This window comes from Pedobacter roseus, assembly GCF_014395225.1.
Taxonomy (GTDB): domain Bacteria; phylum Bacteroidota; class Bacteroidia; order Sphingobacteriales; family Sphingobacteriaceae; genus Pedobacter; species Pedobacter roseus.
Genome location: NZ_CP060723.1, coordinates 2,018,503 through 2,479,875, shown reverse-complemented (window position 1 = coordinate 2,479,875; position 461,373 = coordinate 2,018,503). Strand labels below are relative to the sequence as shown.

The window sequence follows — 461,373 nt, the reverse complement described above, 5'->3', positions numbered from 1 at the left end:
CATTACTTGCTGTAATTTTAGGAATAACAGTTCGTGTTGAAATGTTTTCGCCAATTGGAGAAGGGTAAGCATAAACGGCAATATCTTTATAATAATTTTCTTTTGATTCAGGTTGAGGTAAAGAGATCTTATTAGCTGTATTACTGACGTTTATTTTTGACCAAACCACTTTTTGCATCGACAGTTCCGGCGTTATCCATGGTCCACCGGCCAGGGCAAAACCATCACTTACATGCATGCCCAGTTTCAGGTTTAAACGTTTCGCTTCGCTCATGGCAAATTCAACCATTTTCCACCATTCTGGCGTAAGTTGAACTGCAGGGGGTGAATAAGCTGGTGTTTTATCAGGCCCTTGAATGCTCATTAAATAAGCACCAGCAATGCCATTCGATTTCATGGCTTCCAGATCGGCGGTAATGCCGGCTTTTGAAACCCCACCTTTAACCCAATACCAAAATACCCAGGGTTTTGCATTTTCATTTTGTTGCGCAAAAAGGTTTGCTGAAAAGCCAAAACTCAACAATAAAACAATCAATATTTTATTCAACCTATATTTCATTTTTTACTTTTTCTCTATTAGATTGCTTCGTCGTGCCTCCTCGCAATGACGGAGTTATATTTATTTATGTGCGATTTTATAACCCCGTAAGCCGAAATAAAGGATAATCAGAAAACATACTAATGGAATGCTGTAGCCGATTTGGATATTATCGCCATACATATCGATTAGTGTTCCCATTCCAAATGGTAAAATGGCACCACCAACAATAGACATGATCAACCAGGAAGAACCTGGTTTTGTATCATCACCGATTCCATCAATTCCTAAGGCGAAAATGGTTGGAAACATAATAGACATAAAGAATCCGATAGCACCTAAAGCATAAACCACATAAGAACCTTTACCTAAAATAGCAACCAAACACAAGATTATTGATATCGCAGCATAAATCGCAAGCAATTTATTTGAAGATATGAACTGTAAGAGCGCCGTTCCTGCGAAACGGCCAGCGGTAAATAAAAATCCATAAACAACCAAATAGGATGCAGCTGTTTTTTCGTCAAATCCACCGCCCTGTTGTGCCATCCTGATAAAGAAACTGGTTACACAAACTTGTGCACCTACATAGAAAAACTGAGCAATTACAGCCCATCTGAGGTGTTTATGGCGTAGTGACCCAAAAAAACTTCCCTTTGCTTCTCCATCAATACTTTTCGTTTTAATTTCAGGAAGGTGGATGAAGTAAAAGATTACTGCAATTACCAATAAAACGATGCCTAATGTAATGTAGGGTGTTTTAACCGATGCGGCCTCTTCAAGAAAGTAATTATTTCTATTAACTTCTGTCATCGCTGCTAATTCATCTTTGGTGTGCGATTTGCCTGAAAGGATAAATAAACCACCGATCATTGGGGCTACCATTGCAGCCAGTCCGTTGAAAGATGCAGCAAGGTTTAATCTGCTTGTTGCTTTCGCAGGATCACCCAATACTGCTGCATAAGGGTTGGCAGAGGTTTCGAGCATGGTTAAACCACAACCTATAATGAAAAGTGCAATCAAAAATGTAATATAAGATAAGGTATTGGCCGCAGGAACAAATAAAAAAGCACCAAAAGCAAAGGCTAACAAACCCGAAATCATAGTTGCTTTATAGCCCCACTTTTTCAAAATCATTCCGGCAGGTATAGCCATTAAAAAATACGCAAAGAAAACAGAAGTATCGATCAGTGTTGATTGCCTGTTATTGAGGTTACATGCTTTCTTTAGGTGCGGAATTAAGATTGAATCGAGGTTATGTGCCATTCCCCAAAGAAAAAATAGGCTTATTACGAGTATAAATGGCAATAAATATTTTTTTCCTGATGACGAATCGCCCTCAGTTATAATTTCTGGCTGTGTGTTTATTGGTTCATTAGTCATTAGAATGGTTCATTAGTTCATTTGTAATTGGTTCATTTGTTATTAGCGAAAGGGTTTAATAGTTGATTGGTTCATTAGTCATTTGTTCATTTGTGTTTTAATCATGTCTGGTAAACTGTCGCTATAGGCAACCAGACCAATGAACTATTGACCACTGAACTAATGAACTTTTTTAACAACCAAAAGATGGTCGCAGACTAATACCACTTCTCCATGTTGGTTGATGATTTCTACGTGTTCGGTTACGGTGCCATATTCAGGTCTTTTGCTCTCCCCTTTTTCTGAAATGGTGATTTCGGAGTGGATGGTATCGCCAATGAAAACCGGTTTTACAAAACGTAATTTATCATAGCCTTTGCTCATGGCTTCCGGATTAATTTCTGATGCGGTTAAACCGATACCAATACTAAAAATCATGGTTCCGTGGGCAATGCGTTGTTTAAAAGGTTGTGTTGCACACCATTCGGCATCCATGTGATGTGGGAAAAAATCGCCGGTATGCCCCGCATGAACCACGAAATCGGTTTCAGTTATCGTGCGGCCTAAGGTTACACGTTTATCCTGTAATTGGTAACCTTCAAAAAATGTTGATTTGAAATACATTTTAATATTTTTATTTATAATTCCGTAATTGCGAGTTTTCGATTTTTCATCGAAACGAAGCAATCTTTGTTGCAAAACAGATTGCTTCGGCCCGCTCATTTCCAGCCTCGCAATGACGATTTAATTATTTAATTTCTCTTTAACTCTAACCCCACCAATATCGCTCGATTGATAGGCACTTTCTACAACGGCCATGGTTTGAATCACATCTTCAACACTGGTATGCAACACATCGGTTGAACCTTCATTATAGCGCATTAAATTGGCCATGGTGCCAATAAAAGCCTCCGGAAACCAGGAGCCGTCTAATTTAACTGTCTGCCATTTTGGAGTTTTTCCGTCTTCTACTATGCAGTATTCAAATACATCAGGTACGCCATGCGGATAATCCATCAATAAACCGATTTTAGCTACAATAGCACCTCTTGTTCCTTCCCATTTAATATAACTTTCCTGGTGGTTTGGACCGAAATCATGGTCGTGGTTGGTATTGATTACCGCATGCATAGTATCGCCATAATCGAATAAAATGGTAGATCGAGATGAGGACAAATTCTTCGCAGGATGTTTTAAGGTTTTTGCCAGAATACTCTCCGGATTACCCAAAAATGAACGGATTAAATCGACATAATGAATGCTATGGTACTGAATTTCCAATCTTGGATGAATAATTACATGCGGGAAGATTTCCCAGGGTGTTTTAATCGTCACCCGAACTTCCATATCATATAATTCGCCGATTAAACCTTGATCAATGAGGTATTTTGCCGCACTTACAAAGGGTGCGAAACGTAACTGAAAGTTAATGGCGGCCTTAAACTTCTTATTCCTGCATAATTCGAGTATTTCTTTTGCCTGTGCAAAATCATCTCCCATGGGTTTTTGGATCAATACTGCACTTCCATCCGGCAATTGTTGCAGGGTTTCGATGTATTGCTCGGGCATGATGGTTAAATCATAAACAGCATTTGCCGGAGCCAGTTTTACTGCTTCAGCCACCGAATTGTAGACGTTTGGAATACCAAAAGCATCAGCCAGTTTCTGTGCCCGCTCTTTGGTCCGGTTTACAATACCATGTACTTCAAAATCTGCAATTTTATACGCTGGAAGATGCGCATCGGCCACTATTCCTCCTGCACCAATGATAATGATGGGCTGTTTGGTATGTGGTAATTCTGGTTTATATTTGATATCAATACTCATTTGTCAATTTCATTAATCTGGTTCTGTGCAAGCTGAATAAGCTCTTCGGTTGCGGCATCGGTATTAATGGCCTGTAAAACCATTTGGTCGATGATGGCGGCAATAGCAGCCCAGTTTTGTTTCTGTGGCAACATATTGGCCACCTCATGTAATTCTTCTAATTTATGGTAATAAGGAATAATCTGGTTGATCTCTTCATTTTTCCAGGTCGAAATCCTGCAACCTATCCCACCTTCTAAGGTGAGCTGTTTATCCTGTTCAGTAGCCAGGGCAAAACGTAAAAAATCGTACGCTACAGCTTTATTTTTACTGCCCTTTGCAATGGTATAAAGCCAGTATACATTTAGCGAGGCCGAGTTTTTACCTGGAGCGGATGGCAATCGGTCTACATCAATTTTTCCTTTTACTTTGGAGTTTGCGTCTACTTCGCACATGGCGGCAAAACCAAACCAGTTGATCATCATGGCAGCTTCGCCTTGTGAAAAGGCGATTCCTGCAGCTACAGATTCGAATTCTCCAGATTTTGGATGAACAGCAGTTGTATCGTTCACGATTTTACGATAAAAGTTTAAACCATCAATGGCTGCCTGGGTATTGATCTGGATAAAACCATTTTTATCAACCAATGCCCCGCCCCTCGTCCATAATTGCAGTGCAAAATCGAAAACGGTGTTGTGCCCGTCGGGATAACAGGCGAAAATACTGCCATATAAATTTTGTTCCGGGCGGTTGAAAAAACGGGCAATCTGGTGAAAATCTTCCCAGGTTTTGGGTACGGTTAAGGTTTTGGCAAATTGAGCAAAATATTTAGCCTGTTCGGCATCGCTTTCGAATAAATCTTTCCTGTAAATAAAACACTCCGGGCCATCATGAAAGGGCAAGCCCACTACTTCCCATCCGAAACGTTGCAGACTTAAAAGCGATTTGCTCCATCCCCTCGGGAAATCGTCGGGTTTGTTTTTATTGATGTAAGGATTTAAAACTTCAAAATCATTGCTGGAATAACCTTCCAAAACCCAATCGGTACTGATATGCGCAATATCGAAATCGCCATTTGCCAGTCCCTTTTGCTTGATGGTACTGTCGTAAAGTTCGTGCAAATCCATTACCACCATTTCCAACTTTAGTGTACAGCCTGAAATGGTACAATATTGATCCCAGAATTTCTGCATGGCAGCTTCAAAAGGTGCAAATTTACGAACGGCTATTCTGAAGGTTTCTATTTGGTTATGCATTTGCAATGGTATGCTGTGTTATAAATTCTTTGATAATTTTTTCATTATCCTGTCCTAATTTTGGCGAACCTATTGGTGAAGTCAATAATTCGCCATCAATGCGGATCGGGCATCTGGTGGTTTCATATTTGTAACCATCTATCATTTCCACTTCCTGAACCATATTTAACACCTTAAAACCCTCATGGGCCATCAAAGCATTCCAGTTTAACACATCCGCACACCAAATATCGGCTGGTTCTAAAATGGAAAGCCATTTTTCGGTAGTGGCAGATAAAAGATGATCAGCCAAAATTGCCTTAATCTCATCACGTTTGTCAAATGCCTCGCTAATTTCAATATAATCTTCTAATCGTTCGCAGCCAAGTAGGTTGCCGAGCTGTGGAATGGAAGCCATCGCTAGGGCTAAATATCCGTTTTCTGTTTGATAAATCCCATAAGGAGCGCCTAAATATGCATTTGCATTGTTATTTTTCGAACGTTGAGGTAACGATCCACCATCATTCATAAAAGTGGTGATGGTTTCAAACTGGAAATCATAAGCGGATTCCATCATGCTGATCTGTACAAAACCGCCCTCATTTTTTATAGCTTTCCGGTACAAACAGGCCAGGATTCCCTGCGCCAGGTGCGCGCCTGCCAACATATCAATAATGGATAAACCCATTGCCACAGGGCCGCTATTATCATTTCCAGTTAGCGAAGTTAAACCGGTAACAGATTGTAGAAGTAAATCCTGACCAGGTTTATTTTTCCATTCCGTGTTATTGCCATAGCCTGAGATTTCGCCATAAATTAGGGTTGGGTTTAAAGCGGAAACGGATTGATAATCGAAACCTAAACGTTCCATTACTCCCGGGCGGAAATTATGAATCATTACATCTGCTTTTTTAAGCAGTTCGCGCACCATTTCGCAATCTTCTTCGCGTTTTAAATCAACCTCAAAACTTTCTTTATTCCTGTTTATGGCATGAAAAACCGACGATTCTCCGTTCATGATCAGGTTTGAGGTATAGAGCGTGCGGCAAATATCGCCCACACCCAAGCGCTCAATTTTGATTACACGAGCACCCATATCGGCCAAACGCAAACTTGCTGATGGTCCCGATAGGAACTGGCTGAAATCGATAACTAAATAATCTTCAAGCGGTAGCATAATTCTATTATTATATTAAGGCTTGTTTACCATGCCTCATTGTTCTTTTATTTATCCGTTAAGTCTAGCGTATCGTCATTCCCAACTTGATTGGGAATCGTAATACGATGGACATTAGGGTTCCCGCCTGCGCGGGAATAACGACTTTATTTTATTAATTCAACTCAAACTCTTTATTAATCTCAGCTGTTCCAAAACCCAGTTTTGGTGCTGCTTTACTGGCAAATAACTTTTGATTATCCAAACGAATCGGGCTCACGGTTGTCTTTATTTTTTTGCCATCAGCTAAATCCAGTTCCTGCTCAATCTGCAAGCTCTTATAAGTATTCATGGCTGTAGCAGTTTGATAATTCAGTACTTCTGCGCACCAGATACCGTGACTTTCCAAAAGATCAAGCCAATGTTTTGTATTTTCTTTTTTAAAGGTTTCAGCCAGGCGGACAATTAATTTATCGCGGTTTTCGAAGGCTGAACCAGCTTCTACGTATAGGTCAGTAATATCGCAATTGATGATCGCGCAGATATTTGGCAGGTTGCCCATGGCCATGGCTATATAACCGTCGCTGGTTTCGTACATGCCATAAGGAGCGCTTAAATAAGCGTGAGCGCTGCCTTTTGCTCCGCTTCTATCAGGCAATTTACCGCCATCATTTAAATATGTTGTGAGCACTTCAAACTGTACATCTAAAATAGATTCAAGCAAACTCACCTCAACCAAAACACTTTTATTGGTTTTTGCCCTTTTAATTAAAGCGGCCATAATGCCTTGTGCCAAATGGTTTCCGCACATGATATCCGATACGGAAAGTCCGAATGGAACCGGCCCGTCTACATCAACACCGGATAAAAATGTTAATCCGGAAACGGATTGTACCAGTAAATCCTGACCTGGCTTGTTTTTCCACGGACCTTCAGTTCCATAGCCGGTTACCACACCGTAAACAATTTTTGGATTGATGTTTTGAACGTTTTGATAATCCAGACCAATTTTCTCCATCACACCAGGGCGGAAATTATGTGTCATCACATCGGCTTTACTGATTAATTTTTTAAGTCTTTCTAAATCTTCCGGATTTTTTAAATCGGCAGTATAACTTTCTTTATTCCGGTTAATGGTATGAAAAAGCAGGCTGTCTTCATCCACAAAAAGATTTTTGATGGATAAAGATCTGCAAGCATCGCCTGTTTTAGGTCGTTCGATTTTAATCACACGGGCACCTAAGTCGGCCAGTTTTAATCCTGCCGATGGTCCGGCCAAAAACTGGCAAAACTCTAAAATCAAAAGTCCTTCTAGCGGTCTGTTCATGATAACACTAAACTTTTAGATTGCAGATATAACTCATTCATTGCCGATAAAACCTGAATTTCATCGCCTCCTTTCATTAAATAATCGCGGACAACATCGCCCGCGTGATCCTGAAAATACATGGAGCCATGGTAACGTGGACGGAGAAATGCCCTTTGCAAAGCGGGTAAGGTACTTTGAAAATAATTATGACTCTGGCGGTTGACTTCTTCGTTTTTCCAGGCGGATAAATGCCCCGGCTGACCACCACTTTCGAAAAATAAAGTAGACTGACAAGCAGATGATCCCACAAATTCTACATATTTGGCAGCAATCTCCAAAACTTCGCATTTAGCAGAAATGGCTAAACCTGTTCCACCCAATGTGCTTTTCAGGTTGGTTTTACCATCTAAAGAAATCATGTCGTGAAAATGCAGGGTTTTGCGTGCATAACCATTTCGCGAGTAATTGGAATACCCGTAAGCAAAAGGACAATAAGCAATTTCGTCGCTTAAAGTCATGTCTTCATAAACCTGAATCGGGTTTCTATTGAAGTTTGCTTGATCTATTTTCGATGCCAGTTCGCGGTACATTTTCAAAACTTTTACGCCGATTTCAGTTGAAATTACTTCATAATCATTTTGGCAGGGATCTTCGCCCAAAGAGCAGCAAAGTGTATAAAAATTCATTAAAACATCAATCGGAATACCTGCAAAAGCAATTAAACCTTTATCGGCCAATGCGAGTAGATCTTCGAATGATTTAGGTAATTGTAATCCTTTTTCGGCCAATAAATCCGGTCGCGATGCCGCCACTGGTGTTGCTGCATCTATGGGTAGTGCCCAGAGGTGTTCGTTATAGAAATAACTTTCAAAAGATTGACCTACGGAATTTTCTTCCTGATCTTTTAGATAATCTTCAGAAAGATAAAGATCTAAAGGCACTATGGATTTTGTTTTTGCGGCAAAACCAGCCCATGGATGATCGATCACCAGCAGGTCAAAACGCTCTGCCAGTTCCTGAATGGAAAAATCGGCAAACTGCTGCAGGCTTCTTTTTTCCCAGGTAATGTGCACGTTGGGATGTAATTCGGAAAAACGCTGTGCTGTTGCCACCATCGGCAAAAGCCCACGACTGTGGTTCCAGGTTATTCCTTTTAAGTTAATTATCTTTTCCACTTTATTTTCTCTTTTGTTTTTCTGTCATTCTGAACGCAGTGAAGAATCCCTGACCTATCTTACAGAACCTTTACATTAGTTACTGCCTGAGCAGAGCTTGTTTTTTATCGTTTGCAGATTCTTCGTTCCTCAGAATGACAATGCCTTTTATTGTTTTCTTTTTATTTGCTTAGCCGTATTAATTGTAATCGACGAAGGCGACAAACCATTTGATGTTGCCCTCAACTTAATAGTTCCTGTTTTTTCTGTTGATTGTAGTATGGTTAAACACAAACCATGAAATGCTTTGCGGTAATTCGCTTTAAAAGGTTCTAAACTGGCTTGAAATCCATTGTCAACACCTGCAATAAAGCCATTTCCTTCTACTTTAAAATCGACTAAGTTATCGGCGTTGGGAACCACATTTCCTGTTGCATCCAAAATGCGGACGGTAATGAATGATAAATCCTTGCCATCGGCTTTAATGTTTTTTCTATCGGCAATCAATTCTATTTTGGCAGGTGCTCCGGCAGTTTTTACCTCACGGACCAATACTTCTTTCCCGTTTTTACGTGAAACTGCTTTTAATATCCCCGGTTCGAAATTTACGTTCCAAAGTACGTGGAGATCATCTCCTTGCTTAGATTTTTTACCCAATGATTTTCCGTTGAGGTACAGTTCTACTTCATCGGCATTGTTGTAATAAGCCCAAACTTCAACGGATTTGCCCTTTTCCCAATTCCAGTGAGGTAAAATATGTAACACGGGTTTATTAGTCCACTCGCTTTGATACATGTAATAGGAATCTTTCGGAAAACCTGCTAAATCAACAATTCCGAAATAAGAACTTCTGGCCGGCCATGGGTAAGGTAAAGGTTCGCCCAGGTAATCAAAACCCGTCCAAACAAATAAACCAGACACATGATCATATTTTTTAGCTTCCTTCCACGTTTCTTCATGTGTTGAACCCCAGTAAGCCGAAACGTTATCGTAAGCAGATGCCGACCATTCTTTATTACCTGCTGTGAATTTGGTTTTACCATCTTTCGGCCAACGGCGGATGGTATCTGCAGTATCATAAAATCCCCTTGTTTCAAGTGCTGAGGTGGTTTCAGTAGCTAAAAATTTAACGCCAGGATAATTTTTCGGGAAATCCTGATAAAGTTTATGGTTATAATTTAAGCCATAAATATCAAGCGCCTTGGCCTGATAGATAAAATTCTTTTCTGCCTTTGTTTCCGTCAGCGCTGAAATTACCGGTCGGGTGTTATCCAGGTTTTTAACGATTTTGACCAACTCTTTTGTTATCGCAATACCTGTACTGTCAAACTGCTCACGGATTTCGTTGCCGATGCTCCAAAGGATAATGGATGGATGATTACGGTCGCGTTTAACCATATCTTCCAGGTCAGCTTTATGCCATTCAGGAAAATTCAGGTGATAATCATTTTTGTTTTTTTTCTTCGCCCACATATCAAAAGCTTCATCCATGACTAAAAAGCCCATTTTATCGCATAAATCTAAAAACTCAGGTGCCGGTGGATTATGAGCGGTACGGATGGCATTTACACCCATTTTCTTCATAATTTCGAGTTGGCGTTCTATCGCACGGACATTCACTGCAGCGCCTAAAGCACCTAAATCGTGATGCAGGCAAACACCCAAAATTTTCATCGGTTTTCCATTTAAGGAGAAACCCTTTATCGCATCAAAATTGAATCTCCGGATCCCAAAAGTTGTACTTTGTTCATCTATAATTTTATTTTCCGAATCAATGATTTTAGCCACTAAGGTGTATAAATAAGGCCTTTCTACTGACCATATTTCTGGCTGACTGATCAGCAGGCTAGAAACACCTTTACCAGTATTATCTTCGATTATATCTTCTTCCAAAAGGTGCTTTAAAACCTGTTTTCCCTCCCTGTTTATTATCGAAAATTCAATCTTGTACTTTTTGGTTTTATCTGATGATTTATTTATAAAACTAACGTGAGGTTCTATGTAGCCTACTTTTTGCCCGGGCTTTAAAGTCCCACCATCTGTTGATTCTCCGAAATCGCCACTTACAAAACCCGATTCAACAAAAAGGCCATGTTGGCTTATTGATACTTTGGCCGTAGATGTTAACCAAACGTTTCTATAAATGCCTGAGCCTGAATACCAGCGTGAATCGGGTTGGGCTGAATTATCAACCTTAACAGCAATGATATTTTTTCCAGATTTCAGGAATTTGCTGATTTCGTAAGAAAATGAACTGTAACCATAAGGTCTTTTGCCCAAATATTCTCCGTTTACCCAAACCTCACTGTTTTTATACACGCCATCAAATTCGACAGTTATTAATCTATCCTTAAAATTGGCAGGAGCAATAAATTCTTTTCTGTACCAACCAATTCCGGTAGGTAAACCGCCCCCTTCGGGTTTTGCAGGGTTTTTCTCATCGAATTTCTCTTCAATGCTCCAATCGTGAGGCAAGGTTAATTTTCGCCATTTAAGATCGTTATATGCTTGAGATTTTGCATTTGGTTCGTCCCCTAAAAAGAATTTCCAATCTTTGTTGAAGCTGTTTCTGATGCGGGGTTCCGGCGTGGCCGTCATTTCGACCGCAGTGGAGAAATCTGTGTAATGTTTATTTATGCCAGTATTATAGATTTCTCTCCCGAATATTCGGGACTTCGCTTCAGTCGAAATGACGATCGACGGATGTTTTGCTTCGCAATGAAGTGATGTAAATAATGCGAAAATATTCAGCACAAAAATCCAATATGTAAATTGAGTTATCTTCATGTTATTTCTTTGTTTCACTTACAAAATCCAACTTACTTTTACCTAAATCTTTCGAAGTTGCTACTGCAATTCCACGCTGGTCCTGTTTGTTTACCGCACAATAAAAATGGTAAACCACACCTTTATACTTTAAAACAAATGATTTATGTGCGTACAGTTCATCGTATTTTTCCGAAGATTCAATCAGGTTATCTCCTGTCCAATCGGTCCAGTTTATAAGGTCTTTTGAAGCCGCGAAACGGTTGAAAGATGCCTTTCTATCCTGCCAGAAAGCTCCAAAGTAAAACATAATATAGGTGTTGCCAATCTGCTGTAATACAGCATCTCCTGTGATGCCGACAGGATGATGAACGACAGGATTTTTATTAAATCGCTGCCAATGAACCATGTCATCAGAAACTGCCATGCCGATCCGTTCGTACCAGCGTGTTTTTTTATTGTTTATTAACGAATCGCCCACAGCATTATAATACATCACAAAGCGATGGCCGGTTAACCTTTTCTGATCTTCAATTACTGTGCTTTTAAAAAGTTTATTACGATTTTCCCACCAGCGCGCATCTTTATCCAATGAACTTAAAACAGGCTTATCTAACCGGCTCCACTCCTGCACAACCGAAGGATGTTTTTTGGTATAGGCCATACCGATGGATAAGGGCTCCACTTCATAACCTTTTTCTTTTCCCCCGAAATACGACATCCAGTATTTGCCATCAAATTGATTTACGCCATAACTTCCGCCCCATTTTATATCAAGCAAAGCATTGTAGCCGGCCTTTTGGTTATCGTCCCAGTTGCCTGCATCAGCAAAAGACATCAGTTTTCCCTGGTTTTCCCAGTGCAACAGGTCTTTGCTTTTTGCCAGCCAGGTTTCATAACCGCGACCGCTAAAAATGAGGTAAGTCATGTACCAATCTTTACCTTTTTTAAACACAGTCGGACAATCCATTTTATGGTCTTTATCCTCAGGAACCATTACCAAGCCATATTTGTAAGGTGTTTTAACTTTCTGGTAAATCTTTTCCATCTCTGCCGGAGAGATGGCTTGATTTTGCTGTGCGCTTGATTTAAAAGCCCAAACAAAAAGGAGAATCATGATGCTTATCTTTCTCATTTGTACTTTAAATTAAATTTGTAATAGCCTGAACCTATGGCAACTTTAGTTTTGCCGTTTTCCATCCCTGCATTAGTAAATGATGCATGATTTTGTTCTAAAAGTTCAACTTTTGGCAATGCCGGAAAATAAACTACAGCCCTGGTATTTACCGGAATATTAACTTCCAGTGTGAAATTTTTATCTGTTTTCTCCCATTTGCTTGATATTTTGCCAAAAGGTGAATTGTAGTTTACATTGGCTGAAGTTAAATCACCCACTACTTCTGGTTCTATTTTAATTTGATTGAAAGCAACCGAATTTTCTTCTTGGCGGATTCCGCCAACACCGCTGTATAACCATTCCATTAAATGACCCAACATAAAATGATTGTTGGAAACCGTTGGTAAAGCAGCCCATGATTCCGTTAAAGCAGTAGCACCTTTGGCGATCTGCATACCGTAACCTGGTACATCCGAACGGCTGTTCATGTCAAAAATCACATCCGATCGGTCTGCATCTTCCAAAACACGAAGCACATAACGGTAACCTATATCGCCTGCAGTTAAACTGTTTTTCCTGTCGCGGATATCTTTAACCAGGTTGTCGATTACTGCTTTCTTATCCTCTTCTTCGACCAAACCCATATAAATGGCCATGGCATTTGCAGCCTGCGAACCTGTTGCATATTGCTTGGTTTTAGCATCAAAAAATTGGTTGTTGAATGCTTTTCTCACCTCTGCAGCAAGTTTGGAATAAGTTATGGCATCCGCTTTTTTACCCAAAAGTGTGGCCATTTTCGCTAATATTTTTAAATCATAGTGGTAAATTGCCGTTCCGGTAACGCCCATTGGGGTCAGTTGCGAAACGCCCGGCGGTTTAGGTCCTAAATCGTACCAATCGCCCAAACCCTGCGATAGAATATGTTTATTTGCTTTGGTTCCTAAATAATTAATGTAGCGCTGCATCATTGGGTAATAATCAGCCATAGCCTGTTTATCACCATACCATTGATACAGGTACCATGGCATTAAAATGCCGCTACTGCCCCATTCCGGCGAATCGCGGAACATATCTCCGCCCCATTCAAATTTCACATATTCAGGCGCAATTTCCGGGATCAAACCACTGGCTAACTGCGAGTTTTTCATGTCCTGCAATGCTTTTTTGAAAAGCGGCGCAGCATTATAATTGTAGCGTACAGAGCTGCCCATTAAGTGCAGTTCTTCTAACCAGCCTAATTTTTCGCGGTGCGGACAATCGGTAAATACGCTCACCATGTTGCTCCTGATCGACCAATCGATCAGACTGTAGGCTTTATTGAATAAATCGTTCGAAGAGGAGAAATTACCAACCTTTTCGGCTGCATTTCTAATGTGTAAAGCTTTTAAATCTTCAATAATAGCTTTGCCGTGTGCATTTTCTTTTCCTGCCGGGACAGCTCCTTTAACCTGCAGGTAACGAAACCCGGTATAAAAGAATTTTGGTCGCCAGGTTTCTAAACCACCGCCTTTTAAAATGTAAGTGAAATAAGATGGGCCACCGATATTTTTTTGCGTAACAGAACCGTCAGCTTTCAACAATTCGGCAGGTGTAATGCGGATGGTATCGCCTTTTTTGCCATTTATTTTTAGCTCTATAATGGCAGAAGCATTTTGCCCCATATCATAAACCCATTCGTTATTGGCTACAGCAGTAATATTCTGAGCGGAGAAGTTTTCAAAAATTTTAACAGGTTCTTCTTTTTGCGCATTCAGCTTCGGTCCATCAACCAATAAGGCAGCTTTCCAGTTTTTATCATTAAAGCCGGTTAAATTCCAGCCTTTTTGTTCCAGGTTGGCATTATAATCCTCGCCTCCGTAAATGCTCGAAAAAGTAACCGGCGACGGGGATGTTTTCCAGCGTTGATCGCTGATGATGTTTGTAGTGGTTCCATCAGTATATTCGACCAACAATCGACAGATCATTTTAGGATAACCAAAAGCCACCTTTAATTTTCTGTATCTCTCCTTAACCGGTGGAATGTAATAAAAGCCATTGCCCAGCATTACGCCAATGGCATTTTCACCCTTTCTAAGCTGTTTGGTAATGTTGTAGGTTACATATAAAGCTTCTTTATCGTACTTTGTCCAGCCTGGTGCCAGAAAATCATCGCCAACTTTTTCGCCATTTAAACTCATTTCAAAATGACCCAAGCCAGAAATAAAAGCCGTTGCCTTTTTTATGGTTTTAGTTACTGCAAAAGCTTTGCGAAACATCGGTAAAATGTTATTGGCGTTGTATTTATCTTTTTTCCCATCGGTTGGGAGTACATTTACATTCGAATCAGCAAGCTTCTCATAAGCAATCCACCTGGCCCCTTTCCAATCGGATGTGCTCAATAAACCCATTTGCCAAAAAGCGGGGCTACTCCATGCAGATTCATTTCCGGAATTGTCCCAAACGCGTACTTTCCAATAATAGGTTTTGCTTGATAAAAGATTGGCTCCCTGATAGCTAACCTGGATAGACTGCCCTGAATTTACCTTTTTAGTGTCCCAAATTTCACCAATGTTCCTTTTTAAGTTTGCGGCATTTGCAGATACCAAAATCTGGTAAGCCACTTGCATTACGTTGTGCCTGGATGACTGTAATTTCCAGCTTAAATTAGGATTGTGTAAATCGATACCGATCGGATTATTTCTGTAAGCACAAGTCAGATCCATCACCTTTATATCCTGCGCAAAAAGCGGAATGCTAAAGAGATAAAGCCAAGAAAAAATCAGAAATCTGCTCATTATCCTTTGGTTAGCATTGCGGAATTTTTACGCAAAAGCAATGGTTAATTTTGGTTTATAAATGGTTAATTGATACCTTAATCTTATTAATAATCGATTTTTGGGATGATTTGATTAATAAAACAGCGTCAATTCAAATATAAATGTTTTTTTTAAATATGAAAACATATATTAGTATTTAAATTACAAAATCTTCCCCTCGATAAATAGGAAAGCATTTTGTATGTTTGAAATTGTAAAAATTACGCTACAGCCAAATTTAAACCTGTATGAACGAAAAGGAATCGAAGTACCAGGCCCCTGCTTTAGATAAGGGACTTGATATACTGGAGTATTTATCTGCACAATCTATCCCACTGTCGCAAACCGAAATTGCAATCGGTATTGAGAAAACACCGAACGAAATTTACCGGATGTTAATGAGCTTGGAAAGCCGTGGGTACATCCTGCGCGATGAGGTTTCGGGCAAATACAGGCTATCACTGAAGCTTTTTTACCTTTCGCACAGGCACTCACCTATTGATGAGTTGCGCAAAGCTGCACAATTTCCGTTGGAAGAACTTGCCAATACGATCCGTCAGTCCTGCCATTTGAGTATTTTGTACATGAACCAGGTAATGGTGATTATTCATGCTAAAAGTCCGGGGCCGATTGCACTTTCTATTGAAGAAGGAAACTTATTCCCATTGCCTTTAACCGCATCAGGGAAAGTTTTATTGGCTTACATGCAGGAGGACGAGCGGAATACCACCTTAAAAAACAACGTTATTTTTAAAAAATACCCTAAAACCCAGCAAGAAGATTTTTTAAGTTCATTAGAAGATATCCAGCAAACGGGTTCATACTTCAAAAACAGTGATTCGGTTTCGGGTGTAACCGATCTTTCGGTACCAATTGGCATTAACGGCAATAATGGAATCATAGCCTGTTTAACCATTTCGATGTTAAACGCGATTAATGTAGATCAGGCGATCGAAAATGATGTGATACTGGCCGAAGCGCAGAAATGCGTTAAGAAAATTGAGCAAAGGATTGGGGTTTAGGCCCTAACCCCTAGAAGGACTTTGGCTTTCTAATAATTGATGTAACCGTAAACTGAAAATTGCAAGCTGATTTGGGCGTTACCCAAGGGTCGGGCTTTTCAGGGCTCCGCTTCGCTCCGGTACCGATGAAATATCGGTACTGAACCCTTACAATCCCTAACGCGGATTTAACTTATTGAAGTACTTTTATACAAACCCCGCAGGTTTTAAAAACCTGCGAGGTTTATAAATAGATCGTCATCTCGACTTCGCTGCGCTCCGTTCGAAATGACGAAATTAGTTAGTATATCTTACCTCATATTCCCTGCCCTTTTCAATCATCACTTCAAAAACGCCTTTCGAAAGCTCTTTTATTGCTGCACCTTTAACAACCGGCTTCGATTTACTTTTAAACCTTAATTTACCAATTCCGGTTGCAGAAGAAACCCTGATTTCTTTTTTACTGCAATACACAGCGATATCACCATTAGCGGTAGGCACTTTGCCCTCCATCCACACTAGCCCGCCTAAGTTTGGTTCGATGGTATAAGTTTCATAACCTGGCGTGGCTGGCTGAACGCCCAAATAATATTTTCCCAATAAATAAATAGGACTGGCTCCCCAGGCATGGCAAAGGCTTTTCCCAAACGGGCGGCCATACATCGCCAAGTGTTCAGTGCCTTTTTTATCTGGATTATATTCTTCCCAAAAAGAAGTGGCGCCCAATTTTAACATGCCACCCCAATAGTTTTTCATTTCCTTTAAAACATAAGGTTGCTCGCCCATGGCGCAAAGGGCTTCCAATTCATAAAAACGCATGTAAGGCGTGGTAATTTTGGCTACTTTATCGTTTAAGAGTACATTTGCTTTAACGGCTAATTTTTGTTCCGGGCTAAAATAATCAAAGAAAATACCGAACATATTTGCATACCGGGTTACGTTATCAGTCTGTTTATCGTCAATTCGGCTATGCACTAAGGCATTTTTTTGCTGATTCCAGTAAAGTTCAAAGATTTTTGCTTTCAGTTCTTTTGCCTGCTGATCATATTTGGCAGCACCCTCTGTATCATTGGCTAATTTGGCACATAAAGCCATGGTTTCTAAACTTCTGGCATATAATAGCTGTTCGAAACTTACCTCGCCATCTTTGCTCAATTTATCGGCCCAATCAATAAAAATCCAATCACCAGGCATCCATTCCAGTAAACCATTTTTATTTTTTCTACCATCAATATAAGTCATTAGCGATTGCATGCGAGGGTAAACATCCTGCACAAACTTTTTGTCGCCAGTGAATTTGTAGTAATCATAAATCCCTAAAAACCAATAGAAAGAATAATCCATGATGGTATTGATGTGCGCCGTTACCGGATCTTTACCACGCTGTGCCAATAAGGTTCTTTTTACTGTTGGTGCATCAAAAAACGAATAATAATTCATCAGGTAGCTTTGATAAGCATCTCCGCTCCAAACCCATCTGTCGCGTTTTATGCCATCGATAAAAAACTCCCTTGTGTTTAAGTGGAAGGTGTATTTGGCTACATCGTATATCTTATTCAATTCAGCATCTGATGATTTAAAACTTCCGCGTTCGGTTACCGGAGCATATTCATACAACATGGAAACGGAATCAGCAGAAACACCATTTCCGGGTTGAAAATTCACATATCTGAACGCTTTGGAAAGCGGCATAATGGAATCCTTTTTCTGAGCGAGGTCGATATCCAGGTAATCTAAAGTTTCGCATTTTTCGGTCGACAAGGCCTCTTCTTTTGATTCTCCATAATAAATATTCAGGCTTCCTTTTCCTTTCAAGCCATGTACTTTTATAAAACCAAAGGTTTCTTTGCCAAAATCAGAGATTGCACCGTTATTGATTTTTTCGGATTTTACCGCAGATTGTGCGACAACCGGCAATTTAAATTGCGAAGGCAATTGGTTCGGATCGTTTAAGTTCCACGAACCAGCAGAAACAAATGTGGTCCCCGATTTATCGGAAGTTTTCCCGCTGGCATCAATCCATTCTTTGTCTTCAAAAGTGGTGAGCCAGGTTTCGTCTGATACCACAGTTTTGCCCTGTACAAAAATTGCGGGAACATGTGCCTGATTGTAAACTTTTAAGCTCAATTTATGCTTTCCGGCAGGAATTTGGATGCTTTTTGGAAAACCGGAAATGGCCTGACCATCAATTTTTACATTGTAAGTACCTTCTACAAAAAGTTTAACTTCTTCGGGTTGCGTAAGGTTAAATTCTTTATGAAAATCGACCAAAACATAGTGACTGTCCATTTTCCAGAATACGGGAAAAAAGGAGCCTCTTTCTGTTCTGCGGTTCTGCATTACATTACTCATGTAAATATCGAAATCGCCAGGATACCAAATCCAGGAGGCCTTTTGGGCGAAGAGCTGGACTACGGAGCCACTGAAAATGATTAGGAGAATTAGCTTTTTTAGGGTTTTCATATTGTTGAATTTTTAGCCACAGATTGACACTGATAAACACGGATTTTTATATCTGTGTGTATCCTTTTCATCTGTGATTCATTTATTACTTTCATTTTTAATTTGTGCGTCGTTCCCGCGCAGGCGGAAATCTTAATGGACAAATGCTTTGCTTTACGATTCCCAATCGACCCGATAGCTATCGGGTTGGGAATGACGATCCTTCTAATTTTAATGTCCGTTAAAGAAGATATAAAGTGCAACCATCACGATGGCCAAAGCAATCCACGAAATCCAAACCGATTTGGCCGGTTTTTCTATATTGGCCTGATGTTCTTCATTAACCGTATAAATGCTAGGTGATCGATCCAGCAATGAAATCAGGATGGCGATGATCAATAAGCCGGCGAAAATGAAAAAGGACAGCATTAAATAGTGTGGCCAAAAGGGAAATTTGTTTGAGGGCAAAATCCACAGATAAGTTACCCCTATGCCTAAACTCAAGATTGAGCCAATAGAAAGCGTGAAGTTTACTGCTTTTCTCGTGGTTTTTTTCCAGAAAACGGTAAGCAGGAATACTACTGAAAGTGGCGGGGCAATAAAACCCAAAACGGATTGAAACACATCGAACAGATTCAATCCTTTAATGTTATCGATCGCCAGCACAACAATAACGGCAAATATACAACCCGCCACAACGCTCCATCTTCCGATGCTAATAATCTTTTTATTACTGGCCTGAGGATTGATTTTCTTGACATAAATATCCATGGTAAAAACGGTACTTAATGAATTTAAGGATGAACCAATGGTGCCCACCAAAACGGCAATCAATACCACGATCACCAAACCATTCATTCCCGGAGGAAACAGATTGGTTACCATCGTCATGTAAGCTTCGTCTGGATTTTTCAGACCTGGAAATAACACATAACAAAGTATCCCCGTGCCGATAAATAACGGCAATGAAAGGATTTTTAACCAACCGATAAAACTCACGCCCAATTGGCCCTGCTTTAAATTTTTTGCGCCTAACACCGACTGCACCATCGATTGATCGGTGCAGAAAAAAGCAACAGCAGCAACGGGGTAACCTAATAAAATGGCATACCATGGGTATTTGGGATCGCTGGCCGGTTGCACCAAATTCCAGAAGTGATGTGGTGTTTTGGCATATAAAGCTGAAATACCTCCAACTTTGCTTAAGCCTAAAAGCATTAAAGAAAGTGAAACGGCAATTAGTAAAATCATCTGGAAAACATTCACTTTGGCAATAGCTTTTAATCCGCCGAAAAAGGTAAATAGGCCTGCAAAAGCAACCAAAACGGTAACAGATTGCCACATGGGGATACCTAAAATCTGCCTCACCAAAAAGCCTCCTGCAAATAAACCAAGCGATAACCAGGAAATTAAAATCTTCACCAATGCATACCAGGCCAATATGTTTTGAGTAGAATCGCCATAGCGGTTGCCCATAAATTCGGGCATGGTACTCACCTTTGCTGCGAGGTACTTTGGAGCAAAAACAATCGCGAGCAGAAATAAAAAGATGAAGGCATACCAGTCAAAGTTGACAGCCACAATACCGGTGCTATAACCGATACTGGCAAAAGCCAATAACATGGATGGGCCTACATTGGTGCCCCACATATTAAAGCCGATGCTGCTCCAGTTCAGTGATTTATTGGCGAGAAATAAGGTTTCATCTTCGCTCTTCTTTTTCGAAAAACTGGCCCGATACCCTATAATCATCAGGATAACGAGGTACGCGATGACAATGATGTAATCTAAATTGGTTAAACGTTCTACAATGTTTCCCATTGGTTTATTTGGTTAGTTTGGTGATATGGTTTCGATAGTTTTAGCCACAGATGAACACGGATAAACACAGATTTTATGGCTTTTAGAAATCTACCTCGAGATAGATCTCAATAGCCATGGTTCGTGTCTCCACGACCCATAAGAACTTTTCGTCATTGCGAGGAGGTACGACAGCTTGCCCCGATTTCTCGGGGAAGCAATCTCTCATGCAAAATAGATTGCATCTTGCCTCGCAATGACGATATTTCTTTTATAACCCTATCGATTCCCTTGTTATGTGATTGGCTTTTAAAATATCATCGATCTTTACGGGCAATCCTGTTTCTAAAGATTGATCCATGGCTTGCAACAATGCTACTGTTCCAATTCCTTCTTTTAAATCAGGATAGGCTGTAAAATTGTTATTGATGCTATCCGCAAAATATTCAAGATAATTTTGGTATTCTCCGGCATGATGACTTTGCCCTTCGAAACGGAAGTAATGTTTTAAGGTAGAGTCTCCCCAGGTAATGATTTTTTCTTCACCTGTTTTAGTGGTAACGGAATAACGCAGCTCATGGTAATCGGCCTGACTAGCGCCTTCAGTACCGCGTAGGATGCAACTCATGCCACTGTCGCGGCTTGCGGGTTGTGTTGGCCCGGTATAAGCGCCACTTACCCTTGCAATTCTACCATCTTTTGCCTTGAAAATAAAGTGCATAGTATCCTGATTTTTTAAACCAGCCTTTAAACCATTGCTGCTTAACATCCCATAGCCCATTACTTCCTCGATATCAGGCAAATACCAACGGATAAAATCTGTTGGGTGACTTAAACCTCCGTAAAGCCATTTAAATGATTGTTTTAACGACCATCCTTTTTCCAAAAACCAACGGTGATCGGCGTGGTAATGACTCTCTATCGTAATCAGTTCACCGATTAAACCTTCTTCAAAATCTTTTTTCTGGCGCATAGCAGGTTCGAAAAAACGGGAACTTTGTCCGACGAAAATTTTCCTTCTTGATTTTTTAGCAAGCTCCAAAAGTTCGTTTGCATGTGCCAGGTCATCAATAAATGGTTTGGTGCAAACCACATGCTTCCCATGTTGAAGCGCCAGTTTTATGTGCTCAAAATGCAGGTGATCGGGTGTATAAATCGCAATCATATCGATTTTGTCGCTGGTTAACATATCCTCGTAATTCGTTGTCCAGTTTTGAAAATCAAATTCTAAAGCCCGCTCTTCGCAAAGCTTTTTATTGGCATCACAAATCTGGATCAGCTTAAACTTTTTGCTTGCCAGTGATGCAGAGATGGTGCTTCTGCCCTCTCCTAATCCTAAAATCCCTAATCTTAACATGATATTATTTTTATAAGCGTTATTGTTCTGTTTTCGTTATGGCGAGGAGGCACTATGAAGCAATCTTTTTTGATTGAAAGATTGCTTCGCCCGATGAAAAATCGGGGCTCGCAATGACGATTTTACTATTACTCAACCGGTTTAAAAAACACCCAAACCTCTTCAGGTTTTGTGCCTTCAATTCCTTCCTGGTATTTTTTCATTATTGTATTCCATTCATCCACTTTAGGATTATTTAAAGTAGTTTTTGGATTCAAATCATCTAATTTTTTACCTTTAGGGATACTGATGATCAACATTAACTGTCTGTCTTTTTTAAAAATGGCCAGTCGTTGAAATTCTGCATTACAAAAGCCTTTTGATATTTCAGGCCATTTCTCAAATTGAGTTTTATGGTAGTTCAGGTATTCATTTTGCATCTTTTCATCGTTCACTAAATTTGCTGATAAAATAATGTTATCCCATTCTGCCACCGGTTTATCCCCACAATTCTTCTCCCGGTTGAAATCGTAAAATAAATCGTCGTAAAGTTTGATTTCAGTAGCATTTAAGCGTTTTAAAGTTTGTTGCAAACTTTCAACCTTTAAACTGGAAGTATAAATGACCAATCGGTTATTCCATTTGTAAATCGCGCTTGTCTGAAGATTATTTTCCTTTGCGAAAGTTTTTAAAGCATGATCTGTAGGAACGTCGGAAGATTTAAAAATTAACTCAAAAACAACAGATTGATCTACGGCCTGATTAATTGCGGTATTAGAATATGCTGCTTTTTCTTTTAACAGGTATTGAAAGGTTTTTTCTAAACCCGCATGCTGTTTAATTTTTCCGGAAACCTTTGGACCGTTATCTTCCCATAAATTATCTGGTCCGTTGGCATTTTGAAGGTACTTTTCAGCTGGTGTCCAGTTGTTTTTGATGGTGAAATATGATGAACCTTCATCGGTGTACAAATAAAACCAATGCTCTGGAAGATGCGCATAAGGTGCCTTGTAAATGCTATCGATTACATTTTCGGTGATAAACGATCCGGGTTGGGCCGATAAGGTATATATTCCAGCCACATCGTATAAATGTTTGCCATAATGATGGATCTTATTGGCACTGATGGTATTATTCTTCATCGCATTTAGTGTTTTCGTCCAGCCCCAGCCCATACTGATGCCCGAATAAGAAACATCGCTGATTTCGTTGTGTAGGATTTTAATCCCCTGAACATAGCCCGCGCCGATCCCCGCCGCGCCCCAGTCTTCGTTGGTTACATCGGTGATCAGGTTATTTTCGATTCTATCGTTGGTCGATATTTCACGTAGATCGGATGGACGGTATGGCAAGTGCACTTCAGTCGTTTCGTCAGAAAAAGTTCCGACTAAAATGGCTGAACCTCCAATATCTTTAAATAAGTTTCCCTTAATTATATTATCTGCGGTTCCTTTTTTGTAATCCAATCCTGTTGAAGCCAGGTGTTCAAAGCGGCAAGCTTCAAATGAAGTATGATGGGCGTAAGTTACTTCAATTGCTGAGGCTGGCCTGCCAACCCAGGCCTGGTTTTCTAAAGTCGGTTTATCAGGTGTTCCGGCTTTATCCAGTTTATAAGCATCGAGCATGTACATACCGGCCTGATGTGGTACATGACCTTGTTTGGAAGGTCTTAACCAGGTACTGTGTTCAAAAGAAATGCCCTTAAAATTTACAAAAGCAACCGGATTGTCTATTGTTCCTTCTATTTTGACCAGATTTTCTAATACCGGAGCAATTATTTCGGCATTAATCATGTTTTCTGACGCTTTAGGCCAATAATAAAGTTTGTGTTTTTGCAGATCTTCGAACCATTCGCCAGGTTCGTTCAAAAATTGAATAGCATTGCTGAGGTAAAAAGCAGAATTACCCGTTTTCTCCGAAATCCATGGTGCCGGCCACGGATGCTCGGACTGAATCCTGCTTTCGGGCTGCATGAATGATAGTTCAGCCGCATTACCCATTACTTTAACCGATTTTACGCGAAGATTTGCAATGGCCCACCATTGGTGGATCAACATTTCCATGCCTTTAATGTTATCTAAATTGATATTCTTTTGGAGTGGGATTTTACAGGTTTGGTTTTTGCTATCCCATGATAAAATCCTGCCCATGGCAGCACCATTATAGTTTTTTGCGCGAATAGCTTTTTGACCATTTACCCAAAGTTGGCGGAATTGCAGATCGCTCCCATCAAAGTTTGGAAGATCGGTTACCCAAACTTTCCCGATGGCTTCTTTTGGTAAGCCCGAGAGGGTTCCTTGAAGTTTTTTCCAACCTTTTATTTTCACACCTCCACTTAATACTACTTTTTCAGTGGCTATAATTTCTGTTGGACTTTCTTTTGTCCCTGAATCTTCGGGACGGAGCACAACAGGCTCGTATAATTGATAAAACCCTTTTGTTATGATTATTGTGATGCCATTTTTAATCGAAACATCATTTAATCGACGTAATTCGCGTGCTTTTCTAATTGCAGAATGTAATGTGGCTAAGGGCTTTTCTTTGGTTCCAACATGAGTATCATTGCCATTTAATGAAACATAAATATCTACCGCATCTGCTTTGAGGTACAATAAAGAGAAAAGAATTACCAAAATTAAAAACGGTTTAAATTGTTTGGATCGTGGAGACACGAACCAAGGCAACCAGTATTTTATTGTATCTTTGCTTTGCATCTTTTTGGTTATCTCGATTTCCATAACTCCCCTAATGAGATTGCTTCGTACCTCGCAATGACTGATCATTTTGAAAAACCGATTTCAAGTAACTGGTATTTGAACTGAAGTTATATTTAACGTTGGTGGGCTGTTTGGCATCTCTACTTCTTTCTACTACTAACCAACCGCTCCAGCCCATATCATCAAGGGTTTCTTTTACTTTACTTAAATCGATTTTTGGATCGTTTTGTAACCAAACACCATCTTCATTGCTTGCATGAATCTGAACGATGTTTTTCTTTCCTAAAATCCTTAATTCTTCAAGTAAATCTCTTCCGTTTTTGATGGCATTTGAAAAATTGAAATAACTTTTTACGTTTTTTGAACCGATATCTTTGAGTAATTGCAGTTCACCTTTGGCATCTAAAGAAGTCTCTACACCGATTATAACACCAGCTTCTGCTGCCATTTTACCGGCAACTTTTAACCGCTCCACAATCGGTTCCCTAAGTTCAGGGTTTTTAACCAGGTCGCCCTGAATGCCCAATGGCAGAAAAACGACTTTGATGTTCATTGCTTTAGCCGTGTCCAAACAGTCCTGAATCATTTTTTGATAGGTCGGACGCTTTGCGAAAGATTGCGCGTAAAATCCGGTCATGGCCAATGAGCAAAACTCCAGATTCAGTTCTTTGGCTTTATCCAAATACTCTTGTCTGATTGTCTGATCTGCCAGTTTATTATCAAAGGTTTCCCTGTCACCTAAACCACCCATGTCGATTTCTAAACCATCTGCACCAATTTCTTTAGCAAGTGGTAAAGCGCTAATTTTTTGACGTTTAAGGATCATCAGGTCAATTACCGCAACTTGATACCTGTTTTTCTTTTCTGCAGCAAAAAGTAATTGATCTGGGATCATCAAAGCGCCAGTGAGCAAAGCCGCATTACCAATAAAAGTTCTCCTGTTCTGAGTTTCCATCTGTTATTTTGTTGTACTTAACGGAAAGAGTTTTTCCAGGTTTTCGAATCCCATCACCGCATTTTTAGGTAATTTTTCGCCCTTATCACCAAAAACATACATCGCGTTTTCCTTTTCGATGGTCACTTTGCTTTCGTCGTATTTGCCGGTTTTATCTTTAACAGCAGCGCCATTAAGTTTGAAGTTCTTGATCAGGAAATCGTACAATGCAATGCGTTTATTAATGCCGAAATCATGTTTTTCATTCGGAAGATGTACATTTTCAACTTTATCTTGCACACCATAATAGCTGTACATTTTTTGGAGATACGGAAAATCATGCTGGGGTGTATGTGCTGTCCAATCGCCACCATCCGAAACCAATAATTGTGGTCGCGGTGCTGCCATAGCAGCCAGTTCTACATTATCTGTCCCGCCTCCACATTGGTGGATGGGCATACCGCTTTCGCAAGGACAACCACCATAAAAGTATGATGACATGGCCACCACCGGAGCGCTTAGTTTAATCCTATCGTCCATAGCAGTCATTAAAATAGAGTGACTGCCTGCACCTGAACCGCCACTGATGCCGATTCTGCTGGTATCCGTTTCTTTTAAAGAAGAGAAATAATCTAAAATCCTTATTCCACCTAAAGCCTGCACGGTTTGTGCTAAACTACGGCGGTGGTCTTCATATTTAAACTGGAGCATCGATTCGCCCCAGGCAAATAAATCATAGCTGAAAGCCATTGCTCCCATTCTGGCAATGGTGGCGCAACGGATCTGGCAATCGGGTCTGTAGCGTTGTTTTTCCCAATGCCCATCCGGACTTAACACCACCGGGATTTTTCCCTTAACATTTAATGGTTTGTAAAGTGATCCGTTGATCCAGACACCAGGCAATATTTCTAATGCAATATTTTCTACTGAATAACCATCAAAAACTCTTTTTGCCGTGATAATAGGTTTTGAATTAGGTTTTGCAGGCAAAGGTGATAACATTAAGGCCTGATAAAGTTCAGGTTTGATTTCAGATTTACGTTTTTCCCAGCTGGCTTTATCGTGATATTTTGTCGCCAGTGTATCAAGATAAGCCCAACCATCCTGCACTTCCCATCGGTAATATTCGTATTCTTTAAGTTTGTAAACGCCGGGTTTTTCCTTGTTTACTTTCATATCCAATGGCATCAGTACATTGGTTAGTGTTTCATCTACATCGCTTCGGAAACGCCATTCTGCATAGTTTACCCATTTATCTTTTACCTGAGGCTCCGAATACTTGATCTGTACTTTAAACCGGGTCTGGATTTCTTTGAGGACATCAACCAAGGGTTTTTTGTAGAGGTTGTCGGTGTTTTGGGTTTGGGCGAAGCCGTTATTTAAATAAGATAGGTAAACAATAAATAATATAGCTAAGTATCTACACACCCTGCCCGTCATTGCGAATGCTGATTTTTCATCAGCCGAAGCAATCTTTCTTGACAGGATAGATTGCTTCGTCGTGCCTCCCCGCAATGACAATCGCCATAACCTCGAAATTATACATCTAATAGCATTTATCATTTTAACCCTCCTCGTTTTTAGTTTCGGTAATTACCGGCGCGGTATAACCTTTCAGTTTTGGCCAAACACCATTTTCAATTCTCTTTAGTTTTAATTTTGATGGATCTACCACTACATGTTTGATTTTTTCTCTTCTCCAGGTGTAAATGAAGTGTAGCAAGCCATCGCTGGTTTGGATCACTGCCGGATAAGAATACTGACTGATCGGCGAATCTTCTAAAATCAATGCCGCGTACCATTCTTTTCCATCTTTGGAAATGGAAACATTTAATGGTGTTCTTGGTCCTTTGGCTAAATCGCCGGGAGGCAATACATGGTTGTACACTAAAACATGGCGACCATCTTTCATGGTTACGGCATCCGTTCCCGAATTGTTATTTGGCAAAGAAGTTTTGGTTAATGGCGACCAGGTTTCTCCGTTATCTGTAGACCAGGATTCTGCAATGGCACGGTTAGCGGTTCTGGCTAAAATTTGCAGTTTGCCGTTTCCATGCTGTAAAATACTGGGTTGAATGGCTTTGATTCCATTTTCGGGCAACGGACCAATGGTTCTCCAGGTTTTGCCATTGTCTTTGGTTACTTCAAAATGGATTTTCCAGCCGTCGCCTTCTTTGCTTGATGGCGCAAAAAGATTTCCATTACTTAATAAAACTGGTTTATTTTTCACCGGACCGATATAACCATCAGGCAATTTAGTAGCATCCGACCAGGTTTTTCCACCATCTTTTGAAGTTCTCATCATACCCCACCATTCAGAAGGTTTAGGTCCGATTTTATAGAATAATAACAGATCTCCGCCGGGCACCTGATATAAAACTGGATTCCAGGTTGGTAATCGCTTACCTTCCGGTTGGATACCATTAGCTACCGAAACCGGTGCTAGCCATTTTCCATCTACAAAACGGCTGATGTAAATTTCAACATCGGGATTACGCTCTTTTGTCCCTCCAAAAAATGAGGCGACTAAACCTGTTGGTGTTTCGGCGATTGTTGCAGAATGGCACGATGGAAATGGCGCTTTATCGTAAAGGAATTCCTGTTTTACAATGCCGGTTTGCCACTTTTCTACCTGGGCATGAGCGGCAATTACTGCTACGAAAACAAGTCCTAATGTGATGTATATTTTTCTTTTTAACATAATTATTTCATTAATCTACCCGCTGGCGTCATTCCCAGCTTGACTGGGAATCCTAATGCATTAGCACTGCATATCCTTTGCTTTAAGATTAGCTTCGCTGAGCACTGCGTGGTTCCCGCCTGCGCGGGAATGACGATTTGGCTAAGTAAAATGCCTACTGTTTAGCTGCTTTCTCCTCTTTTATTTTTTTAGTATACGCACTGTAAAGCGCTCTCCAGCTGCGTCCGTTGTTATTGAGTAATTGTTCTGATTTGGTTTTGTAAATTTCGAAAATTGCAGAAATTTCTTTCATACTTTTATAATCTATAGCTTGCTCACGGGCCTGTTTTAAGAAAGATAAAATTTTTGCTTCTTCATCTGCCGTTAAATCAGGAACGATTGCTTTATAACCTTTCATCGTAAAAGCAACCTTTCCGATGGTGTATTTATCCAGAATGGTTTCCAGCTGTTCTGGTGTGAGGTTTTTTCTTAAGTCGTTTATTAAAGCTTGATGCACAGTTGAAGGCATGGCAGAATCGGCAATAATTTGCTTATCCAGATCGCTTAATTTATTTCCCGTTACAGGATTGATGCCATCAGGAACGGTTGAAGATGGATGATCATTGTGCCAATCTCTAACGGTGGTTAAATGGACCATGATGGCAGTTTCTACCGCAGATTTTTTAGTAGCATCGGTTAAATTCAATGCAGCCACCCATTCTTTTGCCCTGGTTAAAATTTCTTCAGGCACTACTACATCTTTGGTCTGACTGAAGACACTTACTGAAGTAATCAGTAAAGTTATAGTCAGTAATGGTTTTAAAAACTTTCTCATAATTGTGTTTTAATTTTTTCGTCATTGCGAGCCTGATTTTTCATCAGGCGAAGCAATCTACTCTGCAAAAGAGATTGCTTCGTCGTGCCTCCTCGCAATGACGACTATTTTATCTTTATTTCTCTTTCGCCATAGTTCGTGTCGCCACGAACCATTATTTTATTTCTGCTCCACCACGAAAGCATAATCACCCGAGCCAATTTCATAAACGGCTCTATTGTTTTCCATTTTTATAAATTTTAAATCTTTAACCGATTTTATTTTTTCTGAAACTTCATTTCTATTATTTGCAGGAATATACACCATTGCCGTTGTATTTGCGGGTATGGTTACATTCCATTTAAATTGATCTGCTGTTTTGGTATAACTGCTTTTTATCAGGCCATAAACCGAATTATAGCTTGCATTTACAGAATTTAAGCCGTTTATCATTTCAGGTTTCATCGTTATCTTTTTGAAAGCAGCACTTTCGGATTTGATTCCAGCCAGGTTTTCGTAATACCAGATTAATAAATCGCCCAACATCATGACGTGGTTTTGGGAATTCATTTTTGGATCGGCGGTATTTCCATTCCACAATTCCCAGATGGTAGTAGCGCCATTTTCGACCATGTAACCCCAGCCAGGATAAGTTTTTTGAGTAGCCACCGTGTATGCCAAATCTGGTCTGCCGTAATCGTTCAAACAGCGCATTAGCCACTGAATACCCACCAATCCATTGCTTAAATGTCCTTTATTGGTTACTTCTACTGTGTTCGTGATGCTTTTAAAAACGGTTTCTACTTTACTCTGAGGAACCATCCCGAAATAAAGCGGAATGATGTTATCAGTTAATGCATTTGAAGCATAATAGCCTTCTTTGTTATAATATTTTTGGTTGAAAGCATCTTTGATCTGATTCCCTAAAAGCTCATAGTTTTTTACATCTTCTTCGTTGCCGATGGCTTTCCCAAACTGGATCATTAACTGGGTAAAATGATAATAATAAGCTGTAGAAATTAGCTCAGAGGGATATTTTTTATCAGCACTCTTTCCTCTTCCAGACTCAATAGTAACAGGCGGCATACACCAATCGCCATAACTATCCTTGGTGAGGATATAATCTTTCATATAGCGGTCTTGCATGTAGGCCAACCACTTTTTCATTGCCGGATAATTATCGCGGACAGCAGCAACATCGCCCGTTTGTTTGTACAGCATTTCTGTAACCAAAAGCATGGCCCCGGGCCAGGTCATGTTATCACTGTAATACCTCCAAAATGCTGGAGCAACATCAGGAATAGCACCATCTTCCTTTTGCGAATTCCGGATATCTTGCAACCATTTTGCATAAAACCTCCCATTATCAAAAACAAAATTTTCTCCGTAAGCTACCGCGCCCCTATCGCCCAGCCAGGGCATGCGCTCGTTACGTTGCGGACAATCAACCGGAATGCCTTTATAACTGCCCGCAATTCCCCACCAGGCATTTTTAAAAATCTGGTTCGTTAATGCATCTGAAGTTTCGAAGGTACCCACCGTTTTGATATTATCGTAAATCATTTTTCCTGCGAAATCATTTACGGAGGGTTCATAACTATATCCCGAAAGCTCCACATACCTGAACCCGCGATAGGCAAAAGTAGGTTCCCAGGTTTCCGTTTCTCCACCTTTTAAGGTATATAAATCGGTGCACTTGGCATTGCGGAGATTTGCGGTAAAAAGCTCACCATTCTCCTGCAAGGATTCTGCAAAGCGCAGTTTAATCTGTTTTCCTTTTGTCCCTTTTACCTTAATTTGCAACCAACCCACCATATTTTGCCCCATATCAAGGATATACCTTCCACCGGCTAATTTTGAAATTGAAACCGGTTTTAGTGTATTCATTACCCGCATATTTTCGTTCATCTGTGCTTCAATGGTTCCTGTTGGTTCTTGCACAAATTCGGCTTTTAACCATTTACTGTCATCAAAACCGACTTTATTCCAACCTTGAGCTTCTTTTGTGGCATCATATTCTTCACCGTCGTATTCGTTGTTGGCCCTGATTGGTCCATCGGCGGTGCCTTTCCAGCTATCATCGGTATCAATGTTTGCAGTTGTTCCATCCGTGTACACAATATTGATGTTCAGTAGCATTTTCGGGAAGCCAAATGTTTTGATTTTATATGGTTTTTCATTTTGACGCATGGCGAAAAACCGGCCATTGCCCAAAATTGTACCGATGGCATTTTTACCATTCTGGATGTAATTGGTTACGTCGTAGGTATTATACTTTACATTTTTGGTGTAATCAGTTGGCGATGGAGACAAGACATCTTCTCCTACTTTTTTACCATTGATGAAAAGTTCATATAAACCTAAACCAATAATCGACGCCGTGGCAGATTTGATCTGTTTTGTACTCTGAAATTCTTTCCTGAAATACCTTGCTGATAAACGCGAATCTGTTTTAATATTATCCCATGGAAAAGCCCTGTCGAAACCAATCCATCCTTTGGGCCAGTCTTTATAATAAAGCAAACCCATCGAAAAATAATTATTCGCAGACCATTCACTTTGTCCTGCATTGGTCCATGTTTTTACTTTCCAAAATGCTTTTAGCCTGCTGTTGAGTGGTTTTCCGTTATAAGTAATATGAATCGATTCTGATGAATTTACTTTGCCTGAATCCCATAAATCACCCTCATTTGCTTTTAACTTTTCCGCAGATGAAGCAACCAGGATCTGATAAGCGGTTTGTATTACATTACGTTCGTTGGAAATGATATGCCAGGCAAACCTGGGTTTTTGAACATCAATTCCCAGGGGATTTTCGAGCATCTCGCAGGTGGTATGCTGCAACGCGATTTGTGCCACCACTTTTGAAAAGGGTAGTAAGCAAATGCAGATGATCGATATGTAGGTTTTAATGTTCATTCGTTTTAATTGTAATGTTTTAAGGTTGAAAGGTTGTAATGTTCAGGGTTTGCCAGGCGCCCAAATGTTTTAATATTTAAACTTTCTAAATTTTTGATTTCTCTCTTTTTTCGCTTCACGGTTTTTTGCTTTTCATTACCTCATACATTTTCCATTTTACCTCTTTTATTCGCTTCGCGGTTGATTACACAGGTTTTTGGATTACACTGATACTTCTTTATTTATTTTAGTGTTTTAATGTTGAAAGGTTTTAATGTTCTAGGTTTACTATGCAACCAAAACGTTTCAACATTTAAACTTTCCAACCTTGCAACCTATTTCCCCGAAAAATCAAAATACAGCGTCATATTTAATGACCTGGTCGGGTCTTTATCAAAATCATAGAATACATGTTTCATGCCCATTGGTCCGGTGGTTTCTGGTTTTTGTGTTTTGGTACCGATTGCAGAAATGCCATTCATAAAGGAAATATCTCCATTCGGGAATGTTGGACTCATGTTATCGTATTCGGTATCTTTTGATTTTTTTGGCGTAAATAACCTTAAAAAAACATCTTCACGATCGGTTACCACTTTAAATGATTGCTGTTTGCCAATAAATTCGCACCAATACATGTTCGAGTAATAACCCTTAAACTCGGGATATTGCCAGGGCGCCTCGCCAGTGGCCGAGTTGTTGTAATCCTTTTTCCAGATCCCGAATTGGGTACCTTTCATCCTGTTTTTCCAAACGCGGTAAGGACCGCTTCCTTTATATTCTACAGCTTTGATTTCAGTCTCCGGATAAGAAAAATTAAGGCCTACGAAAGTGGTAAAATAAGCAGATGGAAAATATTTTACTTCCATTTTTAACCAACCCGATGGGTAAATGGTCCATTGTAAAGTATTCCAGCTTTCTTTTTTATCGAATTTAGATGAAATCACCAGGTTTCCATCTTCCATTTTTGTAGTGAAATTTTTAAAATTATTTTCTCCTTCCTGTAAAACCGGACCGTTTGAAAACGGAATGATACCCTTTACGTTTTTGGCCTGTTGGAGCAAACCAGTGTTTTTATCAAAGGTTAAATCGACTCCGTTCGCTGAAACCTGATAGTTTTTGGCTTCCTCTTTTAAAATTACTTTCGAAGAACCAGTTTTAACAACTATTTTTTCGGCATCATCCTTTGGCAAAGCAATTGGGAAACTCCAGGTAAATAATTCTTTTCCATCTGGTCCGTTTGCAGTAAGGTAAAAAGCGTCGAAATTTCTCCAATCAGCAGGAAGATTGATTTTTAATTTTCCTTTTTCAAAAGGTTTGATATCTGGCGCATCCGCTTTTCCTGTTTTAAATTCAGCATCCTCACCTGCTTTTAGTTTTTTCAATTTCCAGCTGAAAGTACATTGATTAAGGTTGGTAAAAGCATAACGGTTTTCGAGCAGAAACGAACCATCAAATCCAGCAGTCATTTCTCTTTTCTCAACAAAAACAGGACTCCAAACTTCTTTAATGGTATAAAAACTGCCTTCTTTTTCGTGGTACGGACCAACAATCCCGTCAGGGCCATGGTTACCGTCGGTATCCAGTTCGCCATTTTGATCAGTACGAACTACACCCTGGTCGGCGAAATCCCAAAGAAAGCCACCTGCAGAAAGCGGATTGTTCCACATGGCATTCCAGTAATCTTCAATGCCTGCACCATGACCTCCATCCCACATACCATGCAAAAATTCAGTTGGCATTAAAATATTATGTCCATGATCGTAGTTACCAATTCCGTAATTAAATTCGCGGTAATGCGTAGTTTCGAAACCGCCAAAAACCTCCCAGGGATGAATTAACGGACGTTTTTGTATATCTTCTTCAGCAAAAAGATGATCCAGTTCGCGGTTGTGTCCACCTTCATTTCCATTTGCCCAAAAGATAATCGAAGGATGGTTTTCGTCATTCAACATCATTTCTTTCATCAATTTGGTACCCGTTGGTGTATCGTAGGTGCCATGCCAGCCAGCCAGCTCGTCCATTACAAACAATCCCAGCGAATCGCAAACATCCAAAAAATGACCATCAGGGGGATAATGCGACATCCGAACGGCATTCATGTTCATTTCTTTCATCAATAACACATCGGCAGTACTGATTTTTTTACTCGTAGTACGGCCTGATGATGGATAAAATGAGTGACGGTTTACGCCTTTGAATTTCATTTTCATGCCGTTGATGTAAACACCATCGCGTTCTTTTACTTCAACGGTTCTGAAACCTATATTTTTTGAAAACTGGTGAATTTCCTTCCCGTTTTTAATTAAAGTAAATGTAGCGGTATAAAGATTTGGAAACTCTGTAGACCATAAAGCCGGATTGGTGAACTGATGATTAAGCGTTATGATTTGCGTTCCTTTCTTAATTGACGTGCTAAACCTATCGCCAAAACGTTTTCCATCTTTCGTAAAAACTTCTACTTCAACTTTATCCGCATCGCCTGTGTAAGCTAGTTTCGCATCGAAATTTCCATTGGCTTTGGCATCGATCTGAATTCTATCAATATGTGTTAAAGGTACCGATTCAAGATAAACAGGTCTGAAAATACCACCAAAAATCCAGAAATCCGCTTTGCGTTCTGCTTCGTTAACAGATTGATTGGCAGAATGCTTGGATACTTTCACTTCTAGTAAATTATCACCTCCCAGTTTTATTAATTTCGAAATATCATATCTGAAAACATAAAAAGATCCCTGGTGGATTTCTCCAGCCAATTTTCCATTGATTTTTACCTCAGTATCAGTCATCGATCCTTCAAAAACAATATTGATTTTTCTGTTTTTCCAATCTGCAGGAACCTTAAAACTGTATTTATAAAGCCCTTGTTCTTTGCCTTTATTTTCTTCTTTATTAAAACCGTAATTGTATTTTCCAAAACCCTGTAATTCCCAGTTCGAAGGTACTGGAATGGTTGTCCACTTGCCCGAATTTGCACCAGCGGTACAAAAGAAATCCCAGTTAACGGTATTGTCGTTCCCCGTTCCGGATAGATATAGTTTTTCTGTTTGCTGTGCCTTTGCGCTACAGAACATTATTGTTAAACACCAGAAAAGTATAAATCTGAGTCTCATTAATTTGTTTTAAATTGTTTGGTTAATGGATTATCGGTTCTGAAAGGCATTGCAGGTAAACTATTACTGTAAAAATTTCCGGTTGGATTTTCGCTCCAATTGTAGCGCACAGCCACGGGGGATTCAATCTCTTTTGCCGAAACAACAACTTTTCCGTCTTTAACAATAGCTTCTGCATTAATGAAATTACCCTCTTTTCCGGCAATTGTAAATCCAGTGATGGAAGATAAATGATCAGTTTTCAAGTATTCAAAATCAAGGATTGCCTTGTCCCCAACAAAAGAAACACTTTTGTAAACGGGACCTGAAAAATCTATTTTTTGGTTGTAGGTTTTACCTAAAGCCAATAGCGCTAATCTTCTGCCTACTTCCCATTTATAAGTTGGATGTAAATCTCCACCGTTATCATTCAAATCCGAAGTAGAAATCATGCCGGTATTTGGCAAGCGCAAAATCTGCTGTTGAGCCTCCCAAAAGTTGGGTTCAGTATCAGCTGTTAAGATAACCTTATCGCTTTTTTGCTTACTGTAATCATAAGGTGCAATTTGCACATAATAAAAAGGCAACTGCTCGCCCCAGGTTTTACGCCAAAGGTTTACTAATGTTTTTAATTTGTAGGAATAACTGATGTTTTCATTCAAAAAACAGTTTGTTTCGCCCTGATACCATAAAAAACCACGGATTTTAAATTTCGCAAGCGGCTCAATCATTGGTGTATAAAACTTTCCGGGGTCGTTGCTAACTTTTTGTTTTGTAAAATAGGCTTCCTGTGCAAAAGCTTCTGGTGCTATCCACGGTTCGATGGCGCTACCAGAAACGGCAGAAGAAATCATGCCAATAGGTACACCCAATTTCTCCTGAACTTCTTTAGCGAAGAAATAGCCTACGGCCGAGAAAGCACGCAATGCTGAATCTTCTGCCACTGCCCAGCTTTTATGAGTGGAATCAGGTTTGCTCAATTGCTTGCGATTTACAAGAAAAATCCTGATTTGTGAATTTTTAGCTTTTTCCACCTCGTCATTGGGGAAACCCAGTTTTTCATTCTTAGGATTAGGAATTTTCGCCAGCTTTCGCATTTGATATTCCATATTTGATTGCCCGGAACATACCCAAACTTCGCCAACCAAAATATTGGTTAATTCAATTTTATTTGTACCTGAAATCGTCATCGATTGTGGTTTAGCTGATGTTTTTAAAGGTGCTAACATAACCGACCAGTTTCCATTTTTATCGGTAACTGTTTCCTTTTTCTGACTCGCAAAAGTAACCTCTACTTTCTCATTTGGAGAAGCGTAACCCCAGATATTAATGGGTTTAGCACGTTGCAAAACCATATTGCTCGATAAAATTTGTGGCAATAGGATTTTTGCGTTGGCGGTGAAGGAAAATAAAGAAAGAAGGATAATTAGTGCCGTCATTTCGAGCGAAGTGCAGCGCAGTCGAGAAATCTGTTTAACTTGGTTAAAAGATTCCTCCACTGCGGTCGGAATGACGTACTGGAAAGATTGCTTCGTTTCGATGAAGGATCGAAAACTCGCAATGACGGACGTCTTAAAAACTGCAAATTGCAAACTGAAAACTGAAAACTGTCTCAAAATCCCTCCGTTTTTAAATATTTAATTGAATAAACTGCTTCTTTTGTCGATTCGCCTGCATTTTTAAGATCATAAGTCTGATCGGCTGGTGTATCTACATCAGGGAAACGACGAACATCGCCCGTGCGGAAAACAATACGCGAAACATCAGCCACAGGCTGAAAAGCCAAACTGGTCAGCACCTCTTTTCCGTTGACAGTAATCGTGTAGAACCGCGTAAAAGCATCTAACTTCAGTTTGATATCATAGCTTTTTCCGGCTTCATACTTCATGAAATTTTTATAACGCGCTCCGGCTTTTGCACTTAGCGTTCCAGCGCTATCAAAAGTTAAACGAACGGTGGCGGTTCCTTTTGCATCCTGTAATTCAATTTCCAATAATCCAAAGTCGTTCTGTTTTGGTGTAACCGAGAATGAAGTCATGATTTTGCGGGAGGCAGGAAACAATCTTTCTGCCTTAGCATAATCGAATGGATCTTTATCTCTCAATACCAAAGCGCCATTCTCAACTTTAACAGGTGCCCAAAGCGGACTGTATATGTTCCACAATTTGAGTACTTTATCAGCAGGTAATTTGCCGAAATCATCGTTAACATGCTGCGTAGCTTTATCGCTAACCGGTACAGGAACCGAAGAAACCCAGATATCCTCTTTGTTCATGCTATAGGTTACCCATAATTTGCCATCTGCTGGTTTTCCATTACCTTCTTCAATGCCACGAACATATTGCGGACCATAAGACTTGTAATTTCCACCATAACGCATAGGTGTGATTTCGCCATTTACCAACAATAAATTGGTATAATCCAAACCATTTTTACTGGTGGATATGGCTAAAGGCCACCTATATTCTGAAGGATTATACACGGTTGCATAATTGCCATCCGAAGTTTTTTGTCCCCAGATTTTAGCATTGCTGTTTACAAAACCGGGTGCACGCGAAGCGTTTTCAGGCCAGCTTTTGCCATTATCGGTACTGATTGCGGTTAGGGCATTTTTCCATAAACCCACCACTCTGCCATCCGGTAAATGGTAATAGCTGAAGGCTTTATATTGTTTCTGTAAAGTGATCAGCGGATCTTTTCTATCCGCTTCTTCATTCCATTGTTGCGTCATTAACTTGTTTGATAACAATTCATTACAGGCTTCAATGAAAGCTTTACTTTTGCTTTTGGTGTATAGCGGGTATTTGGTGTTTTTCTCAGAATATCCGGGATTGTAATGAATAAAATAAATCGGTCCATATTTTCCATCAAGCTGAATTTCCCTTACAGCCCTACCGATTCCATGCCCGTCGTTGGGATCGTCTTTTGCATCAAAACTAATGGCATAAAAACCCAAAACGAGGAATACATTTTTAGTGGAAACATAAAAACCCATTCGTTGGTGCATTACGGCATCCAAATCTTTCGCTACATCGGTTCTACCCTCTTTTGTCGTGCCATCAGGAATGCGGTAAATAGGGAAAACCACTTCAGGTTTGGTCCAGGTGTAACCATCTGTTGAAGATTGCACTAAAGTTTGTCCTGGCGGGATGCTCTCGCCCACTTGATCACTTAAATATTCGATGTAAAATTTGTTGTTCCAATAGGCTAACATTGGTGCGTGGTTGTAAGTCCAGCCAAAGTTTTCGGCAAGTTCTGGGTGTTCGCGGTTTGCCCTGAACGTTTGGATGCTGTGTACGCCCATCACTGGCGAAAGCTGCCCGTGGTGATAATCGGCATTTACCAAAGTTTTCCCTGTATATCGCACGGTATCCTGCGCCTGCGAGGATGATAGCGCAAGTGCAAATGGCAGGGTTGAACAAAGTATCTTAAATGTATTCATGTTTTTAGTTCATTTTGTCATTGCGAGTTTCCGATTCTTCATCGGAACGAAGCAATCTTTTTTGCTATGCTTTCGCTCATTCTAAACCTCGTAGGTTTTTAAAACCTACGAGGTTTGTAACCGCTATTTCAATAAATTCTCAATCACTTTCTTTTTCACTTTTATAATCGTTCCGTGTTTATGCCCTTCTGGGATCGAAATTTCTGCTGTTACATCTTTAAAAGTTTTAAAATCTGCTGTTTTGTAAGCCGAATAAATCTTTTGTCCGTAAGCGTCGAAGTAGATCAGCCAATCATTTTTAACTTTTACTACCGTTGGTCCTTCTGTTAATTTAGGACTAAAAGTTTCCGAAACATTTTCATACGGACCTAAAGCCTCTTTTGCAAAAGCAACCTTCAAATTTCTGTTCGGACGGGTATTATCTTTTAAAACGAGTACATAATCTTTAACCGCCCGTTTCACAATTACCGCATCAATTACACTGAAACCAGGATCTAAGAAGAGTTTAGGCTCCGAAAATGTCACAAAATCCTTTGTGGTGATGCTGTACATGCGGTGGTTGTTTTCTTCCTCTTCCATTCCCTTTGCAAAACGAAATGGGATGGTTGAGGCCCAGATAATCACATATTCCTTTTTCTCGTCATCGTAAAAGATTTCCGGCGCCCAAACATTAACGGTTTTAGGTTCTTTTTCCATTACGGGAAGAAATTTCTGCTCCGTCCAGTGGATCAAATCTTTTGAACTGGCATAACCAAAACCCTTATCGCCCTTCCAGCTACAGGTCCACACCAGGTGAAATGTTCCGTCAGGCCCTTGCACGATGGACGGATCGCGTAAAACTTTCTGCGTGCCCACTTCGGGTTTTAAAAAGGTTTTATTTAAATCTATCCAATGGTAAGCATCGTAGCCGTACAAAAGCCTTAAACCTTCATTCGCGGGTTCGTGAAAAGAAGTGAACAAATAGGCTTGTTTGGTGCAGGAGCTTAATCCGCACAAAAGCAGGCCAATTATGGCTAAACGAAATGATGCTATGGAATTGGATTTAAACACTGTTTATTCTTTCGTTATTTTTATTTTTTAATTTCCGTCATTCCCGCGCAGGCGGGAATCTTAAAGAGTTTGCATTAAGATTCCCAATCAAGTTGGGAATGACGATCTGACTAGTTATATCCCCTCCAACACCAACACCCAATCATTACCATTTGCTGGTTCTCCGGGTGGGTTAAATTCTTTAATACCTTTATTTTCAAATTCACCAATTTTTGTGATTTTGCCTGTTTTGGGGTCAAACCAGGATGCTTTTATTTCATCATCATCAATTTTACCCATTTGTACACTGAAATTGCGTCCTGTATAAGTGTAAAGCAATGCAAACTCTTCCCCTCTTGTAGCAAGAATCCTGTCGTACTTTTCGCCGTTTTTACCGGCAATTAAAGTTTGGTCGGGTATTCGGTCGAAATATGGATGTGCCAGCATTAAATCTTTTAAATATTGCATCTGTTTTGCACCCGGAGCGTTAATGGCAGTGATCCACTGGTCTTTTGGACCATAAGCAGGTTTTAAATCGGTTTTTTTATACATCTGCATCACCGAATTATGGCCGTAAGTGTAACCAAAAGCACCTGCAAAAACAGACCAATAACCATATCTTCTTACATCGGCATCTGTCCAGCGGGGTTGTGTGGTATCGTGCAAACCTTGAGGAATATCCTCATAAGATGGTTCCCCATCAATGGTTGGTTTGGTGGGTTTCAATTTATAATCAACTTCGATATATTTCCAGTTATCTTCGCCATAATGCAGTTTTTCGTTTTTAGAAGTATCCTGATCATACCGGCGGTGACCAGATTGAACCATATCAAAATCGCACCATTTAGCCTTTTGAAACCATTGCGATGAAGCTGTTCTTCCCCTTGGGTGGAAAGTAATGAGGTGATTTGGATCATTGGCCCTTAACGTTTCGCCGATGGTATTCCAAACATCTGCACCGTCACTTCCTTTAATATCGCCACCATTTAACCAAATGATGTTCCATTTATCTTTATAACGTTTAGCTAAAAACTCAGAATAAGCCTTTGCCTGCGTTTTATTTACTTTTTTATTTTTTACATTGGTACCCCAAACCGGAACCAAGGCCATATAAAGGCCTCTTTCTGCTGCCTGGTCAACAATATAATCCACATGGTCCCAATAATCGTAAGCCACTGAATCTTTTGGGTCATTGCCCGGCGTAAGCATCGGCTTTGAAACATCGGCATGAACAACTGATGAATCTAAATATACATTCCTTGAGGGCACATCGTGCAGTAACATTACCTGAATTACATTAAAATCTTTCTGTTTACGATCTTCGAGGTAAGTGATCGATTCTTCGCGGGTTAACCGGCTGAACAATAACCAGGCTGTATCGCCCAACCAGAAAAAAGGTTTACCGTCGCCAGTGGTCAGGTATCTGCCATTTTCAGAAACCAGGAGGCTCTTATCTCCAAAATGAGGCTTTTTCTTACAGCCAAAAGCGACGCAGGAAATAATAGCAAGTAAAAATATGTTGGTTTTAAAGTTCATGTTAAATTTTATTGATGATGATCACTTCGTCGCCTGCTGCTGCTTTATTTAATTTCACTACGGATCCACCGTTTATTTTCTCTTCTTTAAGGGCTTTTCCCGTTTTGGTATTCAATATTTTTACATTAAATTTTCCAGAAAATTGACTTAAATCGAGATTGATGGCTTCGGTAGAGGCGTTGTATAAAATATAGGCTTTGCCTGCATTTTCCAATCCGTACTGCTTTGCTGATTTCCCCGCCGGAAGAAATGGTTTAGTTGTTGAGGCCAGATTTAAAATAGAAGCATCTATGCCGTTTACGTTAGATAGCGAACCTCCGGCCATTAAAATAGCCCATCCGAAACTGTCAAAACTATCTCCTAAATAAATCACTGCCTTTTCAGGGAATTTGTTTTTGTATTCGGATACCGCATGGTAAACTTCTTCAAAGGATGTTTTCTTCGGTTTTAGCAAACGGGCATGCTGACGTGGAGCTAAACTCAAGCCACCCTGTGGTGCATAAGCACTTCCATCGGCCTGGTAATGCCAATAACGGATGTCGATCAGGTCTACTACTCCGGCGCGTTTTGGATCTGCCAAAATCGCATCCTGAACATCTTTGGTCACACTTAAACCGATAATCGGGTGTTTGCCTGTTTCTTTCTCCCATTCGTTAATGGTATCGATCCAGAACTGAACAAAATGTAATGGACCCGTAAATTCGGCACCAATTAACTGGATTACGCCAGTATTACCGTTAAAATTTTCTAAACATTTTCGGATGTAAGCTTTATGAATCGCCCTGCGGTGCTCATTGGTGATGTCGTAAAACTGCTCGGCCATAAAAATGCGCTTATCGCCGGCATAAGGCACAGGTTCAGGAAAACCCGTATTATTGATATTGTTTGCGGTGCGCCAGGGGAAATCGGCATAATGTGCGCCAGCTTCAATAATATTGTGCTGAAAATAATTTTCGTGGATCAATACCAAGCCTTTCTGATCGGCAAGATTGGCAAATTGCTTTAACCTGTCCCAATACCAAAGGTTGTATTTGGTGATGTCGTATTTACTCAAACCATCCCAGGCTTTATCCTGTCCGCTACGGGCGAAAGGTAATTCGTAAAAAGGTGCCCAAACCTCGCCATCCATGCGACGGATGCGTTCGTGATCGTCTCTTCTCCTGTCGTACCAAAGGCCATAGTTATGATCAAGCACCTTAACCGAACCATTTTTCATCGAATCGGTAATTTCCTCAAGATCATCGGTTAAGCCATTTCCGGAACGGCCAGGAACAAAACGGGTGACATGAAATTTGGTGTTTTTTAATCCATACGGACGCGCACTTCCGTTCCACCAGGGCACATCCTGGCGATCGCCCACCACAATTTCATTGCCACGTACCAGCCAGCCATTTTTAATGCTCATTGCGCTTGCCAACGTTGGCTGAAGAACCTTATCTAAACCAATTTTATCAATATTTTTTGCCTGACCAGCATCTGTCGGGATTTTATTACGATCAGAAGCGGCGTCAATATATTCTGAAACCGTTAAAGCAGCTTTATAAGCCAGTTTTGTGAGTTTTTGGGCTACATCAACAGGCGGACTGCTTGATGCTTCCGTTTCTACCGGAAGAACAAAATTTCTGGTTTCTGCATCGTTACCGATCCGGTCTTTTAATTGAGCATAATATAAACTGCGGGGCTGGATCTGCTCGTTCGACATGTCCCAATAACCGTTTCCGGCAAATTGCGACCAGGTACCAAAAGCCCAGTTTTGAGCAGTTGGTGGCTGAAAATTATCAACCCTTGCAGCGCTACATTGCCAAAAAACACTGTTCGCGGCACTCCAGCCTGCGCCTTGTCCATCTTGTCCGCGGTTTAAGTAACTTAAAGCTTGTCCATCTATATTGACAATATCGAATAACACACCTGATGCCCAACTATCAATCGCTCCACTGAAACTGAAAGGTAAATAAGACTGACATTGAACGAAAACATTTGGTCCCGGAGCACAGAAACCCACTGCAAAGTCGTGATAACCATATTCAGAATATAATCTCTGGAAAAGCGTTTGCTGTCCGGTGGTTAAAAAGGTAAAACGGCGTTCGCCACCAATCTCAGAAACCGGTGCAAGTGATTTACAATCTTCAACGGTAATTTTTTTAGCGGTTTCGAGTACATTCACGGCAGAACCTGCAAAATGCTCAAAAACCACCTGACGCACCCATGCATCTTCTACATTTTCTAAACAGATGGCTGTCCAGCGGTGGTATTCGTCTTTAATATTTTCTTTATGGTAATCTGACTCAATTTTTAGGTTTTCTACACCCGATTGAGCAATTCTGCCCTCCCACTGGTATTTTGAAACAGTGCCACCACCATATTTGGCATCCAATGCAGTGGTAACCGGCGCATCAAAAGTAATGATTGATCCGTTTATTGCCGTAATTTTACGGTCCCAATGGATATCCCTGGTTCCTGGTTTCCAGCCTAAGGCACTTTCGCCACCACCAAATTCGACTGTTTTTAGGGTTTCAATCCATTCTTTAGTTGAAGGACGGTTGATGACGATTTTATCGCCAACTTTAAGGCCGTTGGTATTGGCTAAGGTAATTTTATTTGCATTTACAGGCACATAAGCATCTGTAATGGCAACTGGTTTTTCTTCAATGCGGTTCTTTTTGCCTAAAATCCTGATGACGCCAATGCGATCTAAACCCGTGGCAAAAATTTTGGTGCCGTTTTCGCCAAATCCGCTGCCACGTAGCACCACACCAGAAGCGGTTAATTTTAATGTTCCGGCAACCTCGTAAGTCCCTTTTTCCAATAAAACCGCGCCACGTAAACCATCTTTCCCGACAGGCAATTTTGAAACATAATTAATGGCCGATTGAATCCTCAAAGTGGCATCACCTTTCGCAGCAGGAACAACAACTTTTATTGTAGCAGCTGGAATGGCTTTTTCGCCTGCCATGTAACCTGCATAAGAAAAATCGGAAATGCGGTTCCCTTGTTCATCCGGGGTATAAGCCATTTTACCATCTTTGCCTTTGTAGATGGGTTTTGGTGGCTCAACAGGCTTTGTTTTTTGCGCAAAAGACAAATTTGCAACTAAAAGCATGATGCCCATCATGGCGAAGGTTTTTAGTTGTATTGCTTTTGATATATGGTTAGTTTTTGGCATATTTTTATTATTTGACCACAAAGGCACGAAGACACCAAGATGCATTTCTTTTTTGTTATTCGTCATTGCGAGGCACGAAGCAATCCTACTACTTTCGCTATTAAACCCATAGCTTTGAGATTGCTTCGTGCCTCGCAATGACGATTTCTCTACGGCCTCACCTTATTAACATCCACCAGGCTATTTAAATATACTTCAATATTCGAATAACCTGATTTCGAAATTTTAGCAGCGTCTTTTGCATCTTTTGGGTTTAAACCATTTTTAGTTTCCCAGGCATCGGGAATACCATCATTATCAGTATCCACAAAAGGTTTACCTTTATATTCAGGGTAACCGCCAACCTGGGCGATATCAGAAATAATGCCTTTTTTGTAAGAATCGGCTGGCAAACGGCGTTTTACATAACTTTGTTTGGCAGGCAATTTACCATCTTCAACATGTTCAATTTTACCGGGTGTTACTTGTTTAATAATCCGTTGGTCTACCGCGTCACGAACCGGTAATGAAGCTCCGGCATTGGCCAAAACATAATCGTAAGCTTTTTTGGTATCGATGATGGAAATCTTGGCCATAGGTAAAGGTTGATCCGTACGGATGGAATCCAATAGTTTCTGTTTATCTCTTTTGCTTTCAGGCTGTACACCACCATCCCAGTTGTTTTTGGTTACTTTTTCGTTTCCTTCAATGATATTTCCGGTTACATAAGCTTTACCAAATTCGTTGGTGAACTTTTTATCTCTACCCGATTCAGGTTTTAAGATACGATAAGAAATCGGTTCTCCGGCAGGAGTAATAGGCCCTGGTTTGTAATAATTGTTGATGAAGCTATAAAATGAGACATTATCGCCACCATCGGCACTTCTGTTCCACCAGTTGAAGATCACATTATTGGCAAAACCAAAATCGCCATACATGCCCACAGATGGATTTCTGCTGATGTTTGATGCCCAAAGGTTACGCATAAAAGTGGAATTTAAACCACCGATTGTACTTCCGAAAGCGTGGTTATAGGTATCCAATGCTTCAGAAAAGATTGAATTTTGGATGGTGACGTTTACAGTAGGCAATTTAACAGGTTTAGAACCGTCTTGAGGATCATATACATGGCGGTAAATCGACATATTTTCATCCAGTCCCCAGCTTGCCGAAACGTGATCGATAATAATATTTCCAACAGGATTACCGCCTATAGCATCATCTCTTCTGGTAACATCGGTTGCCCCACGGCGGAAACGCATATAACGGATTACCACATCGTGGGTATTGACCCATACCGATTCGCCGGCGATACATACGCCATCACCAGGTGCACTCTGACCAGCAATGGTAACATAAGGTGCGCGAATGATCAATGGTGTTTTTAACCTGATGATCCCGGAAACGTTGAACACAATAATTCTTGCTCCACCCTGTTCGCAGGCTTCACGTAAAGTACCTTTGCCTTCATCTTCTAAACTGCTTACCACATATACTTTGCCGCCACGGCCACCAAAAGAATAAGCACCTCCACCTTCGGCTCCCGGAAAGGCCACCATTTTAGATTGAGGCAAATCGCCTGGTTTAGCTGCCCAAGGAATATAGGGTTTACCATGTTTGGCATCTTCATCCACAATGGATTTTACCTTTAAAAACTGCTTTTCCGATTTATCTTCGATGCTTTTCAAAAGTGAATCAGCTTTCTTTTCCATCGCTTCCGGAATAACCGGATATTGGGCAAAAGCAATATTTCCTATTCCACAAAGTGCGATGATGCTAAAAATTGAATTCCAGGTGCGCATTTTAGTTTGGTTTTACAATGGAAACAGGAACTACACTATTCAAATAAACTTCGATGTTAGAATAACCACTTTTGGTGATTTTTGAGGCATCAGAAGCATCTTTCGGGTTTAAACCGTTTTTCAGTTCGTAAGCATCAGGCATACCATCATCGTCTGAATCTTTGTAAGGTGTTCCTTTATATTCCGGATAACCACCCACCTGTGAAACTTCAGTAATAATTCCCTGTTTGTAAGAATCGCCAGGTAATCTGCGGTGTTCGAACTGGAAAGCAGACGGTTTGGCATCAGGATGCACCTCGATTTTACCTGTGCTTACCTGTTTAACTACACGGGTATCAACCGGATCTCTTTTTGGTAAAGTAGCTCCTGCATTTGCCAATACGTAATTTTTTGCCTGTAAGGTAGGTATAATGCTGATTTTTGGCATCGGGAAGGGATCTTTTGCCTTCATCGCTGCGAAATATTTACTGGCTTGCTCGTAAGACATTAGATTTCCTTTTTTATCTTCCAGCTGTACACCTCCATCCCAGTTGTTTTTGGTTACTTTTTCATTGCCATCGATAATATTTCCGGCAACATAAGCTCTTCCGAAAACTACATAAGGCAATTTACTGCGACCAGATTCGGGCTTTAAAATTCGGTAACTGATCGGGTCTTTTAATTCGGTAACGGGACCAGGTTTGTAAAAGTTATTGATGATATTATATTGAGCAGTATAATCGCCGCCGTCTGTAGAGCGATTATTCCAGTTGAACACCACGTTATTGGCGAAATTGAAAATACCGTTCCAGCCGATTGACGGGTTACGGGCACCATTATCAGCCCAAAGGTTACGTACAAAAGCACAGTTTTCGCCCCCTAAGGTTGAACCAAATGCATGGTTCCAGTAATCTAGTGCTTCAGAAAAAATCGAATTTTGGATGGTGATATTCACCGTTCCCAGTTTTTCTTCTGTTTTGCCAGTACTATCGTTGTACATGTGGCGGTACATCGACATGTTTTCGTCTAGTCCCCAGCTTGCAGAAACGTGATCGATCATAATGTTACCCACCGGATTTCCACCAATGGCATCATCTCTGCGGCCTACAAAGGTTTCGCCCCTTCTAAAACGCATAAAACGCACAATTACATCGTGTGTGTTTAACCAAACCGATTCGCCAGCTACACACACACCATCACCCGGAGCCGTTTGTCCGGCAATGGTAATATAAGGTGCACGGATAATTAACGGGGTTTTTAACCTGATGATCCCTGCCACATTGAAAACTACAATCCTTGCGCCGCCTTGTTCACAGGCATCACGCAATGACCCCGGACCGCTATCATTTAAATTTTTTACTACGATTACTCTACCGCCATGACCACCAAAACTATAAGCGCCTCCGCCTTCAGCCCCCGGAAAGGCCAATAATTTAGATTGTGGCAAATCGTTCGGTCTGCCAGCCCATGGGATATATGGTTTGCCCTCGCCTGCTTCTTTAGCAATAATAGGCTTGGCTTTTTCCCAGGCAATGTCCGATTGGTGGTAAGCTTCTTTCATCATCGAATCGGAAGACTTTTTCACATCGGCAGGGATATTGGGATATTGTGCGAAAGAATAATTAGCGGAGAGCATTAATGCTGTTGTGAACAACAGATTTAAAAAGTTCTTTTTCATTTGTGTTTTGCCCGTTAAAGAAGCAAAAGAAATTTAGCTGATATTTTTTGATTGGTGAAATTGTCAATCGTGAATTTTATAAAAATCGGCTCATTTCTGTTTATTTCTTTGGTTATCAGTTTTGGTTAGAAAGTATATTATATTTCAAAATTGCACGCAAAAATTGGCTGTTTACTGTATAATTTTGGCCAGGTATTGTATCATCTTTTCATTTGGTTAAAATGGCTGTAACAAATTAAATTCATTTCCACAACCGTGTTACAAGATAAAAATAATATTCATATATAAATGTAACATTCTTAAATGAAAAAAAAGGAAACAAATTAATGTTCCCTTTTTCTAAAAACCAAATATAAAAAACCAGGGCGGCGAGCAAACCGCCCTAAGATCTTTTTATTTCAGTGGATCGAACGTGCCAGCACCATTCATACTATCCCAACCTGTTGTTTGTTGCAGGTAAGGACTTGCCGATAATACGGTTTGATTGATTCCAAAGAAATAATATTGAGGATACCAGGTAAATTTCCAATTCGCTGGACTTGTTTTGTCAAGATCATCCCGAACACTTACCTTAAAATAGTTATCGTAAAGATAATCAAGGTATTGATCGTATGTTGTTATGCCTGCAGGATAGGTTGCGGGGTCTCTGTCAATTAACGGAGCCGTTCCTGTAGCAGGTTTTAGTAATGGATCATTTGCGCCAACATAATCTGCACCTGCAGTTGTTTTAACGCCAATATAAAAACCAGTTCTGCGGGTACCGTTTAATGGAGCAAAACCTAATCTGGCTGTAGTTGTGCCTGATTCAAATAACATCCATCTCCTTAAATCCCAAAAACGTTTACTTTCATAAGCAAACTCTATTTTTCTTTCATTTAATACGGCTGCAAATAATTGGTCGCGGCTTAAGCCATTTCCAATACCATACGAACCATCGGTGCCCGCTAAAATACCTGCTCTATCTCTTATTGATTTGATTCCATCAAAGCCTTCGTTCAACTTATCTGTTCCAATAGCCGATTCGGCTAGGTTAAGTACTACTTCAGCGAATCTTATTTCCATATAATCTGTCGGACTATTGCTAAAATTACCGATGGAGTTGTTCGCGTTTGGATTATTTGCTTTGCATAAATAGATACCACTAGCATTGGCGCCCTTAGCTTCCGTAGTTCCATTATAACCTGCTGTAGCTGTTTTTTTCCATACATAAGTCCATTGTTTATAATTTGTTGCTCCGCTATATGGCCAGATGGCACCGTTATATACAAAAGTTTTATAAAAGCGTGGATCTCTATTTTTGTAAAACTTAGCATCAGAATATGGGTAAGTTGAAGATGAAGCTGTAATCGGTTTACCATCTCTCATCGGGAAGGCATCAACAATCTGCTTGGTTGGCGATATTGATCCAGCCCCATTAATTTCACGCGAACGTGTAGCCTGTTCCCAGCCATTGTTTTTTTGTGGGTTTCCGGTGGTTAGCGCATTGAAGCCAAAAGCGAATACAGATTCGATACTGTTATCAGCTGTGAACATATTTCCCCATGCCACACCGTTTGTAGTTCCACCTACTTTATACAAACCAAAACCATTTGATTCTAATAAGGTTTTTGCTGCTAAATTTGCCTGGTAAGCTCTTTCCCAACGGGCCCGGTCATCAGTACGGTTAAAAAGTGGACTAGCCCATGTTAACAGTACCCTACCTTTTAGTGCTGCAGCTGCGCCTGATGTAATTCTACCATTATCTACGCCTGTCCATTTTCCTGGTAATAAAGAAATTGCCAGATCTAAATCTTTAACAATTTGTTCAATACATGCTGAAGATGAACTTCTTTGTATTTCATTTGCTGGACCAGAAGAAACAATCGGGTCTTGAGGTGTTAATACTAATGGTACACCACCATACAATTTAACCAGTTCGAAATATTGCCATGCTCTCCAAAAGTACATCTGTCCCTTAAATTTATTTGTAATATCTGTAGTTAAACCATGTTTGTCAATTTCCTGAAGAAAAAGATTAATCTCTTTCATGCGTGTCCAGGTATTATTGGCTACGCTGCTTGGCAAACGTTGACCAAAGTATTTCAATGCATTTGTATTCACATAAGAAATCTGTGCCCATTCTTTATTCCAGTCTGTTTCGCCGGCCAGTTCATCAGTTGTTTGCGTAAAGGCCGAACTGTAAGTGCCGTTATCGGTAGCACTCTGTACCTGAACATTCGGGGTTCCGTTATTGGCAGGTAAAAACAGGCCATAAACATAATCTACATAACCCTGAGCTAATGACGCTTCTTGAAAAACCTGCTCATTAAAGCCTGCGTAATCTTTTTTCTCTTCTAAAAAACTGTCTTTGCAACTGGCACTTAAAACAACCAGTGATACCAAAACATATATTATTTTATTCTTTTTCATGTCTTTAAAATTTAATAGTATAACTACTTTTAATTATTAAAAGGTTACGTTTAATCCAAAAGAAAATGTTTTCAGGTTCGGAAAAACGTCGTATGCCGTATCACTGTCTCTATATGAATATGGATTATAGAAATTATAAGGGTTTAAGGCTGTTGCATAAACACGTACATTACTTACTTTAACTTTTTCAAGCCAAGCTTTTGGCAAAGAGTAATTTAACTGTAAGCTGGCCAAACGCATTCTAAAAGAAGAAACTTTCCAGAAATTCGATGTCGGACTTAAACTGTTAGCTTCCCAGTTAGGATTTGGCATTGTACCATTTGGGTTAAGGATCGGATCATAAATATCGCCCCAGATTTCTGGCACACTCGCAAAAGTACGGGATATAGAATTGTTCATTTTTTTACGTGCGTCAATCTCCGACCATCCTCCAAACGAACCTGAAATTACCGCTTCAATCCCAATTCCTTTATAATTGGCTTTCAATGTTGTTCCGTAGCCATAATGGTTAGTGGCTTTTTTAGATAATTGGACCTGATCATTAAAATCGATGATTCCGTCAGGACCTGCAAAAGTTCCATCAGGTTGTAGTGGTCCTCTAACATCTCTGTAATAAAGCATGCCTGGTTTTAAATCTTTAGCCAAAATTGCTGATCCACTTCCTGCAGCGCCCGGATTTACTGAGGTAATTTTATATTGGTTTACATAAGCATCAATTTCTTGCTGATCTTTAAACATACCTAAATAATCGTAACCCCATTTACCAACATCAGATGAGGTACCATTACGTGGATTCCATGGATACAATACATCATTTGCATTATAATCTGCCTTAATTACCTTATTGTCTGACCAGGCAAACCTGAAATCAACGCCGTAACTAAAATCTTTTCCGATTTTATCATTCCATCCAATACCTAGTTCATAACCGAAATAATCTGCTGTTGCATAATTTTGTGAAGCTACCGAGCCTCCAATGGTGATTGGAATGTTTGATGTTACCTCTGTTAAAATATTAGTGGCATGGTTGTAATAACCATCAGCAGAAAATGTAAGTCGGTTTTTTAAGAATTTAGCATCAATACCAATGTTGTTTTTAAGTTCGTCACTCCACGTCGCGTCAGGGTTTGGCGACGCCTCCATTTTATAACCTGCTGTAGCATTACCATCTCCTCCGAAAACCGCTCCTTTACCATCCTGGAAAGTATAACGCTGTCTCCATAGCCAGGCTTTGGTTTGGTCGTTTCCTAATAAACCTATTGAGTATCTTAATTTCAAGAAATCAATACCCGGCACTTTAAAAAAGTCTTCTTCAGAAATTACCCAGCCCAATGAACCTGAGTAGAAATTACCCCAATAATTACCCGGTGCAAATTTGGTAGAAGCATCACTTCTGAACATAAATTCGGCAAGGTATTTATCTGCGTAGCTATAATTGGCCCTGGCCACATAAGATAGCGATCCACCTTCTGATTTTGTGGTACTTCCATCAATAGCGCCAGTAGCCGAGTTAAACTGACCGTTTGTTTGCTGGATAGGATCTGCCTTAAATACCACTTCATTATCATAAGCCTGTTCTGATCTTTCTACCGTTGCTAAAGCACCAATGGTATGTTTTCCAAATGTTCTGTTATAGGTAAGCAAAAAGTTGGATTGAGTTGAACTTTGTGTGGTATTTGAATAATAAAGCCTGTTACCATTAGAAGCTACAAGCGCCGTTGGCTGTGTTGCGCCATCGTAAATATGCTCGTTGGTGCCCAATTTCTTAAATGTGTATACATTGTATTTTGTACCAATCTGTGAGCCAGCACTACTTCCCATATTTCTCGAATATGTAGCTCTTGCACTTAAGCCTTTTACGAATGGAATATCGTATTGAGCATTTAAGTTTACGGTATAATTTGTAGTTCTGGTATTGGCCAGATTACCCAATTTTTCAATTTCATAGAAATGGTAAGTAGAAAAATCGTTCGTTGTTCCTGGTAATTTAACAGGATATCCATTAATATAGATGGGAACATAACGCGGTGCAAGAATCAGGTTACGGTAGTCGTTATCGTCCAGCTCACTACCAATTTTATTAAAAGTTTTAATCAGTTCGCTATTGTTTCCTGAAACCTGTAAACCCACTTTTAGGTTAGTAGCAACTTTAATATCGGCTCCTGATCTGAAATTCCAACGTTTAAAATCAAGACTTGAAAGATTTCCATCCTGTTTGTAGTAGGCAATATCGCCAAAATAAGTTGCACGGTCTGAGCCTCCTGAAATACTTAAGGTATGCTTCATATTATAAGCTGATTTCCATGCATCTTCTAACCAATCATAATTGATATTTTTAAAATGCTCAAGCTCATCCTGGCTAAAAAAACTATCCGCCGCAGAGGCTCCTGTAGGATTTACATTTGCGCCGTTAGGTCCGTTCATAATATTATAATACATGCCAAATTGGTAAGCACTTAACATTTTGGTACGGTAAGCTTCATCATTAACTGCATACGAACCACTGTAACTAATACGTGGAGGACCAATTTTACCACGTTTGGTTTTTACTAATACTACTCCATTACCTGCCCGGGTACCATAAATGGCTGCTGATGCATCTTTTAAAAAAGACAGGCTCTCAATCTCAGATGGATCAAGGTTATTGAAAAGTGTAGCATCCGGTTGTCCGTTTTGTGGATTAATCTGAATTACATCATCGATAACATACAGCGGATCAGTAGAACCACCATCTTTAGAAAAGATTGTGTTTGGATTTCTGATGGTAAGCTTGGCAGTAGAACCTGGTCTGGAAATACCCCCGCTCACACCAACGCCCAATATTTTTCCTGCCAGGGCAGCACCGATGTTACTCGCTGGTAAATCTTCTACTTCTGTTGCTTTAATATCGACCACAGCGCCAGTTAAATGACTTCTTTTCTGAGTACCGTAACCTACCACAACTACATCTTCTAAGCTCTTGTTTTCGGATACTAAGCGAACAGCGATGTTGGTTTGTTTACCCACTGTGATCTGCTGTCTAACGTATCCGATAAAAGAAAATACCAGCACATCAGCATCAGATTTTATCTGAATGGTAAAATTTCCATCCGAATTTGTACTTACATTACTCGGAATCCCTTTTAAGCTTACGTTCACACCAGGAATTCCCTGTCCATCTGCCTGATCGACAACCTTTCCCGTTACCTTCCGGTCTTGGGCAAAGAGGATGGTACTTGCCAGTAGCATGAAAAGCAATGACAAAGAAATTTTGCGTAAAAATTTTAAGTTCATTTTATTATTTGGTTAGTTAATATTGTAATGTTGGCTGGTTAAAGGCCTGCGTTTTAATGCTTATGTTTTACTATTTATATTATAGGTGATTGTTTAAATATCCTGATCAATCAGTTCTTGAATAATTTTTGTTTAGGAACGATAAAATAAAACGTTCAATTAACGCTTATACAAATCAAAGTGAAAAAAGTATGATGTGATTTGGCTCATTTTTTTTATTTGGATCTAGATAAATATTTTGGTTAGAAAGTATTGTAATTCAAAGTTGCAATCAAAAATGGCTTGTTTTAGCGAGTATATTCGCTATTTATTATACGATCTTATCAAATTCAGAAATAAAATCCATAAGTAACATCCAGTGTTTTAATTTGGCGATACAAGATATAACTAATTCATATATAAATGAAATATTCTTAAATAAAAAAATCGAGACAATTAAATTGCCTCGATTTTTAACAAAAAGTGAAATTATTGTCTATCTAAACCCTCATATTTTAATTCTGGATTTTCACATCAACATTTAAGAAAACTCCCCGAGATGAATTGTTGCTGGAGATGGAATTGACATAGAAAGCGCCGTATTTACCTTCGGGCGTTAAGAAATAAAATAAACTGCCCGGTATTAATCCCGTAGTAATAGATTTGAGTGTGGGTTTTGCGCTTTTACCTGCTGTAAGAATCTGCGCACCGGTTCTTAAATTTAAGAAAGCCGAAGCTTGTCCCGTTTTTGGGGCAGCAAGTAAGGTTGCACGTTTATTTGTCCATGTGCTCATATCATAAGCGGTAAATGGCATCGGATTGGCATCTAAAGCATAAGTATTGTACAAATAACCGTTTACACCATTGGCAGTTACCGGCGTACGATAAATACCAAGATCGATTTTGTCGGTGTTTTCTTTACCGTTGGTGTAGCTGTAAAGTTGTCCGTTGGTTAAAGAAATAAAAGAATTGGCTACTTTGGTAACAGTATCCGGAATAAATATCTCTCTTGATGACCAATATTTATAATCGGGCAGCACATTTAAAGTAATGGTTTTGTAACCATCGCCCAGGTAAATGCCACCTTTATCCAGTGCCCAAATCCGGTATGAGATTAACCCCACCCTTGTGTCCATTTTTAGCTTAACGATACCTGTAGCTTTTTTGCGCTGTGTATCATCCAGTGCAATTTTTGTAGGGATGGCAGATGAGGTTTCGAAAATACAGGCCACATACATATCTGTTTTCGGCGATTCGATGGTGTATTCTAAATAAACACTATCGCCTACGTTTACATCTTTATAACTGGTTACGGCATAAGGGCTTTTAGCGCCATAAGTAACCGTTACATCTTCGAACATGTTAAATATATTAGTGGTTTCTTTTTTACAGGCTGTAAAAAAGATTGTTGCCATTACGATCAGGCCAACAATATTTAAATTTCTTTTCATTTTAAATTTTATTTACTGATGAATACTGGTTTACAACGGATCGAATGTTCCACCGTCCCACCCTATGGTTTGATCTAACAATGGACTCGAATTCATAAATGTAGACGGCAGGGCGTAAAAATAGTAGGTATCCAATATCCCAAAACCATTAGGCCCTTGATTTACGTTGGTTGCAGCAAAATATTTATCAAACGTAGCGCGGTCGTTTACGTTAATGCTTTCCCTGAAACGGATACCATTGGTACCTACAGCTTCTAATTCGGTTTTCAATGCGGTTGTCTTCACTGTCCATTGAATAGTCTGCATTTGGCCGCTCAATAAATGGTAACGGCGGGTGCGTCTTAGATCGAATGAGCGTTTGCCCTCGAAAGAAAACTCAACCATACGTTCGTTCATGATCAGGTCGCGCATCAGTTCTTTTGAAGTAGCCAGGTCTAAACCATAGTTTTTAGTTCCCGGTTGTATCCCTGCCCTGATCCTGATCTGTTTAATCAGGTCTTTCGCTTCTTGTAAATTGCCGATTTCGTTGGCACATTCGGCATAATTTATAATGACTTCGGCAAAACGGAGCTCTACCCAGTCTAAACCGTTTCCACCAAAATCGTTGGCATTAATTACTGAACCTTTAGCAAGATCAGGATCGCAAAATTTCTTTAAATAAAAACCCTGTGGTGATGCTTCGGTAATGCCACCATTGTAACACCATTGTTTACGGGTAGCCAGGCCGCTTAATTTCCACGGACTTCCGTTATAAGCAATGCTTGCATCTAAACGGGGATCGCGGTTTACCCAAAATACCACCGGATCATAAGTGAAAGAACTGGCCTGCCCTACCGGAACACCATCTTTCATGGTGTAGGCATTTACCAATTGTAAGGTTGGTGTAAAAGCAGATGCATTGCCACCTTCTTCTGTAGGTCTGCTTCTTTGTTCTACATTTTGTCCTCTTTTAGAAAGTTTGGCCGAATATGAACGAACAATAATGGCTTCAGGATTAGCCGTTCCTTCTTTAAGGAAAATATCGGCATAATTTGGCATTAACGATGCTCCGGCAGCTTTACAGATATCGTAAGCTTCTTTATTGGCTTCGTAAGCTTTTTGCCACCTGCTTTGATCGAATGGGTGTGCGGGATTATTGGTGGGGTTAAACTGCGGACTAGCCCAGTACAATAAAACCCTTGCTTTTAATGCAGCTGCCGCCTGACGGGTAAATTTGCCCCTTTCGGTAGCATCAACCCAGGTTACTCCATTTAACAGGTTCATGGCCGAATCGAGATCGCTTACGATGGCCTGGAAACATGCCGATGCTTTTGCACGCCCGGTGAGCGTTAAATTATCAGGATCCTGTGTTTCAAGCACCAGTGGCACTCCACCATAAAGCCTTACCAACTGGAAATAGGTAATGGCCCTTAGCGCGAAAAACTGTCCGCGCAACTTGTTTTTCGAAATTTGTGATAAAGTTCCTTTCGGGATTTCTTTTAAGGCAACATTGCAGCGGGCAATATCAAAATAACGGTTATCACCCTTATTGCCCTGGTATTTGGTGGCAATAAATTTCACGTCATTTGAGGTTAAAACCCCGTTTACCCCAATGGCCTTACGCATAATTGATTCTGAAGAAGAGAATTTATCTTCATCACTGGCATAAATCACATTATCGGCCGTTATTTCGTAAGGGAAATCGGGCATGGTTACATCGTAGGTATCATTTAAAAGAAACTGGATAGAACCTTCGTTATCCCAAATCCGTGAATCCATTCCGTTTCTATCTTCGAGGTCGAAAAAATCCTTTTTGCAGGAAGTAGAGAATAAGATAAGCATCGCCATCATTCCGATCAGCAATGTGGTTTTATTTTTTAAAATCATTTTAGCTTGGTTAGAGTGATACAACATTACAGGCTTACATTTAATCCTACTGAGATGGTTCTGAGCGTAGGGTAATCGTAAATGGTTGATGAATAAGGATCTTTGTAATCTAAAGGATTGATGATTGTCCACAGGTTATTGCCCGTTAATACAAATCGAGAATCGGCAATGCCTAATTTATTCATGAAATTCCTCGGCATTTTATAGGTCAGCGTCATGTTGTTGATCCTGATCATGGTGCCGCTTCTTGCCCAGAAGGTCGAATTCCAACCAGCAGCAATAGAAGGATCATCAAAACGTGGAAACTCTGCATTGGTGTTTTCAGGTGTCCAGTGATCTTTCCAATAAGCCGGAACATTTACTGTTGTGCTTGCCGGAGCTTTAGATTTGGTATCAAAAAATGCTTTTCCGCCAAAACGGGTTACAAAATTCGTATTCAAACTAAAGGCTTTATAGGTAAGGCCAACGTTAAAACCAACACCAAAAGAATTAAGGCTTTTGAACATTAGCGTCTGGTCTTTTTCAGTGATCTTTCCGTCGCCGTTAACATCTTCATAGTATAGCCAGCCCACTTGCGGTACTGATCCGTTAATGGTATAGGTAGGGTATTTATTCAATAAAGCATCTACATCGGCCTGTGTCCTTAACATTCCTTTCGAAATCAGCCCGTAGTTTGAGGTATTGTATACATTTGGATTGGTGCCAAACTGGTATTTAAGATCCGGATAGGTAGTATCCCATAACTGGAACTGGTTATAAAACATCCTGTCGATACGGCTATTGCCAAAACCGAACATCACATCGGTTGATATGCCAAAATCTTTACCCAGCTTGGTGCGGTAACCCAATGTAATTTCGTGACCCCAGGATGTTCTTTGCTGATAATTTACAATCGGTGCTTCGAACCCGGCATACATCGGGAAGTTTTCGTTATTGCCTTTATCAAACATATCATAAGAATAGCGGTGATAAAACTCGTAGGTAATGTTCAGTTTATTGTTAAATAAGGCTGCATCCAAACCTAAGTTCATGGTACGTGCTTTCTCCCAGGTAATGTCAGGGTTTGGCAAAATTGATGGATTTAAACCACCATACATCGATTCGTTATAAGAATAACCGTTCGGATCTACCTTATAACGCGATTGCCATAAGCGGGCATCTACCCGGCTTTCTCCTACCATACCATAATTGGCACGCACTTTTAAATTGCTTACAAATTTTACGTTTTCTTTAAAGAAATTTTCCTGACTAATTACCCAGCCCAAACCTAAACTCGGAAATAAACCCCAACGATTACCGGGAGCAAAATTTGATGAGGCATCCCATCTTCCTATAGCTTCCAATAGGTATTTCTTGTCAAAATCGTAACTGAAACGGGTAATGAATGAACGTTGTACGGCTTCACCAAAAGTGTTTTCCTGCATGGTGAAGGTAGATTGGTCAAAACCCCAATATTGGTTTACATTAGGTAACACCTGATTTCTCCAGTAAACGGAAAGCGATTCGCTATTGTTCTCCGACTGATCGAAAGCAGCTAAAGCGGTGATGGAGTGTTTGCCGATCTGGCGGTTGTAGCTTAATGATCCAATTGCCTGATAGCTCGAGGCCATATCGTTACCTTTTAATAATATGGTATTAGCCAAACCAACAGCGGTAATGGCTGTAGTAGGCTCGTTGGTGTACAACAATCCGTTCTGACCGGTCATTTTGAAATTATAAACGGTATATGGCGGAATATACTGTCCACTACTCCCGCTCCTGTTGTTTTTACCAAAACGTACACTTGCCGTTAAACCTTTAATAAAAGAAGGGCTATAGTTTAATGATGCGTTGATGTTTAAACCTTGCGATTTACTGTAAATGTTATTGCCAGAATTGATAACCGCTAAGGGGTTGGTGTTTCCGTTGTAGTTTACGGGTTTGCCATCAATCTGTATAGGTACCCACATTGGGGTGGTAATCAACTGTTGGAAAAAGGCCTGATCATTCTCCCCGCCATTTTTATAGGTATCGCTGTTTTTCTTGTTAAAATCAGTATTTAAAGTTACATCGGCAGTTAAACCCGGAAAAATCTTAGCATTCATACCTGAACGGAAAGCGTATTTATTATAAGTAATACCTCCGTAGTTACCGGTTTCATTGTAATAATTACCGCCTGCAAAAAAGGTAATGGCATTCGAACCACCAGAAATATTAATGTTGTGCCTGTTGGTTGAAGCTACTTTCCAAAGCTCATCGAACCAGCTCTTGTTGGGATTGTTTTTTAAAACTTCCAGATCAGCGTCTGAAAATAAGGATGAAGTTGGGGCGTTTTTAATTTTGTTGGCATCATTCAGTAAAGTAGCATGATCATAAGCACTGAGCATTTTCACATCACTGGTATTATCCTGATAACCAACATAACCGGTATAGCTAATTTTAGGTTTCCCTGCTTTTCCCCTTTTGGTGGTAACTAAAACAACACCTTTTGCACCAGATGCACCATAAATGGCTGCCGAAGCATCTTTCAAAAATGAAATATCTTCTACCATAGAGATATCGATATTGTCGAATTCATCGCGGGTTACTGTAATTCCATCGATAACATAAAGCGGTTCGGAAGTAACGCCATAGAGTTTTGATTGATCGGAAGCAGTTGAATTACGGATATTTAAAGTGATGGACGAACCAGGTTTACCTGAAACGGTATTAACGCCAACGCCCTGTATTTTGTTACGCAAAGCAGCTGCGATATTGGGAACAGGAAGATCCTGAATTTCTTCGGCTTTAATATTGGCCACAGAACCTAAAATTTCTGATTTCTTTTTAGTACCATAGCCTACCACAATTACATCATCAAGGCCATTAGTGTCTTCAGCCAGGCTGATTTCTAAAGTTGATTTGCCAGACAGGGTAACCACCTGTCGAACATAACCCACATAAGTAAATACGAGTACATCGCTGGCCGGATCGGCAACCAGGGCAAATTCACCTTTATCGTTGGTACTCACATTGTTGGTTTTTCCACGGATACCAACGCTGACTCCGGGTATGGGTTGCCCGTCTTTTTTATCCACCACCTTACCTTTTATCTGTTTTTGTTGGGCAAAAACGCTTGTAAAAGCACAAAGCAGCAGCATTAAAACCCATGGGGTTTTTCGTAAAGTTTTAAAGATCATAATAGTTTATTTGGTTAGTTTGGTTTTTTTCTGATTTTAATTGGCTTCAGCCCTGGCCTTTCGCCTTTTCTCCCATTCTATGCCTTCCTTTTTAAGGTCGTAGCCTGCTGCTGATAAGTAATTATTAATGCGGCCTTTGTATTTGCCGAACCAGGCATGTTTTTTATCAGATGATTCTGCATCCATGGCATGCTCCCGCGCTTCGGTTAACCAGATTAGGATCTGTTTTTTCTGATCTTCGGTCAGCGTTAAAATTTCTTCCTGATAAGCTTTATAAGTGATGGGCAATACATTATAAGTCATGCCGTTTTTTACCAGTTCTACCTGCTCATTAGTTAGTTGCGCAGAAAGTTTGCTGATGTATTTTTTATGCAGTTTATTTAAAGCTGTTTCTACAATGCGGCCATCTTTAGCCAGTGCCGAGTCGCGTTCTACCTTATTATCTTTGTTTTTTTCTTTAATTTCTTTAACCCTGGCATCACGCGCCGCGTAAATATCATTCAGATTGCTGTACTGATCGCGCACAATTACCGTTACTTTTTCTGTTTTCCTGGCATCGGTAAGGCCTAAATTGGTCACAATTTTAGCAGCACGATCGGTAATCATTTTGGTATAGGTTTCTTTATCAGCAGCGGCATTAGTTTGTGCAAAAATGGCTGTCATGCCGGAGAACGTTAACATAAAGGCCAAAAGGGATAATTTCATGTATTTGATATTTTAAATTGAATATATTTTTAATGGAATTTGAGGTTTTTTGAAGCATTAAAATTTAAACGGGATCCGTCCACCACCACCATTTTCGATGATGAGGATGTTTAAATACCCAGCCTAAATTAGTGGAATTTTTGGTGATTTTCCCTAGTCTCATAATTTATTAATAAACAAAAAATTTATAGGAAAATAATTTGTCGGTTTGTAATTTGGTTACGCCTATCGGGCTTTATACAAAACTCAACATAGAAAAACACTATTTTCTAATGGTTTTTAGCAAATTAATATAGGATATTATCATTTAACTGTTTAACTTTAGGCCTGCTGCACAAATTTAGTTGAGTTAATTGTTGCGGTGCTAACCAAATATTTTAACCCTAAGATGAAGCCCCATTTTCATAAAGTTCCCATTACTTTACAAAGTTCTTTTAGTATCCGTCACGACATTAAACCCGATTTTGGAAACATCTGGCATTATCATCCCGAACTCGAACTTCATTATGTAATTAAAGGTGAAGGTGTCCGATTTATTGGCGACAACATCAGTAATTTTGTGCCTGATGAGATGGTACTTTTGGGAGAAAACCTCCCGCATACCTGGCGTTGTAAAGATGAGTACTTTCAGAACAACCCCGACCTCACAACGGAAGCCATGGTGATCCATTTCTTGCCCGATTGTTTAGGTAAATATATGCTCACTTTGCCCGAAGCTTACCTGATCCCCAAATTGTTCGAAAAAGCCAAAAGTGGCATGGTAATTAAAGGTAAGGCCAAGGATAAACTGGTCGATTTAATGCGGGCTGCTGTTGATGCTACGAATTTAGACCGCATTATTATTTTACTCTCCATACTAAAAACACTGGCAGAAACGGATGAATATTCGACCATTGTAACCAGTAAAAATACTTTTTATCAATCGAATGAATCGGAAACTTTACGCATCAATAAAATTTGCAATTATACCCTCAGCAACTATAAAAAGGACATCACCTTAGAGGAAGTGGCATCGTTAAGTAATTTAAGTGTGACTTCTTTCTGCCGTTATTTTAAACTGATGACTAAAAAGACTTTCTATGATTTTCTGATTGAGATCAGGGTGAGCCACGCCTGCCGTTTCCTGATTGAGAATAAGTTACCTACCGAGATGATTTGTTTTGATTGCGGCTTCAATAATGTATCTAATTTTTATCGCCACTTTAAAAAGGTAACGGGAATGACGCCATTGGACTATAAAAGGAAGTATTTGAATTAAGCTAGAATTACAAACCTCGCAGGTTTTTAAAACCTGCGGGGTTTGAAGAATATCATATAAAAACCTTAATATTCAGATTATTACGTAACGAAGTATAATCATCAAACAAGGTTTCCATTCCTTTCTCTTCGCTTGTGGTAAATGCACCCACATTTCTTCGTGTAAAAGTAGAAATGTTTAAACCCCGTTTTTGCAGAAAATATTTAGATACTACCGGATAAACATGATGCATCACCTCCATGTTATCGATCAAAAACTGTTGCACGGCCTGTACCTCATCATTAAGCGATTCATCATTATAATGATCACATAACCAAACAATTAACTCCGGAAAATAATTGCCCTGAATACAGGATAACCCTGAAGCACCTGCTTTTAGCGAATCAACTGCGTGAACCATGTAGGCATCGTATAAACCAAAGGCATAACCTTCGGTGAGTTTAAGTTTTTCTTTTATCTGATTAAGATCAAGGCTGGTATCTTTATGGTAAATTACCCTTCCTGTAGCGACAAAATCGGCCAGTTGCTGTGGCTTTAATACTCTTTTGTAGGGTACAGGGCATTCGTAAAAACCCATCGGAATTTCATCCGTTTGATGCAGCAGATCGAACACGCGGTCGTTAAATATTTCATCGCTATCCCCTTCATTGGCCAATAAACTGGTAATTGCAATTACAGCTTCTACGCCTGCATCGCTAACCTCCTTTATAAAATCGGCTTGTTTGGCAATTTCACCACCAAAGGTTCCGGTGGCTACAACAGGTACTGCGCCATTTGCCACCTTTATCACATGTTTTATGGCCTGGATTCTTTCTTTATCACTTAATTCGAACATTTCGCTCGAGAGGCAATTGGCAAACAAACCTGAAGCTCCTGCCTGTAAATAAATCTCAGTAAGTTGTGTTAAAGCAGGATAATCGATATTCCCATTGCTCAAAAATGGCGTGAGCATAACCGGGATGAACCCTTTTTGTGAGTTTTCCATTGTAGTTTGATATGGTAAATGTGTTATGTTTTTTTGTACCAGAAAAGCTCTGAATGAGCTTAGTGGACTGTTTTTGTCTTTTTGTTTTTAATTTTTGTCAGGAAAAGTCCTGTTAAAAAAATGGTTAAAGTACCGATTACGATAATCATGTTTTTATGTAAAGGATTTCTAAAAACTTCATATTCTGGAGGAAGAAGTGAAGAAAATGTCATCCATATAATTACAGCAATACCGATAATGGTTGCCGTGATGGCTTCATGGTTTTTGCTTTGCCTGCTGATGATGCCTAATAAAAACAATCCCAGCATTCCAGCCGCAAAAATTCCTGATAATTCCCACCAAACATCTAAAATACTTTTTACACCGATCATGGCAATCCCGGCAATCATACCCAATAATCCAAATCCTACGGTAGCCAAATGCAGCAGCGATAAATTCTGTTTCTCGGTGATGCCGGGTTTGAAATATCTTTTGTAAATATCTACCGAAAACACGGTTGCCGAAGCGTTCATCCCAGAACTAATGGTACTCATGGCTGCAGATAAAATGGCCGAAACAATCAGTCCAACCAAACCTACCGGGATCTTGGTGACCATAAAATGAGGCATTATTTTATCGCCATAATCTGATGGAACCAAAGCATTCTGCACTTTCAACACCTCTGTTGCTGAAGCATGTAAAGGTAAGCGCTCAATAGCTACCTGGTGTTTGATCGACTGCACCAATTCCGGATTAACCTCATAGTAAGCGTACAAGCAAGATCCTATAATGAAAAATAGCAATGAGGCCGGGATGTATAACCAAACACATAGCCATATTGATTTCGAAGCTGCTTTACTTGATGATGCGGTATGGTAGCGCTGAATATAATTCTGGTCCATTCCAAAATTGTTCAGGTTGATAAAAAAACCATAAAGCAAAACCACCCAGAACGACGATCCGACAAAATCGAATTTAAAACTGCCGAGGCTAAATTTATCAGCAGATTTTCCAATTTCTACAATCTTTGATACACCCCCCGGCATGTTGGTTATAATCAGGTACAAAATGAGCAGTGCTCCCAGGGTTTTCACAATGGCCTGTACCACTTCTGTCCATATTACCGCTTCAATTCCTCCTAAAACGGTGTAGACAATGATACAGATACCAATTACGATCATAATCATCTGCATGGAATAACCCGTAAGTGCCTGAAGGCTCAATGCGATCCCGAAAAATATCGATCCCATTCTGGCCAATTGTGTCAATAGAAAACATACAACTGCATATACCCTTGCCCATGCCCCAAAACGTTTTTCTAAATGGGTATAAGCTGATATTTCTCCGGTATTTCGGTAAAATGGCACGAAATATTTAGAAGCCACCCATGCGGCCAACGGCATCGAAATACTGAATACAAATGCATTCCAGTTGCCCCCAAAAGATTTACCGGGCACGCCCAAAAAAGTGTTACTGCTTAAAAATGTTGCATAAATAGATAAACCTATCGCCCATCCGGGAATCAGGCCCGAAGCTTTTGTAAATTGCTCGGAGTTTTTATTTTTTCGCGAAAAATAAACCCCAACTAATATCATCCCAACAAGATAAATGAAGATGATCGCAAGATCGAATACAGGAAGACCTTTCATTACTTGTTGGCTCGTTTATTAATTTGGTTAAAACAAATATGCATCCCTAAATATCATCATTAATATAAGATTTTGGCCACATATTATACCATCTTATCTTATTGAACATCTAAAGCGTCAACTGCAAGTCCTTTGGTTTCTGTGGCGGTTAAGCGCACGCTGTAACTTCCGGCATTAATCATGCTCCCGGTATTGGTGTTCAGGTAATTCCATTTCCCCTCTTTTGTAGGTGCAAATTCTGCTATTTCTGTTTTCATTAGTGTTCCATCTGCCGATAAAAACTCCAGTTTGGCTTTCAAGGGTTGAGTAGATGGGTTATGATACTTAATAGTTAAGGAATAGGTATCTGCAACGCCAACTGAAATATTCCAGGTGAGGCTAGCCTGGTTACCCGCATTAAAAATTACGCGCTGTTTATCCATCAATACGGCTTTTGTAATGTCTTTCCCAGCTAAAATGCCATCAGTGGCTTTGTAACTTGTGGTGGTTTTTAAATCATAAGCAGGTTGTAAATGGGTAATGGGCAATACAAAAACGCTGGCCACCCTACCATCAAATATGATTCTTTCGTTGGGAATAAGTCTTTTGCGATAAATATCAAACGTTTCATCCCGGCTGTTGCTCAAAGTGCTTTTGGTATTTTCAAATCCCTGCGGAACGCTGCTGGTTTTATTGAGTGCAACAAAGACATCAACACTATCAGTAGCGGTAAATTCGATGCTTTCTTGACCGCGTGAGGTTTTTAGCCATTCTGCGCCATATAAATTTGAAGGCAAATCGGTAAATGCTGATTTTTCTCCTTTAAATTGCTCGTCTCCAATGTCCAGCCAGCTATTTAATTCGGAATTTTTGATCTTGGTTAAGAGCGAATTACTTTCTGGTGCAGGTTTAATATTTTGGTTTAAACTGGCTATGGCAATACCCGAAATAACCGCCTGACCCACTTTTACCTCAGGGAAATTAATATCCAAAAAGCCACCTTTGATTGAAGTTTTGATAGTTTTCTTCAATAATGTATTGCTGCCGGTTTCTCTCCAGATATCCAAATCTTTAAGAACCGTTTTTCCATTAAAGGCCACATCAAATAAACGCATGGCTTTGGCATCAAAACCGCCACCAATTCCCAGCCAGGGTTCAATGAAATAAAGTTCAATCAAATATTCCCCATCAGGCAATGGGAAGTGGTATTTTAGCTGATCTCTACCATATCTGAAGGTTTGAAAAAGCTTCCAATCTTTAGTGCCACTAATAGGTTGAAAAGTACGGCGTTGACTGGCGAAAAAATCGGGCACACCTGGAAAATTAGCCGTCCATGAGGTAGATCCAAAATTATCAGCCGAAGTTAAATTCCGGTCGGCCGACCATTGATTGCCGTTCACATCGGTATAATCGCCTCCTCCACAGTTGATGCGGTACACATAATGATAACCCTTCATGGGAACAGTAAGTTTTCCCTCTGAAATTAATGTGTTAAAATTTGGACTTTGAGGTAAATTCTGCAAAACTACTAGATCTTTTGCAACCGCTTTTCCATTTACATAACCTACCGCATAAAGTACATTGTAGTTAATTTCGGGCTTGTTCCACTGGAAATGCGTACCAATCTGGCCGCGCTTTTTCTTGCCTAAAGATTGTCCGTTTACATCATTAAAAAGTTCTACTTCATCACAGTTAGAATATACCACAACACTATCTTTAATGCCGGGTTTTGTCCAGCGGTTTGGCCAGGTGTGCGAAACGATATATACCATAGCTTCCGTTTGTTTTGGTGCATAATTTGCCCTGAACATGTAAAAAACATCTGTTGGTTCTTCCCAAGGGGTAAACATGCCTTTGTAATTTACAGGACCAATCCGATCCAGATCTCTTAACCCCTCGCCACCCTGTACCCTTCCCGGATTATCATGTGAGCTATAAAGCCAGAAAAAATGACCAGCAGTTTTATCTTTTACCGATTCGGCCAGGCGCACTTTTGTTTCCATCAGGTCGGTCATTTTGTTCTCCGTGTACCCTTTTCCATTGGCATCAGTATTGTGAAGATCAATTGTTCTCCAGGCGCCATATTCGCCTACCAAAACCTGTCTTTTCAAATCTTCGCCATAGGTTAAAGGATTGCCGCCATAAGTACCCGTCCAGTTTTGTGGCACATCCCAATCGGTTCCTTTGCCGCCATTACAAGTGGTTACTTTTCTTTGTGAAGAAGCTGTTGGATCCAGTTTACGGATGAGTTCGGTACATTCTTTTGCGAAATTTTCGGGCAGGGTACTTTCGTTTTCCAATCCCCATAACACTACCGCAGGACTGTTCCTTCTTTCCTTTACCCAGTCCGTTAAAAGTATTTTAAAATTCTTCCTGAATTCGGGCGTATCGTACCAAATGTGTGCTGCCATTTGTGTCCAGCATAAAATCCCTTCCTTGTCCCAATAATCAGAATACAATAAATGATGTGGCTGATGTGCATCGCGGAAAGCATTGAAACCTGCTGCTTTAACCTGCATCACCCTCGACCTGATCTGCTCGTTACTAAAAGCATGGCTCTGCCCGATTAAATGCTCATATTCTGCTATTCCGTTAATAAAAACTGGCTTTCCGTTTAATAAAAACTGTTTTTGATTGGCCTGATTGCCAATAGGATCACTATCGGATGGCCAGCTGATCCAGCGGATGCCATAAGGTGTTTTCAATTCATCAACAATTTTTCCATTTTCAACGATAATCGTCTGCACAACATAGAGATATGGATTTTCCAAAGACCAAAGTTTTGGATTGATGATTTTATCGGTTTGCTGATCAATTTCGATTTCTTTACCTGGCGGAACAATCAGTGTTTTTTTGATTTCTTTAACCTGCTTTCCGCTTGAATCAAGCAATCGGTTAATTACAGATACATTTTTAGGTTTTAAACCATAGTTTTTAATGCTTGTAATCAGGTTTAATACTGCGGCTTTTTCTGAAATTTTATTGTCGTTCCAGATGTGAATGCCAAATGGTTCAACACGGATATCATTGGTCACAATTAAATGCACCGGACGGAAAATCCCCATGGGCTGCGAACCTTCTGAAAAACCGCGTTCGGTAGAGCAACCGCCATCAACCCAGGGTAAATCCTGGATATTTGCGGGATGATCAGCCCGAACTGCTAAAATATTCTCCTGATTATTCAATTTTATGGCAACAGTAACATCCAAAGTAAAAGTTGTTCGTCCGCCTGCATGGTAGCCAACCTTTTTACCGTTTAACCAGATCGTGGCATAAGAACCAACGCCCTCAAAGTATAAAAAGAACCTTTTTCCGGGTTTAATTTCATTAGTTTTGAATGTTTTTCGATACCAGGCATAACCATGTTTATTGCCATGAAGTTTGCGTTGGTAACCCTCGTATTGGTCCCAGTTATGTGGAACATTAATATTTTTCCAGTTTAAGGTGTTATAGCCGGCCGACTGAAAACCATCAAAAGCATTTTTGTTTTCCTCATCCGCTATGGTAAACCAATTGGCATTTAATGAGATATCTTTTCTGGTTGAACTTTGGGCATGAACGAAATTGATCCCTATTAAGAAAATAACGCAAAAAGATAGTAAAAGTGTCCGTGTAAGATTTGAGTATGTTATTGGTTCGTGGAGACACGAACCATGGCGCGTGAAATGTTTCAATTTTCGTCTGTGGAAACAAAGACTAAGGCGTTTGGAATTCTTGAAGGCCATAGTCCCTCTAGCCGAGGTATGTGTCCCCACGGACCTCATTACGTTCAAAACACTTTTTAAAATACCTATAGCCGAGGTACGTGTCCCCACGAACCTCATTACGTTCAAAATACTTTTTAAAATCCCTATAGCCGAGGTACGTGTCCCCACGGACCTCATCGCGTTCAAAATACTTTTTAAAATGCCTTTAAACTCTCTTGTCATTTCAAATCTCCATTCAATTTATAAGTTTGACCAATTTTAGTTTCAAAACTTATATTGTTGTTTTTATAACGGACTTTACAATCTCCTCCTGTTTTAGATTTTATAGTAATTGAGGTCAATAAGCCGTTTTTCCATGTCAAATCCAGTTCAAATCCACCACGTGCCTTTAAACCTTTAATCTCACCATTTGGAATAGCTGCTGGCAAAGCAGGTAAAATATCCAGATAACCTTGATGGCTTTGCACAATCATTTCGGCAATTCCGGCTGAACCGCCAAAGTTTCCATCAATCTGGAAAGGTGGGTGAGCATCAAAGAGATTAACATAAGAACCAGCTCCATTATTAGCTGGTTTCATTAACATTTTTACCAGTTTCATGGCATGATCACCATCTTTAAATCTGGCCCAGAAATTAATCTTCCAGGCTAAACTCCAGCCGGTAGCGTCATCACCGCGATACAATAAAGACTGTTTTGCGGCCTGCATCATTTTTTCATTGTTATCCCAGGTAATGTCATTTCCGGGATAAACACCCCATAAATGAGAAACGTGACGGTGTTTGTTGGTCGTATCATCCTTATCTTCCAGCCACTCTTGTAGCTGTCCGTATTTGCCGATCTGATTTGGTGCGAATTGTTTTACCTTCTCTGTTAAGGATTTCCTAAAATCTTCATCCACATTCAATACCTCAGCAGCAGTTATACAATTTCTGAATAACGATCTGATAATCTGGTGATCCATCGTCGGACCGGCCACTAAACCGCCGTTTTCTGGTGAATTAGATGGTGTACTGATTAACCAGCCTGTTTTTTGGTCTTTAATTAAAAAGTCTTCATAGAACAAAGCAGCTTGTTTCATCAAAGGATAAGCCTCGGTTTCGAGGAATTTACGGTCTTTACTAAATTGGTAATGTTCCCACAAATGCTGACTTAGCCACCCTCCACCACTAACCCAGATACCATGATTAGAGGCATTAATCGGGGCTGTACCGTTCCACAAATCGGTATTATGGTGTAAAACCCAGCCACGGGCATTATAATATGCTTTTGCCGTTTCGGCACCAGTTTTGGATAATCCTTTAATTTTACTAAAAAGTGGTTCGTTTAAGGCTGATAAATTAAGGATTTCAGTCGGCCAGTAATTCATTTCGAGGTTAATATTGGTGGTGTACTTGCTTCCCCAGGGTGGTGTGAGCAGGTCGTTCCAAATGCCTTGAAGATTAGCAGGCTGTGTTCCCGGCCTTGAACTCGAAATCAATAAATACCGTCCGTATTGCATGTATAGAGCAGCAAAAGCAGGATCATTAGCGCTTGCGAATTTTTCCAACCTTTCATCTGTCGGTAGTTTTTCATTCTCCGATGTGCCAAAATCAACGCTAAAGTTGTTATAATAAGTTTGGTATTCCTTAATGTGGTTCTGCTTAATTTCCGTGTACGCTTTACCTTTTAAATTATGGAGTGCTTTAATATTGGCCGTTGCAGGGTTCCCTGAAACATCCTGTGCATTGATAAAATTGGTTCCGCCAGTTAAATAAAGTGTTACTTCATCGGCCTGATTGATGCTGATTTTGCCATTAATCGCCTTCACCGATCCATTTTTAATTAAAGCTGTTAACCGGCTTTCTCCCTTAATCGCACCATCTTTTACCTGAATGGATAAGGCAATTACATTATTTCCTAAAGCTTTTACTGATGATTTTCGGTGAGCGCTGGAAAGTTCTGCATCGAAACTGATGGATGCCTTTTTATCGGCCGTTAAATGGATTATAATGGCCTGGTTTGGCTGACTCGCAAAATACTCACGCTGATAATTTACGCCATTTAAAGTATAAGTGGTTTTTGCAATGGCGGTACTGATATCCAAAGATCTTTTGTAATTGGTAACAATAGATTTGGTCTGTTTGAAATACAGGTTAAGATCTCCAAAAGGCTGATAACTACCCTGATATTGAGGAACGGCAGGTGGATCTTCATCCTGAATTTTATACTTCCATTCTTTAACCAGGGAAATGCCTTGCTCTACGCTGCTTCCAACAGGATAAATGCCGATTTTTTTTGAAGTATCTTTATAACCTGCCAGCCCGCCTTTATCGAAATAGTTGAGCACCTGTATAGCGATCACATTTCTGCCTTTTTTAATCAACTTTGCAGGTATTGTATATTTTCTAGGCTCCGTATTATCGGTATTCCCAGCTAGCTGGCCATTGATATAAGTAAAATCCTGGTCGCGGATGCGGTTAAGATCTAAGATCAGATCTTTTCCAATCCAATTTTCCGGAACATCAAAAGTTGTTCTAAACCAAACTGCACCATCTAAATTTGCCAAACCAACGGCTTCCCACCCCTCATAAGAAGGTACTTTTATCGTTTTCCAAAGTTTATCATCAAAATTAGCCATTGCGGGGTTTCCCTGAATACCTTTTCCGGCTTTCATTTCATTTACCCAAACTTTTCGGTCGCCCTGACTGCTTTGCAATCCCATAAATTGCTCCTGTGCCAACGCTTCAGCTTCTTTTTGTTTGCCCTCGAAAAGCAATTTTCTAATTTCAGGAAGATATTGATATGCACCTTTTCGGTTATAATCCCTTGGTTGACCCGTCCAAACGGTTTCTTCGTTAAACTGGATATGATCTACAGCCGTTCCGGCGAAAATCATAGCGCCTAATCTGCCGTTTCCGATGGGTAAAGCATCTGTCCATTTTTCTGCGGCTTTGGTGTACCATAAAGTATGGTTGTTTTGTTGTGCAAAACTGCCGCTATGTGCGACTAATATCAAAGATAAAATGCCTAATAAAAGTTTAAACTTCATGTTACTGTCCTTTATCGCCCGAAATAATTTCGAGGCTTGCTGTTACTTCTTTTTCCTTTTTAACGGCTTGCCTAACCCTTCTGAAATTATTATTCCCAAGGTATATGTTTTTGGTTTCCGCTCCGCTTAATTTCAAATACGTAACCGTTTCTTTTACAGGAAAAGCATTGTACAAAAACAGATCGGATACATTTGTAAGATCGATTACTGCTGAATTTGCCAGTGGTTTATTGCTTTTCAATCCATCAACAATCAAATTGTTCACTTTAGAAGCTTTTAAAGATGGTCCCAATTCTGTATTTACGGTTACGTTATGAAACTCAATATTACTAGAATTTTGAATAGAAAAACCGGTTTTAGCTTCCATATTGATGTCGTTGAAAGTAATATTATCGATAGGCATCTCTTCCAAACCATTTAGATAACCTGCCTGGTTAACCTGACCGGTAATATTGCTGAAATGGATATTTCTAAAAATAGGTGTCCGCTCTGAAACAGGTTCTACATTTGTTTTAGCATACTGCATATCCAATACAATGGCTTGATCTTTAATGTTTTTCATGATGATGTTGCTCACCCTGATCTCTTCAACCACTCCGCCCCTGCCACGGGCAGTTTTAATGCGGATTCCCCTATCTGTTCCGTCGAAAACGCAATTAGAGATGGCTATTTTTCGCACATCGCCCGACATTTCGCTGCCAATAACCACTCCACCATGACCTGATAACATCGTACAATTTGTAATTACATAGTTTTCTGCCGGAATGGCCATTTTTCTTCCGGGTGCATCTTTACCTGATTTAATGGTGATGCAGTCGTCGCCCACACTGATGTGGCAATCAGAAATGTGCACATTTTTACAGGATTCAGGATTGATACCGTCTGTATTGGGCGAATGAGGATTGTTAATGGTAACCGCATGGACTTTAACATTTTCACAAAACTCAGGATTGATTGTCCAAAAAGGTGAATTGCGGATGGTTATTCCATCAATCAATACATTTTTGCAGAACATCGGTTGTATAAACGGCGGACGGAGAAAACCTCTTTTCATCTGTTTTGGATCGTCAGGTAAAACGATATCCTTATTTAAACCATCAAAAGTGGTCTGCCACTTCGATCGTGGTTGACCTTCTTTATAACCTTCTACAAAATCCCACCACTTTTTGCCATGTCCATCGATAATTCCGCGACCAATAATCGAAATATTTTCTGCCTTGTAGGCATAAAATAACGGTGAAAAACTAGTTACGTCTACGCCCTCATAGCGGCTTTTCACCATAGGCAGATAATCATCAAAATTATCGCTAAAGTGCAATTCGGCACCGGCATCAATCAAAATGGTGATGTTACTTTTTAAGTGAATTGCCCCAGTTAAATATTTTCCTGCAGGAAAATAAACGGTGCCTCCACCCGCTTTTGATGCGGCTTCTATTGCATTTTTGATGGCGGTTGTGGCCAATTTACTGCTGTCGTTTTTTGCACCATATTTGATTACGTTATAATAAGATTGGGCTTTAACGGTTAAACAAGTAGTTACTGCAAGTACAAAAAGTAAGGTTTTGAAAATATATTTCATTGTTTTTTATTATAGTTCGGTTCGTGGAGACACGAACCGAGGCATTTAATTTATTCGTAAAATCCTCGTCCTCGTTTGTAATGAGGATGAATGAGATCAGCGATTTTATCGCTTTTCTATACGCCTTGGTTCGTGTCTCCACGAACCAATAAATTTTTAATTTCGGTCTTTGGGACACAGACCGAGGATAACTGATTTAATCCATCCTAACCTTCAAAGGCTTCAAATCTTTGCCTTTATAAATTTCTTTGCCATCAACAAACACCAATAACCCCTTACCCCTTTTATATTTTGTTCCGGTTTTATCCCACAAAATCGTCAAAATTTTTCCATGATAGGAAACATTATCCAGTATAAACCAGTCCCATTGATTTTTAGGGATTAATGGGTAAACCTCTAATATATTATCCTGACTTGGTTTTATGCCAATTAAATCATTGATAATTAAATCGTTAAAGGTAGAGTGATTGTAAAAACTGCTTCGTGGATTATCGCCTTTTAACCATTCTCCGGTTTTTTCATCCTGATACTCCCCAATGTATGGTTTTCCATTTTTGACATGGGAAGCTGCATATTGATGCAATTCCTGATAAAAGATATTTGCATTCATTTTACCATGTTTTTTATAATTTGTTAACAGATTTGCCAATCCTTTTAACGTTTGCGAGCTGGCAAAAGGCCAAAGTGCTCCATCCCATTCGCAGCTATGCCCGGTTCCTCTGGTCCTAAAAGTTGGATTTCTCCTTTCGGCTGTGGTTAAGCCCCATGGCGCTTTAAATCCGGCTGTATCCAATAACTGGTCCCATGCTTTTGCATAATTGGTATTATCGTCGGGCAAGTTAAAATCCCAGGGTGTAAAACCGATTGCTTCCCGTACATCAGCTGAGCCGCCTTTGGCTTTTCTCGTTTCAAAAAACGACGCAGAAGTATTCCATAAACTATCCTGAACCAATTTTTTTATTGCAGTTGCTTTGTTTTTATACTTATCTGCCATTGCTGTTTCACCTAAAAGTGTTGATATTTTATTTAAAGCAATGGCATTTCCATACATATAACTGTTAATGGTTGGACGTTGATTCTGGTCTCTACGTGAACCACTGATCGATTCCTCCATGCCATCTTTCACATCATTTTGCCAAAACAATCCGTTTTTAAGCTGTCTTTCCGATTCCCATTTACCATAATCTTTATCTAATGCCGGCAAAATTTCTTTCAGAAATCCCTGATCCGGTTTCACCAGATAGTTTTGATACACGGCATCATCCACCCAGCTGCTAAATTGATGGAAACGCTGTTTCGTTTGCCCCACATTGGCATGGTAGAGCCAGAATTTGATATAATCTTTCAGGTAACTGTTGTCTTTCAGCCACCTGCCTTCGTAAATGTGGTGACCCAATGCGCAGCTAATCGAATTGTATTTGCCAGCATGTTTAACTGGTTCAATAAACTCGGTAAATATGAAACCCTCAGGCGTTTTAACCAGGTGTTTACGGTAAGTCCACCAGCGGTAATAATAATTTTGTTCCAATATCGAATCGGGGCATTCAAATAAAGGGGCCTGATCAGAAAGCCATTTAAAAGCCTCGCTATTTGGAATATAATTCTTTACCGCTTCCGTATCTATCGAATTAAAATATTCGACATATTTCTTCAATTTTTCAGTTCCCAGTATAGGTTTTTGTTGCGCAAAGCCAGTAATTGTCAATATCGACAATGTTGCTGTGGCTATAAAGTTTCTTGTATTTATCATTATTCGAATAACCAGTCTATATCTTTTCCCCTGCCATCTAAACCTGCATTAAAAATGCGCAGTTCCTGTTTATCATCAATAAAACCTAAAAGCAAACAAGCCCCTTTTCCTAAATTTAAAGTATGTGTTCCTGCCGGAAAAGCATACGCGTGTACATTTACCGGTGGAAAGCCATAAGGCACCAACGCATTTGATATTTTAATTTCGGATTGACCGTAATTATTGGCACTTGCATCGGTTTCCAATTGTGGCGGAGCCAGGTATTGCGGATCTTTCTGGTTAAAAAAGCCAACCAGTAATTTTACAGGAGAATTGGTGCTAAACTTAATTTCTGTCCCATTTTTAATTTGTTGTGCTTTACTCAATTTAATGCCCCTTAAACCACTTAATTGTTCAGCCACTTCTTTTATTTTAACTGTTGTATCCGTAAAAAGCGAGGCATCTTTGGCAATGGTATAACCCTCAGCTTCGTTTAGTACCTTAACATCAGCCATTTTATAGGGTATAATTGCGGAAATGGTTCCATCTTTTATTGATTTTAAAGAATCAATGCTCCTTTTAAAATGATTCAATTCTTTGGTAAATACGGGCAACATTTCTCTCCAATGGATAAAAGTTTTGTCTACACCACGCATCGGTATTTTACGTTGTTTAGTTTGCATACTATTGGCATACAGATAATTATGATCAGTTAATTTAACCAGCTCTGCGTAGTGATTCACGCTTTTTTGCAAAAATGGCAAAGCTTGTTCTAAATCGCTTACCTGGTTAGAATATTTATACCGCAATATCCAAAGGGCTGCTTTTACTTTCTCTGCATAAAAATTAGCCATGGCATCGTAGCAATATATATCATTTCTAAGCCTTTTAAATTCTGCTGTATCTTTTTTTACATTTGAAGCAGCCTCGTTAATCGATTGGATGGCTTTTTTACCGTGTTCTACCACTTCTTTTGCCACCTGAACAGGTGTTTCGCCAATATGCCCCTGCTTTTTCCATTCTTTCTCTGCATAATCGATAATCATTTCACCTTCAGGGGCTTCCGATTCGTATAGTAAAGTAAAGAGTCCGTAACGATATGGGTTAATCAATTGTGTCATAAGCATGCCCAAAGTCAGCGTTTGCCGGTTACCATCGGTAATGCCGTATCTGCGTAAAAGTTTTGGCGATATCTCTCCCGATTCTTCATAAGCATTCAAAATAGCTTTGCCACCCATTAAGTTGGTACCATATTTATCAGCCAGCTCATTACCCCAATAATTGATTTCCTGTTTGCGGTCGCGCTGCGAATTCCAGGAATACCTCGCCCACTCTTTATACCAGATCCAGTCCCGGTCTATCTCTAATAATCTTCCTGTTACTTCATCAGCCGAATATGGCCAGTCCCAATAACTTGCCTGTGGGTATAAATGCAATCCTTTTGCTCCATAAATTTTATTCATCGCCTGAACCGATTTCTGGATAAAATCAGCCGAACCATACCTAAATGGCTCTAAATTAGCCAAAATGTGCACATTAGAAATATTAACTGTTCCAATAGCCGCCAGCTTTCTGTTTAAATCGGCCCAGGCACCGCGGGGTGTATAAGTGGTTAAGGCCTCTCCGTTAAACTTATTTTCAGTATATAGATTATGATAAAGTGGCAATGCGGCTTTCATTACGCTAGGCGCATCGGTATCGTGTGCACGCAATACAATCGGAGGCTCTTCCTTAATCCCGGCAGCTTTTAATCCGTCTTTTACCCCTGGGATAATAGTTTTGGTAAACCAATTAATATCATCCTGACCAACGCCTTCCATCGCTTCACCCAAAGCCACCATTAAACCCACATTTGGATATTTCTCTACAAATGACGCAATTGATTTTCGGGTATAATCAGCTATTAAAGGAATAATCGGTCGGTTTCTATCCTGTGTTTTTAATCCGTATTTATCCGCAAAAGGTTTTGGGATAATAATATTGTAAAACATCTGGATGACCCAGATTCCCCTTTTATCAGCCTCTGTGGTTAAAAACTGAAAAATTTCTTCGTTCTTTTTTAAGGTAGCATCATCTACCTCCACTGCATAAGGATAATCTTTTAACCTCAATAGGGAAGAAAAGGGATGACCGTTCCATAAATAAAGCGAGTTATAACGGTTCTCGACCATCATATCGAGATATTTGATCCATAAGGCTTTGTCGTATAACCAGGGAAAAGTTTCCGGGGTGTAAGGATATTCATAAACATCATGACCTGGCAAATAATCAGGTTTCTGCAAGCCGATACATGTGCCACGTAATACCATTTCCGGCTGGTCAGAAATAGACAGTTGTTTAGGTAATTTACCAGAGCTATTAATTTGGTCTGCTAGTTCAATACAGCCATACAAAGCACCCGATGCATCGTTACCGATAATATAAATTATACCGTTTTTTGAGGTATAAATATGGAAGCCTTCTTTTTTTGTAGTGGATATCTTATTTTTAATTTCAGCAGGAAGATGATTGACGAAAAGTTTATCCGAAAATACACCAATAGCAATCAAATTACCTATGCTACCAATTTTGTCTTTCTGTTCGATTTTGATCGAATAGTTTAATTTAGCTAAAGCTTTTGAAATTCTTTCTGCACCAAAACGTACCCGAACATGGTTCTCCGTAGAAACGACAATTGTTTTTTGTGCACGATAAGTTGCATGAGATAATGGTATCGATAGAAAATAACAGGAAATAAAAATCAGAAAATTTCTCATTCAATTTGGGGCTTACAACTCTCCTATTACAGAAAGATGAAATGTGATATTTGGTTAAAATATTATTTAAATATAAAAATAATATTCAAATATAAGTAAATTAGCTATCCGTGTTTGTAAAATTTATGCAAGGTAAGGCTGTTGGGATGCAGCAGGCGGAGTATGACAATATCTGTTAATATTTAGACAAGAAGATAAAATTTTTAACCAACAATATTTATTTTATTTGTATTCAATATTCTAATCAATTATAATTTATAACCATACATGTTTTCACTAAAAAACAAAAGAGCCGTGGTTACAGGCGGGGGAAGCGGCATTGGAAAGGCCATTGCAACCATTTTAGCTAAACAAGGTGCCGAAGTTCACATCATCGAACTGGGCACTGAACAGGCACAGGATACAATTAATGAAATTAAGGAAAACGGTGGCACAGCATTTAGTTATGGCTGCGATGTTTCTGATCATAAAGCGGTTCACGATGTTTTTAACGAGATCGGGCAGATCAACATCCTGATTAATAATGCAGGTATCGCACATATTGGAAAGGCTGATACTACTGACGAAGCAGACTTTGACCGTGTGATGCGCGTAAATGTTAAAGGTGTTTACAACTGTCTGCACGCAGCCATTCCACAGATTCGTTTAGCAGGTGGCGGTGTGATTATCAATATGGCATCAATTGCGGCTTTGATTGGCCTACCCGACCGTTTCGTGTACAGTGCGGCTAAAGGTGCGGTGAAAGCCATTACCATGAGTGTGGCCAAAGATTATATCGGCGAAAACATCAGGTGTAATTCCATCTCTCCGGCAAGGGTACACACGCCTTTTGTAGATGGCTTTTTACAGAAAAACTACCCGGATAATATCCCCGAAATGTTCGAAAAACTTTCTAAAACACAACCTATCGGCAGAATGGCAAAACCGGAAGAAGTAGGTGCGCTGGCTTTATACCTGTGCAGTGATGAAGCTTCTTTTATCACAGGCTGCGATTACCCTATTGATGGTGGATTTACGACCTTAAACAATTAATAACACAATTTTAAATATAATATAATGAAATTAATACGATTTGGCGAAGCAGGAGCTGAAAAACCAGGAGTGATTATAAACGATAATTATTTTGATGTTTCTGCATTGGTGAAAGATTATAACGAAGAATTTTTTGGTGGCGATGGTTTAGAAAAACTTAAAAAAGAGATAGAATCTGCTGATTTACCTCAGGTTGATAAAGGTGTACGCCTTGGTCCTGCTTTGGCTCGTCCTTCTAAAATTATCTGTGTAGGTTTAAATTACAAAGACCATGCTGCAGAAACCAATGCGCCAATTCCCTCAGAGCCGATTTTATTTTTCAAGGCTACTTCGGCAATAGTTGGTCCAAATGATGACTTAGTTATCCCGAAAAACAGCAAAAAAACCGATTGGGAAGTAGAATTAGCCATTGTTGTGGGTAAAAAAGCAAGTTATGTTTCCGAAGAAAACGCTTTGGATCACATCGCGGGTTACGTGCTACACAATGATTACAGCGAACGTGAGTTTCAGATCGAAAGAAACGGCCAATGGGTAAAAGGAAAAAGCTGCGATACTTTTGCGCCGATCGGGCCATTTATCGCTACACAGGATGAAATTGCCGATGTACACCATCTTCGCCTGTGGTTAACCGTTAACGGCAAAACCTTACAGGATGGAAATACTTCAAACCTGATTTTTAATGTTCCTTTTATGATTTCATACATCAGCCAGTTTATGACACTTTTACCTGGAGATGTAATTACCACAGGAACACCTGCAGGTGTAGGTTTGGGCCAGAAACCAGAGCCTTGGTATTTGAAAGCGGGTGATGTAGTTGAACTTGGGATTGATGGCCTGGGTACAAGTAAACAAACGGTTAAAGCTTACAGCGGAAATTAACATGAAAAGATACTGCCTTACACTCGATCTTGTAAATGACGAAAAGCTGATAGAAGAATATAAGCAGTACCATCAATCGGTTTGGCCGGAGGTTAAAGAAAGCATAAGTTCTTCAGGCATCGAAAACCTGGAAATATATCTCCTTGGTAACCGGTTATTTATGATTATGGAGGTTAACGAAAGCTTCTCGTTTGATGAAAAAGCAAAAGCTGATTTGGCCAATCCAAAAGTGCAGGAATGGGAAACTTTAATGTGGAAATTCCAACAGGCTTTGCCAGGTGCAAAACCAGGCGAAAAATGGATCTTAATGGATCAGATATTTAAACTCTAAACGCTTTTTTATGATTGATACTCACGTGCATTTTTGGAATTTTGATCCGGTTAGGGATAGCTGGATCAATGAAGAGATGATGGCGATCCGTAAAGATTTTTCTCCGAAGAACCTTTTGAGGGTTTATAATGATCTTCAGATTACCGGGTGTATTGCGGTGCAGGCGAATCAATCAGAAGATGAAAATCATTTTCTGCTGAGACTCGCCGAGCAGAACGAAGTTATAAAAGGCATTGTGGGCTGGGTAGATCTGCTTAATCCCAATTTGGATGAACGTTTAAGCTATTGGAGCAATTTCAAAAGTATTAAAGGCTGGCGACACATTTTACAGGCAGAAAATTCGGAATTTATTTTGAATGAAAAATTTATTGCCGGCGTTAATCTTTTAAAAAAATACAATTACACGTACGATTTGTTGTGCTATCACAATCAGTTGCCAGATATTATCAAAATGGTTGACCAGATTCCAGATCAGCCATTTGTATTGGATCATTGTGGCAAACCGGATGTTAAAAGCCAGGATTTGAACGCCTGGGCCGCAAATATTAAAATATTGGCTTCAAACCCAAATGTGAGTTGCAAGGTATCTGGTTTGTTGGCTGAAGCCGACTGGAAAAACTGGACAGAGAAAGAGCTTTTTAACTGTTTTGATGTGGTGTTTGAACATTTCGGTTATGAAAGAATCATGTATGGCAGCGACTGGCCGGTCATGCTGATCAGCAGGCCTTATCAGGATTGGTTTAATTTAGTGAACAAATACACAGAAAGATTCAGTGAAAATGAAAGGAAATCAATTTTCGGCGATAATGCAAAAACTTTTTATAAGCTTTAACGCGCTAACGCTCGTTTCCAACGAGTGTTGAATATCTTATCGTTTATAATGATATAATCGTTTTGCTATTTCTGCACTCGTTTGGAAACGAGCGCAAACCAGTAATGATATCCAATATAGAACGATAAATACAAATAGCAGATAGAGCAGGATGGAAAATATAATATAAAATATTAGTTTTCGCTTTTTAAAATAGAACCTGACCAATACAATATTTAAATATGAGTAAAAAGATTACATTCCCTTATAACCCACAATTCCCTTCTGTAGCCGACTTAAGAATAAAGGCAAAATCGAGGATTCCTAAATTTGCTTTTGACTACCTGGAAGGGGGCTGTAATGAGGGACTTAATTTATCGCGAAACGAGAGCGACTTTGATAATATTTACTTAAAACCGAATTACTTACGTGTTGGTGGAGATATCGACATGTCAGTCGAGCTTTTTGGTCGTAAATACAGTGCTCCATTTGGGATATCCCCGATTGGTTTGCAGGGTTTGATGTGGCCCAATGCACCCGAAATTTTAGCTAAGGCAGCCGCTAAAGCCGATATTCCTTATACCTTAAGTACCGTATCTACCAGTAGTATCGAACGAATTGCAGAAGTATCAGAAGGAAAAGCCTGGTTTCAGTTATACCATCCTACGGAAAATAGCCTGAGAGATGATATCTTAAATCGTTTAAAAGCTGTCGAATGTCCGGTATTAGTGGTTCTGGTAGATGTGCCTGCATTTGGCTTACGATATAAAGAAATTAAGAGTGGCTTATCTATTCCACCAAAAATGTCAATCAACAATATCCTGCAGGCTTTTGCCCGTCCGCTGTGGGGAATTAAAACCCTGCAACACGGAATTCCATCATTTGCCACCTTAAAGCCTTACATGGAAAAAGGAATGGACATGTCGCAACTGGGACAGTTCATGAACAAAACATTTACCGGTAAGGTTGATATTGAAAAGGTTTCTGCCATTCGTGATCTTTGGAAAGGACCTTTAGTACTGAAGGGAATTGCGACTGATGAAGACATGCAGGCTGCTATCCAAATCGGTGCTGATGGGGTGATTGTTTCGAATCACGGTGGACGACAAATTGATGCGGGTGAATCATCGATTAATTCTTTAATTAAACTCGCGGGAAATGATGCTTACAAGTCAAAATTGAAGATTATGTTAGATGGTGGTATTCGTTCAGGTGTTGATTTAGCAAGAGCACACACCGTTGGGTCTGAATTCAACTTTATGGGCCGGCCTTTTATGTATGGAGTTGGTGCATTAGGAAATGAAGGAGGCGACCATACCATCAATATGTTCAAAACTCATTTATACCAGATTATGCAACAATTAACCATTGAGAATATTACACAATTTCCTGATCGGTTATTAAACACTTAAAAAGGAATTTATAAATAAACAAAAAAAGCAAGACATCTAGTCTTGCTTTTTTTTGTTTGAAATTTTACCAAAGGTATTAGTCAACTTTCTTAACTGGCGCGTTCAAAAACTTATAAGTGGTACTTGTTTTATACGTTTCACCTGGCTTAAGCACTGTTGAAGCAAAATTCGCATGGTTTGGCGCATCAGGAAAGTGTTGCGTTTCCAAACAAAAAGCTGAACGGTGAGGATAAGATTTCCCGCCTTTACCATCTTTATCTGCACCCGTTAAAAAGTTACCGCTGTAAAACTGTAATCCGGGCTCAACAGTATAAACTTCCAATGTTATTCCTGAAACCGGACTTTTAACAATCGCCACCGGCGTTTTGCCATCGTGGTGGGTCAACACAAAATTGTGGTCGTAACCTTTCCCGAATTTTAATTGCTGGTCATTTTCTTCGATTGATTTGCCGATGGTTTTTGCTTTGTTAAAGTCGAAAGCAGTACCGGCTACTGGCTGCAGTTTGCCTGTAGGAATCAAGGTAGAATCTACAGGGGTATAAGCATTTGCATCTATCGTTAGTTCGTGATCAAGAATGGTATTGTTTCCTTCTCCGTTCAGGTTAAAATAAGCGTGGTTGGTTAAGTTCACAACGGTTGCTTTATCTGTCGTAGCCAGGTAATCAATCTGTAAAGCATTGTCATCCGTTAGCGTATAAGTTACTTTAACGTCCAGTTTGCCCGGATAACCTGCTTCTCCATCATTAGAAACATAACTCAACTCCAGTTTTTGTCCATCCTGTTTGGCATCCCAAACCTTCGAGAAGAAACCATCATTGCCGCCATGTAAAGTATTTACGCCATCATTAAGCTGTAAGCTATATTCTTTTCCATCCAGAGTAAATTTTCCTTTGCCTATACGGTTCCCGTATCTGCCAATCAGTGCCCCAAAAAACGGCTCGCCTTTTTTACGGTAAGCGCCAAGACTATCATAACCTAGTACTACATCGGTTAATTTATTATTTTTATCCGGCACCATTAACGAAACAATCCTGCCTCCGTAATTGGTGATGGAAACTGAAGCACCCTGTTTGTTTGTTAAGGTGTATAGTTTAACACTTTTGCCATCGATGGTTGCGGAATATTTTAAAGAGTCGGTTTGTTCAGTTGCCTGGCTTCCTTTATCCGATTTTGGATTACAGGAGGTGAAAGCTATGGTTAAACACAGTGTAGCGAAGGGCAAAGCCTTAAGGAATATTTTTTTCATCTGTTTAAAATTTGAGCTTAAACGAGACTCTGCAATGTCTGCAAAAGTGGTATTGGCTCTGTTTAAATTTATTTTTGGTTAAAGCTAAAGTAGTAAAAATAATTAACGTTATTGTAACGATTATAATTATTGTTAAGCTAATATTAATGATGATTATCTACAGTAAAAAAAATCACATAATTTAGCAGCTGTATGTACGATTTGAATTTCAGGCCTAAAGCTTTTCTTTTTGATTTAAATGGCACCATGATCAATGATATGGAATACCATACTTTGGCCTGGTATGCTATTATGACGGAAGATTTAGGTGCTGAACTTGATTACGAGAGTGTAAAAAAAGAAATGTACGGTAAAAACCATGAGGTTTTGGCCCGTGTTTTTGGCAACGACAGGTTTAGCCAGGAAGAAGTTGAACGACTTTCGATCGACAAGGAAAAACGGTATCAGCAGGGTTATATGCCACATCTGGCTTTAATTGATGGATTAAGTGATTTTTTAGCGCGTGCGAAAGATGCTAATATCCAAATGGCCATCGGCTCGGCAGCCATACCTTTTAATATCGATTTTGTGGTTGATGGACTTAATATCCGTCATTATATGGATGCTATTGTAAGTGCTGATGATGTATTGGTAAGCAAACCAGACCCCGAAACTTTTTTAAAGGCAGCAGCGGCTTTAGGTGTTGCGCCTAAAGATTGTCTGGTTTTTGAAGATGCACCAAAAGGTGTAGAATCAGCACTGAATGCAGAAATACCTTGTATTGTACTTACCACAACACATACAATTGAAGAATTTGAAGGTTATCCGAATATCCTGGGTTATATTCAAGATTATAACGATACCAAACTAAATACGCTATTTTAAAAATGGGAAAATATTTAAATCAAAAACCTGTTCTGGTTGCAGTAGACTGCATTATTTTTGGCTATGACGGTGATCAGCTGAAACTTTTGGTCATTAAAAGAGCAATAGAACCAGTCAAAGATAAGTGGAGTTTAATGGGCGGCTTTATTGGTGAAGAAGAAGATCTGGATGAAGCAGCCAAACGGATCTTGTTAGAATTGACAGGTTTACATGATGTTTACCTGGAGCAGTTACATGCTTATGGCCGTCCAGACCGCGACCCGATTGAGCGTACCGTTTCTGTGGTGTATTTTGCATTAATCGACATCAATAAATACAGCAAACAGATCAATGATCAATACCATGCAGAATGGTTTAAGCTTAAAGAAGTTCCGGAATTAATTTTCGACCATAATGTAATGGTAAAAGCAGCCATGGATAAAATCCGTTATCAGGCAGCCCTCCACCCTGTTTTATTCGAGCTTTTGCCTAAAAGGTTTACCATACCACAATTGCAGGCTTTGTACGAACAGGTATACGACGCACCGATTGACAACCGGAATTTTATCCGCAAGATTACGGCAAGTGGTTTGTTGATCAAACAAACGGATAAAGACAAATCAAGCTCGCGGAGAGGTGCATTTTATTTTAAACTGGATAGAAACAAACATAAAGCACAGTTTCAATCTTTCTTAAACTTTATCCCGAAAACAAGTAAATAAAGGCTGATTTTTGAAATAACAATTGAATTAAAAATAAATTTTAAAATTATTTTCAGCCTTACAAAATTTAGAATCAGCCAGTTATAACCGCTGATTTTAACTGGCATAAAAAACATCAAAAACATTTCATAAAAATGTTTGCAGAAAAAGGATAAATCTCTATATTTGCACCTCCTTAAACAAAAGGAAATGATTCCGTAGCTCAGCTGGTAGAGCATTACACTTTTAATGTAGTGGTCCTGGGTTCGAATCCCAGCGGGATCACAATCAAAATTACAAATGCCTTGTAACCTAAATAGTTGCAAGGCATTCTTGTTTACAGGTATAGCAATCGCTAAACTACCTTTTTTAACTTTTGGATTTTATTGAATAGTTAATTTGACCCGAAATCAGAGGGTTAGGCTTGCAGCGGAATAGTTAGTCAGTAAGCATGACAAAACAAAAAACACAAAAGGTTGTTGTTGACTAAATGATCATAACGATCAGAAGAAAACTTTGATTAATCCAATCCAAAAGCCAGGGTATATGAAATCTGTAACTGCTAAAATGATTATCGTGTTTATATGCACATTAATATTTAGCTGTAAAAAAAATACCGACGATCCATTGCCGGTTCCAGAACCACCTGTTCCAGCTAAAAAAATTAAAATAAAATATGAGATAATCAGTGCTGCAGATCCTTTCTATAGTTACGGAAACAATAAGATAATGTACACAGGTACGGACAATGGTTTCTACAGCTTTGATACACTGGCAAATAAAATCTGGGTAAAGGAAATAACTTTAACGCAGCAAAAGGCCACTACGCTTTCTCTATATGCCGATATTGTGCTCAAAGGCGAAAATCCTGTTGTTACCGGAAATATCTATGTAGATGATGTACTTAAAGCAACAGCCGTTGGAACATTGCCTTATTTTAATACAGATCATACACAGATGAAAGTAGATGTGAAATATACTCAATAGTGAACAATGGCTTAAATATGAATCAATTTTATAGTGATATAATTTAAATTTCAGTAAAACAGAATGAAACGCTTACTTTTTTGTTTTCCTTTTTTCTTCCTGTTCGTATTGGGCGCCGATGCACAGGAACAATACAATGTGGAAGTCCCCAAAAACATACTGATCCTCAAAAGTACGAGGAAATATGCCGACGCGCTGGCGACCGCTAAACAGGCAGCAGTCCGAATGGGAACCAAACTTGATCTTCGTGAGAATCATCCCAATGCTGAAATCGGACTTTCACTAAGCCCTAATGATGCAAAAGAGAGCGGTTATGAATTCCCCGCCTACCAGGCGCGTGGAGATGGTGCAGCGGCTAACGATAATTATATCTCGGTAGAATATTCCAGCGCCTATAAAGGTTTTGCCAAAGGTTATTACATCGTGGTTGCAGCGGTATCTGATATAGGGTCTGATACAACTGCTGACAGGCTAAAAAAGATCAAAAAATTCTATCCTGATGCTTATACAAAACGGACTTTTGTATGGTTTGGTTGTATGCATTGATCAATTCTTAGCGATATACTTACGGTGTCTACGCCAAAAAAAATGGTAAGTATTAGCTTTAATAATCAGCCTGAACAAGAAAGTTTTGCAAGTCAGATGATATTTTATTCTTGAACGCATTAGGCCCGATTAAAAAGGTTGCTTCATTAACATAAAAAACTTCAAAAGAAATGTTTAGAAAAATGATGTTGCTTGCCTTACTCCTATTGGCAACGATAATCCAAATGGCACACGCAGGTCCGGCCTTTATCAACTTCGATAACACTGATTTAGTGGGCAGTACAGTAACAGGTATAGCTGGCAACCTGACAGGTGAATGTGAATATACCGAAAATCCTGAACACGCAACTTTACCTTCAACCATGTTTACCTTACAGGTTCAGCTAACTGGCAATACTTTAACGGCACAGAATTGTGCCATTGCTCTATATGCAAATGATAAGAACTAATCACTACCGGATAAAAAAAGTTACCCTTATGGTCTTTTTGCTCTTAATGGGTAATATTCATTCTTCCCTTGCACAAAAGCATAAAGCTATCACACAATGGAGCATAGAAATAAAGCCCATAAATGCTGTTACTTTTAGAGAGGTCTTCAAATCGAAGTCTATCACAGTTACGCCTGATACCAATAGTAAAAGGAGCAATGGAATCATCGCTTTGCCTTTGAGCAATGGCAAAAAAATAACTTTTAAAGATAACAAAGGCGTCCCGCATGATGAGGACCGAACAAGACACAATTATCTGGGGCAGGTTAAATTTTTAGATTGTTACCTGGTAGAAAAGAACCTTTATGAAAGTACGGACTATCTCCTGATTAACAAAAAAACAGGAATAACCGATACTTTGGCCGGGCTTCCGGTTCTATCGCCAGATGGGAAAACAATTTGCTACACCAACTTCAATCCTTACGAGGAACATGCTGATATTCAACCACCAACACAGGATATTTACCTGTCGTCTGTAACGGGCGGAAGATTATCCAGGCCTCAACGTTTATCTTACAATAAAATGATGATCACCGGTTATTCCTGGGCAGACAACAGCAGCCTGGTAATAAGCTATAAGGTTAGAGAAGAGGATAGTGATCATGCCCTTAAATATGCTAGGCTATTCCTTAAAAAGAAATAATTTTTCCTGCTTTTTTAGTGCGGACTTTCTTTATTTTATTTCAAAGTAACTACAGGCTTATGGATTTATAAGTAAGTGCTTTATCTACTACCTCTTCGGCGGTTAAATCTTCGTATTCAAGGTCAAAAAATATAGCTTGCAGCGTTGGGATCAGGAACGTTTTCTAAAAACTGATCAACCATCCAGTGGTTTTCTTTTTCTGTTGCGCCTGAAAAAAAAGTTATCTTAAAGATGAAAGGGATGTCTTTATTTTAGTAACAGCATCATCCGGATCTCCCTGCGAAGCAAATATTTCAGCTGGCCCCATCCCCTTTCCATAAAAGTTTGCGTCTGCAACCGTATCAAACTCAAGCGAAGCTCCATTTAGTGATATTCCTGCAAAAAGACCCTTACTGCGCGAATAGGAATATACCTCGGCATCTAGTTTATAATCGGTATTGGCCGTAGAATTACGTCCAACCGGACCTGCTGCGATCGAAAGGTCGCCACCCAGCGTAAAACTGCTTTTCTTTATCCCGGTTAAACTACTGCTGTGCTTAAAAACCAGTACGAGTTCAACAGATTGTATTCCAACCTGTAAGCCAACGCTTCCGCCGGTAAGGGTCACAAATACAGGGTTGCTCCAGCTGCCGTCTTCCCTTTTCACCATTGCTATTCCCCTGCCACGTTTACCGCCAACCACAAAGCCTGCATTGATCAGTTTAGGCACGATAATGATCCCTTCGGTAACCTTAAGCAATGAAGAAGGAATAGACTCTTTCATTTTACCAAAATCATCCAGCACAATACCCGATGCCTGTAGCCTTTTTTTCTCTTTATCTTGTGCATTGGCTATAAATGGAGTTAAAAGAATTGTAATGCAGAGCGTGGCGAGGCTTATTGTGATCAATTTCTTGAAATTCATATTTTGAGGTTTAAAATTAAATGGCTGCAGGTAATTTCCACAGACAGGACGATCCTATAACGGATAGGCTGCCAAATTTATATACCGGTAGCAAGCTTTGTAGAAAAATCTCCTATAAATTACTTTCCAGTGAAAATTCTTACCTCAAGAAAATGATTTTAAAAAAATATTTAACAGATCAGCAGCAGTCTGTACTCACCATTCTTTTCTGTAGGTGCCCGGTGGACACAAGGCAAAGCCTGTTTTTCAGGATGATCTACTGCTAATCTCCACAAATGGCCCAATCCCAGATTTACGAGTACAGCATCCGGCTTAGGTTGATAATGTAAATCAAAATAATGTTCGGTTAAAAAGCTTTCAAAGTCGGCTTCCGGACCATCATGCAGCTCTTTGAGCTTTTGCCGGATTTCAGGAACCAGTATTTTTTGTTCGACCTGATTATTGGCTAAGATCTCACTGGCAGCGCCATAGTAGGTACATAAAAAAGTGTCTGAACCAATTGGCGAACGGTCTATATGATAAGAATATACATCTGTTGAAATGAAATCCAATTCCTCATCCCGCTGGTAATTTTTGATTAAATTGAGAGATGGAGATGCCCCGAAATCTGTCAACAGCAATAAATCATTCAAGATAATTTCCCTGGCCATACTACCTTCTTCCGATAGTTGCAGTGCATGAAGGTCTTCTATAGAAACTTCGGTTAAGTTCTCTTTCAATTGAAGTTTAGACACAATTTCACTAAAGTCTCCAACCAGATTCCTGTACCAGCAAATTGCGTTTAAATCGCCCTGAAAATTTGCATATATAAGCTCAGGAAAAGTAGAAACCACCTCAATCTGATCGCTATCAGAAAATCTATTTTCCATATCCTAACATTGACAATTTGATTCCGTGCAAAAATAAGGAATAGGCCGGAGGATAGGCTAAGATTTATCTATTTTTCAAAAAATAGTTAATGGCCAGCCCTTATCGCTTTGTTAAAAGAGAACAGCAGGTTTTGCTGATCTACCGCAGTTAAAGTTACTTCCTGGTTATCCTTCCCCTCATCTGTAGTAAAATTTCATAAACCTAAATTATAATATTCCTGCAGCCAACCAAAGCACCTGCAAAACTATAATAATAACAATACAACAGATTTCCAAAAAAACAAATCTACACCATCAGCTGTTTGAAATTAATATCTGATTACACACTCACATGGAAGAAAAATACATCCCTGCAGGCCATGCCTCGGCCACTGGCATCCTAACCACCCTGGCTATTGGCATTATTGCCTCCATTTTGCTGCCACTCTTTTATATTATCCTTGCTCAGCTTATACCTAATATATGGTTCATTGCCATTTGTGCATTTTCACTAGGCATGCTCCTGGGCCTGGCAATAGATCAGGGTATCAGGATAGGAAAAATCAGAAATCTAAAGGTTGCGCTGACCATTGCAGCAGGATGTAGTCTACTTGCATTCTACGTTCAGTGGGTTTTCTTTGATGCTGTAATTTATAGTCGCCGGGGTTTTACCTTTAATCAGAGTATGGCAGACTTTAGGCAGCTCGTACTAGATATGGCTTTCCTGTTTGTCCACCCGGGGGTTTTATTTAAGGAAGTTATGGCCCTTAACAACATTGGCACTTTCCGCATTGAGGGTAGTGATAATATTTCAGGGCTTCTGCTTTGGGTAATATGGGCAGGTGAATTCCTTGTGATTACCGGAGGCACCATTGTAATTGCATGGAACGGCCAGGTTAAAACGCCCTATTCTGAGCTCAACGATCAGTGGATGCAGCGCCGTACACCAAATCTTCTTATCCCCTTTGTTCAAGATGAAGAACATTTGCTAAACCAACTGAAAAACAAAAACTTTGAGGTATTAAAAAACAATTCAGCTGCAATTACACATCCCGATTATGCCGAAGTGGTGGTTTACGAATCAATCGGCGACCCTACAAAATTTATCACCGTGCTGAATGTCACCGCCCCTGCAGGCAAAAACAAGCAAGCAAGAAAAAAAGTAGTGTTTGCCCATTACCCGCTACCAAACAATGTGGCGATCTAACGATGCTTTAGTTACTTTTCTGTAATGTGCAGAAAAATTTAGCTTATAAAGATTAAATTTTGCGGATTAATCGCTTAATATGTTCATTACTGATTTTGCTGGTATATGGATCTTATTGGTGCATTATATTCTTTATATGGTTTAAGATTATATTCATTGGAAGTAACATAGGTTTTTACCATGCGCTGAATATTGTTTTTAACCGCTATATCAAGATTGATATTGTTCTGTGAAGTATTTGTCACAACGGTTATCTGTTTTTTGTTGTTTATATATGAGGATAGATAAACTGTACTGCCTTTTCTTCAGGCATTTTAATCTCAATACGTTTACTGCACATCGGTATAAAACGGTTATAATTTCCAAATGCCCATAACATTTTGCTCTCGTACAACTGCCGTCAGTTTTATTTTTTTCAATATGCACACACCATCCTTATCATCTCCGCTCGATATATTTTAAACGTTGATATAAAATTGTTCAATTTATCCGCTAGCATTTTAATGCCTTTTTATAAACAGATTAAACTATCCCCAAACCTTAAGCGGCAGATACTGTTGTATCCCCAGAAACTTATTATAATATATGGAAAATTATACCATGCTACAATATTTTCAGTGGTACTATCCTTCAGATGGTTCGCTGTGGAAAAAATTAAAGGACGAAGCAAGTGAACTTAAATCTTTCGGAATTGATACGTTATGGCTTCCTCCGGCGCATAAAGGCATGGAGGGCGGAACATCAACCGGTTACGATTCTTACGATCTTTATGATCTGGGCGAATTTGACCAAAAAGGAAGCGTAAGAACGAAATATGGTACTAAAGCAGAATTGCTTGATGCAGTACGTGCCGCGCAAGAGGCTGGATTGCAGGTTTATATGGATATTGTATTGAACCACCTTGGAGGAGCAGACGAAACCGAAACGGTTACAGTAAGAAAGGTTGATCCGGAAAACAGGAACAGTTTTATATCTGATCCCTATGAAATTGAAGCTTACACACGTTTTACCTATCCGGGAAGGGCTCAAAAATATTCAGCTTTCGAATGGGATTTCCAGTGTTTTGCCGGAGTCGATTTCGACAATAAAACCGGTGAAACGGCTATTTTCAGTATCCAAAATCAATATGGAGAAGGCTGGCAGGATGTTTTGGACAAAGAAAATGGCAATTATGATTACCTGATGCTTACCGATATTGATTACCGCAATCCACATGTTCGGGAGGAAGTTAAAAAATGGGGAGAATGGTTACACGAAACGATTAAATTTGATGGTTTCAGGTTAGATGCAATTAAACACATGGATCCTCTGTTCTATAACGAATGGCTGGATAACATCAGGGAGAAAACAGGAAAAGAACTGTTTACCGTAGGCGAATACTGGTCGCCTTATGATTTAGGCTCGTTGCTTGAATATATCGACATTACCGAAGGCCGCATGTCGCTTTTTGACGCACCTCTGCAAGGCAATTTTTCTCGTGCATCTAAAGAAGGAAATGCTTTTAATATGAGCGAAATCTTTCAAAATACGTTGGTTGATGCCCGGCCAGACCTGGCTGTTACCCTGGTGGAGAATCATGATACACAGCCTCTACAGTCGTTGGAACAAACGGTAGACCATTGGTTTCGTCCGTTGGCTTATGCACTGATCCTGTTGCGCAATACAGGTTATCCCTGCATTTTTTACCCGGATCTTTATGGGGCTAAATACAGCGATATGGGTAACGATGGCAATGAGCACGAAATTGTACTCGAACCGGTAAATGAAATACACGCCATGCTCGGATTAAGAAAAAACGAAGTTTATGGTACTCAACGAGATTATTTTGACCATCCCAATTGCATCGGCTGGACTTTATCAGGCGACGAAGAACATGAAAATTCAGGTATTGCAGTCGTAATTTCCAACGGAGATGAAGGACATAAAGCCATGGAAATAGGCCAGCAATTTGCGGGTAGGGTTTTCCGCGACAGGTTAAAGAATATTGATGCTGAAGTAACTATTGATGAAAATGGTTGGGGAGAATTTTTGGTTGCAGCAGGTTCGGTTTCGGCCTGGACAGCAGATTAAGCCAATTGAGAATCCTAATCGCATTAGTTTATTAAATAAATGAATAGAATTAATATGAAAAAAGAACTTTTATCAGAAAACGTTAAAATATTTATGGATTATGCCATAGATACAATTAAGGCCATGGACGGCGCTCCAGAACATAGTGAGCAGGAAAAAACCGATATGATTGCCAGGATTGCACAGCTGAAAGAATATCTTAATGATATGGAACAGTCATACCTGGAAAATACACCCGCTGATCATTCCTCACCAGTTGATCCCGAATATATTGCTGAGGCTGGACATAGTTAGTTAGGTTATTGAATTACTAAACCTTTACCATTCCAAGGTACCAAGCAATCTTAAAGCGCATGCTGGTAGCGGTCGTTTTAAGATTGCTTTGTTTGCTGAAAAACCTTCTCTCAACAATTACTTAAATTATACCATATAAAGCAGGAATACTGCAATCAAATATTACTACTTTACTTTCCTGAAAAGATAAAAATTCAGCCCTGGCAGCATTCCATTTTCCCTCTTACATTTTCCATTAAAAACCATATCTTTGCGCAAAGATGAAGCATATACGTAATTTTTGCATTATTGCACATATCGACCATGGCAAGAGCACCCTGGCTGATAGGTTATTAGAATATACAGCGACGATTTCGCAGCGTGAAGCGCAGGCGCAATTGCTCGATAACATGGATTTAGAGCGTGAGAGAGGCATAACGATTAAAAGTCATGCCATACAAATGAACTATAAAGTTGGTGATATCGAATACAATTTTAATTTGATCGATACTCCAGGACACGTAGATTTCTCGTATGAGGTATCACGTTCTATCGCTGCCTGTGAAGGCGCTTTGCTTATTGTAGATGCTTCGCAAGGTATTCAGGCTCAAACCATTTCCAATCTATATTTAGCTTTAGAGCACGATCTTGAAATTATCCCGATTTTAAATAAGATGGACTTACCTGGGGCAATGCCTGAGGAGGTAAAAGACCAGATTATTGATTTAATTGGCTGCAAGCGTGAAGATATTATCCCGGCTTCGGGTAAAACCGGAATGGGAATCCCTGATATTATCCAGGCGATTGTAGACCGTGTTCCTGCCCCGGTTGGCGATCCGGAAGCACCACTGCAAGCGTTGATTTTCGACTCTGTTTTTAATTCGTTCAGAGGGATTATTGCTTACTATAAAGTAGTAAACGGCGAAATTAAAAAAGGTGATAAAGTAAAATTTATCAATACCGGAAAAGAATACCTGGCTGATGAGGTAGGTATCTTAAAGCTTGATATGTCGCCACGTAATGTGGTTAAAACCGGGGATGTGGGTTACATTATTTCAGGTATTAAAGAAGCCCGCGAAGTTAAAGTTGGTGATACAATTACGACTACTGCAAGACCATCGTTAGATTCAATTCAGGGATTTGAAGAGGTAAAACCAATGGTTTTCGCAGGTATTTACCCTGTTGATACTGATGAGTTTGAAGAATTACGCGAAGCAATGCACAAGTTGCAACTAAATGATGCATCTATTGTTTTCGAACCTGAAAGTTCTGCGGCACTAGGCTTTGGTTTCCGTTGCGGTTTCCTGGGCATGTTGCACATGGAAATTATTCAGGAGCGTTTAGAGCGTGAATTCGACATGACGGTAATCACTACCGTTCCCAACGTATCTTACATTGCTCATACAACCAAAGGCGATGAAATTTTTGTAAATAATCCATCTGATTTACCCGACCCAAGTAAATTAGATTCTGTTGAAGAACCATTTATAAAAGCTAACATAATTACCAAAGCTGATTTTGTTGGCCCTGTAATGTCACTTTGTATTCAGAAAAGGGGAACAATTGTAAATCAATCATACTTAACATCTGATAGAGTTGAGTTGGTTTTTGAAATGCCAATGGGCGAAATTGTATTCGATTTCTATGATAAATTGAAAACGATTTCTAAAGGTTACGCCTCTTTCGATTACCATCAGATTGGTTATCGTAAATCAGATTTGGTTCGTTTAGACATGTTAATCAATGACGAGCCCGTTGATGCATTATCATCTTTAATTCACCGCAGTAATGCTTATGATTTTGGAAAGAAAATCTGTGAGAAATTAAGAGAATTAATCCCACGTCAACAGTTCGAAATTAAGATTCAGGCATCTATCGGTGCTAAAGTTATTGCCCGCGAAACACTGAGTGCTTTACGTAAAGATGTTACTGCAAAATGTTATGGTGGTGATATTTCCCGTAAACGTAAATTATTGGAAAAACAGAAAAAAGGTAAGAAACGCATGCGCCAGGTTGGAAATGTAGAAATTCCACAAAGTGCATTTATGGCGGTTTTGAAATTAGATTAAATAAGATTTGAGATGTTAGATTTGAGACGTGAGACTAGAGCTCTCTGATCTCAAATCTAATATCTGGTATCTCACATCTCAAAAAATGAAACTATTAGACGGTAAATACGTATCAGAAAAAGTTAAAGTTCAGATTGCAGAAGAAGCTGCTGAATTTTTAAATAAAACAGGCCGCAAACCACATTTAGTTGCCATTTTAGTCGGTAACGATGGTGGTAGCGAAACTTATGTGGCCAGCAAGATGAAAAACTGCGAAAAAGTTGGTTTTAAATCTTCGCTTCATCGCTACGATAATGCTGTAACCGAAGCAGAATTATTGGCTAAAATTAAAGAAATTAATCAGGATGATGATGTAGATGGATTAATTGTTCAATTACCGCTCCCGAAACATATCGATCCTGAAAAAGTAACCGAAAAAATCGATCACCGTAAAGATGTTGATGGTTTCCACCCGGTAAACTTAGGCAGGATGATGCGTAACTTACCATGCTTTATTCCGGCAACACCTTATGGTATTTTATTGATGCTGCAAGAATATGGCATCGATACTACCGGTATGCATTGTGTAGTGGTTGGCCGTAGTAACATTGTGGGTAGCCCGATGAGTATTTTAATGGCACGTAATGCTAACCCTGGTAACTGCACAGTAACGCTTACCCACTCGCGTACTAAAGATTTAAAAGAGCAGGTTCTTCAGGCGGATATTGTGATTGCTGCAATTGGCAAAAAGAACTTCGTTACTGCTGATATGGTTAAGCCAGGAGCGATTATTATCGACGTGGGTATTAACCGCGAAAATTCTACAGAAACAAAATCTGGTTTCAAATTATATGGCGATGTTGATTTCGAAAATGTAGCACCTAAAGCTTTATACATTACCCCTGTTCCAGGTGGTGTTGGATTGATGACCATTGTGGGTTTATTGAAAAATACATTGGCATCAGCCAGAAAAGAAATATATTCTTAAGTCTAAAGGTAAAGCTGAAAGACTAAAGTAGAAAAGCGGTTCATTTATGGGTCGCTTTTTTTGTTTAGCGTTTTGAAAGCCACCTGCCTATTTTAGACAACATAGGTTTTAGATAACATATGTTTTAGACCACAAAGGCACGAAGGCACAAATAGAAAGTTTATACTGCCCTATCTGTCATCCTGAACGCAGTGAAGGATCTTTGATGATATAAAATGGATGATAGAAGATAAACAAATAGATCCCTCAACTCCGCGATGCTCCGGTCGAGATGACGTTTTTTTTGTTGAGCGTTAAAAAACAGTTAACCGATTTAAACAATTAACCAGTTAAACCGATATACTAATCAACCCCACAATTTACTCCACCAACTTTCTTCGAAACCGATGTACAGCCCGTCTTCGCGTAATTCCGTAGGATAGATATTGATATAATCTCCCTGTCCTTCTGCTCCTCTCCCGGTGGTTAAACTATACTCGAACCGGTGAATCGGGCAAACGAGGTTCCCATTTTTGCACCAGCCACCACTAAAATGGCCACCAGCATGAGGACAATGCGATTGAGTTGCAATAATTTTATCATCATTATTGATTAAGCAGATCTGTTTTCCGGCAACCTCCATGGTCTTAATGGTATTTTGACCAGGAATCTGATTATTATTTAATGCTTTAAACCACTTCATAAAGCTAAAATACGGCAAATAAATATCAGTCTTATTTCATCTTTCCATTAAATTTCGAAAGAGGAACCACATCACCATATTTTTTTAAGATATTTGCATCCTCAAAAATGAAACAAGACATACCAGAAGACGGCACATTACTTCCTTTAATGGAAGAATTTTACACCATACAGGGCGAAGGATTTAACACTGGAAAAGCGGCATATTTTATCCGCTTGGGTGGTTGTGATGTAGGTTGCCACTGGTGCGACGTAAAAGAAAGCTGGGATGCCGAAATGCACCCACTTACGCCAGCTGATGTGATTGTAGAAAATGCCGATCAGTTTCCTGGTAAAGCGGTTGTAATTACCGGTGGTGAGCCTTTGATTTACAACCTGGATTACCTGACCAATAAATTAAAAGAGCGCGGTATTTTAACTTTTATAGAAACCTCTGGAGCCTACCCTCTTTCGGGCAATTGGGACTGGATCTGTTTATCACCAAAGAAATTTAAAGCACCAAGGCCAGATATTACACCTTATGCACACGAATTAAAGGTGATCGTGTTTAATAAAAGCGATTTTAAATGGGCAGAAGAATATGCAGCGATGGTATCGCCAACCTGTAAACTTTATCTTCAGCCAGAGTGGTCTAAATCAAAAGAAATTACACCATTAATTATTGATTATGTAATGGCTAACCCGAAATGGGAAATTTCTTTGCAAACGCACAAATTTTTAAATATTCCTTAAAAACAATACATTAGCTTTATAACCAAATGTTAATGTAATGAAATTTCTCTTAGTCCTTTTCTTTAGCATATTGAGCAACTATTGTTTTGGGCAAAGCTCCCCGAATAAAAAAGCTCAGGTTTCTTTTGAAAAAGCAGGTCCATTGATTGATAAGCTGGATTATGTTGCTGCCGAGCAAGTACTAAAAAGTGCGGTTGAAGCTGATCCGTTATTTCAGAATGCTTATATTGTGCTCGCTGGCGTTTATAAAGCACAAAAAAAATATACGGAAGCTAAAACAGCCTACGAAAAGGCCATACTCATTAATAAAACTATAGCTCCTGCTGTAATTTATGGTCTGGCCGAAACCGAATTTGCTACACAGGATTATGTAAAGGCAAAACAGCATTTCGAAGAATTTTTAGCTCAAGATGCTACCTCCGATCGCGCTAAAAAAGCAAAAAAATATCTTTTAGATTGTGATTTTGCCTCTACAGCGATAAAAAAAACTGTAAAATATACGCCAACAAATTTGGGCGAAGGTGTAAATACCACAGATGCAGAGTATTTCCCTGCTTTAACCGCCGATGGTGAAACATTGGTTTTTACCCGCCAAATGAATGGAAATGAAGATTTCTGGACATCGCAGCTTAAAAACAATAAATGGGATGCCGCAACTCCTTTATCCAGCAAAATAAACACTACCCGGTTCAATGAGGGCGCACAAACGATCTCTCCGGACGGTAAATATTTATTTTTTACTGGTTGTAACCGTCCGGATGGTTTAGGCCGGTGCGATATTTACGTTTCGCATCGTGAGGGAAAAGATTGGGGTGAACCTTATAACATCGGGAAGCCTGTTAATTCGGAATATTGGGAATCGCAACCTGCAATCAGTCCGGATGGCAGAACACTGTATTTTATCAGTAACCGGCCTGGCGGATCAGGAGGATACGATATTTGGAAAAGCACCATCACGGATGATGCCAAATGGGGACAAGCGATAAACCTTGGCCCTGATATCAATACGATATACGATGAGAATACCCCTTTCCTTCATGCTGATGGGCGAACCTTATATTTCTCTTCAGATGGATGGCCTGGATTTGGGAATAAGGACATTTTTTACAGCCGGATGGATAACGACGGTAAATGGCAAAAACCTGTTAATATGGGCTATCCGATCAATTCCTTCGAAGATGAAAGTGGTTTGGTAGTCAGTGCCGATGGAAATTTTGGATTGTTCTCTTCAAATTTAAAAGGTGGTTTTGGCTTGCAGGATATCTATAGTTTTGGTATACCAGAGACAGCCAAGCCATTAAAAGTTTCTTATGTAAAAGGAATTGTAAGGGATAAGGATACCAAAAAAACCATTGAAAGTAACGTACAGGTAGTGGATTTAAAAAGCAATAAAACGGTTTTTGATGACTACACCGATCCTGAAACCGGTCAGTTTTTAGCTGTAATGCCAGTGGGTAGCGATTATCTGTTCAATGTAAATGCGGAAGGTTATATGTTTTACTCCGAAAACTTCGAGCTTAGAACCGGAGATATCAATAAACCTTATCAGATTGAAGTATACATCGAAAAAATAAAGCAGGGCGGCAATGTTACGTTGAGAAATATATTTTTCGACACCAATAAATTTAACCTTTTGCCCGCTTCTGTCCGGGAACTTGACCTATTAATTGATTTCCTGAATCAAAATGAAACTGTTCAGATCGAAATTCAGGGCCATACCGACAATGTTGGAGATGATAAGTTGAATGAAAAACTCTCATTTAACCGTGCAAATGCCGTTTATGAATATCTGATCAAACACAGTATTGACGCTAAAAGACTTACATTCAAAGGTTTTGGAGCAAGTAAACCCATTGCTGATAATAAAACAGAATTGGGCAGAAAAAACAATAGAAGGACATCATTTGTGATTACTAAGATTTAGCTTTTCTAATTACTGTCATTCTGAACGTAGGGAAGAATCCCTTACCAATAAAACAGAGACTGCAAAACCGTTTAATAAAGATTCTTCATTGTATTCAGAATGACAACAATGCTTGGAAAAACTAAAATTTCTTCCCTTTTAATACTCTGATTGCTGATCCCTCTGCAAGTATTACAGAATCTGGTTTGGCTTGATTTAGGAAAGCAAAATCGCTTCCATAATTAATTCCAAAATCAACATTGATTTTATAATTTTTTACTGGATAAGCCTGCCAGCGCGGGTGTTCAACACCATATTCGGAAGTCCTGTTAGCACCAATTTTAGTATAACCCCAATAATGTTCGGTAATAAATTCTTCTTCGCTGCCAATTAAAATTTCTTCAGCTTTCGAGCCAGCGGTTACAGAAAAGTTATGCCAGTTTTTATTTTTCCACGAATAATCTACTTCGAGCTGATTTTCTTCTTCAGTCCAAACGTGTTTCATTTGAAAAGTCTGGTAATTCTCTTTATAAATGGTATTGGCTACAAAGGTAATGGCTGGGCACAAATTCTTTAATAAACACCACTCCCCGTTTCCACGTTTCGCCATCTTTAAATTTGACGTAAAACCTTAAATTAACCTCTTCAAAATTGGTATGAAAGGGGATGTTAAATCCAAGAAGTTTTACATCAAGAAACATAAAACCAACTAAACTCACATAATATTTGCCTTGCCAGTCCTCCAGTTCGGTATTTGGAGGTAAATATTTCGAAAGTATTTCTTTGTCTACAGCATATTGTGCTAAAGCAAGTTTTCGCCATTCGGCAGTGAGAAATACTTTCGGATTGTTCAAAATTATAGTATGGCTTGTCTGATTCGGATCAGTTTGGTTAAAGTTTCTTCCAACAGATCTAAGTGTAACATATTTGCTCCATCTGACTTCGCATTTGCAGGATCAGGGTGAGTTTCGATAAATAAACCATCAGCGCCCACAGCAATCGCAGCTTTGGCAATGGTAGAAATCAATTCGGGTTTACCACCGGTAACGCCACTGCTTTGATTAGGCTGTTGTAATGAATGCGTACAATCCATCACCACAGGAACACCAAAACTTTGCATTTCAGGTAAACCACGGTAATCAACTATTAAATCCTGGTAACCAAAGGTATTACCTCTATCCGTTAAAATTACCTTGTTGTTGCCTGCTTCTTTTACTTTCTCAACGGCGAATTTCATTGAACCTGCAGAAAGAAACTGACCTTTTTTGACATTCACCACTTTTCCGGTTTCGGCAGCAGCAATCAATAAATCAGTTTGGCGACACAAAAACGCAGGTATCTGCAATACATCAACATAAGCTGCCGCCATTGCCGCTTCGCCACTTTCGTGAATATCGGTAACGGTTGGTACACCAAATTCTCTGCCGATTCTTTCTAAAATCCGCAAGGCTTTCTCATCGCCAATTCCTGTAAAAGAACTTCCTTTACTTCTGTTTGCTTTCCGGTACGAACCTTTAAAAATATAGGGGATCTGTAGTTTATCGGTAATAGTTATAATCTTATCAGCGATCCTCATGGCAATATCCTCGCCCTCAATAGCGCATGGACCAGCCATTAAAAAGAAATTTCCTGAATCTGTATTTTTTAATTTATCTAAATAGTTTAGCATAGTTGAGATGTGGGACATGAGATGTGAGACATGAGATGTGAGTTTATCTCAAATCTAACTTCTCATATCTCACGTCTAATTTTTAATTTCCTAGTTCTGACATGAATTTAATCCGCATCAGTTGAATTTCTTCGCGGGTGTAATCGGTTTCGCCTAATTCGTTTAGTGCTTCGTCTATAGAATCGCTTTCTGCCGCCCTGAAATAATCGAAAACTTCATCCTGGCGATCATCATCAATTACTTCATCAATGAAATAATTCAGGTTAAGTTTAGTACCAGAGTTTACAATTGATTCTACTTCTTTAAGGATTTCTTCATAAGTAATGCCTTTTGAATCCGCAATATCCTCTAAACCAATCTGTCTGTCGATATTTTGGATAATAGAAACCTTCATCTGCGATTTATTGGCCTGGGTCTTAATAATCAGGTCAATCGGACGCTCGATATCGTTATCCTCCACGTATTTTTTAATCAATTCGATAAAAGGGCTTCCGAATTTCATGGCTTTACCAGAACCTACACCCGAAATCTGGCGAAGTTCTTCCATTGTAATCGGATAATGCGTGCACATTTCTTCTAAAGATGGATCCTGGAAAACAACAAATGGCGGAACGCTTTTCTGCTTCGCAATTTTCTTGCGTAAATCTTTAAGCAATGATAAAAGGTGGGTATCTAAAGCACCAGTGCCCTGTTTTACATCATCATCGTCATCGTCGGCACCACTTTCAATCGGCTCGTTTAATATAAATTTAAGGCTGTAAGGATTTACGATAAAGTCTCTTCCCTGTTTGGTTAATTTTAATAAACCGTAATTGTCAATATCCTTATAGAGATAATTATTTAGCACCGCCTGGCGGATAATTGATTTCCACATTAACTCACCATCTTCCTTGCCAATACCAAATTCGGGTACTTTACTGTGCTCGTAGGCAATGGTTTGTGCAGTTTCTAAACCTAAAAAAACGTTCAGTAAGTGAGCATCATCAAATTTTTCTCCCGATTTTTCTATAAACTTTAATACGGTCGACAATTGGTTTTCGGCATCAAACTGTTTTTTAGGTTTTTTGCAATTATCGCACATGCAGTTACAACCTGTTTCGTTAAAGTTTTCGCCAAAATAATGAAGAATCTGCTTACGCCTGCAAACGCCAGACTCCGCATAATCGATCACTTCTTTTAATATCTGTGTACCAATTTCTCGTTCCGAAACCGGTTTATCTTTCATAAACTTAGCCAGCTTATCTACATCTTTTTGAGAGTAAAAAGCGATACACACACCCTCGCCACCATCGCGACCAGCCCTACCCGTTTCCTGATAGTAGCCTTCCATGCTTTTAGGCACATCGTGGTGGATTACAAAGCGTACATCCGGTTTATCGATCCCCATACCAAAGGCAATGGTGGCAACAATAACCTCGGCATCTTCCATCAAAAATTTATCCTGCGTTTCGGCACGCACTTTTGGGTCTAAACCCGCATGGTAAGGTAAAGCACTAATTCCATTCAGGTTCAGGGCTTCTGCTACTTCCTCTACCTTTTTACGGCTGAGGCAATAAATAATTCCTGATTTGCCTGGATTTGATTTTATATACTTGATAATCTCTTTAGTAATATCACGTTTAGGGCGAATTTCGTAAAACAAGTTCGGTCTGTTAAACGACGATTTGAACAACGTTGCTTCGGTCATTCCCAGGTTCTTCATAATATCCTGCTGAACCTTTGGCGTAGCAGTAGCAGTTAATGCTATAATTGGAATATTATCTCCCAAACCTGCAATAACCTGCTTGATTTTACGGTATTCTGGTCTGAAATCGTGCCCCCATTCAGAGATACAATGCGCCTCGTCAACTGCGACAAAGGAGATTTTAATCAGATTCAAAAATTCAATATTGTCCTGTTTCGCCAGGGATTCGGGCGCAACATACAATAATTTGGTCTGACCGCTTAAAAGATCAGATTTTACTTGAGTAATTTCAGATTTATTTAGGGATGAATTAAGAAAATGTGCAATACTGTCATTTCCACCAAAAGCCCTTAATTGGTCTACCTGGTTTTTCATCAATGCAATTAATGGAGAAATAACAATTGCTGTTCCCTCGCTCATTAAAGCGGGTAACTGATAGCAAATAGACTTCCCTCCACCTGTTGGCATAATAACAAAAGTGTTATTGCCTTCTAAAATATTTGTTATGATCGACTCCTGATCACCCTTGAAATTGTCAAACCCGAAGAAATTTTGTAGGTTATCAAATAACGACTTTTTCACGTCCATTTTGTGTAATAAAATATGCGATGCTATTTTTGTATCCAAAATAACATAATTTTACAAGAATTTCAAGTATTAACAGACAATTATTTTCTCTTTGAAAAGTAAAAAATCAATAATTCAATCGGCTGTAAGCACATTAGAGCTAGAAGCAGCAGCAATATTAAATGTTGCCAGGAATATCAATGACGATTTTGAAAAAGTCGTATCGAGTATTTTACAGGGTAAAGGACGGGTAATTGTAACAGGTATCGGGAAAAGTGCTATCATTGCACAAAAAATTGTGGCTACTTTTAATTCGACGGGTACCCCTGCTATTTTTATGCATGCTGCTGATGCCATCCACGGCGATTTGGGTATGATCCAGGTGGATGATATTGTGATTTGTTTATCAAAGAGCGGAAATACCCCAGAAATTAAAGTTTTGGTTCCATTGCTAAAAACTGCTAACAATCTTTTAATTGGGATGGTTGGCGAGTTGAATTCATTTTTGGCTGAGCAGGCTGATCTGATTTTAAATACATCATTCGAAAAAGAAGCTTGTCCGCATAACTTAGCTCCTACCACCAGTACCACTGCGCAATTGGCATTGGGCGATGCATTGGCTATCTGTCTGCTCGAATGTAGGGAATTTAACGAAGCAGATTTTGCAAAATACCATCCAGGTGGATCGCTGGGTAAAAAGCTTTATTTAAAAGCAAGAGATTTAGCCTTAGCAAACGAAAAACCTTCCATAAGCCCTACTGCCTCAGTAAAAGATGTACTGATTGAAATTAGTAAAAACCGTTTGGGTGCTGTTGCTGTTATTGACTCAGCTAACCACGTATTGGGTATTATTACCGATGGCGATATCAGAAGAATGTTGGAAAACAATAATTCTATAGCTGGTTTAACAGCTGAAGATATTATGGGAAAAAGCCCGAAAAGCATACAATTTGATGCTTTGGCAGTTGATGCCTTAGACATTATTAAACAAAACAATATAACACAATTGTTAGTTCTAGAACAAAATACTTACTTTGGCATCATCCACTTACACGATCTCCTTAACGAAGGCATTGTGTAATTTTTAAAATAAAAAATGAATAAAAATTATTATGCATTAATTATGGCCGGTGGCGTCGGAAGTCGCTTTTGGCCGGTAAGCAGAACAGAATATCCAAAACAATTTATCGATTTTTTCGGTGTAGGTAAAACTTTAATACAAAGTACGTATGAAAGGTTTTTAAAAATTTGTCTCCCAGAAAATATTTTTATAGTTACGAATGAAATTTATTCGGACCTGGTAAAAGAGCAGCTGCCACAATTAAGTCCAAATCAAATTCTGGCTGAGCCGCTACTGAGAAATACAGCGCCCTGCATTGCTTACGGCAGTTTAAAAATTGCAGAATTAAATCCCAATGCAACCATTGTGGTAGCGCCTTCCGATCATACCATTGCCGATATTGATGGCTTTGTAGCATCTATTGAGCAATCGTTGGATGCAGCATCTAAAAACGACTGTTTAATCACTTTAGGCATTAAACCAAATCGCCCGGATACAGGTTACGGCTACATCCAACATACTGATTATGTGCTCAATACCGATACCGATTTACATAAAGTTAAAACCTTTACTGAAAAACCAAATCTCGACTTAGCAAAATCATTTTTGCAAAGCGGCGATTTTTTATGGAATGCCGGAATTTTTATCTGGTCGGCAAAAACAATTTTAAGTGCTTTTGAGAAACACCTGCCTGATATGTATGAAATATTCAATTTAGGCCGGTCGGAACTTAATACTGAGAACGAAAAAACATTTATCAATAATGCTTATCTGCAATGCACCAATATTTCAATCGATTTTGGCATTATGGAAAAGGCGGATAATGTTTATGTGCTTCCTTCCGATTTTGGGTGGTCTGATTTAGGTACCTGGGCTTCTATTTACGAGATGGCCGAAAAAGATTATGTAGGTAATGCCGTTATTCCTTCAGAACAGGTAATTATGTTCGATTCGTCAAACTGCATGGTAAATGTACCGAAAGATAAACTGGTGATCTTACAAGGATTGCACGATTATATTGTTGTAGAAAACAACAATATGCTGATGATCTGCCCCAGAGACGAAGAACAACGTGTTAAAGAATTTGTTGCAGAGGTTAAATCACGTTTTGGCAATAAGTTTATATAAAGATGGACGATATGATATGTAAGATGGATGATGTAGCATCGTTGCCATTATCCATCTTACATTTTCCCTTTTACATCAATTTCCCATCTTCCATTTTACATCCCACGCTGTCTAACCGCTTCGTATAAAATTACGCCTGCCGCAACAGAAACATTAAGGGATTCAATTTTGCCCGCCATTGGTATTTTAGCCAGATGATCTGCCACACGTAAAAGTTCATTTGAAATACCCTCATCTTCCGATCCCATTACAATTGCGGTTGGCATGGTATAATCAGGAGCATAAATAAAATCGTTTGTTTTTTCAGTACAGGCTACAATCTGCAAACCACTTTCTTGTAAAAACAGACAGGTTTTATGCAGATTGCTATGACGGCATATAGGAATATTAAACAATGCTCCTGCCGAAGTTTTAATGGCATCAGCATTGATCTGCGCAGCGTTTTTTAAGGGCACCACAATGGCATGAACGCCCACACATGCAGCTGTACGGGCAATTGCACCCATATTACGCACATCGGTTACACTATCCAAAACCAATATTAAGGGCACCTCTCCTTTTTCGAAAACCGCCGGAACAATGTCTTCAATGTTTTGATAAGTTATCGGAGAAATCACCGCAATTACACCCTGATGGTTTTTCTGCGACATCCGGTTCAGTTTTTCTACAGGAACCGAATTTAAGGGGATCAGTGTATCTTTTAAAAGTGCTTTCAACTCCAAAAATAATTCGCCGCCTAAACCGCGTTGCTGGTAAATGGTTTCAATATCTCTTCCTGCTTTAATGGCTTCTATTACGGCCCTTATACCAAATACAAACTCATTATTCTCTTTTGCGCGTTGCGGTCTTCTAAAATTATCCATGTTTTGAAATTGTTAGGCAAAAGTATTCAAATAAATGTTTTAGCCCTAATCTATTATCCTCCTTATTAACATTTAATTGTTTAAAAATTTTCAAAGCTTTATAAAACCTTCAAAAATTTAATCTGATTATACTTCAATTTGTTAACAAACAACTAGTAACTAATTCAAACAACCCCGTCAAAATTTGATTACTTTTGTTGAATGAGTATCGATAATGAACAAGGCGGAAAGAACAGTATGACTGCTAGAAAAAGCAGATTAAGCAATACCATAAGTTCACAGGGAAAAATCCCCCACAGGCATTAGACCTGGAAGAAGCCGTTTTAGGTGCATTGATGCTCGAAAAAGATGCCCTATCTGCTGTTATCGATGTTTTGAAGCCTGAAGTTTTTTATAATATCGCTCACCAGAAAATCTTTGAAGCGATCCATATTTTATTCCAGAAATCGAAACCGGTAGATATTTTAACCGTAACCTCGGAGCTGCGTACCCTGGGATCTTTAGAAATGGTGGGTGGCGCTTATTACATTACGCATTTAACCAATCGTGTTGCTTCTGCAGCTAATATTGAATTTCACGCGAGGATTATTTCTCAAAAATATATCCAGCGCGAACTGATCAGAATCTCCACAGAAATTATTACCAATGCTTACGAAGATACCACAGATATTTTCGACTTATTGGATCAGGCTGAAAAAGGACTTTTTGAAATCGCCCAAAACAACCTGCGTAGGGATACACAGAAAATGGACGATATCATCAAACAATCTTTAGCCACACTTGAGGAACTCCGAACCAAAACAGATGGTTTAACTGGTGTGCCGACGGGTTTTACGGGCTTAGACCGGATTACCGGTGGATGGCAAAAGCAGGATCTGGTGATTATCGCTGCACGTCCGGCGATGGGAAAAACGGCATTCGTACTAACCTGTGCGAGAAATGCCACCGTCGATTTTGCAAAACCGACAGTAGTATTCTCACTCGAGATGTCGTCGGTTCAGCTGGTGAATCGTTTAATTTCAGGAGAAGCAGAAATTGAGCAGGAAAAAATCAGAAAAGGAAATTTACAGGAATGGGAATGGCAACAGCTGCATAGTAAAATTGGCCGCTTAACCGAAGCTCCCCTGTTAATTGATGATACCCCGGCACTAAATATATTTGAATTCAGGGCAAAATGCCGGAGGTTAAAATCACAATATGATATCCAACTTGTAATTGTCGATTACTTGCAGTTAATGCATGGTAAAGGCGAAGGAAAAGGTGGTGGTAACCGTGAGCAGGAAATTGGTAGTATTTCAAGGGCACTAAAATCAGTTGCAAAAGAACTTGATGTTCCGGTACTGGCACTTTCGCAGCTAAGTCGTGCGGTGGAGAGCAGACCTGGTTTACAGGGAAAAAGGCCAATGTTATCCGATTTACGTGAATCGGGATCAATTGAGCAGGATGCGGATATGGTATTGTTCTTGTACCGCCCTGAATATTATGGTATTACCGAAGACGAGCAAGGAAGATCGCAGGCGGGTATTGGAGAGGTTATTATTGCAAAACACCGTAACGGTGAAACCGGGATTGTACCACTTAAATTCGTTGGTAAATTTGTGAAATTTACAGATTTAGAGGATGATTTTAATGCACCGCCAAGTTCGTTTGCGGCAGATCCATCAGCCGGAATGTACCCTTCACAGGATTTTGAAAAGCAGAGCAACGTCATCATCCGTCCTTCAAAAATGGATGACTACAATGATGATGATCCACCGTTTTAAAATATAACTTCATAAAAAAATGCCTCCGATTTTCATCTGAGGCATTTTTTATTTAATGAAATTCTACAAGCTAAAAAGCAATCCCGCATTTAAGCTTGATCTTCCTGTTCTGATGCGGTAACCTTGGTTTTGTTTAAACAGATCGGTAATACCTGATTGTCCATCAGCTTCTAACAATACTTTTATTTTATTTGCGATAGGTAATTTTACTCCAATTCCCAAATCGAAACCAATATCCCGATTGTGCACAAAGTCTTTTAGATCCGTATTGAACTTTGATTCTTTCGCATCTAACAAAATACCAAAATATGGTCCAAAGTTTAAGTACCAGTTTCTTTTCTTTCCAAAATGCCAGTTGGCCATTACAGGGATGGTTAAGTAATTAATCTCGTAATTGGTTACAAAACTCTGTCCGTTATCCAGATTGGTTAAATAGCCATTGTCCCATCCTTTTTGATCATAACCAATCTTTGCTTTTATACTCCACCTGTCCGAAAAGAAATAATCTCCAACGGCCGTTACGTTAAAACCACTTCTGAAATCGCTGTTGGTCTGTGTACTCGTTGTAACAGTAGCTGCGTTATAACCGACGTGCAGTCCTACTTCAAAACTGTTTTTTTCCTGGGCCTGGGTAGTTACCCCTAGCCCGCTTAATAATAGAAGCGTTAATAGTTTCTTCATAATTTATCTGATTTTAAAATTTGGCGAAGATATAACTAAATCTTCTTTAATAAAAAATCAGCATTAACGAATACTAAAAAAGATACCCGACGAGGATTCCCGCCAGTACTATTAACGGAGGACTTACCCTGGTGAAATTGAGCAACAGAAAGGTTGCCAGCATAATGCCCAAAAATAACCAGTTAAAACCCATTGGGATTAGCAACAGTACAAATGCGGCAATAATGAAACCTACACTTACCGCGTTGATTCCAGATAAACTATGACGGATCCTGGAAATCTTTTTCAGGTCGTCCCAAAAAGGTACAATAAACAAAACCAGGATCAATCCTGGCAAATTGATCCCGATTACGCCAATTAATCCACCCAAAATCTGCCCCCACATTCCATAACCAAAATTTTTCATACTCAGGGCACCGAGGTAACTTGTAAAAGAAAAAGTGGGCCCCGGCAAGGCCTGCTGAAGTGCAAAGCCAGATAAAAAACCTGATGAAGGCAAATAATGTTTCATCTCTACAAACTCAGTAAACATCAATGGTACAAGCACTTGCCCACCTCCAAATACCAATATACCGTTACGGTAAAAATTTTCCAATAAACGGATAGGTAAACTAAAAGGTGATGTTCGATTGATTATTGCGCCAACCAATGCAAATAACAGCAAAGCACCTAAAAAGTAGATCATTTTTTTAGGGTTAATGTTCGAAAAAAGCTTAACCCTCAGTTCCGTTTCTTCTTTTGGAGTTTCGATGGCTGAGGAAATCATTCCGCCGATTAAAATGGACAATGGAAACACATAAGCATTTCTTAAAACCAGTGTAGCAATAACCGAAGCGATGGCCAAAAAGACAGAAACCTGTGAGGACAGCACTTTTTTCCCCAGTTTCCATGCGCCATAAGCTACAATGCCCAAAGCAATGGGTTGTATGTATTGTAAAATATCGTTAAACTTTTGTTTCTGATCCAACAGCGCATAACTAATGGCAGCAAAAGTCATGATTGCCGCCGTAGGCAAAATCCAGATCAGAAAGGTAATGATGGCCAGTTTTAGTTTACCTACCTTCCAGGCAATCCCTACCAAAGTTTGGGTTGATGCAGGCCCGGGTAAAACCTGTGCCAGTGCATTCAGCTCTAAAAGTTCCTCTTCTGAGATGAACTTTGTACTTTGAACAAAATATTTTAATAATAATGCCAGGTGTGCCTGTGCACCACCAAAAGAAGTGAATGTAAAAAAAATTACATTCCGGATAAACAGCCACTGCCTTTTCGCAGCGATGGGTTTGGTTTGCATTAATTTAAAAACTAATAACTGTTAACTGAAAATTGACAACTGGAAATGGGCTTAATCATCTTCATAATCCAATCCTGCAGCCGAGTTGTATGCACCCTGTAATTCAGAAAAAGCATGCATATCACGTTTATTCCGGGCTACCTGCATCCCCTTCTGATAGGTTTCGATTGCTTTCTCTTTTTCCCCGTCTTTTTCCAATAATTTACCCAAATGGTAATAAGTTCCTACATAATCAGGATGTTTATCGGTTAACTGAAGGTAAAAAGAATAGGCCTTTTCTTTATCATTTAGATTGTTATACTCTGTGGCTAAGGCATATAGTATAAACGGATCGTTAGCATCACTTTCTAAAAATTCCAATAACTTGCTTAAACGGGTAGATGACATTTTATTTCCTTGCTTTTTTAATTAAATTTGCAGAAAGACCTTATATAATAATGATATCATATATGAATCGATTAACAGCGAACAATTATAGTCCTGGATCGTTCATTAAATAAAAACCACTATTAACATATGAAAATATTAGTTTGTATCAGTAACGTGCCAGACACGACGACAAAAATAACTTTTACTAATGATAATACCGAATTCAATACGTCGGGAGTGCAATATATTGTTAATCCTTATGATGAAATTGCTTTATCAAGAGCCATCGAGCTAACCGAAGGCGGTAAAGGAACGGTAACCGTAATTAACGTAGGCGAAGCAGCCAACGATCCAACCATTAGAAAAGCACTGGCAATTGGTGCAGATGATGCTGTGAGGGTTAACGCAGCACCCAGAGATGCTTATTTTGTGGCTAAACAGATTGCTGAATATGCTAAAGACAAAGATTTTGATATCATTTTAACCGGCCGCGAATCTATCGATTACAATGGTAACCAGGTTGCGGCTATGGTTGGCGAATTTTTAGATATTCCATCGGTATCCATTATCAAAAAATTAACGCTTGAAGGCGATACCGCAACGATTGAAAGAGAAATTGAAGGCGGTAAAGAAGTATTAACCGTTTCTGGCAAATTTGTGGCAAGCTGTGCCGAAGGTGTCGCAGAGCCAAAAATACCTAACATGCGTGGTATCATGAGCGCAAGGACAAAACCTTTAACAGTAGTTGATGCGGTTGCTATTGAAGAAGTGAGCAAAGTAACGAAATACGAAACCCCTGCCCCACGTGGTACAGTAAAGTTAGTTCCTGCCGATCAAACAGAACAGTTGATCAGCTTGTTACATAGCGAAGCTAAAGTGATATAATTGGCAGTTTGGAGTTTTCAGTTGTTAAATAAAGAGATAATTAATAGTATCAATTTCATTATAAATAAAATTCCCCTTTAGGGGATTTAGAGATAAATATATGTCAGTATTAGTATATGTAGAGCAAGCTGAGGGTAAATTCAAGAAATCTGTTTTTGAAGCCGTTTCTTATGCCAAAGCCATTGCCGATCAACAATCAACCAACTTAATGGCTATTTCTATTGGTGATGTTGCAGAAAGTGAATTAAAGGAATTAGGAAAATACGGTGCAGCTAAAGTGTTAAATGTAAGCACTGATCAGTTAAAAACTTTTGTAAACCAGGCTTATGCCAGTGTTATTGCTGCAGCTGCCGAAAAAGAAGGTGCTGATATCGTTGTTTTATCTAACTCCTTCTCAGGAAAAGGTTTAGCGCCTCGTATTGCAGTAAAACTTAAAGCAGGTTTGGCTGATGGAGCAGTTGAATTACCTAGTAATGATGGTAAATTTGCGGTAAAGAAAACAGCCTTCTCAGGTAAAGCATTTGCCATTACCGAATTAACTTCCGCTAACAAAGTCATTGCTTTAAATCCAAATGCTTTTGGTGTTAAAGAAAATGCAACTGATGCTGCGATAGAAAACTTTGCTGCCGATATTAAACAATCAGACTTAGGTACTGTTATTAAAGATATTGTAAGGGCTACTGATAAAGTATCATTACCAGATGCAGAACTGGTAGTATCAGCAGGCAGAGGCTTAAAAGGACCGGAAAACTGGGGAATGATCGAAGAGCTTGCCAATTTATTGGGCGCAGCTACAGCCTGTTCTAAACCAGTTTCAGATGCAGATTGGAGACCTCATTCTGAACACGTTGGTCAAACCGGTATTGCCATCAGTCCGAACTTATACATTGCCATCGGTATTTCCGGCGCTATCCAGCATTTGGCAGGTGTAAGCTCATCAAAAGTTATTGTAGTAATCAACAAAGATCCTGAAGCACCTTTCTTTAAAGTAGCTGATTATGGTATTGTTGGTGATGCTTTTGAAGTGGTACCAAAATTAATTGAAGCATTAAAAGCACATAAGGGATAATATCTTATAGACCTTATAGGTTTTAAAAACCTGTAAGGTCTTACCATAAATATGAAAAAAGTAAAATTAGATATTGTAGGTTTATCTTACAGCCAGACTCAATCTGGTGCTTATGCCCTTGTTTTAGGAGAAGTAAATGGTCGCAGGCGTTTGCCTATTATTATTGGTGCTTTTGAGGCACAGGCCATTGCGATAGAAATTGAGAAAATGACTCCTAGTAGGCCATTAACACACGATCTGTTTAAATCGATGGCTGATACTTTTCATATCAATATACAGGAAGTAATTATTTACAACCTGGTTGATGGCGTTTTTTATGCAAAACTGATCTGCAGCGATGGCAAAAACACCCACGAGGTTGATGCCCGTACCTCTGATGCTATTGCTTTGGCCGTTAGGTTTAATGCCATGATTTACACCTACGAATTTATCCTTGCCTCTGCAGGGATTGTAATTGAAGGAAATGATTTTCTTTTCCTTGAGAACATGGATTCTTTAACAAAAGAACCCGAAGCAGACAGCTTGCCAAGTGCCGGCAAACAACAAGGCTTTGGCGATCTTACGCTGGAAGAACTTCAGCAAAAGCTGCAAGAAGCCATTGCAGAAGAAGCCTACGAGAAGGCAGCAAGGTTACGCGATGAACTTAATAAACGCGGAACATCTTAATTTTTCTTTAAAAATATCCAACAGATCATAATTCCTTCAGATTTTTCTTAAAAAATCAATAAATAAAAAGCTAAATACCAAAATGAGCCAGATTGTTTAAAATAATTTAAGCTCATTTTGGATTATGATTCAAAATAGTTCTATATTCAGCTTTTACTTTCAATAATCAAACTAAACTATTATTATGAACGTTAAGTTTCGCTTAACTATAATGAGTTTCATGCAATTCTTTGTATGGGCTGCCTGGTTAATTACGATTGCAAATTACTGGTTTGGAACCAAACAATGGGATGGTGCAGATTTCGGGATCATTTTTTCTACAATGGGTATTGCATCCCTATTTATGCCAACCATAACAGGTATCATCGCCGATAAATGGATTAACGCTGAAAAACTATATGCCATTTTACATATTCTTTATGCCGGGGCCATGTTTTATCTGCCACAAGTAGAAAATCCACATACCTTCTTTTGGGTAATGTTAGTGGCCATGTGTTTTTACATGCCTACTATTGCCTTAAGCAATTCAATTAGCTATACTACTTTAAAAAATGGCAATTTCGATGTGGTAAAAAACTTCCCTCCCATCCGTGTTTGGGGTACTGTGGGTTTTATTGCGGCCATGTGGCTCACCAATTTAACAGGTAATAAAGCAAGTGCAAATCAATTTTACATAGCAGGTGTTAGTGCGTTGTTATTGGGGGTATATTCCTTTACGCTACCTGAATGTAGACCCTTAAATTTAATCAGCGAGAAAAAAACATTTGTACAAAAGCTGGGTTTAGAATCGTTTAAACTTTTTGCAGATTATAAAATGGCATTATTTTTTATTTTCTCTATGTTTTTGGGTGCAGCTTTACAGCTAACTAATGCCTATGGTGATGTTTTTTTGGATGAATTTAAGTTATTTCCAGTTTTTGCAGAATCTTTTGTAATCAAATTTTCTACCATTATCCTATCTATTTCTCAGATATCTGAAACACTTTTTATCCTTGCTATTCCATTCTTTTTGAAAAGACTTGGTATTAAGTGGGTAATTGCAATTGCCATGTTTGCATGGGTGCTACGCTTTGGTTTATTCGCTTTTGGCGATCCATCGACCAACCTTTGGATGATCATCACGTCTTGTATCGTGTACGGCATGGCTTTTGATTTCTTTAATATTTCGGGTTCATTATTTGTAGAAACTTCTACCACACCAAAAATACGTTCATCGGCCCAGGGTTTATTTATGATGATGACCAATGGTTTCGGTGCCATATTTGGAAGTTTGATATCAGGCTGGATGATCAGTAAATATTTTACAACATATTATTCCAATATCTACTCGTTATCCAAATATGTAAATAGCGAAGCTGATAATGCACATTTACTTACTTTTTTAAAAAATAAGGGTATCAGTGTATTAGAAAACGGCAATTTAAGCAGGGCATTGGAAGTAAAAGACTGGCACAACATCTGGCTTGCCTTTACCATTTATGTTTTAGTAATTGCTGTTGTTTTTGTGGTTATTTTTAAACACAAACATACCCGTGCAGAAGTAGAAGCCATTAACCATTTATAATTTCCGATTAACCTCTTATGTCAGCTGGTAAATATAGAAAAGAACATAACTGCCTAAACTGTGGTTCGCATGTTGAGAAACATTATTGCAGTAACTGCGGTCAACCCAATTTAGAATTAAAAGAAAGTTTCTGGGGTTTTATTAGCCATAGCATTGCCCATTATTTTCATTTCGATAACAAATTTTTTCAGACCCTTTCTCCCCTTTTAACAAAACCAGGACAGGTTACGCTCGATTATTTAGCCGGTAAAAGAGCCCGCTATATCAATCCGGTGAGCATGTACATCTTTGTATCCATTGTATATTTTTTGGTGGTGTATTCGCCAAAACATGTAGAGAAGGATTCAGACCATGGTGAAATCGAAATTGAAAATAAAAAGGATCAAAATGTTACAGATAGTGTAAGTAAAGCACTCAAACTTTCAGGAATGCCAAAAAGCATTGCAGATAGAACAACTAAATCGATCAATCATGCTGTCAAGAAAAAGGCATTTATAAAATTAAGCTTTGCTGATCAGGAAAAAGAATTAAGCAGGCTTAAATCAGAAAATGTAACGCTTAAATCTGATTCTATTTCGGATATGCTCGAAGAATATAATGAGATCCATGTTGAAAGGAATGACAGTACTTATGCCGCCTACTTATCGCGCCAGAAGAAACTGCCCGTTGCAGATCAGGACAGCTGGTATGAAAAATTGATCAAAAAAAGAGCGATTACTATCGGAGAGAAATCAGAAGTTATCCAGGAAACTTTAGAGCATAACCGCCCAAAACAATACTTTTTACTGATGCCTTTACTGGCCTGGTTTATTATGCTCAATTTCAGGAAAAACCATATTTATTATTTGGATCACCTGATTTTTACCATCCATGGGATGATGGTTTATTTTATCATTTCGATTATTACCGAACCCATTATGAAACATGTGTTTGGGGAGCACTCTGTGGTGAGCAATATAATTGAGGTTGGCGTTACGGTATATTTGTTTTGGTACATGTTTAAAGCTCTGACTGTTTTCTATCAGCGTAAAACCTGGAGCACAATCTTTAAAATCTTTTGGATCTTAATTTTGTATGCTGTTGCATTTAAGCTATCAGAATTGGCAATGATCAATTTGATTTATTACGTGGCAACATAGTTTATAACGTCATTCCGATCCGATAGCTATCGGATGGAACGCAGTGGAATGGAGAGATCTATCTCGAAAAGAGTATCGTGATAAATTTCTCAGCTTCTTTACACTCCGCTCGAAATGACGGGTATGGTTTAAAAAAGTAGATCACACAAAAAAACCACCCGATATTTTCGAGTGGTTTTTTTATGCGTTTATTGCAATTATTTTCTGTCTTTTAATTCAACAAATTCTCTATCCGTTTCACCAACATAAATCTGGCGTGGACGACCGATAGGTTCTTTGTTTTCATGCATTTCTTTCCATTGTGCAATCCATCCAGGTAAACGACCTAAAGCAAACAGAACGGTAAACATTTCTGAAGGGAAACCTAAAGCGCGGTAAATAATACCTGAATAGAAATCAACGTTTGGATATAACTTACGCTCAATGAAGTATTGATCGGTTAAAGCTGCTTCTTCTAGTTTTTTAGCAATCTCAAGGATTGGATCGTCGATACCTAAATTTTCTAAGATATCATCACATGCTTTTTTAATGATTTTAGCCCTTGGATCGAAGTTTTTGTAAACCCTGTGTCCAAAACCCATCATACGGAAAGGATCGTTTTTATCTTTGGCTTTGTTAATCCATTTCTCTGTATCGCCACCATCAGCTTTGATCAGCTCCAGCATGTCGATAACAGCCTGGTTTGCACCACCATGTAAAGGTCCCCAAAGCGCAGCAATACCAGCAGCAATTGAAGCATATAAATTACAGTCAGAAGAACCTACAATACGTACAGTAGATGCCGAGCAGTTTTGCTCATGATCTGCATGCAGGATCAACAATTTGTTCATCGCATTTACAACAATCGGGTTTACATCATAATCTTCAGTACGTTGACCAAATGTCATCCAAAGGAAATTGGTTACATAATCGTATTTATTTTTTGGATAAATAAGCGGATGGCCCAATGATTTTTTATAAACGAAAGAAACAATTGTTGGGAATTTAGCCAATAACTTAATAATGGTTAAATCCTGCTCTTCTGCCGTTTGATTTGGCTTTAAACATTCTGGGTAAAATGTAGACAGCGAGAATATTAAAGAACCTAATTGACCCATTGGATGCGATCTTGATGGATAACCATCAAAGAATTTTTTCATATCCTCATGGATCAGGGTATGTTTGCTGATATCGGCTTGTAAATCTTCCAGTTCTTTTTGCGTTGGAAGGTCGCCGTAAATAATCAGATAAATCACTTCTAAAAAACTTGATTTAGCTGCAAGTTCTTCAATAGAATAACCCCTGTATTTTAAAATGCCTTTTTCACCATCTAAAAAAGTGATTTTACTTTTTGTAGAACCCGTATTTTTAAAACCAGTATCTAAAGTTACAAAGCCTGTAAGATCTCTTAATTTCGAAATATCAATGGCCTTCTCATCTTCCGTTCCTGTTATTACTGGCAATTCTATTGTCTTACCATCAACTTTAATCTCTGCAATATCTGACATATTATTGTATTGTGTTTATAGCTTTCTAAATTATATAAAATTAATATACATGCATAACAAATCTGTTAAATTAATATGAATAATTGGTCAAAATGACGTAACAATCATGCTTAATTATACAGCCTTTGAAATTTTATTTTGCCTTGATCTCCTCCGCCACTCTCCCGCACTCCAGCATTTCATTACCATAATAAGGATTTTTGATTTCCTTTTCGGTTGATAACCAGTCGCCTCCATCACCTTTATTGGCCATAGGACAGTGCTGAACATAAATTGTGCCTTTTTCTATTTCGGCTCCTTTAAGCAAGGCGATTAAATCGGCGCTTAAAACAGTAAAATCTTTTCGTTGCGAAACAAGATTATTGCTCGCTGAAATTTTACCTGCTACAGCTGCTGTAGGTTCGCAGCCTTTGTATCCAGCCAAACTGGTTTGTAATTGCGCAGCCGATTTTTGGGCACTTGCCGAATCTGATTTTACCAGGGCATCTTTTAAAACCACATATTGGTTAAAAATTTCCGATTTCTTTTTGTCTTTTATTGCTACTTCATTCTTAACTGCAACCGAATCTGTTTTTGTTGAATCTTTGCTTTCTGTAGAATTTTTATTTGCCTGGTTGCAGGCCATTAAAGCAGTAAGTATTGCTATTCCGAATATTCTTTTCATTGTATTTGGTTTTCGGCTCAAAATAGCAATTAAAATATTAAATCAATAAAAAAGTCCCGATTTTCATCGGGACTCTCAGGATATTATGATGTTTTAATTATAATTTGAAATTATATCCCAGTCTAAGGTTAAACTGTCCTGTTTTCATAAAGTAAAGATCAGAAGCGCTATTGTTTACATAACCTTCATATTTTACACCAAGATCCAAACCGTTTTTCCATTCATAACCTAAACCACCGGTATAAATAAAGTTCATGTTTGCACCATCTTTAATGGCCAATCCAGATCCAAGTTCAGTGCTTAAATACATTCTTTCGATCGGAAATACCCTAACACCTCCTAATAAAGGAATAAATTCGAATTTAAGCGGACTTGCTTTCCATTTTAATCTGGTATAACCACCAGAAGCTGTAAGCGCTACGTAAGGACTTAAATCATACTGAAGTCTTACATCTGCACCATAACCATAATCCATTTCAGAACGGTCAGGAAACAATCCACCATTTACGCCTACACCAACTTTGAAAGCCATGCCGCTTCCGGTTGTCATTGGCTGTGTCGAATCCATTGTTTGTGCTTTTAAATTTGAAGTGGTTAAAATTGCAAGTGCAGTTAAGCTTGTTGCAAAAAGTTTAGTAATTGTTTTCATTGTCAGATATTTTAAGTTATTAATTAAGGGTTTAGGTCATATACGTTAAAATATCATTTATGGATTTTTATATTTTCATTTTTTTCAGAATCTTATGAAATAAAAAAGCCCCCTTAAATAAGGAGGCTTTCTATATCATTTGGAATTAGCTGTTTACAAGCTGAATCCGTAAGCTAAACGCAGGCCTACATAACCTGTGCTACCACCATCTCTGGATAAGCCTTCATATTTAAGACCTAAATCTAATCCGTTGCTCCATGCATAACCAACAGCTGGTGAATACACAAAAGAAGTTTTGCTACCTTCGTTTGTACCGAAACCAGCACCTAGCTCAGCTAAACCATAGATTCCAGAACCAGATTCATTAAAGAAGTACTTAACACCAGCTTTAACAGGAATATACCCAAAGTCTACACCATCAACTGTAATATTACCAACAGTAATATCCTTAGCTAAGAAACGTGTGTAACCAGCAGTTACAGGGATTGATAGTTGTTTATCGATATCAAATTGATAGCGTAAATCTGCACCAAGGGCTACATTGTATCCATCACTGGTAGGTATACCGCCTATAATTCCTATTCCTAATTTTTGTGATTGTGCATTAGCATTGGTAGAAAAGAATAATGCCACTACAGCTGCTGAAGTAGCAATGATTTTAGTAATTGTTTTCATTTTAAGGATGATTTTTGAGTTAAACTAATATTGCTTCAACAAACACAAAGGTTGTGCCAAAAGGGTTTTACTGATACAATTTAACTCATAATCCAACGTTAAGATGACTGATCTTTTTTTAATTGATCGGCGCTGAAACTTTTTCGATTACCAGCTGTTTTAAATGGTTTGTTGGTGCAGCCGCATCAAGCCAGATAACGTTTACATTGTCCTTTTCCATTTTCCTGAAAAACGTATTTTGCCTTTTGGCATACTGGCAAATGGCGATGCCCAGGTTAAGTTTTAACTCCTCTAAGGTAAACAGCCCATCCAGGTAATTTACAATAAACTTATATTCCAATCCGTAAAAAATCAAAACCTCTTTGCTGATCCCCTCTTTAAGCAGTTGCTCAACTTCTTCAATCAACCCGGCCTTGAATCTTTCTTCCAGTCTGGCAAGGATTTTAGCCCGGGTGATTTCCACCTCATTCTTTAATCCAAAAATGATGGGTTTAATCTCCGGTCTTTCAACTGTTTCCAACTCATGGTCTTTTAAATAATCAGCTATTTCCAAGGCCCTGATCAACCTCTTCTTTGAAGATAAATCAACGTGATCTGTATTTTGATTGTTATTATTTAGTAGTTTCAGTACAAGCTCTTCTTTAGATAATAAATCCAGCTGATCCCTTAATTCCTGATTAACGGGTACTGACGTAAAAGTTTGATTTTGAAGTAAGCTATGGATGTACATTCCTGTACCGCCACAGAGAATAGGGATTTTTTGTTTAGCGTTGATGGTTTCAAAAGCTTTAAAAAAATCGTTTTTAAAAGCATCTACATGGTAACGCTCACCTGGTTCTAAAATATCGATTAAATGAGACGGAATAATTTCTTCGTTTATCTCATATTCCTGCAGGTCTTTACCCGTACCAATATCCATGCGTTTAAAAACCTGACGGCTATCGGCACTGATAATTTCTCCACCTAAGGCCTCTGCAACCTGCACGGCAAGTTTTGTTTTACCGGATGCTGTTGCACCTAAAATAATGATGAGGTTATGCTGAGCCATTAAAATTTGAGAATAAATTTTAAACTTCCTGTATTGAACACTTCTTTGGCTGAAAACTGATTATCTTTTTTAAGCCGACGGTTTAAATTTTCATCGAGACTGTAAATCTGAGGTTCCAGAGTGGTCGTTTGCATAAACCCTAAGGTAAGGTAGGCCTCTCCTGCCGACCAATCGCGGTCCGCATAGGTCATCACATCATTTGGCTGATGGTTTTCTGCAAAATAAGTAATCAGTTTGCTTAATCCACCGGTAATGGAATAACCCGCTTTAACGGCAAACCTGATCAGTTCTGCAGATCTGTAGTTTTCGCCATGGTTCATTTTCCGCAATGCAGAAAAGGTGGCAACGGCAACGAGATTTTCTTTTTCGAATAAACCAATTTTATAACGACTGCTTACTGGTCCCTGCAGGTGATTTTCATTCAAAAAAGCGTCAGCAAGGGGTTTTGTTATTTTAGAAGCCTTCGTTTTACGACCATGAATCCTGGTATTCTGCCCAAGCAATGATTTTATCCTGGACAAAACCTGATCAGGCCTTGACAGCCAAACATCTTCCCAAAGATGAATGAGTTTGCTGTTTTTTTGCTGATAATTTTCCTGAAGTTTGATTAAATCACCGGGTTGAAACTGATTATTTAATTCGACCATATTGACAATCAGACTTTTACCTACTTGCACCAGTTGAAATTCTTGCTCCAAAAAAAAATGGCACTCAATTTTATGTTCAGCCAATGCTAAACTTAATTGATGATGCCAGTTGTAATCAGGATTTAAAATGTTCAATCAGCAGAAGGTTATGGAGAAAAATTATCTGCCGCAAATTTAACATCAAATTTCTAAATCCATTCTTTTTCTTTAAAGTTGGTATGTATAATTTCGATCAAAGTTTCTACTTCCTTCAATTTAGTATCATCCAACTGCGCAATTTTTAATCCGGCGATATTTTCACCGAAAGAAGTAAGCTGTTGGTTGGTTGTAGAAAATTCGCTTGTATTCACCTTAACTTCTACCTCGTTCCCATTAATATAAACACCAGCAAAAAAACGTTCAGTAACCTTTTCACCGTTTAACTCCATGTTTTTCTCGCTATACAAATCGTAGCCGGTTTCGGAGTTTTCGTGTACTGTATATCCCCTCGTAGCGTAAGGTTGTATGCCTGCCCTAATGGTTTGAAAAATTTCTACAAGATCAGTTTTCATAATTCGATTTGAGTTTAGAAATTAAACACCTATACTAGATTATTGTTTAGTTTTTATTCTGTTAACCACCATTTCTCGGTAGGGAAATTTACATTTAATACAACGGTTTCGCCTAATTTTGGTGTTATTAATGGAAAAGCTTTTGCTGATGCTGCCGCAACAACACGTTGCACAGGCTCATTCCATGGGTGCATGGCCAGGCTAAATTTACCCCAATGAACAGGCATTAATACCTTAGCTTTTAAATCGATGGCGGCTTGCACGGTATCTTCTGGAAACATGTGGATATAAGGCCAATATGCATTATACTGACCGCATTCTAACAAAGCGAGATCAAAAGGTCCATATTTCTCTCCTATTTCTGCAAAATGTGTATCGTAGCCTGAGTCGCCGCCCAAAAACAATTTAAAGTTGGCCGTTTGCAATACGAAGGCTGACCAAAGGGTCTGATTTCTTTTAAATTTCCTACCTGTAAAATGCCTTGCAGGAACAGCGGTGAATTCAAGATTATTGGATAATTTAATTGATTGGTTCCAACTTAATTCATTGATCTTTTCTGTTTTAATTCCCCACCTTTCTAAATGCGAACCAACGCCTAAAGAAGTGATTATATTTTTAACCTCCGGCGCAATTTTCAGGATACTTTGATAATCCATGTGATCGTAATGATCGTGTGTAATCACCAATACGTCAATATCCTTAAAATCTTCGGCTTTAACCACATCCGTTCCTTTAAAAGCTTTACTGCCAATGAAGGAAAAAGGTGATGGTGTGATGCTGAAAACCGGATCGACCAAAATTCTTAATCCATCTACTTTAATCAGGTAAGAAGAATGACCGAACCAGATGATTTCGGGAGCATCGCTTTTTGGCTTTCCTGAGATATCGGGCGTTACAAAAGGGAGTGCTTTATCGGGCGATTTATTGGGATGTTTTTCGAAAAAGAAGGCCTTTAAAATTTTAAAAAAGCTTACACCTTCAGGCTGCATTGGCGTAAAAGAAAGATTTTGCAATGCGCCATCCCTATAATTGGGTAAATGTTGGATTTTAGCCAGGCGCTGTCCTTTTGGTAAGCGGCCAAAAACGGGAAGATTGGTGATGATCAAAAAAACGGTCACCAGAAAAATTACGATGTAAACTGCGGTCATTCAATTTAAAATAAAGTAAGGTTTGCCATTAAAAAACAGCTTTCAAATATACATGACGTACGAACAGTTTTTTTACTTTAAATATTACAAAAAAAAGTCCTTCCGGATTAGGAAGGACTTTGAGAAGCGTGAAATTTATTTTAAAAGCCACATTATACCATCTGTTCTATCATTTCCATCATATTGCCTGTTCAATGCAGTTTTTAGATTTTCCAAATTGTAATTATATTCTTCACTTGGATAAGTATAACGAACAGGAATATTGTTTTTATCAAAGGGATTGGTGCTTGTTGCCGGATTAACAGGTAATTTCGGATAACCAGACCTCCTGAATTCATAATAAGCATCATAAGGATATTGCATAAAGTACATTAAATACTTTTGAATTGAAATCTGCTTCAATTGCTTATCCGAAACTGCAGAAAAGGCAACGTTTATGTCGGTAAGGTAACTTCCAATGTATGCTGGTGTAATCTTTTTACCACTATGGTATTTCACATCATCAGGTGTAACATTTACAACAAAATTCATAGCCTGTTTTACACCTTCTTCGTAATAATTTTTAGCCGTTCCGGTTGCCCAACCTCTTACAATGGCCTCTGCAATAATAAAATTCTGTTCAGCAAAGCCTATGCGCACCAAAGGTTCGCCAGAGGCGTAACCCGTATAGCGCAAATTAAGCTGTGAATACTTTTTAGACGTGTAGGCCGCAGATACACTAGAAAATACAGCTGTTGGATCGATGCCTATATATGCATCAGCATCGCCGGGTAATTTTCCTTCTGTTTGTACTTTATATACCGATGGTGCAGCGTAGTAAAACAACCTGTAATCGTTATATTTTTTCAAAGTATCTGTCATTACAGAAGAAACCATAGCATAACTCGTAAACTTACTAATCGTACTATTGAACCAGTAAATTTGGTTTGCTTTATCAGAAAACACCAATTGTAGGTTATCACTGTTGCTGCGTAATAAAGGTTGGGTGGCTAAAATCTGTGCGAAGGTTTCTTTAATTTTTAAATCAGGATCGGCTTCTTTTTTAGATAGACTGATTAATACTTTTAAGCGGAAAGCATTAACAACCCTTCTCCAGTTATCTACATTACCATTAAAAACAGGATCGCCGGTAAAGTTTTTCGCTGCTGCAAAAGAATTTGCCGAGGTTTCTAAATCTTTTAATACTTGTTGCATAACCTGCTTTTGAGTGTCGTATTTGGGCTGTGTATTTCCTGTTTCGCCATTCAATGCTTCCGAATAAGGGATATCTCCTACACTTAACGATAAATAATATAGTTTATAGGCTTTAATAAACATACCCAAACCGGTATAAGCAGGTTTATCAGCATCTGCCGCTGCATTGATCATTTTTTGAACATTGGTTAATATTGTTATGGTACCAAAACCTGCACTTCCGTAATTATTGTACTGTTCGCCCTGTGGCAGTTCGCCCCAAGCCATTTGTTTACTGGTCATTGCCGAAGATGTTTTATTTCCTTCAGATGGCCGGGTAATGTTTAAAATCAGGTTGGTAGCTAATAAAGAAGCTGTGGTAGTAACAGGCGAATTTGGGTTGGTATTGATTTCATCAAACTTTTTACACGATTGAAAAAGTATTAAGCTCATCAGCACCAAAAAGAATATTTTATGATATGATTTCATTTTCGTTGTTTTAAAAGTTAGCTTTTACATTAAAACCCATATACCTTATTGAAGGTGAATTCAGGTCATCTCCTCCAACATCGGGATCTGAGAATTTCCACTCTTTAGTCCACAATAACATGTTTTGACCAACAAAGCCTATAGATGCACTCTTCATTCCCGCGTGTTTGATGAATTTTGCTGGAATATTATAGGTTAAGGAAAGCTCCCTTAACTTAAAGAAGGTTTGGGTAAAATAATCCTGTACACCACGGTAGTTTCTAGAATAATCCTCATACGATATAACATCGGTACTTGGTGCAAAAACACGGGTATCAGTAAGAATATTACCGTAAGTATCTCTGGTTGTTGTTCCTGAAACTACTTTTACACCATCAAGTTTAAAAGTTTCTTTGCCATTTACAACTTCATCATATCTCCAGCTGTTATCACTATCTATATGAGTACCCGAGCTCCACATGTAACCCACCATATTATTGTAGGCCTTACCACCAACTCTTCCATCAAATGAAAAAGCTAAACTCAGGTTTTTATATTTAAAGGTATTGTTAAAGCCCCATATCCAATCAGGATCTGAATAGCCCAATACTGTAGCACGTGGACTATCAGTAGGATATCCGTTTTGTAAAATTAGTTGTCCGTCTGGTGCCCTGTCATATTCGTTTCCGCTTACCCAGTCGTACCGGCTACCTTCAGTAACCCAATGTTGTTTACTTGAATATACAGGATCCAATTTGCCATAATAACGTCTGTTTGTCGACCAGTTTAATCCCGTATTCCAACTAAAATTACCAGTAGATATTATCGTTCCATCAGCCGATAACTCGACCCCTTTTCTTTTCAACTGCTCATTTGTATTAATCAGTACGCTGCCAAAGCCAGAACTACTGCTTACCGTTGATAAAATTGCTCTATTGTAATATAAGGTGTTAAAATAGGCTGCATCGAAATGTACTTTATTTTTTAAGAATGCGAAAGCTGCACCATATTCATAACTCCTATTGGTTTGTGGTAAAATATCTGCCCCTCTAATTGAAGTTGGATAACTGCTTGTGCTTGCTCCATTCCAAACGTTAGTATTAATATTGTAGCTGTTGTTTAAGTCATAAATACCTAGATCAAATTTTGTTTTCGTCCATGATCCGCGTACTTTGGCCATATCTACCCATACCGGAAACTTGATTAATTCAGAAATAATTAAACTGCCCGAAACCGATGGATAAAAGAAAGAACGTTGTTGTGAAGATAAGGTAGACGACCAGTCGTTTCGACCGGTTATATCTACAAAAGCGATGTTTTTATAAGAAAATGAGGCTTTTCCATAAAAACTATTCACTTGTTTTTTGCCAATTTGATTGTCCTTTTCAGCTATTTTGTAATAGGATGTACTTTTAACCGGATCTACAGAGGCTGCGAGCGCGTAGAAACCTGGCACTGTTATTCCATTCTGGGTTTCTACATTAAGGTAATTTTTCTCTCTATAATATATTGATCCGCCTATTAAGCCATCAACCCGAAAATCGCCAAGTTTTCCATTAGCCGTTAATATTAAATCGTTATTAATGTTAAATGCATCGGTTTTAGCTATACTATAATAACCTTTTTTATTCCAGCCACCTACTGCACTAATGGCATTTCTATATTCGTTGGTTTGTGAATAGGTATCAATACCGGAGCGGAGAATAGCCTTAAACCAAGGCCTAATGTCATAGCTCGCATTAATATATCCGTTAGTTAGGTTATAATCGTCGCTGCGCAAAATTTCGTTAGCAATAAAGTAAGGATTATCATACCAGGTATTTTCCATCCAGTTTTGCAGTATATTTTCTTTACCGGCAACCCAATAATTTTTATAATCATGTACATCGTATTCTGTTCCAGACCATACCACCAGGTTATATAAATATCCGCCACCGCCGTAGCCTGTTCCTATATTATTGGGGAAATACCTTTTATTAAAAGTAAAACCACCGTCTAAACTAAAATTACCTGCTTTTATATCGCCGGAGATACTGGCAATAATTTTATTCAGTTTGGTGTTTGGATATTGTCCCTGATTATATACATGAGAAAATGAAGCTCGCATACTTCCGTTTTTACCGGATTGACTGATGCTCAAATTGTTATTTAAAATAAAACCCTGTTGTAAAAAATTGGCCAAATTATCTTTTCCTTTTGATACCAGAGGCATTTCTTCAAATTTGTATGTACTGGGATTGTATTGACTCGCTGTTCTGCCAATATCCAGTTTATCTCCCCAAACATAATCTCCTACGCCATACTTTCCTCCGCTACCAGAACTATAGGAAGATTGCACCTCAGGAAAGGCCAAAAAACCAGACGAAAACATGTTACTGCTATTAAAACCTACCACGAGCCCTCCTTCTTTATTTCCCCGTTTGGTGGTTACCATAATTGCACCGTTACCACCTCTGTTGCCATATAAGGCAGACGCAGTCGCACCTTTTAAAACACTGATATCTAAAATATCATCAGGTGAAATATTGTCGATTGATAAACTGGTGTACGGAACCCCGTCAACAACCAGTAATGCGTTAGCGCCACGAAGTTCAATGGAAGGATTAGCCGCAAACTCTGTGCTGTTTTTTATATTTAAGCCCGCTACTTTCCCGGTTAAAGATGTGGCTACATTTACCCCTTTGGCCGATGTTAATGTATTACCTTCTACTTTTTGTACCGCATAACCTAAAGATTTCTCGGAACGTTTTATACCTAAAGCGGTAACCACCACATCGGTTAAATTACTTACAGCGGGTACTAAAGAAATGTTGTAATTTTTACTATCTCCTACAATAATTTCCTGAGAAGTGTAACCAATGTATGAAACTATTAAGGTTGCGCCAATTTGTACATTTAAAGAGAACATACCGTTTGCATCAGTAGTTGCGCCTACCTTTGAATCTTTTATCAAAATACTTGCTCCTACAATTGGCTGACCAGTTTCGTCAGTTACTTTTCCGTTTATGATTTCAAAAAAAACCGACTTATATACAATATCATCGATCTTTTTTCTCAACACTACCGTTTTATCGAATATTTTATAACTGAGTGGTTGATTTTTGAGGCATAAATCCAAAACCTGCTCAATAGGCACATTTACAACATTAACAGTAACTTTCTGCGTTTTAGAGAGTTCAAGATCATCATATAAAAAAACATATTGACTCTGTTTCTCTATCGATTTAAATATGACATCCATCGAGGCATTTTTCTGCCTCAATGTAATGTTCTGACTGTAAACACCTGCACTTACCTGGCAGAGGCTTGCCAATAAAAGTATCGTTGTTAGTTTCATCACCAATATAATTTGGTTTGATTTACACCACATCTTAAATGAGGTGCTAAAAGGGATAAAAAAATTCATAAACTGAATCTAGGGGTTAAAACATTATAGCTTAGATAACTTATTGTTCTCCTAATGCGGATTTATCGGCACAGGCAGTCAATCCTAAAAGCGGCTGATGAAGTGGTACGAACACTTCATGCTTTTCAGGAAATTTAATTTTGAATGGTTTTGGTATTATTTCTTCATTTTAGTTTTTTTTGAGTTTGGTTTGGTTATTTGTTTGTTATTTAGGGTTTACCGTAATTTGGTTATGTTGTATCTGACAATGAATGCCAGAGAAAGAAAGCATCTCTATCAGTTTTGTGGCATTAATGCTTCTGGGTATTTTGCCCGTATATTGTTTGGTTGGAATGGTGCCATTATAAATCACATCGGTATTATACCAGCGCGAAACCTGCCTCATTACCGACTGAAGATCTGATTTTTCGAACTGAAAATAACCGTTTTTCCACGCGATTATGGCCTCAAGATCTTCCACTTCCTTGATTTTAATCAGCTCAGATTTTTCATTGATATTTGCTTGCTGTCCGGGTTTAATAAGTACTTTTTGGTTGCCCCGCTTAATTTCGATACTTCCTTCCAGTAAGGTTGTACGCTGATATTCTTCATCGTCGTAGGTATTGATGTTAAAATGCGTTCCAAGCACTTTAATTTCAGATTGATCGGTATGAACGATAAAGGGTTTAGCTTTATTTTTCGCGACTTCAAAATAAACCTCACCCCTAACCTCTACTTTGCGTTCGGCGCCTGTAAATGCCGTTGGAAACTTAATCGATGAGCCTGCATTTAACCAGGCTTCTGTTCCATCAACCAATACTAAATGATACTGTCCGCCACGCGGGGTAATGATGGTGTTAATGGCTGTAGATTTTGGGTTCGAACTGCCGGTAAAACGGTAAATCAACTCGCCACTTTTAGTTTTAACAACTTTTACTCCTGATTGATCTGCGATCTGCCCGTCAGAAGTTTTGTTCAGGATAATTTGCGATCCATCGGCCAGTAACAATACGGCATTATTGCCCCCCGGAATTATATTTGTTTTTTTACTACTATATGAAACATGCTTAGGAACAGCGTCGGTTTGTTTTATATAAAGGTAAATTCCGGCAAGCAGAACCAATAAAACAACTGCAGCTTTAAAAAATTGCGCGTAAAACAATTTTCGCAGCTTTGGCTTTTGCCTGCTTTTCTTTTCATCAATTTTTGAAGTAATATTTTTTAAAATCAGCTTTTTGGTTTCTTCCTGTTTAAATTGATCTTGCGCCAGCACCTCACCATTTATACTTTCATACCATTCTTCTACCGCCTTTTTCTCTTCAGTACTGGCCGTTTGGTTATTGTATTTTTTGATTAAAAATTTAATTTCGTCTTGATTCAAAATAGTTGCTTTTATAGGGTTATACGGTTAGGTTAGAAAAAGTACCATACGATTTTTCATATTATCAAAAATTAATTTCAGCGATAGCCTGAATGATTGCTCAATGCATTTTTTCGCTTAGGTGCAATTAAGAAAAGGGCGGATTTAAAGGTGTTTGGAGATCAGCAGGGCGAGCATAATTAATGAAGAATCATAGTCTTTTACCCTGGTTCGTAAGCGTTGATAAGCCATTTGGAGCTGGTTTTTAACCGTCTGTTCTGATAATGATAAATCTTCGGCAATTTGTCTGATGGAAAGATCATCTTCCTTTTTAAGCAGGTAAATTTCCTTCATACGTAGCGGCATACGCTCAATTTCGGTATCAATAATGGTTTTAAGCTCTTTTTCGAGCATACTATTTTGAGAATACAAATCAGAAGGAGCTGTAACCGAAGCCACACTTACGGCATACCTCAAACGTACTTCATCTTTTTCGTAAAGTTTTAAAATTTTATTGCGGAGAATGGCGAATAAATAAGCCAGCACGCTACCTTCAGCGTCCAAAAACTCTATTTTATCCCAAAGACTTACAAATACATCCTGCACCAAGTCCTGGGCGATTTCGTTACAGTGTACCTTTTTACAGGCCTGTTTATAAAGTGTATTCCAATAAGCATCGAATACCAGGTTGAATGCCTTATCTTTATTCAACTTTACCAGAAGAAAAAAATTACTTTCTAATTCTCCGAACATATACAAAATCTGGCGACAACTATAAGGGTTTTAAAAACTGACAAAGAAAGCGCATCATTATTAACCCTGTGTTAAATCTAATGAAACATTAATACCGTTTATTTAAACAATTTTTTATTGTAGATAAGGATTCTAATTAATAAATGGATTGAGTTTGTTTGACGTAAAGTTTGGGACTTTATTTATCCTTATTGTATGGTTTATCTATTTGGTTAAAAACGACCAAAGGTATATATAATTCTAATAGCTGTTTTCAATAATTTGATTCTGAAATACAATCATAAAAACAAGTAAATTTTATACCTTTGATATGGGTTAACATATAGCTTAGATAACTTATTGTATCCTGCTTGCAGGAATATAACCCATTTAACGAGGAGTGGTACGAACACTTCTCGTTTTTTATTTTAAATACCCCTCAAAAATGAGGGGCATTTTTGTTAATCATTGGGGGTGTGCCTTTATTAATAAGCATTAATTTTATGCTACCTTTAATTTATAAATTATTTTCTATCTGTAAATTTGATCTTATTGATATCAGAAATTTGTTCGTTTTGTTTCCCGAATGTATTGATATTTATAAGTTGGAGAAAAGAAATGAGGAAAAAAAACAACGCAAACGTTTGATTAATTTTGTAATATTACATATTGAAGAAATTTAATGTAGTTTAGCACTTACAATGCAATCGAAGCCAACCACAATCAAAGAAATAGCCAGGATTTTAAATATTTCACCTTCCAGTGTTTCAAGGGGATTACATGATCATCCCAGTATTGGAGCAGTAACAAGAGAGAAAATTAAACAACTGGCCAAGTCTCTAAATTATGAGCCCAATAACGCTGCAATCCTTTTTCAGAAAGGTAAAACCTATACCATTGGTGTAATCTTACCTGAGCTTTCTGAGCATTTTTTTTCTATCGCCATATCAGCAATTGAAGATGAGGCGATCAAGAAAAACTACACCGTTATTTTTGCCCAGTCGCACGATAATTACGAGCAGGAAGTAAAACTCGTCGAAAAAATGAAAAATCAGCGCGTTGATGGTTTACTGGTATCCATTAGTAAAGACACCTCAAAATTTGATCATTTTGAGAAACTAAACTCTTTTAATATCCCGGTGGTATTTTTCGACCGCATCCCTCCTTTTAAAAATGTACATTATGTTGCCTGCAGTTTAGAAAGTGCAACCATAAAAGCAGTTAATTACCTGCTCAAAAAAGGCCATAGAAGTATTGGTATGATCAATGGTCCAAGTACTTTATATGCCAGTGAAGAACGTAAAGATGGTTATATGCAGGCCATTAACTTTAACCGTTTAAAGTTTGATCCTTCATTGGTTGTGAATTGCGATTTAACCGAGCAAGGTACCATAGAGGCAGCTGATCAATTTTTAAACCATAAAAGAAAACCCACCGCAATTGTAGCGTTTAACGATTATGTAGCGCTTTTCCTGATCAAATATTTTAAAAAGCTAAATGTGATCAATGATTTTGATGTGGTGAGTTATGCCAACCTACCCATTATCAGTTACCTGGATAATTCGCCTGTAGCATCGGTAGAACAATACCCATATTTACAGGGACAAAAAGCGGCAAACATCCTGCTAGATCTGATCCACAGTCCAAATTCCGAGAACCAGGCGTATTACAATACCATTGTAGAATCAGACCTGATTGTAAACGAAGTAAAAGAGTAAACAAACGTTTGCGCTGAGTTTTTAATTTTTATTTAAACTGCCCGGCAAAATATGGTACTTCTTTTTAAAGGCTGCAATAAAATGTTGTGCATTTTTATATCCTACTAAAAAGGAAACTTCGTTTACACTCTTTTTTTCTTTAGATAGGAAATAGTGCGCCTTTTCCATCCTGATTTTATACAGGTAACCAAATACCGTATGTCCTGTTAACTCCTTAAAGCCTTTTTTGAGTTTGTAATCGTTAATGCCAACTTTACGCGAAAGTTCGATCAGCGAACTTGGCTTTTGCAGGTTATGCTCTACCAGTTGCTTCGCCAGCATAATTTTATTGATATCCTCCTGCTTAAAAGTAATATTTTGCTTTTCCTGGTGCTGGTTGAGGTACACGATAATCAGCTCAAATATCCTGGCCTCCAAAAACAATCGTTTAGCCCTCCCCTCGTGTTTATAATTAATAATATGCGCTAATATTAAGCTGGTTTCTGGTTTAATGGGATGCTGCATCCATTTTGGCAAAAGATCAAAGGGTTCAATAGCGGTTACCTTGTTAAAATAGCTAGCGGTGAACTGTATATAAAGAAGTTTGCTTTGTCCGGTAGCCCTAAATGTGATCATATCCAGACAACCCAAATTAATATCCTGTTCGTTCTTATTAAGAGAGCAGAACTTATCCTGCGAAACACCAGACCGATAAGCAATTGAACCATGAAGACAAAATAAAAAGCCGACATGCTGCTGGCTGGATTCAAAAATGAAATCTTCGGGTAAATCGGAGTCCATTTCTATTAAGCTAATATGAATCCCTTTAAACCATTTTTCTGTTACCGCTAAGCGGGCTTTATCATTTCTATACTCAGCAACTGTTTCGCCAATGGCATCGCCGACTTCAAAATTATCGGGATAAGTTTTTTTGTAAATGATATTTCCGTTTGTTGAGCGCTTAAGTTCCATCATGATTTAATCCGTTTGGCGGTATTAATTATCCGTTTAACGTTATCTGCTTTTGGTGAATATGTACAAATTTGCATAATTATTTATAATTAGTCTAAATAAATGAAGATATATTTATCAATTGCTTTATCGCTTTGCGGATTTGTTACTGTGGCTCAGGAAATTAAAGTTGATACAACTAAGGCAAATGATTTGAAAGACGTGGTTGTTACCGGGCAGTATGGTCCACAAACTTTGAGGAACTCTGTTTACAACATCAGAACCATTACAGCAGAACGGATAAAATTAAGAGCAGCTACCAACGTGCAGCAGGTTTTAAATACCGAATTGGGTTTCCGTTTTAGCAATGATTTAACATTAGGCACTACTGATATCCAGTTGATGGGCATGACAGGAAGGAATGTTAAAATACTTTTAGATGGAATACCTATGGCAGACCGATCGGATACCAGGGAAAGCTTAAACCAGATCGATATCAATACGATTGAACGGATTGAGATTGTGGAAGGGCCAATGTCGGTGGTTTACGGTGCAGATGCACTGGCGGGCGTCATCAATATTATTACTAAAAATCCTGCGAAATCATTATTGAATTTATCAGCAAGGGTTCAGGAAGAATCTGCAGGCAATGAGTATGAGGCTTTATCAGGAAAAGGAAACCACATCCAAAATTTCAGTGCCAGCTGGAAAAACAGCCATTGGAGTGCATTGGCAGGTTTTACCCATAACGATTTTGGGGGCTGGAATTTAGCCAGTAAAACGGCTACAATAAGCGAAGTTGCCGCAGTTACCAACCGATGGAAACCCAAAGAACAATATCTGGGCAATACCAAAATCGGCTACCGCAATAACAATTTCAGCATCTGGTACCGATTGGATGGGTTAAAAGAAGATATCGATGTACGTAATGGACTTAACCCCAATACTTACAAGGGGTTATTGCAAACCTATACTACTCATCGGTATACGCAGCAGCTTCAATCTGAATACAAAATCAGCAATAAGCTACAATTGTCGGCTATTGCAGGTTATACCAATCTCGAACGCGCCACCAGAACGGTTATTCATGATTTCACAAACAATACCGAAGAATTTTCAACTGGTGCCGGTGAACAGGATATTGCAAAATTTAATACTACCAATTTTAGGGCTACAGCCATTTATAGCTTAAATCAATTGGTTTCTTTTCAACCTGGTTTCGAATACAACAGAGATGCAGCCAGCGGACAAAGAATTAAAGGATCACCAGTAATTAATGATTATGCCGCATTTATTACCGCTGAAATTAAGTTAGGTAATGGAGTAAATATCAGACCTGGATTGAGATTCATCAAAAATTCCATTTATGACGCCCCTCCTGTAATTCCATCGTTAAATGCCAAATTTATCTTATCCCAAAATCTTGATCTGCGTTTAGCTTACGCAAAAGGCTTCCGCTCTCCTGCCCTTAGAGAACTATATTATGATTTTGTTGATGCGAGCCATAAAATTTTAGGAAATCCTGATTTAAAGGCAGAAGAATCGAACAGTTTCAATGGCTCTTTGGTTTGGTCGGCTATTCACCACACTGATGTAGAATTACGCTCAACCTTAACCGGTTTCTATAATTTGGTAAACAACAGGATTGATTTTGCGACCTCTCCAACAGATAATACGGTAACTACGCTTGTTAATATTTCGAGGTATAAAACCACAGGAGGTACGCTGGATAATGTTTTTACCTATAAAAAGAATCTTCAGGCCTCACTTGGTATATCTTACATAGGCAGGTATAGTGGTTTCAGTGGTGATAATAATATTGAGATACCTGAATTTGTATGGGCGACCGAAATCAACTCGAACATCATCTATACATTCCCAAAAATACGTGGCAGCGTCAGTTTATTTTACAAATACACGGGTAGCTTACCAAGCTATCAACTTTCAACGGAGAATAGTATTAACACCATAAAATTAACAAAGATCGGCGATTTCCATACTGCTGATATCATGCTGAATAAAAACCTGTTCCGCTCTATAACTGTGAATGCAGGTATTAAAAACCTACTCAATGTTACTCAATTAACCAATACCTCAACAGTAACGGGTGGTGCACATAGTTCGGGCGGTGCCGTACCCTATAGTTATGGCAGATCTTATGTACTGGGGCTAAGTTATAACCTGGATGTACTTTAATCATAAAACAATATAATTACAATAAACATGAACAAATTTAACTCAATGATCACTGTCGCGCTTTTGGCGGTAACCTTTACAGCTTGTAAAAAAAATTCGGATGAACCTATTGTGGTTGTTCCACCATCTGATGGCAATACTTTAACGCTTAACGGCCTGGTGGGAACTGAACTGGGAAGTGCTGCAGGAAATAGTGTTTATTTAGATTTTAGTGCAGATAAACAAACTTCGGTAGCGCGATCATCATGGGATTTAGGTTTTTACAGTGGCGCTGATTTCAGGGTAATAATAAATAATACCACAGGTGCAGGTGCAAAGGTAATTACCGCATCTAATGCAAGTCTTGCTACAGTAAGTGAAGCAGATACCTTGGGTTTAACGCTAGCTGTTAATCAGGCCAACCCTGCAAACACTGATTTTGCTTATTTCGATGCAATTAACGGCAATCTTTCAAACACCGTAATTCCGGCAGTTTCTGCTACTGCTGCTGACAATAAAATTATAATTTTAAACCGTGGTACCGGTGGCGGTATTGCAGCAAGATCATGGATTAAACTTAAAGTAACCAGAAATGCATCCGGAGGATATACTTTGCAATATGGTAAAATTAAAGAAACTACAAATTTCACCACCGTTGATATTCCAAAGGATGCAAACTTTGATTTCAAATTCGTTTCGCTTACCAATGGCGCAATTGTTAATGTGCAGCCTGAGAAAGCTAATTGGGATCTGGTTTGGACTTACTCTGTATATCAAACCTTATTCTCAAATGTTTTGGTACCCTACAATTTTTCAGACCTGATTTTCCTGAACAACTTAAACGGCGTGAGCGCTGGTGTGGTAGCCACGAGTACCGTGAGTTATGCTGACTTTAAAGAATCGAACATTAGCGCTGTAAATTTTAAAAACGAAAGAACTGCTATAGGTTCAGATTGGAGAAGCACTTCACCTGCAACAGGCGTTAAAATAGATATTTTTTACGTCATAAAAGATGTTGCGGGCAATGTTTACAAATTAAAATTCATTTCGATGGGTGCCGGAGATGCAGGTACCCGCGGTAAACCGGTAATTGATTATAAACTGGTTAAAAAAGGATAATATTCTGAAACACCTGCGAAGTTTAATGAGCAATACGTTTATTAGACTTTGCAGGTTAAAAAAAATATGTTTTGTTAGTTGGATAAGAGCTCTCCGCGATGGGGAGCTTTATCTTTTTAAAAGCTTTTCAAAAGTATCTATAAACGCAAAAAGGGGCCTGGCATACCAGAACCCTTTTTGTTTCTTACTCGCGAAATATTATTTTCCAGAGTTTTTCTTGTCAGTTACTTCTGCACGGATTTCTTGTGCTAAAACTTTAAGATCTTGCATTGCTTTACGCACACGAGTACCAGCAGCTGCATTGCCAGCATTATAAAATTTTTCTACATCTGCTTCAATAGCAGCAACAGCAGCTTTAACTTTTGAGAATTTTTCCATCGCTAATTGATGTTTTTAAGGTTTAAAAAATTTATTTTTTCAATAATACATATTTACCTTGAATTAACAACAGAAAGCAAATATTTATTTGAAAGAAGTTTTGCACATTTTCACAATCAAAAAAAAATGCCCTGGCACTATTGCAGGCCCATTTTTTACATTTCGGAGATCAAAATCAGCAAGACTAACTGAGTTGTTTTGATAAGTTGATCAGGTTATTGAAGGTTTTGTTGGCACTGTTGATGCAACGCTCGTAATCGGCCTCTTCTACACGTTCGTTCAATACAGAAACGAATTTTTTCCATTTTGTACTCAACTCTTCCCCGTAAACGCCATAATAATTTAGACCGCCATCCTGATCTTTAAAGTTTGGATTGGCTAAAATATGCCTTTTAATTACGTTTCCACCCAATGTAGCGCCTTCAAGCACATATAAAGCGCCTAAAACTTCTGCTGTATTTTTTTGAGGGAGATAAAGTTCGAAATCAAGGCCGGGCAAAGTCAAACTATCAATTCCCCAGTAATTTAAGTCTTTTTCTAATGCAGAAAGTTTTAACCTGCTGTTCATTTCGAGTGCTGCAGCAATATCGGCATCGAGCATATTGGCTAAAGTATTTTCTAATTTCTGATGGATGATATAATTAACGGTTAATAGTTTTTTATACTGTTCAATGCTTAATGAATTGTTCACAATTTCATTTACAAACATCAGCGATTCGAGCGTTTTATGGTTTTCTGCAGTTTCTGTTCTCAATAAATTGGCAATCATATCGTGGTAATATTTTTTTAAAATGATCTTAAAAAGAAAAGATCCGGGTTTAATACCCGAATCTTTCTATAAATGTTTTATAAATTCTAATTTAGCCTTAAATGTTGGTTAAACCAAAAGTCGTGTACAGAATGTACGCATTTCACCAGGTTTTCGTAACCATCAGGTTTGGTTAAATAAGCATTGGCCCCAAATTCAATAGATGCTTTTACATCATCAGGATTATCTGAAGTAGAAAACAAGATTACCGGTATGGTTTTAAGGTAAGGAATATCCCTGATAAATTTTAACAAGTCAAGACCAGATAAACCAGGCAGGTTTAAATCCAGCAAAATCAGTTTAGGCTTAGTTTTACTGTCCGCAAAATTCTGCAGTTTTTGTAAAGCATCTGCCCCATCTTCCACAATGGTTAAATTGAGTGTATCTTTTACTTCTTGTACGGCACTTTGCATAAAAAATGCATAATCCATATCATCCTCAACATAAAATATATCTGGCGTTTTCATTTTATCCGTTTTTAAAAGCTACATAAAAGGTAGAACCCACATTTAACTTACTCTCGAACCAAACCCTTCCGTTGTGTTTTTCTACAACCCTTTTTACAATAGCTAATCCTACTCCTGTTCCTTCAATCTCCTTCACATTGTCCATGCGTTTGAAAAGTTCAAACACCCTGTCGTAATACCGGTTATCAATTCCTATACCGTTATCTTTAATGGCATAAATAATCTCCCCTCCCTCAACAGTCCCGTAAACCTCTATTTTGGGTTTATCCGCCATCATAGAGTATTTAACGGCATTCCCGATCAGGTTCGTAAAAACCTGTGCAATCATTGTTCTGTCGCCTTTTAAGTTAGGTAATTGCCCTAAAATCAGTTCGGAGCTGTCTGCTTTAAAAGCCGTCAACACTTCGTTTTTAATTTCATTTAACAATGAATCCATGTCAACGGTTTCAAAAACGACATCAGAACGTCCAACCCTGGCCAGATTCAGTATTTCTTTAATTAGAAAGTTCATCTTATTGGCACCGTTCAAAATCCTGTCTAACATCTTTCTGCCGCCTTCATCAATGCTTTTATTTTTCAGCAACAGTTCAGCATAGGTTTTGATAGAGGTTAACGGCGTCCTTAAATCGTGCGAAATGGTATAACTGAAGGTATCCAATTCTTCATAAGCTGCTTGTAATTTTTCGTTAAGCTGCCTGATTTCGTTGGCTTTTTTATTGATATCGGTGATGATAATCTCACGGATCCGTAACACAGAAGCAATTTCTTCTGCAAGCCATTTTTCGGAGGTATTATTAACCACCTGCGACCAGATTTCGAAAGATTTCCTTGGTGATAAACTTAACAGGCCATTTTCAGAAGGTGCTGCTGGCTTTTCGGGGTTTCCGGCCCAGTTTACATTGCTGATAATTTCAGGTTTGAACCAGATGATCATTTCTCCCAGCTCTTTGTTTAACGTGCAGGAAAGAATCCCTGCAGCAGTAGATTTATATTTTTTAGCCGGAGAATGGATTTCAGGTAAACGATGTGTGTAATAAATCGACTCGTCGCTGGTATTTTTCAGCCAATGGGAAAGTTCCCATATTTCTTCCGCTGATGGTACATTTCCGATGGTTTTAAGTTCATTTTCGAAAATTATGGCCACACCTCCAGCTTTGGTAACATCTAAAATGTTTGTTTTGTGGGTTGTAATGGCCTCAACCAGGTATTTATCCCGGTCTAAATGCTCTGCGAGTACACTGGCCGTATCTTTAAACTGCTTTATGACTTCTGCATCCTCTTCATCCTGACGGTATTCTAAGGCTGAAGAAAGAATCTGCCCGATTAATTTAGAGCCTTCCCTTGCTTTATAATCAATAAATTTTGAACTATAGTTATGGCAGGCAATTAAACCCCAAAGTTCACCATGAGAAATCAACGATATACTGAAACTTGAGTGCACACCCATATTTTTTAAATATTGAATGTGAATAGGCGATACCGCACGTAATCCTCCGTTTGTTAGATCGAGCGGCTGATCTTCTTTAAAGGTGATAATCTGCGAATCCTGGGCATTTACATTGGCAATTAACCGGGTTAAATTAAGTTTATACAATTCCCTTGCCTGTTTAGGAATATCAGACGCGGGATAATGTAAACCAAAAAAAGGTTCTAAGTTATCTTCCTTTTCTTCAGCTACCACCTCGCCATGACCATCATCTAAAAATTTATAGATCATAATCCGATCGTAATTGATCAGTTTTTTAACTTCAAGTGCGGCACTACTCAATAAAGCAGCAACACTCTTGCCCTGCAGCATGGATGATGCTGAACGGCCTATCGAACTCTGAATATCGTATTGTAAAGTAACGGGTTCAAATTCAAGCAACCAGTTATCATCGGAAGGAGAAATAATCAGGTAAAAAGGGTTTCCGTTAATCTCAACCGGATGAGGACTAATGGCATCGAAACTTTTGCGGATGATGCCCAGCTTCAGCAGATCTTCGATATTAAATTCAGGATTGTGCTGTTGTATTAAATGATTCAAACCGGAGAGCGACTGATTTAAAAGATTTTTTGCCTGTTCTTTTAAAAAATCTCCTGTATTTTCGCTGAGATAAGTAATAGAAAAAGTATTCTTATCAACCGCTATAAGAAAACCATGTGATTGAATTTTACCGGGAATATGAATCGGTTCCCGATCACAATTGGTTAGGTCTACAGAAAATTTAGTCATACGATATATTAATATTGCAAAAATATTAGATTTAACGGGTTAACAAATATTAAGCCTATTTTTAGAATGTCTCTAATTTAGAGAATTCGGTTTTAGGATTTGTTTTTTATTATATATTTGTTTGAAATTTAAAAAATCATCCAAAGCTTGGCAAAGAAGAATATTTTGGTTATCGAAGATAACCATGCAATCCTAGATGTAATCACCCTTATTTTAGAAAGCGAAGCTTTCAACGTTGCCGGATTAAATAAAGGAGCAGATTTTATTACCCATGTTCATGATCTAAATCCTGATGTGATTATCATGGACATCATGCTTCCTGATGCTGATGGTAGAGTGCTATTAAAAGAACTTAAAGATACGGCTACTACAAAACATATCCCTGTATTAATGATTTCTGCCCGTTACAATGCGAGCAATTATGCTGTTGATGACCTGCTTGCCGATGATTTTATGGCAAAACCGTTCAACATCGACGAATTAATGGATAAAATTTATGCTTTATTAAGAAAATAGTCATTATTCGGGCATTCCAGGTAATTTTATACCACCCAATTTCAAGTTTTTCATCAGGACTTCCAAAAACGCAAGTTTGGTATCGGTAAAACCGTGTGCATTTACCCAAAGATTGAGGCTTATTTTAAAACCGCTGTCTTCAAGTGATGATACACCGATTCTTCTTTCTGGTGTTTTCAAACAATCTTTAAATTCGTCAACAGTTTTATTAAAAATAGCGACCACCTGATCATAATCAATCCCATAGCTAAATTTCATTTCTATATCCAAACGCCTGCTGCCTTCCCTGCTGATGTTGATGATCACTTCGTTAGATAGTTTGCTGTTTGGAATCACCACCGTTCTGTTATCAAATGTTTTTACAATGGTATAAAATATCTGTATAGAGGTTACCGTGCCTTCCTGACTTTGTGCAATGATATTATCGCCCACTACAAAAGGCTTTAGGAGCAAAATCAAAACCCCACTGGCAAAATTCTGTAGGGTGCCTGATAATGCCAAACCGGCAGCTACACCAATACCTCCAATTAAAACGGTTAAAAAAGTAAGTTGGATGCCGATAATCTGCATCACGGTAAGTACCAGTAAAATCCTTAAGGTAATGAGCATTAAACTGGTTAAAAACGGCCTTAAAGATGGATTTACATCTTTGCGGTGCATGCCGCCCTGCATCCATTTACCAAATAGTTTAATCAACCATAAACCTAGAATAAGTATGGCTATGCCTAAAATTAAAGAAGGTCCTTTATCAATTATCCAATCATAGGCTTTATCATAAAAATGGTCAATATTACCGGCATCAATCTTCATACAAAGGGATTCTTATTTCTTAAGCTTTTTTGTTTTTTACGGGAGCATCTTTTGTTACATTTACTTTTTTGGCATCTTTTGCTGAAGTTACTTTATCATCAGCACCTTTGGCTTTCGTGTTTTTTGGAGCGGTAGCCTTGCTACTTTCCTCAGCTGTTTTGGTATTTTTCATAGGTTATTATTTTATAAATATTAATCTTCAGTGTCTAACCAGGCTTTTGCTTCTTCCAACTCACTAGGTTTAAATCCTTTCGATTTACCTGGCGTAGCAATCGTAAAGATGTCTGTAAACCATTCAACACCTTTTTCAGCACTTACCACAGCTATCTTTTTCCATTTGGTAAAATTCTGGATGCCGGCTTTAGCGTCCTGCATCCAGGCGCCAGCAGTAAAATTCTTCACATCTGTTTCTAAAACAAGCAAATACCTGATTTCATTAAAACGCTGCGCTGTTCTTTTCAGGCCGGTGATCAGTACATCTTTAATATCATCACTGGTTACTTCTCCAGTTGCCCTTACGCCAAAAATATGATCTGGCAGTCCTGTTATTTCCGTTAGCATATCTAAGTTTTATATTTAGAACACGTTAATTCGCCAAGATGTTTGCTGTTTAGTTAAATTCTAAAAAGTTGTAAGTCAGCAAAAACACTTATTTGATTGATACTGTTATAGAAACATATTAAAATAAAACATAAAAATAACCTATGAAAACCTATCCATTAAAAGTTAGCGCTATAATATGCGGCATGGCAGTTTCGCTTGCAGCGTGTACGAGCAGCACAAAAACTACTACCACAACAGATTCGACCATTATTGATTCTACCGCAGCGGCAGGATTAAAACCTGCAGGCCCGGCACCTGAATGGGGTAAAACCATTAAACCCGAAATGCAAACGGTAATTGAAAAATTAAGCAGTTATGGTGATAAACCTATTGAAACCTTAAGTGCTACCGACGCCCGTAAAAACCATACGCCAACAGATGCAGTAATGGACCTTGTAAAACAGAATAACATTGCCATTCCTACACCAAAAGTAGATACGATGGGAAAAGATATTGATGTTAGCGGCGGAAAAATCCACTTACGTGTTTACACGCCTAAAGAAGGTAGCGGCCCATATCCATTAATTGTGTATTACCATGGTGGTGGCTTTGTGATTGCCAATTTAGATGTTTACAATGCATCGGCACAGGCCTTGGCTGAGCAGGTTGGTGCTGTTGTAATTTCAGTAGCTTACCGCTTAGCACCTGAAAATAAATTCCCAACTGCACATAACGATGCGTTTGCGGCTTACGAGTGGGCGGTTAAAAATGCAGTAAGCTTAAAAGCTGATCCCGCTAAAATTGCAGTTGTTGGTGAAAGTGCCGGAGGAAACTTAGCAGCCAACGTATCAATTATGGCCCGCGATAAACACATTATGATTCCTGTACATGAAGTTTTGGTTTATCCAATTGCACAAGCGGACATGAACACAGCATCTTATAAAATGTATGAAAAAGCCAAACCGCTTAATAAGGCAATGATGGGCTGGTTTACAGAAAAATATTTAAATACGATGATTGAAGCACAGGATTCAAAAATCTCACTGGTTAATGCAAATTTAAAAGGCTTACCTCCAACCACCATTATTACTGCAGAAATTGATCCTTTACATGATGATGGTGTAATGCTGGCCGATAAATTAAAAGCTGCCGGAGTAAAGGTTGACAGTAAAAATTATGAAGGCGTAACACACGAATTCTTTGGAATGGCTATTTTGGTGCCCGAAGCTAAAGCCGCACAGGCTTATGCGGCTGATCAATTGAAAGCTGCTTTTAAATAGTTGAAATCTTTCTGGAGCAAAACTTAAGGTTTAGCTCCAGAAAGATTTTGTTTAGCGCATGGCGCAAAGCGTTTGCAAAATGCCCAACTTAACTAAGCTCCTTTTTTCGAGCCCAAACTCTGCATCAACTGATCGTAAAGATCATCACTCGATGCTTTTTGAGGTTTCATTTTCTTAACCGTAGCGCGTTTGCCTTTAGCTTTTGCCCTGATAATTTTTAATAATTCATTACTATAATCATCTTTAAATGCACTTAAGTCGAATTTTGAACTGTATTGTTTAATTAAAGCCAGTCCAACGTCCATCTCTTTTTTCGTAATGGTAATATCATCTACTTTATTGATTTCAGATAAACTCCTGATTTCCTGCTCAAACCTGATTTTAGTGATCACAATAACGTTTTCCATGGGGTGGATTACACAAAGGTTTTCAGTATTTCTGAGTACAAACCTGGCAATACCGGCTTTTCCTGATTTTTCTAAAGCTTTTAACAGCAAACCGTAGGCTTTTTTACCCTGTTTCTCTGGCTCGGTATAATAGGAAGTTTCGTAATAAACAGGATTGATTTCCTTAAGATCCACAAAATTTTCGAGCTCGATAATTTTGGTCTTTTCGGGGGCAGCTTCCTCAAAGTCGTGCTTATCCAGTACAATATATTTGTCTTTTAAGAAATAGCCTTTCACTATCTTCTCATAAGGTACTTCTTTGTGGGTATTTTCGTTTACCCTCAGGAATTTAATTTTTGCATGATCGCGTTCATCAAGCATATCTAAATCGAGGTTACTGTTTTGTACACCTGAAAATAGCTTGACTGGGATGTTTACCAAACCGAACCCGATAGAGCCTTTCCATATTGATCTCATCGCGTAATTATTGTTTACTTACTAACAAGAGGCCAAATAAGATTGTTTTGGGTTTATTAAGCGTAAATTGAGGAAATCACAAACTATTTAGATAATACGATGTTATTTAAGTATCAACCTTATTTGAAATTATGAAAATAGCCTATATATCTACCTACCCGCCACGCGAATGTGGTTTGGCTACTTTTAACCAAAACCTGGTTAATGCATTGAGTTTAAATCCCGCCTATAACCCACAGAAGAGTTTTGTTGTTGCCTTAAATGAGTCGGATGACGTAAATGAACATCAGTACCCAGACGAAGTAAAATTTGTAATCCGCCAGCAAAATCAGCAGGATTATATCGAAGCAGCAAATTTTATTAATAACAGTGATGTAGACAGCTGCATTATCGAACACGAATTTGGTATTTATGGTGGTAACAGTGGCGTATTTCTATTATCGTTAATCAATAGGTTAAAAAAACCTTTTATCACCATTTTGCATACGGTTTTAAAAGAGCCAAGTTTTATGCAGCAAACCATTATTAAAGAGATTGCATTAAAATCATCAAATATTGTGGTGATGAGCAAAAAAGCAGTGATGTTTTTAACCAGCATTTATCAGATTCCCAAAGCATCAATCAAACTGATAGAGCATGGTGTACCTGACTTAGAGCCTGTACCAAATAATGAAATTGCACAGAGCGACCTATTTAAAAGCCGTAAAGTGCTGTTTACATTTGGATTGATCAGTAGAAATAAAGGGTTAGAAACTGTAATCAAGGCCTTGCCCGAAATTGTAGCACAACATCCTGATGTTTTATATGTGATTTTAGGGAATACTCATCCCGGCGTAGTAAAACATAATGGCGAAGAATACCGCGATAGTTTAAAAGCACTGGCGAAAGATTTAGGCGTAGAAAAGAACATTGCTTTTGTAAATAAATTTGTTTCTGAAGATGAACTTCACCAATATTTAACCGCTTGCACTTTATACATTACCCCCTATTTAAATGAGGCACAGATTACCAGTGGAACTTTATCTTACGCCATTGGCGCAGGTGCAGCAGTAGTTTCTACACCATACTGGCATGCCCAGGAGTTATTGGCTGATAATAGAGGAAAACTGTTCGATTTCAAAAACGATAAGCAACTCGCCAACATTGTAAACGAACTTTTAAGTGATAAAGATAAATACCAGAAACTAAGACAGAATGCTTACGAGTATGGTTTAAACCTACGCTGGCCTGCTATTGGTACTGTTTACCTTAATGCATTAAACGAAGCGGTAACCGCCGGCAAAAAAGCAGAAAGGATTACCCCGCCTATTATCGATGTTGAAAGTATGCCAGCGCTAAACCTGAACCACATTTCTTTATTAACAGATGATACGGGTATTATTCAACATGCAAGATTTGGCATTCCGAACTTAAAAGAAGGTTATTGTATTGATGATAATGCAAGGGCTTTGATTATGGCTTTAATGGCTACAGAGCAGGGAGAAAATCCAAAAGCATTAAAATTTATGCCGGTGTACCTGAGTTTTATCCAGTACATGCAAACAGATAATGGAAATTTCAGGAATTTCTTAAGTTTTAACCGCAATTACCTTGACGAAGTAGGTTCTGAAGATTCATTCGGACGTACCATCTGGTCGCTGGGCTACCTGATCAGCAGTGCACCCAATAACTCCTACCGCGAATTTGGAAGGGAATTGTTCTCACATTCTATTCCGCATTTTGTAGATCTAAAATACATCAGAGGCAAGGCAAATACCATCATAGGTTTGGCTTATTATTTATGCGCGCATCCGGGCGATGAGATGATCGTTAAAGAGATCAACCTGCTTGCCAATTCGTTAATAGCCTCTTATCAAGAACATAAAGATGGCGACTGGCATTGGTTTGAAGATATTCTTACCTACGATAATGCCATATTGCCTTTGGCCTTGCTGCACCATTACGAAGCAACCGGAAATGCAACATCTTTCAAAATTGCAATGGAAAGTATTGCCTTCTTAAACAGTTTCTCTTTCGAAAACGGATACCTCAATCCGGTTGGAAATGCAGGCTGGATGAAAAAACACGGTAAAAATCCGATTTACGATCAACAGGCATTAGAAACCATGGCAATGGTTTTACTTTATGCCAAGGCTTTCGAAATTACCAAAGATGATCAATACCTCAATTTAATGCATATCAGCTACCAATGGTTTTTAGGCAAAAACAGTTTACATATTCCATTGTACGATTTTGAAACACACGGTTGTGCAGATGGTTTACAGTTTAATAGTGTAAATAGAAACCAGGGAGCCGAAAGTACGCTGGCTTATTTTATTTCGCACCTGGCCATCCTTAAGGCTGCAGAAGCAGAATACGAAACATTGTCGTCCCCACTAGTGGAGGCAGATAAATATAGTTAACATTAAATTTGTCTTGGAAATATTAAAGGCTGGTTCAGTAATGAATCAGCTTTTTTTTTGTAGAAATAACCCTGCCAATGCTTAAATGGGCTATGTATGGCAGAATATTATAAACTGATTAACATCTCAACCGGAAGAATGCGAAGTGGAGAGATGTATATAGACAGATTTAGTTTCGCTGAGCAATCTTAGTCTCGACTGCTTTGTACCCGATAGTTATCGGGTTCGCTCAAGATGACTCAGGTATCAATATATTTGAAAATCAGGGTTCGGTACACATCGGCTACAACAGTCCTGCTATCTCTTCAAGTCCTCGCTCATTGCATCGCTCCGGGCTTTACTTTCTATCAGGTTTATTTAAACTAGGCCTTTGTTTATTGGGATGTTAGATTCATACCTGCCCTCGGTCTTTGTCCTCACAGACAGAAATTTTGATTATAATAATAATAATAATAATAGTCTATTAGGAAACAGACTATGGAAAAAATATTAACTAACCTCGCAGGTTTTTAAAACCTGCGAGGTTAATCATACTTGAAATATCTTTAATTATTTCTCATTATTCTCTAGCAATTTATTCAAAAGCAGTTCTAAATTCACCGTTGCAAAAGAAGAACTGTAATCTGATAATCCATAAGGTATAATCAATTCCCCGTTACTGATGATCGATCCGCAGGAATAAACCACATTTGGTACATAGCCCTCGCGCTCATCATTATTAGGGATAATTAATGGCTCTTTTAAATGACCTATTTCTTTACTCGGGTCTTCCAGATCCAATAAACTTACGCCAATACAATACCTGCGCATCGGACCAACACCATGCGTAATCACAATCCAGCCTTTATCCGTTTCAATCGGCGAGCCGCAGTTACCAATCTGCACCAGTTCCCAATCGTAACGTGGTTGTTTTAACAAAATTGGGTTTTCCCACACATTTACTTTGTCCGAAAACATCAGGTAATTGTTCCAGCCATCTATGCGGCTCATCATTACATATTTTCCTTTAATTTTTCTTGGAAATAAAGCCAGGTTTTTATTCTGCGCGCCATCCCCATAAAGTGGAATCACTTTGAATTCGTAAAAATCTTCCGTTTGTACCAGTTTAGGGATAATTAAAGAACCATCAAAAGCGGTGTAAGTTGCATAATACAATACCTTACCGTCGTCTTTAACAAATTTCACAAAACGGGCATCTTCAATCCCTTTACGTTCAAATTCAGAAATCGGAAAAATCACCCGGTCCGAAATATCGGTATCTTTAGAGAAACTAATGGTATGGTAGGTATCCGACAACCAAAGTACCTTATCGTATTCGATCAATCGGGTTGGATTTTCTTTGTGCAGACTTTTCGAATCTTTAATAATATTGCTCAAGCTGGTGTATTCAAACTTATCATCCAGTTTCGCTTCAATTTCTTCAAGTACCGAAGGATCTATCTGTGCATAGGCCGCTTTTTTAAGGAAGAGTTTTTTAACGTAAATGGCATTTTTCACTACTTCAGCCTCATCCACATAATTGCCTACAGGTAAAACCTGGATATTGTTGTTTTTATCGATCAAAGCGCGGCGGAAAACAATGGAAGAAATGTGCCCCTCACCTACAGCCCTGAAACTAATAATTACTCTTTTTTCACCTTCTACCAGGTCAGTCTGATCAGGATCATCTACTATACTCGGGTTAAAAAATGCCGCTGATTCAATTGAATATTCGTGAGTAAAATAGGCCCCGATAAGCAATCTGGTATATTCATCAACATCTTCTAACTCTGTACCCAGGGCAATAAACTGCTTTTTTAATTTTTTACAGTGACGGGTTAAAATTTTGGTGATGTTCCGGTGCCGTTTAGAATATTCCTGCAAAATAGGCGAAATCAGCGAAAACACCTTTTCATCCGAAAACTCTAAAACCTTTCTAATTACTTCTAATGCTCTCTCCTCTCCGTTGAAAAAAAAACGGGCAATAACTCTTTTAGTATCCGGGTTAACCTTAACCGGTTTACGCTCTATGTATAATCTCATTGTTTAAGCTGTTTTGATAGTAATTTACGCTTTGCCGCACTATTTTACCGCAAAGTATATTAACGGAATTTACGACTTAATTGTTTACATTATTATCATAATCTTTACCTTTAGTTTTTTAATCTTATCCTGTCAAAAAGGCCTACATGCATATCGATCAAGCAGAAAACAACCAACATTTAAATGAAACTTTGCGTGTAGCAAAATTAACTTATTACGATATCCTGGATACAGCCGCCGAGAGTGCTTTTGATCAGTTAACGCAGTTGGCAGTGGCCATTTTTGACGTCCAACACGCAGGTATCCTTTTTCAGGCTGCCGAAAAAGTATTTGTAAAATCGCAGATTGGTTCATCATCGTCTAATGAATCTGTTTTTTATGTGAGCGCACCAATCATCACGCCTGATGGTTTTGATATTGGTAAGATTTACGTTGCTGACGACCAAGCCAGAGAGCCTACAGAGAAACAATTCAATATGTTAAAATTATTGGCTGATATGGTGATGGAAAAGCTGGAATCGAGGATTGCAATAAGGAAAGCATTTAGGGCTTATGATGATCGTTTACATGTGCTGATACACGATCTTAAAAACCCAATGACCACCATTTCGCTACAATCTGAATTATTGGGCAGAATACCCGGTGTTGATGAAAGGGCGTCGACAATTGCAGGAAAAATTAATGCACAAGCAAAAAGAATGATCGATAACCTGAACGGCATATTAAGCACCGCACGTAAGGAAACAAACTCTTTTAAACCTAAAAAAACAGAAGTTGACCTGAAAGAAATACTAGAAGGGGTAAAACTCGATTTAGATTTAAATCTTAAAAGAAAAGCTCAAAATATCTCTATCAATATCGAAAATCCACTAAAAATATTTGGGGATCTGGATAAGCTGAAGGTTATTTTTAGCGAGCTGATTAATAATGCCGTTAAATTTTCCCCAAAGGGTGAAAACATTATCTTGTCAGGTCAAATTGCTGAAAATGAAATCACGATTACCATAAAAGACCATGGTGTAGGCTTAAACGCTGAAGATTTAGATAAAATTTTCCTTAAGTTTCCCCGATTAAGCGCGGCAGCTACCGAAAATGAAAATGTATATGGCTTAGGACTGATTACGGCCAATGCGTTGATAGAGATCCATAAAGGAAAACTATGGGTAGAAAGTGAAGGGAAAGATTTAGGGACAACTTTTTTTGTATCGCTACCCATTAAATAGCCAGAAATAAATCACTTAATTTCATTTCTTCCAGCAGCACCCTTTCTGGTATGGCATTTTTATGGTATGTCCATTTTATTAAACGGATAAAACCATTTTCAATCTCAATTCCGGTAATGTCGCCATCGCTAAAGCAACAGCATCCGCTATTAAAATACCATGGTCTATATTTACCCAGGCGAGGAGGCTTATCCCCTTCTTTGATCCTTTTGTGCAACTCTTCATTTAAAAAATCAAGCTCTTCTACATTTTTAGTTTTTTTCGCTTGCTTTAATTTCACATAAATTCTTTCCAGATGTGTTAATGACGCGAAAACCGGCTGGTGTGTATGCCCGGTTATTAAAGCCATATTCTGTTGCTCCGCTACCCAGCTGTACATCATGGCATTATGTGCGGTTTTAAGCTGATTATCATAAGCAGGCGTATTGGGGTTAATTTGAAGGTAGGCTTGTAAAGGCGCCCATACAGTGCTCACAAACCATTTACTAAACCAGTTTCCATCGCTCTGTAAATCACCCTGATGTCCGTGGGTAAGGAAAATATCAAATTGCCTTACTCCCATTTTCATTCTTAGTATAGCGCCTTCATAAATTGGGATTTTCTTACCGTAGATCCTGTTGAGGTTAAAGCCAGCCAAAGGATCATTGTCCCAATACAGGTCGTGGTTTCCAAATATTTTGGTGAAACGATTTTGACCAATAAAGGTCTTTTCAGCTTCGAAAGTGTCTTTATTATGCCTGATGACCGATTCCAGTAAATTCTCCCAAAGCTCTTCACTATCGCCTAAATTGATGTAATGAAAATCATGTTGATTGTAATGCTCGAGCGCTTTCAGGTAATTTTTTTCTGCCAGTGTGAAATCATCGGCATAATCGCGGGCACCTTTGTGCTGATCTGATAAGATGATAAATTTATCTGCATCGGTAATTTCAAAAATCAGACCACGTTTTCCAGGTTCCTGATTAATGGTTTTGTAAAGCTTGCTTAGGGCATCATGAATGCGTTTACTGTCGGGCCTTGAGCCAAACTTGTTCGACATGCGGATGATCCAGGCACTGAGTAAGCGTTGTAAGAATTTACGCATATATAAAAATGAAGCTTTAAGATTAATGAATTTTATAGATTAACAAAAAATATTGTTAATCGTTTTTCTTGTTATGTCATTCCTACCTGCGTGGGAATGACGAGTGACTTAGAAATTCTTGTATTCTGGATGGCAAATTAAACTGTTTTATTTCTGTATTTCCATGCTTTCCATAGCAAAATTAGTTTTATCGAATACATTTTACTAAATTTGTTAGTATTGAAAAGATCAGGAAACGCAGACTTACCCCTACACTATGGCCATGTACCACCATGGCTTGCCACACGTATGGCAACCCTTGGCCTAGCGATAACTGAAGCCATTATATTAGAATATGGAAAAGCTGAGGTAATACGCCGTTTAAGCAGTCCATTTTGGTTTCAAAGTTTGGGAGCCGTAATGGGTATGGATTGGCATTCGTCTGGCATTACCACTTCAGTAATGGGCGCTTTAAAGAAATCCATCAATCCACTATCTAAAGAACTGGGCATTTATATCTGTGGAGGTAAAGGGAAACACAGCAGGGAAACCCCAAACGAGTTGTTAAGAATAGCTGATAAAACAGGCTTAAATGGTACTGAACTCGTTCGTGCAAGTAAATTAAGTGCCAAGGTTGACAATACTGCCGTTCAGGATGGTTTTCAGTTATACCTGCATAGTTTTGTTCTAAGTAGCGATGGCGATTGGGCGGTGGTACAGCAAGGCATGAGCGATAGCAGTTCTACAGCCAGAAGATACCACTGGCATTCTGAAAACTTAAAATCTTTTGTAGAAGAACCACACGCCGGTATTTGCGGCATTAATCAGGGTAAAATTTTAAACCTGACCTCAAATGATGCAGACAAAGCCCGACAAAGCATGATGAGCATCACAGCCGAATCGCCGGCGCGTATGCTGGGTGAAATACAAAATCTGGTGTTGCCCAATCATCATGATGTGAGATCGAAAGATATAGATTTAAAACGCCTGGGCAGTATTTTATGGCTGGCACAAGAAAAGAAACCCAATGATTTTGAGGAATTGTTATTGCTGGAAGGTATGGGGCCGAGAACGTTACAATCAATGGCTTTAGTGAGTGAAGTAATTTATGGTACGCCCTCACGGTTTACTGATCCAGCCCGTTATTCTTTCGCCAATGGCGGAAAAGACGGACATCCGTTCCCGGTACCCGTGAATGCGTATGACGAAACGATAAAAGTTTTAAGAAACGCGGTAGAAAAAGCAAAAATAGGCAACTCGGATAAGCAACAGGCGATAAAATCGTTGCATCAAATTGCCCGCAATGCGGAAAAAGACTTTGTTCCCAATATGGATTTTGAAAAGGTTATTCAAAAAGAACGGGCCGATAGCTGGAAGTACGGAGGTAGAACAGTTTTCGGAAAAGAAAAGCCACCCGGAAATGAGCAGTTGAAGCTGTTTTAGAAATAGGTGACGGAAAATGTAAAAGGGATAATGGGGATCAAATGACCAAAGTTCAATGATCAATACCTGGCTTATTATAATTTATCGATAAATTCTTAAAGTCCTTAATTTTTTAATGGTCAGGAAAACGGAATTAAGTCCGGAGTCAGATGTCCGAAAGTAGGAAGATATGGAGCAGAGAAAAACTATTTCAAACAAGCTTTGTGCCTTGGTGGTTAAAAGTTGCCACGGAGGCTCAGAAAACACGGAAGATTATACGCCATAAATATCTACTATAAAAAAATGATCCATCAAATTGGAAAAACTATCTTTAAAACCTAGGGCAAGGCACTTTAAAACCCTTAAAATTATTATGCCGGTAAATGAAAGAGAGTTCATAAGTACGTGGTGTAGCGCTTAATAATTTACTGCCATAAACCGTATAATTCATTCCGGCGCTGATGTTCCCCATGGCCACACCGATATATGGATAAAACGAAGCTTCATTAAACTTATACCATATTCCAAAATTTAGCTTCATTTTGGTTTCATCTCCAGGTTTGAGTCCTAAAACAGTTCCGAAAATCATATCTCTGTTTTTTTTTTGCGCATTGTAAACGCCTGTTACATTCAAATCAACATTGTTGTTTAACAGATAAAGCATACCAAAATTGATGGTTTTCCGTGCTGAAACAATATCGTTACTGTTGCTTAATAAAGCTTCCTGGGGTTTTGTAAGGTGATATTGCGCATAACCAACGGCAAAACTCCAATAATCGAAACTGGCTGCAAAATTGGCACCAATATTCAGGTCGAAATATGATGTTTTATCATTTTTTAAATCAAGATAATTGGGCATTGCGCTATTAAAACCTCCATCGCCATTATATTGAGAAGCAAAAGTAAGTTTGTTATAATCTAAATATTTTGAAACGTAAGATACCTGAGGCGCTAAACCGAATTTAAACCGATGCTGCTCATCCATATATTGATAATAAGAAACACTGGCACTGATGTATTGCGATTTTAAGGCTTTATTTAAAGATTCATCAAACAATCCACTCAATCCCAGGCTGAAATAACTATTGATGAAATTTTCATCTTTGACCAGTTTCAAATCGCCTGAAACACTATAGGTATTGTAGGGATCGCCAAGATTGCCCCATTGTTGCCTGGTATTCGCAGCAACCCGGTAATCACCATCAAAAAAGCCTGTAAATGCAGGATTTAAAGTTAAAGGAGCCGCGAAGTATTGCGAAAACTTCGGGTCCTGTGCCGAACAGCATATTGTAGCTAAGCACAAAAATAAAATGAGTAGCGGTCTGTGCATTATAATATGAGTATAGTTTTACCTTTTGACTGAAATTTCCCTCCAAAGGTGTCAATCCCTTCTGCGAACCAAGAAAAGGTTTCTAAAGGCTGCATCTGGCTTTTAAATTGTCCGTCCCAGCCGCCATTGGCTAAATTTTCGCTTTGATAAACCAATATTCCCCATTTATTGTACACCTTAAAACTGATCAGTTTCTGGATGCTCACTAAAAATGGATATAAACGGTTATTGGTATCTTTTTGAGGGGTAAATGCCGTTGGAACAACAATTTTGGGCTGAGGCAGAATATCTACCTCTATCGGAGCAGAAGTTATACATCCATTTTCGTTCTGGATAGAAATATAATAAACTCCTGCCCTGTTTACTTTTGTGGGATCAGCTATTGGACGTTTTAAATAGGCATCTTCAAAATAGCCCGCCTTTATAAAGCTGCTGCTTCCTTTGGTAATTTCTGAGGCTGTTAAATCTACAAAACCATTATCAAAAACTGCTTTTGGTTTATGCAGCACGATGATTGGAGCGGTATTAAAATTCACCTGTATTTTACCCGTAGTAAAACATCCTCCATCATTTGCAGCTTTAATATAGTAAGTTCCAGCCTTTGTAATGGCTTTTGGAAAAGTAACCTTATTGGTTAGTGCCTCATCGTAAAAAAACGAATAGTTTAAACCTGTTGTTGAACCAGCATAAAGCGCTGGATTGGTGATATCTACTTTGTCGGGAAAGCAGGCCGCTTCAGGATTTTTAACATGCAACACCGGCAGATCATTGATTCGAACCTCGATTTTATCACTAACCGTACATCCATTTGCACTAACCGCTTTTACATAATAAGTGCCGGATTGATCAATATGTGCCGGATCGGTAAGCAGCTCACTTAACTCCGGATCCTTATAAAAACTGTACTTGAAACTTGCATCACTACCTGAAAAGAGATTAGCAGCAGTAATATCAACTTTTGCTGCAATACATACTGGTTCTGGATTGGTCACTTTTAAAACAGGCTTATCCTTAACATTTACTTCAATAGAAATAATTTTGCTGCAACCCATTTGGTTGGAAAGTTTGATAAAATATCTTCCTGTTTTATCGATGTGCTGAGGATCTGGAACGATTTGAGTAGCCGCTTCATCCGCAAAATACGACCTGCTAATCCCTTCTAAATTACCAAGGTATAAAGCTGCATTTGTAATATCGACACTTTCCGAATAACAAACCGCATCAGGATTTTTGGTACTGATGTTTGCAGCATTAAATATCGAAATCTCAATCGGAACCACACTTTCACAGCCTTTGCTGTTGCCTCCTTTAATGTAAAAAGTTTTATCGGCCACTATTTTAACCGGACCATTTAACGGCTTTGTTAAATCTTTATCCTCATAAGCCAGATAAGTAAAACCTTCTGATTTATTGAGAATATATTTCGGATCTAAAAGGTTAATCTCAGCACCTTGGCACACTACATCTTTATTTAAAACCTTAAGTTCATAGTCTATCCCATGAATTACCGTACTTACTGTACTTGGGCAGCCAAAGCCTGTGTATGGCACTATATCAAGCAGGATACGCGAACCATCGGCAGGTTTCGGTTTAATATTGATCGACTGTCCGGAACCATAGTTGATTGTCCGGTCTGCACTATACCAATTGTAGGTTTGGTAACCACTGGGGCCGGATAAGCTAACGGCATCGGCACTGGCACAATAAGTACTGCCGGTAACTAAATCACCATACACATTATTGATATCTACATAGGCATATCCAAAGTGTTGCCCCCTTGAACAATCGGTACTGATAAATTCGACAAGCAATTGTTTACCCTGATAACCCGATAAATTAATGGTTACCGGCGACCAATCTTTATAAATAACACTTTCGTACTCCGCTGATTTTTTGAAACCTGGCAATGATGAAGTAGCTACATATTCAAACGAGGCGCATGGAATGTATTCATTCTTCTCTACATCTTTTATTCTGGCAATAAAACGGGGTTGTTCAAATGGCTGGTGATCCGGATCTTCTAAAACAACCGCATATTGGTAGGTTAGCGTAAATTCTGGTTGATCAGCCGGAACAGTCATCAGGTAAGATATTCCATCAATCTGTGCACCGCTAACGTTATTTCCCAATTTAACTGAATAGTTTCCGCCAGAAGGTGGAATCAAATGAAAACCACCGTAGGGATCTACCAGATTTTTGTTGCTGATAATGGTATGCCTTCCCGAAATTGCTTTGGGTACTTCATTCATTGTAACTACATTCTGATTATTTTCGATGGCAATAGAACCTGCATAAATCTTCCAGTTCTGAAAATTTCCATTTTCAAATCCGATATTATCCGGAGAGGATTGCGCACATAATTTAGATGGCATAGCAAAACTTGCTATAAGCAACATCAGAAACAATCGATTTAACAACGGGATGATTTTAAACAGTGATGATATAAAAATATCGTTTTAGTATGTTCAGCGCATTGTTGTCAAGGTAAAGCCATACTTTTTTACACGAAACCCAATACAGATAAATGAGTATAATCAACCATCGCTTTCACTAACCCCACAGAATAAACAGCTGTAATCAATTGATTTTTAAGCATATTTAAATTATCCTAGTCTATCCTACAATAATTGATGTACTCATTTAATTTAGATTTTTAGTGCTGATTAGCGGATGAAACACCTGGTTTTTTACATGAAATGACTATAATATATCAATACAATTGTCATTTACACGCTCTACAGTATGTTTAAGCAGTCTTTGGAGTATATAAAAACAAAGACAACTATAATTTGTTAATCTAAATCAATTAAGAATATTATTATGGAAAAGCTATATACGGCTGAAGTTACAGCTACTGGAGGAAGAGACGGACACGTTAAATCGAGTGATGGAATTTTAGATTTCGAGTTAAGAAAACCAAAAGAACTGGGTGGACAAGGTGGTGCAACCAACCCTGAAGAATTATTTGCAGCAGCATGGGGACCATGTTATTTAGGCGCTTTAGGTTCTATAGCCGAACGCGAAGGTGTTGATGTTAGCGAAGCTAACGTTAAGGTATTGGTTTCGTTTAATAAGGATGGGAACTCATTTGCACTTTCGGCTGATCTGGATGTGCATATCCCTGGAATCTCTCATGAAGAAGCACAATCCTTAGCCGATAAAGCACACCGGGCCTGTCCATATTCTAAGGCAACCAAAGGAAATATTGAAGTAAGGGTAACTGCGGTATAGTAAAGCGTCTGACTTGAAATTACCGATGGTCCAGAAACAAAAAAGTCCCGAGAAAATCGGGACTTTTTTTATTGATTATATTTTCTGATTAAACAGTTTCTTCTGCAATTCTTGTATTCGCCGGGCGACCGTTTTTAAAGGCATCGCGGGTTTTTAAGCCTAATAGTTCAAACATGGCCATATCATCTACAAAGGCAGGATTTGGCGTAGTTAGTAATTTATCGCCTGCAAAAATAGAACTTGCACCCGCCATAAAGCAAAAAGCCTGCTCTAAAGTACTCATCTCATTTCTACCTGCGGATAAACGCACTACCGAATTTGGCATAACAATACGTGCTGTAGCAATCATCCTCACCATATCCCAAATTGGAACACGTGGCTGATTTTCCAATGGAGTTCCTTTTACCGGAACCAAGGCATTAACCGGTACCGATTCAGGGTGTTTCTCCATATTTGATAAGGTTTGCAACATCGAAACACGATCTTCAACCGTTTCGCCTAAGCCGATAATACCTCCGCTACAAACTGTTAATTTGGCTTTACGTACGTTTTTTATGGTATTTAAACGGTCATCATAAGTTCTGGTTGAGATGATGCGTTTATAATCATCTTCAGAAGTATCAATATTGTGGTTATAAGCATATAAACCAGCATCAGCTAAACGTTGTGCCTGATTTTCAGTAAGCATGCCCAAAGTACAGCAAACTTCCATATCCATATCATTTACTGCTTTAACCATTTCAATTACACGGTCGAAATCACGGTTATCGCGTACTTCGCGCCAGGCAGCCCCCATACACAAACGTGATGCTCCACCTTCTTTAGCTTTAACTGCAGCACTAACCACCTGGCCAACCTGCATTAAAGGCTGTACTTCTAATTCGGTATGGTAACGGGCAGCTTGCGGGCAATATGAACAATCTTCGGCACAACCTCCGGTTTTGATCGAGATTAATGAACTTACCTGAACTTCATTGTAATCTTTATTCTCTCTGTGGATGCTAGCAGCTTCGTAAACCAGATCCAAAAATGGCCTGTTATAAATTTCGTATATTTCTTCTTTTGTCCAATCGTGTCTTGTTGTTTGCATGTGGATCAGATTTTACAGATTTAATTTTATTCGTCTTAGTTAATTAACAGGTACTGCATTCAGTCTTTCGGATGAAGATCCCGAAATCCAAAAATCAAGCAGATCCTGATTATAGTAAAAGTTTGCTGGCCAATCCTAAAATTAACAGGAAACCAAAAACGTCGGTAAAAGTAGTAATAATTATAGATGATGCAATGGCAGGATCGATACCTACCCTTTTTAAAATAAGCGGGATACCTGCACCGGTGATGCCTGCAATGATCAGATTACCCGTCATAGCCAGGAAGATAACCAAGCCGAGCATCGGGTTTCCATCGAAAAAGAAAGCAAAAATAAATACGATTATTCCGTTAGATGCACCGTTGATTAACCCAACAGTAAACTCTTTTAAAACCGTTCGGTAGGCTTGTTTATCCGTTAAATCGTAAAGTGAAATACGCCTCACCGTTACGGCAAGTGCCTGGGTAGCTGCATTTCCGCCCATTCCGGCAATGATGGTCATGTAGGCTGCTAAAGAAGGAATCAGTTTAATGGTCGGATCGAAATAACGCACTACTGATGAAGCTAAAAAAGCCGTACCGAGATTGATAATTAACCATGGCAAACGCGATTTCACCGCTTCTACCCAGTTACCGCTTAATTCTTCATCTTCTGATACCCCTGAAATTTTCAAGATATCTTCGGTACTTTCTGCCTCCATTACATCGATCACATCATCGAAAGTTACCCGTCCCAATAATTTCTGGTGTTCGTCTATTACCGGAATACTGGTTAAGTTATATTGAGAAATCAAATTGGCCACTTCTTCCTGGTCGGTATCAGGATGAACATAAACGGCATCTATTTTAACCAGTTCGGTTATTTTGGCATTGTGTTTTGCCTTGATGATATCTTTTAACGAAACAATACCTTTAAAAATCTCCTCGTCATCTACCACATAAATGGTATAAAACTCTTCCATTTCCTCGCTCTGACGAATAATCTCGTCTATCGCGTCTTTTTTGGTGAGGTTGATGTTTACACAAATCAGTTCTGTGTTCATCAAACCACCGGCGGTTTTTTCGTCGTAGGTTAAAAGGTTCCTGATTTCTGAAGCATGATCTTCGGTCAGATCTTCCAGAATTTCTTTCTGCTCGTGGTCTTCCAGTTGCGAAATAATATCTGTTGCATCATCATAATCCAACTCCTCAACAATTTCGGTACGTTTATCGGGGTGAAGCTCAAAGAGTAAATCCTCCGGGTGGGATTCTTCATCCATTTCCGAAATAATTTCGGAAGCGATCTCTGCCGGAAGAAGGTTTATGATATGCCGCTGTTCGGATTTATCCAAACGTTCGAACAAAATTGCTATTTCTGAGGCATGGTATTCCTCTAAAACTATTTTTAAAGTTTCATCGCCAGCTAAAATTGCATTTTTAACCTTGAGTACGTCGCTTTTATCTATTTCGAATGACTGCATCTATAACCTAACCAAAACGCCCTAAAGCTACAAATATTAAAAATTGATTTTTTACAATAATTGATTTTTAATGCTAGTTATTCACAGTATAATTAAAGTTCTGACATTTTAGATCCTAAATCCATCTTAGCATGTAAAATCCTAGCTATTTCGATTTCTCCATTATCAATTATCAGATAGAAAATGATATGTTCACCAGCTTTGAATCCTAATACATTTTGGTTTGTCTCCTTATAATTTCTACCTATTTCAGGTTTCTTTGCAATCTGAGTACAAAATCCAATCAATAGCTTATAATATTTATCTGCTTGATTTTCAGACCAAATATCATAAGTGTAATCCCAAATTTCACTTAAATCTTCAATCGCTTTGTTACTGAGAGAGAACTTAGCCATTTTTCCTCTTTTTGGCTTTCAACATTTCAAGATGTTTTTTCGGATCAAAGTCCTTAACCATTCCACTATCAATTCCCACCTGAAGCGCTTCTTTTAAAATTTTGATTTTATTTTCTTCATCTTCCAATAATCTTAACCCTGCCCGAATAACCTCACTTGCATTTTTAAATCTTCCTTCGGAAATTCTTTCATCAACAAAATTTTCAAAATGATCTCCTAAAGCCATAGATGTATTTCGTCCCATTGTTTTAATATTAAAATTTTACTAAAGTTACCAAAAACTGGTACATTTTAAAAATAAAATTTTATTTAAACCAACCTTTACGCCAAAAATAGATCACCTGTAAAACTGCAATCACAGCCATCACAATCCAGGTGTATAAATAACCATGTGCCGCATACAACTCAGGCATATTATCTTTTAGTATTTTTCCTGTTGCCGGATCTTCCCTGCTAAAATTCATTCCGTAAATCCCTGCAATAAAGGTTAATGGAATAAATATCGACGAAATAATGGTCAATACCTTCATAATCTCGTTCATCCGGTTACTGATGATCGATAAATTCATATCAATATTGGCCGAGGCAATCTCCTTTAACGATTCTATAAAATCAATGATCTGGATGCAATGGTCATAAGCATCTTTCATATAGGTTTTGGTCAGATCGGATATTAGCGGGCTGTCTGTACGGATAATATCGTTCAATTTATCTCTTTCCGGCCAGGTTACTTTCCTGATTGTGATCAATGATCTTTTAATGGCCTGTGTATCGTACATGATCCTTTTATCAGGATGATCATATAGGCGGTCTTCAATTGCATCCAATTCTTCGCCCCAAAAATTCAAAAGCGTAAAATAATTATCTACAATTACATCCATAATGGCATACATCAAATAACTGCTACCACCGATGCGGATATTACCCTTCCCTATTTCTAAGCGTTTCCTTACCGGTTCAAAACAATCTGCATAAGTTTCCTGGAAGGTAATCAGTGTACGTTCTGATAAAATAAAGGAAATCTGATCATTGCAGAGCACATTATCTTCGCCTAAATATAAATGCCTGCTTACCGAAAAAATATATTTATCATTATCGTATTCATCCAGTTTAGGTCGCTGATAAGAACTGGTAATATCTTCAAGCACGAGCCTGCTAATGTCTAGCTTAGCATATAGGGTTTCAAATATATTGGGATCAGCCAAACCTTTGATATCGAACCAGTAATAAAAATCTTTGTTCTCGATCAGTTTATCAATGTTATTGATATTTTCCAGCTCGGTTTTCTTATAACTCCTATCATTATAAGTATGCAGTACAATGAGTGGCTTTAACGCCTCTTCATCGATGGCGTACAAACCCGGACTAGTGCCCGGCGCTGGAACTTTATAGTGTTTATGACGGTTACGTGGCTTGTTTTTTCCCATATATTACAAATATAGCCGGGCTTGGGGGCCCTGGTTAAATAACAGATCAACGATACTTAAGTTGGGTAAAAATTGATGTTTATCTTCAAAAACCTGATAATAGGACTTATTGTTTACAATATCTTCCTGTTTTTTAGGGTTCATAATAGAACGGAAATCCAATTCCGGTTTAATGTCGTCAAAATATTCGCCAGTTACCTCAAAATTTTTATTCAATTTTAGCTTTTTGTTCAGCCACTCTAAAAGTTCGAAATTATAATCGAACAGAAATTCGAATTTGTTTGTATAAAAACGCGAGAGTTCATCTTCGTAAAACTCGAAATAAGCAGAACTCCGGTAACAGCTTTCTAAACTTAACCAATGCAAACGCTGCCAGTTAAAATCGTAACTAATCCGTACATCCTTCATTTTCGTATGTGTTTTAGCGCCTTTAACCACCGGAACGGTAATATCAAGTTTGCCATTGGGCGAATAAATACTGGCCCTGTTACGGTAAGTCTGCTTGGCTAAATGTTCATGTTTTTCAATTAAAAAATCCTCTCCCAGCTTTTGCAATAAACTAAAATAACCTACTGGCGGAAGATAAAATAATGGAAGTATAGCTGTATTCTGCATTTGAAAATTTATGTTTGTAGCTGAAACGTTTTAAAAATAATGATTAAAAGAGGGATTGCGCATGTTGGCGTATTTTTTTTATACCTGTTATCGCTGCTCCCCCTGCCTTTGCTGTTTTTTTTTGCAAGATTACTATATTATCTGCTTTATTACGTAATAGGCTATCGAAAAAAAGTTGTCAGACAGAATTTAACCCAGTCTTTTCCCGAAAAATCTGCTGCTGAAATAAAAGCAATTGAGAAAAAATTCTTCCTGTACCTGGCTGAACTTATTTTTGAAATCATCAAAATGACCAGTATTTCGAAAGCTGAAACCTTAAAAAGAGTAAAGTTTACAGGCTTGGAACAATTGGAAGTTCATTTTAAAGCCGGAGAAAGTGTACTGGCCTGTACAGGCCACTATGGCAACTGGGAATTAGGCACTTTAGCACTTGGCTTGAGCATTTCGGCCAAAACCATGGTTATTTTTAAACCCATCAAAAATAAAGTCTTCGAAACCTGGTTCGATTGTATGCGCACCAGGTATGGAAACATTTTTATTGCTATGCGGCAAACACTACGTGGCATGGCCGCTTATAAAAATGAACCTACGCTTTTGTGTTTTGCAAGCGATCAATCACCCACCAGGGAAGAAACTAAATATTTTACTGATTTTTTAAATCAGCCCACGGCAGCACTTTTAGGTGTAGAAAAAATTGCAAAATCGACTAAAAGACCGATATATTATTTTAAAGTAAATGTGGTAAAAAAAGGTTATTACCATATAGAAGTGTTGCCTATGTGCCTCGAACCCGCTAAAATGGCAGAATATGAGATCACAGACCTGCACTTTAAATTTTTAGAAAACATTATAAAAGAACAGCCCCAATACTGGCTCTGGAGCCATAAGCGCTGGAAATTTAAACCCGAATAAAAAGAATGAACCCATCAGTAGCCGTTGTAATTTTAAACTGGAATGGAAAAGCATATTTAAAGCAGTTTTTACCCGGAATTTTGCTTTCCGAATATGATAACCTACAAATTGTTGTTGGCGATAATGCCTCAACAGACGACTCAGTTTCATTTTTACAAGAAAATTTCCCAACTGTTAAAATTATCCAAAATGATCAGAACTATGGATTTGCAGGAGGCTACAATAAAGTTTTAGAACGTGTAGAAGCCGATTATTATATTTTGCTCAACTCAGACGTAGAAGTTGTTCCAAACTGGATTAAACCTATCATTAGCCTAATGGAAAGTGATGCGCAGATTGCAGCAGCACAGCCCAAAATTAAATGGCAACTGAACAAAAACCAGTTTGAATATGCAGGAGCTGCCGGAGGTTATCTGGATATATATGCCTTTCCTTTCTGTCGTGGAAGGCTTTTTAATGTTTATGAGTTTGATAACGGTCAATATAACGAACAAAAAGAGGTTTTTTGGGCTAGCGGAGCGGCCTTTTTTATTAAAAGCAAATGCTGGAGAGAAGCTGGTGGCCTGGATGCCGATCTTTTCGCCCACATGGAAGAAATAGACCTCTGCTGGCGCTTGAAAAACCTGAACTACAAAATTATGTATTGTCCGGATGCTGAAGTGTATCATGTTGGCGGCGGAACTTTACAAACGGAAAATCCATTTAAAACTTACCTCAATTTCAGGAATAACCTCATCATTATGCAGAAAAACCTTCCTGCAGGTGATGCTATTTTCAGGATTACCATTCGAATGTTTATCGATTTTATTGCCTGGTGGCACTTTTTACTTACCGGAAAACCAAAATTCACTATGGCAGTAACTAAAGGACACTGGCACTTTCTTAAATCCTTAACAAAAACAAATAAAAAAAGAAAATTGGTTCAAAAAGACTATACCAAACATACCGGGGTGTACAATAACAGCATTGTTTGGGCATTTTTTATTAAGAAAATTAAATATTTCTCGAATTTGAAATAAGGCGTTTCGTCATTTCCACAGGTTATTTTTTTAAAAAAGGAATGATGATAACAAGTATAGTCGAATCGTCATTTCGACCGCAGTGGAGAAATCTTTTAACATACACTATAGATTTCTCCATTTCGCTTAGCAAATACTAACAGATTCAATAGGAAAGTCATCATTGCGAGGAGGTACGATAGCCTGCCCCGACTTTTCGGGGAAGCAATCTTTCATACTTGAAAGCCCTGCTACAAAGATTGCTTCAGCCCATGAAAAATTGGCTTCGCAATGACGATCACCTGTAAACTAAAATTTTGAGTACTGTCAGAATAGATTAAACCAATAAACTTTCGATCGCCAAACGGTAACCTTTCATTCCAAACCCTGTTAAAACACCCTGACAATTTTTCCCCGTCAACGAAACGTGGCGGTATTCTTCGCGGGCATAGATATTCGAAATATGAACTTCAACAACAGGCGTTTTAATAGCGGCAATAGCATCTGCAATGGCCACAGACGTATGCGTATAACCACCAGCGTTAAGCACCACCCCATCATAACTGAAACCCACTTCATGCAATTTATTAATAATTTCACCCTCAACATTACTTTGGTAGTATTCAATTTCGATCTCCGGATAAACCGTTTTTAATTCTTTAATGTAATCTTCAATGCTGGTATTTCCGTAGATAGATGGCTCACGAACGCCCAATAGATTTAAGTTTGGCCCGTTAATAATTTGTATTTTCATGCTATGTAGTAACGTTAAATATTGTAACGTTGCAATGTTATAAAAAATCTCATATAAAAGCATGCTTTGGCCATCATATATTAAAGGATTTAAGTCGTATTTAAAGCTGGAGCGTTCACTATCTGCTAATTCTATAGCAGCTTATCTCAATGATATTGATAAGCTGATCCAATATTTCCAATCTTTAAATGAAGAGCCAAAACTGACAGATATAAACATAACTGACTTAAAATCTTTCATTTCGTGGTTAAATGAACTGGGCATGCTTGCAAGTACGCAGGCAAGGGTAATATCGGGACTAAAAGCTTTTTTCTCTTACCTATTTCTTGAAGATGTGATTAGCAATGATCCTACTGCATTATTGGAAGCACCTAAACTGAGTCGAAAATTACCCGACACGCTTAATATTTACGAAATTAATGAGTTGATTAATGCAATAGATGCTTCAAAACCCGAAGGGATGCGGAATAAGGCCATCATGGAAGTATTATACGGCTGTGGCTTACGTGTTACCGAATTAACAGAGCTCAGAATCTCCAGCCTTTTCCCTCAGATCGAATTTATCAAAGTAATTGGAAAGGGAAATAAAGAGCGTTTGGTACCCATTGGAGGTGTAGCCTTAAAACTGCTTGATATTTATATTAACGAAGTTAGGGTACACACAAACATTAAAAAAGGACATGAAGATTTTATTTTCCTAAACCGCTTTGGGGCTAAGCTTTCACGGATTTCTATTTTTAACCTGATTAAAAGCCTCGCACTGACCACCGGTTTAAAGAAAACCATCAGTCCACATACTTTAAGGCATTCTTTTGCTACGCATTTAATTGAGGGCGGTGCTGATTTACGTGCAGTTCAGGAAATGCTGGGCCATTCGAGCATTACCACCACAGAAATTTATACACACATTGATAGAGATTATTTGAGAGAGGTGATTACGCAGTTTCATCCGAGATCTTAATTATAAACAAATTAAAACATGATTAATATTACCGTTCCATTTGATAAACATAGGTTTATTAAAAGTAATAAACTCAAATTTAGATTAGAATATAAGCAGAGTTATATAAAATTGCTCATTTATATTATGCTAACAATAGGATTAATAATTTTAATTATCACAAACAAAGGACCATCTTCATCTTTTTATGGAGTAGTTGGAGTGATACTTTTCATATTAACTTTTAATTATATATTAAGAATTATAAATGTACGAACACTTTTTTTTAGAGAAATGGATGCCCTAAGTGAGAAACATGAGAAACAGAATTTCATTTATACTTACGAATTTACTGATTATGAGTTTAATTATTTTGATAAAGAAAAAAGATATTATTTAAGATGGGAAGCATTCTCAAATTACTCAGTTATCAATGATTTCTTTATATTATTGATTGACAAACGAATATTTCTCATGCTGCATAAGTCTGAAACAAGTGAGTCACAATTTAATGATATCATTGAATTAACTAAGTCAAAGCTGAATTTTAAAAAATTGTAATTTCAAGCAAAGCGTATAATTTTCCGTATTCTCCGTGCATCCGTGGCAGATATTTTTTAACTCCAAAGGCAATAAAGCTGTAGGATAAGTTTCTGTCATTTCGAGCGGAGCAATGCGTAGTGGAGAGATGACGCCCTTTTTATTGAACTCTGCTATTTTGATCATTGAAAATTGATCATTTACCATCTCTCATCCATTTTCCATCCTACCTCATCCATCAAACCCCTGCCCTCACCATCCTATCCTTTCCCTGCATATCCTTCCTTAACTCAATATTTTTAAATCCTTTACCATCTAACATTTCAACTGTTTCTTTACCTAAATATTCATTAATTTCAAAGAAAAGTTGTCCGTTAGGTTTTAGATTGGTTTTTGCAAATTCAGCGATGGCTTTATAAAAAATCAAAGGGTTTTCGTCACTTACAAACAAAGCCAAATGGGGTTCGTGCAAAAGTACGTTGTTATGCATTTCATTTTTTTCTAAATCCCTGATATAAGGCGGGTTACTCACGATGATATCAAATTTTTCTTCAGATTGAAATGTTAAAATATCTGCGTTAATAAAATTGATATCGACACCAATTTGCCGGGCATTCTGTTTTGCAACTGCGATAGCATCAGCAGACACATCCAATGTAGCTACCCGGGTGTTTGACAGGTGTTTTTTAAGGGTGATTGGTATACAACCAGAGCCCGTTCCAATATCAAGTACACTTAGTTTTTTCGGTGACTCAAAACTGTTTAGTGCAAACTGTATACTGCAAACTGATATGATCCATTCTACCAGTTCTTCTGTTTCAGGTCTCGGTATCAATACATGCTCGTTCACTTTAAAAACCAGACCATAAAAATGGGCTTCTTCTAAAATATGCTGAATTGGTTTTCCAATCTGCAAATCGTTTAGGATGCTCAAAAATTTCTGCATATTAATGAAACTTACATCTGCATATTTCTGCATCATTAGCTTATTGGGAGACAAAGCTAAAACCTGTTCAGCAGCCAGGCTAAATAATGTTTTCGCCTCATCGCTTTCGTATAAGGGTGCAAGTTCCAATTTATAATGCTCTTCGAGCGCTCCTATGTTCATGAATGGCAAAATTACTTATTTGAGATGATAACAAATCTGTTTTGATTAGCCCATGACTCTTTTTTTACTACTTTTGCCCTAATGAGCGATGAATTCTATATAAAACGCTGTTTGGAGTTAGCCATTTTAGGTATTGGAAACGTAAGCCCAAATCCCATGGTAGGCTGTGTTATTGTTTTAAACGATAAAATCATTGGTGAAGGTTATCACCAGCAATACGGAAAAGCACATGCAGAGCCCAATGCAGTTAAAGCTGTATTTGATCAATATGGCGACGAAGCTGCAAACCTACTCAAGCAAGCCACGGCTTATGTTAGTCTAGAGCCTTGTGCACATTTCGGCAAAACCCCTCCCTGCGCCGATCTTTTTGTAAAACACCAGATCAAAAAAGTGGTTATAGGTAATAGGGATCCTTTTTCAAGCGTTGATGGTAAAGGCATCGAAAAACTCAAAAATGCCGGAATTGAGGTGATAAGCGGAGTTTTAGATGATGAATGTCGATCTCTTAACAGACGATTTTTTACCAGGATACAACAGCAAAGACCTTACATCATTTTAAAATGGGCCGAAACGGCCAATGGTTATTTTGCAACAAAAGATGGTCACCAGAAGTGGATTAGTGGTGCTTTAGCCAAACGATTGGCGCACCAGTGGCGTACAGAAGAAGATGCCATTTTGATTGGCAAACAAACCGCCATTATGGATAACCCGCAGTTAACGGCAAGAGAATGGCCGGGTAAAAACCCGATTCGATTGGTCATCGATAAAAGCCTTCAGGTGCCGCTATCCAATCACATTTTTAATGCAGAAGCCAAAACCATCATTTTTAACGAAATTAAAACCGATGTAGTTGACAATATCCATTATATTCAAATGGAAGACATGCATTTTTACCTGGCACAAAAAATTGCATTTCAGCTTTATTTAATGGACATACAATCGGTAATTATCGAAGGTGGCGCAAATATCTTAAATCAGTTTTTATCCACTAACCTTTGGGATGAAGCGCGTATCTTCACCTCATCAAACAGCTGGACGGATGGTGTTCCATCACCTACCATAAACGGAAATTTGAAAGAGCAAATCCAGATTGGAAACGATAAACTCTCAATCTATATAAACGACATAAATAAATGATTTACATTATCTTAAGTATATGCTGTAGCGTTACGGTTGCCATATTATTAAAGTTGGCGAAGCGGTACCAGATCAGTATTATCCAGGCCGTTACCGTTAATTACCTTGCTGCATTAAGCTTATGTTTTCTTTTTTTCAAGCCGGATGTAAAGCTGGTTACAAACAGCGCTCCATGGCCAAACTACATTGCGCTGGCGGTATTATTACCCTCCATATTTTTATTTCTTGCCGCATCAGTTAAAAACCTTGGTATTGTTAAAACAGATATAGCACAACGTTTGTCACTGTTTATTCCCATACTGGCAGCCTATTTTATTTTTAAAGAAGATTTTAACGATTATAAAATCATTGGTTTAGCCATAGGTTTCGTCGCAATTATTTTAACTTTTCTACGCAAATCAGACCATAAAGAAGGAAAAGGAAATTTACTTTATCCAATCATGGTTTTTGTGGGCTTTGGCGTAATCGATGTCCTTTTTAAACAGATTGCCTTATACAAAGAACTACCTTACACGACCTCTCTTTTCACCGTTTTCTGCCTTTCGTTCGTTGTATCGCTGCTAATTGTGATCACTATGGTCATTTCGGGAAAAATAAAATTGCAATTGGTTAATGTTGTTTGTGGACTGATTTTGGGCTTTTTTAATTTTGGAAACATTCTTTTTTACATGAAAGCACACAAAGCACTGGCAGAAAATCCATCAACAGTTTTTGCAGCCATGAATTTAGGCGTTATCATTGTCGGAACTTTAATAGGTATAATTGCTTTTAAAGAAAAATTAAGTAAACTAAATTATGCGGGGATAGTTTTGGCTATCGCAGCTGTTATCTTTATAACCCTATCGCAAAATGCTGTTCGATGATTCCTATAAAACCATCGAAAGTGCTTCAGAAGGCATATTTCGCGATAAAGGCAGCAAATTTATTGCTTATGCCTACCCAATCTGCAATGAAGAAGAAGTAAAGCCAATCATTATGAACCTGCGTTCTGCTAATGCAAAGGCCAATCATTTTTGTTACGCATACAGGTTAACTCCTAATCGGTCTGTTTTTAGGGTAAATGATGATGGCGAGCCCTCTGGTACCGCAGGCAGGCCAATCCTAAATTGTTTATTATCAGAAGACATTACCAATATATTAATCGTAGTCGTAAGGTATTTTGGCGGCACCTTATTAGGCGTTCCAGGTTTAATTAACGCCTACAAAAACGCTAGTATAGAGGCCATTAAAGCTTCAAAAATTATAAGCAAAACGGTTAATGATGTGTATGAAGCCCATTTCGAATACCTGCAGATGAATGATGTAATGAAATTGAGCAAAGAAGAAAATTTACAGATTTTAGCGCAGGAGTTTGATACCAATTGTATCTTAAAATTTGAGGTAAGGAAGGCACAACTCAACCAGGTTTTGAGTAAATTTGATAAAATTGAAGGTGTTAAACTAAAATATCTCCACACCATTTAATATTACAGGCATTAGCTCTGCGTTGATCAGTGAAATCTGCGGGAACAAAAAAATGTATAAAGGCACTAGAACTTATTTTAATAACCACAGATAAAAGGATCAACACAGATAAATCTGTTTCCACAAGCAAGATCTGCAGGCAAAAACAAACCAAATATGAAAATATCCGAAAGCGACTTAATCATCAATCCTGATGGCAGCATATACCACTTAAATCTTCTGCCCGGAGATGTTGCCGATACCGTAATAACTGTTGGCGATCCGGACCGCGTTGGCGAAGTGAGCAAGTATTTCGATCAGATAGAATTTAAAAAAGGTAAACGGGAATTTATTACCCATACCGGTTTTATAGGTAAAAAAAGGGTAACGGTACTTTCAACTGGTATTGGTACAGATAACATTGATATCGTTTTTAATGAACTGGACGCGCTGGTAAACGTCGATTTCGAAACCCGGGAAGTAAAAAAAGAATTGACCTCTCTGAATATTATCCGTGTAGGCACATCAGGAGCTGTACAGCCGGATATACCAATGGGGACCATTTTGGCCTCTTCACATGGTTTGGGCATGGATGCATTAATGAATTATTACCTGCAGCAATTATCTGGCGATGAACAACTTTTAATGGATGACATTAAGATACATTTTGGTCATTTAAAAAATATCAACCCCTACTTAACTGCCGCCAACGAAGGCCTGTTAAATTCCATTGGTAAAGATATGGTTCATGGCATCACCATCACTGCTCCTGGTTTTTACGCTCCACAAGGCAGAATAGTAAGGGCAAAAAATGCAGTTCCCGATTTCATCGGACTTATTAATAGTTTTCAGAGCAACCAATACCGCATTACCAATTTAGAAATGGAAACAGCCGGGATTTACGCTTTAGCAAAAGTTTTGGGACATAAAGCACTTTCAGTAAATGCTATTTTGGCAAGTCGTGTAAAATTCGAATTCAGTAATGAGCCTAACAAAATTGTAGAACAGGCCATTAAAACGGTTTTAGAAAGAATTTAATTAAACCGGGCTACTCAACATAGCTCATTGTAGCATAGTAAAAAGGCCCGAAATTTCGGGCCTTCTATATTTATACTATTCGTATCTTTTCTTTTACGAGTTCATTTCCTTCTGTATTCAGATAAGTGCAGGTCATTTCTTCCAGATCGGTTACCCATTTCTCCACTCCCGCATCTGCAGCCTGTTTACAAAAAGTAATATAATCTGTTTCACCCTGTTGATGTACTTTTAAAGCGTGCTCTAACTTTCCGGCAGAAGATTCTTCATTGATAATTAGAGCTGGATATTCATCAGGACTTACCTGTTGTGCATTATCTTCATCATCAAAATAGATCGATAAACCATTGCTTACATAAACATCGTTCCGCTTAACACCCAATTCCTTAATTTCTTTTATAAACTGCGGGAAATCTGCACCAGTTTTAATTTTTGATTCTGCTGCCCGGATGTTTTCGATGGTGAACATAATTTATTTGTTTAATGAAACTTTGTAAATTGTTGTTTGCGTATACAAATCTTCTGGTTTTAATATGGTACTTGGAAATTCAGGGATGTTTATTGCATTGGGGTGATGCTGTGTTTCTACACAAAAAGCACCGTAGCTGCCGTAATCCCTTCCACCCTTACCATTTTTAACATCCAAATATTTTGAGGTATAAAGATGTGCTACCGGTTCTGTTGTATATACGCTTAAAACTAAACCACTTTCTTCTTCAATTGTTTTGGTTGCCAGCGATAAATCACCATAGATTTTATCCAGAACGTAAGTTTGGTCGTAGCCTTCTTCCTCATCCCAATCCTGCCCAATCGCTTTAGATTTTGTAAAATCCATGTGCGTACCTTCAACAGGGATTAATTTGCCCGTTACCGAATAATTACTGTCCTGCTCCAGGTAATTTGACGCAAAAATCTGCTGTTTATGGTTTTTAATATTTCCACCATTTGGTGCCAGGTTAAAGTAACCATGGTGTGTTAAATTAATTGCAGTAGCCTGATCAGTTTCTGCTTCATAACTTAAAATCAGCTCATCATTTTCAGTAAGTTCGAAAGTAAGATCAATAATCAGGTTGCCCGGGAAATTCTCTTCACCATCCACACTTTCGTATTGTAAGGTAACCGACAATTGCTGCCCTTCGCCCACTTCAACAACATCCCAAACTTTTTTATCAAAACCTTCTATACCGCCATGCAAAGTATCGGTACCTGCATTTTGTGCCAGTTGATAATCTTCCCCATCAATAGTGAAGCGGCCGTTTTTAATGCGGTTGGCATAACGCCCCACAATAGCACCCAAATATGGATAGTGGGTTAGGTAATCTGGATTAAGGTATTCGTCGAAAGTATCAAAGCCCAATACAATATCCTGCATCTCGCCTTTGGCGTTTTTAACGATGAATTTATTAATAATAGCACCATAATTAAATATTTTAACATAAGTGCCTTTACTATTGGTTAGTTCGATTGCGATAACTTCTTCGCCATCAATAATTTTTCCGGTAGGTATTTGCTGAACGCTCATAAATTGTAACTTAGGGCTTTTGTTTCCTAAACAAACATACTATTATTAATGCTTTTAATAAATATATTTTAGCCAAATGAATATTAACCTTGAGGAAAAATTTGCATCGCAATACCATAAAAAAGCCGATGCCGTATATTTTACACCCGGCCGCGTTAACCTCATTGGCGAGCATATTGATTACAACGGCGGTTTAGTAATGCCTTGTGCCATTACCCTCGGAACCTGGCTGGCCATTGCGCCCAATAACGATAACAAATTTAGGTTTAAGAGTCTGAATTTCGAGATGGAAACCACTGTTGAAAGCAATATTCTAAATGAAAAAGACGGAAACCACTGGGCCAATTACCCTATAGGTGTAATTAATGAAATGATCAAAGATGGAAAAGAGATCACCGGACTTGATTTCCTTTTTTATGGAAATATCCCCATCGGATCAGGACTTTCTTCTTCTGCATCAATTGAGATTGCTACTGCTTATGCCTTAAACAGTTATTTTAACCTGGGTTACGACCGATTGGAGCTTGTTAAGATTGCCAAACGTGTGGAGAATGATTTTATTGGTTTAAACTCTGGTATTATGGATCAGTTTGCAGTTGCTTTTGGCGAGAAAAACAAAGCGATTGTTTTAGACTGTGAGACTTTAAAATATAAAATGGTTGATGTTGACCTTGGCAATTATGTGCTGGCCATCATCAATACCAATAAACCGCGCGAACTGGCAGATTCTAAGTATAATGAACGTGTTGCCGAATGTCGAACAGCCTTAAAGTTATTGAACGAAGAGATTACACTTCACTATCTTTGCGAGCTTAATGCAGAGAAGTTTGCCCTGCACAGCCATTTAATTAGCGATGAAACCATATTAAACCGCGCTACACATGTAGTTAAAGAGAACGACCGTGTTCATCAGGCTGCCAGGGCTTTAAACAGTGGAAGCCTCGAAGAATTTGGCCGGTTAATGTATGCCTCGCATCAATCATTAAGAAGCTTATACGAAGTAAGTGGAAAAGAGCTGGATGCTGTGGTAGATTTTTGCACAGATTATGAGCATGTAATTGGTGCACGTATGACGGGTGCCGGATTTGGCGGCTGTGCCATCGCTTTATTGGAAAAAGGCTTTGAAGAAGATTTCGCCAGGCATTTAACAGATTATTATGTAGCTAAAATTGGTTACCCTGCAGCGATTTATATCAGCGAAATTGGCGGTGGACCAACCAGTTTATAAAAACACTTAACACAAGATGTATACAAGTAAATACAGATTCGACAGTATATCCAATCTGTGTAATCCTGTGAAATTATTTTAAAAAATAATGAGAAAATTAAAATTAGACGAGTTAAATCGTCCGGATATTGAAGCGTTTAAAGCACAGGAAAAATTACCTGTTGTAGTGGTTTTGGATAATGTGCGCAGTATGCACAATGTAGGTTCAATATTCCGTACTGCTGATGGCTTTGCTTTAGAAAAAGTAATTCTTTGTGGCATTACCGCACAGCCACCTCACCGAGAAATTGAAAAAACGGCTTTGGGTGCTACGCAATCTGTTGATTGGATTCACTATACAGACACTTTACAGGCAGTTGATGCACTAAGGGATTTAGGATATGAAATTATTGCCATTGAGCAGGCAGAGCATAGCACGATGCTAAATACTTTTAAACCCGACACTAATAAAAAATATGCACTGATTTTCGGAAATGAAGTTGATGGTGTGAGCGATGAAGTAATGGCAAAAATTGATGAATGTATCGAAATCCCACAATTTGGCACCAAACATTCTTTTAACATCGTAATTTCTGCCGGGATTGTATTCTGGGATTTCTTTGCTAAATTAAGGTTGTAATCATCTATTTTTTACCACAGAGAGCACGGAGAAAAAAAACAAAGCACACAGAGTCGATAGTAATAAAAATCTGAAAAATTACTCCGTGCCTCTGTGGCTAAATTTAACCGCCAAAAGCAATAAGCGATTAAACTTATAAAATGGAAAATTTGTTATTAAAAAAACTTCAGGTAAAACCAGGATATATTGTTAAGGTAGTTGATGCACCTGAACATGCAGCAGCTATTTTTGGCAATATTCCATCTGATATTGTTTTTAAATATGATCAGGAAGCCAATTTTAATGTATTAATTACCTTTACCGTAAGTAAAGATCAACTTAATCAACAGATTAAAAGCAATCTAAAAAATATTAATGCGAAAACGATTTTCTGGGTATTTTACCCAAAAAAATCCTCAAAAATAAAATCCGATCTCGACCTGATGAAGAGCTGGGAAGAACTGAATGCTTTTGGTTTAACGCCATGCGCATCAGCAGCGATTAACGAAACCTGGACTGCCCTACGCCTAAAACTCATCGACGAAGTAAAACCATCAGGGATGAGAAACGACCATATCAAAACCAATGAATATGGCGAATACATAGATCCGGTAAATAAAACCGTAAAACTTCCTGATGATTTAAAAATGCTCTTAGTAAAGCATCCGCAGGCTTTAGCCTATTTTAACCAGCTTGCTTATAGCCATCGGAAAGAGTATGTACTTTGGATACTATCTGCAAAACAAGAGAAAACCCGTTTCAGCAGAATTGAAAAAACAGTAGAGATGCTGTTAAACAACAAAAAAAATCCGTCAGATAAATAAATTTTCAACTGCTTTAAATTAATCTAAAAACTCAATCTGTATAGAATACTATACGAAAATTTCATTAACACCTAACGTTAAGTAACTTTTTTGTGAAATTAATTTAACACGCTAATCTTCTGATAACATGCTATTTGCGTAAAAAATATGGTATTTGGCAAGATTTTTTCTTAGGCCATGCAAAACAGTACGATAAAAAAACTGTTAAGAGACTAATATTTAAAAAATAGAAGAACATGAATACGAGAATTACAAAATCAACAATGTTGGTTGCATTATTAGGTTTATCATCACAATTGTTTGCCCAAGATACACCAACAACTCCTCCTACCGGTGGTCGGTTCGGAGAAAAATCTTTCCGTACCTGGAGTGTAGGTGTACACGGAGGTATCTTAAGCCAGAATACTTTTTTAGGTAAAGGAAGTGTAGATGCAAGAGAATTTAAAAGTATCGGTTACGGTGGCTTCATTAAAAAGCAAATTTTGCCAGCTTTAGGCTTACAGGCAGATTTCTTACGTGGAGATATTAAAACGGCTAATTATTTAGGCAGTAATGTTGAACAAAAGAATAGCATCCAATGGTCAGGATCATTAACTGCAGTATTAAACATTGCTAACTTTAGCTTAAATACTGAAAACGCAGTTTTAATTCCTTACGTAAAAGCAGGTGCTGGTTACATGTCATCAGATTCACAAGTAGGAACTACTGAAGTATTTAATGGCAGAGAAGGTTGGTTTATTCCAACAGGAGTTGGATTTAAATTTGGCGTAGCTAAAGGAATTAACATCGATTTAGGATACGACATTAACTTTATCAAATCATCTCCAACAGTTAAAAATGCTTACAACGAAAACAGATTCTCTTACTCTCACGTAGGTTTGGAATTTGCTTTAGGAAACAAAGAAAACTCTCAATTACAAAACTACAGTGCAGTTGCTGATTTACGCAAACAAAGTGCTGAAGAAAGTGCTGAGTTAAGAAGAGCATTATCTACTGCTGAGCAAAATGCACAACGTGATAGAGAGCAATATGCTAAAGACTTAGCTGACGATGATAACGATGGTGTAGCAAACAAATTTGACAAATGTGCAGGTACTGCAGCAGGTACAGTAGTTGATGGTTCTGGATGTCCTTTAGCAGCTCCAAAAACGATCATTAAAGAAACTACAGTAATTACTGAAGCAGACCGTAAAGTAGTTAGAGATGCTATTTCTAACTTAGAATTTGATTTAGGTAAATCAACTATCCGTTCTAAATCATTCGCTACTTTAAACCGTGTTGCTGGTTTATTGGTAGAGAAAAACTTTAGCTTAAAATTAGCTGGTCACACTGATAATACTGGTGGCAGAGAGTTAAACTTACGTTTATCTAAAGACAGAGCTGAATCAGTAAAAGCTTACTTAGTATCTCAAGGTGCAAATGCATCAAGAATCGAAGCTACAGGTTACGGACCTGACCAACCTATTGCAACTAATAAAACTGCAGCTGGTCGTCAACAAAACCGTCGTGTAGAGTTTACTTTATACTAGTCGTAAATAACGATTAAATAAAAAGCTCCTCAGATTAATTTCTAAGGAGCTTTTTTTTATGCTGTGAAACATCACGAATGATCTTATAAATAAAGAGAACAACATTTGCACATTCCCACGCCTGCGCGGGAATGTGGTATAAGGTTGATATATCGTTATAAACGATTAACTAATCAACCCTCGTTAGAAACAAGTGTTAGGGTACTATCTAAGACAATCCCTTTTTATTTTTATAGGTCATTTTGGCTTTTGTGCCGGCGCTATAATTGTAATTTTTTAAGTTACTGGCTTTCTTTTCGTGAAAGGCTGCACCACGTTCAGCGTCTTCATCTTCTTCGGTAGTTTTCTTTTTCTTCGGTTTCGCTGCTGCATCTACTACTTTTAAATCCTCTGGCAATTCCATTACCTCCAGTTTCTGTCCGATGGCCTGCTCAATTTTTTTCACTTCGATCAATTCGATATCGGTAGAGAAAGTAATCGCTACTACATCTTCATCACCATGTTTTACAATACGCTGAATTAAAGTTTCTTTCTGTTCTGGTAATTCTAAATGCAGGATAAAAGGAATCCCTTCTATATTTAAATCACCCAGGTTTTCATTCGCAACAATTAATACCCTAGCATCAGGATTATCTTTAAAGTCTTCAATATCATCATAGCCTTTATCATCAAAAAACAAGGAGCGATAGATGCTAATTTCTCCTTCTTTAACCTGATTAAAGTTTTTATATACGGTTTGTGCAGTTAACCTTGTATTGACAAAAACCACTACTTTATCAAAAACCTCTGTATCATTTAACAATAAAGTGAGTAAGTTGAGTTTGGTCCTGAAATTTGGTACCTGATACAACATTTGCTGGTAAACCTCTGCCTGCTTTTCGCCGATTTCGTCTACTTCAATCGTTGAAGCAGAATCTTTCATGAAAGGCGAAATCATGAGGTTTAATTTTTCGTGCATTACTTCTGTAAACACCACATGCTGCGATTTATAGGCACTATTGGCCAGTTCCACAACCGGCAACTGTAAACCTTTTTTTACAATCAGTTCTGCATTATCTACAATAAACAACTGAATTTTATTGGTATTTAGCGCTAGTTTTAGGTATAAAGCGCGGGCACGATCGGGTACAGCAACAATAATATCGCAACCGTCGGTGATCTCGTTCATTTGTGTATCAACAGCGCCACGGCTATCGATTCCCAAAATTCTGAAAGTGCTGTTACGGTTAAGTAATTTAAATTGCTCCAATACATGATCTACATGTTCTGCATCGGGCACTAAAATTAAAGCTCTTGGCGCTTCTTCAAAGGCATACTTTAATTTCATTAAAGTTGCTAAAACATAGGTTGTTGTTTTTCCCGAACCCTCCGGCCCCACCGCTATAACATCTTGTCCACCTAAAATACGCGACATGGTTTTGGCCTGGATTTCTTTTGGAGTTAAAAATCCTGCATCAGTCATTGCCGCTACAAGTGGTTTGCTAAGTTTTAATTTATCTAAAGACACAATTACTATTTTAATGATTGAACTGCAAATATCCTTAAAATAATTAGCTTTTCTGAAATTGAATTTAAAGCTGCTTAAAAGCACATCGAAAATTTAAAATCGTTTTTATACAAGAAGACTGATGATTTGCTCCAAAAAAATACAGCAATTATAAATTAACGCCTTATATCGTCATGAAAATAAAAAATAATCACCTGATAATGAAGAAATTATAATATTACCAAAAATATACACTACTAAATCTATAGATATTATATACTTATTTATATATTTGCTCAACATTAATCATAAAGAAAAACAATGTCGAACAATTAAAACGCTAAAATTATGTCAATCTATTTTCAATATCCCACAATAGATGAATATCAGGCCCTTACCTATCCCATAAAAACGGAAGCAGATCAGCAGGAATATTCGAAGAACGAAGATAGTTTAATTAAAGAACAGATTTTAGAACTGAGGGATTATTTGGCATTAAAGCAATTATAAAACAAGGCCAGTTGACCGATTGGAAGGTTGGGGTTTCATAAACTCTTTACAATGGTTCGAATCCATTACTAGGCCGCAAAGTGTATCTCATAGCACTTTACCTGATTCTGCTCAATCAGGTAAGATTTGGTTATCTTATATTTGTTTTGTTGTTAGCAAAGGCTATCCGCGAGGGATAGCCTTTAACTTTAATCTATAAATAACCACTTCTGTTTCCGCCACATCCTATTTTTAAATATTTAGAAGCGCAGTTTCAGTGCTTATGGTAAAGGCTTGTTCCTGCTGTACACTGCAATCTTTTTGGACAGTTTTCTAAAATAAAATATAACGGTACCAAAAAGTATTTCCGTTTCCATCAGGGCTATTTAGCAAATACAGTGATTTTTTTATAAAATCTCAAAACATTTTATTTCAAACGTGGTTATCTATATAATTCACATTATACTAATCTTTTACAGATTAATTTGTTTGGTTTAAAAAAGGGATTTATGGATATAAATCCCTTTTCTTTTATGCCAAAATTTTAAATCCTATATTCGCTCCATCAACATTTACATTCCTATTTTAGATGAACCGAAAACACTTCCTTTCTTCATTTATCGCAGCTGCAACTGTATTTCCTGCTTTTAAAACACTGGCAAATACAGTAGAAAATGAAAGTTCATCTTTTAAAATCCCACCCTATTTAAAACCCGGCGATACGATTGGAATAACCAGTCCGGCGGGATACATTACCCTGGAACAGATTCAGCCTTCGGTTTTACAAATGCAAAGCTGGGGTTTTACCATAAAAATTGGCGATACCATTGGCAAACGCGATTTTACTTATGGCGGAACGGACGAAGAAAGGTTAGCAGATTTACAGCGTATGCTTGATGATCCGAATTTAAAAGCCATTATGTGTGCCCGCGGCGGATACGGTCTGGTACGCATTATTGATCAGCTCGATTTCTCTTCCTTCAAAAAAAATCCAAAGTGGATTATCGGTTTTAGCGACATTACCGTTTTACATTGCCATTTGGCTAAAAATTATGGGATAGCCTCCATCCATTCTAAAATGTGCAACAGCTTCCCCGACGACTGGAGCAAAGCGGAGCAGATACAGATTGAAACCATACTGTCTATCAAAAACGCTTTAATTGGTGAGCCAATGGGTTACACTGCCCCAGCCAGTATTAATAACCGGCCTGGCAAAGTTGACGGCATTTTGGTTGGTGGAAACCTGAGCATCATCGAAACCTTAGCTGGAAGCAATTCTGATTTAAATACAAAAGATAAAATACTTTTTATAGAAGATACGGGCGAATACCTTTATAGTATAGACCGGATGCTGTGGAATTTAAAACGCAGCGGAAAACTAAAAAACTTAAAAGGATTAATTGTTGGTGGCTTTAAGGTTAAACCTGATGATGCCGGTGAAGAATTTGGCAAAACCATTTATGAAATCGTATTAGAAAAAGTAAAGGAATACAACTATCCTATCGCTTTTGATTTCCCCGTGGGGCACCAACGGAATAATTATGCTTTAAAATGCGGTGTAAACCATACGCTAACCGTGAAAGAAACAGGTTCAATACTACAAACAATAGCCTAATTAATAGCCTGTTATTAACCATATAGAAAAATAGATGTCCTAAGGCGATATTTGGGTAGGTTAATTAAGTCACCTGAGAACATCTAAGTTAATTAAGGAACAAATAATTTGTAGATCAAATAACAGATTATTGTTCCTACTGCCGCGATAATAAATCCGCTTAATCTTTTCTTTTTAATAAAACAGATCAGAATAATACCTGAGATAGATACTAAGGTCATAAGTACCGCAGAAATATCGATAATCCAAGACCATGCCTTGCCCGAATCCCTTCCTTTGTGTAAATCGTTAATTACGGCCACCGCACCAAACCTGGTGGTGGTTAATTCGTATTTACCTGTTTCGCGGTCGATAAAAGAATCGGCAAGATAACCGGGCCCGTTAAAAGTTAAACTGAGTTCGCGGTCGTCGATTCTAAAATCGCTCAATGCGCCCTTAATCTGGTGTTTGTTCCTGAAAAACTCAACAATTTGTAACTTATTTATTTTATTGGTATCTGCCTGGTTTACCCATTTTAAATTTACCGAACCAGAATCTTTAGCAACTAGTTCTTTACCAGATGTAAACCAATCGGCATGGTTTAAGGTTAAGCCCGATACCGCAAAAAACAGCAAGATGGTAAAGCTCACCATTGATAAATAAATATGCAACCAGCGCGATAATCCAGCTAAACGCTTTTTTCCCTTGCCTTTTCCGCTATCCTTTTTTACCGGCTTTTTCCCAAGGCCATTAGGGGCAGGGATCATATTATTTTGCGATTTTTCTGTAGTCAAGGGATGCAGATGCTAATTCTGTATTTGGGGTTAATTCTACTTTTTGTGCGGAGCCTGTAAATTTCATTTCTTTTGAAATAACCTGATAGGTTCCATGTTCGCGGGCCACTTCAATATAAACAGTATATATACCTGCTTTTACTAGTTTTCCGCTATCATCTTTTCCATCCCATGATAAGCTGTATTTACCAGGGCCACGGGTAGCTGAACTAGTTGAGCTTAATTTTCCTTCTGCTCCTTTTCTAAATTCATCACCATTTACGCGGTTCCATGATTTTAAGTCAGGCAACCAACGGGGTTTATTATACCAGATGGCCAGGTTACGTACCGGTGTTTTTGCAGCATCTTCAACCCAAACCGCAACAAAGGGACGGCGAACACGTTTTCCATCGGTTGATTCGATATTGGCTAGTTCTAAGTTTACAATCAGCTCGTATTTCGTATTCCAGGCTTTATCTGCTTTATTAACTCTAGCTAAGGTAATTGCTGGCTTATTAGAAGTTAATTCATATTTCGCCCAGGTTTTGCTTTTAATTTCTTTACCATTTTTAGTCACCAATAGATAGGCAATATCATTTCTATTTGCCGTTATAGCCTCAATTTCTGAAACTGATAATACATTAAAGGAAGTAGCTAAAGCACCTGCTTCACTGGCATCAGCAGCAATAACGGTAGCGCTGATAATTTCTGATGCTGGGTTTCCTGTGCGTGGATCTACAATGTGCGAGTACCATTTTCCATTTACATTAAAACCCCTGCGGTAGTTGCCACTGGTTGCCACCGCCATATTAGAAACTTTAACCTTATTCAAAGCTGCTTCATTCTCTGCATCAGCTTTTGGATTGGCAATTTCTATGTTTTCTGATTGGTTTCCTTTAATCACCATGTCGCCGCCAATATTCACCACTACGTTTTCGATACCGGGAGTTTGAATGGCCTGATCAGCAGCTTTATTGATAATATAACTTTTGGCAAAAGAGTTTAAAGCTAAAGGCACGTCATCTAAACGGGTAACGGTCTTATTTTTCTCATTCAGTATATAATGCTGTTGTTTAACCAGGTTAACTGCGGTCTCCAGCTCATTGGCCGATGGCAAGCTGTTTTCGGCCGAAGCTTTTTTCCAAACATTGCCAATAACCGCTGCAGATGCATCAAGAGCGCCGTTGGTTACATTTTTATAATGCTCAAACTGTTGCAAAACCTCAAATAATTCTGGTGAAATTTTAGTCGTTTGTTTTCCGTTTTTCATCCATTTGCTAAACTCGCTAGTCGGTTTGTAGGCACTTAAAATATCGTCTAAGCGATCTATTTCCTTAAGCGCATGCTCTTCGGCCAGATCGGCAACTGCCTGATTACTTGCTTTGAATTTCAATTCTAAGGAAGTGCCCAATACATTTTCGTAGTTGGAGACAAATGTTCTTAAAGCTTTTTTAGGACTCACAAATGCTGATGCAGTAATGACCACTAAAAATACGGCGGCTAAGTGTTTAAATTTCATTTAGGAATTTTTGAGATTTTAATGCAAAGAAAATAGTTTATCTGGAATAATTTTAAATAAGCTCATATATATTTGAAATAATACAAAATCTGTTCATCTGCAGCTTATTTGGTTCTGTATTTATTTTTATTGACCCAAATGGAAACAAAGGGTTTAATGAGCTTAGGGTAAATTTTAGTTTAAGTGATTTGATCATATTGGCAATCCTGTTTAGGCGTTAAGCTTTTTTTTCCTATTTTCGCTTATACGATGCTGAATATACAATCTAAACTTCCCGGTGTAGGTACCACCATTTTTTCGGTGATGAGTAAACTTGCGGCAGAACACAATGCCATTAATTTATCACAAGGATTTCCTGATTATGCCTGCGATCCAAAGCTGGTTGAATTGGTAAACAAAGCCATGAAAGATGGTTTTAACCAATACGCACCAATGCCAGGTGCTAATTTTTTAAAAGAAACCATTGCAGAGAAAGTTGAAAAACTTTATAACATTAAATATAACCCTGAAACGGAAATCACCGTTACAGCAGGCGGAACACAGGCTATTTTTACCGCATTGGCAGCTATCATTAATGCGGGCGATGAGGTGATAATTTTCGAACCGGCTTATGATAGTTATGCACCTACTGTAAAACTTTTGGGTGGTTTGGTTAAAACCTACGAACTCGCCCCTCCTGCCTACGGTATAGATTGGGACATGGTTAAAAAGCTGTTTACAGCTAAAACAAGGATGATTATCTTAAATACGCCGCAGAATCCTACGGGGAGTATTTTATCATCAGACGATATGCAATCGTTGATTAAACTGATTAGTGGTACCGATATTTTAATTTTAAGTGATGAGGTTTATGAACATTTAATTTATGATGAACAAAAACACCAAAGTGTAATGCTCTATCCTGAATTAAAGCAGCGAAGCTTTATCGTAGCCTCTTTCGGCAAACTTTTACATGCTACCGGTTGGAAACTCGGTTACTGCCTGGCACCCGAAAAACTGATGAAGGAATTTAGAAAGGTACACCAATTTAACGTTTTCAGCGTTAATAGTCCCATGCAGCAGGCTATTGCCGAATACATTAAAGAACCGAAAAATTATACTGGATTAGCCAGTTTTTTCCAACAGAAACGTGATTATTTCAGGGATCTTTTGGCCGAGAGCCGTTTTAAACTTTTGCCTTGTAACGGTTCTTATTTTCAGTGTGCAAGCTATAGCGATATCAGCGATGAAAAAGACACTGATTTTAGTATGCGCTTAATTAAAGAATTTGGAGTAGCCACCATTCCTGTTTCGGCATTTTATCAGAAATCGACCGACCATAAAATCATTCGCTTCTGCTTTGCCAAAGAAAATGCTACACTAGCCCAAGCTGCAGAGAAATTAAAAAACGTTTAACCAGTTTAAAACATTAAAAATGGAAGCACCTGTTTACACTCAAATAGAAAACCTGAAAGTAACTGTCTTTCAAGCTTATCTCTTTTGGGAAAACATTGAAAAAAACCTTTTAAATCTGGCGTTGAGGCTATCGATGGGTGTCAGGGAAAAAACCGACATCATTATCTTGCCCGAAATGTTTAATACCGGTTTTAGCATGAATTCGGAAGCACTGGCTGAAGAAATGGGTGGAAAAACCATGCAGTGGATGCAAAAAATGGCAGATCTGTATAATTGTGTGGTTACAGGAAGCTTAATTATAAAAGAAAACAACCAATATTATAATCGTTTAATCTGGATGGAACCAGATGGCAAACATCAGCATTACGATAAACGCCATTTATTTGGCATGGGTAATGAAGATGAGCATTTTAGTCCTGGCAAAGAGAAACTGATTGTAGAACTTAAAGGCTGGAAAATCAGACTGGCCATCTGCTACGATCTACGTTTTCCGGTTTGGTTGCGAAACGTAGATCAGGAATACGATATCTTGCTTCTTGTTGCCAACTGGCCTGATAAACGCTCAGCACACTGGAAAGCACTTATTCCTGCCCGGGCTATCGAAAACCAAAGTTATGTAATTGCCGTAAACCGTGTTGGCCATGATGGAAACCAGATTTACCATAGCGGATTATCCATGTGTTTAGATCCTTATGGTAATACCGTTTATTATAAACCTGAAGATGAAGATTTATACACGTTCAGCATCAATTATGAAGAATTGGTTAAAGTTAGAAGGCAGTTTCCGTTTTTAAAGGATGCAGATAGGTTTACGATTGATTAATTAAGAACCAATGATCAAATTGCAATTTTCAGACAAATAGTAAAACGATTAATAGATAAGAACCAATGTTCAAATCACAATAATCAGACAAGATTGATCGATTTAACAATCTAACAATTCGTTCATTAAACAATTAACCAGTTAACCAATTTAAACAATTAACCTCCTTTAACAATTACCAAACAAATGTTTAACCGCCGTAAATTTATAAAAGCATCCGCCCTATCTGCCGGATTACTTGCCATTGATAAAAGCAGCATAGCTGAAGTGCTTCCCCACAAAGATTCAAAAGCAGCAAATTTCCCGATTGTGATTTCTACCTGGGATTTTGGTATTGCAGCAAATGCGGATGCATGGAAAGTATTATCATCAGGCGGACGTGCGCTGGATGCTGTAGAACAAGGTGTATGGGTTCCGGAAGCAGACGAAAAAAATCAATCGGTAGGCTATGGTGGTCTACCAGACCGTGATGGACGTGTAACCCTTGATGCCTGCATTATGGATGAACAAGGCAATTGCGGTGCTGTTTTAGCCCTCGAATATATTAAACACCCCATTTCAGTAGCCCGTAAAGTAATGGAAAAAACGCCCCATGTAATGCTGGCCGGCGATGGCGCTTTGCAGTTTGCATTGGAACAGGGCTTTAAAAAAGAAAATCTCCTAACTCCTGCAAGCGAAAAAGCATGGAAAGAATGGCTAAAAACGGCAAAATATGCGCCGGTAATGAATATTGAAAATAAACTTTACGAAAAAGCCGCGCCGCAAAAATTACCAGGAAATCAATATAACCACGATACCATCGGGATGTTAGCGATTGATGCAAAAGGAAACATTTCTGGCGCCTGTACCACCAGTGGTATGGCTTATAAATTACATGGACGGATTGGCGACAGTCCGATTATTGGTGCAGGTTTATATGTAGATAATGAAATTGGAGGGGCAACCTCTACCGGTGTGGGTGAAGAAGTGGTAAGAAATGTAGGTTCATTTTTAGTGGTGGAACTGATGCGCCAGGGTTATAGTCCGGAAGCAGCCTGTAAAGAAGCCGTGATGCGCATCATCAAAAAGAAACCTGAAACAGCCAAAAACATACAGGTTGGCTTTTTAGCCATCAATAAAAAGGGTGAATACGGTGCTTATGCCATTCAGCAAGGCTTTAGTTATGCAGTTTGCAATGCAGAAAAACAGGATCTTTTAATTAAAGGTAAAAGCTATTATTAGGATATAGATCCATCGAACAAAATAAACGCAATCTAATATGGGCTTATTATCTAAAATTTTCGGAAAAAAGAATGTAGAAGAACGCAAGGACGAACCAGACATGGTTTATGTACCTGGCGAAGATGAACGCATGAACTGGGCGATTGAAAAGGCGAATTTAACGCTTTGGTATTTTGAAGAAAGCCTGGCTAATCCTCAGCCACATCATGCTTATTTCTCTGTTAAAGTCCATATTATAGACGGCGAAAATAGCGAGCATATTTGGCTTACTGAACCTCATTTTGATGATGAAGGCAATCTTTTTGGTACCGTAGGTAATGAACCTGTAAGTGTGGGCACGGTGAAACTTAACCAGAAGATTGGGATCGATCGCGACCTGATATCAGACTGGATGAGTATTGAAAATGGCCGATTAATTGGCGGTTACACCATACGGGCGATCAGAGATGGTATCCCAGAAAAAGATAAGGCCGAATTCGACAGTAGTGTTGGCTTATATATTGATGAAGGTATAGATTACTTCAGGCCAAACGCTGATACTCCGGAAGGTGCAATATTAGCTCTGGAGAATGCTTATAATGCTAAGGATCTTGAAGCTGCAATAGCATGTAAAGATTTCTCTGAGGAAGCAAGAATCATGCTTTCCAAACTGAAAATGGAGTTAGATGATGACATCATCAATGAAACAGCAGAAGTACTTAAATTATCTTTTATCAATAGTACTGAAGAACATGGCTTTCCTGATTTTTCAGGTCTTCAGAATGCTTTTCCTGAACGGAAAAAAATTGATGATTCCCATTGGGTAATTACTGAGATATGCTGGTTTCCGGATGGTGGAAAATCAACGCAGCTACTCAATACCTATAAATCGCCAAAAGGTTGGGTTGTTTTAGGGCTGGCAGAAACAGAAGAATAATTCAAGTTATATCCATTTATTAGTAGAAATGAAAAGTGATCTAATCACAAAAAACGCATGTTTAGAAGTCTGCGCAAATTCCTATGCGTCAGCATTGGCTGCTCAAAATGGCGGTGCTAAAAGAGCTGAATTTTGCGATAACCTGGCCGAGGGCGGTACTACACCAAGTTATGGTCAGCTGGCATTAGCCAAGAAAAACCTGTCCATCGAAATCTGGCCGATTATTCGCCCGAGGGGTGGCGATTTTTTATATTCCGACACCGAATTTGAGTTAATGAAAGAAGATATAAATATCTGCAGATCATTAAATTGCGAAGGTATTGTTATAGGAATACTGAAGGAAGATGGCGCCATTGATAGAGAAAGGTGTGCTGAATTAATCGAATTGGCTAAACCAATGGCAGTAGCTTTTCACAGGGCTTTTGATATGAGTAATGATATGGATCAGGCACTGGAAGATTTAATCGAACTCGGCATCAAAAGAGTGCTTACTTCTGGTGGTGCATCTTCAGCTGCATTGGGTGCAGAAAAACTATCTCAATTGATTAAAAAGGCAAATGGAAGGATCACAATCATGCCTGGCGCCGGAATAAATGAAGGCAACATCCAGCAACTCATTAACCAGACGGGAGCAACAGAATTTCATGCTTCGGCAAAGGAATTTGTTCAAAGTAAAATGAAATTCAGAAATACTGAAACCAAAATGGGCAGTATTGAAGATGAATACCGTTACGAATTAACTTCTGAAATTAAAGTGAAAGCCTTGGTTGATTGTATAAATGAAGCGGTTAACTGAGAACAAATAGTCGTCGTTTAAAACGAGGAATAGTAAGATTTGCATTTCTGATGCCTGATGATTAAATTTAATAGCGATAAAATTGCCTTTCACCTCCATCCCCGTTACTCCAAAGGTATCACTTTGTAACACACGAGTACGATAAAACTGATCAGAAACAACTTGATATACTAAAAATTGTTATTTTAGCTTTGCAGGAAGGGAATAGTGATTTTTACATAGGCCTTTGTTTCATAAACCCGGTAGAAGCGGCAGCCTCCGATCTTTTATCGGAGCTATAGCGTATAACGGGACTGCATTTTCCGAAGCACTACTGTACATTCATTTCCTAATAAAAATTTGACGACTATAAATGGCACGAAAAAATCATTTAACAGAGGGTGCTTTGGCTACGCTCCGACTGACAAACTACTGTGATGCATAAAAACTAAAAATGAAAATAATCTTCAAAACCTACAATTTCCTGGTGCTATTTGCCACACTTCTTTTGGTAGTCTCATTTTTCATTCCCGTGTCAAGCCTGGATATCAATTTTCACTATACCTATTATGTGATGACAAATATTCAGTTCATCAGATTTTGGGTGATACTTTTATTCATTTTAGCCTTATTTTATAGATTACTGGCCCGGTATATGGCCTGGGAAATTTTGAGCTGGCTACACATCTTATTGTCTATCCTTTTGCTTCTAGCCTATTTGTATATCCAATATAGTTATATAAAGTCGCTTGCAGTAATTGAGTTAACCAATGAAGGTTCATTGGCTTATTTCAAACGATTAAATATCCAGCTTGCTACTCTTGGGATGGGATTTCTATTGGTTCAATTGCTACCCATAATTAATTTAATTATTGGCCTGTTGAAACGCAGACGATCTGCGCTTAAAAATAACGTATCTACAACCTAGTCTTAAATCTCTAACCCTTAAGTATCTTTAAGTTCATTGGTCTTTGTGGCTAATCAACTCCGAACGCCCAATCCAAGCTTTGTGGTAAATAGACTCTGGATTAAGGACTAAAAACCTACCCCAATGTTTCCTTCATTAAACGGGTATAAAACTCTTTAAGCGATATGCCCATCGCAGCTACCTGTTGTGGAATAAAACTTGTGGCCGTTTGTCCGGGGATGGTATTGATTTCGATAAAATAAAATTTCCCGGTTTCGTGTTCGAGGAAATAATCAACACGTACCACTCCCCTGCAATTTAGTTTTTTATATACATCCGTAACCACTTGTTGCACACGTTGCAATTCTTCCTCATTCATGCGGCCAGGGGTAATTTCTTCTGTTGCGCCGGGTGTATATTTCGCTTCGAAATCGAAAAATTCATTTTGGGGAATTACTTCTGTTGTAGGTAAAACAATGATTTTTCCTTCGGCACCAAACACACCGATCGAAAATTCCCTTCCGCTTACAAATTCTTCAATTAAAATCTGGGTATCTTCTTTAAAGGCCTTATCAATGGCTTCGTCAAGGTCATCGGCGTGTTTTACCTTACTCATGCCAATGCTGCTCCCGCCACTATTGGGTTTCACAAAATAAGGTAGTCTTAAATCATGTTTAATCTGGCTTAAACTGTAATTTCCACCTTTGAATATCTGAACGGATTTCGCCGTATACAAGTTATCAATCCCTTCAACTATGGCCTTGGTGTAACCCTTGTTCATCGTTATTGATGAAGTCAAGGCATCGCAGGTGGTGTACGGAATACCCAACATATCGAAATAACCCTGCAATTTTCCATCTTCACCAGGCGAACCGTGAATGGCAATAAAAACACCATCAAACTTTACCCTGCGGCCATCAAGCGTTAAGGAAAAATCATTTTTATCAATTTCAATCTTAACAGAATCAGCTGGCTCATAAAACCATCCTTTTTCGTTCAGCATAATTTTATAAACATCGTATAAATTAGGGTCGATGTTCTGGGCAATTGTTGCTGCACTTTTTACCGAAACAACCCATTCGCCTGTGGTACCGCCTGTTAACAACGCAATAGTTTTCTTCATGTCAGAAATCCTTTTATAAATAGAAATTGAATATAAATATATCCCCAAAAATATAAATATCTTTGTGCTTTGATCACATTAACGGAACAATTATTGAAGAGAGGGATTGAATGAGAGAATTAGTGAATGATTGAATTAGTGAAGGATTGAGTGAGGGAGAGAATGAATGAATTTTCAAATGATTGGAAGGCGATTTAGATTCTATAATTCAATCAATAATTAAAATAGTTACATTTGAGCTTATACGCATAAACCCCATTTAAGATACATGTCTAAATTTATAGATTACTTAAAAACCAAATCGTTTAGAAACAACATTTTAGCTGCCATAATCACCGTTATTGCATTGCTCCTCATTGCATTTTTTAGCTTAAGATATTATACCAAACATGGCGAAGGTTTAAATGTGCCTATGGTAAAGGGCCTTTCTTTTGAACAGGCAGTAAAAAAACTGGAAGATGCCGGATTAAAATACGAAGTAGATTCTGTTTTTATCATGGATCAGCCTGCCGGGATCGTAATTGATCAGGATCCTGATCCCAATACTTTTGTAAAAGATAACCGTACCATTTATTTAACCATTAACGCAGGTAAAATCCCAAATACAAAATTCCCGGATATTGCGTTTAAAACCTTACGCGAGGCGCAGGCCATTATCGAAAGTTCTAGATTAAAACTGGGCGATACTACCTACAAACCGGATGTAAGCCGCGATGTAGTACTGGAAGCCTCTTTTGGTGGTCAGCCGATTGCTGCAGGACAAATTGTTCCGGTGGGTTCGAGGATTAACCTGGTACTGGGTGATGGCCGCGGAAACGAAGAAGTAGACATTCCGCAATTGATGGGCTTAACCATGGATGAAGCGAAGTTTAGCTTGAGGGGCTCGAACCTCAGTTTAGGTACCATTATTTATGATGGACCAGTAACCGACAGTGCTGCCGCCATTATTATAAAACAAGACCCCATGTTAGTTGATTCGTTAACAAAAGTACCTCTAGGCACTAAAATCAACATTACACTATCCAATAAACAACAATAACATACGCATACGATACAGATGACTGAAGTAGAAAAAAAGACCATGAGCACAGGCAAAAAAGCAGCAATAGTAATTGCGCTGATTGTTATTCTAATTGCCGGTTACTTTGCACTGAATATTTACAGGCTTTATTTTGCCCCTAACGTTACCGAGAACCAAAAATATTTATACATCAAAACAGGCAGCAGTTATGACGATTTACTTGCTGAAATCAAAAAGAAAGACCTGGTAAAAAGCATCGGTACTTTTACTGCAGCTGCCGGAAAGATGAGCCTGGCAACAAGTGTTAAACCTGGCCGTTACCGTCTGAAAAAAGGAATGACCAACCGTACCTTAATTAACCTGATCAAAGCCGGAAACCAGGATCCTGTTAAACTGAAATTCCAGAATATCCGTAAGAAAGAAAATTTTGCGGCTTACCTGGCCAGTAACCTCGAAGCCGATTCTTTAAGTTTTATCCACGTATTGGATTCAACTGCATTGATCAGCAAATATGGTTTTAACCAGGATAATGTATATGCGATGTTCATTCCGAATACTTACGAAATGTACTGGAATGTTTCGCCGGTTGATTTTTTTGAGCGCATGCACAAGGAATATGATAAATTCTGGAATGCCGACCGTAAACAAAAAGCGGCAAGCTTAAACCTTACGCCTGCGCAGGTATATACTTTGGCCTCCATTGTGGATGGTGAAGCGCTTTACGATAAAGAAATGCCCATTATTGCGGGTCTATATTTAAACCGCCTGAACAAAGGCATTTTATTACAGGCCGATCCAACGGTAATTTTCGCCAATAACGATTTTACCGTAAAAAGGGTAACCGGGAAATTATTGCAGGTACAATCGCTTTACAACACCTATAAATATGCAGGTTTGCCTCCGGGCCCGATTATGATGCCAAGTATTAACGCCATTGATGCCGTATTAAACCGCGATAAAAACAATTACATTTACATGTGCGCCAAAGAAGATTTCTCGGGTTACCATAACTTTGCTGAAACGAAGGCAGAACACGAAATCAATGCAAAAAAATACCGCGAGGCTTTAAATAAAAGAAATATCTTTAAATAATGTATAGCCACAGTACAAAAATCAGGGTGCGCTACGGCGAAACCGATCAGATGGGTTATATGTATTATGGCAACTATGCACAGTATTACGAAGTGGGCCGTGTAGAGATGTTGCGGAGTTTAGGCATGAGTTACAGTTCTATGGAAGCTGATGGCATTATGATGCCTGTATTGGAGCTGAAATGTAAATACATCAAACCTGCACTATACGACCAGGAGATTACTGTTAAAACCATTGTTAAAACTTTGCCCGGCATACGCATTTTCTTTGAATACGAACTGTATAATGAAAATGAAGAACTGATCAACATTGGGGCCACTACACTTGTATTTGTCGACATGAAGAAAAACAAGCCCACCAACCCTCCCGAAAACTTTATGGAAAAATTATCGGTATTTTTTAATTAACAGCTACAATGGAATGGTTACACCGGCAATTATTACATCTTAAGCTCTATTCCAGATTTATAGAATGGACTAAGGGATGTATTTTGCCTGGATTTAGCCCGCTCCCCTTATATACGGTTGCGACCTTTTTCTTCCGGGAAATTGGCAAAGCTACTTTAGTTAACAAGGCATCATCCTTGGCTTATAATTTCATGTTGGCAATTTTCCCTGCCATTATCTTTTTATTTACGTTAATCCCGTATATACCAAAGAAAATTGGTTTTCAGGATCAATTAATGTCGTTAATCGCCCTGGTATTGCCTACAAATGCCTATTTAGCTTTCGAAACTACACTGAATGAAATTGTAAATATCCAAAATGGAAGTTTGCTCTCATTAGGTTTTGTTTTGTCTTTGTTTTTTGCAACCAATGGTGTACATAATTTAATGGGTGCATTTAACCGTTCATCACTGATTGTAGAAACCAGAACCTGGCTAAAACGAAGGTTGGTTGCAATTATATTAACCGTAATTATTGCCTTATCTGTTATTGTTTGTATTGCTGCAATGGCTACGGGCGAGATTTTATTAAGTTATTTACAAAGGGAATTACACTATAAAGGTGGCATTACCCTTTTTGCCATCAAAATTGTTCGCTGGGCTTTACTCGGTATTTTATATTTTATTACTGTTTCTATTTTATACCGATATGGACCTGCACACGCTAAAAAATGGCGCTTCTTTAGCGCAGGTTCATGGCTGGCCACCATTCTGGCCTTTCTTACCATCTGGGGATTTTCCTTCTACATCAATCATTTTGCCTCTTACAATAAGGTTTATGGCTCCATCGGGACGCTGATCGTGGTGATGATCTGGCTTTACCTCAATTCGCTCATTTTATTGATCGGTTTTGAATTGAATGCCAGCGTTGATGTAAGCAAACGGAGTGTTAAAATCATCCGCCCTACCTTCAATCTATTCAAAAAATCGGAGCCAATTGAAGAAAACATCCGGAAGAAATAATTTTTTCTCCCTCTGTGTTAAGTAATTATCAAGTTTATATAAAAAAAACGCTTTCTGAGTTTGCAGATTTAAGCTGAGTTTGTACTTTTGCAGCGGAGAGCTGGCAGAGTGGTCGAATGCGGCAGTCTTGAAAACTGTTGACTGTAACAGGTCCGGGGGTTCGAATCCCTCGCTCTCCGCCAAATGTTTTCAAAAACGAAAAAAGCCTGCAATCGTATGATAGCAGGCTTTTTTCGTTTCTAGGTACCGTCCAAAATTAGTTAACCAACCCATTGAGTGCTGCAAATTTAATTAACGAGGCGGTATTGGTTACGCCGGCCTTTGCCAATAATGCAGCTCTCCTGCTTTCAATACTTCTCCTGCTTAAAAAGAATGTATCTGCAATTTCCTGACTGCTTAATCCATCTGAAATGGCCTGCAAAAGCCGAACCTCCATGACTGAATAACGCCCGTTTTCGCTTAAAAAATTTTGTTGCGGAGAAAAAAACTGCTCTTTAAATGCCCTCACGGCCAATTGGCTCGAAATGTATTCTCCCCCCAAAGCAGTGTGGCGGATGCAAAAGAACAGCTCATCCCTTCCTATATTACTCAGCAAGTAACCTGAAGCACCGGCAAGAAAAACCTCCCTGATCTGTGTAGCAATTGCCACGTTACTGATCACCAGTATAGGTAAGCCTGGCCTTAGGCGTTTTGCCTCCAACAGCCACTCCAGGTTATTTCCTCTTGTTTTGTACAAGCCAGCCATAATCAGATCCACACTGATTCCAGAAAGCAGTAATTCCACCAGTCCGTTGCCAGCGCTTACCACCTCTACCACCTTAAAAGCAGTTTGATCTGAAAGCAATGTTTTGAGGTGATCGAGAATGATAATGTGCGATTCGACTATAATAATTTTTAACATCTGCGTCTGGTTTTCTGGTAACTAATGCTTAACAGCCAGCAAGGTGGCCAGCAGCATGATCGAAATAACACTGATTACACAAACCAGAAAAACGATTTTATCCCTGTTTCTGGTGATGGAAGAATTGATGTCGGGTAGAGAGAACTTAATTTTTTTCATAATAATTGGGAAATAAGAGAGTGAATTATTCTACTGTAACAGATTTGGCCAGGTTTCTGGGCTGATCTACATTGCATCCCCTGATCAATGCCACGTGGTAGGCCAATAACTGGAGGGGGATGGCAGCAAGGATGGGCAGCAGAAATTCATCCGAATGGGGAATCTGAACAACCTCATCAGAAAGTGCTGCCACTTCTCCGCCAGCATTCGAAACAATGGCGATAACCTTGCCTTTTCTTGCCCTTACTTCCTGTATATTGTTGATTATTTTTTCGTGATAGGAATGATTGGTCGCAATAAAAATAACGGTCATTTCTTCATCAATAAGGGCAATTGGACCGTGTTTCATTTCGGCAGCCGGGTACCCTTCGGCATGGATGTACGAGATTTCTTTAAGTTTAAGGGCGCCCTCAAGCGCTACCGGAAAGGCGCATCCACGACCTAAATAGATACAGTTCCTGCTGCGCAACATTCCGTAAGCAATGCGCTGCACCTGATCTTCACATTTCAATGCCTCTTCAACAAATTCGGGCAATTTCCAAAGCGAATGGATACAATTACTGCGTTCTTCTTTCGATAACGTTTCTTTGAGCTGTGCAAGATAAAGCGCCAACATGGTGAGCACCGTTACCTGACCAGAAAATGCCTTGGTAGATGCTACGCCCACTTCGGGGCCTACGTGCGTATAAATTCCCCCATCTGTAGCCCGCGATACGGATGAACCCACCACATTACATATCCCCAAAACAACAGCGCCCATCTTTTTGGCCAAATCAATTGCAGAAAGGGTATCGGCGGTTTCGCCTGATTGGGATATGGCAATTACGAGATCGTTGCTGCGAATAACAGGATCGCGGTACCTAAATTCGGAAGCATATTCAACCTCAACGGGAATACGGGCATACTTTTCAATCAGGTATTCGCCTATTAATCCCGCATGCCAGGAGGTACCGCAGGCCACGATAACAATCCTCTCTGCATTTTTCAATAAACCGTCAAAGGAAGCAATGCCACCTAAGGCAATTTTCCCCTGTTCGGGGTAAACCCTGCCCCGCATACACTCACGAATCGATTTTGCCTGTTCGTGGATCTCTTTAAGCATAAAATGATTGTAGCCGCCTTTTTCAAGCATTTCAATTTCCATTTCCAGCTCCTGTACAAAGGGCACCTGCGGAATGTTATCGAGGTTAAAAATACTGATCCCATCATAAGCCACGCAAGCGATCTCATTGTCGTTCAGGTAAACTATATTTTTGGTATATTCGATAAGCGGAGTAGCATCTGAAGCTACAAAATATTCGTTTTTACCAACACCTATTACCAAGGGACTGCCTTTTCTGGCAGCAATCAGGCGCCCCGGATTATCCTCATCTATAATCACAATTGCATAGGCCCCGGTAACGTTGTGTAATGCCAGCCGAACAGATTCGGCAAGATCAAGTCCTGTACGTTCTTGTACCTCCTCAATCAAATGGATCAGCACCTCGGTATCGGTTTCGCTGGTAAACACATGTCCTTTAGATAAAAGGGCTGTTTTCAGCGAGGCATAGTTTTCAATAATCCCATTATGTACAATGGCCAGTTTTCCGTTCGGAGAAATATGAGGATGTGCATTGGCATCGCTTGGTGACCCATGAGTAGCCCATCGGGTATGAGCAATACCAATTCTGGAGGCAATTTTTATATTGTTACAGGCAGCTTCGAGAACGGCAACCTTTCCTGATTTTTTTACGACTTTAAGTCCATCATCAAGAAAGGCAATTCCGGCACTGTCGTAACCACGGTATTCTAAACGGCGCAAGCCATTAATCAAAACAGGGAATGCCTCCCTGTTTCCTATGTAACCAACTATTCCACACATATTAATTTAGTTAAGATTTTGTACGCTTGAAGATTTTGGGGATTGAAATACATTTTTACAGGTTTTGCCCTTCAAAATGCCAAACAATATTTTCAGGGTGGATCTGTACCATCCTTCGCCTGGGTTTCCCGGGCATAATCCATCAGTAGATTATTGTATTTTTCCAATAAAGCAATGTATTTGTTCATCCAAAAACGGACAGAATAATCCTGTTCTGCATTTGTGCTGCCCTTATAACCCATTGAATGATGGGGATTGGCAAAACCGTCTAACGCAAATTCGTCTGGAAAATCCTTTGAAAAATCATGGTCGATGATGTATCCGATCTCACAAATGATTTCGATACTGAGAAAATCCTTTTGAAACCAGTTATAGATTGAACGCCGGTTAACGTGCATCCTTCGCGATATCTCGCTTATATTTACCGATTTGCGGCGCACGGCCATCTCAACGATTGCTCCATAATGTAAACTCATATAGCTGATTTTATCTGGTTCATTTCAATCAAATGATCTATAGACGGTTAGTATTTCAATTGGCTTTCCGGATAGCGAATACCAGGCAGATTAAACTGCCACCGGGCTATCGAGTTTTTCGAAAACGGAATTATTACTTCTGTATTCGGGTATCATCTTTTTAATAAGGCCAATCATATCAATCTCATTGCCACTGCATTTTGCTTTCCATAAATTGTCCAGCAACTCCTCTACTGCTCCTGACAAATAATGTTTCACACGGGCAATTTTAATTTTACGGTGATGGGTGGCCATTGTTGCCTCTTCGTTATTGAGCAGTTCCTCGTACAGCTTTTCTCCGGGACGCAAGCCGGTAAAAACGATATCGATATCCTTTTGCGGCGCGAGGCCTGCAAGTTTGATCATATTAATGGCGAGGTCGACAATTTTTATGGCTTCGCCCATGTCAAAAACAAAAATCTCACCGCCTTTCCCCATCGAGGCTGCTTCCATCACCAGTTCTACTGCTTCGGGGATGGTCATAAAATACCTGGTAATTTCCGGGTGGGTAACAGTAACCGGTCCACCAGCATCTATCTGGGCACGAAACCGGGGAACTACAGAGCCGTTCGAGCCCAGTACGTTGCCAAACCGGGTGGTAATAAAACGTGTACCTGTATGGTTAAAATTTTCGTTTTCATTATTTTGCAGGGTCTGAATGTAAATTTCGGCAAGCCTTTTAGTTGCCCCCATCACATTGGTGGGGTTAACTGCTTTATCGGTCGAAATCATCACAAACTTTTCAACCTCGAAACGTTTGGAGAGCGAAGCGATATTTTTGGTTCCAAAAACATTGGTCATAATGGCTTCTGTTGGATTGTTCTCCATCAACGGAACGTGTTTATAGGCCGCTGCATGAAATACTAGCTCAGGACGATACAGATCGAAAAGCTGATAAGTCCTGAGCCTGTCCTGAATATTTGCCATAAAAATGACCACCCTGCAATCCGGATAACGGTCCATTAGCTCGAGCTGAAGCTCATGTAGCGGTGATTCTGCCTGGTCGCAAAGGATAATCAGCTCTGGTGAATAACCGATGAGCTGCCTTACAATTTCTGAACCAATAGATCCTGCAGCACCGGTAACCAAAACACGCTTTCCGGTAATCTCTGAAAGAATCTTCTCTTTGTTGAGTACAATGGGCTCGCGCTGCAACAGGTCATTAATATTTAGCTCCTTAATCTGGCTATTGGATAACCTCCCACAGGCCCATTGGCTCGGAGGCGGCAAGAGCGATACTTTTATATCTTCACTCATGCACTTGTCTAATATGCTTTTCCGCTCGCCATAATCGAGATCATCGCCACAGATGAGTACCTTTTCGAGCTTAAATTTTTTCTTGAGGTAACTGATCGATGAGGAATGGTAGATTTTTTTCTGCTGGATATACTTCCCAACCTTATCCGGATCGTTGTTAATGTACCCCAAAATATTAAAGTTGTTCTCCCTTTGTGCTTCAAGTGCCTGTTTCAGAATGATGGCCGATCCGGTTCTACTGTAAATTAAAACCGTTTCTACCTTATGCTCTGACGGGATATTCAAATGGTTATAGCCCTGCCTCACATAAACCCGCAACAGTATGAGCAATGAACTAGAGATGAAAAAATTGAAGATCAGCGCAAGATTAAATCCCGTCCACCCTTTTTTGAGATAGGGTGTAACAATGAGTTCTATAAATAGCCAATAACAAATGCCAGATATAAGCGTGGCCATAAAAATCCGGTATACATCATCGAGGTTAGCGTACCTTACAATTCCGGTATGGATACGCATCGCCAGGAATACAGAACTCGTAATAAGCAGGTAGCTAAAAAGATAGATAAAAAAATAACCACGCTGTACAATCGAAAAATTGAACTGCATCACCACAAATAAGGAAAGCGATAAAGACCAGCATACAATGACCTGATCAATCAAAAAAATCAACCATCTCGAGCGGGTTCTGCCCTCAGTTTGTTTCCGTACCATATTCTTCTTGTATAATAGCTCCGCTGTAAATGATGGGTTTTGGCGAGAAATTGCGCTCAAATGCCCCGATAATTCTCGACATATCTTCTTCGTCCATCGCCGATCCTGATGGAAGACAGATCCCATTCTGAAAAAGGCGATCGCTCACACCTGAGCCGAAATAAAGGTATTGCGAAAACAGTGGCTGCAGGTGCATCGGCTTCCAGATGTACCTCACTTCAATATTTTCGGCCTCGAGTGCCTGCCTGAAATTTTCGACCTCAAAATGTTCCGATTCGTTCACAACAAAAGCAGTAAGCCACCTGTTGGAGAAATAATGTTGGTTTGGTTCTTCCTGAAAACTGATTCCGATTGTCCCCGAAAGGCTTTCCCTGTACCTGTTGAATATTGCACGCCTTTGCGAAATCCTCATGGGCAGCATTTCCATCTGTCCCCTGCCAATTCCAGCAGCAATATTGCTCATGCGATAGTTGTAGCCAATTTCGGTATGCTGAAAATAGGCACAGGATTCTTTTGCCTGACAGGACAGAAAACGGGCCTTTGCCACCAATGCAGCACTTTTAGATACCATGGCCCCGCCACCTGAAGTGGTAATGATTTTATTGCCATTAAAAGAAAAGATCCCGATGGCGCCAAAAGTTCCGAGTTTTCTTCCCCTAAATGTTGAGCCCAAAGCCTCGGCAGCGTCTTCCAGAATTGGAATTCCGTACCGTTCGCCTATTTCAACAATCTCTTCTATCAATGCGGGCATGCCATAAAGATGTACCACAATAATGGCTTTTGGCTTTATTCCGGCTTCAAGCCTATTTTTAATGGCCTGTTCCAGAAAAAACGGCGACATGTTCCAGGTTTGAGATTCGCTATCGATAAATACTGGCCTTGCGCCAAGGTATAAAATAGGATTAGCAGAGGCTGAAAAAGTAAGTGATTGACAGATAACCTCATCACCTGCCCCTACACCCAACAGTACCAGCCCCAAATGAATGGCTGCTGTGCCCGAATTTAAGGCCGCCACCTGTGTACCATCGCCAAGGAAGCCCGCGATATCCACCTCAAAGCCATCAACATTTGGCCCTAGAGGTGCTACCCAATTGGTATCGAATGCATTTTTTACATACATGATCTCCTGTCCGCTCATGTGCGGAGGAGAGAGATAGATTCTTTTACTCATAACCTTATCTTATTTAAGTTCTTATTAATGGATACTGGATTTTACCAGGTTACTGTTTTTCCAATGCGCGATAAGCAGGGAAGAAATCATTGTCTTTTGCTTCGTCTGAAGCCATTTTGGCTTTAAGCCGGTCATATTCTGCCTGATTGTTGATGTATCTCCAGGTGCGGAATGAAAGCAAGCGGTCTGAAAAACCTGATTTCCAAAAGAAAAGTGAATCATTTTTACCCCCAACTCCTCCTCCCAAATGAAGGTATCTCATCCCACGGTCTCTACCGATCCTGCTTGCCTCATGTATGAGAAGTTTTGTAGGCGAAAGGTGCAGGAACTCTGTTTTGGTTGCCAGCAAGTGCACCTGAATAATATCGTTGGTGTAAACGAAGAATCCTGCCGCAATGGCAATTCCATCCAGGTACAACATTAAGGGCAGTGATAAAAACTCTTCGGCTCCGATCAGCTCTTTAAAATACTGCAGGTCGAAATGATAATAATTATCGGCCCCTATCCGCTTCATATTCTCGGTATAAATGGAAACAAATGTTTCCAACTCTGCTGCTGTTTCTACCACTTTAACCGAGGGCGAACTTTCGGCAAGGGCATGAATGGAGTTTTTAACAGATTTTCGGTAATGCCTGGTCTGCTGTTCGATGGAGCTTTCGAGATCGATGTAAACGGTAGATCCGTTCTCATACACACCGCCGATATCATCCAAAAGCGCTACCTGATGCAGTAAGGGATGTAACCTGCTAAAGGCACAAACGATTTTTTCCTGCGCCATAAAATCAAGAAATGCTGCTCTAAAGGCCAATAGGAACTCCCTGCTAAGTTCCTCTACATCGAGGTTGGTTATTGGACCAAGGTATCCGTAAGCAGAAGTGAGGTCGAAGCATTCGCTTCCATTTATGGCCCTTTTAATTAGCGGTATGGCTATAAAAGCAGCTTCTTTTTCATAAACGAACAGAAAAGCCTCTCCATTTTTAATGTTATGGTGATAATACCAGGAATGATAGAAATCGTAGTATTTAGCCTTTTGCACATAATCTCTCCATTTATCACCTTCTTCTATTTTAATAATCGTATAGTTCATAGTTTATAATTTTGTTGTAGAGAGCATATCCCTTAATTCGGAAATGCCAAGTGAATAGGTTATGGTTCGATCGATTAACGGGAGCTGGAGCTGTTGCTCAGCAACCAGGCAGATTTTGGAAATGCCCATCTGCCCGTTGAGGTACTTGATTAAAATCTTTGCGTCATCGATGTGTGCTCCGTTTATCCTTGCCCGATCACCGTTAATCACCGTTCCCATTGGATTGTTGTTAGCATAAAGCTGCAGGAAACCGTAAGGGTCGGTAATTGTAGAACAGGTGGTTATAGCCTTCTGAAGTTGATTATCATGCTCTGGCACCTTATTTAAATACCAGTTTTTGCCTGGGCTGGCTTCCATTTTCCAATGCTGATAAATGGCCATGGCCCTTTGGTTGCTGTAAAAGGTTTCGAGCTTTAGGGAGCTGAATTCATCATTACCGTACTTTTCTAATAGTAATCCGAGAATGCCCGAAAGTAGCGTTGCAGCCAGGTTACCACCCCTAAAATGCTCCAAAACAACAATCTGGTTGAGAAAAATATCCCGCTCTTTACGGGTTAATATGGCAAACGCCAGCATCTGCTCTCCTAATGGATCAATTAACTGGTATATCCAGAAATTATCCTCATCCAGCGAGGCCATTCTCAGGTATTTAGCGTAACTAGGGTCGTGATAGATAAAAAAACCAGAAACCTGAGTATGATAAGTGTTCCGTAACAGTAGTGCAATGTGATCGATAGCTATACGTTCGTTAGCGTGAAGGCGTTTGAGCCGATAACTACCGGACAACATCTGCCTGCCTTTCCTCGTTAAGATCAGCAATCAAATAGGTCTCATCTACAACCACATCACGGGAAAGTATAATATTGATAACTGTTTTATAAATGATAAGCACATCAAGCTTAAAAGACACATTTTCTACATAAAATACATCCATACGTAGGCGCTCGTCCCAATTTGCATTGTTACGACCATTAACCTGGGCCCATCCTGAAATACCCGGGCGTACACTGTGGCGTTTTTTTTCTATTGGCCGGTAATAATCCAGGTACCTCATAAAGAGTGGTCGGGGACCAATCAGGCTCATCTGTCCACAGATCACATTAATCAGCTGTGGAAGTTCATCAAGCGATGATTTTCGCAGAAAACGGCCAAAGGCTGTTAGCCTAACCTGATCGGATGCCAGTTCACCATCCGGTGCCTTCACCGAGTTCATCGTCCTAAATTTAAAAAGCATAAATGGCCCTTCGTTTTTACCTGCCCGCTCTTGCATAAAGATGGGCTGGCCTCCTGTGGTGAAGAGTAAAACCAGAAGGATAATCAGCATTACCGGCGATACCAGGATAAATATGGTTAAGGCCAATAAAATATCCAGTAGCCTTTTCATTTTTGAATTGTACATGGTTTTAGGAGCGTAGCTGTTAATTTTTGTTGTTATATTTCTGAATCTGAAGTTGGTATTCTGAAAATATCTGCCCGATCAGCAGATCGCTTTCATATCGGCTTTGGATAATTGCCCTGCTGGCAGTAGCCATGTTTAACCTTTCGGTTGGTGTGGCATGAAGCCTTGCCATGGCCTGTTCTAAATGGGGAATGTTTTTAACCGGAACGATCAGCCCGTTTAAACCCTCATTAATAATTTCGTTGCAACCGTTAATGTTACTTACAATACAGGGAACCCCCATTGCGCCTGCCTGCATAATTACATTGGGGAAACCCTCGCGGTAACTCGGAAATACAAACACATCGCTGATGGCCAAATATTTCCGGATATCGGTTTGAAAATCCAGCCACCTGATTCCCTCATGTTCATTAATGAGCTTATGAATGGCAGCTGGCAGCGGATCGAGTTCGTTTTCGAAAGGACCAACCAATAATAAGATCATCCGTGGGTTTTGCTTATAGAGGTTGCAGAAAGCACTCACCAGTTCTGATATGCCCTTATCGCCAACCATCCTGCCAATGAAACAATAAACAAATGCGTCATCTTTTAATCTCAGGGCAGTTCTGGTTTCAGTTTTTGCAGCAATAATTCCTGGTAAATCCGGGTTAAACACTGCGGTATCAATCCCCCCAGTGCTGCCCCTTCCAATTACTTTGATTTTTTTTCCTGTGCAATACCTTCGGTCTATCATCAGGCGCATCATATTTGGCGAATTGGCATATATGTGGGTGGCGCAGGCCGAAGTAAGTATTTCAGTGATGCCCATTGTCCATTTGAGTAAGCCTTTTTTTTCGAGAACAGGTAAACCTGCTACTGTATGGAGCCTGATGGGTACCCCCACCAGTTTTGCGGCAATCATACCAAGCAGGCCCGCTTTGGGGGTGTGGGTATGTACTATACTGGGGCGTTCGGCAAGCATTACCCTGCAGAGTTTAAAAATGCCGACAAGATCCTGTAGCGGTGTTACCCTACGGGTCATGTTTACGGCCTTAATCCTTACGGGTGCCTCCTTTCCTACCTGTTGCAGGGCATCGCCAGCCGAGGAAACGGCCAGTACATCAAAATACTGACTCATAAACACAAGCTGTTTTTTGAGCAGCACCAATAAGGAAATTGGCACAGTGGTAATCCTCATCAGTTTGTGTTTCATTGCTTGCGTAGCTTAGCGGTGATAAACCTGGGCATCAAATACAGTACGCCCAATTTTAAAAGATAGAAGGTGTTCTGCTTCAACTCATTTTCCCTGAAAGCCCTGAACAAGTAGCGATAAGGAATGGTCCAATTGCGGGCATGATTGAAATAAGCGATATTGGCCAGGGTTTTCCAATAGATGGATTTATAATTTTCTACGCTTGTTTGAGGTTTTTTTTCGGCAATAATACCTGCAATTTCTTCCAGTTTTGAAGTAATTTCGGTATCGCTTGAGTGGTGGACATACATCATGTGTTTCACCTCGTTAAAAGAGGCTTGTGCATTGTATTTTTTTACGGTTTGTAATGGCAGTACCCGGTAATGGTAGAGCGGCCTGGCAATGGTATGTACCTTTGCTCCCCTCGAGAGGAACCTGAGCCATAGTTCGCCATCCTGCGAATAATAGAACCTTTCGTCATAAAGCCCAACATTGATCAGGGAAGATTTTTTTATGAAAGTGCTGCCATGGGTAAATATGGCGCGTCTTTCCAGCAGGTCTGTCCACGGGTCGGTGATGGCAGAATAACTATTGTTCTCGCAAACGATATCGCCATTAATATCAATTACATAACAATCACTGCCAATCAGGTCGGTTTCGGGATGGGCCTCGGCATAAGCCGCTTGAATGGAAAAACGCTCAGGAGCAGACCTGTCGTCGGCATCGTGACGGGCAATGTACTCGCCTTTTGAAAACAGGATTGCCTTGTTCAACGATTTTGGAAGGCCAATATTTTTTTCATTGGAAATAAGGATAATGCGACTGTCGAGATTGGCATACTGCCTGATAATATCAGCACTGCTATCTGTAGAGCCATCATCAACAATAATTAGTTCGAAGGCTTTATGGTTTTGGCTGAGAATGGAATCAATGGCTTCACTGAGGTACTCCTCCGCATTGTAAACCGACATAATAACGGAAATCAACATAGTATTTAATTTAGTTTTGGATCAACATTTTATTTTCTGGCAGCGGAGAATCTGCTAATAATGGTTTATAAAATTCTGCCTCCTGCAACATGTTCTGTTGCATGTTGCAGGAAGCGATAATCCATTCTCTTGCATTTTCACCTATTTTTTGGGCTTTCAACGGATTGGACAACAAGCGGTTTACCGCGCTGGCCAATACATTTACATGCTGGCCGATTAACAGGCCCGTGTAATCCTGACTAATGCATTCGGCTATGCCCGGCACATTGGTACCGATACAGGGAAGCCCGCACGACATGGCCTCTAACAGGCTTTTTGGATTACCTTCGTACTCAGATATAAGGATGTACATCCGGGCAAGGTTATAGTATTGGGGAAGCGCTTTGTTATCTACTCTTTTGATCCATTTAATGTTGTCTTTTGTATGGGTTATTGCTTCTATTTCACCAGACAGTGAACCATCGCCAATGACCAATACGCTACAACTCGTTTTCTTCAGAAAATCAGTAAGTAATCTGATATTTTTCACCTTTTCCAACCTTCCCACAAAAAGTACATCTACTTGTTTTGGCGTATTATCAGGCTTAAAAAGTTCAAGATCTATAGAATTATGAATGGTTGTTATTTTATTCGGATCAATGTGATATTCCTCTTTAATAAAACGTTCGGCACTTTTTGAGGTAACCAAAATCCGGTCGCAATAAGAAAAAGCGATTTTTTCCATGAAGCGCCATAAACGTCCCCTTGGTTTTAAATGGCTATGGTAATAGCCCATCCTGATGACCAGTTGAATATTGAAAAGCACTTTGATTAAAAGTCCAAATGCACTGGCAGCATACTGGTTTGTTTTGGCAATTTTTATTCTTTTAAAACTGCGGAAGAAGAGCACCGGCGAAACCAGGTGATACAACAAATTCTGTACTGAAAATGGAATTCCTTTTGGAATCCAGCCGGGCATTTCGAGCACGCTTGCCCCTTCAATACCTGTTAAAAAGCTTTTTTCGTTTCTGCCGTAACTGTAAACAATGAGCCGAAGCCCGGTTGCAGCGCATATTTTTTGGTAAATATCAAGTTCCCTTGAGAGCAATCCCGTTTTGTCCCACTGCGCAAGGCTCATATTCGGGGTCATGATGAGCAGAAGTGAATCTTTCATTTTTTATTTGTTTGGCAATCTGTTGATTGGGAATACTAACCGGGAGATCAGTATTTAATTAATTTGAAGGCAGTCCGGAGAACACGTTATGGATAAAGGCGCCGGGGTTACGTTCTGCCAGAAAGGCGTCCATCGCCGAACGTTCAGGATTTTTATTCAACATGGCCTCCTGCAACCCTGCATAAAGTTCATTTACCGATCCGGGATTTACCTTGATGATACCTGGAATATCTTCAATACCTCCAGCGCAGCGTGTGCTTACTACCGAATCGTTTACGGCCATCATTTGCAGCAATACATTTGGAAAACCCTCCATAATGGATGGGATAACACATACCCGTGCCGATTTGAAATAAGGATATGGATTTTCCTGGTAACCGATCAACATCACGTTTTTGTCTATCCCCAGTTCTTTAATCAATAAATTGAGTTCGGCATGTAGCGGTCCGGCACCCAAAATAACCAGGCGTAAATCGGGATGTTGTACCAATAACCGCGAAAACGCTTTAATCAACAGATCGAAGCCTTTTATAGCAATGAGCCGACCCGCAGCGCATATATATTGGCCCACAACCGGCGAACTTTCAATTGCTGCCATCACCAGGGCTTTATCAAGGTTTAAAGGATTGGGAACAACCCTAACCACATTTTCGCCAAGGTATGTTGCGTTGGCCAACAGTTGACTGGCCATTGCATTGCTCTGGCAGATTACCCGATCCAATGCCGGATAGCCTAATCTATAAAGCAACAGATAAAGCCGTTTTTTTAAGCCGTTGTATCTTTCAAATATTGAAGTAGATTCTCTCACAATGAGTACGCCTTTCAAATAACCTACACGCCCCATTATCCCGATTACCGCATTGAGGTAAGCATGCGAACTAACAAGTGTGAAATTACGATAACGATAGAGGGCAAACGGAAGCCTGATGAAACCCATTAACAGGCTGCTTTTACTCAGGTATTGTGCCTTTTCGGGGTCTATTTCTGAAAGTTTACTGGATTTCGCGCTCAGTAAAAAGAGCATCTGCGCATTCGTTTGTGCAGCAATCAATCTGAGGCACTGTTCAGCCCCTCCCATCTGGTCGGAGAGCGAAAGTACCAGTATGTTGGTTTTCATTGGCTCAAAGGCTCATCTAAAACGCTTAACTCTTGCGGAGCTTTCTGTTTGGCGTAATAAACCGAATACCAATCCACAAAATGTTTCACCCCGGTGGCTACATCTACGTGTGGCTGGTAACGGAAATCATTTCTCATTTCATCTATATCCGACCAGGTTTCGGCAATATCGCCAGCCTGCATCGGCATCAATTCGCGCATTGCTTTTACGCCCAATTGCTTTTCAATTTCGGTAATAAATTCTTCTAAGGGAATCGATTTTCCTCTTCCAATATTATAAACATGATAAGGAATGGCTGTTTTCCCTGTGCTAGCAATACCTCTGGCTGCCTTTTCAATTACTTTAACTATTCCATCAACAATATCGTCTACATAAGTGAAATCTCGTTTCATATTACCCTGATTAAATACCTGAAGTGGTTTTTGTTCGGAAATGGCTTTGGTAAAGAGAAACATGGCCATATCTGGTCTTCCCCAAGGACCGTAAACGGTAAAGAACCTCAAACCCGTTGTTGGCAGACCAAAAACGTGGCTATACGAATGTGCCATCAGCTCGTTACATTTTTTGGTTGCGGCATACAGCGAAGCGGGCTGATCGGTATTTTCTCCAGTACTAAAAGGCAATGTGGTTCCTAGGCCATAAACACTCGATGAACTGGCGTAAACCAGGTGGCGCACGGCCGATTTTCTGCTGGCCTCCAAAATGTTAAAAAAGCCCTGTATGTTGGAATCGATATAACGCTGAGGTTGGGCAATGCTGTACCTTACCCCTGCCTGAGCCGCTAAATGGCACACCAGATCGAAGCCGCTGTTTTCGAAAAGCGAAAAAATTGCAGGCTGATCAACAAGGTCCATTTTATAGAATTTTAGATTTGGGTATTTTAAATTTGAAGAAAATGGAATTGAGCTTATATCTGCACGGCTAATGCCGAGTTCGCTCAAACGGTCGTATTTGAGCCCAACATCATAATAGTCGTTGATATTGTCGATACCGGTAACTTCGTAGCCCAGTTGCAGCAATTCTCGGGTAAGGTGGAAACCGATAAAACCGGCACACCCTGTTACTAAAATTTTCATATCTATTGGTTTTGGTTTTTGGATGATTGATTTTTAAAGGAGGGTGCTTACAGGCTGTTCATGATCTTTTTGATCACTTTGTTGAAAACCACCGTGGGTGAAAAATACCTCCGCTTGCCGTCAAAAACGATGGTATCCGCCAAAAGGCTAATGTTGTGCAATCCTTTATCGTATGGTGCTTTTGGCTTTACTTCAAACAGATCTTCACTTTCAAACTGATCCGGACTGAGCGCTGTAATCTGATTGATCATGACCGAGCCCCCATAGGTAATTTCCATGTTTTGAGTAGGTCGGTAAAGCTTGTTGCCCACCACAAAAAGATTGCCTGCACTTCTAAAATTTTTATTGTCGGTGGCAATCGGATTTTTTTGATGAGGAACAAACTCATCTTCCAATGTGGCCGCATGATAGATGTAGAATACATTTGGCATGCCGCTTACACTGGTGAATAACCAAAACCGCCCCTCATGGAATACAATGGAACTGTCTACAAACCGCTTTCCTTTAACCAGCAGCCTAAGTTTCGTCAGTTTATTCATTTGCTGTGGATTTACCTGATATAAGGCTACTTCTTCTGCGGTAGCTGTTTCGGGTATACAGTAAATGGTTTCCTTATCGGTAAAAATATAGGGGTAAGAAAGGTGGATATCATAAGGTTCAAAACCTTTTACCCTTTTTTTGGTCGAAAAATCGAAGCCGCTGATTACGTTTATCTTTCCCCTGCCCAGAATCGTTTTTAACTCTTCATAGTAGATATATACCTTCGATTGATGTAAAATGGCGAAAGGATCGGCAGAATAGTCGGCATTCACTTCGTTAAGCCAGGTAACCTTTTCGCTCAGTCCCTTTTGTTCGATAAAACACTCTGCAGACTGGCTTACATAACCAATATTCCATTTGTCAGAGTAAAAGAGCTTATTTAAGTATTTTCTCATTCTTGGTTAACTAAAATCTTTTTATGCGTTAGTTTGTTGCTATCGAGCCACCTTTTAAGCATCAGTACCGACCAGATCTGGCTGCTGTAGTTATGCTTGCCAGCCAGGTGCAGATCGATCATTTTTTTAACTTTTGTAGGCACAAGCCCCGGAATATCACTAAGGGAAGAAAGGCTCAGGTGATCGAGTACATATTCTTTAAGCTCGTTTTGGAGCCACGATTTTATGGGCAGTGTAAAACCTGCTTTGGGTCTTTTAAAAAAATCTTCTGGCAGCCTGTCGAACAGCAGGTCTTTTATGATGCGCTTTTTACCAAACCTACCGCCCATTTTATAGTGTACAGGTAATTGGTTGGCAAACTCCATCACCCTGTAATCCATTAGCGGGGCACGTGCCTCTAAAGCATAAGCCATTGTTGCCCGATCTACTTTGGTATTGATGTCGTCGCAGAGATAGGTTTTGATATCATAATTGGATAAGCGCTGCATTAATGGTTGTTGATCCTGCTCCAGCAGCCAGCGGTGAGGCTGATCTGTTTGATAATGCTTTTCGCTCAGCCAGGATGTATCCATCCCGGTACACAGCCCTTCGTAAAGTGAAGCCAGATCCTTTTGAACCAGGCCGGCACCAATTAAGCGGTGGCGATAATTTGGAGAAAGTTTTGCCAGCGAAAACAATGTGCTACGCATGCTTAAAGGGAGCTGATAGGCCCAGCCGGCTTTTTTCATCCAGTCGTAACGGCCATACCCCAAGAAACCTTCGTCTCCGCCATCTCCACTAAGTGCTACTGTTACATGTTTTTTAGTGTGTTTTGCCAATAACATTAGCGGTATCGCGCTTGGATCTGCAAAGGGTTCATCAAAAAAACACCCGTAATTTTGAAGCATGTCCAATCCGTCAGAATGCAAACAGGTAATGGTTTGGTGCTCAGTTCCTAAGTAATGGGCAATCTTTTCTGCATGTATGCTTTCATCAAGGTTTTTATCTTCAAAACGGATACAAAATGTCTTGGTTAGTGCATTTTCTTTTGCGGCTAAACTGGCCACCAGGGAGGAATCGATTCCACCGGAAAGGAAAATACCCAGCGGTACATCAGCGTGAAGGCGGATCCGAACGGCGTCCTGTATCAGCAATCCCAGCTCCTCCTTTGCCTCCGCATAACTTTTAGAATAGATACCAGTTGATTGCTGATCCATATCCCAATATTTTCTTTCGACCAGAATGCCCTTATGCAGGTTGTAAGTAAAACAATGGCCAGCTTTCAGTTTTTCTATGCCTTTGAAGATGCAGTACTGATCGGGAATGTAACTCCAGTGGAGGTAAGCGCTTACGGCATCAGGATTTATGCTTAGTTCTTTATCCATGCTGATTTGGGAAGGTTGACTGGCAAATTCAAAGCCCTCACCCTTGTAATAGTAAAGCGGTTTTTTGCCTAACCTATCCCTCGCACCAAAGAGCAACCCTTTGCGCATATCGTGTATTACAAAAGCAAACATCCCATTAAAATGATCAACGCAGTTTGCACCATACTCCATGTAGGCCGCACAGATTACTTCGGTATCGCAGGTGGTATGGAAATGATGTCCTAAATCGATCAGCGTTTTGCGCAGTTCGCGATAATTGTATATTTCACCATTGAAAACAATTTTGAGGTAGCCATACGAAAATGGCTGATTGGAACGTGGATCAATATCGATAATGGCCAGCCGGTTATGCCCCAGCACTACGCCTTCGCTCCGCTCGAAACCAGAGACATCGGGACCTCTGAACCTGGCCCTGGCCAGTTTGGCCAATACCGTTTCATCTCCAACAGGCATGGTAGTTCCATATATTCCGCACATAGTTTATTCCTTTTTAGCTTATTTTTTGAAGAAGATTTAGCTGATTAATGATTGGTAGCAGCTTGCAATTTTGTTAAGAGAAAACCGGTTTTGGGCATCATCCATCATGGCCTGATGATCCCATACCTGCGAACAGGCTTTTTGAACATGAAAGGCATAAGCGCCATCATCATGCTGATCGATGGTATATCCATTAAATCCCTCTATCACCAGGTTAGACAGTCCCCCAACCCTAAAGGCCACTACCGGTGTGCCATTGGCTATCGACTCTAACAGTGCATTCGGGAAACCTTCGGTAACTGAGGTAAGCAGGCAGAGCTGGTGATTTTGGTAAAGCTTATCTACATCCTCAATTTCTCCAAGCATACACACACGGTCTGCAATGCCCAGCGCATTAATTTGTTTGGTAATTGCTGCCCTGCAAGGTCCGTCTCCGGCAATGCTCAGGTGAAAATCGTTTGGCAGCCCCGCAAAAATATTGAGTAAACGGCTGTGCATTTTTTCGGTAGCAAGCCTGGCCACGATGAGTATCTTCTTTTTCCCGTTTAGCTCACTTTTTATACTGCTGATGCCGGGAAGCGATGCTTTTACGGGATTGGGAATAATGATTAAGCTGCTTTGGGGAAGCCTAAAAGTATTTAAAAAAGAGGAACTGATTTCTGCCGACTGACATACGATGTTGTTAAACCGGCGATAAAAAATTTCGATCATGGGCACCCAAAATCGCTGCTTTACGTTATTAACCTGAGCCATTTCGCGGTAAACATTCGATTCTCTTGCAATCAGGAATGGAATTTTAACAAACAGGGATATCATTGCAACCAGCACATTGATGTGCGCCCCCGTCGAAAAGATGGCATAAGGCCGTTCCTTTTTGATCAAAGCAAGGAGTTTACCGAAAGACCGCGAAGCACGAAAAGTCATCAGGTTAATTACCCTTACATTTTCCAGATCGGTTGAAAACATGTCCTTTTCGCCACCTAAATACACGATGAAAACCTCAAATTGGGTCTTATCAAATCCCTGGGAAAGCAACCAGAACACACGCTCCGAACCTCCGGCACCTAGCGAACTGACCACAAAGAATACTTTCTTTTTCATCGTTTGGCCGATTTAAAAAAGTCTTTGACATCCGATTTTAAAATATGCGAAGCAACGGTTTTTGAATATAAATCGGCTCCCTTATTATTTAAATGGGAAGCATCTGCAAAATATTGCCAATGCGCAAATTCTCTGTTACTTGTATAGTCCGAAAAATCGATGCCCATAAGTTTGCAAATTTCCCTCACCTTTTTTACGGTTGTGGTAGTTGGATCGAGCGAGTATCTTGGGGAAATGAATACAAATAACCTGATGTTGTTTTTACGGCAGTTCACGATAATGTTCTCCAATGAGCGAATATTTTCAGCATCCATTTCTTCTTTTTGTACAGCCCTTGCTTTTTTGGGTAAACTCCCTTCCTTCATACTTCCTGTTAACGGCCTGTATCCTGCAATATCAGGAGTCGAAAATTTAGAAAATAAGGTATGCTGCACAATAGAAAATAGCTGTCCATTGTATCTATAAGTTTGCATTGACGCTTTCAAGAGTTCAAATGAACTTTTTTGCAGTAGAAACCGATCTACGGAATTTGAAGTGCTGAGGTAAGGCAATAAACAGGATAGGTTATCTTTCTTTTCAGGATCATTATCCAAATCCCTGTTGTTAACATCCAAAATAAGCAACCGCGGGGTATGTCGTTCAAGTGCCAGATCAAGCATGGCCTCGTAATAAATCATTCCCTGCCCATCACGGCCTCCATTGTAACATTTCATTGTGAGTGACTGGCCTAAAATTTCAGGGTTGTAATGATGGGCTGCCCGCGAGCTTCCCAGGATGAGTAAATCCTCTTTAGCCTGATAAACAATATGATTTGCAATTGCATATTCGCCCGTTACTTCGCGTATAAAACAGGCATGGAGCAATCGCCCACCTAACTGGTCGACCAATAAAATGACTGCTATAAAAATGCCAAATTTTAAGAAAAAATACTGCGTTGGATTAAGTCTGCGCATTGTTTAATGATTTAGAACTGAAAGTAGATGAACTGGCTGCCATCAAAAACGCCGAACAGCATAATGGCAAAAACCAAAGCACCATAAGTAAGCAAACGCCAGGGAAAACGGAGGTCTGAAACAGCTATACCCTGCCAATGAAATTCCTGTCTCAATTCGTAACACAGTAAGGATAAAATGGCCAAAATACTGTAGAAAAAATAATTTGGCTGACCTAAAAAGAAACCTGGTTCAAAACTGAAAATACGTTTAAGGATACCTAAGGCCTGGGCAATATTATCGGCTCTGAAGAATATCCAGGCCAGCGTAACCAACAGAAAAGTAAATGTTACCTGCAGCAACCCGCTTAACTTGGGCATGCTTAAAAACTTCCATTTTTGAAAAGGGCCTCGCAATTTCCTGAACACGATTTCTAAAATAAGGTAAGTACCGTGGAGTGCGCCCCAAACGATAAAAGTCCAGTTAGCACCGTGCCAAAGACCGCTTAGCATAAACACAACAAAGAGATTACGGTACCATTTCAGCGTCGAAACACGGTTTCCGCCCATAGGGATATAGAGGTAATCTCTAAACCAGGAGGAAAGTGAAATGTGCCATTTGCTCCAAAACTCACTAATGCTCTTAGCAAAATAAGGCCTGTCAAAATTTTCCATGAGCCTGAAACCCAATATCCTTGCGGTACCGATTGCGATATCAGAATAACCGGAGAAATCGCAATAAATCTGAAAGGAAAAGAAAACAGTCGCCATGATCAGGCTGAGGCTGCCATGGTGTTCGTAATTACCATAAACGGCATTAACATATATCGCCAGCCGGTCTGCCACCACCACTTTTTTAAACAGACCAATCAAAATCCGCTTAAGTCCTTCACTGGCATCGTAAGGATTAAAGGGATGTTTTTCATAAAACTGGTGCAACATATTCTGCGGCCTTTCAATCGGCCCTGCCACCAGTTGTGGAAAAAACATAACATAGAGAGCATAGATTCCAAATTTCTGCTCTGCCTTTTGGTTACCCCGATACACCTCAATGGTATAACTCATGGCCTGAAAGGTGTGAAAAGAGAGCCCAATTGGCAAGAGTATAGCCAGTGCCGGAACCGGGTTGCTGTAACCGGCCCAACTTAATATCCCCGAAACGCTATCGTTAAGGAAATTAAAATACTTAAATATACCCAGGACCAGTACATTGGCCACGATGCTTAGCAATAGAAGCCTTTTTTTTGTCTTCGGCAACTTTGCTTTTTCAATATAGATGCCGGCAAAATAATCGATCAGGATGGTAAAAAACAGGATCAGAATATAAACTGCCTTAAAAAACATGTAAAAAAAGCAACTGGCTAACAATAGCCACAGCCACCTGTATTTGTAGGGCATAATAAAATATAGCCCGGCAACTATCGGAAAAAAGAGCAGAAAGTGAAAGGAGTTAAAAAGCATGTTATCTTAATTTTTAGAAATAACGATGGTAGATTTCTGATTTTTGAGCAATAACCGAAGTCGGATGGCCAAAAGCATAAGCAAAGGCCAGTAATCATTTTCTACCACCATTTGCCCGCCAAAACCATCTTTAAAAAGATTGATCCTTTGGAGGCTGTCGTCGGTTGTGCCAAAGGCGTAACCTCCCATATCGTAAACCGAAAAGCCCATTGCTTTAAATGTTTTCATATCCTCAAGGTGCAGCAGGCGGTTGGCCCGGCCTATCCAGCTGCGTTTAGTTCCACCCATTTCCTCTTTCCGGTAGGGTGATGCCGAATACAACAGGCGGACGCGGCCTTCTGAACGATCAAGCAGGTAGGCATGCATCACCAAAATTTCTCCTTCAGATACCGCTTTTGTTATGAGGAGTTTATTGCCATATTCCAATAAACTTAACCCGATAGGCTCCAGCCCTTTGGTTAAGGCAAAGTCATTGTAAAAAATAATAAACTCATCCAGCTGTGTGTGTATATCGGTATGAATTCCATCTTTCCTTGCCCTGCGGATATCGTAGGCGGTATTTTTATCAAACTGAGAAAAAAAGGTATCCTCGCTAGCCGAAATATCGATGAGTTTGGTGTAAAAATCTTCGCGTTTGTAACCAAAGCGTTCCCCTTTAACCGAACTTTGCCTAAATACGGTAGTTAAACACTGACCAGTTTTAGGCTTCTGCCCGAACCATACGACCTCTCGGTTTAGAAAGGGCAATATTTTCTTTTTCAGGATGATCATATATTTTCTTTTTTGAGTTGATGGCGTTTAACTGGAGGATGCAAAAAAACAGGAATACGGTAGGCCCATTGGCATTAACCAGCCAGGCATTATGAAAAAGTGAGTTGAGCGATATGGCCAAAAAGGTGAAGCATAATGCCGCCTGTAAAGCAGATTTAGGATTTCTGATGTCGACAATTACCGACTTAAATATTTTCCCTACACGCCAATAGATGGACAGTAACAAAATGATACCAACCAATGGCCCTAAGTAGGTAATAAACATCAGATAGGCATTGTGCGAGGTTAAACCGCCCTGATAAATGGGATTATGCCTTGATACATCAGACCATTGCCTGTTGTAGAATAAAAGCCCGAGCGGATAATCGCTGTAAATTTTAATATTTTCTGTCACCAGCCCTGATCTGTCTTCTCCCCTTTCCGAATTTTGTTGTGCCTTGCTCAAAATATTCTCCTGTGCATTACCATTGTATCTGGAAATGGTAGAAAAGAACACCAGCCCCAATACAGCTACTCCAACCAAAATGGGTATGGACTTCATTCGGAAATAAAATACAATGGCCAGTACTGAACCGATCGCAAATACCATGAGCGCCGAGCGTTGCATCCCGTAAAAAATGGGGACTATGGCCATCATAAGTACCAGCATCACCACAATAAATGATTTACCGCTAAAAAGGGTATATAGAAAAGCAAATGTAGAAAGTGCCGCTACCTGGTAACCGAAAGTAAATATACTCGTACATATTCCGGAGGGGCTTTGTACAATTTCTCCTCCAATTAACCTCTCCCGCCATATTATGGTAGCAAGCGGATTAATATGATCTGCTCCCATCACCAAAGCCGAAAGCGCCAAACAGGAAAAGAAAACAATTACCGACATTTTTAACCTGCCGGGGTTATTCCCCACAAAAAAGTTAAAATACAGTGCACAACCTATAAATATCAACAGATTAACCATCAGGGGTTTAATCTGATCCTGACCAAGTACATAGTAAAAGAAATTGGCCAGGAACAACAGCCACAGCTCCCGCATGCCGATAAATTGTAAATCTCCCCTGGCAGGAAATAAAAGGGCAATTGCAACGCCCACAGCCACCGCCGGAAACTTGAAATAGTTGTTCAGGAAAATGTCGAAAGTTAGGGCGTAAATGTAAACTACTACTAAAAGCAGGATCAATATTTTCTTTGGCATTGTGAACTGGATTAGTATTAATTAAAGCTATGGTTTAGCCACCGACCGCCTTCCTCCGGAGAGAAAGCCAAGCACCATGATCTGTTCGGGAAGTCGCTGCAAATAACCAAGTAGCAAATAGAAAAGCAATGCGGTACTGCCAGCAATCACCATTGCCAGATATACATTCGAAATCATTTCTTTTAACAGAAAAGCCATTAGCCCCATTAAAAATGCATTGATCAATATGGTAGCCATTTTCTTGTAACTCACAATTTTGATACTGGTGAAGTACTGGTTGATGGCGAAAGAAATGACTGAGTTAGCCACTATCCCAAACATCAATGCTACAATTCCCCACCTACAAAAAAGAATAATATTGAAGAGTATAATGGTTTTCTTAAGCAGTTCTAACCTGAAAATAAGCCTGGTTCTGCCCTCTACTTTAAGTAAACTTCCGCTGGTGGTTTCCAGTATCTGGAAAATCCCTGAAAAACTGAGGATGGCCAGCAGTTTTGCGCTTGGAAGCCACTTTTCGCCTAATAATGTCCATACAATATCCCTCGAAAATATAGAAATCATAACCACAACGGGCGTTGCACTGAAAACCAATAATGTTACTATTTTCCGATAACGGCTTTCCAGGCCTGCCCGATCATGTTGATAACGCACTAAAATTGGATAGGTAACTGAATCTACTACCTGCGATATGGTAAGTACCGGCACTTCGTAAAGTCGTTTTGCCTGATAGTAAAACCCGGCATAAGCGATTGAAAAATAACGGCCAATAATGGGCTGATAAATATTAGCAAAGAAAATATTGAGCATTGCAGTGAGCAGCAAACTAAAACCAAAGGAGAAAAGTTCTTTAAAGGCCGATATGGAGAAAATCAGTTTTGGTGCCCATTTTCCATAAACACATAGAAAAAACGTATTGAGCGTACTTTGACTGAGCTGCAATACCACCAGGCTGAAAATACCCATTCCATTTACTGCACACAACAGGGCAAAAACTGTACTAAAAACTGATGAGATGAGCGAAGCCCGGGTAACAAGTTTAAAAGCAAGCGCCCTGATCAGTAATACCCGTTGCACCAACCCAAAAGCATTGATGATGATCCCCAAAGCCATTATTCGGGCCAGCATCAATAAGGATGGCTGATGATAATAAGCTGCGATATAGGGTGCTGCAATAAATATTGCCAGATAACACAATAGTGCTATGGCCATATTAAAATAAAAAAAGGTTGAGGTATCACGGTCGCTCATATCCTGTTTCCGGATAAGCCCTCCCCCATTCCACTATCTACCAATGCACTTGCAACACTTAAAAAAATATACAATATGCCTACTAAGCCAAAATCTTCGGGACTTAGTAACCTGGCCAAAACCAGCATATTAACCAACAGCACCAGCTGCGCACCAAACTTATCTACCAGCGCCCATTTAACCGCATGCAGGCCACTTCCTTTTTGCTCGGGTTTCGGTTTCATTCCCGAACTCCCCGGTTTTCACATTCTTCGGCATAGTACCAATTTACGGCTTCGGTAATTCCCTGCGCTACCGAAAATGCTGGACGGTAGTGCAAAAGTTTTTCAGCTTTTTCAATTGAAGCAAGCGAATGGGCAATATCACCTTTACGTACCGGCAAGTAGCGCAGGCCGACATCCAAAATTTCGGGATTATGAAGTGCAAGGCTCTTTTTAATATAACCAAGCAGTTCGAGCAGGGTAATTCTTTGTCCGCAGGCCGCATTGAATATTTGGTTAACGGCCAGTGAATCTTCTGTAAAGATCGATTTGATATTGATCTGAACAATATTTTCGACGTAGGTAAAATCTCTTGATACCGATCCATCCCCATTGATGACAGGAGGTAGCAGCCGAATGAGCGATTTGATAAACTTAGGGATTACAGCAGCGTAAGCGCCATCTGGTGCCTGCCTGGGTCCAAAAACATTAAAGTATCGTAAGCCGATAAGCTCCATTCCAAACATTTTAGAAAAAACATCGGCATACAGTTCATTTACAAATTTGGTAACCGCATAAGGGGATAATGGTTTTCCGATCACATCTTCAGTTTTTGGAAGGGCTTCGCTGTCGCCGTAAGTAGAGGAAGAAGCGGCATAAACCATTCTTTTCACGCCAGCATCCCGGGCAGCAATAAGCACATTAAGAAATCCTGAAATATTCACCTCATTGGTGGTAAACGGATCTTCTATCGACCTGGGAACTGAACCAAGAGCAGCCTCGTGGAATACATAGTCTATTCCCTCCATAACGTTATGGCAAACTTGCCTGTCCCTGATGTCGCCCCTCACCAGCTCAAAATTTCGGTGCATAAAAAAGGGTTCTATATTCGCCGTAAATCCTGTTGAGAAATTATCAAGCACCCTTACTTTTCCGGCGCCAAACTTAAGCAGGTATTCTACAAGGTTAGAGCCGATAAAACCGGCCCCACCGGTAACCAGAAAGCTGTATCCGGAAAGATCGTTTATTCCGTGAAATGATTTGTCGTACATGATCGTATTTTTGAGCGTAACAATTATAACCTGGCTGAAACTGATGCATTGGGAAGCACAGATTTCAGGTCGTAAACAATGGTATGAGGCATGCGTAGCGGTAAAAGATCGATATCGTTGAAAGTCTCATGGGCTACTGCCAGTATAATGGCATCGTATCTTTTCCCGTGATATTCCGAATCCTGGCAAACTACGCCATATTCTTTTTGAACCCGTTGTGGGTCTGCCCAGGGATCTTGAATGCAAACATTGATTTTAAAGCTCTCCAATCGCCTCACAATATCAATCACTTTGGTATTGCGTACATCAGGACAATTTTCTTTAAAAGTGAAGCCCAAAATCAGCACTTTGCTGTTCAGGATAATAATCCCTTTCATCAACATGAGCCTAACCAGTTCGTCGGCAACATAACTGCCCATTCCATCGTTAAGGCGCCTTCCTGCTAAAATAATTTCAGGGTGATAACCTACTTCCTGTGCCTTTTGCGCTAAATAATAAGGATCTACTCCTATACAATGGCCGCCTACCAGGCCGGGCTTAAATTTCATGAAGTTCCATTTGGTTCCTGCGGCTTCCAACACATCTCCGGTATCAATACCGAGGAGATTAAATATCTTGGCGAGCTCGTTTACAAAAGCGATATTAATATCTCTTTGGGCATTTTCGATTACTTTTGCGGCCTCTGCCACCCTGATCGAGGAAGCCTTAAAGGTACCGGCAAGAATAACAGAATCGTAAAGCTCGTCGATAATGGTTGCGGCCTTTGGTGTAGATCCTGAAGTTACCTTTTTAATGTGCACAACAGTATGTTCCTTATCGCCCGGGTTGATGCGCTCGGGAGAATACCCGGCAAAAAAATCAATATTAAACCGCAATCCCGATTCCTGCTCCAGTATCGGCACACATTCATCTTCTGTAACGCCCGGGTAAACGGTAGATTCGTAGATTACGATATCCCCCTTTTTTAACACACCGCCAACAACCTTGCTGGCTTTGAGCAAAGGGGTTAAATCTGGACTATTATTCTTATCAACAGGCGTGGGTACGGTTACAATGTACCTGGTACAGTTTCTGATATGTTCTACATCGCTGGTGCAAAAAAGCCCTTTCAATGTGGTACAATCCTGCGTTAGTACCTGTTGCAGCTCTGCGGTGCTGATCTCATTGGTATGATCAACCGCATTTTTGATTTCATCGATGCGTGAGGGATTGGTATCATATCCGAATACCTTATATTTTTTAGAAAAAGCCACTGCAAGCGGCAGGCCTACGTAGCCAAGGCCGATTACGGCTATTTTAGGAAGGTCTGTTATCTGTGTTTTCATGATTCGGAATTAAGCAAGAATGGTATTTTCGGCAGCAACTTTTGTGATGATCACGCAACCCAGATGATCGAGCACCATGAGTACATTTTTGCCCTGTACTTGTAAAACTTTTCCCGACAGGCTTTCCAGCGCACCGCTTTTAATCCTTACACGGTCTCCGGCCGAAAGCTGGTTCACACTAATGATCTCAATGTCTTTTTCCTGCGCAATAAAATCTCTTATCCTGTTTATTTCCGCATCGGTTAAGGTAGCAGGCCGGCCTTCAAAATGGATAAAATTGATTACCCCGAGTGTTTGCCTGATGAGCGATTCTTCTTTTGGATTGGAATAAACAAAAACGTAGGAACTGAAAATCGGCAGATGTACAATCTTATTTCTATCGGCCCACTTATGCGATTCTTTCTTCAAAGGGCAATAAGACTCCACCCCGGAAGCCTGCAACAGCGTATCTACTTTTTTTTCCCATCTTGGCCTGGTGTAAATCACTTTCCAGCTTCTTTGCTGGAGATCGCGTTTGTGTGTGTTACTTAGCATTGTCATTGTTTTATTGTTGAGATATGTAATTTTCCTTTGCTCCAGGCACAAAGCTTCGCTATCTCGGTTACAGTGGCCAAGTGGGCAATGGAAAACGGTAAAGAAATGTTAAGGGGAAAATGTTGTTTGGTAGAATTAATTTTTGGCTTACGCTATCTTATGCGTAATCGCGGCTGCCATAGCCGTAATGTTTAATATGCTCGGTTTTTCCGTCGTTAAGGATCACCATCAAATTTTTAAGTTTATTGTTCTTTTCAATGTCAGCAAGTATATTCAAGTGGCTTTTTTGGGTATAGTTGTACCTCACCACATATATGGTTGCATCACTGTGCATATCAAGACTAAAAGCATCGGCAACAAGGGCAATCGGTGAGGTATCGATAATCACATAATCGAATTCCTCCCTGAGTTCTTCAAAAAGCGTGGCGATACGCGGATTAAGCATTTCATTGCCTGCATCCACCTTGCTCAGTCCGCTGCCGATAACAGAAAGATTAGCTGAAATTCCCGATGGAATGATAATTTCCCTGGCTTTCATATTCTCTGAATGTAAATAATCGCTTATTCCGGTACCTTTCTCCAGTTTCATTTTATTTATCAGGTCAGGCTTACGGAGGTCGAATTCTAACAGTACTACCTTTTTATCAATATTGGCCAGCGTAGCGGCCAGATTAATGCAGGTAAAGGTTTTGCCTTCACCCTGCACTGATGAGGTAACCATGAGCACCTGACTGTTTCCATGGGGCACATTGCTTCCAAGATTGCTCCGGATGTAGCGAAAAAGTTCAGTGATGTTGTTCCTGTGCTTTCCGTTTATGGCCAATCCCCCGCTTCCCCTGGCATGGCATACTTCACCCAGTATCCTTACATTGGTTTGATCCGTAATTTCGTCCACATTATCCACCCGGCTGTTTAGCTTATCCTTGGTCCAGATAAAGGATACAGGAATAATAAAGCCAAATAGCAATGCAGATAAAAATATCAGCTGACGTTTGGGCTTGGTTGGGCTGCTATCGTAGTTTGCCTGATCGATCACCTTTGCATCCGGCACATTTGCCGACAGTGTAAGGGCTGTTTCTTCGCGTTTCTGGATCAGGTATTGAAAAAGATTAACCTTAACACTCTGCTCACGGTCGCGTTGTTGCAAACCATGCTCAATCTCCGGCGCAGTTTGTATCCTTGCCTCAAATTTTGACGAATTGGATACCAGACTTTGCCTGTTAATCATCAGGTTTGTGCGGATGCTTGCAATATTTCCCGAAATGTTCTCCCTGATTACAGAAAGTTTCTGTTTGATATTGATAACAAGGGGGTTTCCCGGCAGATTTTCGGTAAGCAACTGCTGGTACTCTTCCTGTGCGGCATTATATTTATTAATGAGGGTAAGCAGCGATCCATCTTGCAGCCCTGCAGTTCCAGGTACAATCGGAAGAAGTCTTCCTGCTTTGCGCAAGTAAACATCAACGGCATTGAGTATGCCCAACTGTACGTTTATCGCTTCTAATTGTTGTTTATAATCTTCTGCCCGTTGCAGGTTTGATTGTGCATCAGCCGCTACGTTGGTTACCCTGTTAAGCTGTTTATACTGTTGCACATTTCTTTCAACCGTACCCAAATCCTGGGTCAGGTAGCTCAGCCTGGTATCGATAAAATCAATGGTGGCAAGTGCCATCTGGTTTTTAAAGGCAATATCTTCTAAATTATATTCTTTTACCAATTGGGTAAGAATATCGATACCACGTGCCGGTATATTATCAAGCACACCGATCTGCAATACATTTGCATCTTTAACGATTTCGGTAATTTCAAGTTTTCTGTCGCGGTACGATTTGGCTAATTCATCTACATTGATCAGCGATAAATGCACTTCCCTATCTCCTTTTACGAAAGCCGGCCCTTTAGCAATGCTGATGCTAAAACCCGCATTTGAAATGGTATCTCCAAAATGATAATTTTTATTGACAACCTCATCTGGAAGCGTAAGTGCAAAACGGTTCTGATCAAGCATTTTCAGTGTTATAGGTTTACCCATGGCCTGCGGAGAAACCCGCATCACTTTAATCACTACCGGAGAAGTTTTTCCATAAACCTCTTTCTGCAACAATCCTGTTCCAACAAATACCTGGCTGCTAATGGAGAGCCGGTTGAGTACTTTTTTCATCAGGTTTACGGAACGCAATACCTGGATCTCATTTTCGATGGTTTTGGTGGTATGGAACATGTTAAGATCACTGAAAGCGCTTTCCTTAAGTATCCCGTCGCCCTTTTTGTCATCCTGCAAAAGCAGTGTTGTATTTACCTGGTAATAAGGTGTGGTAAAATAAATAACGCCTACCGCTACTGCCATGCAAATTGCAATACAGATCAGAAAAAGGTACCAATACTTCGCATATTTAAAAAATGGCTTCATATTAAGGGTAATTAAGTGAATGGAATGTTTATTTCTTTACCAGGATGCTGATTAAAACCGCCAGCACGGAGAATGAGGCTGAAATGATCGGGATAAACCTGTTATTTTGATTAACCTCCTGTTCTTTCGACTTATCAGGTTCTACATATACAATGTCATTTTGCTTGAGGAAGTAATAGGGTGAGTTAAGCAACTCCACCGAATTGATATTCAGTCTTTCGAGCGTTCGAACACCTTTTATATTCCTGATTACGAGCACATTATCGCGCCTGCCAAATGGGGTCATATCTCCCGCCATTCCCAAAGCCTCCAGCAGGTTAACTTCGCTATTGGTGATTGTAAATGTACCGGGCCGGCTAACCTCTCCGATTACGGTGATCTTGAAATTGACAAAAGAGATGCTTACGTTAGGACTTTTGGTCATCTTTGAAAGTTCGCGTGTTAGAGCGTCTTTTGCCTGCGAGAGGCTCAATCCACCAAGCTTAATTTCTTTTATCCCAGGAAAATTGATAAATCCGCTGGCGTTAACTTTATAAACAAACGGCGTTTGTCCGTTACCCGGAACCGTGCTGTTGAAAAGGTTATTAGATTCTGTGCTCGAGCTTACTACAATAATAGAAAGTACATCATTAGGAAGTATTTCAGTTTCGGGTACTTCAAAGGATTGCGATTTCATTTTACCATCCTGTTTAGGAAGATCACTGAAATATACCAGGTTCCTTTTCGATCCGCACGAACTGATCAGCAGTGTGCTAGTACAAAGAGCAAGTATAATGGCGCTAAGTTTAATACGAGTTACCATAAGGTTTTTTTTTAATGGTTTTGTTCAGTAAACTTAGCGAATATCAACACCGGTAAACCCTGCTCGGGGCAATTGTAAAGTTTTATGTATAAGTTTTACAGTTGCGAGCAATATTGTGTAAAATCTGAGCAGATTTCTGTATAAAAATTTTAAAAACTCAAAAAACACCGCCGAAAAATGAGCTAAAAATCTATCCGCCGCGGTCAAAAATCTGCGTAATTTTACTAAAAAGCCCTGTGTTTCTACCATAAACCGCTTAATGGGAACAGGTTAGGATAAGAATGCAAAGTGATGCTCGTTACCTTTAAAAACAATAATTAATAAATATGAAAAAAACTGGAAAAACTACTTTAGCATTCAAAGCGCTTTTAATGGGATTAGTAATTAGTGCATCCATAACAGGCTGCGAAAAGGCTGAGGACGCGACAAGCAATGAAAACGCTCTTTTTCAAAACAATTCAAATCTGGAGGTCGCGGGATCGCCGCTGACTACGATTCCAAGCGGTAGCTATGATCTGACCAAAAGCCTTCCATCAGGATATGTAAAAGATGGATCGGTTGATTATACCAGCTACGTACAGGCGGCCATTAATGCAAATTCAAATGTTTCCTTTCCGGCTTTCCCAATTTTGGTAAACGAAAAAGGAATTATTGTTCCCTCAAACAGGACACTAAACTTCCTGTCGGGATCACAATTGTTACTTAAGCCCACTTCGAGTGGCAACTACAATCTGATCAGGATTGAAAACGCATCTAACGTGGTGCTTAACAATCCGGTACTTGTTGGCGATGTTGGTAATCACCTTGGCAGCAGTGGAGAATGGGGAAATGGGATCGTCATCCTCTCTTCAAGCAACATTACCATTAACGACGGTAGCGTTACCAAATGTTGGGGCGATGGGATTTATCTTTCGGCTTCGGGTAGCAAAACTACCAATACCAAAATCGCTATTACCAACACGGTGCTTCAATACAACAGAAGGGCCGGAATTTCGATTACCAGCGTAAATGGACTCGTTATGGAATCGGTTGTTGCCGGCAATACCACTGGCACCTCGCCAATGACCGGTATAAACTTTGAACCAGAGGCTGCTACAGATGAATTACAAAACATCAGCCTGCTGAACTGTAAAACAGAATACAATGGCGGTTATGGTATACAAATTGGTTATTCGAACCTGTATGGTGGCTCAAACAAAATCACAAGTATTAACATACAGAACCATTATGATAAAAAATCGGCAACAGCTGTAAAGGTATCTGCTGATATTGCAAAAAGAAGAGGTAGTGAAATTATTAGTGGTACGTTAACCTTTGCTTCTCCCTTCTGGAGGCAGAATCCAGGTTCTACCATTACCACCAATCTTTACGATAACAACCTGAAATTGGTGATTACCAAACCTGTTATTATGGATGTGAACGGCACGCAATTAACCCAGGAGCAGGCCATTAGCAACCTTACCTACAAAACACGTATAAACAGGGGGGCAAACTATTCGTTAACCTTCTAAATCAAATCTGAATTATTTCTGAATAAAGTCTCAGCACTATTATATAATAATGCAGGAGATGGTACGATCAGATCAAAATAATCAGGAAAAGCGGCGATTTTCGATATGAAAATTGCCGCTTTTCCTTTAAATAAGCCCCCTACTTTACACAATTGTGTGCAAATTGCACAACTTTATATACATAATTTAAATTCGCCTTATTAATCAGCTTTTACTGCTAATTTAGTACTCTTGCCTATTGTAAGTAGGCTTGGCACTGCCTTATCTCCTATTTAAAGAGTATCTTAACTATCTATCCGGAATCCAATTCTATTTAGGCTATTAGCAATATTTTTATGGTTATATTTAATTCTAAAGCCATTTTGGGCGAACACCGTACCCAATGGATCGATTATGATAAAGGCATCAGTATTATTTTAGTAGGTTATGGGCACGCTTTTGCTGTTTTGCAGGGGCATGGAACAAGCTTCGAGCATTATCCATTCCTTAATTATGTAGGTGTTTTCCTGTACGGGTTTAGGATGCCTCTGTTTTTTATCATCTCTGGCATGCTTTTAAGCAAAAGCATTCAGCGTAAGGGAGCCCGAGGTTACCTTTATAGCAGGGTAAACAATATCCTTCATCCATTGCTCGTATGGGGCATTATTGAAATTACGATTAAGCTGGCAAGCGCCGGAGAAATCCCTACCCTAAAAACTTTATTTGCCGATTACCTTAATTTACTCATCGATCCCAGAAAAACCGGAGTATTCTGGTATCTGAATGCACTTTTCTGCATCGGTATTATTTATTCAATCGTTAAAACCAAACTTGCATTACGCGCCTCACATCAGCTAATTGTGGGACTGCTGTTTTTCTGCCTTTCGGCGTACATCCATATCAATGGCTATGCTGCCGGCTTTCTTACCGACATTTTAGAATACTATCTGTTTTTTGCCATTGGAGATTATATCTCAAAACTGATGCTTTCTGAAAAAGGAAAAACATATTTTACTTCTCCAAAGTTCTATATCCCTCTTTTTTTGGTCTTTGTTACCCTACAATATTATGCCACACAGATCAACCTTGGCTCAGGTTCATCGGGTATGGTATATGTGGAAAGGAAACTTCCCTTTTTATTTCTCGCACAGGCATTGTTAGGCTGCGCAATATCGATAAGTTTTTCTTTTATGCTGGAGAAACACAAAAAGCTCGTTTTTTTAAGGGTTGTTGGTTTCCACTCTTTATTTATTTACTGTATGCAGATTATCGTGATGAATTTTAGCAGGATAGCGTTGGTTAACGTATTGGGAATCAAAGAAGTTCTGATTCTTTTCCCACTTATATGGCTTTTGGGAATAACCGTTCCTATAATGATTTACAACTGTTGTATACGCTGGCAGCTGTGGTGGCTGTTTACCTTTCGCAGGCCAAAGGCATCAAAAAGGAGCTCCTCAGAGCAATTCAAGACTAATACACTCATTATTAATGACTTTAATCAATAAAATAAACAAAAAAACCAATTAATAGTATAAATAATAATACAATAAACAATATATTTGATCATAGTCGGATCCATTTTACAAATTCAATGTGCCATTACATTATTACGATGGGCATTACTACCGTGGGCTCAGCTTGTTTCATAACACAATTTCACTGATCGGTAAAAAATACAACAACAACAATATTAAGCTACTATTATAAACTTCAAATAAAACTACTAACCTTAATGTATCGAAATCCCAAAAAAAGACTAAGGAGACCAAACATATAAAAAGTCATAATCACCCATTAATTAAAATTAACATGCAAACTAAAATTGATTGCGCCAAAGATGGTACCATCATTGATGATGCAAAAACAAGCTCGCCAACTACTCATCCCAACCAGCACTACGGTCATGCTGTCGAAAAAGTGATCAGAAGAAACAATATTGGAATTAGTGAAATTGCACGTAAAATGGGCGTAAGCAGGAGGTCCATTTACAACTGGTTCGAAACCGAAAAAATTCCCACCGATATTATTCAGCGGATAGGTTATGTCATCGGTCACGATTTTTCAAAAGAGTTTCCCGATGAATTGAAACTATATACGGAGTTAGACCACCTGAAGATACAAAGTCTCAATAATTTCGGTGATGAAAATAGTAACGATTCAGTATATTACTGGATGGATAGATACATCAAACTACTAGAAAACTTTAATGCAATCCTGGGCGGAGAACACAGCTAGCCTAACATTATTCTTCTCCCACCTTCCCCGTCTTTCCAACCAAATATAAGTATGAATATATCCGCCATTCAAAATGTTATAAAATTCATTTACTATGCGCAGCAACAATTGCAACGGATAACTCCCATTAGATAAAGCTGCCTTAGCTGTAAAGGTATAAGCGACACTGTTACGGCGAATATCATATCTCTTTCCTTCAGCCTGACAATATATTTACAACACACTGTATATCAGAAACTTAATAAGACATTAATTACCATTAAAATGTGATCAATCTCATTTTAATGGTAATTTTTACATTTTGCAGCCAAATATAACAAACCGCACAAATCAATCTTGATTAGCGTTCATTTACCGGAAGATGTTAATCAAATCTTGCTGATTAGTAAAGTGTTACAAGAATTAATGGCGTATAGTCAGTTAAATTTGATCGTGTTAATACCTTGCAAATATTTTTATATAGCTTCATTTACCTTTCTTGCCGTAGCGAAAATTGGAATAGTACCTTTTGATATTCAAACGAAATACATCGTATAGCAGGGTGAAACAGAGCATTGATGCAGGTATCAGAAATGACCGAAAACTGATGTAAGTAAACAGATATGCGCCTGATAGCGCACCCAGCATGAAGAAAAAGATGATGGAGCTCCTGAGTTTAATCCGGGAAAGCAACTCACCCTGAGCGGCATAACTATCTGTCCTCAGCTGGGCGAGCTCTATGCCAAGATCGGTGAAGGTACCGGTAAGATGCGTGGTGCGGACGACAGAGCCAGAAATTACCGAAACCAGTGCATTTTGCATTCCCATGGCAAATAGTAGTGACCCAGCGAAAAAATTACCTGAAAACCCCCAGTATTTTACAAGGGGTGAAAATGCACAAAAAACCAGGATTATGGTTTCTAAAACTATTGGAATGGCAAAAGAAAACCTTGCGTTATGACCAATCTTGATTACGATCAGACTGCTCGTAAAAGCTCCGGCTAAAAAGAGTACCATCCATGTTGCTACCAGTCGCACCATTTTCCAGTCATGCTTGGCAATGCCCTCTGCAAAGAGCGCAGCGTGCCCGGTAACATTTGTGGTGAGCGCAGAAAAGCCCAAAAACCCTGCTGCATTTACAAAACCCGCAATCAAACTTAACAACACCGCCAATTTCAGGTTGTGCGCATAGGTCCTCTTAACTCCAAAATGTCTTAGCATAATAAATTCCCCAATAATTAATGAAAAATGAAATACCTATTCTATGCTATTCCCCTTTTATTAAACCTTAAGTCAAAATGGATAATATCAGAAGTTAGCTGACTGAGCGTATATAAACCAATTTTTATCCTTACAAACACCCTTAATGATGAGCAAAATCTCTTCTAAATGCTACAAAGCCCGCTCCCTGCACAGATTTTGGGCTTTTTCCGTTTGTAGAATCTGAATTAGCATCGCTTATGCGCTATTTTATCGGCACTCTATGGTGTGGCCATAGGGACTTGTATTTCTTGGCGATATAAAGGGAATACCTAAATCGGCCGAGCGTAATATGAGCATTGTGCCCATAAAAAACATAAACCACGGGATAAGCTTATTGGTATTGAAACGGATGTATTTTTTCAGGAAGATCCCCCTAGCGAAATCATAAGCATCAGCGGCGTGGTACCTAATCCGAATAGAAACATAAATATTCCGCCAGATTGGACGCTTCCGGTATTTAAAGCCGTGGCAAGTGCCAGATATACCATTGCACACGGAATAATGCCATTAAGCATTCCGGCAAACAATCCCCATAAGGGCAAATTGAATACTTTTCCCATAAGCCTTATTAAGGGATTAAGTAGCCATGACTGGAGCCTTGAAAACCTGTTTCTATAAGCAGCATTAAACTGTAGTGCTGTAAATAAAACCAGTACAAAACCTATTAACATACTGAGCGTTTTCTGATCGCTAAATATGCGGATGCTACTTCCTAAAGCACCTACCAATAAACCTAATATCGTATAAACTGCAATTCGGCCAAATTGGTAGAGCAAAAGCTGAAATCCGCTTTGCAGTAAATCCTGTTTTCTAAATGGCATGCCCAACATAATTGGTCCACACATTACCGCGCAGTGAAGGCTGCCAAAAAGCCCCATCAAAAATGCAAGTGGTAAAAAGTCCATCATAGCGTGATATTATTTTTAAATAAATAATCTTTACCAGACGAACGCCAGCTGAGATTTAAAAACCACATTCCCCTCGGCATTTTAGTTTTATCAACCAAAATAAGATTGGAAGTTCCTGAAGTGCTTCCTTTTAATTTAACATCATCATCGCTGTTGGCAGGCCGCATTAAAACCAGTTCGTACGCTGCAGGGTCTTTTATCTGGATGATGATCTGGGTTTTGGTAACAGTAATTTTGGGCTTCGCATGATCATTAAGCACGTTCTGTTTAGCATCGTATTCCGCATTGTAATTAATCCCTTTTTCATAATAATTTTCTTCGATCAGGGCATCCCTTCCGTGCACATGAAACATGTAAACCACCATACACACGATAAACATCATGAATGTTAGCATCCCAAGCACTATTTTTGTTCCCCAGTTCATATTTATTTTTTAATTACGAATGAGTGAATAATTGAATGAGTGAATTTTGAATGAGAGAATGTTTAAAGGCAAATCGCAGATTCAATCACTCAACATTAATCAATCTCTAATTCTGTCATTCAATCAATCCCTAACTCTATCATTCTCTAATTCTATCATTCAATCACTCCCTAATTCTATCATTCTCTAATTCTATCATTCAATCACTCTATCCTTCTCTCATTCAATCATTCAACTCCTTCCGGTTGTGCGAAAAAACTTGTTGTTGCTGTACTTAAAACCTCACCACCGGCAATAATTTCGAAAACAGCATCTGTTTTATACTTCTTAATGGTATTGTTTTTTCTAATGAGAAAGAATGTAAGGTGTACAGCGCCCTCTTTTGGTAAAAGATCGGCTTTTTGGATAAAATCAATCTCATCACCATTATTTTGCGACCTGAACTTAAATTTTACTGCTTTATTGGTTTTATTGATCAATTCTGCATTATAAAGATTGCTCGTTTTATCTGTTCCCCTGCTTTGGTACAAGGTACCGCTAGCCCGCAAAACTGTAGTTTGAATATCTTCTCTTTTGTAGATCAGTGAAGAAAAAACCAGCAATACCACAAACAGAACAGCGGCATAACCGTAGGATTTTAGGCCAATTGTATAAGGCTTGCGTTCGTTGATAAAATCCTGATTAAAAAAACCGATCAGATTTTTGGGCTTATTTATTTTAAGCATCACCTCGTTACACGAATCGATACAGGCGGTACAGTTTACGCACTCGAGCTGTGTTCCTTTGCGGATATCGATACCTGTAGGGCAAACCTGTACGCAAAGGCCACAATCGATGCAATCGCCGGTTTTTAATGTTGTCGCACTTTTTTGAAGTCGCCCGCGTGGTTCTCCCCTTGTATAATCATAGGCCACAACCAAACTCTGGTTATCCAACAACACACCTTGAAGCCTGCCGTAAGGACAAATGACCGTACACACCACTTCGCGTGCATAGGCAAAAACACCATAGAAAATAAAGGTAAAAAGCCAGATGGAAATAAAACCCGATACATGCCCTTTAATAGGTTCGGTTATAATTTTAAGCAATACATCCGAGCCAATCATATAGGCCAGAAAGGTATTGGCAATCGCAAAAGAAATGAGCAGAAAAATGAAATGTTTACTGGTCTTTTTGAAAATTTTCTCTGCGTTCCAGTCGCTCTGATCTAATTTCTTTTGTTTATTGGCATCTCCTTCAATCAAGTACTCAATCCTGCGGAAAACCATTTCCATAAAAATCGTCTGCGGACAGGCCCATCCGCACCATAACCTGCCCAACACTACCGTAAAGCACACAATGAACATGATAAAAATGAGCATCGCAAGGGCAAACAGGTAAAAATCCTGTGGGGTAAAAATCAGTCCAAAGAAGACAAATTTCCTTTCTATAAAATTGAGCAGTACCAGCTGTTCGCCATTAAGTTTTAGAAACGGACAGGAGAACAAAAATAAAAGCAGTACATAACTTACCCATTTCCGGCAGGTATATAACCTTCCTGATGGCTGTTTAGGATAGATAAAATCCCTGCCCTTACTTCCGGTTTTATTTTTTTGTAACATCGGCTTTGTTTACACTGTCTTTCGGCGCTTTTATTTCATTGTCTTTTACATCTTTCGCTTCATATTTTTCACCTTGTGGCGCTTTGGCACCTGCAGGATTTGTTCCTTTTAACGACAGGATAAAATTGGCAACCGTACTGATCTGTTTGGGGTTCAGGTTTTTCTCCCAACTGATCATTCCTTTTTCGGGAACACCATATTTTATGGTTTTGAATACATTGTTGATGCTTCCGCCATGCAACCAGTATTCATCGGTTAAATTTGGTCCGATAATCCCCTGGCCCTTATCGCCATGGCATACTACGCAGTTGGTCGTAAAAATAGTCTTGCCGTCTGCCAGCACGGTGGGTGTATTATCAAACTTCACTGAGTTTTCATCAATGGTATTAGCCGATTTTTCGAGATAGGCTGCTTTTTCTACCTGGGCTTTTGCCATCTCTTTCTCGTATTCTGTATCCTGCAGATCGCCATATCCACCGATGTGGTAATAAAAAAGATAAGCTGCCGCAAAAATCATCGTCCCGAAAAAGAGGAAGTTGAACCATGCCGGAACAGGATTATTCAGCTCTTTAATGCCATCGTAAGCGTGATCGATAACCAGATCCTTTTCCTCTTCAATTGGCCTTAAACTTAAGAGTTTTGTCCAGATGGAAGGTTTAACCGGTTGCTGCTTTAACCATGCATCGTAATCCAAAACCAGCTCTTTTACCGGTTCGGTGTAGGGCGTAGGATTTAGCTGCTCCTGATACATTACCTTAAATGCATTTAGCAGCGTTAATGCGACAAAAAGCAGTACGGTTACAAAAAGCAAAAGCAATACGATAAGCAATTCCGACTGGCTAAGCCCCAACCCGGGCTGGGAAGGTGTTACCACATCTGCGGTTTTCGCATCTGCAGCAAATGCTGTAATGGATAAAAGCAGCGACAATAACAATAGATTAATCTTCTTCATAAACATTAGGTTGATTTTCTTGTAATGGGATTTCGCTCATCACTTCAATATGTTTTTTGTTTAATTTGAGCAGGTAAACACCCACGATTACAAAAAACACCATAAACATGAGCAGAGAGGTGATGAGGTATATTTCGCCACCGGCTAAATCTTTGATCTGGTTGAACATATTTTATTGATTTGAAGGAATACTTTCTTTATTGGCTTTAATATCGGTACCCAGGCGCTGCAGGTAAGCAATGATGGCCACTATTTCCCTATCGCTTTTAACCCTGATGTTATTCTGCTTCAGGTCAAACGCAATTTTTTCTGCCTGAATTTTTAAATCTTCATTGGCACGTTTATCATAACCTTCGGGATAAGGCACACCCAATGTTTGCATGGCCCTGATTTTACTCGCCGTAGTGGTGATATCCAGCTTCTGTTCGATCAGCCAGGTATAAGGAGGCATAATACTTCCGGGCGACATAGAAGCAGGATCCATTAAGTGGTTATAGTGCCAGGCATCAGAATATTTTCCACCTATGCGGTGAAGATCGGGGCCGGTACGCTTACTGCCCCATAAAAACGGGTGATCGTATACAAATTCTCCTGCCTTACTGTACTCTCCATAACGTTCTGTTTCTGAACGGAAAGGCCTTACCGTTTGCGAGTGACAGTTTACACAGCCCTCTCTGATGTACAGGTCTCTCCCCTGAAGTTCGAGTGCCGAATAAGGTTTTACGCTGGCAATGGTTGGCACATTAGACTGTATGGTAAAAGTTGGCATCATTTCTACCATGCCCCCAATAAGGATAATGATGAGTGATAACACCATAAATTTCATCGGCTTGCGCTCTAAAACCCTGTGCCATGCTTTATCAGCAGGAGAAGTTTCTACAATAATTTTGGTTAAAGGCATGGCCTCGGCCGGTTCGTTGGCAACCAGTTTAGCACCCAACATGGTTTTGGCCAGGTTATAAGTCATGGCAATAACCCCTGTTAAATAAAGCGCCCCGCCAATTGAGCGTAAAATGTGCATCGGGATAATCTGTAGCGTGGTGGCTAAGAAATTAGGGTATTTCAATAAACCTTCAGGCGTAAATTCTTTCCACATCAATCCCTGGGTAAAACCTGCCCAATACATGGGTACGGCATAAAAAAGTATACCCAAAGTACCTACCCAGAAGTGGAAACCAGCCAGTTTTTTAGAGTATAATTCTGTTTTGTAAATACGGGGGATTAACCAGTACAGTACACCAAATGTTAAAAATCCGTTCCAGCCCAAAGCACCAACATGTACGTGTGCAACAATCCAATCGGTAAAGTGGGCTACACCGTTAATCTGTTTTAACGATAATAAAGGTCCTTCGAAAGTGGCCATACCGTAAGCGGTAAGGGCAACCACCATAAATTTCAGGGTTACATCTTCTCTTACTTTATCCCAGGCACCACGCAAGGTTAACAACCCGTTGATCATACCGCCCCAGCTTGGTGCGATGAGCATGATTGAAAAGGCAACTCCTAATGATTGTGCCCAGCCTGGCAATGAGGTGTACAATAAATGGTGAGGTCCTGCCCAGATGTAGATAAAAATAAGCGACCAAAAATGCAGAATACTCAATTTATAGGAGTAAACCGGTCGTCCGGCCATCTTTGGCAAAAAGTAGTACATCATGCCCAGGTAAGGTGTGGTTAGAAAAAATGCCACCGCATTATGTCCATACCACCATTGAACCAGTGCATCCTGAACACCAGCATACATATAATAGCTTTTCATAAATGAAACAGGCAATTCGAAGGAGTTTACGATGTGTAATACTGCTATAGTAACGAATGTGGCTATGTAAAACCAGATGGCCACATATAAATGGCGTTCTCTTCTTTTAAAAATAGTACCGAACATGTTTACACCGAAAACCACCCAGATAATGGTGATGGCGATATCAATCGGCCATTCGAGTTCGGCATATTCGTGTGAGGTGGTAAAACCCAGCGGAAGTGTGATTACCGCTGATACAATGATCAGCTGCCAGCCCCAGAAGTGGATTTTACTTAGCACATCGCTAAACATCCTGGCTTTTAATAAACGCTGAAGCGAATAATACACCCCCATAAAAATGGCGTTGCCCACAAATGCGAAAATTACCGCATTGGTATGTAAGGGCCTTATCCGGCCAAAGGTAGTGTACTGGCTGCCCATGTTCATTGCGGGCTTGAATAACTGCATTGCAGCCAGCAAGCCAACCGTCATGCCTATAATTCCCCAAACCAGGGTGGCAATCCCAAAGTTGCGGACAATCTTGTTATCGTAAGTAAATTTTTCTAACTGCATAATAGAAGCTGAATTTTGTATGTTTTGTGTACCAAAGGTATTCTGCGCGGCGCTGGTAAAGGATGACGGTGGTTAGCTGGAAAAGTGATCTTTTTCACTTTTTTCGGCAATATCCTCATCATCGAACAGTATACGGATGCCTGGCGTATGTACGTCATCGTTTTGGCCGGTTTTATAGGCCCAGAAGAATGCAGCCAGAAAAATGAGCGCCATTAAAACACTGCAGCCAACCAAAAAGTAAAGGATGTTCATATCAGTTTATTTTTACGGGCAAACCATCTGGTAGCCAGGGTAGTAAAGGAGATAATGGTTACGGTACTGATGGGCATCAGCACGGCCGCCACCAAAGGATAAAGTGTACCCTGCACGGCAAAATAAATACCTATGCAGTTATAGGCGATGGCAATAGCAAAGCTTATTTTAATGATTTTCAGTCCGTCTTTACCCAACTGGATAAAGTTTGGCAGCAGATTTAAGGCACTGCCTTTCAGAATGGCATCGCAACCCGGTGTAAAATTGTTGATGTTATCGGTTATCGCAATTCCAAAATTGCTTTGTTTAATGGCGCCGGCATCGTTTAATCCATCACCTAACATCATTACTTTATTTCCCTGATGTTGAAGTTGCAGGACAGCATCGAGCTTTTGATGCGGGCTCTGGCGAAACCTGATCGTTGTATTCTTCGTAAAGATGGTATCTAGCATCCACCGGTCATTATCGGTATCACCAGATAAAACCTGCAGTTTAAATTTGGAGAGTTTCGAAACGAGCTGTACCAGTCCGGGCCGCCATTGCTGTTTGATATCAAAACAACCTTTATAAGTATGGTCGATCACAATATGTACACCAGTTTCACCAACCGATTTAATGGTTATAGGCAACATAGACAAATGCCCGGCGTAGATAGTGTGATCATTGATCTGTGCGTATAATCCTTTGCCCAACAACTCTTTATAATCGTTAAGTGAATAAAAACTTTCAACATTTAAAGCCTTTAATATATGCCGGCTTAAGGGATGGATAGAGTTTCGCAGCAACGATGCCACAATAATTTTTTCTTCGCCTGTTAGAGATCCATTAAAACCAATTTCTGCATTTTCATTACTGGTTAGCGTACCTGTTTTATCAAAAATGAGGGTATCAGATTTGGCAAGTTCTTCAACGGCATCGGTATTTTTCACATAAAAACCTTTCTTATCAAAAACCGATAAAATTGCTGACAAGGTAAATGGCGTACTCAAAGCCAGTACACATGGACAGGCCACGATAATTACCGCTGTGAATGCAGACCATGCTTTATGGCTATCGTTTTGGAGCAACCAATATGTGGTAGCTGCAAATGCGATCAGAAAAACACCCAGGCTGAAATATTTGGCCACAGTATCGTTAAAATTCTGTTTTTCGGTATCCTTTTTATAATTATCCTTGTTCCATAAACCGGTTAAATAACTCTGCGAAACAGGTTTGATTACTTCAAGCTCAATGGCTTCGCTGGTTTGCCTGCCACCCGCATAAATAATTTCGCCCAAAACTTTATGTACAGGCGCTGATTCGCCGGTTACAAAACTCATGTCCATCCAGGCATCACCCTTCATCAAAATCGCATCTGCCGGAACCAGCTCTCCACTCCTGATCCACAACCGATCGCCTATTTTGATTTCGTTTATAGAAACAGGTTTTTCTTTGCCATTTTGCAGCGTAGTTACGGCTATTGGAAAATAAGAGCGGTAATCGCGATCGAAAGAAATGTGATGATAGGTACGCTGTTTAAGCCATTTGCCCATCAGGAGTAAAAACACCAATCCTGTTAGGGTATCGGCAAAACCTGGTCCTGTACTGAAAAGGATTTCGAAAGCTGTACGTAAGAAAAGTACCGCAATAATTAATGCTAATGGGGTATCCAGATTAATGTGTTTGTGCCTGATACTCGTGATTGCGGAGGTAAAATAATCGCGTCCACAATAAAAAGCGGCTGGAATGGAAAAAGCAAGATTTAGCCAGCCAAAAAGCGATTGAAACTGTTTCTCGAAGCCTGAAAGACCAAAATATTCAGGAAAACTAAAGAGCATAACATTGCCCATTAAAAACCCGGCTACAGCGATTTTCAGTACCAATGTTTTGTCTACCGAGCTGCTGTATGCTTTTACCACATCCTGCAGACTGATTAGCGGTTCGTAACCAATCTGGTTTAAAGTTTCTACCAGTTGCCTTAACGAGATTTCCTCGTGGTTGAAACTGATGGTCACTTGTTTTTTAAGGAAATCGATCCTTGAGCTAAATATAGCGGAATTGATTTTGTATAGGTGTTCTAACAACCAGATGCAGGAACTGCAGTGGATGGCGGGAATGTAAAAGGTAATGATGCTCGAGCTTTCGTGCTTGTAATCGAGCAGTTGATCGATAATTTTTGGTTCGTCGAGGTATGCTAAATGGCTATCATTTTTAAACCGCTGGCCCGGAGTATTGTTGTACACATAATAATTGCAAAGGTTGTTTTCTGATAAGATCTTGAAAACAGCCATACAACCTGCGCAGCAAAAATCTTTATCATCCAGCTGATATTTTACCTTGGGCAGATCTTCGCCACAGTGGTAGCAGACCGCCTGGGTAGCAGTTCTATTTTGATCTTCCATTGTAATCCTTTTTTAAATTGATGAACTGAATAATTGGGTTTTTGGCTGTTTAAGCCACAGTTTCTCATCGAAGGCCATACAGATATTCCGGAGAAATGATTTCCCTTTTGTGGTGATCCTGATTTCCTTTTCGTTTACCCATATCAGCTTATCGCGCAACAAGGGCAATAGCCTGCCATATACCCCTTCTGGGATTCCTTCATTGTAAAAAGTATTTTCCCTACACATGATGTTGAGGATATGTTTTCTCACTTCCAGATCTTCATCGCTAAGGAAATGTCCTTTTTCTACGGGCAGTATTCCCTGTTCTATCTGATCCAGATAAGCTTCAACCGTTTTTGGGTTCTGCGCAAAAGCTGTCCAGCTATCGCTGATCGAAGAAACGCCAAGCCCGATCAGTAAATGGGTATGTTGATTGGTGTAACCCATAAAATTGCGGTGAAGCTTCTGTTCCGTCAGCGCCTGGAACAAAGAATCACTTTTTAGTGCAAAATGATCCATACCAACGTCTTTATAACCGGCTTCTTCGAGTAATTGCCTGCCCAGCCGGTACAGGGCAAACTTTTCATCACCAATGGGAATATCTTTTTCATCATAATGCCTCTGCCCGGGCTTTAACCACGGCACATGCGCATAACTGTAAAAGGCAATACGATCTGGCTGCATCCTAATCACCTCATCTATGGTGTCTGTTAATCCAGCTACAGTTTGTCCCGGCAGGCCATAAATCAGGTCAAAATTAACAGAGGTATAACCGATTTCCCTTGCCGTTGCGGTAACTTCGGCTACCTGTTGGGGTGTTTGATGGCGGTTGATCAGGAACTGTACTTTAGGATCAAAATCCTGGATACCTAAGCTCAACCTTCTAAAACCGAGACGATACAGGGTAGTTAAGTGCATACTGGTGGTATTGGCAGGATGAGCCTCAAAAGAAAGCTCTGTTTCTGAGGTGAGGCTTGCATACTTCATAATGCCATTTAGGAGCAATTCGAGGTTTTCTGCGCTAAAAAAAGTAGGTGTTCCTCCGCCCAGGTGCAGTTCTTTTAGTTTGGGTTTCTCCCTCAAAGCATCTACATACATTTTCCATTCCGCCAGTACAGCGCTGATATAGGGTACCTCTACGTCATGGTTTTTGGTAATCCTGGTATTGCAGCCGCAGTAAGTGCACAGGCTTTCGCAAAATGGAAGGTGGATATATAAACTAATCCCTTCATCTTTATGGCTTGCATAGGTATTGGCTATACTTGCCAACCAGCCATTTGCGTTGAAATTTTCAATATCCCAGTAAGGTACGGTTGGATAACTGGTATACCTGGGGGTGGCTACATTGTATTTTTTAAGGAGTGCAGCAGTTTCCATTATTTAAGCGCTTTTATGGTAGAACATTCGTTTTGACAGCAGCATGCGCTGCCTACGCATTTACCTGCAGCCCACTGATCGAGGTTTTTGATTACCTGTTCCATCCGTTCTTTAGCACTTGAATCGCCGGATGCCAAAGGAACGTTTGCCACTTTAACGCCTGCAGAACCGGCAGCTTTTAAATCAAGATGGTTTGTTTGGAAGGATGAGGTTGCGATATATTTTATACCCAGGGCTTTTAGCCCCAGAATCATCGCCTCGCTTAGCTCATCATTATTAAAAACCAATAGGGCTTCCTTTCCCGTTGCAAATGAAAGCGTATCGGCTGTTAAACTGTTTGCAATTATGGTAATGTCGTGTTTTTTATAATTGGCCAGTACCAACCATTCCTTTTCATCGGGTTTGATGTTGTAAGCTATAGCTTTCATATACAGAGTTTATATATACAAAACTATGGCCCATGGCAGATGCAAGAGATGAGAATGCTTAGAGAAAAAAGTGATTTTAGTTACTTTTGGTGCTTTAGCGGTTGGAGTTGGGCGTTTGGCGTTTGCTCCTCGCTCGTCATTCCAACTCGATTGGGAACCACGCAGTGTTCATCGAAGATAATCGTATTGCCTTAGAAGATTCATTAAGATCCCCTGCCTACGCGAGGATGACGATGCAAGAAGAGAAGGCTGTCAAATATAAAACAGTTAGCAGTTTGCAATTTACAGTTAACCGATTTAAACAATTAACCTAACTAAATAACCATTTTACTGTTTAATATTCCTGAGTTTTTCGATCGAGAGGATATTGATGGCATTGCCTGTTTTATCGATCAGTTTTTCATCTTTAAAATCAGCAAGCATCCTGCTTACGGTTTCGCTGGCTGTACCTACCAATGCGGCAAGATCATCACGCGAAATCCGGATGGTACAACTGTCGGAAATACCATCGCCAAATTTTGATGCAACCTGCAGCAATGCTTCTGCCACACGCTTTCTTACCGAAGAATAGGCGAGCTGAAGCATCTGTTTCCCTTTATCCCGTATATTGCCCGACAACAAACCGATAAAAGTTTTTGAAACCATTTGGTGATTGAGCAGGTATTCCATAAAATCTACCTTTGGAATATGGATAATATCTGATTCAATTAATGTTGCCGCATTGTCTGTATAAACCTCGCCACTGCAGAGGCTTTCGTATCCAAAAAAATCACCATCCCGATAGAGATTAGATGAAAGTTCTCTACCATCTTTAAAACGTTTATAGGTTTTAACCTGACCCTTAACCACATAATAAAGATGGGTTGGTTCATCCCCTTCTATATAAATAATCTGTTTAATGGCTATTGGTTTAGATTTGCCCTTCTTACGAAGCTCTTCCATCACCGTTTCGCTATTGCCTGATGCCGGATTAAAACCTGCCGATTGCTGTTTTTTCTTAAACCTGCTTTCTATCGCCTTAAAAAGTTCGATATCATCAAATGGTTTGGTGAGGTAATCATCGGCCCCCATTTCCATACCGCGTCGCATATCTGCCCGTTCGGTTTTGGCGGTGATAAAAATAAAAGGAATATTGGCCGTTTTTTGGTTTTTATTTAACAGGTACAGTACACCATAACCATCCAGTTCAGGCATCATGATATCGCAGAGGATCACATCAGGCAAATGGTTTAAAGCCATTTCCACCCCCAGCTTACCATGTTTAGCGGTAAAAGTTTCATAACCGGCCAGATCAAGCACTTCGGCCGTACTTTCCCTGATGTCGTCATTGTCTTCGATAATCAAAACTTTCTTGTTCATGGGGCTTAGTTTATGAAATTACTTCCAAAGGAAAAGGTGAGCGTAAAAACTGTACCTGAATTTTGTTCGCTCTGGCAGCTTACCGTGCCATCCATCAGGCCAACATATCTTTTTACAATGTTGAGGCCTAAACCTGTTCCAGGAATATCGCCTGTATTGTGCGCCCTGAAAAATGGCTCGAAAAGATTACTTTGGTCGACCTGAGGAATGCCGATTCCGTTATCTTTCACCTCCAAAATGAGTTCATCATTTTTTAAGATTGAATTAAACTGGATCAATGTATCTTCGCCGGAATATTTTATTGAGTTGGAAATCAGGTTAATCACACAGTTTTTCAACAGATTAGGATCGAGGTAAACTTCGGCGGTTGTACCGGTATGTTCGTAAATAATGTGCTGGTTCTGTTTCGTCATCATCTGCATTTCTTCAGCTATTTCTTCGGCAAAACTGATGATGTTGAAAGATTGAGCGGATGCTTCTACTTTTCCTGCCTCGAGTTTTTCTAATGACAGGAAATCGTTTAAGATCGTAGTAAGGTTATTGATCGAATTTTTGATTTTTAAGGTATGCTTCTCTACACTGGCTACATCCTGTTTGCTGGTGTATTTATCGATTAAAGAGGCCGATAACTGTATGGAGCTTAACGGAGTCCTAAACTCGTGCGAAGCCATAGATACAAACCTGGTTTTGAGCTGGTTGAGTTCCTTTTCCTTTTGAAAAAGAGCCTGCATATTCTCTTTGGCCATCTCCAGTTCCGATACCAGTTTAACCAGATCGTGCGTACGTTCTTTGATCTTAACCTCTAATTTTTCGGTATAACTTCTGATTTGCTCTTCATTGGCCTTTTCTTTACTCAGATCGTGGATAAAACCCGTATAAATTTTCCGGTCGCTAAATTTAATTTCGCTTACACCCAGCCGAAACGGGAAAACCGAGCCGTCTTTGCGTTTGCCAGAAACTTCTCTCCCGGTTCCGATGATGTGTTTCTCGCCGGTGTGTTCATACCGGGATAGGTATCCGTCATGGCGGGAATGATCGGGTTCTGGCATTAAAACCGACACATTTTTACCCACCAGCTCTTCCCTGCCATAGCCAAAAAGCTCCAGCGCAGCCGGATTTAAATGTTCTATAATCCCCCTATCATCAATGGTAATAATCCCATCAATGGCATTTTCAATAATCGCATCCAAAAATTTCGACCTGTCCATTTCGCATCAAGTATATCTTGGTAAATATAGAAAAGTTATTCCCGATCTTTTTTTATTATCCAACGATCAACCTATCCAGTTTATCTTTCGAGTTTGCCAACTGTTCATAAATCCCCTTCAACTCCCATGATGCCTGATCAGTAACTTCGCTGAATAGTTTTTTGTAATAATTAATCCCCTCTGTCAACTGTGATTTGAACCCGTTTAACTGTTTTATTTTTTTATCGCTGAAGTTTTGCAACTGCTGTTTAATGTCTTCCTGCAGATAATCGATATAAAGATTAAGCTCTTTGATAAACAGATGTGGCCTTTCCACTTGAGCTAAAAGGTTATTTTTTCCATAAATATGGCCAACCATTTCATCAAATGAATAGACATCAGAAAAATAAGCAAGGTTTGGCCCCGGACAAATGGCTACCGCTGTACTTTCTTTTGGTTTGGTGATATTGTATTTTAAATAGGTGGAGGCACATAAGCCCTCGCAAAGGCAAATTTTTTCGGTTACCAGCTTAAACTGTTTTTGATATTCATCGGTAGGTAATCCTGCTGTTTTTAAGCTTTTGATCTTTATGTGCTGGTACTCGCGCGATGCCGTACAGATGGCCTGCTCGGTAAACTCTGTGTTATTACAAAGATATTTTTTGGTACATGGGCTCCCCGGACGGCCCTTTTCGATACGCTCGGTACGCTGGAGATCTATTGTACTGTTTTTAAAATTATTAAACCGGATACCCAGCGGGGAAGCGCCACTCAGATAAAAGTCAGTTTCTGTAGAACCAGCCAATTGCGCCAGTGTTCCGGCATCTACATTGGTTACCTCGGGCACCAACAGGAAAGGGCTCCCCCATCCCGTGGCATCGAGATTATAATACCGCAGGAGGAACTCATGTTCTGCCGCGGTACCGATACCGCCCTGAACACTGATCCGTTGTTTAGGCTGTTTTTGTGTTTGGATCCCCTTTTGTGCCAAAGCAGATTGGTACATGGTAAAAAGTTCCATACACATATCTTTTCTTTTGAGCTTAAATTCTTCTAAAATCGGCCCCAATAAATACCCTTCTGTAGCAAATGCATGACCGCCACAGTTCAGTCCAGATTCTATCCTGAACTCCGACACCCATAACCCTTTTTTTGCCAAAAATTTAGCCTGGATCAATGCCGACCTGAAGTCGCTGACCTTTAAAGTGATTTTCTTTTTAAGGTTCTCACTTGCATCTGGAAAAAAATCTTCAAAATTTTCTATATAGCTGTATAATTTAGGGTTCATACCGGCAGAGAGTATAACGGAGGCATTCAGTTTACTTTCGGCAAAACCACGTAAGGCCGATAAGGCATCTGTATTGAAATCGCCAGAGTATTCTTTATCTATAAAGTTCATTTTATCTACCTTGGCCATGATATTCACATCAATAGCCCCCATCCGCATCGCATTTTTCAAAAGCGATCCAAAGGTTTGTTTGGTTTCACCTTCAGGGTATTCCAACATCAGGTCGTAGCCATGTTTTAATTTAGAAGTATCAGGTAGTAAATCGAAATAGCGACAAATATCACTTCCGATTGTAAAATCCTGCAGCTTTAAGGCTTTAAAATCTTCGGTTATGGTTTCCTGCAAAAAGTTAAGGTAGGCGGTGATGCGTTGGCTCCGGCTGTTTGTTGCTTCTTTTGGAATCGCTACGAAAGGAACAGCGCGCTTCGCTGAGTGATAAGCGCGCATCCGCTCGATCAGTTCGTCATCAACAATAGAAAGCACGGAGGAAATGCCATACCTGGCAACTTTTAAAGGGGTATCGATAGAATAGCCTAAGCCCAATACGGGTATATGGAATGAATGTGGCATCGTATTTCGTTATATATGAGTATGACCTTTCGTAACGAAAGGCCAAATAATTTCGAAAGCAAAACTATTGCAATTGGCGTATCCCAGTGATGATGCCTGTCAACACAAAAAATGAGCTCCATCATTTTTCGAGGCAATGATGGCAGATTAGACTATTGAAATCACGATTAAATTTATCAATTACTGCTATCATTAACCTCAAACCTACCGGTTTTAAGGTGAAGGACAATTTTGAATACAATAATTTCCTCATCATAAGCATCGGTTTTTCCAGTGCCATGTGAGGGCTGCTCTGAAGGAGTATTGGTTAAAGGCATCATCCGGTGGATAATGCCCTGAAGTGCTCTTTGTTTTTCGCCGGCATCGGTAACTTCCTCAAATTTCCCCCAGCACACCACACTTTTCCAGTTATAGGTATCACGGATCTGGTCAGTCTGAAAGCAGACCTGGGGATTACTTTTCATCATCCTGATTTTCTGGCCCGGAGCAGAATGTGCGTAAACCATGCCGCTGCTGTACACATAATTAATGGGTACAATGTAACTCACACCATGGGCATGACAAGCCAAACGGCCTATATATTGTTCGCTAAGGAGTTTTTCTATCTCCTCTTCTTCTAGTTTTCCTAACATTTTCTTATGGTTAAATATTGCTAATAAACATTAATCGCCCGAAATATCCAGCACAATCCTGCCTTCGATCTCACCCTTTTTCATCTGTTCGAATACTTCGTTAATGTCTTCGAGTTTTGCCGGTTTAACCTGCGCCCTTACCTTTCCGTCTACGGCAAAGTCGATGGCTTCCTGCATATCTTTTCTGGTGCCCACTATAGAGCCCCTAATGGTGATCCGGTTCAGCACAGTATCGAATATCGGAAGGTCAAAACTACCTGGAGGTAAACCGTTTAGCGCTAAGGTGCCTTTTCTGCGTAATGCCGAAAGCCCCTGACTAAAAGCAACAGGTGTTACGGCAGTAACCAATACACCGTGCATGCCACCAGTCTGTTTTTTAAGAAACTCGCCAGGATCCTGCTCAAGCGCGTTCACTACAATGTCGGCACCGAGTTTTCTGGCCATTTCCAGTTTATCGTTTGATATGTCAATTGCAGCAACCTGAAAACCCATGGCTTTTGCATACTGAACACCAAGATGGCCAAGTCCGCCGATGCCCGATATGGCAACCCACTCTCCCGCTTTAACCTCGGTTTCTTTTAAGCCTTTATAAACGGTAACGCCGGCACAGATAATCGGTGCCATTTCTGCAAAATTTACATGCGAAGGAAAATGGGCAACATATCTCGAATCGGCAATTACATATTCTGCGAAACCTCCGTTAACACTATAGCCACCGTTTTGTTGTTCGTAGCATAATGTTTCCCAGCCTGTTAAACAGAATTCGCAACAGCCGCAGGCACTGTATAACCACGGCACACCAACTACCTCTCCTTCTTTAACACTTTTAACATCATAGCCCATGGCAGCTACCAGTCCGATAGCTTCGTGACCAGGTACCAGGGGCATTTTTGATTTTACGGGCCAGTCGCCATTGCAGGCATGTAAATCGGTATGGCATACGCCACATGAAATTACTTTTACCAGAATCTCATATTGATTGAGTGGTCTTACCGGAAGTTCTTCTATGGCCAGTGGTCCTCCATATTCATGGATAACTGCGGCTTTCATTATTTTAGGATACATCTCTTTTTGTTTAGGAATTGATTTTGTTCATTTACTGGCCACTACATCGGAATCTTGTGTTCTGGCGGTAAAGCCAAAAGGGGGATCTGAATGTGATCAGACATGTTCAGCGTATGGCTGCCGTTGAGCAAGCGATAAAAAAAGCTATGTTTCCGGTGCACCATTGCCAGGATATCAATTTGCCCGTTTTTTACGATCCAGTTCAAACCTTCCTTAATCCCTTCACTGTTTACATGCCGATGGTAGATATGCCTGTAGTTAACCCTGTCGGCAACCCGGTTTAAAAAATCTTCTGTTTTTTGTCTGGAATCAGCAGAGTCTGATCTTGAATTTTCGGTATGCATAATGAGAATGTCGGCACTAAAGGGTTTTGCGAATTCGGCAAGCGCACATAAAACGGGGATATCGCTATGACTAAAATCTGTGGCAAAAGCGATTTTTTTAGGTTTCTTAAACCTATATCCCGCAGGTATAAGCAAAACAGGTATTTCCTCCTCTATAATTTTCCTGGCAACACTGCCCATAAGTGTTTTGGTTAACTTATCTGCACGGTTTAGTCCGGCCACAACGAGGTTCATTTTACATTCAGTAAAATACTTGCTAACCTCCTGTTCAACCTCGCCACCAACCGATCGCCCAAACACTTCTGCTTTAAAACCAAGTTCATGATGGGCCTTTTTATATTTTTCCTCAACCCTTTCCACCAGCTTCTCCAGTGCTTTTTTAGCATCATCCTCGATAAGATTATATTCTTCAAGCGGCCATACCAGAGAGGCCGCAGCCGGAGAAAACTCCGGAACCTGAAAAACATTTAGCAGCTCTACCCTGGCACCAATACCGTGGGCCAGATCAGTTGCATAATCGGCTGCGTTCTCTGCTGTTGCAGAGAAATCAACAGGTACCAGGATCTTTTTCATATTAAGCTCTTTTTTGTTGTATATAAAGTTTGGAAAAACCCGAGGTTTAAAATATGAGCCACATCAGTTATTAAAATGATCGTTACCCAATGCATGATGAGTATGACAAAGGGATATTTAGACTAATTATCATTACCACAAAAAAGGCCAGATTCATTATCCTTTCCGTAATTTCAGTCTTTTAAAATTATTCCCTTATAGAAAATGAGTGTTCATATAGGCTTAATGATCTGGAAAGAAATGAAGCAGAAAGATATCTCTGTTTCAGACATTGCTGCTGCGCTTGAGATTAGCAAAACAAAAGCACAGGAAATGCTGAATAGCGCAACCATCGATATCCTTACACTAGTGCGCGTCAGCGAAATCCTGAACTATAATTTTTTCAGCTACTACGAAAGTGGAAAAGTGTTCTCGAAGATCGAGTTGCAAGAGAAACATAAGCTCACGGCAGAAGTAGACCGCTTGAAGGCCTTGCTCAATGAGAAGAACAAAGCACTGGAACTTCAGGAAAGGTTAAATAAGATTCAGCTCAGTACGATTTCGCTGTTGGAGAAAGGACAGTTTAGATAAACCAGCCTGATCAATTATTGATCATCACCGATTTATCTAAATGTCAATCCTATTAAACAATCTTATTTAAACTTGAGGTTTAACGATACAATGTTCGAAACCAGACTTGTTGAGCGGGAATAGTGGCCGTATCTTAATTCGAGCATGTTCAACCTTTGCCAGCCAAAAACACCTTTTGGTGGAGCAAACCTGATGCCTGCGCCATAAAAATCACTGCTAAGGGTTGATAGGTCGTAATCGCTGGTAAAATATTGTTCCGAAGCCTGATGCTGTCCATAGGGCGCAAAATATTTGGTTCCCACCTGGTTATTGTAACGGTAGAAAGGACTGATTGAAAAGAACGGATTGATCTTTACGGGAATTTCGAGTTCTGCCGTATGTGCCCTTATCCCCCAGTTATCCATATAATACCGGTAAAATGTACGGATTACAAAACGGTCGTCCAAAAAGTAATTCATCCGCAAACCTATTGGTAGTTTATAACGCTTATCAGGCAAAGTTTCTGAGCGCATCGAACCATCTGTAAAATAATCACGCTGGTATTTGGTGGCCAACAAACCTTTTTGATAGGACGGTTCCAAAATCAGGGAAGCCTGAAATTTTTGGTTAATTACCTGCGAGAGGGAGAACGACGCACTAAAGGAATTTCTCGGGGCGGTATCGTATTGCTCACCTCCCCTTCCGGTATTGCCCGTCCGAAGTTCTATTGGCAGGATCACCGTCCATTGATCCAGGAAGGCCTGAAGTTTGAAATCAAACTGCGTATTTTTATCTTTTGATAAACGTGTAAGGTTAAAAGCAGCACCCATCGACTGATAATCGAACTCCGTTGAATAAGATCCTGTAAAACCAAAGGAGTTCCCTGTTTCTTCATTTGAATGGGTCCAGTTTAACGATGGATAAATACGGGTATCAGCAGAAGATGCCGAAGAAATGGTGCTCGGATCGATTTTATCAGAAGAGGCCGAAGTATAATGATCTACACCAAGCTCAAAAATGAAAGTGTTTTTTTTACCTCTTTTATTAAACTTAGACATCTGCAGATCGATGGTATTGGCAAAATCACTCAGTTTTTCGGTGCCGATACCACCTGTTACCGCAGAGTTGTTACCATCTTGATGATAATAGGCAGAAACGAGATTAATCTCGTCTATTTTTAACTTGCGCGACTGGTATTTACTGCTGTCTACCTTTGCGGGTTCGGGTCTGGTTTGTGCATAGGTGCTCAATATACCGAAGTACATGAAAAGCACATGAAGATATATTTTTCTCATTTTCTTATAGCCCGTTAATTACATCCGCAACCACCACCGCTTTTGCCCCCGTTTGCACCTGAAGCACCTTCCCGGTAAAGCTGAAAACTCTGTTCAAATTTCTGGGCCTTTCGGGCCGAAAGGATCATATCGGCATCATTGAGTTTACTTTTTTGATAAGGTTTCACACTACTACAGGCGCTCAGCATACCAATGATCGAAAATGCCGAGATAGACAGGAAGAAAAATGTTCTTGAACTTTTCATATTTATATTACATTAATATTGTTTGAGGTAAAAACCCTGTCATTATCATCAATAACAATACAGGCCACTTGTTTAATCTGGTTAATCAGCTCGAGGCCAACCTTTACACCCATCACTACAACCGGTGTTGCCAGTGCATCAGCCAGCTCGGCACTGGGGCAGATGATACTCACACTCTTCACGCCGCTTACCGGAAGTCCGGTCTTAGGGTCTATTGTATGCGAATAGCGCTTGCCATTTATCGTCACATATTTTTCATAACTGCCCGAAGTGGCAATGGCCATATCACTGATCTTCAGTGCAGAAAATGGTCTGTCGGTTTGTTCAGGATCTGCAATACCTACTGTCCAGGGACCACCATTAGCCTGGGTTCCCCAGGTAACCAGGTCGCCAGCTGCATTCACAATTCCACTTTTAATGCCTAGCTTTTGCAGCACAATCTTCGCCTTATCAGCCGCGTATCCTTTCCCAATTCCGCCAAAACCAATACGCATGCCCCTATTTTTCAGAAATACAGTTGATTTATCCTTATTCAGAATCACATTCCGGTAATCGATCAGCCCAACAGAAGCCATTGCGGTTTCTTCATCAGGCAGGCTGGTCATATTGGGATCAAAGTTCCAGAGCCGCTTATCTATAGATCCATAACTGATGTCGAATGCACCATCGGTAATTTCTGATATCCTGATGGAGCGTTCGATAAGACTGATCACTTCATCATCTACTTTTACAGGCTTTAGGCCCGCGTTTTCATTGATCAGACTGGTCTGACTAAGGTTGCTGAAAGTAGTCAGCAGATATTCTATTCTTCTCACTTCAGCAATAGCAGCATCAACTGCAGCATTGCCCGCCTGCTCGTTTTCAGCGATCACCGTAAACTCAAAGCGGTTGCCCATGAGCTTTAGTACCCGGTTTACAGAAACAGGTTTAGCCATTTTTAGCTTATTTTTTTAGTTTATCAATTTCGGATACAAAAGCCTGTGGCGTTTCATCTGGAAAGCCATCCCAGGTTTTGAGCACCTTTCCATTTTCGTCTACCAGAACGGTATAGGGAAACTTCCCATCTTTATTATAGGCTTCTGCCAATGATTCGTTGAGCTTGATCTGCTCTTTGGGAAGCTGGTTCTTCTTCTGCCTTGGAAAATCTGCCCTAACAAGCAACAGATTGGCAGCTGCATATTGTTCAAATGTTTCAGATTCCAAAATCTCTTTACGCAGGCGGATACATGGGCCACACCAATCGGAACCCGAAAAATTGATCAAAATCTGTTTTTGCGTAGCTTTAGCTTCCTTCTGCGCTTCAGAAAAATTCCCCATCCATAATGCAGGAAGAGCAAACAACCCAAAAAGGGCAACTAATAGTAGTTTCATAATCGGTTAAGAATAAACTTTTAAAGAAGTACCCGTAAGCTGGGTATTGTAAACGGTTAATGCACGTGATGCCGGACCATTTGTAACAGTACCGCCTTCAGAGAAGGTTGCACCATGGTTTGGGCAGTAAAAGCGGCTATTTACCGCCTGATAAGTTAGCGTGTAGCTTTCGTGTGTACATGAACGTTGCACAGCAATATAAGCCCCGGCTTGGGTCTTTGCTACAATGACCCCGTTCGACACCAAAGACCCGCCATTGTTTAGCAGTACGGCATTGGCAGCCTGGCTTAAATCGAGCGTAAAATTCACCCCTGTAGGACCTGATGTATCTGAAGAGCTATTGCCATCAGTTTTCTTACAACCTAGGCAATTAATCAGGGCAAAAGCCGCGGCACTCATCCCGATACTGTTAAGGAAATCTTTTCTGTCCATACTCTTTTTATAGTTAAAATGAGCAATTCAATAAAATATTCAGCCAATGTGCCGATAGATAACCATTTGGTATCGATGAGCAAGCCTGAAAAATATTTGTAAAATTCTATCTATAAAAAAGCATTAGGGCTCCGTGTTCTTTAGTTATCTAATTATCCGGAAATTTGGATACGAGATTGACTTCTTGTAACAAAACTATTGACAAAATCTGAAGACATTCTGAAGTTACATCAATAAATCTGTTAAATATTTGTTAATAATGGCTTCAAATCAATTGGAAACAACTCATTTTTATTTATCATCCCCTCCGTTGATCATATCCGAAACAATTCCTTTTCCTTCCTGTCGCTCGGCCAGGAACACCCCTGCCAGGTGAAGAATAATAAAGCCCAGTATGAGGTACATACAAAAGCCGTGGAATTCCTTTATGCTGTGGTTGAGGTTTTCAGGGATGTTCGTATAATCTTCAAAAGCCAATAGCAAACCAGTAACAACCATCGTTAACAGCAACAGATAAAAGATGAGATATAAGCCCTTTACCACCAGTTCGTGCTTCGCCATTTCCCTTTCCTTTTTCAAGATAAAATAAGCGCGGTAAGCTTTTTTGAGTTTGGGCAATAGTTTTTGTTCAGCAGGCAGGAAGAATTCGGCGATTAGCCTGAAAAGAAAAAGTGCAGCAAGGGCATAACCGAAATAAATGTGTATCCCCATACCTGATCTTCAAGGCCATGGGCTACCGCAGCTGCCTGCTTATCGTTTACAGTGGCACCTGCATTCACCAATTCTCCTTTTACAAAACTACGCTGTGCACGGTCGAAAAGTGTGGAGTTAATGAGCACGGTAAGGAGTGATCCTGCAATCACAATGAAATTTATCCAATGCCAGAAACGTGTAGTTGAGGCATATTTTTTTCCTTTTTTGATCTCTCCGATTTCCTGATTGAAAGGTGCGATAATGGCCATAAAAAAAATTAATGATTAAATACAATCGTAAATGTGTGCAGGTCCTGACGATAGAAATAATCAAGCAGATACTGCTGTCGGTTGCAGATCTGTTTGAGAATGGCAAGCCCCAAACCTGTACCTTCAGAGGCATGGTCCTTATAAAACCGATCGAATATTTTATCAGGATCGAGTGCCGGATTATGGCCAGTGTTGGCAAATACAATTTTTTCGGCATCAAGGCTGATCTCAATTTTCCCTCCATCGTAGTTGTGCCTGATGACATTGCTAAATAAGTTGTTGATCAATATTTCCAGCAGTTGCCGGCTTGCAGATGTGGTTATTTCTGCTAACACCATATCGAGCGTTATATGCCGTTCAGAGATAAGCTCCTGAAAATAAACAGCCTTTTCTTCTATCAGTAATTTCAGGCTAATCTGTTCGTTATCCTGGAGTAAATTGTTGTCAATTTTAACCAGAAGCAAAAGCGATTGATTAAGCTTGGTCAAACGTGAAGTAGCCTTATATAGTTCAACCAGGGTTTCGCCATCTTCTTTGCCCAGAACATTTGATTGGAGCATATTATCAAGTTTCGAATTGATTACGGCTAACGGCGTCATCATCTCGTGCGATGCATTTTCGGTAAATAGCTTGATTTCATTATAATCAGATTTTACTTTTCCCGAAAGTTCCACCAATACGCTGTTAAGCTGCCTGAATTCTTCAACAGGCATATCAACTGGTTCATAAGGCTGGTCATGGTTGATATTAAATGCAGTAATATTCTTCAAAAGTTGCTCAAAAGGTGTCCAGATCTTTTTGAGCAAAATCCGGTTAACCATAAGAACCAGCGCAAAAAGTAACATAACAGGTATCAGGATAATCAAACAGATATTCCTGATCTGTTCCTGCCGTTCAAATTTCGATGCGATGACCAAAATCTGGTAAGGTTGCTCATTAAGTTCCAGTTCTGTTTTAAGATATCTTGCGCTCTCCGTACGGTGCTTTACCGGATTGTAAAATACCGTATCTGCGTAACTGCTGGAAGGATAAGCTTTAGCTATTTTTTTATACTGAACAATCAGGTCCTCAAATTCGTGCGGCTGATAAAAGTTTCCCTTTTCAGAATATTCTTTTACTTCCATAATCTCCTCTACCAGGTCGTGGTCGATCTGTTGATCAAGATAGTAAGCGAGCATCTGGTAAAAAAGAAAGCCGATGAGCAGCAGCCCGAAAAGACTGATGATCATCAGGATCCGGTTATATCGTGTAAAGAGCTTCATGAGCTTATAAATTTATATCCAACTCCATACACTGATTGAAAATAATCTTTGCTTCCTCCATCAATCAGCTTTTTTCTAATGTTCTTGATGTGGGTGTAGATAAAATCAAAGCTATCTGCCATATCAGAATCATCGCCCCAGATATGCTCTACAGCGGCAGATTTCGAGATCACCTTACCTTTATTGGAAACAAAATAAAGCAACAGATCGAATTCTTTTTTTGTCATGTATACCACTTTGCCGTTCACAAGCACCTCCTTAGCATCAAGATCAATCCTGATCTCATTAAATTCGATATGACGGTCGCCCTGCGCACTCTTTCTGCGCACCACTGCAAGGATTCGGGCATTAAGCTCAGAGAGGTGAAAGGGTTTGATCAGATAATCATCCGCGCCAAGGCTCAAGCCTTCTATTTTTTGATCAATGGAATTTCTTGCCGAAATAATAATCACGCCTTCAGCCCTGTTCACCCTTTTTAGGTAATTCAGTATCTGAAGTCCTTCTCCGTCGGGAAGGGTTAGGTCCAGTAATACACAATCGTACTCATACATGTCAAGCCGTTCAAGTGCCTGGGCATAGTTTAAAGCCACACTGCAGAGATTACCCTCAGCCATAAGGTATTGGGCTATGCTGCGCTGCAGGCCGGGCTCGTCTTCAATAATGAGGATCTTCATGATTGGCAAATATGTTATAAGATACTGAAGACATTTTGAAGTTTGAAAAAAACATCAAAAACAGCATGTATCTCCCGACAAATCTAAATGGTATTTCCTTTAGTCGATGCAATGGATTATTCGGGGTGTAAGTACTTGTAGGGTATGCCAACCTGATTTGTTGACACAAAGATTTACGAGAATCGATCTTTGATAAAGACATAAAATACTTTATAATCAATACCCGGTATATCAACCTAAATTAGCCTACCTTTTCCATTTTCAAGAAAAAAACCACCACAAGCTGGTTTTTTGCCTGAATGAGCCTGCCCACTTTTTTTGGAGGGATCAGATTAAAATCTGAAAAATTGATTGCCTGTTGTCCAGTCAGCTCCATTAAGCCCTGTTTAACATTTACCTCATAACAGATTTCAAATCTCTTTAATATCCCTGAAAGGGTAATCTCGACATCACCTTTGACAAAATTACGCTGACCTACCGAAGGGATTTCTTTTAAAGAAAGGAATTTGATCTTAAGGGTTGGAAATTTACTCTGCTGAAGGGTGTTCAATAACTGTTTAGTCATCATTGTATTGCTACAATCAAAATCCTTTACCTCAAGGTTTAAAGTTCCGGAAAGCATTATATGATCTGTTTTATCCTTCGAAATCAGAATCGTATCGCTTTTTGGGTAACGCACGATTGCACAGGAAAACCTGTTAATATTAGTCCTTCCATTAACAGTCAACATACTGTTTCCACTCACTACCCATCGGGAAGTACTTTTGGTTTTATCAGCTGGCAACATGCTGGTTAGCAAAAAAATCAGGGCTGTGATCAGCGTTTTCATTTTATTTTTTTTTAAAGGCAGGAACAGATTGCTCCTGCCTAGAGGTTTATAGGCTAAAAGCCCACAATAGCCTGGATCACATAACCTTTGAATTTTCCACCGCTACGAAAATCTGTGAGTGGAAAATTTTTATACTTCTGGCTTACGTACTCGCCTTTTAACAATATATTTTTGGTCATAAACCAGCCTGCGGCAAAAGCAATACGGTCTATTTTTACATCACCGCTGTAAACGATTGCAGGAGTTGTTCCTGCCGCCGCAACATCTGCCATTGCAGCCCTAACCACATTATATTTTGCACCGATAAAGAAATTCTCTGTCTTGCCAAACCTATACACGGCATCTATGGCCATCTGCTCCGCTCCCCTGCTATCAGTCTCAGTTTTTGATCTGCCTTTCGCGTTTTCATAAGTTGCAAAAAGTTCCAGTCCCTGTAATTTTATAAATCCGTTTAGCTGAAAGGCATTTACTTTTTTGGTAAAACCAGGATTAAAACGGCCTGAAAAAGCATTGGTGGTACTAACAGCACCGACTTTTTCCAATACCATAAAATAATTTGAACCCGTACGGTCGCCACCATATAGCGTCTGTCCACCCGAACTATTATTGCTGTAATAAGAAGCGGCCAAACGTACCCTCAAATCGCTGTTCAACTGTTTATCGAAACCACCCTTTATATAAACGGCTGGCGATTTATGCACGTTTGCATCCTGCGGGGTTGCGATCAGACTGTCGATGTTACCTTTGATCATCCCATTGGAAACGCCGATTAAACCAAACAGCGAATTTTTTCTCACTAAAAATTCTCCGCCTATCTCAGTGGTAAAGCCATCCATGATGTAATTTTCAATAAAAGGATTATAGATTGTTTGCCCTCCATCAGACCTACGAAAATGCTGATCGCCGTAATTGATTTCCATGTGTCCGATTTTGATAGTGGTTACCGACATGATATCATCCCAAATTTTACCCTTAAATGGCAACTTGTCAAACTGGATATATCCGCCTTTTACCCAGGTTTCGTTGTGGTGACGAGAAGAAAGATAGCTTGTGAGGTTAAGCCTGATCCCATCAGCGAGCTGTACGTCCATAAAAAGATTGGCATTTGCGGTATTGAAACCTGGCGTAATTTTATAGAGTCCACCCGATAGGTTTTCATGCTTCAGCCCCTGGAATGACTGGGTAAAGCCTGCACCAAACTGAACCTTTATTTTATTGAATACGGCATTGCTATCTTTGGGTGCCTCAAACACATTAATACCGGATTTGTCATAAGGCCTCAGATTAGCAACCTGTGCATGCACCTTAATTCCATATAAACTTGCGAGTGCTACGATAAGTACTGAAACCAGGGTAAATTTATTTTTCATGATCTTCTGTTTAATAGATGGGTTATTATTTTGCTGATGAAACTTTAGCATAATCGAATTCAAAATGGATAACGAGATTATTCCCCACTTTCATGGCACCCAGCATAAAACTTGGCGGTTCAATGCCATAATCAGTGAGCATCAAGTTTTCGCTGCCGTGACAACTGATTGAACCGTCGGCATTTACTAAAGCCATAACTTTCATCGAAAAACTCTGTGTTTTACCTGCAATGGTCAGGATCCCTGTTGTTTGGATGGAATACCGGTTTGCCTGCACGATAGTAACTGTTGCAAAGTTGAGCCTATAGCTTATTTTAGGAAACTCAGTTGCGTTAAGTGTTTTATAGGTGCGCTCATCCATAGCAGATTTACCACTCTTAAGGCTCTTTATCGCCAGGGTAAATTTCAGGGCCGTTACAGCTGTCATTTCACCAAGAGAATTGAAGTTAAAAGTACCCGTGCTTTCGAACTGTTTGGATGTCATCGACCAATCGTGCACATTGGATGTACCTGTTACCTTTACTGAACTGCTACCTGATTGCGTAAGCTGATAGGCGGTTTGCGCTACTGTCGCTAGCGGCGAGAACATCAATAATAGTAGAATAGGTTTGATTTTTTTCTGGAATATTTGGATTGTTTTCATAGCAGGTTTATTAGATTTAACTGTTGGTCAAACCTACCCTGTTCTACATCCAATTTTTGTGAGGAGCGACAGAGGGAAAACTGATACTCATCACTTTTAAATAAATAAAAACACTGAAAATCAACAACATAAAACAAAGCAATAGCATTATTCCAAGTTTATTCACATAGCCATGGCTAGTCACTTCGGCAAAAATGATTCTTAACCACTACGGGCTATAATTTGAATTTAAATTTTAATTCAAATCTTTATTTCATAGCATCTGCAACTAAGGAAAAGGTCGGTGAGTCGGTTATCAGATGTGTCTTCAAAACCATATAGAGCAAGATTATGGGGCAGGGTACAGTTCCCTCGCTTTCCGCATCAAATGAAAGGAAGAATTAGCAATAATTCTTCCCTTTTTTGTTTCCATAAAATCCAATCTTAATATACTCGTTTTGTCAGTCTGAGCGTAGTCGAAGACCTTTTTTGATTAAACATTAATTGTTAACCATATAAAATATAATGTTATATGGTAAAACCCTTCCACTCGCTCATGATTAGTAAGTTGTTTTTTTCAATCCATTTAAATCTGCGGGAAAAAATCAAACGAAAGGTTCTCCCGCCGATCACACAGATTACCGCAGATTTTAAAACACCGCCACGCCTTTGCCGGTTTGAATATAACTGAACAGGCTTTTTTTAATTAAACTTTCCCAGGCGATTGAACATCCTCCATAACATTCGATCGCTGGCAGAAGTCCCTGATGGGTGAAAGTTAACCTTGTTTTGTCTCCTTCAGGACTGATCTCAAATACGATTTTCGTATCTACCCACTCCTTTTTATCAGTCACAAAATTGATTTCGCTATCTGTAACCAGCCACACCACTTTTTTTCCAGGTAGCGATTCGATCACTTTTTGTTTAGAAAAATGAACGTCGCCCATTTGATAGGTAAATTCATCATTCACTTCCCTGGTGTCTCCCTTAATTTCTCCCTGCCACCACTCGCTAACCTGATTGATGTCATTAAATACTTCTTCCGCAGATTTATCAACCACAATTGAAGTGTTATAGTCTTTTTGCTGTTCCATTTTATTTCAATAAACTGATCAATGTTTTCCCAATATTGGTGCACCTATTATTTATCTGGTAACCCCCATTTTTTAACAAGTTCTGCGTTAAGGCCGCCTTCTTTGCCATTGGGTTTTCCTTTTCCTGTTTCAATAAAATTTTTCAGGCTGCCTTGAATGTAGCCAGTCCATGCATCATGGCAAACTTTGTAACACTCATATTCGGGTACCAAACCCTCGTGTGTAAATACAATTTTGGTTTGCTCACCTTCCGGCATTAATTCAAAAATCAGCTTCGTCCCAATCCATTCTGTTTTATCTTTCACAAAATTGAACTGGTTATCCAGTACCAGATAAACGAGTTTTTGACCGGGATTTTTTTCGATAAGTTTCAGTTTGCACAAATGCACATCTTTATAATGGTAAAAGAAGGATTCGTTAAGCACATCGCTTTGGCCCTGAATTTCTTCCGACCACCAGCCCCTGAAGTTTTGGATGGCCTCAAATGCTGTTTGGGGATCTTTCTTTACCACAATCTGTGTGGTATAGTCTTTGTTGTTCATAATTGTTTTTTTTAGGTGAGTAGTTTCTGTTAATTCTTTTTGTTGGACAGGTTTCCCTGTCGGGTTTTGGCAGCTGAGCAGTGCTGCTAATACAAGCGGTGCAATTGTTAATTTTATTTTCATTTCTTTCAGTTTTTGAGGCAGAAGCTAAAATCAATGAACATCTTTTTTAGCTGATAGACAAAGTAATAGAGGATTTTATAATTTGTTAGGGTGTTAAATAGACAATTTAGTGGGTTGATTTGGACAACAGTATCCCTTATCTTTGGGTAAATAAACAGCCATGAAAAACCTGACGATTATCGTACCCAATGGAGAGAATAATTTGAGTAGCATTACCGGAACCTACGAGATTTTCTCGAGGGCAAACCTGTACTGGAAAAACAATACAAAACAGGAGCTGTTCAACATCCAGCTGGCGGGGGTTTCAGAACAGGTAGATTTTAATGCGGGTCTGTTTTCGGTTAAGCCACATACTACGATTGCAGAAATTGCGAAAACTAACCTGATTATTGTACCCTCCCTCAACCACAATTATGAACTTGCGCTGAAAGAAAATGAAGCTTTGGTTACCTGGCTGCAGCAACAGCATCAACTGGGTGCTGAAATTGCCACCATCTGTACCGGTACGTTTCTCCTTGCAGCGTCCGGTTTGTTAGATGGAAAGGTTTGTTCCACACACTGGTCGGTTGCTGAAAATTTTCGCGTGATGTTCCCCAAAATCAATTTGCAAACGGATCATTTAATTACCGACGAAAACGGAATTTACACCAATGGCGGGGCTTACTCCTTTTTAAACCTGATTTTATACCTGATCGAAAAATACTACGACAGGCAAACCGCTATTTATTGCTCCAAAGTGTTCCAGATCGAGATCGACCGCAGCACGCAATCGGAGTTCACCATTTTTAATGGTCAGAAAAAACATGAAGATGAGATTGTGAAACAGGCCCAAAACTACATCGAACACAATCTGGAAGAAAAAATCACCATCAGCGACCTCTCTTCAAAATTCAATGTTGGCCGCAGGAATTTCGACAGAAGGTTTATCAAAGCAACCGGGAACACTCCTATTGAATATGCGCAACGGGTTAAAATCGAAATAGCAAAAAAAGCCTTCGAAACCAGCCGTAAAACAATAAACGAGGTAATGTACGAGGTGGGTTATGCAGATGTTAAAGCATTCCGTGAAGTGTTCAGGAAATATACCGGCTTATCCCCTTTAGATTACAGGGGGAAGTATAATAAAGATAGATGATTAATGTTCATTGGTCATTAGTCATTGGTTAATTGGTTAATTTAAAAGCATATCAATGCAGTAACAAGGCCCAAAACGGGAATATGGAAGGAATGTAACATGTTTTTTTGATATAAAAATGATTGCAGATATAACGGAAAAACCAAATAATCTACAGCAAAACTACCTTGATTTAATGGATGTGGTGATAATAAGGCTCAAACTAAAAAAAGAGCGCGATCACTTTTTAATCAACTCGCAACCGAACTCCTGAATGCTTTAAGGCTCATTCCCTTTTGCGATTTAAAAAACTTGTTTAAGTGGCTTTCATCAGTAAAACCGAGTTCAAATGCAATTTCATTGATCCGCATATCGCTGAAATGTAAGCGTGCCTCTATCAGTTTAATCCTTAAATTGGCAATATATTGTTGTAGGGTTTCATTGGTCTGTTTTTTAAAATACTTTCCAAAATAGTTTTCCGAAATGCCGAATTCAACGCTTAGCTTTTCGGCCCTTAGTTTCTCCGGACTATAAATATTGGCCTGTATGTAGTTTAAGAGCGCCAGCGTTTTTTGTTCCGAGTCTTCCTTAATACTGGCTGGCAGGTATTTGGCAATATTACGGGCCACCAGCACAATCATCGTATCCACCATTTTGGTTATTAACTCTTTGTTGTAAAGATCGCGGTTAACGTATTCAGCAATCATGGCCTCTATAAGCGATTTAACCAATGGTTTATCCGAAAAATTTTTGAGGATACAACCCGGTTGGTGACTGGCATTTTGAAGAATATATTCTAGTCTTTTTACATCATCTGTACGAAAATCCTTTGAGCGGAGGTACACATTTCCAAAGCGCAGAAAGAAAAATTCGGTAGTTGTTTCTATTTCAAATGAATGGCAATCTTCAGGCGTGATCAAAAACATGTGCCCTGCACGATAATCGAATTTATTGTTATTGATGCATTGTTTGCCTGTACCGGAGAGGATGTATATCAACTCAAAAAACAGGTGTTTATGGCCATATTTTGGGCATTCATCTAACTTTTTGTAAACAATCTCATAAGGTTCGTACAATGTTTCGCTAATCATCTCACATCAAATTAAAGCGCAAATTTACCAATTAAAAGCAAATTTATACTGTTTTATAAAACTATATCGGTTTATATTTGCTATATAAAAAAACAATATCTTTAATTAAAAAATTCATCAGCAATGAAAGCCATAGGATTTAAAACCTCACTCCCAATAAACGAAAACGAAAGTTTTATCGCATTTGAAACACCTGTTCCGGAGCCAAAAGGACGCGACCTGCTCGTAAAAATAAAGGCCATCAGCGTAAATCCGGTTGATTATAAAATCCGCCAGAACAGCGCGAAAGACACTACACTGGAAACACCCAAAGTAATTGGCTGGGATGCCGTTGGAACAGTTGAAGCCGTTGGTGAGGGCGTAACCTTTTTTAAAGCCGGAGATGAAGTATATTATGCCGGTGATTTAACCCGAAGCGGCTCGAACGCCGAATACCAATTGATTGATGAACGTATAGTTGGTTTAAAACCCACATCATTAACTGACGCTGAAGCTGCAGCCATGCCATTAACCGCACTTACAGCCTGGGAATCACTTTACGACCGCATCCGCATCAACAATCAAAAAGATAAAGGAAAAAGCATCCTGATTATTGGTGGTGCAGGCGGTGTTGGTTCCATTGCCATACAGCTGGCGAAAAAAATAAGCGGCTTAAAAGTGATTACCACAGCCTCACGACCAGAAACAAAAGAATGGTGTAAAGCCATGGGAGCAGATGTGGTAGTGGATCATAAAAACCTGGTTGAAGAAGTACGTGCCGCAGGTTTTAAGGAAGTGGATTTTATACTCGATTTTGTAGACCTGAACAGCTATTGGGATGACCTGGTAGAACTGATTAAACCGCAGGGCCACATCGTATCGATAACTGGCTCAGCCACTCCTGTTGCCCTAAATAAATTAAAAAACAAGAGCGTTACCTTTTCGTGGGAACTGATGTACACCCGCTCAATGTATCAAACTGAAGATATAGAACAGCAACATCATATTTTAAATGAACTGGCTAAGTTATTGGACACTGGCACACTTAAAACTACACTAAACCAAACCCTGAAAGGATTTACGGTAGAAAATTTAAAAGAAGCCCACCGTTTATTGGAAAGTGGTAAAACCATTGGTAAAGTAGTAATCGAATACTAGAAAAATCCTAGTCCAAAAAAAGAGAGAAGCCGGTTAAGCTTCTCTCTTTTTTTATATCCTGTTTTTATTAAACTTTAGTCCTGTTTTCCGAACTTCTTTTTAACTGCGCATTAATGCGTTCCAAAACATCGTAAATGTCGAAAGGTTTGCTGATGTAATCATCTGCAAATGCATCGATCGCTTTTTGTTCGCTATTGTTCTGTGCAGACATTACAATAATCGGGATGTGTTTGGTAAAAATGTCAGTTTTTAAATCTTCGCAGATTTCTGCTCCGTTTCCATCGGGTAACATTACATCTAACAAGAAAAGATCAGGCATTGCATCCTGGATATTTTTCTTCAGCTCTGCAAATGATGAGGAAAGCTGTAATTCAAAACCCTCTTCCTTTAACAGGATTTCAATCACGTTTCTGATTTCCTGATCGTCTTCTAAAATGTGTATTCGTTTTTTTTCCATGTTCAAATTATATGTTTGGGATGTACCGTTCGCGTGGAATGCGCTACACGATAGTAACAGTAACACCCAAGCCCTCTAAATGTTTTACAATTTGTTCAGAAATTCCTTTATCAGTGATAATATGGTCAATTTCTTCTAATCCGCATATCTTTCCGAAGCCTCTTTTTCCAAATTTGGTCGAGTCGGCCAGTACAATTGTCTTTTGTGAAGCGCCAATCATTTTACGGTTTAAATGTGCCTCCATGGCATTTGTGGTGGTTAATCCGAAATCAAGATCAATCCCATCTACCCCTAAAAACAACTTATTAAAATAAAAATCCTGTAAAACCTGTTCCGCATAAGCGCCCATTACAGATGAGGAACTTTTTCTAAGCAAACCGCCCAATTGTATCACTTCAATACTCGGCTCACGCATCAATTCCAAAGCCACATTTAATGCAGAAGTAACAACGGTTAAGTTTGTTGCTGGTGCAATGTTCTTAGCAAAATAAAGAACTGTAGTACCTGATGCAATCACAATAGAATCATTATCGTTTAGCAATGCGGCAGCAGCCATCCCGATTTTGTTCTTCTCGGTAGATTGTATTTTCTCTTTCTCATTAACCGGACGGTCTACCGTATACGGATTATTTACAGTAGCCCCACCATGGGTCCTAAACAAAAGGCTTTTATCTTCAAGTAGTTTTAAGTCCTTTCTTATTGTTACCGACGACACTTTCAGTTCCTTACATAAATCCACTACGTTGATGTACTGATCACGTTGCAGGCGACTTAAAATAAACTGGTGCCTCTCAGCCAAATTCATCATAATATATCTAATTTGCAGGCTGCAAATTAGCAATAAAAACATTCTTTAAAATATTTTGAACAAATAATTAATAAATTTTTAACAGAGATATTATATTATTCCGATTATGATTTCGTATAATTGCGTATTGTTTCGTTTTATTACTTTTAAACATAAAAATGAAAAGATTACATCAGCCGCTCCTAGCAGAAAACATAAATTGGGACCTGATCATCATTGGTGGCGGGGCAACTGGCTTAGGCACAGCACTTGATGCGGCCAGTCGGGGTTATAAAACTTTACTGGTTGAGCAGGCTGATTATGCAAAAGGAACATCAAGCCGCAGCACAAAACTGGTACACGGAGGCGTACGCTACCTGGCCCAGGGAGATATTGGCCTTGTGAGACACGCCCTTAAAGAACGTGGATTATTACAACAGAACGCTAAACACCTGGTACATAAAGAAGCGTTCCTCATCCCCTGCTACGATTGGTTTTCCATTATTAAATATTTAACCGGACTTACCCTGTACGATTGGCTGGCAGGAAAATACAGTTTCGGAAAATCTAAATATTTCTCTAAGGCAGAAACACTGGCCATGATGCCGGGCATTAAAGCAAAAGGTTTAAAAGGCAGCATCAGGTATTATGACGGAAAGTTTGATGATGCCCGTTTAGCCATCAATATCGCTCAAACCGCTATCGAAAAAGGTGCTTCATTATTAAGTTATACCAAAGTAACTGGTTTATTAAAAGATGGCGAAACCATTACAGGGATCGAAACGGAAGATTCCATAACAGGTTTAAAAGTACAGTTTAAAGGCAAAGTAGTGATTAATGCAACGGGTGTGTTTGTAGATGACATCCTGCACATGAACAATCCCGATTCGAAAAAGATGGTTCGCCCTAGTCAGGGTGTACATGTGGTATTGGAAAAAAGCTTTTTAAACAGCGAATCGGCTTTAATGATCCCTAAAACTTCTGATGGGCGTGTATTATTTGCGGTTCCCTGGCACGAACATTTATTGGTAGGCACCACCGATACCCCATTAGATGAACACAGCCTCGAACCCAGGGCTTTGAAAGAAGAAGTTGATTTTATTATGGGTACTGCGGCAACTTATTTTAACCGCAAACCCCTGGAAAAAGATATATTAAGTGTGTTCTCTGGTTTACGGCCATTGGCAGCACCAACAAGCGGCGATGGAAACAGTACAAAAGAAATCAGCAGGGATCATAAACTGATTGTTTCGGCAAAGGGATTAATCACCATAACTGGTGGAAAATGGACCACTTATCGTCGCATGGCTGAAGAAACCGTTGATTTAGCCATTAAGCAGGCTGGTTTAGAACCGAAAGCATGCGTAACCGAAAATCTCAGCATCCATGGCAGCCAAATGATCGAAGAAGATCATCATTTATCGATATATGGATCAGACCGTGATAAAATCGAGGCTTTAATCAAACAAGATCCTACTCTTGGGCAGCAGTTACATTCATCTTTCCCTTTTACCCAAGCAGAAGTAGTTTGGTCTGCAAGGAATGAAATGGCCGAAACTGTAGAAGATATTTTAAGCAGAAGGCTGAGGATATTATTTATTGATGCCCAGGCTGCAAAAGATATGGCACCGAGGGTAGCCTTGCTCCTGGCCAAAGAATTATCGGCAGGTGAAAACTGGGAAACCGAACAGATTGAAACTTTTAATAAATTAGCCGATGGTTACCTTTATCATCAACCTATAAAATAACCGTTAAGGCATAGTCCGCTAACCAAATTCTTAATTATGAGCAAATACATCTTGTCTATCGATCAGGGAACCACAAGTTCGAGAGCCATTATTTTTAACCACGATGGTGAAATTGTTGCCATTGCGCAAAAAGAATTCACGCAGATTTATCCGAAAGCCGGATGGGTGGAACATGATCCGATGGAAATCTGGTCTACACAGTTGGCCGTGGTTACCGAAGTAATTGTGAAAGCCAGTCTTACCGTAAACGATATTTCTGCTATTGGCATTACCAATCAGCGCGAAACCACAGTGGTTTGGGATAAAGAAACCGGAATGCCCATTTATAATGCCATTGTTTGGCAAGACAGGCGTACTTCTGCTTATTGCGATGAAGTTAAAGCGAAAGGCTTAGCCAATAAAATACAGGAAAAAACGGGTTTAATCATCGATTCTTATTTCTCCGCCACCAAAGCCAGGTGGATTTTAGAAAATGTAGAAGGTGCACGGGAAAAGGCTGAAGCCGGAAAACTGGCCTTCGGCACCATAGATACCTGGTTGATCTGGAAACTGACAGCAGGCGAAAAACATGTTACCGATGTAACCAACGCCTCGCGCACCATGCTTTACAACATCCATACCTTGAGTTGGGATGAAGAACTGCTCGAATTATTTTCTATTCCAAAAGAAATGCTGCCCGAGGTGAAATCCTCAAGTGAAGTTTATGGCGAAACTGCAGGAAGAATACTGGCGGCTAAAATTCCAATAGCGGGCATTGCCGGCGATCAGCAATCGGCACTTTTCGGTCAGATGTGTACCGAAATCGGCATGGTAAAAAATACGTATGGCACAGGCTGTTTCATGCTGATGAATATCGGTAAAAAGCCAAAAATTTCTGACAACAACCTCTTAACCACCATCGCCTGGCAGATTAACGGAGAAGTAAATTATGCGCTTGAAGGCAGTATTTTTATAGGTGGTGCGGTTGTACAATGGCTTAGGGACGAAATGGGCTTCATTTCAAGGTCTGCTGATGTAGAAACCCTCGCTAAAAAAGTAAAAGATACTGATGGTGTATACGTTGTACCCGCTTTCGCAGGCTTAGGCGCCCCACACTGGGACCAGCACGCACGCGGAACGATAACCGGATTAACACGCGGGACCAACAAATCGCATATTGCGAGGGCGGCTTTAGAAAGTATTGCTTACCAAACCATGGATGTTTTAAAGGCTATGGAAGCTGATGCAGGTGTAAATATTGCCGAACTCCGGGTGGATGGTGGCGCTACGGCCAACGATTTATTAATGCAGTTTCAGGCAGATCTTTTAAACTGTGAAGTCATCAGGCCGGAAGTAACAGAAGTTACGGCTATTGGAGCTGCTTATCTGGCTGGTTTGGCTACTGGTTTCTGGGACAGTATAGATCAGATCCGCGACCAGTGGAAGATCAACAGAACCTTTACCGCTGAAGAAGGCATAGACAATGCCGAAAGGATAAAAGGCTGGAACAGGGCGGTAAAAGCGGCCAGGGTAAATGCAGAAGATTAATTAGGAAATTGATAAGATTTTAATTGTTATGAACGTATATCTCGCAGAATTTATTGGTACCGCACTAATGATGCTCTTAGGAAATGGTGTGGTAGCGAATGTAGTGTTAAAGGGTACAAAAGGCAATAACAGTGGTTGGATTGTCATTACAACCGCCTGGGCACTTGCCGTTTTCGTAGGCGTAGTGGTGGCCGGACCATACAGTGGCGCACATTTAAACCCCATTGTAACGTTAGGTTTGGCTATTGGAAAAGGCTTTAGCTGGACCTTGGTACCCTATTATATCCTCGCACAACTCGCTGGCGCAATGACGGGTTCTTTTTTGGTCTGGATTATTTACAAAGATCATTTCGATGCAACGGATGATGCAGGTTTAAAAGCGGCGCCTTTTGCTACATCGCCAGCCATTAGAAATAAATTATCAAATCTCGCTTCAGAAATTATTGGGACTTTTGTACTCATATTTGTGATTTTTCACTTTACAGATGCCAGTATGGGCACAAAAGAAACAGTAATGCCTATTGGCTTAGGCTCGATGGGTGCTATTCCAGTAGCCTTTTTAGTATGGGTAATTGGTTTGGCTTTAGGCGGAACAACAGGATATGCCATCAACCCGGCAAGGGATTTAGGCCCCAGGATTGTTCACTCATTAATCCCGATGAAAGGCAAAGGTAGCAGCGATTGGGGGTATGCATGGGTACCTATTGTTGGCCCGATTATCGGATCGATACTGGCCGCTGTGGTATTTTTGTTAATTAGTAAGTAAAAATCAGACCTCGCAGGTTTCCAAAATCGCGTAGCCCTCAATGAGGTAGCTAAACACATATACCCCGAATTATACCTGCGAGGTCTGGCTAAAGATAATAATGAAGCCAACCGATACTTAAATGTACTCAGGTGACATAGGTGGTCCATATTATTTTGAAAATCAGGGTTTGGTACATTTTGGGAATAACAGTCCTGCTTTTCATTACAAGTCCGCGCTCGTTCCTCACTTACGGGCTTTTCATTTCAATCAGGTTTATAAACAATGGACTGTTTTAACCAATTTGCATAATCTTTCTCGTACTTAAACACTTAACCAATTTATACGATTAACCAGTTAACCCATAGAAACAATTAACCTCACTCATGTGTTAACCTAATATAAATTTAACCTAATTTTTTAATTATGACGATCCAACTGAACACCGACAAAAATTTAACCATACACCAGGAGTACGACGAAAAAATCCAAACCCAATTAAGCGAAGGTTTGAGCAGATATAGTGATTTAATTACACGCCTGGAAGTTCATTTATCTGATGAGAATGGCAGCAAAGATGGCTTAGATGATAAAAGATGTTTATTAGAAGCCAGGATTACCGGCAAAGAACCTATTGCGGTTTCTAACCTTGGAAATACTTATGATTTGGCCATCACCGGTGCATTGACCAAATTAAAAAGTACACTTGAAAAAGTGGCTGGGAAAATGAAAAGTCATTAAAGCATACTACTAGATGCTGAAACAATTTCAGCATAACGATAACAAAAAGCAATCTGATCAGGTTGCTTTTTTATTTTTAAAACGATGTTGGCCTTCTATCTTTAATATAGAATTGCGAATAACATTTTCCATTTACAAATTCAAATTTTGTATTTGAAACAGCTTGTATAAGCAGCTCATTGCCATCTTTATTCATTGTAGTAATATGAATATCCCCATAATTGCAAATTGAGCCGATGATGTTTTGAGATTCATTAATAAAATGAACATATTGTATAAATCCATTAACTGCTGTCAGGTCGGTAAGGTATTTAACAAATTCAACCATATCATCTGTACCAACGGCTAAACCACCAGAAAATGTTTTCTTAATACCCTGATTAGCAAAATACTCCATTCCTTTTTTAAAATTCTTATATTTCCCTTCACGAAACCTCCATGCCAACTTTTCATCACCAAGGAAAATCAAACTACCTGATTTTAAACCAGCACAGAGATCTGAAAGTTGTTTTCCTAAATTATTTAGGAGCTTTTTGTAGCTTTTCGATTTCAGTATTAAAATATAACTTGAAAAAGTATCTGGATAGAAATAATCATAATCTTCAATATCCTCATTATATGTTCTAAGCGGAAATATTGGATACTTTGCAAGGCATTTTTTCCTTTTGATCTGTTTAATCATAATGCCTTGGGCAACATCAATAAAAAGGATAATGCTTTTGTATAATCCAATTCTTCATATTCTAAACCTAAAACCCTTAAGTTTTGATAATAGGTTTGATGATTTTCATAATACATCTTCTCTGATTGAACAAACCACGCCTTATCACCTAGTTTTTCAGATAGAAACCATTTTTCCAACAATCTACCTGTGCGGCCGTTTCCATCATTAAAAGGATGGATTTTCACAAATACCAAATGGATCATGGAAGCAAAAAAGAAGATTTCTTTAATATTTAATCTTGCCTTTAACAATAAAGTTAAATCGTGGTGTAATTTTTCCATTTCTTCGGCAAGTTTTATTGGAGATACGGCTACATATTCTATACGCCCATCAGGGGTAGAAACATACATATTGTGGTTTCTAAACTTCCCTTGATAATTTTTGGCCACAATGTGTTTACTCAATAATTGATGGGCCTTCGCAATATTGTCGGTTTTGATCTGATTAACTTTGGCAAAATCGTATGCGGAATATAAATCGTCGATTTTTTTTGTGTAATCAGGTAAAAACTCAATACCAAACCTTTTATGTTTGATATAAGAATCAAGTTCTATATCCTCGCCCTCTATTTTGCTTGAATAAACTGATGCTACTGATGTGTAAAAACTAAATTCATTTGTAGATAATTCTGCATCCTGTAATTGATCCCATTTCTCCTGTAAATCATCATTAACCTGCGAAGAATAGGGTGCCAACAAATCAACAGGAATAATCTCTAATTCATCTAACATTAAAAATGGATTTTAGGCTAATTTAGGATTTGATTCTGTAAAAAGCGATTCTATTTTACAACTGCTCAATATACCCTAAAAACAAATTCAATGCCTTTTTACGGTCGTCAGTTACATCAAACTGAAGTTTATGATACAAATAGTCTTCCAGATCGAAATTTGGCGATGCTGGTAACTCCTCTAATACTTCCTTTCTATGATCCAGGCCAAATTTTAAAGCCTTATTAAATTCGGTCTTAAATTCCTGAGAGATTTCTTTATTAGCCACCCAGGCTGCGTACATAAATGGCAAACCGGTAAAGTTTTTCCACTCCTCACCCATATCATAAGCATAAGCAAAATCATCCTTTTTACCAAATGTCCTGTCTCCTATTAAAACAAAAGCATCTGTTTTTGCAGTGGGATCGGTAGTAAACTCCACTTCTTTTTTCCAATAGAATTTTAATAATACTTTGGCTAAATTATTAGAGGTGCGCGAATGGGCATCAAGCCTTATCGTTTTAATTTCGGCCGCCGGAACTTCACTAAAAATGAATACAGAATTTACACCTCCATCGCTGCCGATGCAGTAATCTGCTACGATGTTAGCGTTGGGAACCAAAGGAATTGCTGCAACAGGCATTAACCCGATATCAGCCTGACCGTTAATTACTTTGGCTGCGCAATCTGAAGGGATATCTAAACTTAAATCAATTTTATTTATAATGTCCGAATGTTCTAATCCGTATATAAAAGCTTTGGTGTTGGTGTAAGCAACAGCCGATATTTTAATCTTATTCAAGGTGTTATATTTTGCGCTTCGCGTTTGGCGATAAGCGTATTATTCAATTACTAAACCGTCTAAATGGACGGCACTGTTAAATTCGAGAACAGTAAATTTCCCGTTTTCGAAACCCATTTTATAAAGCACAGTATTCTGATGTGGGAATTCGGTCATTTCGCTCAATGGCTTCCCCAATAATAAGCATAGAAAAACTCGCATTGCCCTGCCGTGCATACAAATCAGCACAGTTTTTTCTTCTGGCCGCGTCATTAAAACTTCCATGGGTTGTTTTAAACGTTCATAAACATCCTGTACGCTTTCACCACCATCAAAATGAGCGGTATAATCGCCATTCTCCCAGCTCTGTAACATCTCACGGAAAGCATCCCGTGCATCTTCGGTATTCGGTTTTCCTTCCCAAACACCCCAGGCCAACTCATCTAAGCCCGAAAGTTTTTCCCAAGGCAATTCCGAATCAATAAACTTCTGAACCGTTTGCCAGGTACGTTTTAAATCCGAAGTGTATATCTTATCAAAAGGAATGTCTTTGTAAGTCTGGTAAAAAGCCTCCGCTTGTGCCCTGCCTAAATCATTTAAGTCAGAATTTATACCTCTGCCCTGTACTATGCCTTTTCTGTTAAGTTCCGTTTCGCCGTGGCGTATGATGTATATTTCCTTCATCTAATTAATTATTGAATGAGAGATTTTTGAGTTATTGAATGTTAAATTTAACGCTCAATATCCTCATTCACTCATTCGGTCATTCTCTAATTCAATCCTTAATTCACCACTGGTAATTTATAATATTGCGGTTTCTTCTCTTCTTCGAAAACTACACCTTCAAAATCGGTAACCACATTATATAGTGTATCGCGTTCTATCGCCTTTCTACCAACCTGTTTAATCAGATTAACCAGTTCTTTAGTGCTCATTGCAGGCGTCTGTTCTTCTGCACCGGCCATTGAATATATTTTTGTGGTATCATCCAAAGTACCGTCGATATCATCCACACCATAATTTAAAGATAACTGAGCGGTTTCGCGACTGATCATTGCCCAATAAGCTTTAATGTGATCGAAGTTATCCATATAGATACGGGCAATGGCATAATTTCTTAAATCTTCAATTACTGAAGTTTCAGGCACATTACTCATCTGGTTATGCTGATTTCTGAATTTTAAGGGTATAAAAGTCTGGAAACCACCGGTACGGTCCTGCAGTTCACGAAGTTTCTCCATGTGATCTACGCGGTGCCAGTATTTTTCAATATGCCCGTATAGCATGGTCGCATTACTACGCATACCTAATTTGTGCCATTCTTCATGTATATCCAACCACTGCTGACCAGTACATTTATCTTTGGCAATCTGCTCCCTGATTTCTGGATGGAAAATCTCTGCACCACCACCTGGTATTGATTCCAATCCGGCTTCTTTCATTAAACGCATACCTGTTGCGTAATCGATTTTAGCTTTTTTGAAAATATAGTGATACTCTACAGGTGTTAATGCTTTTACATGCAAATCAGGGCGATGTTGTTTAATCGCGGTAAACAATGCCGAATAAAATGCCACATCATATTGTGGAAGCACGCCTCCAACGATATGCACTTCCGTTACCAGTTCTCCATCGTATTTTTTAACAATATCGAGCATTTGCTCCATGGTTAAAGCCCAGCCTTCCTCTTTTTGTTTGATTAAACGCGAATACGAGCAGAATTTGCAGTCGTAAACACAAAGATTGGTTGGTTCTAAATGGAAATTGCGATTAAAATAAGTTTTATCGCCGTGTTTTTTCTCACGGATGTAATTTGCGAGAACCCCCAGGTAACCTAGTTCGGCATGTTCGTAAAGATGCACACCTTCATCAAATGTAATGCGCTCTCCGTGAAGAACTTTGTGTGCTATGTTTTGTAATTCAGTTGATAAATTGGTATCAGCTAATATTTTTTCAACTTGCTCAGTTGTATTCATTCCTGATTTATTTTGAACAAAAATACAATAATGAGGTGATTTGAAAATCATTTTCTTGTAACAAACAAAGATTAGTAGAATAGTTCATTGGTTCATTAGTCATTGGTGAGGCTCCCGCACCTAGCAATCAACCGAACAAATGGTTAATGATCATCAAACAAAAAAGCACCTCTTTGCAGAAGTGCTTTATATGTTTTTCACAGGTTGATATTTTTCATCTCACTATCTTGCTGCAGGCACAAACGTTAAAACGATGTTTGCAGTTTTGCCACCGAATTCGATAGGTGATTTTAAAATCATCTGTGTGCTTGAAAGATCAGTTAATACTAAACGGTAACCTTCTGTTACGTTTTTAGCTTTATCACCTTCATAGATTTTTTTAAACTGGAAAGTCTGATCTTTAGGCGCAGCTGACCAGAAAATAGTCTGCATTACCGAACCACAAGCGCTTGATGCTGGTAAAGTGTAAGAACCATTACCGCTATTGGTTAAGTTCCATGTACTGCCTTGAAAACATTTGTAAGATTTTTCGCCAAATAAGCCTTGTACGGCGCCATCAGGTAAACCTTCTAAAGCTACATTACTTACTACCCAGTCGCGAACAACTGTACCTCTGCTACCCGTAACACCAGCAGTTACCCTTTTTGCGGTATTACAACTTTGTAACATTACTAAAGTAGAACATGCTATTGCGATAGCTATAAATAATCTTTTCATCTTTTGTTTAATTAAATTTCGACAAACTTGTTACATAAATCTTGCCAAAACCATAACGAACCTTAAATTAGCGGCAAATTATTAAATTGCATCCTAAAATTATTTCGTTTAACACCCATAATCATGAAACCCGAAACCCTTGCTATTCACGCCTCTAATCTTATAAAAACAGCCACAGGTGATGTTACGCCACCACTTAATCTGAGCACAACTTTTTTTCGGGGCGAAGACGGAGGTTACCCGGGTGGGCACATGTATAGCAGGGTAAGTAATCCAAACCGGTCTGCTTTAGAAAACACTGTAGCTAAATTAGAATATGGTGAAGATGCAGCGGCCTTTTCATCAGGCAATACCTGTGGATTGGCCATGTTCCAGGCATTAAAACCTGGTAGCCATATTATTGCACCTGACGACATGTACTGGGGGATAAAAAAACAATTGCTTACCATTTTTAACGAAAGTTTAGCGTTCGATTTTGTCGATCAAACCGATTTAAAACTGATAGAGAACAGTATTAAACCGAATACGCAGTTGATCTGGATTGAAACGCCCTCAAACCCTTTGCTTAAGGTTACAGATATTGAAGAAATTGCCAAAATTGCTAAAGCTAAAAATATCATTTTGGTTTGCGACAGCACCTTTGCTTCTCCGATTTTACAGAATCCGATTTTATTAGGCGCTGATATGGTAATGCACAGCAGTACCAAATATTTAGGTGGTCATAGTGATGTACTTGGTGGGATTTTAATTACGGCCAAAAAAGATGAATTATGGGATCGCATCAAAAATATACAGCAAACTGGCGGCGCGGTGCCCTCTCCTTTCGATTGCTTTTTATTAACCCGTAGCATTAAAACCCTGGCCTACCGCATGAAAGGCCATTGCGAAAACGGAAAAAAAGTAGCCGACTATTTAAACGGACATCCTAATGTAGAAGCTGTGTTTTATCCCGGGTTGGAAAGTCACCCACAGCATGCAATTGCCAAAAAACAGATGAAAGATTTTAGTGGAATGATGTCGTTTTTAGTTAAGGGCGACGTAGAAGCTGCTCATAAAGTGGTAAATAAAGTTCAACTATTTGCACAGGCAACGAGTTTAGGTGGTGTAGAGAGTTTAATTGAACACCGTTATTCGGTTGAAGGGCCTGATAGCAAAACACCTAAAAATTTGCTCCGCATTTCAGTAGGATTAGAGCATGTAGATGATATTATTGCCGATTTAGAGCAGGCACTGGGTTAATTTAATTAGACCTCGCAGTTTTTAAAAACCTGCGAGGCCTTAAAACTTACTTAGGATTACAAACCGTAGTCAACTTTAACGAATAATTTGCCTCCAATGGCTCATTGGTCTGTGCCAAACGTTGCGATCCTGTATTGGCGGGACAAGCAATATCTCCTGCAGCATCATAAATAAGTTTTGTTCCATTGGCCAACAATTCTTTTGGCACATAAATCTGAACTTTGGTAATCGAATATCCTGAAGGAAAATAACGTAAATAATAGCCGTCAGGATGTTTCGTCCAGATACCACTTGGTACATCGCTCCTTGGTGGCGCCATGCCGGCAACAATGGCATATTTTTCCATGTCGGCGTAAGTATAATTGCCTGAAGCTACCAATTGGCGAATATTATTCTCTGCCTCGAAAACTGCCCTCACGCCTGATGGCAATTGATCTTTGGCTTTTTCCATCACATCAAAAGGTAAAATACCCAGGGCACCACCTTCTAATTGTGTAAGTTGTTTAGGTGTTAATAGTTTAATGGCGGTTACTTTAACCTGTCCGTTATAATCGGCAAATTTTGTTCTGGCAATAATGGTCCAGAGTAGCGCTTGTATGTCGTGCTGTTCTACTTCAGGGTGTTTTTCGGCACTCTTTAAAATAGAAACCACAATTTCTTCTTTCGGGCCTAAAACCGGGGCAAACATGTAACCATCTCCTTTTGATGGCGCAAAAGTTCCGGCCTTTAAACAATAACTTTTATTGGTCATCTCATAAAGACCTTCGCAGAGCACGAAACCACCTTCAGGGTTTTTAGGTAATAAATATAAAGGCTGAGCTTTTAATTTTAAAGAAGTAATAAAGTCTGGCATTTTTTCGCCTTCCCTGTTTACATCTTCAAAACTGGTGGTAATGGCAGCAGGCTGTTTTAAAAACTTATCTACGCCTAAAGCTTTAGCACCCTGGGCCGTACCCACTTTTAATAATTTGTCTTTTAAACCTCCAAATTGAGCGTTTACATTGTTTAAGCCTGCTACTATAAATAATAGCCCTAAACATAGGGATTTTGTGTTTTTCATGAAGTTACGATTTAGATAGGATGCACAAACTTAGAATATTAAGCGTTAATTTTATATTAAAAGTTTTTAACGATAAACTTAAGATAAAAATAAGAAGTTCATTTATAGGAAGTTAATTTAAAATCAAAATTTTATTTTGTGGATTAAAATTAAATTCAGACATTTGAAATATTATTTGGCAGAAAGCTAAATAAAAGTCAATCTTCACGGGTTGATTTATAAAGAAGTGGCGAGAGACTGGCTCGATGACCCACTGGCAACCCTCAGAAAGAGAAGGTGCCAATTCCTGACCGGATAACAAGGTGTTGTTCGGAGATATAAATTAGAACTGATGAAAACATTAAATCTTCAATCGCCAAGCGAGCCCAGTGCAAAACCGAAAAAAGTAGAACAATTTTCTATTTCTTTTATTTGTTGCGATATGCGTGCGGTTACTTGTATGTGCTGTTGCATACAGTAATTTAAAAATCTTCCTTTTTTGTTTCTTTCAAACTGGAAGGTCCCGAGAAATCGGGATACGCCCTGCCAGGTTTTAGGATCAACCTAAACCAACATATCTAATCGTTCAACAAATAAAATAGCAATCATGTCAACATCATATAAATTTGAAACTTTACAATTACACGCTGGTCAGGAAATAGATCCAACAACAGGCTCAAGGGCCGTTCCAATTTACCAAACTACCTCTTATGGATTTAACAGCGCCGAACATGGTGCTAACCTATTTGCCTTAAAAGAGTTTGGGAATATCTACACCAGGATCATGAATCCTACCAATGATGTTTTCGAAAAACGAATTGCAGCTTTAGAAGGTGGCGTAGCGGCTTTAGCCGTTGCATCAGGACAGGCTGCGCAATTTATTGCCTTAAATAATATCTTAGAAGCAGGCGACAGCATTGTTTCTTCCACTCACATTTATGGCGGAACCTATAACCAGTTTAAAGTAGCTTTTAAACGCTTGGGTATCCATGTTGATTTTGCAAATCCAGACGTGCCTGAGGAATTTGAAGCTAAAATAACCGATAAAACTAAAGCAATCTATCTGGAAACCATTGGCAACCCGGCATTTAGCGTTCCTGATTTTGAGAAAATTGCTGCAATTGCTAAAAAATATGATCTTCCATTAGTGGTCGACAATACTTTCGGAGCAGGAGGGTATTTGTTTAAACCATTGGAGCACGGCGCTAATATTGTGGTAGAATCGGCTACTAAATGGATTGGTGGGCATGGAACAAGTATTGGTGGCGTTATTGTTGACGGTGGAAACTACAATTGGGGCAATGGAAAATTCCCTCAGTTCTCTGAGCCATCAGAAGGATACCATGGTTTGGTTTTTAGTGATGTTTTTGGCATCGGCGGGCCATTTGGTAATATTCAGTTTATTATCAGGGCACGTGTAGAAGGACTAAGAGATTTAGGGCCTGCCCTATCACCTTTCAATTCGTTTCTTTTATTACAGGGATTGGAAACCTTATCGCTCCGCGTACAACGCCACGTAGATAATGCCTTAGAACTGGCCACCTGGTTAGAAAACCATCCGCTGGTTAAAGAAGTGCAGTATCCTGGCCTGGCAAGCAGTAAATACAATAATCTGGCTAAAAAATATTTAAGCAATGGTTTTGGCGCTGTTTTATCTTTCGAATTGGAAGGAAGTAAAGAAAACGCCACACAGGTAATCGATAATTTAAAACTGGTTTCGCACCTGGCCAACGTGGGCGATGCCAAAACATTAATTATCCAGCCTTCGGCAACTACACACCAGCAATTAAGCGATGCTGAGCAACTGGCCGCAGGTGTAAAACCGAATGCATTAAGGGTATCGGTTGGTATTGAGCATATCGACGATATTAAAGCCGATTTCGAACAGGCATTTGCAGCCATTAACGCGCAGGTTCCTACTGAAAGTTTATTAGCCTAGATTCTGCCCCATTAAGGGCTTTTTAACAACAACAACATTACAAAATGCACAACAGTAAAAAAGATAATGTAAAATCTACTTCGGGAAATTTTGCGTCAACATATAGTTATAATAAACAATTTAAATTAGAAAGCGGAAAAAAAATCCGCAACCTGCAGATTGCCTATCAAACTTATGGTAAATTAAATGCCAATAAAGATAATGTAATCTGGGTTTGCCACGCGCTTACGGCTAATGCGGATGTCTTTGAATGGTGGGAAGGTTTATTCGGTGAAAATGCCTTGTTCAATCCAGAGGAGCATTATATAGTTTGTGCAAATGTTTTGGGTTCTCATTATGGAAGTACAAGTCCGCTGAATACCAATCCGGTAAATGGCCTGCCTTATTACCTTTCGTTTCCGCAGTTTACCATACGCGATATGGTTTCGGCACACCAGTTGTTAGCTACTCATTTGGGCATCGATTATATAAAACTGTTAATTGGTGGTTCATTAGGCGGACAACAAGCTGTTGAGTGGAGCATTTCGGAACCCAATAAAATCGAAAACCTGATTTTAATTGCGACTAATGCAGCCCATTCTCCATGGGGTATCGCGTTTAACGAAAGTCAGCGTTTGGCCATTACTACCGACAGAACTTTTTACGCAAACCAACCCAATGGTGGCAGCAAAGGTTTAAAAACGGCACGAAGCATTGCACTATTAAGTTACAGAACCTATAGCGCTTATGGAAGTACCCAGGTAGAAAGTGTAAATGATAAAACCGATAATTTCCGCTCTTCTTCTTACCAGAATTACCAGGGAGAAAAGCTGATTAACCGTTTTAATGCATATAGCTATTATTATTTAACGAAAGCAATGGATAGCCACAATGTTGGCCGAAACCGCAAAAGTATTGCTGATGCTTTGAAACTGATCACCGCAAATACCTTGGTAATCGGTATTGAAAACGATGTTTTATTTCCACTATCAGAACAAAAGTATCTAGCTGATCATATTACCAGAGCAGAATTTACCGCTTTACATTCTGATTATGGACATGATGGTTTCCTGATCGAAACAGATGCCCTGACCAATGTAATCGGAAATTTTATCAAGGAAAGTCGGGATAAAAAGATCATCAAATTGCAGCATACTGCCTAGAGAGGTTGAGGGTATAAAGGCGGAAGGTAAGGAATTGGATGTCTAAACAAAATTTAAAACAAATTACAAAAATAAGAACAGTTAGTATCGGTGCAATCCTCCTATCTGTGTAATCACAAAATAACAATGAGTAAGAATTTAAAAATCGGTTTATTTGGTTTCGGGGTTGTAGGACAAGGCTTATTGGATATTATCCAAAGCCAGAACCTGAACCTGGAGATTATCAAAATTGCGATAAAAGATCCAAGGAAGAAACGTACTTTAAACAAAGACCTGTTTACAACTGATCGTAACGAAATATTAAATAACACAGAGATCAATACCATTGTAGAATTGATCAATGATGCTGATGCTGCATACGAAATTGTAACTACAGCCTTAAAAAATGGGAAAAATGTAGTCTCGGCGAATAAAAAAATGATCGCGACACATTTAAAGGAATTGGTTGATTTGCAGCAGGAACATGGTACTTCCCTTTTATACGAGGGCGCAGTTTGCGGCAGTATTCCAATTATCCGTAACCTGGAAGAGTATTACGACAATGAATTGTTCCATGCCCTGAGTGGTATTTTTAACGGATCATCTAATTATATCCTTTCGAAAATATTTAATGAAAACCAAAGTTACGATTCAGCATTAAAAGAGGCACAGGATTTAGGTTTTGCAGAAACCGACCCCATTTTGGATGTGGGAGGTTATGATCCGAAATACAAACTGGCTATTGCTACCGCGCATGCTTATGGTTTATTTGTAAATCCTGATGCTATTTTAAACATTGGTATACAGAACCTTTCTCAGCATGATATTAAATATGCCCGTGAGAAAAATTTTAAAATTAAGTTGGTACCTACAGCACGTAAAGTAAACACAAAAGACATTGTGACTTACGTATTGCCAAAACTGGTTGCTAAAGATGATTTTCTTTACAACGTAGAAAACGAGTATAATGCAGTTGCAGTTCAGGCGGCTTTTGCAGATAAACAGTTCTTTTATGGTAAAGGTGCCGGTGGTCACCCTACTGGTGCAGCTGTACTATCTGATATTGCGGCTTTACGTTACGATTACCGTTATGAGTATAAAAAATACCATTCAGAAAACGGGGTAAAACATACAGAAGAAATTCTTTTAGAAGTTTATTTGCGCTATGCAGATGAAGATCTGATTACTTTATTGGAATTTGATAACATCAGCGAGCGTTATGCGGCCAGCAGCTATAAATATGTGGTTGGAACCGTTAAGTTAGAAAGTTTGATTAAAAACCGTGATTTGCTTTTAGATCAATCTGTTTTTGTTGCCTATACCGGCAGACAGATTTACAAACAAGAGCAATTGAGTGAAAATGTTTTTGCCGCAGAATTGGCAAGCCTATAATTTATTTTTTAAGGTTATTTTTTTTATTTGTTTTGTTGTTAAGTATAAAGGTCGGAGCGAGTCCGACCTTTTGCCTTTATTTAAAATGTGCTAAAATCCTGTCTTTATCTTCGTTGGCCTTATCGGTTTTATGGTAAAGTTCAATAAATATGATTTTCTTTTCTTCTGCAAAATAGGCATAAATTAATCTCAAGCCTGTATTTACTCCTTTCCCTTTTAAACTATCGCAGGTTATTTTCTTAATCTTAATTACACAGGTGTTAATACCTAAATTATCTATCCGAAAACTAAAAGGATTCCGTTCATCAGGTTTTACCCTTAAAATGATTTTAATATCTTCTAAATCAGAATGCAGGCTACGGTATCGCTTTAAAAGTTTTTTAAGGTCTTTATCAAATTCGTTTAATGAGTCAAATACCATAATCAATCATTTTCTTCCTCATCATAAACCCTTACCGAATAAGGCAACTCGCGATAAAAAGCCAAATTGTAACTGATATCGTTGCCGATCTCTGTTACTTCCCAAGGCAAATCTTTATGTGAATAATCGCTTATAGCATTGGCAGACCAATCGCTCATCTGATCGATTACTTTATCAATTACATCCTTTTCGCTGGCTTTGAGCCTTGTTAAATCTGCTTTTTCTAATGGTATAAATCGCTTTTGAGGAAAGCCTTTATAATCTGTTTTGATTTTTTCAAGCTGTTTAAGCTCAATCATCTGATCGATAATTGCATCCAGTTTTTGAGGAACGGGACCGTAAGGAAGTTTTTTATAATTGGCACCAGTTAAATGTTCCTCGTATAATTCGTAATAATTGAAATCAGAGAAATAAAGCAATTTATACAGTACTGTTTCGCCTACATTGGGTTTGCCAGAACAACGCTCCAATATGTAAAGCAAAATATTTTTAAACTTAATTATATTTAATGTAGGTACAGAAATACGCTCTTCAGAAATATTTTCCTCTGCTTCATACGGAAGTTCTAAATGCTGCTTGTTGTAAAATTTTTCAGATACAAAGTCATCCAGAGAAAAGCTCAAAACAACCGATAGTTTTTGCATTTCACTGAAACTGATTCCTCTATTGCCCAACTCTATCTGTGTTAGTGATGGACGCGAAATGCCAATACTTTTTGCAAGATCATCCTGAGAAAATCCTTTTTTTAAACGCAGATTTATAATACGCTCACCTATTTCTTTTTTCGAAAGCTCATTTCCCATACCTCAAATATAAGAAATGTTTTATATCAGAACAAATAAATGTTCTTTTTATAAACAATGTAAGATAAAATGAAGTAAAATAAGTTGTCTTAAGATTTTACCTTGATGTATTTCTCTATAATCACACGATCAACCCCTGCGGCTTCTACTTTTTCAACTCCTTTTTGGATTAAAGTATCCTGATGAATGGCCAGTTTAAAATTAAAGGATTTGCCTTCCCAGTTTTTGTTTTTATAATACTCCAGGTGCTCGGTATAATCATCGCCTTTTAAAACAAAAGTTCCTCCACCTGCATCAAAACTGGTCGTATCTTTTGCATCAAGACTATGTTTCAGAAAAGCAAAATGGCTGTTATTAAATAGCTTGATCATCTTCAGTTTTCCTGAATAATCAGTGGTTTCACTTTTTCCTTTATCAATAGTGGTAGCCGAAATCAATTGCCACGTACCCTGAATATCAAGGTCTTTTTTATCTTCGTTTTTATTGGCACAAGCCAATAACGAAAGCACAGCAAAGAGCATTAAAATGTTTAATCTCATATTTTATATTATTTGGTTAAATTATCCCCTACCTGCCATTTTAATCAGTTTGTGGGCAAGGTCTTTTCCTAAATAACCGTCTATAATGGCATGTACTACATATAAAATTGGCGTCATTAAAATGGCGACAATAAATTTATAAGTATAATTAACCAAACCGATTGCGGCGACCATTTTCCAGATGTAATGGTATTGTGGGTTTAAATAAAAGGCAATAAAAATCACCACAAAACTGTCGATCAATTGTGATACCAATGTTGAGCCAGTTGCACGCAACCATAATGCTCGTTCTCCGGTAATTTTTTTAATCCGGTGGAAAATCAAAACATCCGCCAGTTGTCCAATAATAAATGCAGTGATGGAACCTACAATAATCCACATCCCCTGACCAAAAATCCCGGCGAAAGCATTGTTCATATTCAGGTCTTCCCCATTTATATTCTGGTGTACCCAAAAATCAGCAGCACTTAAATGCATCGATCCCCATACCACCAAAAAAGCAAAAGCGATTAAAATTGAGGTAAGGACAGACAGAAAGCGGACTTGTTTTACACCAAAATATTCATTTATTATATCGGTCATGATGAAAATAATCGGCCAGGTTAATACACCGGCAGACATCACAAATGACAAATTAGGAACACCAAGAAGGTTAATGTCAAACTTTTTAATGCCCAGCGTTTCTTCTACGCTGAATAATTTAACCCCGATAAACTCTGATAATATGGCATTGGCCACAAAAAAGCTACCCAGAATGAGTAGTAAACGGCTTTCTTTCGTCTTAAAAGTCATAGAGTATAAATCTAAAAATAAATCGCAGATTTTAGCATAAAGAGGCTTCTATTTTTAGCATTGATAACACAAAGATTACGCATCTGCCCTAATGTAAAATTAGTTCAACATAAAATGATGATTTTTACAATCGCTCGACGCTAAAAATAGGTTAAGAACTTAAATCTCCCAATCTTTGCGCCATCAAATTCTGGTTAACTTCATGGCTAAAAAACAACACTTTTTCTTGATCCTTATTTTGGGCTCACTGGCCGCGCTTGGTCCCTTTTCAATTGATATGTACCTGCCTGGTTTTGTGGATATTGCAAAGGATTTAAAAAGCACAGAATCTACCGTAGCGCTTTCTTTATCAAGTTTTTTTATCGGGATTTCTGCTGGTCAGTTATTGTACGGCCCGCTTTTGGATAAATTTGGGAGAAAAAAACCTTTATACTTTGGTTTAGCGCTGTATATTTTTGCTTCTTTTTTATGCTTGGCTGTAACCGATGTAAATCAATTGATTGTTTTACGTTTTGTACAGGCCATCGGGAGCTGTGCTACAGCAGTAGCTTCGGTAGCAATGGTTAGGGATTTGTTCTCTGTAGAAGAAAGTCCTAAGGTATTTGCATCATTAATGCTGGTAATTGCTGTTTCACCTATGCTCGCGCCAACAGCAGGTGGTTATTTAATTTCGGCATTAGGCTGGAAATATGTATTCGTGTTTTTAGGTTTGATGGCGGTTTTAATGCTTCTGGCCTCTATTTTTAAATTACCGGAAAGTTATAAGCCTGATCCAGGCTACTCTTTAAAACCAAAACCTATTTTAACCAATTTTTACACCGTTTTAAAAGAACCTCAATTTTATACCTACGCACTAATCAGTTCCATCACGTTTTCGGGTTTATTTGCTTATGTATCTTCTTCCCCTCAGGTATTTATGAAGATTTATGAAGTAAGTAAAACAGGTTATGGCTGGATTTTCGCCTTGTTATCGGTAGCATTTATAGGCTCAAGTCAGGTGAATAGCCTGATTTTAAAATGGTTTACGAGCAAAAAGATTGTAACCTGGGCATTAATTGCACAATGTGTTTTCAGTTTGATTTTCTTGATTTTCGCATTAAATAACTGGTTGAACTTGTATTCTACAATAGGTTTTATTGCGTTGTTTCTGGCCTGCTTAGGATTAATAAACCCAAATGCCGCTGCTTTATCACTCGCACCTTTTACCAAAAATGCAGGCAGTGCATCTGCGTTAATGGGTGCCTTGCAGATGGGATTGGGTGCCCTAGCCTCTGTAATGGTAAGTTTATTTAGTGAACATTCAGTTGTACCGATGCCATTGGTAATGACAGCTGCAGCTTTTATCGCATTATTTTGTTTGTTAATTGGTAGAAGGTTTATCACCAGTGAGGTTGAAGCATCTTCCGGTTCGGCTGTTATAGCGCATTAATTTTTGACCACGAAGGCACAAAAACAATTGTATCTTTTTGGTGCGCATAGTTCTCAGGTGGTTCAATTATTTTTTTCACAACCTAACTCACCTGAAAATATCTAAGGCATGTGTGTTATTTTTTGTCCAAAAACACAAAGTGTCCTACTTCTTGGTTAAAGTCCGATTTCAACTGATCTCAAAGTTTTAACCTTTCGTCGCAGTATTCTCTGCATTGGTCTCAATTGTTAAAATGTGGCCTTAATCGGATATATTTTTGTGTTCAATAGTTCTATAGACACAAAATTTATTCGCCATGAGCAGATACATTAAATATATTGTCGTACTCATTTTGCTTGGTGCGGGCTTCAAAACCAAAGCTCAGGATATCCCACAAATTTGGGATCTGAAAACGGCTATCGGGTACGCCAAAGAAAAAAACATCAGCATCAATACCTTAAAGCTGAGTTCTCAAACGGCTGAGCAAAACTTAATTGCTTCAAAAGCCGCTGTACTCCCAAATTTATCGGGAAATGTTTCACAAGCCATCACCAATTATAAATCCGGTTTGCAAAATACCAGTGGTTTTGGCTTAAGTTCTGATATGACGCTTTACAATGGAAGTTATTTAAAAAATGACATCAAGTCTAAAGAACTTAGCCTGCAAACTGCAAATCTATCGGTAGAAGCAGCTAAAAACGATATTACCATCTCCATCACCCAGGCTTATCTGAATATTCTGTTAGCCAGAGAAAATATCACCTATTTAAAAGATCTTCTAACCACCAGCGAAGCCCAGGTTAAACAATCAGAACAGCAATTTAAATTTGGAACCATTGCCAAAAAAGATCTGTTGCAGTTGCAGGCTACTTATGCCAATGATAAATATACTTTGGTTACAGCGCAGAATACTTTACAGCAGAATATTTTAACCTTAAAACAACTGTTACAAATTCCTACAGCTACGCCTTTTGAAGTAAGTACAACTGATACCGTTGCAGTAGCCCCTGCATTGAATAATTTGGCTTCAGCACAAGATCAGGCATTACGCACCCGTCCGGAAATTAAAAGCGGTGAATTGAATATCCAGCTTCAAACCACTGAACTGGCAAAGGCCAAATCAACCTTACGCCCTACACTGAGTTTAGGCGGATCGCTAAATACGGGCTATAACAATAATAATATTGGAGGTTATGGATACCAGTTAAATAATAGTTTTTATCAAAACTTAGGGTTGACACTTTCCATTCCGATTTTTGATAGAAAAGTCACCAAAACAAATGTTGCTAAGGCAAACATTGGTATTGAGCAGGCCCGTTTATCACTTTTAGATGCCAAAACAACATTGACACAAAATGTAGAACGTGCATACATCAACGTACAAAATGCAAACAGCCAGTATGCCGCTGCACAAGAGCAGTTTAACTATACTGGCGAGGCTTTGCGCATTTCGAATGCGGCTTTAAAAGAAGGTACCAACAACATTGTAGAAAACCTGCAACAGAAAAACTTATATGTGCAGGCATTACAGGCATTTGTTCAGGCAAAATATACAGCAAGCCTCTACACTAAAATCTATAATTTTTATACAGGAGTTCCTATTACTAACTAAAATACATGATGATGGCTACCGCCTAGTCTACTTAATATTTGAATCATGAAAAAGAAAACAATATTTATTATCATCGGTATCGCAGTTGCATTGTTTGCGGTTTGGTACTTCGCGCTGCGTAAAAAAGAACAGGTGGTTGTTCTCGAAACCGAAAAACCTAAAATGGGTTATATTTCAGAAAATGTTACCGCCACAGGTAAAGTGCAACCGGTTGATACGGTGGCTGTAGGTACCCAGGTTTCGGGAACCATTAAAACGCTTTATGCCGATTTTAACTCGAAGGTTAAAAAAGGACAGCTGCTTGCCGAATTGGATAAAACCTTGTTTGAAGCGACTGTAAACCAATATCAGGCCAACCTGGTTAGCGCTCAAAGTGCATTGGTTTACCAGCAGGGCAATTTCAGCCGTCAAAGTAATTTGTATAAAGTTGGTGCGGTAAGCAAAGCAGATTATGATAATGCACTATATACCTATAATGCTTCAAAAGCATCTGTTAACAGCATTAAGGCTCAACTTGCTTCTGCTCAAAAGAACCTGTCACTGGCCAGTATTTACTCTCCCATTGATGGAACCGTGCTTTCGAGAAGTGTTAGTGAAGGAACAACCGTAGCGGCAAGCTTTAGCACACCAACCATTTTCAGTATTGCGAAAGACCTTACCAAAATGCAAGTTGAAGCCTCTGTAGATGAGGCAGATGTAGGCGATATTTCAAAAGGAGAAAGAGCAACATTTACTGTTGATGCCTTTCTAAACGATACATTTAAAGGAACCATTCAGGAGATCAGGTTAAGTCCGTCCATTTCATCAAATGTAGTTACCTATAAAACCATTATTAATACTTCAAATGATGCAAATAAGTTAAAACCCGGTATGACAGCAAACATCACCATCTTCACAAAAGAGGTAAACAATGCACTGCTGATCCCTACCAAAGCTATAAAATTTGCTCCGGATTCAACTTTAGCTGGTAAATATCAAATGACCTGGGTTAATCCAGACAGAAAACCGGCCGGCGCCGATGAAGCTTATGTTTGGGTACAAAAAAGCCCGAAAGAGCTGGTGCAGAAGAAAATTAAAACTGGTATAAACGACAATACACATGTTGAAGTTTTATCAGGATTAGCAGCGGCAGATGTAGTAATTACAGGTTCACAAAGCATGGGTAAAAGTCAGGCGGCAGCACAAGGTCAATCTAGTCCTTTTATGCCAAAACGCCCAGGCGGTAACAGAAGGAAATAATGGAACAGAAGATATTAGATATACACGATTTAAAACGTGAGTTTGTAATGGGAGATCAAACTGTTAGGGCTTTAAAAGGCATCACTTTTGATATCAAGGCCGGCGAATTTGTAACCATTATGGGCAGTAGTGGTTCGGGTAAAACGACGCTTTTAAACATTCTGGGTTGTTTAGATAAGCCTACTGAGGGCAGTTATCTGCTTGATGGTGTTGATGTTAAAAGCTTAAACCGTGATGAACTGGCTGGTTTGCGCAATACCAAAATCGGCTTTGTTTTCCAGGCTTATAACTTGTTGCCCAGAACATCGGCACTGGAAAATGTTGAATTGCCCTTATTCTACAATAAAACCATTACGGCTGAAGAACGCAAAGAAAGGGCCATTAAATCGCTCGAATCGGTAAAACTTGCTGAACGTTTTGATCATACCCCAAGTCAGCTTTCTGGTGGTCAGCAACAGCGTGTAGCCATCGCCCGGGCTTTAGTTAATCACCCGGTGATGATTTTGGCAGATGAAGCTACAGGAAACCTGGATACCCGAACCTCTTATGAGATTATGGCTTTGATGCAGGAATTGAATGCAGAAGGAAAAACAATCGTTTTCGTTACACACGAGCCTGATATCGCTTCTTTTAGCACCAGAACGATTATGCTTCGCGATGGAAAAATCCAAAAGGACAGCATTAACCAAAATCAACGTTCGGCCAGAGAGGCACTTGCCAATTTACCAGAATCTGACGATTACTAATTTGAAAAGATCATGAGCATTATAAATTTATTAAAGATTGCCTTCAGGGCATTAAAAAGAAATAAGCTACGTGCTTTTTTAACCATGCTCGGTATCATTATCGGGGTGGCCGCGGTAATTGCCATGATGGCGATTGGTGAAGGTTCAAAACAAAGTATCAGGTCTTCATTATCAGGAATGGGTTCTAATATGATTACCATAATGCCCCAAAGCAATGAACCTGGTGGTGTGCGTTTGCAGGGAAGCAGCATTCAGACTTTAAAATTGGAAGATATTACAGCAATTCAAAAGTTGCAATCTAAAAATATAAACGGTTTATCTCCAGTGGTCTCTACCAGCGGACAGGCCATTAAAGGTGGTTATAACTGGCCAACCACCATTACCGGGGTAAGTCCTGATTATTTGAATATCCGCCAGTTAAAACTTCAGGATGGGATTCTTTTTTCTGAAAATGATGTAAAAAGCTTCGCCAAGGTTTGTCTGTTGGGTAAAACCGTAATTGATAATTTATTTCCTGACGGAAGCAATCCGATCGGGCAGATCATCAGGTTTAAAAATATCCCTTTTCAGGTAATCGGTATTTTAGAGCCTAAAGGACAGAGTAATTTTGGTCAGGATCAGGATGATATTATCCTTGCTCCTTTCACCACCGTACAAAAAAGAATTACGGCGACCAATTATTTACAAAGTATTTATGCTTCTGCAACAACTGAAGCTTCGAGCGCAGCTGCCACAACCGAAATTTCGGATGCCATAAGAGAAAGCCACAGGTTAACCGCGGCAGAAACCGACGACTTTCAGGTACGTACACAGGCTGAATTAATCAGTACCATTAGTTCTACAAGCAGTATGCTTACCGTTCTTTTAACTGCTATTGCTGGTATATCACTATTTATTGGCGGTATAGGGATTATGAATATTATGTATGTTTCGGTTACCGAACGTACCCGCGAAATTGGTTTACGCATGTCGATTGGTGCCCGCGGACAAGATGTTTTAATGCAGTTTTTAATAGAGGCCATTTTAATCAGTATCACAGGCGGAATTATCGGCGTGATATTGGGGGTAAGTTCAGCATATCTCATCTCCTATTTCTTAAACTGGCCCATCTTAATTGCAGAATCTTCGATCATTATTTCCTTTGTTGTATGTGCCATCACAGGTGTTTTCTTTGGATATTATCCAGCAAAAAAGGCATCTAATTTAGATCCGATTGATGCATTAAGATACGAATAGCGATCAGCACTAGGGCTAGCGCGCTCGTCATCCCCGAGCAGGCGGGGATCTTAAAGCATTTTAACATAATCCCTGAAATTAATTCAGCGTGACAAAGCGTAAAAACATAATTAATAATAACTTAGCGATGCAAAGCGCCAAAGAAAAAATAATGACGATTAATTTCTCCAAAAAGTGGATAAAAATTACCCTGCATATTCTGGTATGGGTGGTTTTGATCACTTTGCCTTATATTATTAATGTTAACCGAAGCCGTCCTCCTCACCCGCTAAGCAGTTACGAAGAAAACCAGTTCCTGCGCTTAAATTTCATCAGTTACTTTTATTGGATTGCTATATTTTATTTAAATCATAAGGTTTTAATTCCATCATTTTTTTACAGAAAGAAATATTTGTGGTATGGCTTATCGTTTATTGGCTGTTTACTTTTAGCCATTACCATTCACTCTATATTATTCAGAATTTTACTGCCCGATTTTGATTTCAACCTTGGCCGTACACTTTGGTTTAATACACCTACATTTTTATTAACCATTGCCGCCAGTACCGCCTTTACCATGATCTCAGACAGGATTAACGAGGAGAAAAGAGCTTTGCAACGCGAACAAGAAAACATGAAAACAGAACTTTCATTTTTACGTTCACAGATCAGTCCACACTTTATTTTTAATGTTTTAAATAATATTGTAGCACTGGTAAGGCTTAAAAGCAATGAATTAGAGCCAACGGTGATGAAATTATCCGGTTTGATGCAATATATGCTTTATGAAACCGATGAAGAAAAAGTATCAATCAAAACCGAAACCGAGTACCTGCAGGCTTATATTGATTTGCAAAAACAGCGTTTCGGCAAAAAAGTAGTTATAGAAACGAACATTGATATCGAAAGTGAGTTTGATGAGATTGAACCCATGTTACTGATCCCGTTTATTGAAAATGCTTTTAAACATGGTGTTGGGATGATCGAAAAACCACAGATTTTTGTCGATTTAAAAACAGAAAACGAACTTTTAACCTTTACTGTCAGGAATAAATATAGCGAAGATGAGACTGAGGTAAAAGATGCTGCATCGGGCATTGGCCTTGCAAATGTAAGCAGAAGGTTAAATTTACTTTATGGCAAAGAACATCAGCTTGAAATTGAGAAAAAAGATGGCTGGTTTAATGTTTACCTCACTTTAAAATTAACAGTATGATAAAATGTTTAGCCATTGATGATGAGCCTTTAGCCCTGCAATTACTGGCTGACAACATTAGCCGTATTCCTTTTTTAGAATTGGTGGCCAGTTGTGATGATGCTTTTGCTGCCAATAAAATAATGCAGGAACAATCGATAGACCTTATTTTTATCGATATCCAGATGCCGGGCATTACGGGTTTACAATTTATTCAGAGTTTGGTTAAAAAACCAATGGTAATTATTGTTACGGCATATAAACAATATGCTTTGGATGGCTTTGCACTCGATGTGGTGGATTATTTAATGAAACCGGTATCGCTCGATCGTTTTATGAAGGCCTGTAATAAGGCAAAAGATCTTTACGAACTCAAACAATCAGCAGAACATAACAATCTACCCAAACAGGATTATATGTTTGTAAATGTGGGCTACAGTTTAATGAAGATTAGTTTTAACGAGCTTACTTACGTAGAAGGACTTAAAGATTATATCCAGATCCATACCTCTACAAGTCCAAAAGCCGCGGTGGTGCGTATGAGTATGAAAAGTATAGAAGAACAACTGCCCGCTTATTTTGAAAGGATCCATAAATCGTATATCGTAAATATTAATAAAATAACATCCATTAGAAAAAATGCTTTATTTATTGATGATAAAGAATTGCCGGTAAGCGACAGCTATAAACAGGTAATTGAAAAGTTGACTAAATAATTTCGTATTTTTGATTATACAATAATTTTTATGACTATAATCGCACATCCTAAAAACAAAAAACAAGAAGCTGCAATCGAAGCTGTTTTAAAAGCTTTAGATGTTTCTTTTCAAAAAGAAGAAGAAAGTCCTTACAATCCGGAATTTGTAGCAAAAATTAAAGCAAGAGCTGCCAGTGCAGAAAAAGGCAATGTAACGAGAATTAAAGATCCTAATAATATATGGGAAAGTATTTTATAGAAATTGAGAGACTTGCAAAAAAAGATCTAGAATTACATTACAAATCCGGAGACAAAGCTTCAGTTAAGCGAATAAAACCAAATTTTCATAGAACTATCAGAGCATCCTGAAACGGGAATTGGAAAACCTGAAAGACTTAAATTTGATTTATCAGGTTATTGGTCAAGACAGGTCAACAGGAAAGATAGATTGATCTATAAAATAGAAGAAAACATCGTTACCGTTACTATAGTCTCAGCACTTGGTCATTACGGCGATAAATAAACTAAACTCTTCTTATTATTCTGAATGCAGTAAAGAATCTCAATAATTATGCAGACTCTAATTTTCTAATGATGAAAATTTGCGTTGATAGATCTCTCCACTACGTTGCACTTCGGTCGAGATGACGAAGCTTGTTAGATTAATATTTACACCGTCTTCACCTCGTCCTCGCTATAATCTTTAATATCAGTAATATATCCGTTTATCAAGAGGAAATCGAATAAAGGTTTTGCCTCTGGTGTAACCGGCATATTGGCTGTGGTAATTACCTGATTGGTTTTTTTATCCAGGAAAGGATAAGCAAATAGCCGCACATTGGTATTAAACATATCGTTCACATAGCTTAATAACTGACCCGAATAGTTTTCGCCCGTAAAATTTTTAGAATTGAATACAAATTTTAAGTTGTTGATGTTTGTTGCCAAGCCAACACTTTTAGGTTTGCACCTTGCCAGATATTTCGCTAAACGATTGTGGCGTGTAAAGTTAGATACGATCACAATGTTACCCGTATCGCACATTTCCTGTGCTCTTTTAGCTACTGTTTCCAGATCGATATCATCAGGGGTTTCTTGTCCATCTGTTAAAACGTTGGTTAACAGAACCTCAATCATTACGGCGAGGTTCCCCTCTTCTACCTTGTTTGTACGTTTAAACTGATCGGTAGCTTTATTGAATAAATTAAAGTTAGGCAATGATTTCTGACCATATTTGGTACGTAAAATCATGATATCTTTCTTGTATAAAAGATCTTTGGCCTGACGTGGATGAGCATCTGCATCGAAAATGGCCGCTGCAGAAAAATCTTTCATAATCATGTACAGATTAAGCAAGATGTTATCCACCTCAGGAAATGCCGGACCTTTAACCGAAATCAGGTCGATTTCTACTGATCCGATGGTTAAATTATCAGCTAACGATTCTACCATTAGTTTTGGATCCTGATAATGGTAAAAAGCGGCATAAAGTAAGTTTACACCAATAATTCCCAAAACACGTTGTTGCATATTTACATCCGTATCCAACAAACGTACGTGAAAAAATATCTCATTTGGTGAACCACCCGGTTCGCTCTGAAAACGAATACCAACCCAGCCATGAGGCTCGTTTGTACGTTTATAATTCAGGGTAGTAACCGTATCAGCGAAAGCAAAAAAAGTACGGCTTTCGTATTTTTCGCCCGATAAACGCTCATTAAGCAAGCCAAATTCATGGTCGAGCATCTGCAAAAGGCGGTTCTGACTTACATAACGGCCATTACTTTCTGCTCCATAAATGGCGTCACTAAAAGTCATGTCGTAAGCCGACATCGTTTTGGCAACCGTTCCGGATGCTGCGCCAGCATTAAAAAAGTTTCTCGAAACTTCCTGTCCCGCTCCTATCTCAGCAAAGGTGCCGTAAATTCGTGGGTCAAGGTTTATTTTAAGTGCTTTACGCTTTGTATCCAGAATTTCTCTCTCCATGCCGCAAAAGTACGAAAATGGTTCATTAGTTCAATTGTAAATTGGTTTCATTGTCTAATTTCCATAAATAAAACTGATCACAAATGAAGTAATGACCAATGAACCAAGGTACTAAACAAAATAAGGTTAATGCCATCCGGCATTAACCTTATAAAACCTAAACTTAAACCAAACTATTATGAAAAATCCTCTTATGAGAATATTTTTATTACGATACTACAATTTCTTTATGTTGTAATTTAGCATCGTCTTTTTTGCTGATGTTGATCGATAAAATACCATCTTTATATTCAGCAGTAATGTTATCACCATCGGCACTATCAGGTAAATTAAATGACCTTGCAAATGAGCTGTAATCAAATTCTTTACGTGTAAAATCTTTAGCTACCTGGGTTTCGTCTTTTTTAACTTCTGCCCAAACAGAAAGCGTGTCTTTTTTTAAATTAATCTGAAAATCTTCTTTTTTTAATCCCGGAGCAGCTAGCTCAATAACATACGCAGCTTCATTTTCATGAATGTTTACATTTGGCGATTTATCAACCATTTTGTTTTTAGTTACTGCATCACTAAACAATGAATCAAAAACATTGTTAAAGTAAGGAGCTGTGTTACGGGTTCTGTTGTTAAAATTTACTAATGTCATATCGCTTATTCTTTATTTTTTTAATTTTTAAATTGATAATTCATCCTATTCAACTTATATACCAATCCAAATATTTATGATTTTTAAGACATTTTGGCAAAATAAATCTAAATCGAAAGACAAATTGACAGACATAAAGGCTTTTTCAGACAAATTCAACTATAAAACCAATATCCATTTGCGCTTTATTGATTTCGATATGATGGGTCATGTAAATAATTCTATCTATTTTACTTACCTTGAAATTGCCAGAACCAAATATTGGGAAGAAATTATAAAATGGGACTGGAAGAAAACCGGAATCGTGATTGCCCACGCAGAACTTGATTATATTCTACCGATTGTAATGAATGATAAAATCGCCATTCATGTGAAAACATCGAGGATTGGCAATACCAGTTTTGACCTGGATTATCAGATTGTTAAACTAAAAGGAAATGAAGAAGTAATTTGCAGTAAAGGCAAAACCGTTTGCATTGCGGTTGATTATGCTACGGGTAAACCCACCGCTATTCCAGAAGAAGAAAAACAGAAAATGCTGGGTTTTGAGCAACTAGGGTAAGAAGTCAAGTTTTAAAAACTTGACTTCTTTAGCTCTTCAGGCATAATTTTGCCTGGGTTTAATATTCCATTTGGATCAAAAACATTTTTAATGCCCCTCATTAAATTGAGGTGAATTTCGGAATATTTGATCGGCATAAATTCTTTTTGTACCAGGCCAATGCCATGTTCACCGGATAATGTACCGCCTAATGCCGTGGTTAATTCAAATATTTCGGAAATGCCGAATTTGAGTTTGTTTTTCCAGTCTTCGTCGCTCATTCCAGCCTTAATGATGTTTACATGCAGATTTCCATCACCGGCGTGGCCATAACAAACACTTTCGAAACCGTATTTTGTGCCAATTTCTTTTATTCCGCTGATTAATTTAGGCAAAGCCGCGCGAGGAACAACGGTATCTTCCTCTTTGTATACAGAATTGGATTTTACCGATTCTGCCATGGTTCTGCGCATCCGCCAAAGTTCTTCTTTTTGAGAAGCAGTATCCGCAAACAAAACTTCCGTACAGCTGTGCTCTTCTAAAACCACATTGGTTTTTTCGCAGTTTTTGAAAATATCATCTAAATCATCACCATCAAATTCTATCATCAACAATGCAGCAACATCATCTTTTAAATCGAATTTTATATCGTCAAATTTAATTACCCACTCCACGCCTTTCCTTTCCATAAACTCTAAAGCAGATGGCGTAACCCCTGCCCTAAAAATTGCTGAGACAGCTGCACAGGCATCTTCATTTGTATTGAAAGAGCCCATCATTAGAACCGATTGTGTTGGTTTAGGTAATAATTTAGTAACGATTTTAGTTACTACGCCTAAAGTCCCTTCCGAACCGATCATTAACTGCGTTAAATTATAACCTGATGCGTATTTTAAAGTATTTGCACCCGTCCAGATGATATCACCATTAGGTAAAACCACTTCCAGATTCAGGATATATTCACGTATCGTTCCGTATTTCACCACTCTTGGTCCACCAGAACCATGTGCCACATTACCACCAATAAAACAAGAACCTTTGCTACTTGGATCAACCGGATAAAGAAGTCCTTTTTCGGCTACAGCATTGATAAATTCTTCTGTAATTACACCCGGCTCAACCGTTGCCTGTAAGTTCTCGGTATCGATATCGATAATGGCTTTAAATTTTTCCATTGATAAGGAAACGCCACCATAAATCGGCAGAGCAGCACCACTTAAACCTGTACCACCACCGCGTGGCGTTACCGGAACATGATGTGCATTACAGATTTTTAATAAGGCTGAAACCTCCTCCGTAGAATTTGGTTTCACTACGATTTCTGGCTGATAGTGTAAATCTTCCGTTTCATCATGACTATAATTTTCTAAACTTTCGGCATCAGTAAAAACCTTATCTGCTCCTATTGCAGCTTTAATTTCTGCTAAAATTTCAGGATTTATCTTGGTAAAATTCATTTTATTTGGCTGATGTGTAAGTTAGTTTAACAAAAGAATGCCCGATTTGGCCAGGCATAGGAGGATTTAATTTCTTCATGCTCACGTTTACGGTATTTACAAAAGGATACAATTCGATCACTTTTGAAATAATATTCTTCAAAACCGTTTCCAAAAGTTTTTGTGTATGTTGCATTTCTTCAAGGATGATGTAATTCAGGTCCTCGTAATTAACGGTTTGTCCCAGCTCATCATCAAAACCCTGTGGTAGAAATTCTGTTTCTAAATCTACAACAAAATGATTTCCAATAAGTTGCTCCTCTGAATAATAACCATGAAGGGCAAAGCATTTTACATCTTTTAAAGCTACTGTTTGTTTGAAATGGCTCATGTATGTTCTGTAAGCTGCAAAATTAAATTTTTATTCATGAATATAATGCCCCTTGCCGTAAATTGTTACCTTTGAAATGAACGCGATTTCTTAACCAGATAACACGAAATTACATGAGCAAATCAACAAAAAAAGACCTTTATGAGGCACCAGACTATTATTTGTTGGACGAACTGTTAACCGATGAGCATAAATTAATCCGTGCAACAGCAAGAGATTGGGTAAAAAAAGAGGTTAGCCCAATTATTGAAGATTATGCTCAGAGAGCAGAATTCCCAAAACATTTAATAAAAGGTTTAGCTGATATTGGTGCTTTTGGACCAACCATTCCGGTTGAGTATGGAGGAGCCGGTTTAGATTATACGGCTTATGGAATTTTGATGCAGGAAATTGAGCGTGGCGATTCTGGTATCCGTTCAACCGCCTCTGTTCAGGGCTCGTTGGTAATGTATCCTATTTATGCCTATGGTACAGAAGAGCAACGTAAAAAGTACCTCCCTAAACTTGCTAGTGGCGAAATGATGGGCTGTTTCGGATTAACAGAGCCTGATCATGGTTCTAATCCGGGTGGAATGGTAACTAATATCAAAGATGCTGGGAACCACTATATTTTAAATGGTGCAAAAATGTGGATCAGCAATGCACCCTTTGCGGATATTGCTGTGGTTTGGGCAAAAGATGAATCAGGCAAAATCAGAGGAATGGTGGTAGAACGTGGAATGGAAGGATTTTCGACTCCGGAAACACATAACAAATGGAGTTTAAGGGCTTCGGCAACAGGTGAACTGGTTTTTGACAATGTTAAAGTGCCAAAAGAAAATATTTTCCCGGAAATCAGCGGATTAAAAGGGCCATTGGGCTGCTTAAATCAAGCGCGTTATGGTATTGCCTGGGGTGCTTTAGGAGCCGCAATGGACTGCTACGATACTGCTTTGCGCTACTCGAAAGAACGTGTACAGTTTGGAAGACCTATTGGTGGTTTCCAGTTACAGCAAAAGAAACTGGCCGAAATGGTGACCGAAATTACAAAAGGTCAGTTGTTGGTTTGGCGTTTAGGCGTATTAAAAAGCGAAAACCGGGCGTCGGCAGAACAAATTTCAATGGCCAAAAGAAATAGTGTAGAAATTGCACTGGATATTTCCCGCAACGCCCGCCAAATGCTTGGTGGAATGGGAATTACAGGTGAATATTCGATTATGCGCCACATGATGAACCTCGAGTCGGTAGTAACTTATGAAGGTACACACGATATACATTTATTGATTACGGGAATGGATGTAACTGGATTAAACGCTTTTAAATAATCCTGATCCTAATTTTATTAACTTTCATTCAATCTTATTTTCACATTACATCCTTAACTTTGTGCTCTATATCAAAAAATATTTATGGATTTTAAAAAATACACCTACATACCTGCCCCACCTGAAGAAGTTTATTTAGCACTCACCAAAGACATAAGCATAAAATTATGGACTGGTGCCGAAGTTGAGTTTGAAGAAGTGCCTGGAACGGAGTTTTCTTTCTGGGATGGAGATATTACTGGTAAAAACATCGAATTTACTTATGGCAAGCAGATTGTGCAGCAGTGGTATTTCGGAGAAGAAAACGAACCTTCCATCGTAACCATTAAACTTCACGAAGATAAAAAGGGAACATCATTGGAATTTAAGCAAACTAATATCCCTGATGAAGATTATGAGGACTTTACCGAAGGTATCCAGGAATATTTTTTAGGTGGACTGGTTGATTTTTTTGACGAATAAATAAAAACAAACCAAATGAAAAATCAAATTATCGCTCTTTCTTCTTTACTTTTCCTTACCGCATTTACTTCCTGCACATCTTTGCTTACCCCAGCTGTATTGGGTAACAATATGGGGTATATGCCAAAAGCAATGGGTGCCGATACCATTAAAACCTTAACCACTGTATCGGCAAGTTATGCCGGTTCTACTTCGCCTAACACTGGTACCAATTTCGGATTAGGAATGGCAAATATAAGCCGTTCGCATACCTTCGAAAAATCAAATATTTCTTATGGAATTTTCGGTTATGTAGGAAAAGCCACGGGCGGAGATAAGGATGCCAAGGCAGAAGATTTAAAAAATTATCTTCCATCATTTCAAAAATCCATCAGTGGCGTTGGTTTACGGTTATCTGCAGGATTTCATAATACCTCTGCTAATGGCAACACAGATTTCAGGTACATCAACTTCGAAAATGCACTTAGCTTCGAGGGTGGAGATTATACGAAGTTCAGACAAGAGGTTTACAGCAATCCTATTCCCGATTATGTAGCAGTAACAAACAGAAAGGTACTTTGGACAACAGGACTATCTACGGAAGTGATCTGGAGAGCCAGAAATGACCATGGTATACGGCACGCATTTAGATTTTTTCTTGGCGGCACACCTAACTTTGCAAACAGTTTCAGATCTGGGGTAAAAGCTTATGATGAAATTAACGGAAAAAATTCATTTGGTTGGGTTTTTAATTATTTCTTATACATCAAGCGATTTTCTCTTTCTTATGAACTGGCAGATAATGTTAATTATGCGCAAAAAATAAGCTTCGGCTATTCATTTCAATAAAACATAATGCGGCAGCTACTGTTCTGATAGAAATAAAATATTATGAACAGAACATTAGGAATTGTATTAATCGTTGTGGGCATTGCTATGCTCATCTGGACTGGCTTCACTTATACCAAAAAAGAAAAAATTGTTGACGCAGGTCCCATTCAAATATCTGCAGATAAAGAAAAATCTGTTAATTGGCCTCCTTATGCAGGTGGTATTATTTTGGTAGCAGGCGTGATTGTGTTTGTGACTTCCAAAAATAAAAGATAATATTCTCAAAATCTCTTGCGTATACTTCAATGCCAGTGATATTTCGTATGTCAATCTTCAGATTGTAAATGAACACGATTTAATACAAGCAAGATTGTCATTGCGAGAAGGCTTTTTCAGAAAAATCGTCATCTCGATTGAAACGCAGTGAAATGGAGAGATCTATCTAGGCAGATTTCTCCACTTCGTTCGAAATGACGATCCTATTTAAAAAAGTTTAACTATACCTCGTAACTATAAACAGATCTTATCGCGTCCCTTAAGTTATATTTTGAAGCCATCACCTCGCCATAAGCTCCAGCACTGCGGATAGCAAAGATATCACCTCTGAACGATTCAGGTTGCTCTACTTCTTTACCAAAGCAATCGGTACTTTCGCAAATCGGTCCAACGATATCGTATTTAACTGAGGTTTGAGATTTAAGATTTGAGATTCGAGATAAATTTTCTATTTTATGATAGGCTTGATACAATGCCGGACGCATCAATTCGGTCATGCCTGCATCTAAAACCACAAAGTTTTTCTTCTTTCCATTTTTAATGTACAATACACGGGTGATTAATGAAGCTGATTGACCAACCAATGCCCTACCCAATTCAAAATGTACTTCCTGACCAGGTTTAACAGTCAAAAACTCATTAAAAATCTTAAAATAAGATTCAAAGTCAGGAATCTGGTGATCAGGATTGTAGTAATCAATCCCCAAGCCACCACCAACATTTAATACCTTTAGGTTAAACCCTTTATCTTCAAACCAGGCTGCAAATTCGTTTACACGCACACAAAGGTTTTTATATACATCCAGATTGGTGATTTGAGATCCAATATGAAAGTGGATACCGATAAATTTCAGGTTTGGTGAAGCTTTTAACGTTTCTGCGCACTCTGGTAAATCCCATGAGTTGATCCCGAATTTATTTTCATCCAAGCCCGTGGTAATGTTGTGGTGGGTATGCGCATCAACATTAGGATTGATACGAATAGCCACCTGAGCGTTTTTGCCTTTTTTACCGGCCAGTTCATTTAGTACCTCTAATTCCTGAATAGACTCTACGTTAAAGCAGAAAATATCAAGGTCCAGGGCTTCATTAATTTCCTTATCAGATTTACCTACTCCGGCAAAAACGATTTTTTTGTTATCAAAACCTACTTTAACTGCTCTTCTTACCTCACCTGCACTCACACAATCTGCACCGAAACCAATCTCTTTGATCTGGTTTAACAGCACCGAATTGAAATTTGCCTTTAGTGCATAATGGATATGAAATTGATACGAAGCCGCTGCATCTGCACAGGTGCGCAAGGTTTTTTGCAACAGATCGGTATCATAGTAGTAAAAAGGCGTTTCTATATTGTTAAACTTTGATATATCTTTATCGGCGAACATGTTCAAATTCCTTATTATAATTTTAATTTTATTCTTTGCGCTAATTTATTTGGGTAACTACCTGGATTTAAAGCATGGAAGAATTACCCGGAAACAATACAACGGAAAAATCCGATTTTTTATCGTGTTACTTCTCATTGTACTGTTCCTCTTATTTATCAAAAAATGAAGATAGCAGCTGCCATATTTATCGTCCTTATTCTTTCTGCGGGATTATATAATTCTTACAAAAAACATAAAAACGGATTGCTACCGGCAAGTTTTCTGGCTTTTCATTTCCTGATCGGCCTGCTGGTAGCTGTTGGCGCTTTTTTCCTCTTATTCGAATAACCTGTTATGCAGGCTTCTTAAAGCTTCGGTTTTGTATTCACTTAATATTAGGAGCGAAACGTTATAGTTACTTCCTCCGTAAGAAATCATGCGGATTGGAATGTGCTTTAAGCCTTCTAAAACCCTGCTGGCAAAACCATGTTTCTCTGAACCAAAATCGCCCACCACGCATACAATGCTGTGATCGGTATCTACCTCAACGGTTCCAAAACTTTCCAGTTCTTCGATAATCTGTGGCAAATGCGCGGTTTCATCAATGGTTAACGACACGGCAACCTCAGAAGTGGTAATCATATCGATCGGTGTTTTGTAACGTTCGAAAACCTCAAAAACACGACGTAAGAAACCGTAAGCCAACAACATTCTGCTCGATTGGATACGGATAGCTGTAATGCCATCTTTAGCAGCAATTGATTTAATTTTCCCTTTTTCGCTGTCGTGTGTAATCAAAGTACCCGCTGCAGAAGGCTCCATCGTGTTTAACAAACGAACCGGAATTTTGTATTTCTGTGCAGGGAAAACTGATTGAGGGTGCAAAATTTTCGCGCCGAAATAAGCCAGCTCAGCTGCTTCATCGAATGATAATTGAGCAATTGGTTTAGTACCTCTAACAATACGCGGATCGTTGTTATGCATACCGTCTATATCCGTCCAGATCTGAACTTCTTCAGCGAGAATTGCAGCACCTAATAATGAAGCCGTATAATCACTACCACCACGGCGTAAGTTATCTACCTCGCCAAAACTGTTGCGGCAAATGTATCCTTGCGTAATGAATAATTTATTGTCTTTATGTTGTTCCAGTAAAGGCGTTAAATGTTTAGTGGTAAACGGAATATCAGGTTCGTTATCTTCATCCGTTTTCATAAAATCTAAAGCAGGCAACAATACCGAAGGTACGCCGATTGATTTTAAATAAATGTGGTATAAAGTTGTAGATAACAGCTCTCCCTGAGCCAACACTACTTTTTCTTCTATTGAAGTAAAAATATCGTTCGCCAATCCTGCTAAGAAACCGAAATGATAATCGATTACCTCATTTCCCTGTTCCTGAAATTCGGCAGCAGGCAATAATTCAACAACAAAAGCTTTATATTTTTGATATAGATTTTCGACACACTCACTTCCCTTCTTCTTATCTCCAGCTAAAAAATAATTTGCAATTTCTACTAAACTGTTTGTAGTACCAGACACGGCTGATAATACTACAATCTGCTCTTCATTTGGATTAATGATATCCAACAATTTCGTCATACGCTCAGGACTACCTACAGAAGTACCCCCAAATTTTAAAATTTTCATTTACTTGCCTATTGTTTTTAACGGTAATGAAGCGATCAGATTTTTTTATCCCAATGTGGTCTGAAAAACCATGATGTTTTCATCTATTTATTAATTATTTTTTACCCGTGATGAACGATGGGAACTTTACGAGTTCTATAACTATTTTAAAAAAGTTACAATCGCCCCACTTTAATACTGGATTTTCTTTATTATTGTATCGGGGCGTGAAATTAAACAAAAGCAGCTTAAAAGCAACACCCTCAACAAAATAAAATTTGGATGAATTGAAATAAATGGCTTTCAACCAAACATCATCCGTTAAAATTTGTTCAACACCAGATATTAAATTAAAAAAAACAGCTCAATGCAGGCAATTGACCAATCAACACAAGCCACAATTAACCAATGGCTAACTGGAAATTACGATGAAAATACCAAGGCAGAAATACAGGCCCTTGTAGATAAAGATGCAACTACCGAATTAACCGATGCATTTTATAAAAGTTTAGAATTTGGAACGGGTGGTTTACGTGGCATTATGGGTGCAGGTTCTAACCGGATCAATAAATATACTATAGGTACCGCCACTCAGGGCCTTGCAAATTATTTAAACAATAAATATCCTGGCGAAAAAATTAAGGTTGCTATTGCTCACGATAGCCGTAACAATTCTGATTATTTTGCAAAAATTACTGCAGATGTTTTCTCTGCAAACGGCATCCACGTTTATTTCTTTAAAGCTTTAAGACCAACTCCAGAATTATCTTTCGCGGTGCGTCATTTTGGCTGCAAAAGTGGTGTAATGTTAACTGCTTCACATAACCCAAAAGAATATAACGGTTATAAGGCTTATGGTGCTGATGGTGGCCAGTTTACTTCGCCAGATGATAAATTGGTGATTGATGAGGTAAATAAGATTAAAAGTATCGACGAAGTTAAATTCGACCGTGTTGAAGCGAATATCGAATTAATCGGTGAAGATGTAGATAAACTATACTTAGATGGAATTACAGCACTTTCTATTTCTCCGGAAGCGATTAAAAGACAACACGATTTAAAAATTGTTTATTCTCCAATCCATGGAACAGGAATTACCTTGGTTCCTAAAGCTTTAGCGCAGTTTGGTTTTACAAACGTAACCGTTGTTGAAGAGCAAAGTACACCAGATGGCAATTTCCCGACGGTAGTTTATCCTAATCCGGAGGAAAAAGAAGCTTTAACTTTGGCGATGAACAAGGCAAAGGAAATTGATGCTGATTTAGTTTTGGCAACCGACCCAGATGCCGACCGTGTAGGTATTGCAGTAAAAGATAATAATGGCGAATGGGTATTGCTTAACGGTAACCAAACCGGTAGTTTATTGATCAATTACTTGTTATCAGCCTGGCAAGACAACGGTAAATTGGATGGTAACCAGTTTATTGTGAAAACCATTGTAACCTCTAACTTAATCGAAGAAATTGCCAAAAAGAAAAATGTAACTTATTACAATACCTTAACAGGATTTAAATACATTGGTCAGTTAATGACTGAACTGGAAGGTAAAAAATACTTTATTGGTGGTGGTGAAGAGAGTTATGGTTACTTAATCGGCGATTTAGTACGCGACAAGGATGCTGTGGTATCTGCTGCATTCATTTCTGAAATGACAGCTTACTACAAAGATAAAGGCGCAAGTTTATACAATGCCTTGTTGGGTATGTATGTGGAATATGGCCTTTATAAAGAAGATTTAGTTTCGCTGACCAAAAAAGGTAAATCAGGCGCTGAAGAAATTAAAGCCATGATGGTTAAATTCAGGGAAAATCCTCCAGCAACATTAGGCGATTCGAAAGTTTCGGTATTGAAAGATTACGAATTAAGTCAGGAAACTGATTTAGCTACAGGAAAAGTGACCAAATTAGATTACCCGACTTCTGATGTTTTACAGTTTATTACTGAAGATGGAAGCATTGTTTCTGCACGTCCAAGTGGTACGGAGCCCAAAATTAAATTCTATTGCAGTGTGAATGCACCATTAGCCGATAGAAAAGATTTTGATTCGGTTAATGCGCAGCTTGGAGAAAAAATTAAAGCGGTAATGGCTGATTTGCAGGCATAGTTAGAAAGTTTTAACCATAACTTATCCCGGCTATTCGGGAGATAAAAAGTATAAACACAGATGAATGGTCTTCATCTGTGTTTTTTTTAAACCGTATTATATTTAGCCACGGAGACTCAGATTAACACGGAGCAATATTTTTTCTATTAATCGATTAATTCCCTCACATTTTTCTTAGAAATGTAAATAATTGCGGGTTCATTTTTTTCGGCTGCCAAGGCTTTCCCTGTTTTTTTATCATGGATAGCTCTTGTTGCAGAAACATAAAGCCTTCCTAACTTATCAAGATGTAAGTTGGTAAGCTGATTATTAAATGGAACTTCCAAAATTTCTGAAAATCCATTTTTAACAACTTCAATATCACTTTTTAGAATGTAATTATGATTGGGGTTTCCATTAATTGGCTCTAAATTCTCTTTTATCTTTATTTTAGTCTGATAGTCTAAAAAAACAACTGCATATTCTTGGGATCTTTCTTCTGAGATGTCATACTTAGCGCACCGATCCCATGTAAATCCTTTATCCAAACTGAAAAACTGACTAAAAGTTGCCAATTTCTCATTGGCTTTATCTTTCAGGCTGTTAGCCTGTAGACCAAAAATGCTATCCTTTACAGATAGAAAACCATAAATAGGCTGGTTATTTACTTTTGTTTTTTTCCAGGTCTTGCCCTTATCGGTAGTTTGATAGATTTCGGTAAGAGTAGATACCATTAATGTATCATCAATATTCCCGTAAACAGCGTGGGCTTCTCTCCCACCAGCAATTTCAAGTCTTGTCCAACCTGGATCACTAAAGGTTGGCGGCACATCCGGAACTTCTTTTTTGGCGCATGATGACAATACCATCATCACTGCGATAGTTTTAAATAATTTCATAGTTTTCATTTTTGTGTAAGGCAAGATAAGTAAAATTTACTTTAAACTAAAAACGCAGGTAATTTATAGTCACTGAGTTTTTATTGTCACGGAGACACAGCTTAAAACGGATGAATGGCCGCTAAAAAATGATAAGAAAAATTTTTCAGTGTCGTCCGAGAATCCGTGGCTAAAAATAAATAAACAACATCTATGTTGAATTTTGAAGCATTTAAATATCAATAAAAATAGATTTCTTATATTTACAATAAAAATAATATCATGACGGAGATAATCTTAAAAGACAATTTAGAACAGTGCAAGATTGATGCTTTACTAAACTTTTTGAAATCATGGGATATTGATGCAGAATTAAGAATCACTAATGCGGAGAAATCAACTGAAGCAGTAGAATTCTCTTTATCCAAAGGCATTTGGAGTGACTACGATGTTAACTCGAAAGAACTTCGCGATAAAGCTTGGAAAAGATAATGGTTCTGTGTAATACAAACATCTTTATTGAAATTTATAAAGGAAATGCTATCGTCATCGAAACTTTTAAAAACATTGGTCAAAACAGCATTGCAATTCAGATGTTACTTGTGCTGAATTACTTTATGGGGCCAGAAATAAAAAAGAATTAAGGTTAATCAGAAAAGATATCAATAATTTAGTGGTTCTACCTATTTCTTCTCCAATATCCACACAAGCAGTAAAATTAGTGGAGCAATTTTCTTTATCACACAATCTTAATCTTCCAGATGCCTTAATTGCATCTACAGCAATGTTTCATGATTTAGAACTTTACACATTAAACCTTAAAGACTTTAAATTCTTAGAAAACATTACCTTATATCAAGTTTAACTTCGCTTTTAATACTTTAAAATCACCCACTTTTTTATTTTTCTTTGCTGCAACCAAATTCTTTAATACTTTTGCAGCGCAATTAAAATGTTCAAAAAATTCCTTATATATCTTTTAGTTACATGCACCGTTACCAACGGTTTTATGCAATTGGCAATTTATTCGGGGTACAAAATGAATAAAGAGTATATTACGAGTGTATTCTGTATTAACAAAGAACATCCTGAACTCCATTGCGATGGCCAGTGTTTCTTAGCTAAAAAGCTAAAAGAGCTTGAGGGTAAAAATAAACAGGCTCAGGAAAACCTGAAAAGAGTTACCGAAGCCGAACCTCAGTTTCAGACGGTAGCTTTAAATCATCATCTTCCCTATTTTATCATCACTTCAGAAAATCTCTATATCGAAAAACCGGTTAAAGATCTTTCGATTTCTATTTTTCATCCACCGAAAACGGTTTAAGTAAATCTTTAGTTTCTATGTATTGACATTGCTAACGCACAGTTTTGACTATTTGTCATTCTGAGCGCAGCGAAGAATCTGTTTCATAAGAACTACAACAATCTGTCACTGCTATGCTGTTAATTTCTGCTTGACGCTAGAGATTCTTCATTGCATTCAGAATGACAGCAAATTATTTTTTACTTATTCAATTTTCTTAAAATGAAATTATCACAATACTTATTGGCATTGGTGTGCCCTATTATAATATTATCTTCATGTAAAAAAAGTAACGATGAAGTTACTCCAGATAGCAAATCTACTTTCTCGATCGAGTTTGAAAATCAGGTAAACGGAAGTCCGTTGGTTTTAAATACCACTACTTATAAAAATGCCAAAGGCGAAGATTTTAAAATCAATGTATTTAAATATTATGTAAGCAACATCAAATTAAGCAAAGCAGATGGAACGACTTATCTCATTCCGGAGAGCTATTTTTTAATTGATGCTTCGAAAGCAGAATCGACAAATATTACCTTAAAAAATGTTCCGACAGGCGATTATACGAAGATTGAATATACCATTGGTGTAGATTATGCCCGTAATTTTGCCGGTGCGCAAACCGGAGCTTTGGATCCAATCAATGGTATGTTCTGGACCTGGAACAGCGGTTACATATTCGTTAAACTAGAAGGAACTTCACCACAATCAGCAGCTACTGGAAATATGCTTACTTTCCACATTGGTGGCGTTACCGATCCGAATAATACCATCAGAACTTTTGCTACAGATATTAATACGGCAAATCCACTACGTGTACGTACCGATGGCAAACCGAACATGCACTTTATTGTAAATGCAGCTGCGCTGTTTACAGGTAAAACAGATATCAGTTTCGCTACTTTAAATTTCACCATGGGTGGTGCAAATTCTGTTATTGTAGCCAATAATTATGCAAATGGTTTATTCCGTTTAGATCACATCCATAATTAATGTTGAGGAAAATAACCGTCATCGCAGTGCTTTTAATCAGCATTGCGATGATGTATGCCTGTAGCAAAAATGAAGATGAGCTAACACCTGAGGAAAAGAAAATTACCTTTTCTGTTCCGGCTAATTTCCCTGCTCCTGCATACAATTTCGAAGACAATAAATTAACCAATGCGGGTTTTGCACTGGGCAAGAAATTATTTTACGAAGCCAGACTATCGGCCGATAAAAGCGTTTCATGCGGAAGCTGCCATCAGCAGTTTGCTGCTTTTACCCAACTTGATCATAAAGTGAGTCATGGTGTAAACAACTGTCAGGGAAAGCGGAATACGCCCCCACTTTTTAACCTGGCCTGGCAAAAAGCTTTCTTTTGGGATGGCGGCGTAAAAAACATCGAAACTTCGCCATTAAACGCCATTACCGATGCCTGCGAAATGGGTACTGATATACAAACAATCGTGGCGTTTCTTAAAAACACAGCGCCTTATCCCGATTTATTTAAACAGGCCTTTGGTTCAACAGAAATTAACTCGCAACTTATTTTAAAGTCGATTACGCAATTTACGGCAGTATTGGTTTCAGGTAATTCAAAATACGATAAGGTGATGCGCAAAGAAAGCGGGACTTCTTTTACTCCTACAGAACAGGCTGGATACAACCTATTCAAAGAAAAATGCACCGGCTGCCATGCAGAGCCTTTTTTTACCGATTTTTCTTACCGAAGCAATGGTTTGGATTTGGTAAGTAGCGACGAAGGGCGATCGCATATTACAGGCCTAGCATCTGATTTTGGAAAATTCCGCGTACCTACTTTACGCAATATTGAATACACTAGTCCATACATGCACGATGGCCGTTTTTACAGTTTGGATGAGGTGATAGAACACTACAATTCTGGCGTTAAAGCATCAGCCAATCTGGATGCACAATTAAAAAATGGCATCCCCTTAAGCTCGACAGAAAAAGAGCAGATTAAAGCATTTTTAAAAACACTAACAGACAATGAATTTATCAAAAATACATTATACAGTGAGTCGTAAATTATTAATTCTAATTTTAGTACTCAGCAGCAGCCAGGTTTTTGCCTGCGATATTTGTGGCTGTTTTATGGGAATCACTCCATATTATAACCGCAATAGTATCAGTCTTTTATACCGTTACCGTTCTTTTAATGGTTATGAGGGGCAATCACATTCGCTCTTCCCTAATGGGGGAAATTTCTTTATTCCCGCCCGAAGTCAGGATTCTCCGATAACCAATCATGCAGGTAATCCTGCTGATTACGAGCTTTACCGTTCTTTAGAAATCAGAGGAAAATATTTCATCAACAGCAAACTGGAAATTAATGCCATTTTACCTTATGTTTCTAACAGTGAGCGTTATAATGGCTATACTTCTTCTATTTCTGGCCTTGGCGATATCAATTTATATGCGGGTTATCACCTCGTTCAGAAGCTGGAAGACAACTTTAAACAACAGCTGATTGCTGGAGCGGGTATAAAATTACCGACAGGCAAAAATGATTTTAAAAATACTGCCGGCATCCGCTATTCGTCGCTAATGCAGGCTGGAACGGGAAGCACTGATGGTTTTGTGTATCTTAATTATATGGTTGGTCTGGGCAAATTTGGAGCGAGTTTAAACACTTCTTACAAGGTTAACGGAACCAATAGCCGTGATGAAGGCATTGCGAACAGTACAACCAGTTTCCTGAATATTTTTTATACCCAAAGAATTGGAAAGGATGTTCAGGTTATGCCTTCTGCACAGTTCTTTTACGAATATTCTGGCGGAGAAAAATACAAAGGTCAAAAAACCGGAGAGCACGTAATGAACAACCTGATGGGTGGTGCAGGTGTAGATGTTTTTTATAAAAATGTAGCACTAAATGCAGGTATTCAAAAGAACATCTGGGAAGCTGAAACTGACCACCCAATGAGTGCCGGAAAGGTTTACGTTGGGATTACCTATAATTTTTAAATCAAAGAATATGAAAAGACTAAACATTTTGTTGTTAAGCTTAGCCACAGCGCTGCTTTTTTCCTGTAAAACGGAGCCTGATGCGAAAGCTATACGCCAGGAAGTACTTAACATCCATGATAAATTGATGGTTGATGGAGAAAAAGTAGTGAAAAATAAAATGAAGTTAGATAAAATTTTGACTTCCGATCAGGTTAAACTTGCTCAGGATTCGTTGCTGCAAAAACAAAAAATCAATGATTTAATTACAAAATTAAATGCTGCTGATGAAAAAATGATGGATTGGATGCACTTCTTCAAAGACGATTTTAAAGGAAAAACGGACCAGGAAGATCTTGATTATTACAAATCCGAAATGGTCAAAATCAGGGCTGTTGAAGATAGCTATATTAAGGTAACCAGGGTATCAGATTCATTGATAAGAATATATAACGTTAAATAATAATAGTCGGAACTCGGAAAGTCAGGAGTTCTAAGATATAGGCCGTCCAAATTTCAGTCTTTCCGACCGCCGACCTTAAAGAAAATCAAAATGAAAAAATTAAATTTTATAGTAATCCTAATTGGATTAACCACGGTAGCGCTAAAATCAAACGCAAACCCCATAATAGAAGTACCAAAAACTAACCTGATTGATTCAGCAAAAAAAGTGGTAACAGATCCCGTTTGCAAAATGAAAATTAAAGCTAATGTATCAAAAACGGCGATTTATAATAAAGTTACCTATAATTTTTGTTCAGAAAGCTGTAAGCAAAAGTTCGTAGCGGAGCCAGCAAATTACGTAAAAAAATAAGTCGGGAGTCAGGTGTCCGAGGTCAGAAGATATGGAGACTAAAACATTTTAAGCGCCCAAACTTCGGACTTTCCAACATCTGACCCCAGACTTTTCGAAACAATTAACAAGTTAGGAGTCGGGAGTCCGAGGTCAGAAGATATGGAGCCATATATTTTAGTTGCCCAAACCTCCGACTTTCCGACATCTGACCCCGGACTCTTAAAAGCAATTAACAAGTTAGGAGTCGGGAAGACCGAGGTCAGAAGATATGGAGACTAAAACATTTTAAGCGCCCAAACTTCGGACTTTCCGACATCTGACTCCAGACTTTTCGAAACAATTAACGTCGTAGACAAATTACCTCGTATATTTACATTTTAAAATAACATCATGAATAAAATCACTGCTTATTTAGCTGTATCCCTAATCGCTATTTCTATATTTACAGCCTGTAAACAAGAGAGAAAACTTCCTTTTTATGGCGAGCGTCATGCCGAAACCGTTAAAGATGCTGCTGGTGTAGAAAAAATCGATACCGTTTATCAAATCATTCCAAATTGGTCTTTCTTAAACCAGGATAGCGTTGTAACTACCAATAAGGCGACGGATGGTAAAGTTTATGTGGCCGATTTCTTTTTTACTTCCTGCACCACCATCTGCCCTACCATGCACCGCAATTTAATGACGGTTTATAATGACTTTAAAACCAATCCAGATGTAATGTTTGTATCACACACGATTGATTTTAAATACGATAAACCTCATGTTTTGAAAAAGTATGCTCAAAAATTAGGCGTTGATGGTCCGAAGTGGCAGTTTCTTTATGGTACTAAAGATAGCGTGTACACTTTGGCCGAAAAAAACTACTTGGTGGCAGTTGGCGAAGACAGTACTGCTAAGGATGGTTATATCCACCAAGGCTATTTGGTTTTAATTGATAAAGACAGACGTATCCGCGGTGCTTATGATGGTACCAAAGAAGATCAGGTAGAGCAATTAAAAAAGGATATTCCTGTTTTATTGGCTGAATATAAAAAGTAATAATCTAAGTCGTCATCTCGACTGAAACGCAGTGGAATGGAGAGATCTATCTTTATAGATTTCTCGGCTCCATTTCATTCCGCTCGAAATGACGATTTTCACAACAAAACATCTATGCGCAAGTACATCATCAGTTCAATCTTTTTCCTTTTTATTATAGGCATCATTGTTTCCTGCCAAAATCAAGAAACCATTGATCTGCAAAATTACATGTCGAACGGAAAAGATATTTATAAAGCCAAATGCCAAAATTGCCATGGTGAAAATGGTGAAGGCTTGGGTCAGCTTGCACCGCCTTTAACCGATTCAGTGTTTTTAAAGTCAAATAAAGCCCGTTTGGCATGTTTTATTAAAAACGGAGCAAATGAAACGTTGATCATTCATGGTAAAGAATACAAAGAAAAAATGCCAGCCTTCCCTGAACTGGCTGATATTGACGTAGCACAGGTAATGGTTTTTGTAACCAATTCGTTTGGAAATAAGCAAGGATTTGTACCCTATACAAAGGTTTCGAAAGATTTGCAGAATTGTAAATAAATATTATTTCGTATATTTAGGGTATGACAACGATAACCCTTCAAGTTCCCGATAGCTTAGGCAAACATGAGCATGATACCGTACGTTTCATTGCAGCAAAACTCTACGAATCTGGAAAATTATCATTAGGTCAGGCTGCAGCTATGGTTGACTTGCCTAAACGTACCTTTGCAGAATTGCTATCTGATTATGGCGTATCATTACTTAATTATCCCGCTTCAGAAATATTAAAAGATGCGGAAAAATTATGAAATTGTAATTGCTGATACAACCTGTTTCATTTTATTAGAAAATATTGGAGAATTTAACCTTTTAAGGTCGCTTTTTTCAAAAATTGTCACTACAAATACAATTGCAGCCGAATTTGGCTCTCCTTTACCTGAATGGATTGAGATCAGAAATCCAAACGACATTTCATTTCAAAACTCATTGGATATTGATGCCGGTGAAGCAAGTGCTATAGCATTAGCGATGGAATCAGAAAACTCTCTTCTTATTTTAGATGATAGTAAAGGCAGAAAAACAGCTGAGCGGTTAAATCTTCTTTATACTGGTACACTAGGCATAATTCTAAAGGCAAAAAAAGTTGGTGTACTTACTTCAGTAAAACCCATTTTTCAAAAAATACAACAGACCAATTTTAGATTTTCGAAAAAAGTGCTAGATGAAATCTATAGGTTAGCAAATGAATAGGAACCATAATTGTGATCTTTTGAATAAAAACACCATCTTTGCGCAAAATGCAGGTTGTTCTATCGCTGTTTCGGGTAAAACCGGGAGAGAGGAAAGTCCGGGCAACGCAGGGCATCCCGCTTTCTAACGGAAAGGGGTTCAGGAATGAAAACCTGAATTACGGATTAGTGCAGCAGAAAATATACCGCCCCGACTTTATGTTGTGGTAAGGGTGAAAACGTGCGGTAAGAGCGCACGAGCATTGCAGGCGACTGCAGTGGTTTGTAAACCCCGGGAGTTGAAAGACCAAATAGGCTAACATCCCAACTTTATGTCGGGATAAAGGGCTGCCCGTCCGATGTTAGTGGGTAGGTCGTTAGAGATAAACGGCAACGTTTATAGTGGATAAATGATAGAAGCCTGAGCAATCAGGAAACAGAACCCGGCTTATAGACCTGCATTTTTTTATTCACTTAGCAAAATACTCTTGGTTTCACTCAATTTAGCTGTTTCATCTTCACCCAATACAGGAAATTTAAGATCTAAACTTTTTAATTTATCGACGATAATCTCACTAATGGCCAAACGGGCAAACCATTTTTTATCGGCCGGTATAATGTGCCAGGGTAATTCTTCTGTACTTGTTGCATTGATCGCATCTTCATAAGCATCCATATATTTATCCCACAAAGCCCTTTCCTTAATATCTCCTGAAGAAAATTTCCAGTTTTTTGTAGGATCCTCTATACGCTCTAAAAAGCGTTCTTTTTGCTCCTCTTTACTCACATTTAAAAAGAATTTCAGAATCACTGTTCCGTTAGCGGTTAAATGATCCTCAAAGTTTTTGATGCTTTTATAACGTTGTTGCCAAAAATCTTTATTAACCTTTTTTACTTCCGTAAAACCCGGAATGTTTTCACTCAAAATATATTCGGGATGTACTTTGCAGACCAAAACATTCTCATAATGAGAACGGTTATGGATACCGATCCTTCCACGTTCAGGCAAGGCTTTATAATGCCTCCATAAAAAATCATGTTCATATTCTTTAGAGGTAGGCACTTTAAAACTGTATACCTGACATCCCTGCGGATTTAATCCGCTCATCACATGTTCAATAGCACTGTCTTTACCTGCCGCATCCATTGCCTGAAAGATAATCAGTACCGAATGCTTTCCTGATGCATACAATTTTTCCTGCAGGTGGTTAAGCTCTATTTTCGAATTTACTAAGGCATCTTTTGCTTTTTCTTTATTGTAATCGCCGGTAAAGTACGTTTTATGATTTTTTAAGGAAAACTTCTTATCTCCCTGTACAATTAAGCCTTTAAATTCGTTTTTCATAATCATGTATTATTTAGATAAATCGATGCATCTGTAATTTAAATATAGAACTAAAAAATAAGTAAATTAAATACGTTAATTTGCATATAGAGTTTTTTATATTTAACGCCACAGCAATTACCTAAAGATTACCTTATCCAATATGTTTAAAGAGATAAAAAACAAGTACTTACGTTATTCTGCCATATTTTTATTTTTTATAATAATTTTCTTTTCTGCGCTTCAGCTAAATTTTTTATGGTTGTTTGGCTATTCTCCAAGTGTTCACGATATCAAAGCGCCTACCCTTCGTGTAGGTTCAGAACTTTACACTGCTGATGGAAAACTCATCGGACGGTACTTTAAAGAGAACAGGACCCCGGTAAACTATGAAGAAATTGCACCTAGTGTAATACAGGCATTGGTAGCCACAGAAGATGTACGTTTTTACAAACATTGGGGTATTGATGTGCAGGCAGTGGGCCGAGCCGTTATAGGCTTAGGTAAAGATGGCGGTGCCAGTACCATTACCCAACAATTGGCAAAAAACCTTTACCGTACACGTTATAATAAATCGCAGGGATTGTTAATCAAAATTCCTTTGATAAGAACATTGATTGTAAAACTGAAAGAGTGGCAGACCGCAGTAAAACTGGAGGCTAATTATTCAAAAAACGACATCATTACGATGTACCTCAATACCGTTTCTTTTGGTAACAATACCTACGGAATAAAAACGGCCAGCCGGATTTATTTCGATAAAGAAGCCAAAGATTTATCCACAACCGATGCAGCCATGCTTGTGGGAATGTTGAAGGGTACGACCTTATATAATCCTACCAAAAACCCAGCAAAGGCACTGGAAAGAAGAAATGTGGTACTTGCACAGATGAATAAATACAAATACCTGAGCAAGGATAGTTTAGCCGAATTATCAAAAGAACCAATCAAATTAAAAGAGGGTAAAATGCAGGATGGTAGCGATGGTGACTCTTATTTAAGAGCTGCAGTGGCCAAATACCTCGAAAAATGGTGCACTGATAATGGTTACGATCTTTACGAAGATGGCCTGAAAATTTATACTACTATCGATTCAAGACTCCAGGGATATGCCGAAGAAGCTGTTGCTGATGAAATGAGGATTTTACAGCGTAGGTTCTATAGTGTTTGGGGCAATGAAGATCCATGGTACGACTCTGAAAAACAAAAAGTCGATTATCCGGATAGAGCAATGAAAAACCTGCCTATTTATGCCCTTTTACAAAAGAAATTTCCGAATAATCCAGATTCTGTTAAAGCCTATTTCAACAAAAAGAAAAGGATGCAGATTTTCACTTATAAAGGTGATCGCGATACTTTGTTTTCTACTTTAGATTCTATCCGTTATTACGGAAAAATCATGAATACGGGTATGATGACCATGGAACCTGCCAGCGGAAAAATTAAAGTTTGGGTGGGCGGCATCGATCATAAATTTTTCAAATACGATCACGTTAATCAGGCTAAACGCCAGGCAGGATCTACATTTAAACCTTTTGCCTATTTAACTGCCTTGGAACAAGGCATGAGCCCTTGCGATAAATTTACTGATAAACCGGTTAAAATTGCTTATCAGGATAAGGGCCAGACCAAATACTGGGAGCCTAAAAATGCCGATTACAGTGTTTCTTACCGCGAAATGAGTTTGCGTTGGGCAATGGCAAAATCGGTGAATACCATTACCGCACAGGTTACCGAAAAGGTGGGTTGGGATAATGTGGTTAAATATGCGCACGAATGTGGTATTGACAGTCATTTGGAATCTGTTCCATCAGTAAGTTTAGGTTCAAACGATGTTAGCGTTTACGAAATGGTAAAAGCCTATGCTACTTTCATGAATAAAGGGATTAAAACCGATCCCATATTGGTAGAAAAAATTACCGACCAGGACAATAACATAATTGACGAATTTAAGCCAAAAACCAAGCGTGTTTTAACTGAAGAAATTGCCTGGTTAATGACGTACATGTTCCGTGGTGGTATGGAAGAACCAGAGGGTACTTCACAAGCCTTGTGGGAATGGCCTAACCTGTTTAAGAAAAACAACCAGATTGGTGGTAAAACCGGTACTTCTTCTGATTATGTTGATGCCTGGTACATGGGCCTAACCAAAGATCTGGTAACGGGTGTTTGGGTTGGTTGTGACGAAAGGACAGCCCACTTTAAAAATGGAGAGCAAGGCGAAGGATCGAGAACTGCCCTGCCAATTTTTGCAAAGTTTATGGAAAAAGTTTACCTCGATCCGAAATCAGGCTATACTTACGGACCCTTCCCTAAAGCAACAGTTGATATTACCCGCACTTACAATTGCCCTAGTCCAAGAATTATCAGGGACACCACATCAACAGACAGTGTAACGGTTGATTCTACTGATTTTACCGTTCCTACCGAAGTACCCGTTACTACCGAACCGGTAAACAATGAACCTGAAGTTAAAAAAGAAGAAAAGAAAACAGAGCCTGCTCAAAATCCTGTTACCCCTACTGTTCCGCTAACCAGAAAAGAAGAACGTGAACTAAGGAGAAAACAACGTCAGGAAGAAAAGGAAAGAAAGAAAAACGAGAATAACAATCAACAATAGTTTTTCGGACCGAAATAAACCAAAATAGCTCACTACTTGTGTAAAACAGGTAGTGAAATTTTAAAAAGTGTTAAATTTTTAATAGTCTTTTAAACTATTGCTATTTTTATTTCCGGATTTTTACCTTTTCATTTTTGTAAATTATTGAACAAACATTACTAAAACCATATATATGAAAAAAGGCTCTACTTTATTAAAGCGGTATTGTTCCTTATTGCTGTTGCTTATTCTTTCTTTTTCTGTTAAAGCACAATATTTCGGTCAAAATAAGGTGAGGTATAAAACACTTGATTTTAAAGTTTTACAAACACCCCATTTCGAAATTTACTATTACATTAAAAACGAGAAACTTTTAAAACGCTTTTCGCAGGATGCCGAAACCTGGTACAAAATGCATCAGGAGGTTTTTAGAGATACTTTTTTAAAGAAAAATCCAATTATTTTATACAATAACCATCCTGATTTCCAACAAACAACGGTACTTAACGGAGAAATCGGCATTGGTACAGGTGGGGTTACCGAAGCGCTGAAAAACAGGGTAATTATGCCTGTCATGGAGTTGAACAGTCAAACCAGGCACGTTTTAGGTCACGAGTTGGTCCATGCCTTTCAATATCACCTTTTATTAGAGAAAGATTCGATCAGTTTAGAAAATGTTGGACAAACTCCCTTATGGATGGTTGAAGGGATGGCCGAATACCTTTCTATTGGTAAAAAAGATGCCTTCACTTCCATGTGGATGCGCGATGCCATGTTGAATCGTGATATTCCTTCTCTAAAAGACTTAACCAACTCCAACAAATACTTTCCTTACCGTTATGGTCAGGCTTTTTGGACTTATATCGGTTCGCAATATGGAGATACTACCATTGTTCCATTATTCAAGAACACCGCAAAATATGGCTACGAAAATGCCATCCGATATACATTTGGTTACGATGATAAAACATTGTCTGGTCTTTGGAAAAACTCCATCGATGCACATTATAAACCGATGTTAAAAGCGGATAGTTCTCAGATTAAAATTACAGGTACGAAAATCATCGATAATAAGAATGCAGGAAATATGAATGTTGCCCCTGCCCTTAGTCCTGATGGAAAATACCTGGCTTTTATGTCTGAAAAAGATCTTTTTGGCATCGATCTGTTCCTTGCAGATGCAAAAACAGGGCGCATCATCAGGAAATTAAGCAGTCAGATATCCAATGGTCACATTGATGATTTTAACTTTATCGAATCTGCCGGGGCATGGTCGCCGGATAGTAAACAGTTTGCCTTCAGTATTTTCAGCCAGGGTAAAAACCAGATGATGATCATCAACGTAGCCAATGGTAATACTGTTTCTCAAACGCCAATGGCACAGGTGCAGCAATTTGGTAATTTAACCTGGTCTCCAAATGGAAAAGATATCGCATTTTCGGGAATGGTTGAAGGACAAAGTGATATTTTCTCTTACAACCTCGATACCAAAGCAGTAACACAAATTACCGATGATGTATATTCTGATTATGCACCTAGTTATTCTCCTGATGGTAAAAAACTCGTGTTTTCATCAGATAGAGCTGCAATTCAGGCAAATGTAATCAATGCTGTATTACCCATTAACTTAGCAGTATACGATATTGCCTCTAAAACAGTGAGTAATCTTGATGTTTTTCCAGGAGCAAATAACTTAAATGCACAATTTTCTGCAAACAGTCAGAATATCTATTTCCTGTCTAACAGAGATGGTTTCAGAAATTTATATAAATACAATTTCGCTGATAATACGGTTGATCAGTTAACCGATTACTTTACCGGTATCAGTGGAATTACCGAGTTTTCACCAGCCATATCGGTTTCCACAACCGATGATATTGTATACAGCTATTACCGTTACCAGCGTTATACCTTATATAATGCCAAATTGAGCAGCTTCAAGGCCAAACGCATTGGTAATCGTGAAGAAAACTTTGATGCCGCAATCCTCCCTCCTATGGAAAACATAGGAGTAAATATCATCAATTCCAACCTGAATAACTTCGACCGATTCGAAAAAATCGTAGCCGATTCGATGAGAACAGTTCCATACAGACCAAAATTCAGATTAGATTACCTGGCAAACAGCGGTGTTGGCGTTTCTACCAGCCGTTTCGGAACAGGTGTTTCCGGAGGTATTGTGGGAATGTTCAGCGATATATTAGGCACCAATCAGATTATCGCAAACTTATCCGTTAATGGAGAAATTTATGATTTCGGTGGATTGGTAGGATACATCAATCAAAAAAGCAGGATCAACTGGGGAGCAGCCATTTCGCACATCCCGTATGTATCAGGATTCAGATCTTATGGTTATGAAGATATTCCAAATGGCGATAATAAAACCACCAAAGCACAGGTAGATAGAACAGATATCGTGAGAACTTTTGAAGACCAGTTTCAGGTTTTTGGCGCTTATCCATTTAGTAAAATACACCGTTTTGAATTGGGCGGAGCATTTTCGCATTACAGTTACCGTGTTGACAGATATAGCAATTATTACGATGCGAACGGTTATTATATCGGCTCAGACAAAAGCAGGGTTGCTAACGATGTTGCTGCAGATGCGATTGGTATTCCATTAAGTTCATTTACCCTTTATCAATTGAATGCCGGTTTTGTTGGTGATAATTCTATTTTTGGCTTAACAGGCCCTCTTGATGGTTATAGATACCGTGTAAGTGGAGAAAAATATTTTGGCACTTATAATTTCGCAGGTGTAACAGCCGATCTGCGTAAATATTGGAGAGCTAAGCCAGTAACTTTTGCCGTGAGAAGTTACAATACCTTAAGAATTGGTAAAGATGCCGACAGACTTTATCCGATGTATGTGGGTTATCCTTACCTCATCCGGGGTTACGAATCGAACTCGATTTATAAAAATACGTCAGCTCAATCATCAGAATCATTTGACATCAATCAATTGGCAGGTAGTAAAATAGCTGTCTTCAATTTTGAAGTACGCTTGCCATTTACAGGTCCTAAAAAGTTGGCAGCAATTCCATCTAAGTTATTATTTTCAGATCTCAACTTATTCTTTGATGCAGGTTTAGCCTGGACCAACGATACCAAAGTGAAGTTTAAAAGCGAGCCAACTTACACTACAGAGACTTTATTAGATAGCAAGGGCGCACCAGTTTTAGATACCAAAGGAAATCCTGTTACCTATCAGGCTACCACAGAACGTGTACCGGCAATGAGTGTTGGTATATCCTTAAGGGTAAATGTTTTTGGCTACTTTGTATTAGAACCTTACTATGCGATCCCTTTTCAAAGAAAAGATGTTAAAACCGGAGTTTTTGGTTTAACCTTCGCTCCTGGGTGGTAGAGAGGCTGAATTATTGGCTTACAGGTCTAAGGGTTAGAAAGTTGAAATGTTGTAAAGTTATATGAAGTCAGCTATTCTTAGGTGGTGAATAAATGATAACCTACTCATTCGCCAATAATCTTTTAAAAAGCTCAAATTACCTATATCAAGGTATTATCAAATGCTTGAATGATTGGAAACTCTAATAGAACCGATCATTCAAGCATTAATTTTATACATCACTACTTCTTTCATTGTAATCTTCTATTGTTCAACCTTATTAAACTTAATATTAACTAAGATAAACTCGAGAAGGACAGTTTCACCTGATTGGTAATATTTCTATGTAAAAGAATATTTTCGAAATCAAGGCCTATAGTCAAATCAATCCAGTCAGGATTACAAGACCTTACCAAACGCTCTTTTTGCATACGCGTAAACCTGCTGATCGATTTAAAGCGAACCAATGCCTGCGCTTCAGTTTTAAACTCTTCAAAATAAACCAAACGGGTTAACTGCTGTCCGCTATCAAAAAATAAGTTTGGCATCTGTTTATAGAAATCCAGTGTCTTAATCAAATCAGAGCTCATGCCCACGTGCATACTTGTACGATTTCTGTCGGTAACGATATAAACAAACTTTTTCATCAATCTTGTATTTAAATTTTAAACTAAACTATTTAGTATATGTTCTTGCAATTCAAAATAATATTACTAACTTTATGAGCATAAAATTACTAACTATTTTAGTAATTCCAAATTTATTTTAAAATTTATTTTTATGTCGAATATTTCAAATAATTTAAAGTACCTCAGGAAGAAAAAAGGCCATACACAGCAGAATTTCGCTGATATTATGGAAATCAAAAGATCGCTTATCGGCGCTTATGAGGAAGACCGGGCGGAACCTAAATATGATTTACTAAAAAAAATAGCAGAATATTTTGATCTGACCATCGATGAATTCATTAATGAGAAAATATCCGACAGCTGGAAACCGAAGCCAAAAAGCCAGGGTTCTAACCTCCGCGTACTCAGTATTTCAGTAGATCAGAACGACCGTGAGAACATCGAACTGGTTCCTGTTAAAGCAAGTGCGGGTTATTTAAACGGCTTCTCCGATCCACAGTACATTAGCGATCTTCCTAAATTCCAGCTTCCTTTAGCTGCTTTGAGGCAGGGTACATTCAGGGCTTTTGAAATTATGGGCGATAGTATGTTACCTGTTCAGCCAGGCAGTGTGATTATCGGTGAATATTTAGACAACTGGAACGAAGTAAAAACCGGAGAAACTTACATCGTCATCAGTAAAAACGAAGGTGTTGTATATAAAAGAGCTGGCAACCGTTTCAGGGAAAATAAAGATTTGAAATTGATATCTGATAATAAGGTATACGATCCTTATACTATTGCGGCAGAAGATATTCTCGAAATCTGGAAGGCAAAAGCTTATATATCAACCTCCTTGCCAGAACCAGCACCAGATCCAACCATGGAAACCCTGACGCAAATGATGGCCCAGATGCAGAAATCTATTTCGCAGTTAAATAAAAATTAACATTTTTTAACAAGAGCCGATTAAACCGTTTGCGTTTTTATGTATCTATTAATTCAACAAACACATAAAAAAACATAACATGAAAAAGGCAATTTTAACAATCGCAATTGCAGTAATGGGTTTAACCGCTGCATTTGCCCAAGACACAACAAAGCATGCCAGAAGGCCAATGCCAAAAATGACTGCAGAACAAAGGGCAGACAAAGTAACCGCAAGATTGGAAAAACAGTTAAGCTTAACTGCCGATCAGAAAACTAAGATCTATGCCATTGAGTTGGAAAACGCAAAGAAAATGGATACCTGGAGATCTGCTGACAAAGGCGACATGAAAGGCAAGATGAAAGAGCGTAAAGCGGCAATGGATGAGCAAAAAGCTAAAATAGATGCTGTTTTAACTGCAGATCAAAAAACTAAAATGGATGCTTTCCGCGCCGAAGCCAGAGAAAAAGGAGAGAAAATGAGAAAAGGAATGGGCAGAGGAAATAAAGATAAAGCACCTGTAGTTTCTAATCCACCTGCACAAGGATAGATAAAATAAAGCGTAATTAATTAATTTTTAAAAGCGTTCCGGTTATCTGGAACGCTTTTTTTTGCTCAAACGATTATTTTTTAAGTGCAGAGATGATCAAAAACATGGGGCGCCTCAGTTCATTTTTCATTTCAGGGATTTCCAATAAGCTCAATTCACTAGGTGTTGGTTCTACCAGGGCTTTGATTTCAAAACCGTTATTAAGTAAACTGCTTATATATGAGGTTAATGTTCTGTGATATTTCACCACATCTGCTCCCAAAAAATTGGCAGTACGTTTACCTTCCATAAAATAATCATCAAGCGGCCAGTGCATCGGTTTTCCCTCTGTATCATAACTCCAATCCTGTTTGCCTTGAGCGGTAAATATGGGGTGTTCAACAGAAAAAATAAAAACTCCACCTTTTACAAGACTTTTATTTATTTGGCAAGATATTTCCTCAAATGAGGTTAAGTAATGAAAAGAAAGCGAACTAATTACAATATCATAGGCCTCCTCTTTAAAATTAAAATCTTCTATTGCACACAACTGATAATCTATTTTTGGCGAGGAATTGATCTCAATTGCCTTTTTTAGCATATTTTCAGATAAATCGATCGCTACAACTGATTTTGCGCCATGATCAGCTGCATATTTAGCATGCCAGCCAAAGCCACAACCCAAATCCAGCACAATTTTGTTTTCAAAATCAGGAAAAAGGCTTCTGAGGATATGCCATTCTCCTGCCCCTTCCAAACCATTTACCGAGCGGTTCATTAAACTATACTGTTTAAAAAACTCGCTGTCATCATATTTATTTTCACGCATAACAGTACAAATTTATCAATTCTAAACCAGATATGACCTTTACGAACTGTAAACGATTTGTGTCATTTTTTTTGAAAGATTTATATTTTATGCTATCTCTTTATTTACTTTTGACCGATGAGCAAAATGGAACAGTTTCTTAACGGCAAACTTCAGGAGCGGAAGGAAAACCTTTCCATCAGGAATTTATCAACCAGCATCCCTCCTGTTGATTTTTGTTCAAATGATTATTTAGGTTTTGCCAGATCAGCCGGGCTAAAAAAACTGATCGAAGATCATATAGCAAAGATTCCTCATTATTTAAATGGTGCAGGAGGTTCGAGGTTGCTCAGCGGCAATACCGCATATACTGAAGAAACCGAACAGTTTATTGCTGATTTTCACCTGGCCGAGAGTGGTTTGATTTTCAACTCCGGTTATGATGCAAATATAGGCTTGCTGTCGAGCGTTCCGCAACGTGGCGATACCATTATTACCGATGAGCTGATTCATGCCAGTATTATAGACGGCTGTCGCTTAAGCCATGCCACCCGCTACAAATTTCTTCATAACAACACTAACGACCTCGAAACAAAGCTTCAACTGGCAAAAGGAAACATTTTCGTGGTGGTAGAAAGTGTTTATTCTATGGATGGCGATATTGCCCCGCTGATCGAAATAGCAAACCTTTGCGAACAGTACCAGGCCAGTCTAATCGTGGATGAGGCACATGCCACAGGCGTTTTTGGCGACAAAGGGCAAGGATTAGTCAACCAGTTAAACCTAAGGGAAAAGGTATTCGCACGTATTGTTACATTCGGCAAGGCGATGGGCGTACATGGCGCCATTATATTGGGCAGTAAAAGCCTGCGTCATTACCTGATCAATTTTGCAAGATCTTTCATTTATACTACAGCATCGCCAATTCATAATATTGTAGCCATTAAATCAGCTTACCAGTTTTTGAATAACATAGATCACCAGCTCATTCATCAAAAAATTAGCCTGTTCAGAAAAGTATTAAAAGAACAAAATATCAACGCGCTCGATAGCGAAAGCGCCATTCAGGGCGTAATTTTTTCTTCAAATGAAACCACCAAACAGGCCGCAACTACATTACAAAGTAAAGGTTTTGATGTTAGGGCAATATTAAGTCCAACTGTAGCTTTAGGCAAAGAGAGGCTGAGGATTTGTCTGCACACGTTCAATACCGACAATGAAATTATTTCGTTGGTTAAGCACCTTAAAGAATTAAATTAAATGGCAACGTATTTTATAACAGGAATAGGAACAGGTATAGGGAAAACTTTAATCAGCGCCATCCTGACTGAGAAATTAAAAGCTGATTATTGGAAACCGATACAATCTGGAGATTTAGATACCAGCGATAGCATTACAATCAAAAGTTTAATCAGTAACGAAAAAACAATCATACACCCGGAAAGCTATCGGTTAACACAGCCGCTATCACCACATTTATCGGCCAGGCTTGATGGAATAGAGATTGATCTTCAAAAAATAAACACTCCTGCAACTGATAATCATTTAATTATAGAAGGTGCCGGTGGATTAATGGTTCCGCTAAATGAAAACGAACTGATTATTGACCTGATTAAAAAATTAAATGCAGAAGTAATATTGGTCTCTCAAAATTATCTTGGCAGCATTAATCACACCCTTTTATCACTCCATTTGCTTAAACAGTATGAAATTCCCGTGAAGGGAATCGTTTTTAACGGAGATGAAAATCAAGAGACCGAAAGGTATATTCAACAATATGGCAAAGTAAAAAGCCTGGGGCATGTACCTAACTTAAACCTTATTAATAAAGAAAATATAGTAGCAGCAGGCGAAAACTTATTTATTTAAACTGAATTTTCTATTTTTTCGACTGAATATCAATTCATTATAGAACATCTCGTCATTGCGAGGCTGGAAATGAGCGAGCCGAAGCAATCCATCATGTCTTTGTTATCAAAAAAGATTGCTTCACTCCCTACACAAGCCCCCTTCTTCAGTTCGCAATGACGAAATTAGGAGCCAAAAACATATTATTTAAATTTATTTACTATAAAAAATGGCTTAAGTTAAAACCTAACCCATTTTTTCTTTTAAAGCTAATATAGCCTTTCAATTCTAATTCACAGAAAAACTATTATCACTTTTCACTTTATCAGGAGTATGTGGATTTCCCATCACCACTTTGGAAAGTTTTTTATTCGTTTTCAACTCAATTTTCACCTGTTGATTCCCTTTTTCCCATACACCAATGGTGCTATGGTTTTTTTCAACTGAACCATCCTCAAAAGTCAAGGTTAAATCGATAGGCAAAGGCTTAATGCTCTTATTTTCAACAGTAACGGTATAACCACCTGAAGTTTTATCCACAGCTTTTATCGCCATATCTGTTACGCCACCTTCAAAAAACCAGGCTTTCCAGAACCAGTTTAAATTTTTGCCACTACCGTCATTTATACTGTTAAAGAAATCGTAAGGCATAGGGTGTTTACCATTCCAGTTTTTGATATAAGTATGTAAAGATTTGGTAAATAACTCATCACCCAAGTAATCTTTTACAAAAAGGTAAGCTAATCCAGGTTTGGGATAAGAGTTGGTAAAAGAACCCGATCCTTTTAAATCTGGTGTTAGCGTCATAATTGGGGTATCGTCTTTTCCCCCTGAAGAAGAAGCCGTAGGCTGAACACCATATTCATCCACGATGGTCGGATCAATGATTGGAGAAATTAACCACTCGCCTATTGTCGCCCAGCCCTCATCCATCCAGCCATATTTGGTTTCGTTTATACCCATATAGAATGGAAACATGGTATGGAAAATTTCGTGATCGGTTAAGGTTATGGCGTCTGTGCGGTTATCAACGGGATTATCGTTCACCATCATCGGGTATTCCATCTGGTCTAAGCCATCAAAAATGGTTTCGTGGTTATATGGATAAGGCCATTTCGGGAAAGTATAACTCATTGCTTCTACTGTTTTACGGGCAAAATCAATTACCTCATAATAATCTTTATGTTTTGGATTAAAAACGGCATCCACACGGGTTCTTCTTTTCGTTTTAGGATCTACAACCAAACTGCTCGATTTCCACAGGTAATGATCGCTCAGGGCAAATACAAAATCGGTGACATTTTTGGCTTCAAACTTAAATGTATTAAAAGCATTTGGTTGTGTTACTTTTTTATCAGCCAGATCTTTATCCGTAATTACATCAATAACGGCATCGTTTTTTTCAGCAGATAACATTCTGGAAACAACATCCTTCTGAAAAACTTCCGAAGGATTTTTCAGATCGCCGGTCGCCCAAACACCATACCCGCCGGGTACCGTAATGGATGCATTAAACTGATCGAAATCGTTATAAAACTCTTCTGCACCGGTGTAAGGATATTTATTCCAGCCATCAACATCATCGTATACGGCAATGCGCGGGAAGAAATAAGCTACAAAATGCGAACCTTCATCTACCTGACCAGTACGCATGTGCGAGCCTTTATTTAAAGTATAACTATAATCAATTAAAAAGCTGATCGTTTTACCAGGCAAAACAGCAGGAACGTTTACTGTCATATTGGTGCCGTCAATTTTAAAATCTGTAACCGGTTTTCCATTTGCGGCCATCTTTTCGATCGCTACACCATCACCCAAATCAGATTCTGCGAATTTTGATTTTCTCGGCGTACCCTTTTTATATAGGTTTGGATAAAGTTTAAACCAAATTTCCTTCAAAGTATCAGGACTATTGTTGGTATAAGTTACCTGTACCTTACCTTTTAACAACCTGCTGGTAGGATTAAAATCCACATTCAGATCATATTTTGAAGTATTTTGCCAATAGTTTTTGCCAGGTTTTCCGTTTGCATTCCTGGTCTCCTTTTGATAGGTTTTCTGAAACTCAGGCGCTATCGGCAGGGTTGTTTGCGCACTGGCATAAACCGCACTGAACAACAACAGACTTAATATTTTAATAGATTTCATTTATATTTTCTTTAACCACAGATGGACACAGATAAACACAGATTTTTTTTTTTATAAAAGACTAGAAGCCATTTAATATTCTTTTAATTTCTATTCTAGGTTTTCCAAAATTTATCAATAATCCACATCTTTTATTGCAAGCTGCTAAATAGTTCATAAGCTGTGCTTGGTGGATTTCATTCAGCTCTCTAATTGCTTTAATTTCAACAATGACTTGATCCTCGACTATTAAATCTGCAAAATACTCGCCAACAATTTGATCTTCATAGTAAACATTTAAAGGATACTGTTTAAGCACAGATAAATTAGACTTTAATATTTCCAAAAACATTGCGTTTTCATAAACCTTTTCCAGAAAACCAGAACCAAGCGTATTTGAAACCGCGTATGCAGCACCAATTATTTTCTCAGTTATAGAATTAAGTTCTTCCAATTAACTCAACTATCTGTGGTTCATAATCCCTACTTGCAAAATATTTTTTAACCACGGATGAACACTGATAAACACAGATTTTTTGAAAATTAATTCCGTAAGCAAGCCAATTATTTCCATGTATATTATAACCTATTTATCTGTGTTCATCCTATTTATCTGTGGTTCATAATCCCTACTTGCAAAATATTTTTTAACCACGGATGGACACTATTAAACACAGATTTTTGAAAACCAATTCAGGTAAGCAACCCAATTATTTCTATGTGTATTATTAACCTATTTATCTGTGTTCATCATATTTATCTGTGGTTAATCATTCTTACTCACAGGGTTTAGTTTTTTAAGATTTAGCGCAATGGGCATAGCGTTCAACATCAATTAACCGATTTAAACAATTAACCGATTAACCAACCTATTTACCAAATTTCATTTTCAACTGCTCTAACATATCGTTATTGATCGGTTGTGCAGGTTTTTCTGGTTTAGGCTGTGGTTTTGGTTGATAGGCAGGTTTATTTCCCGGTGGATTGCTTTGCGGCTTTGGCGCCTTGTTTTCGTTCTTCTTAGCATTAAACTTTGCCCATTCCTCATCGAGTTTCTTCTTGGTATAGAGTGGGAAATCACCATTTTTCATCCAGGCATAATAACTAGGCTCTACAGAGAATACCTGTTGGGTGGTTTTACCTTTGTGTTTACCAAAATTAAAACATACCTCATCATTATCGTTATAAACCAAACGCCCGGCAAAATCTACCGGTTTATTGATATTGGTAAAAATATGCAGCGCATCCACATCGTTCACCACCGGAATGCTTTTCACACCTTGTTTGCTCTCAAATTCGGTATCTTTGTACATTTCCAATTGACCAAGTAAAACCTTGTAGGTGGCAATTACATCGGCTTCAGCAGCGTGTGCATTAATCAGGTCTTCCTGGCAATAAAATTTATAGGCTGCTTTTAAAGTACGTTGTTCCATTTGGTGGAAAATGTTCTGCACATCAACAAACTTGCGGTTGTTCATGTCAAAATCAACTTCAGCCCTCAAAAATTCTTCTAAAAGCATCGGAATATCAAATTTATTCGAATTGTATCCCGCCAGATCGCTTTCACCTATAAATTCGGCTATTTCTACAGCAAGGGCTTTAAAAGTAGGCTCGTTTGCAATGTCTTCATCATAAATACCATGTATTAACGATGTTTGCAAAGGAATTGGCATTTCGGGGTTTACACGCCATGTTTTAACAATTTCAGTGCCATCTGGCATGGCTTTTAAAATCGCAATTTCTACTATTCTATCGGCTCCAACATTTATCCCTGTAGCTTCTAGGTCGAAAAAGGCTAAAGGGCGTTTTAAATTTAATTTCATTTTGTAAGATGTGAGATTGGCGACATTTAGGTTTGAATCGGAATGTCAAATTCTTTTTTTCAAAAGTGCTAAAAAGGTTTCATTAGTTCTCTAAAACCCCTTTATTAATTTATAAATTTAATTGTCAAATTATTTCAGAATGTTAGTTTCTAGCACTAAATTGCGCCAATTTATATACGCTCAAATGAATAAGACGCTAAGTTTACTGTTTGCATTAATTCTTTCATTAACTGCTCAAGCTCAAAACTTTAACTATGGGGCCATTACCCATGATGATTACCAGTTCGACAGAAAAACCATCGATAGCAATGCGAATGCTATCGTTTTAAAAGAATTTGGAACAGCTTCCATCCAGCTAGACGACAATACCCATAGCCTGGTTTTGATTTTTGAACACCACGTAAAAATCAAAATTTACAATAAAGAAGGTTTTAAGGAAGCCAATATTGTAATCCCAACTTATAAAGACAGTAACCGTGAGGAAACGATAAGCGATTTAAAAGCATCAACCTTTAATTACACTGATAATAACTTTGTGGAAACGGTGATGGATAAAAAAGCTGTTTTTACAGAAAACAGGTCGAAATATACCCGCCTGACCAAATTTACCCTTCCTAATCTGAAAGAAGGATCCATAATTGAGTACAGTTATATTTTAAGATCGCCAAACCTCTTCAATTATAAAACGTGGGAATTTCAGGGTGATATCCCAAAAGTATCCAGTGAATATGTAGCCTATATCCCCGGCATTTATAATTACAATGTTTCGTTACGTGGTTTTCAGAAACTGACCGATCAGAAATCGGAGCTAAGCAAAGAGTGTTTGCGTTTATCAGGCGTTGCAATCGACTGCTCGAAGATGACTTACCTGATGAAAAATGTCCCGGCTTTTATAGAGGAAGATAATATGACGGCTCCAAGTAATTTTAAATCAGCCATTTATTTTGAGCTTTCTGATATGCAAAATATCAATGGTGGAAAAACCTCCTATACCAAAACCTGGAAAGATATTGATTATGAACTTTCTAATTACAAAACGCTGGGAGACCAGATGAAAAGAAAAGATGTTTTTAAAGAACTTCTTCCATCCATTACCAAGGGCAGTACCGACGACCTTGAAAAAGCCAAAGCCATTTATAATTACATCAAAAAACAGATCAAATGGAATAATTATTATGGAATATATTCAGAAGATAATATAAAAAAAGCACTTGATAACAGATCGGGCAATGTGGCAGATGTTAACCTGAGTTTAATTGCTGCACTTTCTGCTGCTAACCTCGATGCCGAAGCGGTTCTTTTATCTACACGTGATAATGGTACCGTTAACAAACTTTATCCTGTAATGAGCGATTTTAACTACTTGGTGGCCAAGGTAAATATTGGCGATAAAAGTTATTTACTGGATGCTACAGAACCACTCCTGCCCTTTGCCCTGTTGCCCTTGAGGTGTATCAATGATCAGGGCAGGGTAATTAACCTGAAAAAACCTTCGTACTGGATCGATTTAAAAGCAAGTCAGAAATCTACAACAAATTATATCCTAACCGGTAAAATGACTACTGATGGGAAAATTGTCGGAACGCTGCTAACGCATAGTATGGGGTATGCAGCTCATGCAAAAAGAAAGGATATTTCGCGCTACAACTCTCCTGATGAATATGTAGAAAAGCTGGATGAGCGTTTAACCAGGATTAAAATACTGGAGCACAGCATTTCTAACTTAGATAGCGTTGAAAATGCGCTAACAGAAAAATATGAAATTGAATTTACGGTTAATGATGGATCGAACAACAAACAATTTTATTTCAGTCCGTTTTTTATTAACCCCATTTCGAAAAACCCATTCAACTTAAACGAACGTACTTACCCCGTTGATTTGGGTGCCGCATCTGATGAGCGAATTATCATTAATGTAACATTGCCGGATAATTACGAACTGTTGGAAAAACCAAAAGATATGGCCATTGGTTTGCCAAATGCCGGAGGAAAATACTTGCTGCAAACTGGTTTACAAGATAATACCATTTCCGTAAGTCAGATTTTGCAGTTTAATAATGCCATTTATCAACCAGACGAATACCTTTTTTTAAAGGAATTTTACAGCAAGATCATTCAGAATCAGAAAACTGAATTTTTACTAAAAAAATCAAATTAGATGAAATTTTTTTTCACGGCGATATCTTTACTTTTCATCTCTTTTATTGGCTTTGCCCAGGATAATTACGATGTTGATTTAATACCATCGAGCCTGCGTAACCGAGCCAATGCCTGTATCCGTAACCAGGAAACCGTAATCGATATGCGAGCGCCTGATAATGTAATGCTGAGCGTTAAAAAGGCCATCACCGTGTTTAACCAAAATGGTGAAGATGAAGCCCGTTTGGTGATCTACTATGATAAAAATATATCAATTAAAGGAATTAAGGGCGAAGTGTACAACAGCGTTGGCCTTCCGGTCACTAAGTTTAATCAAAGCAATTTTGCAGATGTGAGTGCAGCTGACGGTTTCTCCCTTTTTGTGGATAGCCGTGTGAAACATTACCTTCCATCAGTTAACGAATATCCTTATACGGTGGTTTACAATTACGAAATCAGGAATAAACAGAACCTCATTATCCCCGATTGGACACCTAAACCGGCCGACGATGTTTCAGTGGAAAAAAGCAGTTATACTTTCATCTGTAAACCTACTGATCAGACAAGGGTAAAAACCCAAAATTATAACGGTACACCAGAAGTAATCACCGATGAAAAACAGAAAAAAACCATCTGGAAAGTAAATAATATACTGGCGGTTAGAACTGAACCTTATAGCCCTGCTCATGAAACTTATGCCACCAGCATCCAGATTGCCCCTCTGGATTTTTACTATTATAACCACAAAGGAAATTACACAAACTGGCAAGAATTAGGCAAATGGATTTATGACGATTTATTAAAAGAGCGTAAAACATTGTCACCTGCAACCGTTCAAATGGTGAAAGATTTGGTTAAAAACGAAAAAACCGACAAAGATAAAGCACGCAAAATTTACCAGTACCTGCAGGACAAAACCAGGTACATCAGTGTGCAGATTGGTATTGGTGGTTTTCAGCCCATTGCTGCCAGCGAGGTAGACCGCCTGGGTTATGGCGATTGTAAAGCGTTGGTTAACTACATGCAAAGCCTGTTAAGTGCAGCCGATATAGAATCACATTACTGTGTGGTAGAGGCTGGTTCAGAAAAAAAGAGCATGGATCCGAAATATGCAAGTATGGTGCAGGGTAACCACATTATTCTTTGCATGCCTTTAAAAGGCGATACCACCTGGCTGGAGTGCACCAGTCAGAAAATTCCATTTGGCTTTTTAAGCGATTTTACCGACGACCGGCTGGTACTGGCCTGTACGCCTGAAGGAGGGAAATTGTTGCATACCCCAAAATTAACCACTGCAGAAAACCTGCAGATCCGCAAAGCAAACCTCATTATCGAGGCCGATGGAAACATTACCGGGAAAATGAATACGGTTTATGAAGGTTCACAATACGAAAATCAGGAAGAATTGATTGGTAAATCCATCACCGAACAACATAAATTGCTTAAAGAAACCTACAATATCGATAATATAGATTTTGACGCGGTAGCCTTTGCACAGAAAAAAGATATAGCGCCTAAATTAACGGAAGAAATTACCCTTAATATCCGTAACTACGCGCCTGTTAATGGCAACAAAATGTTTTTACAGCTCAATGTCTTTAACATCAAAAAATCAATCCCCGAAATTAAAAACAGAATTTTGCCTGTATACATTAACCGTGGTTATACAGATGAAGATACGATTGTATATACCCTACCTGATAATGTAGATACCACATTAATTATAGGACAGGATAAAACTTTTAAAAGTGATTTTGGGCAATATGTTTGTAAAACATCTGTAGGAGGCAAAAAATTAACCTACTATAGAAAGTTTATTTTAAACGATGGAACGTTTCCTGCGGAAAAATATGCTGACTTTTCGAAATTTATTAACGATGTAAATTCAGCTGATTATTTAAAACTTGCCCTTAGCTTAAAAAAATAATCCCCAAACCGATTCCGATAATCATAATGAGATACATTAAGATTTCTGTAGACGCAAATCTCTTGTATTTTGTCCAGAAGGAATAATCATTTTCTTGGTCGGCCATTTTTTTAATCTATTTGGCAAAAATAGCTAAATAGATTTAATTATTGGGTTGATAAGTCGTAATCTCTTTAGCCATACCTTTAAAAAGCACAATATGAAAGGGCCACATGGCGTACCAATATACCCTACCCCATAAACCTTTTGGCCTGAAAGTGGCAATCTGTGATAAAAAAGCTTTTCCATGAAATTCTACCAATTTTAGTTCCAGCCAGGCCTCACCAGGCACTTTCATTTCTGCATACAACAACAGTCTTTTAGCTTTTTTATCTGCAAGCAAAACCCGCCAAAAATCCAGTACATCACCTGCCTGCAGATCAGTATTACTGGTTCTCCCCCTGCGTGTTCCTACCCCACCGAACATTTTGTCTAAAAAGCCACGTAAATGCCAAAGCCAATCCATAAAATACCAACCCCTATTTCCACCAATGCTCCAGATATTGTCAAATACTTCCTCAGCTTTACGTTCAAAAGGCATTTTAACTTTATATTGAAGCGTACCATTTTGCGGTACTTTTATCTGGTCCATAAAATTTGAATGAAGATAACCGCGGTTCAAAGCATCTTTCCAGCTCGATACAATAGAATTCTGGTCGATCTTTTCGAAGGCGAGATGTAATGATTCAGCGTAACTTAAACAATCGCGTGGCACCACTTCCTGAATCCGGTTATCCTTACATATCACTTCATTTTTCATGCTATCCACCAAACTTCTCGCGAGCGAATAAGGCACGGGTGTAATCATGTTTAGCCAAAGTGAAGATAACCTTGGCGTTAAAACGGGAACAGTTACAATCCATCTTTTCAATCCGCGTTCTTTGGCATAACCCAGAAGCATTTCTCTATAGGTCAATATATCAGGTCCGCCAATATCGAAAGTTTGATCATAAGCTTTATCATTGTGCAATACACCGATCAGATAAGCTAAAACATCGCGTATGCCAATTGGCTGACAGCGTGTTTCCACCCATTTTGGCGTGATCATGAAAGGAATTTTTTCGGTTAAATCGCGTATAATTTCGAATGAGGCACTTCCTGAACCAATAATAATGGCAGCCCTTAAAATGGTGCAGGCTTTTCCTGATGATTTGAGTTCTTCTTCAACTGCCAACCTCGATCCTAAATGTTTGGATAAATGTTCATCGTTGGCTATGCCCGTTAAATAAATAATCTGCTTACAATTTGTCTTTTTAACCGCTTCAGAAAAATTTTCGGAAGAGGCTTTCTCCATATCCGAAAATCCGGTCTGGCTGGATGACATGGAATGCACCAGGTAATAAGCGGCATCTATATCTTCAGGAATTTCATTTAAGGTTTCAGCTTCAAGCAAATCACCGGTAATAATTTTTACCTGATCGCTTAATTCAGATTCGGAAATGAACCGACGCTTATCCCTGACCATACAAATAATTTCATGCTTTTCTTCCAGTAGAAGCGGAAGCAATCTTGTACCGATATAGCCATTTGCACCAGTTAATAAAATTTTCATAGTCCGAGATTTAAGAGATAACACTAAATAAATGGCTTTGTTAGCGTAATTCTTTGAATAATGAGAAATTCACATTCTTAACAGCTATATAATCACCAATTAAGTCACGAGAGTGTAAAACAACCTGTATTTTTAGCACTACAAAATAGATATGGGCAACATTTAAGCAAAACTACCGTATAAATAGCTCAATATCAAACTAAACCAAACTGAATGAAGAGACACATCCTGGGCATTGCTACGATTTTATTAGCGGGTATGAGCATTGTCGGAACAAGTTGGAAAGCCGTGGAGCTTCCACACTCACAACAAGAAGCAGTTAAGGCCATAGCTGCAGATAGCCTTTACAATCAATTTATCTTAAACATTTATCATCAGGTACATTTAGATTCTGCCGGACTAAGTGAACAGGTTTTCGAAAAGGCATTAACCGGATTTTACAACATGAAATATTCGGGTTTATTACATGCCAAATCCATCTTAACCATTGCCGATTTCGATCAGGAAAGCAGCAAAAAGCGCCTTTATATCATAGATCTGGCTAACAGGAAACTATTAATGAACACCTGGGTAGCCCATGGCCAAAACAGTGGTGGTGATAAACCTTCATCTTTCTCCAATAACATCAACTCCAACCAGAGCAGTTTGGGCTTTTATTTAACCGGCGAAATTTATAATGGTAAACATGGCCGTTCGCTTAAATTGGACGGCATGGATCAGGGTTTTAACAGTAATGCCAGGGAAAGATCAATCGTAGTGCATGGAGCAAGTTATGTAAGCCAGCAAAGCATCGATCAATTGGGTAGATTGGGCAGAAGTCAGGGTTGTCCGGCAGTTCCGGCAAAATTAGCCGATCAGGTCATTAATACCATTTCAGACCGCACCGTGCTTTTCATCAATAATTCTGACCAGCAATATAACTCGGGCTTTTTAAATGAAACCCTGGCTGCAAGTGTAGTTTTAAACCAGGAACAGTTCTTCGCTGCCCAGGTAGATTAATACTGTTTGATATTTTTTGCATTAAGATTTTTAGGAAGCATTCGGATAAAAAGGGATTTGCTGCCCGCCAGTAAGTCCCAAACCCAACGGTTGCTGTCTACACCTTTTTCGCCACAATCTACCACTTCGGCTCGTTTAAGCAGCTTTTTCACCAGGGCCTGGATCCATTTTACCTTCACCATACGGTTAAAATTCAACCCCAGGTAATCGCAATATACGTGAACAAGAATCTCTACAATGAGGGAATCGTTTGAAATGGAGAGCGCTTTGCCAAAGTGTTGCTGGTAATCCGCTTTAACCACATCAACCATGAGGCTAAACCGGCTATCGGCTTTCCCATCAAGAAATTGCCAGAGTGCGGCGTTGCTGTACACCCTAATCAGCTGTGGTTCTAGCGCCACCTTTATTTTGCTTCCCAGCAGATCATAAGTTTTGTCCATTAATAAAAATCAGTTGTAGCGGTTAGATCGATGTATTACCGAATTGTTAATCAATTTGATAGAAAAATTATCAACACAGATCATGGACAAACTTAGCAGATATTTGTTTTTAAAAAAGAGCATTAAATGGCATTGTGAGTAATTTTTTTAAGCTATTGCCATTATTTTGAGCATCTTTGGGACTGAAAAGATAAGCCCATTCATGAAGATTGTAATTGCAGAAAAGCCCTCTGTTGGTCGTGAACTTGCTAAAGTTTTCGGAGCAACCACCAGAAAAGATGGATACATTGAAGGTAAAGGATATTCTTTTACCTGGGCATTTGGGCATTTGTTACAATTGGCACCACCACAAGATTATGGCTTTATCGGCTGGCGGAAGCAGCATTTACCCATGCTGCCGCAAAAATTCAAACTCGCCGTAAGAAAGATCAAAACAAAGGATGGTTTTGTAGAAGATCCGGCGGTGAGGAAACAGCTGGATACCATTAAAAAACTTTTCGATGAAGCCACAGAGATTATTGTGGCAACGGATGCCGGGCGTGAGGGTGAATTAATCTTTCGGTATATTTACTATTATTTAAAGTGCAAAAAACCTTTTAAACGCCTTTGGATCTCCTCACAAACAGATGAAGCCATAAAGGATGGATTCAGGAACCTAAAACCAGGTACCGATTACGATACGTTGTTTAATTCTGCACATTGCCGCTCAGAATCTGATTGGCTGGTGGGTATGAATGCCACGCAGGCGCTAAGTATCTCTGCAGGTAACCGGACAGTACTTTCATTAGGAAGGGTGCAAACACCTACCCTGGCGATGATCTGCGCACGTTTTTTAGAGATTAAAAACTTTGTTCCGCAAACTTACTACCAGATCAGCATTTTGCTCACCAAAGATGAGCAGCCTTTTAAAGCAGTTTCTACCTCCAATTATAAAGATAAAGAAGAAGTAGAAAAGTTATTTGCACTGGTAGAAGATGTGGCATCCGGTTTCCCTACGGGTGGTAACATTACAGCGGTTGAAGCAAAACCGAGAAAAGAACCGCCACCACTATTGCACGATTTAAGTAGCTTGCAACAGGAAGCCAATAAGAAAAAAGGATATACTGCAGACCAAACGCTGAATATTTTGCAGAACCTTTACGAAAGTAAACTGGTTTCCTATCCCCGTACCGGATCGCGTTATATTGGAGATGATGTTTTTGCAGGCGTTCCGGATCTGATTGCAAAATTTACTGATCATCCCGATTTTGGAAAGCAGGCACAGTTTTTACAGACAGTTACACTTAATAAACGAAGTGTTAATGCGAAGAAAGTAACCGATCACCATGCTGTTTTACCTACTGGCGAGCAGGCTTATGGCTTAAGTCCGGATAAACAGGCCGTATACGACATGGTTGTAGGCCGCATGATTGAAGCTTTCCATCAGGAATGTTTAAAAGAACTCACTAAAATTACCATACAATCGGGCCTTACCTTTGTAGCCAATGGAACTGTAATCCGCTCTGCAGGCTGGAGGGCTGTTTTTAATGATCCGGAAGATGATAAAAAAGACGAAGATAATGCTGCGCTACCCAAAGTTGCAGTTGGCGAATTGCTGCCAATTACAGAAAAATCGCTTTTAGAAAAGCAGACCAAACCAAAACCCATGTATAATGAGGCGTCGTTATTAAAAGCACTCGAAACCTGTGGTAAAGAAATTGAAGATGAAGAACTGCGCTATGCTATGAAAGACAGTGGTTTAGGCACTCCCGCAACACGTGCATCCATCATCGAAACTTTAATTACCAGGGAATACATTACCAGGGAGAAAAGAAATCTGGTGCCTACCAATAAAGGTTTGGCTGTTTACGAAGTAGTTAAAGATAAACAGATTGCGCAGGCCGAACTCACCGGACAATGGGAAAAACGCCTGGAAGAAATTCGCTCAGGATCATCGGTAAAAGATTTTAAATCAGAAATAACGGAATACACCAAAACCATAACACACGAACTATTAATTGCAGGCGCAAGTATATCTGGTAAACTGGAAGAAGAAAAGAAACTCGAAAAGGTTTAATTAAAAACCCTATTGATTACCTGTTGAAGGGAATCACCCATTTTTTCATCTTTTTGAACAAAACCAACGGCGCCGGCGGCTAAAAAATCCTGCTGTAACGCGTCTTTGTCATTACCGCTGAACATACAGATTTTAATATCGGGCTGGATGGCTAAAATTTCCCTAATGGTATCTGGGTTACTATCTCCATGCGGCATGTTGATGTCTAAAAGCAAAAAATCTACACGTTCAACTTTAAGATAATTGATGGCATCAGGTAAATTCCTGGTTTCAGAAATATTCGGTGAAACGATGTATTTATTAAATAAACGTTTCATTACCAGCCTCATCATCTCACTATCATCGGCAATTAGAATTTTAATACTTTCAGTCATAAATAGTTAGTAATACCTGGCCGGGTACAATATTTTTATTTAAAAACCATGAATTGTAAATAATGTTTGGGAAGATAATCGTAAAAATAATAATTTTCCTGCGTCCTTACTGATCTCCGAAGTAATATCTTATAACTAAAGGTCCATAAATTCCCAGGCACTATGGTACGCATCCAATTGTTCTGCATATTGGATAAAGGCTGCATAAAATTTAGATTTTGAGAGTGTAGAACTATCCCCTACAATCACAAGCTTTTTCCGGGCCCTCGTCATGGCTACATTCATTCTTCTGGTATCCGATAAAAAGCCAATACTTCCTTCGGCGTTACTTCTGGTTAAACTGATGTACACTACATCACGCTCTTGTCCCTGAAAGCTATCAATGGTATTTACCGCAATTTTATCCAGGTACGGACTTAATATTTCATTTTCCTGTACCAGTGCTTTTAAAATCTGCACCTGCTGTTTATAAGGAGAAACAATGGCAACAGACGGAAAATTAAGGGAAGATTGAGCCGTTAAATTACTCACCAGATAAGTTAAATGTTTCACCAAAAATGCGGCCTCATCAGGATTGGTAGTGCTTGTTCCGTCTAATTTTTCATCATAACTGCAACCTGCCGTATCAATAAACTGAATGGGTTGATCGCCTGCAAACAATACATGATTGGCTACTGAATGATGCGCCTTTAACTCATTATTATAGAATACCTGAGAGGAATAACCCATAATATTCTGGTTCATTCTATATTGTTCCTTAAGCAGCACAACTGATTCTGGATGAAGATTTACTGCTTTCTCAAGTAAAGTATTACTTAATCCATTTTTTGCTGCTTCATTTGATTTTATGGTGGGAGAAAGCTGGAAATGATCACCTGCTAAAATCACCTTCTGCGCTTTCAAAATAGGGATCCAACAGGCCGGTTCTAAGGCTTGCCCGGCTTCATCAATCACAATGGTATTGTATTTTAAGTTTCTAACGGTATAGTGATTCGCGCCTACCAAAGTAGCGGTAATAATCTGTGCTTTGGTAAACAGGTTATCCATAATATACTGTTCTGTTTTTTCGACCTCTTTGCCAATTTTATGGGCTTCATCAAAAAGGGCTTTACGCTGCTCGCGTTCTGCCTTACCAAAGCTGCGTTTGTATTTATGGGCCATGTTTTTATACTCACTGGCCTGTTTTTTTAACGCTTTAATGGTTTTCATTTCTGGATGATCTGCCATTTGATGATCTAGCGTAGCCGCAAGTAATCTCTCCGAAACCCTCGCCGGATTACCCACCCTGATTACTTTCAAACCTTCGGCAGCCAGTTTTTCCGTCAATAAATCAACTGCTGTATTACTTGGTGCCACAACCAATATTTTCTGATCACTATGTTTTACAAGCGATTTGATGGCGTGTACAAGCGTGGTGGTTTTCCCTGTTCCCGGAGGACCATGAACTACCGCTAAATGATCAGCCGAAACAATTTTATTCACCGCCAACTGTTGCGAATCGTTCAGCGTATTTGGGATAATAAACTTTTCCTCTCCCCTAAAAGAAGGTTTTTCACCCTGGGTTAAGATTCTGATTAGTTTATTTTCAGTATCATTTTCTGCAAGATTTGTAGCTTGTTTAAGGGCATTCTGCATCTCATCATAACTGTTATTATCAAAAAGCAGATCAACGCCCAGTTTTCCGTTCCTGGTCCAGTCAGGCAGTTCATCAACCCTCAGGCTGATTTTCATCCGGCTTCCACTCTGATGCGTGATAATCCCCTCGATACGATCTTCTTTGGCATCATGATTTGAAAATAACACCACAGCAGAGCCAAAACGGAATTGGTGTGAAAAATCCTGATGTGTAGTCCGTTCCAACTCTACCGTTAAATAATCGCCACGGCCGATTTCTGTGTTTCTGACCGCAATCGGATACCAGGTTAATCCTAAAGCCCTCCTATCTGCAGCAGAAGTATTTTCGGTAAGTTTTAAATAGGATTGTAAATCTTCTTCCCGCTCGGTATTTAGCAGATCCTGAAGTTTTTTGAAATATTCTTTTGGCAAGGCTAGATGGTTAATTGTTTAAATTGGTTAATCGGTTAATTGTTGGATTGCCTGATTGTTATATTGTTGAAAAATTGAAAATATTTGTTCTTTAAGTTAAATCAAACGCTTAGCGCCGAGCGCCATGCGCATGGAACTATAAAACCAGCTCTTGATGCAACCTCAACAACGTCTCCCCCGCATCATCACAAAAACCAGGATGCACTTTTGAGCATTGTACTACAGTACTTCTTGTTGCGGTAAGCCACCTGAAACGTGAAGCCTGATCGTATTGGCCAATGGGGCCAGATCCTTTTGCAGCAATACTGATCCGTTCAAATGCAGCTAAATTTTCTTTCAGTTCAGCGATATCGATTTTAGCAGAAAAAGCTTTTACTCTAGTTTCATCTAAAACATAAATACTTTTTAAAAATTTCTGTTTGGCGCAAAATAAAATGATCCCCACATTGATAAATTCCTCCCGTTCTACCCTAGGCATTACGCGGATTACAGCATACTCAAATAAGAATTTCCCTTGCATGCTGTGCTTCTTTTAAAAATATGTCCGAATGAGATAATCTTTCGGTAAGGAAATAAATATAGGCTTTACGATGAGCTTCTTTTGTTTCAAAGTTTGTTTCACCCTCCAGCCAATCATCCGGAATTAAACTGATTACAGCAGCTATTTTTTCGGATGTAAGGATTTTTGTAAATTCTTCGTGTATGCTTTCAAGCTCAGTAGCCCATGGTAGCAATACGTGGTCTTTTACTAAAAAGAAAGGTCTAACGGCCTGTTCTTCCCAGTTTTGCCAGGAATGATGAAAGTACAGGGAAGCGCCGTGGTCAATTAACCAGAGTTCTTTATGCCAAATCAACATATTGGTGTTGCGGCAGGTGCGGTCCATGTTCGTTAAAAAACAATCTAACCATACAATCTGTGAGGCCAGTTTAGCATCAACCATTGTTACTGTCGGATCGAAGGTAATGGCACCAGAAAGGTAATGCAAGGCCAAATTTAACCCAACGCTTGCTTTTAACAGATCCTGGATTTCTTCATCAGGTTCAGTTCTTCCAAAAGCCTCGTCTAAATTGGCGAAAACCAGTTCGGGTACGCGCAAACCCAGCATACGGGCAATTTCACCACCTATTAATTCAGCAATTAATGCCCGGGTGCCCTGGCCAGCTCCCCTAAATTTTAGTACGTACAGGAAATTATCGTCGGCCTCTGCAATAGCGGGCATCGAGCCTCCTTCACGCAAAGGTGTAACGTATCGCGTAACATTTACTGTTCTGAGTTGTAAATCGTTCATATCTGCAGAATAGAATGGCCGTTTGTTATTTAGGCGCAATTCTAAACTTACCGCAAATTTACTAGAATTCCGGCAATAAATCGGTCAGACTTTAGTCGTAAAAGAAGCTCAAATTAGTTTTAGCAACATTGTTATTGCAAAAGGTAGGCTTTTAGAAAAATGGTCTCTATTAGCGGTATAGTCAAATCGTAATTTCGGCCGAAGTGATGAAACCTTTAAATTATGCTAAAAGATTTCTCTCCCAAAAGTTCGGGACTGCGATTCAGTCGAAATGACGATTTACTGTAATTATTAACTTTATGCCTTTAATCATGCCCTAAATAAGCATTTCCGGCAGGGGTCATCGCCGACGACCATTGCACCGACTCACGGTTTATGGTTATCAGGCCCATGCTTTCCAACTCTTCATATTCTTCTTCCATCCCACCTAAAACTGACGAACTAACCTGTTGATTGATAACTTCCAACAGCGATACAATTTCTGATCTTTCCATAATAATATTGATTAGATAATGAATTAACATAAATATACCTAAAATGTTTCTCGCTTGATTAAACATTTTCAGGGCTTTGAGGTTGTACTTATACCCGGATTTGATTGTTATGGAAGCACACATATATTACCTTTTTATTATGGCCCTGCCCGTTGCCTGTATTGCATGGACGGTTACCAAAGAAGAAATTTTTAAAGAAGCACGAGAATTTTGTGTAGACCGTTCGAAAAACTGCAATAAACTCGTTAAAAGGAAATTTTTCTATGTTTTTACCTGCGAATATTGCTTTAGCCATTATGTTACCGCCATTTTATTGATTGTGACCAAGTTTACCTTAATCTACCCAGACTGGCGTGGTTATATTATTGCTTTTTTCTCCATCGTTTGGATTGCAAATGTGTATATGAGTTTATACAACATCATCAGGATCGACCTTAAAAAAGAAAAGATAAAGGTAGCAAAAGAAGAATCGGAGCTTAAAAACGATTAAACCATTTGTATTAGCAGCTGTTTTAATTTATAAATTAACAGGTTATGCCATCATCAGTAATTAAATACTTTAGTTATGATCAAGCTAATGGGACGTTGAAGATCATATTCACTACCGATATAGTTTACCTCTATAAAAAGGTTCCTGAAAAAGTTTACAAGCTATTAAAAGCTTCAGGATCAAAAGGACGGTATTTTAATACCTATATAAAAGACAAATTTAAATTTCAGAAACTGGAGGAAGAATAATATGCCTGAAGGCCCATCCATTGTAATATTAAAAGATTTGATAAAAGAACTTCATTTGGGCAAGCCTGAAGTATTAGAAGTTAATGGCAATGCGAAAAACTTTGATAAAGACCGGCTTTTACATGAAAAAATAGCTGATTTTAAAAGCTGGGGCAAACATTTCCTGATCTGTTTTAAAGATTTTACTGTCCGAATTCATTTTATGCTTTTTGGCACTTACCTGATCAATGAACGAAAGAAAACGCGATTAACATTAGGGCTTGTTTTCAAAAAAGACGAACTGAATTTTTACACCTGTAAAGTAGATCTGCTCGAAGGAAACGTTAAAGAACATTATAATTGGGAAAATGATATAATGGCTGATGAATGGAATAGTAAGTCTGCCATTAAAAAGCTAAAAGAAATTCCTGAGGCTTTGGTTTGCGATGTGCTTTTAGATCAACAGATTTTCAGCGGCGTAGGTAATATTATCAAAAATGAGGTGCTGTACCGCATCCGTGTACATCCGCTAACAAAAATCAAAAATTTAACGCCGGCAAAATTAAAAGCCTTAGTTACAGAAGCCCGAAATTACAGTTTCGATTTTTTGAAATGGAAAAAGGAAAATACATTAAGCAAACACTGGGAAGTTTATAGCCAGAAAGAATGTCCGCGAAAGCATTCTATTGAGAAAAAAGAGCTGGGCAAAACACATCGGCAAACCTACTACTGTGAGAAATGCCAGAAATTATATCATAAAACCTAATAAAAATTTTTCTTTGTATTTCTACCCAAAAAAATCTAATAAACTAAATATTAGCGGGTTATTTCTAACAACATTTCAAACGAAACTTTTAAGTATAATCTGAAAGTAAAAGAAATGTTAAACTTTTAGGATTTTTAGAAACTAGTCTTATATTTGTCCTCGAGAGCGTTAATTTAGATACGGGTATATGGCTTAGGCTGTATGCCCGTTTTTTGTTTTGGTACTTTTTACATGCTCCATTACCTTACCTAAACAAATCCTAAGCCATGGTGTATAAATGCCAGGATTAGCCTCAATATCACTCGCCAAAGCTTCCAGATTGATGTATTTAAAAGTTTCTACTTCATTCCGGTTTATAACGGGCAATTCATCACTGGTACCAAAGAAAACATGATCTACTTCGTGTTCGGTTAAACCATCTTCAAAATCGGCTTTATAAGTAAACTTGAACAGGTAATTCAGTTCACACTCCATGCCCATTTCTTCCTTTAAGCGTCTTTGGGCAGCATCCATATTGGTTTCGCCCATTCTTGGGTGACTGCAGCAGGTATTGGTCCACAGGCCGCCAGAATGATATTTGCTTAAAGCCCGCTGTTGCAATAAAAGTTCATTTTTAGAATTAAAAATAAAAACAGAAAAAGCACGGTGAAGCAGGCCTTTTTGATGTGCTTCCATTTTCTCCATCTGGCCCCGCGGCACATCATCCTGATCTACCAGAATAACTTGTTCTTCCATCTAAATTACATTTAACTTATTACGGATAATGGAATCAAACATTAAACCAACTTTACGGGTGTTTGAAATCCTGATCCTTTCCGTCATGATTTTTTCGGCACTTAAGCGCTTAATTTTGGCAAATAACTTTTTATAGTAAATGTATGATAGGTATACGCCATTGCGGGAGCTTGTTGGCAACATTTTGATGCCCGCTAAAGCCACATCGAACTCCTCATCAATTTCACGCTCGATTTCCTTTTTCTGGTTATCGCAGAATACAGCAAGATTAACATTGGGAAAATAATTACGGTTAAGCGCCTGGTGATCAGCCTTAACATCCCGTAAAAAATTTACTTTCTGAAAAGCCGAGCCCAATTTCATGGCGTAAGGCCTTAATTGTTCATAACGCTCCTGGTTTCCGTTGGTAAAAACTTTTAAACACATTAAACCAACCACTTCTGCTGAACCCAGTATATATTCATTGTACAGTTCGGCCGTGTATTTCTGGCTTGAAAGATCCATTTCCATACTGTTCAGAAACAATACAATTAGCTCATGATCAATCTGATAGTGATTAACTACTTTTTGAAACGAATTTAATATCGGGTTTAAACTAATACCCAGTTCAATGGCCTCAAAAGTATCATGCTTAAACTTATCGAGTAGAAATTTTTTATCAAAGTGATGGAAACTATCTACAATCTCATCAGCCAAACGTACAAAACCATAAATAGAATGAATGGGCAAACGCAGTTCTTTACCAAGAAAATAAATACCAAATGAGAAACTGGTACTATAACGCTTAGTGGTAAGGCGGCTGCAATCGGCAGAGAGTTGATCAAAAATTTCTTTCATGTAAACGAGGATTGGGGATGGATGCTTCAAATTCATCAAGGTTTTTAAACCAATTGATGTGACCGATATTTTGTAATTTGCTTATCACCTGACCATTTCCGGCAAGGTGAATCTGCGCAGATGCGCATACTGCTGATAACTGATCTATATATTTCTGAGCCGCTGATGTTGCCCTGGATTTTACCAAAAAAAATAAAACATGATCTACATTTAGTGATGCAAATACACGTTTAATAGAATCTAACGGAACTTTACTGCCTAAGAAAATAACCTGATGGTTGTGCATCCTCAACATATAATTGGCAAAAAGCAATCCGATGTCGTGATCTTCATCTTCAGGTAGAAAAAGAAGCCATTTGCTGGCCGAAGATGGCGCCAATGGAAGGTGATTGATGTGCGTAAATATTTTCTGACGGATAATATTGGACAAAAAGTGCTCGTGAGCAGGACAAATATCGTCTTTTCGCCACATTAAGCCTAAACGGACCAATAACGGATACATGATTTTTCGGTAACAGAGCGAAAGACCTAATTTTTCAATCACTTCATCAATTAAATGATTAAAAGACAGCTCATTAAAAGACAATCCACTGGTAATCAGTTTAGAGATGTAGTATTCTGCCTCTTCATCCAGAGAAGGATAACTAAGCTGCTCATCTAACAGTGTTTCAATGGCTTCATCAGAAAGGCGGCAGATTTTTGAAATTTTTAAGCCGCTTTTATTTAAGCTCACGATATTTAAGAGTTTTATTAACTGCTTATCGTCATATAAACGGGTATTCCCTTCCGTCCGCATCGGACTCAATGCGTTATACCGTTGCTCCCAGATCCTGATGGTATGGGAATGAATGCCCGAAAGCTGTTCAAGATCTGAAATGGAGTAAGTCATTATTTTGTTTAAATATATTCAAATAAAACTTAAACAAAATAAATAATGGAAAGTTTTTTTTTAAAATGATGGAACAGCGGTCAGATGGTAACATTTGGCACCACGATAAATGTTATTAAGGATAAACACAGATTTTATATCTGTGTTTATCTGTGCGCATCTGTGGTTAAAAACCCTTAACTCAATCACGTTGCCGTACTAACTAAAAGCAGCACAATAATCTTTAACAAAATCCGAAAATGTTCCCGGGGCTGCCCCCGTTACTTCCAATACATCATTGCTTAGCACAGCGGCTTCACCACGGGCATAATGCGCATAATCTTCTATTAAACCTGCTGCCTGCCAAGCTGGAAAACCAACCTGGGACAAAGCCATTAGCAATTCTTCTTCAGAAACATTAATGTATCTAATTTCTTTCCCTAATGCCTCAGAAAGAATTTCGGCAATTTCTTTATGACTGATGGCTTCAGGACCGGTAATGTTATAAATTTTACTTTCATTATCCCTGTTAAGCAAGGCGTTTAAGGCAACTGTTGCAATATCGCGGGTATCGACCAGACTAATTTTAGCATCACCTGCAGTAGCGAAAAACTTTTGCTGGTATTTAATCAGATCTGCAAAACCAAGAAGTCCCTGCATAAATAAATTTGGTCTTAAAAAAGTGTATTTTAAACCTGTATCTTTTATTTTCTGCTCTACAGCCGCGTGGTAACGAAGAAACCGAACGGGCGAATTGATATTTGCGGCGAACTGCGAAAGCTTAACAACATGTTTTACCTCACTTTTTGCAAGGGCATCAACAAAATTGCTTTGCAACCTTTCCGCATCTTCAGAAGAATTGCTTAAAAGAAAAACTTTTTCTATCCCTTTTAGGGCATTTACAATACTTTGCTGATCGTTAAAATCACCAACAACCAATTCAACACCATTAAGGTGTTTTAAATTATCGGCTTTATCAAGGTTTCTTACCAATGCCCTGAAAGGAATATTTTTTTGGGCTAACTGTTCTGCCAATGCAGAGCCAACGCTTCCTGTTGCGCCGGTAATCAAAATTGCAGGCTGGATTGAATGTGTCATATTTTAAATTTTAATTAGACCACAAATCTCTAGCCTTATGCAGGAACAAAATTGTAAGAAAACGAAAGCTTAGGCTAAAATGCTTTTTCGGTTAGGAGTACTCCCCTTTCGCCATTACCTGTTTCTATGGTATGTACATGTTTGTATGAATGGCTTAAAAAATCGTAAGCATGTTCCATCTCTTTAATAGATACCGTATTTACCGGATAATTAAAATTGGTTTGCATGCACAGCAGGCTGCCATTGGCGAGTAAAAGAAAATCACAATCATATCCTCTCTCTTGCAGTTCGATAACTTTTTTAGTGATGGATACGTTTAATCTGTTGGTAGTGCGGATTTTATTTTTCATGGAGTATTGGTTTTAGGGATTTTTGGGATGATTATTTTAGCATATTAAATATATCTATTAATTACTACGATTCAAAATACAATATATTGTTATACAAGTAATTAAATGAGTTTGTTTTCATTTTTCTTATGCTAAGAATTGTAGTTTAACCTGGTTTGGGCGCAGATTTTATCCTAAAAAACATTTGTATCATATTAATTACATCTGATACTAATCAAAAATACAGATAGAAAATAATTTCTTTATTTAAAAATGCAAGCTATAATTTAGTAGAACTTAACACACACACCTAATGAAACTAAAATGCATCATAATCGATGACGACCCCCATGCCGTCAACGGGATAAAAGCGTATATTGATAATCTCGCAAACATACAGCTCGTACAATCGTACACCGACCCACTACAGGCTTTGAACGAAATCACGGCTGGCGAACACGTTGATATTATTTTTATCGACGTAGATATGCCCAAAATTTCGGGTCTTGAATTATCTAAAGCCATTCGGCATAAAACCGATAAACTGATATTTACTACTTCGCATTCTAAATATGCTTACGAAGCTTTTGAAATGTATGCAAGTGCCTATTTATTAAAGCCATATACTTTTGCCCGTTTTGCCGAAACCATTAACCATCTTTTCCCCCACAGACCCAGCATACACAATATAACGGTAAAACAAGAAGATGATTATTTTTTTGTACGCAACAAAAGTGAGAAGAATAACCTCATCAAGGTAAGGTATGCTGATATTGTGGCTATAGAGAGCCTTCAGAATTATGTTAGGATTTTCACCCTTAACGAAACGATCGTATCCTACATTGCGCTATCAGAGATCAAGATTATTTTAAAAGATTATCAGAATTTTGCGCAGGCACACCGTTCGTTTATCATTGCCAAAAATTACATCGAGAAAGTAGAAGGCAATACCCTTAAAATGATTAACGACCTGACCATCAATATTGGAAATAATTACCGTGATACCATTCAGGAGTACATCAAAGAAAAAACGATTAAAACTAATCGTTCTTAAAACTAAAATTTTAGTATTTTCGTTGTTAACAAATTAAAACTCTTTTTTTGTTAACCATATATAGCCGTCCCCCAATTAACTAGCCAGATGAATGCAACAAACGATAGCGTAAAAGAAAAAAAAAGCCAATTATTAGCATGGCTGATTAGTAAAAAGATCCATATCATCGTTTGGATCATCTTTATCTTTTACGAATCTATTATTGTAGGCCTCATTAACGGGAAATTTAGCCGCTTACCGCCTTACATTCTATATTATACACTCAATATTATTACTTTTTATGTGCATGCCCATGTAGTACTGGCCATAGGTTTTAAAAACCCAAAACAGACGGTATGGAAATTGCCTTTAGCGGTAATCCTCGAAATTGTGGCTTATGTCATGATTGCTGTTTTGCTCGATTATACCATTATTCACTATACAGCCTATAACGGTTCCAGGAAGATTGAGCTCAACCTGCAGTATTTTTCAGCCCCATTGTACCGCTGCGTATATTTTATGTGTTTCTCTACAGGTTATTACTTTTTGATGCGTTATATTAAGGAGCGAAAAAAAACAGAAGAACTGGAAAAACAACGTTTATATAACCTCATCCAGATCTCCCGTTCAGAAAATGCTTTTCTAAAAGCGCAGATTCAGCCTCATCTGTTATTTAATACACTTGATTTTATTTACCAGAATGCCCGCGAATCTTCTCCTGTTGCTGCTGAAGCCATCCATTCGCTCTCAGAAATGATGCGTTATTCTGTAGACAGCAATAAAGACCGTGAATTTATATTATTGGGAGAAGAAATTAACCAGGTTGAAAACCTGATTAACTTACACCAGCTCCGTAACGACCATAATATCAGGCTTCGCTTTTGGTACGATGATGAGATCAGAAAGCTGCAGATCATTCCGATGGTACTCATTACTTTGGTAGAGAACATCTTTAAACACGGAGAGTTAACAACAGAATCTCATCCGGCAGAAGTGAGTTTAAAAACGGAAGACAACTACCTGATTATCCAGACATCCAATTTAATTAAGGCTGTTAAAAACAATTCTGGTTTAAGTGCCGGAATGGAAAATATAAAAAAGCGTTTAGATTATACCTATGGCCAAAATGCAGCGTTTGAATATTTTAGTAATGCTGATCGTTACTTTAGGGTAATGTTAAAAATAAAGCTTACTGTAAGCACTTAGTTTTAATATTTTCGCTCAAAAGTTTAAAGTTCTGCAACAATTTCAAAAGAAAAGCCAATTTTCCTTGCTGAATAGATAAAAATCCGTCACCAAGTTGTTTTTTTTCCTTTTTATTGACCGAAGTTGTAATTTGCGTTACCTAAACATGAAAAAATGTCAATAAGTTGCATCGCTATTGATGACGACCATCACGCTCTCGAAAGCTTAATTGAGTATGTAGATAAGTTGCCGGATTTAAAACTTATTCAAACTTTTACCGAACCACTCCAGGCTCTCGCAGAGATATCTGCGTCTAGCCCTGTTGATATTATTTTTATGGATGTAGAAATGCCTTCGCTTTCGGGCATTGAACTGGCTGGCTTATTAAGACAAAAAACAAAATACCTGGTTTTTACCACCGCACATGCGCGTTATGCCATTGATGCTTTTAAGGTTGAGGCTGACGCCTACCTACTTAAGCCCTACTCAATTCTTCATTTTACCAAAATGATCAATAACCTTTACCCTACCGGTAAAGATACTACTAATGTTTTTTCGGCAAGTGACGAATATTTCTTTTATATCCCTTTGCAGGGAGAAAACGGAGATTTGGTAAGAATTGATCTGAATGAACTGATTGCAGTGGAGGAACTTGAAGAAGATATCCGGTTTAAAACCACACAAAATACATTTTTCAGCTCCAGATCGAATTTTACCAAAACTTTAAAGATGCTGAAGAAACATTCGGCATTTATCCAGATCAGCTCAACAGTAGTTATTGCAAAACAGCACATTAAAAGCGTACTGGATAATAAAATCCTGTTATCAGAAGAAACATCCTTTATCCTTTCCGAAACCCACACGGAACATTTTGCTGATTTTTTAAAAAATAATTTACCTCAGGAAAAATCAAAACCAGACCCCATCATTTAAGCTTTCTATACCTTAATATTGCGCTTTCCAATATTTTTTATCTGCCTTTAAAACATTCCAGTCTGAACTTTGTATTAGGATAGTCTATTTAATTATTAATTGATTTATCTGTTTTGAAAAGAGTATTGGTTGTGGATGATGATCCTGATGTATTAGAAGTTTTTCAGGAAGTTTTAGAAACCGAACATTATAAAGTTTACCCCTTGTTATCGCCAAGGCATATTTTTAAAACCATTAGGGATTTTGCACCAGACCTGATTATACTCGACATTATGTTAAATGGAATGGATGGACGTGCCGTATTTAAAGAGCTAAGATTAAACCCTGAAACAGAGGGCATTCCAGTTATTATGGCTTCCGCAAGGTATGACGAAGATTATATTGCATCCCAAAAATATCATCCCGATGATTATTTAGAAAAACCATTTAATATGGCCGATTTACTACAGAAAGTAAATGCCTTAATCTTAAATTAAAAAAAAATCAGATATGAAATTAAAATTATTAACTCCAATGATATTACTGTGTGCGGTGGTATCAATTAAAGCTAAAGCACAGGGCAGACCGGATAAACTTTATTCGATGAGCGGAATTGGATTTGCCTTTCCTATGGGCGAAACCTCAGATTATTTTAAACCTAAATTCTCTACTTCATTGGGGTTAAATTTAGGTTTAGGCGATGGTGGTCTGTTCTTGTACCCTAAAGTAAGTTTACATGCGTTTACTTTTAACCAGATCACACCAGACGAAGGATATACCTATACATTACAAAAAGGAAGGGCAACAACCTATCTGTTAAACGTGGCGCTGGGATACCGCAAAATTGTAAACAAATGGGCTTTTTACGGCTTTGCTGGTGCCGGAGGTGGTATTATCCTTACCCCACAGGCTGCGGTAAACGCTTCAACTTTACAGGTTACACAAGATAATAAATCGAATAGCCTGGGCATTGCCGAAGGTGGTGCAGGTATTGAATATAATATTGGTGGCGCAAATTTATTTGTGGAGGCCAGTTACATGTATGGCTTTAGCAAAATCCAGAACAGAACATTTAATACCGTACCCATTAATATTGGTATTAAACCAAATTTGAGTAAATTATTGAGCAAGCTAAAATAGCTTCCATATACAAAATACCTGAGCGGTTACGTTTAAATAATGTAACCGCTTTTTTTATGCTAAAGAAATCATCAAAATAATTTTTATACTAATTATTTTAGCATAGCTTTGTATTTCAATTCAATTTAATGTTATACGCAGTTGTAGATATCGAAACCACCGGTGGTCATGCCTCAGCAAATGGCATTACTGAAGTTGCCATTAATATCCATGATGGCAATCAGATTGTTGAGTCTTACACTACCCTGATCAATCCAAAACAACCGATCCCGGATTACATTACCGCGCTAACCGGCATTGATAATGCCATGTTGAAGGATGCGCCAACTTTTGCTGATGTTGCGCTGCAGATCTACCAGTTGCTGAGTGATAAGATTTTCGTAGCGCATAATGTAAATTTCGATTATTCGTTTTTAAAACATCATTTGGCCGCTGCGGGTTACGATTTACAGTGTAGAAAACTCTGTACAGTTAGGTTAAGCAGAAAACTGATACCCGGAAAATCTTCATACAGTTTGGGTAAATTGTGTACAGCCCTCCAGATACCGATACAAAACCGGCACAGGGCTGCCGGCGATGCCGATGCCACCAGCATCCTCTTTAATATGCTACTGGATAATGATGTGGAAGGAATCATTCCGGAAATGTTAAAGAAAACTTCTAAAGAGCAGGTTTTACCGCCACATTTAGATAAAGCTTCTATTTTAAGATTGCCCAATCAGCCCGGGGTTTATTATTTTAAAGATAGCAAGGGCAAAATTGTTTACGTGGGCAAAGCCAAAGACCTTAAAAAACGCGTAACCAGTCATTTTACGGGCAACACCCCTAACCGGCAGCGACAGGAATTTTTGCGAAACATACACCATGTTGATTTCGTGACCTGCGGAACTGAACTAATGGCACTGATTTTAGAAGCCAATGAAATTAAACGCCTATGGCCCGAAAACAACCGCGCTATGAAACGTTACGAACACAAATACGACTTGTACGTCTTTGAAGATCAGAATGGATACCTGCGTTTAGCTGTTGATAAACATAAAAAAAACAATAATGCCATACAGAGTTTTAACAGTTTATTGGAAGGTTATAACTTTTTAACTCAATTAATAGATAAATACCAGCTTTGCGCGAAGCTCTGCTACCTTCAGAAAACAGCAACAAAATGTTATGCACACGAAAACGGGCAATGTTTTGGCGCTTGTAGCGGAATAGAAACCGTAAGTGTGTACAATAAAAAATTAAATGCCGCTTTAAACGATATCCAAAGTCAGCAACCCAGCTTTGCCCTGGTTGATGAAGGCCGAAAAGAAGAAGAATTTAGCTGTTTACTCGTAGAAAAGGGAAAGTTTTACGGAATGGGCTATTTTACCGACAAAAATTTCCTTTCGGATGGTTTAGCGCCAATTAAGAATGATTTATCCATTTACCAATCCAATAGTTATATCCTGAATTTAATTTTAAGCCACGCAGAACAACATCCGCAGAAATTGTATAAATTGTAGGAAATGGCTTAACTAACATAGACAGATTCCAAGTTGGTTGTCATTCCCGCGCAGGCGGGAATCTTAAAGCTTATTGCACTATGATTCCCAATCTAGTTGTGAATGACGCCCCCCATGCATCGTATCTTTTAAAAAAACACTTTGATTTATAATTGTCTCAAATACCCCTATAATTTTTCGTTTTTAGCAAGCTCAATTGCACCATCCGTTCCCTATCTTTACTCACAACAAATATAAAACGTTATGACAAAATCACTTTGGATAAACCTCCCGGTAAAAGACATTAATAAATCGAAAGCATTTTTTACAGCCTTAGGCTTCAACCTTAATCTGCAGTATGGCGCACGAGAAGATTCAGCTTGTTTTTTAGTGGGTGAAAGTAATTTAGCGATTATGCTTTTCGAAGAAGAATTATATGAAAGTTTTGCCGGCACTAACATAGCAGATGTGCGCCGCGGTGGCGAAGTATTATTTTCTATTGATGCAGAAAGTCCGGAAGAAGTTGATGAGCTTGCGCAAAAAGTAGTAGCTGCCGGAGGAACGATTTATGGCGAACCGGGTTATAAAGATGGCTGGATGTATGGCTGCGGTTTTGTGGATCTGGATGGACAAAGGTGGAGTGTGCTTTATATGGATATGAGCAAAATGCCTTTAGGCTAACTGCTTATCCATTCTATTGTAAGAAAATAAATCAAATAAACATGGAAAACGAACCCATTATTGTAGATCGTTTATACAATGCTCCGATCGAAAAAGTATGGAAAGCTTTAACCGATAACAAAGAAATTAAACAGTGGTATTTTCAATTAGCAGATTTTAAACCTGAAGTTGGTTTTAAATTTGAATTTACCGGTGGAGCTGTTGATGGGCCTCAATACCTTCACCTTTGTGAAATAACCGAAATAATAACGGGCAAAAAATTAGCTTATACCTGGCGATATGATGGTTTACCGGGCAATTCTGAAGTGAGCTGGGAATTATTTGAGCAAAGCGACAAAACACTATTAAAACTCACGCATACAGGTTTAGAAAGTTTCGCTTCTAATGGTCCGAATTTTGAAAAAACAAGCTTTAATGGAGGCTGGAATTATTTTCTTAATGAAGCGCTTAGCAAATACCTGGAGCCTGAAGCATAATTTTTGCTGTGAGTGGTTAGTGGAGACACGAACCACGGCTAATAAATAAATCCTTTATTGCGAGGAACGAAGCAATCCTAAATGCATTAGCGTAATAGCGATCGTTGTAAGATTGCTTCGTGCCTAGCAACGACGAAATATGAAAAATATTAGTTGTAGCTTCCTGATACTACTTTTAAAAACTTACACCTCTTCTAAAGCAGTTTTTATTGTAGCATAAATATAATCCAGATCTTCATCACTAATGACGTAAGGAGGTAGGATATAGATAATATTTCCAAGTGGCCTCAATATAATTCCTTTATCTAAGAAATAGGCATACAGCAAATTACGCAGGCTACTTAAATAAGAAGTTTCATTACCGGTTTCCCATTCAATGGCGATAATCGTTCCGGTTTGTCTGATGGCTTTAACTTTTGGATGTGTTTTAATCTCTTCCAGAAATACCGCGTGCTTAGCCTCTACCCTCTTAATATTCTGTATGGTTTCACTTCTTAAAAGGATGTCTAAGCTTGCGAGTGATGCCACACAAGCAATTGGATTGGCCGTAAATGAATGTCCGTGATAAAGCGTTTTTAACTTATCATCACTTAAAAAGGCTTCAAAAATCTCATTGGTACATGTGGTTACACCCAGCGGCATGGTTCCGCCGGTTAATCCTTTACTTAAACAGATAATATCCGGTTTATTGGTCAGTTTTTCGCAGGCAAAGTAAGTTCCTGTTCTACCGAAACCCGTCATCACTTCATCGGCAATGGTTAAAATCTGTGCGTCTTTACAGGCCGATAAAAGCTCGTCAAGGTATTTGGCCTCATACATTAACATTCCACCCGAACCTAAAATAAGGGGTTCGAAAATGAAACAGGCAGTATGCGTGAGATTTGAGATGTGAGAAACCAGCTCTGAGATGTTCGCTTCATTTGGAAGATCGATAAATTCTACGTCGAACAATAAACTGTTGAAGGCATCGGTAAAAATACTTCGTCCACTAACAGACATGGCGCCAAAAGTATCGCCATGATAAGCATTTTTAAACGCAAGGATTTTTGTTTTTGGTGTTCCATTATTATCCCAATATTGCAGGCACATTTTTAAGGCTACTTCTACAGCGGTTGAGCCATTATCGGTATAAAAAACCTTTTCCTGTTTACCTGGGAGTATTGGTAAAAGTCGTTCGGCCAATAAAACAGCAGGTTCGTGCGTAAAACCGGCAAAAATTACATGTTCTAAAACCTTAAGCTGTTCGGCTACTTTTTCGGCAATATAGGGATGCGAATGTCCATGTATATTTACCCACCACGACGAAACAGCGTCGATATATCTTTTACCGCTTTCATCAAAAACATAAACACCTTCTCCCCTAACAATCGGAATATGTGGAAGGGCATTTTTCATTTGGGTATAAGGATGCCAAATCACCTTTTGATCGCGTTCAGTTAGATTTAGTTTGGAGTTCGGCGTTTGGATTTCGGAAGTATCTGACATAAATAATTATAAATTAACTGAAAATTGTTCTTTTAAAAGTTGGGCAACGGTTTTATCGGTTTTGAAGGTAATTTCTTCGATATTTAAATCTTCTATTTTCACCCATCTAAAAGCCTGCAAAATTTCACCTTCACCGTCGAAATCGTAAATGGTATCTTTGAAGGCCAGTTGTAATGGCGTTTTTTCTTTAACCAAATAATAAACACTAATTACCTGACTATCGTTAAATGACGATTTCTCATAAAAATCGGTGGTATAAAAATGTGATAAAACCTCAATTTCGGCTTCACATTCTTCTACAAATTCCCTTTTTAATCCTTCAATAAGTCCCTCTCCTAGCTCTAATCCGCCACCTGGGAATTTGCTAAAACGAAATCCGTATTCTTCTTCATCACTCACCAGCACCTCGTTATGCTGATTAATCAGTAAACCATAAACCCTTACGTTAAAGTAGCTCATTTTCGAAATGTTTTTTATTTTTTATCACTATCTCTGGTGTCCAGACGATTTCTTTTCTAAAGGCTTCAGCCCTTACCTTGCATTCGCTCATGTGGCAATAATGGCAACACTCGGGCAAACATGGATCAGCATGGATAAAAAGTTCGGCCTTACGTACACCATTTTTGTTGATCAGTTCATCAATCTGCGAAATTTCGCGGTGAACCTGATTTAAATCAAAATAATACGGTAAAGTTACATGGCAATCGATATGAAATTCGGGCCATATTGCTGCGTGCGGAGATTATGCACATCAATCCAGGGATTGTGGCGGTTCTTTTGCAATACCTCTACTACCTCTTCAACGAGTGTAAAATCACTTTCATCCATCAGTCCTCCAACCGAACCACGGGTGAGCTTATAACCAGAATAAACGATGTAAAAGCCCACTAACACAGAGAGTAAGCTGTCTAACCAAATAATATTTGTCAGTTGAATCAGTATTAAACCAATAACAATGGCTCCACTGGTATAAGTATCAGTAAGCAGATGTTTTCCATCTGCCTGTAAAGTAACAGAATGTACCTCTTTGCCAACATTCATTAGATAAAGCCCTACGATGAGATTAATTAAGCCGGTAATGCCAATAATCATGGTTCCGGTTAATAGTTCACCTAAGGCATGCGGGTAAATGAGGTTGTAAGAAGATTTAAAAATAATGGCTAAACCCGCAATCAGGATCAGGATACCTTCTACAAAGACAGAAAAAAACTCTACTTTCCCATGTCCGTAAGGGTGGTTTTCATCTTTGGGCTGGGTACTTAAATAAATGCTGTAAAAAGCAAAACTACCTGCAATTACATTTACAATACTCTCTGCAGCGTCTGTCAAAATAGCATTAGAACCGGTGATAAAGTAAGCAATAAACTTGGCCAGCATTAATACAACACTTACTATAAGAGAAATAATGATAGCTTTCTTTTTAACCGACACCAGTATATTTTTTTCAAAAATACGGTTAACCGATAAATTAATTGTGAAAAACTCTGCCTTTTTTAGTGCAGAATAATATTTGGTTTATATATTTGCGCTCAAAGTAATTAACCATGAGCACCTTATCGAAAAGAATCAACAGTCTATCAGAATCTGCAACCCTTAAAATGACCAAACTTGGCCGCGAACTAGCGTCTAAGGGCATAAATATCATTAGTTTAAGTGTTGGTGAACCCGATTTTAATACGCCTGACCATGTGAAAAATGCTGCTAAAAAAGCATTAGACGAAAATTATACGCGTTATTCGCCAGTACCGGGCTACCCTGATCTGCGCCAGGCCATCGTAAATAAGTTAAAAACAGAAAATAACCTCGATTATGATATCTCTCAGATCGTTGTTTCAACAGGTGCGAAACAGTCATTATCGAATGTAATTTTAACTTTGATCGATCCGGATGATGAAGTGATCATTCCAACACCTTATTGGGTTTCTTATTCAGAAATGGTCACCTTAGCGGAAGGAAAATCTGTTTTTATCGATACCGATATTGAAAGCAATTTTAAAATTACACCAGCACAGTTAGAAGCAGCCATTACACCGAAATCGAAACTTTTCATGTTTTCTTCTCCTTGTAACCCAACTGGCTCGGTTTACAGTAAAGAAGAATTGGCTGCATTAGTTGCCGTTTTTGAAAAATATCCAAATATCTATATCCTTTCTGATGAGATTTATGAGCATATCAACTTTGTTGACAAACATGAATCAATCGCCCAGTTTGATAGCATTAAAGACCGTGTAATCATTGTAAATGGTTTCTCTAAAGCTTTCGCCATGACTGGATGGAGATTAGGTTATATCGCCGCAAATAAAGAAATAGCGGCTGCTAACGATAAATTACAGGGACAAACCACTTCCGGAACTTGTTCTATTGCACAAAGAGCCGGTATTGTAGCTTACGAGCAAGGATTAGCGAGCGTTTTAGAGATGAAAGAAGCATTTTTACGCCGCAGAGAACTGGTTTATAACTTATTAAACGAAATTCCGGGTGTAAAAACCAATCTGCCTGATGGTGCTTTCTATTTCTTCCCTGAAATCAGCTCATTCTTTGGTAAAAAAGATGCTGATGGAAATGTAATCAAAGATTCTTCAGATTTAGCATTATACTTATTGAACGTTGGTCACGTAGCTACTGTTGGTGGTGATTCTTTCGGTAATAATAACTATATCCGTTTATCTTATGCAGCATCAGACGAGAGTTTGGTAGAAGCATTAAGAAGAATTAAAGAAGCATTAGGTAAATTAGCTTAATCAGTTTGCAGTTAGCAATTTTCGGTTAACAGTTTTATAAAAACCCCTCGCTAATTTTTAATTAACGAGGGGTTTACTTTTTATTATCTAATAGTCTAATCCAATTTTTCCTCGATCAACAATTTAATAATCCCATCTGCCATACCCACTTTAGGCACATAAATCTGTTTAATTCCTGTCCATTTCATTAAAGTGAGGTAAATTTCGCAGGCTGGTATAATAACATCAGCACGATCGGGATTTAAACCTAAAGTATTGATCCGCTCTTTTAAAGAGTAGCTCGTCAATTTATTATACATCGAATTTAACTTCTGTAAGGATAAAGGCGCATTTTCTTTCTCATCCGACATGCGGAAAAGTTTATTGATATTGCCACCTGTACCAATACCCGCAAGGTGCTTATAAGCTTTGGTGTGTTCTTTCACCCAATCTTTCATCTCCTCCCAGGTTTCTTCTTTATCCTGGTTATCGAGCATCCTGATGGTACCGATATTAAAAGATCGTGAAACTTCTGGTGAACCTTTTACAAAAACAGATAATTCAGTACTTCCACCACCTACATCAATATATAAATAGGTTTTGTTTTCGTCTAATTCTTCTTCAATATGGTTGGCGTAAATAATATTTGCTTCACGTTGTCCTTCAATAATCTCTAAAGTAACGTCAGTTTGTTCTTTAATCAGTTTTACGATATCCTGTCCATTGCGGGCTTCCCTCATGGCAGAAGTTGCACAGGCTAAATATTCGGAAACATGATAAACATCCATCAGATTTTTAAAAGCCGTCATGGTTTTGACCAGGTCTGCTGATTTTTTGTCTGAAATATGTTGATCTAAAAACGCATCATCGCCCAGGCGGAGCGGCACACGGATTAAGGTATTTTTTTTGTATTTGTATTTTCCGTCTTGTTTGCTGATATCCGCAATGAGTAACCTCACTGCATTCGAACCGATATCTATAGCTGCGTATCTTAACATTATGATTGATGCTTGGTTTTTAAATAGTTATAAATATCTACTTGCGCCCTTATTTTTTTACTTAATCTGTTTTTATGGTATTTGTTGTTGTTTAAGGCATTAATCTGCCTCGATTTAGTATTGTCCTGCAATTGCAGATCGATAATGTCCTGTATTTCCTGTTTTACATCGTGATCTAAAACCGGAAAGCCCACCTCTACACGGTGCTCAAAGTTCCGGCTCATTAAGTCGGCAGAAGAGAGATACATATCGTTTTTACCATTGTTCCCGAAAATGTATACCCTGGCATGCTCCAGAAATTTATCAATGATACTGATGGCGGTTATATTTTCGCTGAAACCCTTTACACCAGGCACAAGGCAACAGATTCCCCTGATAATTAACTGGATTTTAACCCCTGCATTGCTCGCATCATAAAGTTTGGCAATAATGCCTTCATCGGCCAAACTGTTCACTTTTAACATGATATAAGCCAATTTACCCTGCTTTGCGTTCCTGATTTCGCGGTTAATAAAATTAACCAGTTTGGAGCGGCTCTCTAAAGGCGATACAATTAAATGTTTAAAACCTTTGGTTACCGTACGTTTGTTCAGGGCATCAAAAAGTTTCACCAAATCGTTGGTAATCTCCTTTTTTGCGGTAAAAATACTATGGTCGCAATATAAACCGGCGGTTTTTTCGTTAAAATTACCGGTGGCTAAATTGGCATAATACACGGGTTTATCTTTTTCAATCCGTTTAACCAGGCAGATTTTGGAGTGCACCTTATAATCGGTTAAACCATAATTTACCTTAACACCTTCTTCCATTAAACGGGTTGTCCAATAAATATTGGCCTGCTCATCAAAACGGGCTTTAAGCTCTAATAAGACAGAAACAGCCTTTCCATTTTTAGCCGCGTTGATCAAAGCATTAATTACCTTCGAGTTTTCGGCCAAACGATATAAAGTAATCTGTATTTCGGTAACTTTTGGATCAATTGCAGCTTCACGCAGAAACAATATGATGTAATCGTAAGATTGGTAAGGTAAATTCACCAGGTAATCGCGCTGAGCCACCCTATTAAACATACTTTGAGTCCTATGCAAGTCGTGCACCTTCAGCGGCACATTTGGTGCATATTCCAGTTCCTTTTTGCCTACATTCGGGAAAGCAATAAAATCGCCGAATTTATGGTAACGGTTACCGGGGATTAAACTTTCTGCCTCCAGCTTTAATTTATTAACCAAAACGGTGAGCATATTCAAAGGCATGGCCGAATCATAAAGCAAACGCATAGGTTTGCCTTTTTTGCGTTTTTCTAAGCTGCTTTTTAAATCTTCGATAAACTTATCGTTGATGTTTTTATCGATATCCAGTTCTGCATCACGGGTGAGCTGAATGGAATAAGCTTCTAAATTATCGTAGGTAAAAACGTAAAAAATATCGTCCAGACAATAACGGATGATATCTTCAGCAAGAATGATAAATTTCAGGTCATTTGTTTCCGGAAGCACCAAAAACCGGGGTAAATTAGGCGGAATTTCAATGAGGGCATACTTTTCCCTTACTTTTGTGTCTTTTTTAGATAGTTTTACGAAGAAATATAAATAACGATCTTTTAACTCTGGAAAAGGTTTGTCCATATCCAGCATAATCGGAACCAGGTTGGATAGAATCTTATCCCTAAAGTGGTTTTTCACAAACTCGCCCCTGCTTACGTTCAGTTGGGTATCATTTAAAATAAAAATCCTGTTCTGGGCAAGTTCGTTGATTAAAGTGGCCTGAAAAAGCTGGTCGAATTTTCGCTCCTGCTTTACCACAATGTTTTTAATTTCGTTCAGAATTTTCCTGGGGTTAAATCCTAAAAGTGCTTTTGCTTTATCGTTCAGGTTGGTAAGCCTGGTCATGGTGGCTACCCTTACCCGATAAAACTCTTCTAAATTTGAAGAAAATATGGATAGAAATTTAATTCGCTCAATTAAGGGCACGGTTTCGTCGGCAGCTTCCTGCAGCACACGATCGTTAAAGTAAAGCCAGCTAATTTCGCGGTTAAAAAAGGGGATCTTCTTATTGCTCATTTAAAAAAATAAAAAATCCCTGCCAAAAACAGGGATGCTCAAAACTGCATATTAATTTGTTAAATCGATGTTAATTCATCTACGTATTAACGTTAACAAATTATTTTTTAGCCGGAGCTTTAACCACTTTCTTAACGGCAGGTGCGGCTTTAGCTACCGTTTTTTTAACAACTGTAGCTGCCTTTTCTGGCTCAGCCACAGGAGCCGCAGCTTTTTTTACAGTTGCTGTAGCCTTTGCAGGAGCATTACTTGCTGTTGCTACCGCTTTTTTGGCAACTGTGGTCGATGCCGCAACTGCTTTTTTAACCTCAGTAACAGGTTTCGCCAACACTTTTTCAGCTTTTTCTTCGGTTTCAATAGCCGCTACTTTAATACTCTGAACAACTGGTTTAGCTTTCGCTACAGCTTTTTTTACCACTTTTTCGGCAGATTTTTCTGCTTTGCTAACCGCTTTTGCAACTGGTTTTTTCGCTGCTTTTGCCTTTTCTTTTGAGGCGTGCAATAAATCATCTATTTTTTGGCCCACATCGGCTTTTACAATCGTAAATTTCTTGGTTAATTTCTTCGCCACACGCTTACTCGCCTTACCCACCTCTGTACTAATTTCAGATACATCGTGACCTAAACTTTTAATAACATCCAGGAATTTATCTGTGATAGATTGCTCTAATTGTTTTTTGACTTCTTTCTTGGTGATCTTTTTTTGAGACTTTGGTTTAGTGGTTTTCATATTATTTTTCGTTTTTTTGTGACCTAGATTAATTTCTACTAAATCTACTTATTTTTTTACTTTAAAGCTAAAACCATGCCTTCTTTTGATATAGTAAGTAAAGTTGATGCGCAAACATTGGATAATGCGATCAACAATGCGAAAAAGGAAATCCTTAACCGATTCGACTTTAACGGATCAAAAAGCACCGTCGAACTGGATAAAAAAACAAATGTGGTAACGATAGTTACTGAAGACGACATGCGACTTAAAGCCATAGAAGGTTCGATTATTTCGAGGATGATGAAACAGAATTTAGACCCTAAAAGTTTGGATTTTGGCGATGAGCAACAGGCTTCGGGAAACATGATCCGAAAAGAAATCAGCATTAAAGAAGGATTGGATAAAGATGCAGCTAAAAAAGTTGTTGCCAAGATTAAAGCCAGCGGATTAAAAGTTCAAGCTTCTATTATGGATGATCAGGTACGTGTAACGGCAAAAAAAATCGACGATTTACAAGCGGTAATCAATCTTTGCAGAAACGAAGATTTCGGCCAGCCACTGCAATATATTAATATGCGTAATTAATAGGGTTAATTGTATAAACTGGTTAATTGGTTAACTGTTTTAGCTAAATCTATCAGTTAACCAATTTCAACAATTAACAAATCTCTACAGTTAACCGATTTAAACAATTAACCAGTTAACCCAAACAACGTGGAAATCAGCGAAAACGGATTTATATTTTCCGACAAAAAGGATCTTTTAGATATAGAGGCCATCCACCATTATTTAAGTACAGCATCTTATTGGGCCAAAAACATTCCATTTGATACGGTAAAACGCTCTATTGAAAATTCGCTATGCTTCGGCATTTATAAAGGGCCGGAACAAGTTGGTTTTGCAAGATGGGTAACCGATAAAGCTACATTTGCATGGCTTTGCGATGTGTATGTTAAAGATAGTTATCGCGGTTTGGGTTTATCCAAAAAGCTGATGTCGTTTATGATCTTTCACCCTGACCTGCAGGGATTACGCCGTTATCAACTGGCCACATTGGATGCCCATGGCTTGTATGAACAATTTGGTTTTTCACAGATTGAAAATCCTGAAAGGCAAATGGGTATTGTAATTCCGGATATTTACAGTAAAGCTGCAGAATAGATTAAAAAACCTTTTTTAAGTTCCTGTGTTTTCCATACACATCAAAACATAGAAAAAACATGAAAAAGATATTTTTATTGTCTACAGCTTTTGCATTAGCCCTATCATTCCAGGCCTGTCAAACTGCAGATAAAAAATCAGCAACTACGAAAGACAGTGTTTCCGGAGATACCACCATGGTAAATGGCAACCATGTTACCGGATCTGAAAGTACCGAATCGGGTATTGATGAAGCAGGTGCTACCTTTTTAAGAAAAGCGGCTGTTGGTGGCATTATGGAAGTTGAAGCAGCAAAAATTGCTGCTAAAAATGCAAAAAGTGCTGAAGTTAAAGATTTTGCAGCGAAAATGCTGGCTGATCACACGAAGGCAAATACCGAATTAAAAACATTAGCTCAGAGCAAAAAAGTGATTACTCCGGAAGCTTTACCTGCCGATCAGCAGATTCATTTGGATGAAATGAAAAAAATGACAGGCGCTGCTTTCGATAAACATTATATGGATATGATGGTAACTGACCATGATAAAACAGTGGCGTTATTTAAACAAGGAACAGAAAATCGCGACCAAAGCGTTAAAGAATGGGCTACTAATACTTTAAAAGTAATTGAATCGCATGATGAAATGGCAAAAAAGATTGTAGCTGGCTTAAAATAGAGACAGCTTATTTTTAAGCAAAAAATCCTGGACGAATTGTCTCAGGATTTTTTTTTAATCTTATTATAAGATAATGGTCCGTGGGTACACAAACCACGGCTTAATTTTTATTAGCAATACGTGATGCTCATTGAAGATAATCGTAATACTATGAGCCTTAAGATTCCCGCTTACCCGGGAATGACGATTTATCTAATAAAATATGCCAAAAGCATAATTTTTGCTACAATTTCTTTCAATAAAAAAATTAAAATTAACTTTCGACGTTTAATACAAAAATAAATAAATGAATAAGAGTAGAATTTTCAGAACGCTTTTAAGTTTGGCGCTCGTAAGTGCAGTGCCAACATTAGTTAATGCACAAAAAGCCAATTGGCAAAATCTTGATCTTAAAGGTGACAGTACATTCGGAATCAGCACCGAAAAAGCATATAAAGAACTTTTAAAAGGTAAAAAATCGGTAAAAGTGATTGTTGCTGTTAACGATGGCGGTGTTGAAGCCACACATGAAGACTTAAAACGCATTATGTGGGTAAATACCAATGAGATTGCCGGTAATGGTAAAGACGACGATAAAAACGGTTATATTGATGATATTAACGGCTGGAATTTTATCGGTGGACCGAAAGAATCGGTAAATTTTGAAACATTGGAATTAACACGTTTGGTACGCCGCGATCAGGAACGTTTTGCCAGTACTACAGATGCAAACGTTGCAGAAAAGGATAAAAAAGATTTCGAAACTTTTAAAGCAGAACGCGCAGATTTAGAAAAACAATTAGCAGAAGCTAAAGAAAATTTAGCTGGCATTACCGGTTTCAAAAATGCATTAGATGCTGTTGTAAAAAAGATCGGAAAAGAAAACCCAACAGTTGAGGATTTTAAAAACTTTAAACCATCAACCGAAGTTGAAGGCAGGATACAGAATGTATTAAGTCAGCAACTTGAAAAAGGAAGTTTTAAAGACTTTTACGAAGATCAGATCGTAGAGGGATTGGATTATTACACCCGTCAAGCAAATTATAATTTAAATCTTGATTATGATCCACGCTCGATTGTAGGCGATGATCCAAACAATGTAACCGAAAAATTTTATGGCAATAATGATGTAGCTGGTCCGGATGCCATGCACGGAACACACGTTGCTGGTATTATTGCTGCTGACAGAACCAACAAACTAGGTATTTTAGGTGTGGCAGATAATGTTGCCATTATGGGTGTGCGTTGTACTCCAAATGGTGATGAAAGGGATAAAGATGTTGCTAACGCCATTCGCTATGCGGTTGATAATGGCGCAAAAGTAATCAACATGAGTTTTGGTAAGGCTTACAGCTGGAACAAGGCCATTGTTAACGAAGCCATGAAATATGCAGCATCTAAAGATGTATTGATTGTACAGGCAGCAGGTAACGAAAACAAAAATATTGATGTAGAAAACAATTTCCCTAACCATAAAGACTTAGATGCAAAAACCATCGCTTCATGGATTACAGTTGGTGCTTCGGGACCTAAAGATGATGAAACCCTTAAAGCAAGTTTCTCTAACTTTGGTAAAGAGCAGGTAGATGTTTTTGCACCAGGTGTTCAGATTTACTCTACGGTACCGGGTTCTAAATACAAAAACTTAGATGGTACCAGTATGGCCTCTCCTGTTGTGGCAGGTTTAGCCGGATTAATCCGTTCTTATTATCCAAAATTAACTGCGGCCCAGGTAAAAGAAATTATCGTTAAATCGGTTACCAAGGTTAACCACAATGTAGAATATGCCAAAGGTGAAGAGCCAGGTGCTGAAAAAGTTTCTGTTCCTTTCTCTGATCTTTGTATCAGTGGTGGTGTTGTGAATGCTTATAATGCATTGAAATTAGCAGCTACTTATTAAGCTAACTCTTTGGAAATTAACTCCCATGTGCTCGGGAGTTACGCCATAATGAAATTTATAACTAAATAAAAAAAGCGAACCATGAGGTTCGCTTTTTTTATTATTTAATTTCATTCTGAAAGATAATTTTCTTCTTATTTCGCCTGCACTAAAATATCAGGATAATCAGAAATAATACCATCAACGTTAAATGCTTTTAACTTTTGAATATCAGCTAAAGTATTGGCTGTCCATGGGATGATTTTTACCCCATTAGCATGCGCCTTTTTTACAAACTCTTCGTTAACCATTTGCCAAACCGGACTCAAAATAAAAGGTTTATAGCCTAAATCAGCAATATTTTCGTCGTAAGTTTTTTTATTGGCCACCAAAAAAGAAGTTTTCATTTTTGGATATTTCTCATGGATGATCTGAATGGTACGTTTATCGAAAGATTGAATCACTACAAAATCAGTAATCTTTTTCCTGATGATCACGTCCATCAAAAGTTTAACGAATTCTTCCGGTTTAGGATTGGTAATTCCATCACCGCTTTCGCTGCATTTAGTTTCGATATTGTAGAAAAACTGTTTGCGTTTATTTGATTTGATATCACGCTGTACGGCATCGATCAGATCGGCAAGTAACGGTAAATGTGTTTTTTCCTTTTTTTGCTTAGGAAAAAGATCATAATATTTGGTTCCTAAATCAAATTGTTTGATCTCATCGTAATTCATGCCAAAAATCGGATATTTCTTAGCATCTGTTACCGGAATATCTTTTCCATCAGGCGTAAGCATAAAAGCCGGGCTCAGGTAATCATCATGCGTTACCACTACTTTGCCATCTTTTGAAATATGCGTATCCATTTCCAAAGTGGTAATGCCATCAATCTTCATCGCATTTAACATGGCCTCAATGCTATTCTCAGGCATTAAACCTCGTCCGCCACGATGTGCTTCTGCACTAAATACTGGGAATTTAACATCTTGAGCATTCGATTTTACTGCAAATGCGGATAAAAGAATCAAAATTGTTGTTTTTTTAAGTTTCATATCCAAAAAAGGGATTTTACGGTGGCGTTGAACGTTAACATCTACGCTATTAAATTAATCCACAAGATAATGGTATCATGTGTTCCCATATAACGCGGTTAATTAAATCTATATTAAATTTCTAACCACAGTCATCTGACAAAATTGTTAGGCTTCTATTTCCGCTTCAAATTTTTCTCCGAAACGATCAGTAGCGATTACTTTTACTTTTTTAACTGAAGGTTCAAAATGAGCCAAAAATAAGTGATCTGTAGAGATGGGTTCAACAAATGGTCTTGGGTTTGGCAATTTATCTCCTTTATATAATTTAACTGATAAAGGATCAAATCCATCCTGGGTTGTCAAAGTACCCATCGCTTTTCCATCTAAAAAGTATTCTACTTTCCATTCCGGATCGTAATTCCACACATTGGCGATCAATCTTTTTTGATTGGTTAAGGTATCCACATAAATGCTCAACTGTTTTTTACGGTCTTCTCCAGTTGATTTGTAATACCATTTTAAATCTGTTCCGTTCACTTCATAAACACCATATCCACGCGGCGTTCCGTCGCCACAGATAGGGCCTGTCCACCAGCCACCGCAAACTGTACCATGGTTATGCTCATAAATCCCGTTTTTAATCACATTTTTATTAAAATGGGTGTGACCAGACATAATATGAACGTTTTTGAAATCTTTTAAAACAGCATAAAAATCATCATTATTTTTTACTGAATTGTGTACCGGAATATGCAGGCAAATAATTAACAAAGCATCCTTAGGTACCAATTGTAAATCTTTGGCCAACCACTCCAATTGCGTTGGTGTAATGTAGCCATCATAAGTTCTTTCTACACCTAAATAACGTACGTCGTCTAAAACTACGTAGTGGGCTTTTCCCCTATTGAAAGAATAATATGTTGGGCCGTAATGTGCCTGAAAAGTACGATCGGAAGTATCGTCGCCACCCTGCCTGTAATCCTGATCGTGGTTACCTAAAGCCTGAAAAAAAGGAATCCCGATTTGGGCAATGGCTTCGTCATAAGCTGGAAAAAGATCGAAGTTATCCCAAACCAAGTCGCCTACACCAATACCGTGCACCAATGTTTTTCCCATGCTTTTTACCACTTCACGGGTATCGGGCACAGAGGTTTCCATCATCTGTTGTACATCTTTTTTGTTTTTAACCTGCGGATCGGCCCAAATGATAAAATTATGTTTGTTATCGTTCTGTTTTAATGGTTTAAGATCGAAGTTTAATTTACCAGCGGTATCCGGTTTATAGTAGTGACGGGCAATGCTGCTTTCGGTTTTAAACTCATAACCCGACGGGGTGCTGATCCAAACAAAACGGGCCAGTTCGTGCAATTTTAGCTGATAATTTCCGGTTTTATCGGTCTGTACCACGCTATAGCCGTCAGAAATAACAACACCAGCTACGGCTTTTCCTTTACTCGTTACGGTACCGCTTACCAGGCCATCTACAGAAAAAAGTGATGAAGGAAATGATTTTAAGCTAACGAATAAGGTGGTGGTTAATAAAGTTGATTTTTGTATAAATGATCTTCTGTTCATGTTGATGTAAACGAATGGGATGATTGTAAAACCACAAAGAAAACCTGAAGGCTTTCTTTGTGACTATAATGATTTATTTTAATCTGGTTGGCGGAATGGTATCTGTACGGATATACTCGCCCGTTACAGCATTCAAAATCCTCACCAAAGAAGTACCCTCGATATCCTCTATCGTTGATGATGTACTCAGGTTAATATCTGATTGACTTCTTGCTTTGATCCATTTACCTAAAGATGGGTTGTATATTCCACCAAGTTTGTTCCAGAAACCCTGATCGGCTGGCAGTTGATAGTTAAAACATAAAGTATTTTCGCCGCTTCTATAGTACGGTTGGGATGCCAGCGTAATTGGATTTATTTTATCATAAAAATCGGTATTGGCAACCTTATATCCAACTGAAGGTGCATTGTATAAACTACCGCCACCACCGACGAAGATTACATCGATCGGTGCCGTATTTACATCAACAGTTGTACCTTCGAAAATTGCAAAACCAGATGCGTTACCGGAATTGGCAAACAGGCCTGTGGTATATAAACCGAAACCATCACCGTTTCCTGCAGGTGCGTTTGCCGGGGTTGCTACAGTATAATCTTTAGATCTGATCCATTTAGATGATGCAATAGATTTTGATTTTGATCCATTAATCAGTTTAGAGGATCCACCAACGTAAAAGAACTCGCCTTTTGAAACCTTTCCTGAAGTTAAATTAAATTTATAGGTTCTTGCAACCAATCCTACAGGTGTTTTTAATGCATCTGCACCTGTTGCCCATCCTTTTGTTGGAAAAACACCCGTTGGTGATGATGCACCTGCGTTATTTGTTACCACAACACAAAATGGGGTTACCTCAAAATCAATATCTCTTGTGGCCATAAACTGCATATATTCGTAGTTTCCGTCACCACCTTCAGCATCGGCCATGTAACCTGTAATAATTGCCGAAGCAATATCAGGTGTAGAACTCAAAGCTACGGCATCTTTAATAGTACGCATTCTCTGGTGCGGTTTTAATACTCCGTTTGCACCGATGGTATTAAAGATAATCCCATAGTAGTTTCCGTTAAAATTAAGTCCGCCTGTATTTGCAAAGGTTGCGGTTGCTTCTGTATGCAAAGTGAAATTATCAAAACCATCATTAATGGTTTTATCACCAGCATAGGTATCATTAGGACCCGCGCCAGGCTCAAATCCGGCTTTTACAATGGCCACCAGCGTACTTTCGTAATCATTTGGTTTAGCCAGAATAAAACTACTGCCCACTCGGTTGGGTGGAATAGGAACATTGGATGCGATTTTGGTGATGGCACTGCTCGAAATACCGGTAACCTGTAAGATTCCATTTACTCTTTTTAATATGGCTCCTTCAACTTTTATCCCAACAGAATCTCCCGGAACATATTTGGCTGCATCAGCACCGATGGGAATAGAAATACCCCTGATTAAACCTAAACGACGTTTATCCTGTATAATAAGCAGTCCTTCAGGCAGGTTTTTGCCCGAATGATCTGATATTACCACACCAGTTATGCTGCTTGAACCAAACATGTTCTCGTTGGTCAGCGTAACATCCGATCCTTTGTACAGGTTTCTTAAATCGTACAACGGTACATAATCGCCTATTACACCGCCTGGATAATTTGATTTTTTACACGCAGACCATGTTAAGGCCAATGATAGAAAAGTTATGCTATAAAATATTATCTTTTTCATTTTGATCATTTTTTAATTGTAGGTTACGGTTTCTGCCACCATACGTTTGTATTGATTGCATCGGGTCCCTGTTCTGCCACTGCCAGCTGGTAATTTGTTGGATTTGCAGATTGTACATAAACCGGATAGGTCATTCTGGCCGGCATTACGCCGCCATTTCTTAAACCTGTACCTTTCGGCAGGATCGGGTGACCTGTACGACGGTATTCGAACCATTGCTGCATATCAACAAGAAACAGCGCGAAGTATTTCTGCAGGTGGATCTGTTCCATTTTACCATCCATAGATTGTGTATTATCCCAGTCTATATCCGCATCTGTAACATATTTGGTAAAGGCTGCAGATGTAGTTGAGGTAGTAAAAGCTGGTACCCAATAATTAATGGCGTTGGCAATACCTGCGTTATAGTAATTAACTGCAGAACCATTGATCCAGCCTTTTAGTGCAGCCTCGGCTAAAATGAACTGAAGCTCTGCATAGTTCATCAAAATACCTGTTTTAGCCGATTGTTGTAAAGATTTCGCACCATAAGTACTGCTTCCAAGTGCCTGATCGTAGGAATAAAAATAAGCCTGTTTAACCACCCCGGCACCCACCGCGTAACCACTCGGCACGCCTGAATAACCCTGAGGCCCCTGGGCAATCCCTAATCTGTTTACGCCGCCATCTCCGTTTGGTGCATTTGCGTCGATACGTGGATCGGCCCAGTCTCTTAAATGCTCAATAAAAAAGCTTCCAATGGCAGGCGACCTGAAATCCTGTACCCTTACCCCGTTTACATAAGGATTAACAAAAGGATCTGTTCCGGTTAAACCTGTCCAGGGTAAAGTTGCCGATTCGCTATTGTTTGCCATAACAGGATAATTCCCTGGATTGGTATCTATAATTTCTTTGATTTTGGCAATTGCCTGTGCAGAAACTTCTGATTTACCCGACACCCTTAACAATAACCTCAGGTATAATGAATTACAGAACTTACGCCATTTTGCAACATCGCCTTTAAATACCGGATCACTTGATGGCGTAATCGCCGTTCCTGCGCTTAACAATGTATTGGCCTCTTCGAGTTTTTTAAACATGTCGAGGTAAATATCTTTTTGCTTGTCGAATTTTGGTTCTAAAACACCAGTATTACCTTGGTTTGATTGGAAATAAGGGATATCGCCATAGGTATCAGATAACATGGAATAAACCCAGGATTGGCAGATTAAAGAAATCCCCTGGTAAGATTTATTTTCCATTCCAGGTTTGCCAGCTAATTTATAAATATCCTTAAAGTTGGTTAGCTGAACATACCAGGCATTCCATAAATAATCAGAAAAGGTACTTCTGTATTCGTACCGAAATACCGTTCCGTCACCATCGCTGATACTTACAGTTACCTGCATCAGTTCGTTATTGAAATTACGGTTGCGGATCATGCCATAGGTTAATGTATTAACCAGGGCTGGCGCCAATAATTTATCAGGTGTTGTTGAAAGGATATTGATCGGATCGGTGTTAACCTCCTGAAAGTTTTTATCGCATGAGGAAAGTGTAGTAACCGACACCAGCAAAACTGCAATAATTTTATATAGATTCTTTTTCATGTTTTAAAAGATTATATGCCAATTGATAAATTGAAACCAAACGTTCTGGTTGACGGGAACTGACCGATCTCAAATCCGGTAACGATATCAGAACCGCTAAGCGTACCAAACTCCGGATCGAACATTGGCCAAGGCGACCAGATGAAAAGATTACGGCCATACACGCCAAAGGTAGCTGTTGATAGCCCCAGCCTTTTCAGGAAACGTGGATTGAACTTATAGTTTAGAGAAGCTTCCCTGAATTTAATAAAATCGGTACTGAATGTACTGCCCTCGGCATTATCTGCACCAGCATGCGAGCGGTAATATTCGTCAATATCATAAGCAACAGTTGTATTTGGAACGTATGAACCGTTGGCCAATTGAACCACTCCATTACCTACAATACCATTATACCTGCCTGGCAACGTGCTGGTTAATTTACCTTGTTCAACCATTTTATAATTTAACAAAGAGTGTGCAACAGCGCCAACCTGTGCATCAAATAACACGCTTAAACTGATGTTTCTGTAAGCAAAGGTACTTCCGATACTGAATTTGTATTTTGGCATGGTATTGCCAAGGTATACTACATCATTCGTGATTTTTGCAAAACCTGTTGTAGCATCATAAACCACATTGCCCTGCGGATCGCGAACGTATCCCCTGCCGTATAAATCGCCCATACTTCCGCCAACTTTTGCTACAATCTGGCCGCCAGCTACAGGACCGGTACGTAGAATAATTGAGCTATCGGTTAAGGCTTTAATTACATTCGAATTTGAAGCAAAAGTGGCATTCATCGTCCACTTAAAACCTCCTTTTGTGACAACTGGTGTGCCGTTTAAGGCTACCTCAACACCCGTATTATTTACCTGCCCTGCATTGATCAACGCCTGGTTATACCCTGTTGAGCGGTCCACAATTCGGGTTAAAATCTGGTTTTTGGTATTTCCGGCATAAACCGCAACATCAAATCCCAACCTTCCTTTAAATAAACTCACTTCAGTACCTACCTCGTAAGTGGTTGTTTTAAGCGGTTTTAAATTTTCGTTTGGTAAGATGGTCGGATTTACCAGCGAACTATCAGGATAAGTGCCGTTCGATGCCAACGAATAGGTATAAGCTGTACGGTAAGGTGTGGTACCACCGCTACCTACCTGCGAAACTGAAGCCCTTAATTTAGCAAAACTGATAGCTTTTGGCAATTTAAAGAATTCTGAAAGCACAAAACTGGTACTGATTGCCGGATAGAAAAAGCCTACATTATCAGTTCTGGTTGCTGTAGCCAATACACTGCTCCAGTCTTTACGCCCCGTAAGTTCTACATACCAGTAATTTTTATAGTTGGTAGATAAAACCCCGTAAAAACTATTAATCCTATATCTGCTGGTATCAGGAATAGAAATTAATGGATATAAATTATTGGTTAAATCGTAGATATCAGGAACGGTTAAACCATCAGCACGTAAATCCGATTTATTGTATTTATTCCTTAGCTCACTTCCGCCCAAAGTGGCGTTGATACTGAAATTTTTACTGATTTTTTTATCATATCTTAAAAGGAAATCGATGTTGGTTTCCTGCGCATTAATGTGCTGTTGACGCGTTGAACCTTTAGGCAAACGACTACCTGAATCGTAAGGACGGTCTTGCGCACGTCGCTCGTTTGAATAATCAATACTAGACCTTAATAATAAACTTAACTCTTTTGTGAACTGATAACTGGCCTGAATATTTGCCGTTATATTATTACGTCCGGTTCTATTGATAAATTCATCAACTACTGCATAAGGGTTCTCCGGGAAGGAACTAAACGGATATTTAATTACTCTATTTTCCTGTCCATTTGCCCAATAATTTTTGATCCAATCCAGGCTTGCGTTTGGTTGCCAGAAAATAAACCAGTACATTAACGATTGGTTACCATAACCCGCACCTGGCAGGTTATCGCTAAATCTGTTGCCATAATTGATTTTGGTGGCAATCTTTAATTTAGAAGTAACATCCGTATTGGTTGATAAGGTAAGTGTAGTACGCTCTATTCCGGTATTGGGTACAATCCAGGTATTGTTCTGGTTGGTAACCGAAAAACGGGCAGTGGTGTTTTTGTAACGTCCATCTAAACTCAGTGAGTTGGTTAAATTTTCGCCTGTGCTAAAGAAATCCCTGATCTGGTTTTTATAAGGCACCCAGGGTGTTCTGGTTTTACCCCCAGTTTGTGTCACCGGATCGTATTGGAAAAACATTTGGCCATCAAAACGTGGTCCGTAAGCCGAACTGGTTCCACTTGTACTTGCACCATCGGCGCTTGCACCATACGAATAATAGGCTGCACCATCTAGTCCCTGACCATACTCGTATTGCATATCAGGCCAGCGGTTAACCTCTTCGAAAGACCCGTTGGAAGTAAATCTGATATTTACTTTTTTATGCTTTGAGTTACCCGATTTTGTGGTAATGATAATCGCTCCATTTGCACCACGTTGTCCATATAAAGCGGCAGCACCCGGACCTTTTAATACAGTTACACTTTCAATATCTTCCGGGTTGATATCGTTGATAGAACTTCCATAATCGGCAGGCATGTTATCACTTCCGGTACCATAAACACCGTCTGAACTATTGGCTGTACGTCTGCCACCACTATTATTGATTACTACCCCATCCAAAACAATTAGCGCTTCATTATCACCAGTCAGGTTATTTTCGCCCCTTAAAATAATTTTGTTTGAACCCGCAGGACCACTGTTTGATCTGATCAAATTTAAACCTGCAACCTTGCCCGAAAGAGCGTCCGTCCAGTTGGTAGAAACAGCGTCCGTTAACTGGTTACTATCAATTTTAGTTACCGCATAACCCAAAGCTTTTTCCTGCCTCTTAATACCTAAGGCAGTTACCACCACTTCGTTTAATGAATTATCAGCTTGCACCAGTTTAAAATTAACATTAGTGGTTCCACCAACGTTCACCTTTACCTGTTGCCTTTTGGCAATTTCGTAAGAAATAAATCTTGCCTCTACTGTATAAATGCCAGGTGCTACGTTAAAACTAAAACTTCCATTGTTATTGGTTTGTCCCAATACATTCAACTCTACAATTTTTATTGTTGCAGCCGGTATCGGTTCATTGTTTTCATCAACAACTTTACCGCTAAGATTGCCTGTAGATGTGTTTTTTGAGGTAATGAGGATGTTGCCTGCGCCGCCTGACTTATAAGTAAATGGCAAGCCTTTTAAAAGCAGATCGAGCACTTCATATACAGATCTTGTTCCTCTTGAAACATAAACCCTCTTCTGATCATCGAGCTGGTTGTTGTTATAGGCAATATGATTGCCGCTGAGCTTTTCTAAAGTTTCAAAAGCTTTTTTTAGTGTCATGCCATCCGCTTCGAACAGAAATTTCTTATCGCTTTGTGCATGGGTACATAATGAGAAAGAGAGCAGATTCAACATCATTATGGCCATAATCACCATAACTTTTGAGGGATACTGATGGAATTTTTTGATCCATCGGGTATTAATTTTCATATCTTTACTAAGTTTTACTTTGTCAAATGAGTATACAGTTTACAGGGCTTGAAATGTGTCCAGCATTTCGAGCCATTTTTCGGTTTAGTAATTTTATATCATATCTATCTTTATAGTTTATCGTTAATAAATGATTACTTTACTTTCATAGATTTTATATTTTGAGTCCGATAGCTTTGCAATTACATCCATAATCTGCTTTGCCGAACATTTATCAAATTTTGCGGTAAGCTTTACTTCTTTTAAAGCTTCGGTTTTAATTTCAATATCAAGGTCATACTCACGTGCAATAACTTCAGCAATTTCGCTCAGGGGTTTATCGTAAAAAAAGATTTTGTATTCCCTCCAGCTATCAAAATCGATCGCATTTACTAGCTTTTTGGTCGTTTGCCCATTGTTTTTATTAATGGTAAGCTGTTCATTTGGTAAAAGAAACTGAACAGGTGATGTTTTGTCTTTATTTTTAAACAGCACCCCTACTTTACCAGTTTGCACGGTGATGGTGATGTTTTTTAAAGATGGATAAGCATTAATATTAAATGAAGTACCCAAAACAGTAGTGCTTACTTTCCCGGTATGTACTATAAAAGGTTGTTTGGTGCGGTGTTGCACATCAAAAAAAGCTTCTCCTTCTAAATAAACAATCCGTTTGCTGGTGGTATTAAAATTGAGTGCGTAACGAATTTTACTGTCGCCGTTTAAATAGATATTAGAACCGTCGGGCATGGTCACCAGCCTTTTCTGCCCACGCGGATTGTAAATTTCATTGTAAGCCACAACTTCTGCCTTTTTTGGCTGATAGGTATTGAAATAGAGCACTGGCAAGAAAGCGATAACCACTATCGCAGCAGCTATAGTAAAATACTTACGATAGCTGATCTTCTTTACAATTGGTGCCTGATCAGCACTTTTTTCGATATGTTGCTGAATGGCCGACCAGCTTTTCTGTTGATTAACGGGTTTTTTCAGGGAATAATCTGCTGCTTCAAAGGCCTGTAAAGTTTCCCTGAAAATCTGCTGATTCTGCTGACTGCTTCCAACCCAAATCAGTAAATCAGTTAAATCTTCACTGCCAATGGTTTTCTTGCTGTAATCTTCTATTAATTTGTAGTAACGTTCGTCCATTTAGTAATGCGGTTCTGGAGGTAAGACAGATTAATGGACGCCTATACGTAGCGAAAAAGATCAAGTTATTGTTAACAAATCGTTAAGTATAAAGGGTGACCTAAATAGATTAATAATGTTGAAGGGTTGTTTTAATCAGGGAAAAATATAAATGCTTTTGATTTGAAAATGAATGGTCAGTGTTTCATAGATCCTTTAGCCCCGCCATCCGCTACATCCCGATTGAAAAAATCGGGATCTGCTGCTGTCGGGTTTAGGTACAATAGCCTGTACTTTAATTCCTGAGCACCTTCATGGGTTAACTAAACCCGATCCGATAGCTATCGGATGCAGGGAAGAGCTTCCGATCCTTCATCGAAACTCGTATCAAAAAACGGGACTGCCACCCTATAGAAAACTGAACCTGCCTTTCCAAAAATCAGATGTAAATTATATTTAGATAAATAATCTTTTTAGGACGATTGGAGTTCAATCGTGTGCACTTTGCCGGCAAAAAAAGGAAATAGAATTAGATCTCCGATCGGTCAGTGGTGAGCGATCTGAAATTTTTCACGGCCTGATATAGTAAGGTTTCTACAGTTCTAACCGAAATACCCAATAAATCGGCAATAATATTTTTCTCGAGCATATCAATGCGGCTCATTAAAAGCACTTCCCGTTGCCGATCGGGCAACAGATTAATCAGAGCCATAATTTCAGAATAGGATTCCCTGCTGGTCAGTTGTTCGTGGGGATTTAAATAAGTATCCGGATAATCGAGTGTATCTTCCCGATCGTTAATACTTAAAATATGAAGTTTTACACGTTGAATTTCATTAAAAGCTATATTCTTTGCAGCAGTAAACAGGTATTTTTTGATCGATTTAATCTGAAGTTCGTTTCTTTTGTCCCAGAGTTTCATAAAAAGATCAGCAATAAGCTCTTCAGCCTTGTTGTAATCTTTAATGTAAATAGAAGTAAATTTGCATAAAGCAGGATAGTACCTGTTAAAAAGGGTCTCCAGTGCAAGGCTGTCTTGATTTACCAACAAAGACATTAAATCTTCATCACTTTTGCTTAAATATACATCCTTCATCTTGCCAGCAAAAGTAGCCTGCCAACGTTACGCTAATATTAAGTAAACTTTGCCTTTAAGTTACCTATGTATTAATTGTGTTGGATTGATAGTTAAGAAAGTACTTATTATACAAGCTATTCAATGAAAAATTACGTTCGAGAATAATCAATCCTACAACAGGGAATATTAAAAGTTCGATGATATTAAAACTATAGAAGAAATATCCGAATAATAATATCAACCTGAAACATTCGAGGTAATAGATCCATTTGCGCTGCTCTAACAAAGCACCGATATTGATCAGGGTAACCAGGATAAAGATCAATATGGCAAATTTATGCACAAACGTTAGTGATTCATAAAACATGGTAGTACCTGTTAGCATCGCCACTACCATAATCAACTGAATATTTAAATAGATTTTAAACTTAGGTTTAGGTTTCGCCTCTGTTTGTATTTTATTCTGATAATAACGTTCTTCTAAAATCGGTCTGATATTCTGGTCCATTAAAGCCGGACTACCAAAAACAGCATCCCATTTAGCCTTAAATCCGTTTGCCCGCCGGTAAGCTTCTGCTATCTCCAGATAATAATGGAAATGCTGCCATAAAAAGCTATAACTCTTAATGGGATGTGTTAAACCGTATTTTGGAGCTTCTTCTTCTTTTTGGAAAGTACCGAAGAGTTTATCCCAGAAAACAAAAACATCACCATAATTTTTATCGAGGTATTTTTCATCCGACGCATGGTGGACGCCATGTAAAGATGGGGTAATGAATATATTTTCCAACCAGCCAAGTTTGCCTACCAACTGTGTATGCGTAAAAAAAGAATAAGCACCATGAGCCAAAAGAATGGTAATAATCATATTCGGATGAAAACCGATGAGTGGCAGGATGCACCAGAACACATTACGGAAGATGGCCTGTATGGTAGTAATCCGTGCTGCTGCTGATAAATTAAACTCCTCACTCTGGTGATGCACAATGTGCGCTGCCCATAAAAAATTAATCTCATGCCCTAACCTGTGGTACCAGTACCAAACCAAATCAGTAGAAAGCAATAAAAGTATCCATACGTACCATTTGGTCGAAATGTCAAAAATGGCATAATTGCTATACACCCAATTATAAACCTGGTAAAAACTGGCAGCGATAAATAAATTCAATAACCTCTCGGCAATACCTACACTAAAGTTTGCAACCGTACTCTCGTATTTGAATATTTTCGCTTTTTTTTGATGCTGGGCGATCTTAAACTCAATAAATACAAAAATAAAAAATGCTGGTATCGCAAATGCAAGGTAATTTACCGTCATAACAATTGTGGTCTTTTTTATGTTAACGCAACAAACATAATTATATTCTATTAAATACATAGATTTTATAGATAATATTATTACACATAAATTACTTCCTTATTCATTTAATGTTTGTTGTTTTAATTTATTTGTAGAACTTCGGAATTATAAATACAACATTATGGCTACACAGAAAAAAGCTGAAAACAACAATATATTATCGATCGATATTGGTGGTACCAGTATAAAAACCGTTCTTTTGGATGAAAGCGGAAATATGATTACCGAATATTTAAAAAGCAAAACCCCAGCAGAGGCCACGCCAAAAGATATTGTAACCGGTATTGTAGATTTAATTAAGCCTTTTCCTGATAGTTATAACCGCGTATCAATCGGATTTCCCGGTTATGTTAAAAACGGTATTGTAAAAACTGCCCCTAACCTGGCCAAAAATAAATGGGCTGATGTAGATCTTGCCCAGCGCGTGGCCAACGAGCTTGGTAAACCCGTGCGTTTGGTAAATGATGCCGATCAACAGGGTTTAGGTGTAGTTGAAGGTAAAGGCTTTGAGATTGTTTTTACCGTGGGTACAGGTTTCGGTACAGCTTTATTGTTCGATGGAGAACTGCTTCCGCACCTGGAACTGGCGCATCTACCAATTAATAAAGAAGAAGATTACGATGATTATATCGGAAATAAGGCATTCGAAAAAATTGGTACGGAACGCTGGAACAAGAGGTTAAAAAAGGTAATCGAAATTTATAAAACAGTTTTTAATTACGATACCTTATATATAGGTGGCGGAAATTCGAAACAGATCGATTTTAAGCTGGAAGACAATATTACAATCGTAACCAACAGAGATGGGATTAAAGGTGGCGCCAAGCTTTGGAAACTCGCCGATAAGTACAATATCTTTACGGTTGAGCCCAAAAAATAATTGATCTTTATTACAATCTTTTAACAACAATAGCTGCAATATTAATTTGTAAACCCTAATTTTGGGTGCATTCTAAAAAATAAAAAATGGCAAATAACGAATCAAAAAAATATAAATTGGGAATGATCGGTTTGGGCACTATGGGCCGCAACCTATTGTTAAACATGGCTGATAAGGGCTTCTCTGTAACAGGTTACGATAAAGACCAAAAGATGATCTCGAAGCTTGAAGAAGAAGGCAAAGCGCATCACTTAGAAGGATTTGATGATATTGAAAGCTTTATTTCGAGCTTACAAACGCCACGTACATTAATTTTATTAGTACCTGCCGGACCAATTGTAGATAGTGTTATTGCAGAATTAAAACCACTTTTAAGCAAAGGTGATATCATTATCGATAGTGGCAACTCACACTTTACCGATACCAACCGCCGTGTAGATGAACTGGAAAAAGATGGCCTGCATTTCTTCGGAATGGGTATTTCAGGGGGTGAAGAAGGTGCACGTTTCGGTCCGAGTATGATGCCGGGCGGCGATAAACAAGCTTATAACGTAGTAAAAGATGTTTTCGATGCCGTAGCTGCAAAAGTGGGTACCGATCCATGTGTAACTTACATCGGCCCGGGTGCTTCCGGCCACTTTGTTAAAATGGTACACAACGGTATTGAATATGCCATTATGGAGCTGATTGCCGAAGTATATGGCATTCTTAAAAATGGCTTAGGTTACTCAAACGACGAAATTTATAAAGTATTCAAAAAATGGAATGAAGGCAGGTTGCAATCTTTCTTATTAGAAATCACTGCTGAAATTTTCTTATTTAAAGATACCGAAACACAAAACGATCTTTTAGATCAGATTAAAGACGAAGCCCGTTCAAAAGGCACCGGAAAATGGACATCAGAGGTTTCAATGGAACTTCAGCTGCCAATCCCAACCATTAACGAAGCTGTTTCTAACCGCGATTTATCTAAATTTAAAGCCCTAAGGGTTTCTTTAGAAGAAGCTTTTGGTAAAAAAGATACTAAAATCGAAGTTACGGTTGAAGAACTGGAAGATGCATTTTACTTCTCAATGATCAGTGCTTACGCACAGGGCATGCATTTATTGGTACAAGCCTCTAAAGAATACAAATACGACCTAAAACTACAGGAAATTGCCAAAATCTGGCGTGGAGGTTGTATCATCAGGGCTAAATTCTTAGAAGATATTTACCAGGCTTACGAAAAAAACAATGCTTTAGAGCACTTATTTGGCGATGCTGGTATTCAGAACATCATTAAAGGTACTTTATCTGGTACACGTAAAACCATTGGTGCCTGTATCAGTTCAGGCCTGGGTATTCCTGCTTTTGCATCTACTTTGACCTATTTTGATACCATTACCACTGGCAGAATGCCTTCTAATTTAATTCAGGCACAAAGAGATTTCTTTGGCGCACATACTTTTGAGCGTATTGATAAAGAAGGCGTTTTCCATGCCGATTGGAATAAATTATCATAACCCATTTGATTCACGAACAACAATATAAAATGAAAACCAAAACCGCATTAAACCCTACCATTTTTGTAATATTTGGTGGAACAGGTGATTTGAACAAAAGAAAATTAGCACCTGCCCTATATAATTTATTTATGGAGGGTTACATGCCAGATAAGTTTGCCATTATTGGTACGGGTAGAACGGAATTTACCGATGATAGCTACAAAGCGGCTTTAGAGGATGCCGTTAACCAGTTTAGCCGCAGTGGTAAAGTAAAAAAGGATAAGTGGGAGAATTTTGGAAACACCATCCACTACTGCCCTACTGATTTTGCCCAGCCAAAAACATTCGAAAACCTTAAAGACGCAGTAGAAAAATATCAAAAAGAATATGGTGCTGGTACACAGGTAATTTTCTACCTGGCAGTTGCGCCTAACTTCTTCCCTATTATTGCAGAATGTTTACAGAAATATAAACTTACGCAGGATGAAGATAACAGCCGTATTGTTATTGAGAAACCTTTTGGTCACGATTTAGAGTCGGCAAAAGAATTAAACACTTTATTGGCTACTATTTTTACAGAAAAACAGATTTACCGTATCGATCATTACTTAGGTAAAGAGACCGTTCAGAATATGATGGCTTTCCGTTTTGCAAATGCCCTTTTTGAGCCATTATGGAACAGATCATACATCGATCACGTGCAGATTTCGGTAACCGAGCAGTTAGGTGTTGCCGATCGTGGTGGTTATTACGAAGGTTCTGGTGCATTGAGGGATATGATTCAAAATCACCTGCTACAATTACTTTGCCTTATTGGCATGGAAGCTCCGATTAATTTCGATGCTGATGAGATCAGAAACCGTAAGGTGGAGGTTTTAAAAGCCATGCGTCCTTTTTCTGCCGAAGATATCCGTTTCCACACCGTTCGTGGTCAGTACAGCAAAGGCTGGGTTGAAGGTAAAGAAGTACCGGGTTATCGCCAGGAAAAAGGTGTAGATGCACACTCTAATACCGAAACTTTTGCAGCAGTAAAATTCCATATCGATAACTGGAGATGGCAGGGAATTCCATTCTATTTAAGAACAGGAAAACGCCTAAACCAAACTTCATCGTTAATTACCATTCAGTTCAGGGATGTGCCGCATCAGATTTTCTCATCTGAAGTAACTGAAAACTGGCAACAAAACAGGCTGGTGATCAGTATCCAACCTGAAATGAGCATCCGTATGCAGGTACAGGCTAAAAGACCGGGTTTAGATATGGTTTTAAATCCTGTTGATATGGTTTTCGATTATAAAGGAACCTACGAAGGTGATACCCCAGAGGCTTATGAAACGTTGTTATTGGATGCCATGATGGGCGACCAGACTTTGTTTATGCGTGGCGATCAGGTAGAAGCCGCATGGGAATTGGTAATGCCAATTTTAAATACATGGGAAAGCAAAAAATCAATCAATTTCCCTAACTACCCTGCCGATAGCTGGGGACCGGAAGAGGCCGAAGCATTAATTGCAAGAGACGGTTTCCACTGGTTTAACCTGCCATTGAAGAATAAGGAATAATTATGTTGATGGTTCATGGCCCAATAGTTTTATAGCCATGAACCATCAACTATCAACTAAAATAAAATGAATTTACTCATATACAAAACATTAGAAGAACTTAACCAGGATCTGGCAGATTATGTAATTAAAATTGCAGAAATGTCTATCGAAGAAAACGACCGTTTCAATTTCGTTTTAACTGGCGGTAGTTCTCCTAAAGCACTTTATCATTTCCTGGCAACTGAAGGTCAGCACCGCATTGATTGGGAAAAGGTATATTTTTTCTTTGGCGACGAGCGCAATGTTCCTGCCAATGATGATAACTACAACGGGTTAATGGCTAAAAAAACCATTTTAGATCCATTGGGCATTAAAGAAGACCATATTTTTTATGTAAACACCACTTTAGCGCCTGAAAAAGCCGCGATTGAATACAAAAAAGCCATCGATAAACATTTCAATGGTGAAGATGTTATTTTCGATCTGATCCTTTTAGGCATGGGTGATGATGCACACACCGCTTCCATCTTTCCGCATACTACTCTGGTTAAAGATGAAGAAGTAAACGTGGCTTCGGTTTATGTAGAAAAACTGAACACTTACCGCATTAGTTTTACAGCACCGTTAATCAATAAAGCGGATAACGTAGCATTTTTGGTTTTTGGAGAAAACAAAGCGGAAGCTTTAAAACATGTAATCGGCGATACAGAAAAAAATGTTGACTTATTCCCTTCTCAGTTAATAGATCCAATTGATGGTAAATTAACCTGGTTTGTCGACGATAAAGCAGTTTCTCTTTTAGATTCTTAATTCTAAGGATCATTTTCATTTCAAATGGGTTAATTATCCATTTGAAATGAAAATTTATTCAATATTTATTTTATCAGGTATTGGAAATGGTAATATATCTGAATACTCTAATTATACCTCAATAAGGATACAATCAATTTCTTTGACTCTCGTGAATGTTTTATCGGCAGTAATTATTGGTAATTGTAATAACTGTGCAGTAGCAGCTACAAGAGCATCCGGGATTTTCAAACTATAATCACTTCTTATCTAAACAAGTATTAAGCATTTCTCTGATCAAAAAATCCTCTTCCTTTGAGAGGTCTTTTTTTCCAAGCAACTCTATTTCTGTAATATAACAATAAGCCCATTTACTTTTTAGAAATGGCATTAATGCAGGGTGTCTATTTAAAAAATAAATAAAACAATTGGTATCAACTGCATAGTTAATCCCAATCACTTCTTACTTTTTTCTGGTATTTTAAACCGTCTCCGAAAACACCAGGTAACGCTCCGAAAAAGTCAGCTAATTTAGATTTCTTTGAGCCACTTTTAATTTTTTTCAAAGCATCTTTAATTTCCTTCTCATTTGTTTCCTTATTCACAACAATTACCATTTTATTGAATTTATACTCAAATTTAACTATTATTATTATCTACAATCTTATAGCTAAAGCTAAATATTAATATGGTAAACAATACTGAAGACTTTTTAAACGGAAAAACGGAATATACTTTAGGGTTATTCCGTTTTTTTATTGAGCGATTGGCAGAAATGAGTGAAGTTAATCTTCGCGCTACCAAATCAATGATAGTCATCGAATCCAAAACTCCCTTTGCATACCTCACACAGCTGGGCAAAAACTTTATACATATTGTTATTCCCTTTGATCAGGCTCATGAAGATAATCTTTGCTTCACTAAAATTGCCAAGGTACCCGGTACCAGGCAGTTTAACCACCATTTAAGGATTTATTTCAAAGAAGATATCAACGGGGAAGTAAAAATCTTTTTAAAAATGGCAATAGATCAGTGCTAAGCCACTTTTAAAATTACAGTTTATGATTAATTGTTAACTGAAAATTGCCAGCTGAAAACTGAACTAGCTTCTAATCGCCTCCACCGGATCCAGTCTTGACGCTGAATAAGCTGGCCAAAAACCCGAGATCGTTCCGATAATAATTGATATCCCAATACCCAATGCAATATTGTTCAAACCAAGTATGATATGGAAATCTGTTGCCGCTCCAATGGCTAAAGCGAGCAGAAAGACGAGCAACAAGCCTAGCAATCCACCTAAAATACAAAGCGATATCGATTCGAATATAAACTGTAATAATATAAAATAGTTTTTTGCACCCAATGATTTTTGAATGCCGATAATATTGGTGCGTTCCTTAACCGATACAAACATGATATTGGCAATACTGAAGCCACCAACCAAAATTGAGAATCCACCGATTACCCAGCCTGCAATGTTTACCATTTTAAACATCGAATCCAATTGGTTAGAAATAATGGTCGTTTTATTTAAAGCAAAATCTTCTTCCTGTCCGGGCCTGATTCTGTGAATAGAGCGCATTAAACCTTTCAGCTCACTCTCCACTTCCTCTAAACTCACATTATCTTTACCACGAACGGTAATCTGCGGACCATAACGCTCATTCTGGATATCTAAAACCCCTTTAGCAAAGCTGATCGGGATATTAACGTTTTTATCCAGCGAAGTACCCAACATATCTTCTCCTTCTTTTTTGAACACGCCAACAACGGTTAATCTACGCCCTAAAATTTGCACTTGTTTACCTACAGGTTCATCTCCGTCAAAAAGTCCGGCCGCTACGTCTGATCCTAAAATACATACCGGCGTTCCGTTTTTGCTTTCATTTTCGGTAAAATAGCGACCCTCCTGAAGCTCAAAATTCCATGTTTTATTAAAATCATGTGAGGCCGCCCAAACAGAAATCCCTTCAACAGAACTGCTTCTGTATTTTATAGTCCTATCGCTTGTTGAAATTTCGAAAGTAACACCCTGCGCATTTTCAATACGTTCTCTTAGGGCTTCAAAATCACGGAGTGATGGCTGAGGACGGTTCATGTATTTCCACCAGGGGTAGTTATCGCCGAAGCTCCATGGCCATTTTTGAACGTAAATGGTATTAGAACCCAGTTTATCTACACTTGATTGCAATTTACCACGAAAAGTATCGACTGCAGAGAATACAGCAATGATGGTAAAAATACCGATTGTTATAGCCAAAAGCGATAACATGGTGCGTAATTTATTCTGGCGCAACGCATCAAATGCAAAACGGAAACTCTCGCCTATTAGCCTAAAGATTATCATAATTAGAGGTTAGATGCAAAGCCATTGAAAAGGTTACAGCTTATATTCAAAACTAATTAATTTTATGCGTAGAATATGTTTTAACGAAGTATAATTTGTTTTAAAATGAGGTAAAACATAATATACCTTAAATGCGTTTGATAAAATACGGAAAAGAAAAATTAAATTCGTATTTTTGCACCTCAAAAAATTCATCAAGAATGAAATTATCACAATTCAAATTCAACTTACCAGAATCATTAGTTGCCAATAATCCGGCAGAACAACGCGACGAAGCCCGCCTAATGGTATTGCATAAAGACAGCGGTAAAATTGAACATAAAATTTTCAAAGACGTTTTAGGTTATTTCGATGACAAGGACGTAATGATATTAAATAACACTAAAGTTTTTCCTGCCCGTTTATATGGCAATAAAGAGAAAACCGGTGCTACAATCGAAGTTTTCTTATTGCGTGAATTAAACAAGGAATTGCGTTTATGGGATGTATTGGTAGACCCAGCCCGTAAAATCCGTGTAGGTAACAAATTATATTTTGGCGACGACGATTTATTGGTTGCTGAGGTTGTAGACAATACTACATCACGTGGACGTACCATCCGTTTCTTATTTGAAGGTACCGACGAAGAGTTTAGAAAAAACGTTGAAATTTTAGGTGAAACCCCGCTTCCTAAATATATCAAACGTAAGGCTACTGCTGAGGATAAAGAACGTTATCAAACTATTTTCGCAAAGCATGAAGGTGCTGTAGCTGCTCCAACTGCAGGTTTGCACTTTAGCCGCGAGTTGATGAAACGTTTAGAACTTAAAGGTATAGAGTTTGCGGAAGTAACTTTACACGTAGGTTTGGGAACCTTCAGAACCGTTGAGGTTGAAGATTTAACCAAACATAAAATGGACTCTGAGCAATTCATCATCGAGCCGAAAGATGCAGGCATCGTAAATAAAGCGATAGAGGAGAAAAGAAAAATCTGTGCGGTTGGAACTACATCAATGCGTGCAATAGAGTCTGCTGTTTCTGCTAACAGAACATTAAAAGCTGCAAACGACTGGACAAGCAAATTTATCTTCCCTCCATACGATTTCAGTATTGCAAATTCAATGATTACCAATTTTCACACTCCAGAATCTACTTTATTGATGATGGTAAGTGCATTTGGTGGTTACGAAAACGTAATGAATGCTTACGAAGTTGCAGTAAAAGAAAAATATAAATTTTACAGCTATGGCGATGCCATGCTAATCATATAGATTTGAGTGATGAGATATGAGATTTGAGTTAATCAGGTCTCATATCTTAAATCTATAATCTCATCTCTTGAAATATGAAATACTACGCTATAATTGTAGCAGGCGGTTCTGGAAATCGGATGCAAACAGAAACCCCAAAACAATTTCTACTGCTCAAAAACCTCCCGGTTTTAATGCATACCATTAAAGCTTTTGCGCAAAGCGATACACAACCCAAAATTTTATTGGTACTGAGTAAAGATCAGCAAGGTTATTGGACACGCCTGTGCGAAGAATTTAATTTTCATATTCCACATGAGGTTATTGATGGTGGTAAGGAACGTTTTCATTCGGTTAAAAACGCTATCCGGACCATCGAAGAAGATAGTTTTGTAGCCATACACGATGCCGTTCGTCCACTGGTCTCAAAATCTCTTATCGACAACTGTTTTAAAGCAGCTGAGGCGCATGGAAACGTAATAGCAGCAGTACAATCTAGCGATAGTGTACGTATGCTCAGAAACGAAAAATCATCAGCTTTAAAGCGCGATGAGATCTATCTGGTACAAACCCCGCAAACGTTTAGTGTTAGTGTTCTTAAAGAAGCTTATCATCAGGATTTCGCTGATCATTTTACCGACGATGCAAGTGTGGTAGAATCAATTGGTTATGATATCAATATAATAGAGGGCGAAAGGGGAAATATAAAAATCACCTACCCTATTGATCTTGAGCTTGCAGAACTATTGCTAAAGAACTAAAAAATATAAAGGAGCCTTAATAAAAATTAAAGCTCCTTTTTTTTATCTGTTTTTAGCGATGCCAAATCCGATAAAATGTCCGCCATGATATATTTTATGCGGCCCTGCCAATAACTTTAAGCAGGATTGCAATAACTGCGATTACCAATAAAACGTGGATTATGCTACCAACGTCGCCGAAGCCGTGAAATACAAATCCGATCACCCATAGTATTACCAATACTACTGCTACTAAATACAATAAATTTCCCATAGTGTTAATTTTTTAAGCAATGTTATATAATTGATCTATTAACACCCTTCTTTTAAGTTTTGTTTAAAAAATGTAACTTTTATTTACCAGAGACATTAAAACTACACCTCTAAGATGGATAAGAATAGAGGCTTTACAGATCTGTATATAGCTTTTCACTACATTGATAGATTTTATCAGAAGGGTAATTTTTCCTGCACAGACGAGAATTTTAAAACGCTTGTTACATTCTGATTCCTGATCTGATTACCCAAGAGGGATTTAGAAAATCGGTCATCATTTCGATCCGATAGCTATCAGATGAAGCACAGTACCGAACTTTCGGGAGAGAAATTTTTAAACCATGCTAAAAGATTTCTCCACTGCGGTCGAAATGACGACCTCTCTAGTATAACTAAAAAAGGCAATTTCCTTTTGGGAAATTGCCTTTTCAAATTTTATGCAACTGATAATTAATATTCGTCTTCGTTAAAGAAGAAATCTTCTTTGGTAGGATAATCTGGCCAGATTTCCTCAATCGTTTCGTAAGGCTCGCCATCATCTTCCAGTGCCTGTAAGTTTTCAATTACTTCAACAGGGGCACCAGAACGGATACCGTAATCAATTAATTCGTCTTTAGTTGCAGGCCATGGTGCGTCTTCCAAGTGCGATGCTAATTCTAATGTCCAATACATATCTTCAATTCTATTAAATTCTTATTCTTATTAAGCGCAAAGTATATTAAAATTTTTGAGCAAAACAAACTTATTTTTCCACTATTAAACACGCGGTATCCAAATATTTTCTTCTGCTTTAAAATAGGCGCTCAGTTTTCGTGCCAAAACAAACAAATAATCGCTCAAACGGTTTAAATAAATCGTTATGCGCTCATCTACAAAGCTATTTTCTGCAAGCTCTACTGTCAGTCGTTCTGCCCTTCTGCAAACGCAACGCGCAATGTGACAGTAAGAAACAACAGTGTTTCCGCCTGGCAACACAAAATGTTTTAAGGCGGGTAGTGTTTCGTTCATTAAATCCATCTCGTTTTCCAATAAAGTGATATCGGTTGCGTGCAGATCAGGGATTTTCATTTTAGACTTTTCCGGATCAGCAGCAAGCGATGCACCAATGGTAAATAACCTGTCCTGAATTTCTTTTAGAAGCTGTTGATCATGCGAATCAATACCCTGACACATGATTAAGCCGATGTACGAATTTAATTCGTCGACAGTGCCATAAGTTTCAATACGTAGATGATATTTGGGAACCCGGGTACCTCCTATTAATGAGGTTTGCCCTTTATCGCCGGTTTTAGTATAGATTTTCATGCCGTTATGGTTTAAGGCGAGAGGTTTAAGGTTTAGGGTTTTCAAAGCCTTATGCCCCACACCTTATACCTTTAACCTTAATTAATTTTCTCCCAGTCGCTGCCATTATCTTTTAAGGCCTGCAAACGTGGGGAAACATTTTTAATGTCGGTATTTAAATAATCGTTTTCGATCAATCCATCACGCATCCGTACAATGCGGTGTGCATGCTGTGCAATATCTTCTTCGTGTGTAACCAGAATGATGGTATTTCCTTTACTGTGGATTTCTTCCAGCAAACCCATAATCTCGATCGAAGTTTTGGTATCAAGATTACCGGTAGGCTCATCTGCCAAAATAATTGATGGATTATTAATTAATGCCCTGGCTACCGCTACACGCTGGCGCTGACCACCAGAAAGTTCGTTTGGCTTGTGATCCATACGGTTACCCAGGCCCACATTCTCTAACGCTTTAGCCGCCCTTGCATCTCTGTCTTTTTTGCTTGTACCAGCATAAATTAAAGGTAATGCCACATTATCTAAAGAAGTTGAGCGCGGCAATAAGTTAAAAGTTTGGAAAACGAAGCCAATTTCCTGGTTACGTACTTCTGCAAGCGCATCATCACTCATGTGGCTCACATTTGTACCATTTAAAATATAAGTTCCGCTTGAAGGTGTATCTAAACAACCTAAAATATTCATCAGAGTTGATTTACCAGAACCAGATGGGCCCATCAATGCTACGAATTCACCTTTATTAATATCTAACGAAACTGATTTTAGCGCATGAATAACTTCAGATCCAATAACATATTTACGGCCAATTTCTTTTATAGTGATGAGTGGTTTCTCCATGTTTTTTCTTTTTTAGACAAGCGTAAAGGGCAAGATGTTACAAGCGGATTAAAAATTAAGCACAAATATGAATCTTTGTGGTACTGATCAATTATTTTTCGATAATCTTTGGAACCATAAAAAACTGATCTGTATGTTTTGCAGCGTTTTTAAGTCCATCGGCGGTAGAAATTTCTTGTTTAACCACATCTTCGCGCCATATATTTACCGATTCGTTCATATAAACCAACGGTTTTACATTTGAAGTATCCAGCTCATTTAACTTTTCCATAAAAGACAAAATTTTGTTCATTTCAGGGATCAGCGTATCAACTTCTTTTTCATCAATATGAATTCTAGCCAGGTCGGCTATTTTATGGATGGTTTTTGCGTCTAAATTCATATTATACTAACTTACTGTCAATCAATTTAAAAACCTTTTCTTTTAAACCATCAGCGTCAACATCTGCCAAAACTGAAGTATTTATAGGTTTGTGGACGTAAATATCGCAAATTCCGGGCTTACTTCCATACTTAGCACCATCATCCCAGTTAATTTTCCAAACATTGGTAATACTAACAGGCACCAATAGGATATTTTTATCTATTGCTAAGCGGAATGGACCATTTTTAAACTCGCCCAGTTTAGGCGGATAATGATCATCGATTTTTCCTTCTGGAAAAATAACCAGGCTCATGCCTTTTTCTAAATTCTCGCCAGCTTTTTTAAAGGCTTTAAAGGCAGAAATTTTACTGTCACGGTTAACAGAAATATCAATAGTTTTAAAAAAAATACCCAATACCGGATTATTTAGGAGTTCGTCCTTACCCATAAAATGGAATTTACCATGCCCCATGATGCAGAAAATCATGATATCTAAATTAGAGGTATGGTTGGCGCAATAAATATAAGTTTGTTTAGGATTAAGTTTTTCTTCGTAATGGTAGCGAAAAAAAACACCAGAAAACAGGCTGCATAAAAAGCTATTGGCTTTACGGCAAAAGTTTAAAATACCGTAATATTTTTCATTACGTGAAGTAATGTAGTAAAAGGGATAAAAGAGGGCGAAAAAAAACAGTATCCAGAATAAAAACCAAACCCGGTGTACCTGCCTTAGAAAGTGGATCATAGATGTATCAAAAATATAAAATTGTTTGATATTTCAAACTAAGGATTAATATTGTAGAGAGGAACAGCAGGAAAACCTAACATGCAGATCTCTTCACTGCGCTGAGCTTTGGTTAATATGACGACCGCGGGGTGAATGCTCTAAATTAGATTAGGCTCCAGGGTTAAATGGTTCCACCCTTGCATAAACCTTTGTTTATAAACCTTATTAAAGTGTAAAGCCCGCAATCCCGATTTTTCATCGGGAGAGGACTTGTAACGGAAAGAAGGACCGATACCTCCGATGAAATGCTGGCTTTCATTTTCAAATACTTAAAAATATTGTTTTGAGGACGGTGTGACATTGGCTTCCGGAAAAAATTTCTACAGATAGATCTATCCGCTGCATTGCACTCCGGTCGAGAGGACGATCGCATAATAGGCGATCAGGCTGAGATAACGATCGGTTAAAAATTCTTACCATGAAAATTAAGGTGATTTGCGGATTGCTTGTATTTTATTTTTAATTTCGTGCCATTATGAAAGAAACAGTGGTGAGCGGCATCCGCTCAACAGGAAAATTACATTTAGGCAATTACTATGGCGCGGTTAAAAACTTCGTGCAAATGCAGAACGATTACAATTGCTATTTTTTTATTGCCGATTTACATTCTTTAACAACGCACCCTACCCCAGCCGATTTACATGGCAATATTAAACATGTTTTGGTTGAATATTTGGCGAGTGGGATTGATCCGGAGAACAGTACCATTTATATACAAAGTGATGTTCCGGAAATTGCGGAACTTTATTTATACCTGAACATGAACGCTTATATGGGCGAGCTTGAACGCAGTACCTCTTTTAAAGACAAAGTGCGTGCAAACCCTGATAATGTTAATGCGGGTTTATTAACCTACCCGGTGTTAATGGCGGCTGATATTTTAATCCATAAGGCGACTAAAGTACCTGTTGGAAAAGACCAGGAACAGCATCTGGAAATGGCCCGTACCTTCGGAAACCGTTTTAACAGGTTATACAATACCGAATATTTCCCTGAGCCTTATGCCTTTAGCTACTCTGATAAACTGGTAAAAGTACCTGGTTTAGATGGTAAAGGTAAAATGGGTAAATCAGAAGGAGAAGCTAACGCGGTTTATTTATCAGATGATCCTGAAACGATCCGCAAGAAAGTAATGAGAGCAGTGAGTGATGGCGGTCCGACAGAGGAAAATCAGCCAAAACCAGAACCGATCCAGAATCTTTTCGATTTAATGAAGGTAGTTTCGAGTGTTGATACGCATGCGCATTTTGAAGATTTGTACAATAAAATGCAGATCCGTTACGGCGATTTTAAAAAACAACTGGCAGAAGATATGATTATTGCTACAGCACCAATGCGTGAGCGTATTCAGGATATTGCCAAAGATGATTCTTATTTAAGACAGGTTGCTAAACATGGCGCATTAAAAGCCCGTGAAAGTGCACAAAAAACCATCAGAGAAGTTCGCAGTTTAATCGGGTTTAAAAGTTTTTAATAATTTTAATAGATTTGAGAAGCTGGATTTGAGATATGAGACATTAGATTTGAGATAGATTAATTCTTTCAAATCACAGATCTTACATCTCACATCACATATCTCATATCTCCAATCTAAAGAAGATGCACATAGCAATTGTAGGAAATATTGGTGCCGGTAAAACCACTTTAACAGGTTTACTGGCCAAGAATTATGGATGGGAAGCTTTATACGAAGCAGTGGATAATAACCCATATCTGGAAGATTTTTATAGCGACATGAAACGCTGGAGCTTTAATCTTCAGATTTATTTCCTAAACAGCCGTTTTCAGCAGATTACGGATATTGAGGTGAATAAACGTAACGTAATCCAGGATAGGACCATTTATGAGGATGCGCATATTTTTGCCGAAAACCTGCACGATATGGCCTTAATGACCACCCGGGATCATGATAACTATCGTGCTATTTTTGACAACATTACATCATTTATCAAGCCACCTGATTTATTGGTTTATTTACGTGCTTCGGTACCCACTTTGGTCAATAATATCCAGCGCCGCGGCCGTGAATACGAAGCAGGCATCCGTATCGACTACCTTTCTAAACTGAACGAAAAATACGAAGCCTGGATAAAAGGTTATAACCTGGGTAAATTATTAATTTTAGATAAAGATAAGCTAGATTTTACCAATAATCCTGAAGATTTAGGGACTGTAATCCAATCGATTGAGGCTGAGATTAACGGACTATTTTAGCCCCCATCCCTTAAAGGGGAGTTGAATCATAATAAATGCTTTAAATATTTAATGCGATAAATATGGAAAAAGATTTCGAGCACGACAAACCAGAAAACTGGAAATGGGGCACTTTTTATTTTAATAAAAAGGACTCCAGATTAATTGTCCCTAAGCGCATAAAATTGCTGGGCTGGACATTTAACTTTGCGCATCCTATATCTTACATCGTTATCGCGATGATCTTCCTGTTTGTTTTTTATCAATTTTACAAACATAATATATGATCGATAAAAACCTGAAGTCGCCACTTGGGGATTTAGCGGTTATTGGAATTATCCCCGCACGGCACGCTTCTACCCGCTTCCCTGGTAAACCTTTGGTAGATATTGCCGGAAAGAGCATGATCCAGAGGGTTTATGAGCAAGCATCGAAAGCAAAAAGTTTATCAAAAGTGGTTGTGGCTACAGATGATGTGCGCATTGCGGACGAAGTAAAAAGGTTTGGTGGTGAGTTTATCTTCACCTCTTCCGATCATCAGAGCGGAACCGATAGATGTGCCGAAGTAATTGAAGCGTTGCCAGGGTTTGATATTGTAATCAATATTCAGGGCGACGAACCTTTTATCGAACCTGCACAGATTGAGTTATTGGCCAGTTGTTTTACAGAAGAAAAGGTTCAGTTGGCTACTTTGATCAAATCTATCCATAATCAGGAAAGTGTATACAATCCAAATAGCCCTAAGGTTGTGATCGATGTAAACGGTCGCGCCATGTATTTCAGCCGTAGTCCGATTCCTTTTATCCGAAACGGAGAACCGGGCGTATGGGCCGAAAAACACCAGTTTTACAAACACATTGGTATTTACGGATACCGCACCGAATCGTTAAAAGCCATTACCAAACTTCCACCATCCTCTTTAGAAATTGCCGAAAGTTTGGAACAGCTGCGCTGGATTGAAAATGGTTTTTATATCCAAACCAAAGTTACCGACCTGGAAACGGTTGCTATTGATACCCCTGAAGATTTATTGAAGTTAAATAATCTATTGGAGAAGTTGAAACTGGAATAAAGTTCATTTGTGGTTAATCGGTTAACTGTTTAAAGCGGTTAATCGACTAGAGACTCCAGACTGCTGACTTTGGACTATTTAACGACCAGTTCCATCTGAATATTACATCTCGTATAAGGAGTAGGTTTACCTGCTACTTTTTGAAAACCTAATTTATGGTAAAGATTGATGGCGGGTTTTAAAATCGTATTGCTCTCCAGGTATATTTTCGAAGCGCCCAACGACTTTGCTTTTTCAACAACTGCATTGGCTAATAAAAAACCAACATTTTTACCCTGTGCCTTTGGAGATACGGCCATTTTGGCAAGTTCGAAATCATATTCGCCATCGTTCATTTTAATCAATGCACAAACACCCAATGGTTCCCCCTCATATAAAGCAACCAGTATATAACCGCCTTTATCTAAAATATAACCTTGTGGATTATCCAGCGCTTTATAATCAGATTCTTCCATGGTAAAATAATGCGAAATCCATTCTACATTTAATATCCTAAATGCTTCCTGGTACTCAGGTTTGTAATCAACAATCTGCACCTTTAAACTATCCCTTTCCTTTTTCTTTTCCATCACCCTTCTTAATAAAGTTTTCTGCTCCAATAAAAATTCCCACTCGCCTATTGCTTCCCAAAGTTTGTTCTGCGATTGAGCTGATATTTCTTCAACAGCTGCGTTAACATCGATCAGCTGATCTTCTATCTCTTTAGAAATCGCTATTCCATTTTTAGAAAGGCTTACCAGGTTCCGCCTGCCGTCAGTTTTATCTTTGCTTTCTTTTACATAACCTTTTTTCAGCATTTCGCTGATAATTTTACTCACTGAAGGATGAGAATGCCCTATATCTTTAGCGAGTTCAGTAATAGTCTTCTCTTCCCCTTGCGCAAGTGAATAAAAAACCGGAAACCATTTTGGCTGCATATCAATATTATAGAGCTTATAAATTTGAGCTGCATCTTCTGTAACCTTATCGGTTAACATCCTCAATCTGCTTCCAATAGCTACCTTACCTGTCTGTTCGAAAAAATTCATAACAATAATTAATTACGTAATCAGTTACGCAAATATAAGAAAAAAAATATTATGGTTATATGTCGGGTAAAATATTTAATTTAATCAAAATGAAAAAAATCATCTATATGCTCTCTTTTATCTTACTGGCAACGGTTATCCGTGCTCAAGAGCCAGTAGGATTTGAAGTTAAAAGCAACCTGCTTAACTTAGTTGCAAAACGTCCCTCTTTCTCTATCGAAAAAACTTTTTCTAATAAATATGGCATTGAACTTTCATATACATCGGGAGAGCTTAATATTGGAAGGTATTATAAATATGATGGTTTTTTATTAAGGGCAAAAAAATATTCTGACGAAATTACCCCAGGCGACCTCATCCCCTTTTATGGTTTATATGTTGGCAACTTAAATAAAACGATCAATAGGGATGGATATATGGATCGTACAGGTTTTATCAGTATTGCGAGCCGGAATTTTACGGCAAATTCTATACGTGCCGGCGGAAACATCGGCTTTTTGTTTATTCCCAAAAAACGTTTTTTATTAGAAACCACAGGAGCTTTAGGTTACGGGCGGTATTTTAACGTAACTAATTATGCTTCTAATCCTAATCCAAAAGGTTACCTCGATTTTCAATTTTGGCTTTCGATAGGCTATATTTTTTAAATTTGAAGAGTTGTTTAAATTAGAATTTGTAGTTTTGATTATGAAGAAATTATTACTTTTCGTTGCCTTTGGTGTTATTTTATTGGCTGCCTGCAAATCCGGTGGAGAAAAGAAAGCTGGTGCCATTGAGTTTAAAAATGTAAATCAAACTATAGCCAAATCTTTTTCGGATTTAAAAAAATCAGATACTTTTAAAATTGAACTCACCGGAAGGAAACCTGAAGAAATGGTATTGAATTTTACTATAAAAAATGCGGAGGGAAAAGAGATTTATAATGCTAAAATCAAGGGAACCGAACTGGTGAGCAATACCGACCCCAATGTAGACCTATCAAAAGAGAAAGACCAGGTTATTTTCTTAAAAACCATTGCAGACGACTTTTTCAGCGACGATAATTTTCTTGAACCTGCAGTAATGCCTGACGATAAGGCTGATAAATACACACCAGATAAAGCACTTTACGAAGAGCTAAAAAAATCAGGATTAAATGGCTTTAAATACCGTTTGGGTAAAGAAAATAACATTTACATTGCCTGGAGCGAAAAGGAGCAGAAGGTGAAGATTTATTATAATTGCTGTTAAGCCATCTTCCTAATCATAAAATTAATTACTATATTTATTCGAAAGCATAACAATATATCGTTGCGCTAAAATCCATTCCTTTTTTCTGTTTAGTTAGATAATGTTTTGTCCATAAACTAAACATCGTATTTTGATGCTAATTAAGCACTAGAATAACATCCCATGAAAAATATAAAAAAAATAATATGGGAGATATTAGTCGCGAAATTATTTCTGAAAATTTAAAGTCAAAAAAGATTGACTTACTTTCAACGCATACCAAACTTTCTATACCGGTAATTAATCGGATGTATAGAAAGATGATTAAAGGAATTAAATTTGATGATATTAAAGTATGTGATAACTTTATAATAGATGGTCACCATCGTTATATTAGTTCAATATTAGCAGATATTAATCTGGGCAGGATACCATCATGTAAAACCAGCGCTACAAATGTATGTGAATGGCACAAAGTAGAATTTGTTGCTGAAGAGTGGGACACTAAGTTAAAGATCAAGAGAATGAATGAGTTAGATGCAAAGTTTAATAATATATCGTTAGAAAAAATATTCGAATTGATAAAATAAAACGTAAATTCGTATTATGTTTTTATTATTAGACATAGACGGCGTAATGGTACCTGCTAACTCCTGGAGAAAACCAGAGATTTTAGCAGATGGCTTTGTCGAGTTTAATCCTAAAGCAGTTAAAGCACTAAATAAAATTCTTCATCATCATAATTTTGAAATTGTTCTTACCACTTCGCACAAGTTTAAGTACAGTTTAAATCAATGGCTCGATATTTTTAAAACTAGAAATATCAGTTTAAGCAAAATTGACCGCCTCCCAGATAACACCGATCTAGTAAATAGAAAGAGTGAGATTTTAAACTGGTTTAATTCACATTTTAATAATGAAGATTTCATTATCCTTGACGACGATAAATCGCTTAATGATTTGCCTCAATCTTTAAAACAACGACTGATCCAAACCAGTGCATCAGTTGGTTTAACGGATTATTTGGCAGATGAGGTACTCGAACTGGCTGAAAAAAGTCAAAGCGAATTTGCTTAAGGAATCTTATGAAAAAATCTATTTTAATTGCAAATCGCTTAAAAGAGGTTTTTCTAAACGGCTATTGGATAGCCAATACCAATTATAAAGATCAATTAGAAAAAATTAATTGGCAAGAGGCTATCCATCAGGTAGAAAATTTAAATACCATCGCAGCCCTAACTTACCACATCAATTATTATTTGGTAGGACTTTTACACGTATTTAATGGCGAACCTTTAGAAATTAAAGACCAATACAGTTTTAATCTTCCACCAATACATTCAGATAATGATTGGAAAAAACTTGTTGATGAGTTTTTGACAAATGCTGAACTTTTTGCATCTGCGGTTGAAAAAATGCCCGAAGAAAAATTTAATGATAATTTTGTGGACGAAAAATATGGCACTTATTTACGGAATATTGAAGCCGTTATCGAACACAGCTATTATCATTTAGGGCAAATTGTGTTGATTAAAAAGTTGATATCAGCCAATAAATGATAGTGCTTAAATTAGGCTATAGGGTTATTTCTTAACTACCTTAACATCTTAATGATAGAATACATATTTTAAATCGCTTACCATTAAGGGATTATTTTTAATTATTTAGCTTCTGATTGATCGAAACATGATTAATATCTTACCGTAATAAACGCTTTAAATTTGTCATTTTATTTTTCTAAAAAATGGAATCAAACCTTTCTTAGAGCTATTTTCCTGAATCACATTGCTTTATCATATTTAAAATATCTTCTTTTTTCATGCTCGGAAACAAGGAATTTTCTTACCTTTGTATCCCGTACAAAAAGCGGCAATAATTACATTTTGCCGTCAAAAATCACAAACATGACTAAGTATATTTTTGTTACGGGCGGTGTTACTTCCTCTTTGGGTAAGGGCATCATTTCCGCATCTTTAGCTAAACTTTTACAGGCACGTGGCTACCGTGTAACCATCCAGAAATTCGATCCGTACATCAATATCGATCCGGGAACTTTAAATCCATACGAACATGGCGAATGCTTTGTAACCGAAGATGGTGCAGAAACCGACCTGGACCTTGGTCATTATGAGCGTTTCCTTAACGTTCCAACTTCACAGGCAAATAACATTACTACTGGTCGTATTTACCAGAATGTGATTAACAAAGAGCGTAAAGGTGAATATTTAGGTAAAACCGTTCAGGTTGTGCCACACATTACAGATGAGATTAAACGCAACATGCGCATTTTGGGCGATAGCGGCGACTACGACATTGTAATTACCGAACTTGGCGGAACTGTGGGTGATATTGAATCTTTACCTTTTATTGAAGCCGTACGTCAGTTTAAATGGGAAGAAGGCAGTACTAACGCCATCGTAATTCACTTAACCCTTGTGCCTTATTTAGCGGCTGCTGGTGAGTTAAAAACAAAACCAACACAACACTCTGTTAAAGCATTATTAGAATATGGTATCCAGCCAGATATCTTGGTTTGCCGTACCGAGCATCACATCAGTCCCGAGATTAGAAAAAAAATTGCATTATTTTGTAACGTTAACATCAATGCGGTAGTCGAATCGATGGATGCATCAACTATTTATGATGTGCCATTGTTGATGTTAAAAGAACAATTAGATAAAACTGTACTAGCGAAATTAAAACTGCCTACCAAAAACGATCCGGATATGGAAAGCTGGAAAGATTTCTTAGGCCGTTTAAAAAACCCAACGGCTGAAGTAAAAATCGGTTTGATTGGTAAATATGTAGAATTACCTGATGCTTATAAATCAATTATCGAATCTTTTGTACATGCAGGTTCGAAAAATGAATGTAAGGTTAAAGTTGAATATATCCACTCTGAAGGTCTTTTTCCTGATAACGTAAAAGAAAAATTAGGTCATTTACAAGGTGTTTTAGTGGCTCCTGGTTTTGGTAGCCGTGGTATAGAAGGTAAAATTGATGCCATTAAATATGTTCGCGAAAACAACATTCCTTTCTTTGGAATCTGTTTGGGTATGCAATGTGCAGTTATCGAATTTGGGCGCAATGTTTTGGGCTTAAAAGATGCGCACACTACTGAAATTGAAGAAAATGCTGCTAATCCGGTAATTAACATGATGGAAGAGCAGAAAAAAATTACCAATAAAGGTGGAACGATGCGTTTGGGTTCTTATCCTTGCGACATTAAAAAGGGAACAAAAGCTTTTTCTATTTATGGAAAATCGCACATCAATGAGCGTCACCGTCACCGTTACGAATTTAACAATGCTTACTTAAAGCAATATGAGGATGCCGGTATGATTGCATCGGGTATGAATCCTCAAACCAATTTGGTTGAAATTGTGGAGCTTAAAAACCATCCTTTTTTCGTTGGCGGACAGTTTCACCCAGAATTAAAATCAACAGTTGCTAATCCTCACCCACTTTTTGTTAAATTTGTCGCCGCTGCGATGGAGTTTGCGAAAAAGAAAACGAATTAAAAGCAGTATTAAACATAAATAATGGATAGAAATACCTTCACAGGACTGTTCCTGATCATGATCATTTTGGCAGGATCGTTCTACTTTTTTAGGCCAAGTGAGGCTGAAATTAAAAAAGCCAAAGAAACAGAGCGTCTGGATTCTTTGAAAAAAGCTGGTGCAACACCGGTACAAAAAGACACCACTAAAACAGCTGCAATTGCAGCGAACCCAGCTGTAGATTCTTTAGCATTAAAAGGTCCTTTTGGCACTGCATTAACAGGTACTGAAGCAAATACTGTTTTAGAAAATGAAAATTTATTGATCACCTTAAGTAATAAAGGTGGTAAAATTACCTCAGTAGAAGTTAAAGGCCAGAAAACCTTTTCTGGAAAACCACTTATTTTATTTGCTGGTAGTGAGAACAAGTTTGGTTTAAATTTAAATGCGGCTGGTAAAGTAATCAATACCAACGATTTATATTTTACATCAACCAAAACAGGTAACACGGTTACCATGCGTGCCAACTACGGCGCCAATGCTTACGTAGAATACGTTTACGATTTAAAAGCCCTGAGCAACAAAGTAGCTTTCAATGTTAATTTAGTTGGTTTACAACAGGTAATTGCTGGTAATACTATTGGTTTAAACTGGTCGACGATCTTATTACAGCAAGAAAAATCGATCGAAAGTGAGCACCGTTACTCTGCACCATATTACAAATATTTAGATGGCGATGTAAACCACCTGAGTGTTTCGAAAGATGAAAAAGAAGATTTAACAAAAGGTAAAATCCAATGGTTCTCTTTTAAACAACACTTCTTCTCGGCTTCATTAATCTCTAAACAAGCTTTCGAAAAAGGTAGTTTAGAAGTTAAAATCCCTACGGCTCCAGGTCAGGTGAAGTTTTATGATGCCAATATGCAATTGCCTTATGCGCATACTGCAAATCAGGTATATGAAATGGAATTCTACTTCGGAACCAATAAATTCTCTGCTTTAAAAGCACAGGGATATGATTTGGAACAACAGGTTGATATGGGTTACTGGCCGTTAAAATACATTAACCGTTTTATCGTATTACCGGTATTTAATTTCTTAAACGGTTTCGGCTGGAATTACGGCCTGATCATTCTGGTATTAACCATCTTGTTAAAACTTGCTTTATCACCACTTACCTACAAGTCATATTTATCAATGGCTAAAATGAGGGTTTTAAAACCAGAAATGGACGAAATTAAAGCTAAAGTAGGTGAAGATAATCCAACTCTTGTTCAACAGGAATACTTAAAGTTATATAAGAAAGCTGGTGTAAACCCATTGGGCGGATGTTTACCAATGGTGCTCCAATTGCCTTTGGTTATGGCCTTTTTCTTCTTCTTTCCTAACTTATTTGAGTTACGTGGACATAGTTTCTTGTGGATGAAAGATTTATCAACTTATGATGAGTTTATTAAATTCGGTGTAAAAATTCCATTTATTGGTGATCACTTAAGTTTAATGTGTGTATTGATGACGATCTCTACATTGATTATGACTTATTTTAACAACCAGGTTTCTGGTGCAACTGGTCAGATGAAGTATATCGGTTACATTATGCCGGTCATTTTCTTGGGTGTGTTAAATAGTTATCCTGCAGGTTTGAACTATTACTATTTCTTAGCCAACTTAATGACTTTTGGACAGCAGTTCTTAATTCGTAAAATGGTTGACGATGAGAAAATCCATGCTTTGATCCAACAGAATAAAGCGAGACCAGCTGATGAGAAAAAGAAAAAATCTAAATTCCAACAGCGTTTAGACGATTATATGCGTCAACAACAACAAGCTAAAAAGTAATTTTGCTTTTAAACGATATGGAATCCCCGGTTACTTATAAGTGATCGGGGATTTTTGCTTAGGGCTGAGGGGATAGAGCTAAGAGCGCTAAGCGTTAATTCATGACAGCATGAACTTCGGTCGTCCGACCCCGGACTTCTGACTAATTCCATCGTCCATCTTACGTTTTACCTCACCAATTCCCTTTTTAATTGTAATATTTGACATACAAGTTTCCGAATAAGCTAAAAAATTCCAATTTTAGGAGATTAAATCTGAACCAACAAATTACTTAACATTTCAAAATGCAAAAGAGACTAACAATTATTCTGTTTTTCGTTGTCAGCTTTGCCTACGCACAAAAGAAACCATTAGATCATACGGTGTATGATACCTGGGAATCGGTGGGTACAAAGCAACTATCCAATAATGGCGTTTGGGCCATGTACAGCATCCTGCAGCAAGAAGGAGACGCGCAACTTTACCTTACCAATATCAAAACCAACGCAAAACTGAACATTCCGAGAGGGATGAATTCGCAGTTTAGCAAGGATTCTAAATTTGCTGCATTTAACATCCGTCCTTTAAATAAAGACTTACGTCAGGCTAAAATAAAAAAGAAAAAGGCTGACGAATTACCAAAAGATTCATTGGGCATTGCCAACCTCACTGCCAATACGGTTACTAAGGTAGCAAGGGTAAAATCTTTTAAATTTCCAGAGGAAGGTTCGGGTGTGATGGCTTATTTAACAGAAAAGCCCGACACTGCAAAGAAAACTGTAAAACCTGCCGAGAAAAAAGATGCTGAATTCGATTTTGCAGATGATGAACCTGCTACCAAAGGTAAAACTGAAGAAGGTACTGATTTGGTGGTCAAAAATCTTTTAACCGGCACAGAAAAAACCTATAAATTCGTTACCGATTATTATTTCAGTAAGGATGGTAAACAACTGGTTTTTGCTTGTAGTGGATCTAAAAAAGATAAAACTGCGCCACAGGGTGTATTTTTACTGAATACTGAAAAAGGTACATTAAAAACCTTAATCAAAGGCAAAGGAAGTTTCAAAAACTTTACGTTTGATGAGGAAAGTGAACATGTGGCTTTTGTTGGAGAGCAAAGCCCTGAGAAACAGGAAGTAAAAGATTATAACATCTATTATAATTCGCTAACACTTGATACTGCACAAATATTAGTTGATTTCGATATGCCGGGCCTACCTGCAAAATGGTCGGTTAACGGCGAAGGGAAAATTACTTTCAGTAAAGATGGCAAGAAATTGTTTTTTGGCATCTCTCCCATTAAAAAGCCAAAAGATACTACAATCGTAGATTTTGAAGTGGCAAAAGTTGATGTTTGGAACTATAAAGATGATTATTTGCAGCCTATGCAGCTTAAAAATGCAGATAGGGACAGTAAAAAAAGCTATCTGTCTGTTATCGATGTTTACAGCAGCGATCCTAAAGTAATTCCGTTAACAGATTTAAAATTGCCTGATGCGAATATGATCGCCGAAGGTGATGCAAATGTAGTTTTGGCTTCTACAGATTATGGTCGCAGGATTGAATCGCAATGGAGTGGTTCTACCACAAAAGATTACTATTTAGTTGATACTAAAAATGGCCAGAAAAAGAAAATCATTGATAATTTAAGCGGTTATGCAATGGCTTCTCCAGGTGGAAACTATGTTTTATATTTTGATAGAAAAGCTGGTAGCTGGAATACTTACAGTGTAGCCACGGGAAAAGTAACCATATTGAATGCTGGATTATCAGAAAAATTTGTTGATGAAGAAAACGACGTACCGGATTTACCTTCTGCTTATGGTTTAGCCACCTGGACTGAAGGTGATAAAGCTGTATTAATTTACGATAAATATGACATCTGGTCGTTCACTCCAGATGGAAAAACGGCACCAAAAAACATTACTGCAGGTTTCGGAAGGGCTAACAACCTTACTTTCCGTTACGAAAGGTTACAGCCAGAAAATAGATTTGAGCGCAATGCGGATAGTAAATTTGTAAAAGCAAATGAGTTGGTTTGGTTAGATGGTTTCAATAATGTAACCAAAGAAAACGGTTTTTACCGTACCAATGTAGGCTCATCTAAAGCTCCTGAATTGGTGGTAATGGCCAAATTTAAATATTCGAACCTGGTAAAAGCTAAGGATGCCGATGTTTACATTTACGATAAAGCCAATTATGCAGAATCTCCGAATGTTTATGTAACCACTGATTTTAAAACAGAAACTAAACTAAGCAATACCAATCCTCAACAACAAAATTATAACTGGGGAACGGCAGAATTGGTAAAATGGACTACACCAAAGGGGTATAAAGCAGAAGGGATTTTGTATAAGCCAGAAAATTTCGATCCAAACAAAAAATATCCGATGATTGCTTATTTTTATGAGAAACTTACTGATGGTTTATATACTTACCAGGCACCTGCTCCTACTCCATCACGTTTAAATATCTCATATTTTGTAAGTAATGGTTATTTGGTTTTCGCACCGGATATTAGCTATGAAACTGGTCACCCGGGTAAATCTGCAGTTGAGTTTATCAATTCAGGCGTAGAAAATTTGAAGAAAAACAGTTGGGTTGATGGTACTAAAATTGGTATTCAGGGCCAAAGCTGGGGCGGTTACCAGGTGGCTTATCTGATTACCCAAAATAACATGTACGCAGCTGCATGGGCTGGTGCTCCAGTTGCCAATATGACTTCTGCTTATGGTGGTATCCGTTGGGAAACCGGTATGAACCGTCAGTTTCAGTACGAAAAAACACAAAGCCGTATTGGTGCAACCCTTTGGGAAAAACCAGAATTATACATCGAGAACTCTCCATTATTTATGTTCCCGAAAGTAAATACACCAGTGGTGGTAATGGCAAATGATGCCGACGGTGCTGTGCCCTGGTACCAGGGAATTGAAATGTTTACCGGTTTACGTCGCCTGGGCAAACCAGTTTGGATGTTAAACTATAACGGCGAAGCACACAATCTGGTTCAACGCCAAAACCGTAAAGACATACAGATACGCGAACAACAGTTTTTTGATTATTATTTAAAAGGAGCAAAAGCACCGGTTTGGATGACAAGCGGAGTGCCTGCAACCGAAAAAGGAAAAACCTGGGGTTTTGAGTTAACCGATGAGAAACCTTAGGTAGTCCTGAGTCGGGAGTCTAAAGTCTTTAGTCCATAGTTTGATAGTTTAGTACTATTGACTATGGACTTTTTTATTTCTTTTGGTTAATGACTTAATAGATCATGGTTGATGACCTTATAGTTTACAGGCATATTGTTTAAAAATCATGGCTATCAACCATCAAACTATTGACCATTAACCGTAACGATATTCTTCAATCCAACTCCAAACTCTCTCCTATGAAATTCGGGTTAAAAAAGCTATTTTCACGCATCAAAAAAACAAAACAAACTAAATGGCATTAAGCAGGATTTGGTCGGGATTTATTATTGTAGCTATTGTTGTAGCTTGTATTAAATGCTTTTTCTTTGGGCAAAGCGATATTTTTAACTGGATGGTAATCGGAAAGTCCGATGATCCGGCAAATCCGCTTAAATTGGACGGGATTATTCAAACCTGCTCCATTGCTGTAAAGCTTTGCATTGAGTTAGTGGGTACTTTGGCTTTGTTTATGGGCTTTATGGCTATTGCAGAAAAAGCAGGTGGTATCCGTTTGTTATCAAGAATTATCAGTCCGTTTTTCTCAAAGCTTTTTCCTGAAGTACCAAAAGGTCACCCTTCTATGGGCCACATGATCATGAACTTTTCGGCAAACTTATTAGGATTAGACAATGCAGCTACCCCATTCGGGATTAAAGCCATGGAAAGTTTGCAGGAGTTAAATCCAAATAAAGATGTGGCCAGCAATTCGCAGATTATGTTTTTATGCCTGCACGCAGCAGGTTTGTGTTTGATTCCCGTAAGTGTAATTGCCATCCGCTCTACCCAAAATGCGCAGGATCCTACCGATATTTTTATTCCTTGCATGATTGTAACCTTTGTAGGCACCATGGCGGCCATGCTGATTGTTTCTTTCAAACAAAAAATCAATCTTTTACAACCTGCTATTTTAACATGGGTTTTGGGAATTTCAGCAGTAATTGCAGCCATCGTGTGGTATGTGAGCCGTTTAAATGCAGCAAGTGTTACTTCTTTTTCTGGCCTGCTCAGCGGCGGACTTATTTTACTGATCTTTTTACTCATTGTTCTTGGTGCGTTATACAAGAAAATAGACATCTTTGATTCTTTTGTTGAAGGTGCCAAAGGTGGATTTGAAACGGCTATCAAAATTATCCCTTATTTAGTTGGGATTTTAGTTGCTGTATGTATGCTCAGAACCAGCGGAACTTTTGATGTGATCATGAATGGGATTAAACACGCATTTATCTTTTTAGGTGCGGATATCCGTTTTGTTGATGCGCTTCCTACAGCATTGATCAGGCCATTAAGTGGCGGAGCGGCCAGGGGCATGATGGTGAGCACTATGATTGCCAACGGACCAGATTCTTTCGCCAGCAGATTATCGGGAGTATTTCAGGGCGCGTCAGATACTACCTTTTACGTAGTAGCCGTTTATTTCGGTGCTGTTGGCATCAGGAATACCCGTTACGCAATTGGTTCGATGTTATTGGCCGATTTAGTAGGTGTAATTACAGCGATAAGCATGGCTTACCTCTTTTGGCCAGGGCTAAAATAACAGCATAAAAAATCTCCATCTGACAAAAGCCAAATGGAGATTTTTTTTTATGAGCATTATATTAAATGTGCAATAAACTACGAAACCGGGATAGAAATCCTACTGATGATTTCATCAATAGCATCCGGATCAATCGCTGCATTTTTTGAAGCACACCATTTTTCACTTTTGTTATCCAACCAGATACAAAAAGAATGGTAGCCATCTAAAACAACAGCATAGGTTTCATGAAAATCATCTTGGATACGCATGCAAAATCCCTTAAAAATTTTGCCTCTCACAATGAATTGCAGGGTGGAATAATTTTCTAACATGGCTCATTATATTTTTGGTTAATTTACAACAAATTATAACGGAGAATGTTTCGTTAATTTAAAGGAATTAATAATTAATTCTTAACCTACCCAACAAGACTTAACCTATGTTTAACATGTTCGAGTAGCCTTTAGCTATTAAACGTTTTTTTTCCAGGTAAATATATTTCGCACTGAAGATTTAATATCGTCCGTCCTCTTTTAACAATTGAAGTTTCAGCAACTACTTCATCACCTTCGCTGGCCGGCGTAAAGTAATCTATATAGTTATTTACCGTAGTATAACGCTCGTTTAATCCCATAGTAAATACCGTTGCACCAATTAAATCATCAATTATGCCTGCAGTTACACCACCGTGTAAAATTTGATAAGGATTGGTCATCTCTTTACGGATGGTATATTGACAAACCAAAACGCCATGTTCTGCCTTAATTAGCACCGGGGCAAGCCAGTTCATGAAATTTGAAGGCGAATTGCTAATGACTTTGCCGATCGATTGTCTTAGAAAACTGAGACGCTGTTCGCTTAAAGATAACTCCATGTTTGATGTAAAATGTTATAATGTGAGATGGATAAGGTAAAAATAGGAAAAATGGGCGATGGTTCATAGTCCGATAGTCCATAGTCCATAGTCCATAGTCCATAGTCCATAGTCCATAGTCCATAGTCCATAGTCCATAGTCCATAGTCCATAGTCCATAGTCCATAGTCCATAGTCCATAGAATGGAAAAGCTGACAGCAGAAAGGTTTAATGATAAAAAAAAGAAAATGGAAGATATAAATACCTCCCATTTTCTAAAACGAAACACCAAACGATATGGAAGATGTAATGATGTAAGATGGAGAATCAGTTAACAACTTTCAGTTAGCAATATTCAGTTTTTCAGTTTACAACTTGCCCAACATCCATTTTCCATTTTACCTCTTCCATTTAAATCCTTTTTCCATCCTAAATAGGTACAATAACTTTAAAACTAAAATTTCTGCCCATATTATAAATTCCTGACCGGCCATTGGGCGATTGATTATAATACTCGAAATATTTTAGTCTGTTCAAATTAGATTGGTATGCCACATTGAAAATATTATCAGTCTGAAGAAAAATATCGCAAAATGTTTTTCCTTTTTTAGTTTTTAATGTTGATCCAATCCCACCGTTAATCAAGGTATAGCCTAGGGTATAAGTTTCTGTATTGTCTAAAGCGTAAAACTTGTTTTGGCCTCCAAAAAAAGCAGCATCAATTTTGATATAAGGCTTATCAAAAATGCCGAATGGCTTTTGCGCAGTAGCCTTAACCTCTGTTCTCACCTGTAGTGGCGGAATAAAAGGTAGATATTTAGCCTCACGGCCATGTTTGTTCAATAATTCCTGATTTTGATTCAAACCTACAATATAAGCCAAACTATTATTAAAACTTAACCATTTTATCGCCCTTGGATGGAGATTTACAGAAACTTCAGCCCCGTATAACCTTGCTTTTGATTGCTGATACTGATAGGTCAAATTCCCGGGTACGATAACAACAGGATTTCCATTGGCATCTGTTAAACGCGACTGATAAATATAGTTCTGAATGTTGTTATTGAAGAGCTCCATACTAATATCGGCATCTTTTAAATAGGCAATAATGCCAATATCTTCCTGCAGGTTAAATTCGGGTTTAAAAGTCCGGTTACCCAGGTATACAATATGTGCGCCCGGATCTAAACCATTGGAGCCAATTTCGGTAATATTTGGTGCGCGGTAGCCCCTCGCAATATTTGCTTTTATCAATAGTTTTTCAGAAATGTTATAGGTTAAACCTAAACTTCCAGACAGGCCGTAATAATTTTTATCGAAAGAAGGAAACTGCAGTTTTCCGCTAGCGTCAGTAGCATTTACCTGTTTGCCAAAGCCTGTTTGTGCATGGGTACCTACGTAAAAATTGCCCCAATTAATGTTTCTTCTATCCAATCTGATCCCTCCTGAGATATCAACCTTGCCCATTGATTTCTTGGCAAAATAAAAAGCACCGATATCAAAAAGATCATAATCAGGGATCGGAAAATCAGTAGCAGCCTTGCTCCTGTTGCCCTGGTACATGCCATTTACCCCAATGGTACTTTCAATGCCTGCAAAATCTGGCAGGTTATATTTGAGATCATAATTAAAAGTATTGAGCACCACATAAAGGCCTGCCTGATTGGGTACAGTTGGGTGGTTATATTCCCGCCTCACACTCTGCTGTCCGCCGATTAATATATTTAAGTCACTGGTACCGAATTTAAACTGGCTCGTATTGTAAAAACGGTAATGTTGAATGTGCTGGTGCAAAGGATTAATGGAATAGCTGTTCAAATCACTTTCAGGCACAATGGGTCTGTTTTTGATGTCGTCACCATTATCCAACACTTGTCGTGTAAACTTTCTGGATAACGAATCTCTGCTCCCATCGGGTATTTCCATCAAATTATCATAATAAGTGATGGCCGTTTTAGAAAAGCCCCACGATTTATCTACCCTTGCACTGGCCGATAAATTATATTCTCTAAAGGCTGTTCCATAAACCAATCCATCAATTTTATTTTCATAATTATGGGCTGTTTTTCCAGTTGCCCTAAAGGTATATTTCCAATCGTTTTTAATATAGGCTAACCCAATAGACGAACCGATCATACCATTATTGCTTTGATAGTTTGCGGTAAAATCGCCTTTTAATTTTCCATTTTCAAAATTCGGTGTATAGGGAATCATGTTGATTACTCCAGCCAGGGCATCAGAACCATAAGTTAAACTGGCCGGACCTTTTACTACCTCAGCCCTTGTAATGCCATACTCATCCACTTCGATTCCGTGTTCATCGCCCCATTGCTGCCCTTCTTGCCTTAAACCATCATACAGGGTTAAAACACGGTTATAACCCAAACCACGGATAAAGGGCTTGGAAACATTTGGACCCGTAGTAACTGCGGTAACGCCAGGAACTCCTTTAACAATGGCCTCGATTAAATTAGTATTTACATTCTGATCCATTGATTTTCGGGTGATTACGGCAATAGGCACCGGACTTTTGCGTAACTCAGTAGCCCGGTTAACCCCCGTGATGACCACATCATTTAGATTTGATGACAAGCTTAACAGCTCGGCATTAATAAGCGTAGTATCACCTTTCAATGCAACTTTGATCCTTTTCGATTGGTAACCAATGCCAGAAAAAACAAGATCGTAATTTCCCGAAGAAAGATTATTAAATTGATAGTAACCGGAAGTGTTTGATTTGGTAGATCCTTGAGATCCCAAAATTTTAACAGTGATATTTTCTACAGGTCCGTTTTGAGAGGTGACCAGACCTTTAAGGGTTATTTTTTGCGCTAAGAGGTTTAACGATGTAAAAAAACAGAAACAATATAGTAAAAGGGATCTCATGAATTAAATGATTTGTCTAAATATAATTTTAGACAAATCTAAATTTAATTTTAAATATACCAAATTAAATATTTAGATAAATTTAATATCGTTGAAGAATAAGTGCTACTCGCTGAGCTAAAAGCGACACCTTAAAACATATAAATACCTGAATTTAAAATAATTACATATAATTACATCAAATTGATTTTCACGATAGTTCTGCGCTAATCTTCTTAAATCTGCGGGAAAACCATAGCGAAATACTCCCGCAGATTTCACGAATCAACACAGAGTTAGGTTTTAGATTGACCGAATTCTATTAGATCATGAAACAAGTTCAGGAGGATGAAAAACTTGAGAACACAATGCTAGGAATGTTCTGCATTGATTTACTCATATTTAAGTGCATCTATTGCATTTGCTTTTGCCGCGCGGTAAGATCTGAAACTTACTGTAATCAATGTTAACGCCATTGACGTTAGCATGGCCAACATAAAAGGCCAAAGCCCCATTGAAGTGCGGTATGCAAAACCTGATAACCACTTATTCGCCAGAATGTAAGCCAATGGCCAGGCAACCAGATTAGCAACAAAAACCATCCTGATAAAGGAGCTGTTGAGCATTTTTACCAATTCTACTGTTGTAGCGCCAAGCACTTTCCTTATGGCCATTTCACGCGTACGCTGAGCTGCAACAAAAGAAACCAGTCCGAATAGCCCTATGAACGAGATAAACATAATTACGCCTGCAAATATCCTGAATAAAAGACCTGTAATACGATCTGATTCGTAATATTTATCAATATCATTATCCATAAATTTCGCATCGTATACTTCATTAGGAAAACTGCTTTTCCATAGGTTTTCTATCTCTTTCATGGCCGGCATAATCTGTTTAGCATCAAGCTCAAGTCCCATACTATAGTATTGCCTCTTTTCCTGGTAAAAAACCATTGGCGATATTTTTTCTTTAAGCGATTGGTCGTTAAAATCTTTCACCACACCAACTATGGGGCCAGTTCTTCCATTCTGAGAAATTATTTTACCAAGTGCTAATTGTGAATTGGTAATACCGATTTTCTTTACAAAAGTCTCGTTTGCGATATAGGCATTCGCTGTATCACTTTTTCCATAAACTTTCCCTGCTAAAAACTGCAATCCAAACAGATCGAAATAATGTTCATCACTTGGACTTAAACGCACTTCGAAATCTTTATTTTCCCTGCCATCCACATAAAAATTTGTGGTGTTCATCGTACCCGAAAGTGGCGGTCTTACAAAATAGCTTTGTTTCTCTACGCCTGGAATATGGAGCAATTTCTCCCTGAACAATTGTTGATGGCTCATGCTCGCACTGTCTCCGGGGAAATTAAGCAGCACTACAGCCTCTTTTTTAAAGCCGAGTGGTTTCTCTCTCACATATTGCATTTGCTTAATGACGACAACCGTGGCAATAATAAGTACAATGGTAATGCTAAATTGTACCACAATCAATATCATTCTCAAACTTAAATTCCCTGATTGGATACGCACTTTATTTTTAATGGCTAAAGCCGGACTAAAACCCGAAATAATCATTGCCGGATAAAATCCTGCCAAAAAGCTAACCACTACAACCAGAGAAAACAAAAACACAAAAACATTGGGATCCGTAAATAGAGATAATGACACCTCTCCTTTAAAGAGGTGCGATAGAAAAGGCAACATCAGCTCTGAGAAGATACAGGCCAAAAGCATAGAAATCACTGTTATGGTTGTAGTCTCGGCTAAAAATTGAATTACTAGTTGCCTGCGCATGGCTCCCATCACTTTACGTACACCCACTTCTTTTGAACGGTTAACCGACTGTGCGGTTGCCAGGTTAATAAAATTGATGCAGGCCGTAACCATTAAAAACAGACCTATAATTGCCAGGCCGTAAACCTCTTTTTTGGTAATATTTGTATCAGCAAAATTGTTATAACGTTCGCTAAAATGAATATCAGATAACGCCTGAAGATGGCTGCGCTGATTGCCGGCAAGCTTTTTTTGCTTTAGATATTTATTGTTCATCCTCTCTAACGACTGTTCAAATACAGCCATAGAAGCGCCTGGTTTTAACAATACAAAACATTCGTTATAAGTACTTACCGAATCCCAATCCTGATTTTTATAACCATAAAAAGTTGGATAACTGATCATAATTTCCAGTGGAATGCTACTACTGCTCGGCATATCGGCAATTACTCCAACTACCCTGAGCTGAATGGAATTCCAAAAGGTAAAACTTTTACCAATGGCCTGTTGGGCAGAACCAAAGAAAGCTTTTGCTATTTTCTCTGAAATAACTGTGGTATTGGGCTCTGAGAGTGATTGGGTTGGTTTCCCAAAAAGCCATTTCACCTGTAAGATATCAAATAAATCAGCCTCTGTAAAATAAACATCCTTTACCGCTTTAAAATGTTCGGTACCATCGCCATTGCGCACCAGCACCACGCCGCTATTGCGCGAAATCCTTCCAATCTTCTCTATGCCTGTAAGCTCTTCTTTAGCTGCCAGGGCAAAAGGCAAAGGTACCCCTGCTGAGTAATCATCAAAATTATTGTATTTCCAGTCGGTTACAAACCTGAATATGCGATCGGCATCTTTAAAATGTTTATCGTAACTCAGTTGAAACTGGATAAAAATAAAAATCAGAATACAACTGGTCATTCCGATAGATAGGCCTAAGATATTGATGAGGGCATAAGATTTATTCCTCATCAGGTTTCTAAAAGCAATCTTCAGGTTTAATTTAAACATAGCTCTAAATTTCGATTGAAAGCGCCATTCCTGTGCCAAATATAGAGAAGTTGGCTGAACCAGTAATTAGGCCAATTTATTGGGTCTAAAATAAAAATGCCTGTTCGAAAATGGACAATATTTGTACATAAACGAACAGTACAAAATCAAAAAAAATATCCTGCAAAATTGGAATTAATCAACATCCATCAGCAAAATCGCATTATTATTCAGCAAAAATGCTAATCAATCAATATACCGAAACCAACTGTTTATTAATATATTAACACTTTTATGGAATGTACCTGTAAAAATCTTTTAAACATTTTTATACGTATAATGTTAAAGGCACAGTTATTATGATTATAATTGGGAGCAGATGAGTCCATCCCAGCGATATCCCTGAAGGAAGTACTGTACCTAAAGGAATTGTTAAAATAGTGCTAAACCCCATAAAAGAATAATATGTTGGTGATCAACAATTTTGAAGAATATCAATCACATCTTGGTAAAGAGCTAGGTGTTTCACAGTGGCATACCATAGACCAGGAGCAGATCAATAAATTTGCAGATGCAACCTTAGATCATCAATGGATCCATACCGATCCGGAAAGAGCCCAGAACGAAGGTCCGTTTAAAGCTACCATTGCACATGGTTACCTTACTTTATCTTTAATTCCATACCTGTGGAAACAGATTGCGGACGTGCGCAACATCAAAATGGAAATTAACTACGGGATTGAAAGTTTCAGGTTTGGACAGGCGGTGCTGGTAAACAATGAAGTGCAATTAAAGGCAAAGTTAAACTGCATCAGCAATCTGCGCGGAATTACAAAAGTTACTATCCAGGCTACGCTGGTCATCAAAGATCAACCAAAACCTGCTTATGTAGGCGATGTAGTCTTTTTGTATCATTTCATTTAAATTATACTTATACTATGATCTTCAGGGGGATAAAAACGCCATTTTCATATATTTTTCTACTGATTTAAGGTGCTGCATGCAGATACTCTTTTCTAATTGTTACATTAGCTTGGAAACAATTAGGTAAGTTATGCGTTAAATTACATAGATAAGATCATTAAATTTTAGATATGGAAAACATCATCACCCCTAGCCAATTAATCATCAACCATGCTAATAACGGAAATAAACCCACTTTAAAAATTGGCAGTAAATTTCAATGGGATCCGAAATATGCATCAACAGAAACACCTTCGTTTGATTCTTTTAAAAGTGAAATTGAAAATTTTTACGAGTATAAACTGGTATTTGGCTATGAAGGTGCAGTTGGACAGAGTGTTTATATGGTGACTGGTGTGAAATAAACTACATAATCCTCAACAGGTTATTCAACCTCTGCAACATAACTTTTTTTAAATTCAATTTTACTATCTGGTAGTTTAATTTTGGCTATCGATATTTCTATTAATACAGATGGATTCGGTTTCCTAGCCATTTCTGCAATGTTGTGCGTAATCAGCCTGATAATTCTTAGTGCTGCAAAATATTGCCGGTCGAACGTTTTAATGGTTTGCAGATCACGATTTTTTACCTGGTAAGCTAAATTGGCCTGCTCACAATAATATTGCTGATTCTGATCTAACTTTACCATTTTCTCTGTGAGGGTAGTTAATGCGGATAAGGATAACTTAATGCCTTTAATGCCAACGATTTTGTTCTGCATAATATTGTAATCCAAACCATTAAATGAAACTGTAACTGCTTCCCTATTAAGTATTGAGATTACTTTTGGGTATTGGTTCTGAGCATTAAAACCATTCCTGATCAGCATTTTATCGAAAAGAAACCTTTCAGCTAACATGGCTTCGATGAGTTGATCGCCATTGATCTTTTTGGCACCCTGTGATGCTCTAAATACTTTTTGGTTTATACTTTGTTGGGCAATTAAATTTTTACTGGAATTACAGCTCATGCCGAACGACATAAACAGGATAATCAAAACAGAGAGAGAGAGACGACATTTTTCATTAATACGACTAAGAAGATACAAATTAGGAAATAAAAATTACTTATTTGTATTTTTTGTATTATTTATTATGCAGATAAAGATATATTTTGTTATTATTTAAAGCCATATAAATAGTAATAAAGGAATATTGTTAGAAATGATGGAATACAGGATATCAGCGCTTCGCACATAGCACAATACAATTAATACTAAGATTTTATCTTTTATTTGCCCATCTGAGGGAGATACCCACCCTTAAACATATTTACAAATGATTTTGGAGTTAAAACATTAACCATCTCCAAATCAGGTAATGCAATGGATTTTTCATAACCTGCAGGTGTCCATAAATGCAATTGATTTTGTTTTAACAAATAAGACTGGTCTTGATAAAGAACAAAAGTACCATCAGGAAGATCAACTAATTTCTCTTGGTATGTGACTTTGATTTTATTGGCTGTAACCCTTTCCTGATGAAGAATATTGTCGATTTCAGAAACAGGGGTTTTCATATCAAACCCATATTCGGGGTTACTTTTTAACCAATAAGTTTTAAACCGTTGATGATCTTCGTAACGACATTGGAAGCAAGGACGGTGACCGGCAGAAAATGCGGTGGCTTCGTCTAAAAAGAATAACTCTGTCCAACGGTTGGGCTGCATTACCTCACGGTGCCTGTTCCTAAATTCAAGAACACAGGTAATCCAGGCTTTGATTTTATAAGGACGTACGATCTCCTGTTGTTCGTTATGCAATACCCCACGGTTACCCAGCCATGCTCCACGGTGAGGTGTTTTAATGATTTGTCCGGATGGATTTACCCTGTTTTGAAGCATAACCGATTTGCTGATAATTATTCTCTTTAAATCATCATTTTGAGTGAAGTCGAGAAATCTTTGGATTAAATATAATTTAAAGTATTAAATATAATGATCGGGAACAGCAGAAAAATGACAACTTTGTTCACGCCGCAAATATTAGTCAAGAGTATTTTGAAATCAAGTGATCAATTTATCATATCCGTTACTTTTTGGCTTGAACGGCATTAATCATGATGCCCTGAAGGTTCAATATGGATCAAAATATTGCCCAGTTCAGGAATATCGTGGTGCAACGTATCCTGAAGTTTATGGGCAAGTTCGTGGCCTGCCCTAACCGAAAGACTGCCATCAACCAATGCATGGAGATCAACATGGTATTTCATGCCTGATTTACGGATAAAACATTTTTCGGTGCCCGAAATACCCTGAACGGTTGTAGAAACCTTTCTGATTTCTTCAATGATATCTTCATAGAGGTTTTCATCCATTATCTCGCCCAAAGCTGGTCTGAAAATATGGTAACAGTTATACAGGATAAAACCTGCCGCAAACAAGGCCGACCAATCATCTGCAGACTCATAACCTTTACCCATAAACAAGGCCACCGAAATGCCGATAAAAGCGGCAACGGAGGTAATGGCATCGCTTCTATGATGCCAGGCATCTGCCTTTAAGGATGAACTGTTGGTTTCTTTGCTCCTCTTCATCACCAGGCGGAAAGAAATTTCCTTCCAGATGATGATTGCGCCAAGAATAAATAAGGTAAAGGGTTTGGGCAAACCATGAGGGGTCTGTATGTTTTCGATACTCTCGTAAGCAATTATGGTGGCTGAAGTGATTAAAAAACCAACGACTAAAAATGTGATTAAAGGTTCTGCCCTGCCATGACCGTAAGGGTGGTTTTCATCGGCGGGACGGTTGGAGTATTTGATCCCGAAGAGCACTAAAACTGACGAAAAAATATCGGCAGTTGATTCAATAGCATCTGCGATAAGGGCATAAGAATTTCCAAAAATTCCGGCTGCGCCTTTAATGAGGGCCAAAGAGGTGTTACCGATGATACTAAAGTAAGTTGCCTTGATTGCTATTTGCTCATTTGTTGCTTCCGCCATATTTACACCCCGCATATAATCTTATAGGACTGCAAAAGTAAATAAATTATAAGTGCAGCGGTATGAATAATGCACAAAAAAAGGCAAACATTTGCATGTTTACCTTTCCTTTGCTTAAAGTCATCACAAATTAAACAAATCCTACTTACACGAACGGATAGACAATCAAATTCATGTGCAACAAAATTAATACTATCCGCTTATAGTAAGGAATGATAAACAGTGATTGTAATTGACATTAATCAAAAAACATATTCCAAATTAGTGTAAAAAAATTTCAGTCGACAATTTAAGTTTACGAGTTTTAAGTATCGCATTGGCAGTTACAAATATTGGTGAAGCAGTATCCACACGATAAGAAAATCAAGAAACAGACGTTTTATTTTTAAAATCTGAGTTTCAATCTGTGCAATTTGCGGGATTGAATAATGGATAAAAGTGATGCTATTAATTAATTGCTGTGAATTAACCATACAAGACATATATAAGCCAAGATTGGTATAGCGTATAAGATCTTCTATAAAAATTGTGTGCGTAGCAATGCGGATGGTAAACTACAAACACCAGAAAACAAAAAAGCTCCTGGCATATACCAGAAGCTTTATATGCTAAAATGCGGTTCAATTATTTTGCAGTATTTTTCTTTTCAGTAACCTCAGCTCTGATATCTTGAGCCAATACTTTTAAATCTTGCATTGCTTTACGTACACGTGTACCTGCTGCAGCATTACCACCATCATAAAATTTTGCTACATCAGCTTCAACTGAAGCGATAACTTCCTGTACTTGTTTGAATTTGTCCATAATTGTTTTTAATTGGGATCTTTTACAGATCCTGGTTATCATTTTGTTTTCTTTCCGTATGCAATTTACGGGCCGCAAAACTAAACAATTCTATTAAAAAACAATATCTGGGTGCAAAAGAAAGGCATTTTGATGCTTCTTTAGTAAATTTGTTACCATTGCACCCTAATTTAACCCGAATAGCTCACTCCAAAAGAAACTTAAATAGCCCTGCCGTACATTTCTGTCTGCTTTTTAAGCCAGTTTATAACCTCAACCGTTAAATTTTCTGATTTTAAACGCCACAACCAATTGTTTTCCATGCTCCCAGGAGTATTCATCCGGGCATCTTCACTTAAGCTTAAAATATCCTGAATGGGTAAGATCGCTATTTTAGCAATTGAAGCATAAACCATCCTCAGGATTGTTCCGTTTACATTATTTTCGTTCACCCTAGCGCCTGAGTAGAGATTTAACCTTTCTCGGGCTTTGCTATTCATTTCTGCTATAAACCAACCCTTAATGGTGTTATTATCATGTGTTCCGCTATATACGATACTATTTACAGAATCGAAATTATGCGGAATGTGGGGCGAGGCCAAAAGATCTTCTCCAAACGAAAACTGTAGCACTTTCATGCCTGGAAATTTCAGTTCGTTCCGCAAAATTTCAACATCATCAGATATTTCGCCTAAATCTTCTGCAATAAAGGGTAACTCGCCCAGTGCGTTTTCAATTGTTTTGAAAAATGCAGTTCCGGGACCTTGTACCCATTTACCATTTGTGGCGTCAGTATCTCCTGCCGGAATTTCCCAATAGGAAGAAAAAGCCCTGAAATGATCGAGTCGGAGCAAATCAAAAAGCTCAATATTTTTCTTCAAACGTTTCACCCACCAGGCATAACCGTCCGCTTTTATATTTTCCCAGTTAAAAACTGGCATGCCCCAAAGCTGTCCCTTTTCGTTAAAATAATCAGGTGGAACACCAGCAACTCGTTCCGGATTGAGATCAGCATCCAATTTAAACAGTTCCGGATGAGCCCAAACTTCAACTGAGTCGCGGTCTACATAAAATGGAAGATCGCCAATAATATCCACCCCATTCTGGTTGGCATATTGTTTCAGTTGCGCCCACTGTTTATAAAAGATAAACTGCTGCCATTTAATTTCATCGATTTCGCTGGCGTTTTTCTTAATAAATCTTTCAACTGTTTCATGGTCGTTTTTCTTAAATTCATCAGGCCAATGGTACCATTCTAAATGCTGGTGATGTTGTTTAATAGCCACATAAATCGCAAAATCGTTAAGCCAGTCTTTCTCTTTGCTACAGAAATCTTTATACAGCTTTTGCAAAATGGGATCTGTTGTTTTTAAAAAACGTTGATAAGCTTTATTCAATAATTCAGCTTTCGATTTTTCTACTGCTTTAAAATCTACCTGCTCATTAGATGGAAGGGCAGCGTTTTCCATTTCTTTTGACGTGAGCAGTCCATCCTGTATCAACAACTCCGGACTGATCAACAATACATTACCTGCCATGGCCGAATTACTTGAATAAGGCGAATGTCCATTTTCTGCCTTGGTTGGATTGAGCGGCAAAATCTGCCAGTAGCGTTGTTTCGAAGCAGAAAGAAAATCTACAAAGTTTTTTGCATCGGTACCAAGATCTCCAATTCCAAAAGAGGAAGGCAAAGAAGTAATGTGCATTAATATACCTGCCGACCGCTCTGGCTGCCTGTGTTTGAGTGCGATGATAGCCAGAGGGATTTCTGCAAACAATTGATTGACCTGAATCCCTTCATTCAAGAGATCTTTGGAAAACGTTTGCGCAGACAATAAATCGCGCCAGCTGGTTGGTGCATTTTTAGGTAAAATAATTTCCGTATCAAGCCAATCAAAAGCTTTATCAGCAATATTTTTAGTAAGCGAGGCCAGGCCCAATGGAACAGCTACAACAATCCATTGCTGATCCAGTTTACGGGCGAAAGCGAAAATATTTTTACTGTACTTACCCCTAACGGTTAGAGGAACGTAATCTCCTTCTTCAAGAATCAGGTGATTTTCTGTTCGAACCTTTAATAACGTTTTGGTGAGCCACAATTTTATTTTTCCAGAATAACGCTCCTGCCAAAGGCTTTTAGTTGTTGAATTTTGCAGATCAGCCATTAAATCAGCACTTCTTTCATAATCTACTGCCCTGCGGTTATCAGGGTCAACCAGGCTTAAATCCCAAAGTTCAGTTCCCTGATAAATATCCGGAATACCTGGACAGGTAAATTTTAATAACAGTTGCGTTAAACTGTTAACAATAGCGAAATCAGCAATTTCGGCTAAAAAAGCAGTTAATATTTGATAACCTTCACTTCCATCACTGATCAAAAGCTGGGCAAATTCTTTTAATTTATTTTCATAATCCTCATCAGGTTCGGCCCAATCAGAACGTTTTTTGGCTTCTCTAAGCGCTTTTTCTATGTACTGGCCCAATCGCTCATGAATGTCATCCTCTACAATACCCGGCATGGTCAAAGCACCTAAAGTAGTTTGAATAATGAGGTAAATGTCGTTTTGGTGCAGCCACTTAAAGGATGGTGTTTTGGCCTGGAGCGCTGCAGTTAATTGCAATAGTTCGTGCACAACCTTGGCCCAGCGGTTTGGAATGTCGGTTAGTACATTTAACCTGGCGCGTATATCCTCTCCTTTTTTGGTATCATGTGTCGAACTGCCGTTCATGGATAAAGGCCAGCTTAATTGCCGCTGGATCATATCCTGATGAAATTCTTCAGCAGTAATTCCAAAAGCATCGGCAGCATCGCCAACCTCGCTATGCCCTACAAAACGGTTGTAGGTAAACATTAGGGTATCTTCTACCCCTTTTGCCATTAGCGGTCCTGTAAATTGCATGCAACGCTGATAAAAAGCCTGTAGCTTTTGGTTATACGCGTTGTCTTTTCTAGCTGGATTAATCAAAAACACTTCTTCCAGAAACTTACCTGCTTCACCTAATTCAGGATGCACCATAACGGGCAACAATAAATCCTTGATTTTGGATGAATCTTCAGGCGATAATGGAAATTCATAGTGATAATAGCGATACACAGGCATCTGGATCAGCATTTCGCCTAAGGCCTCTTTAATTTTTTCTTCACCAACAGCAAGTGCACGTTTTTCATCCATCAGGCCCGAACTCCTAAACAAATTGAAAAGGTTATCGAGCTCACCATGCATGTGTTTATACAGAATTGCCGTTTTCTTTTCATGCATCAATTTTTCAGGATCTTGTTTTTTACCTGTAACCTGCTGATAAAGTTGATTAAAAGGTTTTTCTCCGGCCTTATTGGTCAGCAGGTTATTGCTCATCGCTAAAAAATCATAACCGGTATTTCCCTGCGCTTTCCATTCGGCCGGCATTTGTTCTTTACCTGCTAAAATCTTTTCTACTACGATATAAACATCCTCACCTACCTGTTCCCTTAACTGATCGAGGTAAACTTTTGGATCGTAAAGTCCATCAATGTGATCGATCCTTAAACCCTGAAAGATTCCTTTTTCTACCAATTGAAAGATGTATTGATGGTAAGTTTTGAAAACTTCAGAATTTTGAATATTTAAGCAAATAAGGCTATTTACAGTAAAAAAGCGCCTGTAATTTATCTTTTTATCGGTTTCCTGCCAGTTACAGAGGCGATAATGTTGTAAACCGATCAGTTCTGTTAAAAGTTCCGGATTCTTATTGATCTCATTCAGCTTATTTTGTTGAATAAAATTTAAACCTTCAGCATTAACCGGCCAATTGCTTTCACCATAGCTCAAAATATATTTTTGGCCTTTTTTTGCAACCTGTACAGCTAAATTGGAAATAGCATCTTCCAGATTTTCACCTAGAAAAGGAACCATTAACTTTTCCGAATAATCGATATCAAAAAATGCGGAGAATTTAGACTTTTCACCTTTTTCCAATACATCCATTAGCCATGCGTTGTTAGGGTGAAAAGCCATGTGATTGGGAACAATATCCTGTAACCAGTTGATGCCGGCAGCTTTGAGTTTTTTGTTTATTGCAAATAATTCTTTTTCAGTCCCAATTTCGGGATTAATTTTTAGAGGGTTCACCACATCGTAACCATGGCTACTTCCCGGCAATGCCTCAAAAATGGGTGAAGCATATAACGTTTCAATCCCTAAGTTTTTAAGGTAAGGAATAATCTGATCAAGCGATTTAAAATTAAAATTCTGGTTAAACTGAATACGGTAGGTAGATTGGGGTTTATACATGCTCGCTCGTAAAAATTAAAATAGATTGTGGATTGATGATAATTTGATCTTGATCGGAAACCGAGGCGATTGCTTTGTTTACTCCTCCCCATTGCACATCTGCAGAATTCAGCAAAACTTTTGCCGTGGATAAATTCGGGAACGAAAGCTTTTGTTCCCGATCGGAAAAGTTCATTAAACAGGTAAGTTTTTGCTCTTCATGCCAGCGGACCAGGATTAGACAGTTCTGATCTTTAATGGCACTTGCACTTACCTGTTTACGGTTTAAATGATTAAATGCGGGATTGCTTTTCCTTAGGGAAATGAGGTTTTTATAATACGCCAATAACAGTTGGTGTTTGGGTTGATCCAACCATTCCCAGTTGAGCTTTGAATGCTTAAAAGTAGTTTCACTTTGCGGATCAGGTGTATCTTCTGAATGCTGGAATGCCGCAAATTCGGCTTTTCTACCCTTCCTTACGGCCTCTACCAATTGTTTATCGGTATGGCTTATAAAAAACTGGAAGGGATTTTCTTCACCATACTCCTCGCCCATAAAAATCAGCGGTAAATAAGGACTACAAAAAACTGCAGCAGCAAGAAGTTTCAATAGCTCAAAACTTAATAAAGTGCTGGTTCTTTCCCCTAACATCCGGTTACCAGTTTGATCATGGTTCTGTGAAAAAACGATAAACTGTTCACCTCCATTCCCTTCTGCTTCAATTCCAAACGTTTTTCTCCGGTGTGGTGAATACTGACCATCATATACATAAGCCGTTTCATAAGATTTTGCCAGATGTTCAATTCCATTAAAATCGGCATAATAACCGTTTTTCTCCTGACCAGCAGCTACACGAAGTGCATGATGAAATTCATCAATCCACTGTCCATCCATTCCATAGCCACCTTTAGTTAAAGTATTGATATAACGGTTATCATTCAGGTCGAGTTCTACAAAAAGCTGATGTAGCTTGCCCGTTTTAGCAGAAAGCTGATCGGTATATTTTTTAATTTCTGCCAGAATATGCTGTGCGCCAAGATCTTTAATCGCATGCACGGCATCAAGCCTGAGCGCATCAATATGGAAATCCCTGAACCACATCAAAACATTTTCGATAAAATAATGGCGGACAGGGTCGGCATCCGCATCATCAAAATTAATGGCAGATCCCCATGGGGTATGGTGTTTATTGGTAAAATAAGGCCCGAAATCGTTAAAGTAATTGCCTTCTGGCCCTACATGGTTATAAACTACATCCAGTATAACGGCCAGACCTTTGTTATGGCAGGCATTTACCAAATGTTGTAAAGCTGCTGGTCCGCCATAACTATTTTGAACAGCGAAAGGAAAAACACCATCGTAACCCCAGTTCCTTTCGCCGGGAAACTGAGCCACAGGCATAATTTCTATAGCAGTGATACCCAATTGAAGCAAATAATCGAGTTTAGCTTCGATTGATATAAAATCGCCATTTGGGCTGAAAGTTCCGGTATGAAGTTCGTAAATGATATAATCTTTTTGCGCTAAACCCTTCCAATTTTGATCAGTCCACTTAAAATCGTTTACATTACAGGCGCTGGAATACTCGCCTATTCCATTTTTAAAAAATAAAGCAGCAGGATCGGCCCTTCGTAGTATCGATGGATTGGAAGTATATTTTTCTTTCTTTTTCTCATTCCAGATCTCAAAACCGTACTCATCACCAGATTTTATCTGATCGGTTTGGATAAACCAGTAACCAAATTCCTCTTCCTCCATTTCTATAGGATCAAGTTTTTTTTTGATCACAAGAAATACTTTTGAAGCATAGGGCGCCCATAGTCGTATTTCTGTACTACCATCTTCTAAAAAGTTTAAACCTATTGTGCGTCGGCTGGTATCTATTTGTATCATTGAGTAGCTGGATTTTTAGGTTTATTGGTTTAGCGAAAATGTGCTTTCAATTTCCATCAGTTGAAACCAATTTTTTTTAATAGAAAAGCATGGTTAAGCCTAAAAAGTTTTGGATAAAAGATAAAAAAGGATTTGGACCCTATTTCTATGAAAAAGTTAATGATGATGTTGCTGGCCTATACCATTAGTTTTGCGAGTTTCGTGCAAGCCCGTCATGACACCACAAAAAAGAAAACAGAGAAAACGAAACCAGCCAAAAGCAAGTTGCGGCCATCTTAAAAAAGACACTACACAGCGTGATATGTTGAAGCACGAAACCATGCTAAAACCAATTTACCACGTTAATAGAAAAAGGCCCGACGATGGCCTTGTTTCTTCAGTCGGGATGAGAAGATTCGAACTTCCGACCTCCAGCACCCCATGCTGGCGCGATACCTGGCTACGCTACATCCCGTATTAAAAATGAATTATTCTGCAAAGATAATATCCGTTTGAAAAAAATCAAGCCCAAATTAAATTGCAGGCTTTTCTCCATCTAAAGCTTTGTGTTTTTCTCCCCAATTTTCAAGCAGTTTAAGAATGGGTTTAAGTTCGTAACCAATCTGCGTAAGTTCGTATTCTACCTTTGGCGGTACTTCTGCATATATAGTGCGTGTAATGATTTTATTTTCTTCCAATTTACGGAGCTGCAGCGTTAACATCCTTTCGGTAATGTTTGGCAGCCGTTTTTTAAGTTCACCAAACCTGAGTTTTCCGTTAATTAACCAGGAACAGATTACGATGGACCATTGTCCGCCAATAATGTTAGCCGCATAAACTTCCGGACATTCATCAGCCAGTGCCTGCTTATTCGCAAAATTTGTTGAGGTTTCTTTGATTTTAGACATTACTTACATTTTTTATAGTACCCTACAATTGGTTGCTAATGTACATTATTTAGGTAACCCACCTTATTTTTGTAACTGTAATTTTAAAATTAATAAAATGAAAACATTAATTATTATAACCCATCCGGATATGAAAAATTCAATTGTGAATGAGAGATGGGTTGAGGAACTGCTTAAATTTCCAGATCAATTTTATGTTCATCAGTTGTACGAAGCTTATCCTGATGAAAAAATCGATGTTACAGCAGAACAAAAATTGATTGAACAATATGATAAAATTGTATTCCAGTTTCCCTACTACTGGTTTAATGCTCCAGCAATGCTTAAGAAATGGATGGACGAGGTTTTAACGCATGGATGGGCTTATGGGAGCAAAAGCGGTTACAAAGTTGGCGGGAAGAAAATTGCCCTGGCGATTTCACTAGGTGTTGATGAGCAGGAACTTAGTAACAACGGAATTTATAAATACCCTTTAGAAGAACTTACCAGACCTTTCGAGCTTTCGTTTGAGTATGTTAAAGCAGATTATAGGCCATTTTTTGCTTATTATGGAATAGAATACAATTCATCGGAAGAATGGATTGAAAAAAGTGTACCGCTTTACCTGGATTTTTTGAATCATTTATGATCGGACAGGACGGCAGGATTAAGTTTAATTCTGGAAACAAATTCTGACTTTTTTGGTCGAAATGTCAAAGAATTGAAATATTGGAAAACTGTGCCTGAAATGCTGACATGTGGATTGATTTTTGAACTTGTTCAACTGACATCGATATACAAAATTCCCTGCCATGAAAAAAATTCTTCCCTTCGCCATCGCTTCAGCAATTTCTATCATTGCGATAGTCTCATCCCTTAGCCTTGCCGACCCCGAACTTGGGATCTCAACAGCATTACTAAGCTGGATGGGTTGCCTTTGGATCATCTCTAAAGACAGAAAAAAACAGAGATGTCTCTCATAATAGAAAACCTGTATATAAAAGCACACAGTTCCTGAAATAGCGGTGTGTTAATTCAAATAGGGTAATTTAATGATAGAGGTGTTGCTACCTTTTACCCTTCAAACAAATCTTTCCAGCATCACTTTTTATACAATAGTAATCTCAGTCTGAAAGATTTTTCATCGCCAGTGCCTATCCTGGCAGGATCTATAATCATTTAGAAAAAACGAAACCAGGTAATAACAGGCTCACTTATTAAAACTTTTGTTAATACTATGGTACAAATTTCCAGCAGTGTAATTGCCTGGATCTATAATTCTTCTGATGGTATACAATGGATATTTCGCACTTCTTTTGGTAGAAAGGATAAATGCGGCTTTAATTCCATATTCACTAAGTTTTGACCCTAGGTTTTCATTATAAATACCATAGGGATAGGCCAGGTATTCTATGTCTTTCCCCGTAATCTGTTTTAGTATTTTTGCCGGTTCCAAAACCTCAACACGTAAAGCACTATCAGTAAGCCTTGTAAGGTTTTTATGCTGAAAGGTGTGATTGGCAATGATGTGTCCTTCATCAGCAAGGTATTTGATCTGTTTTTTCTTTAGCATCTGTCCTCCACCAATTGCGTCAGTTGTAATAAAAAACACTGCTTTAAATCCATATTTTTTTAATAAAGGTGCTGCGATGGTAAACTGCTCCCTATAACCATCATCAAAACTAATCATGATCGGTTTTGATGGTAGCTTTTGTCCAAATAAAAGATAATTATAAAGTTCGTTTGGCAGAATAGCATTATAATTACTATCAGCGAGCATTTTTAAATGTTTTTCAAACTTCATTGGAGAAATGACGTCATTAATATCACGTTTAGTATCTTTTTTTCTCCATTTTCTGATATGGTGGTAGCAAAGTACAGGAACCTCCTTTTTCGCAATAATCTCTGACGAAGTAGGGACAGTAATTTTATGATCGCGTGGTTTAACCTTTTCTTTTTTTGCAGCATGTTCAGGCAGATGATTACAACCCGTTATGATAACAATACAAAACAGCAATATTTTCTTAAAACACAGCCCACTTTTTATAAACATGACAACTATCTTGATTTTTTGTTCTTACACTGTTACCACTTTATTAGGAAGCAGTATGCATACATTTTCCAGATAGGATTATCCTATAATCGAAGAGTCATAAGAAATGCGCAAATGCTTTCAATAACTCTTGCTGTCAAAGTCAATAAGATTACAGATAGCCCTATTTAGCATAGGCATGCTGTGAAATTAGAATAAGTGTAAAATAAAAACTATAGGGTGTCGATAATTGTGCCTTTAAACACCATGAATGATTAAAAACAATAGATAAAGCAATTTTATCTGATCATAAAAAACAATTAATAGAGGCAGGAAGGTAACCATTATGGTATATGTTTTCGAACAACATAGGAATACAGATTTCGCTGCTAATGGACATCAGATTTTTGGTACCTGCTGATATTTGCGTTTCGTTTAATTTTCTGACAATTGGCGAGATCTGGTTTTGCTGTTGTCAATATCGATCCCAATTGATTTAATGCTCCTCTAGAGGAGACTAAATAAAAAAAGGCTTCTAGTTTTTAACTAGAAGCCTTAAATGTACCCCGGAAGGGACTCGAACCCCTGACCCTCGGTTTAGAAAACCGACGCTCTATCCAGCTGAGCTACCGAGGCTCATTTTTTAATGAGCTGCAAATATAGAAGTTCTATTTAATATGTAAAAATATATTTTAAACTATTTAGAGGCTGTTTTTCGCATTTCAAATAAGTATTTAAGAACGAAGCAATTAAAATTCGTTTTACTATGAAAAACACCTCAAAAAACAGCAGTTCGATCTATATTCGTTGCATTTAAGCATCGATTGAGGATCAAAAAAAACTTTAAAAACTAATTTAAGCGTCTTCGCCGTTCCAAATGTCGTCGTCGGCATGACTGATTTCATCATGACTTGACGTAATGCTCTTTAGTTCTTCGTGGTGGTAATTTCTTTCAGGATTTTCGGGCAGTGCATCATCATGGTTCAATGGTGCTTTACGTAAATGCTCTGGCTTTTTAACCTCTGGTAAATCATCGTGCACAACAGAAGGCGTTAAAATCTTCTTTTTGGGATAATTGCTGTTTTCCATAATTTTAAAAGACTCAAATTTTAAGCCACAACTCAAAGGTAGACTAAAATTATGGTTTTAGCGGTTTAAAGTGAAAAGGCTTTTTAGCATGTAACTAGAGAAAAAATCCTTCGAATACGGTACCATTGACAGATTTAATAGTAAGGTTGTCATCTCGACCGAAGCAACGCGCAATGGAGAGATCTTTAACCTAGTTCAAAGATTTCTCCACTGCGGTCGAAATGACGATTTACCATAACCTGTCATTTCTATTACGCTCTGGATGATAAAACGAGTGAGAAATCACGATGAAATTTTGCGTGTTTCTATGAATTCGTGGTAAAAAAAATGCGCACAAATAAACCATCATTGTTTATCTGTGCGCATCTGTGGTATCCTTCGACTATGCTCAGGATGATAAAACGAGTGAGAACGGAACGCGAATCTTTTCGTCTAAAGAACTGTATTTAATAATTCCCTGTTACCCCGATTTCCAGACCTCTCAATTCGGCTAAACCGCGTAACCTGCCAATAGCAGAATAACCCGGATTGGTTACTTTTGCCAAATCATCCAACATCTGGTGACCATGGTCTGGACGGAAAGGAATCGATTTATCACGTAATGCATTTTCTGCAGTTAGCGCTTTCATGATCTCGTACATGTTTACATCTCCACCCAAATGGTCGGCTTCGTAAAAACTGCCATCTTCATCTTTTTTCACATTACGTAAGTGCGCAAAATATACACGCGCCTTAACCGCATTAAAGATTTCTAACGCATTATTATCCATTCCGGCGCCTAGTGAGCCTGTGCAGAAGCAAACGCCGTTAAAAGGTTGATCCACCTCTTTGATAATGTAATTGAAATCCTCCAGGGTACTTGCAATCCGGGGTAAACCCAAAATAGCATAAGGCGGATCATCCGGATGAATGGTCATTTTAATGCCTTCTTCTGTACAAACCTCAGCAATGGAAGACAGGAAATACTTTAAGTTTTCTTTTAAGCCCTGTGTGCCGATAGCCTTGTATTCGTTAATGCTATTGCGTAAGGTTTCGAGCTCAATCTCCTTTTCATTAGGAATTCCCATCAGCACATTGATACGCAGATCAACCAGATCCTGCTCTGATAAAGTAGCATGTTTATCTTTCGCTCTTTTTAAGATGGAATCTGAATAATCGGCTTCGGCATTGTCCCTTTTCAGGATGTAAAGATCAAAAATGGCCAGGTCGATCCAGTTAAAATAAAGGGCTTTCGATCCATCGGTCATTTCGAGATCCAGCTGTGTACGTGTCCAGTCGAGTACGGGCATAAAATTGTAGCATACAATCTTAATTCCGCAGGCAGACAAATTGCGCAAAGAGGTTTTATAATTCTGGATATATTGACCTGCATCTGCCCTACGCGTTTTAATCGCTTCGTGCACAGGAACACTTTCTACCACCGACCAGGTTAAGCCGGCAGCTTCAATAATGGCTTTTCTTTCTTTAATATCTTCCAGTGGCCAAACTTCGCCATGTGGAATATGGTGCAATGCGGTTACAATTCCTGTAGCACCGGCCTGTTTAACATCTTGCAAGGTAACCGGATCGTTAGGTCCATACCAACGCCAGGTTTGTTCTAATTTTTTCATGATATAATATGATTACACAGATTTATAAGATTACACTGATAATGTGACTTTTAAACTCCGGAGAATGCTGTAAATCCGCCATCTACTTTAATATTTTCGCCATTTACAAATTTAGAGGCATCGCTTAACAAGTATACCAATGCACCAATCAGCTCTTCAGGGGCGCCGAAACGTTTAAATGGTGTTTTATAAATAATGGCCTGCCCTCTTGCAGTTAAGCTACCGTCTGCATTGGTGAGCAAAGCCCTGTTTTGGTTGGTGATAAAAAAGCCCGGAACAATCGAGTTGATCCTGATTTTATCCTGATAGCGGTTTGCGAGCTCTACCGACATCCATTTGGTATAACAATCTATAGATGTTTTGGCCAATGAATAGCCCAATACGCGTGTAATGGCCTGGTTAGCAGAAACTGATGAAATATTCACGATACTTCCCCCATTTTTTGCGATTTCTTTACCAAAAATCTGCGTAGGCAAAATAGTTCCAAATAAATTAAGGTCAAATGCCTGTTTAAGGGCCGGAATGTTAAGGTCAAAAATATCACTTCCGGGCTGGATAACGGCTTCTGCCACATTTCCACCTGCTGCATTAACCAGGGCATCTATACGGCCAAATTCTTTGATAATGGTTTCATTTGCAGTAAGCAGGTTCTGCTCATCCAATACATCAGCAATAATATAAATGGCTTTTCCTCCTGCGTTTGTTACATCAGCAACCCTTTGCTTTGCAGCCTCTTCATTTCTTCCTATAACAACAATTACAGCACCAGCGGCACATAATCCATTTACAAAAGCCTCACCTAAAACACCTGTAGCACCGGTTACTACTACAACTTTATCTTTTAGCGAAAACAGGCTCTCTATTTTTTTCATCATTTTGTTTAGTTCTTTTTAAGGTTATTCTACTACTAATGTGGTTATAGAGTGTGGCAAACTGGTTGTTGTTGCAGCTTCACCCTTAATCCATAAACTATATTTTAATTTGTCATCAGATTGATTCATTACGACTACCACCAACTTACCATCAGTATTGAGGAAAGCGGTTGATTGCAGTTTATCGCGACTAGATGCTGCACCGATCCTTTTGGCACCCGGACGGATGAATTTTGAGAAATGGCCCATGTAGTAATAAGCATTGGTGTAAATCAGCTTATCGTTTTTGGTATCGGCATGTACCGGGGCAAAACAGAAATTACCTACGTGGTTTGGTCCGCCTTTTTCATCTAAAAGAATGTTCCAATCGGTCCAGGCTGCTGTTCCGGCGTTAAAATCATTGATCATTGAATCACCATAACGCTCGCCCAAAGTCCAGTCGTCCAATTTATTTACATCGTATTTTTCTTTACAGCCTTCGGTAAAAATCAGGGCTTTATCAGGATAAGCTTCGTGTGTTTGTTTTACGTTACCAAACTGCATACCGCTACCGGTCCATGTTTCGTACCAGTGGAAACCAATGCCCCAAACATATTTAGCAGCATCTTTATCATTTAAGATGGTGCTTGCCCTCTGGAAAATCTGATCGCGGTTATGATCCCAGGCAATCAGTTTTTTTGAGGCAAGACCTGATTTTTGTAAAGTTGGACCTAAGAAATTTTTAATAAAATCGCGTTCTTCTTCAGCAGTAAAAACGCATGATTCCCATTTTTGCTTTGCCATAGGTTCGTTCTGCACAGTTAAACCCCAGATCGGAATGCCCATGGCCTCATAGGTTTTGATAAATTTAACATAGTGATTGGCCCAGCTCTGACGGAAGGCAGGTAATAAATGTCCGCCCTGTACCAAGCTGTTGTTATCTTTCATCCAGGCTGGTGGCGACCATGGGCTTACAAATAATGGCAGTTTACCGCCCGAAGCAGCAATGGCCTGTTTAATCAGAGGAATTTTAAATTCCTGATCGTGCGCCACGCTAAAGGTTTTAAGGTCTTTATCGTTATCCTGAACATAATTATAACTTCCACTCGAGAAATCGCAACTGGCAATATTGGTACGGGCCAAAGTATAACCTATACCTTTATCAGGACTGTAGTATGCGGTTAAAAGTTCCTGCTGGTTCTTTTTAGAAAGTTTTGCAAAGGTTTCTGCAGAAGCATCCGTTAAAGCACCGCCAATGCCCACTAAAGTTTGATATTTAACTGTAGGATCTACGAAAATACAAGGCTCTGTTTCAAAGGGTTGTTTATTCTCAACAAAACTTAAGGTTTCGGTTTTACTGATGCGGTATTCTGATTTTTCGGCGGTGGTATATACGGTTACTTTTTTATTGGCAACGGTATAGGCTTGTACGGGTTTAGCCACTTTTTTGTTCTGTGCGGCTGCAGTAAATGCAGTTGCCAAAACCAATAGGATGCTCAGATTTTGTTTCATTACAATATATTTATTTAATTTCGTCACCTAAGTGGCGTATTTGCTATTAACAGCGGCCCAATTTCCGAATAAATCGATCATTTACGCCATAAAATTTCAAATTTAACAGCTCAAATCTGATCTGTTCTCAGCCAACCCTGCTTAACCATTTATGATTTAAGGAAATACAGCATTCCTGATCTGAAATTTTTATTTTTTACTTCTCAGCAAAGCTTCCAGGTAATAATAATCTGCATAATTGATCGGCACATCTATTTCCGATTTGGCCGGGCGGTGACCAGTGCTATGCTCTAAAATGAAACCATGATTTTCGCCAGGTTTGCTCGTATATTTTGTACTTAAAGAATATAAAATCTTATCAGCAGCTGCTTTATATTTTTTACTATTTGCAGGGCTATATTTTGCCAATTCGTAAAGTGCAGAGGCAGTAATGGAAGCGGCAGAGGCATCACGAGAAACATCCGGAATTTTTGGATCGTTATAATCCCAATATGGAATACCGTCGGCCGGGGTAATTTTACTATTTAATATAAAGCCCGCAACACCATCAGCCTGAACTAAATATGCTTTATTTTTGGTTTCGCGGTAACACATCGTATAACCATATAATGCCCATGCCTGTCCACGTGCCCATGCCGATTCGTTCGCATAACCCTGTGCTGTTAATTTCTGACGCACATTACCGGTTAAGGTATCATAATCGATTACATGGTAAGAGCTAAAATCAGGTCTGAAATGGTTTTTCATTGTGGTATTGGCGTGTTTCAAAGCAATTTTATAAAACGATGAATCACCTGTTAATTTGGTGGCTTCGAACAACAGTTCAAGGTTCATCATGTTATCGATGATTACGGGGTATTTCCATTTATCACCGTTATGGTCCCACGATTTGATTACGCCAGCCGTAGCATTAAACCTGGTCGACAAGGACTTTGCAGCCTGAATAATTACCGCTTTATAAGCCGGATCGTTGGTTAAACGGTATCCATTGCCGAACGGGCAATAGATCATGAAGCCCAGATCGTGCGTTCCTTTATTAAATTGTTCCTTTTTGATGTCTTCGGTATATTTTTTAGCCAATTCGAGCCATTTTTTATCTTTGGTGTACTGATAGAAATACCAGAGTTCTGCCGGGAAGAATCCACTGGTCCAATCTTTGGAGACCACCATTTTAAACTGACCGTTTTCTACCGTACGCGGGGAAACCAGGTTTGGCTTAATTTTTCTCGCTGAATCTACATTTTTGATCAATACACCGGTTTGTTTGGCTGCTGATGCAAAAGCCCTAGCTACATTTACTTGCTGTGCCTTTACAATACTGAATGACAGCATACTTAATGCTGTTATGGTTAATTTTATATTCATGTTATAACCAGATTAATGGGTTACGGATAGGTAAATTTCTAATAACTTCTTCTACTTGTGGGTTGTGGTCTAATTTTGCCCAGGTTTGGTACCAGTTTGCCTGCTGATATTCTACCGCACCAAACAATAAAAAAGGTTGTGCAACCGGCCAGTTATCCCAGTACATCACATCGGGTTTTAAAGTCCATTTGCTTTTATCGGCTATAAATGGATACAGGTAGTTGATTCCTTTTTTGATTGATTTGCCATCTGCAGTTTCAAAGTTCCAAAGGTTATCTTTTGGGATAGATAAAATCTGGCAGAGCATCGTCATCGCATCGAGATTGAAGATCGAATAACCATAAGGCTTGGTTCTGGCCATTTCCAAAGGGAAACTACCATCCGCCCCCATTTGATTGGGCAATAGGATGGTTTTATAACTGGTACGTAAAGAATCGAGCATATTTTCGTCGCCACAAAGTCTGGCAAAAGAAGCCACCTGCATGGCCCAACAAGTTGCATGGTTGTTTTTAACCGTTTTCTCCTGGATGCCTGGTTTACTGGTATTTAACCATAAAGTATAGTCGGCGAACCATTTTTTAACTCCTTTAGCCGTATTTGGATCGAAAGCTTTGGCTTTTTGCATCACAAACGCGCCCTGAGCCACTTCCATCAGGTGAATCGTATCGATGATGCCGTAATTACGTCCAGTAAATTTTCCTTTTACTGCCTGTGCAAAAAGCAAATTAGGGTTCATCAGTGTTTCTGCATTGATAAACCAGGCCTGAAAATGTTTAACGGCCTCTTTAACATACTTTTCATCGCCTGTAATTTTGTAAGCGGAGGCTAAAGCGCCTATGATCTTACTGAAACGCACCATGGCTTTGCGGTGAGCTAAAAAGTTATCGGGATTGGTTAATCCATCTCTGTTGATGTAAGGACCGTCAGGGTTTTGCGGATCGGGCCAGAAGTAATCGGCTTCTGAGAAGAAATCGTGTTTTCCTCCAGCGCTCCTTGGCGAAGTAGAAGCGGTTACAGTAATTGGCTTTTGCTGCATAGCCCAGGCAGCTTCGGTCAAAATCTGTTTTTTTAGCAGCGCTTCCGCATGCTTTTTTAAATCGGTTCCTTTCGGATCAGATTTGAGGGATGAAAATGCTATCTCTGTAAAACAGAGCAGCACTAATGATGCACAGGAGATGATTTTTTTCATTGCTTATATATTTGGTCTAGATGTTATAGTGTTGTAAAAACTGTTTTCAAACCTTCAGAACTCACGGATACTGCGCTTTGCCCCTTGTTTAATTTCACTTTGATAATCGCTCTGCCATTGTAAGCCTGCACTTTGCGTGATCCAGACGAAGTGCCTTGATTATCAATTAATTTACCATCACCAGTTAAACCAAAAGTGATCCAGTTAATGGCATCTAAGCACTGTACACCTTTAGCATCAAAAAGCTTTACTTCAGCAGTTGCCACATCATCCTGCTGATCGATTTTCTTCAATTCCATTATAGCAGGTTTGGTCCATTTTTCGGTCTGGTAAGTAAATTTAATTTCGTCGGTTACTGTTTCTTTTCCTTGTTTGGCAATTACTTTAACAGTATTTTCGCCCTTAACAAAAGGAAGGTTCCAGCGCAAGCCTGCTGCAGGGTAATCCTGACTATTGCGTTTTTTGCTGCCGAAACTTTTACCATTTAAGAAAATTTCTGCTTCTGTACAGTTCGAGTATACTTTAACCATTTTCTCTTCGCCTTCGTCGCCCCAACGTACCGGCCAGGTATGTCCATAAATGTGTACCATCGGTTTGTCTGTCCAGTAGGATTGGAAAACATAATAAGCTTCCTTTTTAGTGAAATCGCGTTCTACCACCCCTTTCTGGTTCATGTAAGGCACCGGGTTATCAGGACGTACCGGTGTAGAGAAATCTTTAAAAGGCCAGTAAGCTGTACCGCTTAACCAGGGCATGGTTTCCTGTTCCTTTAAATGCCAATCGATTAAATTGGTGATGTAAGATTCGCTCCAGTCGCCATCTTTCGAAATTCTTGCAGCACCACCATATAATGATGCATCACCTGCCCTTTCATCAGCACTGCCACCAGTTTTAATCTTACTTAAAGCTTTATCAGGGTTTTCTGAATGACGAAGCGCATGGCTGTCTCCTCCCCACTCCACATGTAAAAAACGCTTCACCCTGGCAAACTCATCTTCCGAAGCTTTTTTATAATCAGTATAGGCACCACGATACCAGCCGGCCCAGATAGAGGGTGAATAAACATCTACAATATCACTGCAGAAATCGCAACGGCGGATGGCGGTATAGCGCGATTTATCGAGCTGGTGAGAAAGATCATTCAATTCTTTCATAAAAGCCCTGATTTTTTCTTTGTCAAATTCAGGGAAATCGCCAGGCCAGTCGTTTTCGTTGCCCATTCCCCAAATGATAATGGCAGGATGGTTATAATGTTGCTCTACCATATTGGTAAGCATTCTTTTGGCTTGTTGTTTGTAAATATCGCCGCCTAAACCACCACGGCACCATGGAATTTCTTCCCACACCATTATGCCTAAACTATCGCAAAGGTTTAGTACAATGCGCGATTGCTGGTAATGCCCCAGGCGGATAAAATTAACCCCCATATCTTTCATCATTTGCATTTCCTGGCGGATCATACCTTCAGTCATGGCTGCTGCAACACCTGCATGATCTTCGTGACGATGCGTTCCACGTAACAATAAACGTTTTCCGTTGAGGTTAAAAGGTCCTTTTTCTACAAATTCGATGTTACGGAAACCGATTTTTTCTTCTCCTTTATATTTTCCTGTTGAAGCGATTACTTCATATTGCAAGGTATACTGAAGAGGTTTATCAGTATTCCATAAAACAGGCTTTTTAATTACGATATCCCATAGTTTTAAATCATCCGAAATTTCTATTTTTTTATAGGTTTCATTTACAATTTTCCCATTTGGATCAATCAATTTATATTTAATACTTGCTCCTCCTATATGATCAGGATTATAAAACCTGGCCTTAACACTTAATTTACCCAATTTACCCTGCGCATCTACCTCGGCTTTGGCAAACATTTTATCAACTGAAAGTGATGGTACATAAACCAGGTTGAGGTAGCGGTAAATCCCACCGTAGATATTAAAATCGGATAAATCGGAAGGAATCATTTCGAGATCTCTTGAATTATCGGTCCTTACTGAAACCGGAACTTTACCTTTAAACTGTTTTTGGTAGACATCCGTTTTTTTGAAAGCCGCCACCGCATCGGTAATGTCAACCGTCCATTCATCATAACCACCTATATGGCTACCTACTTTTGTGGTGTATACATAAACTTCAGTTTTTTGTCCGGCACCTTCAAAATGCAAAATGGTTCTTCCACCCTGGTAAGGATTTTCGATGCTAAGCTGCGTACGGTACCAGGCCGGACCCTGATAATAGTTTATGTCAGGATCTACCGCATCCTCTGCATTTACACAATGTGGTAAAGTCACTTTTTGCCAAAGGGGTACGGCTTCCGGATTGCCTGCACCTACGGGACGAACGGCTTCCCAGATCCCACCCAAATCTTGTTTTAAAAACTCCCAATTGTTATTCAAACGAACCGATTGCTGCGCAAACAATAACTGATTGGTAAACAACGTGATGAATAAAACTATGTAACTAACTTGCTTTAACATGTATCTTGAATATTAAACTTTTAAACGCAATTTTTTCTTTTCTAAAAAGTACACGATCCCGATGACCAAAAGGGCGATAAAAAAGGACCTGATGATGCCGCCAATACCTGAACTGAGGAAATGCGGGAAGCGAAAATGAACTAAACTAAAAATAGAATACAGTAAATAAGGAATGAGATAACAGGTTAAAGTACTGGTACCGGCAGGTTTGATTATCTTAAACCAATCTTTTTTCTGTTTTACATCAACGAGGTAAATTAATAGTTCGAAAACGATGATGGTAATGCCCATGCATACGAATATCCAGGCTGGTGTGGCATAAATTTTAGAAATTCCGCCTGCATAAGGCCTGATAAACATGCCAAAAGCAAAAGAAAGAAGACCATAAAAGGTAATCAGGATCCATAAATCGAGGTATTTTTTGTTTTCGATCAGCTTTTTATACATCGAAGTGATCAATACCCCGCCTAACATTAAGGTAATGGAAGAAGCATCGCCGATGATCCATAATCGGTGGTTAAAAATACCTGTATGTGTAGTAATGTTGATGGCTGCAAATGCTACAAAGGCAAGCATGAGTACAAAAATATTTCCTTTGGAAAAAAGATACACAAAAGCAGAAACGAGATAAGCCCAGCCGATAATCCCCAAAATACCCCACCAATGCGGTTTTAAAGCTTCAGGATTTTCTGCCGAACCACCCTTATAGATCAGGGCCAATATTACAATCAATACGATTCCCAAAACGATAAATGCATTCTTTTTAAGTTTAGACATCCCCGCAGGATAATCTAACCAGATTAAAAAGAAGGAAATGGTTAGGAAAATAGTATAAACCGAATAAGGCAACAAGGCCGACTGTTTATCGTAATTTTCTAAATTAACATGAAAAAAGCCCATTACAATTAAAGCCAATGCCCTTAAGGCAATGTAACCAGAAATAGAAAGCAGGTCCGCTCCTTTATTCTTTCTGCCTTGAATTGCATAAGGCAGTGAAAGCCCGACAATAAACAAAAATGCCGGAAAAATCAGGTCCGAAAAACCCATTCCATCTACATCCGCTTCAGTATGTTTTAGCCATTCTGGAATATGTGATACGCCAGCCACGTCGTTCACAAAGATCATCAGAAACATGGTGATGGCCCTTAAAACGTCGATCGATAAAATACGGAGCGGTAACTGGTTCATTATTTAAGGATTAATAGATTTTTCTAAGCTGAACTGCATTTAAAACCGGCTTACCCTTGATGGCATTAAAATCAATTGAAATGCCTTTGCCATTTTGTACGGTAATCCTGGTTGTTTTTTTAACAGCTGTAGTATAACCGAAATCGGCAGCCAGGTTCAGTTTTGGCAAAAATGCTGTTCCGTTGATGGAAACATCGAAAATACGCTGTTCTTCTACCTCTTTTTTATGGTTATTATCTAAATTATAGGCTAAAGCTTCTTTGGTTTCTCCACCAACCAGTTCGGCAAAATAAAGTGCCAGTTCGTATTCGCCATCCGGAACATCGAATTTAAACTGTTTAATGCCTACCTGCTGGGTTTGAAAAACCGGATCGTTATCGGTACCCAAAATATTCTTGTCGCTGCCATAGGTAATACGGTTGTTGGTTCCTTTGTAAGGATCGCCACCTATCCAGCCCCATGCACCTGCTTTATATGGCTGATCGGGCATCCAGAGCTGATGCTCTTTTTCGTCGATATAAAAACGTTTTGAACCCAAAAGAATGTTGATGTTTTTAAAAGGAACGTTGGCATCATTAAACTTAAAAGGCTGCAACTGGAAATTGATATCGGCCTGATCGTTCTGATCGCCGGAAACTACACGTAACTGGTTTTTTCCGTTAATAAAAGGTACCTGCCAATCAATAATGTGATCAACGGCATCTTTTACGCCCAAACTTTTACCATTAACAAAAAGTTCGGCAGATTTTTGGTTTGTAGCCACCTGAACAGGCTGGTTGCTGGTTAAAGCGGCAGAATCTGCTGTACCTGTTCTATCTTTCCATTGCGCGGAAGTAATCTTCAAATAAGGTTTCTTCAATAAATATGCCTGATAAAGAAAATAAGTATCTTTTGGCTCCCGACCTATGGTTAACAACCCTTTATTGTTGATGTGCGGCATGGTTTCTTCGCGGGTTTCGGAGTTGAAATCGGCTAAATTCCAGGCTTCACCACCGGCTACAAATGGCCTGCTTAACATGGCATTTAAATAAACCTGGTTGAATTTGATGCCATACTCTACACTTTTATCAAAACGGATGGGCGAAAAGGAACGGATCCTCGGATCGGCATCTGCTCCGTATTCCGTAACCATAAAAGGTGTATTGGGCAATTCTTTGTGGTGGCGGTCTAAAAATTTGCCGAAATCTTCCGGAACACCTGAATACCAACCAGAATATAAGTTCCAGCCTACAATCATCGGGATTTTGGTTAAACCCACTTTGTTATAAATATCCCAGGCACCGTGGTTAACCAAAAGGGTATATCGGGATGGATCCAGTTTGCGCGTTAAACTATCCAGTTTTTGGGCAAGCCCGCGTACATGATCGAAATAAATCTGTTGACGGGGTTTATCGTTAGAGAATTTTAAACGCAACAAAATTTCGTTCATATAAGCCCAGATGATGATACTGGGGTGATTGAAATTCTGTTTAATCATTTCCGTCTGCATGTTCAAACAGTTGTTGGTAAAAGCTTCTGTTTCAGTAATGGTGTTTACCACGGGAATTTCTACTGACGCCAGAATACCCAAACGGTCGCAGGCTTCTAAAATCTGCGGGTCCTGCGGATAGTGGGCTACTCTTAAAAAGTTTCCGCCCATGGCTTTAAGCAGTTCGATATCTCTGATCTGTAAAGCATCGGGCGTGGCATTACCCCTGTTTTCATAATCCTGGTGACGACTTGCACCCATGATTTTCACAGGTTTATCGTTTAGGAAAAATCCTTTTTCGGCATCAAATTTAAACCAACGGAAACCCAAAGGATTAGAAACCTGATCGATTACGGATTTGGTTTTGGCATCGATAACTTTGGTGACAACGCGATATAAATAAGGATTTTCAGGCGACCATAACTCTGGTTTCTGAATCGACTTAATATCCTGAACCACCACCATATTGCCACCTTTATTGATATTTACAGCGGTAGTTTGATCGGTAACGGTATTACCCTTCGCATCGAAAATGGTGGTAATTACCTGTACTTTTTGATTAACTGTCGAAGCATTATCGATCGAACTTTTAACCTGTACACTAGCAGTTGAAGCCGAAACCTGCGGTGTACTAATAAAAACACCATTGCTTCCGTTCTCTTTTTGCGAAAAATGAACCGGATTGGCAATTAATAGCGTCACATTTCTGTATAAACCACCAAAAAAGGTAAAATCGGCTGTTAAAGGAGGAATATCTTCGTTAAAGCGGTTATTGGCCCTTACTTCGATTACATCATCTTTATAGTTGAGATAAGCAGAAATGGGTACGATAAAACGGGTATAACTACCAATATGTTTGGCTGCAGATTTTCCATTAACCAATACTTCAGCTTCCTGTGCCACACCGTTAAAAACCAAAAAGATATCTTTTCCTCTTGCAGTTTCATCAAGCTTTAATTTACGTTTGTAAATACCCAAACCACGGTAATAACCAGGCGCATCATCTAATACGTCTTTATCGTTCCAGGTATGTGGAATAGTTACTTTTTCTATTGGTCCGTTTTCTTTGTTAAATTCCCATTGATCGTTCAGGCTGATGGTTCTTCGGCCAGCATCCTGGGCAAAGCTGGTTAAGCCCGTACCCGCAGCAATAAGTAGTAATAAAAATGATTTCGCTTTTAACATTCGTTTAGTTTTTTCTCAGGTTATTTGGTTTGTGTTGCCACGGTATGCTTTTTTGACCACAAAGGCACGAAGTCACTAAGCTTCCATGGTCTGTACCCCCACAGACCATTTGTTTATTGTTTTACGACAAAGGTTATCTACGCAAATCCTCCGTGTTTCTGTGTCTCCGCAGCTAACCAACTTTTTTTTGCCACAGATGCACGGAGGACACGGAAAATTTTCCTACTTCTTATCCATGGTCTGTGTCTACACGTACCATTTGTTTAACCTAAGGGTTTATACAAAATCCTCCGTGTTTCTGTGTCTCCATGGCTAACCGACTTTTTTTTTGCCACGGATGCACGGAGTGCATGGAAAATTATTCTATCCATGGTCTGTGCCTCCACATACCATTTGTTTAACCTAAAGGGTTTACACAAAATCCTCCGTGTTTCTGTGTCTCCGTGGCTAACCAACTTTTTTTTGCCACAGATGCACAGAGTGCACGGAAAATGCCCCTATTTCACACCATCTAAAATTCCTTGATAAGCTGCTTTTCGCTGATATTGCGCATCAAATGGCAGTGGCCAATCCAGGCGGTTGTAATTGGAAGGAATCCAGCTATCGGCATCGGTTACATTCCATTGTGTAATGCCATATTGCTGACTTTTAGGAATGGCATTATAAGCTTTAACAATGGTTTTATATTTTGCGGCTTGTTGCTCGCCCAATGCTGTAGTATAAGTCATTGATTGCACATTATCAGGATTTAAGGAAATATCAATCTCTGAAATGTGAATTTTTAATCCTGTAGCCGCTGCTGTAGTAATGGCGGCAATTAAATTGGCATCAGTTTGGGTTACACGGGTATGCATCTGGATCCCGATTCCATCAATGGGAATACCCTTATTTTTTAAACCAGTAACCAGGTTTAGGATGGCAGTACGTTTGGTGGGGCCAAATTCGTGACCATAATCATTGTAAAACAGTAAGGCATTTGGATCAGCTTCGTGTGCATACTGAAATGCCCTACCGATATAATCGGCGCCCAATTTTTGCACCCAGATGCTTGGCCGAATGGTGCCATCTTCGTTAACTGCTTCGTTTACCACATCCCAGGAGGCTACTTTACCCTTGAAATGCCCAACAACAGTTTGGATATGAGTTTTTAATAGATTTTCCCATTCGGCAGTAGTACCCTGAAAATTATTTACCCAATCCGGTAATGATTTATACCAGTTTAGGGTATGTCCGTGGACTCTTTTTCCATTGGCTACGGCAAAATCAACCAGGTAATCGGCATCGCTCCAGGTATAGGCATCTTTTGAAGGATGTACGGATGCAAATTTCATGGCATTTTCTGCCGTAACACTATTAAATTCTTTAATAACCAGATTGCGGTAGTTAGCATTGCTTTTTAAAAGACTTACGTTAATGGCAGCTCCCATAGGGAAAGGCATACTTTTTAATGTAATTTCTTCTGTCAATTGTGTTGGTGTTACCATTCCGGGATCGATACTAGTGCTTTTGTACTTGGCACAGGAGATGGTTAACAGCGACATCGAAATCATGATTTTCGAAGCGAAACTAATTTTCTTTAATCTGTTCATAATTTATTTGTATTTGACCTGTATTTGGTCGTAAAAATCTTTCAGCACAAAAAAGGCTTTCTTTTTCTTGCCTGTTTCGCTGATCAGACCTTTACGGTTCCAGAAATTCTGATAAATAGGGTGTTGTCTGCGTGGTGACCTGAAATCGGTTAAAATCCATGGCGTCATTCCGCGTAAAGCACCAATTTTACTCAATAAGGTAATCTGATTCTTGTATAGGGCTTCCTGATATTCTTCGCTCCAACGGGTATTTTCATCGGCATGGAAACCACCAAGGGCATCGCCACCAAACTCTGTGATCACTACCGGTTTTTTATATTTAATATCGAAATTGTATTTGGTAATTTCTGATGGATTACCGCCCCAATACCAGCCAGCATATTCGTTAAAACTAACAAGGTCGATTTTTTCGCCTAAAGGATCATTTAAAATGATGTTGTTTCCTTCACGGTGCACCTCTAAAGCCGCAGCCACCAAACGGGTATCATCCAAAGAACGGGCAGTTTCGGCTAAATTGCTCATAAAACTTAAACGGGCATCACTTAATGGTGTTTCGTTACCGATCGACCAAACAATTACACTCGCCCGGTTTTTGTCGCGTACAATTAAATCAGTGAGTTGTTGCTTGGCATTGGCGTAGGTTGCAGGATTTGTCCAGCTGATGGTCCAGTAAACAGGAACTTCGGCCCAAACTAATAAACCCATTTCATCAGCAAGGCGGATCATTTCTTCGTTGTGCGGATAATGTGCCAGGCGAACGTAATTACAGTTCATGTCTTTTGCCCATTGCAGCATCATGCGCATGTCGCCTTCTGAACGTAAACGGCCAGCCAACAATGGATTTTCATCATGTAGCGAAATCCCCCTTAAGAAAACAGATTTACCATTTAATAAAATACTGTCTCCATCCACCTGAATGGTGCGGAAACCAATTTTATCATTGATATTTTCTTTGTCGGTTTTAATGTTTACCGCGTAAAGTTTCGGGCTTTCCGGCGACCATAAATTCAAATTATTCCAGGTAAACTCATCAGCAATTTTACCTTCTGAATCGGTTTTATATTTCTTTTCTAATTTTAACTCCGGGATAGATAACGTAATCTCCTGACCTGCGGTTGCATCGGCCAGTTTAACCGAAAAATTTAACAGGTTTTTGTTTCCTTTAACCAACTGAAGTTTATAATCGTTGATGAAATGCTCTGGAAATTCGGCCAGAAAAACATCACGGGTAATGCCCCCATAATTCCACCAATCGGTGTTTACTGTAGGGATTTCATCCTGTTTACGGATGTTATCCACTTTAAGTACGATTGAATTTTCGCCTGCTTTTAAGTTATTGGTTACATCAAACTGGAAAGGTGTAAAACCGCCTTTATGTACGCCCAGTTTTTTACCGTTCAGGTATACATGTGCTTCGTAATTTACTGCACCGAAATACACGAAATATCTTTTCCCTTTTTCGGGTTTGGCATCGAACTTTTTGCGCAACCAAACATTGCCTTCATAAAGTTCCAGCTTTTCTGATTGTGAGTTCCAGTCGCCGGGAACATTCATTTGCGGGGAATGATCAAAATCATATTCGATCAGTTCTGATTTATCTTTTTGAACCTTATCATCAAAATAACCACCTGTTCCTGTTTTCGATTGATCGAATGGCTCATGGCGGTAATCGTAATAACCGTTTTCGTAAGGATCTATAATATAGTTCCACTTACCGTTCAGGCTCTGAATTTTACGGGCCTGGATATTCTGTATAGCGGTAACCTGACCGTAACTGATTGAAGAAAGGAGCGAAAAGCAGATTAAAAATACGCTATAGGTTGTTTTCAGCATAACTTAAGTTTTAATATTAATTAATTGATCGTTCCCAAAACTAACAATTAATTAACGGACGGTGTTTCCACCGCCCGCCTAAATTTGAGCAAAATCTAGTTTTTTATTGATATCCCGGGTTTTGTCCTAAACTCGGAGCTTTGTTTAATTCGGTCTGAGAAATCGGATAAAGATAATTTCTCGCTGCAAATACTCTATTCTCTACTGTAAAAGGGGTATAAGTAAAAGTAGTTGCAGATAATGGGGTAATTCTCATACCTGTAACTGGTTTATTAAAAGTAATTTCTCCTTCTTTCCACCTGCGTACGTCATAAAAGCGATGCTCTTCGAAACACAGCTCTACCCTGCGCTCGCTATGAATCCGTTTGCGCAATTCGTCTTTTGCTGGCGCTACATAACCGTTACCGGCGGCATTGGTGGTTTGCAATGCCGGCATGGCTACCCCTGTTCTGTTACGGATCAGGTTTAACACCCTTAAAACTTCGGTTTGTCCGGCTATGCCCTGTACTTCGTTTACGGCTTCAGCATAATTCAGGAGAATTTCAGCATACCTGAATAAAATCCACGGACGGCGGATATTGGTTGCTGTACCTGTCCAAACAGCACTTTCACTTAAATATTTACGCATGTAATAACCCGTTTTTGTGGCATTTACATTAAGTCCTAAGCCATCTTTACCGCCCACAAAAGTTTCTACAGGTTTCCCTTTAAAATTGTTGGCCGCCACAACGGGCTGTACCGAGGCGGTATTAAACATCACGGTGAAAGCTAACCTTGGATCGCGGTTGGCATAGGGGTTTGTGGCTACATAACCCGAACTGGCATCAGTAATGGGCCTTCCAGTTGTTTTCATTTCAAAAGCATCCACCATTTCCTGAGTTGGATTGGTACGGCCTGTTGCACCATCATAACTAATTGGTGCATTAGTGCTTTCGATGGAATTGGTATTTAGCGTTTGAGTAGCAAAGATAACTTCTGTGTTATAGGCTGCTCCAGAGACATTCCACAACCAAATGTTGGGATAAGAGGAGTAAATATTATGTTTACCGGTATCCATCAGCCTTTTGGCTGCATCAAGGGCAGCCTGCCATTTGGTAACATCGTTGGTTGGATTATATTGCGGACTGGCTGCATACAACAACATCCTCGATTTTAGTGCCATAGCCGAAGTTTGTGTAGCCCTGCCACGGTTGGTGGTATTCCATTCGGATGGCGAAAGTGGCAACCGGGTTATAGCCGCTTCACAATCTGCAGAAATCTGTGCCACACACTGATCGAAAGTATTTCTGGGTACATCAAGTTTGTCGCTAATGGTTAACGATTTGGTTACAATGGCAAAACTTCCGTAACGTTTAAGCAACTCGAATTCGAAAAATGCCCTTAAAAAATAAGCCTGACCTTTTAAACGCTCTATTTGTGAGGCATAAGTCTGATTTTCGGCTATGTTGGCGGGCAATACTTCATCAATTGGAACAATGGCACTACCGTCAACCTTTTCGAGGAACATATTTGCTTTTCTGATGCCCACGTACATATCCACATAAACATCATCAAAGGTTCTCACCGGACTCCAGGTACCATTGTTTAGTGTAGAAATTGAGGCATTTAAATTGGAATTTACCGCTTCATCAGTTCCGGATGCCAGTAGTGCACCATCGCCAAGATTATATCGGTCAGAAACAACAGAATATACATTGTTTAGGAAATTCCTCGCATAATCGGGGTTTGCCCATAATTGTGCCTCGGTAATATCGTTAGTCCCGCTAAAAGATCCATCCTGAAGAAAGTCATCTTTTTTACATCCAGCTACCTGTAAGGTTACAAAGGTAAGGACCAGATAAAATATATTTTTTTTCATCTTTTTTTTATTTATTTCAACGGTGATGAAGCTATCATGATTTTAAGCATATCTTATTAGAAAGTTGTAAAATCATGATGGTTTCATTGTCTTATCTTTTAAAATTTCAAGTTCAACCCAAGTGAATAAATTTTCATATAAGGATATGAAGCATTGTATCCCGATTCGGGCAATTCCGGATCGATAGGTAAATCGCCAAGTTTATCAAACGTTAACAGGTTTAATCCACCTACATAAAAACGGAGCTGTGAAATTTTTAGCCTTTTGATAAATGCCGGAGATAGTGAGTAACCTAATTCAACATTTTTTAACCTGATGTAATCGCCGGAGCGGATCCAGAAATCTGAGTTGGCCGTGTTGTTCCCCCTATCAGTTAATAATAACCTAGGATAAGGAGCACTTGTATTGCCTGGCGTCCACCTGTCTACACTAAACTGGCTTAAGTAACCATTATTCGCGTTACCCGAGTTAACCAGATTTTGAATAGTGATTGAACGGCCGCTGGTGCCCTGAAACAAGAAATTAAGGTCGAAATTTTTAACTGATACTGAAGCACCAAAACCAAAGAATGCTTTTGGCACAAAGTTGAAATCGGTTCTTACCCGGTCAAGGTCGTTAATCTGGCCATCACCATTCTGGTCAACATATTTGATATCCCCTGGCTTTACGGATCCGGATAACATCTGTTTTGGTGAAGCATCAATTTCTGCCTGCGATTGGAAGATCCCATTGGATATCAACATGGTAGAAATATAACCTGCTCCGGTAGTTGCAGTTGCTGCAGGCGAAATCACACTCGAAATTGGGTGCCCCAATTGTTTTTGATATGAGGGTAAACCGGCTCCTTCGTTTATGGCAAGGATTTTACTTACATTATAGGTAAAGTTCCCGAAAACGTTCAGGTTGACTGCGCCTATTTTTTTGTTGTAGTTGATACCCGTTTCGAAGCCCCGATATTCAGCTTCTCCTTCGTTAACATAAATTAAACTCTGACCGAGTAAACTTGGCAGTAAAGAAGCCGTAGTTAAATCTTTTCTGTCTTCGTAAAAATAATCGGCACTGATTGATAATGATTGCTTGAACAATTTGGCATCGAAACCAAGACTGGTTTTATAAGCTTTTTCCCAGGTTAAATCGGGATTGGCCAAAGCCAGTTGTCCGGTTCCGCTCACCCCAGTAAAAGCAGTACCAAAATTGTAACCTGTTGTGCTTCTGCTGTAGAAATCGTTAAAGGCAAACCTTCTGGCCGAGCCAATGGCATCGTTACCCACTAAACCATAAGAGCCCCTGATTTTTAACAGGTCTAAGAAACTGCCGGATCCTTTCATAAAATTCTCATCAGAGATGATCCATCCAGCAGATGCAGCAGGAAAAAAACCATATCTTTTGCCAGGAGCAAAGTTCTCAGAGCCCGAATAATTAGCCGTTACATCAACAAAATAACGTTGTATAAAATTGTATGATAGACGGTTAGACCAGCCTTCTCTTCGAACATCCAAACTTCCGAATGAAGATAAATTTGCCCTCGAAACCCTGGTTGAGAATTTGATATCGTGTTTACCGAAAGTACGGTTGTAATCCAAACCAGCCCAGAACTCACTTTTTTTAACGTTACCAGAAAATGCATTCCCCTGGTAGTTTACCTTGCTTGCGGTACCAAATGGCGAATAAGTACCATCTGCATTAAGTACTGCGGTTGCATAAGTTTCTGCAAAACCTGAGCGATACAAACCTGCAATATCATAAGCATAAAAAACCTCGCCAGATAAACCTTTTAAAATACCGTCCATTTTTTGGCGGGCACTGATGGTTGCAATCATGTTCCGCATTAAATCGGTACTAGCACCTCTCGATTGCATCATGGCCAGTGGATTGCTTTGCTGATAAACAGATGTTCCACCATAAGATCCGTTAGGATTTAAGATCGGGAAAGCATTTGCAGGTGTAGAATATACCGCAGTTAAAAAAGTACCTGTACCTGCATTTGGGAAAGTTAGGGTGGTAATCCTGCCGCCAATATCTAAAGCTACATCTAAATTTTTGTTTACGTGCAGATCTAAATTGGTACGGAGGTTATAACGGCTAAAATCGGTATTGGCATCGTAGGTTTCGCTATTTCCACCTTTATAGAAGCCACCTTGCTGGTAAGCACTTAATACAGTATAATACTTGATAAATGCATTACCACCAGTTACTGAAGCCACATAACGTTGTGTTGGCGCTACTCTTTTTGTAAAATCCCTTACAAAGTTGTTGTTCGGATATTTAATCGGATCAGAACCATCCTGATAAGCCTGTAAAGCAGCAGGACCATACACAGCCGTACCACCACTGTTTATCGATGCTTCATTATAAAGTGTAGCATAAGAGTAAGCATCTAAAGGGGCTGTAATCTGCAACGGAGCCTGTAAACCGGCCTGTGCATCGAAACTTACTTTGGTAGAAGTTGCACTGCCACGGCGTGTTTTTACATAAATTACACCATTACCACCATACATACCATACCAGGCCAGTGTTGCCGCATCTTTTAATACACTTACGCTTTCAATTTCATTTAAATCCATCGAGGTAAAATCCCTCTCAATACCATCTACCAGTACCAATGGTTCCTGGTTGCTGTTGTAAGATGAGCGGCCCCTAACTAAAAAACTCGATGCATCGTAGCCAGGTTGTTGTGAGCCACTTGGATATACTGCCAAACCTGCCAGCCTGCCGGTGAAAACATTGGTTAATGAAGACGATGGGATCTGAGGCAGATTTTCTGCTTTGATGGTACTGATGGTTGCGGTAACCTCTCGTCTTTTTCTAACCCCAAAAGGAATATACACCAAATCATCATCTCCGGCATCAACCAAAGATTTGGTTAAAACCACATCGGCTTTACTTACCTCAGCTGCTGGTTTTAATATCGTTCCATACCCCAAAAACTTAAATACAATTACATCGCTGCTTGTTGCATCTATTGAAAAAGTACCATCCGTACCAGTATAAACAGCTTTATTGGTTTTATCCTCCTGAATGAAAATGGCTACACCAGGAAGCGGTTTTTTATCCTGATCTACAACTTTCCCGGTTATGGTCAACTTTTCATCAGGTTTTTGCCCATAAACACTCAGCATTCCTGCCATCATGAATAAGAGACATATAATATATTTTGATTTTATAAATTTCATTTTGAAAATCTTTAGCGTTATATGATTAAATCAACTATTCCCAGCCCGGATTTTGTGTTAAGGCTCCTTTACTTTTATATATCTCTGCTCTGGGGATTGGGTAAAGATTTTGTGCCTCTGTCCAGCTTTTTTGAAAGGTTGGGCCAAGCACTATTAGCGTGTAGGTAAAACTACCATTGGTATTCTTCACCACATCCATACCTTTCATAGGGATAGCGATGGTTTGTGAGCCGATTTTCCAGCGCATAATATCATACCAGCGGTGATCTTCAAAAGCCAACTCTATAGCACGCTCGTGGCGGATAGCTATACGCATTTCATCCTGAGTCATGTTATCTTTAAGTCCATAACCATAAGTACCTGCACCCTGCGAAATCCCTGCACGTTTACGAAGGGCCACAAGCTGTGCATAAACGCTTGCATCAGGTCCAACAGCCTCATTCTGTGCTTCTGCATAATTCAGTAATATTTCGCCATAACGGAAATACAGGTAATTCAGTAGTGTTGTACTTCCGCCAACAGTCCTGTACACTTCAGGCCAATATTTTTTGCAATAATAACGCGTTGCGGTGTACGTAATGGTTGTACTGTAATCTTTACCGTATGATACTTTACCGGTAGCATCTGTGGTGGTCCACATTTCGATTTTTCTACCCTGCCATGCTAAATCGTTGTAAATAATGTTGTTGTAAAAACGTGGCTCACGGTTTAAATAGGGCTTTTGCGGATCGTAACCAGAAGTAGGATCGGTTATGGCTTTACCATTGGCCATTTCGTACATATCTACGTGGTTTTGAGTAGGATTCATCTGTCCCTGAGCACCACCGGAACCAGGCGACATCGAAAAATCCTGCATCATCTCTCCAGCTAAAGGAGTTGGTCCTTTGATCCGCATCATGATATATTCTGGTGAGTTTGGAAGATTTAACAAATCGCCATAAGTGGCTTGTAGCGAATACGCTTGTTTAGCCAAACCATCAACGCCTTTCATTACTTCGGCAGCAGCAGTAGCAGCAGCCTGCCATTTGGTTTTATCGTTATTTGGATTATTTAACGGACTTGCAGCATACAATAATACGCGTGCTTTTAATGCCAGCGCAGCACCTAGTGTTGGGCGGCCATAATTAGAAGCACCATAATCCGTATCAGTACCCAGTTTGGTAAGTGCAACTTCAATATCTTTTAGGATAAAATCAGTTACCTGAGCAAAAGAACTTCTTGGTATACTGTTCATATCATCGGTAACCGCATACACTTTATCTATAATGGGTACGCCACCAAACCTTTTGGTTAACTCAAAATAAGATAAGGCACGCAGGAAACGCATTTCGCCTTCTACACGTTTGGCATCAAAAATTGGAACGGAAGCATTTGGAGATGGAGGTACCTCTCCTATCCTGGCCAACATTTTATTTTCTACCGCAATGCCGGCATACATCAGTTTCCATACGCCATAAATGTCGTTTAACGATGGTCCGTTAGAATGATCATGGTATAAACCTCTGTTTAAGGAAGTTACCGAACCCTCGGAATTTCCCGAAACTGCCTCGTCAGAAGCCTGAGCAGTACAACCACGGTGATCGTTAAAACGCACATATTTGGTAATTACATAATTATAGGCGTTATCTGCAAACCTTGCGGCCAATGCCGGATCTGCAAAAATTTCATCCTCACTAATGGCAACCCCTGGCGTACGTTCTAAATAATCTTTTTTACAAGAAAAAGAGATGAGTGTTAATAAAAGAATTGCTGTAAATATTTTATAATTTTTCATTGTCTTAGAATTGAACGTTTAAACCAAAATTGTAAACCTTTGATGTTGGATAAATCGATTGCAATGGAAATGCAGTATTAATGGTGTTTACGTTTTCAGGATCTGTATAAAATTTATACTTCGTCCAGGTGTAAAGATTCTGCCCCTGTACAAAAACCCTCACATTGCTTAACTTCAATGCTGTGGCCCACTCTTTAGGTAAGTTCCACGCAAATTCTACGTTTCTGATTTTTAAATAAGAAGAATTCTGTAAAGTGAAATCGTTTAAAGCATAGTTTAAAGATGCTGTTCCTCGTGCATGTATAACCGGCCAGGTTGCGGTTGCTGCAGTTGCAGGTGTCCAGGAATCGAGCATAAAAGGATACATTTGCTGCCCGTTATTCTGTTCGTTCAGAATCACATTTGAACTTACGTTTCCAACGCCCTGGAATAATACAGAAAGCGAAAATCCTTTGTACAAAACACGTGGACTAAAGCTATACACGTACTCAGGAGTATTGGTATGGCCAATAGCTTTTTGATCTAAACTGGTAATGATACCATCACCATCTAAATCTTTAAATTTTAAATCTCCCGGGATCGGTGAATAACCCTGTAATTTTGGAGAAGCGGCAATATCGGCTGCCGATTGGAAGAAACCATCTGTTGCATATCCAAAAAACTGGCCAACACTGGTGCCTTTTCTTACCAATGAAGGTGGCAGACCATCTGGTTCATCATTTTCTACAATTCTGTTTTTAGCATAACTCAACTGGGCATTAAGGCCAAGCGTTACACTTCCAACCTGTTTTTGATAATCAAGCTCAACCTCGTAACCTTTGTTATAAACGATTCCTTTGTTGAAATTTGGATAGGTATGTCCATAAAGGGCAGAACCACTTAAAGATGGCGTTAAGATATCTCTTCTGGTTTCGTCGAATAAATCAACTGTTACTCTTAAGTTATCTTTAAATAAACGCGCTTCAAAACCTATGTTACGTTTAGTGCCAGTTTCCCATGTTACTATCGGGTTTCCCAGATCATTTCCGGTTGCACCAAAAAACTGTGGATCCCTGATCAGAATGGTTGGATAATTGGTAATGGAATTTGGATTTCCGAATGGCGCTACCTGACCACCTGCTGTGGTAGTGGTATAAGTAGAATAACTGGTTAAGAATAAGAAACGGCTATCCGAAATCCTGTCGTTACCAACTAAACCATAACTACCCCTGATTTTTAAATAAGATAGAATATCATTCTTTTTCCAGAAGGGCTCATTGGTTAATGTCCACCCTGCCGATACTGCCGGGAAGAAACCATAACGCAAGCCCTGGGCAAAATTTTCTGACCCATTGTAAGAAGCATTGAACTCCGCAAAATAACGTTCGTTATAATTATAGGCTACGCGGCTGGCAATACCTTGTGATGCTTTTGGAGGAGCGGTAAATGCGGTGGTACCTGTTGATTTAATCAACTGCCTTGTACCCAATAATAAGGCACTAACATTGTGTTTTCCAAAATCGCGGTTATAATCAAAGCCCGCTTGTAGATTCATATTGGTACTTCCTTCAGTTACACCGCCATCTTGTACGGCACCTAAAGGCTCATCACGGTTGCGCGTATCAGTTGATAAAGTAGCTTCGCCAGTAGCCGGATTATACACATAAGCAGCCCAGTTGGCATTTCTTCTTTCGGTATTGTTATAATAAGAATCGTAACCAAATACTGTTTTAAAGCCTAATCCTTTAGTAATGAAACCTAATTTGTAATTCAGGTTAAATGTACTTTCAATGGTGTTATTATCATCGTTACGTGTTCCAAAACGTGTTAAAACCGCGTAAGGATTCCAGATATTGGTACCCACATTCGGGTTGGCCGTTATCCTCCCATCGGGTAAAGTTACCGGATAGGCATAAGCCGGAACCTGCAGAATACGCGAAATCATTCCTTCAATCGTATCGTAAGAGAAGGCAGAAGAAGACCTTAAACCTGCAGGCTGATAACGATCGGCAAAACGCCCGCCCAATTTAATCCCAACGGTAAAGTCTTTATTCAGGGTTAAATCTACGTTCGAACGGAAATTATAACGGTTATAATTTGGAACTGTATTAATGCCGTAAGGGGAATCGAACTTCTTGAAAATCCCGTCCTGAAAAGCATAACCAGCTGAAACAAAATATTTCGCAATTTTTGTTCCACCGGTGATGTTGATGTTGTGCTGTGTTTGTGAATAATATTTTTTGGTTAAATAATCAAACCATTGCACATCAGGATAACCGATCGGGTCTGATTTATCCCTGAATTTCTGTATCTCCGCATCAGTAAAAAATGCAGGTTTACCATCATTCAGGTAAGATTGATTTAACAGAGTGGCACTTTCCAAAGCCGGAAGCCCAACAGCTAAACCTGTATAGGTTTGCAGCGCATAATTGCCTGTATAAGTAACTTTTGGTGCACCAATTTTACCTTGTTTGGTTGTTACCACAATAATACCATTGGCACCACGGATACCATAAATGGCTGTAGAAGCTGCATCTTTTAATACCGTTATGGTTTCTATTTCGCTGGCATCCACATCAGAGAAACTCGGACGTTCAACCCCATCAACCACTACAATAGCAGCATTATTAGCACCATAAGTGGCTACCCCCCTAACTTTTAACTGGGCACCATCTGCACCCGGCTGGCCACTGGTTTGTACGGCCAATAAACCCGGCAAACGACCTATTAAACTATTGGTTGGGTTTGGTGTAGGCGACTTCATGATCTCTTCAGAGTTGATTTGTGCAATGGCTCCGGTTAAGGTAGATTTTTTCTGTGCACCATAACCAACCACTACAACTTCATCCAAACCCTGAGAATTATCTTCGAGCACAATGGTTAAGCTACTTTTGCTATTTACAGCAACCTCTTTGTTAATGTATCCAATATAGGTAAAGCTTAATGTCGCATTTTCTGCAGCCTTAATTGAAAATTTACCGTCATTATCGGTTACTGCTCCTATTGTGGTGCCTTTAACCCTTACACTTACGCCTGGCAAGGTAATTCCTTTACTATCTTTTACCGTACCGGTTACAGTACCCTGTGCATAAGCAGTAGAGGAAGAGCTGATCAGAAAAAAGAAAGTTAAGATATAAAGCACTCTAGCCCATTGAATTTTCTCAAATCCAATGCAGGTAAAAGTCTTCTTCAAATTGTAAAGTCTATCCATAATTGTTATAAAAAACTAAATCTATCCGGTTAAAATTTAATGTTTAGGTAATAGTCAGACAGGTAGATTTACATGGGTAAATCCATTAAGTCCATTCAAAATGTGTATATCATATTGCCTTTCGGGAGTCAGATCGGCGTGGTAGAAGAAGACAGGGTTTAGTTTGCTTTAAGCATCCTGGGGATTGTACGATTTTGTTTTGAAAGCGTAACATTTTGGAGGCAAAGCGAAATTCGTTCCTCCATCTAATCTTGATACTCCGGTAAAAGCCCTTTTTAAACTGAAGCAAGTGTGAGATGATTTCATCATGTTTATTTGGTTAGTTTGTGTTAGTGGTAACGAATTTAGAAAAGCTAAAAAGATTAAAACGTTTTAAAATAGTCCAAAAGGCAATAAAATCGATTGAAACTACATTTCAAACGTTTGAAATAATTCCATTTTTTTTCTTAACTATGCATTGAGATTGGAAAAGATGACGAACAACACCCCTGTTACACTCAAGTTCTTGGCTGAAAAGTTAAAGATGTCAGTATCAACAGTATCAAAAGCCCTTAATAACTACCCCACCATTAACGAATACACTAAGAAGCGGGTACAGGAAATGGCCCGCGATCTGCATTTTACCCCAAATAAATCGGCCATTAACTTAAAGGAAAAAAAATCGCGTATTATTGGTATTATCTTACCCAACCTTTTAGATCATTTTTTTACACGCAGCATTTATGGCGTAGAGCAGTTTGCTACACAAAACGGATATAATGTGATCATCAGTCAATCGCATGATGACCTGGAAAAAGAAATACAATCTGCAAATATGTTGCTCAGAAGCCGTGTTGACGGTTTAATCGTAGCGATATCGAAACATACACAGGATTTTGCCCATCTGGATCAGTTCGAAAACATGGGTATCCCGGTAGTTTATTATACCCGTAATCCGAGCTTCAATTTAAGCTGCCATAAAGTATTGGGCAATACCTTCCAGGGCTGTTACCAGGCAACCAAATTTTTGATCGACAGAGGTCATAAGAAAATCGCTTATTTAGGCGGACCGAAAATGATCAATTTTACACATGATCGCTTTAACGGTTATATTAATGCATTAAAAGATAACCAGGTGCCTTTTTCAGCTGAATTAGTGGCTTATACCGATTTTGATAAAGAAAATACAGTTTCGGCAATTAAGAACTTATTTGCCAACCCGGAAAATATGCCAACAGCTCTTGTTGCTTTTAAAGAGCCTATTTTATTCGATGCCATCAAATACCTGAGATCGATCAACCACCCTAAATTTAACGAAATCGAGTGTATCGGTTTTGGCAATACCTCGTTTATCAGCTACCTCGATTCTCCACCTATTGCCTCAATAGAAGAAAATCCTGAATCGGTAGGCGAAAACGCAATAAAACTATTGCTTCAGCTGATCAATAAAGAAATCGATATTCAGAACTACCAAAAAGTAATGGTAGATTGTAAGTTGATTGTGCACGGGTAAAGCGATGAGCGCCTTGCGTTCGGCGTGTGGCACTTTAAACTATTCTATTAAAGTATTTCTTTTCTGCGCAATCTGTGGGAAAAACTATGCACCAAATCTTAATGTCTCTTAACTCCTTAATGGTAAAAAAAACCTTATTATAATTATTCAGCATTAAGTAGTTGAGATAATTAATATAAACTTACTTTATGGTCTAACTGCCAAATAATGAAAACTTATTCTTCAACTGATTGCGACGGTTTTCATTATACACAAACGCTGCTACAATTAATAAACCGGCAACACCTTCAAAAGCCACAACCACTTGCGTGCCGAAAAGATGTGCCAAATAACCCATTAATAAACTTCCGATCGGCAATACCCCCTGATAGGCCATGATATAATAACTTAAGGTCCTGCCCCTCATCACATCATCAGCATGAGTTTGAAGATAAGTATTGATAGATGAAGTTTGTGCCATTAAACCCAGTGCCGCTAATCCGGTACAGATTAAAGCCAATATTAACGATGGCGATATGGCCAGTGCAACTACTGATATGGCCAATAAAATCCCCGACATCATCACGATTTTCTGCAGGCTCTGACCTGCTTTTAAAGTGGCCATATAAATGGCTCCAAAAAACGCCCCAAATCCGGCCGCACTTTCAAACCAGCCAAAAGTTGTTGCATTACCGTTAAATATATCTTTCGCAAACACAGGAAGTAAAGTGGTAAATGGAATGACTAATAAACTCGAAGCAGCCATCATCAGCACCATAGAGGCCAGATCAGGAGATGATTTCAAATAATCATAACCCTTTTTAAGATCAATCCAGATATTTTCTTTAGATTTTTGATGTTCAGTCAGTTTTAATTTCATCATCACCATACAGCCCAGCACCGCGATAAAACTGACAAAGTTGATCAGAAAACAGATATCCTCGCCCAAAGTACTCAAAATTACCCCTGCCAGTGCCGGCCCGATCAGCCTTGCCGCATTAAACATCGAAGAGTTAAGCGCAATGGCATTTGGTAAATCTTCTTTATCATCAATTAAATTTACCATTAACGATTGTCGTGCCGTTACGTCAAAGGCATTCACTAATCCCTGAACCAGCGAGAGCGCCGCGATCCAGAACATATCGTACACTTTAAACCAGATCATTAAAGCCAGTGCACCTGCTTGTAGCATCAGGATGACCTGGGTAATCACCAAAATTTTATACTTGTTATGCCTGTCAACATAACTCCCTGCGTAAGGTGCAAGCACCAATGAAGGGATTAAACTTAAAAAAGTAATCAGCCCCAATAAAAATGCTGAACCTGTTAAACGGTAAACTAACCAGCTGATGGCTACGCGCTGCATCCATGTACCAATTAATGAAATAGCCTGACCTGTGAAAAATAACCTGTAATTATAATGCCTTAGCGAACGAAAAATACTCATGTTTAAAATAGTAAAGTAACTTTACAAATTTATAAAAATTTACCCAAACCTTAAAACCAAAAAACCTTACTTTTATCACTTAAAAATCATAAATTAAAGATTTCATGAAATTATGTTGAGTTTTGATAAAAAATAAAAGCTTATATTTGTAAAGTTTATTTACCATTAATATGCCCACTCAAACACAAGAGATTGCAGCCAGATTAAGAAGTACAGTTACCCGGCTAACCCGCCAGTTGCGCAGACAGAACGTAAGTTCGGAGTTTAGCAATGCCGAGCTGTTAACCATGTCGCTACTCGAACAACACGGCAAAATGTTATCGACAGAGCTTGCTGATATGGAAAGGGTATCTAAACAGGCCATTTCGCAGATCATTAACCGTTTATTTGATGCAAAATGCGTGGAGCGTTTTCCAAGCGAAGAAGATAAACGCAAAATATTTATCGGTTTAACCAAACTGGGCGAAAAACACATTATTGCCAGTAGAAAAATTAAAGAAGAATGGCTGGCACAAACATTGGAAAAAATATTTTCTTCTGAAGAGATCAACCTGATACAGGCTTTCCTCCCACTCCTTTCGCGCCTGGTAGAACACAACGGAACAAGAATATAGTTTTACTTTTTCGTTCGCCAAATAAGCCTTATCTTGCAGGAGAATATGGCATTATATTTTACATCAATAAATTCGGGGAGTAACGGTAACTGTTACTATGTGGGGAACGATAACGAAGCCGTTTTGGTTGATGTTGGCCTCACCTGCAAAGAAGTGGAAAAGCGCATGGAACGCCTTGGCTTATCGGTAAATAAGGTGAAGGCAATTTTTATCTCTCACGAACACAGCGACCATATTAAAGGTTTAGCTGTTTTTGCAAAAAAGCACAAACTTCCGGTTTACATCAGTACACCTACCTTAAAAAGCAGCCGGCTTTTGCTCGACTCCAATAATACGTTTCCACTAAACCACCTCCAAAACATCCAGATCGGAAATTTAAAAATCTCCGCATTTTCTAAATTTCATGATGCTGCAGATCCTTACAGTTTCACGGTAGAATGTAATGATGTTAGGGTTGGGGTATTTACCGATATTGGTGCAGTATGCGACCGCTTGATTACGCATTTTAAAAATTGCCACGCCGCATTTTTAGAGGCAAATTACGATACCGATATGTTGCAGAATGGCCGTTATCCTTATTTCTTGAAACGAAGGATTATGGGCGGTCACGGTCACTTAAGCAACATGCAGGCCTTGGAGCTTTTTATGAACCATAAACCTGAATACATGAGCCACTTGTTACTGAGCCATTTATCGAAAGACAATAACGATCCGGAACTGGTTGAAAGCTTATTTAAAAGCGTTGCGGGCGATACTTTTGTAAAAGTAGCTTCGAGATATGAAGAAACCGAACTTTATTATGTTGGAGTCAATCAAAATACAACAGTTTCCTATACATTTGATCCCAGTCTTTATCAGCCAGAGCAGCTTAACCTGTTTTAACATCAAAAAGTCAAAAACAAACTGCCTTTTTGTTACAAAGCCATTTATTTTAAGTGTTTGATGCCTATCGAGCCCAAAAAGCATATAGTTTGATCTAAAAAATTAAAATAATTTCAATTTTCCGAAAACATTTTATTTATACAGGGGTTATATATACACTTCATAAATAGTTTGTTTGGTTTAATTGGGGCTTATGGATTTAAGCCCCTTTCTCTTGCCCAGAATTTTCCAATCAGCTAATATATAATGTATAAAAAAAGGCAAAATAGCTAAACCACTTTACCTTTTAATATTTGAAGAAGCAAAAGATTATTCCCTCTTACATTTTCCATTTTATACCTTTCTACAGGTTTTTAACAATCACTTCGTCTGTAGGTTTTGTTTTAGAACGGAAACGGTGTACCAACTCTCCTTTTTCGTTAATCAAAAATTTCTCAAAATTCCATTTAATATCACCTTGCTCTTCGGTATTGGTTTGCGAGGTTAAATATTTAAACAATGGACTGATGTCATCTCCTTTAACGCTGCTTTTTTCGGCCAGCAAAAACGAAACATTGTATTTTCCGGTACAAAACTCTTTAATCTCGGCATTGGTAGAAAATTCCTGTCCACCAAAATTACCTGCCGGAAAACCGATCAACACGACTTTGTTGCCATATTGTTTCTGAAGTTTTTCCAGATCTTCATACTGTGGTGTAAAACCGCATTTAGATGCTGTGTTAACAATTAAGATTTTTTTGCCTTTAAATTTAGAAAGTTTGATTTCCTTACCATCAATGGTTTTAAAGCTGAAATCGTAAACATTTTTTGGTGGCGACACCAATAAGTTTAATAAGATTAGAATTGTGCTGATCATCGTCGTTTTTATTTTATATACGAATATAAGTACAAATCGGTTGCTTTGATGTAATGTGGCTGTAAATTATGTGATGGAAGATGTAAAAGGTAAGCTGGAATTAACCGAACCCCTGTTTATAAACCTGATAAAGCGGAAAGCCCGGAGCGCAGCGAGGACTTGAAGCGATAGCAGGACTGCTCGCTGCCACTATAACAGAACCTTGCCTTTCCAAAACAATATATTAACAAGGAACTGGTTGCTCCCCATATAAACCTTGCAGGTTTTAAAAACCTGCGAGGTCTTATACAGAAGATTAAAACCCGATTAAAATCACCTGATAAACCAACATAGTTTACTAACATTTAATAAAAAAATCGTATAAAAATCCACTCAGGTTTGGATTTATGCTTTAATTATAGCTTTATTTGCACAAAAACGTATTTCATGGCCAAAAATTTATTAATCGTCGAGTCACCCGCAAAAGCTAAAACTATAGAAGGATACCTGGGAAAAGATTTCCTGGTGAAATCAAGCTATGGCCATATCAGGGATTTAGTGAAAGGCGATATGGCGATTGATATTAAAAATAATTTTGCCCAAACCTATGAGGTACCTGCCGACAAGAAAAATGTCGTCGCCGAATTGAAAAAACTAGCTAAGGAAGCCGAAATGGTATGGCTGGCATCCGATGAAGACCGTGAGGGAGAAGCCATTTCCTGGCACTTATTCGAAACTTTAGGCCTGAAAGTAGAGAAAACAAAACGTATTGTTTTTCATGAGATTACCAAACCCGCCATTTTAAAAGCGATTGAAAGTCCACGTGGAATCGATTATAATTTAGTAAATGCACAACAGGCTCGCCGTGTATTGGATAGATTGGTTGGTTTCGAACTTTCTCCCGTTTTATGGAAAAAAGTAAAACCATCACTTTCTGCAGGTCGTGTACAATCTGTTGCAGTACGTTTAATTGTAGACAGAGAAAGAGAAGTTTTAAACTTTAATGCAGCTGCTGCCTATAAAATTACCGCACAATTTTCTACAGGTAAAGGAAAAGAAATGGTTAAGGCAGAATTGCCGCAACGTTTTGAAAGCGAAGCAGATGCAGAAAAATATCTTCAGGACTGTATAAATGCTAAATTCGATATTACGAGTTTAGAAACGCGCCCGGCAAAACGCAATCCGGCTGCTCCTTTTACTACTTCAACCCTGCAGCAGGAAGCTTCGAGAAAATTAGGTTTTTCGGTGGCCAGAACCATGCAGGTGGCACAAAGACTGTACGAAGCAGGTAAGATTACCTACATGAGAACAGACTCTTTAAACTTATCAGAAACGGCTTTAAATGCTGCCGCTGCAGAGATTAAATCTGCTTATGGAGATAAATACCACCAACACCGCGTTTATAAAACAAAATCAGCTGGTGCACAAGAGGCTCACGAAGCCATCCGCCCTACTTATTTCGACAGACACACTGTAGACGGGGATATTTCAGAGAAACGTTTGTACGACCTGATCTGGAAACGTGCGATTGCCTCGCAGATGAGCGAAGCATTATTCGAAAAAACCACTGCTCAAATCACAGCTTCAACCCGAAAAGAGCATTTGGTGGCTGAAGGTGAAGTATTAAAATTCGATGGTTTCTTAAAAGTTTATCTGGAATCGACTGACGATGAAGAAACTGAAGAAAAAGAAGGTGGTGCAATTTTGCCTCCTTTAGCCAAAGGGCAAGAATTATTTTTAAAAGAAATGCAGGCTACGGAACGTTACTCACGTCCGCCAGCAAGATATACAGAGGCCAGTTTGGTTAAAAAACTAGAAGAACTGGGTATTGGCCGTCCATCTACTTATGCACCGACCATTTCTACGGTACAAAACCGTGGTTATGTGGTAAAAGAAGACAGGGATGGTAAACCACGTAAATTTACATCTATCGTTTTAGCCGATGGACAGGTAAAAAAAGAAATTAAATCGGAAATTACCGGGGCAGAAAAATCGAAACTCTTCCCTACCGATATTGGTGAGGTGGTAAACGATTTCTTAGTGGAACATTTTAAAGGTATCGTCGATTTTAACTTTACCGCTAAAGTGGAAAAGGAATTTGACGAAATTGCGCAAGGTTTACAGGAGTGGACCAAAATGCTGCACTCTTTTTATAATCCTTTCCATAGCGAAGTAGAAACTACCTTAGAAACCGCTGAACGCGCTACAGGTGAGCGTTTATTGGGCTTAGATCCTGCAACAGGTAAAAATGTATACACTAAAGTAGGTAAATTTGGACCATTGGTTCAGATAGGTGAGCTTGATGAGGAAGAAAAGCCACGTTATGCCAGTTTAATGCGTAATCAATCGGTGGCTACCATTACTTTAGATGATGCATTGGAATTGTTTAAACTTCCTTTCCAATTGCCTGATTTTGAAGGTAAAGAGGTAATGATTGGCGTAGGCCGCTTCGGGCCTTATGTTAAATGGGGCGAAAGTTTTATTTCACTTCCTAAAAATGAGGAACCTTTATCGGTAACTTATGATAGAGCGGTTGAAATTATCAAACAGAAAATGGATGATGATGCACCAATTGCACATTACGAAGGTTTAGGCGTAACAAAAGGTAAAGGCCGTTTCGGTCCTTTTATTAAATGGAACGACCTGTTTATTAATATACCTGCAAAAGGATATGATTTCGACAATTTATCACAGGAAGATATCAATACTTTAATCAGCAAAAAAGTAGAAAAAGAAGCCAACCGCTTTATTAAAACCTGGGATGCTGAAAAAATTTCTATTGAAAATGGCCGCTGGGGACCGTTTATCCGTTTTGGCAAATTGATGCTTAAATTGAGATACAACGAGGCTACCAAACAAAAATATACACCAGAAGAACTGGTTGATATTGATTTAGAAGTGGTGAAGAAAATGATTGTAGAACAGGTGCCAAATGCTTTCGAAACAAAGAAAAAGGCTCCTGCAAAGAAAAAAGCAGTACCCGCTAAAAAGGCAGTAGCGAAGAAGAAATAAAGCGAAGATTTTAGGATGATAGGATTACTATTCAATAATCCTATCATTCGAAATTCATTATTTTACACCGTACGATTAAACAATTAACCCAATTGAAGGCAGATTTACCAGAAAATACAGTTGAAGATATTGCAATGGCCGTGGTATTAATGGGCGAAACGCCAGAAGCCAGCAGCTGGACCGTTTACCTTGTTAATTTAAAAAATGAGCCAATCACCAACGTATTGATCAGCTCAAAAGGTTATGGTGAAAAAGATGGCAAGCCGGTAAAAACTTCAGTTTTAAGACATTTCGTTGGCGATATGGAGGCCAATTCCTTTGCCGGGGTAGAAGCTATAGATCCTGAAGTTTTTGGTTTAACCAACGAATACTGGCTTAGTTATTACATCGGCAGCACCATTTACGACAAAAAGTTTATTTTCCTGCCGGAAAGCATTATCGATTCCAATCTGATTAAAATCCCGTTGGTGAATAGACCGGGGGTGATGATTAAATAATTTGGGGGTTTGGAGTGGTGAGTTCGGAGTTATCCCTCATAGATTCTAAGTATATAACTTTAGTACTTCCGCTAGTTCTACATCCAAAACTTAAAACTGCAACCTAACCTAAGGCACCTTAACCGTATTCCGGGTTCTGCATCCAGAACTGAAAACTCCAAACTCCAAACTCAACTAAGGCACCTTAACCGTATTCCGGGTTCTGCATCCAGAACTGAAAACTCCCAACTGCAAACTCCAAACTCGACTAAGGCACTTTAACCGCTTGTCTGCCAAGCAATTTCCAGCCTGATTTTTCTTTACTCCAGATTAAAAGAATATACAGTTTTACATTTCCTGGAACATTTTTATCATTCGTTTTAGCATTCAGAGTATGTCTAACCAAGGCCGTTTTATTCTGAATAATAACCGATTGATCTGTTAAATTGATATCTACAAAATCAGATTCGCCGGAAAGTAAAGAATGTAAAAACTCCTGTTTGGTTTGAATTTTCCCGCTAGAGTGACCATAGCTTAAATTATTCAGCACAATTTTATCCAAAGCGGCGCTATCAGGTGTAACCATCAGTTTGGTTAATTGGGTAACTGCATTTTCTACTTCGGCTTTCTGCGCAAAACAAAAATGTGTAGAAATTAATAAACACGAAAAAATTAAGAGTTTCCTGATCATATCTGGTTGTATTGGGTTGATCTTGTAAACTTATCCAAATCCATGCAAATGAGCAAACCATTCGCTTTAATTTTCAACATTATTTCTTTTAACGTCGATTTTAGTTAATTTTCAGATGGAATAGCGGGTTTTAGGTTTAATCATGTCAATTACGGCATAGCAATTGTGGCAACCGCAACATTATACTCCAATTTATCTTAACGAATTTCATTCATGGAACAACCATCTACCTATCAATCGTCCTCAAAAAAGAAATTTATTTTTATCGGTTTGCTCGCTATTTCAATAGCTGCAATCGTGTTTATTTATTTTAACAGGAAGAAGAAAAACCACGAAGAAAACCAGGCTTACGCAAAGTATATCGAAGCCTATACTTCCGGAACCATTTCGAAAAAGAGTTTTATCCGCGTCCACCTGGCCAATGCTGCTACGGGCATGCAGGATTTAGGCAAAGCCGACTCACGCGAACTTTTCGACTTCTCCCCTTCCATTTCAGGAAAAACCTATTGGATCGATCCGCAAACGGTAGAGTTCAGGCCTGATGAAAACCTTAAACCTGGCAAAAATTACGAAGCGACTTTCAAATTATCAGAAGTTTCTGCTACCGAAAAAGGACTCGAAGATTTCGACTTTGAGTTTAAAGTGATTACCCCGGGCATCATGCTTTCTCAAAACGGATTGGTATCGCAAAACAATACTTCCCTTGACTATATGAAACTTACAGGTGAAGTAGCTACAGCAGATGTTGAAGAAACGAGTAAAATTGAAAAAACACTTTCATTGGATTTTGATCAGAAATTAAAAATCAAATGGCAGCATGATCCGGCTAAAAATACTTCAAAATTTACCATCGATAGCATAAAAAAAACAGGTAACGACCAAAATCTAAAATTAGAATGGGATGGTGATGCCATTGATGCCGATCAAAAAGGAGAAGTGGAGGTACGCGTTCCGTCGATAAATAAATTCGAGATACTGGACATGAAAGCCATCCAGGGAGAAGAAGATTATGCCCTGGTACAATTTTCGGAACCGATTGGTGTAGGGCAGGATTTAACCGGTATGATTACGCTGGGCAACCTAAGCGATGTGAGATATACCATTGATGCCAGTCAGGTTAAAGTGTACGCTCCTGAAGAATTAAAAGGCAATTATGCATTAAGTGTAAATGCAGGGGTCGAAAATATAAATGCTAAAAAGCTAACCACCGGTAAAGTAGCCAATCTTGTTTTTGAAGATAAATTGCCATCAGTTACCATCGCGGGTGCCGGTACCATTTTACCTAATTCAGGCAAACTGGTTTTACCTTTCGAAGCGATTAATTTAAAAGCGGTTGATGTAACGGTAATTAAAATTTACGAAAATAATATCCCGCAGTTT

At 38.8% G+C, this 461,373-nt stretch carries 399 protein-coding genes, 4 tRNA genes, 1 other RNA gene, 3 pseudogenes and 1 riboswitch (2 of these 408 cut by a window edge); of the genes and pseudogenes, 161 read left to right on the top strand and 246 right to left on the bottom strand.

Going from position 1 to position 461,373, the window contains the following annotated elements; genetic code table 11:
* From H9L23_RS10330 to H9L23_RS10280, 11 genes are all read right to left on the bottom strand, one after another.
* Positions 1 to 559, bottom strand: the beginning of a protein-coding gene (locus tag H9L23_RS10330; protein ID WP_187594880.1) for a glycosyl hydrolase. 2,864 nt of this gene lie to the left of the window's left edge; only the first 559 of its 3,423 coding nucleotides appear in the window; it begins with the start codon at positions 557 to 559; its stop codon lies beyond the left edge, outside the window.
* Positions 560 to 619: 60 nt separating this feature from the next.
* A complete protein-coding gene (gene fucP / locus H9L23_RS10325; RefSeq protein ID WP_187594879.1) occupies positions 620 to 1,921 on the bottom strand; it encodes an L-fucose:H+ symporter permease in 1,302 nt (433 codons plus the stop codon).
* Between the two features lie 159 nt (positions 1,922 to 2,080).
* On the bottom strand, positions 2,081 to 2,524 hold the full coding sequence (locus tag H9L23_RS10320) for a MaoC/PaaZ C-terminal domain-containing protein (protein WP_187594878.1): 444 nt from the start codon (positions 2,522 to 2,524) through the stop codon (positions 2,081 to 2,083).
* Between the two features lie 120 nt (positions 2,525 to 2,644).
* Positions 2,645 to 3,727 (bottom strand): Gfo/Idh/MocA family protein, encoded by a 1,083-nt coding sequence (locus tag H9L23_RS10315; protein ID WP_187594877.1) that lies wholly within the window; start codon positions 3,725 to 3,727, stop codon positions 2,645 to 2,647.
* Positions 3,724 to 4,962 carry an extracellular solute-binding protein gene (locus H9L23_RS10310; RefSeq protein ID WP_187594876.1) on the bottom strand — a complete coding sequence of 413 codons (1,239 nt, stop codon included), beginning with the start codon at positions 4,960 to 4,962 and terminating at the stop codon, positions 3,724 to 3,726. The genes H9L23_RS10315 and H9L23_RS10310 overlap by 4 nt, the downstream gene beginning before the upstream one ends.
* On the bottom strand, positions 4,955 to 6,118 hold the full coding sequence (locus tag H9L23_RS10305; protein WP_187594875.1) for a CaiB/BaiF CoA transferase family protein: 1,164 nt from the start codon (positions 6,116 to 6,118) through the stop codon (positions 4,955 to 4,957). The genes H9L23_RS10310 and H9L23_RS10305 overlap by 8 nt, the downstream gene beginning before the upstream one ends.
* 154 nt (positions 6,119 to 6,272) lie before the next feature.
* Positions 6,273 to 7,424, bottom strand: coding sequence for a CaiB/BaiF CoA transferase family protein (locus H9L23_RS10300; RefSeq protein WP_187594874.1), 1,152 nt, complete (start codon positions 7,422 to 7,424; stop codon positions 6,273 to 6,275).
* Positions 7,421 to 8,581 carry an ABC transporter substrate-binding protein gene (locus H9L23_RS10295; protein ID WP_187594873.1) on the bottom strand — a complete coding sequence of 387 codons (1,161 nt, stop codon included), beginning with the start codon at positions 8,579 to 8,581 and terminating at the stop codon, positions 7,421 to 7,423. Before H9L23_RS10295 ends, H9L23_RS10300 begins: the two co-directional genes overlap by 4 nt.
* Positions 8,582 to 8,728: 147 nt before the next feature.
* Positions 8,729 to 11,347 carry a glycoside hydrolase family 2 TIM barrel-domain containing protein gene (locus H9L23_RS10290; protein WP_246474906.1) on the bottom strand — a complete coding sequence of 873 codons (2,619 nt, stop codon included), beginning with the start codon at positions 11,345 to 11,347 and terminating at the stop codon, positions 8,729 to 8,731.
* Between the two features lies 1 nt (position 11,348).
* Positions 11,349 to 12,461 (bottom strand): glycoside hydrolase family protein, encoded by a 1,113-nt coding sequence (locus H9L23_RS10285; protein WP_187594872.1) that lies wholly within the window; start codon positions 12,459 to 12,461, stop codon positions 11,349 to 11,351.
* On the bottom strand, positions 12,458 to 15,217 hold the full coding sequence (locus tag H9L23_RS10280) for a family 78 glycoside hydrolase catalytic domain (RefSeq protein WP_187594871.1): 2,760 nt from the start codon (positions 15,215 to 15,217) through the stop codon (positions 12,458 to 12,460). The genes H9L23_RS10285 and H9L23_RS10280 overlap by 4 nt, the downstream gene beginning before the upstream one ends.
* A 269-nt stretch (positions 15,218 to 15,486) precedes the next feature.
* Between H9L23_RS10280 and H9L23_RS10275 the strand changes: the two genes are divergently transcribed.
* Positions 15,487 to 16,260, top strand: coding sequence for an IclR family transcriptional regulator (locus H9L23_RS10275; RefSeq protein WP_187594870.1), 774 nt, complete (start codon positions 15,487 to 15,489; stop codon positions 16,258 to 16,260).
* Positions 16,261 to 16,536: 276 nt separating this feature from the next.
* On the opposite strand, the gene H9L23_RS10270 is transcribed toward H9L23_RS10275, so the two are convergent.
* The 23 genes from H9L23_RS10270 to H9L23_RS10160 form a co-directional block, all read right to left on the bottom strand.
* A complete protein-coding gene (locus H9L23_RS10270) occupies positions 16,537 to 18,702 on the bottom strand; it encodes an alpha-L-rhamnosidase-related protein (protein WP_187594869.1) in 2,166 nt (721 codons plus the stop codon).
* Positions 18,703 to 18,912: 210 nt separating this feature from the next.
* Complete coding sequence (locus H9L23_RS10265) at positions 18,913 to 20,502, bottom strand: SLC5 family protein (protein WP_187594868.1); 1,590 nt, start codon at positions 20,500 to 20,502, stop codon at positions 18,913 to 18,915.
* 250 nt (positions 20,503 to 20,752) lie between these two features.
* The gene (locus tag H9L23_RS10260; protein WP_187594867.1) at positions 20,753 to 21,838 is read right to left on the bottom strand and encodes a Gfo/Idh/MocA family protein; all 1,086 of its coding nucleotides are present in this window, start codon (positions 21,836 to 21,838) and stop codon (positions 20,753 to 20,755) included.
* 128 nt (positions 21,839 to 21,966) lie between these two features.
* Positions 21,967 to 24,555: an L-rhamnose mutarotase gene (locus H9L23_RS10255; RefSeq protein WP_246474905.1), complete on the bottom strand. Its 2,589-nt coding sequence runs from the start codon at positions 24,553 to 24,555 to the stop codon at positions 21,967 to 21,969.
* Positions 24,556 to 24,562: 7 nt separating this feature from the next.
* Positions 24,563 to 25,489, bottom strand: coding sequence for a sugar phosphate isomerase/epimerase family protein (locus H9L23_RS10250; protein WP_187594866.1), 927 nt, complete (start codon positions 25,487 to 25,489; stop codon positions 24,563 to 24,565).
* Positions 25,490 to 25,492: 3 nt separating this feature from the next.
* Positions 25,493 to 27,031 carry an acetylxylan esterase gene (locus tag H9L23_RS10245; RefSeq protein WP_246474904.1) on the bottom strand — a complete coding sequence of 513 codons (1,539 nt, stop codon included), beginning with the start codon at positions 27,029 to 27,031 and terminating at the stop codon, positions 25,493 to 25,495.
* 1 nt (position 27,032) lies between these two features.
* A complete protein-coding gene (locus H9L23_RS10240; RefSeq protein ID WP_187594865.1) occupies positions 27,033 to 28,169 on the bottom strand; it encodes a sialidase family protein in 1,137 nt (378 codons plus the stop codon).
* A 154-nt stretch (positions 28,170 to 28,323) separates the two neighbouring features.
* Entirely contained in the window at positions 28,324 to 28,983 is a 660-nt protein-coding gene (locus tag H9L23_RS10235; protein WP_187594864.1) for a DUF3826 domain-containing protein, read from the bottom strand.
* 159 nt (positions 28,984 to 29,142) lie between these two features.
* Positions 29,143 to 31,881 carry an alpha-L-rhamnosidase gene (locus H9L23_RS10230; protein WP_187594863.1) on the bottom strand — a complete coding sequence of 913 codons (2,739 nt, stop codon included), beginning with the start codon at positions 31,879 to 31,881 and terminating at the stop codon, positions 29,143 to 29,145.
* Between the two features lie 314 nt (positions 31,882 to 32,195).
* On the bottom strand, positions 32,196 to 34,970 hold the full coding sequence (locus H9L23_RS10225) for a glycoside hydrolase family 2 protein (RefSeq protein ID WP_187594862.1): 2,775 nt from the start codon (positions 34,968 to 34,970) through the stop codon (positions 32,196 to 32,198).
* On the bottom strand, positions 34,970 to 36,388 hold the full coding sequence (locus H9L23_RS10220; RefSeq protein WP_246474903.1) for a sialate O-acetylesterase: 1,419 nt from the start codon (positions 36,386 to 36,388) through the stop codon (positions 34,970 to 34,972). The genes H9L23_RS10225 and H9L23_RS10220 overlap by 1 nt, the downstream gene beginning before the upstream one ends.
* 173 nt (positions 36,389 to 36,561) lie before the next feature.
* Positions 36,562 to 38,391: a sialidase/neuraminidase family protein gene (locus H9L23_RS10215; RefSeq protein WP_187594861.1), complete on the bottom strand. Its 1,830-nt coding sequence runs from the start codon at positions 38,389 to 38,391 to the stop codon at positions 36,562 to 36,564.
* 123 nt (positions 38,392 to 38,514) lie between these two features.
* The gene (locus H9L23_RS10210) at positions 38,515 to 39,441 is read right to left on the bottom strand and encodes a glycoside hydrolase family 43 protein (RefSeq protein ID WP_246474902.1); all 927 of its coding nucleotides are present in this window, start codon (positions 39,439 to 39,441) and stop codon (positions 38,515 to 38,517) included.
* Positions 39,442 to 39,555: 114 nt separating this feature from the next.
* Positions 39,556 to 40,956 carry a glycoside hydrolase family 140 protein gene (locus H9L23_RS10205; RefSeq protein WP_187594860.1) on the bottom strand — a complete coding sequence of 467 codons (1,401 nt, stop codon included), beginning with the start codon at positions 40,954 to 40,956 and terminating at the stop codon, positions 39,556 to 39,558.
* Position 40,957: 1 nt separating this feature from the next.
* Complete coding sequence (locus tag H9L23_RS10200) at positions 40,958 to 44,119, bottom strand: DUF6298 domain-containing protein (RefSeq protein WP_187594859.1); 3,162 nt, start codon at positions 44,117 to 44,119, stop codon at positions 40,958 to 40,960.
* Positions 44,120 to 44,268: 149 nt separating this feature from the next.
* A complete protein-coding gene (locus H9L23_RS10195) occupies positions 44,269 to 45,900 on the bottom strand; it encodes a polysaccharide lyase (RefSeq protein ID WP_187594858.1) in 1,632 nt (543 codons plus the stop codon).
* Position 45,901: 1 nt separating this feature from the next.
* Positions 45,902 to 47,557, bottom strand: a complete 1,656-nt coding sequence (locus tag H9L23_RS10190; RefSeq protein ID WP_187594857.1) for a pectate lyase family protein — start codon at positions 47,555 to 47,557, stop codon at positions 45,902 to 45,904.
* Positions 47,558 to 47,950: 393 nt separating this feature from the next.
* Positions 47,951 to 49,966 (bottom strand): RagB/SusD family nutrient uptake outer membrane protein, encoded by a 2,016-nt coding sequence (locus tag H9L23_RS10185; protein WP_187594856.1) that lies wholly within the window; start codon positions 49,964 to 49,966, stop codon positions 47,951 to 47,953.
* A gap of 36 nt (positions 49,967 to 50,002) precedes the next feature.
* A complete protein-coding gene (locus H9L23_RS10180; protein WP_187594855.1) occupies positions 50,003 to 53,239 on the bottom strand; it encodes a SusC/RagA family TonB-linked outer membrane protein in 3,237 nt (1,078 codons plus the stop codon).
* Between the two features lie 494 nt (positions 53,240 to 53,733).
* A complete protein-coding gene (locus H9L23_RS10175) occupies positions 53,734 to 54,669 on the bottom strand; it encodes a hypothetical protein (protein ID WP_187594854.1) in 936 nt (311 codons plus the stop codon).
* Positions 54,670 to 54,699: 30 nt separating this feature from the next.
* Positions 54,700 to 56,535 (bottom strand): RagB/SusD family nutrient uptake outer membrane protein, encoded by a 1,836-nt coding sequence (locus H9L23_RS10170; protein ID WP_187594853.1) that lies wholly within the window; start codon positions 56,533 to 56,535, stop codon positions 54,700 to 54,702.
* 26 nt (positions 56,536 to 56,561) lie between these two features.
* On the bottom strand, positions 56,562 to 59,693 hold the full coding sequence (locus H9L23_RS10165; protein WP_187594852.1) for a SusC/RagA family TonB-linked outer membrane protein: 3,132 nt from the start codon (positions 59,691 to 59,693) through the stop codon (positions 56,562 to 56,564).
* A gap of 36 nt (positions 59,694 to 59,729) precedes the next feature.
* A complete protein-coding gene (locus tag H9L23_RS10160; RefSeq protein ID WP_187594851.1) occupies positions 59,730 to 60,398 on the bottom strand; it encodes a DUF3826 domain-containing protein in 669 nt (222 codons plus the stop codon).
* Positions 60,399 to 60,786: 388 nt separating this feature from the next.
* Here H9L23_RS10160 and H9L23_RS10155 point away from each other — a divergent pair, with 388 nt between their 5' ends.
* Positions 60,787 to 61,656, top strand: a complete 870-nt coding sequence (locus H9L23_RS10155; RefSeq protein ID WP_025143623.1) for an AraC family transcriptional regulator — start codon at positions 60,787 to 60,789, stop codon at positions 61,654 to 61,656.
* A gap of 52 nt (positions 61,657 to 61,708) precedes the next feature.
* Here H9L23_RS10155 and H9L23_RS10150 read toward each other — a convergent pair whose 3' ends face one another.
* From H9L23_RS10150 to H9L23_RS10120, 7 genes are all read right to left on the bottom strand, one after another.
* Positions 61,709 to 62,641: a dihydrodipicolinate synthase family protein gene (locus H9L23_RS10150; RefSeq protein ID WP_187594850.1), complete on the bottom strand. Its 933-nt coding sequence runs from the start codon at positions 62,639 to 62,641 to the stop codon at positions 61,709 to 61,711.
* A gap of 59 nt (positions 62,642 to 62,700) precedes the next feature.
* Positions 62,701 to 64,269, bottom strand: coding sequence for a sodium:solute symporter (locus H9L23_RS10145; RefSeq protein WP_187594849.1), 1,569 nt, complete (start codon positions 64,267 to 64,269; stop codon positions 62,701 to 62,703).
* Positions 64,270 to 64,367: 98 nt separating this feature from the next.
* Complete coding sequence (locus H9L23_RS10140; protein ID WP_246474901.1) at positions 64,368 to 67,922, bottom strand: malectin domain-containing carbohydrate-binding protein; 3,555 nt, start codon at positions 67,920 to 67,922, stop codon at positions 64,368 to 64,370.
* A gap of 251 nt (positions 67,923 to 68,173) precedes the next feature.
* A complete protein-coding gene (locus tag H9L23_RS10135; RefSeq protein ID WP_187594848.1) occupies positions 68,174 to 70,984 on the bottom strand; it encodes a glycoside hydrolase family 95 protein in 2,811 nt (936 codons plus the stop codon).
* Position 70,985: 1 nt separating this feature from the next.
* Complete coding sequence (locus H9L23_RS10130) at positions 70,986 to 72,563, bottom strand: glycoside hydrolase family 28 protein (protein WP_187594847.1); 1,578 nt, start codon at positions 72,561 to 72,563, stop codon at positions 70,986 to 70,988.
* A 196-nt stretch (positions 72,564 to 72,759) separates the two neighbouring features.
* Positions 72,760 to 74,313 (bottom strand): MGH1-like glycoside hydrolase domain-containing protein, encoded by a 1,554-nt coding sequence (locus H9L23_RS10125; protein WP_187594846.1) that lies wholly within the window; start codon positions 74,311 to 74,313, stop codon positions 72,760 to 72,762.
* Positions 74,313 to 77,048: an alpha-d-galacturonidase gene (locus H9L23_RS10120; protein WP_187594845.1), complete on the bottom strand. Its 2,736-nt coding sequence runs from the start codon at positions 77,046 to 77,048 to the stop codon at positions 74,313 to 74,315. The genes H9L23_RS10125 and H9L23_RS10120 overlap by 1 nt, the downstream gene beginning before the upstream one ends.
* Before the next feature lie 267 nt (positions 77,049 to 77,315).
* Here H9L23_RS10120 and H9L23_RS10115 point away from each other — a divergent pair, with 267 nt between their 5' ends.
* From H9L23_RS10115 to H9L23_RS10095, 5 genes are all read left to right on the top strand, one after another.
* On the top strand, positions 77,316 to 78,080 hold the full coding sequence (locus H9L23_RS10115) for an SDR family NAD(P)-dependent oxidoreductase (protein ID WP_187594844.1): 765 nt from the start codon (positions 77,316 to 77,318) through the stop codon (positions 78,078 to 78,080).
* 24 nt (positions 78,081 to 78,104) lie between these two features.
* A complete protein-coding gene (locus tag H9L23_RS10110; RefSeq protein ID WP_187594843.1) occupies positions 78,105 to 78,959 on the top strand; it encodes a fumarylacetoacetate hydrolase family protein in 855 nt (284 codons plus the stop codon).
* A 1-nt stretch (position 78,960) separates the two neighbouring features.
* Positions 78,961 to 79,290: an L-rhamnose mutarotase gene (locus tag H9L23_RS10105; protein WP_187594842.1), complete on the top strand. Its 330-nt coding sequence runs from the start codon at positions 78,961 to 78,963 to the stop codon at positions 79,288 to 79,290.
* Between the two features lie 10 nt (positions 79,291 to 79,300).
* Positions 79,301 to 80,122, top strand: coding sequence for an amidohydrolase family protein (locus H9L23_RS10100; protein ID WP_187594841.1), 822 nt, complete (start codon positions 79,301 to 79,303; stop codon positions 80,120 to 80,122).
* A 221-nt stretch (positions 80,123 to 80,343) separates the two neighbouring features.
* Positions 80,344 to 81,513 (top strand): alpha-hydroxy acid oxidase, encoded by a 1,170-nt coding sequence (locus H9L23_RS10095; RefSeq protein WP_187594840.1) that lies wholly within the window; start codon positions 80,344 to 80,346, stop codon positions 81,511 to 81,513.
* A 76-nt stretch (positions 81,514 to 81,589) separates the two neighbouring features.
* Here H9L23_RS10095 and H9L23_RS10090 read toward each other — a convergent pair whose 3' ends face one another.
* Positions 81,590 to 82,759 (bottom strand): aldose epimerase family protein, encoded by a 1,170-nt coding sequence (locus H9L23_RS10090; RefSeq protein ID WP_187594839.1) that lies wholly within the window; start codon positions 82,757 to 82,759, stop codon positions 81,590 to 81,592.
* Positions 82,760 to 82,951: 192 nt separating this feature from the next.
* Here H9L23_RS10090 and H9L23_RS10085 point away from each other — a divergent pair, with 192 nt between their 5' ends.
* The 7 genes from H9L23_RS10085 to H9L23_RS10055 all read left to right on the top strand — a co-directional run bounded on the left by H9L23_RS10085 (position 82,952) and on the right by H9L23_RS10055 (position 86,967).
* Positions 82,952 to 83,623 carry an HAD family hydrolase gene (locus tag H9L23_RS10085; RefSeq protein ID WP_187594838.1) on the top strand — a complete coding sequence of 224 codons (672 nt, stop codon included), beginning with the start codon at positions 82,952 to 82,954 and terminating at the stop codon, positions 83,621 to 83,623.
* Between the two features lie 2 nt (positions 83,624 to 83,625).
* Positions 83,626 to 84,324, top strand: coding sequence for an NUDIX hydrolase (locus tag H9L23_RS10080; protein WP_187594837.1), 699 nt, complete (start codon positions 83,626 to 83,628; stop codon positions 84,322 to 84,324).
* Positions 84,325 to 84,515: 191 nt separating this feature from the next.
* Positions 84,516 to 84,588: transfer RNA gene (locus tag H9L23_RS10075), tRNA-Lys, on the top strand.
* Positions 84,589 to 84,849: 261 nt separating this feature from the next.
* Entirely contained in the window at positions 84,850 to 85,290 is a 441-nt protein-coding gene (locus tag H9L23_RS10070) for a hypothetical protein (RefSeq protein ID WP_187594836.1), read from the top strand.
* Between the two features lie 63 nt (positions 85,291 to 85,353).
* Entirely contained in the window at positions 85,354 to 85,836 is a 483-nt protein-coding gene (locus H9L23_RS10065) for a hypothetical protein (RefSeq protein ID WP_187594835.1), read from the top strand.
* Between the two features lie 170 nt (positions 85,837 to 86,006).
* Positions 86,007 to 86,285 carry a hypothetical protein gene (locus H9L23_RS10060; RefSeq protein WP_187594834.1) on the top strand — a complete coding sequence of 93 codons (279 nt, stop codon included), beginning with the start codon at positions 86,007 to 86,009 and terminating at the stop codon, positions 86,283 to 86,285.
* Positions 86,286 to 86,313: 28 nt separating this feature from the next.
* On the top strand, positions 86,314 to 86,967 hold the full coding sequence (locus tag H9L23_RS10055) for a hypothetical protein (protein ID WP_187594833.1): 654 nt from the start codon (positions 86,314 to 86,316) through the stop codon (positions 86,965 to 86,967).
* A 220-nt stretch (positions 86,968 to 87,187) separates the two neighbouring features.
* Here the strand turns inward: H9L23_RS10055 and H9L23_RS10050 are convergent, their stop codons facing one another.
* Together H9L23_RS10050 and H9L23_RS10045 are read right to left on the bottom strand one after the other, a co-directional pair.
* A complete protein-coding gene (locus H9L23_RS10050) occupies positions 87,188 to 87,871 on the bottom strand; it encodes a lipid-binding SYLF domain-containing protein (protein ID WP_187594832.1) in 684 nt (227 codons plus the stop codon).
* A gap of 170 nt (positions 87,872 to 88,041) precedes the next feature.
* On the bottom strand, positions 88,042 to 88,740 hold the full coding sequence (locus H9L23_RS10045) for a DUF1826 domain-containing protein (protein WP_187594831.1): 699 nt from the start codon (positions 88,738 to 88,740) through the stop codon (positions 88,042 to 88,044).
* Between the two features lie 331 nt (positions 88,741 to 89,071).
* Here H9L23_RS10045 and H9L23_RS10040 point away from each other — a divergent pair, with 331 nt between their 5' ends.
* From H9L23_RS10040 to H9L23_RS10020, 5 genes are all read left to right on the top strand, one after another.
* Positions 89,072 to 89,926: a hypothetical protein gene (locus H9L23_RS10040; protein ID WP_187594830.1), complete on the top strand. Its 855-nt coding sequence runs from the start codon at positions 89,072 to 89,074 to the stop codon at positions 89,924 to 89,926.
* Between the two features lie 585 nt (positions 89,927 to 90,511).
* Entirely contained in the window at positions 90,512 to 91,996 is a 1,485-nt protein-coding gene (locus H9L23_RS10035; RefSeq protein WP_187594829.1) for an alpha-amylase, read from the top strand.
* A gap of 39 nt (positions 91,997 to 92,035) precedes the next feature.
* Positions 92,036 to 92,290 (top strand): hypothetical protein, encoded by a 255-nt coding sequence (locus H9L23_RS10030; RefSeq protein ID WP_187594828.1) that lies wholly within the window; start codon positions 92,036 to 92,038, stop codon positions 92,288 to 92,290.
* 260 nt (positions 92,291 to 92,550) lie between these two features.
* Complete coding sequence (lepA, locus tag H9L23_RS10025; protein ID WP_187594827.1) at positions 92,551 to 94,338, top strand: translation elongation factor 4; 1,788 nt, start codon at positions 92,551 to 92,553, stop codon at positions 94,336 to 94,338.
* Between the two features lie 85 nt (positions 94,339 to 94,423).
* The gene (locus H9L23_RS10020; RefSeq protein WP_187594826.1) at positions 94,424 to 95,305 is read left to right on the top strand and encodes a bifunctional 5,10-methylenetetrahydrofolate dehydrogenase/5,10-methenyltetrahydrofolate cyclohydrolase; all 882 of its coding nucleotides are present in this window, start codon (positions 94,424 to 94,426) and stop codon (positions 95,303 to 95,305) included.
* A 346-nt stretch (positions 95,306 to 95,651) separates the two neighbouring features.
* Here the strand turns inward: H9L23_RS10020 and H9L23_RS10015 are convergent, their stop codons facing one another.
* A complete protein-coding gene (locus H9L23_RS10015; protein WP_187594825.1) occupies positions 95,652 to 95,987 on the bottom strand; it encodes a Rieske (2Fe-2S) protein in 336 nt (111 codons plus the stop codon).
* Positions 95,988 to 96,094: 107 nt separating this feature from the next.
* On the opposite strand from H9L23_RS10015, the gene H9L23_RS10010 reads away from it, so the two are divergent.
* Positions 96,095 to 96,718 (top strand): 7-carboxy-7-deazaguanine synthase QueE, encoded by a 624-nt coding sequence (locus H9L23_RS10010; protein WP_187594824.1) that lies wholly within the window; start codon positions 96,095 to 96,097, stop codon positions 96,716 to 96,718.
* A gap of 37 nt (positions 96,719 to 96,755) precedes the next feature.
* Entirely contained in the window at positions 96,756 to 98,642 is a 1,887-nt protein-coding gene (locus H9L23_RS10005) for an OmpA family protein (RefSeq protein WP_187594823.1), read from the top strand.
* Between the two features lie 121 nt (positions 98,643 to 98,763).
* On the opposite strand, the pseudogene H9L23_RS10000 reads toward H9L23_RS10005, so the two are convergent.
* The 3 genes and pseudogenes from H9L23_RS10000 to recQ all read right to left on the bottom strand — a co-directional run bounded on the left by H9L23_RS10000 (position 98,764) and on the right by recQ (position 102,562).
* Positions 98,764 to 99,475, bottom strand: a pseudogene (locus tag H9L23_RS10000) (YqjF family protein).
* A gap of 2 nt (positions 99,476 to 99,477) precedes the next feature.
* Positions 99,478 to 100,290 (bottom strand): 3-deoxy-8-phosphooctulonate synthase, encoded by an 813-nt coding sequence (gene kdsA, locus H9L23_RS09995; RefSeq protein WP_187594822.1) that lies wholly within the window; start codon positions 100,288 to 100,290, stop codon positions 99,478 to 99,480.
* Positions 100,291 to 100,372: 82 nt separating this feature from the next.
* On the bottom strand, positions 100,373 to 102,562 hold the full coding sequence (recQ, locus tag H9L23_RS09990) for a DNA helicase RecQ (protein ID WP_187595453.1): 2,190 nt from the start codon (positions 102,560 to 102,562) through the stop codon (positions 100,373 to 100,375).
* Positions 102,563 to 102,653: 91 nt separating this feature from the next.
* Here recQ and H9L23_RS09985 point away from each other — a divergent pair, with 91 nt between their 5' ends.
* The gene (locus tag H9L23_RS09985; RefSeq protein ID WP_187594821.1) at positions 102,654 to 103,622 is read left to right on the top strand and encodes a KpsF/GutQ family sugar-phosphate isomerase; all 969 of its coding nucleotides are present in this window, start codon (positions 102,654 to 102,656) and stop codon (positions 103,620 to 103,622) included.
* Between the two features lie 15 nt (positions 103,623 to 103,637).
* Positions 103,638 to 104,729 carry a mannose-1-phosphate guanylyltransferase gene (locus tag H9L23_RS09980; RefSeq protein ID WP_187594820.1) on the top strand — a complete coding sequence of 364 codons (1,092 nt, stop codon included), beginning with the start codon at positions 103,638 to 103,640 and terminating at the stop codon, positions 104,727 to 104,729.
* Positions 104,730 to 104,824: 95 nt separating this feature from the next.
* Here H9L23_RS09980 and rlmB read toward each other — a convergent pair whose 3' ends face one another.
* Positions 104,825 to 105,592 carry a 23S rRNA (guanosine(2251)-2'-O)-methyltransferase RlmB gene (rlmB, locus tag H9L23_RS09975; RefSeq protein ID WP_187594819.1) on the bottom strand — a complete coding sequence of 256 codons (768 nt, stop codon included), beginning with the start codon at positions 105,590 to 105,592 and terminating at the stop codon, positions 104,825 to 104,827.
* 201 nt (positions 105,593 to 105,793) lie between these two features.
* On the opposite strand from rlmB, the pseudogene dnaB reads away from it, so the two are divergent.
* Positions 105,794 to 107,355 (top strand): annotated as a pseudogene (dnaB, locus tag H9L23_RS09970) (replicative DNA helicase).
* 63 nt (positions 107,356 to 107,418) lie between these two features.
* On the opposite strand, the gene H9L23_RS09965 reads toward dnaB, so the two are convergent.
* The 3 genes from H9L23_RS09965 to H9L23_RS09955 form a co-directional block, all read right to left on the bottom strand.
* Positions 107,419 to 108,036 carry a porin family protein gene (locus tag H9L23_RS09965; protein WP_187594818.1) on the bottom strand — a complete coding sequence of 206 codons (618 nt, stop codon included), beginning with the start codon at positions 108,034 to 108,036 and terminating at the stop codon, positions 107,419 to 107,421.
* Positions 108,037 to 108,109: 73 nt separating this feature from the next.
* Positions 108,110 to 109,327, bottom strand: coding sequence for a chromate efflux transporter (gene chrA / locus H9L23_RS09960; RefSeq protein WP_187594817.1), 1,218 nt, complete (start codon positions 109,325 to 109,327; stop codon positions 108,110 to 108,112).
* 51 nt (positions 109,328 to 109,378) lie between these two features.
* Entirely contained in the window at positions 109,379 to 109,714 is a 336-nt protein-coding gene (locus tag H9L23_RS09955) for a tetratricopeptide repeat protein (protein WP_187594816.1), read from the bottom strand.
* Between the two features lie 129 nt (positions 109,715 to 109,843).
* On the opposite strand from H9L23_RS09955, the gene H9L23_RS09950 reads away from it, so the two are divergent.
* From H9L23_RS09950 to H9L23_RS09930, 5 genes are all read left to right on the top strand, one after another.
* On the top strand, positions 109,844 to 110,581 hold the full coding sequence (locus tag H9L23_RS09950; RefSeq protein WP_187594815.1) for an electron transfer flavoprotein subunit beta/FixA family protein: 738 nt from the start codon (positions 109,844 to 109,846) through the stop codon (positions 110,579 to 110,581).
* A 100-nt stretch (positions 110,582 to 110,681) separates the two neighbouring features.
* The gene (locus H9L23_RS09945) at positions 110,682 to 111,650 is read left to right on the top strand and encodes an electron transfer flavoprotein subunit alpha/FixB family protein (RefSeq protein ID WP_187594814.1); all 969 of its coding nucleotides are present in this window, start codon (positions 110,682 to 110,684) and stop codon (positions 111,648 to 111,650) included.
* Between the two features lie 51 nt (positions 111,651 to 111,701).
* Positions 111,702 to 112,316 (top strand): bifunctional nuclease family protein, encoded by a 615-nt coding sequence (locus H9L23_RS09940; RefSeq protein WP_187594813.1) that lies wholly within the window; start codon positions 111,702 to 111,704, stop codon positions 112,314 to 112,316.
* Positions 112,317 to 112,536: 220 nt separating this feature from the next.
* Complete coding sequence (locus H9L23_RS09935; protein WP_317175293.1) at positions 112,537 to 113,880, top strand: nucleoside permease; 1,344 nt, start codon at positions 112,537 to 112,539, stop codon at positions 113,878 to 113,880.
* Positions 113,881 to 113,897: 17 nt separating this feature from the next.
* Positions 113,898 to 115,019 carry a DUF3667 domain-containing protein gene (locus H9L23_RS09930; protein WP_187594811.1) on the top strand — a complete coding sequence of 374 codons (1,122 nt, stop codon included), beginning with the start codon at positions 113,898 to 113,900 and terminating at the stop codon, positions 115,017 to 115,019.
* A 197-nt stretch (positions 115,020 to 115,216) separates the two neighbouring features.
* Here the strand turns inward: H9L23_RS09930 and H9L23_RS09925 are convergent, their stop codons facing one another.
* The 12 genes from H9L23_RS09925 to H9L23_RS09870 all read right to left on the bottom strand — a co-directional run bounded on the left by H9L23_RS09925 (position 115,217) and on the right by H9L23_RS09870 (position 129,027).
* On the bottom strand, positions 115,217 to 116,506 hold the full coding sequence (locus H9L23_RS09925) for a citrate synthase (protein ID WP_187594810.1): 1,290 nt from the start codon (positions 116,504 to 116,506) through the stop codon (positions 115,217 to 115,219).
* A gap of 133 nt (positions 116,507 to 116,639) precedes the next feature.
* Positions 116,640 to 117,170, bottom strand: coding sequence for a DUF3347 domain-containing protein (locus H9L23_RS09920; protein WP_187594809.1), 531 nt, complete (start codon positions 117,168 to 117,170; stop codon positions 116,640 to 116,642).
* 97 nt (positions 117,171 to 117,267) lie between these two features.
* Positions 117,268 to 117,819 (bottom strand): hypothetical protein, encoded by a 552-nt coding sequence (locus H9L23_RS09915; protein WP_187594808.1) that lies wholly within the window; start codon positions 117,817 to 117,819, stop codon positions 117,268 to 117,270.
* 153 nt (positions 117,820 to 117,972) lie between these two features.
* A complete protein-coding gene (locus tag H9L23_RS09910) occupies positions 117,973 to 118,494 on the bottom strand; it encodes an outer membrane beta-barrel protein (RefSeq protein WP_187594807.1) in 522 nt (173 codons plus the stop codon).
* A 118-nt stretch (positions 118,495 to 118,612) separates the two neighbouring features.
* Complete coding sequence (miaA, locus tag H9L23_RS09905) at positions 118,613 to 119,542, bottom strand: tRNA (adenosine(37)-N6)-dimethylallyltransferase MiaA (RefSeq protein WP_187594806.1); 930 nt, start codon at positions 119,540 to 119,542, stop codon at positions 118,613 to 118,615.
* A complete protein-coding gene (locus H9L23_RS09900; RefSeq protein WP_187594805.1) occupies positions 119,542 to 120,324 on the bottom strand; it encodes a PDDEXK family nuclease in 783 nt (260 codons plus the stop codon). The genes miaA and H9L23_RS09900 overlap by 1 nt, the downstream gene beginning before the upstream one ends.
* 53 nt (positions 120,325 to 120,377) lie before the next feature.
* Positions 120,378 to 120,740, bottom strand: coding sequence for a hypothetical protein (locus tag H9L23_RS09895; RefSeq protein ID WP_187594804.1), 363 nt, complete (start codon positions 120,738 to 120,740; stop codon positions 120,378 to 120,380).
* Between the two features lie 53 nt (positions 120,741 to 120,793).
* Positions 120,794 to 121,888, bottom strand: a complete 1,095-nt coding sequence (locus tag H9L23_RS09890; RefSeq protein ID WP_187594803.1) for an MBL fold metallo-hydrolase — start codon at positions 121,886 to 121,888, stop codon at positions 120,794 to 120,796.
* Between the two features lie 135 nt (positions 121,889 to 122,023).
* Positions 122,024 to 123,550 carry a SusD/RagB family nutrient-binding outer membrane lipoprotein gene (locus H9L23_RS09885; protein ID WP_187594802.1) on the bottom strand — a complete coding sequence of 509 codons (1,527 nt, stop codon included), beginning with the start codon at positions 123,548 to 123,550 and terminating at the stop codon, positions 122,024 to 122,026.
* A gap of 10 nt (positions 123,551 to 123,560) precedes the next feature.
* Positions 123,561 to 126,866, bottom strand: a complete 3,306-nt coding sequence (locus H9L23_RS09880) for a SusC/RagA family TonB-linked outer membrane protein (protein WP_187594801.1) — start codon at positions 126,864 to 126,866, stop codon at positions 123,561 to 123,563.
* A gap of 274 nt (positions 126,867 to 127,140) precedes the next feature.
* Positions 127,141 to 128,295, bottom strand: a complete 1,155-nt coding sequence (locus H9L23_RS09875; RefSeq protein WP_187594800.1) for a FecR family protein — start codon at positions 128,293 to 128,295, stop codon at positions 127,141 to 127,143.
* 144 nt (positions 128,296 to 128,439) lie between these two features.
* Entirely contained in the window at positions 128,440 to 129,027 is a 588-nt protein-coding gene (locus tag H9L23_RS09870; RefSeq protein WP_187594799.1) for an RNA polymerase sigma factor, read from the bottom strand.
* Between the two features lie 680 nt (positions 129,028 to 129,707).
* Between H9L23_RS09870 and H9L23_RS09865 the strand changes: the two genes are divergently transcribed.
* Positions 129,708 to 130,724: a LacI family DNA-binding transcriptional regulator gene (locus H9L23_RS09865; RefSeq protein WP_187594798.1), complete on the top strand. Its 1,017-nt coding sequence runs from the start codon at positions 129,708 to 129,710 to the stop codon at positions 130,722 to 130,724.
* A 21-nt stretch (positions 130,725 to 130,745) separates the two neighbouring features.
* On the opposite strand, the gene H9L23_RS09860 is transcribed toward H9L23_RS09865, so the two are convergent.
* Positions 130,746 to 131,678 (bottom strand): helix-turn-helix transcriptional regulator, encoded by a 933-nt coding sequence (locus H9L23_RS09860; protein ID WP_187594797.1) that lies wholly within the window; start codon positions 131,676 to 131,678, stop codon positions 130,746 to 130,748.
* 99 nt (positions 131,679 to 131,777) lie between these two features.
* Between H9L23_RS09860 and H9L23_RS09855 the strand changes: the two genes are divergently transcribed.
* Together H9L23_RS09855 and H9L23_RS09850 are read left to right on the top strand one after the other, a co-directional pair.
* A complete protein-coding gene (locus H9L23_RS09855; RefSeq protein ID WP_187594796.1) occupies positions 131,778 to 133,850 on the top strand; it encodes a TonB-dependent receptor plug domain-containing protein in 2,073 nt (690 codons plus the stop codon).
* 27 nt (positions 133,851 to 133,877) lie between these two features.
* Entirely contained in the window at positions 133,878 to 134,948 is a 1,071-nt protein-coding gene (locus tag H9L23_RS09850) for an HmuY family protein (RefSeq protein WP_187594795.1), read from the top strand.
* 198 nt (positions 134,949 to 135,146) lie between these two features.
* Here H9L23_RS09850 and H9L23_RS09845 read toward each other — a convergent pair whose 3' ends face one another.
* The 4 genes from H9L23_RS09845 to H9L23_RS09830 all read right to left on the bottom strand — a co-directional run bounded on the left by H9L23_RS09845 (position 135,147) and on the right by H9L23_RS09830 (position 138,816).
* Positions 135,147 to 135,326: a hypothetical protein gene (locus H9L23_RS09845; RefSeq protein ID WP_010602585.1), complete on the bottom strand. Its 180-nt coding sequence runs from the start codon at positions 135,324 to 135,326 to the stop codon at positions 135,147 to 135,149.
* A gap of 184 nt (positions 135,327 to 135,510) precedes the next feature.
* The gene (locus H9L23_RS09840) at positions 135,511 to 136,095 is read right to left on the bottom strand and encodes a biliverdin-producing heme oxygenase (RefSeq protein WP_187594794.1); all 585 of its coding nucleotides are present in this window, start codon (positions 136,093 to 136,095) and stop codon (positions 135,511 to 135,513) included.
* A gap of 86 nt (positions 136,096 to 136,181) precedes the next feature.
* Positions 136,182 to 136,601 (bottom strand): response regulator, encoded by a 420-nt coding sequence (locus tag H9L23_RS09835; protein WP_187594793.1) that lies wholly within the window; start codon positions 136,599 to 136,601, stop codon positions 136,182 to 136,184.
* A gap of 1 nt (position 136,602) precedes the next feature.
* Positions 136,603 to 138,816 (bottom strand): ATP-binding protein, encoded by a 2,214-nt coding sequence (locus H9L23_RS09830; RefSeq protein ID WP_187594792.1) that lies wholly within the window; start codon positions 138,814 to 138,816, stop codon positions 136,603 to 136,605.
* Positions 138,817 to 138,963: 147 nt separating this feature from the next.
* Here H9L23_RS09830 and H9L23_RS09825 point away from each other — a divergent pair, with 147 nt between their 5' ends.
* On the top strand, positions 138,964 to 139,332 hold the full coding sequence (locus H9L23_RS09825; RefSeq protein ID WP_187594791.1) for a response regulator transcription factor: 369 nt from the start codon (positions 138,964 to 138,966) through the stop codon (positions 139,330 to 139,332).
* Between the two features lie 3 nt (positions 139,333 to 139,335).
* Here H9L23_RS09825 and H9L23_RS09820 read toward each other — a convergent pair whose 3' ends face one another.
* From H9L23_RS09820 to H9L23_RS09810, 3 genes are read right to left on the bottom strand one after another with little or no spacing between them, the layout of a single operon-like run.
* Positions 139,336 to 140,142: a mechanosensitive ion channel family protein gene (locus tag H9L23_RS09820; RefSeq protein ID WP_187594790.1), complete on the bottom strand. Its 807-nt coding sequence runs from the start codon at positions 140,140 to 140,142 to the stop codon at positions 139,336 to 139,338.
* A gap of 19 nt (positions 140,143 to 140,161) precedes the next feature.
* On the bottom strand, positions 140,162 to 140,314 hold the full coding sequence (locus H9L23_RS09815; RefSeq protein ID WP_187594789.1) for a hypothetical protein: 153 nt from the start codon (positions 140,312 to 140,314) through the stop codon (positions 140,162 to 140,164).
* Between the two features lie 20 nt (positions 140,315 to 140,334).
* Positions 140,335 to 140,703 carry a SpoIIAA family protein gene (locus tag H9L23_RS09810; RefSeq protein ID WP_187594788.1) on the bottom strand — a complete coding sequence of 123 codons (369 nt, stop codon included), beginning with the start codon at positions 140,701 to 140,703 and terminating at the stop codon, positions 140,335 to 140,337.
* Positions 140,704 to 140,846: 143 nt separating this feature from the next.
* Between H9L23_RS09810 and H9L23_RS09805 the strand changes: the two genes are divergently transcribed.
* A complete protein-coding gene (locus H9L23_RS09805) occupies positions 140,847 to 141,965 on the top strand; it encodes an alpha/beta hydrolase (RefSeq protein WP_187594787.1) in 1,119 nt (372 codons plus the stop codon).
* A 92-nt stretch (positions 141,966 to 142,057) separates the two neighbouring features.
* Here the strand turns inward: H9L23_RS09805 and ku are convergent, their stop codons facing one another.
* The gene (ku, locus tag H9L23_RS09800) at positions 142,058 to 142,828 is read right to left on the bottom strand and encodes a non-homologous end joining protein Ku (RefSeq protein WP_187594786.1); all 771 of its coding nucleotides are present in this window, start codon (positions 142,826 to 142,828) and stop codon (positions 142,058 to 142,060) included.
* A gap of 131 nt (positions 142,829 to 142,959) precedes the next feature.
* Between ku and H9L23_RS09795 the strand changes: the two genes are divergently transcribed.
* Positions 142,960 to 145,230 carry a glycosyltransferase family 4 protein gene (locus H9L23_RS09795; protein ID WP_187594785.1) on the top strand — a complete coding sequence of 757 codons (2,271 nt, stop codon included), beginning with the start codon at positions 142,960 to 142,962 and terminating at the stop codon, positions 145,228 to 145,230.
* Positions 145,231 to 145,779: 549 nt separating this feature from the next.
* Here H9L23_RS09795 and H9L23_RS09790 read toward each other — a convergent pair.
* Entirely contained in the window at positions 145,780 to 147,252 is a 1,473-nt protein-coding gene (locus H9L23_RS09790) for a glycoside hydrolase family 130 protein (protein WP_187594784.1), read from the bottom strand.
* A gap of 146 nt (positions 147,253 to 147,398) precedes the next feature.
* Here H9L23_RS09790 and H9L23_RS09785 point away from each other — a divergent pair, with 146 nt between their 5' ends.
* Positions 147,399 to 148,475 (top strand): sensor histidine kinase, encoded by a 1,077-nt coding sequence (locus H9L23_RS09785; protein ID WP_187594783.1) that lies wholly within the window; start codon positions 147,399 to 147,401, stop codon positions 148,473 to 148,475.
* Here the strand turns inward: H9L23_RS09785 and H9L23_RS09780 are convergent.
* On the bottom strand, positions 148,468 to 149,559 hold the full coding sequence (locus H9L23_RS09780) for a metallophosphoesterase (protein WP_187594782.1): 1,092 nt from the start codon (positions 149,557 to 149,559) through the stop codon (positions 148,468 to 148,470). The two genes, H9L23_RS09785 and H9L23_RS09780, sit on opposite strands and share 8 nt — an antisense overlap.
* A 219-nt stretch (positions 149,560 to 149,778) precedes the next feature.
* Here H9L23_RS09780 and H9L23_RS09775 point away from each other — a divergent pair, with 219 nt between their 5' ends.
* Positions 149,779 to 150,981 carry a DUF763 domain-containing protein gene (locus H9L23_RS09775; protein WP_187594781.1) on the top strand — a complete coding sequence of 401 codons (1,203 nt, stop codon included), beginning with the start codon at positions 149,779 to 149,781 and terminating at the stop codon, positions 150,979 to 150,981.
* Between the two features lie 310 nt (positions 150,982 to 151,291).
* Here H9L23_RS09775 and H9L23_RS09770 read toward each other — a convergent pair whose 3' ends face one another.
* Together H9L23_RS09770 and H9L23_RS09765 are read right to left on the bottom strand one after the other, a co-directional pair.
* Positions 151,292 to 152,290, bottom strand: coding sequence for a PorP/SprF family type IX secretion system membrane protein (locus H9L23_RS09770; RefSeq protein ID WP_187594780.1), 999 nt, complete (start codon positions 152,288 to 152,290; stop codon positions 151,292 to 151,294).
* Positions 152,290 to 154,662 (bottom strand): gliding motility-associated C-terminal domain-containing protein, encoded by a 2,373-nt coding sequence (locus H9L23_RS09765; protein ID WP_187594779.1) that lies wholly within the window; start codon positions 154,660 to 154,662, stop codon positions 152,290 to 152,292. The genes H9L23_RS09770 and H9L23_RS09765 overlap by 1 nt, the downstream gene beginning before the upstream one ends.
* A 448-nt stretch (positions 154,663 to 155,110) precedes the next feature.
* Here H9L23_RS09765 and H9L23_RS09760 point away from each other — a divergent pair, with 448 nt between their 5' ends.
* Positions 155,111 to 155,521, top strand: a complete 411-nt coding sequence (locus H9L23_RS09760; protein ID WP_187594778.1) for an organic hydroperoxide resistance protein — start codon at positions 155,111 to 155,113, stop codon at positions 155,519 to 155,521.
* Between the two features lie 88 nt (positions 155,522 to 155,609).
* Here the strand turns inward: H9L23_RS09760 and bioB are convergent, their stop codons facing one another.
* The 6 genes from bioB to H9L23_RS09730 all read right to left on the bottom strand — a co-directional run bounded on the left by bioB (position 155,610) and on the right by H9L23_RS09730 (position 160,507).
* Positions 155,610 to 156,611 carry a biotin synthase BioB gene (bioB, locus tag H9L23_RS09755; protein WP_187594777.1) on the bottom strand — a complete coding sequence of 334 codons (1,002 nt, stop codon included), beginning with the start codon at positions 156,609 to 156,611 and terminating at the stop codon, positions 155,610 to 155,612.
* 109 nt (positions 156,612 to 156,720) lie between these two features.
* Complete coding sequence (gene mgtE, locus H9L23_RS09750; RefSeq protein WP_187594776.1) at positions 156,721 to 158,070, bottom strand: magnesium transporter; 1,350 nt, start codon at positions 158,068 to 158,070, stop codon at positions 156,721 to 156,723.
* 92 nt (positions 158,071 to 158,162) lie between these two features.
* The gene (locus H9L23_RS09745) at positions 158,163 to 158,465 is read right to left on the bottom strand and encodes a type II toxin-antitoxin system RelE/ParE family toxin (RefSeq protein ID WP_187594775.1); all 303 of its coding nucleotides are present in this window, start codon (positions 158,463 to 158,465) and stop codon (positions 158,163 to 158,165) included.
* The gene (locus H9L23_RS09740; RefSeq protein WP_187594774.1) at positions 158,458 to 158,709 is read right to left on the bottom strand and encodes a type II toxin-antitoxin system ParD family antitoxin; all 252 of its coding nucleotides are present in this window, start codon (positions 158,707 to 158,709) and stop codon (positions 158,458 to 158,460) included. The genes H9L23_RS09745 and H9L23_RS09740 overlap by 8 nt, the downstream gene beginning before the upstream one ends.
* Positions 158,710 to 158,770: 61 nt before the next feature.
* Positions 158,771 to 159,892 (bottom strand): magnesium/cobalt transporter CorA, encoded by a 1,122-nt coding sequence (gene corA / locus H9L23_RS09735; RefSeq protein ID WP_187594773.1) that lies wholly within the window; start codon positions 159,890 to 159,892, stop codon positions 158,771 to 158,773.
* A 3-nt stretch (positions 159,893 to 159,895) separates the two neighbouring features.
* On the bottom strand, positions 159,896 to 160,507 hold the full coding sequence (locus tag H9L23_RS09730) for a WbqC family protein (protein ID WP_187594772.1): 612 nt from the start codon (positions 160,505 to 160,507) through the stop codon (positions 159,896 to 159,898).
* A 39-nt stretch (positions 160,508 to 160,546) separates the two neighbouring features.
* On the opposite strand from H9L23_RS09730, the gene H9L23_RS09725 reads away from it, so the two are divergent.
* Together H9L23_RS09725 and H9L23_RS09720 are read left to right on the top strand one after the other, a co-directional pair.
* Positions 160,547 to 161,419, top strand: a complete 873-nt coding sequence (locus H9L23_RS09725) for a lysophospholipid acyltransferase family protein (protein ID WP_187594771.1) — start codon at positions 160,547 to 160,549, stop codon at positions 161,417 to 161,419.
* Between the two features lie 5 nt (positions 161,420 to 161,424).
* Complete coding sequence (locus H9L23_RS09720) at positions 161,425 to 162,438, top strand: glycosyltransferase family 2 protein (protein WP_187594770.1); 1,014 nt, start codon at positions 161,425 to 161,427, stop codon at positions 162,436 to 162,438.
* A 316-nt stretch (positions 162,439 to 162,754) separates the two neighbouring features.
* Here H9L23_RS09720 and aroQ read toward each other — a convergent pair whose 3' ends face one another.
* Positions 162,755 to 163,171 carry a type II 3-dehydroquinate dehydratase gene (gene aroQ, locus H9L23_RS09715; RefSeq protein ID WP_187594769.1) on the bottom strand — a complete coding sequence of 139 codons (417 nt, stop codon included), beginning with the start codon at positions 163,169 to 163,171 and terminating at the stop codon, positions 162,755 to 162,757.
* Between the two features lie 61 nt (positions 163,172 to 163,232).
* On the opposite strand from aroQ, the gene xerD reads away from it, so the two are divergent.
* Together xerD and H9L23_RS09705 are read left to right on the top strand one after the other, a co-directional pair.
* Positions 163,233 to 164,132, top strand: a complete 900-nt coding sequence (xerD, locus tag H9L23_RS09710) for a site-specific tyrosine recombinase XerD (protein WP_187594768.1) — start codon at positions 163,233 to 163,235, stop codon at positions 164,130 to 164,132.
* 18 nt (positions 164,133 to 164,150) lie between these two features.
* Complete coding sequence (locus H9L23_RS09705) at positions 164,151 to 164,672, top strand: hypothetical protein (protein WP_187594767.1); 522 nt, start codon at positions 164,151 to 164,153, stop codon at positions 164,670 to 164,672.
* A gap of 217 nt (positions 164,673 to 164,889) precedes the next feature.
* On the opposite strand, the gene prmC is transcribed toward H9L23_RS09705, so the two are convergent.
* Entirely contained in the window at positions 164,890 to 165,759 is an 870-nt protein-coding gene (gene prmC / locus H9L23_RS09700) for a peptide chain release factor N(5)-glutamine methyltransferase (protein WP_187594766.1), read from the bottom strand.
* A gap of 81 nt (positions 165,760 to 165,840) precedes the next feature.
* On the opposite strand from prmC, the gene ribD reads away from it, so the two are divergent.
* The 4 genes from ribD (at position 165,841) to H9L23_RS09680 (ending at position 169,377) form a co-directional block, all read left to right on the top strand.
* The gene (gene ribD / locus H9L23_RS09695) at positions 165,841 to 166,896 is read left to right on the top strand and encodes a bifunctional diaminohydroxyphosphoribosylaminopyrimidine deaminase/5-amino-6-(5-phosphoribosylamino)uracil reductase RibD (protein WP_187594765.1); all 1,056 of its coding nucleotides are present in this window, start codon (positions 165,841 to 165,843) and stop codon (positions 166,894 to 166,896) included.
* Positions 166,893 to 167,759 (top strand): DMT family transporter, encoded by an 867-nt coding sequence (locus H9L23_RS09690; RefSeq protein ID WP_187594764.1) that lies wholly within the window; start codon positions 166,893 to 166,895, stop codon positions 167,757 to 167,759. Before ribD ends, H9L23_RS09690 begins: the two co-directional genes overlap by 4 nt.
* Positions 167,746 to 168,360: an IMPACT family protein gene (locus tag H9L23_RS09685; protein ID WP_187594763.1), complete on the top strand. Its 615-nt coding sequence runs from the start codon at positions 167,746 to 167,748 to the stop codon at positions 168,358 to 168,360. Before H9L23_RS09690 ends, H9L23_RS09685 begins: the two co-directional genes overlap by 14 nt.
* A gap of 156 nt (positions 168,361 to 168,516) precedes the next feature.
* Entirely contained in the window at positions 168,517 to 169,377 is an 861-nt protein-coding gene (locus H9L23_RS09680) for a nucleoside phosphorylase (RefSeq protein WP_187594762.1), read from the top strand.
* A gap of 70 nt (positions 169,378 to 169,447) precedes the next feature.
* Here H9L23_RS09680 and H9L23_RS09675 read toward each other — a convergent pair whose 3' ends face one another.
* Positions 169,448 to 169,843 carry a DUF1398 domain-containing protein gene (locus tag H9L23_RS09675; RefSeq protein ID WP_187594761.1) on the bottom strand — a complete coding sequence of 132 codons (396 nt, stop codon included), beginning with the start codon at positions 169,841 to 169,843 and terminating at the stop codon, positions 169,448 to 169,450.
* A 3-nt stretch (positions 169,844 to 169,846) separates the two neighbouring features.
* Positions 169,847 to 170,896, bottom strand: coding sequence for an aldose epimerase family protein (locus H9L23_RS09670; protein WP_187594760.1), 1,050 nt, complete (start codon positions 170,894 to 170,896; stop codon positions 169,847 to 169,849).
* A gap of 76 nt (positions 170,897 to 170,972) precedes the next feature.
* Here H9L23_RS09670 and H9L23_RS09665 point away from each other — a divergent pair, with 76 nt between their 5' ends.
* The 4 genes from H9L23_RS09665 to H9L23_RS09650 all read left to right on the top strand — a co-directional run bounded on the left by H9L23_RS09665 (position 170,973) and on the right by H9L23_RS09650 (position 175,075).
* Complete coding sequence (locus H9L23_RS09665) at positions 170,973 to 172,124, top strand: galactokinase (protein WP_187594759.1); 1,152 nt, start codon at positions 170,973 to 170,975, stop codon at positions 172,122 to 172,124.
* Positions 172,125 to 172,212: 88 nt separating this feature from the next.
* A complete protein-coding gene (locus H9L23_RS09660) occupies positions 172,213 to 172,743 on the top strand; it encodes an RNA methyltransferase (RefSeq protein ID WP_187594758.1) in 531 nt (176 codons plus the stop codon).
* Positions 172,744 to 172,883: 140 nt separating this feature from the next.
* Entirely contained in the window at positions 172,884 to 173,546 is a 663-nt protein-coding gene (locus H9L23_RS09655) for a YdeI/OmpD-associated family protein (protein WP_187594757.1), read from the top strand.
* A gap of 236 nt (positions 173,547 to 173,782) precedes the next feature.
* Positions 173,783 to 175,075: an OmpA family protein gene (locus H9L23_RS09650; protein WP_187594756.1), complete on the top strand. Its 1,293-nt coding sequence runs from the start codon at positions 173,783 to 173,785 to the stop codon at positions 175,073 to 175,075.
* Between the two features lie 208 nt (positions 175,076 to 175,283).
* Here the strand turns inward: H9L23_RS09650 and H9L23_RS09645 are convergent, their stop codons facing one another.
* A complete protein-coding gene (locus H9L23_RS09645; RefSeq protein WP_187594755.1) occupies positions 175,284 to 176,582 on the bottom strand; it encodes a DEAD/DEAH box helicase in 1,299 nt (432 codons plus the stop codon).
* Between the two features lie 327 nt (positions 176,583 to 176,909).
* Between H9L23_RS09645 and H9L23_RS09640 the strand changes: the two genes are divergently transcribed.
* Positions 176,910 to 177,071 carry a hypothetical protein gene (locus tag H9L23_RS09640; RefSeq protein ID WP_187594754.1) on the top strand — a complete coding sequence of 54 codons (162 nt, stop codon included), beginning with the start codon at positions 176,910 to 176,912 and terminating at the stop codon, positions 177,069 to 177,071.
* Between the two features lie 568 nt (positions 177,072 to 177,639).
* Positions 177,640 to 178,665 carry a S66 peptidase family protein gene (locus tag H9L23_RS09635; protein WP_187594753.1) on the top strand — a complete coding sequence of 342 codons (1,026 nt, stop codon included), beginning with the start codon at positions 177,640 to 177,642 and terminating at the stop codon, positions 178,663 to 178,665.
* Positions 178,666 to 178,757: 92 nt separating this feature from the next.
* On the opposite strand, the gene H9L23_RS09630 is transcribed toward H9L23_RS09635, so the two are convergent.
* Both H9L23_RS09630 and H9L23_RS09625 read right to left on the bottom strand, forming a co-directional pair.
* A complete protein-coding gene (locus tag H9L23_RS09630; protein ID WP_187594752.1) occupies positions 178,758 to 179,411 on the bottom strand; it encodes a PepSY-associated TM helix domain-containing protein in 654 nt (217 codons plus the stop codon).
* Position 179,412: 1 nt separating this feature from the next.
* Positions 179,413 to 180,936: a DUF2271 domain-containing protein gene (locus H9L23_RS09625; protein ID WP_187594751.1), complete on the bottom strand. Its 1,524-nt coding sequence runs from the start codon at positions 180,934 to 180,936 to the stop codon at positions 179,413 to 179,415.
* Positions 180,937 to 181,185: 249 nt separating this feature from the next.
* On the opposite strand from H9L23_RS09625, the gene H9L23_RS09620 reads away from it, so the two are divergent.
* The 6 genes from H9L23_RS09620 (at position 181,186) to H9L23_RS09595 (ending at position 186,994) form a co-directional block, all read left to right on the top strand.
* Entirely contained in the window at positions 181,186 to 182,331 is a 1,146-nt protein-coding gene (locus tag H9L23_RS09620) for a methionine aminotransferase (RefSeq protein WP_187594750.1), read from the top strand.
* A gap of 19 nt (positions 182,332 to 182,350) precedes the next feature.
* On the top strand, positions 182,351 to 183,154 hold the full coding sequence (locus tag H9L23_RS09615; RefSeq protein WP_187594749.1) for a nitrilase family protein: 804 nt from the start codon (positions 182,351 to 182,353) through the stop codon (positions 183,152 to 183,154).
* 186 nt (positions 183,155 to 183,340) lie between these two features.
* Positions 183,341 to 184,375: a N(4)-(beta-N-acetylglucosaminyl)-L-asparaginase gene (locus tag H9L23_RS09610; RefSeq protein ID WP_187594748.1), complete on the top strand. Its 1,035-nt coding sequence runs from the start codon at positions 183,341 to 183,343 to the stop codon at positions 184,373 to 184,375.
* A 37-nt stretch (positions 184,376 to 184,412) separates the two neighbouring features.
* A complete protein-coding gene (locus H9L23_RS09605) occupies positions 184,413 to 185,291 on the top strand; it encodes a YegJ family protein (RefSeq protein ID WP_187594747.1) in 879 nt (292 codons plus the stop codon).
* 28 nt (positions 185,292 to 185,319) lie between these two features.
* A complete protein-coding gene (locus H9L23_RS09600) occupies positions 185,320 to 186,087 on the top strand; it encodes a copper homeostasis protein CutC (RefSeq protein ID WP_187594746.1) in 768 nt (255 codons plus the stop codon).
* 433 nt (positions 186,088 to 186,520) lie between these two features.
* Entirely contained in the window at positions 186,521 to 186,994 is a 474-nt protein-coding gene (locus tag H9L23_RS09595; protein WP_187594745.1) for a hypothetical protein, read from the top strand.
* A 115-nt stretch (positions 186,995 to 187,109) separates the two neighbouring features.
* On the opposite strand, the gene H9L23_RS09590 is transcribed toward H9L23_RS09595, so the two are convergent.
* Positions 187,110 to 188,096: a D-alanine--D-alanine ligase gene (locus tag H9L23_RS09590; protein WP_187594744.1), complete on the bottom strand. Its 987-nt coding sequence runs from the start codon at positions 188,094 to 188,096 to the stop codon at positions 187,110 to 187,112.
* A gap of 268 nt (positions 188,097 to 188,364) precedes the next feature.
* On the opposite strand from H9L23_RS09590, the gene H9L23_RS09585 reads away from it, so the two are divergent.
* The 5 genes from H9L23_RS09585 (at position 188,365) to H9L23_RS09565 (ending at position 191,799) form a co-directional block, all read left to right on the top strand.
* The gene (locus tag H9L23_RS09585) at positions 188,365 to 189,135 is read left to right on the top strand and encodes a PASTA domain-containing protein (RefSeq protein WP_187594743.1); all 771 of its coding nucleotides are present in this window, start codon (positions 188,365 to 188,367) and stop codon (positions 189,133 to 189,135) included.
* Between the two features lie 18 nt (positions 189,136 to 189,153).
* Positions 189,154 to 190,209 carry an endolytic transglycosylase MltG gene (mltG, locus tag H9L23_RS09580; protein ID WP_187594742.1) on the top strand — a complete coding sequence of 352 codons (1,056 nt, stop codon included), beginning with the start codon at positions 189,154 to 189,156 and terminating at the stop codon, positions 190,207 to 190,209.
* Complete coding sequence (locus H9L23_RS09575; protein WP_187594741.1) at positions 190,209 to 190,616, top strand: acyl-CoA thioesterase; 408 nt, start codon at positions 190,209 to 190,211, stop codon at positions 190,614 to 190,616. Before mltG ends, H9L23_RS09575 begins: the two co-directional genes overlap by 1 nt.
* 8 nt (positions 190,617 to 190,624) lie before the next feature.
* Positions 190,625 to 191,617: a YihY/virulence factor BrkB family protein gene (locus H9L23_RS09570; protein ID WP_187594740.1), complete on the top strand. Its 993-nt coding sequence runs from the start codon at positions 190,625 to 190,627 to the stop codon at positions 191,615 to 191,617.
* 94 nt (positions 191,618 to 191,711) lie between these two features.
* A tRNA-Ser gene (locus H9L23_RS09565) sits at positions 191,712 to 191,799 on the top strand.
* A gap of 74 nt (positions 191,800 to 191,873) precedes the next feature.
* Here H9L23_RS09565 and H9L23_RS09560 read toward each other — a convergent pair.
* From H9L23_RS09560 to H9L23_RS09425, 28 genes are all read right to left on the bottom strand, one after another.
* Positions 191,874 to 192,518 (bottom strand): response regulator transcription factor, encoded by a 645-nt coding sequence (locus H9L23_RS09560; RefSeq protein ID WP_187594739.1) that lies wholly within the window; start codon positions 192,516 to 192,518, stop codon positions 191,874 to 191,876.
* A 21-nt stretch (positions 192,519 to 192,539) separates the two neighbouring features.
* Positions 192,540 to 192,677, bottom strand: coding sequence for a hypothetical protein (locus tag H9L23_RS09555; protein ID WP_187594738.1), 138 nt, complete (start codon positions 192,675 to 192,677; stop codon positions 192,540 to 192,542).
* Between the two features lie 25 nt (positions 192,678 to 192,702).
* Positions 192,703 to 194,538 carry a glutamine--fructose-6-phosphate transaminase (isomerizing) gene (glmS, locus tag H9L23_RS09550; protein ID WP_187594737.1) on the bottom strand — a complete coding sequence of 612 codons (1,836 nt, stop codon included), beginning with the start codon at positions 194,536 to 194,538 and terminating at the stop codon, positions 192,703 to 192,705.
* Between the two features lie 92 nt (positions 194,539 to 194,630).
* A complete protein-coding gene (locus tag H9L23_RS09545) occupies positions 194,631 to 195,014 on the bottom strand; it encodes a hypothetical protein (RefSeq protein ID WP_187594736.1) in 384 nt (127 codons plus the stop codon).
* Between the two features lie 90 nt (positions 195,015 to 195,104).
* Positions 195,105 to 197,021, bottom strand: coding sequence for a polysaccharide biosynthesis protein (locus H9L23_RS09540; RefSeq protein ID WP_187594735.1), 1,917 nt, complete (start codon positions 197,019 to 197,021; stop codon positions 195,105 to 195,107).
* Positions 197,002 to 198,192, bottom strand: a complete 1,191-nt coding sequence (locus H9L23_RS09535) for a DegT/DnrJ/EryC1/StrS family aminotransferase (RefSeq protein WP_187594734.1) — start codon at positions 198,190 to 198,192, stop codon at positions 197,002 to 197,004. Before H9L23_RS09535 ends, H9L23_RS09540 begins: the two co-directional genes overlap by 20 nt.
* Before the next feature lie 49 nt (positions 198,193 to 198,241).
* Positions 198,242 to 199,279: a GNAT family N-acetyltransferase gene (locus H9L23_RS09530; RefSeq protein ID WP_187594733.1), complete on the bottom strand. Its 1,038-nt coding sequence runs from the start codon at positions 199,277 to 199,279 to the stop codon at positions 198,242 to 198,244.
* Positions 199,280 to 199,282: 3 nt separating this feature from the next.
* On the bottom strand, positions 199,283 to 199,918 hold the full coding sequence (locus tag H9L23_RS09525) for a GNAT family N-acetyltransferase (RefSeq protein WP_394355244.1): 636 nt from the start codon (positions 199,916 to 199,918) through the stop codon (positions 199,283 to 199,285).
* A gap of 136 nt (positions 199,919 to 200,054) precedes the next feature.
* Positions 200,055 to 200,663, bottom strand: a complete 609-nt coding sequence (locus H9L23_RS09520; protein ID WP_246474900.1) for a sugar transferase — start codon at positions 200,661 to 200,663, stop codon at positions 200,055 to 200,057.
* A gap of 34 nt (positions 200,664 to 200,697) precedes the next feature.
* Positions 200,698 to 201,870: a glycosyltransferase family 4 protein gene (locus tag H9L23_RS09515; RefSeq protein ID WP_187594730.1), complete on the bottom strand. Its 1,173-nt coding sequence runs from the start codon at positions 201,868 to 201,870 to the stop codon at positions 200,698 to 200,700.
* Positions 201,867 to 202,838, bottom strand: coding sequence for a glycosyltransferase (locus H9L23_RS09510; RefSeq protein ID WP_187594729.1), 972 nt, complete (start codon positions 202,836 to 202,838; stop codon positions 201,867 to 201,869). Before H9L23_RS09510 ends, H9L23_RS09515 begins: the two co-directional genes overlap by 4 nt.
* 10 nt (positions 202,839 to 202,848) lie before the next feature.
* Positions 202,849 to 203,991: a glycosyltransferase family 4 protein gene (locus H9L23_RS09505; RefSeq protein WP_187594728.1), complete on the bottom strand. Its 1,143-nt coding sequence runs from the start codon at positions 203,989 to 203,991 to the stop codon at positions 202,849 to 202,851.
* A gap of 58 nt (positions 203,992 to 204,049) precedes the next feature.
* Positions 204,050 to 205,108, bottom strand: coding sequence for a glycosyltransferase (locus H9L23_RS09500; protein WP_187594727.1), 1,059 nt, complete (start codon positions 205,106 to 205,108; stop codon positions 204,050 to 204,052).
* Entirely contained in the window at positions 205,105 to 206,184 is a 1,080-nt protein-coding gene (locus H9L23_RS09495; RefSeq protein WP_187594726.1) for an NAD-dependent epimerase/dehydratase family protein, read from the bottom strand. The genes H9L23_RS09500 and H9L23_RS09495 overlap by 4 nt, the downstream gene beginning before the upstream one ends.
* A 47-nt stretch (positions 206,185 to 206,231) precedes the next feature.
* Positions 206,232 to 207,119, bottom strand: a complete 888-nt coding sequence (locus H9L23_RS09490) for a glucosamine inositolphosphorylceramide transferase family protein (protein ID WP_187594725.1) — start codon at positions 207,117 to 207,119, stop codon at positions 206,232 to 206,234.
* Positions 207,116 to 208,960, bottom strand: coding sequence for an asparagine synthase (glutamine-hydrolyzing) (asnB, locus tag H9L23_RS09485; protein ID WP_187594724.1), 1,845 nt, complete (start codon positions 208,958 to 208,960; stop codon positions 207,116 to 207,118). Before asnB ends, H9L23_RS09490 begins: the two co-directional genes overlap by 4 nt.
* Positions 208,961 to 208,996: 36 nt before the next feature.
* The gene (locus H9L23_RS09480) at positions 208,997 to 210,061 is read right to left on the bottom strand and encodes a glycosyltransferase (RefSeq protein WP_187594723.1); all 1,065 of its coding nucleotides are present in this window, start codon (positions 210,059 to 210,061) and stop codon (positions 208,997 to 208,999) included.
* Positions 210,058 to 211,014, bottom strand: coding sequence for a hypothetical protein (locus H9L23_RS09475; protein WP_187594722.1), 957 nt, complete (start codon positions 211,012 to 211,014; stop codon positions 210,058 to 210,060). The genes H9L23_RS09480 and H9L23_RS09475 overlap by 4 nt, the downstream gene beginning before the upstream one ends.
* Positions 211,015 to 211,025: 11 nt before the next feature.
* On the bottom strand, positions 211,026 to 212,336 hold the full coding sequence (locus H9L23_RS09470; RefSeq protein WP_246474899.1) for an MBOAT family O-acyltransferase: 1,311 nt from the start codon (positions 212,334 to 212,336) through the stop codon (positions 211,026 to 211,028).
* 123 nt (positions 212,337 to 212,459) lie between these two features.
* Positions 212,460 to 213,224, bottom strand: coding sequence for a hypothetical protein (locus H9L23_RS09465; protein ID WP_187594720.1), 765 nt, complete (start codon positions 213,222 to 213,224; stop codon positions 212,460 to 212,462).
* A complete protein-coding gene (locus H9L23_RS09460; protein ID WP_187594719.1) occupies positions 213,154 to 214,419 on the bottom strand; it encodes a hypothetical protein in 1,266 nt (421 codons plus the stop codon). Before H9L23_RS09460 ends, H9L23_RS09465 begins: the two co-directional genes overlap by 71 nt.
* Before the next feature lie 27 nt (positions 214,420 to 214,446).
* Positions 214,447 to 215,628 (bottom strand): oligosaccharide flippase family protein, encoded by a 1,182-nt coding sequence (locus H9L23_RS09455; RefSeq protein ID WP_262892386.1) that lies wholly within the window; start codon positions 215,626 to 215,628, stop codon positions 214,447 to 214,449.
* A 35-nt stretch (positions 215,629 to 215,663) separates the two neighbouring features.
* Positions 215,664 to 215,891, bottom strand: a complete 228-nt coding sequence (locus H9L23_RS26865) for an oligosaccharide flippase family protein (RefSeq protein WP_187594717.1) — start codon at positions 215,889 to 215,891, stop codon at positions 215,664 to 215,666.
* Positions 215,888 to 216,919 (bottom strand): SDR family oxidoreductase, encoded by a 1,032-nt coding sequence (locus H9L23_RS09445; protein WP_187594716.1) that lies wholly within the window; start codon positions 216,917 to 216,919, stop codon positions 215,888 to 215,890. The genes H9L23_RS26865 and H9L23_RS09445 overlap by 4 nt, the downstream gene beginning before the upstream one ends.
* Before the next feature lie 23 nt (positions 216,920 to 216,942).
* Positions 216,943 to 218,244, bottom strand: coding sequence for a nucleotide sugar dehydrogenase (locus tag H9L23_RS09440; RefSeq protein WP_187594715.1), 1,302 nt, complete (start codon positions 218,242 to 218,244; stop codon positions 216,943 to 216,945).
* 9 nt (positions 218,245 to 218,253) lie between these two features.
* Entirely contained in the window at positions 218,254 to 218,778 is a 525-nt protein-coding gene (locus H9L23_RS09435; protein WP_246474898.1) for a UpxY family transcription antiterminator, read from the bottom strand.
* Between the two features lie 157 nt (positions 218,779 to 218,935).
* Positions 218,936 to 221,188, bottom strand: coding sequence for a GumC family protein (locus H9L23_RS09430; protein WP_187594713.1), 2,253 nt, complete (start codon positions 221,186 to 221,188; stop codon positions 218,936 to 218,938).
* A 28-nt stretch (positions 221,189 to 221,216) separates the two neighbouring features.
* Positions 221,217 to 221,990 carry a polysaccharide biosynthesis/export family protein gene (locus H9L23_RS09425; protein ID WP_187594712.1) on the bottom strand — a complete coding sequence of 258 codons (774 nt, stop codon included), beginning with the start codon at positions 221,988 to 221,990 and terminating at the stop codon, positions 221,217 to 221,219.
* A 326-nt stretch (positions 221,991 to 222,316) separates the two neighbouring features.
* On the opposite strand from H9L23_RS09425, the gene H9L23_RS09420 reads away from it, so the two are divergent.
* From H9L23_RS09420 to H9L23_RS09410, 3 genes are all read left to right on the top strand, one after another.
* Positions 222,317 to 223,501, top strand: a complete 1,185-nt coding sequence (locus tag H9L23_RS09420; RefSeq protein ID WP_187594711.1) for a right-handed parallel beta-helix repeat-containing protein — start codon at positions 222,317 to 222,319, stop codon at positions 223,499 to 223,501.
* 335 nt (positions 223,502 to 223,836) lie between these two features.
* Complete coding sequence (locus H9L23_RS09415) at positions 223,837 to 224,985, top strand: acyltransferase family protein (protein WP_187594710.1); 1,149 nt, start codon at positions 223,837 to 223,839, stop codon at positions 224,983 to 224,985.
* Positions 224,986 to 225,289: 304 nt separating this feature from the next.
* The gene (locus H9L23_RS09410) at positions 225,290 to 225,715 is read left to right on the top strand and encodes a helix-turn-helix domain-containing protein (RefSeq protein WP_246474897.1); all 426 of its coding nucleotides are present in this window, start codon (positions 225,290 to 225,292) and stop codon (positions 225,713 to 225,715) included.
* A gap of 465 nt (positions 225,716 to 226,180) precedes the next feature.
* Here the strand turns inward: H9L23_RS09410 and H9L23_RS09405 are convergent, their stop codons facing one another.
* From H9L23_RS09405 to H9L23_RS09325, 17 genes are all read right to left on the bottom strand, one after another.
* Positions 226,181 to 226,915, bottom strand: a complete 735-nt coding sequence (locus tag H9L23_RS09405) for a YoaK family protein (protein ID WP_187594709.1) — start codon at positions 226,913 to 226,915, stop codon at positions 226,181 to 226,183.
* Between the two features lie 401 nt (positions 226,916 to 227,316).
* Positions 227,317 to 227,865 (bottom strand): sulfite exporter TauE/SafE family protein, encoded by a 549-nt coding sequence (locus H9L23_RS09400; RefSeq protein ID WP_187594708.1) that lies wholly within the window; start codon positions 227,863 to 227,865, stop codon positions 227,317 to 227,319.
* Positions 227,862 to 228,290 (bottom strand): FixH family protein, encoded by a 429-nt coding sequence (locus H9L23_RS09395; protein ID WP_187594707.1) that lies wholly within the window; start codon positions 228,288 to 228,290, stop codon positions 227,862 to 227,864. Before H9L23_RS09395 ends, H9L23_RS09400 begins: the two co-directional genes overlap by 4 nt.
* A 227-nt stretch (positions 228,291 to 228,517) precedes the next feature.
* Entirely contained in the window at positions 228,518 to 229,891 is a 1,374-nt protein-coding gene (gene ccoG, locus H9L23_RS09390) for a cytochrome c oxidase accessory protein CcoG (RefSeq protein WP_187594706.1), read from the bottom strand.
* A complete protein-coding gene (locus H9L23_RS09385) occupies positions 229,875 to 230,843 on the bottom strand; it encodes a cbb3-type cytochrome c oxidase N-terminal domain-containing protein (RefSeq protein ID WP_246474896.1) in 969 nt (322 codons plus the stop codon). The genes ccoG and H9L23_RS09385 overlap by 17 nt, the downstream gene beginning before the upstream one ends.
* Positions 230,830 to 231,012, bottom strand: a complete 183-nt coding sequence (locus H9L23_RS09380; protein ID WP_187594705.1) for a hypothetical protein — start codon at positions 231,010 to 231,012, stop codon at positions 230,830 to 230,832. Before H9L23_RS09380 ends, H9L23_RS09385 begins: the two co-directional genes overlap by 14 nt.
* Before the next feature lie 3 nt (positions 231,013 to 231,015).
* A complete protein-coding gene (gene ccoN, locus H9L23_RS09375) occupies positions 231,016 to 233,157 on the bottom strand; it encodes a cytochrome-c oxidase, cbb3-type subunit I (RefSeq protein ID WP_187594704.1) in 2,142 nt (713 codons plus the stop codon).
* Positions 233,158 to 233,229: 72 nt separating this feature from the next.
* Positions 233,230 to 233,409, bottom strand: a complete 180-nt coding sequence (gene ccoS, locus H9L23_RS09370) for a cbb3-type cytochrome oxidase assembly protein CcoS (RefSeq protein ID WP_187594703.1) — start codon at positions 233,407 to 233,409, stop codon at positions 233,230 to 233,232.
* Positions 233,406 to 235,790, bottom strand: coding sequence for a heavy metal translocating P-type ATPase (locus tag H9L23_RS09365; protein ID WP_187594702.1), 2,385 nt, complete (start codon positions 235,788 to 235,790; stop codon positions 233,406 to 233,408). The genes ccoS and H9L23_RS09365 overlap by 4 nt, the downstream gene beginning before the upstream one ends.
* A 12-nt stretch (positions 235,791 to 235,802) precedes the next feature.
* Positions 235,803 to 237,149 carry an oxygen-independent coproporphyrinogen III oxidase gene (hemN, locus tag H9L23_RS09360; RefSeq protein ID WP_187594701.1) on the bottom strand — a complete coding sequence of 449 codons (1,347 nt, stop codon included), beginning with the start codon at positions 237,147 to 237,149 and terminating at the stop codon, positions 235,803 to 235,805.
* Positions 237,149 to 237,577 (bottom strand): Rossmann-fold NAD(P)-binding domain-containing protein, encoded by a 429-nt coding sequence (locus tag H9L23_RS09355; protein WP_187594700.1) that lies wholly within the window; start codon positions 237,575 to 237,577, stop codon positions 237,149 to 237,151. The genes hemN and H9L23_RS09355 overlap by 1 nt, the downstream gene beginning before the upstream one ends.
* Before the next feature lie 327 nt (positions 237,578 to 237,904).
* The gene (locus H9L23_RS09350) at positions 237,905 to 238,936 is read right to left on the bottom strand and encodes a response regulator (RefSeq protein WP_187594699.1); all 1,032 of its coding nucleotides are present in this window, start codon (positions 238,934 to 238,936) and stop codon (positions 237,905 to 237,907) included.
* 5 nt (positions 238,937 to 238,941) lie between these two features.
* Complete coding sequence (locus tag H9L23_RS09345; protein WP_187594698.1) at positions 238,942 to 240,144, bottom strand: PAS domain-containing sensor histidine kinase; 1,203 nt, start codon at positions 240,142 to 240,144, stop codon at positions 238,942 to 238,944.
* 55 nt (positions 240,145 to 240,199) lie between these two features.
* Positions 240,200 to 241,981: a hypothetical protein gene (locus tag H9L23_RS09340; protein WP_187594697.1), complete on the bottom strand. Its 1,782-nt coding sequence runs from the start codon at positions 241,979 to 241,981 to the stop codon at positions 240,200 to 240,202.
* A gap of 176 nt (positions 241,982 to 242,157) precedes the next feature.
* On the bottom strand, positions 242,158 to 242,613 hold the full coding sequence (locus H9L23_RS09335; protein WP_187594696.1) for a pyridoxamine 5'-phosphate oxidase family protein: 456 nt from the start codon (positions 242,611 to 242,613) through the stop codon (positions 242,158 to 242,160).
* 30 nt (positions 242,614 to 242,643) lie between these two features.
* Complete coding sequence (gene adhP, locus H9L23_RS09330; RefSeq protein ID WP_187594695.1) at positions 242,644 to 243,678, bottom strand: alcohol dehydrogenase AdhP; 1,035 nt, start codon at positions 243,676 to 243,678, stop codon at positions 242,644 to 242,646.
* A gap of 41 nt (positions 243,679 to 243,719) precedes the next feature.
* On the bottom strand, positions 243,720 to 244,595 hold the full coding sequence (locus H9L23_RS09325; protein ID WP_187594694.1) for a universal stress protein: 876 nt from the start codon (positions 244,593 to 244,595) through the stop codon (positions 243,720 to 243,722).
* A gap of 204 nt (positions 244,596 to 244,799) precedes the next feature.
* Between H9L23_RS09325 and H9L23_RS09320 the strand changes: the two genes are divergently transcribed.
* A complete protein-coding gene (locus H9L23_RS09320; RefSeq protein ID WP_187594693.1) occupies positions 244,800 to 245,165 on the top strand; it encodes a helix-turn-helix domain-containing protein in 366 nt (121 codons plus the stop codon).
* A gap of 62 nt (positions 245,166 to 245,227) precedes the next feature.
* Here H9L23_RS09320 and H9L23_RS09315 read toward each other — a convergent pair whose 3' ends face one another.
* The 14 genes from H9L23_RS09315 to H9L23_RS09255 form a co-directional block, all read right to left on the bottom strand.
* The gene (locus tag H9L23_RS09315) at positions 245,228 to 246,439 is read right to left on the bottom strand and encodes a DUF3570 domain-containing protein (protein WP_187594692.1); all 1,212 of its coding nucleotides are present in this window, start codon (positions 246,437 to 246,439) and stop codon (positions 245,228 to 245,230) included.
* Positions 246,440 to 246,453: 14 nt separating this feature from the next.
* Complete coding sequence (locus tag H9L23_RS09310; RefSeq protein ID WP_187594691.1) at positions 246,454 to 246,684, bottom strand: DUF4266 domain-containing protein; 231 nt, start codon at positions 246,682 to 246,684, stop codon at positions 246,454 to 246,456.
* A gap of 2 nt (positions 246,685 to 246,686) precedes the next feature.
* Positions 246,687 to 247,619 carry an FAD:protein FMN transferase gene (locus tag H9L23_RS09305; RefSeq protein WP_187594690.1) on the bottom strand — a complete coding sequence of 311 codons (933 nt, stop codon included), beginning with the start codon at positions 247,617 to 247,619 and terminating at the stop codon, positions 246,687 to 246,689.
* A 7-nt stretch (positions 247,620 to 247,626) separates the two neighbouring features.
* Positions 247,627 to 248,055 (bottom strand): thioredoxin family protein, encoded by a 429-nt coding sequence (locus H9L23_RS09300; RefSeq protein ID WP_187594689.1) that lies wholly within the window; start codon positions 248,053 to 248,055, stop codon positions 247,627 to 247,629.
* 6 nt (positions 248,056 to 248,061) lie between these two features.
* Positions 248,062 to 248,487 (bottom strand): QcrA and Rieske domain-containing protein, encoded by a 426-nt coding sequence (locus H9L23_RS09295; RefSeq protein ID WP_187594688.1) that lies wholly within the window; start codon positions 248,485 to 248,487, stop codon positions 248,062 to 248,064.
* Positions 248,488 to 248,778: 291 nt separating this feature from the next.
* Positions 248,779 to 249,198 (bottom strand): cytochrome b/b6 domain-containing protein, encoded by a 420-nt coding sequence (locus H9L23_RS26580; protein WP_246474895.1) that lies wholly within the window; start codon positions 249,196 to 249,198, stop codon positions 248,779 to 248,781.
* The gene (locus tag H9L23_RS26575) at positions 249,141 to 249,449 is read right to left on the bottom strand and encodes a hypothetical protein (RefSeq protein WP_246474894.1); all 309 of its coding nucleotides are present in this window, start codon (positions 249,447 to 249,449) and stop codon (positions 249,141 to 249,143) included. Before H9L23_RS26575 ends, H9L23_RS26580 begins: the two co-directional genes overlap by 58 nt.
* Positions 249,450 to 249,457: 8 nt before the next feature.
* On the bottom strand, positions 249,458 to 250,711 hold the full coding sequence (locus H9L23_RS09285; protein WP_223191064.1) for a sensor histidine kinase: 1,254 nt from the start codon (positions 250,709 to 250,711) through the stop codon (positions 249,458 to 249,460).
* A complete protein-coding gene (locus H9L23_RS09280; protein WP_187594687.1) occupies positions 250,708 to 251,385 on the bottom strand; it encodes a response regulator transcription factor in 678 nt (225 codons plus the stop codon). Before H9L23_RS09280 ends, H9L23_RS09285 begins: the two co-directional genes overlap by 4 nt.
* 241 nt (positions 251,386 to 251,626) lie before the next feature.
* The gene (locus tag H9L23_RS09275; RefSeq protein WP_187594686.1) at positions 251,627 to 252,214 is read right to left on the bottom strand and encodes a YceI family protein; all 588 of its coding nucleotides are present in this window, start codon (positions 252,212 to 252,214) and stop codon (positions 251,627 to 251,629) included.
* Between the two features lie 53 nt (positions 252,215 to 252,267).
* On the bottom strand, positions 252,268 to 253,584 hold the full coding sequence (locus tag H9L23_RS09270; protein ID WP_246474893.1) for a hypothetical protein: 1,317 nt from the start codon (positions 253,582 to 253,584) through the stop codon (positions 252,268 to 252,270).
* A 25-nt stretch (positions 253,585 to 253,609) separates the two neighbouring features.
* Positions 253,610 to 254,227, bottom strand: coding sequence for a YceI family protein (locus H9L23_RS09265; RefSeq protein WP_187594685.1), 618 nt, complete (start codon positions 254,225 to 254,227; stop codon positions 253,610 to 253,612).
* Between the two features lie 629 nt (positions 254,228 to 254,856).
* A complete protein-coding gene (locus H9L23_RS09260; RefSeq protein WP_187594684.1) occupies positions 254,857 to 255,300 on the bottom strand; it encodes an SRPBCC family protein in 444 nt (147 codons plus the stop codon).
* A gap of 47 nt (positions 255,301 to 255,347) precedes the next feature.
* A complete protein-coding gene (locus H9L23_RS09255) occupies positions 255,348 to 255,965 on the bottom strand; it encodes an SRPBCC family protein (protein ID WP_246474892.1) in 618 nt (205 codons plus the stop codon).
* A 160-nt stretch (positions 255,966 to 256,125) separates the two neighbouring features.
* Here H9L23_RS09255 and H9L23_RS09250 point away from each other — a divergent pair, with 160 nt between their 5' ends.
* On the top strand, positions 256,126 to 257,100 hold the full coding sequence (locus tag H9L23_RS09250; protein ID WP_187594683.1) for a GlxA family transcriptional regulator: 975 nt from the start codon (positions 256,126 to 256,128) through the stop codon (positions 257,098 to 257,100).
* A 230-nt stretch (positions 257,101 to 257,330) separates the two neighbouring features.
* Here the strand turns inward: H9L23_RS09250 and H9L23_RS09245 are convergent, their stop codons facing one another.
* Complete coding sequence (locus tag H9L23_RS09245; protein ID WP_187594682.1) at positions 257,331 to 258,170, bottom strand: AraC family transcriptional regulator; 840 nt, start codon at positions 258,168 to 258,170, stop codon at positions 257,331 to 257,333.
* A gap of 123 nt (positions 258,171 to 258,293) precedes the next feature.
* On the opposite strand from H9L23_RS09245, the gene H9L23_RS09240 reads away from it, so the two are divergent.
* Positions 258,294 to 259,307: a zinc-binding alcohol dehydrogenase family protein gene (locus H9L23_RS09240; RefSeq protein WP_187594681.1), complete on the top strand. Its 1,014-nt coding sequence runs from the start codon at positions 258,294 to 258,296 to the stop codon at positions 259,305 to 259,307.
* A gap of 67 nt (positions 259,308 to 259,374) precedes the next feature.
* Here the strand turns inward: H9L23_RS09240 and H9L23_RS09235 are convergent, their stop codons facing one another.
* Together H9L23_RS09235 and H9L23_RS09230 are read right to left on the bottom strand one after the other, a co-directional pair.
* Positions 259,375 to 259,764, bottom strand: a complete 390-nt coding sequence (locus H9L23_RS09235; protein WP_025144721.1) for a response regulator transcription factor — start codon at positions 259,762 to 259,764, stop codon at positions 259,375 to 259,377.
* A gap of 43 nt (positions 259,765 to 259,807) precedes the next feature.
* Entirely contained in the window at positions 259,808 to 260,572 is a 765-nt protein-coding gene (locus H9L23_RS09230; protein WP_121283352.1) for a DeoR/GlpR family DNA-binding transcription regulator, read from the bottom strand.
* 158 nt (positions 260,573 to 260,730) lie between these two features.
* Here H9L23_RS09230 and H9L23_RS09225 point away from each other — a divergent pair, with 158 nt between their 5' ends.
* From H9L23_RS09225 to H9L23_RS09210, 4 genes are all read left to right on the top strand, one after another.
* Positions 260,731 to 262,299 (top strand): glycerol-3-phosphate dehydrogenase/oxidase, encoded by a 1,569-nt coding sequence (locus H9L23_RS09225; protein ID WP_187594680.1) that lies wholly within the window; start codon positions 260,731 to 260,733, stop codon positions 262,297 to 262,299.
* 36 nt (positions 262,300 to 262,335) lie between these two features.
* Positions 262,336 to 263,826, top strand: coding sequence for a glycerol kinase GlpK (gene glpK / locus H9L23_RS09220; RefSeq protein ID WP_187594679.1), 1,491 nt, complete (start codon positions 262,336 to 262,338; stop codon positions 263,824 to 263,826).
* 28 nt (positions 263,827 to 263,854) lie between these two features.
* Positions 263,855 to 264,592 (top strand): MIP/aquaporin family protein, encoded by a 738-nt coding sequence (locus tag H9L23_RS09215; protein ID WP_187594678.1) that lies wholly within the window; start codon positions 263,855 to 263,857, stop codon positions 264,590 to 264,592.
* A gap of 405 nt (positions 264,593 to 264,997) precedes the next feature.
* On the top strand, positions 264,998 to 265,312 hold the full coding sequence (locus tag H9L23_RS09210) for an HPF/RaiA family ribosome-associated protein (RefSeq protein ID WP_138820914.1): 315 nt from the start codon (positions 264,998 to 265,000) through the stop codon (positions 265,310 to 265,312).
* Positions 265,313 to 265,388: 76 nt separating this feature from the next.
* On the opposite strand, the gene H9L23_RS09205 is transcribed toward H9L23_RS09210, so the two are convergent.
* The 6 genes from H9L23_RS09205 to H9L23_RS09180 form a co-directional block, all read right to left on the bottom strand.
* Entirely contained in the window at positions 265,389 to 265,994 is a 606-nt protein-coding gene (locus H9L23_RS09205; protein ID WP_187594677.1) for a hypothetical protein, read from the bottom strand.
* Positions 265,991 to 266,767 (bottom strand): Fic family protein, encoded by a 777-nt coding sequence (locus H9L23_RS09200; RefSeq protein WP_187594676.1) that lies wholly within the window; start codon positions 266,765 to 266,767, stop codon positions 265,991 to 265,993. Before H9L23_RS09200 ends, H9L23_RS09205 begins: the two co-directional genes overlap by 4 nt.
* A gap of 55 nt (positions 266,768 to 266,822) precedes the next feature.
* Complete coding sequence (locus H9L23_RS09195; protein WP_187594675.1) at positions 266,823 to 267,548, bottom strand: menaquinone biosynthetic enzyme MqnA/MqnD family protein; 726 nt, start codon at positions 267,546 to 267,548, stop codon at positions 266,823 to 266,825.
* A 39-nt stretch (positions 267,549 to 267,587) separates the two neighbouring features.
* Positions 267,588 to 268,211 (bottom strand): histidine phosphatase family protein, encoded by a 624-nt coding sequence (locus H9L23_RS09190; protein WP_187594674.1) that lies wholly within the window; start codon positions 268,209 to 268,211, stop codon positions 267,588 to 267,590.
* Positions 268,212 to 268,309: 98 nt separating this feature from the next.
* Positions 268,310 to 269,503 carry an aminofutalosine synthase MqnE gene (mqnE, locus tag H9L23_RS09185; protein ID WP_187594673.1) on the bottom strand — a complete coding sequence of 398 codons (1,194 nt, stop codon included), beginning with the start codon at positions 269,501 to 269,503 and terminating at the stop codon, positions 268,310 to 268,312.
* A 222-nt stretch (positions 269,504 to 269,725) separates the two neighbouring features.
* A complete protein-coding gene (locus tag H9L23_RS09180; RefSeq protein WP_246474891.1) occupies positions 269,726 to 270,220 on the bottom strand; it encodes a hypothetical protein in 495 nt (164 codons plus the stop codon).
* 123 nt (positions 270,221 to 270,343) lie between these two features.
* Here H9L23_RS09180 and H9L23_RS09175 point away from each other — a divergent pair, with 123 nt between their 5' ends.
* On the top strand, positions 270,344 to 271,459 hold the full coding sequence (locus tag H9L23_RS09175; protein ID WP_187594672.1) for a trans-sulfuration enzyme family protein: 1,116 nt from the start codon (positions 270,344 to 270,346) through the stop codon (positions 271,457 to 271,459).
* A 46-nt stretch (positions 271,460 to 271,505) separates the two neighbouring features.
* Here the strand turns inward: H9L23_RS09175 and H9L23_RS09170 are convergent, their stop codons facing one another.
* The gene (locus tag H9L23_RS09170) at positions 271,506 to 272,519 is read right to left on the bottom strand and encodes a hypothetical protein (RefSeq protein ID WP_187594671.1); all 1,014 of its coding nucleotides are present in this window, start codon (positions 272,517 to 272,519) and stop codon (positions 271,506 to 271,508) included.
* Between the two features lie 213 nt (positions 272,520 to 272,732).
* Positions 272,733 to 272,843, top strand: a riboswitch (SAM riboswitch).
* A 262-nt stretch (positions 272,844 to 273,105) separates the two neighbouring features.
* Between H9L23_RS09170 and H9L23_RS09165 the strand changes: the two genes are divergently transcribed.
* From H9L23_RS09165 to H9L23_RS09155, 3 genes are all read left to right on the top strand, one after another.
* Positions 273,106 to 274,437 carry an O-acetylhomoserine aminocarboxypropyltransferase/cysteine synthase family protein gene (locus tag H9L23_RS09165; RefSeq protein ID WP_187594670.1) on the top strand — a complete coding sequence of 444 codons (1,332 nt, stop codon included), beginning with the start codon at positions 273,106 to 273,108 and terminating at the stop codon, positions 274,435 to 274,437.
* Between the two features lie 44 nt (positions 274,438 to 274,481).
* Positions 274,482 to 275,579 carry a homoserine O-acetyltransferase family protein gene (locus H9L23_RS09160; protein WP_187594669.1) on the top strand — a complete coding sequence of 366 codons (1,098 nt, stop codon included), beginning with the start codon at positions 274,482 to 274,484 and terminating at the stop codon, positions 275,577 to 275,579.
* Between the two features lie 126 nt (positions 275,580 to 275,705).
* Complete coding sequence (locus H9L23_RS09155) at positions 275,706 to 276,950, top strand: homoserine dehydrogenase (RefSeq protein ID WP_187594668.1); 1,245 nt, start codon at positions 275,706 to 275,708, stop codon at positions 276,948 to 276,950.
* Positions 276,951 to 277,026: 76 nt separating this feature from the next.
* On the opposite strand, the gene H9L23_RS09150 is transcribed toward H9L23_RS09155, so the two are convergent.
* The 4 genes from H9L23_RS09150 to H9L23_RS09135 form a co-directional block, all read right to left on the bottom strand.
* On the bottom strand, positions 277,027 to 277,371 hold the full coding sequence (locus H9L23_RS09150; protein ID WP_187594667.1) for a hypothetical protein: 345 nt from the start codon (positions 277,369 to 277,371) through the stop codon (positions 277,027 to 277,029).
* 2 nt (positions 277,372 to 277,373) lie between these two features.
* Complete coding sequence (locus tag H9L23_RS09145) at positions 277,374 to 278,174, bottom strand: type II toxin-antitoxin system antitoxin SocA domain-containing protein (RefSeq protein ID WP_187594666.1); 801 nt, start codon at positions 278,172 to 278,174, stop codon at positions 277,374 to 277,376.
* 89 nt (positions 278,175 to 278,263) lie between these two features.
* A complete protein-coding gene (locus tag H9L23_RS09140) occupies positions 278,264 to 278,713 on the bottom strand; it encodes a hypothetical protein (RefSeq protein WP_187594665.1) in 450 nt (149 codons plus the stop codon).
* Between the two features lie 21 nt (positions 278,714 to 278,734).
* The gene (locus tag H9L23_RS09135; RefSeq protein WP_187594664.1) at positions 278,735 to 279,505 is read right to left on the bottom strand and encodes a queuosine precursor transporter; all 771 of its coding nucleotides are present in this window, start codon (positions 279,503 to 279,505) and stop codon (positions 278,735 to 278,737) included.
* A gap of 202 nt (positions 279,506 to 279,707) precedes the next feature.
* On the opposite strand from H9L23_RS09135, the gene H9L23_RS09130 reads away from it, so the two are divergent.
* The 9 genes from H9L23_RS09130 to H9L23_RS26570 all read left to right on the top strand — a co-directional run bounded on the left by H9L23_RS09130 (position 279,708) and on the right by H9L23_RS26570 (position 288,140).
* The gene (locus H9L23_RS09130; RefSeq protein WP_187594663.1) at positions 279,708 to 280,934 is read left to right on the top strand and encodes a multidrug effflux MFS transporter; all 1,227 of its coding nucleotides are present in this window, start codon (positions 279,708 to 279,710) and stop codon (positions 280,932 to 280,934) included.
* Between the two features lie 295 nt (positions 280,935 to 281,229).
* Entirely contained in the window at positions 281,230 to 282,525 is a 1,296-nt protein-coding gene (locus tag H9L23_RS09125; protein WP_187594662.1) for a TolC family protein, read from the top strand.
* Between the two features lie 45 nt (positions 282,526 to 282,570).
* The gene (locus H9L23_RS09120) at positions 282,571 to 283,764 is read left to right on the top strand and encodes an efflux RND transporter periplasmic adaptor subunit (protein ID WP_187594661.1); all 1,194 of its coding nucleotides are present in this window, start codon (positions 282,571 to 282,573) and stop codon (positions 283,762 to 283,764) included.
* Positions 283,764 to 284,510 carry an ABC transporter ATP-binding protein gene (locus tag H9L23_RS09115; RefSeq protein WP_317175292.1) on the top strand — a complete coding sequence of 249 codons (747 nt, stop codon included), beginning with the start codon at positions 283,764 to 283,766 and terminating at the stop codon, positions 284,508 to 284,510. The genes H9L23_RS09120 and H9L23_RS09115 overlap by 1 nt, the downstream gene beginning before the upstream one ends.
* 12 nt (positions 284,511 to 284,522) lie before the next feature.
* Complete coding sequence (locus H9L23_RS09110; protein WP_187594660.1) at positions 284,523 to 285,746, top strand: ABC transporter permease; 1,224 nt, start codon at positions 284,523 to 284,525, stop codon at positions 285,744 to 285,746.
* 127 nt (positions 285,747 to 285,873) lie between these two features.
* The gene (locus H9L23_RS09105; protein ID WP_187594659.1) at positions 285,874 to 286,941 is read left to right on the top strand and encodes a sensor histidine kinase; all 1,068 of its coding nucleotides are present in this window, start codon (positions 285,874 to 285,876) and stop codon (positions 286,939 to 286,941) included.
* Positions 286,938 to 287,636, top strand: a complete 699-nt coding sequence (locus H9L23_RS09100) for a LytR/AlgR family response regulator transcription factor (RefSeq protein WP_187594658.1) — start codon at positions 286,938 to 286,940, stop codon at positions 287,634 to 287,636. The genes H9L23_RS09105 and H9L23_RS09100 overlap by 4 nt, the downstream gene beginning before the upstream one ends.
* Positions 287,637 to 287,666: 30 nt before the next feature.
* Positions 287,667 to 287,876, top strand: a complete 210-nt coding sequence (locus H9L23_RS09095; protein ID WP_187594657.1) for a DUF2683 family protein — start codon at positions 287,667 to 287,669, stop codon at positions 287,874 to 287,876.
* Between the two features lie 81 nt (positions 287,877 to 287,957).
* Positions 287,958 to 288,140, top strand: a complete 183-nt coding sequence (locus H9L23_RS26570; RefSeq protein ID WP_317175298.1) for a Txe/YoeB family addiction module toxin — start codon at positions 287,958 to 287,960, stop codon at positions 288,138 to 288,140.
* A 146-nt stretch (positions 288,141 to 288,286) separates the two neighbouring features.
* On the opposite strand, the gene H9L23_RS09085 is transcribed toward H9L23_RS26570, so the two are convergent.
* Together H9L23_RS09085 and H9L23_RS09080 are read right to left on the bottom strand one after the other, a co-directional pair.
* A complete protein-coding gene (locus tag H9L23_RS09085; RefSeq protein ID WP_187594656.1) occupies positions 288,287 to 289,603 on the bottom strand; it encodes a nicotinamide mononucleotide adenylyltransferase in 1,317 nt (438 codons plus the stop codon).
* A 208-nt stretch (positions 289,604 to 289,811) separates the two neighbouring features.
* Positions 289,812 to 290,246 (bottom strand): Hsp20/alpha crystallin family protein, encoded by a 435-nt coding sequence (locus tag H9L23_RS09080; protein WP_187594655.1) that lies wholly within the window; start codon positions 290,244 to 290,246, stop codon positions 289,812 to 289,814.
* A 124-nt stretch (positions 290,247 to 290,370) separates the two neighbouring features.
* On the opposite strand from H9L23_RS09080, the gene H9L23_RS09075 reads away from it, so the two are divergent.
* Complete coding sequence (locus H9L23_RS09075) at positions 290,371 to 290,808, top strand: acyl-CoA thioesterase (protein WP_246474890.1); 438 nt, start codon at positions 290,371 to 290,373, stop codon at positions 290,806 to 290,808.
* Positions 290,809 to 290,819: 11 nt separating this feature from the next.
* Here H9L23_RS09075 and H9L23_RS09070 read toward each other — a convergent pair whose 3' ends face one another.
* Complete coding sequence (locus H9L23_RS09070) at positions 290,820 to 292,244, bottom strand: FAD-binding oxidoreductase (RefSeq protein ID WP_187594653.1); 1,425 nt, start codon at positions 292,242 to 292,244, stop codon at positions 290,820 to 290,822.
* 1 nt (position 292,245) lies between these two features.
* A complete protein-coding gene (locus H9L23_RS09065; protein ID WP_187594652.1) occupies positions 292,246 to 292,614 on the bottom strand; it encodes a dihydroneopterin aldolase in 369 nt (122 codons plus the stop codon).
* A 113-nt stretch (positions 292,615 to 292,727) separates the two neighbouring features.
* Between H9L23_RS09065 and H9L23_RS09060 the strand changes: the two genes are divergently transcribed.
* The 4 genes from H9L23_RS09060 to H9L23_RS09045 all read left to right on the top strand — a co-directional run bounded on the left by H9L23_RS09060 (position 292,728) and on the right by H9L23_RS09045 (position 295,466).
* Entirely contained in the window at positions 292,728 to 293,918 is a 1,191-nt protein-coding gene (locus H9L23_RS09060) for an acyl-CoA dehydrogenase family protein (protein WP_187594651.1), read from the top strand.
* An 84-nt stretch (positions 293,919 to 294,002) separates the two neighbouring features.
* A complete protein-coding gene (locus tag H9L23_RS09055; protein WP_187594650.1) occupies positions 294,003 to 294,380 on the top strand; it encodes an SRPBCC domain-containing protein in 378 nt (125 codons plus the stop codon).
* Between the two features lie 15 nt (positions 294,381 to 294,395).
* Positions 294,396 to 295,208, top strand: a complete 813-nt coding sequence (locus tag H9L23_RS09050) for a hypothetical protein (RefSeq protein ID WP_187594649.1) — start codon at positions 294,396 to 294,398, stop codon at positions 295,206 to 295,208.
* Between the two features lie 42 nt (positions 295,209 to 295,250).
* A complete protein-coding gene (locus H9L23_RS09045) occupies positions 295,251 to 295,466 on the top strand; it encodes a hypothetical protein (RefSeq protein WP_187594648.1) in 216 nt (71 codons plus the stop codon).
* Between the two features lie 221 nt (positions 295,467 to 295,687).
* Here the strand turns inward: H9L23_RS09045 and lysA are convergent, their stop codons facing one another.
* A complete protein-coding gene (gene lysA, locus H9L23_RS09040; RefSeq protein WP_187594647.1) occupies positions 295,688 to 296,854 on the bottom strand; it encodes a diaminopimelate decarboxylase in 1,167 nt (388 codons plus the stop codon).
* Positions 296,855 to 297,019: 165 nt separating this feature from the next.
* Between lysA and H9L23_RS09035 the strand changes: the two genes are divergently transcribed.
* On the top strand, positions 297,020 to 297,184 hold the full coding sequence (locus H9L23_RS09035; RefSeq protein ID WP_187594646.1) for a hypothetical protein: 165 nt from the start codon (positions 297,020 to 297,022) through the stop codon (positions 297,182 to 297,184).
* Here H9L23_RS09035 and H9L23_RS09030 read toward each other — a convergent pair.
* On the bottom strand, positions 297,173 to 298,486 hold the full coding sequence (locus tag H9L23_RS09030) for an aspartate kinase (protein ID WP_187594645.1): 1,314 nt from the start codon (positions 298,484 to 298,486) through the stop codon (positions 297,173 to 297,175). The two genes, H9L23_RS09035 and H9L23_RS09030, sit on opposite strands and share 12 nt — an antisense overlap.
* Before the next feature lie 346 nt (positions 298,487 to 298,832).
* Between H9L23_RS09030 and H9L23_RS09025 the strand changes: the two genes are divergently transcribed.
* Positions 298,833 to 300,569: a phospho-sugar mutase gene (locus tag H9L23_RS09025; RefSeq protein ID WP_187594644.1), complete on the top strand. Its 1,737-nt coding sequence runs from the start codon at positions 298,833 to 298,835 to the stop codon at positions 300,567 to 300,569.
* Positions 300,570 to 300,715: 146 nt separating this feature from the next.
* Here the strand turns inward: H9L23_RS09025 and H9L23_RS09020 are convergent, their stop codons facing one another.
* On the bottom strand, positions 300,716 to 301,447 hold the full coding sequence (locus tag H9L23_RS09020) for a hypothetical protein (protein ID WP_187594643.1): 732 nt from the start codon (positions 301,445 to 301,447) through the stop codon (positions 300,716 to 300,718).
* A 261-nt stretch (positions 301,448 to 301,708) separates the two neighbouring features.
* Here H9L23_RS09020 and H9L23_RS09015 point away from each other — a divergent pair, with 261 nt between their 5' ends.
* From H9L23_RS09015 to rnpB, 13 genes and pseudogenes are all read left to right on the top strand, one after another.
* Complete coding sequence (locus H9L23_RS09015) at positions 301,709 to 301,918, top strand: hypothetical protein (protein WP_187594642.1); 210 nt, start codon at positions 301,709 to 301,711, stop codon at positions 301,916 to 301,918.
* Between the two features lie 154 nt (positions 301,919 to 302,072).
* Positions 302,073 to 302,291 (top strand): annotated as a pseudogene (locus H9L23_RS27070) (hypothetical protein); the annotation flags it as partial.
* A gap of 174 nt (positions 302,292 to 302,465) precedes the next feature.
* Positions 302,466 to 302,750 carry a hypothetical protein gene (locus tag H9L23_RS09005; protein ID WP_187594641.1) on the top strand — a complete coding sequence of 95 codons (285 nt, stop codon included), beginning with the start codon at positions 302,466 to 302,468 and terminating at the stop codon, positions 302,748 to 302,750.
* Positions 302,751 to 302,951: 201 nt separating this feature from the next.
* Positions 302,952 to 303,722, top strand: a complete 771-nt coding sequence (locus tag H9L23_RS09000; protein ID WP_187594640.1) for an MbnP family protein — start codon at positions 302,952 to 302,954, stop codon at positions 303,720 to 303,722.
* Positions 303,722 to 304,759, top strand: coding sequence for a cytochrome-c peroxidase (locus H9L23_RS08995; protein ID WP_246474889.1), 1,038 nt, complete (start codon positions 303,722 to 303,724; stop codon positions 304,757 to 304,759). Before H9L23_RS09000 ends, H9L23_RS08995 begins: the two co-directional genes overlap by 1 nt.
* Positions 304,749 to 305,699 (top strand): transporter, encoded by a 951-nt coding sequence (locus H9L23_RS08990; protein WP_187594639.1) that lies wholly within the window; start codon positions 304,749 to 304,751, stop codon positions 305,697 to 305,699. Before H9L23_RS08995 ends, H9L23_RS08990 begins: the two co-directional genes overlap by 11 nt.
* A gap of 10 nt (positions 305,700 to 305,709) precedes the next feature.
* Positions 305,710 to 306,141, top strand: a complete 432-nt coding sequence (locus H9L23_RS08985; RefSeq protein ID WP_187594638.1) for a hypothetical protein — start codon at positions 305,710 to 305,712, stop codon at positions 306,139 to 306,141.
* Between the two features lie 90 nt (positions 306,142 to 306,231).
* On the top strand, positions 306,232 to 306,492 hold the full coding sequence (locus H9L23_RS08980; RefSeq protein ID WP_187594637.1) for a YHS domain-containing protein: 261 nt from the start codon (positions 306,232 to 306,234) through the stop codon (positions 306,490 to 306,492).
* A 372-nt stretch (positions 306,493 to 306,864) separates the two neighbouring features.
* Positions 306,865 to 307,515: an SCO family protein gene (locus H9L23_RS08975; protein WP_187594636.1), complete on the top strand. Its 651-nt coding sequence runs from the start codon at positions 306,865 to 306,867 to the stop codon at positions 307,513 to 307,515.
* 114 nt (positions 307,516 to 307,629) lie between these two features.
* Positions 307,630 to 308,052, top strand: coding sequence for a c-type cytochrome (locus tag H9L23_RS08970; RefSeq protein ID WP_187594635.1), 423 nt, complete (start codon positions 307,630 to 307,632; stop codon positions 308,050 to 308,052).
* A gap of 23 nt (positions 308,053 to 308,075) precedes the next feature.
* Positions 308,076 to 308,303, top strand: coding sequence for a UPF0175 family protein (locus tag H9L23_RS08965; RefSeq protein ID WP_187594634.1), 228 nt, complete (start codon positions 308,076 to 308,078; stop codon positions 308,301 to 308,303).
* Positions 308,287 to 308,745 carry a DUF3368 domain-containing protein gene (locus tag H9L23_RS08960; protein ID WP_187594633.1) on the top strand — a complete coding sequence of 153 codons (459 nt, stop codon included), beginning with the start codon at positions 308,287 to 308,289 and terminating at the stop codon, positions 308,743 to 308,745. The genes H9L23_RS08965 and H9L23_RS08960 overlap by 17 nt, the downstream gene beginning before the upstream one ends.
* A gap of 46 nt (positions 308,746 to 308,791) precedes the next feature.
* Positions 308,792 to 309,190: RNase P RNA component class A (gene rnpB / locus H9L23_RS08955), an RNA gene on the top strand.
* On the opposite strand, the gene H9L23_RS08950 is transcribed toward rnpB, so the two are convergent.
* The gene (locus H9L23_RS08950; protein WP_187594632.1) at positions 309,190 to 310,068 is read right to left on the bottom strand and encodes a polyphosphate kinase 2 family protein; all 879 of its coding nucleotides are present in this window, start codon (positions 310,066 to 310,068) and stop codon (positions 309,190 to 309,192) included. The genes rnpB and H9L23_RS08950 overlap by 1 nt on opposite strands.
* A 142-nt stretch (positions 310,069 to 310,210) precedes the next feature.
* Between H9L23_RS08950 and H9L23_RS08945 the strand changes: the two genes are divergently transcribed.
* Positions 310,211 to 312,667, top strand: a complete 2,457-nt coding sequence (locus tag H9L23_RS08945) for a transglycosylase domain-containing protein (protein ID WP_187594631.1) — start codon at positions 310,211 to 310,213, stop codon at positions 312,665 to 312,667.
* 172 nt (positions 312,668 to 312,839) lie between these two features.
* The gene (locus H9L23_RS08940) at positions 312,840 to 316,013 is read left to right on the top strand and encodes a peptidase MA family metallohydrolase (protein WP_187594630.1); all 3,174 of its coding nucleotides are present in this window, start codon (positions 312,840 to 312,842) and stop codon (positions 316,011 to 316,013) included.
* Positions 316,014 to 316,288: 275 nt separating this feature from the next.
* On the opposite strand, the gene H9L23_RS08935 is transcribed toward H9L23_RS08940, so the two are convergent.
* Positions 316,289 to 316,639 (bottom strand): GIY-YIG nuclease family protein, encoded by a 351-nt coding sequence (locus H9L23_RS08935; RefSeq protein WP_187594629.1) that lies wholly within the window; start codon positions 316,637 to 316,639, stop codon positions 316,289 to 316,291.
* 133 nt (positions 316,640 to 316,772) lie between these two features.
* Here H9L23_RS08935 and H9L23_RS08930 point away from each other — a divergent pair, with 133 nt between their 5' ends.
* Complete coding sequence (locus tag H9L23_RS08930; protein WP_187594628.1) at positions 316,773 to 317,549, top strand: XRE family transcriptional regulator; 777 nt, start codon at positions 316,773 to 316,775, stop codon at positions 317,547 to 317,549.
* A 79-nt stretch (positions 317,550 to 317,628) separates the two neighbouring features.
* Entirely contained in the window at positions 317,629 to 318,078 is a 450-nt protein-coding gene (locus H9L23_RS08925; RefSeq protein ID WP_187594627.1) for a hypothetical protein, read from the top strand.
* A 73-nt stretch (positions 318,079 to 318,151) separates the two neighbouring features.
* On the opposite strand, the gene H9L23_RS08920 is transcribed toward H9L23_RS08925, so the two are convergent.
* The gene (locus H9L23_RS08920; RefSeq protein WP_187594626.1) at positions 318,152 to 318,886 is read right to left on the bottom strand and encodes a class I SAM-dependent methyltransferase; all 735 of its coding nucleotides are present in this window, start codon (positions 318,884 to 318,886) and stop codon (positions 318,152 to 318,154) included.
* Between the two features lie 117 nt (positions 318,887 to 319,003).
* Between H9L23_RS08920 and H9L23_RS08915 the strand changes: the two genes are divergently transcribed.
* Together H9L23_RS08915 and bioD are read left to right on the top strand one after the other, a co-directional pair.
* A complete protein-coding gene (locus H9L23_RS08915) occupies positions 319,004 to 320,125 on the top strand; it encodes an aminotransferase class I/II-fold pyridoxal phosphate-dependent enzyme (RefSeq protein ID WP_187594625.1) in 1,122 nt (373 codons plus the stop codon).
* Positions 320,126 to 320,734 carry a dethiobiotin synthase gene (gene bioD / locus H9L23_RS08910; RefSeq protein ID WP_187594624.1) on the top strand — a complete coding sequence of 203 codons (609 nt, stop codon included), beginning with the start codon at positions 320,126 to 320,128 and terminating at the stop codon, positions 320,732 to 320,734.
* Positions 320,735 to 321,001: 267 nt separating this feature from the next.
* On the opposite strand, the gene H9L23_RS08905 is transcribed toward bioD, so the two are convergent.
* From H9L23_RS08905 to H9L23_RS08895, 3 genes are all read right to left on the bottom strand, one after another.
* Positions 321,002 to 322,861, bottom strand: a complete 1,860-nt coding sequence (locus H9L23_RS08905) for a M1 family metallopeptidase (RefSeq protein WP_187594623.1) — start codon at positions 322,859 to 322,861, stop codon at positions 321,002 to 321,004.
* Between the two features lie 61 nt (positions 322,862 to 322,922).
* A complete protein-coding gene (locus H9L23_RS08900; RefSeq protein WP_187594622.1) occupies positions 322,923 to 323,294 on the bottom strand; it encodes a GxxExxY protein in 372 nt (123 codons plus the stop codon).
* A 415-nt stretch (positions 323,295 to 323,709) separates the two neighbouring features.
* Positions 323,710 to 324,663, bottom strand: coding sequence for a 3'-5' exonuclease (locus tag H9L23_RS08895; RefSeq protein ID WP_187594621.1), 954 nt, complete (start codon positions 324,661 to 324,663; stop codon positions 323,710 to 323,712).
* Positions 324,664 to 324,847: 184 nt separating this feature from the next.
* Between H9L23_RS08895 and H9L23_RS08890 the strand changes: the two genes are divergently transcribed.
* A complete protein-coding gene (locus H9L23_RS08890) occupies positions 324,848 to 326,821 on the top strand; it encodes a DUF3857 domain-containing protein (protein ID WP_187594620.1) in 1,974 nt (657 codons plus the stop codon).
* A complete protein-coding gene (locus tag H9L23_RS08885; RefSeq protein WP_187594619.1) occupies positions 326,822 to 328,729 on the top strand; it encodes a DUF3857 domain-containing transglutaminase family protein in 1,908 nt (635 codons plus the stop codon).
* Between the two features lie 142 nt (positions 328,730 to 328,871).
* Here the strand turns inward: H9L23_RS08885 and H9L23_RS08880 are convergent, their stop codons facing one another.
* Positions 328,872 to 330,320 (bottom strand): SDR family oxidoreductase, encoded by a 1,449-nt coding sequence (locus H9L23_RS08880; protein ID WP_187594618.1) that lies wholly within the window; start codon positions 330,318 to 330,320, stop codon positions 328,872 to 328,874.
* 213 nt (positions 330,321 to 330,533) lie between these two features.
* Here H9L23_RS08880 and H9L23_RS08875 point away from each other — a divergent pair, with 213 nt between their 5' ends.
* Positions 330,534 to 331,319 carry a murein L,D-transpeptidase catalytic domain family protein gene (locus H9L23_RS08875; protein ID WP_187594617.1) on the top strand — a complete coding sequence of 262 codons (786 nt, stop codon included), beginning with the start codon at positions 330,534 to 330,536 and terminating at the stop codon, positions 331,317 to 331,319.
* On the opposite strand, the gene H9L23_RS08870 is transcribed toward H9L23_RS08875, so the two are convergent.
* Entirely contained in the window at positions 331,316 to 331,759 is a 444-nt protein-coding gene (locus tag H9L23_RS08870; RefSeq protein ID WP_187594616.1) for a hypothetical protein, read from the bottom strand. The two genes, H9L23_RS08875 and H9L23_RS08870, sit on opposite strands and share 4 nt — an antisense overlap.
* A gap of 202 nt (positions 331,760 to 331,961) precedes the next feature.
* On the opposite strand from H9L23_RS08870, the gene topB reads away from it, so the two are divergent.
* Positions 331,962 to 333,815: a DNA topoisomerase III gene (topB, locus tag H9L23_RS08865; protein ID WP_187594615.1), complete on the top strand. Its 1,854-nt coding sequence runs from the start codon at positions 331,962 to 331,964 to the stop codon at positions 333,813 to 333,815.
* On the opposite strand, the gene H9L23_RS08860 is transcribed toward topB, so the two are convergent.
* The 5 genes from H9L23_RS08860 to H9L23_RS08840 form a co-directional block, all read right to left on the bottom strand.
* Positions 333,812 to 334,189: a response regulator gene (locus H9L23_RS08860; protein WP_187594614.1), complete on the bottom strand. Its 378-nt coding sequence runs from the start codon at positions 334,187 to 334,189 to the stop codon at positions 333,812 to 333,814. The two genes, topB and H9L23_RS08860, sit on opposite strands and share 4 nt — an antisense overlap.
* A 135-nt stretch (positions 334,190 to 334,324) precedes the next feature.
* Entirely contained in the window at positions 334,325 to 336,235 is a 1,911-nt protein-coding gene (locus H9L23_RS08855; protein WP_187594613.1) for an AAA domain-containing protein, read from the bottom strand.
* Between the two features lie 136 nt (positions 336,236 to 336,371).
* Positions 336,372 to 336,755: a DUF3037 domain-containing protein gene (locus H9L23_RS08850; protein WP_187594612.1), complete on the bottom strand. Its 384-nt coding sequence runs from the start codon at positions 336,753 to 336,755 to the stop codon at positions 336,372 to 336,374.
* The gene (locus H9L23_RS08845) at positions 336,733 to 337,524 is read right to left on the bottom strand and encodes a HipA family kinase (protein WP_187594611.1); all 792 of its coding nucleotides are present in this window, start codon (positions 337,522 to 337,524) and stop codon (positions 336,733 to 336,735) included. The genes H9L23_RS08850 and H9L23_RS08845 overlap by 23 nt, the downstream gene beginning before the upstream one ends.
* Positions 337,525 to 337,829: 305 nt before the next feature.
* A complete protein-coding gene (locus H9L23_RS08840) occupies positions 337,830 to 338,018 on the bottom strand; it encodes a hypothetical protein (protein WP_187594610.1) in 189 nt (62 codons plus the stop codon).
* 109 nt (positions 338,019 to 338,127) lie between these two features.
* Here H9L23_RS08840 and H9L23_RS08835 point away from each other — a divergent pair, with 109 nt between their 5' ends.
* Genes H9L23_RS08835 through H9L23_RS08825 form a run of 3 tightly spaced genes read left to right on the top strand, consistent with a single transcriptional unit; the run spans position 338,128 to position 339,501 of the window.
* Positions 338,128 to 338,508 carry a hypothetical protein gene (locus tag H9L23_RS08835; protein ID WP_187594609.1) on the top strand — a complete coding sequence of 127 codons (381 nt, stop codon included), beginning with the start codon at positions 338,128 to 338,130 and terminating at the stop codon, positions 338,506 to 338,508.
* Between the two features lie 44 nt (positions 338,509 to 338,552).
* Positions 338,553 to 338,756: a KTSC domain-containing protein gene (locus H9L23_RS08830; RefSeq protein ID WP_187594608.1), complete on the top strand. Its 204-nt coding sequence runs from the start codon at positions 338,553 to 338,555 to the stop codon at positions 338,754 to 338,756.
* Between the two features lies 1 nt (position 338,757).
* Positions 338,758 to 339,501 carry an endonuclease gene (locus tag H9L23_RS08825; RefSeq protein WP_187594607.1) on the top strand — a complete coding sequence of 248 codons (744 nt, stop codon included), beginning with the start codon at positions 338,758 to 338,760 and terminating at the stop codon, positions 339,499 to 339,501.
* Positions 339,502 to 339,693: 192 nt separating this feature from the next.
* Here the strand turns inward: H9L23_RS08825 and idi are convergent, their stop codons facing one another.
* The 5 genes from idi to H9L23_RS08800 all read right to left on the bottom strand — a co-directional run bounded on the left by idi (position 339,694) and on the right by H9L23_RS08800 (position 343,389).
* Complete coding sequence (gene idi, locus H9L23_RS08820) at positions 339,694 to 340,236, bottom strand: isopentenyl-diphosphate Delta-isomerase (RefSeq protein WP_187594606.1); 543 nt, start codon at positions 340,234 to 340,236, stop codon at positions 339,694 to 339,696.
* The gene (locus tag H9L23_RS08815; protein WP_187594605.1) at positions 340,237 to 341,073 is read right to left on the bottom strand and encodes a phytoene/squalene synthase family protein; all 837 of its coding nucleotides are present in this window, start codon (positions 341,071 to 341,073) and stop codon (positions 340,237 to 340,239) included.
* The gene (locus H9L23_RS08810; protein ID WP_187594604.1) at positions 341,057 to 341,962 is read right to left on the bottom strand and encodes a MerR family transcriptional regulator; all 906 of its coding nucleotides are present in this window, start codon (positions 341,960 to 341,962) and stop codon (positions 341,057 to 341,059) included. Before H9L23_RS08810 ends, H9L23_RS08815 begins: the two co-directional genes overlap by 17 nt.
* A 198-nt stretch (positions 341,963 to 342,160) precedes the next feature.
* Entirely contained in the window at positions 342,161 to 343,039 is an 879-nt protein-coding gene (locus H9L23_RS08805) for an SDR family oxidoreductase (RefSeq protein ID WP_223191063.1), read from the bottom strand.
* 74 nt (positions 343,040 to 343,113) lie between these two features.
* Entirely contained in the window at positions 343,114 to 343,389 is a 276-nt protein-coding gene (locus tag H9L23_RS08800) for a hypothetical protein (protein WP_187594603.1), read from the bottom strand.
* A gap of 292 nt (positions 343,390 to 343,681) precedes the next feature.
* Here H9L23_RS08800 and H9L23_RS08795 point away from each other — a divergent pair, with 292 nt between their 5' ends.
* From H9L23_RS08795 to H9L23_RS08760, 8 genes are all read left to right on the top strand, one after another.
* Complete coding sequence (locus tag H9L23_RS08795; protein ID WP_187594602.1) at positions 343,682 to 344,422, top strand: LytR/AlgR family response regulator transcription factor; 741 nt, start codon at positions 343,682 to 343,684, stop codon at positions 344,420 to 344,422.
* Between the two features lie 87 nt (positions 344,423 to 344,509).
* Positions 344,510 to 345,607 (top strand): sensor histidine kinase, encoded by a 1,098-nt coding sequence (locus H9L23_RS08790; RefSeq protein WP_187594601.1) that lies wholly within the window; start codon positions 344,510 to 344,512, stop codon positions 345,605 to 345,607.
* 153 nt (positions 345,608 to 345,760) lie between these two features.
* Positions 345,761 to 346,519: a LytR/AlgR family response regulator transcription factor gene (locus H9L23_RS08785; RefSeq protein ID WP_187594600.1), complete on the top strand. Its 759-nt coding sequence runs from the start codon at positions 345,761 to 345,763 to the stop codon at positions 346,517 to 346,519.
* Between the two features lie 113 nt (positions 346,520 to 346,632).
* Positions 346,633 to 346,995 carry a response regulator gene (locus H9L23_RS08780; RefSeq protein ID WP_187594599.1) on the top strand — a complete coding sequence of 121 codons (363 nt, stop codon included), beginning with the start codon at positions 346,633 to 346,635 and terminating at the stop codon, positions 346,993 to 346,995.
* 13 nt (positions 346,996 to 347,008) lie between these two features.
* Positions 347,009 to 347,638, top strand: coding sequence for a hypothetical protein (locus tag H9L23_RS08775; protein ID WP_187594598.1), 630 nt, complete (start codon positions 347,009 to 347,011; stop codon positions 347,636 to 347,638).
* A 128-nt stretch (positions 347,639 to 347,766) separates the two neighbouring features.
* Positions 347,767 to 349,140 (top strand): exonuclease domain-containing protein, encoded by a 1,374-nt coding sequence (locus tag H9L23_RS08770; protein ID WP_187594597.1) that lies wholly within the window; start codon positions 347,767 to 347,769, stop codon positions 349,138 to 349,140.
* A 243-nt stretch (positions 349,141 to 349,383) separates the two neighbouring features.
* Positions 349,384 to 349,800 (top strand): VOC family protein, encoded by a 417-nt coding sequence (locus H9L23_RS08765; protein ID WP_187594596.1) that lies wholly within the window; start codon positions 349,384 to 349,386, stop codon positions 349,798 to 349,800.
* A 41-nt stretch (positions 349,801 to 349,841) separates the two neighbouring features.
* Entirely contained in the window at positions 349,842 to 350,276 is a 435-nt protein-coding gene (locus tag H9L23_RS08760) for an SRPBCC family protein (RefSeq protein WP_187594595.1), read from the top strand.
* Positions 350,277 to 350,459: 183 nt separating this feature from the next.
* Here the strand turns inward: H9L23_RS08760 and bioA are convergent, their stop codons facing one another.
* From bioA to H9L23_RS08745, 3 genes are all read right to left on the bottom strand, one after another.
* Positions 350,460 to 351,761 carry an adenosylmethionine--8-amino-7-oxononanoate transaminase gene (gene bioA, locus H9L23_RS08755; RefSeq protein WP_187594594.1) on the bottom strand — a complete coding sequence of 434 codons (1,302 nt, stop codon included), beginning with the start codon at positions 351,759 to 351,761 and terminating at the stop codon, positions 350,460 to 350,462.
* 6 nt (positions 351,762 to 351,767) lie between these two features.
* Positions 351,768 to 352,220: an NUDIX domain-containing protein gene (locus tag H9L23_RS08750; protein ID WP_187594593.1), complete on the bottom strand. Its 453-nt coding sequence runs from the start codon at positions 352,218 to 352,220 to the stop codon at positions 351,768 to 351,770.
* Positions 352,221 to 352,454: 234 nt separating this feature from the next.
* Entirely contained in the window at positions 352,455 to 353,192 is a 738-nt protein-coding gene (locus H9L23_RS08745) for a cation diffusion facilitator family transporter (protein ID WP_317175291.1), read from the bottom strand.
* Between the two features lie 113 nt (positions 353,193 to 353,305).
* On the opposite strand from H9L23_RS08745, the gene H9L23_RS08740 reads away from it, so the two are divergent.
* The gene (locus H9L23_RS08740; protein ID WP_025143461.1) at positions 353,306 to 354,502 is read left to right on the top strand and encodes a pyridoxal phosphate-dependent aminotransferase; all 1,197 of its coding nucleotides are present in this window, start codon (positions 353,306 to 353,308) and stop codon (positions 354,500 to 354,502) included.
* A 95-nt stretch (positions 354,503 to 354,597) separates the two neighbouring features.
* Here the strand turns inward: H9L23_RS08740 and H9L23_RS08735 are convergent, their stop codons facing one another.
* The 3 genes from H9L23_RS08735 to H9L23_RS08725 all read right to left on the bottom strand — a co-directional run bounded on the left by H9L23_RS08735 (position 354,598) and on the right by H9L23_RS08725 (position 358,269).
* Positions 354,598 to 355,479, bottom strand: coding sequence for a Ppx/GppA phosphatase family protein (locus H9L23_RS08735; RefSeq protein WP_187594592.1), 882 nt, complete (start codon positions 355,477 to 355,479; stop codon positions 354,598 to 354,600).
* Positions 355,479 to 357,539: a polyphosphate kinase 1 gene (gene ppk1, locus H9L23_RS08730; protein ID WP_187594591.1), complete on the bottom strand. Its 2,061-nt coding sequence runs from the start codon at positions 357,537 to 357,539 to the stop codon at positions 355,479 to 355,481. Before ppk1 ends, H9L23_RS08735 begins: the two co-directional genes overlap by 1 nt.
* Positions 357,540 to 357,639: 100 nt before the next feature.
* Positions 357,640 to 358,269 (bottom strand): hypothetical protein, encoded by a 630-nt coding sequence (locus H9L23_RS08725; protein WP_187594590.1) that lies wholly within the window; start codon positions 358,267 to 358,269, stop codon positions 357,640 to 357,642.
* A gap of 75 nt (positions 358,270 to 358,344) precedes the next feature.
* Between H9L23_RS08725 and H9L23_RS08720 the strand changes: the two genes are divergently transcribed.
* From H9L23_RS08720 to H9L23_RS08705, 4 genes are all read left to right on the top strand, one after another.
* Positions 358,345 to 358,836, top strand: coding sequence for a YajQ family cyclic di-GMP-binding protein (locus H9L23_RS08720; RefSeq protein ID WP_187594589.1), 492 nt, complete (start codon positions 358,345 to 358,347; stop codon positions 358,834 to 358,836).
* A gap of 129 nt (positions 358,837 to 358,965) precedes the next feature.
* A complete protein-coding gene (locus H9L23_RS08715; protein WP_187594588.1) occupies positions 358,966 to 359,412 on the top strand; it encodes a GNAT family N-acetyltransferase in 447 nt (148 codons plus the stop codon).
* A 59-nt stretch (positions 359,413 to 359,471) separates the two neighbouring features.
* Positions 359,472 to 360,068 (top strand): DUF4142 domain-containing protein, encoded by a 597-nt coding sequence (locus tag H9L23_RS08710; protein ID WP_187594587.1) that lies wholly within the window; start codon positions 359,472 to 359,474, stop codon positions 360,066 to 360,068.
* Between the two features lie 286 nt (positions 360,069 to 360,354).
* Positions 360,355 to 361,947, top strand: coding sequence for a S8 family peptidase (locus tag H9L23_RS08705; RefSeq protein ID WP_187594586.1), 1,593 nt, complete (start codon positions 360,355 to 360,357; stop codon positions 361,945 to 361,947).
* 134 nt (positions 361,948 to 362,081) lie between these two features.
* Here H9L23_RS08705 and H9L23_RS08700 read toward each other — a convergent pair whose 3' ends face one another.
* From H9L23_RS08700 to H9L23_RS08665, 8 genes are all read right to left on the bottom strand, one after another.
* Entirely contained in the window at positions 362,082 to 362,981 is a 900-nt protein-coding gene (locus H9L23_RS08700) for a glycerophosphodiester phosphodiesterase family protein (protein WP_187594585.1), read from the bottom strand.
* 147 nt (positions 362,982 to 363,128) lie between these two features.
* Entirely contained in the window at positions 363,129 to 364,538 is a 1,410-nt protein-coding gene (locus H9L23_RS08695) for a calcineurin-like phosphoesterase C-terminal domain-containing protein (RefSeq protein ID WP_187594584.1), read from the bottom strand.
* Positions 364,539 to 364,611: 73 nt separating this feature from the next.
* The gene (locus H9L23_RS08690) at positions 364,612 to 366,252 is read right to left on the bottom strand and encodes a DUF5689 domain-containing protein (RefSeq protein ID WP_187594583.1); all 1,641 of its coding nucleotides are present in this window, start codon (positions 366,250 to 366,252) and stop codon (positions 364,612 to 364,614) included.
* 23 nt (positions 366,253 to 366,275) lie between these two features.
* Positions 366,276 to 367,841, bottom strand: a complete 1,566-nt coding sequence (locus H9L23_RS08685; RefSeq protein WP_187594582.1) for a SusD/RagB family nutrient-binding outer membrane lipoprotein — start codon at positions 367,839 to 367,841, stop codon at positions 366,276 to 366,278.
* Positions 367,842 to 367,852: 11 nt separating this feature from the next.
* A complete protein-coding gene (locus H9L23_RS08680) occupies positions 367,853 to 371,350 on the bottom strand; it encodes a SusC/RagA family TonB-linked outer membrane protein (protein ID WP_246474888.1) in 3,498 nt (1,165 codons plus the stop codon).
* Between the two features lie 123 nt (positions 371,351 to 371,473).
* Positions 371,474 to 372,475 (bottom strand): FecR family protein, encoded by a 1,002-nt coding sequence (locus H9L23_RS08675; protein ID WP_187594581.1) that lies wholly within the window; start codon positions 372,473 to 372,475, stop codon positions 371,474 to 371,476.
* Positions 372,476 to 372,983: 508 nt separating this feature from the next.
* Positions 372,984 to 373,550 carry an RNA polymerase sigma factor gene (locus H9L23_RS08670; protein WP_187594580.1) on the bottom strand — a complete coding sequence of 189 codons (567 nt, stop codon included), beginning with the start codon at positions 373,548 to 373,550 and terminating at the stop codon, positions 372,984 to 372,986.
* A 64-nt stretch (positions 373,551 to 373,614) separates the two neighbouring features.
* Positions 373,615 to 374,850, bottom strand: a complete 1,236-nt coding sequence (locus H9L23_RS08665) for a sterol desaturase family protein (RefSeq protein ID WP_187594579.1) — start codon at positions 374,848 to 374,850, stop codon at positions 373,615 to 373,617.
* A gap of 163 nt (positions 374,851 to 375,013) precedes the next feature.
* On the opposite strand from H9L23_RS08665, the gene H9L23_RS08660 reads away from it, so the two are divergent.
* The 4 genes from H9L23_RS08660 (at position 375,014) to pgl (ending at position 379,610) form a co-directional block, all read left to right on the top strand.
* The gene (locus H9L23_RS08660; protein WP_187594578.1) at positions 375,014 to 375,772 is read left to right on the top strand and encodes an ROK family protein; all 759 of its coding nucleotides are present in this window, start codon (positions 375,014 to 375,016) and stop codon (positions 375,770 to 375,772) included.
* 86 nt (positions 375,773 to 375,858) lie between these two features.
* Positions 375,859 to 377,274, top strand: coding sequence for an NADP-dependent phosphogluconate dehydrogenase (gndA, locus tag H9L23_RS08655; protein WP_187594577.1), 1,416 nt, complete (start codon positions 375,859 to 375,861; stop codon positions 377,272 to 377,274).
* Positions 377,275 to 377,303: 29 nt separating this feature from the next.
* Positions 377,304 to 378,818, top strand: a complete 1,515-nt coding sequence (gene zwf / locus H9L23_RS08650; protein WP_187594576.1) for a glucose-6-phosphate dehydrogenase — start codon at positions 377,304 to 377,306, stop codon at positions 378,816 to 378,818.
* 66 nt (positions 378,819 to 378,884) lie between these two features.
* Positions 378,885 to 379,610: a 6-phosphogluconolactonase gene (pgl, locus tag H9L23_RS08645; protein ID WP_187594575.1), complete on the top strand. Its 726-nt coding sequence runs from the start codon at positions 378,885 to 378,887 to the stop codon at positions 379,608 to 379,610.
* Between the two features lie 111 nt (positions 379,611 to 379,721).
* Here the strand turns inward: pgl and H9L23_RS27065 are convergent, their stop codons facing one another.
* Complete coding sequence (locus H9L23_RS27065) at positions 379,722 to 379,841, bottom strand: PIN domain-containing protein (protein ID WP_187594574.1); 120 nt, start codon at positions 379,839 to 379,841, stop codon at positions 379,722 to 379,724.
* A gap of 194 nt (positions 379,842 to 380,035) precedes the next feature.
* Complete coding sequence (locus H9L23_RS08635) at positions 380,036 to 380,194, bottom strand: hypothetical protein (RefSeq protein ID WP_187594573.1); 159 nt, start codon at positions 380,192 to 380,194, stop codon at positions 380,036 to 380,038.
* An 83-nt stretch (positions 380,195 to 380,277) separates the two neighbouring features.
* Here H9L23_RS08635 and H9L23_RS08630 point away from each other — a divergent pair, with 83 nt between their 5' ends.
* Positions 380,278 to 380,628, top strand: coding sequence for a DUF5655 domain-containing protein (locus H9L23_RS08630; protein WP_187594572.1), 351 nt, complete (start codon positions 380,278 to 380,280; stop codon positions 380,626 to 380,628).
* 63 nt (positions 380,629 to 380,691) lie between these two features.
* On the opposite strand, the gene H9L23_RS08625 is transcribed toward H9L23_RS08630, so the two are convergent.
* Positions 380,692 to 381,936 (bottom strand): ABC transporter permease, encoded by a 1,245-nt coding sequence (locus H9L23_RS08625; protein ID WP_187594571.1) that lies wholly within the window; start codon positions 381,934 to 381,936, stop codon positions 380,692 to 380,694.
* Between the two features lie 200 nt (positions 381,937 to 382,136).
* On the opposite strand from H9L23_RS08625, the gene queA reads away from it, so the two are divergent.
* Positions 382,137 to 383,186 (top strand): tRNA preQ1(34) S-adenosylmethionine ribosyltransferase-isomerase QueA, encoded by a 1,050-nt coding sequence (queA, locus tag H9L23_RS08620; RefSeq protein WP_187594570.1) that lies wholly within the window; start codon positions 382,137 to 382,139, stop codon positions 383,184 to 383,186.
* A gap of 74 nt (positions 383,187 to 383,260) precedes the next feature.
* The gene (locus H9L23_RS08615) at positions 383,261 to 383,926 is read left to right on the top strand and encodes a 2-C-methyl-D-erythritol 4-phosphate cytidylyltransferase (RefSeq protein ID WP_187594569.1); all 666 of its coding nucleotides are present in this window, start codon (positions 383,261 to 383,263) and stop codon (positions 383,924 to 383,926) included.
* A gap of 94 nt (positions 383,927 to 384,020) precedes the next feature.
* On the opposite strand, the gene H9L23_RS08610 is transcribed toward H9L23_RS08615, so the two are convergent.
* From H9L23_RS08610 to H9L23_RS08585, 6 genes are all read right to left on the bottom strand, one after another.
* Complete coding sequence (locus H9L23_RS08610; RefSeq protein WP_115684169.1) at positions 384,021 to 384,179, bottom strand: lmo0937 family membrane protein; 159 nt, start codon at positions 384,177 to 384,179, stop codon at positions 384,021 to 384,023.
* Between the two features lie 452 nt (positions 384,180 to 384,631).
* Entirely contained in the window at positions 384,632 to 384,853 is a 222-nt protein-coding gene (locus H9L23_RS08605; RefSeq protein WP_010603503.1) for a DUF2795 domain-containing protein, read from the bottom strand.
* An 84-nt stretch (positions 384,854 to 384,937) separates the two neighbouring features.
* On the bottom strand, positions 384,938 to 385,486 hold the full coding sequence (locus H9L23_RS08600) for a cob(I)yrinic acid a,c-diamide adenosyltransferase (protein WP_187594568.1): 549 nt from the start codon (positions 385,484 to 385,486) through the stop codon (positions 384,938 to 384,940).
* A 77-nt stretch (positions 385,487 to 385,563) separates the two neighbouring features.
* Positions 385,564 to 386,322, bottom strand: coding sequence for an ABC transporter ATP-binding protein (locus H9L23_RS08595; RefSeq protein ID WP_187594567.1), 759 nt, complete (start codon positions 386,320 to 386,322; stop codon positions 385,564 to 385,566).
* Between the two features lie 91 nt (positions 386,323 to 386,413).
* Positions 386,414 to 386,704, bottom strand: a complete 291-nt coding sequence (gene gatC / locus H9L23_RS08590; RefSeq protein WP_187594566.1) for an Asp-tRNA(Asn)/Glu-tRNA(Gln) amidotransferase subunit GatC — start codon at positions 386,702 to 386,704, stop codon at positions 386,414 to 386,416.
* Position 386,705: 1 nt separating this feature from the next.
* Positions 386,706 to 387,431, bottom strand: a complete 726-nt coding sequence (locus H9L23_RS08585) for a lysophospholipid acyltransferase family protein (RefSeq protein ID WP_187594565.1) — start codon at positions 387,429 to 387,431, stop codon at positions 386,706 to 386,708.
* A 517-nt stretch (positions 387,432 to 387,948) separates the two neighbouring features.
* Between H9L23_RS08585 and trpS the strand changes: the two genes are divergently transcribed.
* From trpS to kdsB, 4 genes are all read left to right on the top strand, one after another.
* Positions 387,949 to 388,947: a tryptophan--tRNA ligase gene (trpS, locus tag H9L23_RS08580; protein ID WP_187594564.1), complete on the top strand. Its 999-nt coding sequence runs from the start codon at positions 387,949 to 387,951 to the stop codon at positions 388,945 to 388,947.
* A 125-nt stretch (positions 388,948 to 389,072) separates the two neighbouring features.
* A complete protein-coding gene (locus H9L23_RS08575) occupies positions 389,073 to 389,687 on the top strand; it encodes a deoxynucleoside kinase (RefSeq protein ID WP_025144984.1) in 615 nt (204 codons plus the stop codon).
* Between the two features lie 62 nt (positions 389,688 to 389,749).
* On the top strand, positions 389,750 to 389,953 hold the full coding sequence (locus H9L23_RS26405) for a DUF5808 domain-containing protein (RefSeq protein ID WP_223191062.1): 204 nt from the start codon (positions 389,750 to 389,752) through the stop codon (positions 389,951 to 389,953).
* On the top strand, positions 389,950 to 390,738 hold the full coding sequence (kdsB, locus tag H9L23_RS08570) for a 3-deoxy-manno-octulosonate cytidylyltransferase (RefSeq protein ID WP_187594563.1): 789 nt from the start codon (positions 389,950 to 389,952) through the stop codon (positions 390,736 to 390,738). Before H9L23_RS26405 ends, kdsB begins: the two co-directional genes overlap by 4 nt.
* A 74-nt stretch (positions 390,739 to 390,812) precedes the next feature.
* On the opposite strand, the gene H9L23_RS08565 is transcribed toward kdsB, so the two are convergent.
* Positions 390,813 to 391,766: a bifunctional helix-turn-helix transcriptional regulator/GNAT family N-acetyltransferase gene (locus tag H9L23_RS08565; protein WP_187594562.1), complete on the bottom strand. Its 954-nt coding sequence runs from the start codon at positions 391,764 to 391,766 to the stop codon at positions 390,813 to 390,815.
* Between the two features lie 89 nt (positions 391,767 to 391,855).
* Between H9L23_RS08565 and H9L23_RS08560 the strand changes: the two genes are divergently transcribed.
* From H9L23_RS08560 to H9L23_RS08520, 9 genes are all read left to right on the top strand, one after another.
* Complete coding sequence (locus H9L23_RS08560; protein ID WP_187594561.1) at positions 391,856 to 392,413, top strand: hypothetical protein; 558 nt, start codon at positions 391,856 to 391,858, stop codon at positions 392,411 to 392,413.
* A 40-nt stretch (positions 392,414 to 392,453) separates the two neighbouring features.
* The gene (locus H9L23_RS08555) at positions 392,454 to 392,996 is read left to right on the top strand and encodes a hypothetical protein (protein WP_187594560.1); all 543 of its coding nucleotides are present in this window, start codon (positions 392,454 to 392,456) and stop codon (positions 392,994 to 392,996) included.
* A gap of 185 nt (positions 392,997 to 393,181) precedes the next feature.
* The gene (locus H9L23_RS08550) at positions 393,182 to 393,565 is read left to right on the top strand and encodes a hypothetical protein (protein ID WP_187594559.1); all 384 of its coding nucleotides are present in this window, start codon (positions 393,182 to 393,184) and stop codon (positions 393,563 to 393,565) included.
* A gap of 16 nt (positions 393,566 to 393,581) precedes the next feature.
* A complete protein-coding gene (locus H9L23_RS08545; protein ID WP_187594558.1) occupies positions 393,582 to 394,052 on the top strand; it encodes an HAD domain-containing protein in 471 nt (156 codons plus the stop codon).
* A gap of 8 nt (positions 394,053 to 394,060) precedes the next feature.
* Positions 394,061 to 394,534: a DinB family protein gene (locus H9L23_RS08540; protein ID WP_187594557.1), complete on the top strand. Its 474-nt coding sequence runs from the start codon at positions 394,061 to 394,063 to the stop codon at positions 394,532 to 394,534.
* A gap of 345 nt (positions 394,535 to 394,879) precedes the next feature.
* Positions 394,880 to 396,496, top strand: a complete 1,617-nt coding sequence (locus tag H9L23_RS08535) for a CTP synthase (protein WP_187594556.1) — start codon at positions 394,880 to 394,882, stop codon at positions 396,494 to 396,496.
* 21 nt (positions 396,497 to 396,517) lie between these two features.
* The gene (yidC, locus tag H9L23_RS08530; protein WP_187594555.1) at positions 396,518 to 398,314 is read left to right on the top strand and encodes a membrane protein insertase YidC; all 1,797 of its coding nucleotides are present in this window, start codon (positions 396,518 to 396,520) and stop codon (positions 398,312 to 398,314) included.
* Between the two features lie 284 nt (positions 398,315 to 398,598).
* A complete protein-coding gene (locus H9L23_RS08525; protein ID WP_187594554.1) occupies positions 398,599 to 401,457 on the top strand; it encodes a S9 family peptidase in 2,859 nt (952 codons plus the stop codon).
* 277 nt (positions 401,458 to 401,734) lie between these two features.
* Positions 401,735 to 403,015, top strand: a complete 1,281-nt coding sequence (locus tag H9L23_RS08520; RefSeq protein WP_187594553.1) for a nucleoside recognition domain-containing protein — start codon at positions 401,735 to 401,737, stop codon at positions 403,013 to 403,015.
* 77 nt (positions 403,016 to 403,092) lie between these two features.
* Here the strand turns inward: H9L23_RS08520 and H9L23_RS08515 are convergent, their stop codons facing one another.
* The 4 genes from H9L23_RS08515 to H9L23_RS08500 all read right to left on the bottom strand — a co-directional run bounded on the left by H9L23_RS08515 (position 403,093) and on the right by H9L23_RS08500 (position 409,499).
* Positions 403,093 to 403,329: a hypothetical protein gene (locus H9L23_RS08515; protein ID WP_187594552.1), complete on the bottom strand. Its 237-nt coding sequence runs from the start codon at positions 403,327 to 403,329 to the stop codon at positions 403,093 to 403,095.
* A gap of 131 nt (positions 403,330 to 403,460) precedes the next feature.
* A complete protein-coding gene (locus H9L23_RS08510) occupies positions 403,461 to 403,787 on the bottom strand; it encodes a PaaI family thioesterase (RefSeq protein ID WP_246474887.1) in 327 nt (108 codons plus the stop codon).
* Between the two features lie 493 nt (positions 403,788 to 404,280).
* Complete coding sequence (locus H9L23_RS08505) at positions 404,281 to 406,737, bottom strand: TonB-dependent receptor (protein ID WP_187594551.1); 2,457 nt, start codon at positions 406,735 to 406,737, stop codon at positions 404,281 to 404,283.
* Positions 406,738 to 407,108: 371 nt separating this feature from the next.
* Positions 407,109 to 409,499 carry an ABC transporter permease gene (locus H9L23_RS08500; protein WP_187594550.1) on the bottom strand — a complete coding sequence of 797 codons (2,391 nt, stop codon included), beginning with the start codon at positions 409,497 to 409,499 and terminating at the stop codon, positions 407,109 to 407,111.
* A 444-nt stretch (positions 409,500 to 409,943) separates the two neighbouring features.
* Between H9L23_RS08500 and H9L23_RS08495 the strand changes: the two genes are divergently transcribed.
* Positions 409,944 to 410,402 carry a MaoC family dehydratase gene (locus H9L23_RS08495; protein ID WP_187594549.1) on the top strand — a complete coding sequence of 153 codons (459 nt, stop codon included), beginning with the start codon at positions 409,944 to 409,946 and terminating at the stop codon, positions 410,400 to 410,402.
* Positions 410,403 to 410,572: 170 nt separating this feature from the next.
* Positions 410,573 to 410,806 (top strand): hypothetical protein, encoded by a 234-nt coding sequence (locus H9L23_RS08490; protein WP_187594548.1) that lies wholly within the window; start codon positions 410,573 to 410,575, stop codon positions 410,804 to 410,806.
* Positions 410,807 to 410,826: 20 nt separating this feature from the next.
* Here H9L23_RS08490 and H9L23_RS08485 read toward each other — a convergent pair whose 3' ends face one another.
* The 8 genes from H9L23_RS08485 to H9L23_RS08450 form a co-directional block, all read right to left on the bottom strand.
* Positions 410,827 to 411,414: a hypothetical protein gene (locus H9L23_RS08485; protein WP_187594547.1), complete on the bottom strand. Its 588-nt coding sequence runs from the start codon at positions 411,412 to 411,414 to the stop codon at positions 410,827 to 410,829.
* Between the two features lie 260 nt (positions 411,415 to 411,674).
* Positions 411,675 to 412,286, bottom strand: coding sequence for a hypothetical protein (locus tag H9L23_RS08480; protein ID WP_187594546.1), 612 nt, complete (start codon positions 412,284 to 412,286; stop codon positions 411,675 to 411,677).
* 209 nt (positions 412,287 to 412,495) lie between these two features.
* Positions 412,496 to 413,383, bottom strand: coding sequence for a cation diffusion facilitator family transporter (locus H9L23_RS08475; protein WP_187594545.1), 888 nt, complete (start codon positions 413,381 to 413,383; stop codon positions 412,496 to 412,498).
* Between the two features lie 624 nt (positions 413,384 to 414,007).
* The gene (locus H9L23_RS08470; RefSeq protein ID WP_187594544.1) at positions 414,008 to 414,187 is read right to left on the bottom strand and encodes a histone H1; all 180 of its coding nucleotides are present in this window, start codon (positions 414,185 to 414,187) and stop codon (positions 414,008 to 414,010) included.
* Positions 414,188 to 414,387: 200 nt separating this feature from the next.
* Positions 414,388 to 418,437 carry a malto-oligosyltrehalose synthase gene (gene treY / locus H9L23_RS08465; protein ID WP_187594543.1) on the bottom strand — a complete coding sequence of 1,350 codons (4,050 nt, stop codon included), beginning with the start codon at positions 418,435 to 418,437 and terminating at the stop codon, positions 414,388 to 414,390.
* The gene (gene treZ, locus H9L23_RS08460) at positions 418,430 to 420,310 is read right to left on the bottom strand and encodes a malto-oligosyltrehalose trehalohydrolase (protein WP_187594542.1); all 1,881 of its coding nucleotides are present in this window, start codon (positions 420,308 to 420,310) and stop codon (positions 418,430 to 418,432) included. Before treZ ends, treY begins: the two co-directional genes overlap by 8 nt.
* 380 nt (positions 420,311 to 420,690) lie before the next feature.
* Positions 420,691 to 420,764: transfer RNA gene (locus H9L23_RS08455), tRNA-Pro, on the bottom strand.
* A 58-nt stretch (positions 420,765 to 420,822) separates the two neighbouring features.
* A complete protein-coding gene (locus H9L23_RS08450) occupies positions 420,823 to 421,197 on the bottom strand; it encodes a winged helix-turn-helix transcriptional regulator (RefSeq protein WP_187594541.1) in 375 nt (124 codons plus the stop codon).
* Between the two features lie 97 nt (positions 421,198 to 421,294).
* Here H9L23_RS08450 and H9L23_RS08445 point away from each other — a divergent pair, with 97 nt between their 5' ends.
* Complete coding sequence (locus H9L23_RS08445) at positions 421,295 to 421,825, top strand: NAD(P)H-dependent oxidoreductase (protein WP_187594540.1); 531 nt, start codon at positions 421,295 to 421,297, stop codon at positions 421,823 to 421,825.
* Positions 421,826 to 422,386: 561 nt separating this feature from the next.
* Here H9L23_RS08445 and H9L23_RS08440 read toward each other — a convergent pair.
* The 18 genes from H9L23_RS08440 to H9L23_RS08355 form a co-directional block, all read right to left on the bottom strand.
* Positions 422,387 to 423,229, bottom strand: coding sequence for a polysaccharide deacetylase family protein (locus tag H9L23_RS08440; protein WP_187594539.1), 843 nt, complete (start codon positions 423,227 to 423,229; stop codon positions 422,387 to 422,389).
* A gap of 541 nt (positions 423,230 to 423,770) precedes the next feature.
* Positions 423,771 to 423,844: transfer RNA gene (locus H9L23_RS08435), tRNA-Arg, on the bottom strand.
* Between the two features lie 219 nt (positions 423,845 to 424,063).
* Positions 424,064 to 424,297: a hypothetical protein gene (locus H9L23_RS08430; RefSeq protein WP_187594538.1), complete on the bottom strand. Its 234-nt coding sequence runs from the start codon at positions 424,295 to 424,297 to the stop codon at positions 424,064 to 424,066.
* A gap of 446 nt (positions 424,298 to 424,743) precedes the next feature.
* Positions 424,744 to 425,907, bottom strand: coding sequence for a mannonate dehydratase (uxuA, locus tag H9L23_RS08425; protein WP_187594537.1), 1,164 nt, complete (start codon positions 425,905 to 425,907; stop codon positions 424,744 to 424,746).
* A 50-nt stretch (positions 425,908 to 425,957) separates the two neighbouring features.
* Positions 425,958 to 426,782 (bottom strand): SDR family oxidoreductase, encoded by an 825-nt coding sequence (locus H9L23_RS08420; RefSeq protein WP_187594536.1) that lies wholly within the window; start codon positions 426,780 to 426,782, stop codon positions 425,958 to 425,960.
* A 21-nt stretch (positions 426,783 to 426,803) separates the two neighbouring features.
* A complete protein-coding gene (locus tag H9L23_RS08415; RefSeq protein ID WP_187594535.1) occupies positions 426,804 to 428,270 on the bottom strand; it encodes a glycoside hydrolase family 30 protein in 1,467 nt (488 codons plus the stop codon).
* 189 nt (positions 428,271 to 428,459) lie between these two features.
* On the bottom strand, positions 428,460 to 429,635 hold the full coding sequence (locus H9L23_RS08410; RefSeq protein ID WP_187594534.1) for a glycoside hydrolase family 88 protein: 1,176 nt from the start codon (positions 429,633 to 429,635) through the stop codon (positions 428,460 to 428,462).
* 1 nt (position 429,636) lies between these two features.
* Positions 429,637 to 430,824, bottom strand: a complete 1,188-nt coding sequence (locus H9L23_RS08405) for an alginate lyase family protein (RefSeq protein ID WP_187594533.1) — start codon at positions 430,822 to 430,824, stop codon at positions 429,637 to 429,639.
* Positions 430,825 to 430,847: 23 nt separating this feature from the next.
* Entirely contained in the window at positions 430,848 to 433,307 is a 2,460-nt protein-coding gene (locus H9L23_RS08400; RefSeq protein ID WP_187594532.1) for a glycoside hydrolase family 2 TIM barrel-domain containing protein, read from the bottom strand.
* 12 nt (positions 433,308 to 433,319) lie between these two features.
* Entirely contained in the window at positions 433,320 to 434,495 is a 1,176-nt protein-coding gene (locus H9L23_RS08395; RefSeq protein ID WP_187594531.1) for a DUF5009 domain-containing protein, read from the bottom strand.
* A gap of 10 nt (positions 434,496 to 434,505) precedes the next feature.
* A complete protein-coding gene (locus tag H9L23_RS08390; RefSeq protein ID WP_187594530.1) occupies positions 434,506 to 437,148 on the bottom strand; it encodes a glycoside hydrolase family 2 TIM barrel-domain containing protein in 2,643 nt (880 codons plus the stop codon).
* A 497-nt stretch (positions 437,149 to 437,645) separates the two neighbouring features.
* Positions 437,646 to 438,737, bottom strand: coding sequence for an endo-1,4-beta-xylanase (locus H9L23_RS08385; protein ID WP_187594529.1), 1,092 nt, complete (start codon positions 438,735 to 438,737; stop codon positions 437,646 to 437,648).
* Positions 438,738 to 438,740: 3 nt separating this feature from the next.
* Positions 438,741 to 440,570 carry a glycoside hydrolase family 2 protein gene (locus H9L23_RS08380; RefSeq protein ID WP_187594528.1) on the bottom strand — a complete coding sequence of 610 codons (1,830 nt, stop codon included), beginning with the start codon at positions 440,568 to 440,570 and terminating at the stop codon, positions 438,741 to 438,743.
* A gap of 103 nt (positions 440,571 to 440,673) precedes the next feature.
* Positions 440,674 to 442,428, bottom strand: coding sequence for a RagB/SusD family nutrient uptake outer membrane protein (locus H9L23_RS08375; protein ID WP_187594527.1), 1,755 nt, complete (start codon positions 442,426 to 442,428; stop codon positions 440,674 to 440,676).
* A gap of 98 nt (positions 442,429 to 442,526) precedes the next feature.
* Entirely contained in the window at positions 442,527 to 445,559 is a 3,033-nt protein-coding gene (locus tag H9L23_RS08370) for a SusC/RagA family TonB-linked outer membrane protein (RefSeq protein WP_187594526.1), read from the bottom strand.
* A gap of 76 nt (positions 445,560 to 445,635) precedes the next feature.
* Positions 445,636 to 447,375, bottom strand: coding sequence for a RagB/SusD family nutrient uptake outer membrane protein (locus H9L23_RS08365; protein WP_187594525.1), 1,740 nt, complete (start codon positions 447,373 to 447,375; stop codon positions 445,636 to 445,638).
* A 4-nt stretch (positions 447,376 to 447,379) separates the two neighbouring features.
* The gene (locus tag H9L23_RS08360; protein WP_187594524.1) at positions 447,380 to 450,565 is read right to left on the bottom strand and encodes a SusC/RagA family TonB-linked outer membrane protein; all 3,186 of its coding nucleotides are present in this window, start codon (positions 450,563 to 450,565) and stop codon (positions 447,380 to 447,382) included.
* 168 nt (positions 450,566 to 450,733) lie between these two features.
* Positions 450,734 to 450,874 (bottom strand): hypothetical protein, encoded by a 141-nt coding sequence (locus H9L23_RS08355; protein WP_187594523.1) that lies wholly within the window; start codon positions 450,872 to 450,874, stop codon positions 450,734 to 450,736.
* Between the two features lie 214 nt (positions 450,875 to 451,088).
* On the opposite strand from H9L23_RS08355, the gene H9L23_RS08350 reads away from it, so the two are divergent.
* Complete coding sequence (locus H9L23_RS08350) at positions 451,089 to 452,057, top strand: LacI family DNA-binding transcriptional regulator (protein ID WP_187595441.1); 969 nt, start codon at positions 451,089 to 451,091, stop codon at positions 452,055 to 452,057.
* A 193-nt stretch (positions 452,058 to 452,250) separates the two neighbouring features.
* Here the strand turns inward: H9L23_RS08350 and H9L23_RS08345 are convergent, their stop codons facing one another.
* On the bottom strand, positions 452,251 to 453,483 hold the full coding sequence (locus H9L23_RS08345) for an MFS transporter (protein WP_187594522.1): 1,233 nt from the start codon (positions 453,481 to 453,483) through the stop codon (positions 452,251 to 452,253).
* Positions 453,484 to 453,653: 170 nt separating this feature from the next.
* On the opposite strand from H9L23_RS08345, the gene H9L23_RS08340 reads away from it, so the two are divergent.
* Both H9L23_RS08340 and H9L23_RS08335 read left to right on the top strand, forming a co-directional pair.
* Complete coding sequence (locus H9L23_RS08340; protein WP_025146644.1) at positions 453,654 to 454,097, top strand: MarR family winged helix-turn-helix transcriptional regulator; 444 nt, start codon at positions 453,654 to 453,656, stop codon at positions 454,095 to 454,097.
* 45 nt (positions 454,098 to 454,142) lie between these two features.
* Positions 454,143 to 454,979, top strand: a complete 837-nt coding sequence (locus H9L23_RS08335) for an MBL fold metallo-hydrolase (protein ID WP_187594521.1) — start codon at positions 454,143 to 454,145, stop codon at positions 454,977 to 454,979.
* A gap of 343 nt (positions 454,980 to 455,322) precedes the next feature.
* Here the strand turns inward: H9L23_RS08335 and H9L23_RS08330 are convergent, their stop codons facing one another.
* Positions 455,323 to 455,835, bottom strand: a complete 513-nt coding sequence (locus H9L23_RS08330) for a glutathione peroxidase (protein WP_025146646.1) — start codon at positions 455,833 to 455,835, stop codon at positions 455,323 to 455,325.
* Between the two features lie 426 nt (positions 455,836 to 456,261).
* Here H9L23_RS08330 and topA point away from each other — a divergent pair, with 426 nt between their 5' ends.
* On the top strand, positions 456,262 to 458,826 hold the full coding sequence (gene topA / locus H9L23_RS08325) for a type I DNA topoisomerase (RefSeq protein WP_187594520.1): 2,565 nt from the start codon (positions 456,262 to 456,264) through the stop codon (positions 458,824 to 458,826).
* A 92-nt stretch (positions 458,827 to 458,918) separates the two neighbouring features.
* Entirely contained in the window at positions 458,919 to 459,323 is a 405-nt protein-coding gene (locus H9L23_RS08320) for a hypothetical protein (protein ID WP_187594519.1), read from the top strand.
* A 247-nt stretch (positions 459,324 to 459,570) separates the two neighbouring features.
* Here H9L23_RS08320 and H9L23_RS08315 read toward each other — a convergent pair whose 3' ends face one another.
* Positions 459,571 to 459,993: a nuclear transport factor 2 family protein gene (locus tag H9L23_RS08315; RefSeq protein ID WP_187594518.1), complete on the bottom strand. Its 423-nt coding sequence runs from the start codon at positions 459,991 to 459,993 to the stop codon at positions 459,571 to 459,573.
* 213 nt (positions 459,994 to 460,206) lie between these two features.
* Here H9L23_RS08315 and H9L23_RS08310 point away from each other — a divergent pair, with 213 nt between their 5' ends.
* On the top strand, positions 460,207 to 461,373 hold the 5' portion of the coding sequence (locus H9L23_RS08310; RefSeq protein ID WP_187594517.1) for an alpha-2-macroglobulin family protein. Its footprint extends 4,425 nt past the window's final position; 1,167 of the gene's 5,592 nt are visible here — the first part of the coding sequence; its start codon is at positions 460,207 to 460,209; its stop codon lies beyond the right edge, outside the window.

What these genes read in the sequence shown, in the direction of transcription:
- H9L23_RS10265 (WP_187594868.1), bottom strand. Translation starts at nt 20,502, where the DNA reads ATGGGAAACATTGTAGAACGTTTAACCAATTTAGATTACATCATTGTC.
- mltG (WP_187594742.1), top strand. Translation starts at nt 189,154, where the DNA reads ATGACTGAAGTAGAAAAAAAGACCATGAGCACAGGCAAAAAAGCAGCA.
- H9L23_RS09300 (WP_187594689.1), bottom strand. Translation starts at nt 248,055, where the DNA reads ATGAAACTACTATTAGTTGCCCTTTTTGGGTTGTTTGCTCTTCCTGCA.
- miaA (WP_187594806.1), bottom strand. Translation starts at nt 119,542, where the DNA reads ATGGCTCAGCATAACCTCATCATTATTTTAGGTGCAACAGCATCCGGT.
- H9L23_RS09125 (WP_187594662.1), top strand. Translation starts at nt 281,230, where the DNA reads ATGAGCAGATACATTAAATATATTGTCGTACTCATTTTGCTTGGTGCG.
- H9L23_RS09285 (WP_223191064.1), bottom strand. Translation starts at nt 250,711, where the DNA reads ATGAAGCTCTTTACACGATATAACCGGATCCTGATGATCATCAGTCTT.
- H9L23_RS09015 (WP_187594642.1), top strand. Translation starts at nt 301,709, where the DNA reads ATGACGGAGATAATCTTAAAAGACAATTTAGAACAGTGCAAGATTGAT.
- H9L23_RS09305 (WP_187594690.1), bottom strand. Translation starts at nt 247,619, where the DNA reads ATGGCTAAACCTGTTTCTGTAAACCGGGTACTAAAGCTCATGGGCAAC.
- H9L23_RS10065 (WP_187594835.1), top strand. Translation starts at nt 85,354, where the DNA reads ATGAAACGCTTACTTTTTTGTTTTCCTTTTTTCTTCCTGTTCGTATTG.
- H9L23_RS09535 (WP_187594734.1), bottom strand. Translation starts at nt 198,192, where the DNA reads ATGAGTAAAAGAATCTATCTCTCTCCTCCGCACATGAGCGGACAGGAG.
- H9L23_RS08600 (WP_187594568.1), bottom strand. Translation starts at nt 385,486, where the DNA reads ATGAAAATCTATACTAAAACCGGCGATAAAGGGCAAACCTCATTAATA.
- H9L23_RS09410 (WP_246474897.1), top strand. Translation starts at nt 225,290, where the DNA reads ATGCAAACTAAAATTGATTGCGCCAAAGATGGTACCATCATTGATGAT.
- H9L23_RS09140 (WP_187594665.1), bottom strand. Translation starts at nt 278,713, where the DNA reads ATGAGATTAAACATTTTAATGCTCTTTGCTGTGCTTTCGTTATTGGCT.
- H9L23_RS10080 (WP_187594837.1), top strand. Translation starts at nt 83,626, where the DNA reads ATGGGAAAATATTTAAATCAAAAACCTGTTCTGGTTGCAGTAGACTGC.
- pgl (WP_187594575.1), top strand. Translation starts at nt 378,885, where the DNA reads ATGAATTTACTCATATACAAAACATTAGAAGAACTTAACCAGGATCTG.
- H9L23_RS09085 (WP_187594656.1), bottom strand. Translation starts at nt 289,603, where the DNA reads ATGGAGAGAGAAATTCTGGATACAAAGCGTAAAGCACTTAAAATAAAC.
- H9L23_RS10160 (WP_187594851.1), bottom strand. Translation starts at nt 60,398, where the DNA reads ATGAAATTATCCCTTTTGGCCTTTATGTTAACGTTCTCCGGCATGACA.
- H9L23_RS10320 (WP_187594878.1), bottom strand. Translation starts at nt 2,524, where the DNA reads ATGTATTTCAAATCAACATTTTTTGAAGGTTACCAATTACAGGATAAA.
- H9L23_RS08400 (WP_187594532.1), bottom strand. Translation starts at nt 433,307, where the DNA reads ATGTTAAAGCAAGTTAGTTACATAGTTTTATTCATCACGTTGTTTACC.
- H9L23_RS10200 (WP_187594859.1), bottom strand. Translation starts at nt 44,119, where the DNA reads ATGCCAAAAACTAACCATATATCAAAAGCAATACAACTAAAAACCTTC.
- H9L23_RS09670 (WP_187594760.1), bottom strand. Translation starts at nt 170,896, where the DNA reads ATGAGCGTTCAGCAAATACCTACCGGAAAAATTATTGATGGCGAAGAA.
- H9L23_RS08965 (WP_187594634.1), top strand. Translation starts at nt 308,076, where the DNA reads ATGACAACGATAACCCTTCAAGTTCCCGATAGCTTAGGCAAACATGAG.
- H9L23_RS09725 (WP_187594771.1), top strand. Translation starts at nt 160,547, where the DNA reads ATGATTAAAAGAGGGATTGCGCATGTTGGCGTATTTTTTTTATACCTG.
- H9L23_RS10270 (WP_187594869.1), bottom strand. Translation starts at nt 18,702, where the DNA reads ATGAAAACCCTAAAAAAGCTAATTCTCCTAATCATTTTCAGTGGCTCC.
- H9L23_RS09570 (WP_187594740.1), top strand. Translation starts at nt 190,625, where the DNA reads ATGGAATGGTTACACCGGCAATTATTACATCTTAAGCTCTATTCCAGA.
- H9L23_RS10010 (WP_187594824.1), top strand. Translation starts at nt 96,095, where the DNA reads ATGAAACAAGACATACCAGAAGACGGCACATTACTTCCTTTAATGGAA.
- asnB (WP_187594724.1), bottom strand. Translation starts at nt 208,960, where the DNA reads ATGTGCGGAATATATGGAACTACCATGCCTGTTGGAGATGAAACGGTA.
- H9L23_RS08785 (WP_187594600.1), top strand. Translation starts at nt 345,761, where the DNA reads ATGTCAATAAGTTGCATCGCTATTGATGACGACCATCACGCTCTCGAA.
- ccoS (WP_187594703.1), bottom strand. Translation starts at nt 233,409, where the DNA reads ATGAACATCCTTTACTTTTTGGTTGGCTGCAGTGTTTTAATGGCGCTC.
- hemN (WP_187594701.1), bottom strand. Translation starts at nt 237,149, where the DNA reads ATGGAAACTGCTGCACTCCTTAAAAAATACAATGTAGCCACCCCCAGG.
- H9L23_RS26865 (WP_187594717.1), bottom strand. Translation starts at nt 215,891, where the DNA reads ATGAAACCGAAACCCGAGCAAAAAGGAAGTGGCCTGCATGCGGTTAAA.
- H9L23_RS10035 (WP_187594829.1), top strand. Translation starts at nt 90,512, where the DNA reads ATGGAAAATTATACCATGCTACAATATTTTCAGTGGTACTATCCTTCA.
- H9L23_RS10215 (WP_187594861.1), bottom strand. Translation starts at nt 38,391, where the DNA reads ATGAATACATTTAAGATACTTTGTTCAACCCTGCCATTTGCACTTGCG.
- H9L23_RS08440 (WP_187594539.1), bottom strand. Translation starts at nt 423,229, where the DNA reads ATGTTTATAAAAAGTGGGCTGTGTTTTAAGAAAATATTGCTGTTTTGT.
- H9L23_RS10235 (WP_187594864.1), bottom strand. Translation starts at nt 28,983, where the DNA reads ATGAGAAAGTTTTTAAAACCATTACTGACTATAACTTTACTGATTACT.
- H9L23_RS08995 (WP_246474889.1), top strand. Translation starts at nt 303,722, where the DNA reads ATGTTGAGGAAAATAACCGTCATCGCAGTGCTTTTAATCAGCATTGCG.
- H9L23_RS10280 (WP_187594871.1), bottom strand. Translation starts at nt 15,217, where the DNA reads ATGAGCAGATTTCTGATTTTTTCTTGGCTTTATCTCTTTAGCATTCCG.
- H9L23_RS10150 (WP_187594850.1), bottom strand. Translation starts at nt 62,641, where the DNA reads ATGGAAAACTCACAAAAAGGGTTCATCCCGGTTATGCTCACGCCATTT.
- H9L23_RS10205 (WP_187594860.1), bottom strand. Translation starts at nt 40,956, where the DNA reads ATGAACTTTAAAACCAACATATTTTTACTTGCTATTATTTCCTGCGTC.
- H9L23_RS09430 (WP_187594713.1), bottom strand. Translation starts at nt 221,188, where the DNA reads ATGAAGCCATTTTTTAAATATGCGAAGTATTGGTACCTTTTTCTGATC.
- H9L23_RS08925 (WP_187594627.1), top strand. Translation starts at nt 317,629, where the DNA reads ATGAAAAAGGCAATTTTAACAATCGCAATTGCAGTAATGGGTTTAACC.
- H9L23_RS10055 (WP_187594833.1), top strand. Translation starts at nt 86,314, where the DNA reads ATGGTCTTTTTGCTCTTAATGGGTAATATTCATTCTTCCCTTGCACAA.
- H9L23_RS09230 (WP_121283352.1), bottom strand. Translation starts at nt 260,572, where the DNA reads ATGATGAATTTGGCTGAGAGGCACCAGTTTATTTTAAGTCGCCTGCAA.
- H9L23_RS09480 (WP_187594723.1), bottom strand. Translation starts at nt 210,061, where the DNA reads ATGAAAAAGAAAGTATTCTTTGTGGTCAGTTCGCTAGGTGCCGGAGGT.
- mqnE (WP_187594673.1), bottom strand. Translation starts at nt 269,503, where the DNA reads ATGAATACAACTGAGCAAGTTGAAAAAATATTAGCTGATACCAATTTA.
- topA (WP_187594520.1), top strand. Translation starts at nt 456,262, where the DNA reads ATGGCCAAAAATTTATTAATCGTCGAGTCACCCGCAAAAGCTAAAACT.
- H9L23_RS08725 (WP_187594590.1), bottom strand. Translation starts at nt 358,269, where the DNA reads ATGAAAACCACTAAACCAAAGTCTCAAAAAAAGATCACCAAGAAAGAA.
- H9L23_RS08685 (WP_187594582.1), bottom strand. Translation starts at nt 367,841, where the DNA reads ATGAAAAAGAATCTATATAAAATTATTGCAGTTTTGCTGGTGTCGGTT.
- H9L23_RS10070 (WP_187594836.1), top strand. Translation starts at nt 84,850, where the DNA reads ATGAAATCTGTAACTGCTAAAATGATTATCGTGTTTATATGCACATTA.
- H9L23_RS09130 (WP_187594663.1), top strand. Translation starts at nt 279,708, where the DNA reads ATGGCTAAAAAACAACACTTTTTCTTGATCCTTATTTTGGGCTCACTG.
- H9L23_RS10005 (WP_187594823.1), top strand. Translation starts at nt 96,756, where the DNA reads ATGAAATTTCTCTTAGTCCTTTTCTTTAGCATATTGAGCAACTATTGT.
- H9L23_RS09980 (WP_187594820.1), top strand. Translation starts at nt 103,638, where the DNA reads ATGAATAAAAATTATTATGCATTAATTATGGCCGGTGGCGTCGGAAGT.
- H9L23_RS08985 (WP_187594638.1), top strand. Translation starts at nt 305,710, where the DNA reads ATGAAAAGACTAAACATTTTGTTGTTAAGCTTAGCCACAGCGCTGCTT.
- H9L23_RS10050 (WP_187594832.1), bottom strand. Translation starts at nt 87,871, where the DNA reads ATGAATTTCAAGAAATTGATCACAATAAGCCTCGCCACGCTCTGCATT.
- H9L23_RS08930 (WP_187594628.1), top strand. Translation starts at nt 316,773, where the DNA reads ATGTCGAATATTTCAAATAATTTAAAGTACCTCAGGAAGAAAAAAGGC.
- H9L23_RS09135 (WP_187594664.1), bottom strand. Translation starts at nt 279,505, where the DNA reads ATGACTTTTAAGACGAAAGAAAGCCGTTTACTACTCATTCTGGGTAGC.
- H9L23_RS08625 (WP_187594571.1), bottom strand. Translation starts at nt 381,936, where the DNA reads ATGATAATCTTTAGGCTAATAGGCGAGAGTTTCCGTTTTGCATTTGAT.
- ccoN (WP_187594704.1), bottom strand. Translation starts at nt 233,157, where the DNA reads ATGCAGTTAGAAAAATTTACTTACGATAACAAGATTGTCCGCAACTTT.
- gatC (WP_187594566.1), bottom strand. Translation starts at nt 386,704, where the DNA reads ATGAATTTAGACGCAAAAACCATCCATAAAATAGCCGACCTGGCTAGA.
- H9L23_RS26405 (WP_223191062.1), top strand. Translation starts at nt 389,750, where the DNA reads ATGGAAAAAGATTTCGAGCACGACAAACCAGAAAACTGGAAATGGGGC.
- treY (WP_187594543.1), bottom strand. Translation starts at nt 418,437, where the DNA reads ATGTATAAACCCCAATCTACCTACCGTATTCAGTTTAACCAGAATTTT.
- prmC (WP_187594766.1), bottom strand. Translation starts at nt 165,759, where the DNA reads ATGAACATAGGAGCGCTCGAAGAGCATTATAAATTGGAACTTGCACCC.
- H9L23_RS08370 (WP_187594526.1), bottom strand. Translation starts at nt 445,559, where the DNA reads ATGATGGCAGGAATGCTGAGTGTTTATGGGCAAAAACCTGATGAAAAG.
- H9L23_RS10185 (WP_187594856.1), bottom strand. Translation starts at nt 49,966, where the DNA reads ATGAAAAAGAATAAAATAATATATGTTTTGGTATCACTGGTTGTTTTA.
- H9L23_RS09890 (WP_187594803.1), bottom strand. Translation starts at nt 121,888, where the DNA reads ATGACCGCAGTTTACATCGTAATTTTTCTGGTGACCGTTTTTTTGATC.
- H9L23_RS08935 (WP_187594629.1), bottom strand. Translation starts at nt 316,639, where the DNA reads ATGAAAAAGTTTGTTTATATCGTTACCGACAGAAATCGTACAAGTATG.
- H9L23_RS09595 (WP_187594745.1), top strand. Translation starts at nt 186,521, where the DNA reads ATGAAAATAATCTTCAAAACCTACAATTTCCTGGTGCTATTTGCCACA.
- H9L23_RS08765 (WP_187594596.1), top strand. Translation starts at nt 349,384, where the DNA reads ATGACAAAATCACTTTGGATAAACCTCCCGGTAAAAGACATTAATAAA.
- H9L23_RS09050 (WP_187594649.1), top strand. Translation starts at nt 294,396, where the DNA reads ATGAAAAATCAAATTATCGCTCTTTCTTCTTTACTTTTCCTTACCGCA.
- H9L23_RS10195 (WP_187594858.1), bottom strand. Translation starts at nt 45,900, where the DNA reads ATGCGCACCTGGAATTCAATTTTTAGCATCATCGCACTTTGTGGAATA.
- H9L23_RS08355 (WP_187594523.1), bottom strand. Translation starts at nt 450,874, where the DNA reads ATGATGAAATCATCTCACACTTGCTTCAGTTTAAAAAGGGCTTTTACC.
- H9L23_RS08980 (WP_187594637.1), top strand. Translation starts at nt 306,232, where the DNA reads ATGAAAAAATTAAATTTTATAGTAATCCTAATTGGATTAACCACGGTA.
- H9L23_RS09200 (WP_187594676.1), bottom strand. Translation starts at nt 266,767, where the DNA reads ATGTTAGATGAATTAGAGATTATTCCTGTTGATTTGTTGGCACCCTAT.
- H9L23_RS09505 (WP_187594728.1), bottom strand. Translation starts at nt 203,991, where the DNA reads ATGAAAGATTCACTTCTGCTCATCATGACCCCGAATATGAGCCTTGCG.
- H9L23_RS09490 (WP_187594725.1), bottom strand. Translation starts at nt 207,119, where the DNA reads ATGAGAAAATACTTAAATAAGCTCTTTTACTCTGACAAATGGAATATT.
- H9L23_RS09265 (WP_187594685.1), bottom strand. Translation starts at nt 254,227, where the DNA reads ATGAAAACAATCCAAATATTCCAGAAAAAAATCAAACCTATTCTACTA.
- H9L23_RS08885 (WP_187594619.1), top strand. Translation starts at nt 326,822, where the DNA reads ATGAAATTTTTTTTCACGGCGATATCTTTACTTTTCATCTCTTTTATT.
- H9L23_RS09855 (WP_187594796.1), top strand. Translation starts at nt 131,778, where the DNA reads ATGAAGATATATTTATCAATTGCTTTATCGCTTTGCGGATTTGTTACT.
- H9L23_RS09350 (WP_187594699.1), bottom strand. Translation starts at nt 238,936, where the DNA reads ATGAACAAGAAAGTTTTGATTATCGAAGACAATGACGACATCAGGGAA.
- H9L23_RS09160 (WP_187594669.1), top strand. Translation starts at nt 274,482, where the DNA reads ATGCACAACAGTAAAAAAGATAATGTAAAATCTACTTCGGGAAATTTT.
- H9L23_RS08330 (WP_025146646.1), bottom strand. Translation starts at nt 455,835, where the DNA reads ATGATCAGCACAATTCTAATCTTATTAAACTTATTGGTGTCGCCACCA.
- H9L23_RS09165 (WP_187594670.1), top strand. Translation starts at nt 273,106, where the DNA reads ATGTCAACATCATATAAATTTGAAACTTTACAATTACACGCTGGTCAG.
- H9L23_RS10165 (WP_187594852.1), bottom strand. Translation starts at nt 59,693, where the DNA reads ATGATCTTTAAAACTTTACGAAAAACCCCATGGGTTTTAATGCTGCTG.
- H9L23_RS08585 (WP_187594565.1), bottom strand. Translation starts at nt 387,431, where the DNA reads ATGATCCACTTTCTAAGGCAGGTACACCGGGTTTGGTTTTTATTCTGG.
- rlmB (WP_187594819.1), bottom strand. Translation starts at nt 105,592, where the DNA reads ATGGATAATTTTAGAAGACCGCAACGCGCAAAAGAGAATAATGAGTTT.
- H9L23_RS08860 (WP_187594614.1), bottom strand. Translation starts at nt 334,189, where the DNA reads ATGACTGAAAGTATTAAAATTCTAATTGCCGATGATAGTGAGATGATG.
- H9L23_RS08470 (WP_187594544.1), bottom strand. Translation starts at nt 414,187, where the DNA reads ATGGACAAATTCAAACAAGTACAGGAAGTTATCGCTTCAGTTGAAGCT.
- H9L23_RS09355 (WP_187594700.1), bottom strand. Translation starts at nt 237,577, where the DNA reads ATGAAAGCTATAGCTTACAACATCAAACCCGATGAAAAGGAATGGTTG.
- H9L23_RS08700 (WP_187594585.1), bottom strand. Translation starts at nt 362,981, where the DNA reads ATGAAACTTAAAAAAACAACAATTTTGATTCTTTTATCCGCATTTGCA.
- H9L23_RS08395 (WP_187594531.1), bottom strand. Translation starts at nt 434,495, where the DNA reads ATGAACCAGTTACCGCTCCGTATTTTATCGATCGACGTTTTAAGGGCC.
- H9L23_RS09705 (WP_187594767.1), top strand. Translation starts at nt 164,151, where the DNA reads ATGATTAATATTACCGTTCCATTTGATAAACATAGGTTTATTAAAAGT.
- H9L23_RS08665 (WP_187594579.1), bottom strand. Translation starts at nt 374,850, where the DNA reads ATGACGGTAAATTACCTTGCATTTGCGATACCAGCATTTTTTATTTTT.
- H9L23_RS09240 (WP_187594681.1), top strand. Translation starts at nt 258,294, where the DNA reads ATGAAAGCCATAGGATTTAAAACCTCACTCCCAATAAACGAAAACGAA.
- H9L23_RS09685 (WP_187594763.1), top strand. Translation starts at nt 167,746, where the DNA reads ATGCTGTTCGATGATTCCTATAAAACCATCGAAAGTGCTTCAGAAGGC.
- H9L23_RS08345 (WP_187594522.1), bottom strand. Translation starts at nt 453,483, where the DNA reads ATGAGTATTTTTCGTTCGCTAAGGCATTATAATTACAGGTTATTTTTC.
- H9L23_RS09795 (WP_187594785.1), top strand. Translation starts at nt 142,960, where the DNA reads ATGAAAATAGCCTATATATCTACCTACCCGCCACGCGAATGTGGTTTG.
- H9L23_RS09560 (WP_187594739.1), bottom strand. Translation starts at nt 192,518, where the DNA reads ATGTTAAAAATTATTATAGTCGAATCGCACATTATCATTCTCGATCAC.
- chrA (WP_187594817.1), bottom strand. Translation starts at nt 109,327, where the DNA reads ATGCAAACCAAACCCATCGCTGCGAAAAGGCAGTGGCTGTTTATCCGG.
- H9L23_RS09765 (WP_187594779.1), bottom strand. Translation starts at nt 154,662, where the DNA reads ATGCCATCTAAATTATGTGCGCAATCCTCTCCGGATAATATCGGATTT.
- H9L23_RS09175 (WP_187594672.1), top strand. Translation starts at nt 270,344, where the DNA reads ATGAAACCCGAAACCCTTGCTATTCACGCCTCTAATCTTATAAAAACA.
- H9L23_RS08975 (WP_187594636.1), top strand. Translation starts at nt 306,865, where the DNA reads ATGAATAAAATCACTGCTTATTTAGCTGTATCCCTAATCGCTATTTCT.
- H9L23_RS09515 (WP_187594730.1), bottom strand. Translation starts at nt 201,870, where the DNA reads ATGAAACACAAACTGATGAGGATTACCACTGTGCCAATTTCCTTATTG.
- H9L23_RS09235 (WP_025144721.1), bottom strand. Translation starts at nt 259,764, where the DNA reads ATGGAAAAAAAACGAATACACATTTTAGAAGACGATCAGGAAATCAGA.
- H9L23_RS08890 (WP_187594620.1), top strand. Translation starts at nt 324,848, where the DNA reads ATGAATAAGACGCTAAGTTTACTGTTTGCATTAATTCTTTCATTAACT.
- H9L23_RS08760 (WP_187594595.1), top strand. Translation starts at nt 349,842, where the DNA reads ATGGAAAACGAACCCATTATTGTAGATCGTTTATACAATGCTCCGATC.
- H9L23_RS09380 (WP_187594705.1), bottom strand. Translation starts at nt 231,012, where the DNA reads ATGTTCAACCAGATCAAAGATTTAGCCGGTGGCGAAATATACCTCATC.
- H9L23_RS10115 (WP_187594844.1), top strand. Translation starts at nt 77,316, where the DNA reads ATGTTTTCACTAAAAAACAAAAGAGCCGTGGTTACAGGCGGGGGAAGC.
- H9L23_RS10105 (WP_187594842.1), top strand. Translation starts at nt 78,961, where the DNA reads ATGAAAAGATACTGCCTTACACTCGATCTTGTAAATGACGAAAAGCTG.
- H9L23_RS09885 (WP_187594802.1), bottom strand. Translation starts at nt 123,550, where the DNA reads ATGAAATCATATCATAAAATATTCTTTTTGGTGCTGATGAGCTTAATA.
- H9L23_RS08545 (WP_187594558.1), top strand. Translation starts at nt 393,582, where the DNA reads ATGTTTTTATTATTAGACATAGACGGCGTAATGGTACCTGCTAACTCC.
- H9L23_RS09635 (WP_187594753.1), top strand. Translation starts at nt 177,640, where the DNA reads ATGAACCGAAAACACTTCCTTTCTTCATTTATCGCAGCTGCAACTGTA.
- H9L23_RS09275 (WP_187594686.1), bottom strand. Translation starts at nt 252,214, where the DNA reads ATGAAAACGCTGATCACAGCCCTGATTTTTTTGCTAACCAGCATGTTG.
- H9L23_RS08705 (WP_187594586.1), top strand. Translation starts at nt 360,355, where the DNA reads ATGAATAAGAGTAGAATTTTCAGAACGCTTTTAAGTTTGGCGCTCGTA.
- H9L23_RS08560 (WP_187594561.1), top strand. Translation starts at nt 391,856, where the DNA reads ATGAAAAAAATCATCTATATGCTCTCTTTTATCTTACTGGCAACGGTT.
- H9L23_RS08505 (WP_187594551.1), bottom strand. Translation starts at nt 406,737, where the DNA reads ATGAGATCCCTTTTACTATATTGTTTCTGTTTTTTTACATCGTTAAAC.
- H9L23_RS09060 (WP_187594651.1), top strand. Translation starts at nt 292,728, where the DNA reads ATGAGCAAATCAACAAAAAAAGACCTTTATGAGGCACCAGACTATTAT.
- H9L23_RS09625 (WP_187594751.1), bottom strand. Translation starts at nt 180,936, where the DNA reads ATGAAATTTAAACACTTAGCCGCCGTATTTTTAGTGGTCATTACTGCA.
- H9L23_RS08615 (WP_187594569.1), top strand. Translation starts at nt 383,261, where the DNA reads ATGAAATACTACGCTATAATTGTAGCAGGCGGTTCTGGAAATCGGATG.
- H9L23_RS09030 (WP_187594645.1), bottom strand. Translation starts at nt 298,486, where the DNA reads ATGAAAATTTTAAAATTTGGGGGTACTTCTGTAGGTAGTCCTGAGCGT.
- H9L23_RS08795 (WP_187594602.1), top strand. Translation starts at nt 343,682, where the DNA reads ATGAAACTAAAATGCATCATAATCGATGACGACCCCCATGCCGTCAAC.
- H9L23_RS08845 (WP_187594611.1), bottom strand. Translation starts at nt 337,524, where the DNA reads ATGAACGATTTACAACTCAGAACAGTAAATGTTACGCGATACGTTACA.
- H9L23_RS10310 (WP_187594876.1), bottom strand. Translation starts at nt 4,962, where the DNA reads ATGCATAACCAAATAGAAACCTTCAGAATAGCCGTTCGTAAATTTGCA.
- H9L23_RS09865 (WP_187594798.1), top strand. Translation starts at nt 129,708, where the DNA reads ATGCAATCGAAGCCAACCACAATCAAAGAAATAGCCAGGATTTTAAAT.
- H9L23_RS09425 (WP_187594712.1), bottom strand. Translation starts at nt 221,990, where the DNA reads ATGGTAACTCGTATTAAACTTAGCGCCATTATACTTGCTCTTTGTACT.
- H9L23_RS09545 (WP_187594736.1), bottom strand. Translation starts at nt 195,014, where the DNA reads ATGAGTTTACATTATGGAGCAATCGTTGAGATGGCCGTGCGCCGCAAA.
- H9L23_RS09585 (WP_187594743.1), top strand. Translation starts at nt 188,365, where the DNA reads ATGTCTAAATTTATAGATTACTTAAAAACCAAATCGTTTAGAAACAAC.
- H9L23_RS09630 (WP_187594752.1), bottom strand. Translation starts at nt 179,411, where the DNA reads ATGATCCCTGCCCCTAATGGCCTTGGGAAAAAGCCGGTAAAAAAGGAT.
- H9L23_RS08610 (WP_115684169.1), bottom strand. Translation starts at nt 384,179, where the DNA reads ATGGGAAATTTATTGTATTTAGTAGCAGTAGTATTGGTAATACTATGG.
- H9L23_RS09965 (WP_187594818.1), bottom strand. Translation starts at nt 108,036, where the DNA reads ATGAAGAAACTATTAACGCTTCTATTATTAAGCGGGCTAGGGGTAACT.
- H9L23_RS09440 (WP_187594715.1), bottom strand. Translation starts at nt 218,244, where the DNA reads ATGAAAACACAGATAACAGACCTTCCTAAAATAGCCGTAATCGGCCTT.
- H9L23_RS10060 (WP_187594834.1), top strand. Translation starts at nt 86,007, where the DNA reads ATGTTTAGAAAAATGATGTTGCTTGCCTTACTCCTATTGGCAACGATA.
- H9L23_RS08475 (WP_187594545.1), bottom strand. Translation starts at nt 413,383, where the DNA reads ATGGCGGAAGCAACAAATGAGCAAATAGCAATCAAGGCAACTTACTTT.
- H9L23_RS08575 (WP_025144984.1), top strand. Translation starts at nt 389,073, where the DNA reads ATGCACATAGCAATTGTAGGAAATATTGGTGCCGGTAAAACCACTTTA.
- H9L23_RS08480 (WP_187594546.1), bottom strand. Translation starts at nt 412,286, where the DNA reads ATGCTTCAAAACAGGGTAAATCCATCCGGACAAATCATTAAAACACCT.
- H9L23_RS09150 (WP_187594667.1), bottom strand. Translation starts at nt 277,371, where the DNA reads ATGGTATTTGACTCATTAAACGAATTTGATAAAGACCTTAAAAAACTT.
- H9L23_RS09365 (WP_187594702.1), bottom strand. Translation starts at nt 235,790, where the DNA reads ATGGAAGATCAAAATAGAACTGCTACCCAGGCGGTCTGCTACCACTGT.
- H9L23_RS10300 (WP_187594874.1), bottom strand. Translation starts at nt 7,424, where the DNA reads ATGAACAGACCGCTAGAAGGACTTTTGATTTTAGAGTTTTGCCAGTTT.
- H9L23_RS09385 (WP_246474896.1), bottom strand. Translation starts at nt 230,843, where the DNA reads ATGAAGAAGATTAATCTATTGTTATTGTCGCTGCTTTTATCCATTACA.
- H9L23_RS09880 (WP_187594801.1), bottom strand. Translation starts at nt 126,866, where the DNA reads ATGAAACTAACAACGATACTTTTATTGGCAAGCCTCTGCCAGGTAAGT.
- H9L23_RS08360 (WP_187594524.1), bottom strand. Translation starts at nt 450,565, where the DNA reads ATGGATAGACTTTACAATTTGAAGAAGACTTTTACCTGCATTGGATTT.
- H9L23_RS09590 (WP_187594744.1), bottom strand. Translation starts at nt 188,096, where the DNA reads ATGAAGAAAACTATTGCGTTGTTAACAGGCGGTACCACAGGCGAATGG.
- kdsB (WP_187594563.1), top strand. Translation starts at nt 389,950, where the DNA reads ATGATCGATAAAAACCTGAAGTCGCCACTTGGGGATTTAGCGGTTATT.
- H9L23_RS09405 (WP_187594709.1), bottom strand. Translation starts at nt 226,915, where the DNA reads ATGCTAAGACATTTTGGAGTTAAGAGGACCTATGCGCACAACCTGAAA.
- H9L23_RS09345 (WP_187594698.1), bottom strand. Translation starts at nt 240,144, where the DNA reads ATGGACAGGTCGAAATTTTTGGATGCGATTATTGAAAATGCCATTGAT.
- H9L23_RS08525 (WP_187594554.1), top strand. Translation starts at nt 398,599, where the DNA reads ATGCAAAAGAGACTAACAATTATTCTGTTTTTCGTTGTCAGCTTTGCC.
- H9L23_RS08405 (WP_187594533.1), bottom strand. Translation starts at nt 430,824, where the DNA reads ATGAAAAAAATCATCTCCTGTGCATCATTAGTGCTGCTCTGTTTTACA.
- H9L23_RS08630 (WP_187594572.1), top strand. Translation starts at nt 380,278, where the DNA reads ATGGTAAACAATACTGAAGACTTTTTAAACGGAAAAACGGAATATACT.
- H9L23_RS08495 (WP_187594549.1), top strand. Translation starts at nt 409,944, where the DNA reads ATGTTGGTGATCAACAATTTTGAAGAATATCAATCACATCTTGGTAAA.
- H9L23_RS10040 (WP_187594830.1), top strand. Translation starts at nt 89,072, where the DNA reads ATGGAAGAAAAATACATCCCTGCAGGCCATGCCTCGGCCACTGGCATC.
- xerD (WP_187594768.1), top strand. Translation starts at nt 163,233, where the DNA reads ATGCTTTGGCCATCATATATTAAAGGATTTAAGTCGTATTTAAAGCTG.
- glmS (WP_187594737.1), bottom strand. Translation starts at nt 194,538, where the DNA reads ATGTGTGGAATAGTTGGTTACATAGGAAACAGGGAGGCATTCCCTGTT.
- H9L23_RS08430 (WP_187594538.1), bottom strand. Translation starts at nt 424,297, where the DNA reads ATGGAAAACAGCAATTATCCCAAAAAGAAGATTTTAACGCCTTCTGTT.
- yidC (WP_187594555.1), top strand. Translation starts at nt 396,518, where the DNA reads ATGGATAGAAATACCTTCACAGGACTGTTCCTGATCATGATCATTTTG.
- H9L23_RS09690 (WP_187594764.1), top strand. Translation starts at nt 166,893, where the DNA reads ATGATTTACATTATCTTAAGTATATGCTGTAGCGTTACGGTTGCCATA.
- H9L23_RS09740 (WP_187594774.1), bottom strand. Translation starts at nt 158,709, where the DNA reads ATGGGACGAAATACATCTATGGCTTTAGGAGATCATTTTGAAAATTTT.
- H9L23_RS09780 (WP_187594782.1), bottom strand. Translation starts at nt 149,559, where the DNA reads ATGCGTAAATTCTTACAACGCTTACTCAGTGCCTGGATCATCCGCATG.
- H9L23_RS09045 (WP_187594648.1), top strand. Translation starts at nt 295,251, where the DNA reads ATGAACAGAACATTAGGAATTGTATTAATCGTTGTGGGCATTGCTATG.
- H9L23_RS09895 (WP_187594804.1), bottom strand. Translation starts at nt 120,740, where the DNA reads ATGAAAACTGATCTTGTAGAAATTTTTCAAACCATTAGGGCAGGCATA.
- H9L23_RS09460 (WP_187594719.1), bottom strand. Translation starts at nt 214,419, where the DNA reads ATGCCAAAGAAAATATTGATCCTGCTTTTAGTAGTAGTTTACATTTAC.
- H9L23_RS10120 (WP_187594845.1), bottom strand. Translation starts at nt 77,048, where the DNA reads ATGAGAAATTTTCTGATTTTTATTTCCTGTTATTTTCTATCGATACCA.
- H9L23_RS08595 (WP_187594567.1), bottom strand. Translation starts at nt 386,322, where the DNA reads ATGGAGAAACCACTCATCACTATAAAAGAAATTGGCCGTAAATATGTT.
- H9L23_RS08915 (WP_187594625.1), top strand. Translation starts at nt 319,004, where the DNA reads ATGAGCAAAATGGAACAGTTTCTTAACGGCAAACTTCAGGAGCGGAAG.
- H9L23_RS09325 (WP_187594694.1), bottom strand. Translation starts at nt 244,595, where the DNA reads ATGAAAAAGATCCTGGTACCTGTTGATTTCTCTGCAACAGCAGAGAAC.
- H9L23_RS09065 (WP_187594652.1), bottom strand. Translation starts at nt 292,614, where the DNA reads ATGAGCCATTTCAAACAAACAGTAGCTTTAAAAGATGTAAAATGCTTT.
- H9L23_RS09005 (WP_187594641.1), top strand. Translation starts at nt 302,466, where the DNA reads ATGAATAAAGAGTATATTACGAGTGTATTCTGTATTAACAAAGAACAT.
- H9L23_RS08735 (WP_187594592.1), bottom strand. Translation starts at nt 355,479, where the DNA reads ATGTTAAGATACGCAGCTATAGATATCGGTTCGAATGCAGTGAGGTTA.
- zwf (WP_187594576.1), top strand. Translation starts at nt 377,304, where the DNA reads ATGAAAACCAAAACCGCATTAAACCCTACCATTTTTGTAATATTTGGT.
- idi (WP_187594606.1), bottom strand. Translation starts at nt 340,236, where the DNA reads ATGGAAGAACAAGTTATTCTGGTAGATCAGGATGATGTGCCGCGGGGC.
- H9L23_RS09455 (WP_262892386.1), bottom strand. Translation starts at nt 215,628, where the DNA reads ATGGCCATAGCACTATTGTGTTATCTGGCAATATTTATTGCAGCACCC.
- bioB (WP_187594777.1), bottom strand. Translation starts at nt 156,611, where the DNA reads ATGCAAACAACAAGACACGATTGGACAAAAGAAGAAATATACGAAATT.
- H9L23_RS09320 (WP_187594693.1), top strand. Translation starts at nt 244,800, where the DNA reads ATGAGTGTTCATATAGGCTTAATGATCTGGAAAGAAATGAAGCAGAAA.
- H9L23_RS09605 (WP_187594747.1), top strand. Translation starts at nt 184,413, where the DNA reads ATGGGCTTATTATCTAAAATTTTCGGAAAAAAGAATGTAGAAGAACGC.
- H9L23_RS09660 (WP_187594758.1), top strand. Translation starts at nt 172,213, where the DNA reads ATGAGAAAATTAAAATTAGACGAGTTAAATCGTCCGGATATTGAAGCG.
- H9L23_RS09335 (WP_187594696.1), bottom strand. Translation starts at nt 242,613, where the DNA reads ATGTTAGGAAAACTAGAAGAAGAGGAGATAGAAAAACTCCTTAGCGAA.
- H9L23_RS09640 (WP_187594754.1), top strand. Translation starts at nt 176,910, where the DNA reads ATGTCAATCTATTTTCAATATCCCACAATAGATGAATATCAGGCCCTT.
- H9L23_RS10170 (WP_187594853.1), bottom strand. Translation starts at nt 56,535, where the DNA reads ATGATTTTAAAAAATAAAACCACATTGCTGATCGGAATGATGGCGATG.
- trpS (WP_187594564.1), top strand. Translation starts at nt 387,949, where the DNA reads ATGAAAGAAACAGTGGTGAGCGGCATCCGCTCAACAGGAAAATTACAT.
- H9L23_RS08750 (WP_187594593.1), bottom strand. Translation starts at nt 352,220, where the DNA reads ATGAGCTACTTTAACGTAAGGGTTTATGGTTTACTGATTAATCAGCAT.
- H9L23_RS09845 (WP_010602585.1), bottom strand. Translation starts at nt 135,326, where the DNA reads ATGGAAAAATTCTCAAAAGTTAAAGCTGCTGTTGCTGCTATTGAAGCA.
- H9L23_RS08565 (WP_187594562.1), bottom strand. Translation starts at nt 391,766, where the DNA reads ATGAATTTTTTCGAACAGACAGGTAAGGTAGCTATTGGAAGCAGATTG.
- H9L23_RS09315 (WP_187594692.1), bottom strand. Translation starts at nt 246,439, where the DNA reads ATGAGAAAAATATATCTTCATGTGCTTTTCATGTACTTCGGTATATTG.
- H9L23_RS09510 (WP_187594729.1), bottom strand. Translation starts at nt 202,838, where the DNA reads ATGTTGATTTCCGTTATTATGTCGGTTTACAATGCGGAGGAGTACCTC.
- H9L23_RS08555 (WP_187594560.1), top strand. Translation starts at nt 392,454, where the DNA reads ATGAAGAAATTATTACTTTTCGTTGCCTTTGGTGTTATTTTATTGGCT.
- H9L23_RS10020 (WP_187594826.1), top strand. Translation starts at nt 94,424, where the DNA reads ATGAAACTATTAGACGGTAAATACGTATCAGAAAAAGTTAAAGTTCAG.
- H9L23_RS09025 (WP_187594644.1), top strand. Translation starts at nt 298,833, where the DNA reads ATGCAGGCAATTGACCAATCAACACAAGCCACAATTAACCAATGGCTA.
- H9L23_RS10190 (WP_187594857.1), bottom strand. Translation starts at nt 47,557, where the DNA reads ATGAAAAAGAACTTTTTAAATCTGTTGTTCACAACAGCATTAATGCTC.
- H9L23_RS09910 (WP_187594807.1), bottom strand. Translation starts at nt 118,494, where the DNA reads ATGAAAACAATTACTAAAATCATTGCTACTTCAGCAGCTGTAGTGGCA.
- H9L23_RS08880 (WP_187594618.1), bottom strand. Translation starts at nt 330,320, where the DNA reads ATGAAAATTTTATTAACTGGTGCAAATGGCTATATCGGTACAAGATTG.
- H9L23_RS08420 (WP_187594536.1), bottom strand. Translation starts at nt 426,782, where the DNA reads ATGATGAAAAAAATAGAGAGCCTGTTTTCGCTAAAAGATAAAGTTGTA.
- H9L23_RS10315 (WP_187594877.1), bottom strand. Translation starts at nt 3,727, where the DNA reads ATGAGTATTGATATCAAATATAAACCAGAATTACCACATACCAAACAG.
- H9L23_RS09555 (WP_187594738.1), bottom strand. Translation starts at nt 192,677, where the DNA reads ATGAAAAAAATTAAGTTCTCTCTACCCGACATCAATTCTTCCATCACC.
- H9L23_RS08840 (WP_187594610.1), bottom strand. Translation starts at nt 338,018, where the DNA reads ATGGAAAGATCAGAAATTGTATCGCTGTTGGAAGTTATCAATCAACAG.
- treZ (WP_187594542.1), bottom strand. Translation starts at nt 420,310, where the DNA reads ATGATACAAATAGATACCAGCCGACGCACAATAGGTTTAAACTTTTTA.
- corA (WP_187594773.1), bottom strand. Translation starts at nt 159,892, where the DNA reads ATGGGAAAAAACAAGCCACGTAACCGTCATAAACACTATAAAGTTCCA.
- H9L23_RS08775 (WP_187594598.1), top strand. Translation starts at nt 347,009, where the DNA reads ATGAAATTAAAATTATTAACTCCAATGATATTACTGTGTGCGGTGGTA.
- lysA (WP_187594647.1), bottom strand. Translation starts at nt 296,854, where the DNA reads ATGTTCGCCGATAAAGATATATCAAAGTTTAACAATATAGAAACGCCT.
- H9L23_RS09575 (WP_187594741.1), top strand. Translation starts at nt 190,209, where the DNA reads ATGTATAGCCACAGTACAAAAATCAGGGTGCGCTACGGCGAAACCGAT.
- H9L23_RS08805 (WP_223191063.1), bottom strand. Translation starts at nt 343,039, where the DNA reads ATGACACATTCAATCCAGCCTGCAATTTTGATTACCGGCGCAACAGGA.
- H9L23_RS08415 (WP_187594535.1), bottom strand. Translation starts at nt 428,270, where the DNA reads ATGAAACAAAATCTGAGCATCCTATTGGTTTTGGCAACTGCATTTACT.
- H9L23_RS09850 (WP_187594795.1), top strand. Translation starts at nt 133,878, where the DNA reads ATGAACAAATTTAACTCAATGATCACTGTCGCGCTTTTGGCGGTAACC.
- H9L23_RS09810 (WP_187594788.1), bottom strand. Translation starts at nt 140,703, where the DNA reads ATGCTAACGGAAATAACAGGACTGCCAGATCATATTTTTGGCGTAAGG.
- H9L23_RS10245 (WP_246474904.1), bottom strand. Translation starts at nt 27,031, where the DNA reads ATGATAAATGCTATTAGATGTATAATTTCGAGGTTATGGCGATTGTCA.
- H9L23_RS09215 (WP_187594678.1), top strand. Translation starts at nt 263,855, where the DNA reads ATGAACGTATATCTCGCAGAATTTATTGGTACCGCACTAATGATGCTC.
- H9L23_RS08950 (WP_187594632.1), bottom strand. Translation starts at nt 310,068, where the DNA reads ATGAAAAACGAATTTAAAGGCTTAATTGTACAGGGAGATAAGAAGTTT.
- bioA (WP_187594594.1), bottom strand. Translation starts at nt 351,761, where the DNA reads ATGTCAGATACTTCCGAAATCCAAACGCCGAACTCCAAACTAAATCTA.
- H9L23_RS09295 (WP_187594688.1), bottom strand. Translation starts at nt 248,487, where the DNA reads ATGGACAGAAAAGATTTCCTTAACAGTATCGGGATGAGTGCCGCGGCT.
- uxuA (WP_187594537.1), bottom strand. Translation starts at nt 425,907, where the DNA reads ATGAAAAAATTAGAACAAACCTGGCGTTGGTATGGACCTAACGATCCG.
- H9L23_RS09730 (WP_187594772.1), bottom strand. Translation starts at nt 160,507, where the DNA reads ATGCAGAATACAGCTATACTTCCATTATTTTATCTTCCGCCAGTAGGT.
- H9L23_RS10100 (WP_187594841.1), top strand. Translation starts at nt 79,301, where the DNA reads ATGATTGATACTCACGTGCATTTTTGGAATTTTGATCCGGTTAGGGAT.
- H9L23_RS09035 (WP_187594646.1), top strand. Translation starts at nt 297,020, where the DNA reads ATGAAGATAGCAGCTGCCATATTTATCGTCCTTATTCTTTCTGCGGGA.
- H9L23_RS08515 (WP_187594552.1), bottom strand. Translation starts at nt 403,329, where the DNA reads ATGTTAGAAAATTATTCCACCCTGCAATTCATTGTGAGAGGCAAAATT.
- H9L23_RS08550 (WP_187594559.1), top strand. Translation starts at nt 393,182, where the DNA reads ATGGGAGATATTAGTCGCGAAATTATTTCTGAAAATTTAAAGTCAAAA.
- H9L23_RS08800 (WP_187594603.1), bottom strand. Translation starts at nt 343,389, where the DNA reads ATGAAAAATAAAATCCGCACTACCAACAGATTAAACGTATCCATCACT.
- H9L23_RS08970 (WP_187594635.1), top strand. Translation starts at nt 307,630, where the DNA reads ATGCGCAAGTACATCATCAGTTCAATCTTTTTCCTTTTTATTATAGGC.
- H9L23_RS09400 (WP_187594708.1), bottom strand. Translation starts at nt 227,865, where the DNA reads ATGATGGACTTTTTACCACTTGCATTTTTGATGGGGCTTTTTGGCAGC.
- H9L23_RS09420 (WP_187594711.1), top strand. Translation starts at nt 222,317, where the DNA reads ATGAAAAAAACTGGAAAAACTACTTTAGCATTCAAAGCGCTTTTAATG.
- H9L23_RS08825 (WP_187594607.1), top strand. Translation starts at nt 338,758, where the DNA reads ATGCCTGAAGGCCCATCCATTGTAATATTAAAAGATTTGATAAAAGAA.
- H9L23_RS10135 (WP_187594848.1), bottom strand. Translation starts at nt 70,984, where the DNA reads ATGAAGTTTAAACTTTTATTAGGCATTTTATCTTTGATATTAGTCGCA.
- H9L23_RS09395 (WP_187594707.1), bottom strand. Translation starts at nt 228,290, where the DNA reads ATGAACTGGGGAACAAAAATAGTGCTTGGGATGCTAACATTCATGATG.
- H9L23_RS09620 (WP_187594750.1), top strand. Translation starts at nt 181,186, where the DNA reads ATGCTGAATATACAATCTAAACTTCCCGGTGTAGGTACCACCATTTTT.
- H9L23_RS09805 (WP_187594787.1), top strand. Translation starts at nt 140,847, where the DNA reads ATGAAAACCTATCCATTAAAAGTTAGCGCTATAATATGCGGCATGGCA.
- H9L23_RS09935 (WP_317175293.1), top strand. Translation starts at nt 112,537, where the DNA reads ATGCAATTCTTTGTATGGGCTGCCTGGTTAATTACGATTGCAAATTAC.
- H9L23_RS08410 (WP_187594534.1), bottom strand. Translation starts at nt 429,635, where the DNA reads ATGAATATAAAATTAACCATAACAGCATTAAGTATGCTGTCATTCAGT.
- ppk1 (WP_187594591.1), bottom strand. Translation starts at nt 357,539, where the DNA reads ATGAGCAATAAGAAGATCCCCTTTTTTAACCGCGAAATTAGCTGGCTT.
- adhP (WP_187594695.1), bottom strand. Translation starts at nt 243,678, where the DNA reads ATGTATCCTAAAATAATGAAAGCCGCAGTTATCCATGAATATGGAGGA.
- H9L23_RS10255 (WP_246474905.1), bottom strand. Translation starts at nt 24,555, where the DNA reads ATGGAAATCGAGATAACCAAAAAGATGCAAAGCAAAGATACAATAAAA.
- H9L23_RS09745 (WP_187594775.1), bottom strand. Translation starts at nt 158,465, where the DNA reads ATGGCTAAGTTCTCTCTCAGTAACAAAGCGATTGAAGATTTAAGTGAA.
- H9L23_RS08710 (WP_187594587.1), top strand. Translation starts at nt 359,472, where the DNA reads ATGAAAAAGATATTTTTATTGTCTACAGCTTTTGCATTAGCCCTATCA.
- H9L23_RS10090 (WP_187594839.1), bottom strand. Translation starts at nt 82,759, where the DNA reads ATGAAAAAAATATTCCTTAAGGCTTTGCCCTTCGCTACACTGTGTTTA.
- H9L23_RS10030 (WP_187594828.1), top strand. Translation starts at nt 92,036, where the DNA reads ATGAATAGAATTAATATGAAAAAAGAACTTTTATCAGAAAACGTTAAA.
- H9L23_RS10290 (WP_246474906.1), bottom strand. Translation starts at nt 11,347, where the DNA reads ATGAAGATAACTCAATTTACATATTGGATTTTTGTGCTGAATATTTTC.
- H9L23_RS09500 (WP_187594727.1), bottom strand. Translation starts at nt 205,108, where the DNA reads ATGAAAACCAACATACTGGTACTTTCGCTCTCCGACCAGATGGGAGGG.
- H9L23_RS09340 (WP_187594697.1), bottom strand. Translation starts at nt 241,981, where the DNA reads ATGCCACATTCATTCCATATACCCGTATTGGGCTTAGGCTATTCTATC.
- H9L23_RS09870 (WP_187594799.1), bottom strand. Translation starts at nt 129,027, where the DNA reads ATGTTCGGAGAATTAGAAAGTAATTTTTTTCTTCTGGTAAAGTTGAAT.
- H9L23_RS09830 (WP_187594792.1), bottom strand. Translation starts at nt 138,816, where the DNA reads ATGACTAAATTTTCTGTAGACCTAACCAATTGTGATCGGGAACCGATT.
- H9L23_RS09770 (WP_187594780.1), bottom strand. Translation starts at nt 152,290, where the DNA reads ATGCACAGACCGCTACTCATTTTATTTTTGTGCTTAGCTACAATATGC.
- gndA (WP_187594577.1), top strand. Translation starts at nt 375,859, where the DNA reads ATGGCAAATAACGAATCAAAAAAATATAAATTGGGAATGATCGGTTTG.
- bioD (WP_187594624.1), top strand. Translation starts at nt 320,126, where the DNA reads ATGGCAACGTATTTTATAACAGGAATAGGAACAGGTATAGGGAAAACT.
- H9L23_RS08510 (WP_246474887.1), bottom strand. Translation starts at nt 403,787, where the DNA reads ATGAACTGGCTTGCCCCGGTGCTAATTAAGGCAGAACATGGCGTTTTG.
- aroQ (WP_187594769.1), bottom strand. Translation starts at nt 163,171, where the DNA reads ATGAAAATACAAATTATTAACGGGCCAAACTTAAATCTATTGGGCGTT.
- H9L23_RS10175 (WP_187594854.1), bottom strand. Translation starts at nt 54,669, where the DNA reads ATGAAAAGAAATTTAAATATTGTTGGCCTGATCGTAATGGCAACAATC.
- H9L23_RS08660 (WP_187594578.1), top strand. Translation starts at nt 375,014, where the DNA reads ATGGCTACACAGAAAAAAGCTGAAAACAACAATATATTATCGATCGAT.
- H9L23_RS08940 (WP_187594630.1), top strand. Translation starts at nt 312,840, where the DNA reads ATGAAAAAAGGCTCTACTTTATTAAAGCGGTATTGTTCCTTATTGCTG.
- H9L23_RS08810 (WP_187594604.1), bottom strand. Translation starts at nt 341,962, where the DNA reads ATGACTTACTCCATTTCAGATCTTGAACAGCTTTCGGGCATTCATTCC.
- H9L23_RS10275 (WP_187594870.1), top strand. Translation starts at nt 15,487, where the DNA reads ATGAACGAAAAGGAATCGAAGTACCAGGCCCCTGCTTTAGATAAGGGA.
- H9L23_RS08815 (WP_187594605.1), bottom strand. Translation starts at nt 341,073, where the DNA reads ATGAAAGAAATTTTTGATCAACTCTCTGCCGATTGCAGCCGCCTTACC.
- lepA (WP_187594827.1), top strand. Translation starts at nt 92,551, where the DNA reads ATGAAGCATATACGTAATTTTTGCATTATTGCACATATCGACCATGGC.
- H9L23_RS09760 (WP_187594778.1), top strand. Translation starts at nt 155,111, where the DNA reads ATGGAAAAGCTATATACGGCTGAAGTTACAGCTACTGGAGGAAGAGAC.
- H9L23_RS09260 (WP_187594684.1), bottom strand. Translation starts at nt 255,300, where the DNA reads ATGGAACAGCAAAAAGACTATAACACTTCAATTGTGGTTGATAAATCT.
- H9L23_RS09080 (WP_187594655.1), bottom strand. Translation starts at nt 290,246, where the DNA reads ATGACATTAGTAAATTTTAACAACAGAACCCGTAACACAGCTCCTTAC.
- H9L23_RS09270 (WP_246474893.1), bottom strand. Translation starts at nt 253,584, where the DNA reads ATGAAAAATAAATTTACCCTGGTTTCAGTACTTATCGTAGCACTCGCA.
- H9L23_RS10260 (WP_187594867.1), bottom strand. Translation starts at nt 21,838, where the DNA reads ATGTTAAGATTAGGGATTTTAGGATTAGGAGAGGGCAGAAGCACCATC.
- H9L23_RS10130 (WP_187594847.1), bottom strand. Translation starts at nt 72,563, where the DNA reads ATGAAATATATTTTCAAAACCTTACTTTTTGTACTTGCAGTAACTACT.
- H9L23_RS10180 (WP_187594855.1), bottom strand. Translation starts at nt 53,239, where the DNA reads ATGAACTTAAAATTTTTACGCAAAATTTCTTTGTCATTGCTTTTCATG.
- H9L23_RS09520 (WP_246474900.1), bottom strand. Translation starts at nt 200,663, where the DNA reads ATGAAAAGGCTACTGGATATTTTATTGGCCTTAACCATATTTATCCTG.
- H9L23_RS08535 (WP_187594556.1), top strand. Translation starts at nt 394,880, where the DNA reads ATGACTAAGTATATTTTTGTTACGGGCGGTGTTACTTCCTCTTTGGGT.
- mgtE (WP_187594776.1), bottom strand. Translation starts at nt 158,070, where the DNA reads ATGCAGTCATTCGAAATAGATAAAAGCGACGTACTCAAGGTTAAAAAT.
- H9L23_RS09310 (WP_187594691.1), bottom strand. Translation starts at nt 246,684, where the DNA reads ATGAAAAGTTCAAGAACATTTTTCTTCCTGTCTATCTCGGCATTTTCG.
- H9L23_RS09720 (WP_187594770.1), top strand. Translation starts at nt 161,425, where the DNA reads ATGAACCCATCAGTAGCCGTTGTAATTTTAAACTGGAATGGAAAAGCA.
- H9L23_RS10085 (WP_187594838.1), top strand. Translation starts at nt 82,952, where the DNA reads ATGTACGATTTGAATTTCAGGCCTAAAGCTTTTCTTTTTGATTTAAAT.
- H9L23_RS09225 (WP_187594680.1), top strand. Translation starts at nt 260,731, where the DNA reads ATGAAAAGATTACATCAGCCGCTCCTAGCAGAAAACATAAATTGGGAC.
- H9L23_RS09540 (WP_187594735.1), bottom strand. Translation starts at nt 197,021, where the DNA reads ATGGTACGGAAACAAACTGAGGGCAGAACCCGCTCGAGATGGTTGATT.
- H9L23_RS09530 (WP_187594733.1), bottom strand. Translation starts at nt 199,279, where the DNA reads ATGAACTATACGATTATTAAAATAGAAGAAGGTGATAAATGGAGAGAT.
- H9L23_RS09610 (WP_187594748.1), top strand. Translation starts at nt 183,341, where the DNA reads ATGTTTAACCGCCGTAAATTTATAAAAGCATCCGCCCTATCTGCCGGA.
- H9L23_RS09860 (WP_187594797.1), bottom strand. Translation starts at nt 131,678, where the DNA reads ATGATGGAACTTAAGCGCTCAACAAACGGAAATATCATTTACAAAAAA.
- H9L23_RS08340 (WP_025146644.1), top strand. Translation starts at nt 453,654, where the DNA reads ATGCCCACTCAAACACAAGAGATTGCAGCCAGATTAAGAAGTACAGTT.
- H9L23_RS08605 (WP_010603503.1), bottom strand. Translation starts at nt 384,853, where the DNA reads ATGTATTGGACATTAGAATTAGCATCGCACTTGGAAGACGCACCATGG.
- H9L23_RS09790 (WP_187594784.1), bottom strand. Translation starts at nt 147,252, where the DNA reads ATGAGATTATACATAGAGCGTAAACCGGTTAAGGTTAACCCGGATACT.
- H9L23_RS09055 (WP_187594650.1), top strand. Translation starts at nt 294,003, where the DNA reads ATGGATTTTAAAAAATACACCTACATACCTGCCCCACCTGAAGAAGTT.
- H9L23_RS10305 (WP_187594875.1), bottom strand. Translation starts at nt 6,118, where the DNA reads ATGCTACCGCTTGAAGATTATTTAGTTATCGATTTCAGCCAGTTCCTA.
- H9L23_RS09180 (WP_246474891.1), bottom strand. Translation starts at nt 270,220, where the DNA reads ATGAAAAGATTATTTATAGCTATCGCAATAGCATGTTCTACTTTAGTA.
- H9L23_RS09920 (WP_187594809.1), bottom strand. Translation starts at nt 117,170, where the DNA reads ATGAAAAGAATATTCGGAATAGCAATACTTACTGCTTTAATGGCCTGC.
- H9L23_RS08450 (WP_187594541.1), bottom strand. Translation starts at nt 421,197, where the DNA reads ATGTCTAAAATCAAAGAAACCTCAACAAATTTTGCGAATAAGCAGGCA.
- glpK (WP_187594679.1), top strand. Translation starts at nt 262,336, where the DNA reads ATGAGCAAATACATCTTGTCTATCGATCAGGGAACCACAAGTTCGAGA.
- H9L23_RS09170 (WP_187594671.1), bottom strand. Translation starts at nt 272,519, where the DNA reads ATGAAAAACACAAAATCCCTATGTTTAGGGCTATTATTTATAGTAGCA.
- H9L23_RS08675 (WP_187594581.1), bottom strand. Translation starts at nt 372,475, where the DNA reads ATGGACGAACGTTACTACAAATTAATAGAAGATTACAGCAAGAAAACC.
- H9L23_RS08365 (WP_187594525.1), bottom strand. Translation starts at nt 447,375, where the DNA reads ATGAAAAATTATAAAATATTTACAGCAATTCTTTTATTAACACTCATC.
- H9L23_RS09650 (WP_187594756.1), top strand. Translation starts at nt 173,783, where the DNA reads ATGAATACGAGAATTACAAAATCAACAATGTTGGTTGCATTATTAGGT.
- H9L23_RS08835 (WP_187594609.1), top strand. Translation starts at nt 338,128, where the DNA reads ATGGAAGCACACATATATTACCTTTTTATTATGGCCCTGCCCGTTGCC.
- H9L23_RS10240 (WP_187594865.1), bottom strand. Translation starts at nt 28,169, where the DNA reads ATGTTAAAAAGAAAAATATACATCACATTAGGACTTGTTTTCGTAGCA.
- H9L23_RS08690 (WP_187594583.1), bottom strand. Translation starts at nt 366,252, where the DNA reads ATGAAAAAGATAATATTTTATAGCATAACTTTTCTATCATTGGCCTTA.
- H9L23_RS10155 (WP_025143623.1), top strand. Translation starts at nt 60,787, where the DNA reads ATGAAGCCCCATTTTCATAAAGTTCCCATTACTTTACAAAGTTCTTTT.
- H9L23_RS09120 (WP_187594661.1), top strand. Translation starts at nt 282,571, where the DNA reads ATGAAAAAGAAAACAATATTTATTATCATCGGTATCGCAGTTGCATTG.
- H9L23_RS09110 (WP_187594660.1), top strand. Translation starts at nt 284,523, where the DNA reads ATGAGCATTATAAATTTATTAAAGATTGCCTTCAGGGCATTAAAAAGA.
- H9L23_RS08385 (WP_187594529.1), bottom strand. Translation starts at nt 438,737, where the DNA reads ATGAACAGATTAAAGAAAATTAGTTTCGCTTCGAAAATCATGATTTCG.
- H9L23_RS08920 (WP_187594626.1), bottom strand. Translation starts at nt 318,886, where the DNA reads ATGCGTGAAAATAAATATGATGACAGCGAGTTTTTTAAACAGTATAGT.
- H9L23_RS09415 (WP_187594710.1), top strand. Translation starts at nt 223,837, where the DNA reads ATGGTTATATTTAATTCTAAAGCCATTTTGGGCGAACACCGTACCCAA.
- H9L23_RS09435 (WP_246474898.1), bottom strand. Translation starts at nt 218,778, where the DNA reads ATGCTAAGTAACACACACAAACGCGATCTCCAGCAAAGAAGCTGGAAA.
- H9L23_RS09945 (WP_187594814.1), top strand. Translation starts at nt 110,682, where the DNA reads ATGTCAGTATTAGTATATGTAGAGCAAGCTGAGGGTAAATTCAAGAAA.
- H9L23_RS08895 (WP_187594621.1), bottom strand. Translation starts at nt 324,663, where the DNA reads ATGAAATTAAATTTAAAACGCCCTTTAGCCTTTTTCGACCTAGAAGCT.
- H9L23_RS08770 (WP_187594597.1), top strand. Translation starts at nt 347,767, where the DNA reads ATGTTATACGCAGTTGTAGATATCGAAACCACCGGTGGTCATGCCTCA.
- H9L23_RS08540 (WP_187594557.1), top strand. Translation starts at nt 394,061, where the DNA reads ATGAAAAAATCTATTTTAATTGCAAATCGCTTAAAAGAGGTTTTTCTA.
- H9L23_RS10250 (WP_187594866.1), bottom strand. Translation starts at nt 25,489, where the DNA reads ATGGAAACTCAGAACAGGAGAACTTTTATTGGTAATGCGGCTTTGCTC.
- H9L23_RS09245 (WP_187594682.1), bottom strand. Translation starts at nt 258,170, where the DNA reads ATGATTAGCGAAACATTGTACGAACCTTATGAGATTGTTTACAAAAAG.
- H9L23_RS09835 (WP_187594793.1), bottom strand. Translation starts at nt 136,601, where the DNA reads ATGAAAACGCCAGATATATTTTATGTTGAGGATGATATGGATTATGCA.
- ku (WP_187594786.1), bottom strand. Translation starts at nt 142,828, where the DNA reads ATGAGATCAATATGGAAAGGCTCTATCGGGTTCGGTTTGGTAAACATC.
- H9L23_RS08315 (WP_187594518.1), bottom strand. Translation starts at nt 459,993, where the DNA reads ATGATCAGGAAACTCTTAATTTTTTCGTGTTTATTAATTTCTACACAT.
- H9L23_RS09255 (WP_246474892.1), bottom strand. Translation starts at nt 255,965, where the DNA reads ATGAAAATAAAATTAACAATTGCACCGCTTGTATTAGCAGCACTGCTC.
- H9L23_RS10220 (WP_246474903.1), bottom strand. Translation starts at nt 36,388, where the DNA reads ATGACGGCACTAATTATCCTTCTTTCTTTATTTTCCTTCACCGCCAAC.
- H9L23_RS08790 (WP_187594601.1), top strand. Translation starts at nt 344,510, where the DNA reads ATGAATGCAACAAACGATAGCGTAAAAGAAAAAAAAAGCCAATTATTA.
- H9L23_RS09280 (WP_187594687.1), bottom strand. Translation starts at nt 251,385, where the DNA reads ATGAAGATCCTCATTATTGAAGACGAGCCCGGCCTGCAGCGCAGCATA.
- H9L23_RS09105 (WP_187594659.1), top strand. Translation starts at nt 285,874, where the DNA reads ATGCAAAGCGCCAAAGAAAAAATAATGACGATTAATTTCTCCAAAAAG.
- H9L23_RS09095 (WP_187594657.1), top strand. Translation starts at nt 287,667, where the DNA reads ATGACTATAATCGCACATCCTAAAAACAAAAAACAAGAAGCTGCAATC.
- H9L23_RS09155 (WP_187594668.1), top strand. Translation starts at nt 275,706, where the DNA reads ATGAGTAAGAATTTAAAAATCGGTTTATTTGGTTTCGGGGTTGTAGGA.
- H9L23_RS08390 (WP_187594530.1), bottom strand. Translation starts at nt 437,148, where the DNA reads ATGTTAAAAGCGAAATCATTTTTATTACTACTTATTGCTGCGGGTACG.
- H9L23_RS09785 (WP_187594783.1), top strand. Translation starts at nt 147,399, where the DNA reads ATGCATATCGATCAAGCAGAAAACAACCAACATTTAAATGAAACTTTG.
- H9L23_RS10145 (WP_187594849.1), bottom strand. Translation starts at nt 64,269, where the DNA reads ATGAAAGGTCTTCCTGTATTCGATCTTGCGATCATCTTCATTTATCTT.
- topB (WP_187594615.1), top strand. Translation starts at nt 331,962, where the DNA reads ATGAAGATTGTAATTGCAGAAAAGCCCTCTGTTGGTCGTGAACTTGCT.
- H9L23_RS09840 (WP_187594794.1), bottom strand. Translation starts at nt 136,095, where the DNA reads ATGATTGCCAATTTATTGAGAACAGAAACTGCAGAAAACCATAAAACG.
- H9L23_RS09665 (WP_187594759.1), top strand. Translation starts at nt 170,973, where the DNA reads ATGAATATTAACCTTGAGGAAAAATTTGCATCGCAATACCATAAAAAA.
- H9L23_RS09615 (WP_187594749.1), top strand. Translation starts at nt 182,351, where the DNA reads ATGGAAGCACCTGTTTACACTCAAATAGAAAACCTGAAAGTAACTGTC.
- H9L23_RS09250 (WP_187594683.1), top strand. Translation starts at nt 256,126, where the DNA reads ATGAAAAACCTGACGATTATCGTACCCAATGGAGAGAATAATTTGAGT.
- H9L23_RS08960 (WP_187594633.1), top strand. Translation starts at nt 308,287, where the DNA reads ATGCGGAAAAATTATGAAATTGTAATTGCTGATACAACCTGTTTCATT.
- H9L23_RS10125 (WP_187594846.1), bottom strand. Translation starts at nt 74,313, where the DNA reads ATGATAAATACAAGAAACTTTATAGCCACAGCAACATTGTCGATATTG.
- H9L23_RS08375 (WP_187594527.1), bottom strand. Translation starts at nt 442,428, where the DNA reads ATGAAAAAAAATATATTTTATCTGGTCCTTACCTTTGTAACCTTACAG.
- H9L23_RS08445 (WP_187594540.1), top strand. Translation starts at nt 421,295, where the DNA reads ATGAAAACATTAATTATTATAACCCATCCGGATATGAAAAATTCAATT.
- H9L23_RS09675 (WP_187594761.1), bottom strand. Translation starts at nt 169,843, where the DNA reads ATGTTCACCATCGAAAACATCCGGGCAGCAGAATCAAAAATTAAAACT.
- H9L23_RS10225 (WP_187594862.1), bottom strand. Translation starts at nt 34,970, where the DNA reads ATGAGACTCAGATTTATACTTTTCTGGTGTTTAACAATAATGTTCTGT.
- H9L23_RS08870 (WP_187594616.1), bottom strand. Translation starts at nt 331,759, where the DNA reads ATGGACAAAACTTATGATCTGCTGGGAAGCAAAATAAAGGTGGCGCTA.
- H9L23_RS09815 (WP_187594789.1), bottom strand. Translation starts at nt 140,314, where the DNA reads ATGAAAAATACCAAAACAGCTGAGGAAAGTAGCAAGGCTACCGCTCCA.
- H9L23_RS10230 (WP_187594863.1), bottom strand. Translation starts at nt 31,881, where the DNA reads ATGAACATTAAAACCTACATATCGATCATCTGCATTTGCTTACTACCC.
- H9L23_RS09475 (WP_187594722.1), bottom strand. Translation starts at nt 211,014, where the DNA reads ATGCGCAGACTTAATCCAACGCAGTATTTTTTCTTAAAATTTGGCATT.
- H9L23_RS10285 (WP_187594872.1), bottom strand. Translation starts at nt 12,461, where the DNA reads ATGAGAAAGATAAGCATCATGATTCTCCTTTTTGTTTGGGCTTTTAAA.
- H9L23_RS10045 (WP_187594831.1), bottom strand. Translation starts at nt 88,740, where the DNA reads ATGGAAAATAGATTTTCTGATAGCGATCAGATTGAGGTGGTTTCTACT.
- H9L23_RS09070 (WP_187594653.1), bottom strand. Translation starts at nt 292,244, where the DNA reads ATGAATTTTACCAAGATAAATCCTGAAATTTTAGCAGAAATTAAAGCT.
- H9L23_RS09930 (WP_187594811.1), top strand. Translation starts at nt 113,898, where the DNA reads ATGTCAGCTGGTAAATATAGAAAAGAACATAACTGCCTAAACTGTGGT.
- recQ (WP_187595453.1), bottom strand. Translation starts at nt 102,562, where the DNA reads ATGGACGTGAAAAAGTCGTTATTTGATAACCTACAAAATTTCTTCGGG.
- H9L23_RS08945 (WP_187594631.1), top strand. Translation starts at nt 310,211, where the DNA reads ATGTTTAAAGAGATAAAAAACAAGTACTTACGTTATTCTGCCATATTT.
- H9L23_RS08380 (WP_187594528.1), bottom strand. Translation starts at nt 440,570, where the DNA reads ATGCTGAAAACAACCTATAGCGTATTTTTAATCTGCTTTTCGCTCCTT.
- ribD (WP_187594765.1), top strand. Translation starts at nt 165,841, where the DNA reads ATGAGCGATGAATTCTATATAAAACGCTGTTTGGAGTTAGCCATTTTA.
- queA (WP_187594570.1), top strand. Translation starts at nt 382,137, where the DNA reads ATGAAATTATCACAATTCAAATTCAACTTACCAGAATCATTAGTTGCC.
- H9L23_RS09925 (WP_187594810.1), bottom strand. Translation starts at nt 116,506, where the DNA reads ATGTCAGATATTGCAGAGATTAAAGTTGATGGTAAGACAATAGAATTG.
- H9L23_RS08875 (WP_187594617.1), top strand. Translation starts at nt 330,534, where the DNA reads ATGAAGAGACACATCCTGGGCATTGCTACGATTTTATTAGCGGGTATG.
- H9L23_RS09915 (WP_187594808.1), bottom strand. Translation starts at nt 117,819, where the DNA reads ATGAAAACAATTACTAAACTTTTTGCAACAAGCTTAACTGCACTTGCA.
- H9L23_RS08520 (WP_187594553.1), top strand. Translation starts at nt 401,735, where the DNA reads ATGGCATTAAGCAGGATTTGGTCGGGATTTATTATTGTAGCTATTGTT.
- H9L23_RS08350 (WP_187595441.1), top strand. Translation starts at nt 451,089, where the DNA reads ATGTCAGTATCAACAGTATCAAAAGCCCTTAATAACTACCCCACCATT.
- H9L23_RS09950 (WP_187594815.1), top strand. Translation starts at nt 109,844, where the DNA reads ATGAAAATATTAGTTTGTATCAGTAACGTGCCAGACACGACGACAAAA.
- H9L23_RS09495 (WP_187594726.1), bottom strand. Translation starts at nt 206,184, where the DNA reads ATGAAAATTTTAGTAACAGGGTGTGCCGGTTTTATCGGTTTCCACCTT.
- H9L23_RS09145 (WP_187594666.1), bottom strand. Translation starts at nt 278,174, where the DNA reads ATGGGAAATGAGCTTTCGAAAAAAGAAATAGGTGAGCGTATTATAAAT.
- H9L23_RS09955 (WP_187594816.1), bottom strand. Translation starts at nt 109,714, where the DNA reads ATGTCATCTACCCGTTTAAGCAAGTTATTGGAATTTTTAGAAAGTGAT.
- H9L23_RS08670 (WP_187594580.1), bottom strand. Translation starts at nt 373,550, where the DNA reads ATGAAGGATGTATATTTAAGCAAAAGTGATGAAGATTTAATGTCTTTG.
- H9L23_RS08695 (WP_187594584.1), bottom strand. Translation starts at nt 364,538, where the DNA reads ATGAACAGAAGATCATTTATACAAAAATCAACTTTATTAACCACCACC.
- H9L23_RS08335 (WP_187594521.1), top strand. Translation starts at nt 454,143, where the DNA reads ATGGCATTATATTTTACATCAATAAATTCGGGGAGTAACGGTAACTGT.
- H9L23_RS09445 (WP_187594716.1), bottom strand. Translation starts at nt 216,919, where the DNA reads ATGTACGACAAATCATTTCACGGAATAAACGATCTTTCCGGATACAGC.
- H9L23_RS09680 (WP_187594762.1), top strand. Translation starts at nt 168,517, where the DNA reads ATGAAAATATCCGAAAGCGACTTAATCATCAATCCTGATGGCAGCATA.
- H9L23_RS08740 (WP_025143461.1), top strand. Translation starts at nt 353,306, where the DNA reads ATGAGCACCTTATCGAAAAGAATCAACAGTCTATCAGAATCTGCAACC.
- H9L23_RS08500 (WP_187594550.1), bottom strand. Translation starts at nt 409,499, where the DNA reads ATGTTTAAATTAAACCTGAAGATTGCTTTTAGAAACCTGATGAGGAAT.
- H9L23_RS09940 (WP_187594813.1), top strand. Translation starts at nt 111,702, where the DNA reads ATGAAAAAAGTAAAATTAGATATTGTAGGTTTATCTTACAGCCAGACT.
- H9L23_RS09190 (WP_187594674.1), bottom strand. Translation starts at nt 268,211, where the DNA reads ATGAAGGAAATATACATCATACGCCACGGCGAAACGGAACTTAACAGA.
- H9L23_RS09100 (WP_187594658.1), top strand. Translation starts at nt 286,938, where the DNA reads ATGATAAAATGTTTAGCCATTGATGATGAGCCTTTAGCCCTGCAATTA.
- H9L23_RS09115 (WP_317175292.1), top strand. Translation starts at nt 283,764, where the DNA reads ATGGAACAGAAGATATTAGATATACACGATTTAAAACGTGAGTTTGTA.
- H9L23_RS09465 (WP_187594720.1), bottom strand. Translation starts at nt 213,224, where the DNA reads ATGATCATCCTGAAAAAGAAAATATTGCCCTTTCTAAACCGAGAGGTC.
- H9L23_RS08905 (WP_187594623.1), bottom strand. Translation starts at nt 322,861, where the DNA reads ATGAAATCTATTAAAATATTAAGTCTGTTGTTGTTCAGTGCGGTTTAT.
- H9L23_RS26580 (WP_246474895.1), bottom strand. Translation starts at nt 249,198, where the DNA reads ATGGGGATACACATTTATTTCGGTTATGCCCTTGCTGCACTTTTTCTT.
- H9L23_RS10015 (WP_187594825.1), bottom strand. Translation starts at nt 95,987, where the DNA reads ATGAAGTGGTTTAAAGCATTAAATAATAATCAGATTCCTGGTCAAAAT.
- H9L23_RS09000 (WP_187594640.1), top strand. Translation starts at nt 302,952, where the DNA reads ATGAAATTATCACAATACTTATTGGCATTGGTGTGCCCTATTATAATA.
- H9L23_RS08830 (WP_187594608.1), top strand. Translation starts at nt 338,553, where the DNA reads ATGCCATCATCAGTAATTAAATACTTTAGTTATGATCAAGCTAATGGG.
- H9L23_RS09470 (WP_246474899.1), bottom strand. Translation starts at nt 212,336, where the DNA reads ATGTTTTTTAAGGCAGTTTATATTCTGATCCTGTTTTTTACCATCCTG.
- H9L23_RS08680 (WP_246474888.1), bottom strand. Translation starts at nt 371,350, where the DNA reads ATGAAAATTAATACCCGATGGATCAAAAAATTCCATCAGTATCCCTCA.
- H9L23_RS09820 (WP_187594790.1), bottom strand. Translation starts at nt 140,142, where the DNA reads ATGAAGATTGATGCCGGTAATATTGACCATTTTTATGATAAAGCCTAT.
- kdsA (WP_187594822.1), bottom strand. Translation starts at nt 100,290, where the DNA reads ATGCTAAACTATTTAGATAAATTAAAAAATACAGATTCAGGAAATTTC.
- H9L23_RS09205 (WP_187594677.1), bottom strand. Translation starts at nt 265,994, where the DNA reads ATGATTAAACAGATCAAAAGGAAAAAATGCCTTGCAAAGTATCCAATA.
- H9L23_RS10095 (WP_187594840.1), top strand. Translation starts at nt 80,344, where the DNA reads ATGAGTAAAAAGATTACATTCCCTTATAACCCACAATTCCCTTCTGTA.
- ccoG (WP_187594706.1), bottom strand. Translation starts at nt 229,891, where the DNA reads ATGTTACAAAAAAATAAAACCGGAAGTAAGGGCAGGGATTTTATCTAT.
- H9L23_RS26575 (WP_246474894.1), bottom strand. Translation starts at nt 249,449, where the DNA reads ATGGCCATTATCGCACCTTTCAATCAGGAAATCGGAGAGATCAAAAAA.
- H9L23_RS09210 (WP_138820914.1), top strand. Translation starts at nt 264,998, where the DNA reads ATGACGATCCAACTGAACACCGACAAAAATTTAACCATACACCAGGAG.
- H9L23_RS09600 (WP_187594746.1), top strand. Translation starts at nt 185,320, where the DNA reads ATGAAAAGTGATCTAATCACAAAAAACGCATGTTTAGAAGTCTGCGCA.
- H9L23_RS09655 (WP_187594757.1), top strand. Translation starts at nt 172,884, where the DNA reads ATGGAAAATTTGTTATTAAAAAAACTTCAGGTAAAACCAGGATATATT.
- H9L23_RS08490 (WP_187594548.1), top strand. Translation starts at nt 410,573, where the DNA reads ATGGAAAACATCATCACCCCTAGCCAATTAATCATCAACCATGCTAAT.
- H9L23_RS08850 (WP_187594612.1), bottom strand. Translation starts at nt 336,755, where the DNA reads ATGCAAGGGAAATTCTTATTTGAGTATGCTGTAATCCGCGTAATGCCT.
- H9L23_RS08720 (WP_187594589.1), top strand. Translation starts at nt 358,345, where the DNA reads ATGCCTTCTTTTGATATAGTAAGTAAAGTTGATGCGCAAACATTGGAT.
- H9L23_RS09525 (WP_394355244.1), bottom strand. Translation starts at nt 199,918, where the DNA reads ATGGCCTCGCTGGATGAGGATAATTTCTGGATATACCAGTTAATTGAT.
- H9L23_RS08485 (WP_187594547.1), bottom strand. Translation starts at nt 411,414, where the DNA reads ATGAGCTGTAATTCCAGTAAAAATTTAATTGCCCAACAAAGTATAAAC.
- H9L23_RS09020 (WP_187594643.1), bottom strand. Translation starts at nt 301,447, where the DNA reads ATGAAATTATTTAAAACTATCGCAGTGATGATGGTATTGTCATCATGC.
- H9L23_RS10110 (WP_187594843.1), top strand. Translation starts at nt 78,105, where the DNA reads ATGAAATTAATACGATTTGGCGAAGCAGGAGCTGAAAAACCAGGAGTG.
- fucP (WP_187594879.1), bottom strand. Translation starts at nt 1,921, where the DNA reads ATGACTAATGAACCAATAAACACACAGCCAGAAATTATAACTGAGGGC.